This is a genomic window from Aquamicrobium terrae (assembly GCF_052978165.1).
Genome location: NZ_JBRKLZ010000001.1, coordinates 2294161 through 2752339, shown reverse-complemented (window position 1 = coordinate 2752339; position 458179 = coordinate 2294161). Strand labels below are relative to the sequence as shown.

Annotated in this window: 406 protein-coding genes, 3 tRNA genes, 1 other RNA gene, 2 pseudogenes and 4 riboswitches (2 of these 416 running past the window's edge); of the genes and pseudogenes, 185 read left to right on the top strand and 227 right to left on the bottom strand. The window is 65.8% G+C overall.

The window, feature by feature from the left end; all coding sequences use genetic code 11:
• The 3 genes in view from ACVCNR_RS13460 to ACVCNR_RS13450 are tightly spaced (at most 21 nt apart) and all read left to right on the top strand, a layout consistent with a single transcriptional unit that may run on beyond the window.
• Window positions 1-956 carry the 3' portion of a CobW family GTP-binding protein gene (locus tag ACVCNR_RS13460; RefSeq protein WP_514373727.1) on the top strand. The gene continues 169 nt to the left of window position 1, outside the view, so the window shows 956 of its 1125 coding nt (coding positions 170-1125); its start codon lies off the left edge, out of view; the stop codon is at window positions 954-956.
• Window positions 941-1537: an AAA family ATPase gene (locus ACVCNR_RS13455; protein WP_354199169.1), complete on the top strand. Its 597-nt coding sequence runs from the start codon at window positions 941-943 to the stop codon at window positions 1535-1537. The genes ACVCNR_RS13460 and ACVCNR_RS13455 overlap by 16 nt, the downstream gene beginning before the upstream one ends.
• A 21-nt stretch (window positions 1538-1558) precedes the next feature.
• A complete protein-coding gene (locus tag ACVCNR_RS13450) occupies window positions 1559-2533 on the top strand; it encodes a WD40 repeat domain-containing protein (protein ID WP_354199171.1) in 975 nt (324 codons plus the stop codon).
• Window positions 2534-2763: 230 nt separating this feature from the next.
• Here the strand turns inward: ACVCNR_RS13450 and ACVCNR_RS13445 are convergent, their stop codons facing one another.
• Window positions 2764-3120 carry a hypothetical protein gene (locus tag ACVCNR_RS13445; protein ID WP_354199173.1) on the bottom strand — a complete coding sequence of 119 codons (357 nt, stop codon included), beginning with the start codon at window positions 3118-3120 and terminating at the stop codon, window positions 2764-2766.
• Between the two features lie 239 nt (window positions 3121-3359).
• Here ACVCNR_RS13445 and ACVCNR_RS13440 point away from each other — a divergent pair, with 239 nt between their 5' ends.
• Window positions 3360-4733, top strand: a complete 1374-nt coding sequence (locus ACVCNR_RS13440) for an aspartate aminotransferase family protein (protein WP_354199175.1) — start codon at window positions 3360-3362, stop codon at window positions 4731-4733.
• A 63-nt stretch (window positions 4734-4796) separates the two neighbouring features.
• Entirely contained in the window at window positions 4797-6182 is a 1386-nt protein-coding gene (locus ACVCNR_RS13435) for a glutamine synthetase family protein (protein ID WP_447075144.1), read from the top strand.
• 138 nt (window positions 6183-6320) lie between these two features.
• On the opposite strand, the gene ACVCNR_RS13430 is transcribed toward ACVCNR_RS13435, so the two are convergent.
• From ACVCNR_RS13430 to ACVCNR_RS13420, 3 genes are all read right to left on the bottom strand, one after another.
• Window positions 6321-7583 carry a glycerate kinase type-2 family protein gene (locus ACVCNR_RS13430; RefSeq protein WP_447075143.1) on the bottom strand — a complete coding sequence of 421 codons (1263 nt, stop codon included), beginning with the start codon at window positions 7581-7583 and terminating at the stop codon, window positions 6321-6323.
• Window positions 7584-7694: 111 nt separating this feature from the next.
• The gene (gene guaD, locus ACVCNR_RS13425; protein ID WP_447075142.1) at window positions 7695-9008 is read right to left on the bottom strand and encodes a guanine deaminase; all 1314 of its coding nucleotides are present in this window, start codon (window positions 9006-9008) and stop codon (window positions 7695-7697) included.
• Window positions 9009-9100: 92 nt separating this feature from the next.
• Window positions 9101-10321 (bottom strand): urate hydroxylase PuuD, encoded by a 1221-nt coding sequence (locus tag ACVCNR_RS13420; protein WP_354199183.1) that lies wholly within the window; start codon window positions 10319-10321, stop codon window positions 9101-9103.
• Between the two features lie 137 nt (window positions 10322-10458).
• Between ACVCNR_RS13420 and ACVCNR_RS13415 the strand changes: the two genes are divergently transcribed.
• The gene (locus ACVCNR_RS13415) at window positions 10459-11379 is read left to right on the top strand and encodes a LysR family transcriptional regulator (protein WP_447075141.1); all 921 of its coding nucleotides are present in this window, start codon (window positions 10459-10461) and stop codon (window positions 11377-11379) included.
• Between the two features lie 101 nt (window positions 11380-11480).
• On the top strand, window positions 11481-11969 hold the full coding sequence (gene dps, locus ACVCNR_RS13410) for a DNA starvation/stationary phase protection protein Dps (RefSeq protein WP_354199187.1): 489 nt from the start codon (window positions 11481-11483) through the stop codon (window positions 11967-11969).
• Window positions 11970-12020: 51 nt separating this feature from the next.
• Here the strand turns inward: dps and xdhC are convergent, their stop codons facing one another.
• The 4 genes from xdhC to uraH form a co-directional block, all read right to left on the bottom strand.
• Window positions 12021-12902, bottom strand: coding sequence for a xanthine dehydrogenase accessory protein XdhC (gene xdhC / locus ACVCNR_RS13405; protein ID WP_447075140.1), 882 nt, complete (start codon window positions 12900-12902; stop codon window positions 12021-12023).
• A gap of 81 nt (window positions 12903-12983) precedes the next feature.
• Window positions 12984-15338 carry a xanthine dehydrogenase molybdopterin binding subunit gene (gene xdhB, locus ACVCNR_RS13400; protein ID WP_447075139.1) on the bottom strand — a complete coding sequence of 785 codons (2355 nt, stop codon included), beginning with the start codon at window positions 15336-15338 and terminating at the stop codon, window positions 12984-12986.
• Between the two features lie 42 nt (window positions 15339-15380).
• Entirely contained in the window at window positions 15381-16859 is a 1479-nt protein-coding gene (xdhA, locus tag ACVCNR_RS13395; RefSeq protein WP_447075138.1) for a xanthine dehydrogenase small subunit, read from the bottom strand.
• 3 nt (window positions 16860-16862) lie between these two features.
• The gene (gene uraH / locus ACVCNR_RS13390) at window positions 16863-17237 is read right to left on the bottom strand and encodes a hydroxyisourate hydrolase (protein WP_354199194.1); all 375 of its coding nucleotides are present in this window, start codon (window positions 17235-17237) and stop codon (window positions 16863-16865) included.
• Between the two features lie 183 nt (window positions 17238-17420).
• Between uraH and puuE the strand changes: the two genes are divergently transcribed.
• The 10 genes from puuE to ACVCNR_RS13340 all read left to right on the top strand — a co-directional run bounded on the left by puuE (window position 17421) and on the right by ACVCNR_RS13340 (window position 28874).
• The gene (gene puuE, locus ACVCNR_RS13385; RefSeq protein WP_447075137.1) at window positions 17421-18854 is read left to right on the top strand and encodes an allantoinase PuuE; all 1434 of its coding nucleotides are present in this window, start codon (window positions 17421-17423) and stop codon (window positions 18852-18854) included.
• A gap of 25 nt (window positions 18855-18879) precedes the next feature.
• Window positions 18880-19719: a bifunctional allantoicase/(S)-ureidoglycine aminohydrolase gene (locus tag ACVCNR_RS13380; protein ID WP_354199263.1), complete on the top strand. Its 840-nt coding sequence runs from the start codon at window positions 18880-18882 to the stop codon at window positions 19717-19719.
• The gene (locus ACVCNR_RS13375; protein ID WP_354199198.1) at window positions 19716-20225 is read left to right on the top strand and encodes an ureidoglycolate lyase; all 510 of its coding nucleotides are present in this window, start codon (window positions 19716-19718) and stop codon (window positions 20223-20225) included. The genes ACVCNR_RS13380 and ACVCNR_RS13375 overlap by 4 nt, the downstream gene beginning before the upstream one ends.
• Entirely contained in the window at window positions 20222-20815 is a 594-nt protein-coding gene (locus ACVCNR_RS13370) for a nucleoside deaminase (protein ID WP_447075136.1), read from the top strand. Before ACVCNR_RS13375 ends, ACVCNR_RS13370 begins: the two co-directional genes overlap by 4 nt.
• 312 nt (window positions 20816-21127) lie before the next feature.
• On the top strand, window positions 21128-22720 hold the full coding sequence (locus ACVCNR_RS13365) for an ABC transporter substrate-binding protein (protein WP_354199202.1): 1593 nt from the start codon (window positions 21128-21130) through the stop codon (window positions 22718-22720).
• A gap of 10 nt (window positions 22721-22730) precedes the next feature.
• Window positions 22731-23693 carry an ABC transporter permease gene (locus ACVCNR_RS13360; protein ID WP_447075135.1) on the top strand — a complete coding sequence of 321 codons (963 nt, stop codon included), beginning with the start codon at window positions 22731-22733 and terminating at the stop codon, window positions 23691-23693.
• Between the two features lie 9 nt (window positions 23694-23702).
• On the top strand, window positions 23703-24533 hold the full coding sequence (locus ACVCNR_RS13355; RefSeq protein ID WP_354199206.1) for an ABC transporter permease: 831 nt from the start codon (window positions 23703-23705) through the stop codon (window positions 24531-24533).
• Window positions 24526-26196 carry an ABC transporter ATP-binding protein gene (locus ACVCNR_RS13350; RefSeq protein WP_354199208.1) on the top strand — a complete coding sequence of 557 codons (1671 nt, stop codon included), beginning with the start codon at window positions 24526-24528 and terminating at the stop codon, window positions 26194-26196. Before ACVCNR_RS13355 ends, ACVCNR_RS13350 begins: the two co-directional genes overlap by 8 nt.
• 147 nt (window positions 26197-26343) lie before the next feature.
• Entirely contained in the window at window positions 26344-27933 is a 1590-nt protein-coding gene (locus tag ACVCNR_RS13345) for an ABC transporter substrate-binding protein (RefSeq protein ID WP_354199210.1), read from the top strand.
• A 101-nt stretch (window positions 27934-28034) separates the two neighbouring features.
• Window positions 28035-28874, top strand: a complete 840-nt coding sequence (locus ACVCNR_RS13340) for an alkaline phosphatase family protein (protein ID WP_447075134.1) — start codon at window positions 28035-28037, stop codon at window positions 28872-28874.
• Window positions 28875-28921: 47 nt separating this feature from the next.
• On the opposite strand, the gene ACVCNR_RS13335 is transcribed toward ACVCNR_RS13340, so the two are convergent.
• The 7 genes from ACVCNR_RS13335 to bcoG form a co-directional block, all read right to left on the bottom strand.
• Window positions 28922-30511 (bottom strand): ABC transporter substrate-binding protein, encoded by a 1590-nt coding sequence (locus ACVCNR_RS13335; RefSeq protein WP_354199214.1) that lies wholly within the window; start codon window positions 30509-30511, stop codon window positions 28922-28924.
• A gap of 22 nt (window positions 30512-30533) precedes the next feature.
• Window positions 30534-31481: an alpha/beta hydrolase gene (locus ACVCNR_RS13330; RefSeq protein ID WP_447075133.1), complete on the bottom strand. Its 948-nt coding sequence runs from the start codon at window positions 31479-31481 to the stop codon at window positions 30534-30536.
• Window positions 31482-31522: 41 nt separating this feature from the next.
• Window positions 31523-32305, bottom strand: coding sequence for a carnitinyl-CoA dehydratase (locus ACVCNR_RS13325; protein WP_354199218.1), 783 nt, complete (start codon window positions 32303-32305; stop codon window positions 31523-31525).
• Between the two features lie 8 nt (window positions 32306-32313).
• Entirely contained in the window at window positions 32314-34410 is a 2097-nt protein-coding gene (locus tag ACVCNR_RS13320) for an acetate--CoA ligase family protein (protein WP_447075132.1), read from the bottom strand.
• Window positions 34411-34585: 175 nt separating this feature from the next.
• Complete coding sequence (locus ACVCNR_RS13315; RefSeq protein ID WP_447075131.1) at window positions 34586-35749, bottom strand: acyl-CoA dehydrogenase family protein; 1164 nt, start codon at window positions 35747-35749, stop codon at window positions 34586-34588.
• Window positions 35750-35753: 4 nt separating this feature from the next.
• Entirely contained in the window at window positions 35754-36767 is a 1014-nt protein-coding gene (locus tag ACVCNR_RS13310; RefSeq protein WP_447075130.1) for a carnitine 3-dehydrogenase, read from the bottom strand.
• 33 nt (window positions 36768-36800) lie between these two features.
• Window positions 36801-37718, bottom strand: coding sequence for a 3-dehydrocarnitine:acetyl-CoA trimethylamine transferase BcoG (gene bcoG / locus ACVCNR_RS13305; protein ID WP_447075129.1), 918 nt, complete (start codon window positions 37716-37718; stop codon window positions 36801-36803).
• Window positions 37719-37794: 76 nt separating this feature from the next.
• On the opposite strand from bcoG, the gene ACVCNR_RS13300 reads away from it, so the two are divergent.
• Window positions 37795-38775, top strand: coding sequence for a GlxA family transcriptional regulator (locus tag ACVCNR_RS13300; protein ID WP_447075128.1), 981 nt, complete (start codon window positions 37795-37797; stop codon window positions 38773-38775).
• Here ACVCNR_RS13300 and ACVCNR_RS13295 read toward each other — a convergent pair whose 3' ends face one another.
• The 4 genes from ACVCNR_RS13295 to xylB form a co-directional block, all read right to left on the bottom strand.
• The gene (locus tag ACVCNR_RS13295; protein ID WP_354199230.1) at window positions 38776-38985 is read right to left on the bottom strand and encodes a hypothetical protein; all 210 of its coding nucleotides are present in this window, start codon (window positions 38983-38985) and stop codon (window positions 38776-38778) included.
• A gap of 146 nt (window positions 38986-39131) precedes the next feature.
• A complete protein-coding gene (locus ACVCNR_RS13290) occupies window positions 39132-39566 on the bottom strand; it encodes a GNAT family N-acetyltransferase (protein WP_447075127.1) in 435 nt (144 codons plus the stop codon).
• A gap of 69 nt (window positions 39567-39635) precedes the next feature.
• Window positions 39636-40946: a xylose isomerase gene (xylA, locus tag ACVCNR_RS13285; protein WP_447075126.1), complete on the bottom strand. Its 1311-nt coding sequence runs from the start codon at window positions 40944-40946 to the stop codon at window positions 39636-39638.
• Between the two features lie 164 nt (window positions 40947-41110).
• Window positions 41111-42565, bottom strand: a complete 1455-nt coding sequence (gene xylB / locus ACVCNR_RS13280; RefSeq protein ID WP_447075125.1) for a xylulokinase — start codon at window positions 42563-42565, stop codon at window positions 41111-41113.
• 251 nt (window positions 42566-42816) lie between these two features.
• Here xylB and aztA point away from each other — a divergent pair, with 251 nt between their 5' ends.
• From aztA to ACVCNR_RS13245, 7 genes are all read left to right on the top strand, one after another.
• Window positions 42817-43644: a zinc ABC transporter ATP-binding protein AztA gene (gene aztA / locus ACVCNR_RS13275; protein ID WP_447075124.1), complete on the top strand. Its 828-nt coding sequence runs from the start codon at window positions 42817-42819 to the stop codon at window positions 43642-43644.
• Window positions 43644-44519: a zinc ABC transporter permease AztB gene (aztB, locus tag ACVCNR_RS13270; RefSeq protein WP_447075123.1), complete on the top strand. Its 876-nt coding sequence runs from the start codon at window positions 43644-43646 to the stop codon at window positions 44517-44519. Before aztA ends, aztB begins: the two co-directional genes overlap by 1 nt.
• A gap of 18 nt (window positions 44520-44537) precedes the next feature.
• On the top strand, window positions 44538-45461 hold the full coding sequence (gene aztC, locus ACVCNR_RS13265; protein WP_447075122.1) for a zinc ABC transporter substrate-binding protein AztC: 924 nt from the start codon (window positions 44538-44540) through the stop codon (window positions 45459-45461).
• A gap of 147 nt (window positions 45462-45608) precedes the next feature.
• A complete protein-coding gene (aztD, locus tag ACVCNR_RS13260) occupies window positions 45609-47390 on the top strand; it encodes a zinc metallochaperone AztD (protein ID WP_435521628.1) in 1782 nt (593 codons plus the stop codon).
• 82 nt (window positions 47391-47472) lie between these two features.
• On the top strand, window positions 47473-48696 hold the full coding sequence (gene zigA, locus ACVCNR_RS13255; RefSeq protein WP_354199243.1) for a zinc metallochaperone GTPase ZigA: 1224 nt from the start codon (window positions 47473-47475) through the stop codon (window positions 48694-48696).
• 232 nt (window positions 48697-48928) lie between these two features.
• The gene (locus ACVCNR_RS13250) at window positions 48929-49603 is read left to right on the top strand and encodes a L,D-transpeptidase (protein WP_354199267.1); all 675 of its coding nucleotides are present in this window, start codon (window positions 48929-48931) and stop codon (window positions 49601-49603) included.
• Window positions 49604-49689: 86 nt separating this feature from the next.
• Window positions 49690-50853, top strand: coding sequence for a diphosphate--fructose-6-phosphate 1-phosphotransferase (locus ACVCNR_RS13245; RefSeq protein WP_354199245.1), 1164 nt, complete (start codon window positions 49690-49692; stop codon window positions 50851-50853).
• Window positions 50854-50867: 14 nt separating this feature from the next.
• Here ACVCNR_RS13245 and ACVCNR_RS13240 read toward each other — a convergent pair whose 3' ends face one another.
• A complete protein-coding gene (locus tag ACVCNR_RS13240; RefSeq protein WP_354199269.1) occupies window positions 50868-51569 on the bottom strand; it encodes an ArsR/SmtB family transcription factor in 702 nt (233 codons plus the stop codon).
• A 103-nt stretch (window positions 51570-51672) separates the two neighbouring features.
• Here ACVCNR_RS13240 and ACVCNR_RS13235 point away from each other — a divergent pair, with 103 nt between their 5' ends.
• Window positions 51673-51915: a DUF1127 domain-containing protein gene (locus ACVCNR_RS13235; protein ID WP_447075121.1), complete on the top strand. Its 243-nt coding sequence runs from the start codon at window positions 51673-51675 to the stop codon at window positions 51913-51915.
• A gap of 279 nt (window positions 51916-52194) precedes the next feature.
• Here ACVCNR_RS13235 and ACVCNR_RS13230 read toward each other — a convergent pair whose 3' ends face one another.
• Window positions 52195-53673 carry an aldehyde dehydrogenase family protein gene (locus tag ACVCNR_RS13230; RefSeq protein WP_447075120.1) on the bottom strand — a complete coding sequence of 493 codons (1479 nt, stop codon included), beginning with the start codon at window positions 53671-53673 and terminating at the stop codon, window positions 52195-52197.
• Between the two features lie 58 nt (window positions 53674-53731).
• Window positions 53732-54262: a glycosyltransferase gene (locus ACVCNR_RS13225; RefSeq protein ID WP_447075699.1), complete on the bottom strand. Its 531-nt coding sequence runs from the start codon at window positions 54260-54262 to the stop codon at window positions 53732-53734.
• 151 nt (window positions 54263-54413) lie between these two features.
• Here ACVCNR_RS13225 and ACVCNR_RS13220 point away from each other — a divergent pair, with 151 nt between their 5' ends.
• From ACVCNR_RS13220 to ACVCNR_RS13210, 3 genes are all read left to right on the top strand, one after another.
• Window positions 54414-55565 carry a PA0069 family radical SAM protein gene (locus tag ACVCNR_RS13220; RefSeq protein ID WP_447075119.1) on the top strand — a complete coding sequence of 384 codons (1152 nt, stop codon included), beginning with the start codon at window positions 54414-54416 and terminating at the stop codon, window positions 55563-55565.
• A gap of 384 nt (window positions 55566-55949) precedes the next feature.
• Window positions 55950-56615, top strand: a complete 666-nt coding sequence (rnhB, locus tag ACVCNR_RS13215; protein ID WP_354199253.1) for a ribonuclease HII — start codon at window positions 55950-55952, stop codon at window positions 56613-56615.
• A gap of 518 nt (window positions 56616-57133) precedes the next feature.
• Window positions 57134-58078: a transposase gene (locus ACVCNR_RS13210; protein WP_447075118.1), complete on the top strand. Its 945-nt coding sequence runs from the start codon at window positions 57134-57136 to the stop codon at window positions 58076-58078.
• A gap of 230 nt (window positions 58079-58308) precedes the next feature.
• Here ACVCNR_RS13210 and ACVCNR_RS13205 read toward each other — a convergent pair whose 3' ends face one another.
• The 6 genes from ACVCNR_RS13205 to ACVCNR_RS13180 all read right to left on the bottom strand — a co-directional run bounded on the left by ACVCNR_RS13205 (window position 58309) and on the right by ACVCNR_RS13180 (window position 62408).
• Window positions 58309-58800: a F0F1 ATP synthase subunit B gene (locus ACVCNR_RS13205; protein ID WP_447075117.1), complete on the bottom strand. Its 492-nt coding sequence runs from the start codon at window positions 58798-58800 to the stop codon at window positions 58309-58311.
• A 10-nt stretch (window positions 58801-58810) separates the two neighbouring features.
• Entirely contained in the window at window positions 58811-59404 is a 594-nt protein-coding gene (locus ACVCNR_RS13200; protein ID WP_447075116.1) for a F0F1 ATP synthase subunit B, read from the bottom strand.
• 58 nt (window positions 59405-59462) lie between these two features.
• Window positions 59463-59687, bottom strand: coding sequence for a F0F1 ATP synthase subunit C (locus tag ACVCNR_RS13195; protein WP_035024691.1), 225 nt, complete (start codon window positions 59685-59687; stop codon window positions 59463-59465).
• A 66-nt stretch (window positions 59688-59753) separates the two neighbouring features.
• A complete protein-coding gene (locus tag ACVCNR_RS13190; protein ID WP_354195159.1) occupies window positions 59754-60515 on the bottom strand; it encodes a F0F1 ATP synthase subunit A in 762 nt (253 codons plus the stop codon).
• A gap of 61 nt (window positions 60516-60576) precedes the next feature.
• The gene (locus tag ACVCNR_RS13185) at window positions 60577-60978 is read right to left on the bottom strand and encodes an AtpZ/AtpI family protein (protein WP_447075115.1); all 402 of its coding nucleotides are present in this window, start codon (window positions 60976-60978) and stop codon (window positions 60577-60579) included.
• Window positions 60979-61211: 233 nt separating this feature from the next.
• Window positions 61212-62408, bottom strand: a complete 1197-nt coding sequence (locus ACVCNR_RS13180) for a cell wall hydrolase (RefSeq protein WP_447075114.1) — start codon at window positions 62406-62408, stop codon at window positions 61212-61214.
• 161 nt (window positions 62409-62569) lie between these two features.
• Between ACVCNR_RS13180 and ACVCNR_RS13175 the strand changes: the two genes are divergently transcribed.
• A complete protein-coding gene (locus tag ACVCNR_RS13175; RefSeq protein WP_447075113.1) occupies window positions 62570-62920 on the top strand; it encodes an ArsC family reductase in 351 nt (116 codons plus the stop codon).
• Between the two features lie 180 nt (window positions 62921-63100).
• On the opposite strand, the gene ACVCNR_RS13170 is transcribed toward ACVCNR_RS13175, so the two are convergent.
• Together ACVCNR_RS13170 and ACVCNR_RS13165 are read right to left on the bottom strand one after the other, a co-directional pair.
• The gene (locus tag ACVCNR_RS13170; protein ID WP_447075112.1) at window positions 63101-63451 is read right to left on the bottom strand and encodes a DUF488 domain-containing protein; all 351 of its coding nucleotides are present in this window, start codon (window positions 63449-63451) and stop codon (window positions 63101-63103) included.
• A 1-nt stretch (window position 63452) separates the two neighbouring features.
• On the bottom strand, window positions 63453-64727 hold the full coding sequence (locus ACVCNR_RS13165; RefSeq protein ID WP_447075111.1) for an aminopeptidase: 1275 nt from the start codon (window positions 64725-64727) through the stop codon (window positions 63453-63455).
• A 154-nt stretch (window positions 64728-64881) separates the two neighbouring features.
• On the opposite strand from ACVCNR_RS13165, the gene ACVCNR_RS13160 reads away from it, so the two are divergent.
• From ACVCNR_RS13160 to ACVCNR_RS13115, 10 genes are all read left to right on the top strand, one after another.
• On the top strand, window positions 64882-66057 hold the full coding sequence (locus ACVCNR_RS13160; RefSeq protein WP_354195198.1) for a YbfB/YjiJ family MFS transporter: 1176 nt from the start codon (window positions 64882-64884) through the stop codon (window positions 66055-66057).
• A 90-nt stretch (window positions 66058-66147) separates the two neighbouring features.
• A complete protein-coding gene (gene sbmA / locus ACVCNR_RS13155; RefSeq protein WP_447075110.1) occupies window positions 66148-67407 on the top strand; it encodes a peptide antibiotic transporter SbmA in 1260 nt (419 codons plus the stop codon).
• Window positions 67408-67558: 151 nt separating this feature from the next.
• A complete protein-coding gene (locus tag ACVCNR_RS13150; protein ID WP_447075109.1) occupies window positions 67559-68224 on the top strand; it encodes a tetratricopeptide repeat protein in 666 nt (221 codons plus the stop codon).
• Window positions 68225-68227: 3 nt separating this feature from the next.
• Complete coding sequence (gene der / locus ACVCNR_RS13145) at window positions 68228-69664, top strand: ribosome biogenesis GTPase Der (protein WP_447075108.1); 1437 nt, start codon at window positions 68228-68230, stop codon at window positions 69662-69664.
• Window positions 69665-70036: 372 nt separating this feature from the next.
• Window positions 70037-71392, top strand: a complete 1356-nt coding sequence (locus ACVCNR_RS13140) for a glutamine synthetase family protein (protein ID WP_447075107.1) — start codon at window positions 70037-70039, stop codon at window positions 71390-71392.
• A gap of 144 nt (window positions 71393-71536) precedes the next feature.
• A riboswitch (cobalamin riboswitch) is annotated at window positions 71537-71751 on the top strand.
• A gap of 103 nt (window positions 71752-71854) precedes the next feature.
• A complete protein-coding gene (locus ACVCNR_RS13135) occupies window positions 71855-74749 on the top strand; it encodes a ribonucleoside-diphosphate reductase subunit alpha (protein ID WP_447075106.1) in 2895 nt (964 codons plus the stop codon).
• Window positions 74750-74906: 157 nt separating this feature from the next.
• Window positions 74907-76028 carry a ribonucleotide-diphosphate reductase subunit beta gene (locus ACVCNR_RS13130; RefSeq protein WP_354195137.1) on the top strand — a complete coding sequence of 374 codons (1122 nt, stop codon included), beginning with the start codon at window positions 74907-74909 and terminating at the stop codon, window positions 76026-76028.
• Window positions 76029-76121: 93 nt separating this feature from the next.
• Window positions 76122-76341: riboswitch (cobalamin riboswitch) on the top strand.
• A 118-nt stretch (window positions 76342-76459) separates the two neighbouring features.
• Window positions 76460-77707, top strand: coding sequence for an aromatic ring-hydroxylating oxygenase subunit alpha (locus ACVCNR_RS13125; protein WP_447075105.1), 1248 nt, complete (start codon window positions 76460-76462; stop codon window positions 77705-77707).
• Between the two features lie 20 nt (window positions 77708-77727).
• Window positions 77728-78828, top strand: a complete 1101-nt coding sequence (locus ACVCNR_RS13120) for an FAD-binding oxidoreductase (protein ID WP_447075698.1) — start codon at window positions 77728-77730, stop codon at window positions 78826-78828.
• A gap of 2 nt (window positions 78829-78830) precedes the next feature.
• Window positions 78831-79100, top strand: coding sequence for a hypothetical protein (locus ACVCNR_RS13115; protein WP_354195133.1), 270 nt, complete (start codon window positions 78831-78833; stop codon window positions 79098-79100).
• 45 nt (window positions 79101-79145) lie between these two features.
• Here the strand turns inward: ACVCNR_RS13115 and metE are convergent, their stop codons facing one another.
• From metE to ACVCNR_RS13090, 5 genes are all read right to left on the bottom strand, one after another.
• A complete protein-coding gene (metE, locus tag ACVCNR_RS13110; protein ID WP_447075104.1) occupies window positions 79146-81473 on the bottom strand; it encodes a 5-methyltetrahydropteroyltriglutamate--homocysteine S-methyltransferase in 2328 nt (775 codons plus the stop codon).
• A gap of 93 nt (window positions 81474-81566) precedes the next feature.
• Window positions 81567-81779: riboswitch (cobalamin riboswitch) on the bottom strand.
• Between the two features lie 76 nt (window positions 81780-81855).
• The gene (locus ACVCNR_RS13105) at window positions 81856-83124 is read right to left on the bottom strand and encodes an ABC transporter permease (RefSeq protein ID WP_447075103.1); all 1269 of its coding nucleotides are present in this window, start codon (window positions 83122-83124) and stop codon (window positions 81856-81858) included.
• 8 nt (window positions 83125-83132) lie between these two features.
• The gene (locus tag ACVCNR_RS13100) at window positions 83133-83798 is read right to left on the bottom strand and encodes an ABC transporter ATP-binding protein (protein WP_354195127.1); all 666 of its coding nucleotides are present in this window, start codon (window positions 83796-83798) and stop codon (window positions 83133-83135) included.
• Window positions 83799-83800: 2 nt separating this feature from the next.
• The gene (locus ACVCNR_RS13095) at window positions 83801-84259 is read right to left on the bottom strand and encodes a hypothetical protein (RefSeq protein ID WP_354195125.1); all 459 of its coding nucleotides are present in this window, start codon (window positions 84257-84259) and stop codon (window positions 83801-83803) included.
• Between the two features lie 61 nt (window positions 84260-84320).
• Complete coding sequence (locus tag ACVCNR_RS13090) at window positions 84321-86069, bottom strand: alkaline phosphatase (protein WP_447075102.1); 1749 nt, start codon at window positions 86067-86069, stop codon at window positions 84321-84323.
• 149 nt (window positions 86070-86218) lie between these two features.
• Window positions 86219-86321, top strand: a riboswitch (TPP riboswitch).
• 120 nt (window positions 86322-86441) lie between these two features.
• On the opposite strand from ACVCNR_RS13090, the gene ACVCNR_RS13085 reads away from it, so the two are divergent.
• The 7 genes from ACVCNR_RS13085 to ACVCNR_RS13055 are packed head-to-tail and all read left to right on the top strand — an operon-like array spanning window position 86442 to window position 93134.
• Window positions 86442-87221 carry an ABC transporter permease gene (locus ACVCNR_RS13085; protein WP_447075101.1) on the top strand — a complete coding sequence of 260 codons (780 nt, stop codon included), beginning with the start codon at window positions 86442-86444 and terminating at the stop codon, window positions 87219-87221.
• Window positions 87218-88156 (top strand): ABC transporter substrate-binding protein, encoded by a 939-nt coding sequence (locus tag ACVCNR_RS13080; protein ID WP_447075100.1) that lies wholly within the window; start codon window positions 87218-87220, stop codon window positions 88154-88156. Before ACVCNR_RS13085 ends, ACVCNR_RS13080 begins: the two co-directional genes overlap by 4 nt.
• Complete coding sequence (locus ACVCNR_RS13075) at window positions 88153-88887, top strand: hydroxyethylthiazole kinase (RefSeq protein ID WP_447075099.1); 735 nt, start codon at window positions 88153-88155, stop codon at window positions 88885-88887. Before ACVCNR_RS13080 ends, ACVCNR_RS13075 begins: the two co-directional genes overlap by 4 nt.
• Complete coding sequence (gene thiE, locus ACVCNR_RS13070) at window positions 88874-89530, top strand: thiamine phosphate synthase (RefSeq protein ID WP_447075098.1); 657 nt, start codon at window positions 88874-88876, stop codon at window positions 89528-89530. Before ACVCNR_RS13075 ends, thiE begins: the two co-directional genes overlap by 14 nt.
• Window positions 89527-90324, top strand: coding sequence for a bifunctional hydroxymethylpyrimidine kinase/phosphomethylpyrimidine kinase (thiD, locus tag ACVCNR_RS13065; RefSeq protein ID WP_354195115.1), 798 nt, complete (start codon window positions 89527-89529; stop codon window positions 90322-90324). Before thiE ends, thiD begins: the two co-directional genes overlap by 4 nt.
• A 1-nt stretch (window position 90325) precedes the next feature.
• On the top strand, window positions 90326-92128 hold the full coding sequence (locus ACVCNR_RS13060; protein WP_447075097.1) for a TRAP transporter large permease subunit: 1803 nt from the start codon (window positions 90326-90328) through the stop codon (window positions 92126-92128).
• Window positions 92129-92141: 13 nt separating this feature from the next.
• Entirely contained in the window at window positions 92142-93134 is a 993-nt protein-coding gene (locus ACVCNR_RS13055) for a TRAP transporter substrate-binding protein (protein WP_447075096.1), read from the top strand.
• A 15-nt stretch (window positions 93135-93149) separates the two neighbouring features.
• Here the strand turns inward: ACVCNR_RS13055 and ACVCNR_RS13050 are convergent, their stop codons facing one another.
• Complete coding sequence (locus ACVCNR_RS13050) at window positions 93150-93650, bottom strand: transcription elongation factor GreAB (protein ID WP_447075095.1); 501 nt, start codon at window positions 93648-93650, stop codon at window positions 93150-93152.
• 220 nt (window positions 93651-93870) lie between these two features.
• Window positions 93871-94263, bottom strand: a complete 393-nt coding sequence (gene rnk / locus ACVCNR_RS13045) for a nucleoside diphosphate kinase regulator (protein WP_447075094.1) — start codon at window positions 94261-94263, stop codon at window positions 93871-93873.
• A 533-nt stretch (window positions 94264-94796) separates the two neighbouring features.
• On the opposite strand from rnk, the gene nspC reads away from it, so the two are divergent.
• The 3 genes from nspC to htpG all read left to right on the top strand — a co-directional run bounded on the left by nspC (window position 94797) and on the right by htpG (window position 99207).
• Window positions 94797-95897: a carboxynorspermidine decarboxylase gene (gene nspC / locus ACVCNR_RS13040; protein ID WP_447075093.1), complete on the top strand. Its 1101-nt coding sequence runs from the start codon at window positions 94797-94799 to the stop codon at window positions 95895-95897.
• A 48-nt stretch (window positions 95898-95945) separates the two neighbouring features.
• A complete protein-coding gene (locus tag ACVCNR_RS13035) occupies window positions 95946-97178 on the top strand; it encodes a saccharopine dehydrogenase family protein (protein WP_447075092.1) in 1233 nt (410 codons plus the stop codon).
• A gap of 142 nt (window positions 97179-97320) precedes the next feature.
• The gene (gene htpG / locus ACVCNR_RS13030) at window positions 97321-99207 is read left to right on the top strand and encodes a molecular chaperone HtpG (protein ID WP_447075091.1); all 1887 of its coding nucleotides are present in this window, start codon (window positions 97321-97323) and stop codon (window positions 99205-99207) included.
• A 55-nt stretch (window positions 99208-99262) separates the two neighbouring features.
• Here htpG and ACVCNR_RS13025 read toward each other — a convergent pair whose 3' ends face one another.
• The 17 genes from ACVCNR_RS13025 to ACVCNR_RS12945 form a co-directional block, all read right to left on the bottom strand.
• The gene (locus tag ACVCNR_RS13025) at window positions 99263-100921 is read right to left on the bottom strand and encodes an OFA family MFS transporter (RefSeq protein WP_447075090.1); all 1659 of its coding nucleotides are present in this window, start codon (window positions 100919-100921) and stop codon (window positions 99263-99265) included.
• 285 nt (window positions 100922-101206) lie between these two features.
• Window positions 101207-103228, bottom strand: a complete 2022-nt coding sequence (locus ACVCNR_RS13020) for a sensor histidine kinase (RefSeq protein WP_447075697.1) — start codon at window positions 103226-103228, stop codon at window positions 101207-101209.
• Between the two features lie 52 nt (window positions 103229-103280).
• On the bottom strand, window positions 103281-104672 hold the full coding sequence (locus ACVCNR_RS13015; protein WP_447075089.1) for a sigma-54-dependent transcriptional regulator: 1392 nt from the start codon (window positions 104670-104672) through the stop codon (window positions 103281-103283).
• A 79-nt stretch (window positions 104673-104751) separates the two neighbouring features.
• A complete protein-coding gene (locus ACVCNR_RS13010; RefSeq protein WP_447075088.1) occupies window positions 104752-105081 on the bottom strand; it encodes a hypothetical protein in 330 nt (109 codons plus the stop codon).
• Window positions 105078-107372: an FdhF/YdeP family oxidoreductase gene (locus ACVCNR_RS13005; RefSeq protein ID WP_447075087.1), complete on the bottom strand. Its 2295-nt coding sequence runs from the start codon at window positions 107370-107372 to the stop codon at window positions 105078-105080. The genes ACVCNR_RS13010 and ACVCNR_RS13005 overlap by 4 nt, the downstream gene beginning before the upstream one ends.
• Before the next feature lie 218 nt (window positions 107373-107590).
• The gene (locus ACVCNR_RS13000) at window positions 107591-107878 is read right to left on the bottom strand and encodes a DUF6522 family protein (protein ID WP_354195091.1); all 288 of its coding nucleotides are present in this window, start codon (window positions 107876-107878) and stop codon (window positions 107591-107593) included.
• A complete protein-coding gene (locus ACVCNR_RS12995; protein ID WP_447075086.1) occupies window positions 107875-109116 on the bottom strand; it encodes an NnrS family protein in 1242 nt (413 codons plus the stop codon). Before ACVCNR_RS12995 ends, ACVCNR_RS13000 begins: the two co-directional genes overlap by 4 nt.
• Complete coding sequence (locus tag ACVCNR_RS12990) at window positions 109116-109505, bottom strand: group III truncated hemoglobin (protein ID WP_435521561.1); 390 nt, start codon at window positions 109503-109505, stop codon at window positions 109116-109118. The genes ACVCNR_RS12995 and ACVCNR_RS12990 overlap by 1 nt, the downstream gene beginning before the upstream one ends.
• A 71-nt stretch (window positions 109506-109576) precedes the next feature.
• Window positions 109577-109789, bottom strand: coding sequence for a cbb3-type cytochrome oxidase assembly protein CcoS (ccoS, locus tag ACVCNR_RS12985; RefSeq protein WP_354195085.1), 213 nt, complete (start codon window positions 109787-109789; stop codon window positions 109577-109579).
• Window positions 109786-112038, bottom strand: coding sequence for a cation-translocating P-type ATPase (locus tag ACVCNR_RS12980; protein ID WP_447075085.1), 2253 nt, complete (start codon window positions 112036-112038; stop codon window positions 109786-109788). The genes ccoS and ACVCNR_RS12980 overlap by 4 nt, the downstream gene beginning before the upstream one ends.
• Window positions 112035-112811 carry a DUF2189 domain-containing protein gene (locus ACVCNR_RS12975; protein WP_354195081.1) on the bottom strand — a complete coding sequence of 259 codons (777 nt, stop codon included), beginning with the start codon at window positions 112809-112811 and terminating at the stop codon, window positions 112035-112037. The genes ACVCNR_RS12980 and ACVCNR_RS12975 overlap by 4 nt, the downstream gene beginning before the upstream one ends.
• Window positions 112812-112826: 15 nt before the next feature.
• A complete protein-coding gene (locus tag ACVCNR_RS12970; RefSeq protein WP_447075084.1) occupies window positions 112827-113033 on the bottom strand; it encodes a hypothetical protein in 207 nt (68 codons plus the stop codon).
• A complete protein-coding gene (ccoP, locus tag ACVCNR_RS12965; RefSeq protein WP_447075083.1) occupies window positions 113030-113914 on the bottom strand; it encodes a cytochrome-c oxidase, cbb3-type subunit III in 885 nt (294 codons plus the stop codon). The genes ACVCNR_RS12970 and ccoP overlap by 4 nt, the downstream gene beginning before the upstream one ends.
• 4 nt (window positions 113915-113918) lie before the next feature.
• Window positions 113919-114089, bottom strand: a complete 171-nt coding sequence (locus tag ACVCNR_RS12960) for a cbb3-type cytochrome c oxidase subunit 3 (RefSeq protein ID WP_447075082.1) — start codon at window positions 114087-114089, stop codon at window positions 113919-113921.
• Window positions 114090-114093: 4 nt separating this feature from the next.
• A complete protein-coding gene (ccoO, locus tag ACVCNR_RS12955; RefSeq protein WP_354195073.1) occupies window positions 114094-114825 on the bottom strand; it encodes a cytochrome-c oxidase, cbb3-type subunit II in 732 nt (243 codons plus the stop codon).
• Between the two features lie 2 nt (window positions 114826-114827).
• A complete protein-coding gene (gene ccoN, locus ACVCNR_RS12950; protein ID WP_354195071.1) occupies window positions 114828-116483 on the bottom strand; it encodes a cytochrome-c oxidase, cbb3-type subunit I in 1656 nt (551 codons plus the stop codon).
• A 27-nt stretch (window positions 116484-116510) separates the two neighbouring features.
• Entirely contained in the window at window positions 116511-116951 is a 441-nt protein-coding gene (locus ACVCNR_RS12945; protein ID WP_354195069.1) for an RrF2 family transcriptional regulator, read from the bottom strand.
• 262 nt (window positions 116952-117213) lie between these two features.
• Here ACVCNR_RS12945 and ACVCNR_RS12940 point away from each other — a divergent pair, with 262 nt between their 5' ends.
• The gene (locus ACVCNR_RS12940) at window positions 117214-117531 is read left to right on the top strand and encodes a hypothetical protein (RefSeq protein WP_447075081.1); all 318 of its coding nucleotides are present in this window, start codon (window positions 117214-117216) and stop codon (window positions 117529-117531) included.
• Here ACVCNR_RS12940 and ACVCNR_RS12935 read toward each other — a convergent pair.
• On the bottom strand, window positions 117524-118369 hold the full coding sequence (locus tag ACVCNR_RS12935; protein ID WP_447075080.1) for a LysR family transcriptional regulator: 846 nt from the start codon (window positions 118367-118369) through the stop codon (window positions 117524-117526). The two genes, ACVCNR_RS12940 and ACVCNR_RS12935, sit on opposite strands and share 8 nt — an antisense overlap.
• 213 nt (window positions 118370-118582) lie before the next feature.
• On the opposite strand from ACVCNR_RS12935, the gene ACVCNR_RS12930 reads away from it, so the two are divergent.
• From ACVCNR_RS12930 to ACVCNR_RS12920, 3 genes are all read left to right on the top strand, one after another.
• Window positions 118583-119251 (top strand): 5-formyltetrahydrofolate cyclo-ligase, encoded by a 669-nt coding sequence (locus tag ACVCNR_RS12930; RefSeq protein WP_447075079.1) that lies wholly within the window; start codon window positions 118583-118585, stop codon window positions 119249-119251.
• A gap of 108 nt (window positions 119252-119359) precedes the next feature.
• Complete coding sequence (gene ctaD, locus ACVCNR_RS12925) at window positions 119360-120958, top strand: cytochrome c oxidase subunit I (protein WP_354195061.1); 1599 nt, start codon at window positions 119360-119362, stop codon at window positions 120956-120958.
• A 229-nt stretch (window positions 120959-121187) separates the two neighbouring features.
• Window positions 121188-122297, top strand: a complete 1110-nt coding sequence (locus ACVCNR_RS12920; RefSeq protein WP_447075078.1) for a TRAP transporter substrate-binding protein — start codon at window positions 121188-121190, stop codon at window positions 122295-122297.
• 82 nt (window positions 122298-122379) lie between these two features.
• On the opposite strand, the gene ACVCNR_RS12915 is transcribed toward ACVCNR_RS12920, so the two are convergent.
• The 14 genes from ACVCNR_RS12915 to ACVCNR_RS12850 form a co-directional block, all read right to left on the bottom strand.
• The gene (locus ACVCNR_RS12915) at window positions 122380-124149 is read right to left on the bottom strand and encodes a TRAP transporter large permease (RefSeq protein ID WP_447075077.1); all 1770 of its coding nucleotides are present in this window, start codon (window positions 124147-124149) and stop codon (window positions 122380-122382) included.
• Window positions 124146-124730: a TRAP transporter small permease subunit gene (locus ACVCNR_RS12910; protein ID WP_354195056.1), complete on the bottom strand. Its 585-nt coding sequence runs from the start codon at window positions 124728-124730 to the stop codon at window positions 124146-124148. Before ACVCNR_RS12910 ends, ACVCNR_RS12915 begins: the two co-directional genes overlap by 4 nt.
• 215 nt (window positions 124731-124945) lie before the next feature.
• A complete protein-coding gene (locus tag ACVCNR_RS12905; protein WP_447075076.1) occupies window positions 124946-127963 on the bottom strand; it encodes an aminotransferase class III-fold pyridoxal phosphate-dependent enzyme in 3018 nt (1005 codons plus the stop codon).
• Between the two features lie 200 nt (window positions 127964-128163).
• A complete protein-coding gene (locus ACVCNR_RS12900; protein WP_447075075.1) occupies window positions 128164-128934 on the bottom strand; it encodes a helix-turn-helix transcriptional regulator in 771 nt (256 codons plus the stop codon).
• A 136-nt stretch (window positions 128935-129070) separates the two neighbouring features.
• On the bottom strand, window positions 129071-130363 hold the full coding sequence (locus ACVCNR_RS12895; protein ID WP_447075074.1) for a cysteine desulfurase-like protein: 1293 nt from the start codon (window positions 130361-130363) through the stop codon (window positions 129071-129073).
• Between the two features lie 140 nt (window positions 130364-130503).
• Window positions 130504-131208, bottom strand: a complete 705-nt coding sequence (locus ACVCNR_RS12890) for a c-type cytochrome (RefSeq protein ID WP_447075073.1) — start codon at window positions 131206-131208, stop codon at window positions 130504-130506.
• On the bottom strand, window positions 131192-132463 hold the full coding sequence (gene soxC / locus ACVCNR_RS12885; RefSeq protein ID WP_447075072.1) for a sulfite dehydrogenase: 1272 nt from the start codon (window positions 132461-132463) through the stop codon (window positions 131192-131194). The genes ACVCNR_RS12890 and soxC overlap by 17 nt, the downstream gene beginning before the upstream one ends.
• Before the next feature lie 105 nt (window positions 132464-132568).
• On the bottom strand, window positions 132569-134269 hold the full coding sequence (gene soxB / locus ACVCNR_RS12880) for a thiosulfohydrolase SoxB (protein ID WP_447075071.1): 1701 nt from the start codon (window positions 134267-134269) through the stop codon (window positions 132569-132571).
• 190 nt (window positions 134270-134459) lie between these two features.
• Window positions 134460-135320: a sulfur oxidation c-type cytochrome SoxA gene (gene soxA, locus ACVCNR_RS12875; RefSeq protein WP_447075070.1), complete on the bottom strand. Its 861-nt coding sequence runs from the start codon at window positions 135318-135320 to the stop codon at window positions 134460-134462.
• A 56-nt stretch (window positions 135321-135376) separates the two neighbouring features.
• Entirely contained in the window at window positions 135377-135706 is a 330-nt protein-coding gene (soxZ, locus tag ACVCNR_RS12870; protein WP_354195040.1) for a thiosulfate oxidation carrier complex protein SoxZ, read from the bottom strand.
• 44 nt (window positions 135707-135750) lie between these two features.
• Complete coding sequence (gene soxY, locus ACVCNR_RS12865; RefSeq protein WP_447075069.1) at window positions 135751-136206, bottom strand: thiosulfate oxidation carrier protein SoxY; 456 nt, start codon at window positions 136204-136206, stop codon at window positions 135751-135753.
• 18 nt (window positions 136207-136224) lie between these two features.
• A complete protein-coding gene (soxX, locus tag ACVCNR_RS12860; RefSeq protein WP_354195036.1) occupies window positions 136225-136686 on the bottom strand; it encodes a sulfur oxidation c-type cytochrome SoxX in 462 nt (153 codons plus the stop codon).
• A 107-nt stretch (window positions 136687-136793) separates the two neighbouring features.
• Window positions 136794-137390: a thioredoxin family protein gene (locus tag ACVCNR_RS12855; RefSeq protein ID WP_447075068.1), complete on the bottom strand. Its 597-nt coding sequence runs from the start codon at window positions 137388-137390 to the stop codon at window positions 136794-136796.
• A gap of 11 nt (window positions 137391-137401) precedes the next feature.
• Window positions 137402-138136, bottom strand: a complete 735-nt coding sequence (locus tag ACVCNR_RS12850; protein ID WP_354195034.1) for a cytochrome c biogenesis CcdA family protein — start codon at window positions 138134-138136, stop codon at window positions 137402-137404.
• Between the two features lie 108 nt (window positions 138137-138244).
• Between ACVCNR_RS12850 and ACVCNR_RS12845 the strand changes: the two genes are divergently transcribed.
• The 3 genes from ACVCNR_RS12845 (at window position 138245) to ACVCNR_RS12835 (ending at window position 140253) form a co-directional block, all read left to right on the top strand.
• Window positions 138245-138616 carry a thioredoxin fold domain-containing protein gene (locus tag ACVCNR_RS12845; protein WP_447075067.1) on the top strand — a complete coding sequence of 124 codons (372 nt, stop codon included), beginning with the start codon at window positions 138245-138247 and terminating at the stop codon, window positions 138614-138616.
• Between the two features lie 58 nt (window positions 138617-138674).
• Complete coding sequence (locus ACVCNR_RS12840; RefSeq protein WP_354195030.1) at window positions 138675-139028, top strand: ArsR/SmtB family transcription factor; 354 nt, start codon at window positions 138675-138677, stop codon at window positions 139026-139028.
• A 130-nt stretch (window positions 139029-139158) separates the two neighbouring features.
• Window positions 139159-140253 carry a YeeE/YedE family protein gene (locus tag ACVCNR_RS12835; RefSeq protein ID WP_447075066.1) on the top strand — a complete coding sequence of 365 codons (1095 nt, stop codon included), beginning with the start codon at window positions 139159-139161 and terminating at the stop codon, window positions 140251-140253.
• 19 nt (window positions 140254-140272) lie between these two features.
• Here the strand turns inward: ACVCNR_RS12835 and ACVCNR_RS12830 are convergent, their stop codons facing one another.
• Window positions 140273-141211 (bottom strand): MBL fold metallo-hydrolase, encoded by a 939-nt coding sequence (locus tag ACVCNR_RS12830; protein ID WP_447075065.1) that lies wholly within the window; start codon window positions 141209-141211, stop codon window positions 140273-140275.
• Between the two features lie 120 nt (window positions 141212-141331).
• Here ACVCNR_RS12830 and ACVCNR_RS12825 point away from each other — a divergent pair, with 120 nt between their 5' ends.
• Complete coding sequence (locus ACVCNR_RS12825; RefSeq protein WP_354195024.1) at window positions 141332-141802, top strand: DUF302 domain-containing protein; 471 nt, start codon at window positions 141332-141334, stop codon at window positions 141800-141802.
• 181 nt (window positions 141803-141983) lie between these two features.
• A complete protein-coding gene (locus ACVCNR_RS12820; protein ID WP_447075696.1) occupies window positions 141984-142346 on the top strand; it encodes a pseudoazurin in 363 nt (120 codons plus the stop codon).
• A 366-nt stretch (window positions 142347-142712) separates the two neighbouring features.
• Here ACVCNR_RS12820 and ACVCNR_RS12815 read toward each other — a convergent pair whose 3' ends face one another.
• Window positions 142713-143528: a LuxR C-terminal-related transcriptional regulator gene (locus ACVCNR_RS12815; RefSeq protein WP_354195022.1), complete on the bottom strand. Its 816-nt coding sequence runs from the start codon at window positions 143526-143528 to the stop codon at window positions 142713-142715.
• A gap of 606 nt (window positions 143529-144134) precedes the next feature.
• On the opposite strand from ACVCNR_RS12815, the gene ACVCNR_RS12810 reads away from it, so the two are divergent.
• Entirely contained in the window at window positions 144135-144860 is a 726-nt protein-coding gene (locus ACVCNR_RS12810; protein WP_354195020.1) for a Crp/Fnr family transcriptional regulator, read from the top strand.
• 128 nt (window positions 144861-144988) lie between these two features.
• On the opposite strand, the gene ACVCNR_RS12805 is transcribed toward ACVCNR_RS12810, so the two are convergent.
• On the bottom strand, window positions 144989-145741 hold the full coding sequence (locus ACVCNR_RS12805) for a helix-turn-helix transcriptional regulator (RefSeq protein ID WP_447075064.1): 753 nt from the start codon (window positions 145739-145741) through the stop codon (window positions 144989-144991).
• A gap of 270 nt (window positions 145742-146011) precedes the next feature.
• Window positions 146012-146875, bottom strand: coding sequence for a DMT family transporter (locus ACVCNR_RS12800; protein ID WP_447075063.1), 864 nt, complete (start codon window positions 146873-146875; stop codon window positions 146012-146014).
• A gap of 127 nt (window positions 146876-147002) precedes the next feature.
• On the opposite strand from ACVCNR_RS12800, the gene ACVCNR_RS12795 reads away from it, so the two are divergent.
• On the top strand, window positions 147003-148415 hold the full coding sequence (locus tag ACVCNR_RS12795) for an aminotransferase-like domain-containing protein (RefSeq protein ID WP_447075062.1): 1413 nt from the start codon (window positions 147003-147005) through the stop codon (window positions 148413-148415).
• A gap of 2 nt (window positions 148416-148417) precedes the next feature.
• On the opposite strand, the gene ocd is transcribed toward ACVCNR_RS12795, so the two are convergent.
• Together ocd and rocF are read right to left on the bottom strand one after the other, a co-directional pair.
• Window positions 148418-149473: an ornithine cyclodeaminase gene (gene ocd / locus ACVCNR_RS12790; protein ID WP_447075061.1), complete on the bottom strand. Its 1056-nt coding sequence runs from the start codon at window positions 149471-149473 to the stop codon at window positions 148418-148420.
• A complete protein-coding gene (gene rocF / locus ACVCNR_RS12785; protein ID WP_447075060.1) occupies window positions 149474-150391 on the bottom strand; it encodes an arginase in 918 nt (305 codons plus the stop codon).
• 125 nt (window positions 150392-150516) lie between these two features.
• On the opposite strand from rocF, the gene ACVCNR_RS12780 reads away from it, so the two are divergent.
• On the top strand, window positions 150517-150954 hold the full coding sequence (locus ACVCNR_RS12780; RefSeq protein WP_354195008.1) for an Lrp/AsnC family transcriptional regulator: 438 nt from the start codon (window positions 150517-150519) through the stop codon (window positions 150952-150954).
• On the opposite strand, the gene ACVCNR_RS12775 is transcribed toward ACVCNR_RS12780, so the two are convergent.
• Window positions 150951-152405: an oligosaccharide flippase family protein gene (locus ACVCNR_RS12775; RefSeq protein ID WP_447075059.1), complete on the bottom strand. Its 1455-nt coding sequence runs from the start codon at window positions 152403-152405 to the stop codon at window positions 150951-150953. The two genes, ACVCNR_RS12780 and ACVCNR_RS12775, sit on opposite strands and share 4 nt — an antisense overlap.
• Before the next feature lie 329 nt (window positions 152406-152734).
• Here ACVCNR_RS12775 and ACVCNR_RS12770 point away from each other — a divergent pair, with 329 nt between their 5' ends.
• The 6 genes from ACVCNR_RS12770 to ACVCNR_RS12745 all read left to right on the top strand — a co-directional run bounded on the left by ACVCNR_RS12770 (window position 152735) and on the right by ACVCNR_RS12745 (window position 160343).
• Complete coding sequence (locus tag ACVCNR_RS12770; RefSeq protein ID WP_354195004.1) at window positions 152735-154006, top strand: HAD-IIIA family hydrolase; 1272 nt, start codon at window positions 152735-152737, stop codon at window positions 154004-154006.
• A 2-nt stretch (window positions 154007-154008) separates the two neighbouring features.
• Window positions 154009-155214, top strand: a complete 1206-nt coding sequence (locus ACVCNR_RS12765) for an AGE family epimerase/isomerase (protein WP_354195002.1) — start codon at window positions 154009-154011, stop codon at window positions 155212-155214.
• 54 nt (window positions 155215-155268) lie between these two features.
• Window positions 155269-156201: an NAD-dependent epimerase/dehydratase family protein gene (locus ACVCNR_RS12760; protein WP_354195000.1), complete on the top strand. Its 933-nt coding sequence runs from the start codon at window positions 155269-155271 to the stop codon at window positions 156199-156201.
• Between the two features lie 198 nt (window positions 156202-156399).
• The gene (locus ACVCNR_RS12755) at window positions 156400-157437 is read left to right on the top strand and encodes a GHMP family kinase ATP-binding protein (RefSeq protein ID WP_354194998.1); all 1038 of its coding nucleotides are present in this window, start codon (window positions 156400-156402) and stop codon (window positions 157435-157437) included.
• A 2-nt stretch (window positions 157438-157439) separates the two neighbouring features.
• Window positions 157440-158867, top strand: a complete 1428-nt coding sequence (locus tag ACVCNR_RS12750) for a DegT/DnrJ/EryC1/StrS family aminotransferase (protein WP_447075058.1) — start codon at window positions 157440-157442, stop codon at window positions 158865-158867.
• Between the two features lie 9 nt (window positions 158868-158876).
• Window positions 158877-160343: a DUF4214 domain-containing protein gene (locus ACVCNR_RS12745; RefSeq protein WP_447075057.1), complete on the top strand. Its 1467-nt coding sequence runs from the start codon at window positions 158877-158879 to the stop codon at window positions 160341-160343.
• On the opposite strand, the gene ACVCNR_RS12740 is transcribed toward ACVCNR_RS12745, so the two are convergent.
• Complete coding sequence (locus ACVCNR_RS12740; protein ID WP_354194992.1) at window positions 160287-161573, bottom strand: glycosyltransferase; 1287 nt, start codon at window positions 161571-161573, stop codon at window positions 160287-160289. The genes ACVCNR_RS12745 and ACVCNR_RS12740 overlap by 57 nt on opposite strands.
• 287 nt (window positions 161574-161860) lie before the next feature.
• Between ACVCNR_RS12740 and ACVCNR_RS12735 the strand changes: the two genes are divergently transcribed.
• Together ACVCNR_RS12735 and ACVCNR_RS12730 are read left to right on the top strand one after the other, a co-directional pair.
• Entirely contained in the window at window positions 161861-162736 is an 876-nt protein-coding gene (locus tag ACVCNR_RS12735) for a glycosyltransferase family 2 protein (RefSeq protein WP_354194990.1), read from the top strand.
• A gap of 15 nt (window positions 162737-162751) precedes the next feature.
• A complete protein-coding gene (locus ACVCNR_RS12730) occupies window positions 162752-164176 on the top strand; it encodes a polysaccharide biosynthesis/export family protein (RefSeq protein ID WP_447075056.1) in 1425 nt (474 codons plus the stop codon).
• A gap of 58 nt (window positions 164177-164234) precedes the next feature.
• On the opposite strand, the gene ACVCNR_RS12725 is transcribed toward ACVCNR_RS12730, so the two are convergent.
• Complete coding sequence (locus ACVCNR_RS12725) at window positions 164235-165668, bottom strand: hypothetical protein (RefSeq protein ID WP_447075055.1); 1434 nt, start codon at window positions 165666-165668, stop codon at window positions 164235-164237.
• A gap of 141 nt (window positions 165669-165809) precedes the next feature.
• Between ACVCNR_RS12725 and ACVCNR_RS12720 the strand changes: the two genes are divergently transcribed.
• Window positions 165810-166136, top strand: coding sequence for a hypothetical protein (locus ACVCNR_RS12720; protein ID WP_354194984.1), 327 nt, complete (start codon window positions 165810-165812; stop codon window positions 166134-166136).
• Here the strand turns inward: ACVCNR_RS12720 and ACVCNR_RS12715 are convergent.
• Complete coding sequence (locus ACVCNR_RS12715) at window positions 166111-166773, bottom strand: sugar transferase (protein WP_354195187.1); 663 nt, start codon at window positions 166771-166773, stop codon at window positions 166111-166113. The two genes, ACVCNR_RS12720 and ACVCNR_RS12715, sit on opposite strands and share 26 nt — an antisense overlap.
• A 550-nt stretch (window positions 166774-167323) precedes the next feature.
• Here ACVCNR_RS12715 and ACVCNR_RS12710 point away from each other — a divergent pair.
• The gene (locus tag ACVCNR_RS12710) at window positions 167324-168442 is read left to right on the top strand and encodes a glycosyltransferase family 2 protein (RefSeq protein WP_354194982.1); all 1119 of its coding nucleotides are present in this window, start codon (window positions 167324-167326) and stop codon (window positions 168440-168442) included.
• 37 nt (window positions 168443-168479) lie between these two features.
• Here ACVCNR_RS12710 and ACVCNR_RS12705 read toward each other — a convergent pair whose 3' ends face one another.
• On the bottom strand, window positions 168480-169592 hold the full coding sequence (locus ACVCNR_RS12705; RefSeq protein WP_354194980.1) for a glycosyltransferase family 4 protein: 1113 nt from the start codon (window positions 169590-169592) through the stop codon (window positions 168480-168482).
• A gap of 148 nt (window positions 169593-169740) precedes the next feature.
• Between ACVCNR_RS12705 and ACVCNR_RS12700 the strand changes: the two genes are divergently transcribed.
• Entirely contained in the window at window positions 169741-170946 is a 1206-nt protein-coding gene (locus ACVCNR_RS12700; protein WP_354194978.1) for a glycosyltransferase, read from the top strand.
• Here ACVCNR_RS12700 and ACVCNR_RS12695 read toward each other — a convergent pair.
• From ACVCNR_RS12695 to ACVCNR_RS12675, 5 genes are all read right to left on the bottom strand, one after another.
• Complete coding sequence (locus ACVCNR_RS12695; RefSeq protein WP_447075054.1) at window positions 170844-172010, bottom strand: glycosyltransferase family 4 protein; 1167 nt, start codon at window positions 172008-172010, stop codon at window positions 170844-170846. The two genes, ACVCNR_RS12700 and ACVCNR_RS12695, sit on opposite strands and share 103 nt — an antisense overlap.
• Window positions 172007-173821, bottom strand: coding sequence for a GumC family protein (locus ACVCNR_RS12690; RefSeq protein ID WP_447075053.1), 1815 nt, complete (start codon window positions 173819-173821; stop codon window positions 172007-172009). The genes ACVCNR_RS12695 and ACVCNR_RS12690 overlap by 4 nt, the downstream gene beginning before the upstream one ends.
• 206 nt (window positions 173822-174027) lie before the next feature.
• Window positions 174028-176364 (bottom strand): AGE family epimerase/isomerase, encoded by a 2337-nt coding sequence (locus ACVCNR_RS12685; RefSeq protein ID WP_447075052.1) that lies wholly within the window; start codon window positions 176362-176364, stop codon window positions 174028-174030.
• Between the two features lie 270 nt (window positions 176365-176634).
• The gene (locus tag ACVCNR_RS12680; RefSeq protein WP_435521556.1) at window positions 176635-177477 is read right to left on the bottom strand and encodes an endonuclease/exonuclease/phosphatase family protein; all 843 of its coding nucleotides are present in this window, start codon (window positions 177475-177477) and stop codon (window positions 176635-176637) included.
• A 153-nt stretch (window positions 177478-177630) separates the two neighbouring features.
• Window positions 177631-179088, bottom strand: a complete 1458-nt coding sequence (locus ACVCNR_RS12675) for a phospholipase D-like domain-containing protein (protein ID WP_447075051.1) — start codon at window positions 179086-179088, stop codon at window positions 177631-177633.
• Between the two features lie 254 nt (window positions 179089-179342).
• Between ACVCNR_RS12675 and ACVCNR_RS12670 the strand changes: the two genes are divergently transcribed.
• Entirely contained in the window at window positions 179343-180395 is a 1053-nt protein-coding gene (locus tag ACVCNR_RS12670; RefSeq protein ID WP_447075050.1) for a linear amide C-N hydrolase, read from the top strand.
• A 69-nt stretch (window positions 180396-180464) separates the two neighbouring features.
• Here ACVCNR_RS12670 and nirK read toward each other — a convergent pair whose 3' ends face one another.
• The 3 genes from nirK to ACVCNR_RS12655 all read right to left on the bottom strand — a co-directional run bounded on the left by nirK (window position 180465) and on the right by ACVCNR_RS12655 (window position 184071).
• Entirely contained in the window at window positions 180465-181988 is a 1524-nt protein-coding gene (nirK, locus tag ACVCNR_RS12665; RefSeq protein WP_354194968.1) for a copper-containing nitrite reductase, read from the bottom strand.
• A gap of 159 nt (window positions 181989-182147) precedes the next feature.
• Entirely contained in the window at window positions 182148-182552 is a 405-nt protein-coding gene (locus ACVCNR_RS12660) for a hypothetical protein (protein WP_447075049.1), read from the bottom strand.
• Between the two features lie 19 nt (window positions 182553-182571).
• Window positions 182572-184071, bottom strand: a complete 1500-nt coding sequence (locus tag ACVCNR_RS12655; protein WP_354194964.1) for an MFS transporter — start codon at window positions 184069-184071, stop codon at window positions 182572-182574.
• Window positions 184072-184232: 161 nt separating this feature from the next.
• Here ACVCNR_RS12655 and ACVCNR_RS12650 point away from each other — a divergent pair, with 161 nt between their 5' ends.
• Entirely contained in the window at window positions 184233-184862 is a 630-nt protein-coding gene (locus ACVCNR_RS12650; RefSeq protein ID WP_447075048.1) for a TetR/AcrR family transcriptional regulator, read from the top strand.
• Window positions 184863-184865: 3 nt separating this feature from the next.
• On the opposite strand, the gene ACVCNR_RS12645 is transcribed toward ACVCNR_RS12650, so the two are convergent.
• Window positions 184866-186638 carry an ABC transporter ATP-binding protein gene (locus ACVCNR_RS12645; RefSeq protein WP_447075047.1) on the bottom strand — a complete coding sequence of 591 codons (1773 nt, stop codon included), beginning with the start codon at window positions 186636-186638 and terminating at the stop codon, window positions 184866-184868.
• Window positions 186639-186934: 296 nt separating this feature from the next.
• Between ACVCNR_RS12645 and ACVCNR_RS12640 the strand changes: the two genes are divergently transcribed.
• From ACVCNR_RS12640 to ACVCNR_RS12605, 8 genes are all read left to right on the top strand, one after another.
• A complete protein-coding gene (locus ACVCNR_RS12640) occupies window positions 186935-189181 on the top strand; it encodes a heavy metal translocating P-type ATPase (RefSeq protein ID WP_447075046.1) in 2247 nt (748 codons plus the stop codon).
• Between the two features lie 135 nt (window positions 189182-189316).
• Window positions 189317-190225, top strand: coding sequence for a glycine betaine ABC transporter substrate-binding protein OsmF (gene osmF / locus ACVCNR_RS12635; protein ID WP_447075045.1), 909 nt, complete (start codon window positions 189317-189319; stop codon window positions 190223-190225).
• A 41-nt stretch (window positions 190226-190266) separates the two neighbouring features.
• Window positions 190267-191430: an ABC transporter permease gene (locus ACVCNR_RS12630; RefSeq protein ID WP_447075694.1), complete on the top strand. Its 1164-nt coding sequence runs from the start codon at window positions 190267-190269 to the stop codon at window positions 191428-191430.
• Window positions 191427-192365 (top strand): ABC transporter ATP-binding protein, encoded by a 939-nt coding sequence (locus tag ACVCNR_RS12625; protein WP_447075044.1) that lies wholly within the window; start codon window positions 191427-191429, stop codon window positions 192363-192365. Before ACVCNR_RS12630 ends, ACVCNR_RS12625 begins: the two co-directional genes overlap by 4 nt.
• A 10-nt stretch (window positions 192366-192375) precedes the next feature.
• A complete protein-coding gene (locus ACVCNR_RS12620) occupies window positions 192376-193113 on the top strand; it encodes an ABC transporter permease (protein WP_354194952.1) in 738 nt (245 codons plus the stop codon).
• A gap of 113 nt (window positions 193114-193226) precedes the next feature.
• Entirely contained in the window at window positions 193227-194321 is a 1095-nt protein-coding gene (locus ACVCNR_RS12615) for an efflux RND transporter periplasmic adaptor subunit (RefSeq protein ID WP_447075043.1), read from the top strand.
• 2 nt (window positions 194322-194323) lie between these two features.
• Window positions 194324-195406 carry an efflux RND transporter periplasmic adaptor subunit gene (locus tag ACVCNR_RS12610; RefSeq protein WP_447075042.1) on the top strand — a complete coding sequence of 361 codons (1083 nt, stop codon included), beginning with the start codon at window positions 194324-194326 and terminating at the stop codon, window positions 195404-195406.
• 56 nt (window positions 195407-195462) lie between these two features.
• Window positions 195463-198480 carry an efflux RND transporter permease subunit gene (locus ACVCNR_RS12605; protein ID WP_447075693.1) on the top strand — a complete coding sequence of 1006 codons (3018 nt, stop codon included), beginning with the start codon at window positions 195463-195465 and terminating at the stop codon, window positions 198478-198480.
• Between the two features lie 19 nt (window positions 198481-198499).
• On the opposite strand, the gene scpB is transcribed toward ACVCNR_RS12605, so the two are convergent.
• The 8 genes from scpB to ACVCNR_RS12565 all read right to left on the bottom strand — a co-directional run bounded on the left by scpB (window position 198500) and on the right by ACVCNR_RS12565 (window position 205771).
• Window positions 198500-199204 (bottom strand): SMC-Scp complex subunit ScpB, encoded by a 705-nt coding sequence (scpB, locus tag ACVCNR_RS12600; protein WP_447075692.1) that lies wholly within the window; start codon window positions 199202-199204, stop codon window positions 198500-198502.
• A gap of 2 nt (window positions 199205-199206) precedes the next feature.
• The gene (locus tag ACVCNR_RS12595) at window positions 199207-200181 is read right to left on the bottom strand and encodes a DUF1403 family protein (protein ID WP_447075041.1); all 975 of its coding nucleotides are present in this window, start codon (window positions 200179-200181) and stop codon (window positions 199207-199209) included.
• Window positions 200182-200267: 86 nt separating this feature from the next.
• Window positions 200268-201044, bottom strand: coding sequence for an amino acid ABC transporter ATP-binding protein (locus ACVCNR_RS12590; RefSeq protein WP_354194944.1), 777 nt, complete (start codon window positions 201042-201044; stop codon window positions 200268-200270).
• 1 nt (window position 201045) lies between these two features.
• On the bottom strand, window positions 201046-201708 hold the full coding sequence (locus ACVCNR_RS12585) for an amino acid ABC transporter permease (RefSeq protein WP_447075040.1): 663 nt from the start codon (window positions 201706-201708) through the stop codon (window positions 201046-201048).
• Window positions 201708-202355 carry an amino acid ABC transporter permease gene (locus ACVCNR_RS12580; RefSeq protein WP_447075039.1) on the bottom strand — a complete coding sequence of 216 codons (648 nt, stop codon included), beginning with the start codon at window positions 202353-202355 and terminating at the stop codon, window positions 201708-201710. The genes ACVCNR_RS12585 and ACVCNR_RS12580 overlap by 1 nt, the downstream gene beginning before the upstream one ends.
• A 69-nt stretch (window positions 202356-202424) precedes the next feature.
• Window positions 202425-203243 (bottom strand): transporter substrate-binding domain-containing protein, encoded by an 819-nt coding sequence (locus tag ACVCNR_RS12575; RefSeq protein WP_354194938.1) that lies wholly within the window; start codon window positions 203241-203243, stop codon window positions 202425-202427.
• A gap of 217 nt (window positions 203244-203460) precedes the next feature.
• Entirely contained in the window at window positions 203461-204624 is a 1164-nt protein-coding gene (locus ACVCNR_RS12570; RefSeq protein ID WP_447075690.1) for an acyl-CoA dehydrogenase family protein, read from the bottom strand.
• On the bottom strand, window positions 204611-205771 hold the full coding sequence (locus ACVCNR_RS12565) for a CaiB/BaiF CoA transferase family protein (RefSeq protein WP_447075038.1): 1161 nt from the start codon (window positions 205769-205771) through the stop codon (window positions 204611-204613). Before ACVCNR_RS12565 ends, ACVCNR_RS12570 begins: the two co-directional genes overlap by 14 nt.
• A 368-nt stretch (window positions 205772-206139) precedes the next feature.
• On the opposite strand from ACVCNR_RS12565, the gene hutC reads away from it, so the two are divergent.
• The 7 genes from hutC to ACVCNR_RS12530 all read left to right on the top strand — a co-directional run bounded on the left by hutC (window position 206140) and on the right by ACVCNR_RS12530 (window position 216005).
• On the top strand, window positions 206140-206907 hold the full coding sequence (gene hutC, locus ACVCNR_RS12560; RefSeq protein ID WP_354194934.1) for a histidine utilization transcriptional repressor HutC: 768 nt from the start codon (window positions 206140-206142) through the stop codon (window positions 206905-206907).
• 449 nt (window positions 206908-207356) lie between these two features.
• The gene (locus ACVCNR_RS12555) at window positions 207357-209186 is read left to right on the top strand and encodes a hypothetical protein (protein WP_354194932.1); all 1830 of its coding nucleotides are present in this window, start codon (window positions 207357-207359) and stop codon (window positions 209184-209186) included.
• 218 nt (window positions 209187-209404) lie between these two features.
• The gene (locus tag ACVCNR_RS12550; RefSeq protein ID WP_447075037.1) at window positions 209405-211384 is read left to right on the top strand and encodes a type I secretion protein; all 1980 of its coding nucleotides are present in this window, start codon (window positions 209405-209407) and stop codon (window positions 211382-211384) included.
• A 51-nt stretch (window positions 211385-211435) separates the two neighbouring features.
• Window positions 211436-213646 (top strand): type I secretion system permease/ATPase, encoded by a 2211-nt coding sequence (locus ACVCNR_RS12545; protein WP_447075036.1) that lies wholly within the window; start codon window positions 211436-211438, stop codon window positions 213644-213646.
• Window positions 213643-214983, top strand: a complete 1341-nt coding sequence (locus tag ACVCNR_RS12540; protein ID WP_354194926.1) for an HlyD family type I secretion periplasmic adaptor subunit — start codon at window positions 213643-213645, stop codon at window positions 214981-214983. The genes ACVCNR_RS12545 and ACVCNR_RS12540 overlap by 4 nt, the downstream gene beginning before the upstream one ends.
• 58 nt (window positions 214984-215041) lie before the next feature.
• On the top strand, window positions 215042-215536 hold the full coding sequence (locus ACVCNR_RS12535; RefSeq protein ID WP_354194924.1) for a hypothetical protein: 495 nt from the start codon (window positions 215042-215044) through the stop codon (window positions 215534-215536).
• Window positions 215537-215612: 76 nt separating this feature from the next.
• Window positions 215613-216005 (top strand): GFA family protein, encoded by a 393-nt coding sequence (locus tag ACVCNR_RS12530; RefSeq protein ID WP_447075035.1) that lies wholly within the window; start codon window positions 215613-215615, stop codon window positions 216003-216005.
• A 133-nt stretch (window positions 216006-216138) separates the two neighbouring features.
• On the opposite strand, the pseudogene ACVCNR_RS12525 reads toward ACVCNR_RS12530, so the two are convergent.
• A pseudogene (locus ACVCNR_RS12525) lies at window positions 216139-217563 on the bottom strand (winged helix-turn-helix domain-containing tetratricopeptide repeat protein); the annotation flags it as partial.
• A gap of 320 nt (window positions 217564-217883) precedes the next feature.
• Between ACVCNR_RS12525 and ACVCNR_RS12520 the strand changes: the two are divergent.
• Window positions 217884-218129, top strand: coding sequence for a DUF1127 domain-containing protein (locus tag ACVCNR_RS12520; RefSeq protein WP_447075034.1), 246 nt, complete (start codon window positions 217884-217886; stop codon window positions 218127-218129).
• Window positions 218130-218279: 150 nt separating this feature from the next.
• Here ACVCNR_RS12520 and ACVCNR_RS12515 read toward each other — a convergent pair whose 3' ends face one another.
• The 6 genes and pseudogenes from ACVCNR_RS12515 to ACVCNR_RS12490 form a co-directional block, all read right to left on the bottom strand.
• Window positions 218280-219647: an amidohydrolase family protein gene (locus tag ACVCNR_RS12515; RefSeq protein WP_447075033.1), complete on the bottom strand. Its 1368-nt coding sequence runs from the start codon at window positions 219645-219647 to the stop codon at window positions 218280-218282.
• A 632-nt stretch (window positions 219648-220279) separates the two neighbouring features.
• Entirely contained in the window at window positions 220280-220819 is a 540-nt protein-coding gene (locus tag ACVCNR_RS12510) for a TetR/AcrR family transcriptional regulator (protein WP_447075032.1), read from the bottom strand.
• 53 nt (window positions 220820-220872) lie between these two features.
• Entirely contained in the window at window positions 220873-221778 is a 906-nt protein-coding gene (locus ACVCNR_RS12505) for a DMT family transporter (protein WP_447075031.1), read from the bottom strand.
• A 221-nt stretch (window positions 221779-221999) separates the two neighbouring features.
• Window positions 222000-222473: an SgcJ/EcaC family oxidoreductase gene (locus ACVCNR_RS12500; protein WP_447075030.1), complete on the bottom strand. Its 474-nt coding sequence runs from the start codon at window positions 222471-222473 to the stop codon at window positions 222000-222002.
• Between the two features lie 21 nt (window positions 222474-222494).
• Window positions 222495-223202, bottom strand: a complete 708-nt coding sequence (locus ACVCNR_RS12495) for an SDR family NAD(P)-dependent oxidoreductase (protein WP_447075029.1) — start codon at window positions 223200-223202, stop codon at window positions 222495-222497.
• Window positions 223199-223611 (bottom strand): annotated as a pseudogene (locus ACVCNR_RS12490) (glutathione S-transferase C-terminal domain-containing protein); the annotation flags it as partial. The pseudogene ACVCNR_RS12490 and the gene ACVCNR_RS12495, both read right to left, overlap by 4 nt.
• An 87-nt stretch (window positions 223612-223698) precedes the next feature.
• On the opposite strand from ACVCNR_RS12490, the gene ACVCNR_RS12485 reads away from it, so the two are divergent.
• Both ACVCNR_RS12485 and ACVCNR_RS12480 read left to right on the top strand, forming a co-directional pair.
• Window positions 223699-224616, top strand: coding sequence for a LysR family transcriptional regulator (locus ACVCNR_RS12485; RefSeq protein ID WP_447075028.1), 918 nt, complete (start codon window positions 223699-223701; stop codon window positions 224614-224616).
• A gap of 118 nt (window positions 224617-224734) precedes the next feature.
• The gene (locus tag ACVCNR_RS12480; RefSeq protein ID WP_447075027.1) at window positions 224735-225445 is read left to right on the top strand and encodes a hemerythrin domain-containing protein; all 711 of its coding nucleotides are present in this window, start codon (window positions 224735-224737) and stop codon (window positions 225443-225445) included.
• A 276-nt stretch (window positions 225446-225721) separates the two neighbouring features.
• Here the strand turns inward: ACVCNR_RS12480 and ACVCNR_RS12475 are convergent, their stop codons facing one another.
• Both ACVCNR_RS12475 and ACVCNR_RS12470 read right to left on the bottom strand, forming a co-directional pair.
• Window positions 225722-226612, bottom strand: a complete 891-nt coding sequence (locus ACVCNR_RS12475) for a LysR substrate-binding domain-containing protein (RefSeq protein WP_447075026.1) — start codon at window positions 226610-226612, stop codon at window positions 225722-225724.
• A gap of 31 nt (window positions 226613-226643) precedes the next feature.
• Window positions 226644-227552, bottom strand: coding sequence for a LysR substrate-binding domain-containing protein (locus ACVCNR_RS12470; RefSeq protein WP_354194898.1), 909 nt, complete (start codon window positions 227550-227552; stop codon window positions 226644-226646).
• A 108-nt stretch (window positions 227553-227660) separates the two neighbouring features.
• Between ACVCNR_RS12470 and ACVCNR_RS12465 the strand changes: the two genes are divergently transcribed.
• Genes ACVCNR_RS12465 through ACVCNR_RS12440 form a run of 6 tightly spaced genes read left to right on the top strand, consistent with a single transcriptional unit; the run spans window position 227661 to window position 231833 of the window.
• Window positions 227661-228335 (top strand): cysteine hydrolase family protein, encoded by a 675-nt coding sequence (locus tag ACVCNR_RS12465; RefSeq protein ID WP_447075025.1) that lies wholly within the window; start codon window positions 227661-227663, stop codon window positions 228333-228335.
• Window positions 228332-228643, top strand: coding sequence for a GYD domain-containing protein (locus tag ACVCNR_RS12460; protein ID WP_354194894.1), 312 nt, complete (start codon window positions 228332-228334; stop codon window positions 228641-228643). The genes ACVCNR_RS12465 and ACVCNR_RS12460 overlap by 4 nt, the downstream gene beginning before the upstream one ends.
• A 46-nt stretch (window positions 228644-228689) precedes the next feature.
• Window positions 228690-229601, top strand: a complete 912-nt coding sequence (locus ACVCNR_RS12455; RefSeq protein WP_447075024.1) for a transporter substrate-binding domain-containing protein — start codon at window positions 228690-228692, stop codon at window positions 229599-229601.
• Window positions 229602-229619: 18 nt separating this feature from the next.
• Window positions 229620-230297 (top strand): amino acid ABC transporter permease, encoded by a 678-nt coding sequence (locus ACVCNR_RS12450; protein WP_354194890.1) that lies wholly within the window; start codon window positions 229620-229622, stop codon window positions 230295-230297.
• 31 nt (window positions 230298-230328) lie between these two features.
• Window positions 230329-231090 (top strand): amino acid ABC transporter ATP-binding protein, encoded by a 762-nt coding sequence (locus ACVCNR_RS12445; RefSeq protein ID WP_354194888.1) that lies wholly within the window; start codon window positions 230329-230331, stop codon window positions 231088-231090.
• A gap of 11 nt (window positions 231091-231101) precedes the next feature.
• Window positions 231102-231833, top strand: a complete 732-nt coding sequence (locus tag ACVCNR_RS12440; RefSeq protein ID WP_354194886.1) for an MBL fold metallo-hydrolase — start codon at window positions 231102-231104, stop codon at window positions 231831-231833.
• A gap of 23 nt (window positions 231834-231856) precedes the next feature.
• On the opposite strand, the gene ACVCNR_RS12435 is transcribed toward ACVCNR_RS12440, so the two are convergent.
• A tRNA-Arg gene (locus ACVCNR_RS12435) sits at window positions 231857-231933 on the bottom strand.
• A 168-nt stretch (window positions 231934-232101) separates the two neighbouring features.
• Window positions 232102-233310: a BaiN/RdsA family NAD(P)/FAD-dependent oxidoreductase gene (locus ACVCNR_RS12430; protein WP_447075023.1), complete on the bottom strand. Its 1209-nt coding sequence runs from the start codon at window positions 233308-233310 to the stop codon at window positions 232102-232104.
• Between the two features lie 145 nt (window positions 233311-233455).
• On the opposite strand from ACVCNR_RS12430, the gene ACVCNR_RS12425 reads away from it, so the two are divergent.
• The 3 genes from ACVCNR_RS12425 to fghA all read left to right on the top strand — a co-directional run bounded on the left by ACVCNR_RS12425 (window position 233456) and on the right by fghA (window position 235673).
• The gene (locus tag ACVCNR_RS12425) at window positions 233456-234052 is read left to right on the top strand and encodes an IMPACT family protein (protein WP_447075022.1); all 597 of its coding nucleotides are present in this window, start codon (window positions 233456-233458) and stop codon (window positions 234050-234052) included.
• A 70-nt stretch (window positions 234053-234122) separates the two neighbouring features.
• Entirely contained in the window at window positions 234123-234683 is a 561-nt protein-coding gene (locus ACVCNR_RS12420; protein WP_447075021.1) for an acyloxyacyl hydrolase, read from the top strand.
• 156 nt (window positions 234684-234839) lie between these two features.
• Window positions 234840-235673, top strand: coding sequence for an S-formylglutathione hydrolase (gene fghA / locus ACVCNR_RS12415; protein WP_447075688.1), 834 nt, complete (start codon window positions 234840-234842; stop codon window positions 235671-235673).
• 74 nt (window positions 235674-235747) lie between these two features.
• On the opposite strand, the gene ACVCNR_RS12410 is transcribed toward fghA, so the two are convergent.
• The 3 genes from ACVCNR_RS12410 to ACVCNR_RS12400 all read right to left on the bottom strand — a co-directional run bounded on the left by ACVCNR_RS12410 (window position 235748) and on the right by ACVCNR_RS12400 (window position 236864).
• Window positions 235748-235936 (bottom strand): hypothetical protein, encoded by a 189-nt coding sequence (locus ACVCNR_RS12410; protein ID WP_447075020.1) that lies wholly within the window; start codon window positions 235934-235936, stop codon window positions 235748-235750.
• A gap of 325 nt (window positions 235937-236261) precedes the next feature.
• Complete coding sequence (locus ACVCNR_RS12405) at window positions 236262-236522, bottom strand: hypothetical protein (RefSeq protein ID WP_354194876.1); 261 nt, start codon at window positions 236520-236522, stop codon at window positions 236262-236264.
• A gap of 266 nt (window positions 236523-236788) precedes the next feature.
• A tRNA-Thr gene (locus ACVCNR_RS12400) sits at window positions 236789-236864 on the bottom strand.
• 238 nt (window positions 236865-237102) lie between these two features.
• Between ACVCNR_RS12400 and ACVCNR_RS12395 the strand changes: the two genes are divergently transcribed.
• A complete protein-coding gene (locus tag ACVCNR_RS12395; RefSeq protein WP_447075019.1) occupies window positions 237103-238218 on the top strand; it encodes a hypothetical protein in 1116 nt (371 codons plus the stop codon).
• Window positions 238219-238278: 60 nt separating this feature from the next.
• On the opposite strand, the gene ACVCNR_RS12390 is transcribed toward ACVCNR_RS12395, so the two are convergent.
• On the bottom strand, window positions 238279-240024 hold the full coding sequence (locus tag ACVCNR_RS12390) for a cisplatin damage response ATP-dependent DNA ligase (RefSeq protein ID WP_354194872.1): 1746 nt from the start codon (window positions 240022-240024) through the stop codon (window positions 238279-238281).
• A gap of 78 nt (window positions 240025-240102) precedes the next feature.
• On the opposite strand from ACVCNR_RS12390, the gene ACVCNR_RS12385 reads away from it, so the two are divergent.
• Window positions 240103-240501 (top strand): YbhB/YbcL family Raf kinase inhibitor-like protein, encoded by a 399-nt coding sequence (locus ACVCNR_RS12385; protein ID WP_354194870.1) that lies wholly within the window; start codon window positions 240103-240105, stop codon window positions 240499-240501.
• 11 nt (window positions 240502-240512) lie between these two features.
• Here the strand turns inward: ACVCNR_RS12385 and ACVCNR_RS12380 are convergent, their stop codons facing one another.
• Window positions 240513-241523: a ligase-associated DNA damage response exonuclease gene (locus ACVCNR_RS12380; protein WP_354194868.1), complete on the bottom strand. Its 1011-nt coding sequence runs from the start codon at window positions 241521-241523 to the stop codon at window positions 240513-240515.
• Between the two features lie 132 nt (window positions 241524-241655).
• Between ACVCNR_RS12380 and ACVCNR_RS12375 the strand changes: the two genes are divergently transcribed.
• Window positions 241656-244175 (top strand): ligase-associated DNA damage response DEXH box helicase, encoded by a 2520-nt coding sequence (locus ACVCNR_RS12375; RefSeq protein WP_447075018.1) that lies wholly within the window; start codon window positions 241656-241658, stop codon window positions 244173-244175.
• 17 nt (window positions 244176-244192) lie between these two features.
• Complete coding sequence (pdeM, locus tag ACVCNR_RS12370; RefSeq protein ID WP_354195169.1) at window positions 244193-244882, top strand: ligase-associated DNA damage response endonuclease PdeM; 690 nt, start codon at window positions 244193-244195, stop codon at window positions 244880-244882.
• Between the two features lie 199 nt (window positions 244883-245081).
• Here the strand turns inward: pdeM and ACVCNR_RS12365 are convergent, their stop codons facing one another.
• The 3 genes from ACVCNR_RS12365 to ACVCNR_RS12355 all read right to left on the bottom strand — a co-directional run bounded on the left by ACVCNR_RS12365 (window position 245082) and on the right by ACVCNR_RS12355 (window position 250939).
• Complete coding sequence (locus ACVCNR_RS12365) at window positions 245082-245882, bottom strand: TIGR02186 family protein (protein WP_354194866.1); 801 nt, start codon at window positions 245880-245882, stop codon at window positions 245082-245084.
• A complete protein-coding gene (locus ACVCNR_RS12360; protein WP_354194864.1) occupies window positions 245882-246805 on the bottom strand; it encodes a sulfite exporter TauE/SafE family protein in 924 nt (307 codons plus the stop codon). The genes ACVCNR_RS12365 and ACVCNR_RS12360 overlap by 1 nt, the downstream gene beginning before the upstream one ends.
• A 366-nt stretch (window positions 246806-247171) precedes the next feature.
• Window positions 247172-250939: a peptidoglycan-binding protein gene (locus ACVCNR_RS12355; RefSeq protein WP_447075017.1), complete on the bottom strand. Its 3768-nt coding sequence runs from the start codon at window positions 250937-250939 to the stop codon at window positions 247172-247174.
• 387 nt (window positions 250940-251326) lie between these two features.
• Here ACVCNR_RS12355 and ACVCNR_RS12350 point away from each other — a divergent pair, with 387 nt between their 5' ends.
• From ACVCNR_RS12350 to ACVCNR_RS12310, 9 genes are all read left to right on the top strand, one after another.
• Window positions 251327-251764, top strand: a complete 438-nt coding sequence (locus ACVCNR_RS12350; RefSeq protein ID WP_354195167.1) for a MerR family transcriptional regulator — start codon at window positions 251327-251329, stop codon at window positions 251762-251764.
• 217 nt (window positions 251765-251981) lie between these two features.
• Window positions 251982-253382 carry an adenosylhomocysteinase gene (ahcY, locus tag ACVCNR_RS12345; RefSeq protein WP_447075016.1) on the top strand — a complete coding sequence of 467 codons (1401 nt, stop codon included), beginning with the start codon at window positions 251982-251984 and terminating at the stop codon, window positions 253380-253382.
• A 219-nt stretch (window positions 253383-253601) separates the two neighbouring features.
• Complete coding sequence (locus tag ACVCNR_RS12340) at window positions 253602-256154, top strand: sensor histidine kinase (RefSeq protein WP_447075015.1); 2553 nt, start codon at window positions 253602-253604, stop codon at window positions 256152-256154.
• An 8-nt stretch (window positions 256155-256162) separates the two neighbouring features.
• Window positions 256163-257674: a tRNA (adenosine(37)-N6)-threonylcarbamoyltransferase complex ATPase subunit type 1 TsaE gene (tsaE, locus tag ACVCNR_RS12335; RefSeq protein ID WP_447075014.1), complete on the top strand. Its 1512-nt coding sequence runs from the start codon at window positions 256163-256165 to the stop codon at window positions 257672-257674.
• Between the two features lie 17 nt (window positions 257675-257691).
• Window positions 257692-258396: a nucleotidyltransferase family protein gene (locus tag ACVCNR_RS12330; RefSeq protein WP_447075687.1), complete on the top strand. Its 705-nt coding sequence runs from the start codon at window positions 257692-257694 to the stop codon at window positions 258394-258396.
• Window positions 258393-261518, top strand: a complete 3126-nt coding sequence (gene addB, locus ACVCNR_RS12325; protein WP_447075013.1) for a double-strand break repair protein AddB — start codon at window positions 258393-258395, stop codon at window positions 261516-261518. Before ACVCNR_RS12330 ends, addB begins: the two co-directional genes overlap by 4 nt.
• Window positions 261515-265036 carry a double-strand break repair helicase AddA gene (gene addA, locus ACVCNR_RS12320; protein ID WP_447075012.1) on the top strand — a complete coding sequence of 1174 codons (3522 nt, stop codon included), beginning with the start codon at window positions 261515-261517 and terminating at the stop codon, window positions 265034-265036. The genes addB and addA overlap by 4 nt, the downstream gene beginning before the upstream one ends.
• 73 nt (window positions 265037-265109) lie before the next feature.
• A complete protein-coding gene (gene trxA / locus ACVCNR_RS12315) occupies window positions 265110-265433 on the top strand; it encodes a thioredoxin (protein WP_354194853.1) in 324 nt (107 codons plus the stop codon).
• A 130-nt stretch (window positions 265434-265563) separates the two neighbouring features.
• Window positions 265564-265845, top strand: a complete 282-nt coding sequence (locus ACVCNR_RS12310) for a cupin domain-containing protein (RefSeq protein ID WP_354194852.1) — start codon at window positions 265564-265566, stop codon at window positions 265843-265845.
• A gap of 12 nt (window positions 265846-265857) precedes the next feature.
• Here ACVCNR_RS12310 and ACVCNR_RS12305 read toward each other — a convergent pair whose 3' ends face one another.
• The 7 genes from ACVCNR_RS12305 to ACVCNR_RS12275 form a co-directional block, all read right to left on the bottom strand.
• The gene (locus tag ACVCNR_RS12305; RefSeq protein WP_447075011.1) at window positions 265858-267189 is read right to left on the bottom strand and encodes a bifunctional folylpolyglutamate synthase/dihydrofolate synthase; all 1332 of its coding nucleotides are present in this window, start codon (window positions 267187-267189) and stop codon (window positions 265858-265860) included.
• Between the two features lie 14 nt (window positions 267190-267203).
• A complete protein-coding gene (gene accD / locus ACVCNR_RS12300) occupies window positions 267204-268133 on the bottom strand; it encodes an acetyl-CoA carboxylase, carboxyltransferase subunit beta (protein ID WP_447075010.1) in 930 nt (309 codons plus the stop codon).
• Window positions 268134-268178: 45 nt separating this feature from the next.
• Window positions 268179-269021: a tryptophan synthase subunit alpha gene (gene trpA / locus ACVCNR_RS12295; protein WP_354194849.1), complete on the bottom strand. Its 843-nt coding sequence runs from the start codon at window positions 269019-269021 to the stop codon at window positions 268179-268181.
• 1 nt (window position 269022) lies between these two features.
• Complete coding sequence (trpB, locus tag ACVCNR_RS12290) at window positions 269023-270243, bottom strand: tryptophan synthase subunit beta (protein WP_447075009.1); 1221 nt, start codon at window positions 270241-270243, stop codon at window positions 269023-269025.
• Between the two features lie 30 nt (window positions 270244-270273).
• Entirely contained in the window at window positions 270274-270933 is a 660-nt protein-coding gene (locus ACVCNR_RS12285; protein ID WP_447075008.1) for a phosphoribosylanthranilate isomerase, read from the bottom strand.
• A 153-nt stretch (window positions 270934-271086) separates the two neighbouring features.
• Window positions 271087-271971 (bottom strand): outer membrane protein, encoded by an 885-nt coding sequence (locus tag ACVCNR_RS12280; protein WP_354194844.1) that lies wholly within the window; start codon window positions 271969-271971, stop codon window positions 271087-271089.
• 264 nt (window positions 271972-272235) lie between these two features.
• Window positions 272236-273498 carry a glycoside hydrolase family 5 protein gene (locus ACVCNR_RS12275; RefSeq protein ID WP_447075007.1) on the bottom strand — a complete coding sequence of 421 codons (1263 nt, stop codon included), beginning with the start codon at window positions 273496-273498 and terminating at the stop codon, window positions 272236-272238.
• 148 nt (window positions 273499-273646) lie between these two features.
• Between ACVCNR_RS12275 and ACVCNR_RS12270 the strand changes: the two genes are divergently transcribed.
• The 4 genes from ACVCNR_RS12270 to asnB all read left to right on the top strand — a co-directional run bounded on the left by ACVCNR_RS12270 (window position 273647) and on the right by asnB (window position 280198).
• Complete coding sequence (locus tag ACVCNR_RS12270; protein ID WP_447075006.1) at window positions 273647-275611, top strand: heparinase II/III family protein; 1965 nt, start codon at window positions 273647-273649, stop codon at window positions 275609-275611.
• Window positions 275612-275700: 89 nt separating this feature from the next.
• Complete coding sequence (locus ACVCNR_RS12265; RefSeq protein ID WP_354194838.1) at window positions 275701-277014, top strand: nucleotide sugar dehydrogenase; 1314 nt, start codon at window positions 275701-275703, stop codon at window positions 277012-277014.
• Window positions 276995-278251 carry a glycosyltransferase family 4 protein gene (locus ACVCNR_RS12260; protein WP_354194836.1) on the top strand — a complete coding sequence of 419 codons (1257 nt, stop codon included), beginning with the start codon at window positions 276995-276997 and terminating at the stop codon, window positions 278249-278251. Before ACVCNR_RS12265 ends, ACVCNR_RS12260 begins: the two co-directional genes overlap by 20 nt.
• 12 nt (window positions 278252-278263) lie before the next feature.
• On the top strand, window positions 278264-280198 hold the full coding sequence (gene asnB / locus ACVCNR_RS12255) for an asparagine synthase (glutamine-hydrolyzing) (protein ID WP_354194834.1): 1935 nt from the start codon (window positions 278264-278266) through the stop codon (window positions 280196-280198).
• Here asnB and ACVCNR_RS12250 read toward each other — a convergent pair.
• The 4 genes from ACVCNR_RS12250 to ACVCNR_RS12235 form a co-directional block, all read right to left on the bottom strand.
• The gene (locus ACVCNR_RS12250; protein WP_354194832.1) at window positions 280168-281271 is read right to left on the bottom strand and encodes a glycosyltransferase family 4 protein; all 1104 of its coding nucleotides are present in this window, start codon (window positions 281269-281271) and stop codon (window positions 280168-280170) included. The genes asnB and ACVCNR_RS12250 overlap by 31 nt on opposite strands.
• The gene (locus tag ACVCNR_RS12245; protein ID WP_354194830.1) at window positions 281268-282755 is read right to left on the bottom strand and encodes a glucosamine inositolphosphorylceramide transferase family protein; all 1488 of its coding nucleotides are present in this window, start codon (window positions 282753-282755) and stop codon (window positions 281268-281270) included. Before ACVCNR_RS12245 ends, ACVCNR_RS12250 begins: the two co-directional genes overlap by 4 nt.
• Before the next feature lie 149 nt (window positions 282756-282904).
• A complete protein-coding gene (locus ACVCNR_RS12240) occupies window positions 282905-284023 on the bottom strand; it encodes an acyltransferase family protein (RefSeq protein ID WP_354194828.1) in 1119 nt (372 codons plus the stop codon).
• 99 nt (window positions 284024-284122) lie between these two features.
• The gene (locus tag ACVCNR_RS12235; RefSeq protein ID WP_447075005.1) at window positions 284123-285532 is read right to left on the bottom strand and encodes a VpsF family polysaccharide biosynthesis protein; all 1410 of its coding nucleotides are present in this window, start codon (window positions 285530-285532) and stop codon (window positions 284123-284125) included.
• Window positions 285533-285696: 164 nt separating this feature from the next.
• Here ACVCNR_RS12235 and ACVCNR_RS12230 point away from each other — a divergent pair, with 164 nt between their 5' ends.
• From ACVCNR_RS12230 to ACVCNR_RS12220, 3 genes are all read left to right on the top strand, one after another.
• Entirely contained in the window at window positions 285697-287070 is a 1374-nt protein-coding gene (locus ACVCNR_RS12230) for an oligosaccharide flippase family protein (RefSeq protein WP_447075004.1), read from the top strand.
• 43 nt (window positions 287071-287113) lie between these two features.
• Window positions 287114-287941 carry an FkbM family methyltransferase gene (locus ACVCNR_RS12225; RefSeq protein WP_447075003.1) on the top strand — a complete coding sequence of 276 codons (828 nt, stop codon included), beginning with the start codon at window positions 287114-287116 and terminating at the stop codon, window positions 287939-287941.
• Window positions 287942-288100: 159 nt separating this feature from the next.
• Window positions 288101-290437 carry a DUF2793 domain-containing protein gene (locus ACVCNR_RS12220; RefSeq protein WP_447075002.1) on the top strand — a complete coding sequence of 779 codons (2337 nt, stop codon included), beginning with the start codon at window positions 288101-288103 and terminating at the stop codon, window positions 290435-290437.
• Between the two features lie 37 nt (window positions 290438-290474).
• Here the strand turns inward: ACVCNR_RS12220 and ACVCNR_RS12215 are convergent, their stop codons facing one another.
• Window positions 290475-291539: an acyltransferase family protein gene (locus tag ACVCNR_RS12215; protein ID WP_354194816.1), complete on the bottom strand. Its 1065-nt coding sequence runs from the start codon at window positions 291537-291539 to the stop codon at window positions 290475-290477.
• A 61-nt stretch (window positions 291540-291600) separates the two neighbouring features.
• On the opposite strand from ACVCNR_RS12215, the gene ACVCNR_RS12210 reads away from it, so the two are divergent.
• Complete coding sequence (locus ACVCNR_RS12210) at window positions 291601-293127, top strand: acyltransferase family protein (protein ID WP_447075001.1); 1527 nt, start codon at window positions 291601-291603, stop codon at window positions 293125-293127.
• A 315-nt stretch (window positions 293128-293442) separates the two neighbouring features.
• On the opposite strand, the gene ACVCNR_RS12205 is transcribed toward ACVCNR_RS12210, so the two are convergent.
• Together ACVCNR_RS12205 and galE are read right to left on the bottom strand one after the other, a co-directional pair.
• Complete coding sequence (locus ACVCNR_RS12205) at window positions 293443-295368, bottom strand: GumC family protein (RefSeq protein ID WP_447075000.1); 1926 nt, start codon at window positions 295366-295368, stop codon at window positions 293443-293445.
• Between the two features lie 135 nt (window positions 295369-295503).
• Window positions 295504-296499, bottom strand: a complete 996-nt coding sequence (gene galE / locus ACVCNR_RS12200) for a UDP-glucose 4-epimerase GalE (RefSeq protein WP_354194810.1) — start codon at window positions 296497-296499, stop codon at window positions 295504-295506.
• Window positions 296500-296725: 226 nt separating this feature from the next.
• On the opposite strand from galE, the gene ACVCNR_RS12195 reads away from it, so the two are divergent.
• Together ACVCNR_RS12195 and ACVCNR_RS12190 are read left to right on the top strand one after the other, a co-directional pair.
• On the top strand, window positions 296726-297835 hold the full coding sequence (locus ACVCNR_RS12195) for a hypothetical protein (protein WP_447074999.1): 1110 nt from the start codon (window positions 296726-296728) through the stop codon (window positions 297833-297835).
• 148 nt (window positions 297836-297983) lie between these two features.
• Window positions 297984-298754, top strand: a complete 771-nt coding sequence (locus ACVCNR_RS12190) for an SDR family oxidoreductase (RefSeq protein ID WP_447074998.1) — start codon at window positions 297984-297986, stop codon at window positions 298752-298754.
• On the opposite strand, the gene ACVCNR_RS12185 is transcribed toward ACVCNR_RS12190, so the two are convergent.
• From ACVCNR_RS12185 to ACVCNR_RS12175, 3 genes are all read right to left on the bottom strand, one after another.
• A complete protein-coding gene (locus ACVCNR_RS12185; RefSeq protein ID WP_354194804.1) occupies window positions 298705-299355 on the bottom strand; it encodes a UbiX family flavin prenyltransferase in 651 nt (216 codons plus the stop codon). The two genes, ACVCNR_RS12190 and ACVCNR_RS12185, sit on opposite strands and share 50 nt — an antisense overlap.
• Window positions 299340-300857: a UbiD family decarboxylase gene (locus ACVCNR_RS12180; RefSeq protein WP_447074997.1), complete on the bottom strand. Its 1518-nt coding sequence runs from the start codon at window positions 300855-300857 to the stop codon at window positions 299340-299342. Before ACVCNR_RS12180 ends, ACVCNR_RS12185 begins: the two co-directional genes overlap by 16 nt.
• 112 nt (window positions 300858-300969) lie before the next feature.
• Window positions 300970-301251 carry a DUF6455 family protein gene (locus ACVCNR_RS12175; RefSeq protein ID WP_447074996.1) on the bottom strand — a complete coding sequence of 94 codons (282 nt, stop codon included), beginning with the start codon at window positions 301249-301251 and terminating at the stop codon, window positions 300970-300972.
• 190 nt (window positions 301252-301441) lie between these two features.
• Here ACVCNR_RS12175 and ubiT point away from each other — a divergent pair, with 190 nt between their 5' ends.
• From ubiT to ilvD, 7 genes are all read left to right on the top strand, one after another.
• Window positions 301442-301993 carry a ubiquinone anaerobic biosynthesis accessory factor UbiT gene (gene ubiT / locus ACVCNR_RS12170; RefSeq protein WP_286693509.1) on the top strand — a complete coding sequence of 184 codons (552 nt, stop codon included), beginning with the start codon at window positions 301442-301444 and terminating at the stop codon, window positions 301991-301993.
• A 14-nt stretch (window positions 301994-302007) separates the two neighbouring features.
• Window positions 302008-302991, top strand: a complete 984-nt coding sequence (gene ubiU, locus ACVCNR_RS12165) for a ubiquinone anaerobic biosynthesis protein UbiU (protein ID WP_435521559.1) — start codon at window positions 302008-302010, stop codon at window positions 302989-302991.
• A 3-nt stretch (window positions 302992-302994) separates the two neighbouring features.
• The gene (ubiV, locus tag ACVCNR_RS12160; protein ID WP_447074995.1) at window positions 302995-303894 is read left to right on the top strand and encodes a ubiquinone anaerobic biosynthesis protein UbiV; all 900 of its coding nucleotides are present in this window, start codon (window positions 302995-302997) and stop codon (window positions 303892-303894) included.
• A gap of 131 nt (window positions 303895-304025) precedes the next feature.
• The gene (locus tag ACVCNR_RS12155) at window positions 304026-304586 is read left to right on the top strand and encodes a DUF488 domain-containing protein (protein WP_354194794.1); all 561 of its coding nucleotides are present in this window, start codon (window positions 304026-304028) and stop codon (window positions 304584-304586) included.
• A 161-nt stretch (window positions 304587-304747) separates the two neighbouring features.
• A complete protein-coding gene (fdxA, locus tag ACVCNR_RS12150) occupies window positions 304748-305083 on the top strand; it encodes a ferredoxin FdxA (protein ID WP_354194792.1) in 336 nt (111 codons plus the stop codon).
• A gap of 48 nt (window positions 305084-305131) precedes the next feature.
• Window positions 305132-305362 (top strand): hexameric tyrosine-coordinated heme protein, encoded by a 231-nt coding sequence (locus ACVCNR_RS12145; protein WP_354194790.1) that lies wholly within the window; start codon window positions 305132-305134, stop codon window positions 305360-305362.
• Window positions 305363-305508: 146 nt separating this feature from the next.
• Entirely contained in the window at window positions 305509-307182 is a 1674-nt protein-coding gene (gene ilvD / locus ACVCNR_RS12140) for a dihydroxy-acid dehydratase (RefSeq protein ID WP_447074993.1), read from the top strand.
• A 50-nt stretch (window positions 307183-307232) separates the two neighbouring features.
• Here ilvD and ACVCNR_RS12135 read toward each other — a convergent pair whose 3' ends face one another.
• The 20 genes from ACVCNR_RS12135 to ACVCNR_RS12040 all read right to left on the bottom strand — a co-directional run bounded on the left by ACVCNR_RS12135 (window position 307233) and on the right by ACVCNR_RS12040 (window position 326790).
• Entirely contained in the window at window positions 307233-307835 is a 603-nt protein-coding gene (locus ACVCNR_RS12135) for a hypothetical protein (protein WP_354194786.1), read from the bottom strand.
• A gap of 138 nt (window positions 307836-307973) precedes the next feature.
• A complete protein-coding gene (locus ACVCNR_RS12130) occupies window positions 307974-308162 on the bottom strand; it encodes a hypothetical protein (RefSeq protein WP_447074992.1) in 189 nt (62 codons plus the stop codon).
• 27 nt (window positions 308163-308189) lie between these two features.
• Window positions 308190-309590 (bottom strand): NAD(P)(+) transhydrogenase (Re/Si-specific) subunit beta, encoded by a 1401-nt coding sequence (locus tag ACVCNR_RS12125; protein ID WP_447074990.1) that lies wholly within the window; start codon window positions 309588-309590, stop codon window positions 308190-308192.
• A gap of 1 nt (window position 309591) precedes the next feature.
• Window positions 309592-310002 carry an NAD(P) transhydrogenase subunit alpha part 2 gene (locus ACVCNR_RS12120; RefSeq protein ID WP_447074989.1) on the bottom strand — a complete coding sequence of 137 codons (411 nt, stop codon included), beginning with the start codon at window positions 310000-310002 and terminating at the stop codon, window positions 309592-309594.
• Window positions 310002-311360 carry a Re/Si-specific NAD(P)(+) transhydrogenase subunit alpha gene (locus ACVCNR_RS12115; protein WP_447074987.1) on the bottom strand — a complete coding sequence of 453 codons (1359 nt, stop codon included), beginning with the start codon at window positions 311358-311360 and terminating at the stop codon, window positions 310002-310004. Before ACVCNR_RS12115 ends, ACVCNR_RS12120 begins: the two co-directional genes overlap by 1 nt.
• Before the next feature lie 153 nt (window positions 311361-311513).
• Window positions 311514-312314 (bottom strand): ABC transporter ATP-binding protein, encoded by an 801-nt coding sequence (locus ACVCNR_RS12110; protein WP_354199745.1) that lies wholly within the window; start codon window positions 312312-312314, stop codon window positions 311514-311516.
• A 42-nt stretch (window positions 312315-312356) separates the two neighbouring features.
• On the bottom strand, window positions 312357-313115 hold the full coding sequence (locus ACVCNR_RS12105; protein WP_447074985.1) for an ABC transporter permease: 759 nt from the start codon (window positions 313113-313115) through the stop codon (window positions 312357-312359).
• Between the two features lie 82 nt (window positions 313116-313197).
• Window positions 313198-314190, bottom strand: coding sequence for an ABC transporter substrate-binding protein (locus tag ACVCNR_RS12100; protein ID WP_354199743.1), 993 nt, complete (start codon window positions 314188-314190; stop codon window positions 313198-313200).
• A gap of 318 nt (window positions 314191-314508) precedes the next feature.
• A complete protein-coding gene (locus ACVCNR_RS12095; protein WP_447074984.1) occupies window positions 314509-315504 on the bottom strand; it encodes a CobW family GTP-binding protein in 996 nt (331 codons plus the stop codon).
• Window position 315505: 1 nt separating this feature from the next.
• Window positions 315506-315973 (bottom strand): RidA family protein, encoded by a 468-nt coding sequence (locus tag ACVCNR_RS12090; protein ID WP_354199741.1) that lies wholly within the window; start codon window positions 315971-315973, stop codon window positions 315506-315508.
• Window positions 315974-315994: 21 nt separating this feature from the next.
• Window positions 315995-316723 carry a GntR family transcriptional regulator gene (locus tag ACVCNR_RS12085; protein WP_354199740.1) on the bottom strand — a complete coding sequence of 243 codons (729 nt, stop codon included), beginning with the start codon at window positions 316721-316723 and terminating at the stop codon, window positions 315995-315997.
• A 504-nt stretch (window positions 316724-317227) separates the two neighbouring features.
• Window positions 317228-318217 carry an isochorismatase family protein gene (locus tag ACVCNR_RS12080; RefSeq protein ID WP_354199739.1) on the bottom strand — a complete coding sequence of 330 codons (990 nt, stop codon included), beginning with the start codon at window positions 318215-318217 and terminating at the stop codon, window positions 317228-317230.
• Window positions 318217-318414 (bottom strand): 2-hydroxymuconate tautomerase, encoded by a 198-nt coding sequence (gene thmT / locus ACVCNR_RS12075; protein ID WP_354199738.1) that lies wholly within the window; start codon window positions 318412-318414, stop codon window positions 318217-318219. The genes ACVCNR_RS12080 and thmT overlap by 1 nt, the downstream gene beginning before the upstream one ends.
• Complete coding sequence (locus tag ACVCNR_RS12070) at window positions 318414-319091, bottom strand: resolvase (protein WP_354199737.1); 678 nt, start codon at window positions 319089-319091, stop codon at window positions 318414-318416. Before ACVCNR_RS12070 ends, thmT begins: the two co-directional genes overlap by 1 nt.
• Entirely contained in the window at window positions 319088-320434 is a 1347-nt protein-coding gene (locus ACVCNR_RS12065) for a dihydroorotase (RefSeq protein ID WP_354199736.1), read from the bottom strand. Before ACVCNR_RS12065 ends, ACVCNR_RS12070 begins: the two co-directional genes overlap by 4 nt.
• A complete protein-coding gene (locus ACVCNR_RS12060; protein WP_447074982.1) occupies window positions 320431-321321 on the bottom strand; it encodes a dipicolinate synthase subunit DpsA in 891 nt (296 codons plus the stop codon). The genes ACVCNR_RS12065 and ACVCNR_RS12060 overlap by 4 nt, the downstream gene beginning before the upstream one ends.
• Window positions 321318-322406, bottom strand: a complete 1089-nt coding sequence (locus ACVCNR_RS12055) for an NAD/NADP octopine/nopaline dehydrogenase family protein (RefSeq protein WP_447074980.1) — start codon at window positions 322404-322406, stop codon at window positions 321318-321320. The genes ACVCNR_RS12060 and ACVCNR_RS12055 overlap by 4 nt, the downstream gene beginning before the upstream one ends.
• Before the next feature lie 435 nt (window positions 322407-322841).
• Window positions 322842-324281 (bottom strand): amidohydrolase family protein, encoded by a 1440-nt coding sequence (locus ACVCNR_RS12050; protein WP_447074978.1) that lies wholly within the window; start codon window positions 324279-324281, stop codon window positions 322842-322844.
• A 125-nt stretch (window positions 324282-324406) separates the two neighbouring features.
• A complete protein-coding gene (locus ACVCNR_RS12045) occupies window positions 324407-325579 on the bottom strand; it encodes a M24 family metallopeptidase (protein WP_354199732.1) in 1173 nt (390 codons plus the stop codon).
• 50 nt (window positions 325580-325629) lie between these two features.
• A complete protein-coding gene (locus tag ACVCNR_RS12040) occupies window positions 325630-326790 on the bottom strand; it encodes a mandelate racemase/muconate lactonizing enzyme family protein (RefSeq protein WP_354199731.1) in 1161 nt (386 codons plus the stop codon).
• Between the two features lie 123 nt (window positions 326791-326913).
• Between ACVCNR_RS12040 and ACVCNR_RS12035 the strand changes: the two genes are divergently transcribed.
• Window positions 326914-327225, top strand: coding sequence for a hypothetical protein (locus ACVCNR_RS12035; RefSeq protein ID WP_354199730.1), 312 nt, complete (start codon window positions 326914-326916; stop codon window positions 327223-327225).
• 122 nt (window positions 327226-327347) lie between these two features.
• Here the strand turns inward: ACVCNR_RS12035 and ACVCNR_RS12030 are convergent, their stop codons facing one another.
• From ACVCNR_RS12030 to tauA, 23 genes are all read right to left on the bottom strand, one after another.
• Window positions 327348-328142, bottom strand: a complete 795-nt coding sequence (locus ACVCNR_RS12030) for an alpha/beta fold hydrolase (protein ID WP_354199729.1) — start codon at window positions 328140-328142, stop codon at window positions 327348-327350.
• Between the two features lie 24 nt (window positions 328143-328166).
• Entirely contained in the window at window positions 328167-329309 is a 1143-nt protein-coding gene (locus tag ACVCNR_RS12025) for a DSD1 family PLP-dependent enzyme (RefSeq protein WP_447074976.1), read from the bottom strand.
• A gap of 6 nt (window positions 329310-329315) precedes the next feature.
• Window positions 329316-330596 (bottom strand): hydantoinase/carbamoylase family amidase, encoded by a 1281-nt coding sequence (locus ACVCNR_RS12020; RefSeq protein ID WP_447074974.1) that lies wholly within the window; start codon window positions 330594-330596, stop codon window positions 329316-329318.
• 5 nt (window positions 330597-330601) lie between these two features.
• Entirely contained in the window at window positions 330602-331489 is an 888-nt protein-coding gene (locus ACVCNR_RS12015) for a polysaccharide deacetylase family protein (protein WP_447074973.1), read from the bottom strand.
• 10 nt (window positions 331490-331499) lie between these two features.
• On the bottom strand, window positions 331500-333026 hold the full coding sequence (locus tag ACVCNR_RS12010) for an amidohydrolase family protein (protein WP_447074972.1): 1527 nt from the start codon (window positions 333024-333026) through the stop codon (window positions 331500-331502).
• 23 nt (window positions 333027-333049) lie between these two features.
• A complete protein-coding gene (locus ACVCNR_RS12005) occupies window positions 333050-333712 on the bottom strand; it encodes a GntR family transcriptional regulator (RefSeq protein ID WP_354199724.1) in 663 nt (220 codons plus the stop codon).
• A gap of 56 nt (window positions 333713-333768) precedes the next feature.
• A complete protein-coding gene (locus ACVCNR_RS12000) occupies window positions 333769-334602 on the bottom strand; it encodes an ABC transporter ATP-binding protein (protein WP_447074970.1) in 834 nt (277 codons plus the stop codon).
• Complete coding sequence (locus ACVCNR_RS11995; protein ID WP_447074969.1) at window positions 334599-335324, bottom strand: cysteine hydrolase family protein; 726 nt, start codon at window positions 335322-335324, stop codon at window positions 334599-334601. The genes ACVCNR_RS12000 and ACVCNR_RS11995 overlap by 4 nt, the downstream gene beginning before the upstream one ends.
• A gap of 34 nt (window positions 335325-335358) precedes the next feature.
• Window positions 335359-336174, bottom strand: a complete 816-nt coding sequence (locus ACVCNR_RS11990) for an ABC transporter permease (RefSeq protein WP_354199721.1) — start codon at window positions 336172-336174, stop codon at window positions 335359-335361.
• Between the two features lie 108 nt (window positions 336175-336282).
• Window positions 336283-337389 (bottom strand): ABC transporter substrate-binding protein, encoded by a 1107-nt coding sequence (locus ACVCNR_RS11985; protein ID WP_447074967.1) that lies wholly within the window; start codon window positions 337387-337389, stop codon window positions 336283-336285.
• Between the two features lie 53 nt (window positions 337390-337442).
• Entirely contained in the window at window positions 337443-338042 is a 600-nt protein-coding gene (locus ACVCNR_RS11980) for an SRPBCC family protein (RefSeq protein ID WP_447074965.1), read from the bottom strand.
• 14 nt (window positions 338043-338056) lie between these two features.
• The gene (locus ACVCNR_RS11975) at window positions 338057-338545 is read right to left on the bottom strand and encodes a (2Fe-2S)-binding protein (RefSeq protein WP_354199718.1); all 489 of its coding nucleotides are present in this window, start codon (window positions 338543-338545) and stop codon (window positions 338057-338059) included.
• Window positions 338542-339387: an FAD binding domain-containing protein gene (locus tag ACVCNR_RS11970; RefSeq protein ID WP_447074963.1), complete on the bottom strand. Its 846-nt coding sequence runs from the start codon at window positions 339385-339387 to the stop codon at window positions 338542-338544. The genes ACVCNR_RS11975 and ACVCNR_RS11970 overlap by 4 nt, the downstream gene beginning before the upstream one ends.
• Entirely contained in the window at window positions 339384-341804 is a 2421-nt protein-coding gene (locus tag ACVCNR_RS11965) for a xanthine dehydrogenase family protein molybdopterin-binding subunit (protein ID WP_447074962.1), read from the bottom strand. The genes ACVCNR_RS11970 and ACVCNR_RS11965 overlap by 4 nt, the downstream gene beginning before the upstream one ends.
• A 294-nt stretch (window positions 341805-342098) precedes the next feature.
• A complete protein-coding gene (locus ACVCNR_RS11960) occupies window positions 342099-342764 on the bottom strand; it encodes a DUF1236 domain-containing protein (protein WP_354199715.1) in 666 nt (221 codons plus the stop codon).
• Window positions 342765-342928: 164 nt separating this feature from the next.
• Window positions 342929-343939, bottom strand: coding sequence for a phosphate acetyltransferase (pta, locus tag ACVCNR_RS11955; protein WP_447074961.1), 1011 nt, complete (start codon window positions 343937-343939; stop codon window positions 342929-342931).
• Window positions 343939-344988 carry a YeiH family protein gene (locus tag ACVCNR_RS11950; RefSeq protein ID WP_447075686.1) on the bottom strand — a complete coding sequence of 350 codons (1050 nt, stop codon included), beginning with the start codon at window positions 344986-344988 and terminating at the stop codon, window positions 343939-343941. Before ACVCNR_RS11950 ends, pta begins: the two co-directional genes overlap by 1 nt.
• A gap of 105 nt (window positions 344989-345093) precedes the next feature.
• Window positions 345094-346869, bottom strand: coding sequence for a sulfoacetaldehyde acetyltransferase (xsc, locus tag ACVCNR_RS11945; RefSeq protein ID WP_447074960.1), 1776 nt, complete (start codon window positions 346867-346869; stop codon window positions 345094-345096).
• 48 nt (window positions 346870-346917) lie between these two features.
• Window positions 346918-348318 carry an NAD(P)/FAD-dependent oxidoreductase gene (locus ACVCNR_RS11940; RefSeq protein ID WP_447074959.1) on the bottom strand — a complete coding sequence of 467 codons (1401 nt, stop codon included), beginning with the start codon at window positions 348316-348318 and terminating at the stop codon, window positions 346918-346920.
• 35 nt (window positions 348319-348353) lie between these two features.
• Window positions 348354-348743 carry a nuclear transport factor 2 family protein gene (locus ACVCNR_RS11935; protein ID WP_447074957.1) on the bottom strand — a complete coding sequence of 130 codons (390 nt, stop codon included), beginning with the start codon at window positions 348741-348743 and terminating at the stop codon, window positions 348354-348356.
• Between the two features lie 149 nt (window positions 348744-348892).
• Window positions 348893-349720, bottom strand: a complete 828-nt coding sequence (locus ACVCNR_RS11930) for an ABC transporter permease subunit (RefSeq protein WP_354194751.1) — start codon at window positions 349718-349720, stop codon at window positions 348893-348895.
• Window positions 349713-350525 carry a taurine ABC transporter ATP-binding protein gene (locus tag ACVCNR_RS11925; protein WP_354194749.1) on the bottom strand — a complete coding sequence of 271 codons (813 nt, stop codon included), beginning with the start codon at window positions 350523-350525 and terminating at the stop codon, window positions 349713-349715. Before ACVCNR_RS11925 ends, ACVCNR_RS11930 begins: the two co-directional genes overlap by 8 nt.
• Window positions 350526-350689: 164 nt before the next feature.
• Entirely contained in the window at window positions 350690-351721 is a 1032-nt protein-coding gene (gene tauA / locus ACVCNR_RS11920) for a taurine ABC transporter substrate-binding protein (protein WP_354194747.1), read from the bottom strand.
• 159 nt (window positions 351722-351880) lie between these two features.
• Here tauA and pdxR point away from each other — a divergent pair, with 159 nt between their 5' ends.
• The gene (pdxR, locus tag ACVCNR_RS11915) at window positions 351881-353368 is read left to right on the top strand and encodes a MocR-like pyridoxine biosynthesis transcription factor PdxR (protein WP_354194745.1); all 1488 of its coding nucleotides are present in this window, start codon (window positions 351881-351883) and stop codon (window positions 353366-353368) included.
• 189 nt (window positions 353369-353557) lie between these two features.
• On the opposite strand, the gene ACVCNR_RS11910 is transcribed toward pdxR, so the two are convergent.
• The 3 genes from ACVCNR_RS11910 to ACVCNR_RS11900 are packed head-to-tail and all read right to left on the bottom strand — an operon-like array spanning window position 353558 to window position 357645.
• Complete coding sequence (locus ACVCNR_RS11910; protein ID WP_354194743.1) at window positions 353558-355267, bottom strand: acetyl/propionyl/methylcrotonyl-CoA carboxylase subunit alpha; 1710 nt, start codon at window positions 355265-355267, stop codon at window positions 353558-353560.
• 4 nt (window positions 355268-355271) lie between these two features.
• Window positions 355272-356882: a 5-oxoprolinase subunit B/C family protein gene (locus tag ACVCNR_RS11905; RefSeq protein ID WP_354194741.1), complete on the bottom strand. Its 1611-nt coding sequence runs from the start codon at window positions 356880-356882 to the stop codon at window positions 355272-355274.
• Entirely contained in the window at window positions 356875-357645 is a 771-nt protein-coding gene (locus ACVCNR_RS11900) for a LamB/YcsF family protein (protein ID WP_447074954.1), read from the bottom strand. Before ACVCNR_RS11900 ends, ACVCNR_RS11905 begins: the two co-directional genes overlap by 8 nt.
• 137 nt (window positions 357646-357782) lie before the next feature.
• On the opposite strand from ACVCNR_RS11900, the gene ACVCNR_RS11895 reads away from it, so the two are divergent.
• Window positions 357783-358454 carry a GntR family transcriptional regulator gene (locus ACVCNR_RS11895; RefSeq protein ID WP_354194737.1) on the top strand — a complete coding sequence of 224 codons (672 nt, stop codon included), beginning with the start codon at window positions 357783-357785 and terminating at the stop codon, window positions 358452-358454.
• Between the two features lie 21 nt (window positions 358455-358475).
• On the opposite strand, the gene ACVCNR_RS11890 is transcribed toward ACVCNR_RS11895, so the two are convergent.
• The 7 genes from ACVCNR_RS11890 to ACVCNR_RS11860 all read right to left on the bottom strand — a co-directional run bounded on the left by ACVCNR_RS11890 (window position 358476) and on the right by ACVCNR_RS11860 (window position 367233).
• Window positions 358476-359609, bottom strand: coding sequence for a M24 family metallopeptidase (locus ACVCNR_RS11890; RefSeq protein ID WP_354194735.1), 1134 nt, complete (start codon window positions 359607-359609; stop codon window positions 358476-358478).
• A complete protein-coding gene (locus ACVCNR_RS11885; protein ID WP_447074952.1) occupies window positions 359602-360831 on the bottom strand; it encodes a M20 family metallopeptidase in 1230 nt (409 codons plus the stop codon). The genes ACVCNR_RS11890 and ACVCNR_RS11885 overlap by 8 nt, the downstream gene beginning before the upstream one ends.
• 38 nt (window positions 360832-360869) lie before the next feature.
• Complete coding sequence (locus ACVCNR_RS11880; protein WP_354194731.1) at window positions 360870-362507, bottom strand: dipeptide ABC transporter ATP-binding protein; 1638 nt, start codon at window positions 362505-362507, stop codon at window positions 360870-360872.
• Between the two features lie 9 nt (window positions 362508-362516).
• Complete coding sequence (locus ACVCNR_RS11875) at window positions 362517-363341, bottom strand: ABC transporter permease (RefSeq protein ID WP_354194729.1); 825 nt, start codon at window positions 363339-363341, stop codon at window positions 362517-362519.
• A complete protein-coding gene (locus tag ACVCNR_RS11870; RefSeq protein WP_447074950.1) occupies window positions 363334-364281 on the bottom strand; it encodes an ABC transporter permease in 948 nt (315 codons plus the stop codon). The genes ACVCNR_RS11875 and ACVCNR_RS11870 overlap by 8 nt, the downstream gene beginning before the upstream one ends.
• A 63-nt stretch (window positions 364282-364344) precedes the next feature.
• Window positions 364345-365859, bottom strand: a complete 1515-nt coding sequence (locus tag ACVCNR_RS11865) for an ABC transporter substrate-binding protein (protein ID WP_447075685.1) — start codon at window positions 365857-365859, stop codon at window positions 364345-364347.
• A 69-nt stretch (window positions 365860-365928) separates the two neighbouring features.
• Entirely contained in the window at window positions 365929-367233 is a 1305-nt protein-coding gene (locus tag ACVCNR_RS11860) for a M20 family metallopeptidase (protein ID WP_447074949.1), read from the bottom strand.
• A gap of 156 nt (window positions 367234-367389) precedes the next feature.
• On the opposite strand from ACVCNR_RS11860, the gene ACVCNR_RS11855 reads away from it, so the two are divergent.
• The 3 genes from ACVCNR_RS11855 (at window position 367390) to ACVCNR_RS11845 (ending at window position 369378) form a co-directional block, all read left to right on the top strand.
• Window positions 367390-368106, top strand: coding sequence for a GntR family transcriptional regulator (locus tag ACVCNR_RS11855; protein WP_354194723.1), 717 nt, complete (start codon window positions 367390-367392; stop codon window positions 368104-368106).
• A 197-nt stretch (window positions 368107-368303) separates the two neighbouring features.
• Window positions 368304-368513: a hypothetical protein gene (locus ACVCNR_RS11850; RefSeq protein WP_447074948.1), complete on the top strand. Its 210-nt coding sequence runs from the start codon at window positions 368304-368306 to the stop codon at window positions 368511-368513.
• A gap of 97 nt (window positions 368514-368610) precedes the next feature.
• A complete protein-coding gene (locus ACVCNR_RS11845) occupies window positions 368611-369378 on the top strand; it encodes a Crp/Fnr family transcriptional regulator (RefSeq protein ID WP_354194719.1) in 768 nt (255 codons plus the stop codon).
• A gap of 279 nt (window positions 369379-369657) precedes the next feature.
• On the opposite strand, the gene ACVCNR_RS11840 is transcribed toward ACVCNR_RS11845, so the two are convergent.
• Both ACVCNR_RS11840 and ACVCNR_RS11835 read right to left on the bottom strand, forming a co-directional pair.
• On the bottom strand, window positions 369658-373920 hold the full coding sequence (locus tag ACVCNR_RS11840) for a cytochrome P450 (RefSeq protein WP_447074947.1): 4263 nt from the start codon (window positions 373918-373920) through the stop codon (window positions 369658-369660).
• A 103-nt stretch (window positions 373921-374023) separates the two neighbouring features.
• Entirely contained in the window at window positions 374024-375802 is a 1779-nt protein-coding gene (locus ACVCNR_RS11835; RefSeq protein WP_447074946.1) for an adenylate/guanylate cyclase domain-containing protein, read from the bottom strand.
• A 41-nt stretch (window positions 375803-375843) separates the two neighbouring features.
• On the opposite strand from ACVCNR_RS11835, the gene ACVCNR_RS11830 reads away from it, so the two are divergent.
• Entirely contained in the window at window positions 375844-376026 is a 183-nt protein-coding gene (locus ACVCNR_RS11830; protein ID WP_354194713.1) for a hypothetical protein, read from the top strand.
• Window positions 376027-376036: 10 nt separating this feature from the next.
• Here ACVCNR_RS11830 and ACVCNR_RS11825 read toward each other — a convergent pair.
• Both ACVCNR_RS11825 and ACVCNR_RS11820 read right to left on the bottom strand, forming a co-directional pair.
• A tRNA-Arg gene (locus tag ACVCNR_RS11825) sits at window positions 376037-376113 on the bottom strand.
• A 147-nt stretch (window positions 376114-376260) separates the two neighbouring features.
• Complete coding sequence (locus ACVCNR_RS11820) at window positions 376261-377742, bottom strand: sensor histidine kinase (protein ID WP_447074945.1); 1482 nt, start codon at window positions 377740-377742, stop codon at window positions 376261-376263.
• A 266-nt stretch (window positions 377743-378008) separates the two neighbouring features.
• On the opposite strand from ACVCNR_RS11820, the gene rpmH reads away from it, so the two are divergent.
• From rpmH to ACVCNR_RS11790, 6 genes are all read left to right on the top strand, one after another.
• Window positions 378009-378143 carry a 50S ribosomal protein L34 gene (rpmH, locus tag ACVCNR_RS11815; RefSeq protein ID WP_083867726.1) on the top strand — a complete coding sequence of 45 codons (135 nt, stop codon included), beginning with the start codon at window positions 378009-378011 and terminating at the stop codon, window positions 378141-378143.
• 14 nt (window positions 378144-378157) lie between these two features.
• Window positions 378158-378511: a ribonuclease P protein component gene (gene rnpA / locus ACVCNR_RS11810; RefSeq protein ID WP_354194708.1), complete on the top strand. Its 354-nt coding sequence runs from the start codon at window positions 378158-378160 to the stop codon at window positions 378509-378511.
• 8 nt (window positions 378512-378519) lie between these two features.
• Complete coding sequence (gene yidC / locus ACVCNR_RS11805; RefSeq protein ID WP_447074944.1) at window positions 378520-380364, top strand: membrane protein insertase YidC; 1845 nt, start codon at window positions 378520-378522, stop codon at window positions 380362-380364.
• Between the two features lie 160 nt (window positions 380365-380524).
• Window positions 380525-380968 carry a Fur family transcriptional regulator gene (locus ACVCNR_RS11800; protein WP_354194704.1) on the top strand — a complete coding sequence of 148 codons (444 nt, stop codon included), beginning with the start codon at window positions 380525-380527 and terminating at the stop codon, window positions 380966-380968.
• 226 nt (window positions 380969-381194) lie between these two features.
• Window positions 381195-381389 carry a hypothetical protein gene (locus ACVCNR_RS11795; protein WP_447074943.1) on the top strand — a complete coding sequence of 65 codons (195 nt, stop codon included), beginning with the start codon at window positions 381195-381197 and terminating at the stop codon, window positions 381387-381389.
• A 360-nt stretch (window positions 381390-381749) separates the two neighbouring features.
• Entirely contained in the window at window positions 381750-382238 is a 489-nt protein-coding gene (locus tag ACVCNR_RS11790) for a GNAT family N-acetyltransferase (RefSeq protein WP_447074942.1), read from the top strand.
• 6 nt (window positions 382239-382244) lie between these two features.
• On the opposite strand, the gene ACVCNR_RS11785 is transcribed toward ACVCNR_RS11790, so the two are convergent.
• The 9 genes from ACVCNR_RS11785 to ACVCNR_RS11745 form a co-directional block, all read right to left on the bottom strand.
• On the bottom strand, window positions 382245-382613 hold the full coding sequence (locus tag ACVCNR_RS11785) for a YbaN family protein (protein ID WP_354194773.1): 369 nt from the start codon (window positions 382611-382613) through the stop codon (window positions 382245-382247).
• Window positions 382614-382962: 349 nt separating this feature from the next.
• Window positions 382963-384198 (bottom strand): phenylacetate--CoA ligase family protein, encoded by a 1236-nt coding sequence (locus ACVCNR_RS11780; RefSeq protein ID WP_447074941.1) that lies wholly within the window; start codon window positions 384196-384198, stop codon window positions 382963-382965.
• Between the two features lie 50 nt (window positions 384199-384248).
• On the bottom strand, window positions 384249-385100 hold the full coding sequence (locus ACVCNR_RS11775) for an ABC transporter ATP-binding protein (RefSeq protein WP_447074939.1): 852 nt from the start codon (window positions 385098-385100) through the stop codon (window positions 384249-384251).
• 66 nt (window positions 385101-385166) lie between these two features.
• Window positions 385167-386495 (bottom strand): ABC transporter substrate-binding protein, encoded by a 1329-nt coding sequence (locus ACVCNR_RS11770; protein WP_354194694.1) that lies wholly within the window; start codon window positions 386493-386495, stop codon window positions 385167-385169.
• Window positions 386496-386537: 42 nt separating this feature from the next.
• The gene (locus tag ACVCNR_RS11765; RefSeq protein WP_447074938.1) at window positions 386538-387614 is read right to left on the bottom strand and encodes a branched-chain amino acid ABC transporter permease; all 1077 of its coding nucleotides are present in this window, start codon (window positions 387612-387614) and stop codon (window positions 386538-386540) included.
• 4 nt (window positions 387615-387618) lie between these two features.
• The gene (locus ACVCNR_RS11760; protein WP_447074937.1) at window positions 387619-388593 is read right to left on the bottom strand and encodes a branched-chain amino acid ABC transporter permease; all 975 of its coding nucleotides are present in this window, start codon (window positions 388591-388593) and stop codon (window positions 387619-387621) included.
• Window positions 388594-388650: 57 nt separating this feature from the next.
• On the bottom strand, window positions 388651-389442 hold the full coding sequence (locus tag ACVCNR_RS11755; protein WP_354194688.1) for an ABC transporter ATP-binding protein: 792 nt from the start codon (window positions 389440-389442) through the stop codon (window positions 388651-388653).
• On the bottom strand, window positions 389439-391388 hold the full coding sequence (locus ACVCNR_RS11750; protein WP_447074936.1) for an AMP-binding protein: 1950 nt from the start codon (window positions 391386-391388) through the stop codon (window positions 389439-389441). Before ACVCNR_RS11750 ends, ACVCNR_RS11755 begins: the two co-directional genes overlap by 4 nt.
• Window positions 391389-391606: 218 nt before the next feature.
• Window positions 391607-392281 carry a Crp/Fnr family transcriptional regulator gene (locus ACVCNR_RS11745; RefSeq protein WP_354194684.1) on the bottom strand — a complete coding sequence of 225 codons (675 nt, stop codon included), beginning with the start codon at window positions 392279-392281 and terminating at the stop codon, window positions 391607-391609.
• A gap of 176 nt (window positions 392282-392457) precedes the next feature.
• Between ACVCNR_RS11745 and ACVCNR_RS11740 the strand changes: the two genes are divergently transcribed.
• The 4 genes from ACVCNR_RS11740 (at window position 392458) to argB (ending at window position 395880) form a co-directional block, all read left to right on the top strand.
• Window positions 392458-392739: a DUF2218 domain-containing protein gene (locus tag ACVCNR_RS11740; protein ID WP_447074935.1), complete on the top strand. Its 282-nt coding sequence runs from the start codon at window positions 392458-392460 to the stop codon at window positions 392737-392739.
• Window positions 392740-392751: 12 nt separating this feature from the next.
• Entirely contained in the window at window positions 392752-393312 is a 561-nt protein-coding gene (locus ACVCNR_RS11735) for a TetR/AcrR family transcriptional regulator (protein ID WP_354194681.1), read from the top strand.
• A gap of 81 nt (window positions 393313-393393) precedes the next feature.
• On the top strand, window positions 393394-394896 hold the full coding sequence (locus tag ACVCNR_RS11730) for an MFS transporter (protein ID WP_354194679.1): 1503 nt from the start codon (window positions 393394-393396) through the stop codon (window positions 394894-394896).
• 90 nt (window positions 394897-394986) lie between these two features.
• Window positions 394987-395880 (top strand): acetylglutamate kinase, encoded by an 894-nt coding sequence (gene argB / locus ACVCNR_RS11725; RefSeq protein ID WP_354194677.1) that lies wholly within the window; start codon window positions 394987-394989, stop codon window positions 395878-395880.
• A 29-nt stretch (window positions 395881-395909) separates the two neighbouring features.
• Here the strand turns inward: argB and ACVCNR_RS11720 are convergent, their stop codons facing one another.
• On the bottom strand, window positions 395910-396680 hold the full coding sequence (locus ACVCNR_RS11720; RefSeq protein ID WP_447074933.1) for a GGDEF domain-containing protein: 771 nt from the start codon (window positions 396678-396680) through the stop codon (window positions 395910-395912).
• Between the two features lie 154 nt (window positions 396681-396834).
• On the opposite strand from ACVCNR_RS11720, the gene ACVCNR_RS11715 reads away from it, so the two are divergent.
• Together ACVCNR_RS11715 and ACVCNR_RS11710 are read left to right on the top strand one after the other, a co-directional pair.
• On the top strand, window positions 396835-397539 hold the full coding sequence (locus ACVCNR_RS11715) for a pyrimidine 5'-nucleotidase (protein WP_447074931.1): 705 nt from the start codon (window positions 396835-396837) through the stop codon (window positions 397537-397539).
• Window positions 397526-398437: a DUF817 domain-containing protein gene (locus tag ACVCNR_RS11710; RefSeq protein ID WP_447074930.1), complete on the top strand. Its 912-nt coding sequence runs from the start codon at window positions 397526-397528 to the stop codon at window positions 398435-398437. The genes ACVCNR_RS11715 and ACVCNR_RS11710 overlap by 14 nt, the downstream gene beginning before the upstream one ends.
• Window positions 398438-398441: 4 nt before the next feature.
• Here the strand turns inward: ACVCNR_RS11710 and ACVCNR_RS11705 are convergent, their stop codons facing one another.
• Complete coding sequence (locus tag ACVCNR_RS11705; RefSeq protein WP_354194669.1) at window positions 398442-399281, bottom strand: LOG family protein; 840 nt, start codon at window positions 399279-399281, stop codon at window positions 398442-398444.
• A 134-nt stretch (window positions 399282-399415) separates the two neighbouring features.
• On the opposite strand from ACVCNR_RS11705, the gene dapD reads away from it, so the two are divergent.
• The 5 genes from dapD (at window position 399416) to ACVCNR_RS11680 (ending at window position 403228) form a co-directional block, all read left to right on the top strand.
• Window positions 399416-400270, top strand: a complete 855-nt coding sequence (gene dapD, locus ACVCNR_RS11700) for a 2,3,4,5-tetrahydropyridine-2,6-dicarboxylate N-succinyltransferase (RefSeq protein ID WP_447074929.1) — start codon at window positions 399416-399418, stop codon at window positions 400268-400270.
• A 26-nt stretch (window positions 400271-400296) separates the two neighbouring features.
• Window positions 400297-400668 carry a DUF805 domain-containing protein gene (locus ACVCNR_RS11695; RefSeq protein ID WP_447074927.1) on the top strand — a complete coding sequence of 124 codons (372 nt, stop codon included), beginning with the start codon at window positions 400297-400299 and terminating at the stop codon, window positions 400666-400668.
• A gap of 100 nt (window positions 400669-400768) precedes the next feature.
• Complete coding sequence (dapE, locus tag ACVCNR_RS11690) at window positions 400769-401962, top strand: succinyl-diaminopimelate desuccinylase (protein ID WP_447074926.1); 1194 nt, start codon at window positions 400769-400771, stop codon at window positions 401960-401962.
• 2 nt (window positions 401963-401964) lie between these two features.
• Window positions 401965-402558, top strand: coding sequence for a transporter (locus ACVCNR_RS11685; protein WP_447074924.1), 594 nt, complete (start codon window positions 401965-401967; stop codon window positions 402556-402558).
• 37 nt (window positions 402559-402595) lie between these two features.
• Window positions 402596-403228, top strand: a complete 633-nt coding sequence (locus ACVCNR_RS11680; RefSeq protein ID WP_447074923.1) for a LysE family translocator — start codon at window positions 402596-402598, stop codon at window positions 403226-403228.
• Here the strand turns inward: ACVCNR_RS11680 and truA are convergent.
• From truA to def, 4 genes are read right to left on the bottom strand one after another with little or no spacing between them, the layout of a single operon-like run.
• Window positions 403216-403974 (bottom strand): tRNA pseudouridine(38-40) synthase TruA, encoded by a 759-nt coding sequence (truA, locus tag ACVCNR_RS11675; RefSeq protein ID WP_447074922.1) that lies wholly within the window; start codon window positions 403972-403974, stop codon window positions 403216-403218. The genes ACVCNR_RS11680 and truA overlap by 13 nt on opposite strands.
• 7 nt (window positions 403975-403981) lie before the next feature.
• On the bottom strand, window positions 403982-404485 hold the full coding sequence (locus ACVCNR_RS11670; RefSeq protein WP_354194655.1) for a GNAT family N-acetyltransferase: 504 nt from the start codon (window positions 404483-404485) through the stop codon (window positions 403982-403984).
• Complete coding sequence (gene fmt, locus ACVCNR_RS11665; protein WP_447074920.1) at window positions 404482-405417, bottom strand: methionyl-tRNA formyltransferase; 936 nt, start codon at window positions 405415-405417, stop codon at window positions 404482-404484. The genes ACVCNR_RS11670 and fmt overlap by 4 nt, the downstream gene beginning before the upstream one ends.
• Window positions 405418-405421: 4 nt before the next feature.
• Window positions 405422-405952, bottom strand: a complete 531-nt coding sequence (def, locus tag ACVCNR_RS11660; RefSeq protein ID WP_354194651.1) for a peptide deformylase — start codon at window positions 405950-405952, stop codon at window positions 405422-405424.
• A 102-nt stretch (window positions 405953-406054) separates the two neighbouring features.
• Here def and ACVCNR_RS11655 point away from each other — a divergent pair, with 102 nt between their 5' ends.
• Window positions 406055-407302: a DNA recombination protein RmuC gene (locus ACVCNR_RS11655; RefSeq protein ID WP_447074919.1), complete on the top strand. Its 1248-nt coding sequence runs from the start codon at window positions 406055-406057 to the stop codon at window positions 407300-407302.
• Window positions 407303-407489: 187 nt separating this feature from the next.
• Here the strand turns inward: ACVCNR_RS11655 and ACVCNR_RS11650 are convergent, their stop codons facing one another.
• A complete protein-coding gene (locus ACVCNR_RS11650) occupies window positions 407490-408428 on the bottom strand; it encodes a transposase (RefSeq protein ID WP_447074918.1) in 939 nt (312 codons plus the stop codon).
• Window positions 408429-409138: 710 nt separating this feature from the next.
• Between ACVCNR_RS11650 and sugE the strand changes: the two genes are divergently transcribed.
• A complete protein-coding gene (gene sugE, locus ACVCNR_RS11645) occupies window positions 409139-409453 on the top strand; it encodes a quaternary ammonium compound efflux SMR transporter SugE (protein ID WP_447074917.1) in 315 nt (104 codons plus the stop codon).
• 233 nt (window positions 409454-409686) lie between these two features.
• On the opposite strand, the gene ACVCNR_RS11640 is transcribed toward sugE, so the two are convergent.
• Window positions 409687-410082 (bottom strand): DUF6481 family protein, encoded by a 396-nt coding sequence (locus tag ACVCNR_RS11640; protein WP_354194645.1) that lies wholly within the window; start codon window positions 410080-410082, stop codon window positions 409687-409689.
• Between the two features lie 185 nt (window positions 410083-410267).
• Here ACVCNR_RS11640 and ACVCNR_RS11635 point away from each other — a divergent pair, with 185 nt between their 5' ends.
• Window positions 410268-411269: an LLM class flavin-dependent oxidoreductase gene (locus tag ACVCNR_RS11635; RefSeq protein WP_447074916.1), complete on the top strand. Its 1002-nt coding sequence runs from the start codon at window positions 410268-410270 to the stop codon at window positions 411267-411269.
• Between the two features lie 19 nt (window positions 411270-411288).
• On the opposite strand, the gene ACVCNR_RS11630 is transcribed toward ACVCNR_RS11635, so the two are convergent.
• The 6 genes from ACVCNR_RS11630 to ffs all read right to left on the bottom strand — a co-directional run bounded on the left by ACVCNR_RS11630 (window position 411289) and on the right by ffs (window position 416674).
• Entirely contained in the window at window positions 411289-412527 is a 1239-nt protein-coding gene (locus ACVCNR_RS11630) for a lytic murein transglycosylase (protein ID WP_354194641.1), read from the bottom strand.
• Between the two features lie 16 nt (window positions 412528-412543).
• Window positions 412544-413149 (bottom strand): recombination mediator RecR, encoded by a 606-nt coding sequence (gene recR, locus ACVCNR_RS11625; protein ID WP_354194639.1) that lies wholly within the window; start codon window positions 413147-413149, stop codon window positions 412544-412546.
• A 75-nt stretch (window positions 413150-413224) separates the two neighbouring features.
• Entirely contained in the window at window positions 413225-414058 is an 834-nt protein-coding gene (locus ACVCNR_RS11620; RefSeq protein ID WP_354194637.1) for a cell wall hydrolase, read from the bottom strand.
• 149 nt (window positions 414059-414207) lie between these two features.
• The gene (locus ACVCNR_RS11615; RefSeq protein ID WP_354194635.1) at window positions 414208-414531 is read right to left on the bottom strand and encodes a YbaB/EbfC family nucleoid-associated protein; all 324 of its coding nucleotides are present in this window, start codon (window positions 414529-414531) and stop codon (window positions 414208-414210) included.
• 61 nt (window positions 414532-414592) lie between these two features.
• Window positions 414593-416446 carry a DNA polymerase III subunit gamma/tau gene (locus tag ACVCNR_RS11610; RefSeq protein WP_447074914.1) on the bottom strand — a complete coding sequence of 618 codons (1854 nt, stop codon included), beginning with the start codon at window positions 416444-416446 and terminating at the stop codon, window positions 414593-414595.
• A 131-nt stretch (window positions 416447-416577) separates the two neighbouring features.
• Window positions 416578-416674, bottom strand: an RNA gene (gene ffs / locus ACVCNR_RS11605) — signal recognition particle sRNA small type.
• A gap of 177 nt (window positions 416675-416851) precedes the next feature.
• Here ffs and ACVCNR_RS11600 point away from each other — a divergent pair.
• Window positions 416852-417271: an HIT family protein gene (locus tag ACVCNR_RS11600; RefSeq protein ID WP_354194631.1), complete on the top strand. Its 420-nt coding sequence runs from the start codon at window positions 416852-416854 to the stop codon at window positions 417269-417271.
• A gap of 34 nt (window positions 417272-417305) precedes the next feature.
• Window positions 417306-418250, top strand: coding sequence for an NAD(+) diphosphatase (gene nudC / locus ACVCNR_RS11595; protein ID WP_447074912.1), 945 nt, complete (start codon window positions 417306-417308; stop codon window positions 418248-418250).
• Window positions 418251-418253: 3 nt separating this feature from the next.
• Here nudC and ACVCNR_RS11590 read toward each other — a convergent pair whose 3' ends face one another.
• The gene (locus ACVCNR_RS11590; RefSeq protein WP_447074911.1) at window positions 418254-419120 is read right to left on the bottom strand and encodes a prephenate dehydratase; all 867 of its coding nucleotides are present in this window, start codon (window positions 419118-419120) and stop codon (window positions 418254-418256) included.
• A 28-nt stretch (window positions 419121-419148) separates the two neighbouring features.
• Window positions 419149-419877, bottom strand: coding sequence for a 3-deoxy-manno-octulosonate cytidylyltransferase (locus tag ACVCNR_RS11585; RefSeq protein WP_447074910.1), 729 nt, complete (start codon window positions 419875-419877; stop codon window positions 419149-419151).
• 186 nt (window positions 419878-420063) lie between these two features.
• Between ACVCNR_RS11585 and ACVCNR_RS11580 the strand changes: the two genes are divergently transcribed.
• The 9 genes from ACVCNR_RS11580 (at window position 420064) to ACVCNR_RS11540 (ending at window position 430416) form a co-directional block, all read left to right on the top strand.
• Window positions 420064-420846, top strand: coding sequence for a c-type cytochrome (locus tag ACVCNR_RS11580; protein ID WP_447074909.1), 783 nt, complete (start codon window positions 420064-420066; stop codon window positions 420844-420846).
• 178 nt (window positions 420847-421024) lie between these two features.
• The gene (locus tag ACVCNR_RS11575; protein ID WP_447074908.1) at window positions 421025-422881 is read left to right on the top strand and encodes an extracellular solute-binding protein; all 1857 of its coding nucleotides are present in this window, start codon (window positions 421025-421027) and stop codon (window positions 422879-422881) included.
• Window positions 422881-424749, top strand: a complete 1869-nt coding sequence (locus ACVCNR_RS11570; protein WP_447074907.1) for an extracellular solute-binding protein — start codon at window positions 422881-422883, stop codon at window positions 424747-424749. The genes ACVCNR_RS11575 and ACVCNR_RS11570 overlap by 1 nt, the downstream gene beginning before the upstream one ends.
• Before the next feature lie 27 nt (window positions 424750-424776).
• Window positions 424777-425886: a microcin C ABC transporter permease YejB gene (locus tag ACVCNR_RS11565; protein WP_354194619.1), complete on the top strand. Its 1110-nt coding sequence runs from the start codon at window positions 424777-424779 to the stop codon at window positions 425884-425886.
• On the top strand, window positions 425886-427037 hold the full coding sequence (locus ACVCNR_RS11560) for an ABC transporter permease (RefSeq protein WP_354194617.1): 1152 nt from the start codon (window positions 425886-425888) through the stop codon (window positions 427035-427037). The genes ACVCNR_RS11565 and ACVCNR_RS11560 overlap by 1 nt, the downstream gene beginning before the upstream one ends.
• Window positions 427038-427086: 49 nt before the next feature.
• On the top strand, window positions 427087-427335 hold the full coding sequence (locus tag ACVCNR_RS11555) for a type II toxin-antitoxin system VapB family antitoxin (RefSeq protein WP_447074905.1): 249 nt from the start codon (window positions 427087-427089) through the stop codon (window positions 427333-427335).
• A complete protein-coding gene (locus ACVCNR_RS11550) occupies window positions 427317-427724 on the top strand; it encodes a type II toxin-antitoxin system VapC family toxin (RefSeq protein ID WP_354194613.1) in 408 nt (135 codons plus the stop codon). Before ACVCNR_RS11555 ends, ACVCNR_RS11550 begins: the two co-directional genes overlap by 19 nt.
• Window positions 427721-429349, top strand: a complete 1629-nt coding sequence (locus ACVCNR_RS11545; RefSeq protein ID WP_447074903.1) for an ABC transporter ATP-binding protein — start codon at window positions 427721-427723, stop codon at window positions 429347-429349. The genes ACVCNR_RS11550 and ACVCNR_RS11545 overlap by 4 nt, the downstream gene beginning before the upstream one ends.
• Window positions 429350-429462: 113 nt before the next feature.
• Window positions 429463-430416: a 2-hydroxyacid dehydrogenase gene (locus ACVCNR_RS11540; protein WP_447074901.1), complete on the top strand. Its 954-nt coding sequence runs from the start codon at window positions 429463-429465 to the stop codon at window positions 430414-430416.
• Window positions 430417-430424: 8 nt separating this feature from the next.
• Here ACVCNR_RS11540 and ACVCNR_RS11535 read toward each other — a convergent pair whose 3' ends face one another.
• Window positions 430425-430802 carry a hypothetical protein gene (locus ACVCNR_RS11535; protein ID WP_447074900.1) on the bottom strand — a complete coding sequence of 126 codons (378 nt, stop codon included), beginning with the start codon at window positions 430800-430802 and terminating at the stop codon, window positions 430425-430427.
• Window positions 430803-430985: 183 nt separating this feature from the next.
• Here ACVCNR_RS11535 and rpe point away from each other — a divergent pair, with 183 nt between their 5' ends.
• Complete coding sequence (rpe, locus tag ACVCNR_RS11530) at window positions 430986-431663, top strand: ribulose-phosphate 3-epimerase (protein WP_447074899.1); 678 nt, start codon at window positions 430986-430988, stop codon at window positions 431661-431663.
• Between the two features lie 5 nt (window positions 431664-431668).
• Here rpe and nagA read toward each other — a convergent pair whose 3' ends face one another.
• From nagA to ACVCNR_RS11510, 4 genes are read right to left on the bottom strand one after another with little or no spacing between them, the layout of a single operon-like run.
• Entirely contained in the window at window positions 431669-432829 is a 1161-nt protein-coding gene (nagA, locus tag ACVCNR_RS11525; protein WP_447074898.1) for an N-acetylglucosamine-6-phosphate deacetylase, read from the bottom strand.
• Complete coding sequence (locus ACVCNR_RS11520) at window positions 432826-433857, bottom strand: SIS domain-containing protein (protein ID WP_447074896.1); 1032 nt, start codon at window positions 433855-433857, stop codon at window positions 432826-432828. The genes nagA and ACVCNR_RS11520 overlap by 4 nt, the downstream gene beginning before the upstream one ends.
• Window positions 433854-434639, bottom strand: a complete 786-nt coding sequence (locus ACVCNR_RS11515) for a GntR family transcriptional regulator (RefSeq protein ID WP_447074895.1) — start codon at window positions 434637-434639, stop codon at window positions 433854-433856. The genes ACVCNR_RS11520 and ACVCNR_RS11515 overlap by 4 nt, the downstream gene beginning before the upstream one ends.
• Window positions 434632-435519, bottom strand: coding sequence for a glucosamine kinase nucleotide-binding domain-containing protein (locus ACVCNR_RS11510; RefSeq protein ID WP_447074894.1), 888 nt, complete (start codon window positions 435517-435519; stop codon window positions 434632-434634). Before ACVCNR_RS11510 ends, ACVCNR_RS11515 begins: the two co-directional genes overlap by 8 nt.
• Before the next feature lie 401 nt (window positions 435520-435920).
• On the opposite strand from ACVCNR_RS11510, the gene ACVCNR_RS11505 reads away from it, so the two are divergent.
• The 7 genes from ACVCNR_RS11505 (at window position 435921) to ACVCNR_RS11475 (ending at window position 443674) form a co-directional block, all read left to right on the top strand.
• Window positions 435921-437174: an ABC transporter substrate-binding protein gene (locus tag ACVCNR_RS11505; RefSeq protein WP_354194595.1), complete on the top strand. Its 1254-nt coding sequence runs from the start codon at window positions 435921-435923 to the stop codon at window positions 437172-437174.
• A gap of 333 nt (window positions 437175-437507) precedes the next feature.
• Window positions 437508-438437: a carbohydrate ABC transporter permease gene (locus ACVCNR_RS11500; protein ID WP_354194593.1), complete on the top strand. Its 930-nt coding sequence runs from the start codon at window positions 437508-437510 to the stop codon at window positions 438435-438437.
• 11 nt (window positions 438438-438448) lie between these two features.
• On the top strand, window positions 438449-439288 hold the full coding sequence (locus ACVCNR_RS11495) for a carbohydrate ABC transporter permease (protein WP_447074892.1): 840 nt from the start codon (window positions 438449-438451) through the stop codon (window positions 439286-439288).
• Window positions 439289-439460: 172 nt separating this feature from the next.
• Window positions 439461-440522: a Gfo/Idh/MocA family protein gene (locus tag ACVCNR_RS11490; RefSeq protein ID WP_447074890.1), complete on the top strand. Its 1062-nt coding sequence runs from the start codon at window positions 439461-439463 to the stop codon at window positions 440520-440522.
• Between the two features lie 31 nt (window positions 440523-440553).
• Window positions 440554-441549, top strand: a complete 996-nt coding sequence (locus ACVCNR_RS11485) for an ABC transporter ATP-binding protein (protein ID WP_447074889.1) — start codon at window positions 440554-440556, stop codon at window positions 441547-441549.
• Between the two features lie 127 nt (window positions 441550-441676).
• On the top strand, window positions 441677-442948 hold the full coding sequence (locus ACVCNR_RS11480; RefSeq protein ID WP_447074888.1) for an FAD-dependent oxidoreductase: 1272 nt from the start codon (window positions 441677-441679) through the stop codon (window positions 442946-442948).
• 141 nt (window positions 442949-443089) lie between these two features.
• Complete coding sequence (locus ACVCNR_RS11475; protein WP_354194583.1) at window positions 443090-443674, top strand: rhodanese-like domain-containing protein; 585 nt, start codon at window positions 443090-443092, stop codon at window positions 443672-443674.
• A gap of 48 nt (window positions 443675-443722) precedes the next feature.
• On the opposite strand, the gene ACVCNR_RS11470 is transcribed toward ACVCNR_RS11475, so the two are convergent.
• The gene (locus ACVCNR_RS11470) at window positions 443723-444550 is read right to left on the bottom strand and encodes a ferredoxin--NADP reductase (RefSeq protein ID WP_354194581.1); all 828 of its coding nucleotides are present in this window, start codon (window positions 444548-444550) and stop codon (window positions 443723-443725) included.
• Window positions 444551-445012: 462 nt separating this feature from the next.
• Here ACVCNR_RS11470 and ACVCNR_RS11465 point away from each other — a divergent pair, with 462 nt between their 5' ends.
• The 3 genes from ACVCNR_RS11465 to ACVCNR_RS11455 all read left to right on the top strand — a co-directional run bounded on the left by ACVCNR_RS11465 (window position 445013) and on the right by ACVCNR_RS11455 (window position 447275).
• Window positions 445013-445267 carry an acyl carrier protein gene (locus ACVCNR_RS11465; protein ID WP_354194771.1) on the top strand — a complete coding sequence of 85 codons (255 nt, stop codon included), beginning with the start codon at window positions 445013-445015 and terminating at the stop codon, window positions 445265-445267.
• A gap of 11 nt (window positions 445268-445278) precedes the next feature.
• Window positions 445279-446487 (top strand): beta-ketoacyl-[acyl-carrier-protein] synthase family protein, encoded by a 1209-nt coding sequence (locus ACVCNR_RS11460; protein WP_447074886.1) that lies wholly within the window; start codon window positions 445279-445281, stop codon window positions 446485-446487.
• Between the two features lie 83 nt (window positions 446488-446570).
• The gene (locus tag ACVCNR_RS11455; protein WP_354194577.1) at window positions 446571-447275 is read left to right on the top strand and encodes a glutathione S-transferase family protein; all 705 of its coding nucleotides are present in this window, start codon (window positions 446571-446573) and stop codon (window positions 447273-447275) included.
• A 24-nt stretch (window positions 447276-447299) separates the two neighbouring features.
• On the opposite strand, the gene ACVCNR_RS11450 is transcribed toward ACVCNR_RS11455, so the two are convergent.
• Window positions 447300-447926, bottom strand: a complete 627-nt coding sequence (locus ACVCNR_RS11450) for a nucleoside triphosphate hydrolase (protein WP_354194575.1) — start codon at window positions 447924-447926, stop codon at window positions 447300-447302.
• 33 nt (window positions 447927-447959) lie between these two features.
• On the bottom strand, window positions 447960-449060 hold the full coding sequence (locus tag ACVCNR_RS11445; RefSeq protein WP_447074885.1) for a hypothetical protein: 1101 nt from the start codon (window positions 449058-449060) through the stop codon (window positions 447960-447962).
• Window positions 449061-449218: 158 nt separating this feature from the next.
• On the opposite strand from ACVCNR_RS11445, the gene ACVCNR_RS11440 reads away from it, so the two are divergent.
• Window positions 449219-450091, top strand: coding sequence for a D-alanyl-D-alanine carboxypeptidase family protein (locus ACVCNR_RS11440; protein ID WP_447074884.1), 873 nt, complete (start codon window positions 449219-449221; stop codon window positions 450089-450091).
• Between the two features lie 37 nt (window positions 450092-450128).
• On the opposite strand, the gene phoU is transcribed toward ACVCNR_RS11440, so the two are convergent.
• Together phoU and ACVCNR_RS11430 are read right to left on the bottom strand one after the other, a co-directional pair.
• Window positions 450129-450842, bottom strand: a complete 714-nt coding sequence (phoU, locus tag ACVCNR_RS11435) for a phosphate signaling complex protein PhoU (RefSeq protein WP_354194571.1) — start codon at window positions 450840-450842, stop codon at window positions 450129-450131.
• Window positions 450843-450969: 127 nt separating this feature from the next.
• A complete protein-coding gene (locus ACVCNR_RS11430) occupies window positions 450970-452265 on the bottom strand; it encodes a sensor histidine kinase (RefSeq protein WP_447074883.1) in 1296 nt (431 codons plus the stop codon).
• 66 nt (window positions 452266-452331) lie between these two features.
• On the opposite strand from ACVCNR_RS11430, the gene ppk2 reads away from it, so the two are divergent.
• On the top strand, window positions 452332-453210 hold the full coding sequence (ppk2, locus tag ACVCNR_RS11425; RefSeq protein WP_447074882.1) for a polyphosphate kinase 2: 879 nt from the start codon (window positions 452332-452334) through the stop codon (window positions 453208-453210).
• Window positions 453211-453222: 12 nt separating this feature from the next.
• Here ppk2 and ACVCNR_RS11420 read toward each other — a convergent pair whose 3' ends face one another.
• On the bottom strand, window positions 453223-455184 hold the full coding sequence (locus tag ACVCNR_RS11420) for a glycosyltransferase (RefSeq protein WP_447074881.1): 1962 nt from the start codon (window positions 455182-455184) through the stop codon (window positions 453223-453225).
• Between the two features lie 504 nt (window positions 455185-455688).
• The gene (locus ACVCNR_RS11415) at window positions 455689-456201 is read right to left on the bottom strand and encodes a GcrA family cell cycle regulator (protein WP_447074880.1); all 513 of its coding nucleotides are present in this window, start codon (window positions 456199-456201) and stop codon (window positions 455689-455691) included.
• Window positions 456202-456559: 358 nt separating this feature from the next.
• Between ACVCNR_RS11415 and ACVCNR_RS11410 the strand changes: the two genes are divergently transcribed.
• Together ACVCNR_RS11410 and argF are read left to right on the top strand one after the other, a co-directional pair.
• A complete protein-coding gene (locus tag ACVCNR_RS11410; RefSeq protein WP_447074878.1) occupies window positions 456560-457753 on the top strand; it encodes an aspartate aminotransferase family protein in 1194 nt (397 codons plus the stop codon).
• 14 nt (window positions 457754-457767) lie between these two features.
• Window positions 457768-458179, top strand: the beginning of a protein-coding gene (argF, locus tag ACVCNR_RS11405; RefSeq protein ID WP_354194561.1) for an ornithine carbamoyltransferase. Its footprint extends 506 nt past the window's final position; the window shows 412 of its 918 coding nt (coding positions 1-412); the start codon lies at window positions 457768-457770; the stop codon falls past the right edge of the window.

Here is a 458179-nt window from a genome sequence, read left to right as displayed (position 1 = left end):
TCGGCATCGATAACGACCTCATCGTGGAATCCGACGAGGAAATCTACGAGATGAACAATGGCTGCGTGTGCTGCACGGTGCGCGGCGACCTGATCCGCGTGGTCGAGGGCCTGATGCGCCGCCCCGGCCGCTTCGACGCCATCGTGGTCGAGACGACCGGCCTCGCCGACCCCGCGCCGGTGGCGCAGACCTTCTTCATGGACGACGACGTGCGCTCCAAGACCAAGCTGGACGCCGTGGTGGCGCTGGTCGACGCCAAGCACCTGCCGCTTCGCCTCAAAGACTCGAAGGAGGCCGAGGACCAGATCGCCTTCGCCGACGTGATCGTGCTCAACAAGACCGATCTCGTCAGCGAGGACGAGCTGCGCGCGGTGGAAGCCACGGTGCGCGCCATCAACCCGGCGGCGAAGATCCACCGCACCCAGCGTTCCGGCGTCGATCTGGCCGAGGTGCTGGACCGCGGCGCCTTCGACCTCACGCGGGCTCTGGAAAACGATCCGCATTTCCTCGAGGCGCATGATCACGACCATGACCATGTCTGCGGTCCCGACTGCGATCACGATCATCACCACCATCATGATCACGATGGGCATGATCACGATGGGCACGATCATCATCATGGCCACCACGGGCATGACCACGTCTCGCCGATCCACGACGGGACGGTGCAGTCCGTATCGCTGCGCGGCGGCGAGATGGACCCGAAGAAGTTCTTCCCGTGGATCGAGAAGATCACGCAGATCGAAGGTCCGAATATCCTGCGCCTCAAGGGCATCGTCGCCTTCAAGGACGATCCGGAGCGCTATGTCATCCAGGGCGTGCACATGATCATCGAGGGCGACCACCAGCGCGCCTGGAAGGACGGCGAAAAGCACGAGAGCCGGCTGGTGTTCATCGGCCGCCAGCTCGATGCCGAACGGCTGAAGAAGAGCTTCGAGGCGTGCCAGGCGGCCTGATCGTCCACCTGAACGGCTGGCCGGGCGTTGGCAAGCTGACGGTCGGGCGCGCGCTGGCAGACAGGCTCGGCGCGCGGCTGATCGACAACCATCTGCTGCACGACGTCGCCATACGCTGCACCGGGCTTGCCGATCCCGGCCGATGGCCGCTCTATGAAAAGGTGCGCCACGCCGCCTACGAAGCACTGAAGGACAGGCCGCACGCAGACACCTTGGTGATCACGAATGCCCTTTGCGCCAACGATGCGCGCGAACGGCAGGCATGGAACCATGTCGTCGATCTGGCCATAGCACGCAATGCACCGCTGGTGCCCGTCGTGCTCGAAGCCGATTTCGAGGAGAACGCCCGCAGGCTGCGCAGCCCGGACCGGGCGGGCCGCAAGCTGGCCGATCCGGCTGTCCTTCGCTCATTCCTGACGGCCGACAGCATCCAGAAGCCCGACGTGCCGGACCTGTTGGTGCTTGACGTGACGCGGCTTTCCGCCGATCAAGCTGCCGACGCGATTTGCCGCCATCTGCGGTCCGGGGCCGATGACCGGTTCCGCCCCGCGACGGACAGGCATCGCAATCTTCAGCCATGAAGCAGGCAAGCAGATAATCCCATGCCCACAGTCGCCCCGCTCGATCTCGAAGGCCATTGCGTGGCCGCTGTCTTTCTCGGCGATGTGCCGCATTTCGCGCTCGCCGACGGCTCCATCCACCGGCTGGACCACGGCCACAAAACCGAACAGGCCAATGACGGGCTGCTGTGCGCCTTTTACGACAGCGCCGACGACCGCCTCGTCACCGGGGGCGAGGACGGCAAGGTGTTCGCCGTCAAGGCGGGCGGCGCCGTCGAGCCACTGGCCGAGGCCGGCCGCAAATGGATCACCAGCGTTTCGGCAGGCCCGCAAGGCGCCATCGCCTACGCAACCGGTCGCACCGCCTATGTGCGCTTCGCCGACGGCAAGGTGAAGGAGTTCACCCATCCGCGCTCGGTCGAAGGCATCGCTTTCGCGCCGAAGGGCATGCGCATCGGCGTCGCCCGCTACAACGGCGCGACGCTGCATTTCGCCGCCGCCGAGGGCAAGCCTGTCGAGCTGGAATGGGCGGGCGCCCATACCGGCATCACCTTCTCGCCGGACGGCAATTTCCTTGTCACCACCATGCAGGAAAACGCCCTGCACGGCTGGAAGCTGGCCGACGGCAAGCACATGCGCATGACCGGCTATCCGGCCAAGGTGAAAAGCCTTTCATGGTCTCCCAAGGGCCGTTGGCTGGCCAGTTCGGGTGCGCCGGCGGCCATCGTCTGGCCCTTCCAGGGCAAGGATGGGCCGATGGGCAAGGCGCCGCTGGAACTCGGCACGCGCGGCAATTCCATGGTGACCTGCGTCGCCTGCCATCCGAGCGAAGATGTCGTGGCCATCGGCTACGATGACGGCATGGTGCTGGCCGCCCGCTTCGCCGATGCCAAGGAGGTGCTGCTGCGCCGCCCCGGCAAGGGCGCCATCACCGCCATGGCATGGGACAGCGAGGAGCGCCGCATTGTCTTCGGCAGTGCGGCGGGCGACTGCGGCGTCATCGACATCGCCGGCTGAATGGGCGGCGGCGGACTGGATTACCACCACCCCTGACCCCCCACAAAGAGGAGGGGGACGATTTCCCCGGCGTTGCCGTCCCAGTCTTCGGCATTCGATGCCGGATTCCAACATTGCGGAATCCCCCTCCCCTTGTGAGGAGGGGTCAGGGATGGGGTGCGATGCCGCACGCCCGCGATTGACTTTGCCCCTTGCGGTGGCCCTGGCTGAACCGCCCGGAAGAGCCGCGCCTATTCCACGGAACAGGAAATCTTGCCGTCGAAGGTTTTCGTCCTGCCCTCGCCGGAAGTCGCCCCGGTCATGTCGAACATTTCGAGCGTGTAGTCCCCGGCAAAGGCCCCGCCCTCCGACACGGCTTTCACCGTAAGCTCGGCGTAGCCATGCGGCTTGTCGCCCTCGCGTTCGCGATAGAGCACCAGCCGCAGTTCCGAACCGTCCAGCCAGTATTGCGCCAGATGCGCGCGCTCGAAGCCTGTGTTGCGCAGGTCCTCGGCCACGGCATCGTCGCGGATGCCGATTTCGCCCTGGAGGCTGAACACCGGGCTGCCCATGCCGTGCGTGACGCCGCCATTCACTTCGATCGACACGGCTTCGTCTTCGGCGCTGCACGAAAATCCGCCTGAAGCGGCTGCCGGCCCTGCCGTCAGGACCGCGGATATCAACAAGATGACTGCACGCATCGCGACCTGCTCCCGAAACGGCGCATGATCGCCATCGAGGTCGACCGGTCAAGCCCGGCCTGAGCCAACGCAGATTCCCCGTCCGGCCGGTTGCCGCGCGAAAACGCCCCTCTATAGTGGCTCCGGTTGTTCATGACGGGCAGGACATGGCGGGCAGCGGACAGGCGCAGGGCGGGATAGGGCAGGAACGCATAGAGGCGCTGCGCGAGGGGGAAGCGGAAGTATTCCGCAAGGCCCGGCCGAAGACTGCCGCCAGGCTGGACAACGGCATTGCCGGCTTCCTCGACGGCGTGCCCATGCACTGGATGAAGGACTGGCCGACACCGTTCCCCATCCTGGTCGACCAGGCGCGCGGCGCCACCATCACCGATGTCGACGGCAACCGGCTGGACGATTTCTGCCTCGGCGACACCGGCTCCATGTTCGGCCACTCGCCGCCGCCGGTGGCGCGCGCCATACGCAGGCAGGCCGGACGCGGCCTCACCTACATGCTGCCTTCCGAAGACGCGCTGGCCGTCGGCCCGCTGTTGCAGGAGAAATTCGGCCTGCCCTTCTGGCAGATCGCCACCACGGCCACGGATGCCAACCGTTTCGCACTGCGCGTCGCGCGCGCCGTCACGGGCCGCAAAAAGATCCTCGTCTTCAACGGCTGCTATCATGGCGCGGTGGACGAGACCATGGTGCGGCTGAAGGGCGGCAAGCCGATCAACCGGCCGGGGCTGGCCGGGGAGTTCCGCGACCTGACGCGGGCGACGAAGATCGTGGAGTTCAATGACATTCCTGCCCTTGAGGCAGCCCTTGCCGACAGGGACGTCGCCTGCGTCATCACCGAGCCGGTGCTGACCAACTCCTGCATGGTGCTGCCCGATCCGGGCTTCCACGACGCCCTGCGCCGCCTGACCCGCGATGCCGGCACGCTGCTTCTGATCGACGAGACGCATACCATTTCGACCGGCCCCGGCGGCTACACGCGCGCCCATGGGCTCGAACCGGACCTGTTCGTGCTCGGCAAGCCTGTGGCCGGCGGCGTGCCCGCCAGCGTGTGGGGGATGAGCGAGGACGTTGCCTCGCGTTACGCCGATTACCGGCGCACCCATGAGCCCGGCTATTCCGGCATGGGCACCACGCTGTCGGCCAATCCGCTGCAATTCGCGGCCATGCGCGCCACGCTCGAAGAGGTGATGACGGCTGAGAATTACGCGCATATGGAGCATCTGGCGCGCCGTCTCGATGCGGGCCTTACAGCCGTCATCGACCGTTTCGGCCTGCCCTGGCATGTCGCACGGGTCGGCGCGCGCGTCGAGTTCATCTGTGCGTCCGGACCGCTGAGGAACGGCGGCGAGGCGGAAGCCGCCCACGCGCCGGGACTGGAAGCCGCCTTGCATGTCGCGCTCGTCAACCGCGGCGTGCTGATCGCGCCCTTCCACAACATGATGCTGATTTCCCCCGCCACGCGGCCCGCGCAGGTGAACCGGCTGATCACGGCCTTCGCCGACGTCGTGAGTCGGCTCAGCGATTGATCATCTTCCAGCCGTCGATTACCCCTTGCGGTCAGACGGCATTCCTTCTGGAGACCACCCACCATGACGTCCCCTTCGGGCTCGACGCCCGGCGAAGCCCAGGCCTTTCTCGACGCCCATCCGGAGGTCGAAGCCTTCGACATCGTGCTGACCGACGCCAACGGCGTCGGGCGCGGCAAGATCATCCGCCGGCATGAGCTGATGGGTCTCTACAAAAGCGGCCGGCACATGCCGATCTCGATCCTCGGCCTCGACATCACCGGCGAGGACGTGCACGAAACCGGGCTGATCTGGGATTCGGGCGACGGCGACCTGCGCGCATGGCCTCTCCCCGGCACGCTGGTGCCGCTCTACGGCACCAGTCCGGCGCGCGGACAGGTGCTGATGGCCATGCATCATCTCGACGGCGCGCCGATGAGCTCGGACCCGCGCCACGCGCTGGCGCGGCAGGTGGCGAAGCTGGCCGAGAAGGGCCTGCATCCGGCCGGCGCCTTCGAGCTGGAATTCTTTCTCCTCGCCAATGAACGCGACGCCGAGGGCAAGGTGCAGCCGGCCGGCGCGGTGCTGGACGGCCGCCGCTCGGCCAAGACGGAGGTCTATTCCGTCGACCATCTGCACGGCATGGAGCCGCTGTTTTCGGACATCTATGCGACCGCAAGGGAACAGGGCATTCCCGCCGAGACGGTGATCTCGGAATATGCGCCCGGTCAGTACGAGCTTACGCTCAACTACCGCAAGGACGTGCTCCGCGCCGCCGACGACCTGGTGATGCTGAAGCGCATCGTGCGGGCGCAGGCGCGCCGCCATGGCGTCACCGCCTGCTTCATGGCCAAGCCCATCGAGCAATATGCCGGCTCGGGCATGCATCTCCACGTTTCGCTGCTCGACCGCGACGAGCAGAACGCCTTCACCGAAAAGCCCGGCGAGACATGGTCGCCGCTATTGCTTCATGCGCTGGGCGGGCTTGCCGTCACCATGGCCGAATCCATGCTTGTGTTCGCGCCGCACGCCAATTCCTGGCGGCGCTTCGTCTCGCAATCCTATGCGCCGGTGGCGCCGACATGGGGCGTCAACAATCGCTCGGTAGCCTTGCGGGTGCCGGCGGGGGATGCGCGGAACCGCCGCATCGAACACCGGCCTTCCGGCGTCGATGCCAATCCCTATCTGGTCGCCGCAACGGTGCTGGCCGGCATTGCCAAGGGCATCGAGGAACAGCTCGACCCCGGCCCCGAGACGACCGGCAACGGCTATGAGGCCGACAGTGGCGACAGCACCATGCCGGCCGACTGGCGCGCCGCAATCGACGCGGCGAAGGCTTCGGAGTTTTTACGCGGGGCGCTGGGGCCGGACCTGCACAACACCTTCACCGCCATCAAGCAGGCCGAGTATTTCCGTGTGGCGCGCACGGTGAGCGAACTCGACTACCACCTCTATTTGCACGAGGTGTGAGGCGAATTATGTAAGCATCCGCTTACTGAATTGATTGGGGCAATTCATACTCCGGCAAAATTGCCCTCATCCCCCTGCCGGGACCCTCTCCCCGCTTGCGGGGAGGGGGAGAGGGGCTACTCCGGCAAAACCTGAAATTCAACGCACCAATATGGCGCGCAGGTCGTTGACGTTGGTGCCGGTCGGGCCGGGCACGAACAGATCGTCCACCGCATCGAACGCCGTCCAGGCATTGTTGGCGGTCAGCAGGGCGCGCGCATCGACGCCGGCGGCCCGCATGCGGCGCACCGTTTCGCCATCGCAGAAGGCGCCGGCATTGTCCTCGGAACCGTCGATGCCGTCGGTGTCGGCGGCCAGCGCATGGATACCGTCGAAGCCGTCGATGCCGAGCGCGAAGGAAAGCAGGAACTCGGTGTTGCGGCCGCCCTTGCCCTTGGCGCGCAAGGTCACCGTGGTTTCGCCGCCAGACAGCAGCAGCACCGGCTTTTGGAAGGGCCGGTTGCGGGTGGCGATCTCGCGGGCGATGGCCGCGTGGACCGAACCCACCTCGCGCGCCTCGCCCTCGATGGAATCGGACAGGATGACGGCCTCGATGCCCTGCCGCTTCGCCTCCGCGGAGGCCGCCTCCAGAGAAACGGCGGCCGAAGCGATCAGCTTCACCTCGTTGCGGGCGAAGCGCTTATCGTCGGGGCGCGGCGCGTCGGCTTCCGGCGAGTTGAGATGCGCAATCACACGCTCCGGCAGCTCGATGCCGTAAGCCTCGATGGCCTTCAGCGCATCGGCGCGGCTGGCCGCGTCAGGCACCGTGGGGCCGGACGCCACCAGCGCCGGATTGTCGCCCGGAATGTCGGAGACGATCAGCGACACCACGCGGGCCGGATGAGCCGCCGCCGCGAGCCGCCCGCCCTTGATGGCCGAGACATGCTTGCGGATGGCGTTCATGACGGAGATCGGCGCGCCCGAGGCCAGAAGCGCCTCGTTGACGGCGATTTCGTCATCCAGCGTCAGCGAACCGGCGGGGGCCGGCAGCAGCGCCGAGCCGCCGCCGCAAACCAGCGCCACCACGAGATCGTACTCGCCGAGCCCCTCCACCTGCCGCAAGAGGCGCTGCCCGGCCTCCAGCCCGGCCTTGTCCGGCACTGGATGGGCCGCCTCGATCACCTCGATGCGCTTGGTCGGCGCGCCGTAGCCGTAGCGGGTGACGACAAGACCCTCGATGGGACCGTCCCAGACCTTCTCGAAGGCGGCCGCCATCTGCGCCGCGCCCTTGCCGGCGCCGATGACGATGGTGCGCCCCTTGGGCCGTTCCGGCAGATGATCGCGGATCGTCCGTTCCGGGTCCGCCGCAGCGACCGCCGCTTCGAAAATGGAGGTCAGGAAAGCCTTGGGCGCGAGGGTCATGCGTTCCTTCCTGTTTGAGGGCATGGCCTGTTTGAGGACACCGCCTGTTTGAGGGCATGGGCACCCTTTGGACAGCTTGCCTTGTGCAGTCAAGGGGCGGCGCCCCTCTCCTCAGGCGGCGACGATGCTCTTGGAAGGCTTGCCGGCGACATAGACCTCGCGCACGGCGCGGTCGTCGCCCAGCGTCTGCAACAGGAACAACTCCTCGGCCAGGGACTTCACGGTCTCCATGCGCAGTTCCATGACCGGAGTGGCGCGGCTGTCCAGCACGATGATGTCGGCCTCGGTGCCGGCTTCCAGCGTGCCGACCCGGTCGGCGATGGACAGCGCCTCGGCATTGCCGCGCGTGATCTGCCAGAAGGACTGGAACGGGTTCAGCTTCTCGCCCTGCAGGGCGATCACCTTGTAACCCTCGTCCATGGTGCGCAGCATGGAATAGTTGGTGCCGCCGCCGACATCGGTCGCGGCCGCGATGCGCAGGGGCTTCTCGCGGCAGCGGAAGCGCTGATAGTCGAACAGGCCGGACCCGAGGAACAGGTTGGACGTCGGGCAGAATACAGCGACCGAACCGGTTTCCGAAATAATATCGGCCTCGCGCTCGGCAAGGTGGATCGAGTGGCCAAGCAGGGTGCGCGGCCCGAGCAGCCCATAATGTTCGTAGACGCCGGCATAGTCCTCGGCCTGCGGATAGAGTTCGCGGGTGAAGGCGATCTCGTCATGGTTCTCCGACAGGTGCGTCTGGATGTGCAGCTCGGGAAACTCCTTCGCCAGCGCGCCCGCCATCTCCATCTGCTCCGGCGTGGAGGTGATGGCGAAGCGCGGCGTGATGGCGTAGTGCTGGCGGCCCTTGCCGTGCCATTCGGCAATCAGCGCCTTGGTGTCGTCGTAGCCGGACTGCGGCGTGTCGGTGAGTTCACCCGGCGCGTTGCGGTCCATCATCACCTTGCCGGCGATGTTGAGCATGTTGCGGTCATGCGATTCGGCGAAGAAGGCTTCCGCCGATTCCTTGTGCACCGAGCAATAGGCGGCGACCGTGGTGGTGCCGTTGCGGATCATCTCGTCGAGGAACAGGCGCGCGATGCGGCGGCCGTGCTGGGCGTTGAGGAACCTGGTTTCTTCCGGGAAGGTGTAGGTGTTCAGCCATTCCAGCAGTTCCGCGCCATAGGAGGCGATGATCTGCATCTGCGGAAAATGGGCGTGCGCGTCGATGAAGCCGGGAACCAGAAGATGCGGCCGGTGGTCGACCTTCGCCACACCCTCGCCGGCCTGCCTTTCGACATCCGCATAGGCACCGGCGGCGACGATCTTGCCGCCCCTGAGAAGCAGGCCGCCGTCTTCCTCGTAGCTCCACGCGCCCTGGTCGTCGATCGCCTCAGGCCAGCGCACGAAGGAAAGCGTGCGTCCACGCAGCAGGGTATCGGTCATGGTATCGGTCCTCGCAGTCTCTTGCCGGCGATCGTCCGGCGCACGGGCGTAGCGGCTGCGGCTGTCGGAAGTGCCTGCCGCCGGAAGTGCGGTTATTGGCGCTTGTCCTCGAACCAGGCGGTGAGCAGCGCCCGCTCCTCTTCGGTCATCTGGGTCACGTTGGCGGGCGGCATGGCATGGCTCTTGCCGGCCTGCAGGTAGATCTCGCGGGCATGGGAGGCGATGGCCTCGTCGGTATCGAGAACCACGCCCTTGGGGGCGTGGTAGATGCCGTCATAGAACGGCTCCGATGCATGGCACATGGCGCAACGCCCCATCACCGTGTCGCGCACCGCCGGGAAATGGGTCGAGGCGATGTAGACCTCGCCGGTGGCGGAAGCCGCCTTCGACTCGCCGGTCAGCACCTTCGGCACGGTCGACAGCCAGATGATGATGACGAACAGGATGGCGGCGACCAGCCAGGTCCAGGTCGGGTTGCCCTTGCGGGCGTGGCCGGTGTTGAAATAGTGGCGGATCAGCACGCCGATGAGGAACACCAGCGAGGCGATGATCCAGTTGTACTGGGTGCCGAACGCCAGCGGATAGTGGTTCGACAGCATCAGGAACAGCACGGGCAGCGTCAGGTAGTTGTTGTGCACCGAGCGCTGCTTGGCGATCTTGCCGTATTTCGGGTCCGGCTTGCGGCCGGCGATGAGGTCGGCGACGACCACCTTCTGGTTCGGAATGATGACCATGAAGACGTTGGCCGACATGATCGTGGCGGTGATGGCGCCAAGATGCAGGAAGGCGGCGCGGCCGGTGAACAGATGCGTCAGTCCCCAGGCGATGAACACCAGGATGACATAGAGGAAGATCATCAGGCCGGTGTCGCTCTTGCCGAGGAAGAGCTTGCACAGCGTGTCGTAGAACAGCCAGCCCACGCCGATGGTGGCCAGCGAAATGCCGATGCCGACCGGCACCGAGACGTCCAGAACGCTGGGATCGATGAGGAAGAGGTCGGCGCCAGCATAGTAGACAATGCACAGAAGCGCGAAGCCCGACAGCCAGGTGGCGTAGCTTTCCCACTTGAACCAGGTCAGGTGTTCCGGCATCGCCTCCGGCGCCACCAGATATTTCTGGATGTGGTAGAAACCGCCGCCGTGGACCTGCCACTCCTCGCCAAAGGCGCCGGCCGGCAGCCCGGGGCGCTGGCGCAGCCCCAGGTCGAGCGCGACGAAATAGAACGACGAACCAATCCAGGCGATGGCGGTGATGACATGCAGCCAACGCACCCCGAACGACAACCAATCCCAGAAAATCGCAAAATCCAGCATGCTCCACCCCTTGTCGGCAGAAAACGACTTTACGGACTCGTTCCCAAACGAAAAGAGGCCATTGGCCCGATGACTTTCAAAAAAATTTGGAAAATACTATTGTCCTTCGACGCAGCCACATACAGCCACGGAATCGCATGGCCTATCTCGACAATATTGCCGTCTTCGTTCGGGTCGTCGAACTGGGGAATTTGTCCGCGGCCGGCCGGGACATGCGCATTTCCCCCGCCGTCGCCTCCAACCGCATCAAGGAGCTGGAGAAGCACCTTGGCGTGCGGCTGTTCAACCGCACGACACGCCAGCTCATGCCGACCGAGCACGGCACCGTGTTCTACACCGGCGCCAAGCACATCCTGGAGGCGGTGGCGGAAGCCGAAGCCTCGGTCGCGACCCTGTCCGGCCAGCCGCGCGGCACCATCCGCGTCACCGCCCCGCTGGGCCTGGGACGGCGGCTGGTTGCCTCCGGCATCCCCGAATTCCACGACAGATATCCCGATATCGAGGTTCGGCTGCGGCTTTCCGACCACAATGTCGATATCCTGAAAGAGGGCATCGACGTGGCGTTCCGGCTGGGGGTGATCGAGGATTCGTCGCTCAGGATGCGCGGCATCCTCGAATGCGAGCGGGTGCTGGTGGCGTCGCCCGAATATATCGAACGGCGCGGCGAGCCGGCCGATGTGCATGAACTGATCGAGAAGAAGCACGACTGCCTGATGCTGCGCTATCCGGGTTCCCGCGAGTTCTACTGGATATTGCAGACGCCAACCGGCCCGCAGAAATTCGAGTTCCGCGGCCCCTATGACAGCGATGACGGCGATGTGCTGACCGGCTGGGCGCTGGCCGGGCGCGGCATCGTCAACAAGCCACGCTTCGAGGTCGAGCCCTATCTGCGCGACGGGCGCCTGCGCGTGATCCTGCAACAGACGCCGCCGACGCCCGTCCAGCTAGCCGCCGTCTATCCGCACAAGAAGCTGCAGGACCCCAAGGTGCGCCTGCTGCTCGACTTCATGGCGGAGCGGTGCCAGCGGCTGATCCGCGAGGCGCTGTCGGCCAAATAGCCGCAGGGTGCTTGAGGAACCCATCTTGCAGGCGCACATTGTCGAACGAGGGGCACGGTTCCTGCCGCGCCCCTCGTCCAACCATCGAATGGAGTTTCCCCATGGCAACGATCCAGACCCGTAACGACCTGAAGTCCAACACGCGCGCGTCGTCCATCGAAGTGCTGAACGCGCGGCTGGCAGACGCCATCGACCTGGCACTGATCACCAAGCAGGCGCACTGGAACGTGAAGGGTCCGCAATTCATTGCCATCCACGAGATGCTCGACACTTTCCGCACCGAACTCGACGGCCATGTCGACACGATCGCGGAACGGGCGGCCCAGCTCGGCGGCACCGCGCTCGGCACCTCGCAGGTCGTCGCCCGGGACAGCACCCTCAAGCCCTATCCGACCGATATCCACAAGACGAAAGACCATCTCGCCGCGCTGATCGATGCCTATGCGGCGGCCGCCAAGGGCGCTCGCGACGCCATCGACGAGACCGACGAGGCGGGCGATGCCGACACGGCCGACATCTTCACCGGCTATTCGCGTTCGCTCGACAAGTTCCTGTGGTTCCTGGAATCCCACATCCAGGAAAAGGAATAAGCCCTCACCGTTAGAGTGTTTCCGCGTTCTTGAACCGCGGAATCACTCAACTCATTGTTTCGGGGAAATTTTCCGCGCCGCGCGAGTTTCGGAAACGCCTGGCCCCGCATGCCCCAACCCCGCATGCGAAGCCAGCGCCGACATCATCTCGGCGGCGGCCAGCGCCGCGATCACCGGCGGTCGCTTGTCCTTCACCGCCTCGCCGCCGATGGGGGAAACCAGCCGGGCGAATTCCGCTTCCGTGCCGCCGGCCGTCTTCAGGAACCAGCTCCGGAAAGTGGCCTTCTTGGTCTTCGAGCCGATCATGCCGACATACGCGGCATCGCCGCGCTTCAGCGCCTCGGCAACGATGAGGAAGTCCAGCGCGTGATCGTGGGTCAGCACGGCGAAGGCGGAGCCGGCGGGCGCCGCGCGCACCGCCTCTTCCGGAACTGGCGTCAGCAGCATCTCGACGCCCGGCGCCACGCCTTCCAGCTCGTTCTCCCGCGTCTCGACCACCACGGCGTGGACGGGCAGCAGGGCGACGGAAGCCGCCAGCGCCTTGCCGACATGGCCTCCTCCGAAAATGTAGAGATGCGGCAGCATCATCTCCTCCCGCTCGGCCGCGCCGACAAGAGCCGCCGCCAGGGCGGCATCGCCCGGCCGGATCGCCACTTCCACCCGGCCGCCGCAGCACTGGCCGATCTCCGGCCCGAGCGGCACGTCGAGCATGGTCGAGCTGTCACCGGATTTGCCGAGCACCTGCCGGGCCTTGTCGATGGCCATGTATTCGAGCTGGCCGCCGCCGATGGTGCCATAGCTGGACGCCGGCGACACCAGCATCCATGCCCCGGTCTCGCGCGGCGTGGAACCCTTCGTGCCGGCCACGCTGACCAGCGCGAAGCGGCCGGCGCCGGCAAGGAAGGATTTCAGATCGTCAACGGTCGAGGCCACCTCATGCCTCCCAACACGTCTCAAGCCGGCAAAGCGACAAACCTTTCATGCCCATAAGATAGGTTCCCAACGCAGCTTGCGCTACTTTCCGGCCTGTGCCTTCAGCCGCTCCACCGCCATCAGCACGCGCTCCGGCGTGGCCGGGGCGTCGAGGCGCGGGCAGATCTTGTGATCCGCGACGCTGGCGATGGCATCCGACAAGGCGTGGAGCACGGACAGGCCGAGCGGCAGCGGCGGCTCGCCCACCGCCTTGGAGCGGTGGACGGTCGGCTCATAGGCCTCGGACCAGTCGGTCAGCGCCACGTTGAATACCTTGGGCCGGTCGGAGGCCAGCGGGATCTTGTAGGTGGAAGGCGCATGCGTGCGCAGGCGGCCCTTGTCGTCCCACCACAATTCCTCGGTGGTCAGCCAGCCCATGCCCTGGATGAAGCCGCCCTCGACCTGGCCGATGTCGATGGCCTTGTTCAGCGAACGGCCGGTATCGTGCAGGATGTCGGTGCGCTCGACCACATATTCGCCGGTCAGCGTGTCGACGGAGACTTCCGAGCAGGCCGCGCCATAGGCGTAGTAGTAGAAGGCGTGGCCACGGCCCTTGGCACGGTCCCAGTGGATTTTCGGCGTCTTGTAGAATCCGGCCGCCGAAAGCTGGACGCGGTTCATGTAGGCCTGCTTGACCAGGTCGTTGAAGGGGATCTCCTCATTGCCGACCCGCACCCGGTTGGGCAGGAACACCACCTGTTCGCGCGGGATCTGGTGGGTTTCGGCGGCGAAGTCGATCAGCCGCTCCTTGATCTGGCGCGCCGCGTCCTGCGCCGCCATGCCGTTGAGGTCCGCGCCCGACGAGGCGGCGGTGGGCGAGGTGTTGGGCACCTTGGCCGTGGTGGTGGCGGTGATCTTCACCCGGTCGAGGTCGATCTGGAATTCCTCGGCCACCACCTGCGCCACCTTGAGGTGCAGGCCCTGCCCCATCTCGGTGCCGCCATGGTTCATGTGCACCGAACCGTCGGTGTAGACATGAACCAGCGCGCCGGCCTGGTTGGACTCCGTCTTGGTGAAGGAGATGCCGAATTTCACCGGCGTCAGCGCCAGGCCGCGCTTGACCACCGGGCTCGTGGCGTTGAACTCGGCAATCGCCTTGCGGCGGCCGGCATAGTCGGCGCTTTCCTCCAGCTCGGCCACGATGCGCTGGATGATGCAGTCCTCCACCTTCTGGTGGTAGGGGGTGAGGTTGCGCTCGCCCTTCACGCCCATCGCGTCGTAGAAGTTGAGCTTGCGGATTTCCAGCGGGTCCTTGCCGACGGCGAAGGCCACCTCGTCGATGACGCGCTCCGCGCCCACCATGCCCTGCGGGCCGCCGAAGCCGCGGAACGCCGTGTTCGACACGGTGTTGGTGTAGAGCGGCGCCGACTTGGCATGCACATGCGGGAAGAAATAGGCGTTGTCGCAATGGAACAGCGCGCGGTCGCCCACCGGGCCGGAAAGGTCGGCGGAAAAGCCGGAGCGCAGCGCGAAGGTGTAGTCGATGCCGAGGATGCGGCCCTCGTCGTCGAAGCCGACATCGTAGTCGATGGCGAAGTCGTGCCGCTTGCCGGTGGCGGTCATGTCCTCGTCGCGGTCGAGGCGCAGCTTGACCGCGCGCTTGAGCTTCTTGGCGGCGATGGCGGCCAGCGCCGCGCACTGGTTGGCCTGGGTTTCCTTGCCGCCGAAGCCGCCGCCCATGCGGCGCACCTCCACCGTCACCGCATGGCTCGGCACGCCGAGCGCATGGGCAACCATGTGCTGGGTTTCGCTCGGCCCTTGCGTCGAGCAATAGACGATGATCTCGTCGTCCTCGCCCGGAATGGCCAGCGACACCTGCCCTTCGAGGTAGAAGTGGTCCTGCCCGCCAAGGCGCATGCGGCCCTTGACGCGGCGCGGTGCGCTGGCGAGCGCCGTCGCGGCATCGCCGCGCTTCAGCGTCAGCGGCGTGGTGACCTGCTTGTGGGTCGCGACGTCGAGGTCCCAGATGTCGATGACCGCAGGCAGTTCCTCATACGCGATCTTTGCCAGCCGGGCGGCGCGGCGGGCCTGCTCGCGCGTCTCGGCGATGACGCAGAAGATCGGCTGGCCGTGGAACTCGACCTTGCCCTCGGCCAGCACCGGGTCGTCATCCATGTAGGAAGGCGATATCTCGTTGACGCCGGGAACGTCCTCATAGGTGAGCACGTCGACGACGCCGGGGGCGGCGCGCACCGCCGACAGGTCCACCGACTTGATGATGCCATGCGCGACATTGGAGAGGCCGAGGCCGGCATGCAGCGTGCCGACCGGCTCGACCATGTCGTCGATATAGACGGCCGTGCCGGTGACGTGCTTGTGGGCGGAATCGTGGCGCTGCGTGGAATGGACGCCGCCGACGATCTTCTCGGCCTTCAGATTTGGTGCGTGCTTGGTCATGGGTCTTGCCTCCTCACCGCAAAAGCGCCGTTCAACCGGCTGCTAGGCTGCGGCATATCTCGACACGAGCACCGGCGCCTCGGCACCGGACGTTTCCAGGTAGAAACGGCGCAGAAGGTTCTTCGCCGCCAGCATACGATATTCGGCCGTGGCGCGCATATCGGTCAGCGGCGTGAAATCCTGCTCATAGGCCGGGATCGCGGCCTCCACCGTCGATTCCGTCCACGGCTTGCCGGTCAGGGCCGCTTCCACGGCGCTCGCCCGCTTCGAGGTTGCCGCCATGCCGCCATAGGCGATGCGGATCGCAGCGACCGTGCCGTCCCCGGCCAGTTCCAGATGGAAGGCGCCAAGGGTAGCGGTGATGTCCTCCTCGCGGCGCTTGGAAATCTTGTGCACGGCGTAGCGGATGCCTTCAGCCGGCACCGGCACCTGGACGGATTCCACGAACTCGCCCGGCTGCCGGTCCTGCTTGCCATAGGCGATGAAGAACTCTTCCAGCGGGATGGTGCGCCGCGCCGTGCCCTTGCGCAGGGTCAGCGTCGAGCCCAGCGCGATCAGGGCCGGCGGCATGTCGCCGATGGGCGAGCCGTTGGCGATGTTGCCGCCGATGGTGCCCATGTTGCGCACCTGCTCGCCACCGATGCGGGCGATCAGCGCGCCGAGCGCCGGAATGCGCCGCGACAGGAAATCGAACGCCTCGCTGTAGGTGACGCCGGCGCCGATGGTGACGACGCCATCCTCGTCGCGCATGGAGCGCAGTTCCTTCACGCCGCCGATGAAAACGGTCGGCGAGATGTTGCGCATCATCTTGGTCACCCACAGGCCGACATCGGTCGAGCCGGCGACCACGGTGGCCTTGGGCTCCGCTTCCAGCACGGCACCCAGGTCGTCGACGCTCGCCGGAACGACGAAGCGCTGGCCGCCTTCGCCGATCTCGACGCGCGCGCCGTCATCAAGGGCCGCCAGCCGCGCCACGATCGACGCGCGCTCCTTCGCCAGCGGGTCCTCGGCCACCCGGCCGTAGCTGGAAATGGCGCGGGCGGAGCGGATGATCGCCTCATAGCCGGTGCAGCGGCAGAGATTGCCCTGCAGCGCCTTCTCGATCTCGAAATCGGACGGGGTCGGCGACTTCATCCACAGGCCGTAGAGCGACATGATGAAGCCCGGCGTGCAGAAGCCGCATTGCGAGCCATGGAAATCGACCATCGCCTGCTGCACCGGATGCAGCCTGCCCTCGTTCGGCGCCAGATGCTCCACGGTGACGACATGGCAGCAATCCAGCGACCCCATGAAGCGAATGCAGGCGTTGACGCCCTCATAGACGAGCTCGTCGCCCACCCGCTTGCCGACGAGCACCGTGCAGGCGCCGCAGTCGCCCTCGGCGCAGCCTTCCTTGGTGCCGCGCAGGTTCCGCGACAGGCGCAGCCAGTCCAGCAGGGTCATGTCGGGCGCGACCGAGGTCAGCACCACGTCGCGGTCGTTGAGAATGAAGCGAAGTTCGTTGCGGATTGCTGCGGCCATCACTCAGCTCCCCCGATAGGTGGAGTAACCATATGGCGAAATCAGCAGGGGCACGTGATAGTGCGTCTGTTCCGCCATGCCGAAACGGATCGGCACGACATCGAGAAAGGCCGGCTCGGAAAGCGCCACGCCCTGCCCGCGCAGATAATCGCCGGCGGCAAAGACCAGCTCGTATTCGCCGGCGCGGAATTCCTCGCCAGCGAGCAACGGCGCGTCGCACCGTCCGTCGGAATTGGTCACGACGGTCTTGAGCGCCGTGCGCTTGCCGCCTTCAATGCGAAACAGCTCGATGGAAAGACCCGCCGCGGGCCTCCCGGATGCCGTATCGAGCACGTGCGTCGTCAGACGGCCACCGGCTGCCTCAGCCTTTGCTCCCACTTGATCGCCTCCCGTTCAGGTACGTCGAATTTGCAGCCTCGGATTGTGCGCCATTTAACGGCGCGGCATAAGGGCTGCAGGCGGGAAACGGCCCAAAAACACTTTCAAATTTTTTGAGGGGAATGTCAGCCCTCCCCTTTCGATAATCTGTCATTCGCAATTGCCAGCCTGGAGCTATCGACGATGCGTTATGTGCGCGACATGCGTGGTTACGGAGCCAATCCACCCGATGCGGCCTGGCCCGGTGGCGCCCATGTGGCCGTGCAATTCGTGGTCAACTACGAGGAAGGCGGCGAGAACTGCATCCTCCACGGCGACAAGGCCTCGGAGGCCTTCCTGTCGGAGATCACGGGTGCTGCGCCATGGCCGGGCCTGCGCCATTGGAACATGGAATCCATCTACGAATACGGGGCCCGCGCCGGCTTCTGGCGCCTGCACCGCCTGTTCACCGGGGCACAGGTGCCGGTCACCGTCTACGGCGTCGCCTCCGCTCTCGCGCGCTCGCCCGACCAGGTGGCCGCCATGCAGGCCGCGGACTGGGAAATCGCCTCGCACGGCCTGAAGTGGATCGACTATCGCGACCATGACGAGGAGGCCGAGCGCGCCGACATGATGGAGGCGATCCGGCTTCATACGGAAGTGGTGGGCGAACGGCCGAAGGGCATGTATCTGGGCCGCACTTCGGTCTGGTCGGTGCGGCTGGCGGCTGCCGAAGGCGGTTTCGACTATATTTCCGACACCTATGACGACGACCTGCCCTACTGGCTCGACCATGACGGCCATGGCAACGCCATCGCGCCGCAGCTCGTCATCCCCTACACGCTCGACGCCAACGACATGCGCTTCGCCATCCAGGCCGGCTTCTCCGAAGGCGAGCAGTTCTTCACCTATCTGAAGGACGCCTTCGACACGCTCTACGCCGAGGGCAAGGCCGGCAAGGCCAAGATGATGTCGATCGGCCTGCATTGCCGCCTGATCGGCCGTCCCGGGCGCGTGGCGGCGCTGAAGCGCTTCGTCGACTACGTCAAGAGCCACGACAAGGTGTGGCTGCCGCGCCGCGTCGACATCGCCCGCCACTGGAAGGAGCACCATCCCTACAAGGCCCCGGCGCTGCGCCCTTCGCGCATGGACGAGGCCAGCTTCGTCAAGGCCTTCGGCGGCATATTCGAGCACTCGCCGTGGATCGCCGAACGCGCCTGGAAGCTGGAGCTCGGCCCGGCCCACGACAGCGCCGGCGGACTGCACAACGCACTGTGCCGCGCCTTCCGGTCGGCCAGCGAGACGGAACGGCTCGGCGTGCTGACCGCCCATCCCGACCTTGCCGGCAAGCTGGCGCAGGCCAAGCGCCTCACCCCAGAATCGACCGCCGAACAGGCGTCGGCCGGGCTCGATGCGCTGACCGACGAGGAGCGCGAGGCCTTCACCCGCCTCAACACCGCCTATGTGGAGAAGTTCGGCTTCCCCTTCATCATCGCCGTGAAGGACAACACCAAGGCGACCATCCTCGACGCCTTCCGCAAGCGCATCGACAGCGACCGCGCCACCGAATTCGAAACGGCCTGCAAGCAGGTGGAACGCATCGCCCTGCTGCGGCTCAGAGACGTGCTGCCCCACTAGGAATCCAAGAATGGACATGACCGCCATGCCCGAACGCACCTATTATGCACCGCGCGGCGGCCTGCCGCCCCAGAGCGACCTGATCACGGACCGCGCCGTCTTCACCGAAGCCTATGCGGTGATCCCGCGGCGGGAATTCAGCGACATCGTCGCCAGCTATCTGCCGTTCTGGGACAAGACGCGGCTGTGGGTGATCGCCCGCCCGCTTTCCGGCTTCGCCGAAACCTTCTCCCAGTACATCATGGAAGTGCAGCCCGGCGGCGGCAGCGACCGGCCCGAACCCGATGCCGACGCCGAGGGCGTCCTGTTCGTGGTCGAGGGCGAGGTCACCGTGACGCTGGACGGCGAGGCGCACCGCCTCACCCCCGGCGGCTATGCCTTCCTGCCGCCGGCCAGCGGATGGACCTTGCGCAACGCGGGCGCCGCCACGGCCCGTTTCCACTGGATCCGCAAGGCCTACGAGTTCGTCGACGGGCTGGAGCCGCCGGAGCCGATCTTCGCCAACGAGAACGACATCGAGCCGGTCGCCATGCCCGACACGGACGGAAAATGGGCCACGACACGCTTCGTCGACCCGGCCGACATCCGCCACGACATGCATGTGACCATCGTCACCTTCAAGCCAGGCGGCATCATCCCCTTCCCCGAAACCCACGTCATGGAGCACGGGCTCTATGTGCTGGAAGGCCAGGCCGTCTACCGGCTCAACCAGGACTGGGTCGAGGTGCAGGCAGGCGACTACATGTGGCTGCGCGCCTTCTGCCCGCAGGCCTGCTATGCCGGCGGGCCCGGCAATTTCCGCTACCTGCTCTACAAGGACGTGAACCGGCACGCGGTGCTGGGCGGCTTCGGGAGGCAGACATGAGCGGCATCATCCTCGCACAGCCCCTGACGCGCGAAAGCTTCGCGCCCTTCGGCGACGTCATCGACACCGATGGCGACAACCATTTCCCGATCAATGCGGGAAAATGCGAACGCCACCACGCGCTGGCCCGCCCGGAAGTGGGCGGCGACAATGCCCATGTGCTGATCTCGATCGCCCGCGGCACTCCCTACAGCTTTCCCCTCACCCTCGCCATGGTCGAGCGCCACCCGCTCGGCAGCCAGGCCTTCATTCCCATGTCGCCGCGCCCCTTCGTGGTGGTGGTGTGCCCGGACGGGCCGGACGGGCCGGGCACCCCGCAGGCCTTCCTGACGGCACCGGGACAGGGCGTGAACTACCGCCGCAACGTGTGGCACGGCGTCCTGACGCCGGTGGGCGAGGAGCAGGACTTCGTCATCGTGGATCGCGGCGGCGACGGCTCCAACCTGGAGGAATTCTACTTCTCCCATCCCTATGAGGTTCGCCTGCCGGAGGGTTTCCAGCCATGAGCGACGTGTCCCTCATCGACCGCCTGCTCGATGTGATCGAGCACGACATCGTGCCGAGGACGGCAGCCGGCGTGGAGAAGGGAAACAAGCTTTTCGGCGCGGCGCTGCTGCGCAAGACCGACCGTTCGCTGGTGCTGGCCGAAACCAACAACGAGGTCGAGAACCCGCTCTGGCACGGCGAGATGCACTGCCTGAAGCGTTTTTACGAGATGCCGAAGGCGGAGCGGGTCGATACGAAGGAGGCCATCTTCGTTTCCACCCACGAACCCTGCTCGCTGTGTCTGTCGGCCATCACCTGGGCCGGGTTCGACAATTTCTACTATCTGTTCAGCCACGAGGATTCACGCGACAGCTTCGCCATTCCCCACGACCTGAAGATCCTCAAGGAGGTCTTCACGCTCGAACCGGGCGGCTACAATGCCGAGAATGCCTACTGGAAAAGTTTTTCGATCCGCAAACTGGCGCGGGAAGCGCCCGAAGCAGAGCGTCGGCGGCTCGAACAACGCATAGCGGCGATTTCCGCCCGCTATGACGATCTTTCGGCGACCTACCAGGCCGGAAAGCACGAAAACGATATCCCGCTCAACTGAGCACTTTTCTATTTGCGACATTTCGAAGCGCGGTGACGCAGCCGGAATTTGACTGTTCCGGCTGCGAAATTTCGTTCGAGTACCGCCGATATCTGCCTCAACTCCGCTGAAAATGGCGTTTCTTGTCTGATTGCGACAAGTTCGCCGAACTTCTTAAAGCTCCGGCTTGTTCCAGCAGCGGCATGCAAATTACGCCAGCCCATGTCGCTTTCCGTCCGGTTCCGGCTTGACCTTGGCCGCATTATTCACCGTAATTGACCAATAAAAACGGCCATTGGGGTCGAACCACAGAGTAAGGGAGCTCAAACTAAAATGTCAGACGAACTGCATTTTCTGAGCCGGGCGGTTGCTGCGGGAAAACTTAGCCGGCGTGATTTCCTCGGCCGCGCTGCGGCGCTGGGCGTGGGCGCCGCGCTGGCCAACACGATGCTGTCGGGCGCAGCCCGTGCACAGGCGCCGCAGAAGGGCGGCGCCCTGAAGATGGGCCTGGTGGGCGGCGAATCCACCAACAGCCTCGACCCTGCCCAGTTCCTCACCCAGGTGCCGCAGAATTTCGGCTCCACATGGGGCGAGCTTCTGGTGCTCCAGTCGCCGGAAGACGGCACCGCGCAGCCGGTGCTGGCCGAATCCTGGGACGCCTCCGACGACGCCGCCGAATGGTCGTTCAAGATCCGCAAGGGCGTGACCTTCCACAACGGCAAGGACCTGACGCCCGAGGACGTGGCGCAGACCATCCGCCGCCATTCCGATGAAAAGACCAAGTCGGCCGCACTGGGCGTGCTGGGCGACATCAACGAGGTCGTGGTCGACGGCGACAACGTCGTCTTCAAGCTCAAGCGCGGCAATGCCGACCTGCCGCTGCTGCTGACCGACTACCATCTGATCATCCAGCCGAACGGCGGCTTTGACGACCCGACCGCGGGCATCGGCACCGGCCCCTACAAGGTCGAGGTCAACGAGCCCGGCGTGCGCCACATGTCGGTGAAATATGACGGCTACTGGCGCGACGACGTCGGCCATGTCGATTCGGTCGAGGTGATCGTCATGAACGACACCACCGCCCGCATGGCGGCGCTGCAATCGGGCCAGGTCCATATCATCAACCGTGTGGAGCCGAAGACGGTCGGCCTGCTCAAGCGTGCACCGGGCGTCGTCGTCGTCAACGTGCCGTCGAAGGGCCACTACATCTTCCCGATGTTCTGCAACACCGCGCCCTTCGACAATGCGGACCTGCGCATGGCGCTCAAGCTCGCCGTTGACCGCGAGCAGATGGTGCAGCAGATCATGCAGGGCTACGCCTCGATCGGCAACGATTTCCCGATCAGCAAGAGCTACGCGCTCTATCCCGAAGGCATCGAGCAGCGCACCTACGATCCGGACAAGGCGAAGTTCCACTTCGAGAAATCCGGGCACAGCGGCCCGATCCTGCTGCGCACCTCCGATGTCGCCTTCCCCGGCGCGGTGGACGCGGCGCAGCTCTTCCAGCAGCAGGCCGCCAAGGCCGGAATCCAGCTCCAGGTACAGCGCGAGCCCGGCGACGGCTACTGGACCGAGGTGTGGAACAAGCAGCCCTTCTGCGCGTCCTACTGGGGCGGGCGGCCGACGCAGGATTCCATGTATTCGACCGCCTACATCACCGGCGCCGACTGGAACGACACGCGTTTCTTCAACGAGAAGTTCGACAAGATCATTCTCGATGCGCGCGCCGAGCTGGACAACGCCAAGCGTACCGAACTCTATCGCGAAGCGGCGATGATCGTGCGTGACGACGGCGGCCTGATCCTGCCGATGTTCAACGACTTCATCGATGCCCATCGCGAGGAGGTGCAGGGCTGGGTCCTCGACCCGAACCACGAGACCTCCAACCTCAGGGCCGCCACCCGCGTCTGGCTGAAGCAGGGCTGAGACGCGCCTGATGGGAAGTACGCTTATTCTGCGGCTGATCGCCCAGCGCCTCGCGCTGGGCGTTCTCCTCCTTTTCGCCGTCTCGGTGCTGATCTTCGCGGGCACCCAGATCCTGCCCGGTGACGTGGCCCAGTCGATCCTCGGGCAGGCGGCGACGCCGCAGGCGCTGGAGAACCTGCGCCGCGACCTCGGCCTCAACGACCCGGCCTATATCCGCTATTTCCGCTGGCTGGGCGGCGTGTTGACCGGCGATTTCGGCACCGCGCTCTCCAACGGGCGCGACATCGCCGACGCGCTCGGCGGCCGGCTGAAGAACACCCTGTTCCTTGCCGCCTGCGCGGCGGTGATCTCGGTGCCGCTGGCCATCCTGCTCGGGCTGCTGGCGGTGCGCTACCGCAACGGCGTCATCGACAAGGCGATCTCCGGCTTCGCGCTGGCCTCGACCTCGCTGCCGGAATTCTTCATCGGCTATCTGCTGATCCTGTTCTTCGCCGTCGAGTTGCAATGGTTTCCCGCCAGTTCGACCGTCTTCGACACCATGTCGTTCGGTGCCAGGATCCAGGCCATCGCCCTGCCGGCGATCACCCTGACGCTGGTGGTGCTGGCGCACATGATGCGCATGACGCGCGCGGCGATCCTCAACGTCATGCAATCGGCCTATATCGAGACGGCCGAGCTGAAGGGCCTGTCGGCCTTCGAGATCATCCGCAAGCACGCCATGCCCAACGCGGTGGCGCCCATCGTCAATGTGGTGATGCTGAACCTTGCCTATCTCATCGTCGGCGTCGTCGTCGTGGAGGTGATCTTCGTCTATCCCGGCATGGGCCAGTATCTGGTCGACCACGTTTCCAAGCGCGACGTGCCGGTGGTGCAGGCCGTCGGCCTGATCTTCGCCGCCGTCTATATCGGCCTCAACATGATCGCGGACATCGTGGCCATCCTGGCCAATCCCCGCCTCAGGCATCCGAAGTGAGGACCGCGCGTGCTTGACCTGAAACGCATTCCCGTGAGCGCCCTGATCGGCCTCTTCCTGACGGCACTGTTCCTCTTCGCGGCCCTGTTCGCCCCGTGGATTGCGCCCTATGGCAATGGCGAGATCGTCGGCGACGTGTGGGGGCCGATTTCGGCCACGCATCTGCTCGGCACCGACAATCTCGGCCGCGACCTGCTCTCACGCATGATCTACGGCGCGCGCATCACCATCTTCATCGCGGTGGCGGCGACGGCGCTGTCCTTCATCCTCGGCTCGGTGCTCGGCTTCACCGCCGCCGTGGTGGGCGGATGGCTCGACCAGACCATGTCGCGCTTCGTCGACCTCCTGATGTCGATCCCGACGCTGATCTTCGCACTGGTGGTGCTTTCGGTGCTGCCGTCGACACTGGTCACGCTCATCCTCGTCATGGGCATTCTCGACGCCACCCGCGTCTATCGCCTTGCGCGCGCCGTGGCGGTCGACATCAACGTCATGGATTTCGTGGAGGCGGCCAAGCTGCGCGGCGAAGGCCGGTCCTGGATCATCTTCCGCGAGATCCTGCCTAATGCGCTGTCGCCGCTGGTGGCGGAGCTCGGCCTGCGCTTCATCTTCGCGGTGCTGTTCCTGTCGGCGCTTTCCTTCCTCGGCCTCGGCGTGCAACCGCCGAATGCCGACTGGGGCGGCATGGTCAAGGAAAACAAGGACGGCATCGTGTTCGGCATCCCGGCGGCACTGATCCCGGCCGGCGCCATCGCGCTCCTGGCAATCTCGGTCAACCTCGTCGCCGACTGGGTGCTGAACCGAACCTCCGACCTGAAGGGAGGCCGCGGCAATGGCTGAACGGACGAAGACGAACCCGCAGCGCCCCGGCACCGGAACGCTGCTCGACATCCGCAACCTGCGCATCGAGGCGACGGTCTATCCCCCCGGCGAAGACCCGAAGAACGTGGTCATCGTCGACGACGTGTCGCTCACGGTCGAGCGCGGCAAGGTGCTGGGCCTGATCGGCGAATCCGGCGCCGGCAAGTCGACCATCGGCCTGTCGACGATGGGCTATGGCCGCGGCGGCGTGCGCATCACCGGCGGCGAGGTCATCCTCAACGGCCGCGACATCCTCAGGAGCGAGCGGGGCCTGCGCAAGCTGCGCGGCAAGGAGGTGTGCTACGTCGCCCAGTCGGCGGCGGCGGCCTTCAATCCGGCCCACAAGCTCATGCGGCAGGTGGTCGAAGCCACGCTCGAACATGGCGTGTCGAACCGCGAGGAGGCCGAGAAGCGGGCCGTCGACCTGTTCCGCCAGCTCAGCCTTCCCGATCCCGAGAACATCGGCGACCGCTATCCGCATCAGGTGTCCGGCGGGCAGTTGCAGCGCGTCATGACGGCGATGGCGCTGTGCTCGAAACCCGACCTCATCGTCTTCGACGAGCCGACCACCGCGCTCGACGTCACCACCCAGATCGACGTTCTGGCAGCGATCAAGAGGGCGATCCAGGACACCGGCGTGGCGGCGCTCTACATCACCCACGATCTCGCCGTGGTGGCCCAGGTGGCCGATGACATCATGGTGCTGCGCCACGGCAAGACCGTGGAATGGGGCGAAACCCGCCAGATCATCAAGGAGCCGAAGCAGGATTACACAAGGGCTCTGGTCTCGGTTCATGCGATCGACCATGACGAGCACACGCCGACCCCGACGCCGATCCTCTCGGTCGACAACGTCACCGCCTCCTATGGCGGCGGCAAGGTCAAGGTGCTGAAGAATGTCAGCGTCGACATCCATCCCGGCCAGACGCTGGCCGTGGTGGGCGAATCTGGCTCCGGCAAGTCGACGCTGGCGCGCGCCATCACCGGCCTGCTGCCGCCGGAGAGCGGAACCGTCAGCTTCGACGGGCGCGTGCTTGCCAACCGGCTGGCCGACCGCCCCAAGGAGGACCTGCGCCAGCTCCAGATGATCTACCAGATGGCGGACGTAGCAATGAACCCGCGCCAGACGGTGGGCACCATCATCGGCCGGCCGCTGGAATTCTATTTCGGCATGCGCGGTGCCGAGCGCAACCGGCGCGTGGCCGAACTGCTCGACAAGATCGAGATGGGCAAGGGCTTCGCCGACCGCTATCCGGCCGAGCTTTCGGGCGGCCAGAAGCAGCGCGTGTGCATTGCGCGTGCCCTCGCCGCGCGGCCGAAGCTGATCATCTGCGACGAGGTGACCTCGGCGCTCGACCCGCTGGTGGCGCACGGCATCCTCAAGCTGCTGCTCGACCTGCAGGCCGAGGAGGACGTGGCCTATCTGTTCATCACCCACGACCTCGCCACGGTGAAGGCCATCGCCGATTCCATCGCGGTGATGTATCGCGGCGAACTGGTGCGCTACGGCCCCAAGAGCAAGGTGCTGACGCCGCCGTTCGACGCCTATACCGACCTGTTGCTGTCCTCCGTGCCGGAAATGGAGATCGGCTGGCTGGAGACGGCGATCGCGAGCCGGCGTATGGAGGCAGCCGGCAACTGACGCCTGCTTCCGGAAGCCGCCGCCGCACGATGTTTCGAACAGGCCGCGCCATGTGAAGGGCGGCCATTATCCGGCGCGGGGCCCTTGTGTCGCGCCGCCGTCATGATGGAAACGCTATCGTGACGTTCGCAAAACCGAAGGGAAAACATGTCTGACGAACTGAACTATCACGCCGCAAGATTGGCGCGGGGCGCCATGTCCCGTCGCGAATTCCTGGGCCGCGCCGCAGCGCTCGGCGTCTCGGCCATCGCCGCCGACGCCCTGATGGGCAAGGCGCTGGCGCAGACCCCTGTGCGCGGCGGCATTCTCAGGGCCGGCCTGCAAGGCGGCGAATCCACCAACACGCTCGACCCCGCGCTCAATCTCAGCCAGGTTCCGTTCAATTTCTGCAAGCAATGGGGCGAGTTCCTGTTCCGGCTGAACCGCGACGGTTCGCTGGAAAACCGGATTGCCGAGGATATCGGCGCCTCGGCCGACGCCCGCACATGGACGATGAAGATCCGCGACGGCATCGAGTTCCACAACGGCAAGACGGTGACCGCCGAAGACGTTGCCGCCACCATCGAACGCCATGCCGACGAGACGTCGAAATCCGGCGCACTCGGCATCCTTAAGAACATCAAGGCCGTGAAGGCGGACGGGCGCGAGGTGATCGTCACGCTGGCCGAGCCGGACGCCGACTTCCCCTATCTGATGGCCGACTACCATCTGGTCATCCAGCCCAATGGCGGCAAGGACGATCCGGCCGCCGGCATCAGCGCCGGCCCCTACAAGGTGGCGGCGAACGAGCCCGGCATCCGCTATGTCGGCGAACGCTTCACCAATTTCTGGGACGCGGATCGCCTCGGCTTCGCCGACCAGGTCGAGATCATCGTCATCAACGACCCGACCGCGCGCATCTCCGCCCTGCAAAGCGGGCAGGTGCACATGATCAACCGGGTGGAGCCGAAGATCGTCGAGCTGGTCCAGCGTGTCCCGGGCGTGTCGATCGAGAACGTGTCGGGCAAGGGCTACTATCCCTTCAACATGTTCTGCGACACCGCACCCTTCGACAACAACGACCTGCGCATGGCCCTGAAGCTCGCCATGGACCGCGAGCAGATGCTGCAGCAGATCCTGCGCGGCTACGGCACCGTCGGCAACGACTTTCCGATCAATGCGGCCTATCCGCTGTTCTCGGACGACGTCGAGCAGCGCGTCTTCGATCCCGACAAGGCGGCCGAGTTCTACAAGAAGTCCGGCCATAGCGGCCCGATCGTGCTGCGGACCTCCGAGGTCGCCTTTCCCGGCGCGGTCGATGCCGCCCAGCTTTACCAGCAAAGCTGCGCCAAGGCCGGCATCCAGATCGAGATCCGCCGCGAGCCGGGCGACGGCTACTGGTCCGAAGTGTGGAACAAGCAGCCCTTCTGCCTCTCCTACTGGGGCGGACGTTCGACCCAGGACCAGATGTATTCGACCGGCTACGCCTCGGATGCGGACTGGAACGACACCCGCTTCAAGCGGCCGGAGTTCGACAAGATGCTCTATGCGGCACGCGCCGAACTCGACGAGGGCAAGCGCAAGGCGATCTATCGCGACATGGCGGTCATGATGCGCGACGAGGGCGGGCTGATCGTGCCCTTCTTCAACCAGTTCATCGACGCGGTCCTGACCTCGAAAATCGGCGGTTACAACAAGCACACCGAGGGCGAGTTGATGGACGGCTATGCGCTGGCCGAATGCTGGCTCGCCGCATAGAAACCGCCACCTTGACGAGCCCGTCGGCAGGCGCCGGCGGGCTGCCCCACCGAAATCCCCTCCTGACGGCAAAGCCGGCATGGAAACTTGCGGAGCCTGCCATGGCGCTGAACACCAAGCTGCTGCTCATCATTCTCGACGGCGTGCCGTGGCGCAACTGGCGCCGGCTGTTCGGCAATCTGGAAGGCTGGGTGCAATCGGGGGACGCGCGGGTGTGGAAGATGCGCTCGGTGCTGCCGTCCACATCGGCCTGCTGCTACGCCTCCATCCATACCGGGACGCCGCCCCAGATTCACGGCATCCTTTCCAACGAGAACCGTTTCCGGGTCGAGCAGCCCGACCTGTTTTCCGAGATTTCGAAGGCCGGCGGCAAGACCGGCGCGGTGACCCATTCCTACTGGTCGGAATTCTTCAACCGCTATCCCTTCGATCTCGTCGAGGACATGGAATATGACGAGCCGGGCGGGCCGATCACCCGTGGCCGCTTCCACACCATGACCGGCTACAACGGCACCAACCAGATGACGCCGAGCGATGTCGACCTGTTCGCCACGCTGACCATGCTGACAAGGCGCCACGGCATCGACTACGGTATCCTGCATACCTGCACGCTGGATTCCATGGGCCATCGCTTCGGCCACGACTGCACGGAAATGGACCATGCCTGCTATGCCATGGATGGCATGCTGGCAGCCTTCCTGCCGAAATGGCGCGAGGCGGGCTATGAGGTGATCGTCACCGCCGACCATGGCCAGACCGACCGCGGCCATCACGGCGGCCGGGAAGACGACCAGCAGGATTTCGCCCTCTACTATTTCGGCAAAGGCAAGGGGCCCGACGATACGGCGCTGCTGGACCAGCTCCAGCTTGCACCGACAGTGCTCAATCTGCTTGGCCTTGCCGCACCGGCCAGCATGAAGGCCAAGCCCTTTCTGGTTTGACCTAAGCCGCCCCACCCGTCGCGTATGGGTGCGGCGGCAAGGGCGGGTCACTCCTGCAGCCAGCAGGACGCCAGGGCCAGGCCGGACATGAGCTCGCCGACCGGGTGCGGCTGGTAACCGCCCACCTTGTCGGAAACGGCATCCACCCAGTCGTTGAAGACGGGGATGATGGCGCCACCCTCGTCATGCACAATCATGGCGATGTCCCGGTACATGGCCTTGCGCTTGCCTTCATCCAGTTCCGCCCGCGCGGCAACCACCATCCTGTCGAAATCCTCGCGGCGGAAGCGGGTTTCGTTCCAGTCGGCGCTGGAGATGTAGGCCGTCGAATATTGCTGGTCCTGGGTGGGGCGCCCGACCCAGTAGGACGCCGAGAACGGCGAGACGTTCCACACCTCGGCCCAGTAGCCGTCGCCCGGCTCGCGCCGGACATCGAGCGTGATGCCGGCCCTGGCCGCGCTCTGTTGGAAAAGCTGGGCGGCATCGACCGCGCCGGGGAAGGCCACATCCGAGGTTTGCAGCACGATCGGCCCTTCATGGCCCGACTTCTTGTAGTGGAACGCCGCCTTGTCCGGGTCGAAGCCGCGCTGCTCGATGTCGTCGGAAAACAGCGGATAGGCCTTGTTGACCGGAATGTCGTTGCCGACGGTGCCGTAGCCGGCAAGGATCTTGTCGACCATCTCCTGCCGGTCGATAGCATATTTCAGCGCCAGCCTGAGGTCGTTGTTGTCGAAGGGCGGCGTGATGCACTGCATGGCAAACACATAGTGGGCGCTGCCGGTAATGTTCTGGATGGTGACGCCGGGAAGCCGCTTGACCAGTTCCACGACCTTGGGCTCGACCCGGTTCATCATGTGGACCTGACCGGAGCGCAAGGCGGCCATGCGCGCGGCCGAATCGTTGATGACGATGATCTCGACCTGCTCGGCATGGCCCCGCGCATCCGGCGCCCAGTAGCCGTCATAGCGCTCGCCGATCTCACGCACGCCCGGCTCATGCGCGGCGATCCTGTAGGGTCCGGTGCCGATGCCGGCCTCGGGCGCATCCTTGCCGCCGTCCGGCTGGATGATGAGATGGTAGTCGGTCATCAGATAGGGCAGGTCGGCATTGGCCTCCTTGAGCGTGACGATGAAGTCGTCGCCTTCCGCCTTCAGCGTCTCGATGCCGCGCAGCACGCCGAGCGCGCCCGACTTGGTGTCCTCGCCGGCATGGCGCTCGATCGTCGCGCGCACATCCTCGGCCGTCACCTCCTTGCCGTTGTGGAAGGTGACGCCCTTGCGGATCTTGAAGGTCCAGGTCCTGGCGTCCGCCGAGGCTCCATATTCGGTCGCCAGAAACGGCACCAGCGAGCCGTCGGGCGCCACATCCAGCAGTTTCTCGCCCCAGCAGCGGGCAAAGGCGCCCTTGACCTGATTGTTGATGGCGGCGGGATCGAGGCCGTCGGTAGATTCGCCGCCGACCAGCCCGGCCTTCAGCGCACCGCCCTTCACCGGGCCGCCCGCCCGCGCGGCGTTCGACAGAAGCAGCGAGGCCATGGGCGCGGCGACGCCAAGAGCCGCCGCGCGGCCGAGAAAAGCGCGACGGCTGAGGCGGTTGGCCACCACGCAACGGCTCAGGAAGTCCAGTTCGTCCGACATGTGCGTTCCCCTTCTTCTGCGTTCAGGACTGGTGATGCCACTCGCCCTTGCCGAGCGAGCGAATGGCTTCGACGATGCGGCTGAAGCTGTCACGGGCGCGCGCCACGGTATGGCGGGCGCGCAGATAGCCGTGCACGAGCCCCGGCTCGTCGATCCATCGCGCCTTGCCGCCGGCCGCGACGATCCTGTCGCGATAGTCGCGGCCGTCATCCGAAAGCGGATCGCACTCGGCGGTGATCACCACCGTCGGGGGAAGGCCGGAATAGTCGGTGTCATTGAAGGGAGCGAAGGTGACATCGCCGGAAATGTCGCGCCCGCCGGCCCGCATGTCCCGGTAGTAGTCCATGTCGCGCACGCTGAGCAGCGGCGCATCGGCATGGGTGAGGTAGGAGCCCTGCCCCAGCTTGCCGCCCAGACCGGGATATATAAGCACCTGGCCGATGGCGGCGCGCTCCTGGCCGCGCGTGGTGTGCGCCACGGCCGCAGCCAGGTTGCCGCCGGCGGAATCGCCGCTCAGCAGGATCGGCCGCGCATAGGTCCTCGCCGCCCACTCGAAGGCGGCGCGGCTGTCCTCATAGGCGGCGGGGTGGGTGTGTTCGGGCACCAGCCGGTAGTCGACCGACACGACCTCATAGCCGGTGCGCTGGCAGATTTCGGCGCAGACATCGTCATGGCTGTCCAGCCCGCCGAGGATGAAGCCGCCACCATGGAAATAGAGCACCAGCGCCGCATCGTCGGGCCTGGCATTGCGGTAGATGCGGATCGGGATCGCATGGGTTGGCGTCTCGATGGCCGTCGTCTCGGCGCTCACGCCCTCGGGATAGCCGGCGTGGAATTCCCGGCACATGCGGTCATAGGTTCGTCGCTGCTCCTCGACGCTGTGGTCGACCGCGTCCGGCGGATAGAAGCTGTTGGTTCGGTCGATGAAGGCCCAGGTTTCGGCGTCGATGAGCTTTGCGTAATCTGCCATGGTTCTCCTCTTCTCCCGCACCCGGCCGGCACTTCACGTGGTCATTTGCCCTTCCACACCGGATCGCGCTTTTCGGCGAAGGCCCGCGCGCCTTCCTGATAGTCCTCGGAATCGTAAAGGATATCGACGGTGGGCAACTGCCTGCGCATGACCTTGTTCATGGCTTCCTGGAAGGGCAGCCCCTCTGTCATGCGGGCCGTCTCCTTGATGGCGGCGAAGACCAGCGGCGGGCCGCTTTCCAGCAGGCGCGCGATCTCCCACACGCGCTGCTCCAGCCCGTCGGCCGGCAGCACCTCGTTGACCAGGCCCCAGCGATGTGCCTCGGCCGCATCCATCCAGCGGCCGGTCAGCAGAAGGTCCATGGCCACGTGATAGGGCATGCGCCTGGGCAGCTTGATCGTGGCGGCGTCGGCCAGCGTGCCGGCGCGGATTTCAGGCAGGGCGAAGGAGGAATGCTCCGACGCGTAGATAAGGTCGCAGGAGAGCGCCAGCTCGAAGCCGCCGCCTACCGCCATGCCGTTGACGCAGGCAATCACCGGCTTGTTGAGGTCGCGCAGTTCCTGCAATCCGCCGAAACCGCCGACGCCATAGTCGCCATCGATCGGATCGCCTTCGGCGGCCGCCTTGAGGTCCCAGCCGGCGCAGAAGAACTTTTCGCCGGCGGTCCTGAGGATTGCGACGCGCAGGTCCGGATCGTCGCGGAACGCCTTGAAGGTCTGGCCCATCAGCCGCGAGGTGGCGAGATCGATGGCGTTGGCCTTGGGCCGGTCGAGCGTGACTTCGAGGATGCCGCCCTCGCGGCGGGTTCTGATGACATCGGACATGACGCGCCTTAGTCTCCCTCCTGTGGGGATGTCGGGGTGCAGACCAGCAGCGCATCGGCGATCCACGCACCCCTGCCCTCATTGCAGACGATCAGCGGATTGATGTCGAGTTCCTCGATCCGGTCCGCATGCTCCACCACGAAACGGGAGATGGCGAGGATGGCATCCACCGCAGCGGAGATGTCCGCCTTCGGCCGGCCGCGATAGCCGTCGAGCAGCGGGAACAGCTTGAGGCCGCGCAGGGCCGTCTCGATTTCCGCACGCGCGGCCGGCAGCAGAAGCGTGTCGCTGTCCTTGAGCAGTTCGACCAGCACGCCGCCGCTGCCGAGCGTCATGGCCTGCCCGAACACGGGATCGCGGGTGAGGCCGACGATCAGTTCGCCGGCCGCGCCCGCCACCATGCGTTCGACATAAAGCCCGGTGCCGAGCGGCAGCAGCGCCGCGGCCGCATCCCGCACCTCGCCGGCGGACTTCAGGTTGAGCCGCACCGCGCCCAGTTCGCTCTTGTGGGCGACGCCCAGCGCCTTCAACGCGACGGGAAAGCCCAGGCTTTCGGCGGCGGCCACGGCCTCGGCCACGCTTGCGGCGCGCGCGCCTTGCGGCACGGCGAGGCCGGCACCGCGCAACAGCCGCTTGGCCTCGGCCTCGTCGAGAACCACCCTGCCCTCCCCCTTGTCGGAAGAACCGGCGTGGACTCCCCCAAGAGCAGACGCAGGGGGCCGGCTCCACGCCTTGCCGATGAAGGCGGCCGCCTCGGCCGCATCGAGGGCCTCGACAATGCCGTGCAAGGGCACGATCTCCCGCTCCAAAAGCCGCTCGGCATGCGGTTCCGGCAGGTTTTCCGGTAGGGAGGCCACGATGGCGCCGCGCGCACCGTTGGCCCGCAAGGCCGCCTCGAAGGCATCGCATGCCGCCGCCCAGTCGGCATCCGAGCAGCGGTCTGTGCGCGGGAAATCCAGCAGCAGCAGATTGAGATCGAAGCCGCCGGCGACAAAGGCATCGAAGGCCGCCGTCATCGCCGCGCGATCGTTCCAGATGAAGGTGTGGTAGTCGAGCGGGTTGGACGCCGTCACCAACGGCCCGAGCACGGCCTTGACCCTCGCCTGATGCGCCGGTGAAAGCGCCGGGAAGGCGACGCTACGGCCCTCGGCCGTGTCGGCCATCACCGAGGCCTCGCCGCCCGAACAACTCATCGAGGACAGGCGGCTGCCGGGCAACGGCCCGACGGCGTGCACCAGCTTCAGGCTTTCCAGCAGCGATGGGATGGAATTGACGCGCGCGATGCCGAGCCGCTTGAGGAAGGCGTCCGAGCCGGCGTCGGAACCGGCCAGGGACGCCGTATGCGACACGGTGGCCGCCCGCGCCTGCTCCGATCTTCCGACCTTCATGGCCACGATCGGCTTGTTCAGCTCGCGTGCCCGCATCGCCAGCCGCTCGAAACCGGCGACCGAGTCAAAACCCTCGATGTGGAGGCCGAGGCAGGAAACGCGCTCGTCCTCGATGAGGCCGAGCGCCATTTCCGACAAGCCGGTCTGCGCCTGGTTGCCCGCCGTCAACAGATAGGCGAGCGGCAGGCCGCGCTGCTGCATCGTCATGTTGATCGCGATGTTGGAGGACTGGGTGATGATGGCCGCGCCCCGTTCGCCGGGCTTCAGACGCCGGCCGCCATGCTGGTCCGGCCACAGAAGCGCACCGTCGGCATAGTTGATGAGGCCGTAGCAGTTCGGCCCGATGACCGGCATGCTGCCGGCTGCCGCGATCAGTTCCCCTTGCAGGCGGGCGCCATCCTCATCGTCAGCGCCGGCCTCCAGGAAGCCCGAGGCGAAGCAGATTGCCCCGCCCGCGCCCATCGCCGCCAGTTCCCGCACGATGTCGATGGTGGCGAAGCGGTTGACGCCGATGAACACGGCATCCGGCGCGCCCGGCAGGTCGGCAAGGGACGGATAGGCCCTGACGCCCTCGACCTCGGCACGCCTGGGGTGCACGGGCCAGACTTCACCGGCAAAGCCCATCTTCAGCGACTGCGCCACCACATTGGGCGCGAATGCCCCGCCGCCGACGACAGCGATGGATCCGGGGCGCAGAAGGCGTTCGAGGCGGTTCATTTTCCGGCCCCCCAGCACCCGCACCCCTGACCTCTCCCCACAAGGGGAAGGGGGACACACGGTTGCACAGAGCCACACACACATTGATGGTTCTGGCTCCAGCAGCGGCGAAGTCGTCCCCCTCCCCCTGGGGAGGGGTCAGGGGTGGAGGTATGAAACGCGAGAGGCTGCATCATCATCCCCCCACGGCCCTCAGCAAGGCGCGCGAGATGATGTGGCGCTGGATTTCGGAGGTGCCTTCCCAGATGCGCTCGACGCGGGCGTCGCGCCAGATGCGCTCCAGCGGCAGGTCGTCCATCAGGCCCATGCCGCCGTGGATCTGGATCGCCTCGTCGGCGACGAAGGCCAGCATTTCCGTGGCCTTCAGCTTGGCCATGGCCATGTCCTGATCGGTGACGGTGCCCTGATCGTATTTCCAGCCGGCCTCCATGATCATCAGCTCGGCCGCCTTCAATTCCGTCGCCATATCGGCCAGCTTGAAGGAAATGCCCTGGAACTTGCCGATCTGTTGCCCGAACTGCTCGCGCTGGGCGGCGTAGTCGATGGCATGCGAAAGCGCGCGTTCGGCCCGGCCCAGACAGGTGGCACCGACTTGCAGGCGGGTCGCGCCGAGCCAGCTATTGGCGACCTCGAAGCCCTTGTGCACCTCGCCAAGCACCTGTTCCTTCGGCAGGCGGCAATTGTCGAACTCCAGGATGGAGTTGGTGTAGCCGCGATGCGAGACGTTGCGGTAGCCGTCGCGCACGGTGAAGCCGGGCGTGCCCTTGTCGACGAAGAAGGCGGTGATCTTTTTGCGCTTGCCGCGCGGCCCGTCCTCCTCGCCTGACGCCATGAAGACGATGGCAAAATCGGCAATGTCGGCATGGCTGATGAAATGCTTGGTGCCGTTCAGCACCCAGTCCTCGCCGTCCTGTACGGCACTCGCCTTCATGCCGCGCAGATCGGAGCCGGCGCCCGGCTCGGTCATGGCTAGGCAATCGGATTTCTCGCCGCGAATGCAAGGGTGGAGATATTTCTCCTTCTGCTCATCCGTGCCGGCGAGCAGGATGTTGGACGGGCGCGCCACGCAGGTCCAGTGCAGCGCATAATTGGCGCGGCCAAGCTCCTTTTCGTAAAGCAGCCAGGTGACCGTATCGAGCCCGGCGCCGCCCACCTCCTCCGGCATGTTGGCGGCGTAGAGACCGGCGGCGATGGCCTTCTGCTTGATCTCCCCGATCAGTTCGGGGCGCAGATGACCGGTGCGCTCCACCTCCGCCTCGTGCGGGTAAAGCTCGTTCTCGACAAAGGCGCGCGTGGTCTCGACAATGGCGCGCTGTTCCTCGCTCAGGCCGAAATCCATCGCCTCACGCCTTCTGTTCGGAAGCCTGCCGCGACAGGCGCGCGGCGTAGTCGTTGAGCAGCTCGCCGGCGCCCCAGCCCTTGCCGCCGTTCTGCCGGCCGAGCGCCTGCATCATGGCGACGAGATTGTCGTCGCGGATCTGTTCCAGTTCGCGGATCGACCATTTGCCGGACTGCTCGTCGGACTGGCCGGCGATCAGGTCGACCAGCTCGTCGTTGAACTCGGGCACGTCCATCAGCTTGGTCCAAGGCCATTTCAGGCAGGGGCCGAACTGGGCCATGAAATGGCGCATGCCGGCCTCGCCGCCGGCGATGCGGTAGACCTGGAACATGCCCATCTGCGCCCAGCGCAGGCCGAAGGAATAACGCATGATGTCGTCGAGTTCCTCGACGGTGCAGATGCCGTCCTTGATCAGCCACAGCGCCTCGCGCCACATGGCTTCGAGCAGGCGGTCGCCGACGAAGGCCTCGATCTCCTTGCGCACCACCACCGGCTTCATGCCCATGGAAGCATAGATTTCCTTTGCCTTCTCGACGGCATCCGGCGCGGTCCTGTCGCCGCCGACCACCTCGACCAGAGGCAGCAGATAGACCGGGTTGAAGGGGTGGCCCACCACCAGCCGCTCGGGATGCCTCTTCATCGCCGACTGCATGTCGCTCGGCTTGATGCCGGAGGTGGAAGAGCCGATGACCGCCCCGGCCGGGGCGTGTGCGTCGATCTCGGCCAGCACCTTGTGCTTCAGGTCGAGCCGCTCCGGCACGCTTTCCTGGATGAAACCGGCATCGGCCACCGCCTCGGCGATGGACTTGGCGAAGGTGAGCCTGCCTTCCCGCGGCAGGCCGCCGGGCAGCATCTGGGCATAGGCGCGGCGCGCGCCCTGCATCACCTCGTCCACCTTGCGCGCGGCTTCCGGGTCGGGGTCGAAGATGGAAACGTCGATGCCGTTGAGCAGCAGGCGCGCGACCCAGCCCGCGCCGATCACTCCGCCGCCGATGGCGGCCGCTTTCTGGATGGTCATGTCACGTGGGCTCCCGATTACCCCCTCACCGGCCTACGCCGCCACAGGCGCGCGCTTGGTGAGGTTCAGCCTGCTGCGCACTTCCTCCGGCCCGATGACGCGCGCGCCGAGGTTTTCGACGATCGTCACCGCGCGCTCCACAAGCTGGGCGTTGGTGGCGAGCTGCCCCTTGCCGAGCCACAGATTGTCCTCCAGCCCGACGCGGACATTGCCGCCGGCAAGCACAGCCGCGGCCGCATAGGCCATCTGGTTGCGGCCGAGCGAGAAGGCCGAGAAGGTCCACTCCTTCGGCACATTGTTGACCATGGCCATGAAGGTGTTGAGGTCGTCCGGCGCGCCCCACGGCACGCCCATGCAAAGCTGCACCAGCGCGTCGGGCTTGAGCACGCCTTCCTTGACCAGCTCCTTGGCGAACCAAAGATGGCCGGTGTCGAAGGCCTCGACCTCGGGCTTGACGCCCATTTCGGTCATCATGGAGCCCATGGCACGCAGCATGCCGGGGGTGTTGGTCATCACATAGTCGGCCTCGGCGAAATTCATGGTGCCGCAGTCGAGCGTGCAGATTTCCGGCAGGCACTGGCGCACATGCTCCATGCGCTCGGTGGCGCCGGCCATGTCGGTGCCCTGCTCCTTCAGCGGCAGCGGCGCCTCCGGGGAGCCGAACACCATGTCGCCGCCCATGCCGGCGGTGAGGTTCAGCACCACGTCAACAGCGGCGTCGCGGATACGCTCGGTCACCTCGCGATAGAGGTGGATGTCGCGGCGCGGCTTGCCGGTCTCGGGGTCGCGCACATGGCAATGCACGATCGCGGCGCCCGCCCTGGCCGCCTCGATGGCCGAATCGGCGATCTGCTTGGGCGAGCGCGGCACGTGCGGGCTGCGATCCTGGGTGCCGCCAGACCCGGTGACGGCACAGGTAATGAACACCTCGCGATTCATCTCGAGCGGCATGGGGGCGTCTCCTCCGATTGACGTGCCCCATCATTGCACGCTTGCAGGCTTCTGCTTTGCGTTTTACGAATGCAAAATGGCAAAAAGCGAAAAGCCGAGCATATTCCGGGCCGAGCATGCCCCGCTCAAACTGACGTTCCTGCTGTTCTCCGGATCGTCGATCATGTGCGTGGCCTCGGCCATCGACCCGCTGCGCGCCGCCAACCGCATCGCCGGCGAGCGACTGTTCGATTTCAAGCTGGTGTCGATGAACGGCGAGCCCGCCATGACCACCAGCGACCTGCCGGTGCCGGTGAGCGGACGTTTCGACCCGCGCGAATCCACCGATGTGCTGGCCGTCATCGGCGGCTTCGGCGCCAAGAACCACGGCACCGCCGCGCTGCTTTCGGGCCTGCGCCAGGCGGCGCGCCCGGCGCGCGCCATCGGCGGCATCGAGGCCGGCACCTGGCTGGTCGGCCGTGCCGGATTGCTGGAAGGCCGCGCCGCCACCACCCACTGGGAGGATCTGGAGGATTTCGCGGCCGCCTTTCCCGGTGCCGATGTGCGGCCCGACCGCTACGTCATCGACGGTCCGGTGTTCACCTCGGGCGGCGCCTCGCCCACCTTCGACCTGATGCTGCACCTGATCCGCGCGCGGCTCGGCATGGCGGTGGCGCTCGATGTCGCCAGCGTCTTCATCTACGACCAGACGCGCGCCGCGACCGACGCCCAGCCGCTGGTCTCGCTCGGCCGCCTCGACGGCTACGATGCGCGGCTGGCGCAGTCGGTCCGGCTGATGGAATCCCATATCGACCAGCCGCTGACCATCGCCGGCGTGGCGCGGCGCGTCGGCCTCACTTCACGGGCGCTGGAGAATATCTTCCGCCGTTCGATCGGCGAGACGCCCGGCGCCTATTACCTGCGCCTGCGCCTCAATACGGCGCGCCGGCTGGTGGCCGACACGCGCCTGCCGATGGCCGACATCGCGGCCCGCACCGGCTTCTCGTCGGCCGCCACCTTCTCGCGCGCCTTCGCCAAGGGGTTCGGCAGGGCGCCGTCCATGCTGCGGGGCAACTGATCAGGCGGCGGCGCTTTGGTCCGGCTCGCCCTGTTCCAGCAGGCTCCGCATCTGCCTGGCCAGATGCACCTGCATCCGGCTGGCGACGGCGCGGTCCCATTCGCCGCAAGCCTGATTCGCGGCCGGGCGCGGCAGCGCCATCAGCCGGTCGATGATGGAGTCAGTGCCCCCGTTCGACAGGAGGGCGTCGATTTCGCGATCTTCGTGCATATCGGCTCGCCTCGTTTCAGCTTGTTGCGAGGCTCATTTATAGGATGGCCGTGACGGCTTCATGAAGGCAGGAAGGCGGCATTGCGGCGGCAAAAGCGGATCGCTTTTCCATGATTGCCGCAATTGTGCGAAAAGCCGCTGGCTGGCTATTCCGCGCTGCCCAGCGTCTTCTCGAACAGGATCGTGGTGAGGCCGCTCTGCCATTCCTCGTCCGGATAGCGCCCCGTCTCGACATAGCCCAACGCCTTGTAGAAGCTCTGGCTCTGCTCGTTGAAGGTGTCGGTTTCCAGCCGGGACCGGCGGAAGCCCTGTGCGGCCATGTCCCGTTCCGCCTGCTCCATCAGGCGGCGCCCCACGCCCTTGCGCTGGAGGCCGGAAGACACATGCAACGCATCGACAAAATCATCGACGCAATGGATCAGCCCGGCAATTTCGCCCCCGATCTCGGCCACCAGCATGTCCGTGCCGCAGCGTTCCACGAACCGCCCGCCGATATCGGTCTCGACATAGCGACGCACGGAGGCTTCCGTGATCTGCGGCCGCCATGTGGTTTCGAACGTCTCGCGCAGTATGGCCTTCATGGCCGGAAAGTCCTGCGGGCGCGCGGGCCGCACAATAATTTCATCCGTCATCTCAACCCGCGCCAAACCTTACACATAACGATTGACCACGTTCTCCAGATATTCCTGCCGGCCGGAGCGCGGCTGCGGCTCGATGCCGTCCTTCACCACGCGCTCGGCCACCTGTTCCAGCGTGCGCTTGCCGGCCAGCATCGCATTGGCTTCCTCGCCGCTCCAGCCGGCATAACGCTCTTCGAGCGGCTTGATAAGGGCCTTGTCCTCGATCATGCGGGCCGCCGCCTTCAGGCCGCGCGCGCAGCAATCCATGGCGCCGACATGGGCGATCAGCAGGTCCTCCGGGTCCAGCGACTGGCGGCGCAGCTTGGCGTCGAAATTGGTGCCGCCGGTGGTGAAGCCGCCGGCCAGCAGCACCTGATAATAGGCCAGCGCCATTTCCGGCACGTTGTTGGGGAACTGGTCGGTGTCCCAGCCAGACTGGTAGTCGTTGCGGTTCATGTCGATGGAGCCGAAGATGCCGAGTGCGCCGGCCAGCGCCAGCTCATGCTCGAAGGAGTGGCCGGCGAGGATGGCGTGGCCCTGCTCGATATTGACCTTCACCTCCTTCTCCAGCCCGAAATCCCTGAGGAAGCCGTAGACGGTGGCGACATCGTAATCATACTGGTGCTTGGTCGGCTCCTGCGGCTTCGGCTCGATCAGGATCGTGCCCTTGAAGCCGATGCGGTGCCTGTAGTCGACGACCATCGACAGGAAGCGGCCGGCCTGCTCGCGCTCGCGCTTCATGTCGGTGTTGAGCAGCGTCTCATAGCCTTCGCGCCCGCCCCACAGCACGTAGTTTTCGCCGCCGAGCCGCTTGGTCACGTCGATACAGGACTTCACCGTGGCGGCCGCATAGGCGAACACGTCCGGATCGGGATTGGTGGCGGCGCCCGCCATATAGCGACGGTGCGAGAACAGATTGGCCGTGCCCCACAACAGCTTCACGCCGGTCTCGGCCTGCTTCTTCTCGAAGACGCCGGCGATCTCGTCGAGGCGCGCGGCGCTCTCGGCAAAGCTCTTGCCCTCCGGGCGCACATCGGCGTCGTGGAAGCAGTAGTAAGGCACGCCGAGCAGCGAGAACATCTCGAAGGCCACATCCGCCTTGAGGCGGGCCTTGTCCATATCCTCACCGAACCAGGGCCTGTCGAAGGTCTGGCCGCCGAAAGGGTCGCCGCCCGGCCAGGCGAAGGAATGCCAGTAGGCGACGGCAAAGCGTAGATGATCCTCCAGCCGCTTGCCGAGCACGACCTCATCGGGATCGTAGAAGCGATAGGCGAGCGGATTGGTGCTTTCCGGCCCCTCGTAACGGACGGGCGCGATATCGCCGAAGAAACCGGTGCTCATGATCGATACTCCTGATCGTGTATGGACAGACCCCCATCCCTAACCCCTCCCCAGAAGGGGGAGGGGGATTCTGGGCCGCCGCATTTCGGCGTTGAAGAGGAATGCACGAAGGCAAAAGATTCCCTCCCCCTTCTGGGGAGGGGTTAGGGGTGGGGGTATAAAGCCTAGAATCCCGCATTTTTCACTGCCGGATAAAGGGCGCGGTAGCGCCGGTACGCATCGGCATAGGCCGGGGCCAGTGCGGCATCCGGTTCGACCGTGGCGCTTGTGGCAGGCGGGGTACAGACGGCGCGCGGATCGGCCCCGGTGGCCGCGATCAGGCCAAGACGCGCTGCGCCGAAGGCCGCGCCGAAATCGCCGTCGGCCGGCACGTCCACCGGAATGCCGAGCGCGGTGGCAATCGCCTTCAGCCAGTAGAGCGAGCGCGAACCGCCGCCGATGGCGGTGACCCGTTCCAGCCGGGTGCCGGCGCTGGCCAGCGCCTCGAGGCTGTCGCGGAAGGCGAAGGCGACGCCCTCCAGCACCGCCTGCGTCAGGGCCACGCGACCGCTCTCATGGGCGAGGCCGGCAAAGACGCCCCGGATGGTTGCGTCATTGTAAGGTGTGCGCTCACCCGACAGATAGGGCAGGAAAGTCAGGCCCGATGGCGCCTTGAGATCATCGCCAAGCTCGGCGGTAAGTTCGCCCGCCTTGCGGTCGGTGATTCCCGTCAGCCAGTTCAGTGAATCCGTGGCCGAGAGGATGACGCCCATCTGGTGCCAGGTCTGCGGCAGGGCGTGGCAGAAAGTATGCACGGCGCTGGCCGGATTGGGCAGGTAGGCTTCATTGGCGGCGAACAGCACGCCGGAGGTGCCGAGCGAGACGAAGGCATGGCCTTCGCCCACTGTGCCCATGCCGCAGGCCGAGGCCGCATTGTCCCCTGCCCCGCCGGCAATCGGAATGCCCGCCTGCATTCCCCATTTCGAAGCCAGTTCGGCCCGCAGCGCCCCGGCCGGCTGGGTGCCCTCGACAAGGGCAGGCATGAAGCTCTCGTCCAATCCGGTCGCGGCAAGCAATTCGCTCGACCAGCGCCGCCGGCCGACATCCAGCCAAGAGGTGCCGGCCGAATCCGACATCTCCGACATGTGCTCGCCGGAAAGCCACAGGCGCAGATAGTCCTTCGGCAGCAGCACCTTCGCGACGCGGGCAAAGATGTCCGGCTCGTTGGCCTTCACCCAGACAAGCTTGGGCGCGGTGAAGCCGGGAAAGACGATGTTGCCGGTGATCTGGCGAAAACGCGGATCGGCATCGAGCGCGGCGGCTTCGGCGTGGCTGCGCACATCGTTCCACAGGATGCAGGGCCGCAGCACCCGGTCGTCGCGATCGAGCAGCGTCGCGCCATGCATCTGGCCGGACAGGCCGATGCCGCGAACGGCTGACAACTCCTTCGGGTGCGAGGCTTTCAGCTCGCCGATGGCCCGCTCGCAGGCTTCCAGCCAATCGGCGGGATCCTGCTCCGACCAGCCCGGATGCGGGCGCGAAACCTCCAGCGCACCATGACCGGAGGCGACCGGCCGCTGATCGCCATCGATCAGCAGCGCCTTGACGCCGGACGTGCCGAGGTCGAGCCCGAGATACATGCACTTCCTCCCGATCCGCGACGATAGCGGAAAACCGGAAACGCAAAACGACCGTTGTCGTTCGGCATTCCGATTTATTTCGAATATCGTAAAAATTCACGGTTCGCCAGCCAAATGTGACCCGGACGACAGTCCGCGATGATCGCCAACACATTTTTTCCTTTCCACGGGTGATTTGCCATCTTGCCGTCACGAAGCACAATGTAATAACATCACATCAATTGATCCCTCGACGGACCCGCATTCGCCACATGGCTGACGCCTGCATCACATTCCGCGACCTGACGCTCGGCTACAACAGCCATCCGGCCGTGCATCATCTGTCCGGCACGGTGCGCAAAGGCTCGCTCACTGCCGTTGTCGGCGCCAACGGCTCCGGCAAATCCACGCTGATGAAAGGCGTGGTCGGCATGCTGAAGCCGATGGTGGGCTCGGTCACCGTGACGCCGGGCACGCGGGTCGCCTATCTGCCGCAGCAGTCCGAGCTCGACCGCACCTTCCCCGCGCGGGTGGTGGATCTCGTCTCGCTCGGCCTGTGGCCGAAGCGCGGCCTGCTCGGCCGCCACACGGCGCAGGATCGCACCGCCGTATCGGAGGCCCTGATGGCGGTGGGGCTGGAAGGCTTCGAGCAGCGGCCCATCGATACGCTCTCCGGCGGCCAGCTCCAGCGCGCTTTGTTCGCTCGGGTGCTGGTGCAGGATGCGGAATTGATCCTGCTCGACGAGCCGTTCAACGCCATCGATGCCCGCACCGTCACCGACCTGATCGCGCTGATCAAGCGCTGGCACGGCGAGAACCGCACGGTGATGGTCGTGGTGCACGACCTCGACCTCGTGCGCACCCATTTCCCCGAGGCCCTGCTTCTGGCCCGCAGCCCGGTCGCCTGGGGCGAAGCGAAGGCGACGCTGGCGCCGGAGAACCTGCTGCGCGCCCGCCAGTTCCACGAGGCCTGGGACGAAAGCGCGCCATGGTGCGCCGCGGATAGCGATCACGACCACGCGCATGAGCACGATGGACATGGGCATCACCACCATGCACATGATGAGGCCGGGCACGCGGCGCGCGAGAAGGTTGCCTGATGGACGCGCTTCACCAGTTCCTCGTCGCGCCGTTCACCGAATTCGCCTTCATGCAGCGCGGATTGCTGGGCGCAGTTCTCTTGTCGATCAGCGCCTGCCCGATCGGCGTGTTCCTGATGCTGCGGCGCATGAGCCTGACAGGCGATGCCATGGCCCACGCCATCCTGCCGGGCGCGGCCGCCGGCTTCCTGCTCTACGGCTTGCAGATCGTGCCGATGACCATCGGCGGGCTGCTGGCCGGCGCCATCGTGGCGCTCGGGGCCGGTGCGGTTTCGCGCCTCACGGTCCAGAAGGAGGATGCCTCCATGGCCGCCTTCTACCTGATCTCGCTGGCGCTCGGCGTCACCATGGTGTCGCTGCGCGGTTCCAGCGTCGACCTGATGCATGTGCTGTTCGGCACCGTGCTGGCGCTCAACAATGCGGCACTCACGCTGATCGGCATCGTGGCCGCCGTCACGCTCGCGGCGCTCGCCATCTTCTGGCGCGCGCTGGTGGCGGAATGCCTCGACCCGCTGTTCCTGCGTTCCGTGTCACGGCTCGGCACGCCGGTGCACTTCATCTTCCTCGGGCTGGTCGTGCTCAACCTCGTCGCCGGCTTCCAGGCGCTGGGAACGCTGCTTTCGGTCGGCCTGATGGTGCTGCCGGCCGCCGCCGCCCGCTTCTGGACGCAGCGTGTCGAGACCATGGCCGTTCTGGCCATCGCCTTCGGACTCGTCTCGTCCATCAGCGGCCTGCTTTTGTCCTACCACGCGGCGCTGCCTTCCGGCCCGGCCATCATCCTTTCCACCGGCATTCTCTATTTCATGTCGGTGCTGTTCGGCACGCGGGGCGTGCTGGCAACCCGCCGGCCGCGCCACGCCCACCGAATCGCCTGAAAACAGGAAACCTCACGAATGACACTCTTCAAAAAGCTCGCCTCGGCTTTGATTGTTATAACATTCATGCTGCCTGCCTCGGCGGCGGAAAAGCTCAATGTCATCGCCAGCTTCTCCATTCTCGGCGACTTCGCGCAAAAGGTCGGCGGCGACCGCATCGAGCTGCGCACCATCGTCGGGCCGGACAGCGACGCCCATGTCTACGAGCCGAAGCCGGCCGATGCCATCGCGGTGGCCAAGGCCGATGTGGTGCTGGTGAACGGGCTGTTGTTCGAGGGCTTTCTCCAGCGCCTGATCGAGGCCAGCGGCACTTCGGCCGCGGTGGTCGAGGTCAGCAAGGGCGCGGAAATCCTCAACGACCCGGCCGGCGGGCACTATCACTACAATGGCGGCAAGGCGGTGTTCCATGAAGCCCCGCTCGACCCGCATGCCTGGCAGTCGGTGGCCAATGCGAAGGTCTATGTGAAGAACATACAAGAAGCCTTCTGCAAGGCGGATGCCGAAGGCTGCCCGGCCTATCAGGCGAATGCGAAATCCTACGACGCCGAGCTCGACGCGCTGGACAAGGAAATCCGCGAAACGGTCGCCTCGATCCCGCAGGATCGCCGCGTCTTCGTGGTCGCGCACAATGCCTTCCGCTATTTCGAGCATGACTATGGCGTCACCTTCCTTGCACCGCAGGGCGTTTCGACGGACTCGGAAGCCTCGGCGGCCGATGTCGCCGGCGTCGTGCGCGAGATCGCCGGCCAGCGCGCCACCGCCGTGTTCGCGGAAAACATCTCGAACTCGCGACTGGTGGAGCAGATCGCCTCGGAAGCCGGCCTGAAGCTCGGCGGCTCGCTCTATTCGGATGCGCTTTCGAAGCCAGACGGAAAGGCCGCGACCTATATCGATATGATGCGCAGCAACCTTGCCACCATCAGGGATGCGGCCGGCTCCTGACCGCGTAGTCGCCGCGCCCTTAGGGTCGGCCGGCGCCGTGCCTGAGCAGACGGCCGACCCTGTCCACTCAACCCGCAAGGACGCAGGATACCTGGATTGCGTTCTTTTTGCACCGGCTTGTAACGTAATAACATCAAGGAGAGCAGTATGAGAAACTTCTTCTACGCAGCCTCGGCGCTGGCGCTGGGAGCCTGCCTGTGGACCGGCCCGGTGCTGGCCGACGAGGACGACGTGACCGCATGGCGGCTGTTCGTCTCCGACCATGCGGAACCGGTCGTCAATGTCATCGACGCGCTCGACGGCGACAAGCTCGACACCTTCCAGATCAAGGGCCCGGCTTCGCTCTACCGCACCGACAGCGGCCAGACCGTGTTTGCCGTGCAGGGCGGGGCCGGCGCGGTCTCGGTGATCTCCACCGGCATCGCCTTCCACGACCATGGCGATCATGGCGATATCGACGTGGACGAGCCTGAGCTGCTCGACGCCACGCTGGAAGGTTCCAAGCCGGCCCATTTCGTCGAGCGGCAGGGCAATGTCGCGCAATGGTTCGACGGCGAGGACAAGGCCCGCTTCTTTACCGAGAAGGCCGCCCTCGAGGGCAAGCCGGAGGTGCGCGAGATCAGCGTCGTCGCTCCGCATCACGGCGTGGCGGTGCCCTTCGACAGGCATGCTGTGGTCACCATCCCCAACCCCGAGGATGCCTCGAAGCGCCCGATCGGCGCCCGTCTCGTCGATGTCGACGGCAAGCAGATCGGCGAGGATGTCGCCTGCCCCGGCCTGCACGGCTCGGCCGGATCGGGCAGCCTTTATGCGCTGGCCTGCGACACCGGTCTGCTTTTGATCTCGCAGGATGGCGACGTGCCCGAAATCCGGCACCTGCCCTATTCCGACAAGCTGCCCAAAGGCAGCTCCTCGACGCTGATCGGCGGCAAGGGCCTGCAATATTTCGTCGGCAACTACGGGCCTGACCGCATCGTGCTGGTCGATCCTTCGGAACAGGACGCCTTCCGCCTGGTGCAGCTTCCCACGCGCCGGGTGCATTTCGCCGCCGACCCGATCCGTTCGAAATTCGTCTATGTCATCACCGAGGACGGACAGCTTCATCAGGTGGACGTGCTGAAGGGCGAGATCGCACACTCGCTCAAGCTGACCCAGCCCTATTCCATGGACGGTCACTGGAGCGACCCGCGCCCGCGCGTCACCGTCGCCGCCGACAAGGTGTTCGTCACCGACCCGCTGAACGGCAAGATCCACATCGTGGACGCGAACACCTTCGAGAAGGCCGGCACGATCACCGTGGAAGGCAAGCCCTTCAACATCGTGGCCGTGGGCGGCACGGGCAAGGCGCATGAGGACGAAGGCCACGAACACAGCCATGAACATGATCACGGAGATAATCAGATCTACAAAGGCTTCTTTGAGGACGATCAGGTCAAGGAGCGCGCCCTGACGGACTGGGCCGGGGATTGGCAGTCGGTCTATCCCTATCTGCAGGATGGAACGCTCGATCCGGTCATGGCTCACAAGGCAGAGCATGGCGACAAGAGTGCCGATGAATACAAGGCCTATTACGAAACCGGTTATCGCACCGATGTCGAGCGCATCAAGATCGACGGCGACGCCGTGACGTTCTTCAAGAACGGCAAGGCGATTGAGGCACGCTATGCGGGCGACGGCTACGAGATCCTGAAATACGAGGCAGGCAATCGCGGAGTGCGTTTCATCTTCAAGAAGACGGAAGGTGACGATGCAGCCCCGCAATACATCCAGTTCAGCGACCATAAGATCGCGCCGGAGGCAGCCGATCACTATCACCTCTACTGGGGCGACGATCGCGCCGCCCTGCTGGAGGAAGTGACGAACTGGCCAACCTACTATCCGTCCTCTCTGGATGCCAAGAAGATCGCGAGCGAGATGATCGCGCACTGATTGCTGCGGGAAACCTCGCATTGTGCGTCCGGCCACGCAGGCCGGGCGCTCCATCCGCACTCGCAAGACCAAGAGGCGCGCCATGCCCGACAAAGCCAAAACTCCAACCCGGCTTCCCGTGACCGTGCTCTCCGGCTTCCTCGGCGCCGGCAAGACCACGCTTCTCAACCACATATTGAACAATCGCGAGGGCCGCCGCGTGGCGGTCATCGTCAACGACATGAGCGAGGTCAATATCGACGCCTCGCTGGTGCGCGACGGCGGCGCGAACCTGTCACGCACCGAGGAGCAACTCGTGGAGATGACCAATGGCTGCATCTGCTGCACGCTGCGCGACGACCTTCTCAAGGAAGTGCGCCGTCTCTCGCAGGAAGGCCGTTTCGACTATCTGCTGATCGAGGGCACCGGCATCGCCGAGCCGCTGCCCGTCGCGGCGACCTTCGATTTCCGCGACGAGAACGGCGACAGTCTTTCCGACGTCGCCCGCCTCGACACCATGGTCACCGTGGTGGATGCCGCCAACCTGCTCAACGACTACGGCTCGCAGGATTTCCTGCGCGATCGCGGCGAGATCGCCAGCGACGCGGACGATCGCGCCATCGTCGATCTTCTGGTCGAGCAGATCGAGTTCGCCGATGTCGTCGTGCTCAACAAGGTGTCCGACACCTCGGCCCACAATCTCGACATGGCGCGCAGGATCGTGCGGTCGCTGAACTCCGACGCCGAACTGCTCGAAACGGATTTCGCCAAGGTGCAGCTCGACAAGGTGCTCGACACGGGCCGCTTCGACTTCGAAAGGGCAGAGACCCATCCGCTCTGGTTCAAGGAGCTCAACGGCTTCGCCGACCATGTGCCGGAAACCGAGGAATACGGCATCCGCTCCTTCGTCTACCGGGAGCGCAGGCCTTTCGATCCGGTGAAGCTCAAGGCTTTCATCGGCCGCTCATGGCCGGGCGTGGTGCGCGCCAAGGGCTTCTTCTGGCTGGCCACGCGCCCGCATTACGTGGGCGAACTCAGCCAGGCCGGCGCGCTGGTGCGCACCGGAAAGCGCGGCCTGTGGTGGGCTTCGGTGCCGAAACAGCGCTGGCCCGACCATCCGGAATGGCATGCGGCCATGCGGCCCTATCTCGACGATGTCTGGGGAGACCGGCGGCAGGAGATCGTCTTCATCGGCTGCGATCCCATGAACGAGGCGCAGATTCGCGCGGAGCTCGACGCCTGCCTCGTCCCGGAGCGGGATTTCATGCCCGGGCGCTGGCACAGCCTGCCTGATCCGTTCCCAAGCTGGGAACCGCAGGCGGCCTGAGGCGGCACACAATTGCAACCGTTCCGCGAGATGCTTCACGGTTTGTAAACCATGAATACCGAAAATACCTGCGAATGCCGGACCGCGGGGGCCCGGCCGGTATCGCAGGAACGAGTGCATGTCAAAGCTGCCACGCGACCCGTCGTCGCCAGTCGCCGGGCCAGTCGCCGGGCCAGTTACAGGCGAAGCCGGTCCGACGCCCCCCCTTCCCCGCCGCCTGCTGCTGCAAGGCATGGGCGCGACCGCGCTGATGGCGGCAAGCGGCTGCTCCACCGCAACCTCCGGCTTCGATGCGCTCAATCTCGACTACACCTCGACCGGCTCGGTCCGCCCCATGCGCCCCTCGATCAGCGTCGACCGGCAGATCACCAGCCCGGACGTGATGTATGCGGGCCTGACCGATGGCGGCTTTTCCGTGCCGGAAGTGCCCTACCAGAAGATCAAGCCGCAGTTCCGCCGCCAGATCGTGGTCGACCCGACCGGCGAGGCGCCCGGCACCATCGTCGTCCACACCAAGGACTGCCTGCTCTATCTCGTGCAGCCCGGCGGCGAGGCTATCCGCTACGGCGTCGGCGTCGGCAAGGCGGGGTTTTCCTGGTCCGGCCGCGCCAACATCCAGTATGGCCGTGAGTGGCCGACCTGGACGCCGCCGCGCGAAATGATCCAGCGCAAGCCCGAACTGGTGAAATGGCAGAACGGCCAGCCCGGCGGCCTCGACAATCCGCTCGGCGCGCGCGCCCTCTACATCTTCCAGAACGGGCAGGACACGCTCTACCGCATCCACGGCTCTCCCGAATGGTGGAGCATCGGCCAGTCCGTGTCCTCGGGCTGCGTGCGCCTCATCAACCAGGACATCATCGACCTCTACAACCGCGTCTCCAAGCGCAATCCCATCGTCGTCATCTGACCCCCAGGGCGATCGATTGAATATACGGTTGCGCGCCGATACAAGACGCGCAATCGTGGATTCTTCGAGCATCCAGGGAGGTCGAAATGGCCGGAACTTTCGTCATCGCGCAAGGCGGCGGGCCGACGGCGGTCATCAATCAGACGCTGGTGGGCGCGGCGCTGGAAATCCGCAAACGGCATCCCGGCGCGCGCGTTCTGGGATCGCTGCATGGTGTGCGCGGCATTCGCGACGGCAACTATGCCGACCTCACCGACCTGTCCGAACAGCAATTGCGGCTGATCGGCGACACGCCGAGCGCGGCGCTGGGCTCTACCCGCGACAAGCCGGACGCCGCCTATTGCGACCTGATTCTGAAGGGCCTGAAGAAGGCCGGCGCCGACGCCTTCATCTATATCGGCGGCAACGACACCGCCGGCACCCAGCAGATCCTGAGCGACGCCGCCGGCGGCTCCATCGCCATGGTGCATGCGCCCAAGACCATCGACAACGACCTCGAGGAAAGCGACCACACGCCGGGCTTCATCTCGGCGGCGGAGTTCGTGGCCGGAGCCTTCCTGTCGATCGATCTCGATTTCCGCGCGCTGCCAGGCATCTATGTCGGCATCGTCATGGGCCGCCATGCCGGCTTCCTCACCGCCGCATCCGCCGCATGGCAGCAGGACGAGGCGAGCGGGCCGCATCTCATCTACGTGCCGGAACGCGCCTTCGAGATTTCGCGCTTCATCGACGACATCCGTGCGACCTACGACCGCCACGGCCGCTGCGTGGTGGCCGTATCCGAAGGTGTGTCCACCGCCGACGGCAAGGCGCTGGTGGAAAGCCTGGTGCCGCCGGAACGGCTGGAGCGCGACCAGCACGGCAACGTCAAGCTCTCGGGCAGTGACCTGACCGCCGCTCTGGAGCGGGCCTTGGCCGAGCATCTGCCGGGCAAGCGGGCGCGCGTCGATGCCTTCGGTTATCTGCCGCGCGGCTATGTCGGGGCGATCAACCAGACCGATGCGCGCGAGGCCTTCGAGGCCGGCGTCTTTGCCGTACAGGCCGCAACCGAAGGCGGCGGCTCGGTCGCGTTGCAGCACGACGGCAGCACGGTGCTGAAGAACGTGCCGCTCACCGCCGTAGCCGGCAAGACAAGGCACATGCCGGACGATTTCCTGCACCCACAGGAAAACCGCCTTGCCGAAGCGGGCTACGCCTATCTGAAGCGGCTGGTGCCGCCGAAATTCAAGGTCGGCCGGCCGTTCGTCTGACGCAGCCCGGCCGGTCAGGAGCGGCTGTGCCAATCCTGCGAAAGCCCGAAGGTGCGCGCCAGCCCGCTTTCGCCGGCTTTCGTGATCCTGAGCGCACGGCTGTCCGGCGTGCGCGCAACCCATTTGAGGTCGAGCAGCCGCGTCAGCAGCGCCGCGCCCAGCCGGCCGGCCAGATGCGGGCGGCGCTCGCTCCAGTCGAGGCAGGTGCGGCACAGCGGCCGCTTCGACGGCGAACTGCCGAGATCTATGCCGAAATCCGCAAGGAAACGCGTTCCCGCCGGTGTGAGAATGCCCGCGCCGTCAGCCAGCACGACATGACCGGATTCCTGCAGGGAATCGACCAGGGCGAGGCCGAGCCTTCCGGCGATATGATCGTAGCAGGTGCGCGCCCGGCGTAGCGCCTCGTCCCGAGGCCCGACCGGATGATGCCGTTTCGGCCCCTCGCTGGCGACCACCGACAAAGCCTCGATCACGCGCGCGACCTCAGGCGACGCCAGCCGATAGTAACGGTGCCGGCCCTGCTTCTCCAGAACCACCAGCTCGGCATCGGCCAGCCGGGCAAGATGGCCGCTGGTGGTCTGCGCCGTCACGCCCGCATGGTGCGCCAGTTCGCCGGCGGTCAGGGCCTGCCCGCCCATCAGCGCCGAAAGCATGTTGGCGCGGGCCGGGTCGCCGATGAGCGCAGCCACAGCCGCGATGGTGTTGCCGGAAGCCATGTTCGACATAGGTCAAGAGTAGCGTTCTTCGGCCCCACAGTCAGCCGCAGACATTTCGGCCACGGCCGAAACATGGCGCGAACGGCGCGGGATAGGATGGGCCATGTCCTTCACGCCCGATCCCTTCAACGACCATTCCGCTCGCGCCGCGCGCCACCCGCATGAGCGGCCCGATGTTGCGCAAGGTCCGGCCATTTGCCGATTCGCACGGCTGATCTGGCACATCTGGCCGGAGCGGCACCGCCAGCGCATCTGCCTGCGTGAAATGGAGCCGCACCGGCTGGACGACATCGGCGTCAGCCGTGTCGAAGCCGGGCATGAAGGCCGCAAGCCTTGCTGGCGTTAGGGTTATTCAGGCTTTTTGGAGGCCGTCCCTCATCCCGCAGACTGCGATAGCCGCATATCGATGTTGCGGCGTCATATCCCCACCCCTTACCCCTCCCCACAAGGGAGAGAGGGAATCTGCGCCGCAGCCGCTTGTCGCATCGACGTTTTGAGGACGGATACCAACGCCGGGCTTCCCCTCCCCCTTGTGGGGAGGGGTAAGGGGTGGGGGTTAGTCTTCAGGCAATTCCGGCTCAGATGGAATCGCCCCTGAAAAGCGGGACGAGGCCCGGATGCCCTCTCAGCCGGCCGCTTCGTCCCAGCCGCTGACCGCCTTCACCTCGAGGAAATCCTCCAGGCCCCACTTGCCGCCCTCGCGGCCGAGGCCGGACTGCTTGTAGCCGCCGAACGGGCTGCCGGCGGGACGGCCGGTGCCGTTGAGCTGCACCATGCCGGCCCGCAGCCGGCGCGCCACCCGCTGCGCCTTGGCCTGATCGCCGGACTGCACATAGGCCGAGAGCCCGTAGGGCGTGTCGTTGGCGATGGCGACGGCGTCGTCCTCGGTGTCGAAGGGAATCATAGCCAGAACCGGCCCGAAGATCTCCTCGCGGGCGATCGCCATGTCATTGTCGACATCGGCGAAGATGGTCGGGCGCACGAAATAGCCGCGATTGAAGCCTTCCGGCCGGCCGAGGCCGCCGGCGACAAGACGGGCGCCTTCCTTGATGCCCTTCTCGATCATCGCCTGCACCTTGGTAAACTGCATTTCCGACGACAGCGGCCCGATATGGTCGCCCGCCTCGGCCGGGTTGCCGACCTTCACGGTGGCGGCCACATCCGCCGCGATGCCCACCGCACGGTCATAGACCGGGCGTTCGACCAGCATGCGCGTCGGCGCATTGCAGGACTGGCCGGTGTTGTTGAAGCAGTGCCTGACCCCACGCGCCACCGCCGCCTCCAGATCGCTGTCGGCAAAGACGATGTTGGGCGACTTGCCGCCCAGCTCCAGCGCCACGCGCTTGATGGTCTCGGCCGATGCCTTGGCGACCGCGATACCCGCCCGCGTCGAGCCGGTGAACGACATCATGTCGATGCCGGGATGGCGCGACATGGCCTCACCCACGGTCGGCCCGTCGCCATTGACCATGTTGAACACGCCGGCCGGGAAGCCCGCTTCTTCCATCATCTCGGCAAAGACGATGGACGAGATCGGCGCGATTTCCGAAGGCTTCAGCACCACCGTGCAGCCGGCGGCGATGGCCGGCACGACCTTCAGCGTCACCTGGTTCATCGGCCAGTTCCACGGCGTGATCAGGCCGCACACGCCGATCGGCTCATGCACGATGCGCTCCTGCGGGTTGCGCTCGTCGAGCGGCGCCTCGAAGGCATAGTCGCGCAGGGTGCGGATGAAGGCCTTGATATGGCCGGCGCCGCTGGCCGCCTGCGCCTCCAGTGCCAGGCTGATCGGCGCCCCCATCTCATCGGAAATGGCCTTGGCCATGTCCTGCATGCGCGCCGTGTAGACGGCCAGAAGGCGTTCCAGCGCGGCAAGGCGCTGTTCGCGGCTGGTCACGCTCCAGCTTTCGAAGGCCCGCCGCGCCGCCGCCACGGCCTTGTCGACATCGGCGGCCGAGCCCAGCGAAATGACCGCAAAAGGCTGTTCGTCGGCCGGATTGATGACTTCAAGTTCCTTCGGCTCGACCGGCGCGACCCATTTGCCGTCGATGAAGAAATCCGTCTTGCGCAGCATCTCGTTCTCCTCTCGCCGCCGGCGCGGCATCCCTGTTTCGGTCTGTTCTAGTCGGGGACGGGCATCGTGCTCAAGCCGCCACGGCGTCTTATGGTGAGGCCAGCCCGGTTTCCCGGCCGACGCGGCGTGCGGGCTGGATGGCAGTTTTCAGCGTCTTCACCGCCAGGCCGCGCCCGAGCGCTTCGGCGCGATCCGCATTGCGGACCAGCGCAAGCGCCTGTCGGCGTGGCAGAAGCAGGCCCTGCGCCAGAGGGCCGGGCCGCGAAAGAATGCGCGACAGGAACGGGGTCCGGTCCGCGCGGTCGCGCGAGAACCGGGCCGCCATGCCGGAACCGGCGGCATGGGTCGCCACGGCTTCCGTCCAGCCTTCGGCCGGGCGCGCGCCGGGCTCCAGCAGCAGCAGCCAGTCGCCCTTGGCGGCGGCAATGGCCGCGGCGATGCCGCCCTCGACCCATGCGCAGCCGGCATGCTCCGCCACCGTCCTCGTCCCGTCGGTCGAGCCCCGGTCGCAGACGACGACATCGCGCACCATGCCCTCGACGGCGCCCGACACCAGCGAGGCCAGCGTGCGCGCCAGGCCTTTCTCGTCGTTATGGGTCTCGATGATGACGCTGAGCATGTCCGGCTGATAGCCCAGACACGCTTCCGGCGCCAGTTGCCGCACTCTGCCCTCAAACAAAGTTCTTGATTTGTTCTCATTTCGGGATAGGAATAATTTCATGGGAACAGCGATTCGACAGTCTCAACCCACACCGTGGGAGAAGGCCAGGATGGAACAGATCGTACAGGCGGACGTTGCGGCCTTCGGAACAGGACGCGCCGAAATGGCCAATGCGATGATCGAGCAGAGCGGGCTGCGCGCACGACCCGACTGGATTCGCGGGCGCGCCTCTGGCATCAATCCCTCGGGGCGTTACGAGCCCGTCAGCCGGCATGTCTTCGATGACGGCTGGGAGAGCCTGGAGGAGTTGCCGCCGTTCAAGACGGAGGTGCAGGTGGAGCGGCCGCGCACCATCATCACCCGCAACACCTCGCCCGACATTTCCTTCGACCGCTCCATCAACCCCTACAGGGGCTGCGAGCATGGCTGCGTCTATTGCTTCGCCCGGCCGACCCATGCCTTCATGGGCCTGTCGCCGGGTCTCGACTTCGAAGCGAAACTGTTCGCCAAGCCGGATGCGGCGCGCCTGCTCGACAAGGAGCTTTCCAAGGAGGGCTACACGCCCCGCACCATCGCCATCGGCACCAACACCGACCCCTACCAGCCGATCGAAAAGCAGTACCGCATCATGCGCGAGATACTGGAGGTTCTGGAGGCGCGCGGCCACCCGGTCGGCATCGTCACCAAGTCGGCGCTGGTGGCGCGCGACATCGACATCCTGTCGCGCATGGCCGAACGTGGCCTGGCCAAGGTGGCACTGTCGGTCACCACGCTGGACCGCAAGCTTGCCCGCACCATGGAGCCTCGCGCCGCCACGCCGACGAAGCGGCTGGAGACGATAAAGCAGCTTTCGGAAGCGGGCATCCCCACTTCGGTGATGGTGGCGCCGATCGTCCCCGGCCTCACCGACCAGGAACTGGAACGCATCCTCGATTCCGCCCGCGCCGCCGGCGCGCGCGAGGCCGGCTATGTGGTGCTGCGCCTGCCGCTGGAGGTCGCGCCGATCTTCAAGGACTGGCTGCTGCGCCACTATCCCGACCGCTACCGGCACGTCATGTCGCTGATCCGCTCCATGCGCGACGGCAAGGACTACGATTCCGAATGGGGCAAGCGCATGAAGGGCGCCGGCCCCTATGCCTGGCAGATCGGCCGGCGCTTCGAGATCACGGCCAAAAGGCTCGGCCTCAACCTGCAGCGCACGGCCTTGCGCACCGATCTTTTCGTGGCCGGGAAGCACAGTGAACAGTTGATGCTGCTGTGACACGGGCAGCCGGTCCGAAGTTCCGAGGTCTGGAAGCCTGATTCCGGCTGATCGGTTGCGGTTTCGCAGCCCGGCCACGGTGTGGCTTCGAAAGTTTTGTACCGCCGCCTGCCCGCCATGCAGGAGAACGGCAAATGCGTATGCGTAGCCTGCGTTTGTCCCCGACGAGCCCGCCGTCCCGGCTCGTCATTGGAGCCGTGCGTCCTCCCCGGCGCACGCGCTCCGACACCTTGAGCATCGGAACAGTCCGAAAACCGATCCACTTTCGGTCCGATGCTCCGGCCGCCTGGCGTTCCCCTCGCCACCGGCTTTCCCCTCCCGCCGCTCCCCACCGGCCGGAAGGGACTTGCGGAGAATCGGGGCCGGTGCGAACTTCGCCGCATCATGGTTCGTGCGCGCCCCGATTCTCCACTTCTCTTCGAAATCGTCGAACGTCCCGACTTCTCGTTCGAAACGGCGGCGAAGGCGGACGGGCTGTGGCCCGTCGCCGGCATGGACGAGGCCGGGCGCGGCCCGCTGGCCGGCCCGGTGGTCGCGGCGGCGGTGGTGCTCGATCCCGACAACATTCCCGACGGGCTGGACGATTCCAAGCGGCTGACGCACGCGCAACGTGAGGCCCTGTTCGAGACCGTGCTCAAGGCCGCACGCGCGGTGGCGGTTGCCTCCGTCTGCGCCGAGAGCATCGATGCAAGCGACATCCGCAAGGCGAGCCTGGAGGCGATGCGCCGCGCCGCCTGCGGCCTTTCCGTGCAGCCGAAGCTGGCGCTGGCCGACGGCCGCGACGTTCCGCCCGGCCTGCCCTGTCTCGGCCGGGCGCTGGTCAAGGGCGACCAGCGCTCGCAATCGATCGCCGCCGCCTCGATTGTCGCCAAGGTCATGCGCGACCGCATGATGACCGACTGCGGCCGCCGCCATGCCCACTACGGTTTCGAGCTCCACATGGGCTATGCCACCGTCCGCCATCGTACGGCCATCGGCGTCCACGGACCGGTCAAGCGCCTGCACCGCATCTCGTTCGCGCCGTTTCGCACGGCGGACAGCGAAGCGTAGGCTCAATTCGGGTCTGCACGCTTCCGATCGGCAAGGCGGTTCGAAATCTATCTTTCTTCCGAGCAGTCGGGGCGGCCTGCCCATCATCTTCCTGACGGGACCTCCGGCATTACCCCACCCCTGTCCCCACAAGGAGCCATGTTCAGATTTGACTGGTGGATTTGAAGCGCTCGTCATCCCGGCCAAGGGAACGTCAGCGACCGCCAGCCGGGATCCATGCCGGTCGGGTGACGGTGGCCGCTGTGCAGGCAAGGTCACGGAGTGGATCCCGGACAGCCTGCCTTCGCTTCGCTTCGGCTTCCAGGATTGTTTGATCGATATCGGGTAGGTTGAGCAGCGAGGCTGCGGGCCTGCAAACCCGCAGCCTCGGCGGCAGGCGACCGGTTCCGGGATCGGGCCGACACCCGACGTCATCAAGGTCTCTGCCGCCTTTGCACCCCCGCTTGGAGAGTTGATCGGGCCTCTGGCCCACCACCACGCCCGCAAACAATCCGAAGCCTGCAAAGGATAGCACCGTCATGACCTTCCTGCACCATGCGCCCGTCCGCTGCCTCGGTGTCGATGTCGCCAGGGACCGGCTGGCCGTCGATGACGGCATCACGGCTGCGACTGTCGCCAACAGCCGCGCAGCCATCCGCTCGCTGCTCAGGACCAGCCGCCCCGATCTCGTCGTGTGCGAACCGACGGGCGGCTACGAGTTGCTGCTCCTGGAAGAGTGCCTGAAGGCCGGCATCGCCTGCCACCGCGCCGACACGCTCAGGCTCAAGGCCTTCATCCGCTCCTTCGGAACGCTGGGCAAAAGCGACGCCATCGACGCCGCGCAGATGGCCGCCTATGGACGCGAGCGCTGGACGAAGCTGCCCTTGTGGCAGGCGCCCGACGCCGACGCCGACGAGACGCAGATGCAGGCCCTCGTGCGCCGAAGGGCCGACCTGGTCGCATTCAAGGTTGCCGAGCAGAACCGGTCACGGGCACCCGGTGCCAGGGCGATGGCCGCCTCGTTTCGGGCCATGCTCGCAACAATCACCCGGCAGATCGCGGCGCTCGAGCGGGCGATCGCCGCGCTGGTGGCGCAAAACGCGGGCCTGCGCCACCGCGTCGCCATCTGCACCGGCATGAACGGCATCGGCACGGTCAGCGCCGTGACGATCCTCGCCCTGATGCCCGAGCTCGGCCATCTCCAGCGCCGACAGGCCGCAGCGCTGGCCGGCACCGCCCCGCACCCCAACGAGAGCGGCACAGCAAGGGGCCGGCGACGCCAGCGCGGCGGCAGACCGCAGGTCAGGACCGCACTCTTCATGCCGGCCTTGCGCGCCGCTGCCGGACAAGGCGAGTTCGCCGCCTTCTACGCGCGCCTCATCGCCAACGGAAAACCACCGATCCTCGCAATCGCAGCGACCATGCGAAAGATCATCATAACCCTCAACGCAAGGCTCAGAGACAATCAAAACCATCAGAGTTGATGACGATGGAGTGGTTGCCAGGGCAAGTCGGGTCCGCAACCTAAATTGAAGGACGTTGTCTGCAACGTGGCCGTATCCCTCTCCTCGCAAACGGCAAGAGATCGCGTGAGGGCTCGTTTCTGTCAAAACTGAAATGATCCACAATTCGGAAAGAGCCACAAACCCGGCACAACGAAAAAGCCGCCGGGTTTCCCCAGCGGCTTCAATTCGTTTGCGAAACCGGATCGGCCTCAGTTCAGGCGGGCTTTGACTTCCTCGACCGACTTCTTGAACAGGTCGGCGTCGGCCTTGCCGTCCACCTTGTCGCTCAGCACCTTGCGGGCGGCCTCGACGGCCAGCTCGACGGCGCTGGCGCGGACTTCGCTGACGGCGTCGCGCTCGGCCTGGGCGATCTTCTGCTCGGCCATGGCGGTACGGCGCGCCACGTAGTCCTCGGTCTTGTGCTTGGCCTCTTCGGCCAGAGCCTCGGCCTCGCGCCTGGCGATCTCGACGATCTCGGCCGCTTCCTCTTCGGCGGCCTTGCGCTTCTTCTGGTACTCGGCCAGCAGGGCCTGCGCTTCCTCGCGCAGACGCCTGGCTTCCTCAAGCTCGTTGCGGATGCGTTCGGCGCGCTGGTCGAGCGCCTTGGACACCATGCCCGGAACCTTGATGTAGATGCAGATGGCGATGAAGATCACCAGCGCGATCGTTGCCCAGACTGTGGCGAGAGATGTTGCGTCCATGTCCCTGCCCTCAACCGGCGACGGATTTGACGGCGGCAGCCACACCGGCCTTGTCGGCCTTGCCGACGAGCTGCTCGATGATGGCGGAGGCCGTGGATTCGGCAATGGCGCCGACATCCTTCATGGCGCTGGACTTGATCGAGGCGATGTGCGCCTCGGACTCGGCCAGCTTCTTGTCGAGTTCGCCTTCGATCTTCTTGCGGACGGCGCCGGCCTCGGCTTCGGCCGCGTCGCGGGCCTTCTGGCCGATGGCCATGGCACCGGCGCGAGCCTGGGCCAGTTCCTGCTCATAGGCGGCCACCGCGGCGTCCGCCTCCTCCTTCATGCGGGCGGCCTGGTCGAGATCGCTGGCGATCTTGCCGCTGCGCGTCTCGACGATGCCGGCAAGGCGCGGCATCGCGACCCGCTTCAGGAACAGGTAGAAAAGACCGAAGGTGATCGCCAGCCAGACAATCTGCGACGCGAAGGTCTCGGGATTGAAGGGCGGAAACAGACCTTCCTCGGCGGCTTCATGCGGAACCTCGGTTCCGATCAGAACGTCCGTCGTGGTCGCGCCCTGATCCGCAGGCGCCGTTTCTTGCCCGTAGGCTGGTGTCACGAACATCTTTCGTCCCTGTCATTCGGGCCGGCCGGCATGCGGCGCGGCCCCAGTCTAAGGCAGATCAGCCGAACAGCGCCAGAAGGGCGATGAGCAGCGAGAAGATGCCCAGAGCTTCGGTCACGGCGAAGCCGAACACCAGGCGGCCGAACTGGCCGTCAGCGGCGGACGGGTTGCGCAGCGCGCCGCCCAGATAGCTCGAGAAGATGTTGCCGAGGCCGATGGCCGCGCCACCCATGCCCAGGCACGCGATACCGGCACCGATGTACTTTGCTGCTTCAGCTTCCATTTCTTCAACTCCTTGTGGAATGGCTTTTCAGGTTTCGTCGACGCAGACCGTCTGCGAGCGATTTCGTCAGTGCCCCGGATGCAGGGCGTCGTTCAGGTACATGCAGGTCAGGATGGCGAACACATAGGCCTGCAGCGCGGCGACCAGCACTTCGAGGCCGGTGATCGCGACCGTCATGATCAGCGGCAGCACGGCGCCGGCAATGCCCACGCCACCCAGGGCGCCCAGCGACACGATGAAGCCGGCGAACACCTTCAGCGTGATGTGGCCGGCCAGCATGTTGGCGAAAAGACGGACGGAGAGGCTGACCGGGCGCGACAGGAACGACACCACCTCGATCACCGCCACCAGCGGGATGAGGATGGCCGGCACGCCGCTCGGCGCGAACAGCTTGAAGAAGCCGAAGCCGTGCTTGGCGAGGCCGTAGACCAGCACCACGCCGATAACCAGCACCGACAGCGCGAAGGTGACGATGATGTGGCTGGTGACGGTGAAGAAATAGGGGATCAGACCGAGCAGATTCGCAACCAGCACGAACATGAACAGCGAGAACACGAAGGGGAAGAAGCGCATGCCCTGGCTGCCCGCCGAATCCTTGAGCATGTTGGCGATGAACTCGTAGGTCAGCTCGGCCGAGGACTGCCAGCGGGTCGGCACCAGATGGCGGCCGGAAGTGGCAAGGTAGAGGAAGGCCGAGGCCACGACGACGGTCACGACCATGAACAGCGAGGAATTGGTGAAGGAAAGATCGTAGCCCCCGATCTCGATCGGGACGATCTTGTTGATATGGAACTGGTGGATCGGGTCGACCTTGTCAGCAGCTGCCACGTTCAGTCCTCATATGGCCGCTTGCGGCCTTGCCTCAATTGCCTTCGCGCCTCGGGCGCGCTTATTCGTCCTTCGGACCGGATCGGGGCCTACCCTGCCCAAACCCGGCCATCAAGCCTGCGGAGCGCAGAACGTTGAGCACGCCAGCCGCAAAACCGACAAGCAGGAAGACAATGAGACCCCATGGCGAGGTTCCGGCAACGCGATCCACCACCCATCCTATCGCGATGCCCACCACCACACCGGCAATGAACTCGCTGGACAGCTTGAACGCCTGGCCATAGCCAGTCGAACCGCCTGCTTGCGCGTTGTCTTCCCCCTCAAACGCCTTCGGATGCCGTGCTGCCAGAGATGCCCCAAGCTCACGCCGACGGCGCTCAAGTTCGTCGTCGCGGATGTCGCCTTCGCGGTTATTCCGGGGGCCGGTCTCTCCGGTTCCGCCTGGCCCATTCTTACCGGCCATCGTAACCTCCCTGCCCGGCCGAAAGTCCGCCGTCGGTCTGCATCCAGTTGGCGCGCAACATAGTTACAGGCCCTCCGCCCGTCAAGCCACGCGGGGGTTTTCAAAAGCAAAGTATTAGCAAAGTAAAATCAATAGCTTACGCGGGTGCGACATAGTGCCCGCCGCCAGCCGGCGGGGGGCGGGCATGGAATCCCCTCCCTTGCCGGCATATCCGGCGGCAGCGGCGGCGCGGTTCAGCTCCAGCCGCCGCCATAGGTGCGGTAGAAGATATGCAGGCCGATCTTGGTCATCTTGTGCATGGTCCGCGCCCAGCCCGGATTGACGTAGGTCGCATAGTAATGCGTGGCCGATCCGACCTCGGGCAGGAATATCTTGCCGGCCGTCACCGCCATGGCGACCTCCTCGGCGATCTTGTAGCGGCGCGGCTCGGTCACCCGCTTCTTGCGGCCGTCGCAGGCAAAGGAGAACTGGCAGCGGTTCAGCCAGTTGTCGTTCTGGTAGACGACGCCGCAGATCGATGCCGGATAGGCGGGGTTGCGCACCCGGTTCAGCACCACCTGCGCCACGGCGGCCTGGCCGCGCAGGGATTCGCTGCGCGCCTCGAAGTAGACCGCATTGGCGAGGCACTTCTGCTCGGCCTTGGAAAACACCGTCGCCGGCAGCGGATTGCGCATCCAGGCGTGATCGCCCTTGCCCACCGGAGGAATGAAACGTCCGCCGTTCGGCTGCTCTTCCTGCAACAGCGTCTTGAAGGGCGAGGATTTGGCATAGTCCACTTCGGCCGGCGCATAGGCGGTTGCCAGGATGTCCGGCTTGTCGTTGTTCATAAGGCCGGCCAGCATGCTTGCGGCGCCTTTCGCCGGCCGGGGCTCCTCGCGCATATGGAAGGCGGAGGCGATCTGCTCCTCCTTGCCTTTTATCTGCGGCTTGGCAAAGGCCATCTTCATGCTGCCATCGAGGCTTTTGCGCAGCATCAGCGACGACGTGCGCTCGAAGATCGAGCCTGCGGTGAAGTTCTTCGGGGGCGCGACCGGCGCGATCTTGACCAGACGGCCGCTCTTGCCATGGCGCATGACCCGGTCCTCGTCCGGCGTTTCGCCGATGATGCCGCTCTTGGAGCGGAACGCCACGGTGCCGACGCCGGGAAGCTCCACGCCCGAGCCGGCCAGCGAGGCGGCCGAGGCCACCGAGGCGGCGGAAGCCTGGAACGGCATTTCGGCAGCCTGGGTCGAGCCGGCGACGGACTTTTCGATATAGGCGTTCCACCGTGCATTGGCATCCAAACCGGAAACCAGGCTGGTCATATCCTGAAAGGCGGTGACGGTCGGCGAGCCGACCCATATGCCAAGCCCGACGACCAGAGGCGCAATGAACGAACGCTGCTTGCCACCGGCGGCGGCGGCCAGCCGCTTCACGACACGTCGATGCACGGAACTCTCCAGAACGCTACGAAACCCACTGGAGACAAAAATGATGCATTAACCTTGATGGCCGGTTAACGGAGACGGCTTTCATCGCACCCCGCGACCTGACAAGCGGGAGCGAATCGGCTTTCAGTCCGTCTATCCCTTTCCTGGCACGAGGACGGCTCATGACGATCACCATGTACGGCATCCCCAATTGCGACACGATCAAGAAGGCGCGCACCTGGCTGGAGGGCCACGACATCGCCTACACCTTCCATGACTACCGGGCCGAGGGGCTGGACAAGGCCACGCTGGAAGGCTGGATCGGCAAGGTCGGCTGGCAGGTGCTGCTCAACAAGGCCAGCACCACTTTTCGCGGCCTCGCCGATGCGGACAAGCAGGATATCGACGAAGAAAAGGCAAAAGCGTTGCTGCTTGCCCACCCGACCATGATCAAGCGCCCGGTTCTGGACCTGGACGAGCGCGTGCTGGTGGGGTTCAAGCCGGATATGTATGCGGCAGAGGTGACGGCATAGGCCGGCAGCGCCGGGTGGCTTTTACCGGCGAGGGTCCGGCATGGATCCCGGCTCGCGGTCGCTATCGCTCCCTCTGCCGGGGTGACGCGGAGATATTCCACGTCATCCCCGACCTCGCAATGAGCGCAGCGAAGTGGAGACGGGCTGTCCGGGCTCATTCCGGAAACCCGAAGAGAGGCTTCACGCTTCCCCGAGGTAAGCCGCCAGCGCCACGGCGTTGTTGTGCTGCTCGTCATGGGCCGCGAACAGAAGCGTCACCTTGCCCTTGGCCATGAGGCCGCGCAGTTCGGCAACGGCCTCGTCCTTGTCCTTCATCTCGGCCCGGTAGCGCTTCTGGAATTCCGTCCAGCGCTCCGGATCGTGGCCGAACCAGTGGCGCAGATCGTCGCTGGGGGCGATGTCCTTCAGCCACAGGTCGAGCCGCGCGTCTTCCTTCTTCACGCCGCGCGGCCAGAGCCGGTCGACCAGCACGCGCTGCCCGTCGCCGTCGGCGGCGGGTTCGTAGACGCGCTTGACGACCAGCCCGGACATGTCAGGCCCATTCGCCGGCGCGCATCACCGGCACGGTGCTGCCGTCCTCGCGGACGCCGTCGATGTCGACCTTGCCGGAGCCGATCATCCAGTCGATGTGGATAAGGCTCTTGTTGCCGCCGCGCGCCGCGATGTCCTCGGGGCTCAGCTTGTCGCCGCCGATGAAGCACTTGGAATAGCACTGGCCGAGCGCGATGTGGCACGAGGCGTTCTCGTCGAACAGCGTGTTGTAAAAGAGAATGCCGCTCTGCGAGATCGGCGAGGAATGCGGCACCAGCGCCACCTCGCCCAGCCGGCGCGCGCCCTCGTCGGTGTCCAGCACCTTGTTCAGCACATCGGCACCCTTCGACGCCGTCGCCTCGACGATGCGGCCTTCCTCGAAGCGCACCGAAATCTCGTCGATCAGCGTGCCCTGGTAGGAAAGCGGCTTGGTCGAGGACACATGGCCGGAAACGCGCAGGCGATGCGGGGTGGTGAACACCTCCTCGGTCGGGATGTTGGGGTTGCAGGTCACGCCGTTCTTGGCGGTCGAGGCGCCGCCCATCCATTCGTGGTCGTCGGCAAGGCCGAGCGTCAGGTCGGTGCCGGGGCCCTTGAAATGCAGCGCGTGGAAACGGTGGCCGTTCAGCCATTCGGTGCGCTTCGCCAGGGCCGCATTGTGCCGGCCCCATGCCTCGACCGGATCGTCATTGTCGACGCGGCTTGCCGCGAAGATCGCCTCGGCGAGCTTCTTGACCGCGGCCTCGTCGCTCTCGCCCGGGAACACCTGCCGCGCCCATGCCAGTTCGGGATAGGCGAGGATGGTCCAGTTGATGTCGAAGCCGGTGATCTTTTCCAGCGCCGGCTGATAGGCCATGGAATTGGCCTTGTTGGCGCGCGCCACCTTGGCCGGGTCCTGCCCGGACAGCAGCGACGGGTCGTCGCCGCGCACCGCCAGCCGCGCGGCATTCTGGGAGAATGCCTTCGCCATGCCCTCATGCAGCCAGCCGGCGGCGCGGTCGAAGCTGGCATCGGCGCCGTAACGGAAGCGGGCAAGCGTGATCTCGTCGTCGGAGAAGATCGGCGTCACCAGCCCGGCCCCGGCCTTGTAGGCCTGCTCCACGATCCTGCGGGTCAGCGGCAGGGCGGCGATGGAGGAGGTCAGCACCAGATCCTGGCCGGGCTGGAGCTGGAGGCCGACCTTGATCGCCACTTCCGCCAGCCGGTCGAGCTTCACCGGATCGATGACGGCGGATAGATCGGTGGCGGGGGTGATCGAAGGGGCGTGTGCCGTCATGGGAGAAAAGCCTGTGAATGTGTGTGCCAAACTTCCTAGATAGACCCGTGCCGGCCCTCTTTCCAGCCTTATGCGCCACCCGATCGGCCCTTGCGGCCTCTGGCCCAACGGAAGTCGCATTGTTTCGACTGCGGACGCACATATTGTGCGCATGATGAACGCCCCGCCCGCTTCCTCCTTCCGTTTCGCGCCCCTGCGCTTCGCCGTGGCCGGAATGGCCTCGCTTGCCGTCGCCATGGGCATCGGCCGCTTCGTCTACACGCCCATCCTGCCCGGCATGATGGAAGGGCTCGGCCTTTCGGCCTCCGACGCGGGGCTGATCGCCTCGGCCAACTATCTCGGCTACCTCGCCGGCGCGCTGGCGGCCGCAGGCGGATGGGCGCATGGACGCGAGCGGCAGATCGCGCTCGCCAGCCTGGCGGCCAGCGCCATCCTTGCCGCCGCCATGGGCGTCTTTTCCGGCATGGTGCCCTTCCTGGCGATCCGCTTCCTCGCCGGGGCAGCCAGCGCATTCACCATGGTGTTCATGACCAGCATCGTCTTCAGCCACCTGATCCTTGCCCGGCGCACAGACCTTCAGGCTTTGCATTTCGGCGGCGTTGGCCTCGGCATCGTCGTTTCCTCGCTTTTGATGGCGGGGCTGGCCGGCATTCATGCCGACTGGATCGCCGGCTGGTACTGGTCCGGCGCCCTGTCGCTGGCCGGGCTCGGCCTCGTCGCCCTGCTTGCCGACGAGGGCGTGGCCAACGGCGCGGGCTCCGGGCGGGAACCGCCTCTGCCGAAAGATCCGGCACTGCGCAGGATCATCCTCTCCTACGGGCTGTTCGGCTTCGGCTATGTCATCACCGCGACCTTCCTCGTCGCCATCGTGCGCCAGAACGGCGAAACCCGCCTGTTCGAAGCGCTGGTGTGGCTGGCCACGGGCGCCGCGGCGGTCCCGTCATTGTTCCTGTGGCAGAAGGTGGCGAACCGCAGCAGCGTCAACCATGCCTATGCCGCCGCCTGCCTGGTCGAGGCCGTCGGCGTGGCGGCGAGCGTCATGGTGGCGGGGCGCACGGGCCCACTTGCCGGCGGGCTGCTGCTCGGCGCGACCTTCATGGCGCCGACGGCGCTGGGCATACAGGCGGCCCGGCAGCTCGCGCCGCTGGCGACGCGGCGCGTGTTCGCCATCATGACCGCCTCCTTCGGCCTCGGCCAGATCATAGGCCCGCTGATAGCCGGCCTGCTGGTCGAATGGTCGGGCAACTATGTCTCCGCTTCCCTGCTGGCGGCCGCCATCCTGGTGCTTTCCGCCGCCATCGCCTGGTCGGCCGCGCCAAAATCGCCATGATTTTGATCTTGCTCGCGCAAGATGAAATATGACCTTATGCCCGCCACCCGGTCATAGCGCAGCTTCGCGCGCCCAACGAGGACCCGCCACGTGTTCGTATCCTTCTTTCCCAAGCCGAAACTGTTCTTTATTTCGGTGGTGCTGTGGAGCGCCGTGCTGGTGGCCGGCTGGTTCCTTGGCGGAGACCGGCTCGGGGCCGTGTTCGGCCTGCCGCCGGCCGCGCCCAGTGCGCCGCCGATCATCGGCGTATCGATATTCTGGTCGCCGCCGTTCCTGTGGTTCTACATCTATTTCTTCATCGGGGTGATGATCTTCTATGGGTTCTGGCGCTGGTATTCGCCCAATCCGTGGCTGCGCTGGTCGATCCTCGGCTCGGCGCTCATCCTGTTCGTGGTCTATTTCCAGGTGCAGGTGTCGGTGGCGGTCAACGCCTGGTACGGCCCGTTCTACGATCTCATCCAGGCGATCCTGTCCAAGAGCCAGACCGCAACGCAGGCCCAGCTCTATGGTGAGATCGGCAGCTTCGCCGGCCTCGCGCTCGTCGGCATGAATGTCGCCGTGCTCAACGCCTTCTTCGTCAGCCACTGGATCTTCCGCTGGCGCACCGCCATGAACGACTATTATGTCGCCCACTGGGAAAGGCTGCGCCACATTGAAGGCGCCTCGCAGCGTGTCCAGGAAGATACGATGCGCTTTTCCCAGATCATGGAAAGCCTCGGCGTCTCTTTCGTCGATTCCATCATGACGCTGATCGCCTTCACGCCGGTGCTGATCAACCTCTCGCAACATATCAGCGCCCTGCCCATCGTCGGCGAGGTCGGGCAGCCGCTGGTCCTGGCGGCCATCGCCTGGTCGGTGTTCGGCACGGTGGCGCTGGCGCTGGCCGGCTTCAAGCTGCCGGGCCTGCAATTCCGCAACCAGCGGGTCGAGGCCGCCTATCGCAAGGAACTCGTCTATGGCGAGGACCACGAGGACCGCGCCCAGCCGGCCACCCTTGCCGAACTGTTCGCCAATGTGCGCCGCAACTATTTCAGGCTCTATTTCCACTACGTCTATTTCAACGTCGTGCGCTACACCTACCTGCAGGCCAACAACATGTTCTCCCTGCTGGTCATGGTGCCGTCGATCGTCGCCCAGAGACTGACGCTGGGCCTGATGAACCAGATCAGCTATGCTTTCTCGCAAGTGACCAGCTCGTTCCAGTTCCTCGTCAACTCATGGTCGACGATCGTGGAGCTGCTGTCGGTCTACAAGCGCCTGCACGCGTTCGAGGCGACGCTGTCGGGCGAGGAACTGCCGAAGCTGGATCAGGATTTCATCGAGGCGGGCGGCGTGGAGGAGCATGCCTGAACCCGATCACCGCTGAAGCAGGATGACCCCGCATCCCGCGATGCAGGGCGGCCGGGGCGAATTTCCGCCCCCGCCCCTTCCATGCCGGCGAATTTCAGCTAAAACGCGGGCGAACAGACCGCCATTGCGGCACAGAAACGGTTTTGAGTGAATGGCCGACGACAGCTTTATCCGCGAAGTGAACGAAGAACTGCGCAAGGAGCAGGCCAAGGCGGTGTGGAACCGTTTCGGCCCGCTGGTGATCGGCATCGCCGTTCTGGTCGTGCTCGCCACCGCGGCCTATGTCGGCTATCGCCAATGGGACGAAAGCCGCGCCAACCGCTCGGGCGATGCCTTTTCGCAGGCGCTGACCCTTGCCAACGAGGGCAAGCGCGACGAGGCGCTGACGGCGCTCGCCGAATTGCAGAAGGACGGCTACGGCGCCTATCCGGTGCTGGCGCGCCTGCGTGCCGCCACCTTCAAGGCCGACAGCGGCGATGTGGCGGCGGCCGTGACCGAGCTCGATGCCGTCGCCGCCGACAGTGCCATCCCGCAGGGTTTGCGCGACATGGCCAGGCTGCGCGCCGCGCTGCTTCTGGTCGATACCGGCAGCTATGCCGACGTGTCCTCCCGCGTCGAGGCGATGGCCGTGGATGGCAATGCGCTGCGCCATTCCGCCCGCGAGGCGCTGGGGCTCGCCGCCTGGAAGGAAGGCAAGGCGGGCGATGCGCTCAAGCTGTTCGACCAGATCGTGGAAGACGACCAGGCGCCGCAGAACATTCGCCAGCGCGCCTCCCTGATGTCCGAACTGATCCGCGGTTCGGGCGATGCGTCGTGACACATGAGCTTCAAAGCCGCCATCATCGGCCGGCCTAACGTCGGCAAATCCACGCTCTTCAACCGCCTCGTCGGGCGCAAGCTGGCGTTGGTCGACGACACGCCGGGGGTGACCCGCGACCGCCGCGTCCATGCCGCCAAGCTCTACGACCTCGCCTTCGAGGTGATCGACACTGCCGGCTTCGAGGATGCGCCGGCCGCCACTCTGCCCGGACGCATGCGCGCCCAGACCGAGATCGCCATCGACGAGGCCGACGTCATCTTCTTCGTGGTCGACGCCAAGGCCGGGCTGATGCCCGACGACCGCACCTTCGCCGACATCGTGCGCCGCTCCGGCAAGCCGGTGGTGCTGGTTGCCAACAAGGCCGAAGCGCGCGGCGCGCAGGGCGGCTTGCTGGAAGCGTGGGAACTGGGGCTCGGGGAGCCGGTGCCGGTCTCGGCCGAGCATGGCGTCGGCATGCCCGATCTTCGCGACGCCGTGGTCGAGGCCCTGGGCGAGGAGCGCACGCTCGGCAAGGACGACGAGGACGACGACGAAACGCTTGCAGCCAGCGAAGTGCTGATCGGCGAGGACATCGCCGATCCGGAAGCCGAGGCGCCGGCCTATGACGAGACCAAGCCGCTGCGCATCGCTGTGGTCGGCCGCCCCAATGCCGGCAAGTCCACCCTCATCAACGCGCTGATCGGCGAGGAGCGGCTGCTGACCGGACCGGAAGCCGGCATCACCCGCGATTCGATCTCCGTCGACTGGGACTGGCGCGGACGGCAGATGAAGCTGTTCGACACGGCCGGCATGCGCCGCAAGTCCAAGGTGCAGGAGAAGCTGGAGAAGCTCTCCGTGGCCGACGGCCTGCGCGCCATCCGCTTCGCCGAGATCGTGGTCATCGTGCTCGACGCCACCATCCCCTTCGAGAAGCAGGATCTGCAGATCGCCGACCTCATCATCCGCGAGGGACGCGCGCCGGTCATCGCCTTCAACAAATGGGACCTGATCGACAACCCGCAACAAGTGCTGGCCGAACTGCGCGAGAAGACCGAGCGGCTTTTGCCGCAGGTGCGCGGCATCCAGGCGGTGCCGGTCTCGGCCGAGACCGGGCGGGGGCTCGACAAGCTGATGGATGCGGTGGTGCGCACCCACAAAGTGTGGAACAGCCGTGTTTCCACCGGCCGGCTGAACCGCTGGCTGGAAGGCATCCTCGCCCATCATCCGCCGCCGGCCGTGGCCGGACGCCGGCTGAAGGTCAAATACATCACCCAGGCCAAGACGCGCCCGCCGGGCTTCGTCGTCTCCTGCTCGCGGCCGGAAGCCATGCCGCAATCCTATGTGCGCTATCTGGTCAACAATCTGCGCGAGGCCTTCGACATGCCCGGCGTGCCGATCCGGATCGCGCTGCGCACCTCGGACAATCCCTTCGCCAACCGGGCCCGCAAGAAGAGCTGACGCCGGCGGCCCGGCTGGCCCCGGCTTGGCAAGTCGACGGCCGCCGGATATTGTGATCCGCGAAGTCGGTTCGATCCATGCGAACCGCAGGGTGGCGCTGGGGGATTGCACAATTTTTTGCTTGCTCTCGGAAAGCCTCTCGCAGGCTTCAACGAGGGTAAGAAAAATTCCTGGGAACAGGACATTCGGGTCCAGCGGACCTCTGGCCGGAAACAGCGCGCACAGGCAGCGCCGCTCCTTCTACTCCCCTGGCACTTCTTACTCCCCTGGCATCGTGACCCCGGCCGCGCCTTTGCACGGCCCCGGCGCGTGCGTCTCCCTGCGAGCCCGCCGCGTCCCCGCCCCTATGTTCAACCAACCCGGAGGTATCAATTGAGTGAAGCGATCAGGGAGGTGCTGGACTGGCTCGAGAGCCGGCCGGACATCCAGAGCCTGAGGGCCGCGGTCTGCGACCTGAACGGCATCATGCGGGGCAAGCGCATTCCCGTCGATCAGGCGGAGAAGGCACTGGAAGGCAAGTTGCGCATGCCGTTTTCGGTGTGCGGCGTCGATGTCTGGGGGGAAGACATCGTCGGCAACAAGCTGGTGTTCTCCACCGGCGATGCCGACGGCATCTGCCAATGGACCGGGCGCGGCATCCTGCCGATGGAATGGACCGCTCACCCCACCGCCCTCATCCCGCTCTGGCTTACCGACGAGAGCGGCGCGCCCTTCCTCGGCGATCCGCGCCAGGTGCTCGCCCGCATCCTCGACCGCTACAAGGCGCTGGACCTGACGCCGGTGGTCGCCACCGAGCTGGAATTCTACCTCGTCGATCCCAAGCCCGCGCGCCCGCGCGGCCCCGTCTCGCCGATCACCGGCCGGCGGCTCGATTCCGACGCGGCACTTTCCATCGACGAGATCGACGATTTCGAAGGCTTCATGCACGAAGTCTACGCCGCCTGCCGGGCGCAGGACATTCCCGTGGATTCGGCCATCGCCGAAAACGGCGTCGGCCAGTTCGAGATCAACCTCAACCATGTCGACGATGCGCTGCGCGCAGCCGACGACGCCATCCTGTTCAAGCGCACGGTGAAGGGCATCGCCCGCAAGCACGGCTTCATCGCCTCCTTCATGGCCAAGCCCTACGGCAAGCGCTCGGGCAGCGGGCTGCATGTCCATTTCAGCCTGATCGACAAGGACGGCAACAACGTCTTCGACGACGGCACCGCACGAGGCTCCGATACATTGCGCCATGCCGTGGGCGGCCTGCTGGCCGCGATGGCCGAAAGCACGCTGGTGTTCGCACCCCACTTCAACTCGTTCCGCCGCCTGCGGCCGAATTCCCATGCGCCGACCGCCGTCGCCTGGGGCTACGAGAACCGCATGGTGGCGATCCGGATTCCGGGCGGCCCCTCTTCAGCGCGCCGCATCGAGCATCGCGTCGCCGGGGCCGACGCCAACCCCTATCTGGTGCTGGCCGCCATTCTGGGTGCGGCGCTCATCGGCATCGAGAAGAACCTGAACCCCGGCGAGCCGGCGACGACCGACGTCTACGAACGCAACCTGCCCAAGCTGCCGCCGGACTGGGCCTCGGCCATCGCCAGCTTCGAGAGCGGCAGCCTCGTCGCCGAGATATTCCCGGACGCGCTGCGCGGCTCGCTCGTCGCCTGCAAGAAGCAGGAACTTGAAACCTTCGCGCTCAGGGTCAACAATTTCGAGTTCGAGACCTATCTGGAAGCGGTCTAGGCACGTAGAGACATACTGCGCCCGATGCCGGCACGCGCATTCGGGCGCAGTGTTCATGCACAGGCAGCCTTTGGATAGCGTGGATAAATTTGCTTTGCCCGCATAATTTCCGCACCAGTGATTGACATGAAAATGCACCCTGATACTAAATGTAGTTGTCATGGTTCCTTTCAGAATCCTCGCGGTTCGGAAAGGCTAAGAGGGAAGCCGGTGCCCTTTCGGGGAATTCCGGCGCTGCCCCCGCAACTGTAAACGGTGAGTCGCTGTCTCTTTCGTGTCACTGGCGCCAAGGCGCCGGGAAGGCCTGACAGCGACGACGATCCGTGAGCCAGGAGACCTGCCGTGACGTTGCACGAAACTCGGGCGGGGTGTCCCGGAGGTGCGCCTGCCAGCGCGGCCTGAACCGCGTCTTCCGGCATGCGTTGCCCCAAGCTTCCCCGTCCACAGCGCCACGGGGACAAGATGCCGGCGACCACTGCACTCCAGACGAACGGGGCCGACAAGGCCCCCCCTTCCATCGAAACCGATGCTTTCACCCCGGCCGAGCCGGGCTATCGCATCATCCGCCGCAACGGGTCGGTCACGCCGTTCGATCCGACCAAGATCACCGTCGCGCTGACCAAGGCGTTTCTGGCCGTGGAGGGTTCGGTGGCGGCCGGCTCGCGCCGCGTGCATGACGTGGTCAAGGACCTGACCGAGCAGGTCGTGTCGAACCTCATGCGCCGCATCGGCGAGGGCCGCACCTTCCACATCGAGGACGTGCAGGATCAGGTCGAGCTCGCGCTGATGCGCTCGGAGCACCACAAGGTCGCCCGCGCCTATGTGCTGTATCGTGAGGAACGGGCGCGCGAGCGCGCTGCCGCCAAGGCTGCCGTTGCCGAGACGGCGGCACCTTCGCTCCACGTCACCCTCGCCACCGGCGAAAAGGCGCCGCTGGACGAAGCTCGCTTCCGCCGCATCGTCGAGGAAGCCTGCGAGGGGCTGGAGGCCGTGTCGCCGCAGCCGGTCCTGACCGAAGCGCTGCGCAACCTCTATGACGGCATTACCGAGGACGAACTGTCGCTGGCGCCGATCCTTGCCGCGCGCACGCTGGTCGAGACCGAACCGAACTACAGCTTCGTTTCCGCCCGCCTGTTGCTCGACCGGCTGCGCCGCGAGGCGCTGAGCTTCGTCACCGGCCGCCCCGAGCAGGCGACGCAGGCCGACATGGCCGGGCGCTATGCCAGCTATTTCCCCGAGTTCATCAGGACCGGCATCGAGGCCGAGCTTATCGATCCCGAACTCGGCCGCTTCGACCTCAAGCGCATCGGCGCGGCGCTCAAGGCCGATCGCGACCTGAATTTCCAGTATCTGGGCCTGCAAACCCTCTACGACCGCTATTTCCTGCACACCAAGGGCAAGCGCTTCGAGCTGCCGCAGGCCTTCTTCATGCGCGTCGCCATGGGGCTTGCCGTGCGCGAGATCGACCGCGAGGCGCGCGCCATCGAGTTCTACAACCTTTTGTCGTCCTTCGACTTCATGTGCTCGACGCCGACCCTGTTCAATTCGGGCACGCTGAGGCCGCAGCTTTCGTCCTGCTTCCTCACCACCATCGGCGACGACCTCGACGCCATCTTCAAGGGCGTCAAGGACAATGCGCTGCTGGCCAAATATTCCGGCGGCCTCGGCAATGACTGGACGCCGGTGCGTGGCCTCGGTGCCCATATCAAGGGCACTAACGGCGAGAGCCAGGGTGTGGTGCCGTTCCTGAAGGTGGCCAACGACACGGCGATCGCCGTCAACCAGGGTGGCAAGCGCAAGGGCGCGGTCTGCGCCTATCTGGAAACATGGCACGTCGACATCGAGGAATTCCTCGACCTGCGCAAGAACACCGGCGACGACCGCCGCCGCACCCACGACATGAACACCGCCAACTGGGTGCCGGACCTGTTCATGGAGCGCGTCGCCGCCGACGGCGAATGGACGCTGTTCTCGCCTGACGAGGTGGCGGACCTGCATGACCTCTACGGCACCGCGTTCCGCACCGCCTACCAAGCCTATGAGGAAAAGGCGGCGGCCGGCGGCATCCGGGTGTTCCGCAAGGTGCGGGCGCTCGACCTGTGGCGCAAGATGCTGACCATGCTGTTCGAGACCGGCCATCCGTGGATCACCTTCAAGGACCCCTGCAACATCCGCTCGCCGCAGGGCCATGCCGGTGTGGTGCATTCGTCCAATCTGTGCACCGAGATCACCCTCAACACGTCGAAGGACGAGGTGGCCGTGTGCAATCTCGGCTCCGTCAACCTTGCCAATCACGTATCGGAAAAGGGCCTCGACCTCGACCGGCTGGCGAGGACGGTGGGCACGGCGATGCGCATGCTCGACAACGTCATCGACATCAACTTCTACACCATCCCGGAAGCGCGTGCCTCGAACCTGCGCCACCGCCCGGTCGGCCTCGGCCTGATGGGCTTCCAGGATGCGTTGCAGGCGCTGCGCATTCCCTACGCCTCCGACGACGCCGTTGCGTTCGCCGACCGGTCGATGGAAGCGATCAGCTACCATGCCATCTCGGCTTCGGTGGATCTCGCCGCCGAGCGCGGGCGCTATCCGAGCTTCGAGGGCTCGCTGTGGTCGAAGGGCATCCTGCCGATCGACTCCATCCGCCTGCTGGAGGAAGCACGCCCCGGCGTGGAGATGGATTCCGGTTCCACGCTCGACTGGGACAGCCTGCGCAAGCGGGTGAAGAAGACCGGCATGCGCAATTCCAACACCATGGCGATCGCGCCGACGGCGACCATCTCCAACATCTGCGGCGTGGCGCAGTCGATCGAGCCGGCCTATCAGAACCTGTTCGTCAAATCGAACATGTCGGGCGACTTCACCGTGGTGAACGCGGCGCTGGTCCACGACCTGAAGTCCCGCGGCCTGTGGGACGAGGTGATGGTCTCGGACCTGAAATATTTCGACGGTTCGGTGGGCCAGGTCGACCGCATCCCCGACGACCTCAAGGCGCTCTATGCCACCGCCTTCGAGATCGATTCCTCTTGGCTGATCGAGGCCGCGTCGCGCCGCCAGAAGTGGATCGACCAGGCGCAGTCGCTCAACCTCTACATCGCCAATCCGAGCGGCAAGAAGCTCGACGAGCTTTACCGGCTGGCATGGCGCAAGGGGTTGAAGACGACCTATTACCTGCGCTCGCGCTCGGCCACCCATGTCGAGAAGTCGACGCTCAAGGGCACCGACGGCAAGCTGAACGCCGTGTCGCCCGCAGTGGTTGCGGCAGCGGAATCCGCGGTGCCCATCGTGGTCGATCCCAATGCCGGATGGGGCAAGGCCTGCGCCATCGACGATCCCGAGTGCGAGGCCTGCCAGTAAGGCAACGCATCCCGCGTCGTCCCGGTCAAGGGAGCGCAGCGACCGCGAGCCGGAATCCATTCCGCAACCGTTCCGGAATGGATCCCGGACAGCCTCCGCTGCGCTGCGGCTTCCGGGATGAAGCTCAATTCTCTTTCAATTCACAAGGACATTACCGATGCTCGACTGGTCCGAACCCAAAACCAACCCTGCAATCCCGCTTCCCGGCTCGGCTGCGCCCGCGGGCGATGCCACCGGCCTCGGCGAGATCGAGCGGGGGGCCGCGCGCGTCACCGTCGATGAAAAGCGCATGATCAACGCCCGCGCCGACGTGAACCAGCTCTTGCCGCTGAAATATCGCTGGGCCTGGGAAAAGTACCTGTCGGGCTGCAACAACCACTGGATGCCGACCGAGGTTTCCATGCAGGCCGACATCGCGCTGTGGAAGTCCGCCGACGGGCTGACCGACGACGAGCGGCGCATGATCAAGCGCAATCTCGGTTTCTTCGCCGCGTCCGAATCGCTGGTGGCGAACAACATCGTGCTGGCCATCTACCGCCACCTGACCAACCCCGAATGCCGCCAGTACCTGCTGCGCCAAGCCTTCGAGGAGGCGATCCACACCCACACCTTCCAGTATATCGTGGAAAGCCTGTCGCTGGACGAGGGCGAGCTGTTCAACATGTACCGCGAGGTGCCGTCGATCACCGAAAAGGCGGCCTGGGCGCTGAAGCACACGCAGAACCTCGACGACCCCGATTTCAAGACCGGCACTCCGCAAGCCGACCAGTCGTTCCTGCGCGACCTCGTGGCCTTCTACGTCATCTTCGAGGGCATGTGGTTCTACACCGGCTTCGCGCAGATCCTGTCGCTCGGCCGCCGCAACAAGATGGTCGGCATCGCCGAGCAGTACCAGTACATATTGCGCGACGAATCGATCCATCTGAATTTCGGCATCGACGTCATCAACCAGATCAAGCTGGAGAACCCGCATCTGTGGACCAGGGCGTTCCAGGACGAGGTGCGCGGCATGATCCTCGACGCCGCCGAGCTGGAAGCCGCCTACGGCCGCGATACGATGCCGCGCGGCTTCCTCGGCCTCAACGCGGGGCTTTGCGAACAATATATGCACTTCATCGCCAACCGGCGCTGCGCCCAGCTCGGCCTCGCCCCGGTGTTCGCCGAGGCCGAAAACCCGTTCCCGTGGATGAGCGAGGCGATGGACCTGAAGAAGGAGAAGAACTTCTTCGAGACCCGCGTCATCGAATACCAGAACGGCGGCGCACTGGCCTGGGACTGACGGCGGGCGGGGCCTAGGATGAAGGACATCGCCTGTCGTCTTTGCGCCGAGGCGATGTCGTTTTCTCATGCCCCTTGCCGGCGCGAATGGTGTTTAGATCAGCTTGCTTAAGGTGCCTGACCGCTTCGCGCGGAAGGGAGAATTGGGAAGCCGGTGCCCTTGAGAAAAGGAAATCCGGCGCTGCCCCCGCAACGGTAGCGGAGCCCAAACCTCGACGGTGAGCCACTGGGGAGACTTCCCCGGGAAGGTGTCGAGGCGGTCCCGAAAGGGACGGCTCCGGAGCCCGGAAACCAGCCTTGGGCGCATAGGTCTCGACTGATCGCGGTGGGCGGTCAAGGAGCGAATGGCATGCGATCCGGTTTCCGGGCGCGAGCGGGTGCCGTTCCTTCCCCAAATCACCACCAAGTTCAGTCCTTTGGCGAGGACAGGACATGGACGCCCGTAATGAAATGCTCAGGCTGATGCGCGCCCGCCGGCAAGGCTGGTCGCTGGAGCAGCCCTTCTACACCGATCCCGATTTCTTCAAGCTCGACATGGAGCTGATCTGGTATCGCGACTGGCTGTTCGTCGGCCATGATTGCGAGGTGGCGAAGCCCGGCAGCTTCTTCACCGTGCAGGTGGGCACCTATCCTGTGGTGGTGGTGCGCGATCGCGAGGGCAGGATCAGGGCGTTCCACAACTCCTGCCGCCATCGCGGCAGCCGCGTGTGCACGGCCAGCAAGGGAACCTCGGCGCGGCTCGTCTGTCCTTACCACCAGTGGACCTACGACCTCGACGGCAAGCTGCTGTTCGCCCGCCAGATGGCCGAGGATTTCGACCCGTCCGCCCATTCGCTCAAGCCCGTCGCCTGCGAGAGCGTGGCCGGCTACGTCTTCATCTGCCTCGCCGACGAACCGGCCGATTTCCAGCCGTTCCGCACCCTGATGGAGCCCTATTTCGCGCCGCACAAGCTTGCCGAGGCGAAGGTCGCCTATGAATCGACCATCATCGAGAAGGGCAACTGGAAGCTGGTGTGGGAGAACAATCGCGAGTGCTACCATTGCGCCGGCAACCATCCGGAACTGTGCAAGACCTTTCCGGAAGCACCCAGCGTCACCGGCATCAACGGCGCCGAAAGCGACCCCGAAATGGTGGCGCATTGGCAAAAATGCGAGGCGGCGGGCCTGCCGGCGCGCTTCCGCATCGACGAAGCCGGCCAGTTCCGCGCCACCCGCGCGCCGCTGCTGCGCGATGCGGTGAGCTACACCATGACCGGCAAGCCCTCGGTGAGTCGCAACCTCTCCGACCGGGTCCATGCCGACCGCATCGGCACGCTGATGCTCTACCACTACCCGGCGACATGGAACCATGTGCTGATCGACCATGCGGTGACCTTCCGGGTCATTCCGCTGAGCGCGGAGGAAACGGCCGTCACCACCAAATGGCTGGTCAACAAGGATGCGGTCGAGGGCGTCGACTACGACCTTCAGGAACTCATCCATGTGTGGACGGAGACCAACGACCAGGACCGCCGCATCGTCGAGGAGAACGCCTTCGGCATCCGCTCGCCCGCCTATGAGCCCGGCCCCTATTCGGAGCTGCACGAGGGCGGCGTGATCCAGTTCGTGGAGTGGTACGCGCACTTCATGGAGCCGCGGCTGGCCGAGGGCGAGAAGCCCCGCTTCAAGAACGTCGCCTGAGGGAAGAGCCGGTGAACGCCATGACCGATCCCGGCCTCTACCGCCATCTCGACGAGATGGCGCCATGGAACGACCGCCTCCAGGTGCTGGAGGTGATCGGCATCACGGACGAGGCGCCCGAGGTGAAGACCTTCACCTTCCGCTCCGATGCGCAGACATGGTTCCGCTACAAGCCGGGCCAGTTCATCACGCTCGAACTGCCGCTGGACGACGTACCCGTCATGCGCACCTACACGCTGTCGTCGTCGCCGTCGCGCCCCTTCTCCATCGCGGTGACGGTGAAGGTGCAGCCGGGCAGCGTCGGCACGCGCTGGATGTTCGACAATCTGGGCATCGGGGCGCGCTTGAAGGCGTTCGGGCCGGGCGGCGACTTCACCCATCACAACCATCCGGCCGCCAAATATCTGTTCATCTCGGCCGGCTCCGGCATCACCCCGATGATGTCGATGCTGCGCTGGCTGAACGACTGTTCGCCGGGCACCGATGTCGTCTTCGTCAACTGCGCAAGGCGGCCGGAAGAGATCATCTTCCGCAAGGAACTGGAATTGCTGGGCACGCGCATGCCCGGCCTGTCGCTGTCGTTCCTGATCGAGGAGCGCTCGGCGCGCGAAAGCTGGTTCGGCCATATGGGCCGCATCGATGCCGTGCGCCTGCCGCTGCTGTCGCCGGATTTCCGCGAGCGCGAAGTGTTCTGCTGTGGCCCCGAGCCGTTCATGCGCGCCGTGCGCGAGATGCTGCAAGGCACCGGCTTCGACATGGCCTTCTATCATCAGGAAAGCTTCGGCGCACCGCCGGTCGAGCCGGTGCCGGCGCCCTTTTCCGAACTGCCATCCGATGCGGACGCGACCCCTGCCGAGGCGACCGTCGCGGTGCGGTTCAGCCTCTCCGAGGTGGACGGCGAATGCCTTCCCGGCCAGACCGTCCTTCAGGCGGCGCGCGCCAGCGGCGTGCGGATTTCAGCCGCCTGCGAGTTCGGCCTGTGCGGCACCTGCAAGGTGAAGAAACTCTCCGGCGAGGTCGAGATGAACCACAATGGCGGCATTCTCGACGACGAGATCGCCGACGGCTTCATCCTGGCCTGCTGCTCCAAACCCCTGTGCGACCTCGAGATAGAAGCCTGATCATGAAAAAAGACGATGCGGCCGTCGCCCTCCCAAGACCGCTCGACCGGCAGGCGGCGGCGAAAATCTCGCCGCTGCCGCCGCCGGAGGAGGTGTTCGTCGACTGGCTGATGTCGGTGCCGCCGGATGCCTGCCTCGAGGACGAGGCACGCCGCCAGATCGAGCTGATCGACAGCCGCCCGACGCTGCATCCGGACGTGCGCTGCCTGCGTGCGCTGCTGGTCGCCGTGGCAGGCAAGGGAAGCTGGCCGAAGCCTGCCGCCAGCCTTTGATCGACAGGTTGCCTGCCGCCGGTAATCCGGCGGCAGGCATTTTCGTCAGCCGGCCAGCGACCGCAACTCGCGCGCGGCCGCCACCATGTTGACCAGAGCCGGCCTGACCTCTTCCCATTTGCGGGTCTTGAGGCCGCAATCGGGATTGATCCAGATCTGGCTGTCGGCCAGCCGCTTGCGCGCCAGCTTGATGAGGTCGGTCATCTCGCCGGCGTGTGGCACGCGCGGCGAATGGATGTCGTAGACGCCCGGCCCGATCTCGTTCGGATATTTGTAGTTCCGGAACGCATCGAGCAGTTCCATGCGCGAGCGCGAGGTCTCGATGGAGATGACGTCGGCATCCATCGCGGCGATGGCGTCGATGATGTCGTTGAACTCCGAGTAGCACATATGGGTGTGGATCTGGGTCGAATCCTCCACGCCCGACGACGCCAGCCGGAAGCTGCCGACCGCCCAGTCGAGATAGGCCTTCCACTCCGCCTTGCGCAGCGGCAGGCCCTCGCGCAGGGCCGCCTCGTCGATCTGGATCATGACCGCGCCCGCCCTTTCCAGATCGACCACCTCGTCGCGGATGGCGAGCGCGATCTGGCGGCAGGTTTGCGCGCGCGGGATGTCGTCGCGCACGAAGGACCAGTTGAGGATCGTCACCGGCCCGGTGAGCATGCCCTTGACCGGCCTGTCGGTCAGCGACTGCGCATATTGCCACCAGCGCACGGTCATCGGATTGGGCCGCGAGACGTCGCCGTAGATGATCGGCGGGCGCACATAGCGCGAGCCGTAACTCTGCACCCAGCCGGCTTGCGTGAAGGCGAAGCCCGAAAGCTGCTCGCCGAAATACTGCACCATGTCGTTGCGCTCGAACTCGCCATGCACCAGCACGTCGAGGCCGATATCCTCCTGCCAGCGAATGGCGGCCTCGGTCTGCCCGCGCAGGAAGGCTTCATAATCGGCATAGCTGAGCTCTCCCCGGGCATGGGCGGAGCGCGCCTTGCGCACCTCGGCCGTCTGCGGGAAGGAGCCGATGGTGGTGGTGGGGAAGCTCGGCAGGTCGAGCTTCTCGCCCTGCTTGCGGCGGCGTTCGGCGAAGGGGCTCTTGCGGCGCGCCATCGCGTCATCGACGGCGGCCAGCCTGCCCTCGACCAGCGGATCGTGGACGCGCAGCGATTTGCGACGCGACGCGACAGCATCGGCGCAAGCCTGCAATTCATCAGCGACCTCACCCCTGCCCTGCGACAGCGCACGGCCGAGCACCGTCAGTTCGCCGATCTTCTGGGTGGCGAAGGCCAGCCATGATTTCAGCTCCGCATCGAGCGCGGTTTCGAGGTCCAGATCGACCGGCACATGCAGAAGCGAGCAGGAGGGCGCGATCTCGATGCGGTCGAGCGGCCAGCCGCCGACCAGCGGCTTCAGCCAGTCGAGGACGGCGGTGAGGTCGGCCCGCCAGACATTGCGGCCGTCGATCAGGCCGAGCGACAGCACCATGTGCCTGGGCGCCAGCCGGGCAATCTGCTCGAGCTGATGGGGCGCACGCACCAGATCGACATGCAGGCCGGAGACCGGCAGCGACAGGGCGAGATCCAGATTGTCGCCGAGCGCGCCGAAATAGGTGGCGAGCATGATGCCGAGCGCCGGCACCTCTTCCGCGAAATGACGATAGGCCGCTTCCAGCGCTGCCTGCTCGCGGGCGTCGAGGTCGAGCACAAGGCAAGGCTCGTCGATCTGCACCCAGTCCGCACCGGCTTCCAGCAGACGGTTCAGCAGCTCTGCATAGACCGGCAGGAGCCCCGGCAGCAGCGACAGCGGATCGAATTCCTCGCCGCCGGATTTCGCCAGCTTGAGGAAGGTGACGGGCCCGAGGATGACCGGGCGGGTGTGGATGCCGAGTTCCCTGGCTTCCAGGAAATGATCGACCGGCTTGGTGGTGGTCAGCACGAACTGCTGATCGGGCGCGAGTTCCGGCACCATGTAGTGGTAATTGGTGTCGAACCACTTGGTCATTTCCAAAGCCGACGTGCTGTGGACATGGCCCGGATGGCCGCAGCCCGCTTCTTCCTGGCTGCCGCGCGCCATGGCGAAATAGGTAGCGAGCGGCACCTCGCCGCCGGCCCAGCCATAGCGCTGCGGGATCGCGCCGACCATGACGGCCGTGTCCAGCACATGATCGTAGAGGGAGAAATCGTTGGAGGGGATGCGCGTCACGCCCTTGTCGCGCTGAAGGCGCCAGTTCTCGGCGCGCAGGCGCTTCGCCGTTTCATGCAGGGATTCGGCCGTATCCTTGCCGGACCAGTAGTTTTCAAGCGCGAATTTCAGTTCGCGGCGGCGGCCGATGCGCGGCACGCCAAGCGTTGCGACGGGAACTGTCGAGATAGCCATTCCATAAACCCCGATGGTTGGGGCGTGGTGATCGGAATAGCCGTCATCGCCTGCACAGGCAGGCGCATCGCGGCCGTCGGGACACCCCGCCCGTGGACGTTGTTCGTCATGGCAGGTCTCCTGGCTCGCGGGTCACCGCCTGCGTCCGTCTTCCCGGGACTTTCACCCCAGTGACATGGATGGACGCAAGGCTCTCCGCCTACAGTTGCGGGGGCAGCGCCGGATTTGCCTTTTCAAAAGGCACCGGCTTCCCTCTTAGCTTCGAGACACGAGATGCCCCGAAGAACCACGACGCACGCAATCTCCACCTTTCACATCTCAATGTCAATATGACATAAAGAAATCTTTATATCGTTATTTTAGTTTGCGCGATGCAAGTATGCTAGGCACGCAGGGCCTGCGCCGGGCTCTGGCGATAGGCGATCAGTGCCGGCAGAAAGGTCGCCACCGCGCAGGCGGCGAGCAGGCCGGCGAGCGTCCACAGGTCGCCAGCCTGGAACTCGACCGGCATGGCGACGCCGCTGCTGCTGGCGAGATGGCCTGATATGGCGCGGACGATGGCGTAACCGATGGCGAACCCGCAGATCACGCCGGCGGCGACGAGGACAAAAACCTCCATCCACACCATGCCCATGACCACGGGCCGCGACGCGCCGAAGGCCCGCAGCGCGCCGATCTGGCGGCGGCGTTGCAGCACATGCACGGCCACCACCATCAGGATCGCCGCACCGACCAGCGCCTGCGCGCCGGTCGCCACGAAGCCGAGCACGCGGCGGGCATCGCCCAGCGTGCCGTAGAGCCGCGTCAGCACCTCGCCGGGGAAGACGGCCAGCGTCGTTTCCGTGCGGTATTGCTGGCGCAGGTTGTAGGCGTCGGCAATGCTCTTCGGCTTCACGAGGATCGCGGGCACGCCGGGATTGTCGGCGTGCAGCAGTTCAGACTCGTCGACCGCCTGGCCGGCGAAACCTGAGCCGTGATCGTGGTCGTCGGCATGGGGGACGCTGGCAACAGCGGCCAATCCCGCGCTTTCAACGGGTCCATGGCTATGGTCGTGATCGGCATGGGTTTCCCAGACAGACTGGATCGGCACGAGGATCGCCCGGTCCCACGGCGTTCCCGTCGGCGCCATGCGGCCGACAACCCTGTATTCCACATGCGAATGCACCTCGCCGGCCTCGCCCACCGTGCCGTGGAAGGGATGGAAGCTGTCGCCGATCGAACGCGCCACCTGCGCGCCGACAACGGCGTCGCCCATATGGCTGAAACCCTCGCCTTCGGCCAATCCGCCAAGCATGCGAACCGCGTCGGCGGTCGTGCCGACGATCGGGTAACCGGCGACGAAATCGCCGAAGCCGACGGGAACCGCATTGTCCACGCGCGCATCGGCCCGCAGCGCTCCCATCGTCTCGGGCGGCAGGAGTGGCAGCGGCGCCGGCTGGAGGAAAATAGACGACAGGATGAGCTGCGTTTCCGAACCGGCCGCGCCCACCACGAGGTCGAATGCAGCGGCAGCACGCGCGCTGCCCAGCCGCAAAGCCCGCTCCTGCAAGGTGACGGACACGCCGAGCGCGGTCGCCAATGCGATCAGCAGGACAAGGATCAGCGCGCCGATCCAGTTGCGGCGCAAATCGGCAAGAATGAAATGGAACATCTATGCCCTCATTCCGCCAGCCGCCCGTTCTCCAGCCGCAGGGTACAACCCATGCGCTCGACCAGACGGGCGTCGTGGCTGGCGACGATCAGCGTGGAGCCCGCTTCCCCGGCCAGTTCCACCAGCAGGTCGGCCACGGCCGCGCCGGCCTCCGCGTCGAGGCTGGCGGTGGGCTCGTCGGCCACGATCAGGCCGGGCCTGCCGACCAGCGCGCGGGCGACGGCGACGCGCTGCATCTGGCCGCGCGACATGGTGCCGACGCGCTGGTCCGGACGCTCTATGCCGACCCGTGCCAGCAGTTCGCGCGCCCATGCCCGCGTTCCGGAGGGAAGGCGCAGGTGCGACAGGCGTTGCGGCAACAGCACGTTCGCCTCGGCTGAAAGGCCGGCGAACAGGTGAAAATCCTGCATGACGAGGCCAACATTGCGGGCCCGCCAGCGGTCGCGGCCGCCTTCGGGCAGCGCGGCGATGTTGCGGTCGTTCCAGGCGACACGTCCGGCGCCGGCGCGGTCCATGCCCGTCACGATGTTGATGAAGGTGGTCTTGCCCGAACCGGACGGACCGACGAGCGCCGCCTTCTCCCCGGCCGGAAGACTGAGCGACGGCAGGTCCAGAGCCGGCACCGGCAGCCCCGGATAGCGCACCTGCAAACCCTCGACGGAAAGCGCCAGCACGCTCAGACCTTTCGGAAATCGGCGCCGACAATGCGCAACAGGCTGACGAAGCCTGTCTCGGGATCGGTCCAGGAACCGACCTCCAGCTTGCCGGAAACCTCGATGATGCCGTTGGCCTGCTCGAAGGTCTGGCTTTGGTCGAGATAGACGACGATGATGTCGTCGGGCCAGTCCGCATCCGAGGAGCAGAAGGGGCAGAGCGCCATCGGCATTTCGGTGAGCACGAAGAAATTGGCCTCGGCCTTCAGCGGCGGGGCCATGAAGCCGCGCATGGCGACGGGCTTGCCTTCCAGCGCCTTCACCTTGTCCGAGAAACTGAGCCCCAGCACGCTGACCTTGCCGTAGAGCTCGTCGAAGGAGATCGTGTCCGTGGCGGCACCGGCCGGCCATGCGGCCAGCGAAAGCGCGGCCCCGCCCATCGCGGCAAGCGCGCGCCGGCGGTCCAGTCTGGTGGCGGTCATGTCGGCCTCCGTCGCAAACGGGCAGCCCCGGAATTCCGGACCTGCCCGGCCGTGCGATGCGTTACTGCGTCTGCCTGGCGCCCAGCGCCAGCGCCTCGGCCAGGACGCGATAGACGTCGCTCTGCTCCATATAGCCCTTGAAGTTCTCCGAGCCGGGGCCGGTCGCCTGAAGCACCACGTCGTCCACCGAATGCACGCCGGTGTCTCCGTCGCGAGGGATGTTGCCCTGCACCAGCACGGCGCCGGGAACGTCCTTGTAAGCTTCGTTGGCGACGTACTTCTTGTTCTCGTCCTGGATGGCCGGCACGAACGGACCGTCGAGCTTCGGACGGAAAGTCTCGTAATGGTCGGGGCCGTTGTTGGCGGCCAGGAACAGGCGGCGCGAGACATCGACGCTGTCGGGATAGCCGTCGCCGTCCTTGTCCTCGTAGTTTGGGAAGCCGGCATCGGCATAGGTGCCGACCTTCTCACGCATCTCGTCGCCGGGCTTCCCGTCATCGACCGTGCCGATGATCGAAACGCCGTGGGTGTGGTCGCCGGTCACGACGATCAGCGTATCGGGGTTCTGCTCGGCGAATTCGCGGGCGGCGCCGATCGCCTTGTCGAACTCGATGGTGTCGACCACGGCACGGTCCCAGTCGAGCGGATGGGACATCTTGTCGACATTGGCGGCCTCGACGACCAGCACGAAGCCTTCCGCGTTCTTCGAGAGCTGGCCGAGGGCGGCTTTGGTCATGTCGACCAGACCGGGCTGCTCGGGGAATTTCTCGACGCTGCCCTTCTTCAGGAACTCGCGGTCGAGCGTGGTGTCCATGTTGCCGGTGTGGAAGAGGCCGAGCACCTTGCCGGTGTTGGAGCCGGCGGCAGCCTCAAGCGCGCCCCTGGTGGTGGCCAGCGTATAGCCGGCTTCCTTGAAGCCCTCGATATGATCGATGTCGTCCTTGCGCTTCGAGCCGGCGACCGACTGCGGCAGGAAGTAGGCCGAACCACCACCGAGAATGACCTCGGGCTTCAGATCGAAGATCTGGGTGTTGATGGCGGCCTTCTCGGCGCGGCGGCGGGTGTGGGCGAAGAGCGCGGCAGGCGTCGCGTCCTGTAGCTCGGATGTGGTGACGATGCCCACCGACTTGGACGTCTGGCGGCGCAGCGCCTCGACCAGCGTCTCGACCTTCGGATCGTCGAACGGATCGGCGGTGCGGTCGGCATAGACGCCCAGCGCGTTCACGGCGCTCTTGTGGCCGGTCATGTAGGCCGACATGGTGTTGGCGCTGTCGGTGGCGACGGCCTCGGTGGACGAGGTGCCGATGAAGGCCATGCGGTCGAGGTCGTCCATGTTGAGACGGCCGTTGGCCTTGCCCTCGGTCATGCCCCTGGACATGATGCGCGCGGCGGTGCGATGCGCCACCGAAAGACCGTCGGCGATCAGGAAGATGACGTTCTTCGCCCTGGGCTCGGCGGAGGTGCCGTAAACCTCCCAGGTCACGGTCTTTTCCTCGTCGCCGGCCTTGGCGACAACCGTGTAGGTGCCGGGCTCGGCAATCGTCACGCCTTCAAGGCGCACGGCGGAAGCCTCGACACCGTCTTCCTTCTCGATGAAAGTGGCTTCCTTGCCGAACACTTCGGCAGCCGGCTTGCCGTTGATGGTGACGCTGACATCGGAGCCGGCGACGACGCCGTCGAACTCCACCTTCAGGTCGAAGGGCGACGCGCTGAGGATCGTCGCCCGGTCGAGCGGGTAGACCGTGGCCGCGCCGGCAACGGCCGGCACCAGTACGGTCGTTGCGGTCAGGATGGCGAGCAGGCTGCGCATTGTCGTGTTCTCCGTGAACGTCGAAAGAGACCCGCTTGCTAGGGCCGGCACATTACAGCGCGATGACGGCTTTGAGACAGGCCGATGACAAAGCCGCTCCGGTTCCATTGACCTCGCTTGACAGCACAGCCGGCTTGCAACATAGATGGCGCCATTCCGAGGGGGGCGCCGCACGGCGCTGAGATGGCGAAGAGCCGGACCCTTGAACCTGATCCGGGTTATGCCGGCGTAGGAACGGAACGAGGGCCTTCGGGCAATCCTGCCAATTCTTCGCACACCTGGATCTCCATGATGACAAGTCGGGAGATCGCCATGCATTCGAAATACGAGCCTCGCCCACCGACACGGCTTCCCTTCTAGGGGCCGGCGTCCATGTCGGCTGTCTCGGCAGCGCTGCGCACCGCCCTTGTGCTGGTGGCTTCATGGCAGGCGATCGTCATCGCCTTCGCCCCGCCGCGCTACATATTGCCCACGCCGCTCGAGGTCGCGACCGCTTTCCGGCGGCAGCCGCTTTATCTTCTCGACAACGCGCTGGTGACCCTGGCCGAGATCGCCGCCGGTTTCGCGGCCGGCATGACGGCCGGCATCGCCACCGCGCTTGCCATCGCCACCTTCCCGCGACTCGGGCGCGCCGTCTGGCCGATGGTGCTGGTGCTGCAAGCCTTCCCGGTCTTCGTCATCGCGCCGCTGCTGGTGCTGTGGTTCGGCTTCGGGATGACCTCCAAGGTGGTGATGACCACGCTCATCATCTTCTTTCCAGTGGCGTCCGCCTTTGCCGACGGGCTGCGCCGCACGCCGCACGAAATCGTCGATGCCGCCGCTCTCACCCCGGCCAGTCACCGGCAGACGCTGTTCCTGCTGCGCGTACCGCTTGCCTTGCCCGCCCTGATTTCGGGCCTGCGGGTCGCAGCACCCCTTGCCCCACTGGGCGCGGTCATCGGCGAATGGGTGGGCGCCTCGGCCGGGCTCGGCTTCGTCATGGTGCAGGCCAACGCCCGCATGCAGACCGACACCATGTTCGCGGCCATGGCCGTCATCGCCGTGCTGGCGCTGGCGCTGCGGCGGGCCGTCGACCTCCTTGCCCCCCTTCTCACGCCCTGGGCGCGCGAAGGCGATTTTTCCTCCACTCCCAAGCAAAGGAAGCCAACATGATTCGACCCTGCGCGCTCGCGCTCCTGCTGTCCGTCGCCACGGCCGGGGCGGCCCATGCCGCCGACAAGCTCACCGTGATGCTGGAATGGTTCGTCAATCCCGACCACGCACCGCTGGTGGTGGCGAAGGAACTCGGCCTGTTCGAGGAGGCCGGGCTGGATGTGGAACTGGTGCCGCCGGCCGACCCCTCGATCGTGCCGCGCGCCGTTGCTTCCGGCAAGGCGGAGATCGGCATCCACTACCAGCCGAACCTCTATCTCGACCATGACGCGGGCGTGTCGCTGGTGCGCTTCGGAACGCTGGTCGAGACCCCGCTCAACACGCTGACGGTTCTGGCCGACGGGCCGATCAAGGAGCTGAAGGACCTCGAAGGCAAGAAGATCGGCTTCTCGGTCTCCGGCTTCGAGGACGCCATCATTTCCCGCATGCTGGGGAGCGCCGGCGCCGACAAGGACAAGATCGAGCTGGTCAACGTCAATTTCGCCCTGTCACCGTCGCTGATCAGCGGCCAGGTGGACGCCACCATCGGCGGCTACCGCAATTTCGAGCTGACCCAGATGAAGCTCGAAGGCCATGAAGGCCGCGCCTTCTTCCCCGAGGAACACGGCATTCCGGTCTATGACGAGCTGGTGTTCGTGACCCGGCCGGACCTGGTCGAGGACGACCGCCTCAAGCGCTTCCTCGCAGCCGTCGAAAAGGGCGCGATCCACCTCACCAACCATCCAGAGGAGGGCTGGAAGCTGTTCGTGAAGGCCCATCCGGACCTCGACAACGAGCTGAACCGGCAGGCCTGGATCGACACGCTGCCGCGCTTCGCCAAGCGCCCCTCGGCGCTCGACCGCGCACGCTACGCCCGCTTCGGCGCATTCCTCGAGGAAAGCGGGCTGATCAGGAAAGCCCCCGCCATCGAGGACATCGCGGTGGAACTGCAATGAGCGGCGCTATCCCCGAACGTGCGGCCGAGCTGCTGGGCGAGGTGCGTCGGCGGCGGCCGCGCATCCATTGCCTGATGAACGGCGTGGTTCCCAAATTCGTGGCCGACGGGCTTTCCGCCCTTGGCGCGATCCCCTCCATGACCTCTTCGCCGGAGGAGGTCGGCCATTTCGTCGCCAAGGCGGATGCCCTGCTGGTCAATCTCGGCACGCTGGACGCGCAGCGCCGCGAGGCCATCGGCATCGCGGTGGATGTCGCCGATGAGAAGGGCCGGCCGTGGGCGCTCGATCCCGCCCATTGCGACTACTCGCCGCCCCGCGCGGCCTTCGCGCAGGAGTTGCTGGCACGCGGCCCGGCGGTGCTGCGCGCCAACGCGGCCGAATACGACCTGCTTGCCGTGCCCGCCGACGTGGTGGCGGTGCGGACCGGCAAGGCGGACCGCATCGCGTGGAATGGTGCGGTGCTGCGCGTCGAAAACGGCCATCCGCTGACGGCGCTGGTGACAGGCACCGGATGCCTGTCCGGCGCCGTCATCGCCGCCTTCCTCGCCGTCGAAGCCGATCCGTTCCTGGCGGCGAGCGCCGCCATGCTCGTCTTCGGCATCGCGGCGGAAATGGCCGGCAAGACGGCAACCGGGCCGGGCAGCTTCGAGCCGGCCCTGCTCGACGCGCTGGCCAGTCTTGAGGGCACGTACGTTCTTCAGTTCGCAAAGGCAGACAATGAACAGGGTTGACTACAGGCTGAATGCCATCATCGACGGTGCGCTGCGTCCGCTCGGCAATCTGGCCGAAATGGCCGGCATTGCGGCACGCAATGGCGCGACTATCATCCAGTATCGCGACAAGGAAGCCTCCACGCGGCAGATGATCGCCGAGGCCGAGGCCATCCGCGCCGCCCTTGCCGGCACCGGCGTGCCGCTGGTGGTGAACGACCGCGTGGACGTCGCGCTGGCCGCCGGGGCGGACGGCGTCCACATCGGCCGCGACGACATGGATGCCGCAACCGCGCGCCGCCTGCTCGGCCCCGCTGCGATCATCGGCCTGACGGTGAAGAACGAGGCGGACGCCGACGCGGCCATCGCCGCCCCCATCGACTACGCCTGCATCGGCGGCGTCTTCGAGACGCTGTCCAAGAAGAACCCCGATCCGCCGGTCGGGCTCGAAGGTTTTCGCGTGTTGCGCGCGCGCATCCGCGCAGCGAAACCCGAACTGCCGGTCGGCGCCATTGCCGGCATCGACACCGCGCGTGCCGGCGAGGTGGTGCAGGCGGGCGCATCGGGCGTGGCGGTGATCTCCGCCATCTTCCGCGCCGCCGACATCGCAGGCGCCGCCCGCGAAATGCGTGCAGCCGTGGATAACGCCGGAGATCGGCCATGACGGCAATCGCACTCACCATCGCCGGCTCGGACAGCGGCGGCGGGGCCGGCATCCAGGCCGACCTGAAGACCTTCTCGGCGCTCGGCGTGTTCGGCACCAGCGTCATCACCGCCATCACCGCCCAGAACACGCAAGGGGTGCGTGGTGTGGAAGACATCAGTCCCGGCATGGTCGCGGCCCAGATCGATGCCCTCTTTGACGATATGGAGATCGGCGCCGCCAAGATCGGCATGGTCTCGCGCATCGACACCATCGCCGTGATCGCCGCCGGCCTGCGCCGCCATAAGGTGCGGCCGGTGCTCGACCCGGTGATGGTCGCCACCTCGGGCGACCGCCTGTTGCAGCCCGACGCCATCGATGCGCTGCGCGGGGAATTGCTGCCGCTTGCCGCGATCGTGACGCCCAACCTGCCCGAGGCAGCGCTGCTCAGCGGCATGCCGGTCGCTGAGGACGAGGCGCAGATGATCGCGCAGGCCGAGATGCTGCTCAAAGCCGGTGCGGGGGCCGTTCTGGTCAAGGGCGGCCACGGCAAGGGGCCGGAAAGCACGGACCTGCTGCTCGACGGCAATTCGCTGACCCGGCTTTCGCGCCCGCGCATCGACACGCCGAACACGCATGGCACCGGCTGCACGCTGTCGGCGGCCATCGCCGCCGGCCTTGCGCGCGGCCTGCCGCTTGCCGAAGCCGTGGCGCAGGCAAGGGACTATCTGCACGGAGCCTTGCTGGCCGGCGCCGCGCTCGCCATCGGCAAGGGCAGCGGGCCGGTGCATCACTTCCACCGCTGGTGGAGATAGGATGGAGCGGGCAGGCCATTGGGCAACCTTCCTGCAGCGTGCGCTGGGGCGCGCCTGCGGGCTGGTGCTTGCCCTCATGCTGGCGGCGGTGACGGCAACCACCCTGCAACGCTATTTGCTGGGCTCGGGCTTCCTCGGCATCGAGGAGGCCATGGTGTGGCTGCTCCTGCTCCTCGCCTGCCTCGGTTTCCCGATGGTCGCGGACGGCGCGCTGGCGATGCGCATCGAGCTGTTTGCACGCGAGCGGCAAGGCTTGTGGTCATTGTTGCGGGAGGTGACGGCGGAGGCGTTCACGCTTGCTGCCTGCGTCGTGCTGGTGCTGGCAGGCATCAAGGCCGCGCTTCAGGTGGGCGGGCATTCCGCCCTGCTCGGCCTAGGCGAATGGATGCGCCCGGCCGCCCTTGGCGCTGCGGGTGTGGCCGGGCTGGCAATGCGGGTTCTGGTTCTCCTCGCCCGCCGGCGCACAGGGCTGCTGCCGGCCGGGGCGGGGCTTGCGCTCATTCTGCTGGCGCCGGTCGCCGCCGGGCTGTCGGCCACGATCATGCCTCCCAGCCTCGCCGCGCTTGCCGTGATCGCCATCGGCATCGTGGTGGGCGCGCCGCTGGTGCACGCCTTCGTGCTGGCCGGTTATATCGCGCTTGCCTTCGGCAGCCCGCTGGTCGAGCCGGCACTGGCCCTGTCGCTGCTCAGCGGTATCGGCCGCTATCTTTTGCTCGCCATCCCCTTCTTCCTGCTCGCCGGCGGGCTGCTGACCATCTCGGGCGCGGCCGGCGATCTGGTGCGCTTTGCCGCCGCCATGGTCGGCAGGCGCCGCGCCGGGCTCGGGCAGACGGTGCTTCTCACCAGCGTCCTGTTTTCGGGTGTATCGGGCTCGTCCATCGCCAATGCGGCGTTCAGTTCCAAGACCTTCATGAAGCCGCTCACCGCAGCCGGCTACACGCCGGAACGCGCCGGCGCGATCATCGCCTCCACCGCCGTCCTAGACAACATCATCCCGCCCTCCATCGCCTTCTTCATCCTCGCCGCCGCCACCAATCTGCCGGTCGGCCCCTTGCTGACGGGCGGGCTGTTCGCCGGCCTCGTGCTCGCGGCAGCTCTGGCCATCGCCATCCACTGCAAGGCAGACATGGAAGGCCAACCGGCAACGGAGGCGGGCACATCGCGCTGGCGGCTGGCGCTGCGGGCCGTGCCCGTCTTCGGGCTCGGGCTGATCGTGGTGGCCGGCATCCGCCTCGGCATCGTCAGCCCCACCGAAGCCGCTGCCCTGGCCGCTGCCTACACGTTCCTGCTGGCGCTGTGGGGCGGCGACAGCCGCGGCGGCATCTTCGCCGCCCTGCAACAGGCCGGGGTCGAGACCGCCGCCATTACCATGCTGATCGGCGCGGCCACGCCCCTCGCCTTCCTGCTGGCGATCGACGGCATCGGCGCATGGGCGACCAGTCTTGCGCTCTCGCTCGGTGAAAACCCGTTCATGGTCATGCTCGCCGCCAATCTCATCCTGCTCGGCGTCGGCCTCGTGCTCGACATCGGTGCCGCCATATTGCTGTTTTCACCGATCCTGCTGCCGGTCGCCGCCGCCGTCGGCATCGATCCGGTGGCCTTCGGCGTGGTGGTGGTCGTCAACCTGATGATCGGCGGGCTGACGCCGCCGGTCGGCATCCTGGTGCAGGTCACCAGCGCCGCCGGGGGCGTGCCGGCGGCGCGCCTGTTCGCCGCCACCCGGCCCTACCTCGCCGCGCTGCTTCTGGCGCTGCTGTGCATCGGCATGGGCATCGCCGCCCAGGCCGCTCTCCTCCACTCCTGAAAGGACCAGCCCCATGCGAACCGACCGCCGCACCTTCCTTACCGGACTTGCCGCACTGCCTCTCGCCATGCCCGCCTTGAAGCGGGCCCACGCGGCCACGCCCATCGTCGCCGCCTCGCTGCTGGGCAACGACAAGCCCGAAACGCTGGTCTGGATCCATATCCGCGACCGGGTCGAGCGCGAGCTGCCCGGCCGCTTCGCCTTCAACATCGTGCCGAACGCGGCGCTCGGCGGCGAGAAGGAGGTGGCGGAAGGCATCCGCCTCGGCTCCATTCAGGCCAGCCTGTCGACGCTCTCCAACCTGTCCACATGGGTGCCCGGGACGCAGCTTTTCGACCTGCCCTTCCTGTTCCGCGACGCCACCCATCTCAACGCCTCGCTGGCGGGCGCCTGCGGGCAGGAACTCGGCGAAAAGCTTGCGAAGGAAGGCATCGCCGCCCCCGCCTTCATCAACTACGGCGCCCGTCACCTGCTGGCGCGCGCGCCGCTGCTCGCGCCGGACGACGTGAAGGGCAAGCGCATCCGCGTCATCCAGAGCCCGCTGCACGCGCAATTGTGGGAAAGCTTCGGCGCGCACCCGATCGCGCTGCCGATCACCGAGACCTACAATGCGCTGTCGACGGGCCATGTCGATGCCATGGACCTCACCAAATCGGCCTATGCCGGCTTCCGGCTCTACGAAGTGGTGCCGCATGTGACGCTGACCGGCCATATCCATGCCGCCGGCGCGGTGATCTTCTCCGGCTCCTTCTGGTCGGGGCTGGACGAGGAAGCCCGCAATGTCCTGCAAAAGGCGGCCATCGAGGGCGCCAGCCATTTCAACGCGCTGATGGCCGCCGACGAGGACGCATCCGTGCAGGTGGCCGGGGAAGGCGGCGCGGTCTTTCATGAAGTCGCGGACCGCGCGGCATGGGAAGCGCCGGCGCGCAAGGTGTGGGAAAGCTTCGCCGACCGCGTCGGCGGCATGGAACATATCGAGGCGGCAGCAGCCGAATGCCGCTCCTGACGAAAGAGTTTTCAGTCAGGCCGCGCTCGGGCCGGGATCGTCATCGGGATCGAAACCGATGGCCGGCCCGGCACGCCGGGGCCGGAAGCTGACCACGTTCTGCACCGGCCGCGCAGCGGCGCGCGCTTCGGCCTCGGGCTGCGACAGAACCTCGTGCACCTGGACGGTTTCGGCGCCGCCCGCCCCGGTCTCGATGCGCAGGGCGGCGCGTTCGGCCAGCCCCAGCAGGGCCAGCCCGCGCAGGCTCCGAAGCGAAAGCGCGCCGGAAATATCCCCGTCTGCATCCTGCACCACCACATGCGGGCCGATGACCACGCCATCGACCAGATAGGTCAGTTTCGTGCCCAGCGTGACCACGCCGGGAGGGATATCGTCGCGGAAATAGAGGGTGCTTTCGCGCACCTTGCGTTCGAGAAGCGTCACCCAGGCATCGTAAGGCCCGCTGTGCTGCTCCAGCATGGCCTGCAGGATCGCGTGATCCCGGGTCGTCAGTTGGAAATGAGGGTCCGTCACCATGGCAAATCTCCCGCAGGAACGGTCGATCCCGTTCCGACGCCAGTCCGTCTTGGTTTTCTGGATCATTCCCCTGATGCGGGCTTGCCGCACCAGGGGTCAGGAGCCTGCGATCAGGGAACCCGCGTGATGAAAGAAGCGGTGCAGCGCGCCGCAAAGCAGGTGCTCGCGCACCATCATTGCTTTCGATTCAGGCCATGCAGCGCGCACCGGCACGTCCGCCTCAGGACGCTTCGACGACGTCGTCCACGGAAATGATGGTCAGGCGGTGCGTGCGCCCGTCATTGGCGGTCCAGTCGATGGACTGGCCGACCTTGAGGCCGAGCAGCGCCGTGCCGATCGGGGTGAGGATGGAGATCTTGCCCTGCGCGATGTCGGCGTCGGCCGGATAGACCAGCGTGACGCGGCGCTTGTTGCCGTCGTCGGATTCGTAATCGACTGTCGCGCCCATCTGGACCGTGCCCTGCAGCGCGCCGGAAGCGGGCGCCACCTTGGCGCGCTCGAGCTCGTTGAGCAGCGCGTCGGCCATTTCCGGCTTCTTTTCCAGAAGGCCGTTGGCCAGGGTGGTCAGCCGTTCGTGATCGGCCTTGCTGATGATGATGCTCGGTTTGCGCATGGCGTCTTCTGTCTTCGCTCTGCCGCCCGCTTGGGGAGGTTCATGTGGCGCCCGAAGGTTAACCGCCTCAGGCCTTGCGGTTTGGAGAATGGTGCTGCCCGGCACCGCGGAAAAGTCAGGATGGAAATCCCCCGGTCTCGGGGGGGACGGCCCGAGCCGGGTCAGCCTCCCATCAAGGGATGGCTCCGAAACATGATGTGGGCCCACGAAGTGCTCATACGCATTAGGTTGGAGCATATTGGCCGTTTGTCAAGCAGGGCGCTGTCGCGAAGATGTCACTTGAACTTCGAGGGGGGGTCCATTAACTTCCGCGCCATGAAGACGACCCTGAGACCCAGACAGGAGCCCGCGAGGTAAGCGGGCTGGTTGCCCGGACGCAGAAACGAGCGCGACCGGGTCGTCATTTTCCATTCAATCGCATCGGGAACAATCCGCTTGGAGCGGCGGAGCAGGTTCCAACCAGCTTTTCCCGACCCCGACATTTCCAGACAAGGAACTTGCCTTCGAGGCAGTGATTTCCGCGAGCAGGCCGAATGACCATCCAGACCCCCTACTATCTCATCGACAAGGCGCGCCTCCTGCAAAACATGGAGAAGATCGCCTATGTCCGCGAGAAGTCGGGGGCCAAGGCGCTGCTGGCGCTGAAATGCTTCGCCACCTGGTCGGTGTTCGACTTCATGCGCCAGTACATGGACGGCACCACCTCCTCCTCGCTCTACGAAGTCCGGCTCGGCCGCGAGAAATTCGGCGGCGAGACCCATGCCTATTCGGTGGCCTATGCCGACTATGAGATCGACGCGGTCGTCTCCCACGCCGACAAGATCATCTTCAACTCGATCGGCCAGCTCGAACGCTTCGGGGACCGGGCCGGCGGCATCGCGCGCGGCCTGCGCCTCAATCCGGGCGTCTCATCGTCGTCCTTCGACCTTGCGGATCCGGCGCGCCCGTTCAGCCGGCTGGGTGAATGGGATGCGGACAAGGTGGAAAAGGTCATGGACCGCATCAGCGGCTTCATGATCCACAACAATTGCGAGAACGCGGATTTTACGCTGTTCGACCGCATGCTGTCCCGGATCGAGGAGAAGTTCGGCGCCCTGCTCGGCCAGGCCGAATGGGTCAGCCTCGGCGGCGGCATTCACTTCACCGGCGAGGACTATCCGCTCGATGCCTTCTGCGAGCGGCTCAAGACGTTCGCCGACCGCTTCGGCGTGCAGGTCTATCTGGAACCGGGCGAAGCCTCGATCACCAAAAGCACGACGCTGGAAGTGACCGTGCTCGACACGCTGTTCAACGGCAAGCAGCTCGCCATCGTGGATTCCTCCATCGAGGCCCATATGCTGGACCTTCTGATCTACCGCGAAAGCGCCAAGGTGGCGCCCAACGAAGGGCCGCACCGCTACATGGTATGCGGCAAGTCGTGCCTGGCGGGCGACGTGTTCGGCGAATTCGACTTCCCGGCCGAACTGAAGATCGGCGACCGCATTTCCGTCCAGGACGCGGCCGGCTACACCATGGTCAAGAAGAACTGGTTCAACGGCGTCAACATGCCGGCAATCGCGATCCGCGAACTGGACGGATCGGTCAGGGTGGTGCGCGAATTCGGCTTCGCGGACTACGAGCAAAGCCTGTCGTAGAAGCAGGCCCGTCTTTCAACTCCAGCCCAGAAGGAAACATCCCCCGGAATGAAGAAAAACGTGCTCATCATCGGCGCCGGCGGCGTGGCGCAGGTCGTGGCGCATAAGTGCGCGCAGAACAACGATGTGCTCGGCGATATCCATATCGCCTCGCGCACCCTTGCGAAGTGCCAGTCCATCGTGGACTCCGTCCGGGAAAAGAAGGCCCTCAAGACAGAGGGCGTGATCGAGGCCCACCAGCTCGACGCCATGGACGTCGAGGCGACCAAGGCGCTCATCAGGAAGACGAACGCCCAGATCGTCATCAATGTCGGCTCGGCCTTCCTCAACATGTCGGTCATGTCGGCCTGCATCGAGACGGGCGCGGCCTATATCGACACCGCCATCCACGAGGACCCGGCCAAGGTGTGCGAGACGCCGCCATGGTACGCCAATTACGAGTGGAAGCGCCGCGAGGAGGCCAAGAAGGCCGGCGTCACCGCCATCCTCGGCGCCGGCTTCGATCCCGGCGTGGTCAACGCCTATGCCAAGCTCGCCTATGACGACTATTTCGACCGCATCGATTCGATAGACATCATCGACATCAATGCCGGCAGCCATGGCCGCTATTTCGCGACCAATTTCGATCCCGAGATCAACTTCCGCGAGTTCACTGGCCGCGTGTGGTCCTGGCAGGACAACAAGTGGACCGAGAACAAGATGTTCGAGATCGGCAAGGAGTGGGACCTGCCCGTCGTCGGCAAGCAGAAGGCCTATATGACCGGCCATGACGAGGTGCATTCGCTCTCGCAGATCCTCAAGGTTCCGAATGTCCGCTTCTGGATGGGCTTCGGCGACCACTACATCAACGTGTTCACCGTGCTGAAGAACCTCGGCCTTCTCTCCGAGAAGCCGGTGAAAACGGCGGAAGGGCTCGAAGTGGTGCCACTCAAGGTGGTCAAGGCAGTGCTGCCCGATCCGGGCTCGCTGGCTCCCGACTACACCGGCAAGACCTGCATCGGCGATCTGGTGAAGGGCGTGAAGGACGGCAAGGAGCGCGAGGTCTTCATCTACAACGTGGCCGATCACAAGGAAGCTTTCGAGGAAGTCGGCTCGCAGGGCATCTCCTACACGGCCGGCGTGCCGGCAGTAGCCGCAGCGCTTCTGGTCGCCACCGGCGAGTGGGACGTGAAGAAGATGGCCAATATCGAGGAACTGCCGCCGCGCCCGTTCCTCGACCTGCTCGGCAAGATCGGCCTGCCGACCCGCGTCAAGGAAGGCGCCGACGACCGCGCATTGTAAAAGCCGGTCGACGGATGACGGAAGGGCGGGCGAAACACTTTCGCCTGCCCTTTTGCATGGGGCCGCAGCCCCTCGATTCAAGTCTTGAAAAACTTCCACGGTGCCGCCATCTGGGGACCGAAGAATTCAGGGGCAATCCGACATGACGACAACCGAGATGGAAACCAGGAGCTTCGAGGCCGATGTCGCCCGGCTTCTGCACATGATGGTGCATTCGGTCTATTCCGACCGCGACGTGTTCCTGCGCGAGCTGATTTCCAACGCCGCCGACGCCTGCGAGAAGCTGCGCTACGAGGCGATCGCGCGTCCCGAACTGCTGGGCGACGACCCGAAGCCGCGCATCACCATCCTCGCCGATGCCGAGGCCAGACAGCTCAGCGTCGAGGACAACGGCATCGGCATGAGCGGCGAGGAGATGACCGAGGCGCTCGGCACCATCGCCCGCTCCGGCACCCGCGCCTTCATGGAACGGCTGGAAGCCGCCAAGGGCGGCGAGAAGGCGGAGCTGGTCGGCCAGTTCGGCGTCGGCTTCTATTCGGCCTTCATAGTCGCCGAAAAGGTCGAGGTGATCTCGCGGCCCGCCGGCTCGGACGAGGCATGGCGCTGGTCGTCCGACGGCAAGGGCTCCTATTCGGTCGGCCCGGCCACGCTTGAGGATGCGCCGCAGCGCGGCACGCGCGTGGTGCTGCACCTCATGGAGGATGCCGCCTCCTGCACCGAGCCCTACCGGCTCGAACGACTGGTCAGGTCGCATTCCGGCCATGTGCCGGTGCCGATCAAGCTGGTGGAAAAGCCCGGCGCGGAGCCGCGCGAGATCGCCGACGGCACCGCGCTGTGGGTCAAGCCGAAGAGCGAGATCAAGCCGGAAGAATACACCGACTTCTACCGCAGCGTCGCCGGCCAGTATGACGATCCGGCCGCCACCATCCATTTCCGCGCCGAGGGGCGGCAGGAATACAACGTGCTGGCCTTCATTCCGGGCTCCCGGCCCTTCGACCTGTTCGACCCCGACCGCAGCGGCCACATGAAGCTCTATGTACGCCGCGTCTTCATCACCGACGATGCGGAGCTTGTGCCGCGCTATCTGCGTTTCGTGCGCGGCATCGTCGATTCCGCCGACCTGCCGCTCAACATCTCGCGCGAGATGATCCAGCAGAACCCGCTTCTGGCCGCCATCCGCAAGGGCGTCACCAGCCGGGTGCTCAACGATCTTACCAAAATGGCCGAGAACGATGCGGAAGCCTATGGCAAGATCTGGGAGAATTTCGGCGCGGTGATCAAGGAAGGCCTCTACGAGGACTTCGAGCGCCGCGAGCAGTTGCTGAAGCTGATCCGTTTCACCTCCACGACGCCCAGCGACAAGCCGCGCAGCCTTGCCGACTATGTGGCGGCGATGAAAGAGGGCCAGAAGGCCATCTACTTCATGACCGGCGACGAGCGCGCGCGACTGGAAAGCTCGCCGCAGCTCGAAGGCTTCAAGGCGCGCGGCGTCGAGGTGCTGCTTCTGACCGATCCGATCGATGCCTTCTGGACCGCCAACGCGCCGGAGTTCGAAGGCAAGCCGTTCAAGTCGGTGACGCAGGGCGGCGCCGAGCTGGCCGATATTCCGCTGTCCGATGCGGAAGCGAAGGACAACCCGCAAACCCCGGCCGAGGTCGAGGGCTTCCTCGCCTTCGTCAAGGAAACGCTGGGCGACGATGTGTCGGACGTGCGCGCTTCCGACCGCCTCACCGAAAGCGCCGTCTGCCTCGTCGCGCCCGAAGACGCGCTCGACCGCCAGTTCGAGCGGCTGCTCAGCGCCGCCGGCCGGCTGGACACGGCGTCGAAGCCGATCCTTGAAGTCAATCCCAGCCATCCGCGCATCGCGGCGCTGGCCAAATTGGGCGAGGCGGAATCGGAGTTCCGCGGCGACGTCGCCCACATGCTCTATGACGAGGCGCGCGTGCTCGACGGCGACCGTCCGGTCGACGCCAAGGCCTTCTCGCAACGGCTGGCGCGGCTGATCGAGCGCGGCCTGAGCGCGAAATAAGGGAAGAAACAAAGCAAAACGGCGGGGATGGTCCCCGCCGTTTTCTTTCCAGGCGTCACCCGAAGAGTGCCGCGGTGTTCTGCAGCGTGATCCACACGCCCCACAGGATCGGGATGCCGACCGCCGTCCAGGCAAGCGCGGCCTTCAGGTCGAGCCCGCCCTTGCCGATGCCGAAGGAGCCGATGCGCCCCTCGTCGGACGCCGCCGTCCGTGCCTGGATCGCGGCGACCTCCTCGTCGCTCATGTAGAGCTTGGGATCGACCGGCTTGACAAGCGCGTTGGCGATCAGGCCGACGATCAGGAAGCCCACGAGGATGTACATGGTGAAGTCGTAGACCTGCTCGCGCGGGATGCCGGCCGCGATCTGGAACTCGCGGATATAGTTCACCACCACCGGGCCGAGGATACCGGCCGTGGCCCATGCGGTCAGCAGGCGGCCATGGATCGCGCCGACGAACTGGGTGCCGAAGATGTCGGCGAGATAGGCCGGAATGGTCGAGAACCCGCCGCCATACATGGACAGGATGATGCAGAAGATGGAGACGAACAGCACCTGGCTGCCCATGCCCGCCGCCGTCGGCGCCAGCGCGTAGAGCACGATGCCGAGGATGAAGAACACATAATAGGTGTTCTTGCGGCCAATCTTGTCCGACAGCGAGGCCCACACGAAGCGGCCACCGATGTTGAACAGCGAGATCAGCCCGGCAAAGCCGGCCGCGATGGCAGCGATCGCCGCCTTCTGCTCGTTCGAAAGATCGGTGAAGGACAGTTCGGGAAGGCCGATCAGCCGGCCGCCGAAAATCTCCTGCAACATGGGCGAGGCCATGCCGATGACGCCGATGCCGGCCGAGACGTTCATGGTCAGGAGCGTCCACATCAGCCAGAACTGCCTGGTCTTGTGCGCGTCGCGCAGATGGACGTGACGGGTGGTGATCATGCTTTGCTTCGAGGATGCGGGCGGCGTCCAGCCTTCCGGCCGCCAGCCGGCGGGCGGGATGCGGTAGCCGAATGCGCCCGAAAGCATGGAGACGGCATAGATGGCGGCCATGACGAGGAAGGTCTGCCACACGCCCACCGACGTCCCGGTGCGGAAATGGTTCATCAGCAGGTCGGCCAGCGGCGCGCCGATCATGGCGCCGCCGCCGAAGCCCATGATGGCCATGCCGGTCGCCATGCCGCGCCGATCCGGAAACCACTTGATGAGGGTCGAGACCGGCGAGATGTAGCCGATGCCGAGGCCGATGCCGCCGATGATGCCGGCGCCGAGCCACATCAGCCACAGTTGATGGATCATGACGCCGATCGCGGCCAGCGCCATGCCGCCGCACCAGCACAGCGCCGAGACGATGCCGGCCTTGCGCGGTCCCACGCGCTCCAGCCAGCCGCCCCAGGTGGCGGCCGAGCATCCCAGCAGCACGAAGAACAGCGTGTACATCCAGCCGAGGTCGGACACGCGCCAGTCGCAAGTGGTGGTGAACAGGGCCGTCGCCAGGCTCATGTCCGGGCAGGCCGCCGGCTGGTCTATGCCGATGGCGCGCGACAGCGGCAGCCAGAACACGCTGAAGCCGTAGGCCATGCCGATGCACAGGTGGATGCACAGGGCCGCCGGCGGCACCAGCCAGCGGTTGAAGCCCGGCCGGGCCACGATGCGTTCCTTGTCGAGGATGCCGGCATTGCCGAATCCCCCCGCTATGACGTCACTTGCTGTAGACATAAATCCTCCTCCGCTCCGCCAGAACCCCGCCGGCGTGCTTCTTCATGCTGGGTGATTGTTCGGATACGGCGGCCCCTTCCTCTCAAGGACCCAACCGTTCGGGAAATCCGTTATCCGCCTTGCGAAAACCTCATGCGCCTCCCTCCAATGGATTGCGCAAGCCGCCAAGCAACTCGCGTGCCATTTGCACCGGCGCACGATTTCATGGGCTTATCGGCCGAGAGGAGACGTCTATGGACATTTTGTCCGGGCGCCCGGACAAAATGTCCGGCTGGCGCGGGCCGCCTATTCCGCCTCGGGCAGCCAGACGGTGAAGACCGTGCCCCTGCCGGCTTCGCTGACCGCGCTGATCTTGCCGCCCTGGCGGGTGACCAGCTTCTGGCTGATGGACAGGCCGAGGCCCGTGCCTTCCCGCCGCTTGGTGGTGAAGAAGGGATCGAACACCCGCGCCATCACCTCCTCGCTCATGCCGAGGCCGGTGTCGGCCACCGTCACTGCGATGCCGCGGCTTCCGTCCCTGTCCTCGTCGCGGGTGCCGAGCGTCACCTGCCCGCCGTCGGGCATTGCCTGGATGGCGTTGACCAGCAGGTTGACCAGCACCTGCTGAAGCTCGGTGCGGTTCATCGCCACCAGGCGGGTGGCGGCGCTTTCCCGGATCACGGCGATGCGCGCCTTGTTGAGCAGGTGCTGGACCAGCGGCAGGCAGTCGCCGATCACGTCATCGGGGGAATGGCGCTCCACATAGCCGGCATATTCCTCCGGCTTGGCGAACTGCAACAGCTTGGTGACGATCTGGCTGATGCGCATGATCTGCTCGTCCAGAAGGCGAAATTCCGTTTTCGCCAGCTCGGCCTTCCGGCCCATGGCGTTGCGGATCACCTCCAGGTTGCCCTGCATGACGGCGATGGGATTGTTGATCTCATGCGCAACGCCGGCGGTGATCTCGCCGATGGCGGCAAGCTTCTCCGACATGATGAGCTGCCTGGTGGTCGCCTCGAGCTGCTGGTTGGCCAGCCGCAACTCGCGCGTGCGCTCCTCCACGCGCGCGTTCAGTTCCTCGTTCCATTCGCGCAACTGGCGGTCCCGCTCCTGCAACAGGTCCAGCAGGTGATCGAGATGCAGCGCCACGCGGCCGATCTCGTCCCTTGCCGCGGCAACGCCGCTGCGTGCGCCGAGGTCGCCGCCCTCGACCCGGGCAATGGTGCCGGTCATGCGCTCCAGCGGCCGGAAGATCGAGCCGGCCCAGCGCAGGAAGAGCGGCACGGTCAGCGCCGTCACGGCAAGGAAGGTGAGGACGATGAGCAGCAGCGTCTGGCGCTTCGCCTGCGTGAACGGCGCCTCGAGGAAACCGACATAGAGCATGCCGACGCGCTTGCCGTAGCTGTCGACGATCGGCTCATAGGCGGAAATGTAGCGGTCGTTCACCACGAAGGCGCTGTCCAGCCAAGTCCGCCCCTCGTCCAGAACGGCGGATCGCACCTCCGCCGAAACCCGCGTGCCCAGCGCGCGCCGCCCCTCGAACAGGCGCACATTGGTGCTGATGCGCACATCGTCCAGAAACAGCGTCGCCGTGCCCTGGCTGCCCTCGGGCAGGCTCGCCTCGCGATAGACGAGGGCATTGATCGTATCGATGAAATCCAGATTCTGGTTGAGCACGATGCCGCCGACCAGAACCCCGGCACGCCCCCCCGCCAGCGTGACCGGGCTGGCCGAATGGACGACCATGCCGCGCGTCTCGACATCGCGCTCGACAGGCGTGGCGTTGGGCGTCGGCACCAGCGCCAGCCGCGCGCGGCCGGCAAGCGGCTCGGCAATCGCGGCCAGTTCATCGTTGGAGAAGATGTCGAGGGCCGTCGCCGCCTCCCCGCGCCGGGCCGAGGCGATGATCGGCCAGTCGGACCGCAGCGTCGCGGCCCGGAACTCCGGCGCGGAAACCTCGACCGTGCCGGTCCCGTCGGCAAGATAGAGAAAATCGAGGCCCAGCGCGCTCCGGTTCTCCTCCAGCAGGGCGGCAAGCTCGGCGCCGCTGCCCGCGTCCACCGTGTCACGGAAGCGCGCGGCGCCTCCCAGCGCGAGCACCTGGGCATTGGTCGTTTCCAGGATGCGGGCCAGATATTGATGGGCGATGGTGAGATCCCCGTTCACCTTGGAGATCAGCATGGTGTCGAACTTGGCGTTCCAGCGCGCCATGGTCACGCCGAGCAGCAGCGGCAGGATCACCAGCGTCGGCAACAGGGCGATGGCCAGAAGCCGGAAGCGAACCGAATGCCACGGCTTCGTCCGGGCAGGCTGCGCCCCTGACGGCATTGTGGCGGGTCCGGCGGCGGTCTCCACCGGTCCTGCCTCGATGCCGTCCCGTTCAGCCATTCCAGGCGGCCAGCTTGCGGTCGATGGTCTTGCGTGAAATGCCAAGCCTGCGGGCGGCCAGCTCCTTGTCGCCCCCGGCCTCCTTCAGGGCGCCAAGGATGTGCCGGCGCTCGATGTCGGCAAGGCTGTCCGTCGCCGACCCTTCTTCGGCGCGCGGCCCATCACCGAAATCATGCGAGAACTTGCCGAGGATCAGCGCCCGCTCGATCAGGTTGCGCAGCTCGCGCACGTTGCCCGGCCAGTCATAGCGGCTGAAGGCGGCGCGCAGGGAATCGTCGATCGGCACCGGCGGCATGCCGAGTTGCAGGGAAAGCTTGTGCATGAACTGGTCGGCCAGCTCCTGCACGTCGTCGTCCCGGTCCTTCAGGGGCGGCAGATGGATGCGCACCACGTTCAGCCGGTAGAACAGGTCGCGGCGGAAGCGGCCCTGCTCGACATCCTGCTCAAGATCGGCATTGGTGGCGAAAATGAAACGCAGGTCGACCGGGATTTCGCGTTCCGAGCCGACCGGGCGCACGCGCCTGTCCTCCAGCACGCGCAGCAGCTTGCTCTGCACGGCCGGCGGCAACTCGCCGATCTCGTCGAGGAACAGCGTGCCGCCCTGCGCATACATGAACAAGCCCTCGCGGCCGGCCTCGGCGCCGGTAAAGGCTCCCTTGAGATGGCCGAACAGTTCGCTCTCGATCATTTCGGGCGGGATCGCTGCGCAGTTGACCGGTACGAACGGCTTCTGCGCCCGGTCCGAAAGCGAGTGCAGCAGGCGCGCCGCCACCTCCTTGCCGGTGCCGGACTGCCCGGTCAGCAGCACCGAAGTCGGCAGCGGCGCGACGCGGGCGATGGTGTCGCGCACGTCGCGGATCGCCGTCGAGGCGCCGATCAGCCGGTCGCGCAGCAGCACATGGTCGGACGTGGATTTGAGTTCGTAGCGCAGCACATAGTTCTCGCGCCGCAGCCGCATGCGATCGAGGCAACGCGCCACGGCGTTGAGGAGCTGGTTCGACCGGAACGGCTTCAGCACGAAATCCACCGCGCCGGCACGCAGCGCCTGGATGGCGGTGTCGAGGTCGGCATAGGCGGTCATCAGGATCGCATCGGCGAAGAAGCCGATGGCGCGCTGCTCCGCCAGCCATTCGACGCCGGTCTTGCCTGGCATGATGTTGTCGAGGATGACGACGTCGAAATGCTGCTGGTCGAGCTTGCGCGACGCCTCTTCCGTATCGGCCGCCTCCTCGATCAGCTTGCAGCGCGGCCCCAGCGTGCGCATCAGGAAATTGCGCATGCCCGGCTCGTCATCGACAACCAGGATCGAGGCCTGCGCCAGCCAGGGTCCGAATTCGGGATCGCTCGGGCTCTCCCTCACCTTGCGCGACGATTGCGCCTGCATTCACTTCCTCCCGGCGCAATCCCCGCACCTGTCCGGCAATGATTAGCCGAAGGCGACGGGAACGCCAACCGGGACCGGATCAACCGGCCAGGGAAAGCGGAACGGGCGGATCGAGCGCGGCAAGCAGGCGCGCGCCCTCCGCACCCGGCACATAATGGGTCCTCATGGTGCGGGCATCGCGCCCGGTTATGCGCAGGAGGTCGCCATCCTCGGCAAGCCCGGCGAGTTCGCGCAACACCAGCGCATGCTCGATGCCGAGAAGACGCGAGAAACTGCGACTGTCGCCGGCGATGCCGAGATGCGACGCCGCCAACAGCCCGGCCTGCAATGGGCTGAGGCGCGCATCAAGGCACGCCAGCCGCTCAGCGGCGTCGAGGAAAACGCCGGCGTCCGGCTCCGCGCGGCTCATGCCGCCTCGCGATTGCGGAAGGTGACCATGATCGACTTCGAGGTCGGCGTGTCACTTTCCTCACCGGCGCTGCTCAGCGGCACCAGCACGTTGAGCTCGGGATAGTAGCCGGCGATGCTGCCGCGCGGGATGTCGTAGGGCACGAAGCGGAAGTTCGGCGCCACGCGCTCGATGCCGTCGTCATGCACGCCGACCACGTCGATGCGATCGCCCGCCTCGGCACCCAGTTCGCGCAAATCCTGCGGGTTGATGAAGACCACCTGCCGCTCGCCATAGACGCCGCGATAGCGGTCGTCGAGACCGTAGACCGTGGTGTTGTACTGATCATGCGACCGGAAGGTCTGGAGCGCGAAGCGGTTGTTCTGGCGCCGCGCCCGCTGGTGCACGGTTTCCTGCGGCAACGGCCCGCTGGAGAAGGTCGCCTTGCCGGCCGGCGTGTTCCAGTCGCGGTGCGCCGCAGGGTTGCGCAGGTGGAAGCCGCGCGGCTTGCGCAGGCGCTTGTTGTAGTCCTCGAAGCCCGGAACCGTCGCCGCGATATGGTCGCGGATGCGGTCGTAGTCCTCGGCCAGCGCCATCCAGTCGACCTTGTCGCAGCCGACCGTGGCGGCGGCAATGCCGGCGATGATCGCCACTTCCGAGCGCAGATGGCGCGAGGCCGGCCGGTTGATGCCGCCCGAGCCGTGCACCATGCTCATGGAATCCTCGACGCTGACGAGCTGCGATTCGCCCTGCGAATTCAGGTCGATCTCGGTGCGGCCGAGGCAGGGAAGGATGAAGCTCACCTCGCCCGGCATCAGGTGCGAATGGTTGGGCTTGGTGGCGATGTTGACGGTCAGCTTCTGCCGGCCGAGCGCCTTCGAGACCAGCGCGCTGTCGGGCGTGGCGCGGGCGAAATTGCCGCCAAGGCCGATGAAGGCCTGCGCGCTGCCGTCCAGCATGGCGCCGATGGCGGCCAGCACATTGTGCCCGTCCCTGCGCGGTGCGGTGAAGCCGAACTCCTTCTCCAGCGCATCGAGGAAGGCCGCCGGCGGCTTCTCGTTGATGCCGACGGTGCGGTCGCCCTGCACGTTGGAATGGCCGCGCACGGGGCACAGGCCCGCTCCCGGCCGGCCGATATTGCCGCGCAGGAACATGAAGCTGGCGATCTCGCGGATGGTGGCCACCGAATGCAGGTGCTGGGTGACGCCCATGGCCCAGGTGCAGATGACGCGCTCGGCCTTCATGTAGACCTCGGCCGCCTGCTCGATCTCGGCGCGCGTCAGGCCGGACTGGTCCTCGATCTCGTCCCAGCCGGTCGCCTCGACGGCACGGCGATAGTCCGCGAAGCCCGCGCAATGCTCTTCCAGGAAGGCATGGTCGAGGACGGAGGGTCTGCCCTCCGCCACCGCCGCGTCCTCCGCCGCCAGCACGGCCTTGGCCATGCCGCGCACGGCGGCCATGTCGCCGCCCAGCGCCGGCTGGAAATAGTGGCTGGCGATGTCGGTGGAGCCGCCGCGGATCATCTCGATCTTGTCCTGCGGGTCGGAAAAGCGCTCCAGCCCGCGCTCGCGGATCGGATTGAGGACGACGATGCGCGCGCCGCGCATGGCCGCCCGCCGCAGATCGCCCAGCATGCGCGGATGGTTGGTGCCGGGGTTCTGGCCGATCACGAAGATGGCGTCGGCCTCCTCGAAGTCTTCCAGAAGCACGGTGCCCTTGCCGATGCCGATGGCCTGTTTCAGGCCCACGCCGCTGGCCTCATGGCACATGTTGGAGCAGTCGGGGAAGTTGTTGGTGCCGTACATGCGCACGAAGAGCTGGTAGAGGTACGCCGCCTCGTTGCTCGCCCGGCCGGACGTGTAGAACTCGGCACGGTCGGGACTGTCCAGCCCGCGCAGGATGGTGCCGATCTCGGCAAAGGCCTGCTCCCAGTCGACCGGCAGGTAGCGGTCGCTTGCCGCATCGTAGCGCATGGGATGGGTGAGGCGGCCGTTCAGTTCCAGCTCGTAGTCGGAGAGCGCGCGCAGCTCCGTCACCGTGTGGGCTGCGAAGAATTCCGGCGTGGCGCGCTTTTCGGTCGCCTCCCAGGCGACCGCCTTGACGCCGTTCTCGCAGAACTCGAAGGAGGACCCGTGCGCGGGATCGCCCCAGGCGCAGCCGGGGCAGTCAAAGCCGTCCGGCTGGTTGGCCTTGAGCATGGTGCGCGCGCCCGTCAGCGGCGAACCGCTGGCCAGCAGCTTCCTGCCGCAGCTCTTGAGCGCGCCCCAGCCGCCGGCGGCGGCCGATTTCTTGCCGATGAATGTCGTAGCCATGCCCCCTAAAACGCGCTTTCCGAGCATGCGTCAAGCAGGCTGACCTAATGACATAATAGGAAATTTCTATTGAAATTATGCTTCGGAAACAAACGGCTAGAGCAAATGAGGGCGGATTTCCACGCACTCTCCCATGCGCGACGCGGGCTTGCAGCTTTGCGCCGATTCGGTCGCGCCGGTGCTGCCTGTGTCCCCGGTCCCGTCCTGTCAGGAGCCCGTCATCTTCCCTGCCTCAGCGGCACGAACTCGACATGCTCGGCCGCAACCGTGCCGTCCGGCTCCACGATGGCCTGCCAGCGGCGGTTGCCGCAGCGCACGCTGAGCCGCCATTTGCCTTCGTCGTCGCCTTCGCCGCGCTCGACGGTGCTTGTCACCATGCCGCGCCGCATGAAACCGCGCAGCGTGTCCGCCGGCCAGCCGAAATGCCCGGCCAGCATGTCGGCGTCGAGCATGAAGGCGCCGGCTGCGTCGCGCGCCAGCACCGGCCGTTGCACGAAGGCGGTCATGCCGGCCTCCCCGGCGGCTGCGACACCCGCTTGGGCTTCAGCTTGGGCCGCAGCAGCATGCCGCCATAGCGCAGGCAGAAGCCGAGGAAGGCGAGCGTCCACAGCCCGGCCGAAAGATGCAGCAGGCCGATCCGTTCGGGCATGAAGGCAGCGACGATGCGGACCAGCGCCGCAAGCACGATGGCGGCATAGATCAGTTGCGTCGCCACATCGGCCTTGAGGTCGCGGCCGGTGTGGCCGAGCGTGGCCCGCGTCATCACCGCGAGCGTCATGGTGCCGATGGCGCCGACGCCGAAGGCATGCAGGGCGGCCACGGCCGGGACGTCGGCAAGGTCGAGCGCCGCCAGCCCGGCCAGCAGCAGACCGGCCGGCACGAACAGATAGGCGACATGCAGGATCAGCACGAGCCGGTCACGCCCGGCCCGGTCGCCCGCCCAGCGCGTCAGCCGCGCAAGGTTGAGCAGGCCGGCCGCGCACAGCAGCACGCCGGACACCAGCCCCTCGGGCAGAACCGTCCAGCCGAGCAGGGCGAGGACGGAGACGAGCAGCACGATGCGGTCGAAGCCGTTGAAGGGGATCGGCAGCCGGCCCGGATTCTCGCGCACCATCCAGTTGCGGGTGAAGGAGGGAATGATGCGGCCGCCGATGATGACGATCAGCACCACGGCGGCGGCGATGGCCAGGCGGCGGGCATAGTCACTGCCGCCAAAAAGCCCGGCCTCGACATGGAAGAGCACGTTGGAGAGCAGGAACACGGTGACGGGCACGACGACCATGAGGTTGCGCCAGTTGCGCCCGGCGATGATCTCCTTGGCGGCCGAGGCGGCGACGGCACCGAGGAACGCGCAGTCTATGACGGCGGCGGCGACCCAGCCGATCTCGGCGGAGAAGAACACGGCGAAGCGTCCCGCCAGCCACAGGAGCACCAGCACCAGAAGCGGCGCGCCCTGCACCGGCAGGCGGCCGGTCCAGTTCGGGATGGCGGTGAGCAGGAAACCGGTGATGACCGCCGCCACATAGCCGAACATGGTTTCATGCACATGCCAGTCGACCGGCGCGAAGGTGCTGAAGGTCTCCAGCGTGCCGCTGAGGATGGGCAGCCAGGCCAGCACGATCAGCCCTGCATAGAGCGCGCCGAGCAGGAAGAACGGCCGGAAGCCGTAGGAAAGCACGGCGGGCCAGTCGCCGCCCCGCCTGCCTTGCGCACCCGCCGGCAGATGTCTCGCGTCGGCACTCATCACAGCGTCTCCTCAACGATGGGGCGGACCAGCACGGTGTCCTCGCCGCGGTTGAAGGCGATGGCCAGCCGGAAGGAATGGGCGATGCGCATGGCACGGTCCATGAACAGCACGGCAACGTCGGGCGGACACAGTTCATGCACCGTGGCCCTGAACAGGGCGAGCCAGCGGCGAAAATGCTCCTCGCCCAGTTCCGGCAGCGCCAGATGCGGCGGCAGCGGCCGCCCGTCATAGCGGCCGCTGCGCAAAAGCGTGGCCGACCAGAAGGCGCACATCTTGTCGAGATGGTGCGGCCAGTCCTGCGGGGCGATGGCCCCGTTGAAGATCGGGCCGAGCAGGTCGTCCTTGCGGATTTCGTCGTAGAAGCCATGGACGACGGAGGCGATCATCTCCTCGTCCAGCACTTCCGGCAACGGCTTGCCGTCCACCACGATGGTGCGCTGCGGCGCGGGCCGTCCTTTCATCTGGTCTTCTCCTTGGGCGTTTTGCCGGCATCATTTCCCGCAGAGCCCTCCCCGCCCCCGGCCTTGTCGCCGTCTTCATCGATAAAAATGCGTTCCGCCGCGCCGTCGAGGTCGTCATACTGGCCGCTCCTCAACGACCAGAAGAAGGCCGCAAGCGCGGCCCCGCCCAAAACCAGCGCCAGCGGCACGAGATAGATGAGGCTGCTCATTCTGCCGCCTCCAGCCTGTGCATCGGGCCGGCCGTTTCCTTTGCCGCCTCCCCGCTCGCCTGCACAGCCGGCTTTGCGGCTCGCAGGCGCAAGGCATTGGCGACGACCAGGATCGAGGAGAAGGACATGGCGAGCGCGGCGATCAGCGGCGTCACATAGCCGGCAATGGCGATGGGCAGCGCAATGGCATTGTAGATCACCGCCAGCGCGAAGTTCTGGCGCACCAGACGCCCGGCGGCGCGCGACACCTCATGCGCCAGCGGCACCGCATCGAGTTCGTCGCGCAGGAACACGAAGTCGGCGGCGTTGCGGCCGATGTCGGCGGCGCTGGCCGGCGCCATCGAGACATGGGCGGCGGCAAGGGCCGGAGCGTCGTTGAGCCCGTCACCGATCATCAGCGCCTTGCGGCCGTCGCGGGCGAGCGCCTGCAGCCTTTCGACCTTTTCGGCCGGCAGCAGCCCGGAAGCGGCTTCGGCGATGCCGAGCGCCTGCGCGACCGCCGCCACGGCGCCACGGGTGTCGCCCGACAGCACGGCAAGCCGCAGGCCCTTGCGCCGCATCGTCTCGACCGCAGCCCGCGCGCCGGGCCGCAGCGCATCCTCGAAGCGGAAGCGCGCCAGCACCTCGCCGTCGCGGGCAAGCACGGTGCCACCTTCCCGCACGGCCTCATCCGTCGCCCAGCCGGCCCGGCCGAGACGGCAGAGCTTGCCGCCGACACGCGCCTCGATGCCGAGCCCCGGCCGTTCCACGACATCGGAAAGCGAAAGCTCCGAAGCGGGCGCATCGGCGGCAATCGTCCGCGACAGCGGATGGTTGGAGCGGCCGGCGATCAGCCCGGCGACGGCGAAAGCGTCGGGAGCGATCCCGTCCTTGCCGATCAGGCGCGGCCGGCCGAGCGTCAGCGTGCCGGTCTTGTCGAAGACGGCGGTGTCGATCTCGGCCATGCGCTCCAGCGCCGAGCCGTCCTTGACCATGATGCGGTTCTCGAACAGGCGGCGCGCCGCCACCACCTGCACGATGGGCACGGCAAGCCCGAGCGCGCAGGGGCAGGTGATGATCAGCACGGCGATGGCGACGGTGATGGCGCGGTGCCAGTCGCCGGTCGCGGCCATCCAGCCGAGGAAGGTGAGGAAGGCGGTGGCGTGGACCACCGGCGAATAGAGCCGCGCGGCACGGTCGGCCAGCCGGCGGTAGCGGGCTCGGCCGCCTTCCGCCGCCTCCATCAGCCGCACCATCTCGGCCAGGAAGGACTGTTCCGCCTTGACCGAGACCCGTAATGTCAGCGGACCGGACAGATTGAGCGTCCCGGCGCGCACGGCCGAGCCCGGCTCCGCCCGCTGCGGCGCGCTCTCGCCGGTGGCGATGGCGCAATCGAGATCGGAAACGCCCTCCTCGATCACGCCGTCGACGGGCACCCGGTCGCCCGCGGCCAGCGCGATGCGCATGCCCGGCTCCACCTCGGCGATGGGCAGGTAGTCGCGGCCGCCGTCCCCGCGCAGCACCGTGGCGCCGCGTGGCGCCAGGCGCACCAGCCCGCGCACGGCGGCGCGCGCCTTCTCGCGCATCAGATGGTCGAGCGTGCGGCCGATCAGCAGGAAGAAGATCAGCGAGGTCGCAGCATCGAAATAGGCATGGCGGCCATTGTGGATGGTGTCGTAGAGGCTGAGGCCGAAGGCGAGGCTGATGCCGATGGAGATCGGCACATCCATGTTGGTACGGCCGTTCCTGAGCGCCGACCAGGCCGAGGCATAGAAGATGCGGCCGGAATAGAGCATGCAAGGCAGCGCCAGCGCGGCCGAGATCCAGTGGAAGGCGAAGCGCGTTTCGGCATCCGCCCCCGACCAGACCGAGACCGACAAGAGCATGATGTTCATGGCACAGAAGCCGGCGACGGCCAGCGCCCGGATCAGCCTGCCAAGCTCGGGGTCGCGCGCGCCGTCGTCCGGCTCGAACAGATGGCCGGGGAAGCCCAGCGCGTCGAGCGCCGGCAGAAGCGCCGGCGCCTCCGCGCCACGCCAGTTGACGCTGACGCGGCGGGTCGAGAGGTTGACGCGCACATGTTCGACGCCCGGCACCTGCCGCAAGCCGTGCTCGACGGTGCGGATGCAGGATGCGCAATGGACGCCCGGCACGGCAATGTCGACCTGGTGGAGCCCCCCGCCCAGGTCGCGGCTTGCCAGCCGCAACTCTTCCCGCGCCGCGTTCCGGCCGGCTTCGACAGCCAGATCTGCAGGCGGGCAGCAACTCATCTGATCGCCCTGTAGCTGTGCCAGGTCGCATGACCGAGCAGCGGGAAGATGATGATCAGGCCGAGGAGGCCGGTGACGACGCTGATCAGGAACAGCACCAGCACGATGGCGCCCCACATCAGCATGACCGGCAGGTTCCTGAACACCATGGAGATGGACGTGCCCATCGCCGTGAAGGCGTCGATCTTCTCGGCCAGCAGCATGGGGATGGAGAAGGTGCTGATGGCAAAGGAGAAGGCCGCGAACAGCCCGCCCACAACGGTGCCGACCGCCAGCATGCCCAGGCCCACCGGCGTGGTGAACAGCATCGGCACGATGTGGTCGATGCCGGGGAACGGTCGGAGGCCGAAGAACAGCGCATAGATGATGACGGCGGCGCGCATCCACACCAGCATCAGCAGGCACAGGATCGCCCCGGTGAACCAGACCTGGGCGCCCGATTCCGCCTTGACGAAGATCATGCGGGCAAGGCTCACCGGCCTGCCCTCCTCAAGGTCCCGGCTTTTCTGGTAGAGGCCGATGGCGACGAGCGGGCCGACGACCATGAAGCCGGCCAGCGCCGGGAACAATATGTAATCCAGCTCGAGCCTGAACAGGCAGATGACGACCGCCAGCGACAGCACGAACACCACCACCCCGTAGGCGAGGCTTGGCAGCGGCGTGCGCCACAAGTCGCGCCACCCTGCCGCCAGCCAGCCGAGGGCGGCGGTTGCCGGCAGATGGCGGCGGCGCTGTTCGGCAAGCGGAAGAGGCGTGGTCTCGGTGTGTCCCATGATCTTCCTCCTCTCTCAGCAGGCCGACTTGGCGGCGCTGTAGGTGCCTTCGACGGTGCCCGCCTTCTCATGCGGCACGCAATCGGGCTGGGACCCCAGCGCCACATAGACGAGATGGGCATTGGCGCCGACGAACAGAAGCACGCCCGCGGTAATGATCAGCGCCGAGATCAGGCGCCAGTTGAGCCGGGTGGCGCCCGTTTGGGGACTTGCGGCGCTCATTGCGGGCCTCCGTCCGTTGCCAGCGCGCCGACATAAAGGGCGAGGATCCTGATGTCGGTGGGCGAAAGCCTGTCCTGCCAGTGCGGCATGTGGCCCTGCCGGCCGGAATAGATGGTCGTGTACACGGTCTGCGCGTCGCCGCCATAGATCCAGTGCTGGTCGGTCAGATCGGGCGCGCCGACCTCGACCATGCCCTTGCCATCCTCGCCGTGGCAGGAGGCGCAGTTCTCGGCGAACACCTCCTGACCGGCCGGCACCCGGGCCTGGTCGGCCTCGCTGAGCTGCTGGCCCGACAGCGAGCGCACATAGGCGGCCACCGACCTGATCTGGTCGGATTCAAGCACGCCGTCGCGGCCGAAAGCCATCATCTGCGAGACGCGCGTGTCGTCATTGGTGGAGTTGATGCCGACGCTGATGGTTTCGGCGATCGTCTCGGGGTCGCCGCCCCACAGCCAGGAGCCGGCGGCAAGGTCGGGGAAGCCGGGACCGCCGGTGCCGCGCACGCCATGGCAGACGGCGCAATTGTCGACGAACAGGGTGCGGCCGGTGTCGCGCACATGGCGCATCAGGTCGCCGTCGGCAGCGATCGCGGCAAAATCCTCCGAGCCGACGCGGTCGGTCCAGACGGCGCGCGACACCGCGGCCTCCTCGACCTGTTGCGTCACCACATTGCGCTGGTCGATGCCGAGCAGGCCCTTGGTGTAGGTCCAGCCCACCGGCCAGGCCGGCATCAGCAGCCAGTAGCCGATGGCGAACAGGGTGCCGACGATCAGGAAGAAGAACACCACGCGCGGGATCGGCGTTTCCAGTTCCTCGATGCCGTTCCACTCGTGCCCGGTGGTCACCCGTCCGGTCACGGGGTCATGTCTTTCGGTTGCCATGTGCCTATTCCCCCTCGCCCGGCCGGTCGTCCTTGTCGAGAATGCTTTTCTTGGCGCGGTCGAAACGCTTCCTGTTGGAAGGCCAGAACGCGTAGACCAGCACGCCGATGGCGAAGATTATGAGGTAGAAGAGTCCCCAGCTCTTGGAGAAGCCAACGAGTGTCTCGTGATCCATCGCCTCACTCCTGTGCCGCCGCAGTCTTGTGGGCGGCGTCGGTCAGCCCGCCGAGTATCTGCAGATAGGCGACCAGCGCATCCATTTCGGTGATGCGGCCGGGATCGCCGTCGAACAGCCGGATGTTGGTGGCATCGCCGTAGCGCTCGGCCACGCCTTGGGCATAGGTGCTGTCGGGATTGGCCTGGCCATAGGCGTCCCATCGGGCGTTGGCGATCATGTCGTCGGTATAGGGCACGCCGACCTTGCGCTGGGCCGCCAGATGCTGGCCGAGATCGTCGTATTTCAGCTCGTTGCGCATCAGCCAGCCATATTTGGGCATCACCGATTCCGGCACCACGTCGCGCGGGTTGATGAGGTGGGCGACATGCCAGGCGTCGGAATATTTGTCACCGAGGCGGGCAAGATCCGGCCCGGTGCGCTTCGAGCCCCACAGCATGGGGTGGTCGTACTGGGATTCGACCGCCAGCGAGAACGGGCCGTAGCGCTCGACCTCGTCGCGCAGCGTGCGGATCATCTGCGAATGGCAGGCATAGCAGCCCTCGCGGATGTAGATGTTGCGCCCGGCCAGCTCGAGCGGCGTGTAGACGCGCATGTCGGGCGCCTCCTCGACCGTCTCGCTGATGGTGAACAGCGGCGCGATTTCCACGAGGCCGCCGATCGAGGCGACGCCGACGATCGCCAGGACGAAGCCGATGGCGTTGCGTTCGATCTTGCGGTGGAAGAATTCCTTCATCGTTATTCTCCTGCCTGCACGGCGCCGGCCTTCCCATAGAGCGGCACGTCCGCGCCGGCCTCCGCGATCCGGCTGATGCGCGCCATGCGGATCGTCATCCAGATATTGTAGGACGCCACGATCGCGCCGGTGAGGAAGAACAGGCCGCCGACGGTGCGCGCGATGTAGTAGGGATGCATGGCGACGACGCTGTCGATGAAGGGATAGGCCAGCGTGCCGCTGTCGTTATAGGTGCGCCACATCAGGCCCTGGATGATGCCCGAGTTCCACATCGCGAAGACGTAGATGATGGTGCCCGACAGGGCGAGCCAGAAGTGCACCTCGACCAGCTTCGGCGAATACATGCGGTCCTGCTTCCACATCCACGGCACCAGCGCATAGAGCGAGCCGAAGGTGATCATCGCCACCCAGCCGAGCGCGCCGGCATGGACATGGCCGACGGTCCAGTCGGTGTAGTGCGACAGGGAGTTCACGGCGCGGATGGCCATGAAGGAACCTTCGAAGGTCGACAGGCCGTAGAACACCGCGGCCACCATCATGAAGCGCAGCGTGGCGTCGGTGCGCACCTTGTCCCAGGCGCCGTTGAGCGTGGCCAACGCGTTGCCGGCCGAGGCCCAGGACGGCACCAGCAGCACCAGCGAGAAGGTCATGCCCAGCGTCTGCACCCATTGCGGCAGGGCGGTATAGTGCAGGTGGTGCGAGCCCGCCCACATATACATGAAGGTGATGCCCCAGAAGCTGACGATGGAGAGCCGGTAGGAAAAGATCGGCCGTCCGGCGCGCTTGGGCAGGTAGTAATACATCATGCCGAGGAAGCCGGAGGTGAGGAAGAAGGCGACGGCGTTGTGGCCGTACCACCATTGCGTCATCGCGTCCTGCACGCCGGAGAACAGCGAATAGCTCTTGGCATGGCCGAAGGAGACCGGCACGGCGAGGTTGTTGACGATGTGCAATATCGCCACGACCAGGATGAAGGCCATGTAGTACCAGTTGGCGACGTAGATATGCGGCTCCTTCCGCCGCTGCAGGGTGCGGATGTAGATGAGGAAGTAGACCACCCACACGATCACCAGCCAGATGTCGGCATACCATTCGGGCTCGGCATATTCCTTCGACTGGGTAAGGCCCATCAGGTAGCCGCTGGCCGCCACCACGCAGAACAGGTTGTAGCCGATCAGCACGAACCAGGGGCTGAACTGGTCGGGCAGCCGCGCCCGCGTGGTTCGCTGCAGGACGTGGAAGGAGGTGGCGATCAGGGCGTTGCCGCCGAAGCCGAAGATCACGCCGGAGGTGTGCACCGGGCGCAGGCGGCCGAAGCTGGCCCAGCCGGCATCGAAGGTCAAATCCGGCCACGCCAGCAGCGCGGCCACCCAGACGCCGACGAACATGCCGATCACGGCCCAGATCATGGTCAGCACGATGCCGACCTTGGTCGGGTCGTCGTAATAGTGCGACAGCCGCTCGGCCGGCGGCTCGGGATCGTAGTAGCGCGAAATCACCAGGAAGGTCAGGCCGAGGCTGGCGGCCATCACGATGAAGCCGTGGATGCCCAGCGGGTCGCCCCGCCCACCGGCCGCCATGGCCAGCCCGCAGAGCGAAAGCGCGATCAGCACGGCCAGGGAGAGCTGGCGTTCGGCGACTGTCAATCCTGAAACCATCTGGCTAAATCCCTTGCTGGATTCCGGCTAGGCCGCGACGTCGTCTATGCCCAACAGGAAACCCAGCTGGGCCCTGTTGCGCACGACATCGGCGAGCGTGTATTTGTCGAGCACGCTCAGATAGGCGCCAAGCGCCTCCGAGAACATGCCCTTGAGCGTGCAGCACGGCGAGATCACGCAGCCCCCGCCCCGGGCCTGCAAGCATTCCACCACCGAAAAATCTTCCTCGATCAGCCGGACCAGCGCGCCGATGCCGATGCTTTCGGCCGTTCTTTCCAGCCTGATGCCGCCGGAGCGGCCACGGATCGTCTCGATGAAGCCGTGTTCGCGCAGCGTCTGTGCCACCTTCAGCAGATGGTTGCGCGACAGCCCATAGGCCTCGGCCACGTCGTTCACCGTGCAGGCACAATCGGGGCGTGTGGCGACATAGGTCAGCATGCGCAGCGCGTAGTCGGTATGCAACGTCATCCGCATCGAATCGTGCCCTTGTGAGCGAACAGGAAAGCACTGACGGGACAAGGTTTCGAAAACGGCAACGGATTGCAATTGGAAACGGATGGCATCAGCCCCCCCGCGCGGTATCCAGGCTCCGCATAAAAGAGGTATACGTGATACCTCTTTTCGCTCAAACTGCCCCGACAACAAATGTGCGATATGGTCGCAGGATGAAGACTACAACCTTTTCAACGACATTGCCACTTCAACGCGAGACCGGCCAGAGGGTCGCACCATGAGGCGCGGGCGCGCAACCGGCGGCCATCGCACCCCCGGCGGCAACCGGCGGACCGAGCCGCAACCGGCGCCGACGGCGCATGTCGGCTGGGCCGATCTGTCGGCCGCCGAGCAGTCTGCGCTGAAACGCATGAACCGCGGCCCCTGCCCGGATCTCGACCCGGCATTGCTTGCGCGGCTGCTGGAGTTCGGCCTCGCCACGGAACGGCCGCAGGGCATCGGCATCAGCCGCGCGGGCCGCGAACTGGTGATCGAGGCGCTGCTCCACGCCCGCGAGGAGCACGATGCACGCGGGGAAAGGCAGGACATCACCTGACCACCGCCGCCAGCCCCTGCAAGGCGCCCCGCATCTCCTCGCGCTCGTCGCCCGCATCGGCATGGACGGCATAGACCGGATAGGTGAACTCCGGCGCGCCCTCGACCAGCTCCAGTTCGCCCGATTCGATATGGGGCAGGGCCGCACCCCGGCGGAAATAACCGCTGCCGCCGGTCCGCAATATGTAGCTGAGACCGAGCGGCCCGAGCCCCACCATCAGCCCCGGCTCGCCATGGGCGCCGGCCGGCTGGCCGCTGCCGCTGGCGAATTGCGGCCCCCAGTCGACATGGACGTAATCCGGAGGATCGCCGTCTTCGGGGCCGCCCGCGGTGCTGCGCACCATCACGAGCTGCTCTTCCTGCAACAGGCGCACGGTGAAGCCCGGCAGCAGCCGGGGCGCATAGAGCACGGCGATGTCCAGCACGCCGGTGCGCAACTGCTCGATCAACTGGTCCGGCATGCCGACATGGGCGCGGATGCCGGTCTGACGCCATGTCTTGCGCATCCACACCAGCCAGTCGAGCAGCAGCGGGTTCCACAGGCTGAGCTCGCCGCCGAGGGCGACGACCCCGGTCTTGCCCTCCGGAACGGCGAGCTGGTGGCGCGCCCGCTCCCAGATCTGCACCATGGACTGCGCATAGCGCTCGAATTCGCGGCCGGCCGGCGTCAGCTTGGCGCCGGTGCGGTTGCGCACGAAAAGCGGCCGGCCGACCTCGGCCTCCAGCGTGCGGATGCGGGCGCTGACCGTGGTCTGGGTGACGTTCAGACGGTCCGCCGCGCCCTGGAAGCTGCCGCAATGGATGATCTCCAGAAACGTCCGGGCCCGGTCGATATCCATGGCGCGCTCCATTTCAGTGCAATAATTTTGCACTCATACTGCATTTAATTCCGTTTGCCTTCTGCATTAATGGCGCGCACGCTTGGCTGACACAATCGGAGCGGGATGATTGTCCCTGCAGACCCATTTCGCCCCAGGTCTTGTTCTTGACGCATGATCTTGTCCGGAAAGCCTGCAACTTTTCGGGATCATGCCCTAGCCGGATTGCTGACGATGGCCGACGATCCCCAGAGCGAAATTGCAGAAAGCGAACCTGCGGAATACGCTTCGCCGCCCTGCTTCATGCATGAGCTCGATCCGGAATTTCACGCCATGCCAAGCCGTTCCGACGCCTGGAGCGACGTCATGCGCTGGCGCAAGGCCGAACGCGAACGCCTGATAGCCGAACGCATGGCCCTGGAGCCGGAGCAGCGCCATGCCCGCTCCATCCGCATCGCCAAGGCGCTCGACGCCGCCGTCGGCAAGGTCGCGGGGCGCATCGTCGGCACCTACTGGCCGTTCCGCGGCGAGCCGGACCTGCGCAACTGGGGCATCGGCATCATCGAACGCGGCGGCAGGCTGGCGCTGCCGGTCGTCATCCAGAAGGGCTGGCCGCTGGAATACCGGCTATGGGCGCCGGGCGACCCGCTGGAGCGCGGCGTGTGGAACATCCTGGTGCCGTCGCGCGGCCCTGCCGTGCTGCCGGACATCGTCATCGCCCCCGTCGTCGGCTTCGACGAGGCGCGCTATCGCCTCGGCTATGGCGGCGGCTTCTTCGACCGGACGCTGGCCGCCATGCCGCGCAAGCCGCTGACCATCGGCGTCGGCTACACGCCGGCCAGGATAAGGACGATCTATCCGCAGCCGCACGACATCCCGATGGACATGATCGTCACCGACTGATCGCGCATTGCGCAGGCAAGGCGCCTGTTCCCGACCGCGACGGCTCAAGCCGCCCCTTCCGAGACAGCCCCTGCGCAAGGCGGGACGGCAGAAAGGAAGGAAGTGAGCATGTCGGACACCACCCATGACGAAACCGCGCCCGGCCAGGGCTTCGTCACCCGATGGCTGTTTTCCACCAACCACAAGGACATCGGCACGCTCTACCTGATCCTGTCGATGCTGTGCGGCATTCTCGGCACCGGCCTTTCCGTCGCCCTGCGCATGGAGCTTCAGGAACCGGGACTGCAGATTTTCCTCGATCCCAGCCTCTACAACGTCGTCGTCACCGCCCACGGGCTGGTGATGATCTTCTTCGTCATCATGCCGGCGATGATCGGCGGCTTCGGCAACTGGTTCGTCCCGATCATGATCGGCGCGCCGGACATGGCCTTCCCGCGCATGAACAACATCTCGTTCTGGCTGCTGGTGGCCTCGCTCGTCCTGTTCATCATGTCGATGTTCGTGCCGGGCGCGCCGGGCGCCTCCGGCCATGGCGGCGGCTGGACGATGTATCCGCCCTTCTCCAGCTCCACCGGGCAGCCGGGGCCGGCGGTCGATCTCGTCATCCTGTCCATCCACCTGTCGGGTGCCTCCTCGATCCTCGGCGCCATCAACTTCATCACCACCATCTTCAACATGCGCGCGCCCGGCATGACGCTGCACCGCATGCCGCTGTTCGCCTGGGCCATGCTGGTCACCGCCTTCATGCTGCTTCTGTCGCTGCCGGTGCTGGCGGGGGCGATCACCATGATGCTCACCGACCGCAATTTCGGCACCACCTTCTTCGTGCCCTCCGGCGGCGGCGACCCGATCCTCTACCAGCACCTGTTCTGGTTCTTCGGGCATCCGGAAGTCTACATCATGATCCTGCCGGGCTTCGGCATCATCAGCCACGTCATCTCGACCTTCTCCAGGAAGCCGATCTTCGGCTATCTGGGCATGGCCTATGCCATGGTCGCCATCGGCGTGATCGGCTTCGTGGTGTGGGCGCACCATATGTTCACGGTCGGCCTATCGATCGAATCGCAGCGCTATTTCGCCTTCGCCTCGATGGTCATCGCGGTGCCCACCGGCATCAAGGTGTTCTCGTGGCTGGCGACGATGTGGGGCGGATCGATCACCTTCAAGGTGCCGATGCTGTGGGCGGCCGGTTTCGTGCTCTTGTTCACCATCGGCGGCGTGACCGGCGTCCAGCTCGCCAACCCCGGCGTCGACCGCCTGTTCCAGGATACCTATTACGTCGTGGCGCATTTCCACTACGTGCTGTCGCTGGGAGCGGCCTTCGCCATCTTCGCCGGGTTCTACTACTGGTTCCCGAAGATGACCGGCTACATGATGAGCGAGACGCTCGGCCGGCTGCATTTCTGGCTGATGTTCGTGGGCGTCAACCTCGTCTTCTTCCCGCAGCATTTCCTCGGCCTGTCCGGCATGCCGCGCCGCTATGCCGACTATCCCGACGCGATGGCCGGCTGGAACTTCATCTCCTCGATCGGCTCCTACATCTCGGCCGCCGGGCTGGTGGTGTTCTTCATCGCCGTGGCGGAAGCCTTCGCCCGCAAGCGCGCGGCGTCGGCGAACCCGTGGGGCGACGGCGCGACCACGCTGGAATGGACCCTGTCCTCGCCGCCGCCGCACCACCAGTTCAGCTCGCTGCCGCGCATCCGCTGAACCGGCACACCGCGCGCGCCCAGGCCGGATGGCGGGCATGCTCGCTGCCCGGCCTTAGACTATAGTTGCAGAGCCTGCCGCCACGTCCCCGATACGGCGCGGTAACGCTGGACACGACATCGGCGGCGTGTATTGTTTGCGCCGGCGGCCGCCGTGAGAAATCAAGGACTTCCAGTTGAATGTCCCTGCCTGGACGGCCGACATCGAGATCCGAAAAGGGAGGAACTTCATGGATCGCCGTTCATTCATCAGGAAGGCCGGCACGACCGGCGCGGGTGCCGTAGCGGCAAGCGCGGCGCTTGCCGCCCCGGCAATCGCGCAGACCAACCCGAAGATCACCTGGCGCATGGCGTCGTCCTTCCCCAAGTCGCTCGACACCATCTATGGCGGCGCCGAAGTGCTGTCGAAGATGCTGTCGGAGGCGACGGACGGCAATTTCCAGATCCAGGTCTTTGCCGCCGGCGAACTGGTGCCGGGCCTGCAGGCCGCCGACGCGACAAGCGCCGGCACCGTCGAGGCCGCCCATACGGTGGGCTACTACTACTGGGGCAAGGACCCGACCTGGGCGCTCGGCGCCGACGTTCCCTTCGCCCTCAACGCGCGCGGCCGCAACGCCTGGCAATATCATGGCGGCGGCATCGACCTGTTCAACGAGTTCCTCGACAAGCAGGGCCTGTTCGGCCTGCCGGGCGGCAACACCGGCACCCAGATGGGCGGCTGGTTCCGCAAGGAGATCAACACGCTGGAGGACATGAAGGGCCTGAAGATGCGCATCGGCGGCTTCGCCGGCAAGGTGGTGGAGAAGCTGGGCGTGGTGCCGCAGCAGCTCGCCGGCGGCGACATCTATCCGGCGCTGGAAAAGGGCACCATCGACGCCGCCGAATGGGTCGGCCCCTATGACGACGAGAAGCTCGGCTTCCAGAAGGTCGCGCCCTACTACTACTATCCCGGCTGGTGGGAAGGCGGCCCGACCGTCCACTTCATGTTCAACAAGGCAAAGCATGAGGAACTGCCGGCGACCTACAAGTCGCTGCTGCGGACGGCCTGTCAGGCGGCCGACGCCAACATGCTCCAGAAATACGACCACCTGAACCCGACGGCGGTGAAGTCGCTGGTGGCCAACGGGGCGCAACTGCGGCCGTTCAGCCAGGAAATCCTGTCGGCCTGCTTCGACGCGGCCAACGAGGTTTATGCCGAGATGACGGCATCCAACGCGGACTTCAAGAAGATCTGGGATTCCATCGTCGCCTTCCGCAAGGACCACTATCTGTGGGCGCAGGTGGCCGAGTACAATTTCGATACCTTCATGATGATCCAGCAGCGCAGCAACAAGCTGTAGTCGTCGCAGCCTCGCCGAACAGCGAAAAACCCCGGGGCGATGCTCCGGGGTTCTTGTTTTTTTCGATTCGCCTGCCCAAGGCTCAGTTGAAGCTGGGCGGCTGCGAAAGGTCGGGGGGTGCCGGGGTCGCCGGGGCGGGCGTCGCCGGGGCGGGCGTCGATGGAGCCGGCGCAGGCGTTCCCGGCGCGGGGGCCGGCGCGCCGCCCAGCGGCGGCAGGCCGAAACCGCCGCCAAGGCCGGGAAGCTCCGGCATCTTGAATTCGATCGTGGCCGGATCGACGACCTTGCCCTTGTAGTGCATGACCATTGCGGGGAAGGCGATGGTCAGCGCGATCATGAGAATCTGGATGCCGACGAAGGGCACCGCGCCCCAGTAGATCTGGCCGGTTGTGACCGGCGCGATCTTCTTGCCGGTGATCTTGTCGATATAGGGCACGCGCGCGGCCACCGAGCGCAGATAGAACAGGGCGAAGCCGAAGGGCGGGTGCATGAAGCTGGTCTGCATGTTGACGCCCAGGATCACGCCGAACCAGATCAGGTCGATGCCGAGCCGTTCGGCAGCCGGAGCCAGCAGCGGCACGATGATGAAGGCCAGTTCGAAGAAATCGAGGAAGAAGGCCAGCAGGAAGACCAGGATCGAGACGACGATGAGGAAGCCCAGTTCGCCGCCCGGCAGCGAGACCAGCAGGTGCTCCACCCACAGATGGCCGTTGACGCCGTAGAAGGTGAGCGAGAAGACGCGCGCGCCGATCAGGATGAACAGCACGAAGGACGACAGCCGCGTGGTCGAGGCCAGCGCCTGCCGGATCAGGTCGAGCGAGAGCCGGCCCTTGGCGGCGGCCATCACCAGCGCACCCACCGCGCCCATGGCGCCGCCCTCGGTCGGCGTGGCGATGCCGAGGAAGATGGTGCCGAGCACGAGGAAGATCAGCGCCAGCGGCGGGATCAGCACGATCACCACCTGCTGGGCGAGCTTCGACATCATATTGATGTTGAGGCCCTTGTCGGCGATCGCCACCAGATAGATGGCGACGACGCCCACCGTGGCGCCCAATATGTCGGCATTGGTGCCGTGGGCTGGCTCCAGATAGTGATAGGCGCCCCAGCCGACGGCACCGGCTAACAGCAGCGCCACGACCAGCGACGTGATGCCGTGGCCGAGGGTGCGCGCTTCGGGCGGCAGGGCCGGCATGGAGTTCGGCCGGATGATCGACATGACCAGCACGTAGAGCATGTAGAGGCCGGTCAGCACCAGGCCGGGAATGAGCGCGCCCTTGTACATGTCGCCGACCGAGCGGCCGAGCTGGTCGGCCAGCACGATCAGCACCAGCGAGGGCGGGATGATCTGGGCCAGCGTGCCCGAGGCGGCGATGACACCCGAGGCGATGCGCCGGTCGTAGCCGTAGCGCAGCATGATCGGCAGCGAGATGAGGCCCATGGCGATGACCGAGGCGGCCACCACGCCGGTGGTCGCCGCCAGGAGCGCACCGACCAGGATGACCGCATATGCAAGCCCGCCGCGGATCGGCCCGAAAAGCTGGCCGATCGTGTCGAGCAGGTCCTCGGCCATGCCCGAGCGCTCCAGCACGATGCCCATGAAGGTGAAGAAGGGAATGGCCAGCAGCGTCTCGTTTGCCATGACGCCGCCGTAGAAGCGTTCGGGCAGCGCATAGAGCAATGGCCAGGACAGGTTGATCGAACCGCCCGACAGCGGGGCCAGTTCGACGCCGACGAAGAAGAACAAAAGCCCGTTGGCGGCAAGGGCGAAAGCGACGGGGTAGCCGATCAACAGGAAGAAGATCAGCGAGACGAACATGATCGGCGCCATGTTCTGCGCAATGAATTCGATCATGAACGGACCTCGTCGGCCAGCGTCTTGGCCTCGATCTCCGCCTGTTCATGCGCCGACACGAAGGGGTTGGGATCGTCCATCCTGCCGCGCATGATGGCGATCTTCTTGATGATCTCGGAAATGCCCTGCACGGCGAGCAGGAAGAAGCCGACCAGCAAAAGCGCCTTGGCCGGCCAGATGATCAGGCCGCCGGCATTGGTCGACATCTCGCCGCTGCGGAAGGAGCGCAGCGCATAGGGCACGAGGTAGTAGACCATCAGCAGCGTGAACGGCATCAGGAAGAAGATATGGCCCAGAAGGTCGATCCAGTGCTGCACGCGTCGCGACCACAGGCCGTAGACGACATCGATGCGGATGTGCTCGTTCTGCTTGAGCGTATAGGCGGCGGCCAGCAGGAAGGCGGCGCCGAACAGATACCATTGCAGTTCCAGCCAGGCGTTCGACGACATGTTGAACGTCTTGCGCACGACCGCGTTGATGGAACTGACCAGGATCGACGCCAGGATCAGCCACGACACCCATTTGCCGATGGCTTCGTTGACGCGGTCAATCATCCGCGACAGCGCGAGAAGCGCTTCCATGCAAGTCCTCCCTGATGCGGCCGCGCCTGTTCTCCCGAATCTTCTCGGCGCGCCTGTGGGCTGAAACCTATGACTTGCGTGGTCGTACCGGTCAACAGAAGAGGCGCAAGCTTCCCGCGCCAACGCCCGAAACGCGCAAGGTCATGCGACGAAAGTCTGATCCGGCCGGAAGCACATGGCGGTTCCAGCCGGCGACGGGCATGGATGGCCGGCTCTCAGGGCTTTGTGGCGCGCAATGCCGTGCCGGCCTCCTTCAGGCACAGGTCGAGCCGGTCGAGCAGCATGTCGACATCGTCGGCCCCGATCGTCAGCGGCGGCCGGATCTTCAGAATGTTGTCGGCCGGCCCTTCGCGGCCGACGAGGATACGCAGGTCGCGCAGCCGGTTCGTCACATAGTCGGCCACGTCCGTCGCGGGATTGCGGCTTTCGCGGTCGGTGACCAGGTCGAGCCCGGTGAACAGGCCGATGCCGCGCACATCCCCCACCACCTCGTGGCGCCCGCCCAGCTCGCGCATGCCGGAAAGCAGCCGTTCGCCCATGCGCCGCGCATTCCCCTGCAAGTCCTCGTCGTCGACGATGTCGAGCACTTCGGCGGCGATGCGGCAGGACAGGTTGGAGCCGCCGAAGGTGGAGAAATATTCCGGCCCTTCGGCAAAGCGTTCGGCGATCGCGCGCGTGGTGATGACGGCACCGACCGGATGGCCGTTGCCGAGCGGCTTGCCCAGCACGACGATATCGGGCCGCACCTTCTGCTGCTCGAAGCCGAAGTAGAAATCGCCCAGCCGCCCGAGCCCGGTCTGCACCTCGTCGGCAATGCAGATGCCGCCGGCGGCGCGGATTCGCCGGTAGACTTCGGCGAGATAGCCTTGCGGAGGGATGATCTGGCCGCCGACACTGGGGAAGGTCTCGGCGATGAAGCCGGCCAGCCGGCCGCCGCCCTGTTCGATTTCGGCAAGTGCCGCGTCCACCTGCCCGGCATAGCGGCGGGCGCGGTCCGGATCGTCGCGGCGGAAACGGCCGCGATAGTCGTCGGCCACATCGACGAGGTGCACCCATGGCCGGCGGCCATGCATGCCCGGCTTGTTGAACTTGTAGGCGGAGATGTCGATCGCGCCGGTGGTGTTGCCGTGATAGCCGTGATCGGGCGTCACGATGTCGTAGCCGCCGCTGGCGGCACGCGCCAGCCGCAGCGCCAGCTCGTTGGCCTCCGAACCGGAGTTGACGAAGAAGCAGATTTCCAGCTCCTGCGGCAGCCTGGCGGTCAGGCGCTCGGCCAGCGCCGTCTGGGCGGGATGCAGGTAGCGGGTGTTGGAATTCATGCGGGCCAGCTGGTCGCAGGCCACGGCCCGGATACGCGGATGCGCATGGCCGACATGCGGCACATTGTTGTAGGCATCGAGATAGGGCCGGCCCATCTCGTCGAAGAGATGATGCCGCCAGCCGCGCAGGAAGGTGACCGGCCGCCGGTAGCTGAGCTTGAGGTTGGAGCCGAAGCGCGCCCTGCGTTCGGCAAGCAGTTCGGCGGTATCGACGGGCGTGCAGGCGACCCTCTCCTCGGGCAGGTTGAGCAGGGCCGCAGGATTGGGGCACAGCGCCCGCCACAGCACCCAGTCGTCGGGATCCGCGACGCCCGGCCAGTCGTGCCCCATGCCGTCCAGCGTCAGCGCGAGCTGGAAGTGCAGATGCGGTTCCCAGCCGCCATTGCCTTGCGGCGCGCCGAGCTTCGCGAACACGGCGCCGGCCGCGACCTCATCTCCAACTTTCAGGCTGTCACACACGGCCGGGTCGAGGTGGCCGTAGAGCGCATAGAAGACTTCGCCTGCGCCGGTGCGATGCTCCATTATGACGACGCCGCCATAGTCGAGCGGATTGGCACGGTATTCCACCATCGCCACCTTGCCGGCCAGCGGCGCATGCACGGCCTGTCCGGCCGGCGCGAAGATATCGACCGCCATGTGCACGGTGCGTCGGTTCGATGCCTTCCACGGTCCCTTGCGGAAGGCCCGGTCGGTGTAGACCAGCCGCGGTTCGCCATAGCGGCCGAGGCGGATGCGATCATCCACGGCACCGGTCAGGCGACGCGCCTCATCCGCGCGCAGGTCGAAGGGGTTCTCCGGCAGGATGCTGTCTTCGACGGCAAGGCTGACCACCTCGGCCTCGTCCAGATCGACACCCAGCACCGGCGCGAAGCCGCCGCGATTGGCATCGAGCCATGCCAGAATCCGTTCGGCGTTGTCCGTTACCGGCAAGCCGCAGGCCGCGCGCAGCCGGGCGCCGATCAGCGCGCCGTCGATTGCCTTGTTCTCCAACAGCCGCCAGGCCGGCGCCTGCGATATGGTCACATAGGGATCGTCGGGACGGCCCACGGCTTCTATGGCCGAATTGACCACGCTGACCGCCAGCCGCATGCGCAGCAGCGGCCAGATCAGCTCGATGTCCTCGGTGGCAAGCGGCGCAACGGCATGATAGCCGGCAATAAGCGCGGCAAGGGCCGCCTCCGGCGTCTCATGGTCAAGGATCGCATAGGCGGCGGCGATGGCGAGGCCGCAGATGCGCGGGCCGACCGTCATGTCGCCGAAATCGATGAGGCCGCTGATCCGCGCCGGCACGGTGAGACCGGGCACGACAAGGATGTTGTAGTCGTTGAGGTCGTTGTGAAGCGCCTGCGCCGACAGCGCCGCAAGGCGCGGGAAAATCCGGTCGTAATCGGCCAGGATGGCGGCGACCAATTGCCGGCGCTCGCCGTCCAGAACGTCGAGACGGTTCCTGATCCAGCCAGCCCGCAACAGGTCCCATTTGGCCGCCTCGGTGGCAGGTTGCAGCGCAAAGTCCTCCAGGGCGCGGTCGAGCCGCGCCGCCAGCGCGCCCAGTTCGGCCAGCACCGCCGGCTGTTGCGGCCCGGCCTCGCCCATGGCGATGCCGTCGAGCGCCCGCTGCACCCAGACGATCCGCGATTGCCCCTCGTCGTCCCGCACGGCCTGCCACGGCAATCCATCCGGGAAGGAAAGAACCGGCGGCAGCGGCAGGCCCGGATCGGCGGCGCTTGCATGGGCGAGCGCGGCGCATTGGCGTTCGACCAGCGCAGGCTCGCCGCGCTGGCGCATCGCCTTGACGATGACATCGCCGTCAGCGGTGGCCGCGCGGAAGTTCAGGTCATGCTCGCCGCCGAGCTGCCGGAGCGGACCGCCGATGCCGAGCGGCTTCAGCACCTCCAGCAGCCAATCATGCCTCATAGCCTGCCCGTCCATAATCACGCTCCTGCATTTCCCGGCCTGCTCCTACTTCAGCCCAGACCCGCGATGTTATCCACCCAAAGGAGGACATGCGCCTAAAGCGCGTCGCGATCCTTCGGATTCGCTCCTTGCGCTTTATGCTGTTGCTTTTACGCATGTCGTTATCCCGAAACCGATTCCCGCTTTCGGGCGACATGCCCCTATCTGCGCTCGGGGAGCAACGCATCCTTTTCCTGCAACGAGCGGATGAACAGCGAAAACAGCTCCTGCTGGGTGGCGAGGCCGAGCTTGGCGTAGAGGTTCTGGCGATGGGTCTTCACCGTGGTGATGGAGATGCCGAGATTGCGGGCGATCGATTCGCCCGAATGGCCCTTGAGGATCATGTGCGCCACCTCGCATTCGCGCGGGCTTAGCTTGCCCTTGCCGAAATCCTCCAGCAGATGGTCGAGCGGCGAAGCCCGCCCGCCCTGCCGTACCCGGCGCGGACGGTGCTGCCAGATGCGCCTGTAGATGGCGCCGATCAGCGGCTCGAGGGCTTGCAGCAAAGCGCAATCCGGCTCGGCGAAACCGCCCCGGCCCGCCTGCCGGTAGAGGCTGATTTCGCCCAGGTCCCCCTGCGGCAGTTCGATGGCGATCACCACCTCCTCCATGCCGGCCGGCCAGCCATGGGTGAGGTAGCCCAGCTCCTCGTCGTCCTGGCGGCGGACCTTGAACTGGCGATAGTGGTCGGACGAGAAATAATTGTCCGGCGCCAGTTCGCGCAGGCGATGGACGCCCGCCCTCAGACCGGCCAGATAGGCGTTGTAGACCGGATTGAGGATATAGGTGCCTTCCAGATAGAGCTGCATCGCCTGCTTGGCGGCGCGGCCGGTGAAGGTATCGACGACATGGTCGGGCGGGCCGTCCCGGTGGTAGACGACGGACATGGCGAACGCATAGGGCACGACGCTGCCGATGGCATCCAGCAGCATCTGCGGGGCCTCGGCGCGTTCACAATGATCAAGTGCCCGCGCGGCATGAGCGCTGAATGCCGATGCCGCGCCGTTCCCGAATTCCGCAGTCAATGGAGCCTGTTCCCTGACGGGCCGGACAACAGGCCCTTGCCGGTCAGGCTAGCACGGCCGCATCGCGCCCAACAAGCTCGCCCCCGACCAGTTCACTCAGGGCAGCGAGCGTGCGCTCGACCTCGTCCATGGTGTTGTAGTGGGCGAGCCCCAGCCGCACCACGCCTTCGCTCTCGTCGAGTTCCAGGAGACGCGACGGCTCCAGCGCATAGTTATGGCCCGACCAGGCCCAGATGCCGCGCTTCGCCAGCCCCTCGGCGATGGCATGGGTGGATATGCCGGCATGGGTGAAGGACACGGTGGGCACGCGATGGCGCAGCGCCGCCGGATCGGTGATGCCCTGAACGGTGACGCCCGGCAAGGCCAGCAGCCCTTCGATGAGACGGCTGGTCAGCACGTCCTCATAGGCGGTGAAGCTGCGATAGGCGCCCTCGATCTTCCGGCGGCGCGACCCTGCATGGCCGGTCGCCTCGCCCAGCCATTCCAGATAGGAAGCGGTGGCGGCAAGGCCGGCCAGAAGCTCGGTCTGCGGCGTGCCCGCCTCGAAGCGGCCGGGCAGTTCCTCCGTGGCGCAGCGCACCTTGTAGGGCTCCAGCATGGCCAGCAGTTCCTCGCGCCCCCACAGCACGCCCAGATGCGGGCCGAAGAACTTGTAGGACGAGCAGACGAGGACATCGCAGACGAGCGCCTGCACGTCCGGCAGGCGGTGCGGCACCAGTTGCACGGCATCGACATAGACCAGAGCTCCGGCCTTCTTCGCCAGCGCCGCAAGCGCGGCGACATCGTTGACCGAGCCGGTCATGTTGCTGGACGCGTTGAGCGCCAGCAGCTTCGTGCGCTCGCTCAGCAGCGGTTCCAGATCGGCCGGCTCGATGCGCCAGCTCTTGCGGTTGAAGGGCAGCCATTTCACCGTCAGGCCAAGGTCGCGGGCCAGAAGCAGCCAGGGCGAGACGTTGCCCTCATGGTCCATCTGGGTGAGGATGATCTCGTCGCCCGGCTTGAACAGGCGGCCGATAGAGCGCGACAGGTGCAGCGTCAGCGCCGTCATCGACTGGGCGATGACGATCTCGCGATGCGAAGCCGCGCCCAGCATGTCGGCCATCGCCTGATGGCCGTCGAGCCACAGCCTCTCCGCCCGCTTCGAACCGTCGAAGAAGCCGCCGAGATTGTGGGTGGCGGTCGCCATGGCATCGGCCACGGCATCGATCACCTGCTGCGGAACCAGCGTGCCGGCCGGATTGTCGAAATAGACCGGCGGGTTCTCCAGCTTCGACAGGGCCGGAAAACGGCTCCGCACCTGATCGATGGGGAAAGCGGGAAGAGTGTGCACGGTCATGGCTCGCCTCGACAGCTAGGGCAAAGGAAAAGGGCCGCAGCATCTGCCGCGACCCCATGGTCCTAGCTCATTGCCGGCACGGGCAACATCATCCCCAAGGTGGAGGGCGGCCCGTTGCGACACGCCGGCCTGCGATGGCGTCAGTCGATGCCCCCTTGCGGGGCGTCCTTGTCGTCGGCGTTCTCGGGCGTCACGTCCAGAACCGCCGCATGCATGGTGATCTCGGCCTTGCCCGGCTTGCAATCGCTCATGCAGGGCTTGGACTTGTCGGCATAATGCGGCTCGCTCTCGCGGTCGTCATCGATGAAGTTGTCCACGTTGGGCAGCTTGATCGAGGTGAAATTCTCCTTCGACAGCTCAAAATCCTCGTCGTCGACGATGTCGTTGAGGTAGAGCAGATAGGCGGTCAGCGCATAGACGTCGTCGTCCGACAGCGAGCGCGCATTGCCGAAGGGCATGGCGCGGCGCACATAGTCGTAGACGGTCGACAGATAGGGCCAGTAGGAGCCGATGGTCTTTTCCGGGCGCTCGTCCTCCAGCGTGCCCTGCCCGCCCGCCAGGACCGGCCAGCGGTCAATGGCCTCGCCGAAATCGCCATGGCAGGAAGCGCAGTTCTCGTCATAGACCGCCATGCCTTCCGCAGCGGTGCCGCGCCCTTCCGGCAGGCCCTGCCCGTCGGGGCGCACATCGATGTCCCAGGCGGCGACCTCCTCCGGCGTGGCGAGGCGGCCGATGCCGAGCTTGCCGCCGGCGGGCGCCTCGGCGGCAGCCTGCCCGCCGATGGCGGCGGCAGCCGTTCCCAGAAGCAGGCTGGCGGCGAAACCGAGTTTAAGAAATCTCGACATTCTCGATCACTCCGTCGGTGCCGACATGCCAGGTCTGGATGCCATTGTTGTGATAGATGGAGTTGGGGCCGCGCACCGCGCGCAACTGCTCCTTGGTCGGCTGTACGAAGCCCTTGTCGTCGATGGCCCGCGACTGGAGAAACAGCTCGGAGCCGTCCCAGTCGAATTCGTGGTAGAAGCGGTGCAGCGCCATGGGCAGGCTCGGCCCGTCGATGCGCGCCGTATGCCAGTTGCGGCCGCCGTCGACCGACACGTCGACCCGGCTGATCGCCCCGTTGCCCGACCAGGCGAGGCCCGACAGCACCATCGGCCCCTTGCCATGGGTGACCGGCGCCTGCGGGCTCGGATTGGTGATGACCGACTTCACGTCCATCACCCAGGTGAAGCGCCGCGCCTTGCCGTCGGCGAGCAGGTCCGTGTATTTCGAGGTTTCCTCGCGCTGCTGCCAGGGCTGGTCGCCGACCTCGAGCCGGCGCAGCCATTTGATCCACATATTGCCTTCCCAGCCCGGAACGACGAGGCGAATAGGGTAGCCCTGTTCCGGGCGCAGCGCCTCGCCATTCATGGCAAAGGCCACCATGCAGTCGTCCAGCGCCTTTTCCATCGGGATCGAGCGGGTCATGGCGGAAGCGTCGGCGCCCTCGGCCAGCAGCCACTTGCCTTCCGTCTTCACGCCCGCTTCCTCAAGCAGGTGCTTCAGGCGCACGCCGGTGTAGGCCACACAATGGACCATGCCATGGGTGAACTGACAGCCATTGAGCTGGGAGCCGCGCCATTCCATGCCGGAATTGGCGGCGCATTCGAGGAAGTAGATGCGGTTTTCGCGCGGGAAGCGCTTGAGATCGGCCATGGTGAAGACCAGAGGCCGCTCGACCAGACCGTTGATCATCAGCCGGTGGGCGGCCGGGTCGATCTCGGCGATGCCGCCATGGTGGCGCTCGAAGCACAGGCCGTTCGGCGTGATGATGCCGTCCAGCTCATGCAGCGGCGTGAAGTTCACCGACGAGATGGAATCGGAGGTCAGCCACGGCACGTTCTTGCGCACCACATGGGCCTCGAACTGGGACGGCTGGCCATAGGGGCGCGCGTCGACGCCGTCGCCGGGGTAGCGGTTCCAGTCCTGGATCTCGGTGATGACCTCCTCGCTCTCGCCCGCGCGGGCCATGCCGGTGGCGGCCAGAGCGGCGGCGCCCATCAGCCCGCCGGTAAGGAAGCCGCGCCGGGAGGGAGACAGCGTGTCCTGCCGCTCAGCCATGATGTCCTCCAGATAGGTGTTTCATCAATTCTAACATATGAATTTTTCTATGTATACGGCAGCAAAACAGCCGGCATAAAGCCGGCCGCTTTTCCACATGCGCGGTCAGGCGACGACCTTGACGGTCCTCTCGTCGGGCACGGAAACCGTGCCCTTGCCGGTGATGTAGCTTTCCATCAGGTCATAGATGGCCGGGCCTTCGGTGCCCTCGTTGACCGACGCCCAGCCGCCGACGACATAGGTGCCCGCCGGATCGATGGGCTCGCCGGTCGCGACCAGCTTCATGTCGGAGATGCGGTTGCCGATCGTCTCGTTCACCGTGCAGGTGTAGGTCATGCCGCCGACGCGGACCATGTCGCCGCCCTGCTGCAAAAACGGATCGGGGTTGAAGAGGTTGTCGCAGACATCCTCCAGCACTTCCTTGAGCTGGGCGCCGGTCATCTCGCTGCGGTAGACGGCGGGGTAGTTCATCGAGGTCTCGGTGTAGAGGTCCTCGATGGTAATGTCCTGGCCGGGCAGCAGCGTCGTGCCCCAGCGGAAGCCGGGCGAGAGCGCGATCTGGGTGTCACGCTCCTCCATGATGCCGCGGCAGATGAGGTCGTCCCAGGTGCCGTTGAAATTGCCGCGCCGGTAGAGCAGCGTGTCGGTCTTGCCTATGACGCGCGCCAGCTCGTCCTTGTAGGGCGCGCGCACTTCCTCGATCTTCGCCGCCATCCCGGCGTCGGGCGCGATCACGTCGGAGAAGACAGGGATCAGCTTCGAGCTGTAGCCCGTGACCTTGCCCCCGGACACTTCCAGGTCGATGCGGCCGAGATACTTGCCGTGCGAGCCGGACGACATGACGAGCGTGTCCTCCACCTGCAACGCCACCGGCACCGCGTCATGGGTGTGGCCGGTGAGGATCACGTCGATGCCCTTGACCACGCTGCACAGCTTGCGGTCGACGTCGAAGCCGTTGTGCGAGATCAGCACCACGATCTCCGCGCCCGCCTCGCGGGCGGCATCGACATTGGCCTGCAATACATCCGGGCGGATGCCGAACGACCATTTGGGGAACATCCAGCGCGGGTTGGCGATCGGCGTGTAGGGCATGGCCTGGCCGATCACCGCCACCTGCACGCCGCCCTTCTCGAACATGGCCGTGTTGTCGAAGGCCGGCTCGTCCCACTCCGCATCGAAGATGTTGGAGGCAAGGAAGGGATAGCCCATGCTCTCGATGATCTCGAGGAAGCGCTCCTCGCCGAAGGTGAACTCCCAATGGCCGGTCATGGCGTCGGGCTTCAGCAGCTTCATGCACTCGACCATGTCCTGGCCGTTGGTCTTGAGCGAGGTGTAGGAGCCCTGCCAGGTGTCGCCGCCGTCGAGGAACAGCACCTTGTCCTCGCCGCGCTCGGCGCGGATGGCCTTGACCAGGGTGGCGGTGCGGTCGAGCCCGCCCATGCGGCCATAGGCGCGGGCAAGATCGACATAGTCGAGGAAGGTGTGGGCGTAGGCAAGCGGACTGCCGGCCTCGATGCCGAACTCCTTCAGGAAGGCCTCGCCCACCAGATGCGGCGGAATGCCGGCATAGGCGCCGACGCCGATATTGGTGTCCGGCGGCCGGAAATAGAGCGGCATGAGCTGGGCATGCACGTCGGTGAAATGCAGCAGCGTCACCTGCCCCTTGGAATCGAAACCGAGCAGGTCGTCCTGGGTGAGTTTCTGCTGCGCCAGCGCGCGGGTGGGGTTCGAAAGATAACCGGCCGCGCCCAGCGCCATGCCGGCATTGGCCGCGAATTGCAGAAAATCCCGACGGGTATAAGTCATGCTTGCCTCTTCAGGGCGTCTCCGCCCGGAACGTCTGTCCCTTCCGGCCGCTTGCACGGCCGGTGCTCATTGCCAGATCGCCGCTTTCGCTAGGGCGGCGGGCGCCCGAACAAATTCGGGATGCCCTCTATCCGTTTGTTTTCGCAGCACTTATGCGACATCAAGTGATTCCACTTGACTGCAAAATGCCCTATTGCCTGACGGCGGGCGTCTCCACCGACAGGCCGGTGCCACGCCAGGTCACATAGACCTCCAGCGCCATCAGCTCGTCGGAGAAGGCCTTCGGCATTTCCGCACGCGTGTCGCGCACGCAGCCGCGGAAACGGTTGTGCAGCGAAACCATGCCGGCCGTGTTGAAGCGATAGGTGGGGAAGCCGTTGGCCTGCCCCTGGCTGAGATGGTCGGCGCGGATATATTTGCCCATCGACGCCTCGTGGCACGAAGCGCAGGCGAGATTGAGCTGGCCGGTGCGGGTGTAGTAGGATTGCTTGCCCTTCTCCCACCAGCTCTGCATCTCGCCCTCGGAAAGGTCGAGCTTGACCGGCGTGCCCAGCGACTGGTGCTTGATGTAGGCGGTGAGCGCCACCTGGTCGGGATCGTCGAACTTGTAAGCTTCCGCCCCCATGTTCTCGACCCGGCACTTGTCGATCTGCAGCTCGACATTGATCGGCTTGCCCGAATCCGCATCCCATTTCGGGAAGCGGGCACCCACGCCCTTCATCGTTTCGGCCGCGTCGTCGTGGCAGGAGGCGCAGGACTTGCCCATGGTGCCATCCACCGTCTCCCACACATCGGCGCCGCGCTCGACCGAGAGCATGCCGGGGTTCTCGAAGGAGTCGGCCTGCGTGGCGCGGGTCTCGGCCTCGCGGAACAGCCAGCCCGACAGCACCTCGTCGAACGGATGGCCTTCCGGCGCCGGCGCGCGGGTGATCATCTCCACGCCGTCGATCTCGAGCGCCTCGTCGACCGGATCGGCGAACGAGACGCTCGCCGTCAGCGCCGCGACACCTGCACAAAGAGCGGACAATGCCGCGATGGAACGTCTGCTCACCCTGTCCTCCCCCGCTGGCGCGCGGCATGTCAGCCGCGCATCTGGCTCAATCTGGCTCAGGCCACTTCGATTTTCTGTTCGTCGGTATAGACGGACCCGTCGTCATCGACCCAGGTCAGCTTGAAGGTGCCGCTTTCGTTGACCTTGGCGCTGAACTCGAAATAGGGGTTGGCCGAGATCGCCGGATCGATGTCGCACGAGAACACCGGCTGCCCGTTGAACTCGCACGAGAACTTGTTGATGATCTTGCGCGGGATAGGCTTGCCGTCCTTGTCCTTGCGCTGACCCGACTCCATCTCGTGGCTGATCAGGGTCTTGAGCACGACAACCTCGCCGGCCTTGGCCTTCTTCGGGATCTTCACGCGGGGCTTGGGAGCTGCAGACATTTCACTTCCTTCAAATTTAGAGCCGGACCGGATGGAGGGACGGATCAGCCGCCGCAGCCGCCGATCGTCACCTTGACTTCCTTCTTGTCCATGTAGACCGAGCCGTCCGCCATCTTGGCGACGGCGATGACGTTCTGGGTCTTGGCCAGGCGCATGCGGGTGGTGGCGGCGGCCGAACCGCTCAGCGCGGTGAAGTTGAACGTCGCCACATCCGGGCTCGGATTGCCATCGGCAAGGATCAGAACCTGCGCGACCATGTCGTCGCCCTCCATGGCGCTCTCGACCTCGACGGAGATCGGCACGGTATTGCCGTTCTCGGCGATCTCGGGCGCGGTGAGGGTGATCTTGCCGCTCTGCACCTCCTTGCCGCCGGCGAAATCCGAAATCAGCTTGCTCGCCTCCTCGGGCGCGGCCATGGCGCGGCCGGGCAGCATCTCCAATGCCGGGACGATGGCCGCACCTGCGGCCAGCGCGAGTACATGACGCCTGTTGAGTGCCATGCTTGTCTCCTTCTCGTTCTATTCCTTGAGCGTCGCCAGATAGGCGACAACATCCTCGACCTGCTGCGCGGTCAGAATTGTCTTGCCGACGAGGTCCTTGCGGACATTGATGCCGACATTGAGGCTGTAGAAGCCCGGCATCATGGTCTCGTCGCTGAACGCCTGCTTGGCGTCCACGACTATGGCGCGCAGTTCTTCCTCGCTCCAGCGATCGGCCGCGCCGTCGAGCGAGGGCGCGACATCGCCGTGAAACTGTTCCTGGGAGAGCGCCGTCACCGCATGGCAGGCAAGGCAATTGCCGAGGCTGCGATTGGCGAGCGTCTTGGCGCCCTCTTCCGGATTGCCGGGAACCCCGGTCAGGGATTCCTTGACGGCCATGTCCTCGATCCGGACGTCGGCCGGAGCCACCTCTGCGGCCTGGGCAAGCCCGGCCCCGGCACATGCGGCAATAGCAACGATAGCGGTGAGCGTCCGCCCCATTCGGCCCTCCTCCAACCAGCGGGCCGCACGGGCGATCCGCTCCTCTCAGTCAACGATAGTCCGCCCCAATCGGGCAATCAATCAAAAAATATGAATTCATGAATATATCACTCGCCATTCCCCAGCCGGCCGGCCGCCCTCAGCTCGTTGATGATGCGGGCATGGTATTGCTGAAAATGCTCCTCGCGCTCGTAGCCCTTCTCCTTCACCCAGCGGAACATGTTGAGGAAGGTCCATTTGCCGAAAGCGCCCGGCATGGTGGCGACGGCCGCCTCGGCCACCGTCTTGCCCTCTGGCGCCTCCTCCGGCAGGAACACCATGGTGGGCGTAAAGACATAGCCCCATTTGCGCGCGGCGGTCTTTTCGGTCAGCGTCTCGCCGTCGAGGTCGGTGACCTCCTCGTCGCCGAACATGTTGTACTGCACCACCATGAAGTTCTCGCGGATGTAGTCCCGCACCTCCGGGTCGGAGAGGATCTTCTCGTGCATCTCCTTGCAATAGATGCAGCCGCGCTGCTCGAAGGTGATGGCGAGGCGCTTGCCCTCGCCCTTCGCCTGAGCGATGTCCTCGGCGATGTCGCGGAAGGTCATGGCGAACCATTCTTCCTTGTGCAGGCCGTCCTCGCCCAGTTCCGCCGCGGCGAGCGTCTGGGCGAAGGCGAGGGCCATCAACAGGGTGAATGCGCGTGCCAGCAGCTTGTGCATGGTCTCTCCTCCTAACCGATGCTCTGGAAGGCCGGGAAGGTTTCCAGGAGCCAGTACGAGATGGCCGACATCTGGCCGGTGATGAACAGGATGCCGGTGACCACCAGCAGGCCGCCCATGGCCATCTCGACCTTGTGCATGTGCTTCTTGAAGCGCGCCGCCCAGCCGAGGAAGCGGCTGGCGAACAGGGCCGCCAGAATGAACGGAATGCCGATGCCGAGCGAATAGGCGCCGAGCAGGCTGGCGCCGCGCAGGGCCGTGCCCTCGCTGCCGGCGATGAACAGGATGGCCGCCAGAACCGGCCCGACGCAGGGCGTCCAGCCGAAGGCGAAGGCCAGCCCGATGACATAGGCACCGAGCGGGCCGGCGGGTTTGCGGTCCACCTGCACGCGCGCCTCGCGATAGAGCATGCCGATGCGGAAGACGCCGAGGAAATGCAGGCCCATGGCGATGATGAGGATGCCTGCTATGATCGCCAGCGTATCGAAATACTGGGCGATGGTCTTGCCGATGACGCTTGCCGTGGCGCCGAGCGCGATGAACACGGTCGCAAAGCCGAGCACGAAGGCGATGGCCGCCACGACCACCCGGCGGCGCTGCGCGGCACCGGGCGTTTCGGTCTTCAGTTCGTCGAAGCTGACGCCGGCGAGCCAGGCGAGATAGGGCGGCACGATCGGCAGGACGCAGGGAGACACGAATGACAGCAATCCCGCAAGAAGCGCCCCGCCCAGGCTTACATCCAGCATTTCCTCTCCCCGCTTGCAGATTCGGCCTTGCGCCGGTCTGGCCTATTGAATGCATACAATGCTATATTTCTATATTAAACAAGGGCTGAAGTTGTGCGAGGGTCGGCGATGACCAGTTTCAAGACGGCAGTGCTGGCGTTCCTTGTCCTGGTCGCGGCGGTTCCGGCCGCCAGTGCCGCGGAATTGCTGATGCTGGAACAGCCGGGCTGCGCCTGGTGCGCCCGCTTCAACGCCGAGATCGCCCCTGCCTGGCCGAAGACCGAGGAAGGCCGCCGCGTGCCGCTCAGGCGCGTCGACATCACCGAACCCTGGCCGGACGACCTGAAGCACGTGGCTCGGGAGCGGTTCACGCCGACTTTCGTGCTGATGGAGGACGGCAAGGAAATCGGTCGCATCCGGGGCTATGTCGGCGACGAGTTTTTCTGGTATCGTATCGGAGAGATGATCGCGCTGTTGCCCAAGGAACAGTCGACGCAGTAGCAGGGCCGCCCGGGACCAGGGTCGGTGCCAATTTTTATTCAGGATCGTCAGTCACGACATGAGCTTACCGAAGATCCAAGACGCCCAGACGCCGGAAGACTTCAACCAGCTTCTCGAACAGGCCCGCATGGCCAGCGAATTGCTGAAGGCGCTCGCCCATGAAGGACGGCTGCTGATCCTGTGCCTCCTTGCCGAAGGCGAGAAGTCGGTTTCGGAGCTGGAAGAGGCCATGCGCCTGCCGCAGGCGGCGGTTTCGCAGCAGCTTGCCCGGCTGCGCTTCGACCGGCTGGTCACCACGCGCCGCGAGGGCCGGGTGATCTACTATTCCATCGCCAGCAAGGAAGTGTCCTCGGTGATCGAAACGCTCTACAATCTCTTCTGCGCGCCGGTGCGGCGCCCCCGCAGGGATTAGCCGGGAGCGGCCGCCGGAGGGGGAGCGCGGCCAGGCCGATGCCAACCCGCCGATGCCAGCCCGCCATGCCAGCCACGGGCCGGAACCGCCGCCGGGCGGAGCCACCGGCCTTCAGCCACAGGGAGGAAGCATGAACATCGCCACCCATCCATGGTTCCTGGCCCTTGCCGGCCTCGGCGCGGGCGTGCTGCTCGGCTTCGTGGCCCGCGCCAATCATTTCTGCACCATGTCGGCGCTGGAGCGCATGTGGTACGCGAACGACAGCCGTGGCGTGCGCACCTGGATGCTGGCCGCCGCGACCGCCCTCATCGCCACCCAGTCGCTGCAGGCAGCCGGCATGGTCGATACGGCCTCGAGTTTCTACATCCATTCCAGTTTCGCCTGGGTCGGCGCCATCGCCGGCGGCCTTGCCTTCGGCTTCGGCATGGCGTTGGTGGGCACGTGCAGCTTTGGCGCGCTGGTGCGGCTCGGCGGCGGCAGCCTGCGCTCGCTGATCGTGCTGGTCATCCTCGGCCTGGCCGCCATGTCGGCACAGAAGGGCCTGATCGCGCAGGCGCGCGTGGCGCTTTCGGACAACCATGCCATCGACCTGTCGGACAAGGGCGGCCAGTCGCTCGGCGCTTTGGCCTCGTTCTGGAGCGGCCATGACCTTTCGCTGGCCGTCGCCCTCGTCGCGGGCCTCGGCCTGCTCGGCTGGGTGTTCCGCGACCGCCGCTATCGCGGGCAAAGAGGGTCCGTCCTGACGGGGATCGCCATCGGCCTGATCGTCACCTTCGGCTGGTGGGCGACCAGCTACGCGACCGAGCATTCCTTCGAGGTGGTGCAGATCGAGGCCGGCTCCTTCGTCGTGCCGGTCGCCGACACCATGCTGCACGCCATCACCTTCACCGGCGTGGTGCCGGACTACGGCGTCGGGCTGGTTCTGGGCGTGATCGTCGGGGCCGCCGCCTGCGCGGCATGGAAACGCGACGTGCGCTGGGAAGCCTGCGACGACGCGCGCGAGTTGGGCCGGCATCTGGCCGGCGGCGCGCTGATGGGCATCGGCGGGGTCTTCGCCATGGGCTGCACCATCGGCCAGGGCATCACCGGCATCTCGGCGCTCGCCATATCGGCGCCGCTGGTGCTGGCCTCGATCTTCCTCGGCGCGAGGCTCGGCCTTGCCTATCTGATCGAGGGCTCGCCGCTCGGCGCCTTCCGCGCGCTGGACCGGCAGCCCGCGGAATAGGCATCCGGGGATTGCCGCCCTATGCCGGCACGTAGACGAAACCGTTGCCGCGCCGCTCCACCATGCCCGCCCCCGGATGCGGGAAATGGAAGCCGATGGCGCGGGCCTTGTCCGTCGCCAGACGGTCGAGCAGGGCGAGCCGCGTGCCCGCCCCCTGCTGCGGGTCCTGATCGCTGGCCGTCGGCCAGTCGGGCCGCGCGAAGGACACCGTCGTGTTGGAAATGGCGTCGCCGACGATCAGCACCGGCTCGGTTCCATGCACCATGAAGGACAGGTGGCCCGGCGTATGGCCGGGCGTGTCCACCGCCTCGATGCCGGGCAGCACCTCGTCGCCGCCCTTGATGAAATTCACCCTGCCATCCAGCGCCGCAAAGCGGTTTCGGGCGCCGACCACGAAGGTCTGGCGATCCTCCGGCATCTGCGACATGGCATCGGGCGACGACCAGAAATCCCATTCCGTCCGGCCGATATGATAATCCGCGTCGGCAAACACCAGTTCGTCGAAATCATCGGTCAGCCCCCACAGATGGTCCGGATGGGCGTGGGTGATGACCACGTCGGTCACCTCGCCGGGATCGACGCCGGCCGCTTCCAGCGACTCCATCAGCTTGCCGGTGCTCGACATGAAATTCGGGCCCGCGCCGACATCGAAGATGACCAGCCTGTCGCCTGAGCGAACCAGCGTCACGTTGCAGTCCGGCCGCATCGCATCGGTCGGCTGGCCTGCCTCCTCCAGCAGCCTGACGAGTTCGTCCTGCGGCGCATCGGGAAAGATGAAGTTGAGCGGCAGCGTCATCATGCCGTCGCTGACCACGGTGAGCTCGGCGCTGCCGGTCGACAGCGTCTGCGCCCGTGCCGTCCGGACGGGCGCGAACGCCGCCCCGCCGAGCGCGGCAGCCGTTCCGGCCAGGAATGTCCTGCGGCTCAAAAGCCCCCCGTTTCGCAACATGGTCGACATCGGCCTCCTCCTTCCATGCAAACATTTTGTTTTTTGCATATTCCAGCAAAGCAGGCTAGCCTTGGCGAGCGAAATGCCGTTTTAGGCAACGGCCAACAAACACCTGTGGAGGAGGACGCCATGCTCAAGCTGAAACCCGTTTGCGGGGCTCTGGTCGCAATCGGCCTGAGTTGCGCCATCACCAGCCTTCCCGCGCTGGCGCAGGACGGGGTTCACACCGTCACCTCCGACAGCCCCTTCGAACAGGTGATGAGCGACCTGGAGGACGCCATCGTCAACCGCGGCTATGTGGTCGACTACCACGGCCATATCGGCGACATGCTCGAGCGCACTGCCGCCGATGTCGGCGGCGGCAAGCTCTACCGCAATGCCGAGTTCCTGCAATTCTGCTCAGCCGTCGTGTCGCGCAACGCCATGGAGGCCGACATCGGCAACATCGCCTACTGCCCCTATGTGATCTTCGCCTACGAGCCCGAAACCAAGCCCGGCGAGGTCACCGTGGGCTTCCGAGAACTGCCGGCCGGCCCCGGCCGCGACGAGGTCAACAAGCTGCTTGCCGAAATCGTCGGCCAGGCCGCCGACGGACTTTGATGCCGCGCGGCTTGACCACACATTGGATTATTGGAATGTACGCGCCTGAAGGTTACGCCCCGGCGCGCTTTGAATCCCTGTTTCTCCTGGAGGAAAGATCTTGAAGACGTTCTATGCCGCCGCGCTCGCCATCGGCCTTGCGCTTCCCGTGTCCGCATTCGCGGCCGACCACGAGGTGAAGATGCTCAACAAGGGATCGGACGGCACCGCGATGGTGTTCGAGCCCTTGGTGGTGAAGGCAGCGCCCGGCGACACCATCACCTTCGTGCCGACCGACAAGAGCCACAATTCGGCCAGCATGAAGGGCGGTCTCCCGGAAGGCGCCGAAGCATGGAAGGGCAAGACAAACGAGCAGATCACGGTCACCGTGCCGGCCCAAGGCGTCTACATGTACCAGTGCACGCCGCATCTGGGCATGGGCATGATCGGCGCCGTCGTCGTCGGCCAGCCGACCAACCTGGAAGCGGTCAAGGGCCTGAAATATCCGGGCAAGGCCAAGAAGACGGCGGAAAAGATCTTCGCCGAGATCGAAGCCGGCTCCTGACGAGTGCTGGCCCGCGCGCGGCTGTGCGTGCGGGCCGTTTCAATTCCGGATCGAACGGTCCTCAGGGGCACTGCTGACTTCGCGTGTCACCTGCCCCGGGCAACGCCATGGCGTGCGCAGCATCGCCGCGCCGTCCGGCCTTACGCCCACGGCCGGACCGGTCATGTGTCCGCTCAGACAGCGGTCCGCGCATCCAGGCAAATGGATGGCGATCTCGTCGTCTTTTCTTCTTGTGCAGACGACCCTTTGCAGATGCCGGAATTCCGGACGCGATCGGCGCCCCACGGAAACTTCCGTGGCATCATGCAGCAGAGTTTGAATGGATTCGACGCCCCCACAAGCGCGTCCAACGGGACGCTTGATACGCTAGCGCGGATGAGTCGCCTGCGATCCCCCGACCGGTGTGTAACCGGGAAACATGTGATTGATCTTGAATGCCACTTCGGTGCGGTTGGTTGCTTTCAGCTTACGCATGATGTTGCGGATATGCACCTTGACGGTGCTCTCGCGCAGGTTCAGCTCGTAGGCGATGATCTTGTTGGCCTTGCCGCGCCGCAACGCCTCGACTACTTCGGCCTGGCGCAAGGTGAACATGCCCGACAGCGGCCTGGAATCGGAACCGGTCTCGACCAGCCGACGCATCGCCATGACGCTGCTTGCGGGAACGAACACGCCGCCCGCCATGGCCAGCCCGATGGCCTCGATGCAGACATCGATGCCGACGGAGGTCGGGATGAAGCCGCGTACGCCATATTCGAGCGCCTGCAGGATCTGCGGCAGTTCATCGGTGTCGGCCAGCAGGATCAGCGGGATCTTGGCGAACTCCGCCGACAGGCGCCGGATATCCTCGCCGACCTGCGGATCGCCGATCCGCCTGCCCCCGATGTTCAGCAGGATCGCGCATACGGGCGGAACCTGCTCGCGCTTGGCCATGTAGTCCTCGATCCTGCCCACGGGCAGCACCGTCAGCCCGAGTCCCCGCGCAACCAGGCTCTGGGCAAAGCATTCCCGCTCGAGCGCGCGATTGTCGACGATGACAAGCGTGCGGTCGGCTTGCGCCAGCGCCTCGCTTCCGGGGGGTTCAGCGCCCGGATCATGCAAGCCATGTGGCGAGAGTGGAGAACCGATAGGCGTTTTGGATAGTGACGCATTGGCGCCATTGGAAGCGATACCCATACTCATAGGTTTATTCCCCTTTGACACTGTAGGTCTGGTGTCGGCTCTGAGTGGTAATTCGCGACGATTAAACCCCGACCGTTGTGGTATTCTGGCCGGGACCTCCCCCCCGAAGCCGAATGCAACCATAACTTTTTTTGTGGCCCATCAAATTAACCCAGATTAACTGCGTGTTAATCAAACTAAATCGGGGAGTACATCTTATGGATGTAAACCTCTCCGTCCTCAGTTTGAAGGAGAGGCGGGATCCATCCGGCCAAAAAATGAGCATTGCGGCTATGATAGTGGCCACCCGTTCGATGTCGAACTCCGCTTTCCGCAACATTATCTGAAAATATAGCCTTCAGCCGACAAATGACGAATGCCCCCGTATCCGTCTTCTTCACAGTACTGACCGGATTCCAACCTGCCAGACCGACTTTGGAATTTCCTTTTTTTGATTCGGAATAAGCACTCATCCCAATTGGGGGATTTTATATTCTGCGAAGTTAAGTTAACCTGAGACAACCTTTGATAAGGTATTTTATCACGCCGGGGTGAAGCCGCTGGTTGGGGAAGCGGGCTTCGCAACGAAGATATTGAGGAGGACGGTCTGGAGAAGGGGGGTGTCGGATGAACGACACGCGAGATGCGCTCACCCGAAAGCTTCAAGCCTTCAAGGGCCTCGGCCCTGAAGACATGGCCATGCTCCAGGATCTGCAAAGGCTCCGCTCGCAGATCCCGGCCGGCAAGGAGGTTGTCTACGAAGGCCAACATTCGCATACGGCTTATATCCTGCGGCAGGGATGGGCCTGCTCGTACAAGCGGCTGCGCGACGGCAGCCGCCAGATCATCGACATTCAGGTCCCCGGCGATTTTCTGGGGCTGCGCAGCCTGCTCTTGCGGGCCTCCGACCACAGCTTCCTCACCATTACCGATGTCGAGGTGGCCCGGCTCGACAGGCACCGCATGCTGGAGGTGTTCCGCCGCACGCCGCGGCTGGCCGTGGCGCTCATGTGGGCGGCCTCGCGCGACGAGGCCACGGTGGTGGAGCATCTGGTCAGCATCGGCCGGCGCGGCGCCTTCGAGCGCACCGCGCATTTCCTGCTCGAACTCGGCGAACGGCTGAAACTGGTCGGCATCGGCAACGGCAGCGCCTATCCCTGCCCGATCTCGCAGTCGATCCTGGCCGATGCGCTGGGCATGACCGCAATCCACATCAACCGGGTGCTGCGCCAGTTGCGCGAGGCCCGGATCGTCGTGTTCCGCGACGGCATGGTCGAATTCCAGGACATGAAACGGGCCGCCGACATCACCGGTTTCGAACTCACCTATCTCGACCAGTCGCCCGAGAGCTGAGCATTTTCTGCGGCCGGACGGAAACGCCCGGCACAAACGCGTCCCCAGAAAAGCAAGCCGGAACAGCGGGGGCGCGCTCCTGAGGATGCTCGCGACTTCCGCCGCCACGCTGTCACCTCTTCCCGGCCCTACACCCGGAACATGCCATCCGCACGCGCGCTGATGCCTTCGCGAAAGCGGGCCGCAGCCTCCGACCGGTTCTGGACGCCCAGCTTGCCGATGATGTTGTGGAGATGAACCTTGACCGTGTGCTCGGACAGGGAGAACTCGGCGGCGATGATTTTGTTCTGCAGGCCGCGCGCCACCATCTCCAGGATCTGGAGTTCGCGCGCCGTCAGCGTCGCCAGATCATTGTCGGCCGCGCCCGTGAAGGACCCGCCCGCTACGCCGGCGGACGGAACGGCGCCCTCGCCGGCGATCTGCCTGAAGAACAGGCGCGCCGGAAAATATTCGCCGCCATGCAGCATCAGCCGCAGCACCGACAGCCAGACATCCAGCTTCAGGTCCATCGGCAACACGCCTCGCACCAGCCGCGATCCAAGCAGGTCGCTCAGCCGGCAGGACGGCTCACGGTCTCCATGTTCGATGACGGCCGCGCTCGCCAAGGGGTGCAGGCGCAGGATATCGGCCGACGCCACTTCGAGGGAGGCGAACATATATGGCTCGAACAGGATGAGCGCCACGGGATCGGGATAGGACATGCGGGCCGCTGAAGCCTCGAGGCGCTGCTCGACCGTCACCGAGGGAAATTCGATCTCCACGGCCCGTATCAGGTTCGCCGACACGGTTCCCGGCATGGCGATGAGCAGCATTGTCCTGCGCGGCGGTCCCACCTCCTCCGGAACGCCCGGCCCGGTGGCCATATGTTGCGGATCGGTCAATGCGGCTCCCCCCGTGCCACGCCTTCGACAAACCGACAGGGCCGGGCGACATCGTTGCGACTGCCCGGCCCGACGAAACCGATTTCGTCTGCTTACGACGATAACGGCAGCAATCGGGCACGGCGACGCGGCAATAGGCGGAAAGACCGATCGTTCAAGGGAGAGGGATGCGCGACAGTCAGGACACGTGGCTGCCTCTTTGGGAGGTCTGGCGGCGCCCCCGCCATCCTTTTGGATGAGGCCGGCGCCACCGGGCAGCCGGCGCAGGGCCTATTTCGCGAACTTCTTCGCCCCGGCCACGCAGACGACGATGGCGACGGTGACGCCGATCATCGCCGGGTTGACCTCCTCATGCAGCAGCATGGCCGCCAGGGCGAGGCCGAAGAAGGGCTGGAGAAGCTGAAGCTGGCCGACCGCGGCGATGCCGCCCTGCGCAAGGCCGCGATACCAGAACACGAAGCCGATCAGCATCGAGAACAGAGAGACATAGGCAAGCCCCGCCCATGCCGGGCCGCCGATGCCGGCCAGCGTGCCGGGGCTGGTCATCATGGCGATGACCAGCATGATCGGCAGCGACAGCACCAGCGCCCAGCAGATCACCTGCCAGCCGCCGAGCGTGCGCGACAGCCGGCCGCCCTCCGCATAGCCCAGACCGCAGACCACGACCGCAGCCAGCATCAGGAGATCGCCCACCGGCGCGGCCGAGATGCCCTGCGAGACGGCAAAGCCGACGACCAGCAGGCTGCCCAGCAGGGAAAATGCCCAGAAGGCCGGGCGGGGACGCTCACCGCCGCGCAGGACGCCGAAGATGGCGGTGGCAAGCGGCAGCAGGCCGATGAAGACGATCGAATGCGCGGAGGTGATGTGCTGCAAGGCGATGGCCGTGAGCAGCGGGAAGCCGACCACGACGCCCAGCGCGACGACGGCGAGCGAGACGAGGTCGTCCCGCTCCGGCCGGCGTTCGCGCAGCGCCACCAGCAGCGCCAGACCGATGAGGCCGGCGATCGCGGCCCGCGACGCAGTCAGGAACACCGGCGCGAAATCGGCCACCGCCACGCGCGTGGCCGGCAGCGAGCCCGAAAAGATCAGCACGCCGAGAAACCCGTTGAGCCAGCCTGTCGTCGTCTTGTCCATGGTTTTCACCCGTTTCGGCCACCTGCCCGGCCATTTCTGCTTCTCCTATGGGGTGGAGAGGCATGGGTTTTCCAGATACAATGCAGTACGATTTTATCGAACTGTACTGGTCCGAAAGGCATTACGGATGGAAAGGCAGCTTGCCCGCGAAACGGCGGATCCCGCCGATACGCTGATCGGGACGGTGATGGCGACGATCCGCCGCCGCATCGCGTCGCGCAGCCTGACGCCGGGCGCCCGCCTGCCCTCGATCCGCGCCCTGGCGGCCGCCATGCAGGTTTCCAAATCGACGGTGGTCGAAGCCTATGAGCGGCTGGCGGCCGAGGGCGCCATCCGGTCCCGTCCAGGCTCGGGCTATTTCGTGGCCGCGCCGATGGCGCCGCTGTCGCTGGCCGATATCGGCCCGAGGCTCGACCGCGAGGTCGATCCCCTGTGGATTTCGCGCCAGTCGCTCGATGCCGGCGACACCATGCTGAAGCCGGGCTGCGGCTGGCTGCCGGCCTCGTGGATGCCGCAGGAGGCGATGCGGCGCGGCCTGCGCACGCTGTCGCGCACCGCCGATGCCACGCTGGCCGACTACGGCACGCCTCTCGGCCTGCGGCCGCTGCGCGAACTTATGGTGCGGCGCATGGGCGGACACGGCATCGCCGCCGCGCCGGAACAGGTCATGCTGACCGAATCCGGCACCCAGGCCATCGACCTGATCTGCCGCTACCTGCTGGACGCGGGCGACACGGTGCTGGTCGACGATCCCTGCTATTTCAATTTCCATGCGCTGCTGCGCGCGCATCGGGCCAGGGTGGTCTCGGTGCCCTACCGGCCGGACGGGCCGGACATCGAGCGTTTCGCCACGGCATTGGAGGAACACCGGCCGCGCCTCTACCTCACCAACAGCGGCATCCACAACCCGACCGGCGCGAGCCTTTCGCCGGTGACCGCGCATCGGCTTCTGAAACTGGCCGACCAGCATGACCTCGTCATCGTCGAGGACGACATCTTCGCCGATTTCGAACTGTCGCCGGCGCCGCGCCTGGCCGCCTTCGACGGGCTGGAGCGGGTGATCGCCATCGGCAGCTTTTCCAAGACCCTGTCGGCCTCGGTGCGCTGCGGCTATGTGGCGGCAAAGCCGGAATGGCTGGAGGGGCTCGTCGATCTCAAGATCGCCACCAGCTTCGGCGGCAGCCATTTCGCCGAGGCTCTCGTGCTGGCGCTTCTGACCGACGGCAGCTATCGCAAGCATCTGGAAGCTCTGCGCACCCGGCTGGCGCGCACCCTGGCCGAGACGGCCGCGCGGCTGGAAACCATCGGCATCGTGCCGTGGCTGATGCCGCAAGCCGGCATGTTCCTGTGGTGCCGCCTCCCGGACGGCGCCGATGCCGGCAAGGTGGCGCGCCATGCGCTGGCCGAAGGCATCGTGCTGGCCCCCGGCAACGCCTTCAGCCTGTCGCAGACCGCACACGGCTTCATGCGCTTCAACGTCGCCCAATCGGACGATGCGCGCATCTATCAGGTGCTGGAAGCGGCCTTGCAGCGCGTCTGAGTTCAGTGCGCCGGGGCGGCCGGCGAGCGCATCAGCATGCCGAACAGGTCGCGCGGATCGTCGGGATCGGCGATCAGGTCGAGGAATTCCAGCGCATCGCCGCCGACCGTCAGGTCGTAGACATAGCGCAGCGCCGAAAAGTCCTCGATGGCGAAGCCGACCGAATCGAACAGGGTGATCTGGCGCTCATCACGCCGTCCGGCCGCGTGGCCGGCAATCACGTCCCACAATTCGGTGACCGGATAATCGGCGGCAAGCTGCTGGATTTCCCCCTCGATGCGGGTCTGCGGGGGAAACTCCACGAAGATGTCGGAGCGCAGCAGAATGTCCTTGTGGATCTCGGTCTTGCCGGGACAGTCGCCGCCCACGGCGTTGATGTGCACGCCGGGCCCGACCATGTTGTCGGTCAGGATCGTGGCATATTGCTTGTCGGCGGTGGCCGTGGTGATGATCGACGCGCCCTCGACCGCCTCGGCGGCCGCGCCACAAATCTCGATCGAGGCAAAGCCCTGCCGGGCGAGGTTGCCGGCGCATTTGCGCGAGGCGGCCGGGTCGATGTCGTAGAGGCGCAGCCGGTCGACGCCGAGCAGCGACTTGAAGGCCAGCGCCTGGAACTCGGACTGGGCACCGTTGCCGATGACGGCCATGGTGCTGGCGCCCTTCGGCGCGAGATACTTGGCCGCAACGGCCGACATGGCGGCCGTGCGCAAGGCGGTCAGCATCGTCATTTCCGACAGCAGCACGGGATAGCCGGTCGAGACGTGCGACAGCAGGCCGAAGGCGGTGACGGTCTGGAGGCCGTCACGCGTGTTCTTCGGATGGCCGTTGACATATTTGAAGCCGTAGAGCGTGCCGTCGCTGGTCGGCATCAGCTCGATGACGCCGTCGACGCTGTGCGAGGCGATGCGCGGCGTCTTGTCGAAGCTCGGCCAGCGGCGGAAATCCTCCTCGATATAGCCCGCAAGTTCGCTGAGGAAGCGCTCGATGCCCACCGAATGGACCAGCCGCATCATGCGGTCGACGCTGACGAACGGCACCACGTTGAGTTGCTTGTCCATTCAGGCCGCCCTCCTCTTGCCCGTTATCGTCTTGCCAAGCAGGCTGCCCACCAGTTCGACGGCAAGCCCGGCCGTGCGGCCCCGCTCGTCGAGCACGGGATTGAGCTCGACCACGTCGAGGCTGGTGACCAGTCCGCTTTCGTGAAGCAGTTCCATGGCCAGATGCGCCTCGCGGAAGGTGGCGCCGCCCTGCACCGGGGTGCCGACGCCGGGAGCGAGCGGCGGATCGAGGAAATCCACGTCGAAGGAAACGTGCAGCAGTCCGTTCGCCGCGCAGACTTCGTTCAGGAAGGATTCCAGCAGCGCGGCGATGCCCCTGCGGTCGATGGCGCTCATGTCATGGACGCGCATGGCCGTTTCCGCCAGCGCCTCGCGCTCGGCTTCGTCGACGCTGCGCAGGCCGAGGATGCAGACATGCTGCGGCGACAGCGGCGCGGCAAGCGGCGGGAAATAGCCCTCGAAGCCCGGACGGCCGCACAGATAGGCCAGCGGCACGCCATGCAGATTGCCGCTGGTGGTGCTGTCCAGCGTGTGGAAATCGGAATGGGCATCCATCCACAGCACGAAGAGCGGCCGCCCCTCTTCGGCGGCGCGCCGCGCCAATCCGGACACGGACCCCGCCGAGATGCTGTGATCGCCGCCGAGGAAGATCGGGAAGCCATCGGCGCTCGCCTCATAGGCCATGCCGGCGGTCGCCTCGACCCAGGCGCTGACCTCGGGCAGGAACTTCAGGCGGTTGGCATGGGCGGGAACGGCTCGCGGCTGCGGCGCCGGCACGGCGCCGAGATCGACGACTTCATGACCGAGGTCGCGCAATGCGGCGACCAGCCCGGCATCCTTCAACACCTCCGGCCCCAGCGCGCAGCCGGGGACGGGCTGTCCCTGCTCGACCGGTACGGAAATCAGCTTGCACTTCATGGCCACCCCTCGATCGTTCGACCAAGAAGAGCTCATTTCCCCGGCATATGGAAGCAGCCAGATTGCCTAATCCGGCTGCACGACTTACCATAATGGAAAGGTCAATTGACCGGATCGGACAAGACATGGACGCAACCGACCAGCGCCTCATCACCATATTGCGCCATGACGGGCGGCGCAGCCTCTCCGACCTCGCCGCCGAGCTGGGCCTGACGCGCGCCACCGTGCGCGCGCGGCTGGAACGCCTGAAGAACAGCGGCGAGATCATCGGCTTCACCGTCATCCTGCGTTCCGACGCCATCGACCTGCCGGTGCGCGGCATTATGATGATCGAGATCGGCGGCCACAGCGCCGATGCCGTCATCAAGGCGCTGAACGGCTTCTCCGAGGTGAGCGCCATCCACACCACCAACGGCAAATGGGACCTCGTGGTGGAACTCGGCACCTCCGACCTGATCGCGTTCGACCAGGTGCTGCGGCGCATCCGGTTGATCCCCGGCATCACCAATTCCGAGACCAGCCTGCTGCTCGCCACGCCCCGGAGCGTCAAGGCAAGGCTTTAGGAGCGGAATACGAACCTCTTCGGCATGACCAGCGACAGCGCATGGGTCAACTGGCTGCGCGCCAGCAGGCCAAGCGCGGCGAAATAGGCCGCGGCGCCTACGCTCACCAGTATAGCCAGGGCCGCCACCGGCTGCATGCCGACCGGCAGCAGCGTCCTTGCCAGCAGAACCGTCAGCAGCATCACGATGCCGGCCTGTATCGGCTTCAGCATGACGCCGGCATGGGCACGGGCCCCGACGCCGGTCATCTTGCCCGCAGCCATAAAGGCCAGCGGGCTGAGCAGGACGGCCCGCAACACCATGGCGCCGGCAATGGCGGTGATGCCGAAGGACGAGGCGGCCACGACCGCCGCCAGATTGGCGAGGGTATGGACCACCTGTATGCGCAGCCAGGCATCCGGCCTGCCGCCGCCCTGCACGATCGAACGCTGCACGCTGCTGATCGCCCCCAGAAGCCCGAGGAACACGAAGGCACGCAGCACCGGCGTCGCTTCCAGCCATTTCTCGCCGAACAGCACATGGATGGCGAGGTCCCCTACCGCCAGCAGGCCGAGATTGGCCGGCACGGCGAGGATCATGGTGAGCGACAGCGTCTGGACATAGGCGGAGCGCAGCCGCTCGACATTGCCCTGTATGGAGGCGACCAGGGGCATGGTGACGCTGTTGGCGGGCGCGATGATGGCGTCGGTCATCAGGTCGTTCAGGCGCCGTCCTATTGAATACAGGCCGAGCGCATGAGGCCCGAGCAGGCTGCCGATGATGCCACGGTCGAACTGCGAATTGGCCACGTCGAGGGTTTGCTGGCCCAGCATCACCAGCAAGGTCGGGCGCGCCGGCTCGACGGCGCGCATGGAGAACCGCGATTGCGGCTTCCAGCCGGCGTAATACCAGTTCAGCAGGCAGGTGAGGAGGTGATAGATGAACGTGGTCATCACCGCGCTCATCGCGCCGAAACCGTAAAGCGCCATGAGGATGGCGACCGGGGCGAGTGCAATGGTTATGATCGCCGTCTGCGAGCCGATGCGGGCGAAGTCCCGCTTGACCACACGGATGGCGCCGGGAATGGTGCCGATGCCGTTGGCGACGATGGAGCCGGCCACCACCCACATCAGGGGTTCGAATTCCGCAGCATCGAGGAAGCGTGCGACCGGAGCGGCGGCGGCCAGACAAACCAGCCCGACGCCCAGCGACAGCGCCAGGTTCAGCCAGAACAAACCCGAGATGGTTTCCGGCTTCAGGTTCTGGCGCACGATCAGCGTCTCGCGGAAGGCTCCGGTGGTCAGGAGGGACCCGAGGAGGAAGATGACCGTCGACAGCGTCATCAGGCCGAACTGGTAGATTTCCAGCAGGCGGGCGAGGAAGACGGCGACGAAGAAGACCGTCCCCATGTTGATGATCTGCGAGCCGATCAGCCAATAGGCGCCGAGCCTCGCCTGCTGCTTCAGCACCATCGCGGCCAGTTCCCGTCGCCATGCGCAGTCGATGTCTGAATGCCCGCAGCCAAATGCCCATCTCCACGGGGAACTTCAGGGCCCGCCTGCGACGGCAGGCCGGGGCCGGCGCCCCCTTTGATCAAGCTTTCCCAAGCATCGGCAGCATGCGACCGGCGGCAGGACGAAAGCAAGCGATCACCCGGCGTAGCAAGTCAACAGGATGGCGAGGGGGCTACCCCTTATTGTTGCGTTGATGCTTGGCGACGAGACGCGGAAGCTCTTGCTGCAAGACCAGTAAGGGCCGGCCGCGAACCGCCGCTGCCGGCAAACCACGGGGGGTACGTGGCATGGCTGTCCGGCAGGCAGTCTTCCTCGTTGGCGGCAAGGGGACCCGTCTCGGCGCCCTTACGGCCACCACGCCAAAGCCTTTGCTTCCGATCGCGCCGGACATGCTGGTGCTCGATCTGCTGATCGAGAATGCCGCACGTCACGGCTTCACCGACATCGTGCTTCTGGCCGGCCATCTCGGCGACCGGGTCGAGCTCCTCTACCATGGCCGGCGCATCAGGGGGGCGACGATCCGCGTGGTGCGCGAGCCGGAACCGGCCGGCACCGGCGGCGCGCTGCGCCACGCGGCCGAGCTGCTCGACCCATGGTTCCTGCTGGCCAACGGCGATTCCTGGTTCGACATCAATCTGTGCGCCTTCGCGGTCGCGCCGCCGCGCAACGGCCTTGCCCGCATCGCCCTGCGCCGAATCGACGACTGCGCGCGCTACGGCTCGGTCGAACTGCACGGAAAGCGCATCACCGCCTTCGTCGAAAAGAAGGCCACGGCAGCGGGACCCGGCCTCATCAACGGCGGCATCTACCTGCTCAATCGCGCGGTGCTGGACCATGTCCCCGGCCCCTGCTCCATCGAGCGCGACGTCTTTCCGGCCCTGGTCAGGCGCGGCGGTGTCGAGGGCCAGGTGTTCGACAACTATTTCCTCGACATCGGCCTGCCGGAAACGCTGGCGCAGGGACGCCGCGAGTTCCCCGCCCTTTTGGCGCGGCCCGCCGCCTTCCTCGACCGGGACGGCGTCCTCAACATCGACCGAGGCTACACCTACCGGCCCGAACAGCTCTACTGGACGGAGGATGCCCGCGAGGCGGTGCTCGCCCTCAACGAGGCCGGTTATCTGGTGTTCGTGGTCACCAACCAGGCAGGGGTCGCGCACGGCTTCTACCACGAGGCGGACGTGCACGCCTTCCATGCCCGCATGCAGGCGGAACTGGCCGACATCGGCGCCCATGTCGATGCCTTCTACCACTGTCCCTTCCATCCGGACGCGACGGTGCGTCGCTACCGGCATCCCTCGCATCCCGACCGCAAGCCCAATCCCGGCATGCTTCTGAAGGCGCGGCGCGAATGGCGCGTCAGCGACCGGGGCAGCTTCCTGATCGGCGACCGCGAAAGCGACATCGAAGCCGCGATCCGCGCCGGCATACCGGGCCTGCGCTACGAGGGCGGCAGCCTGCTGGCGACGGTGCGGCAGGCGCTCGCCGCCGTGCGCCCGGCCCCAAGCGTGCCGCCACCCGCGCCGATACTTCTCGACACTCCAGCCATGCAGGCAGGTTGACCATGCCCCATCTCACAGCCACTCGCCGGCAATTCGTCCTCGATCACGGATGGCAGGCCGATACCGCCATCTACCGCGCGGGCCAATGGATGCTCGACTGCGCCGTGCCGTTCTGGGCCGAGCGCGGCGTCGACTGGCAGCGCGGCGGCTATGTCGAGCAGATGGCCTTCGACGGCAGCGCCCGGCCCGTCGACTTCAAGCGCACGCGCGTCATCGGCCGCCAGATCTACGTCTTCAGCCACGCAGCGCTGCTGGGCCGCGACGACGTGCTCGACTGCGCCCGCTTTGGCTACGACTTCCTCACCCGCAACGCCTGGCTGGGGCCGGATGGCGGCTGGGCGCGGCTGCTCACCCCCGACGGCGAGGTCAAGGACCCGACACCGGACCTCTACGACCTCGCCTTCATCCTCTATGCCTTCGGCTGGTTCCAGCGCGCCACGGGCGACGAGACCGCCCATCAATGGGCGCTGCGCACCCTCGACTTCGTCGAGACCCACATGCGCCATCCCGGCGGTCAGGGCTATCTGGTGGAGAAACCGGCTTCCGGCGCGCGCCTCCAGAACCCGCACATGCATCTTCTGGAAGCCGCGCTGGTCAATCTGGAAGTCAGCGGCGACGAACGCTTCCGGCGCTTCGCCGACGGGATCGTGGAGCTTTTCACGACCCGCTTCTTCGACCCCCGGACCTCGACGCTGGGCGAACAGTTCGACGAGCGCTGGCACCGGCTGCGCAACCGGGACGGGCGCGCCATCGAGCCCGGCCACCAGTTCGAATGGGCGTGGATACTGGCGCGCTACCAGCGCCTCACCGGCCGCGACATGAGGCCCTTCGTCGAGGGGCTGACATGGTTTGCCGAGACCCATGGCGTGGAGCACGGCGAATGGCTGGCCCTGAACGCGGTTCGCGACGACGGCGTCGTCCTCGATGCCGGCTCGCGCGTGTGGCCCAACACCGAGCGCATCCAGGCGGCCGTGGCGATGTTCGAGCTGTTCGGCATGGACCCGCGCCCGGTCTTCGCCAGCAGCACGCGGGTGCTGTTCGACCACTTCCTGGACCGGCGGCTGGCCGGGACATGGATGGACCGCATCGACGCCGACCGGCGGCCGATGACAGACCACGTGCCCGCGTCCACCCTCTACCACCTGATGATCGCCTTTGCCGAGATGCTCAGGATCGCTCCGGAGGTGGACGATGCCTTTCCCGGATGAGGCGGCCGCGCTCCTGCCGGGCCTTTTTCTTCTCCATGATTTTCGAGGATGACGATGCACATATTGGTCACTGGCGGGGCCGGCTATATCGGTTCGGTTCTGGTCCCCACGCTTCTGGAGAAAGGCCACAAGGTCACGGTGCTCGACACTTTCGCGCGGGGCACCACCGAGCTTGCGCCCTGCTGCCGCCATGCCGGTTTCGAGCCGGTTCGCGGCGATGCCCGAGACGAGCGCATTCTGGACGAACTGGTGCCGAGGGTGGACGCGGTGATCCCGCTGGCCGCGCTGGTCGGCGCGCCGTTGTGCAACCAGGACCCGATCACCGCCAGGACCCTCAACCGCGACGCCGTGGTGGCGCTGACCCGGCGCGCCTCGCCGGCGCAGATGATCGTCTACCCCACCACCAATTCCGGCTACGGCATCGGCGAACAGGGCATCTTCTGCACGGAGGAGACGCCGCTCAAGCCGATCTCGCTCTACGGCATCACCAAGGTCGAGGCCGAGGCAGCCGTGCTGGATACGGCCCGGGGCGTGACGCTGCGGCTGGCGACGGTGTTCGGCATGTCGCCGCGCATGCGCATCGACCTTCTGGTCAACGACTTCACCTGGCGGGCCGTCACCGACCGCGCCGTGGTCATCTTCGAGGGCCATTTCAAGCGCAACTATATCCATGTGCGCGACGTGGTGAAGGGTTTCGAGCATGCCCTGGCCAATTTCGACGCCATGCGCGGCCAGCCCTATAATCTGGGGCTTTCCAGCGCCAACCTCTCCAAGCTCGAACTGTGCCAGCGCATCCAGGCGCATGTGCCGCAGTTCGTCTATCTCGAGGCACCGATCGGCGAGGACCCCGACAAGCGGGACTACATCGTCTCCAACGAGAAGCTGGAGCGTACCGGCTGGGCGCCGGACTGGGGCCTGGATGACGGCATCGGGGAACTCATTCGCGGCTACAGGATGATCCGCAACTCCCGCTACGCGAATGTGTAAGGCAATTTCCCGCACTTTTGCGTCGAAACAATAGCCAGCGGATACGCCTGAAAGCTGGACGCTCCACCAAAGAGGGTAGCTCGACCACCGAACGCCCGGTTTGCGCGGCAAAACGCCCTTGGAAATACTAACTGCGGCCCGACGACAATCGCCTGCCTGGCCGATCGCGGAAATCTTCAAGCTTGGGGGCATGCATCCATGATCATCGTCAGAAGTCCCTTGCGGGTATCCTTCTTCGGCGGCGGGACCGACCATCCGTCCTGGTTCAACCGGCCGGAGCCGGGGGCCGTGCTCTCCACCACCATCAACAAATACATCTACGTCCAACTCCGGCGCCTGCCGGCGGTGTTCGACTTCAACTACCGCGTGGCCTGGGGCATGCTGGAGGAAGTGCGCTGCATGAACGAGATCCGCCATCCGGTGGTGCGCGAGGTGCTGAAGCACTACGGCTCGGCCGACGACAGCGGCTATGAGGTGATCTACAATGCCGACCTGCCCTCGCAGACGGGCCTCGGCTCCTCCTCCGCCTTCACCGTTTCCCTGCTCCACGCCTATTTCGGCAATCTCGGCCGGCTGAGCCCGAAGCATGTTCTGGCCCGCGAGGCGATCTTCGTCGAACAGGAACTGCTGAAGGAAACCGTCGGCTGCCAGGACCAGATCGCGGCCGCCCATGGCGGACTCAACCGCATCGATTTCAACCCCGACGGCGACCACAGGATACGCCCGGTCAACATCACGCCGACACGGCGCGCCCAGCTGGAGGACTCGCTGATGATGTTCTTCACCGGCTTCACCCGCTCCGCCGACGCCATCGAGAAGAAGAAGGTCGCCCGCTTCGGCGACCGCACCCGCGAACTGCGCGCCATGTACGAGATGGTGGCCGAGGGCGAGCGCATCCTGACCGACCCGAACTGTTCCCTGACAGAATTCGGAAGGCTGCTGCACCACGCATGGATGGAGAAGCGCAAGCTCGACAGCTCCGTGTCCAATCCGGCGATCGACGGCTATTACGAAGCGGCGCGCAAGGCCGGCGCGCTGGGCGGCAAGCTGCTCGGCGCCGGCGGCGGCGGCTTCCTTCTGATGTTCGTGCCGCCGGCCGCACGCGCCTCGGTGCTTGCCGCGCTCGGCGCCCTCACCTTCGTCCCGTTCAGGATGGAGCACGACGGCACGTCGGTGGTGCTCTACAACCCCGACCTGACATCGAACTACCTGACTTCGTCCGCAAGGGTGTCATAGCCGTGAACCTTCATGTCGCAAGCATCGAGGCGGAAGCCGGGATCGCCGGCTTCGTCTGCCGCGCCACAGACAGCATGTGGACGGCCATCGAACGCGCGCTCGACAACGGATACGGGCTCGTCTTCGTCACCGGCAGCAGCGGCGAGGCGGTCGCGCGCCTGACCCTTCAGGAACTGCGCGAGGCCATTCGCGCCGGTGTGCATCTCGGCCACGCCACGCTCGGCGACATCGCCAGACCGGGCGATCTCAACGACCCGGCTTCTCCGGTGGCCCCGATACTGGACGCGCGCCGGCACATCGTGGGCATCGAGAAGCGGCAAGGCGCTGCCCTCCTGCCGGTGGCCGAGCCCGACCTTTCCCATGCGGAGCTGCGCAACCTGCTGGATGCGTTCCTTTCCACATGGATATCGTCCACGGGCGACTACATCACGCGGTTCGAATCGGGCTTTGCCGCCCGCACCGGCATGAGCCATGGCGTCGCCACCTCGAACGGCACGGTTTCGCTGCACCTTGCGCTCGCCGCGCTCGGCATCGGCCCCGGCGACGAGGTGATCGTGCCCGACCTGACCTTCGCCGCCTCGGCCAATGTGGTCATCCATCTCGGCGCCACCCCGGTCCTGGTCGATGTCGATCCGCAAACATGGTGCATCACACCCGAGGCGATCGAGCGCGCCGTCACGCCCCGCACGCGGGCGGTGATGCCGGTGCATGTGTTCGGCCGCCCGGCGCCGATGGCCGAAATCCGCGATCTGGCGCTGCGGCACGGACTGTACGTAGTAGAGGATTGCGCCGAGGCCCATGGCGCACAATATGACGGACAGCCGGTCGGCTCGTTCTCGGACGTCGCCAGCTTCTCCTTCTTCGCCAACAAGATCATCACCACCGGCGAGGGCGGCATCTGCGTCACCCGCAACCCCGACCTCGCCCTGCGCATGCGGATGCTGCGCGACCACGGCATGCGCCCGGAACGCCGCTACTGGCATGAGGAAGCCGGCTACAATTTCCGCATGACCAATCTGCAGGCATCGATCGGATGCGCCCAGCTCGAACGCATGGACGCCTTCCTGGACATGCGCCGCAAGGTGCACGAGGCCTATGAGGCGGCGCTGGGCGGCCTGCCGGGCGTCGATTTTCCCCCGCCGATGCCGCCCCGGCATGAGCCGGTGACATGGTTCTCCTGTGCGCTGGTGCCGGCGGAGGCGAGGCCGAAGCTCATCCAGGCCTGCAAGCAGGCGAACATCGACCTGCGGCCCTTCTTCCACGGCCTGTCCTCCATGCCGGCCTATCGGCACTATGCCAGGAAATGCCCGGCAAGCGCGCGGCTTTCGGCCTGCGGCGTCAATCTGCCGACCTCGCGAAAGGTGGATGGCGGGATGGTCGAGCGCATCGCCGGTATCTTCGCGGGCGTGCTTGAGGCCGGAGGGAGCTAACGAGGCGCAATGATCGCGCGGTTATGTGTGGCGCTGGCCGCCCTGCTCGGCGCAACGGCGGCATGGGGCGCCGACCTGATGTGGGGCGTGAACGGCCATACCTTCACCGCCTATCCCGGCATCTCGTTCGCGCGGCAGCTCGACTTTGTCCGCGACCTCGGCATGAAATCCTATCGCGTGAACATCTCCACCGCCGACGACATTCCCGAACTGGCGGCTCTGGTCGAACAGGCCAGGGCGCGTGACATCGACATCTTGCCGGTCATCACCCCGGACCTCGATCTCGACGCCGAGACCGCCGGCGATCTCTACGCCAAGTCCTACGCGATGGCGGTGGCCATGGTGTCGCGTTTCAAGGACGACATCCGCGTGTGGGAACTCGGCAACGAACTGGAGAACTACGCGATCCTGACGGCATGCGAAATGCGTGACGACGGCATCCAGTACGATTGCTCCTGGGGGCCGGCGGGCGGCGATGGGCCGGGCCATTATTTCACCCCGCGCTGGAAGCAGGTGAGCGCGGTGCTGCGCGGCCTTTCGGACGGCACCGCGTCGGTCGATCCGACCATCCGCAAGGCCATCGGAACCGCCGGCTGGGGGCATACCGGGGCTTTCGAGCGCATGATCGCCGACGGCATCGACTGGGACATCTCGGTGTGGCACCACTATGGGGCCGATCTCAAACAGCCGCTCGACTATCTCAAGACGCTCGGCAAGCCGATCTGGGTGACCGAGTTCAACCATTCGAGCGAGAAAGGCGAGCAGGCCCAGGCGGACGGATTGCTGGAAATGATGACGCTGCTGCGCGGCTACCGGCAGGACTATCCCATCGAGGCCGCCCACATCTATGAACTGCTCGACGAGCCCTATTGGGCGCCGAGCTTCGAGGCCGTCATGGGCCTGGTGCGGCTGCGGAAGACGGACAAGGGCGCGTGGACGCCGGACGGCGTCAAGCTGGCCTATGGCGTGGCCAAGGCCTTCATTGCCGCCGGCGGCAGCAGCGTGGCGGTCCCGCAATCTCCGGCACAGACCTCGCAGCCCGCCTCCGCAGATCCCGTCCCGCCCGCGGCGGGCTGCGATACGGGTTCCCTGAACACGGCCGTCGTCAACCATGCCAACCAGGTGGCCTATTTCTATTGCCTCGCCCTGAACCGCCTGCCGAACCCCACCGAGCAGTGGCGCCAGGCCCTGGCCATGAAGCAGGGCCGCACGGTGGCCGAGATGATGGCCTCGGTTCTGGAAACACCGGAATTCAGCAAGGTGAATGGGCGCGAGGAAGCGACGAATGCAGCCTATATTGCCGCCATCTACCGAAGGCTGCTTGGCCGCGAGCCGGACGGCAGGGGCCTGTCCGACTATCTTTCACGGCTGGACGGCAACCAGATGACCCGTGAGGAACTGGCCCTGGAAGCGGTCGGCTCACAGGAATTCCGTTCCCTCCATTCCTTCCTCTTCGCGCAGGTTCCGGTCCCCTGACGGCTGCATGGCCAGCAATGTGGCTACCGCCTCCAGAATCTCGCGGTCGAACCGCTCCTCGGAAAAGCGCTCGGCATTGAGGTGGCAGGCCAGCGGCGTCACGGTCGCCGCATTGGCCTCGAACTGCTCGACCGCCTCGATCAGGCTCGCCGTATTTTGGCGCGCGAACAGCACGCCCGTCGGCTTGCCGGACCGACCCAGCGGCCGGACGATATCGGCGGCCCCGCCACGGCCGAAGGCGATCAGCGGCGTGCCGCAGAACTGGGCCTCGGCCAGCGTGATGCCGAAATCCTCGCACCCGGCAAACACCATGGCGCGGGCCCGCGCGACGCGGGCGACATAGTCCTTGCGCGGCAGGTGGCCGGTGAAGGTGATGTTGGAAGCCGCCCGCGCGCGCAGATGCTTCGACTGCGCCTCATCCCCCACCACGACGAGGCGCCGGGACGGCATCTTGCCGAAGGCGTCGACCACCAGGTCCAGCCGCTTGTAGGGCGCATGGAAGGCGGCGGTGACGTAATAGTCCTCCTTGACCGGAACATAGTCGAGCTCCGCCGTGGCGACGGGCGGATGCACCACCATCGCCTCACGCCCGTAGATGCGCTTTATGCGGGAGCGGACATAGCTCGAATTGGCGAGCATCAGGTCCGGCCCGTGGGCGGTGCGCATGTCCCACATGCGCAGCTTGTGCAGCAGGTAGCGGAAGGCGAGCCCCTTCGGCCCATAGCCCATGCGACCCTGTTGCAGATAGGAAAACTGCTCGTCCCAAGCATAGCGGATGGGGCTGTGCACATAGCACAGATGCGGCTGGTCGGGCCGCGTCAGCACCCCGCGGGCGAAGGCGGCCGAGGACGAGATGACGGCATCGTAGCCGGTGACGTCGAACTGCTCGATCAGGATCGGGCAGAGGAAAAACAGGGCGCGGTGATATTTGCGCACCCAGGGCAGGCGGTTGGCCGCCGACGTGTGGAAGGTCACGTCGCGGAAATACTCTTCCTTCACCGCAGGCGGAAGGAAATCGAACAGGGTGAAGACCTCGGCGTTCGGGAATATGCTGCATATGCGGGCCAGCACCCGTTCGCCGCCGCGGAAATTCGGGCACCAGTCATGGACCACGGCGATACGGGCGTTGCGATCCACTTCCGGCACCGCGACCTCGCCAACGGCACGCCGGCTCCATTCTTCATCAAGGCGCGCGACGCTCGCCCAGTCGGTTTGGCGTGCCTGATGCATATCGGAAACCCACCCCAGTTGTGCGGTCGCCCTTTCTGTCGAAGGGCATGGGTCAAGTTTCGTATGGGCCGAGGCCGGCGGACAAGCTGATCTAATGGGGTGAAGGGGGCTAAGCGGCGGCCCGAACACACTCCAAAGGCGTAAGGCCGCTACGCCGATGGAGCTATATTTGCGCGAACCGACGCCTTATTTGCAGGCTGTTTCCTGCCCGCCCGGCACTTAGGATCATGATTGCCGTCCGTCACGGACGAACGGCATGGGGTCGCAACTGTGACGGGGGTTCGTTCATGTCGCTCAGCCTGGCGGTCATCATTCCCACATATGGGCGCAAGGAGGTGCTGGAGCGCCTGCTGAGATGGCTCGGGCACCAGACGCGTTTGCCGCACGAGGTCATCATCTCGGCTCCCGACGAGACGCATGTTCCCGACGTCGAGACGCGTTTCCCGGTGCGCAGGCTCTACGGCCCCCCCAGCCTCACGGCACAGCGCAACCGCGCGCTCGACTATGCCCTCGGCCGCTTCGACATCATCGCCTTTCTCGACGACGACCTGATCCCGGCGACCGATTATATGGAACGCGTCGCGCGGGCGCTGGAGGACAATCCCGACTGGGCCGTGGTCATGGGCGGCATCGTCCGCGACGGCGCGTCGACGAAAGGCATTTCGTGGGAAGAAGGCATCGCCATCATCCGCGAGGCGGAAGCCGGCGGCGAGGTCGACATGCGCGTGTTCGACATGGTCGGCGCCCAGGGCAACAACATGTCGATGCGCTCCTCCGTGATCGGCGACCTGCGCTTCGATGAGCGCCTGGTCCTCTATGGCTGGCAGGAGGACATCGACTTCACCTATCAACTGGGACGACGCGGGCGGGTGGTGTCCCTGCCGTCGATCCGCAGCGTCCATCTCGGCGTCAAGAGCGGCCGCGTCAGCGGGGTGCGCTTCGGCTATTCCCAGGTCGCCAACCCGGTCTATCTGTTCCGCAAGGGCACCATGCCGGGCGATTTCGCGTTCAAGCTCATGGCCCGAACGATCATCGCCAATATCGTCCGCAGCATCCGGCCGGAATTCTATGTCGACAGGCGCGGCCGCCTGCGCGGCAACCTTATCGCCCTCGGGCACCTGCTGCGAGGGCGCATCGAACCGGAATACATCCTCGAAATCTAATGCTGGAACACGATCATGTTCATCCACCGGCTCCTGTCATCCCGTAGCATCGAGCGCCGCGGGCCATCCCACGGCAAGAAATCGGCCGGCACCGGCACGGTGCTGACGATTTGCGCCGCCTCGGCCAGCCTGCTGCTTGCCCTGGGCCCGGCCCACAGCGACGACTATCGCCTTGGCGCGCAGGACAAGATCCGCATCAAGGTCTATGAGTGGCGCGCCTCGCGCGATGCGGTCTTCGAGTGGACGGCGCTCAACGACATGTTCGTCGTGAACTCGGCGGGCTCGCTTTCGCTGCCGCTGGCGGGCGAGATCGAGGCGGCCGGGCGCACTACCTCCGAACTGGCCGGCATCATAGGCGACGCCCTGGTGCACAATATGGGTCTCGGCCGCAGGCCCGACACCGCCGTGGAAGTGGTGCAATACCGGCCGTTCTACATTCTGGGTCAGGTCGCGCAGTCCGGCGAGTTCGCCTACCGGCCGGGCTTGACCGTGTTGCAGGCCGTGGGCATCGCCGGCGGGTTGCGGACACGCGAGGAACGCATGGACCGCTACGAGCGCGAGATCATCCAGGGCCAGGGCGAGGCGAAGTTGATCGGCCTGAGCAAGGTCAACCTGCTGGCACGCAAGGCACGCCTCGAAGCGGAGCTGGCGCAATCGGAAAGCATCGCCTTTCCCCCCGAGCTTACCGCCTACCGGGACAACAGCAACGTCGCCATCCTGATGCAGCAGGAGCAGGCCATCTTCCAGGCCCGCCGCGAAGGGCTCGAGACGCAGGTGCGCGCCTTGAACAATCTGCGCGATTTCCTGGAAAAGGAAGTCACGTCGCTCGGCGCGCAACTGACCTTCCTCGACAAGCAGATAGAGCTGGTGCAGAAGGAACTGGGCAGCGTCTCCGCACTGGTGAACAAGGGGCTTGCAGCCGCGCCGCGCGAACTGTCGCTGGAGCGCGCTCTGGCGCAGGTGCAGAGCGAGCGGCTTGCGGCCGAAACCGGCCTGCTGCGCAGCCGGCAGGAAATCAGCCGCACCGACATCCAGATCATCGAGTTGCAGGACACGCGCCGCAACGAGATCACCGCCGCATTGCGCGACACGCAGGCCGAACTCGATACGCTCGACCGCAAGGCGGAAACCACCGCGCGGCTGATCTACGAGTCGGAACTGGCGGCTCCCCGGTTGCTGGCACAGCGGGCCCGCATGGAGCAGGCGGAACCGCTCTATACGATCTACAGGCCGGGGGCCGATGGAACCGTCACGGAAATGACAGGCACGATGTCGAGCCCGGTGCTGCCGGGGGACACGGTCAAGGTCGAGATTCCGTTGCCGCCGGAGTATCTGAAGGAATTCGGCACGCCCGCAGCCGCCGCCGGCACACGCGCCAACCCCGCCAGCCTCGATATCGATCCCGCCGAACTCGCCGGCAACGCCAGCGAAGCGAAATAGGGACGCCGGGCTCAGGGACAGCGACCTGGGGCACGGGCTGGCGAGCCCGCCAGGCGGCCTATCTGGCGACGGGTAGCGGACCGGCGGTTCGCCCATAGACCTGATCCTGCGCATCGGCGTCATCCCAGATTCGCGCGCCACAGGCCATGACAACGGCCAGCGGCACGAAAAAGCCCATGCCGGGGTCGGCGAGCCCACCGACGATCGACAGCGCCAGCAGCGCGGCCAGCGCGCCCGCGCGGGCGCTCGACACGATCGCATCCAGCTCGGGCTCCATGACCCGGCGCGACCGGGCGGGCGTCCAGACCAGCGCCGCCAGCAAGGTGGCGATGAGGATCGAGCCGACCATGCCCAGTTGCGACAACACGGCAATCGCCCAGCTCGACGCCCGCGAACTGCCAAGGCCGATGCCCAGACCGCTGGTGTCGAAGAAGGCCTGCATGCTCTTGTAGTTCCAGTAGCTGCGTTCCTGGCCGGACGCCGATGACAGCTTGTTGGTGACGACATGGTCGATCAGGCGCAACATCGGGTCGAAGAACTTCGCATTGTAGAGGCTGACAGCCAGCACCACGAAGCCCAGCAGGACCATCAGCACCACCAGCAACAACTCCTGCAGGCTCAACCGGCCCGCAAGGAAGGATCGTGCCAGGGAAAACGCGACCGGGAGGCCGAGCAGGCAAAGGCCGACATAGGCGGTCGTCGAAGTGGACAAGAGGAGCAGGAGGAACAGCACGGCGGCGATCGCCGCCGCAAAGCGGGAGCCGGTCCTGCGCCAGTAAGTATAGCTGAAGGCCAATCCGGCCAGCGAGACGGAGCCAAAAGCCGAAGCTTCGGACTGGGCGCCGGCGATGCGCCAGAACCCTTCCTCCATGGTCAGCGTCAGCATGGCATAGTTGGCAGTGCGGATCGGCCCCAGCACGTCTCCCGCCCCGGCCATCTTGCCGGCAAGGTCGATGATGCCCATGGCGGTATGCAGCCCGAACCACAGGAAGAAGCCCCGCTTCACGTCGACCAGCGCCTCGCGGCGGCGCAAAAGCAGGCAAACGCCAAGGAACACCAGGATGCTCAGGGTGAAATAGGCTGTCTGGGTGATGTTGGCCGAAGTGGGCCCCAGCGCCGTTTCGTAGACACCGCGACTGGTGCGGGACGCGACGAAGACACTGGTCTGCCCGGCAAAGAATCTCGGGAACAGGACGGCCCCGATTATCGCGTAAGCCATCAGGACCACGACCACGGAAGCGACCCCGATGCGCCTGAAAATGGTCACCAGCTCGCGCCAGATGCCCTTGCGCGCCACGGCGGTCACCAGCAACAGCGCGGCGAAGACGGTGTAGATCTGCGGCGACGAACCGCCCACCGCGCTCAAGGTGCCGATCGCGGTGGTTCCGAAGGCCAGCGAGGCCATGAAGGCGACGATCATCGACCAGCCCATGAAGCGGACGAAGACCAGAATTCCGGCGCATACGAGCATGCCAGCTATGGATGGCTGCATCGTCTCAATCCCGGCGCGGCCGCAAGGCGCTGGCGAAGGTCGGTTCGTCTCGAACGCAAACCCACTTCACAGATTTGACAGACTCTGCTTTTTTCCCATGCGGGTGGATGACTGGAGAACGGCAGAAGGGTGGAGATCGTCGTGACCCTGGCACTCGTTGCGGTCGGCCTGATGGGCCTGTTCATCGGCGCCCGCTTTCTTGCACCCGCAATCCTCGCCGCCACGCTGCTGGTGGCGGTGGCTGCCATGGCGGGCGGCCTCATGTTGGGATTGCCGTTCAAGCTCATCCTGCTTCGAACCCTGTACCTCATTCTCGTGCTGCAAGGCGGCTACCTTGCCGGCCTCGGCCTTGCGGCATTGCGCCATCGCAGGAAGCGGCCGGGCCCGGCACAGGACGACGCTCCGCTCACCACGAACCGGCTCCTGAAACGCCCGGCCGGCCTCAGGAAGCCTGATCGAATTTCATGACCGCGCCGACCGTGCGGACGAGGATCAGCAGATCCGCGCCGATCGACCAGTTGCGTACATATTCGGCATCCAGCGAAACCCGGCCGGCATAATCGACCGAATCCCGGCCGGTGACCTGCCAGAGCCCGGTGAGGCCGGGCCTCGTCCGCAAATAGTCCCGCGCCACCGAGCCGTAACGCCGCAGTTCGTCCGCAACGATCGGCCGCGGGCCGACGCAGCTCATCTCGCCGCGCAGCACGTTGAAGAGCTGCGGCAGCTCATCGATGCTCGACTTGCGCAACATGTTGCCCAGAACCGTGAGGCGCGGATCGCGCTTCAGTTTGCGGGATTGCCGCCACTCCTCGGCGGCCTGCGGATTGCAGGCCAGATAGGCCTGGAGCCGCTGCTCCGCATCAACGGCCATGGTACGGAACTTGTAGCAGCGGAACGCGCTGCCGTTGAAGCCGATCCGGCGGTGGGAGAACAGCACCGGCCCGCCGCAGACGAGCTTGATGAGCAGGGCCACCGCGAGCATCAGCGGCATGGCCAGGACAAGCGCCGTCACCGCAATGCCGATATCCATCAGCCGCTTGGCGCGACCACCGAGCGGCCGGGAATGGGTGGTCGAGAAATCGCCGGCGCCGGCTGCCGCCGGCATTGAAAGAAAACCGTCCGCCCCGTCATCCGGGGGCGATGGCACGAACCCCAGATGCGGGAAGTGCCTGCGGTTCGTCAATGATCGTTCCCGCCCCAGAAGCGCGCCGCTTCTGGCATATGATCTCGTCCTGGTCGACATGCCAAAGACGCCCCTTGCCGCCACGTATGGTTGTCGCTTGTCAGATGCCAGAATGTCGAAGACACATGTGCAATCGCAAGTGGATCAATAGTGGTAACCGGTGGCACGCCCCGCCACGGGATTACGCCCAAAATGTTATTGTCCCCGTGAGTTGCCGGCTTCGGGCGGCGTGAGGCGAGGTCACGTAGGCGGTTGCAGGAAGCGATCGCGTGCCGGCCGGAATCCTTCGGCTCCGCAAGCTGTGCCCGAAGCCTCGCAAGGCCGCACGCCCGGCGCCTTTCATCTTTTGGCGTATATGGACTGCCCCCTTTGTGTGGCGTGCGCCGATCCACTTTCTCGGACATGCTGGCTGCCGGCAGCGTCGTGCGACTGCCGGCGACCATGCAATCGACAGATGGACCGGAGGCCCGGCGTGAACGTTCTTCCCGACATTTTCATCGAAAAGGTGAACCGCGCGCAGCAAGACCTCGTCATTTTCGCGGTCATGCGAAACGAGTCGCTGCGGCTGCATGCCTGGCTGCGCCACTATCGGGACATCGGCGTCAGGCAATTCGCTATCGTCGACAACGGCTCGACGGACGCCACGTGGGATATATTGGCCGCGCAGGATGACGTCGTCTTCACCCGGATCGACGGCGGCTACGCCCAGTCCAATTTCGGTGTCGACTGGGCCCATGAATTTCACGACAGGATTTCACCCGGCACCTGGGTGCTGTTCGCGGACTGCGACGAATTGCTGGTCTACCGGGGCTGGCCGCAATCGCCGTTGTCGGCGGTTCTGGACAAGGTGCGCCGGCAGAACCGCAACGCCATCTACGCCTTCATGCTCGACATGTATCCTCGCGGCCCGCTGGAAACGGCATGGCTGGAGGAAGATTCCGATATTTTCCAGGTCTCGCCCTGCTTCGACCTCGACTATATCTTCCGGTTCCGCCCGCAAAAGCCGTGGGGGAAAACCGGGGCGGCGCTGGAGATCGTCGGCGGGCCACGGGTGCGGATCCTTTCGTCCTTCGAGAAGGAGGCCCGCAGCACATGGGTCGACTATTGGCTTTGCGGCCAGATGGATCGGATATTGCCCCATGTGCCCGACAGCCTCGTGGCCACGGTCGTGCGCAGCATGCCGCGCCAGATGCCGTGCCTGTCCAAGGTTCCGCTCGTCCTGACGGGATCGGGATTCAGATATACGAATGCACATGGCGGCACGGGCGGCCACCTGCACGGCGAGAACATGGTTCTTTGCCACTTCAAGTTCCTCGCCGATTTCGCCAGACGGGTGAATGAGGAAGCCGCGCGAAAGGAGCACTATCGGCGGGGGACGGAATATATCCTCTATGCCGACACCATCCGCCGGCGCGGCCATCTCGACCTGAGCTATGAGCGCAGCACCGAATTCAAAGGCGCGGAACAGCTTGTCGAACTCGGACTCATCCGGGACATCACCCCCTGGTGCGCCCAGGCGCCGTCGCCCGCCTTGATCGAGGCCGCGGCGCGGAAACGCCCCGAGCGTGTTCCCGACGGACTGGCATCCTGAGCCGGAAGACATCCGGAACGACGACGGTCAGGGATTTTCAGCCGCGCGAGGCCAGCCGTTCGACTTCGCGCCACAGGGCATCGGCTGTCCGCCTCCAGGTGTAGCGCGCCGCCATGGCCTGTCCGCGCGCCACCATCTCTTCCCGCAACCGGGGATCGCGCTCGAAGCGCAAAATGGCTTCGGCCCAGTCACCGGGAGAGTCCGCGTCGGCATAAACCACGTCGTCGCCCAGCACCTCCGGCATGCTGCCCAATGCACAGGTGATGACCGGGGCGCCGGAATTCAGCGCCTCGAGCTGGGTCATGGCGAAGCCCTCCGTTCGCGCCGGCTGAACGAAGACGAGGGCATTCTGGTAGAGCGCGCGCAGATCCGCGTCACTCACGCCCGAGACGACCACCAGCCTGTCTCCGACTTCCTGCACCGCACCGACGGCCTTGCGCAGGTCGGCCCTTGCAATGACCGCGAGCTTGAGCCGGCTTTCCCCCATGCGCGCGAAGGCCCGGTAGATGACCTCGACATTCTTGTAGGGGAATGCGCTGCCGAGCATCAGCACATAGCCCTGCGGCGACAGGCCGAAACGTGCGAGAACCGAAGCATCCGGCGCGACCCGCACTATATGGTCGGCGCCGTTGTGAATGACCGCAATCTTCGAGGCCGGGGCGATGCCGAAGCGCTGGAGCATCTGGCTCGAGAACTCGGAGACGGTGACGACGCGGCGCGACATGCACCCGGCCACGCGCATCAGGGGCCGGTGCGTGAACAATTCGCCGGACGGGTAGGATTCCGGATAGAGAAACATCTGCGCGTCGTGCACATAGGTGAGCGCGCGCGGATGATACAGGGGTGCGACATTGGCGAAATTGACCAGCGTTCCCGTCCATGCCAGCAATCCCAGGTCGACCGGCTCCCAGAACTTGCCGCCGAGGAGATTGCGGCGGCGGATGCGGATCGCCTCGAGCGGCAGCGAGCGCGTGGCGTCGCTCGGGCACAGCACCTCGATCGACGCACCCGCAAACCTCGCGTCGCCGGCGCGGATCGCCGCGTCCCATGCGGCCAGAACCTCCTCGGCCACGCGCGAGGTTCCGGTGATCGGCCCGCGCAGGAAGCGGCCGTTGACATAGACCTTGCCCGGTTTGTCGTCCTTGCCCATCCCACAGTCCCCCAATGGTTGCGCGCACCATCCCGGCCTCATCCAGAAACGGTAGGCCATTGCCTCATGATGCGTTTGACTCGTCAATGATTTCGGATTGAGAATTTGCCGGACACCGTTCAGGGGCTGGAAGCAGCGGGAGGCAAGGGTGGAGAAGCGGAGCCTGGCCATCTTCTTCTTCGCGGGCTGTTTCAGCGCCGTGACCGACGGCTGCCATGTGCGCGCCTGCCAGGGCGTGGAAATGTTGCTTGCCCTGGGCTGGCGGGTGGTCGTCTATTCCTATCGCAACCATCACCAATGGCCCTGGAACCCGAAAGGCATCGAAGCGTTCCGCACCCGCTTTCCGGGCGCCGAGCTGGTGCTCGACGACTGGAGCCGGAAGCTCGCCATCGTCCAGAAGTTCAAGGGCCTGATCTCCTATCTCGGCGGCAGGCCCGCGGCCCGTGCCCTGCGCACCCATCTGCCGGGGCTGACGCCGGAGTTCGACCGGCTGCTGCGCGATCCCGATCTGAAGCTGGCGCTGGTCAGCTATCCGTGGGGCATGTCCCATCTCAACGGCTCTCCCGGTCCGCACATCATCGTCGACACCCATGATCTGGCCGCACTGGAACGGATACAGGACGACCCTCCCGGCCGGCCCGGGCCAAGATCGATCCTCACCCTCAAGCGCGAGCTTTTCTACCTCGGCGAGGTCGACGAGATATGGTCGACCTCCTACAGCGAAGGCCTGTTCCTGAAATCGCTGCTCGAACGCGATCGCGTGCGCATCGTGCCGCCTGCCTTGCAGGGCTGGAGCGACCCCCGGCCCGCCGGCGTCGCGCCCACATATGACCTGGTTTTCGTGGGCTCCAACAACAGATGGAACCCGAGCGCGATCAGCGGCTTCCTGAATTCCTACGCCGGCTGGGGGCTGCCGCTGAAAATCGCCATTGCCGGCAGCGTCTGCCGCGACAAGCGGGTTGCCGCGGCAAGCGGGGCCGAACTGCTCGGCTTCGTCGATGACCTGAACCTTCTCTATGCCAGCACCCGGGCGGTGATCTGCCCCGTCGAGGGGACGGGCACCAAGATCAAGATCATCGAGGCACTGTCGGCCGGCCGGCCGGTGTTCGCCGCGCCGGGCGCCTTCACCGGCCTGTTGCCCGGCTACGAAGACTGCGTCTTTCCCCTGACCCGGGAAAGCGTCGCCGCCGTCCTCGGCGACTCCAGGGCGCTGGCGGCGGCCCAGGTGGAGGCGCTGCGCTATGCGCGGGCCTACAGCTTCGAGCATGTGGTGGCCGAAACGAGATCGGGGCTTGCCGGCGCCGCCGAAACATTCGTCGCCAGCCCATCCGCCCTTGCCATGAGTTCCAGATAGCGCCGGGCCGAGTCTGCCCAGGAGAACCGCTTGGCCTGCACGCGGCCACGCGCGACCATGGTGTCGCGCAACCGCGCATCGCCCGCCAGGCGCATGAAATGGTCGAACCAGATGTCAGCCCGGTCCGGCGGCGCGTAGAGCACGGCATCGCCGCCGATCTCGGGCAGGCTGGCGCGGTCGGACGCCACCACCGGGCAGCCGCGGACCATGGCCTCCAGCATCGGCAGGCCGAACCCTTCGACGAAGGAAGGAAAGGCAAGGCACAGGCTGTCCTCAAGCAGGGCGGCAAGCTCGTCGTCCGAAATCCTGCCCAGCCACTCGACATTCGATGCCGCCCGCTCCTCCACCGCGCCGAAGACCCGCCCATCGGAGAGCCCGGCCACGGCCACCCGCAGGCCAGCGGCGGCGAGCCGGTCGCTCATGGAGAGGATCAGGCCGATGTTCTTGTGCGGGGCACGGCTGCCCAGAAGCACGACGGTGCGGGGGCCGGCGACGGCCCGCGTGCGCGGCGAGTGGCGCGGCGTCCAGCGCAGCGCATGCTCGTAGCCGTCCGGGGCGACGGTGATCTTGCCCGCCCCGCACAGGCCGTAGCGCACCAGCTCCGCCGCGGAATGATCCGACACGGTGGCGACATGCCGCACCGTCCGGCCGAGCGCCGGGATCAGGGTGCGGTAGAGGAGCCGGAACGGCAGCGAATAGCTTTGCGGATAAGCGCGCGTGTTGAGGTCGTGGACGCACAGGATCTGCTTCCTCACCGCCAGCGGGCCGCTGTTGCAGAGGCTGGCGAGGCCGCCCCTGACATGCGCCGGAAGCACGGTCTGTTCCCAGCCATGCCCACCGAAATTGCCGACCGAGCGGCTGCGGATCGCCACAAGAGCGAGATCGTCCTTTGCCTCCGGTGGCATCAGAAGCTCGACCCTCAGGGCATGAGCGAGAGGACCGCCCGCGGCGATGAGGGCATCCAGCGCCTGCACCACTTCACGCGCATAGCGTTGCACGCCGGTGACCGGCTGGGCCAGGAAGCGGCCGTTGATCGCCCAATGCCGCGCCGCGTGTGCCATCATGCCGAACGGCGCAGCAGGCGGCGAAGGGGCAGCCGGGGCAGGCGGCGCGCATGCATCAACAGAACGCCCAGCAGCGGCGCATTGGCGATACGCAGGGTACGGGCAAGATCGGCCAGCGAATCGAGCGGCGTGCGATCTCCCTCGGCGACGACCACCACCCCATCCAGAAGCGAACAGACCAGCAGGCCATCGGCCCCGAACTCATAGGCCGGAAGGTCGAATATGACGACCTTGTAGCCGTCCAGCTTCTTGAGCAGGGCCTGCATGTTGGCAGGCAAGGCAAGTGTGGCCGGCCCGCGTTCCGCGTTCGGCAGGAAATCGAACAGCGCCGGCGCGACGGTCCCGATCTCGCAGGCGGCGGAGCCGTGTTCATGGAGACCATCGTCCGTGTCGGCGCGGGCAAACCTTCCCCCGAACGCATGGGTCAATGTGAAACGGGGGTCCATGTCGACGAGCAGGGTCGGCACGCCCGAGGCGGCATAGAGGGCGGCCAGGTTGCTGGCCACCGCGCTCTTGTTCCCGCCCGCAGGCGCAGAGGTGATGCCGATGCACAGCCTGGATTTTCCGGCATCGGCAAGGCTGATGACAGCCCTTGCGCTCCGGAGATTGGCGCTGAACGGCGAGTGCGGGTCCCTGACCACTTCGTCATAGACGCCGGGGCCCTTGCGGGAGACGGCCGGCGGCAATTCGCCGATGCAGACCAGCCCCAGCTGCTCGCCGATCTGACGCGGCGTGCGCAGGGTGCGGTCCAGGCTGTGGCGGACGAAGGCAAGGCCGACGCCCAGCATCAGCCCGGCAAAGGCGCCGAAGATCAGCGTCAAGCGCTTGCGGGGCTGGCTTTGCACGTTCGGCTGCACGGCCGTAGTGATGACGCGTGAATTGGCGATCAGGAACGGCTGCTGGTTGACCGCGCCGGCATAGGCCGAAAGCAGGCTCTCATACATCTTGCGATAGGTTTCGGCCTGCACCTCGAGCTGTTCCAGCGTCGGCGCGTCGGCATGCCTGCCGTCGGCAGCGGAGGCGTCATCCGGCTTGTCGATGCGATAGTCGTAAGTGGCGCGGAATTCCTGGGCGATCTGGGTCGCCTTGTTCATCTGGGCGCCGGCTTCGTCGATGCGCTTTTCCAGCCAGACGACGCCTTCCCGTGCCGCGACCGCCCGGGTTTCCATCTGCTCGCGCACGAAGGCATCGGCCGTGGCGTTGGCGATGCGCGCGGCCAATGCCGGGTCCTGCGACTTGAAATAGATATCGATGGCGTAGGAAACGCCGACGCGCTGGACGTCAAGGCTCCGGGAAAAGATGTCGGCCGCCCGTTGCTTCAGGGCCGCCTCCGTCTGGTCGGCATCTGCCTCCTCGACGGAGGCCGGCACATTCGGCTTTCCGGAAAGCAGCGCCCGGAGCCGCGCAACCCTCTCGCCGAGGCCGGGGCCGCCCGTGTCCCTGAAGGCCTCATCGTGGGCCAGGCCGAGTTCCTCGACCACCATCATGGCAATCTTCTGCGAGCGCAGCAGCGCGAGCTGGCTCTCGATCTGGGCCGTATCCAGCGACAGGCTCACCTCGACCATCTGCTGCTGCATGAACTGCGGCAGCTTGGGCTCGATCAGGATCTGGGTGCGCGCCGTGAAAATCCGGTCCGAGGTCGCAAGATAGAGGCTCGCGCCGACGATGCCCACCAGCGCCCACAGCAGGATCGAAACGACGTACCGGCTGAAGAAGGCCAGGATATCCGACAGGTTGATGAATTCCGCGGAGGCGCCGGAACCACGCCAATCGGGTCGTGCCGCCGCCGCTGCCCACTGGCGCTCTAGCATGGCTGCAATCTCCAGCTACCGGCCAGCAAGAATCGCGAAGGCCGGATTCCATCGAAAACGACATACATGGCGTTGCAAGAATTGCCCCCTGCTGTGCCTGCCCTGCCTGCCAGAGTAGCGCTCCCCCACCGGCGCGAAAACACGACCAATCGAGGTAGGCGGCGGGCAAAGGCGGCTGCCCGCCGGGACATGGCCTGCCGCCGGTTTCAGGCAATGACGCGCAGCGCCGGACGGGCAGGCTCGGCCGGCTCGGCGACGGCAGCCACGCCCGGAACGGCGAGCGAATGGACGACGGCGCCTTCGGTCTTGTCGAGATACTGCATCAGCGCCGTCACCAGATGGTAGAAGATGCTGGCCGGCACTTCGCCCGCCACCGCCTTGCCCCGCTCGTCGATGCGGTCGATCCAGAAGCCGGTGGGCGCCGGGTCGATGTGCCAGCGGAACAGCCGGCCGACGCGCGCCTCGATCTCCGGCTTGAGGTCGGGGCCTTCCGGACGGTCGAGCGCGATCGCCGCCTTGATCGCCTCGGCCTGCGGCCAGCTCCGGGAGATCAGGTCGAGCGGCAACCCGTCCCGCGACACCGCGCCATAGGCGAGACCCGTGGCGCGGTTCAGCCCATTGGCCACCGCCGAGGAATAGAGCTTGCGCGCGAACGGAATGAGGTCGGACTGCTTGGTGCGGGCGGCGAACTCGACGAGCAGCGAAGCCCACTCGAAATGATGGCCGGGTTCCGTCCACACACCCTGCCCGCCCGGTGCCGGTTTCCATTCATTGTCGAAATATTCGCCGAGCGTCCAGCTTTCGGGATCGAAGAAATGCGTCCTGAACAGGTCGACGATGCGGGCCGCGCGGCGCAGATAGCTGCGCGCGCCGGTGACCTCGTGCCAGGCCAGGAATGCCTCCAGCAGATGCATGTGCGGATTGGAGCGCCGCAATTCGGTGCCGTCGCAGGTTTCGAGGAAGCCGGTCAGCCGCTCGTCCTCGAGCCAGGTTTCGACGAAGGCCATGGCCTCCTCGCCCCGCGCCAGCGCGTCGGGATTGCCGGCGCGGTGGGCATAGGCGAGCGCCAGAAGCACGCAGGCATGGTCATAGGCATCCTCGCACGGATCGGCGATGGAGCCGTCGACATTGAGGGTGCGCGCCCAGCCGCCGCGCTTGGTGCGGCCTTTTTCCATGAAGGCGATGCCATGGGCGATCAGGTCGTCGGCCGGCCCGTCCCACCCGCGCAGCTTGGCGACCGAATAGGCATAGACCTGCCGCGCCATGGTGCGCATGCGCTTCGGCTTGCAAAGCGGCGTGCCGTCGAAGGCGAAGGCTTCGTGGAAGCCGCCATGGCGCTCGTCGACCCCGGCCGTCGACCAGCGCGGCAGCGTTTCCTCGAACAGCCAGTGCGCCACGCGCTGGCGCCAGGCGCCGGGCAGCACCACGCGGTCATGGGCGGGCGTGAACTTGACCTCCAGCCGGCCCCATTTCTCGAGCTGCTCCACGACATGCTTGACGTTCTGGCTCTCGGCCACCGGGGCGACGAAGGTGGCGTCGTCGGTGGCCACCACCGCCACGTCCTTGAGGCCCACGACCGACAGCAGCCGGCCGCCGCTGCGCAGATAGGAGCGCTCGCAATCGATGGCGACGACGTCGCCGATCACCACATTGCCGCGCTCGTCGGTGCGGCTGGCCTCGAGCAGCGATTGCCAGGACCCCAGGTCGCTCCAGCGGAAGCGCGCCGGCACCATGGCGATGTTGCACAGATGCTCCATGATCGCATAGTCGACCGAGATCGAGGGGATCGACGCATAGGAATCGAGCGGCAGGTAGATGCCGGACAGGTCGCGCGCGGCAGTGTCGAGCGCCCGCTCAGCCTGAAGCCAGATGTCGCGATGATGGTTGAGGAAGGCCGCGCGGATGACCGCCGCCCGAAACAGGAAGATGCCGGTGTTCCAGAAGAAATCGGATGTCGCGAGGTAACGGCTTGCCGTTTCGGCATCGGGCTTCTCGACGAAGCGGACCACGCGGCGCACGCCCGCCCCCTGCTGGTCCTGTTCGGCCAGGTCGTCGCCCGCCTCGATGTAGCCATAGCCGGTTTCGGGGCGCGTGGGCTTCATGCCGAACACCACCACCTGTCCGGCTTTCGCCGCCGGCACGCCGGCCTCCACGCTGTCCCAGAACTGGCGGTCGGTGGTGATGGCATGGTCGGACGGCACGATGAGCACGATGCCGTCGCCGTGGCTGTTGAGGGTGTGCAGGGCGGCGATCGCCACAGCCGCCGCGGTGTTGCGCCCGACGGGCTCGAAGATCGCTCCGCCGCCGCTATAGTCGAAACCGGCAAGGTCGGTGCGGATGCGCTCGGCGTTGCGTTCGGCGGCGATGATGTGGACCGGGGTCTGCCCCTCTTCACGCGCCTTCAGGCGGCGCACCGTCTTCACCAGCATGGAGCCGTCGCCGGACAGATCGTGGAACTGCTTGGGATTGTCCTCCCGCGAAAGCGGCCACAAACGCGACCCGACCCCGCCACTCATCACGAAACACGAAATGCGCTCGGCCATGATCAGCCACCCCCGTTTATCCGTCCCTTTCGATTGAGCATTCGCAACCGCCCGATACCCGGCTTGTCCCCGAAAGCGGCATCCGTCGGCCCGTGCACAGACACCGACCTGCCCTGTTCGAGAGGATGCGAACCGGCCCCAAGACCGGACCATAGGCGATGTCGCAGACGCGCCCGATTAATCCAGGTTAACGATTGCCAGAAGGTGTTATAGGATCGACGGAAGGCTTAGCCACGGGTATAACGAACAGGGTTGACGCCCTGTGGCGCCTTACGCCGCCCGGCGCTCGCCTTGCGCGTCCTCGCCATCGGCCGCCAGCTTGACGAAGGCCTTGATCGGCAGATGGTCCGACGCGACCCGCGCCAGCGGCGTGTCGTGCGCCATCACCGGCGAGACGATATCCGTGCGGTTGGCGATGATGCGGTCCAGCGCCAGCAGCGGCAGGCGCGATGGGAAGCTCGGCACCGCGGGCGGCAACGGCCCGAAGGCCGCCTCGAACATGGCGAGCGCCGAACGGTCGTTGAGGCGCCATTCGTTGAGGTCGCCCATCAACAGGGTCGGTGTCTCGGCGCTGGCATTCATGATGTCGAGGATCATGCGGGCCTGAAGGGTGCGCGAATGGCGCAGAAGGCCGAAATGGGCGGCCACGATCCTGATGCTGCCGCCGGCCTCCAGATCGATCTCGGTCATGATGGCGCCGCGCGGCTCCAGCCCCGGCAGCTTGAACTGGTGCACGTCGCGCACCGCGCCACGCCGGAACAGCACCACATTGCCATGCCAGCCATGCGCCTTGGCCTTGCCGAAGACGGGCACCAGCGTCAGCCCCGCCTCGCGCTCCAGCCGCGTCAGGTCGAGCAGCCCTTCCCGGTTGCCGAAGCGCTTGTCGGCCTCCTGCAGGGCGATGACGTCCGCCCCGATCTCATGGATGACCCGGCTGGTGCGCTCCGGATCGAAGCGCCCGTCGGTGCCGACGCATTTGTGGACATTGTAGGAAGCCACGACAAGGCCGGACTGGCCGCCATGCTCCACCGCCGGCACATGCCCCGCATGGTTCCGGCGCATGCGAATCCGCTCCAGGATGCTGGCGGGAAGTCCGCTGCCAAGCTTCTGCATGTTCCTTGCCGTCTCCCTGTGGACTGCGCAGGCTGGAGCTGCGGGTGCGAGTCGGGACTTTTCCCTAAGTTAGGGAAGCGCGAATCACGACGCAACGCCCAAACAGCTTAAGGTCTTTCCTGTCAAAGATATGACCTTCGGCACCCCGGCGCTTCAAAGATAGGGCGAACCGAGCCACAGGATGCGATCCACCAGCCGTACGGGGAACGAGCGGACGCGCAGGCCGGCCAGCGTCACCGGCGTCGCCTTTTCGACGATGGCGGCGATGCGCGCGTCGATCTCACCGGCGATGCGGGCGTCGAGCACCTCCAGGTCGATCTCGAAATTCAGCCTGAGCGAACGCGGATCGAGATTGGAGGAGCCGACAAAGGCCCAGGTGCCGTCGATGGCCAAAAGCTTGGAGTGGTCGAACGGGCCCTCGGCCCGCCAGACCCGGCAGTAGCTGCGCAGAACCTGGTCGAACTGGGCCGTCATCGCCCGGTCGACGAGCACCAGATTGTTGGCGGCCGGCACGACGATGTCGATGTCGACGCCGCGCCGCGCCGCGGTGGTCAACGCGCTGATCAGCTCGCGGTCGGGCAGGAAATAGGGCGACATGATGCGGATGGAGCGCCGCGCGACCGAAAAGGCTCCCATCAACATCTTGTGGTTGGTTTCCAGGCTCGCATCCGGCCCCGAAGGCAAGACGCGCATGAAGACGGGCGCGCCGGGCTCCACCGCCGCAGGCTCGATCTGCCAGGCCTCGCCGGCCAGCCGCTCGTCCGTCGCGAAGAACCAGTCCTCGGCCGCGATGGCGAAGATGTCGGCGACCACCGGACCCCTTATGCAGAAATGCGTGTCCCTGGCGCTGGCCGTGCCGGCGAACTCGGCGGTGAAGCCCTGCCTGATGTTCATGCCGCCGGCAAAGGCGACCGCGCCATCCACCACAACGATCTTCCTGTGGGTGCGCAGATTGGCGTAAGGCAGGCGCAGGCCGACGATGATTCGGCCGTTGAAGACGTCGGCTGGAACGCCGCCATCGCGCAGATAGCGGACGATGCTGGGCACCGAATAGCGGGCGCCCACCGCATCGATCAGCACGCGCACGACGACGCCACGCTTGACCGCCGCGATCAGCGCATCGGCGAAGCGCAATCCGATGGGGTCACGGTCGAAGATATAGGTTTCGAGGATGATGCTGCGGCGCGCGCCGGCAATCGCCCCAATCATGGCCGAATAGGCTTCGTCGCCGCTTTTCAGCATGTCGATGGAGTTGCCGGCGGTCATGCTGTGGTGCGTGAGCCGGTCGCCCACGCTCTTCAGGGCCGCGAAACGCCGCCCGTAGCGGTCGGCGATCATTTCATCGGTCACGTCCGCGCCCGGGTGCACCGGCTTCTCGTGCCCGGCCGCCGAGCGTTCGGCGGCGAGCGTATCGCGCCGGATGCGGTTGATGCCGGCCACCGCATAGATCAGCGCGCCGACGATGGGCGACAGGATGATGACGCCGACCCAGCCGATGGCCGAGCGCACCTCGTCCTTGGTCATGGCCGCATGCACGCCGGCAACGGCGGCGACCAGCACCGAGATGACGGCAAGAATATGCGGCCAATAGGCCAGCAAGAGGTCCCACATGGGCAAAGCGACTCCGGCAACCCTGCACTGGCAAGAACCTAGAGCATGAGCCGGGAAAGTGGAAACGGGTCCGATGGCCGAATCCGGCCGGTCATGGCGAGACGCCGCGAATGCGGAAGGCGGACCCGCCTCATCCACGGCCTGGCATTGTACTGCCGTGGCAAATCGCGTCGCCGATCCGCTATCCTCGTTCTAGAATGAGCAGCGAAGCTTCCCATCGAGGCGCTTCCCACACCGTGTCAGGAGATCGAAAGATGAAAGCCAAACTCGTCGCCAGCACAATGCTCGCTGCTTCCCTGCTTGCGGCAAACATCGCCGAAGCCTGCACGCGCGTGGTCTATCACGGCCCCGACGGCCGCTACCTGACCGGCCGCTCCATGGACTGGCGCGACAAGATGATCTCCAATCTGTGGGTGCTTCCGCGCGGCATGCAGCGCAACGGCGCGGCCGGTCCCAATTCGGCGCAATGGTCCTCGCGCTATGGCAGTGTGATCGTGTCGGGCTACGACATCTCGACCACGGACGGCATGAACGAGGCCGGGCTGGTCGCCAATATGCTGTGGCTGGTCAATGCCCAATATCCCGAGGACGATGGCAAGACACCACGCATCTCCCTGTCGATCTGGGCGCAATACTTCCTCGACCAGTTCGCGACCGTCGCCGAGGCGGTCGAACATGCGCGGACCACGCCGCTGCATCCTGCGACGGGCGAAGTGCCCGGCCAGCCCGGCAAGCTGACCACGCTGCATCTGTCGCTCTCGGACGCGACCGGCGACAGCGCCATTTTCGAATGGATCGACGGCAGGCTGGATATCCACCACAGCCGCGACTATCAGGTGATGACCAACGAGCCGCGTTTCGAGGACCAGCTCGCCATCACCCGCTACTGGGGCAAGATCCCCGGCAACGTGTTCCTGCCGGGCACCAGCCGCGCCGAGGATCGCTTCGCCCGCGCCAGCTTCCTCATCAACGCCATTCCCAAGACCGACGATACGCGCGAGGCGGCCGCCGCCGTGTTCAGCGTCATCCGCAATGCCTCGGCGCCATGGGGCATCTCGATCGACAATCAGCCCAACCTGTCCACCACGCGCTGGCGCACCGTGGCCGACCACAAGGACAAGCTCTACTATTTCGAGTCCGTCTATTCGCCGAACGTCTTCTGGGTCGACCTCAAGAAGCTCGATTTCGGCGAGGCAAGCGAAGTCCGCAAGCTGGATCTCGGCCCGGACCAGCGCCACATTTTCAGCGGCGAGGTCTCGGGCGCGTTCGTGGCAGCCGAGCCATTCGCCTTCGAACCGGCCGAATGACAAGGCAAGGGGCGCTTCCCCGGAAGCGCCCCTTGCTTCTTTTTTCAGTTCCGTCCAGCGCGGCCCTTCCTATTCGGCGCTGTCCGGGGCCGGGATCGAGCCCGCCGGGCCGGAATGCATGATCTCGTCATTCTCCGGTCCGTCGACGATCAGGTAGCCCGCCAGTCCGCGCTCGGCCCGCGACAGGGCATGATCGACCAGCACATAGTGCCCGCCGCGGTCGATCTTGAAGTCGACGATGGTGGCGCCGCCCGGCGGAACGGTCACCGTCTGGACGCCGGTGAGCGGCGGCGAGGTGACGCTGCCCAGCGTGTAGACATGGTCGAAGATCTCGCCGATCACATGGAAGGACGAGGTAAAGTTCGGCCCGCCGACACCGAAGTAGATGCGCACCGTCTCGCCCGCGCTGGCATAAAGCGGATGGGTCTTGGTGAGCGCGCCGACCGAACCGTTGAAGAGGAAATATTCCGGCTGCTCGGACAGCAGCTTGTCATAGTCCATCTCCATCTCGCCCTTGGTGCCGAACGGTTCGACCGTGTAGATTTCGCCCTGCATGACGTAGAACTCGCGGTCGACCTGCGGCAGCCCGCCTTCCGGCTCGACGAGGATCAACCCATACATGCCGCTGGTGATGTGGTGGGCGACGCTGGGCGTCGCGCAATGATAGACAAAGATGCCGGGCTTCAAGGCCTGGAAGGTCACCACCGCCTCCTCGCCGGGCGCGATCTGGGTGAAGTCGGCACCGCCGCCCGGACCGGTCGCGGCATGGAAATCCACCGAATGGGGCATGACGCTGTCGGCGGCGTTCTTGATGTGGACCTCGACCGTATCGCCGACCCGCACCCTCAGGAACGGCCCCGGCACCTTGCTGTTGAAGGTCCAGTAGACATAGGTGGTGCCGTCGTCGAGGCGGCCCGTCAGTTCCACCGTCTCCAGGTCGACGCGCACCACCTGCGGCGCACGCTGGCCGATGGGGCCGGGCAGGTCGGCGGGATCGCGCACGATGTCGGCGGCATTGGTGTCCATTTCGCTGCGCGGGCCGGGCATGACGTGGACCAGCCCTTCCATGCCCGCTTCCCGGTGGCCGGCGATGGAGCAGAAATAGGCGAACTCACCCACCTTGGTGGCGATGAAGGAGAAGGTGGACGAGGCGTTCTTGCCGACGACGATGGAGGATCGCGCCGCATACTGGTCGATCACCACGTCGTGCTCGGCACCCTCGCCGTTGATGAGGTTGATCTGCACCAGTTCGCCCTCATGCACCATGAGGGTGGGGTTGATCTCGCCGTCGATGTCGCCGCCGACGCCGAGATAGACCATGCGCCCGCCGGCGATGCCGGTCCTGAGCGTGAAAATCGTCGGACTGTGGTAGCTGACCACCGGAGCGGCGCTCGAACCGCCGGACGACGCATCGGCATCCGGTGCGGGCGTGGTCTGGGCCGGTGCCGGCTCCGACTGGGCAGGCTGGGGCTGCGCGGTATCCGCCTGCGCGGTTCCCGCGCCCGCGCCGTGATTGTGGGTCTGGGCCAGGGTCGGCGACCAGAGCATGATCGAAAGCAGCGCCGCCATGATGGCGAGGAGCCGGGCCGGCATGCGCCGTTTCGCCCGGTCCCGCGCCGAATGCGTTGCTGAAGTCGTAAGTGGTCGGGCACCAAGCATGCCCGGTCCAGCTTTCCTTGTCTTGTTCATCGTAGGTATCCTCTCCTTTTTCCATAGTGCGATGGAAAACAGAACAGGACAAGATTGAGGCCGTTACTTCACGGCAGCACAAGCCTCCGCCACGGCATGATCCAGAATGACGCGTGCCTTTTCAAGGGCTTCGGCCTCGGTTGCCGCGATCGCCACCGGATAGGGAGAGGCCTTGGCACGGCCGGGCAGAGCACGCTCCATCGACCCGCGTTCTTCCTCGTCCTCGATGACATGGACGGTGCCGGCCACCAGCCGGGCAAGCTCCGCCTTGCGCGTCTTCATCCACAGGATCATCGGCTTGCCGGCCGGCGGCAGCGGCCGGTCGCCGTCCGTGACGATGATCGCCATAAGCCGGCCGCGCGCCAGAAGCGCATCATATTCACCGGTCCAGTCATGACCGTCCTGTTCGGTTTCGAGCTTGCCGACGCCCAGATAGACGTCCGGCTCCAGTTCGCGGAAGAATTTCATTTCAGGTCTCCTTGATAGATCAGGCTTCATCGATGACGGTCACGGCACGCCGGGCCGCATTGCGGCGCGTGGCGACGGCGAGAATGGCGGCGGCGATCAGGCCGCAAAGGCCGGCAATAGCGGCCGCGACCGCGAACCCGTTCGCGAAGGATGACGCCAGCAGATCGCGAAAGGCATCGGGCGCCATGTCGAGCCCGGCGGGCATGGCGTGGCGGCGCACGGCGCTGCCGGCAAGGGCAGCCGCATCCGCGACCTCGGCCTTGCCGAAAGCGGTTGTCAGCGACGCGACGGCGCGCGCGCCCATCAGCGTGCCGAGCAAGGCAATGCCGATGGTCATGCCGCCCTGGCGCAGGGCATTCATGGTGGCCGAGGCCGTGCCGGTGCGCTCGCGCGGCGCCGCCTCCATCGCCGCTGCCCCGGTCGAGGGCACCGCCAGTCCCATGCCGATGCCCAGCAGGGCGAAGAGCGGCGCAACCACGAGATAGGAGGTGTCCGGGGTGAACGAGGCCATGGCCAGCATGGAAAGGCCAAGCAGCACATAGCCCAGCACCATCAGCCGGCGCATGCCGTAGCTCCGCGCCAGTTGGCCGAACGCCGAGGCGACCAGCGCCATGGCGGCGAACACCGGCGCCATGCGCCAGCCGGCCTGGGTGGCCGACCAGCCCTGCGCCTGCTGCAGGAACAGCGAGAACAGGAACAGGCTGCTGTAACCGGCGAAGCCGAGCACGAAGGAGGCGAAATTGACCGAGGCGAAGGCCGGCTCGCGGAACAGGTCCACCGGCAGCACCGGCCGGGCCGTGCGCATCTCGACCCCGACGAACAGCGCCAGCGCGCCTGCTGCAACCGCCAGCGCGACAAGCACCGCCGGCGCGCTCCAGCCGGCATTGCCGGCGCTGATCAGCGTATAGGTGAGCGCGCCGAGGAAGATCACGCTGAGCACCTGCCCCGCCGGATCGAGCGCGGCGTGGTCCGGGTCGGCGCTTTCGTCGATGCCGCCGAACCCGAGCAGCAGAGCAGCCGCGCCGACCGGCAGGTTGATGAGGAAGATGCTCTGCCAGCCGATATTGTCGACCAGAATGCCGCCGAGCATCGGGCCGATGATCAGCGAGATGCCGCTGAAGGACGACCAGCCGCCGATGACGTGGGCACGGGCGACCGGATCGGGGAAGGTCTGCGTCAGGATCGACAGCGCACCGGGAATGACGAAGGCGCCGGCGATGCCCTGCAGCGCGCAGCCGGCGATGAGCATGGCCAAGGTGGACGCCGAAGCGCAGATCGCCGACCCGGCCACGAACAGCGCGACGCCGGCCAGCCAGGCGCGCTTGCGGCCGTAGCGGTCGCCCACCGGCCCGGCCGACAGCATGAAGGCCGAAAGGCACAGCGCATAGGAGCCGACCACCCATTGCAGGCCGGAAAGATCGGTGCCGAGGCCGGCCTGGATGGCCGGCAGCGCAACGGTGACGATGCTGATGGCGAGCGTGGCCATGAAGGTGCCGAGATAAACGGCGGCGACAGCCATTCTTTTGCGGGAGCGGACCATGGGTGGGGCCATATTTCTTGAGCGATTCACTCATCAATAAATTATCGACCGACCGTCGGTCAATAGCAGGATTGCTTGCGAAGCCCGCCGGATATGCGATAGGCCGGCAGCAGGTCGAAACGCGATGGAGGAGTTGGGAAATGGCCGCAGCGACACGCCCGGGCGCAGCGCCGGCCGAAGCGCGGGCGCCACGCGCGCGCCGGGTGCTGCCGGCCGAGGTGCGGACGGATCATCTGATCTCGGCCGCAGCCGACCTGTTCATCGCACAGGGGCTGGAGGCGACGACCGTCGACGACATCGTTGCCCGGGCCGGTGTCGCCAAGGGCACCTTCTACCACTATTTCGCCACCAAGGCGGATGTGCTTGTGGCGCTGCGCGAACGCTTCTCGCAGGATTTCGCGGCCCGGGCCGCCGCCGCCATCGAGGCCGTGCCGGACACCGATCACCCTGCCCGCTTCAATGCCTGGCTGCGCGCCGCCGTCAGCACCTATCTCGCCAATTTCCGGCTCCACGACGTCGTGTTCCACGACTTCACCCACGACCGCCGCCGCTCGCGGGAGAAGGACATGGTCATCGGCCAGCTTGCCGCCCTGCTGGAAGCCGGGCAGGAAGCCGGCGCGTGGAACCTGCCCAATGCGCGCGCCGCCGCGCTGGTGCTGTTCGACGGCATGCACGGCGTCGTGGACGACGCCATCGCGGCCGGGCAACTGGATTCCGCACCGCTGTGCGGAATGCTGGAGCAGATGCTGGGCCGGATACTGGTTCGATAGAACCTATCGCGCGGCGGCCTGGGCTGCGTGCAAGGTGCGATAACGGCCGTCCGGGCGGGCCAGCAGTTCGGCATGGCTGCCCTGTTCGACGATGCGGCCGTTCTCCACCACCAGAATGCGATCGGCATTGGCGATGGTGGCGAGGCGGTGGGCGATGACCAGCGTGGTGCGGCCTTCCGAGAGATCGGCCAGCGACTGCTGGATCGCCCGCTCGGTCTCGGTGTCCAGCGCCGAGGTCGCCTCGTCCAGGATCAGGATCGGCGGATTCTTCAGGAAGATGCGGGCAATGGCGAGGCGCTGCTTCTGGCCGCCCGACAGCTTTACACCGCGCTCGCCGATGATCGTGTCAAGCCCGGCCGGCAGCGCGGCGATCACCTGGTCGAGCCGGGCCCGGCGTGCCGCCTCGACGATTTCGGCCTCGCTGGCCCCCAGCCGTCCGTAGGCGATGTTCTCGCGGATGGTGCCGGCGAACAGGAACACGTCCTGCTGCACGATGCCTATATGGGAGCGCAGCGACCTCAGCGTCATGTCGCGGATGTCGACGCCGTCGACCAGGATCGCCCCGGCCTCGACCTCGTAAAAGCGCGGCAGCAGCGAGCAGATCGTCGTCTTGCCGGCCCCCGAGGAGCCGACGAAGGCAATCGTCTCGCCGGCCTCGACCTTGAGGCTGAGGTCTTCGAACACCGGCCGGCCGGCGCCGTAGCCGAAGCGCACATGGCGGTACTCGATGTCGCCCTTCAGGCCGCTGGCCTCGATGGCGCCGGGGCGGTCGGCAATGTCGGGCCTTGTGTCGAGGAAGCGGGTGTAGTGCTGGAATCCGGCGATGCCCTTCGGATACATCTCGATCACCGAATTGATCAGTTGCAGCGGCTGGAAAAACACATTGACCAGCAGCAGGAAACCGACGAAGCCGCCGGGGGTGAGCTCGCCGCGCAGCACGAACCACGCGCCCACCAGCATCACCACCACCTGCACGAAGCGCATGGACAGGTAGGACAGCGACATCGAGGCCGCCATGACCTTGTAGGCCTCCAGCTTGGTGGTGAAATAGTTGCGATTGTTCTCGGCGAACAGCCGCCGCTCATGGTCCTCGTTGGCGAAGGCCTGCACCACGCGGATGCCGCCGACATTCTCCTCGATGCGGGCGTTGAATTCGGCCACGCGCCCGTAGATCGCCCGCCAGGTGCGGGTCATGCGGCCGCCATAATACATGGTGATGAAGGCCGAGGCCGGCAGGATGATGGCGGTGATCAGCGCCAGCGGCACATGCACCCACAGCATCAGCAGGAAGGCGCCGATCAGCGTCATGATGGCGATGAACACGTCCTCCGGGCCATGGTGGGCGACCTCGCCGATCTCCTCCAGATCCTTGGTCAGGCGGGCCACGAGATGGCCCGTCTTGACGTTGTCGAAGAAGCCGAAGGACAGCTTCTGCAGATGATCGAAGGCCTTGCGGCGCATCTCGGTCTCGATGCGGATGCCGAGCATGTGGCCCCAATAGGTGACAATGACGTGCAGGCCGGCGCTGACCGCATAGACGAGGAGGAGGCCTAGCGCCGCCAGCGCGATCAGGCCGAGATTGCCGGTCGGCAACAGCTTGTCGATGAACAGCGTCACCGCCATCGGAAAGGCGAGCTCCAGCAGGCCGGCCGCCACCGCGCTGCCGAAATCCAGCGCAAACAGCCGCCGGTGCGGCCGGTAATAGGCGGCAAAGCGCCTGAGCAGGTCGCGCTTGCCGGGCGACTGGTCGGCAGTCCGCAGTGCAATATCGGTCATCGCCGCATCCATCCTCGCGCTGGCGTTGATTGAGCCGGGTCTCGCCCGATCCGCATCGCATCCAGGGCGACGGGATGGCGGTGCCTGTCGATTTTTCCTCTGCCGCCGGCCTTTTCGCACCTGCCCGGCAGGGCGAAGCCGCGGCTTCCCGGGAAGCCATCCCCGAGTCGAGGCTGCGCACTATCGTCCGCCGCACATGCTTCTTCAAGCTGCTTTGAAAAATTTCGCAAAACACCCCTTGAACCTCTAGCCGCTAGAGAAACTACAACCACCGGACTGGAAGAAGGATTTGCATCATGACCCAGCCCGGAACTGCAGGCGTCAGCAAGGCGGAAGCATTCGTCTTCCGCGTCGAAGGCATGGATTGCGCCAGTTGCGCCGGCACCATCACCACCGCGCTCGGCCACCTGCCCGGCGTGTCCGAGGTTAGCGTCTCGGTGACGCGCGAGACCATGGCGCTGTCGCTCGACGCCGTGCAAACGCCCGTCGACGCCATCGAGAAGGCGGTGCGCAAGCTGGGTTTCGTCCCCACCCTGCTGGATGCGAAGGCAAAGGCCGGCCGGCCAGCCCTTGCGCACGATCACGATCATGGTCACAACCACCGCGACCATGACCATGGCCCCGCCTGCCGCCACGATCACGGCCATGAGGCGCCAGCAGCTCCGGCCAAGGCCCAAAAGCCCTGGTGGCAGAGCGTGAAGTCCCGCCATGCGGCCATCGGGCTGGTGCTGATCGCGCTGTCCTTCGCGGCCGAATTCTTCTGGCCGCGAAGCAGCCGCTACGTGTTCTCCTTCACGACGCTGGTCCTCGTCGCGCCGATTGCGCGGCGTGCGCTGGCGGCGGCGCGCATGGGCGCGCCCTTCACCATCCAGATGCTGATGAGCGTCGCCGCCATCGGCGCGCTGATCATCGGCGCGGTCGAGGAGGCGGCCGTGGTGGTGCTGCTGTTCCTGGTCGGCGAGGTGCTGGAAGGGCTGGCGGCGGCAAGGGCCCGCTCGGGCATCAAGGCGCTGGGCTCCCTCATTCCGCGCACCGCCATGGTCGAGGAAGGCGGCAGCCTGCGCGAGGTGCCGACCGACCAGCTGGCCGTCGGCCAGACTGTGGTGTGCCGGCCGGGCGACCGCATTCCCGCCGACGGCACCGTCGTGGCCGGCATGTCGAGCGTCGATGAATCGCCGATGACCGGCGAGAGCGTGCCGGTCGCCAAGCAGGAGGGCAGCGCGGTCTTCGCCGGCTCGATCAACCATGACGGCTCGCTGCGCATCCGCGTCGAGCGCGCCGCCTCCGACAACACCATCGCCCGCATCATCGCGCTGGTCGAGGACGCGCAGGAGGCGAAGGCCCCGACCGAGCGCTTCATCGACCGCTTCTCGCGCGTCTACATGCCGGTTATCGTGGCGCTGTCGGTGCTGGTGGCGGTGGTGCCGCCTCTGGCGGGCTTCGGCAGCTGGGACGAATGGATCTATCGCGGGCTCGCCCTGCTGCTCATCGGCTGCCCCTGCGCGCTGGTCATCTCGGTTCCGGCCGCCATCGCCTCCGGCCTTTCGGCCGGCGCCCGGCAGGGCATGCTGATCAAGGGCGGCGCGGTGATCGAGACGCTGGCCGGCGCGCAGACCGTCGCCTTCGACAAGACCGGCACGCTGACGCTCGGCAAGCCGAAGGTCACCGACGTGGTGGCCGCCGACGGCGACGCGGCGCGGCTCATCGCCATCGCGGCCGCGGTGGAGCGCGAATCAAGCCACCCGCTGGCCACGGCAATCGTCGACCATGCGGCGGAAAGCGCCGCGCCTGCCCTTGCCGGCGGGGACATCCGCGCGATCGCCGGCCGGGGCATGGAAGGGCGCGTCGGCGGCCAGGCCATCTTCATCGGCGCGCCGCGCTTTGCCGGCGAGGCCGGAACCGTCTCCGACGACCTGATCCGTTCCGCAACCGCGCTGGAAAGCGACGGCAAGACGGTGGCGGTGGTGATCGCGGACGGCACCGCCATCGGCCTTGTCGCCATGCGCGACGAGCCGCGCCCCGACGCGGCCGAGGGGATCGGCCGGCTGCGGCAGCTCGGCGTCGACAGCGTGATGCTCACCGGCGACAACGCCCGCACCGGCACCGCCATCGCCAGACAACTCGGCATGCAGGTGCGCGCCGAATTGCTGCCGCAGGACAAGGTCGGCGAAATCCGCAAGCTCGCCGCCGGCCGTCAGGTGGTGATGATCGGCGACGGCATCAACGACGCCCCGGCGCTCGCCGCCGCCAGTGTCGGGGTCGCCATCGGCTCGGGCACCGACGTTGCGATGGAGACCGCGGACGCCGCCCTGATGGGCAGCCGCATCAACGATGTGGCCGGCATGATCCGGCTGGCGCGCGCCACCATGCGCAACATCCGCCAGAACGTCGCCATCGCCCTCGGCCTCAAGGCGGTGTTCCTCATCACCACCGTCACCGGCCTCTCCGGCCTGTGGATCGCGGTGCTGGCCGACACCGGCGCCACCGTGCTGGTGACCCTGAACGCCATGCGCCTGCTGGCCTTCCGGCCCGGCAGGCCATGACGGATGACGGCCACGATGAGGATTTGTCAGGAGAAAAGGCGCCGATGCGTTTTTCATGAAACCCTCGCGAGCGTTACGCGTTAACCTTCTCCGATCCGGCGCGGCCGCGCCCGCTTAAAGAGGGGTTTTCTCGCAATGTTTCCGATCAGGTCCTTAGCCGTCGCCCTGTCGCTCGGCCTTTCCGCCGTTTCCGCAAGCGCGCAGGTGGTGGTGTCGTCGAAGATCGACACCGAGGGCGGCGTGCTGGGCAACATCATCCAGCTCGTGCTGAACGCCAACGACATCCAGACCAGCGACCGCATCCAGCTTGGCGGCACGCCCGTGGTGCGCAAGGCGATCCTGGCCGGCGAGATCGACATCTATCCCGAATATACCGGCAATGCCGCCTTCTTCTTCGAGAAAGCGGACGAGCCGCTGTGGAAGGACCCCAAGCAGGCCTACGAGGAAGCCAGGAAGCTCGACTACGATGCCAACAAGATCGTGTGGCTGAGCCCCTCGCCCGCCAACAACACCTGGGCGATCGCACTGCGCAAGGACGTCGCCCAGGCGAACAACCTCGCCACCCTGTCGGACTTCGGCAAATATGTCACCGATGGCGGCAAGGTGGTGCTCGCCGCCTCGGCCGAGTTCGTCAATTCCGCCGCCGCCCTGCCCGCTTTCCAGACCACCTACGGCTTCAAGCTCAACCCTGACCAGCTCATCACCCTGTCGGGCGGCGACACGGCCGCGACGATCGCGGCGGCCGCCAACCAGACCAACGGCACCAATGCGGCGATGGTCTACGGCACCGACGGCGGCATCGCGCCCTCCGGGCTCGTCGTGCTGGAAGACGACAAGCATGTGCAGCCGGTCTACCAGCCGGCCCCGGTGATCCGCGAAGAGGTGCTGAAGCAGAACCCGCAGATCGAGGAACTGCTGAAGCCGGTGTTCGAGAAGCTCGACCTCGTGACGCTTCAGGACCTCAACGGCCGCGTGCAGGTCGGCGGCGAGCCGGTCAAGGCCGTGGCCGAGGACTTCCTGAAGAAGAACGGCTTCCTGAAATAGTCCCCGGATAGTCTTTCGGGGGCGAGGCGACAGACGACGTGGTGGGCATCCGGTTCGACAAGCTTGGCGTGGTGATCGCCGCGATTGCGTTTTACGCCTGCCTGGCGGCGCCCTTCGCCACGTTCCGCGCCAACCGCATCGTGCCCGGCGAGGCGCGCTCGCTGCTGGAGGCGCTGCCGCCCATCGCCGGCGGGGCGCTGGCGGCGGTCATCGTCATCGCCGCGCTGATCGCCCTTTTGCGCACGCCGCTCCTGCTTCGCCTTGGGGCGAGCCTCGTTGTGCTCATCGCCATTGCGGTTCTGATCGGCGTGGCAGGCAGCTTCCTCACGCCGGAGGACAACAACTATGCCCGCGTCTCGCCAGCCCACGGGTTCTGGCTGCTCCTCTTCGCCTTCATGCTGCTACTGGCCGATGTGCTGACGCGGCTGGCCCTGTCGCCATGGGCGCGCATCCTTGCGCTGCTGGCGGCCGCCGCCCTGCTTGGCCTGCTGCTGGCGTCCGGGAGCTGGGATAGCCTGTCGATCCTCAAGGAATACGCCAACCGCGCCGACAGCTTCTGGACCGAGGGCGGCAAGCATCTCACCCTCGCCCTCGGCTCGCTGGCGGCGGCGGCCATCGTGGGCCTGCCGCTCGGCATCCTGTGCCACCGCGTGGCGCCGCTGCGGGCAAGCGTGCTCAATGTACTCAACATCATCCAGACGATCCCGTCCATCGCCCTGTTCGGCCTGCTGATCGCGCCGCTCGGCTGGATTGCGGCCAATGTGCCGGGCGCGACGGCGCTGGGCATTCGCGGTATCGGCACGGCACCCGCTTTCCTGGCGCTCTTCCTCTATTCGCTGCTGCCGGTGGTGGCCAACACGGTGGTGGGGCTCGCCGGCGTTCCGCGCACGGCCAACGAAGCGGCGCGCGGCATGGGCATGACCGGACGCCAGCGGCTGTTTCGCGTGGAATTGCCGCTCGCCGTCCCGGTGATCCTCACCGGCATCCGCATCGTCCTGGTGCAGAACATCGGCCTCGCCACCATTGCCGCGCTGATCGGCGGCGGCGGCTTCGGCGTGTTCGTCTTCCAGGGCATCGGCCAGACGGCGATGGACCTAGTGCTGCTGGGCGCGCTGCCCACCGTGATGCTGGCCTTCGCCGCCGCCATCGTGCTCGATGCCGTGGTGGAACTCACCTGCGTCCAGAAAAACGGAGGCCCGTCGTGATCGAGATCGAAGGCATCACCAAGCGCTATGGCGACACCGCCGTGGTCGACGACGTGTCGATGGCGATCGAACCGCACAGCATCGCCGTCATCGTCGGCACGTCGGGCTCGGGCAAGACCACGCTGCTGCGCATGATCAACCGGCTGGTCGAGCCGACCTCCGGCGCGATCCGGCTCGACGGCACCGACAACCGCACGGTGCCGGGCTACGAGCTGCGCCGCTCCATCGGCTACGTCATCCAGGGGCACGGCCTGTTCCCGCACCGCACCGTGGCCGAGAACATCGCCACCGTGCCCGTGCTGCTCGGCTGGGACGCAGGCCGCATCGCGACGCGCGTCGAGGAACTGATGAGCCTGTTCCAGCTCGATCCGGCCGAATTCGCCCACCGCTATCCGCATGAGCTGTCCGGCGGCCAGCAGCAGCGCGTCGGCGTCGCCCGCGCGCTTGCGGCCGGGCCGAACGTGCTTTTGATGGACGAGCCGTTCGGCGCGCTCGACCCCATCATCCGCACCAAGGCGCAGGAGGACCTTCTGGCGATCCAGAAGCGGCTCGGTACCACCATCGTGCTGGTCACCCACGACATGGAGGAGGCCGTGCACATGGGCGACCGGATCGCGGTGATGGATGCCGGCAGGCTGCTGCAGTACGACACGCCGGAGCGCATCCTTGCCCGCCCCGCCAGCGAATTCGTCGAGACACTGGTCGGCGCCAGCGAAAAGCCGTTCCGGCTGTTGTCGCTCGGCCGAGTCGGCGAGGCGGTGGAACAGGGCGTTGCCGAAGGCGAGCCCATCCCCGCCGAGGCCAGCCAGCGCGATGCGCTGGCCGAGCTCCTGTGGTCGGGCCGGCCGGCCCTGCCGGTGCGCGGCGCCGACGGCCGGCTCATCGGCAAGGTGACGGTGGACGGCCTGGTCCGGCTGGCGGCGCGGCCCGCATGAGGAAACTGGCATGAAGTGGCTGCCCACCCTTGCCCGGCTGGCGCTGCTGGCCTTTCTGGTCGCCTTCATAACCAACCCCGGCTGGTTCGAGCCGCTGCTGAAGCCGCTGACCGAGAACAACGCCCCGGCGATCTACAATCAGGGCAACCTCTTGACGCTGACGCTCCTGCACCTGCGCACGGTGGCCATCGCCACGCTTGGCGCAATCGTCGTGGCGGTGGGGCTCGCCATACTGGTCACGCGGCCGTTCGGGACGGAGTTCCTGCCGCTGTCGCGCAGCCTGGTCAATATCGGCCAGACCTTCCCGCCGGTCGCGGTGCTGGCGCTGGCCGTCCCGGCGGTCGGCTTCGGGGAAAAACCCACATTGATCGCGCTGTTCCTCTACGGGCTCCTGCCGATCTTCGAGAATGCGCTGACCGGGCTCACCACCTTGCCCGCCCATGTCGTGGAGGCGGCGCGCGGCGCCGGCATGACGCCCGCCCAACGGCTGCTCAGGGTCGAGCTGCCGCTCAGCCTGCCGGTCATCCTCGCCGGCATCCGCCTGTCGGTGGTCATCAGCCTAGCCACGGCGACCATCGGCTCCACCGTCGCCGCCCGGACGCTGGGCGAAGTCATCATCGCCGGGCTGCTTTCCAACAACCTCGCCTTCGTGCTGCAAGGCGGGCTGATCGTGGCGGCCATAGCCGTGCTGATCTATGACGGGCTCTCGGCGCTCGAGCGCCTTGCCGCACGGCGCATGGGCCGCTGACGGCCGGAATCGCGCAAGCCTTGGTCTTGAAGTGCCGGAATTGCCCTGGGCTCCGGCGGGTGGTATCAGCCGGCACGGGGCCGAAAGGCGCGCCTGAGGAGGCAGGATCAAGCATGGGGTCAGGGCCATTGTCTCGTGGGTCGAGCTTTCTGCTGCTTGCGGCCCTTGCCTTTTGCGGACCGTTTGCCGCCCATGCCCAAAACCTGCCGGTGGCGGTGCAGAAGGTCGGCTATGAGGACTATGCCCAGCCGCTCGAACTGTCGGGCGACATCCACGCCCGCCTCAATGTCGATCTCTCCTTCCGGGTCAGCGGCCAGATCGTGGAACGCAGCGCCGATGTCGGCACGCATGTCGAGCCGGGCGACCTGCTGGCGCGGCTGGACGATGCCGAGCAGCAGACCAACCTGCGCGCCGCGCAGGCCTCGCGTGACGCGGCCAAAGCGTTGCTGGTCGAGGCGGAGGCCGCCTACCAGCGCCAGCGGCAGTTGCTGGACCAGGGCTTCACCACGAGAAGCCGGTTCGATCAGGCCGAGCAGCAATGGCTGACGACGAAGAACACGCTGACCAGCGCCGAGAGCGCGCTGGAAAACGCCCGCGACGAGCTTTCCTATACCGAGCTGCGCGCGCCCTCGGCCGGCATCGTCACCGCCCGCAACGTCGAGGCCGGACAGGTGGTGCAGGCTGCGCAGGCGGCCTTCTCCCTGGCCGTGGACGGCGGGCGCGATGCCGTCTTCGACGTGCAGGAAACGCTGGTGAACCATGGCCCGCCAGGCACCGCCGTCACCCTCACTTTGCTGTCGGACCCCGCTGTCACCGCGCAGGGACGGATCCGCGAGGTTTCCCCGGTGGTCGATGCGCGCACCGGCACCGTCCGGGTGAAGGTGGAGATCATCGACCCGCCGCCGCAGATGGCGCTCGGCGCCGTGGTGACGGGCACCGTCCACCTGCCGCAGCAGAAGGTGGCGGTGCTGCCGTGGAGCGCGCTCACTTCCGACAGGGGCCGCCCGGCCGTGTGGAGCATCGCCCCCGACACGGGCGTCGTCAGTCTCGTCCCGGTCGAGGTGCTTGCCTATGAGCGCGAGCGCCTGATCCTGCGCGCCGGGCTGGAGGAAGGCGCCACCGTCGTGGTCAAGGGCGGGCACATGCTGCATCCCGGGCAGGTGGCCGACATCGTGAACGCCGAAGCCGGCACGAGCAAGGGGCAATGAGCATGATGCGATCCTTGCGCCTGCTGGCCGCCGCCGGGCCGTTCCTGCTGATCGCGGGCTGCGGCGAGGCCGAGGAACCGAGGCCGGAGCCCCTGCCGCGCCCGGTGATCTACACGGTGGTCGAGCCCCATGCGATCGCCGAGGCCGGCTTCACCGGCACCGTCGAGCCCCGCTACAGCACGGGGCTTGCCTTCCGCGTGCTCGGCCGGCTGACCAGCCGCCCGGTGAATGTCGGCGACCTCGTGAAAAAGGGCGACACCGTCGCCACCATCGACCCCTCGGCGCTCGATCTTGCCGTGCAGTCGGCCAGGGCGGACCTTGCGAGCGCCGAAGCGCAGTTCGCCAGCGCCTCGGCCAGCGAAGAGCGCCAGCGCGCGCTGCTCGCCTCCAACAGCGTCTCGCAGGCGGTCTACGACGCGGCCCGCCAGGCCCGCGACAGCGCCGCCGCCGGGCTGGAAAAGGCCCGTGCCGGCCTCAACAGGGCCGAGGACCAGCGCGGCTATGCCCAGCTTCGCCCGGATTTCGACGGCGTCGTCTCGGCGGTCCATGCCGAGGTCGGCGAGACGGTGGCGGCCGGCCAGCCGGTGCTGACCGTGGCCCGCCCCGACATCCGCGAGGTGGTGGTCGACGTGCCTGACCGTCTCGACGGGCTCCTGTCGCCCGGCGCCGGGTTCGAGGTGCAGTTGCAGGCCGATCCCTCCGTGACCGGCAGGGGCACGGTGCGCGAGGTGGCGCCGCAGGCCGACCCGCAGACGCGGCTGCGCCGCCTGCGCATCGCCCTCGACGATCCGGCGCCCGGCTTCCGGCTCGGCGCCACCGTGCGCGTGGCGCACCGCAGCGCGGGCACCCCGCCGGTGGTGCTGCCGGCCAGCGCCCTGCTCGACATGGAAGGGGCCACCTCGGTGTGGCTGGTCGATCCGCAAAGCCTTGTGGTGAAGAGCCGGCCGGTCAAGGTCGTGCAGAGGCTGGACGACGGGTTCGTGACCGACGACGTGCCGGTCGGCAGCTATGTGGTGAGCGCCGGCGTGCATGAATTGGCCGAAGGCCAGAAGGTGCGGCTCGAGGGCGAGGGAAAGCACAATTGAAGGGCTTCAATCTTTCCGACTGGGCTTTGAACCACCGTTCCCTGGTCTGGTATTTCATGGCGGTGTTCCTGATCGCCGGCGTCGCTTCCTATGTGAAGCTCGGCCGCGAGGAGGACCCGCATTTTACCATCAAGACCATGGTCGTGCAGGCCAACTGGCCCGGCGCCTCGGTCGAGGAAACGCTCAACCAGGTCACCGACCGCATCGAGAAGAAGCTTGAGGAACTGGACGGGCTGGACTTCACCCGATCCGTCACCACCGCCGGCCAGTCGGTCGTGTTCGTCAACCTCAAGTCGACCGTGAAGGCGCGGGACGTCGAGCCGAGCTGGGTGCGGGTGCGCAACATGCTGGAGGACATCCGCTCCTCGCTGCCCGAGGGCGTCCACGGTCCCTTCTTCAACGACCGCTTCGGCGACGTGTTCGGCAATATCTACGCCTTCACTTCCGACGGGCTGTCGATGCGGCAGTTGCGCGACCATGTCGAGGACGTGCGCTCGCGCATCCTCACCCTCCCCAATGCCGGCAAGGTGGAACTGATCGGCGCGCAGGACGAGGCGATCTATCTGGAATTCTCCACGCGGCAGGTGGCGGCGCTCGGCCTCGACCAGCAAGCGATCCTGGAAAGCCTGCAGGCGCAGAACGCCATCACCCCTTCCGGCGTCGTGCAGGCTGGGCCGGAGCGCATCAGCGTGCAGGTGAGCGGCCAGTTCACCTCGGAAGAGGACCTGCGCGCGGTGAACCTGCGCGTCAACGACCGCTTCTTCCGCCTCTCCGACGTCGCCACCATCACCCGCGGCTATGCCGATCCGCCGAAGTCCCTGTTCAGGGTCAACGGCGAACCGGCCATCGGGCTCGCCATCGGCATGAAGCCGAACGGCAATCTGCTGGAGTTCGGCGAGGCGCTGGAAGCCTTGATGCAGAAGACCCTGAACGACCTGCCGGTCGGCATCGGCGTCACCAAGGTGGCCGACCAGCCCGAGGTCGTCGATCACGCGGTGTCCGGCTTCACCAGGGCGCTGTTCGAGGCGGTGGTCATCGTGCTGGCGGTGAGCTTCGTCAGCCTCGGCGTGCGCGCCGGTCTGGTGGTGTCGCTGTCCATTCCGCTGGTGCTGGCCATCACCTTCCTCACCATGTCCTTAATGGGCATCTCGTTGCAGCGCGTGTCGCTGGGCGCGCTCATCATCGCGCTCGGCCTGCTGGTCGACGACGCCATGATCGCGGTGGAGATGATGGTGGCGCGGCTGGAAAAGGGCGACCCGCTGAACAAGGCGGCGACCTATGTCTATTCCCACACAGCCTTCCCGATGCTGACCGGAACGCTGGTGACCATCGCCGGCTTCATCCCCATCGGGCTCAATTCCAGCCAGGCCGGCGAATATACCTACACGCTGTTCGTGGTCATCGGTGTATCGCTGCTGGTGTCGTGGATCGTGGCGGTGCTGTTCGCCCCGCTGCTCGGCGTGACATTGCTGCCCGCGACCATGAAGCACACGAGCGAGGAGCCCGGCCCGGTGATGCGCGCCTTCGGACGCGCCCTGCTCGCCGCCATGCGGCACCGCTGGGTCACGATCGTCACCACCGCCGTCCTGTTCGCGGTCGCACTCTACGGCATGACCTTCGTCGAGCGCCAGTTCTTCCCCGAATCCGACCGGCCCGAACTGGTGATCGACTGGCGGCTGCCGGAAAACAGCTCCATCGCCGAAACCCGCGCCCAGATGGTGCGCTTCGAGGAAGCCGTGCTGGAGGGCAATCCCGACATCGACCACTGGAGCAGCTATATCGGCCAGGGCGCTGTGCGCTTCGTGCTGGCCTTCGACGTGCAGCTTTCCAACCCCTATTACGGGCAGATGGTGATCGTCGCCAACGACATCGAGGCGCGCGACAGGCTGCGCCAGCAGTTCAACGAGGTGCTGCGGCGCGACTTCGTCGGCACCGACGCCTTCGTCAAATATCTGGAACTGGGCCCGCCGGTCGGCCGCCCCATCCAGTATCGCGTGTCGGGACCGGACATCCAGACGCTGCGCGGCCACGCCCAGCAGCTCGCCGGCATCCTCGACGCCGACGAGCGCCTTGGCGTGGTGGCCTACGACTGGAACGAGCCCGGCCGCGTGGTGCGCGTCGACGTGCTGCAGGACAAGGCGCGCAAGCTCGGCATCTCGTCCAAGGACATCGCCACCACCCTGAACGGCGTGGTCGGCGGCATCGCCATCACCCAGGTGCGCGACGCCACCTATCTGGTCAATGTCGTGGTGCGGGCGCGCGAAGCCGAGCGCAACTCCATCGAGACGCTGCAAAATCTCCAGATCGCCACCGGGACGGGCAGCTCCGTGCCGCTGGCGGCCATCGCCGACTTCCGCTACGAGCTGGAACAGCCCGTGGTGTGGCGGCGCGGACGCATACCCACCATCACCGTCTCGGCCGGCATCAACGACAAGACCATGGCCGACACCATCGTCACCGACCTGTCGCCCCGGATCGACGAATTCGCCGCCGGCCTGCCGGCCGGCTATCACGTCGCGACCGCCGGCACCGTGGAGGAAAGCGCCAAGAGCCAGGGGCCGATCACCGCGGTCGTGCCGCTGATGCTGTTCGTGATGGCGACCATATTGATGCTGCAGTTGCAGAGCTTCCAGAGCCTGTTCCTGGTGGTGGCGGTGGCACCGCTTGGCATCATCGGTGTGTCGGTCGCCATGCTGCTCAGCAACAAGCCGCTCGGCTTCGTGGCCATACTGGGCGTGCTGGCGCTGATCGGCATCCTGATCCGCAACTCGGTGATCCTCATCGTGCAGGTCGAGGACCATATCCGCGAGGGCCAGCATCCGTGGGATGCGGTGGTGGAAGCTTCCACCCACCGCATGCGCCCCATCGCGCTGACGGCCGCAGCCGCCAGCCTGGCGCTGATCCCGATCTCGCGCGAGGTGTTCTGGGGGCCCATGGCCTTCGCCATGATGGGCGGCATCATCGCCGGCACGGCGATCACCCTGCTGTTCCTGCCCGCGCTCTACATCGCATGGCACCGGGTGAAGGAGCCGGCGCGGGAGGAACCAATGCGGGAAAAGACGGCGGAAGCCTGACGGCGCGTGCGAGGCGGAACTATTCCTCTCCCTCGCCTTCACCGCCGCCGGTGGCCAGCGCCATCGGAATTTCGCCGGCCAGCAGCTTGCGCTTGGAAAGCAGGCCGGCATCTTCCAGCGCCTCGAAATCGGGCAGGTCGCGCAGCGTGTCGAGCCCGAAATGCGAGAGGAAGGTCTTGGTCGTCACATAGGTGTAGGGTGCGCCGGGCGTCGGGCTGCGCGGTCCCGAGGCGATGAAATCCTGCCCCCGCAGCACGGCGATCAGGTCGCGGCTGATCTCCTTGGCGAAGAAGGACGACAGTTCGGCGCGGGTGATGGGCTGGAAATAGGCGATGGTCATCAGCACCAGCGCCTCGGTCTGCGACAGGGGCCGGCTGGCCTTGTCCATCTTCTGACCCGAGGCGACGCGGATCGCTTCGGCAAAGGCCGGGCGGGTGCGGTGCTGGAAGCCGCCGGCCACCTTCACCAGTTCGTAAGGCCTGCCGCGCAGGTCCTCCCGGATATCGTCGATGATGAGGTCGATGTTGCAGTTGCGGCCGACCACCTTGGCCAGAACCTCGCGCGGCACCGGATCGGACGAGGCGAAAATGACCGCCTCGACGCGGCCCATCCATTCGCGCCAGCGCAGTTCGGGCGGCAGGTGCTCAAGCTCGGTGTCGAGCAGCGGCGGCTGGTCGGCCGGGCGCGTCCTGTCGTCGTCGTGCTCTATCTGGTCCGCGGCCATGGTCACAGCCCGTAGATCCTGAATCCGGGACGGCCGGTCAGTTCGCGCACCGCCTCGAACTGCTCCAACCGCGCGAACAACCGGCGCGAGGCAAAGCGCGACAGCTTGCGGGTGGCCAGCGTGCCGGCCACCGCATCGTCGCCAAGCAGCAGGTCGAGCGCATCCGGCGCGCCCTTGGCCCTGAGCTTCGGCGCCACCTCCAGCAGGCGTGCCGTGCGGCGGGCGAGAACCCCGGCCTCGCGCAAGGCGGAGGCCGTGGCTTCGACATAGGCCCGGCACAGCGCCTGCTCGAATGCGGGATCGGCCGGCCTGATGCGCTTCGAACGCTCGCCTTCGGCGCGGAACACGGGATCGAAGGCCAGCGCCATGGCCAGCGGCACCGCGTGCTGCCAGCCGAGACTGCGCGCCAGAACCAGATCGACCAGCCACCAGCACAGCAGTTCGGCGCGCGGCTCCAGCGCCATCACCCGGCCGGCGGCCGAGGCGGCGGCAGTCGGCGCAGGCAGGCCGGACGTCGCCGCCTGTTCGACGGCGCTCGCCAGCGCCTGCCAGTCCATGTCGCCCGGCAGGCCCATCAGTTCGGCAAGGCCGGCCAGCGCTTCGGTATCGACATGCGGCCGCTGCGCGGCAAGCCTGCGCCAGGCGCCGAAAAGATTGCCGCCCGGCCCAGGATCGGACCCTCTCGGGCACAGATACCAGGCATCGCGCAGGGCCGCCTGCGTCTCGGTGCGGCCAGTCATGCGGCAGGCACGCTCGGCGCATTCGAGCGCCAGCCGCTGGCGCCAGGCGCCGGCCCAGATCGGCTCGGCGCGCACGAGGCTGTCGAGCGCATGGAGGGCCGCGCCGGCGGCGAAGGCGGCGGCACAGGGATCGGCAACGTCACGGCGCGCGGAAACCCAGCCCGGCAGGCGCGGGACGGCCTCCGGCATGGCAAGGACCGGATCGAAATTGCGCAGCGAATCGGCAAGCGGCTTCATGGCGCGAGCTTAGCCGCACTGTGCGGATGATCACAGATTATGTGCTTCGATCCGCACAATTAATGTGCAGGGACAGCTCCGCTGGGTCAGAAGCTGTTGCGCTCGTGATAGGTGCGCAAGAACGCCTGGATGCGCGGGTCCTCGGGCTGGTGCAGGATGCGGTTCGGCGCATCGACGCCGACCAGCTCGCCCTTTTCCATGAACGCCACCTGATCGGCGACATGGGCGGCGAAGCCCATCTCATGGGTGACGACGACCATGGTGATGCCCTCGGAAGCCAGCGCCTTCATGACGTTCAGCACCTCGCCGACCAGTTCGGGGTCGAGCGCCGAGGTCGGCTCGTCGAACAGCATCAGGCGCGGTTCCATGGCGATGGCGCGGGCGATCGCCACGCGCTGCTGCTGGCCGCCCGACAGGCGCGAGGGGTGGTTCGCCATCTTGTCGGCCAGCCCGACCTTCTTCAGCGCGTCGGCGGCGCGGGCCTCGGCCTCGGCCTTCTTCATGCCGCGCACGCGGATCAGGCCCTCGGCCACGTTCTGCAGCGCGGTCATGTGCGGCCACAGGTTGAACTGCTGGAACACCATGCCGATGGAGCGGCGCATGTCGCGCAGCTTGCGCCCGGCCATCTTGCGCCCGCCCGGCGCCTCGTAGCCGATCAGCTTGCCGTCGATCCGCACCTCGCCGGAATCATATTCCTCGAGGAAGTTGATGCAGCGCAGCAGGGTCGACTTGCCCGAGCCGGAAGGGCCGATCAGGCATGTGACCTTGCCCGGCGGGATGGAGAGGTCGACATCCTTCAGCGCCTGGAACTTGGCGTAGTATTTGTTGACCTTTTGGATTTCGACGGATGACGCGGCGAGCATCTTACGTCCTTTCGATGAGATAACCGGTGATGCGCTTTTCCAGCCGGCGGCCGAAGCGCGAGATGGTTTCGACCAGCGCCCAGAAGAACAGCGCCAGAACGAGGTTCGCCTCCAGATAGCGGAAGGTCTCGGTGGACATGCGCTGCACCTGATACATCAGCTCGGGCACGGTGATGATCGACAGGATCACCGTTTCCTTGGTGAGGATGATCGAGAAGTTGACGAGCGCCGGCAGCGCCGAAACCAGGCCGAGCGGCAGCAGGATGCGGCGCACGATGGCCGGCTCGGACATGCCGATGGCGCGGGCGGCCTCGATCTGGCCATGGGGGACGGCGCCGAAGCCCGAGCGGAAGATTTCCGCGAAATAGGGGCTGCCGTAGATGGTCAGGCCGAGAATGCCGGCCGGCAGCGCGTCAAGCCGAAGCCCGATCAGCGGGCCGCCATAGTAGAGCACGAAAAGCTGCACCAGAAAGGGGGTGCCGCGGATGACCTCGATATAGGCCTGCACCACCCAGCCGACGGGGCGCGGCGCATAGCGCTGCACAAGCGCGATGACCAGCCCCAGCACCATGCCGAGGATGGTGCCCAACAGCCAGCACAGGATGGTGAGACCAAAGCCGCGCAGCAGCATGGGCCCGTATTGTTGCAGGATGCCCCATTCCATCAGACAGCCATCCTGTGTTCGAGGTAACGACCGAAAGCCGCCAGGCACAGATTGATGATGAGGTAGATGCAGGCCGCGGCGAGATAGACTTCAAGCGGCCGGAAGGTGGTCGCGGCCTGCGCCTGGCTGGCGCGGGTCAGCTCCAGGATGCCGACGACCGAAACCAGCGAGGATGCCTTGACCAGCAGGATCAGTTCGTTGATCAGCGCCGGCAGCGACAGCGTGACCGCCTGCGGCAGCACGATCCGGCCCCAGATATCGCGGGGCGACATGCCGATGGCGGTCGCGGCCTCGGTCTGCCCCTTGGGCAGGGCGTTGATGGCGCCGCGCCAGATTTCCGAAATATAGGCGCTGGCGCAGATGCCGACCGTGACCACGGCCGCGAACATCGCCGGGACGTCGATGCCGATGACAGGCAGCAGATAGTAGAACAGCAGGAGCTGGACGAGCAGCGGAACACCGCGCAGGAAGGAGACCCACAGGCCCGCGATCCGGCGCAGCCAGACCACGGGCGAGAGTGCGGCGGCACAGACCAGCGCGCCGATGACCAGCCCGAGGCTGATGCCCAGCACGGAGATCAGCAGCGTGTAGCGTGCCGCCCAGAAGAGCGGCCCGAAACTGTCGAGAAAGGTCGGGATCGAGAACATCGCGCCTCCGCTTGTCCTCCCGGCGGTCCGGGAAAAGCGCGGGCGGGAAAACCCGCCCGCGGCACAGGATTACTTGGCCGGCACTTCGCGCGGCAGCTCGGTGTAGGAGCCCAGCCACTTCTCCTGGATGGCCTTGACGCGGCCGTCGTCGGTCATCTTCAGCATGGCGTCGTTGATGGCCTTGGCGAAGCTCTCGGTGTCGGCTTCCTTGCGCAGAACCCAGGCGAAATAGGTCGGCTGGCCGAAGGAGGCCGGCTCGAACAGGGCGAAGGTCTCGCCGCGGTTCTTCACCAGATAGGTCAGGTTCGGGAGCGAGCCGGCAACGGCGTCGAGACGGCCGGCGGCGAGGTCGGCATAGGCTTCGTCGGTGGTGCCGTACTCCTTGACGTTCACGCCGCCCAGCTCCTTGCCGTAGGCTTCGAGCTGGCGGAACTGCGCGGTGCCCTGCTGGACGCCCACGGTCTTGCCCTTGATGTCCTCGGGCTTCTTCAGCTCGGTGTTGTTGGCGGCGCGCACCAGCGAGACGGTGGCGTCGGCGATCGGCAGGGTGAAAGTGTAGCGCTCGAGGCGCTCCGGCGTGATGGTGACCGGGGCGATGACGATGTCGAACTTCTTGACCTCGAGGCCCGGCAGCTCGGCGGTCCACGGAATGTCCTGATAGACCGGCTCGACGCCGATTTCCTTGGCGACCTCGTCGAACAGGTCCTTGGTCATGCCCTGGTAGACGCCGTCAATGAGCATGTCGAACGGAGCGTAGTGCATGTCGGTGGCGGTGACGATCTTGCCCGCGGCCTTGATGTCATCGAGCTGGTCGGCGCTGGCGGGAGCCGCGAGGGCCATCAGCGCGATGCCGGCGAGAGCCGACTTCAGAAATCCGGAAAGTTTCATTTCGTTCTCCTTGCTGGACAGGTTCATGTCGTGAATTCACGGGCTTGAGCGGAATGGCCGCGTTTTGCGGACGCCGGACCGATGCTTGCCTTCTGGTGCCGTCACCGGCCGGTTGCCATTGCGCTCATGTCCGTGAGTCCGGGACCTCGTTATTGTTCATTTTTCAACGCGCCACCAGTGACCGCGGCGCGAAGCCTACCAAAGTATTGCCCACCGCTCAGGCCAGCATGTTGCCCGAGATGATGATACGCTGGATCTCGCTCGATCCCTCATAGATGCGCATGATGCGAAGATCCCGGTTGATGCGTTCGACCGGGAAGTCGCGCGTATAGCCATAGCCGCCATGCAATTGCAGCGCGGTGTCGGCGATCCTGCCGGCGGCTTCCGAAGCGCCGAGCTTGGCCATGGACGAGGCCAGCGAGAAGCGCCCGCCATGCTCGTGCGCCAGCCTGCGCTGGCGTGCCGCCTCCTGCGACAGGAGCAGCGCCGACTTGTAGGCGAGGCCCATGTCGGCGATCATCCAGCGGATGCCCTGGCGTTCGGACAGGGCGATGCCGCCGATGATGCGTTCCCTGGCATAGGCGATCGCCGCCTCCATCGCCGCGCCGGCCATGCCCAGGCACTGCGCGGCCACCTCGATGCGGCCATTGTCCAGCACCTGCATGGCGGTGCGGAAGCCCTTGCCCTCTTCGCCCAGCAGCGCACTTTCGGGCAGCGCGCAGTCGAGGCTGAGGGTGAAGACATGGCCGCCCTTGAGGCCCATGGTCTTCTCCGCCGGGCCGGCTTCGAGGCCGGGCGTGCCCTTGGGCAGGATGAAGGCCGAGATGCCGCGATGCGCCTTGTCCGGATCGGTCACGGCATAGACGACGAGGAAATCGGCCACACCGCCATTGGAGATGAAGCACTTGCTGCCCTTGAGATGCCAGCCGCTGTCGGTGCGGCGGGCGCGGGTCTTCATGTCGGCGGGATCGGAGCCGGCGGTGGGCTCGGTGAGCGCGAAGGCCCCCAGCGCCGCGCCGGAAGCGGCCTTCGGCAGCCACTCCTGCCTCTGCTCCTCGGTGCCGCCGATCAGGATCGAATCGGTCGCCAGATAATGTGCGGTGAGCGCCGAGGCGGTCGAGCCGCAGGCACCGGCGACGATGGAGACGGCGCGCAGCAGCGCAAGGGCGGAGATGCCGCCGCCGCCATAGGCTTCCGGCAGGTTGGCGCCCATCATGCCCGCCTCGCCGAGCGTGGCGAGCTGCTCATGCACGAAGCGCGAGGTCTCGTCGGTTTCGGCGGCCAGCGGCGCGATCCTGTCGGCGCAGATGCGCTCCAGCACCTCGCAGAACATGCGCTCCTCTTCCGCAAGCATGTGCCAGGGGTCGTCAATCTGCATGATGCAGGGCCTCCAGTCCCAATTCCTTCAGAACCGCCTCGATGTCGCCGCCGAGGCGGGGTGCCGATGACGCCGCCACCGGCTTCACGCCGTCGAAGCGCACCGGCTGGCCAACCACCGGCGCACGGCCGAGAACGGGATGCGGCAGCTCGCTCACCAGAGAGCGATGAGCGGCGTGCTCATTGTTCGCGGCCTGTGCGATGTCCCAGATCGGCGCGGTGGGCAGCCCCTGCGCCGAAAGGGCGGCGACGGCTTCCTCCGTCGTCAGCGCGCCCGACCATTCCTCGATCAGCGCCCGCAGCGCCGGCTCGTTGCCGGTGCGGCTGCTGTCGCTTGAAAAACGCGGATCATCGGCAATCTCCGGCTTGCCGATCAGCGCCGCCAGGCGCTGGAACTGGCCGCCGTTCAGCACCGCGATCACCACCTGCCCGTCACTGGTCCCGAAGCAGCCGAAGGGGGTGGAGAGCGGATGGCGGTTGCCCACCCGGCCCGGCATCACGCCATCGTAGAAATACTGGGCATGGCTGGTCGTCAGCATGGAGAACAGGGCGTCGTACATGGCCACGTCGAGGGTCGCTCCCTGCCCGGTCGCGTTGCGCTGCACCAGCGCGGCCATGATCGACCAGCTTGCGAACAGGCCGGCGATCAGATCGGCCACGCTTTCACCCGTCTTCAAGGGTGCGCCGCCGTCCTCGCCGGTCGCCGCCATCAGGCCGGACATGGCCTGCACGACCAGATCGTAGGCCGGCAGGTCCGTGAACGGACCGTCCTGTCCGAAGCCCGAGATCGAGCAATAGATCAGGCGCGGATTTGCGGCGCGCAGCGCCTCGGCGCCCAGTCCCAGCCGGGCGGCGACCCCGGGGCGGAAATTCTCGACCACCACGTCGACGCGGGCGGCGAGTTCCTGCGCCAGCTTCAGGTCGGCCGGCTTCTTGAGGTCGAGGGCGATGCTTTTCTTGCCGCGATTGTTCAGCGTGAACAGCGCGCTTTCGCCATCCTTGAACGGGCCGATATGGCGGTAGTCGTCGCCGGCCGGCGGCTCCAGCTTGATGATCTCGGCCCCGAGGTCGGCCAGCAGCGCGGTGCAATACGGACCGGCCAGAACGCGCGAAAGGTCGAGAACCCTCACCCCGCTCAACGGCCGGCTCATGCGCGGCCTCCGGCGCAGGCCTCCGGCACGAACGCGGCGATCCGTCCGAAGTCGGCCCGTTCGAGATCAGCCAGGACAGGTTCGGGCATTGCCAGCCTCCTCCAGATGCCGCGGCGCGCAGGGGGCGAACCCGATGCGGCGGTAAAGCTCGGTCAGGCTCGGACATGCCGTAACGCCTGACCGGCGCCGCGATCGATCTCCTCACCCTGGCCGAACCTAACCACAGTTCATTCTCTATGTATAGACTTAATTTGCGTCTATGTATAAACTTATTGACGGAGAATTTCGCCGACCGCACCATGCGACGGCATGGGGAGCGCGGCAACACAAGGCGGCGACGCCCGATCGTGAAGGTGAGGGAGGCGGATATGACCGACAGGCGGACCGGCCCGACATCGCCGAAAGCGCAGAACATCGCCAACGAGGTGCGCCGGCGCATCATCGAGCGCGAATGGCGGCAGGGCGACCGCATCCCTGACGAGGCCGACCTCGCCATCGAGTTCGACGCCGCGCGGGCAACGGTCAACAAGGCGCTGCAACTGCTGGCCGACGAGGGCCTGCTGGACCGCCGCCGCCGGGCCGGCACGCGCGTGACCGTCGATCCGATCCGCAAGGCGACGGTGTCGATTTCCATCGTGCGCGAACAGGTGGAGCAGGCGGGCCTGGCCTACAGCTATCGCGTCGTGGCCAAGCGGCGCAGCCCGATCCCCGCCGACATCGCCGCCCGGCTCGGCCTGCCCGAAGGCAAGATGCTGGTCCACATGCGCGCCGTGCACTATGGCGACGGCCGCCCCTTCCAGCTCGAGGACCGCTGGATCAACCCGCCCACGGCCCCGGGGCTCGAAGAGGTCGATTTCTGGCAGCTCAACGCCAATGAATGGCTGGTCCGAAACGCGCCCTATCTGCGGGCCGAACTGGCCTTCTCGGCAGCCAATGCCGACCGGCGGGAGGCGCGACTGCTGCAGACGCAAGTGGGGCAGGCCCTGCTGATCCTGCACCGTACCACCTGGAACGACCGCGGGCCGATCACCACCGTGCGGGTGGCCTGCCAGCCGGGCCACCTCATCAGCACCGAAGCGGGCTATGACAGAAGCCACTGGCCCGCAAGCGGGACGCCGGCCCCCGAGGTTTCCTGACGGCGGACGCAGCCGGCAGGATTCGACGCGGTTTCGCCCGCGCGACCTCCCATCCAAAGGGCGTAAATCCATTGTCGGATCGTCCTACTCCCCTCCCCTGACCTGCCTCCTCACGGTTGAACGGATGAACTTCCGTCGCCCCATTGCGCAAGGAGTTACGACGCAGGTGCAACTGTTCAAGGCAGCGGTCCGGGGCGACAGTCCAAGGGCCGGACGAGCCGAATTTTCCGGAATGGGATCATGGGGTCTTTTGCAAGGGGGGTCCCGCGTTTCCGGAAAGCAAGGCCAGCCGGCCAACAAGGAGTGCATAAACCATCTTCGTGGGGGGATGCACTGCATGCAGACGGCGATCGTTCCGGTCGTCGAACCACTGGAACCGTGCCGGCACCATATCGCCTGACAGATGACGGGTGATCGTGTCGCACGGTTCTTTAATCGAGGACACGATCATGGCTAAAAACGGATTCGGTGGATTTGGCCCCTATCTGCCCGGCTGGCCGCTGGGCAATCAGGACCAATATCAGGAACAGGATCAGGACCAAGGACAGGGGCAGGATCAAAACCAGGGGCAGGATTCCTGGCAGAACCAAGGCCAGGAGCAGACTGCGTCGAACACGGCGAACAATGAGGCCGCAAACAATGCCGGCAACAACGCCGGTAACAATGCCGCCAACAATGCCGGCAACAACGCAGCGAATTCCGCCAACAACGCAGCCGGGAACGCGGCCCAGAACGGCGCCTCGAACACGGCCGGCAATGCGGCCAGCAACGCTGCCAACAATGCAGCCAGCAACGCGGCCGGGAACGCCGCCAGCAACACGGCCGAGAACGTCGCGACGAACGCGACCAACGTCGCCACCAATGTTGCGACCTCGGTGTCGACATCCGTGAATGTCGGCCTTGACGGCATCATCCCCAGCGACAACGACTTTGCCGACGTCGATATCTATGGCGGCGCCAAGGTCGACCAGCTGTTCATCAACCGCGACGGCGTGATCTCCTACGATCCGGGCGACGACGTGTCCTTCTCGGATATCCTCAACGGCTCGCTGAACGGATCCGGCAACAACGCCTTCGTGTCCAATCAGGTCAACGACCTGGTCGACAACGATACGTTGAAGGACCCGCAGGTCCACAACAACTCGAACTTCCAGCAGCAGGGCAGCGCCTGGGGCGGAACCTCGACCACCGGTGACGGCATCGATACCGGCGGCGGCGGTGGCGGCGGCGGCGGCAAGGCCGACGCCGATGGCGGCGCAGGCGGTCGCGGCTCGGCCTATGGCGCGGATGCCTTCGGCGGCTTCGGCGGCCACTCCGGCGCAACCGCCGGCGACGGCACCGGTGCCGATGGCGGCGCAGGCGCGGCCGGCACGGGCACCGGGCTCGGCCTTGGCGGCCTCGGCGTCGGCATTGGCGCCGGTGGTGACGGCGGTGCCGGCGGTGCCGGTGGCGCTGGCGGCGGCGGCGGCGCCGGTGGTGCCGGCGGCACGGGCGCTGGCGGTCCCGGCGGTTCGGGCAGCGGCGGCTCCGGCGGCAGCGGCACGGGCGGCTCCGGCGGAACGGCCGGCAGCGGCGCCGCGGGCGGCAGCGGCGGCAATGGCGCGGCGGCGGCAGCCGGTGCGGCCGATGCGGCGGCGGCCCTCGGCGTGGCCGATGCGGCGGCGGCAGCTGACGCTGCTGCGGCAGCAGGCGGCGCAGGCGGCGCAGGTGGCGCCGGCGGCATGGGCGGCACAGGCGGTGTCGGCAATGGCGGCCTCGGCGGTGACGGCTTCGGCGGTCTCGGCGGCGGCGGTGCCGGCGGTGCCGGCGGCGGCGGCGGAACCGGCGCGGCAGGCGGCATGGGCGGTGACGCCGATGGCGGCGGCGGCCTCGGCTTCGGCGCCGGCCAGGGCATCGGCCTCGGCCTCGGCGGCGGTATCGGCGGTGCCGGCGGTGACGGCGGCGCAGGCCTTGGCGGCTGGGCCCTTTCGGCCGGCGGCGACGGCGGTTCGGCCTTTGGCGGGCCGATTTCCGGCGGCAATGGCGGCTTCGGCGGCATGGGCGGCATCGCCACCAATGGCGCCGGCGGTGCCGGCGGCGCAGGCGGCACATGGGGTTCGAACAATGGCGATGACGGCTATGTCAACGGCCTGTCGCAAGCCACGTCCGACGCCGTGGTCGACACCAGCGCCTTCAACCAGCAGATCGTCATGGGCGCGAACGTCCTTGGCAATACGGTCGACATGACTGTGGTCGGCGGCGACCTGATCAGCACAGTGGTCGGGGAAGACGACGGATAACAAGCCGTCCACGGGTCCGGCGCCCTCTCCCCCCAAGGGCGCCGGGTTCTGGAGCTGTGCATGGTCCCCGTGCACAGCTCCCCACTTTTCCTTCAAGCCACTCAAAGAGGGGGAAGCAGATCCGGGCTCACGCCCGGTGCCGTTAACGGAATGGCGCGGTTCAGGGACGGGCGGCCCGGACAAGCGGTTCCGCTGGAAAGCCGGCGAGGTAGTGCACCATGCATATGGACTCGACCACCGAGATCATCGCCCATTTCATCGGAGTTTTCTCCCAGACCGTCGAGGATGTGCGGCTGCGGCTGGACTACGCCGAGTTCACCGCCCAGCAGGAGGCGTCGCCGGAAAATCCCGAACTCCTCAACGTCAAGATCAACATTTCCAGCCCCTATACGCTGGGGCAATTCGCGCCGAAGGTGAGCTATTCGCCGCCGCCGTTCGACATGGTGGCGACCAGCGTCGGCACCTCGGTTCCGTACCAGCCGATCCCCGTGCAGATCCCGCGCGGCGACATGACGAAGGTGTTCGGCTCCACCCGCCACCACGACGCCCCGGGCATGTCGGAAAGGGTGATCCCCGAATATGTGCCGATCGGCTCGCTCGCGCTCTATCTGCGCCAGGAAGCGCAGCTCGTCGACAATGACGTTCTGACGATCGGCAATCACGGGCTCGGCATGCACATGGTGGGCGATCCGGTCGCCGCGCTGGCGCGGCTGATGGATGCCTCATCGCAGCTCCAGCCGCTGGCCGACCTGGATGGCCTCCACTCCCCAGGCGATGCGAGCGACTTCCTTCTCCACGCCGCCGATGCGGTCGACATGCTGCCGGATGCAGCTCCCGCCGGCGGCAGCCTGTTCGTGGCGCAGGGCGAAGCCTCCGCCGGCATCCATGTCAACGGCGAAAGCGCCGAGGAAGCACCGGTTCTGGACGCCTATCTGCCGGCCAAGTTCCTGCCGCCGCCGGAAGACACGGATGACGAGGCCCCGGCGCCGAACGGCATCGACTACTCGCTCACCTCCAAGATCGACATGGAAGCCGGGGGCAATTTCCTGCTCAACGAGGCGGTTCTGATCAACAACTGGTACGGCGCGCCCGTGGTCGCGGCGGTTGGCGACTATGCCCATGTCAACGCCATCAGCCAGACCAATGTCTGGAGCGACTGCGATGCCGTATCCAGTGCGCTGGGCGGCTGGCAGACGCTGACGAACACGCCGACGCAGGCCTTCAACGTCGCCACCATCGAGACCATCGCCAACCCGGCCTATGGCGGCCAGACCGCCGACGGGTCGGGCTTCCCGTCCTACTGGCAGGTGGCGCGGATCGACGGCGACCTGATCCTCGCCAACTGGATCAAGCAGATCAGCTTCGTGCAGGACAACGATGTCACCGTGATGTCGGCCTGCGGCGGCGGCACCACGATCACGCTCGGCGACAACACGACGCTCAACATCACCTCGCTGGCCGAGCTCGGGATCTACTACGACCTCATCATCGTCGGCGGCAGCATCTATCACGGCAACATCATCAGCCAGACCAACATCCTGCTGGACGACGACCTGGTGGGAACCCTCGGCGATTTCCAGACCTCGGGCCAGGCCTCGCTGTCGACCGGCGGCAACCTCTTGTGGAACCAGGCTTCGATCACCCAATACGGCACGATGAGCTTCGAGCAACTGCCCTCCTCCTTCCAGGAGGCGGCCGACAAGCTCGCTGCCGGCCCGACGGACGCGCCGGCCGGTCTGCTCAACCACCAGGCCTTCAGCGGGCTGGCCGGCCTGAAGGTGCTCTACATCTCCGGCGATGTGATCGACCTTCATTATATCAGCCAGACCAACATTCTGGGCGACGCCGACCAGGTGGCGCTGGCGATGGACAAGGCGGGCGCCTATGCCGATGCCGACTGGACCATCTCCACCGGCACCAACGCCCTCGTCAACTATGCCCACATCGTCGACGGCGGCGTCGATTCCACCGTCTATGCGGGCGGCAATGTCTATTCGGACGAACTGCTCATCCAGGCCGAACTGATCTCGAACGACACCGGCCTCTATACGCAGGACGCCAACGCACTGGTGAACGAGGCGGTGGTGTTCCTGAGCGACGACATGCTGGCCCCGGATGCCGACGACGGGCCGCCGATCCACGACGGCGCGGCGCACGGCATCGGATCGGCCGACGTCATGCAGACCATGTTGAGTTGAAACAAGCCAGACCGAGACACCCGACTGACAGGGGGACAGGAGCGCGTCTTCATGGAGAGGTTTGAGGCAATGGCGGCACCGCGTGCCGCGGCAGGCAACACCAGTTTTTGCGAGCCCGACACGGAACCATTGACGCGGATGCTGGCCGCGCTCGAGCGCGAGATCGAAATCTCGGTCGAGGACGCCGTGTCGGAGCATCGCACCGAAGGACCGGCCCCGGATCTCGCGGAAGGCCGTGACACACACGAACAGGGGGACCGCCAGGAGGCGCCCGAAATGGCGCCCGGCGGCCCCGAACCGGAGACAAGCATGCGACAACCGCAACAATCCGGACCCGAAGCGGCAAGGCCGGGGGCGACGGTCATTCTCGAAGGCGAGACCGGGCCACTCCAGGCGCGGCCGCAGCCGCCGGCCGACGGCCAGCAGCCTTCGGCGCCCGGCCGCTATTCGGTGACCGACGACAAGGGCGGCAAGGGCAAGGGCGGTTCCGGCACCTTCCACCGGCGGCTGGGACCGGTCGACCTGTCGAAGAGCCTCGGCGCCGGCCTCGGCGCGGTGCGCAAGAACCTGTTGATGGTGCTGCTGTTCACCAATGCCAGCAACATCCTCGTGCTGGCCATCCCCGTCTATCTGTTCCAGATTTCCGACCGGGTGCTGACCAGCCGCTCCACCGACACGCTGGTGATGCTGACCATCGTCATCGTCGGCGCTGTGCTCCTGCAAGCGACCTTCGATGCGATCCGCCGCTTCATCCTGATGCGCACCGCCGTGGAGGTCGCGGCCCAGCTCGGCGCGCCGATCCTGAGTGCCGCCGCGCGCGCCTCCCTGCACGGTTCGGGCCGCGAATACCAGACGCTGGGCGACCTCCAGCAATTGCGCTCCTTCCTCGTATCCGGAACCTTGCTGTCCTTCCTGGACATTCCTTTCGCGCCGCTCTTCATACTGGCCGTTTATCTGGTGCATCCGCATCTCGGCAGCATCATCATACTGTCCGGCGTGCTGCTGTTGATCGTCGCCTTCGTCAACCAGCGCATAACCGCCGCCCCGTTCGGCGAGGCCAATGTCTTCCAGAGCCGCGCCAACCTGCATCTCGATTCCATGGCCCGCAACTCGCAGATCATCAACGCGCTGGCGATGATCCCCGAGGCGGTGAAGATCTGGGGGCAGGACACGGCCGGCTCGCTGAAGGCGCAGGTCAAGGCGCAGGACCGCAATATCGTGTCTGCCGCCACCTCCCGCGCCATCCGCCTGCTGACGCAGGTGGCGCTGCTTGGCTGGGGCGCGTTCCTCGCCATCGAGGGCGAGATCACCGGCGGCATGGTCATCGCCGCCTCGATCATCGCCGGCCGGGCGCTCGCTCCCATCGAAGGCTCGATCGAGGGCTGGAACCAGTTCATCCTGTCGCGCGGCGCCTATGGCCGCATCAGCGCGCTGCTGCGGTCCTCGCCGCTGAATCTCGAACGGCTGGTGCTGCCCAATCCGGAAGGTCGGCTCGACGTGGAGCGCGTGCTCTATGTGCCGCAGGGCACCAAGCGCGTGGTGCTGAACGGCATCAACTTCTCCCTCCAGCCGGGCGATTCGCTGGCCGTCATCGGCAATTCGGGCGCGGGCAAGACCACCCTCGGCAAGATGCTGGTCGGCTCCATCCTGCCCACCTCCGGCGCCGTGCGCCTCGACCTGATGGACCTGCGCAACTGGGACCAGCGTCAGTTCGGCGACAATATCGGCTACCTGCCGCAGGACGTTCAGCTCTTCCCCGGTTCCATCAAGGCCAACATCGCGCGCATGCGCGACGATGTGGACGACGCTGAAATCTACCGGGCCGCGATCCTGGCCGACGTGCACGAGATGATCGCCACCTTCCCGCAGGGCTACGAGACGCAGGTCGCGGCCGACGGCTCGCCGCTGTCGGGCGGGCAGAAGCAGCGCATCGCGCTGGCCCGCGCCTTCTTCGGCGACCCGCGCATGATCGTGCTCGACGAGCCGAACTCCAACCTCGACGCCGCCGGCGATTCGGCACTGGCGCGGGCGCTGCGCCACGCCAAGGAAAACCGCATCACGGTGATCGTCATCACCCAGCGGCCGTCGCTGCTGCGCCATGTCGACAAGATCCTGCTGATGACCAACGGCACCATCTCCATGTTCGGCCGCCGCGACGAGGTGCTGCGCGCGCTGGCCGCCCACAATGCCGGCCAGTTGCACGGCAGCCCGTTCGGCGAGCGGCTTCCCCAGGCCGGTACGGCTCAGGCAGGTGCAGCATGAGCACCGAAGTCGCCAAGCTCCAGGACCTCACCTGGTATGCCGAGGTTCCCCGCTCCATCCGCAAGCAGAGCATCGCCGGCGTGCTGCTGATGATCCTGTGCTTCGGCGGCTTCGGCGTGTGGGCCGGCTTCGCGCCGCTCGCCGCAGCCGTCATCGCCCAGGGCAGTTTCGTGGCCACCGGCCAGAACAAGATCGTCCAGCATCTGGAAGGCGGCGTCATCAAGGAAATCCTCGTTTCCGAGGGCGACCATGTGACCGAGGGCCAGCCCCTGGTGCAACTGGACGAAACCTCGGCACTCGCCAATGAGCGCCAATTCTTCCTGCGGCGCGCGCGGCTCGACGCCATCGTGGCGCGGCTGAACGCCCAGTACGAGGAAAAGAAGCGCATCGAATTCCCGGCCGAACTGACCGGCAGCACCGTCGATCCGGAAATCGCGGAAATCCTCGCCAGCCAGCGGCTCAATTTCGAGGCCTCGCAGCGCAAGCTCAACAGCGAGATCGAATTGCTGAACAACAACATCGCGGCGCTCGAATTCCGCGCCGGCGGCTACAAGGCGCAGCAGGAGGCGCTGGCGCGCCAGATCCAGTTCCTCCGCGACGAATATACCGGCAAGCAGAAGCTCTACGATCAGGGGCTGCTGCGCAAACCGGAGATTTCGGCCATCCAGCGCGCAATGGCCGAGGCCGACGGGCAGAACGGGCGGCTGACGGGTGAGATCGACGAGATCGGCGCGCAGATGGAACGCTACCGACAGCAGGTCCAGCAGACGCTTGCCGCCTACCGGCAGGCAGCACTCGACGAGTTGCAGAGCGTCGAGGCGGAACTGGACACGGTGCGTGAGCAGTCGCGCGCCGCCGAGAACGTGCTGCGCCGGGCGACCATCAACGCGCCGGTCAGCGGCACCGTGGTGCGGCTCTACTACCACACCTCCGGCGGCGTCATCGAAAGCGGCAAGAGCATCGCCGAAATCCTGCCGTCCGACGTGCCGCTGATCATCGAGGCGCAGATACCGCGCACCAAGATCGATTCCGTGCGCACCGGCCAGGAGGCGACGGTGCGGCTCACAGCCCTCAACCAGCGCACCACGCCGGTGCTGACGGGCGAGGTGTTCTATGTTTCGGCCGACGCGCTGCGCGAGCAGTCCGTGCAGGAAGTGCGCGAAATCTACCTTGCCCGCGTGCGCCTGCCGCCCAGCGAACTGGCCCGGGTGCGCGGCTTCATGCCGACGCCCGGCATGCCGGCCGAAGTGCTGATCCAGACGGCGGAGCGCACCTTCTTCGACTATCTGTCGAAACCGATCCGCGACAGCATGAACCGCGCCTTCCGCGAGGATTAGACGCCGCTTGCCGGCGGTGCTAGGATCGCGGCGTCTTGGGCAAGCAAGCAGCCTCGCGATGAACCGATCGGTGCCGCCTTTCAGGGACGTGCTGACCCTTCTGGGCCAGCTCAACTATACGTGGACCAACACCGAGAGCCTGCTTATCCACCTGATCGCGGGGCTCGCCGGGGTGGACAAGGAAACCGCCACCATCATCTTCCTGACCCTCAACACGACGCGCGCGCGCGTCGACCTTGTCGAGCGGCTGGCCAAGATGGCGCGCACGCCGGCACCGGTGCGCAAGGACATCCTGGACGTCACCCGCAAGATGATGGCGGAGGCGAAGCTGCGCAACAAATACAACCATTGCATCTATTCCTTCGACGACAGCGGCAATAACGTCTCCACCCTGCTGATGCGGGTTTCGGAATCCGGCGAACAGCTCAGATACGGCAAGATGGATGCCATCGACGCCGACGAGATCTCCAACATCACCCAGTCGATCAACCGGCTGGCGGAGACCAACCGCGAGATATGGGCGCTGGCCCGCCGTCACGGCTTCCCCCTGTAAACGGCCCAGGCGATTGCCACGGCGGCACGGCTCGTTGTAGCCATTCCCGACCGCTCATTGTTGGAGGAGACGCAGCATGGACCGATTTACCGGCGGTTGCCTGTGCGGCGATGTCCGTTTCGTGGCGTCGGGTCGGCCCTACCGGGTCGGCCTTTGCCACTGTCTCGACTGCCGCAAGCACCATGGAGCCCTTTTTCACGCGTCCGCGATCTTTCCCGAAGACGCGGTGACGATCGAAGGTGAAACACGCGACTATGCCGGGCGGTTCTTCTGCCCCCGCTGCGGCTCGCCCGTATTCGCACGCACCGCCGACGAAATCGAAGTGAACCTGGGGTCGCTGGATGCCCCGGATCAGCTAAAACCAACCTACGAACTGTGGACCGTGCGCCGCGAGGCGTGGCTGCCGCCCTTCCCGCTCGCGAACCGCTACGAGCGGGATCGCGACGCCACCAGCCGTTTCGAGGAATAAAGCATGTCGCCCGAAAGTGGGAACCGGTTTCGGGATAACGACATACGAAAAAACAACAACGTAAAGCGCAAGGGGCGAATCTGAAAGATCGCGACGCGCTTTAGGACGCCCGACCGGCCGGGCGAGCGGCGCCTCATTCCGGAAATCCCGCCTTGCGGTAACCGTCGACGAAATGTTGAAATGTTGCGGCGTCACGGAACGGCTCCATCGCCGCCCAATGGCGGATCGTGAAGCGCGGGTTGGCGACGAGGAACAGCTCGGCTTCCGCACGCGCCTCATCGAGCCGGCCGAGCTGCGCAAGGCTCGCCGCAAGGAAGCGGCGCGAGCTTGTCCGGTACGTCTCGTCCCGGCGCAGCGTCTCGACGGCGGCCTCGTAGTCCGCGGAAGCATATTGCGCCTGGCCGAGCACCAGATAGTACCAGCTCGCCGGAAACGGGTTCAGCCGCAACGCCCTGCGGATGTGTTCAAGCCCCTTCCCGACCCGGCCGGCCAGGACCGCGATGTCGGACAGTGCCGCCCATGCATCGGCCTCGTTCGGATCGAGCCTGATCGCGCGCTCGAACTCCGCATCCGCCTCGGCGAAGCTGCGCTCATAGGCCAGCAGATAGGCCACCCAGCGGCAGCCGGCATCGTTGGGATCGATGGCCACCGCCTTGCGCGCCAGTTCCAGCGCCGCGCTGCGGGAAGCTTCGGTCGGCCCGCCGGCATGCACCCATCCCATCCAGTGGTTCACGGCAAGCCAGCGATAGGCTTCGGCATAGTCCGGATCGAGCGCAACCGCGCGCGTCAGCATGAGGTGCGCTTCCTGCGCCGCCTGCGGCGCATCATCCATCAGCTTGCGCGCCCGCACGCACAGGTCGTAGGCTTCGATGTTCCTTGCCCGATGGCGCGGCGGCAATACGCTCAGCCGGCCAAGCAGCGCCTCCACGATCCTGGCCGTCACCTCATCCTGGACGGCAAAGATGTCTTCGAGGCCGCGATCAAAGCGTTCCGCCCACAAATGCTCGCCGCTCGCCGCGTCGACCAGTTGGGCGTTGACGCGCACGCGCCCGGCGGCGCGCCGTGCGCTGCCTTCCAGAAGGTAGCGCACGCCAAGGTCCTCCGCGATCGCGCGCACGTCCATCGCCTTTCCCTTGTAGGCGAAGACCGAGTTGCGGGCGATGACGAACAGGCCCGAATGCCGGGAAAGATCGGTGATCAGGTCTTCGGTCAGCCCATCCGCGAAGGAGTTCTGCTCGGGATCGTTGCCGGGACTCACGAAGGGCAGCACGGCGATCGAAGGCTTGTCGGGCAGCGGCAAAGGCCGTCGCCGCGAGCCACCGATCTGTTCGACGGCGCCCGTGAAACGGTAGCCGACGCGGGGAACCGTGGCGATCCATTCACTGCCGTTGCCGGCCGGGCCCAGCAGCTTCCTGAGCTGCGAGATCTGGACGGTGAGATTGCCTTCCTCGACGGCGGCGCCCGGCCATGCCGCATCCATCAACGCCGCCTTGTTCAGGATTTCGCCGGGCCGCTCGACAAGTGCCGCGAGCAGCTTCAGCCCGCGATAGCCGACGGCGGCGCCCGGCCATGCCGCATCCATCAACGCCGCCTTGTTCAGGATTTCGCCGGGCCGCTCGACAAGTGCCGCGAGCAGCTTCAGCCCGCGATAGCCGACGGCGACGGGCACGCCATCCCGAAGGAGCGTTCCCGCACCCGGATCAAGCACGAACGGACCGAAGGCAAAGCGCGATCCCTGCATACGGCACATCTATAGCCGGTTTGGAAGTTTTGAGAACTTTTTGGCAGCGCTTAATTACGCCGCCGCTCGCATCCCGCAGAATCCAGCCTCTTCCAGGCCGAAGGCTCACGAAGCTTCAAACCCTGATGGAGGCTGCCATGAACGACACATCTGCACCGGCACCGGATCGAGCCGCCCGGCCGACAATCGCCGTGAAAGCGGCACCCCGGCGCTACAGCCTCGCGGCCTTACGAAACATAGTTTCGACCTGGCGCGAACGGACGCGCTTTCGCCGGGAACTCAAGCAAAAGCTGGAGGACGATCCTTATCTGATCGACGATATCGGCCTGACGCGACGGCAGGCCGAGGAGGAAATCGCCAGGCTGCCCTTCTGGCAGCGATAAGCCCATCGGCCCTTCCCGATCTGTCCGCGAGTGTGGTTCCAGCAACAACCGGCGAAAAGTGGCGCGTCCCACCGGGGAAGTCATGGCCGTGGAATCCGTCGCTACGGTTCGCGGGGCGAACGTGCGCCCCGCGGCCGAGCGCAAGTTGGTCTACTCGAACTGGTTGAGTTTCACGTCTGCTGCCGACAGCAGAAAATCTCGGGAAGCCTCAACGTCACGGATCGCCTTTGTGACATCGACATCCACCAGCTCGCCGGCCCATTTTCTGATCGCGCCGGCAACAATGACGGTGTCCACGTTGCTGCGCTCCATAAGCGTGACGACAGCGCCTGGAACATTGTTCAAGGGCGCCGTGTTGAGAGCCCGGGCGTCAAGCAAGATGATATCCGCATCTTTTCCAACACTCACCGACCCGATCTTATCCGCCAGTTGCGCAACGCGCGCTCCTTCAACAGTCGCAAACCGAATGACATCGGCCGGAGTGAGCAAAGTCGGATTTTCCGTTGCGCCTGCAAGCGCTTTCTGGTTCGCCTCATTTCGTTGCAAGACGTAGACAGAGCGCATCTGTGTGAACATATCCGCGGTCATCGTCGTTTCAACGTCGGTGCTAAGCGACGGTTGAACATTGTTGTCCAGCGCTGTCTGTACGGGCGGGCTGCCATGGCGCATGGTCATCTCGATAGGAGCGGCGATCGAGACGCCGGCGCCAGAGTCGGCTATTTTCTTCCAGGTTTCGTCACGCAGATTGGTCGCGTGAATGAATTCCACCTTCGATCCCAGCAGCTTTTCCTGCGCGAGATAGTCGACGTACTCATCACCCTTCATCAGGTTCCCAATCAAATGTGATACGATCGGGAGGTCCAGTTCTCGAACCAGCGTCATGCTCTCGGCAAAAGTTGGGCTGACATATTCGGTTCCCATGGCAATCGTGAGGAGTTGGTCCGCCGACGAGAAATGCCGCTTGACTAAATCCCTGATGCCGGCGGGGTGTTTTGTCTCCGGTCCATATCCCTCGGAATAGGCCTTGACCGCACGCCGGCGCACATCCTTCAAAGCGGCTATCGATGACTCGCTGTGATCCGGGCTGTGATTGATTTGCGACGTGTCGACAACCGTCGTAACGCCCGCGTCGAGTTGGCTCAGGCCGGAAAGGTAGATGGAAGAATACGCATCCTCCGGCCTGTAGAGCGGCGACATTTTTTGAATGATGAAATCCATGTAGTTCAGCTTGCCGGCGGTGTCGTTCGTGGGGAACAACAACGCCTCGGGCAGAGTGCTTCTCAGCGCCGTTTCAAACTGGTGATGGTGCGTATCGATAAAGCCGGGCATCAGGATCTTACCGGTGGCGTCGATTACCTGTGCGTCCCCAACATCCAGATCGGGACCGATCGCTGCAATCTTGGTGCCTTCGATCAGGACGTCCGCGATCGGAAAGTTGCCGACCTCTGGGTCCATGGACAGAACGACGGCATTGCGCAGAACATAGCGGGTTGCGCTGGCCCCGGTCTGCGCGGGCATCCCTGTCGATTGCGCAAACGCTGACGACACAGAACGCAGTGACGACAGAACGGCAGTAGCCAGGATGAAGCAAGCCGACCCTGACAGGAATTTCCGCCTGCTGAGGCCTGTTGTGCCGAGGGACTGGGGGGATGGCTGTTGATGTCGCATTATCAAGCTCTTTACTCCGATGGTGGCCTTGCGAGTTCCGCAGTACTGCGGATTTCCGACAGATAACTTCTGTGTTTGCGCGCCATGCTCGCTGAAGAGCTAGCCGCCATTTCATACCTTCATTACCCTAGGTGTCCGGAAGCGGCGTGACCTCGCTCTCATCGGGAACGTGGCCAAAGCGCCGTTGTTTCCGGTCTTCCTTAGTCTGCTCGATGCGCTCCTTGCTCGGGATGAAGTTCCGCCAGATGATGGCATCGCCCGCCTGTCGATCGGCTCAACCGCCAACGGGTGGGTTGCAGAGACAATAGGAGGTCGCGAAGCCATCCCAATAGCCTATATATATCGATACAATGTATCGACTGGAAAGATGGGTGATGGAAGCGACCATCCTCGACCAGATGGGCACCGCAGCCGTTGACGAAGGCAGCTTCTCGGCAGCAGGTCGCAAGATCGGCCGGGCGGCGATCAAGCCGGAGAAAACATCAGCCGGAAGGCCGGGCCAACAGCGCAGAAGCAGCCGAAATCCGTGCTTCAACCTCGGACCAGGCGGGGGCGTCACCCATCAGCGCGTGATTTATCGCATCGGTCACGATCATATCGTGAAAGAAGATTGCGAGTCGCTTGCCGTCGGGTTCATCACCCAGGAAGGCGGCAATGACGGATTGGCTCTTTTGCGGACCGACCCGATACCATTCAGCCATCAGTTCCGGAAACTTGTCAGAGACCCCCATAATCATACGCTGAAAGGCGATATGGCGTGGCTGCATCAGTTGCTGCATCAACGTTCTACCGAGAATCGCGAGGCCGGTTTCCCGCGACGCGGTGCGCAGATCAAGAGCCGTCAGAGGCGACAGAAAGTCGGCGGCCAAGCGGCGAACAATCTCGGCGAACAGCCCTTCTTTGCCGCCGAACTGTTTGTAAACATTTGTCTTTGATCCGCCCGTCGCACGGATGACTTCATCGAGACTGACGGCGTCGAAGCCGCGGGCGAGGAACAGCTCGGTGGCAGTCTTGATGATCATCTCGTGTCGGGCGAGCCCCCGGGCATTCAGCCGGGGCATGTCACAACGGTCACTCATTTTCCTTGATTTGCAGCCGATTGCGCCATCGAAGGCTCGTTATGCTGGGCGACCCGGAAGGCGCGGCGATCAACATGCTGAGCATAAAGCAGACTGGCGATAACGATGGCCACGCCAACCGACTGTATCGGCGTCGGAACAAAGCCACGGAAAACCGCATCCAGCGCGAAAGCTGTCAGCGGCGTCAGCAACATCAGCGGCGCGACAGCCGATGGCCCTGCCTTCTGGACCGCACCGAACCAAAGCACGAAGGCCAGTGCGGTGATAACCAGCGCCATGACGATCAGCCCGATTGCATTTTCGCCGGTCAGACTGGCAGGAATATCGCCAAAGATTACAGCGACAATGGACAATTCGACTCCCGCCACGATCAATTGCCATGCCGTCAGTCCGATGAGCGACGCAGGCCGTCCCCAATGATGCAGGAACGTGCTGCCCAAGGCAACCGAACCGGCTGCACCCAGAGCCGCGGCGACGCCGATCGCGTCCAGCCCGGCATCGCCCTTCAACACGACCATCGCGACACCCAGAGCGCCTAGAACGACCGCTGCCAGCTTGCCGGACGAGGGAACCACTCCCAACACAGGTCGTGCGAGCAGCACCATGAATAGCGGCCCAAGCGCCTGAAAGGTTGCCGCGACACCGCCTGGCAACCGCACCGCCGCGATGAACAGAAGTGCGAAGAAGAGCCCGCTGTTCAGTGTTCCCAGAACAACGATCTTGCCCCACCAGTCGCGCGGCGGGAACTCGCGCGCCAACAGAAGCAGCGGCAGGCCACCGCCTATGGCCCGCACGGCGGCAATGAACATGGGATTCTGCGGCAGCATCTCCGTGGTAACGATATAGGTCAAACCCCACAGTATCGTTGCCACGGCAGCCGCCATCTTGGGTGAAAGGGTCATGAGGGCCTCGTATCAAGCGAGCCGAAATTATATTTGATACGATATCGTATCAAATTGTGGAAAGCGTATACCCAATTCAACATGACTGCCTTGCAATTTCCGGGTGACCAAGATCCTGCCAGCAGACCCCGGCCAGGGCAGGGATCTGGGATGCGATCCCACACGAGCGGTGGATTCGCCGGCGGAGCGGCCCTGGAGAACGCCAGTGCGCCCAGCGCTTCTCAGCGTGCCTTGCGGTAGTCGACAGCGTTGCGCGACCCTGTCACGGCCAGGAACGTTTCCGTATTGGGAATGACCTCAGTGTTCTGCGCGGCTACTGCAATCCATCCCGAACCCTGTCGCCGAACGACGAAGACCAGGATCGAATGCCGCGGGTCGGCGGCGCTGCCTTCCGGAGTGAGCTGGCCCTCGATACGATAGCGTGCGTGCACGATCACCGTGTCGCCCATGGGACGCACCCGACGTTCCTCGACAATCAAATGCGCGGCCCGGAAGAACGTGGACAGGCCATAGTCGTGGGCCTTGCGGATATCGCGACGCTTGCGCCACCAAAGGCCGACGACGTTGACGAAATCAGCATCTTCCGCGAAGAGTTCGGCCAGCGTCGCCGCGTCGCGCGCGTTCCAGGCATCGGCAAATTGTTGCGCAATCTCGGCCGGGTCCTGGATAGGTGCATCGGTGCTCTCAGAAATCACCCGGCCGCTCCTTTTGATAGCCTACCAGTTTTCACCGAACGGTCGAGCTTCCATCTCGAACGTCCATGCCGAACGGTCCTGCTGCGCCAGCCACAACACGTTCTTCGCCAGTGCCTCAGGCTTGACGAAGAAGCTGTCCGGCTTGTCCGGCATGTTCTTGCGCGATCTGGGCAGGTCGACCACGCCATCGATGATGACTAACGCGACATGGATGCCGGACGGCCACAGATGCCGCGCCAGACCCTCGGCCAGGCTGCGCTGCGCCGCCTTGGCCGGCGCAAACGCGACGGTGCGCGCATTGCCGCGCCGTGATGCGGTCGCGCCAACGATCAGGATGTTGCCACCCCCGCGTTGTTTCATGCCCGCAAGCACCTGCTGCGTCGCAACAAAGAGACCCAACGCATTTACCTGCCAATTTCGCTCGAAATCCTGGGCACTTGCCTCTTCGATCGTGGCCCAGGTTCCTGGTCCCGCATTATAGATCAAGGTATCTGTGTCACCCAGCTCGGTCTTGATCTGCGTGAAGGCAGCGGCGACGGAATCGGGGACACTGGCATCGCATACGATCGCCACCGCATCGCCCAATTCCTTGGCCAGCGGCCCGGTATAGTCGAGGCTTCTGGCAAGAAGCGCCACGGCATAGCCCGCCGCCGAAAACTGATGGGCCAGCGCGGTGCCGTTGCCGGGACCAACGCCGATGATAGTGGCTATCGGTTTGGTGGTGCTCATCGATATCTCCCGTTCATGAGGTTGCGTCCGACAATTCCTGGCTTGCCTCGCTCACTTGGCGCGGGAATCCCGCAGGTCAAGACAGGGCCCGCCGGGATAATCCCGCATAAATTTGTCGTCCTATGGCTTTGACAATAGGGGGTCCTGATGTGTTCGAAATCGACCGCCAGGTGGTCGGCGATCCGCCGCAAGTTTGTGTTGAAGTGTCCGACATAGACACCGTCGAAGCGTATGAGCGTCGTGAACAAACGGATGTCGGCCTCAGTGAGCTGATCTTCGATCAACCCGTTCCGCCCGGAAAGACGTTCTTCCAGCCAGTCCAGAATTTGGAACAGGCCTCGTCATAGGCTGCTTGTGTCGTTGCGAACCCTGCTTTGTACACTCCGTTATTGAGCGTGTCGTAGACGCGCTCCGTTGGGTTGCAGAGATATAGGACGTGGCAGAACTATCCTAATAGCCTATATATATCGATACAATGTATCGATCGGAGAGATGGATGATAGAAGCGATTACCCTCGACCAGATGCGCACCCTGGTCGCAGCCGTCGATGAAGGCAGCTTCTCGGCGGCAGGTCGCAAGATCGGCCGGGCGCAATCCGTCGTCAGCCAGACGATCGCCGGTCTTGAGACCCAGCTCATGTTGAGGCTGTTCAACCGCGAAGGGCGCTACCCGATACCGACCGAGGCCGGCAGGGTTCTGGCCCAGGAAGGGCGGACAGTGTTGCGACAAGCGGGTCAGTTCAGGGCCCGCGCCCGGGATCTTGCGAGTGGAATCGAGCCGGAGGTGTCGATCGCAATTGACGAGATGTTCCCGGTTGAAATCCTGACTGCGGCAATCGCCGATTTTTCGGCCAATTTCCCGGACACGCTGCTCAGGGTCCAGGTCGAAGGTCTCGGGGCGGTGATCCAACCCGTGCTCGACAAGCGGTGCTCGATTGCGGTCGCCGCCGCAGCCCAGCTCTTTTCGCCGGAACTGGAGACGACCTTGCTTCTGTCCACCAGACTGACGCTCGTGGCTTCACCCGGCCACCCGCTGGCGATGACGTCCGCTCCGATCTCGATGAGACAATTGTCGGGGCATGTTCAACTCGTCCTGGCAGACAAGTCCGAGCTCTCTCAGGGACAGCAGTTCGGGGTAATCGCATCAAAGGTCTGGCGGCTCACGGACCTGGGAATGAAGCACGCTTTTCTGAAGGCGGGTCTGGGCTGGGGCAGCATGCCCTTGCCAATGGTCCGGGCCGACCTGGCCAATGGCAATCTCATCGAGCTTGATACCGAACGCGGTGTCTGGGAAGAAGGAGACCAGATCAGGATGTCTGCCCTACATCGCCGCGATTTTCCGCCCGGGCCGGCAGGGCGATGGTTGATCGCAAGCTTGCGCGATCAGGCGATGAAATCCTCGCTGTCGAACTGACCAGGAGCCAGAACAAGGCCGACGGCACAAAGACATTGTTTGCGGCTGCCGCCCGACGCCGAACATAGCTTCATAGGCCGCACCGAAAGCAAGCCGCCCTCCTCTGCCGGACCGCGATTTGGCGACGATCTTGTATTGCTTTGTTTCTGTACCTAGATCGGCGGCGAACAAGAAAGATGATCTGCAAGCTCGCGATGAGTGCGGCAATAGCTCCCGCTCGCCACCGGCTTCCGTGTCGCAGCGCGATCAGAAAGGCCGCCGGATGAAACTTTCCCCGGAAACGCTCGACGATGACGCCGCGCGTCCCAAAGCGCCCGCGCTTCCTCAGCTGACACCTTCTCAACAACAGGCGGCCAGAAGGCTCTCGCTGATCCATGCGATGCATCTACGCGACGTCGATGCGGTAGCGGGATTGATGGAAGATATCCGCAACGCGGTTGCCGACCCTTCCAGTCTCGCTTCAGCTCTCGCCAAGCTGCCCCTGACGCGCAACATGGAACGTTTCGGTACGCTGTGCGGCAGCCAATGCCGTGTCTTGCAGGGGCATCACGATATCGAAGAGGCGTACATATTCCCGGAACTGGCTCACCGCGGTGACGAACGGGTCCGACCGCTCCTTGATCGGTTGCATGCTGAGCACGAGGTGATTCACGCGCTGATCGACGATTTGCGGCGAGAAGCCGCACATCTGGCGAAAACGGGGGATTCCTTTGTCTTCGGAAGATGTGTTTCCGCATTTAAGCTCCTCGACAAGGCAATCCGCTCGCACTTTGGCTATGAGGATTCCGAACTGGTGCCTGCGCTTGGCGCCTATGACGTTCCAGTCTGACGGCACCACGTTTCGACGGGAATGTTTCAGTTTGGCCGGGGAATCTGGCTGTCCTATGTCGGGCGGCGGTCCTTCCCTGATGGGCAGACCATGTCGGCGCCATCCACTCGCGATCTTCGGCGGCCTATGCACGAGCGAAACAACGAGCCTGTCGCCCGTGTGCATGCCGCAGAGGTCGATCGGCCCCGGCCCAAAAGCAGGACAAATCCTGAATGTCGCCAGTGAGGTTAAATGGACAGCGTCTACGAACCAGCTTTGCGGTCCCGTCAAAAGCTTTCATGACATTGCCGCCTCCTCGATTAACCAGTTGATGAAAGAGCCCACCTCGGCAGTCTCCCGTTTTGCTTCCGGGCAGATACAATAATAATTGTGTAGAGCGGGTACGCTGAGTTGCAGCGGTTGGACCAGTCGGCCTTCGTCAAGATCGCGGGCGGAAACAACTTCATCGCTGAGCGCGACACCGAAACCATCACGTGCGGCCTGAAGGACGATGCCGAAGTCGTCGAAATAGACGTCCGCTTCGCCGGCATAGGCAATGCCCGCCTCCGCCTGCCAGCGACGCCATTGCGATCCGTCGTCCTCATGAAGCAGCCGATGATAGGCGAGGTCGGAGGGCTGGCGGATGGCCTGCGGTCCACGCAGGAGCTGCGGGCTGCAAACCGGCGTCATGTGGATGCCGTGCAGCAGGCGCCACCAGAAACCCGGCCACGGCGGTGTCCCATAGACAATCGCAACATCGGTCTTGCGCCAGTCGACGCCGGGAAAGTGGCTCGATGTGACGACTTTCAACTGGAAATTCGGGCTGTCGGCCATGAAGGTGAAAAGCCGGGTGGCGAGCCACGCGACGCCGTGCACTTGGGGGATGGAAATGGTCAGGGTCCGCCTGCTGGCTTCACCATATCTTTGCGCCGAAAGCTGGCGGACGCCGGTCTGGATCGCATCCATCGCGCTTGCCACCGAGCGCTGGAGCTGGCTCCCGCTCCGGGTCAGGGCCAGTTGGCGGCCGCGCTTTTGGAACAGGTCGACCCCGAGCGCCGCCTGTAATGCGCGAATCTGCTGGCTGACGGCGCCCGGCGTTACGTGCAGCTCGGCCGCCGCCGCGCTGACATTGCCGAGCCGCGCGACGCTTTCGAAGACGCGAAATGCATGAAGGGGAGGCAGCGCCATCGACTTCTTTCCTCGGTCGGGGGCTTGACGGTCAGGCATTCTGGTCGCGTCCGGGGCGCAATTGCTTGATCACGCGATCGGCGAGCGCGCGCAGAACCGGATCGTCCGCCCGGTCCACAGGACAGACGATGTAATATTCGCGCGCGGCGTTGATCGTCGTCGAGAACGGCTGGATGAGCCGGCCTTCGCTCAGAAAGTTCCGCGTCAGTACGTCCGAGACCAGCGCCACACCGCGGCCTTGGACGGCAGACGCGATCGCCTGCGCCACCGAGTTCACCCGCACCCGCGTGTTGCCCTCCAAGCCGATCCGCGCGGCGATGGACCACTTGGCCCATTCGCCGCCGTCGTCCTCGTGCAGGAGGGCGACCGAACTCAGTTTCCTGTCGCGATTGCGCAGGTCGAGGCGGGGAAACAGCGTCGGCGAGCAAACGGCGCAGAGCCTGACTTCGCTGAGCGAACGCCAATATTTTCCGGTAAACGGCGGGTTGTCGTAGACGATGGCGAGGTCGTTCTTGTCCCAGTCCACATCCGCGGCGGTGATTGCCTCGTTAATCGTCAAGCTGGTAATGCCGTTCAACTGGGCGAAATCGACGATCGCTGCGGTCAGCCAGGCAATGCCTAGCGCGGTCGGCACGGAGACCGATAGTGCGGCGGGCTGGTCGCCAACGGTGATTCTTCGCGAGGCGCGCGTCGCCGTGTCGAGTTGGCCGAGCGATATGGCAACAGCCTGCGAAAAATCCTTACCCGCCTGGGTCAGCGCAACATTCCTGCCCGCTTTCTGAAACAGCACGATCCCTGTCGCTTCGCTGAGCTTCTTCAATTGCAGGGAAATCGCGCTGGGGCTGAGGTTCAGTTCCTCGGCCGCATGCCGGACCCCTCCGAGACGTGCCGTTGCCTCGAAGGCCGGCAGATATTGCAGGTATGGGGCAAGGCGGCTCATCGGAGGGGTCGACCAATAGTTTGATATAATAGAACGATATCGGCGATTATAAATTGATTTTTCCAAACTGTTAAGGGTGCTATTCCAAGGACACAGAGGAGAATGCTCATGATCTCGGCAAAACCATTCGACTATCCCTATGATGGCAATCTGGAAGTGCGGAAGACTGCGCTCGTCGTCATCGATCTGCAGGAGGATTTCCTCTCGACGACGGGTTACTTCGCGCGCCAGGGCTATGATCCCGCACCGCTCCGCGCGATCCTTCCAGCGGTCAACCAGCTCATCGCGGCCTGCCGGGATGCGGGCATCCTGATCATCCATACGCGGCAGGGCTATCGCGCCGATCTCGCCGACATGACCCCTTACGAAAAATGGCGCCGGCAGCGTTCCGGCCTCGACGGAACCACGGCTCTGCTGCGGTCCAGCCCCGGCTTCCAGATCGTCTCCGAACTCGACGTGCGCCCGGAAGACGTCATCATAGACAAGACCTGCAACAGCGCCTTCACCTATACGGATTTCGAGCATGTTCTTCGCGCGCAGGGCATCACGCATCTCCTGTTTACGGGCTGCACCACGGATGTCTGCGTGCACACGACACTCCGGGAAGCCTGTGACCGTAACTTCCAGTGCCTGACGATTTCTGACGCCTGCGCCAGCGGCGACCAGTACGCCCACGAGGCGGCGCTTCACATGGTCACTGTCGAGAATGGCATTTTTGGAGCCCTTACCGATACGGCGGCAGCCGTCGCTGGCCTGAAGAAGCTCGGAAAAGCTGCGAAATGAGCGAAGTGCGCGCGAACCAGAAATACCTGTCGCTGATGCGCCTGACACAGAAGGGACTTGCCGAACTCACCGATAGCGCAAAGCGCCGGAAGGTCAGCGAGGACCGCGTGGCAGCACTCGGCGGTCGTTCGATCGCCTTCTATGCGCTGCTTGGCCCCTACGATTTCGCGCAGGTTTTCGAAATGCCGAGCAATGAGGCGATGATGCAATACGTCCTTACCGCGCGTCGCGACGGACATGTGGAGCCTCTCATCCTGCCGGCCTTCGACACCAAGATATACGGCCAGATACTTGATGTGGTGAGCTAGCAAAACAGTTTAGTTTTTCTGAGATTTCCTAGAGAAAACATTTAGCTTGTTTGAAAAGGCCGCTCGTATACGACTTCTAAAAACTTCGATCCAAGAAGCTAAAAAAGGGAACATGACAATGGGGACCACGATATCGGGTGTAAAACCGTCTCTTCTGGCAGGCGCCGTGCTTGCCTTGCTCTTCGGCGCCGGCAACGGCCTTGCCGCCGACGAAAAGCCTGATTTCGTATCGGGGGGTGTCTTGAAGGTCTGCACCGGCGGCGAGTTTCCGCCGATGGAGTACTACGAAAATCCGGGCGATAAGGACCTCATCGGCTTTGAAATCGACGTCATGAACGCGATCGCCAAGCGCTGGGGCGTAGAGGCCGAATATGTCGTCGGCGACTTCAAGGGGCTGCTGCCCTCGCTCGATTCGAAGCGTTGCGATCTCGTTGCAAGCGGCATCCTGATCACGCCCGCCCGCCTCGAAAAATACGATGGCATCCCCTATTTCAGCTCTCATGTCGTGATGGTCACCGCGGCGAAAGATACGGAGACGAAGGTCCCCGCCGACGTCAGCGGCAAGATCATGGCGATCGAGGCCGGCACGTCTTATGAGAAGATGGCCGCCGACCTGAATGCGGAGCTTGAAGCGGAAGGCAAGGCCCCGACCCAAGTGCAGACCTATCCCTCCGCCTCCGGGGTAATCGAGCAGATTCTGGTGGGTCGCGCGACGGCGACCATCACGCAGGATACAACGGCCGCCTATCGCATGCTCCAGATTCCGGGTCGCCTGGCCATACCCTACACCTACGATCAGAGTGAAAACTACGGCATCTATCTGCGAAAGAGCGACAGCGACCGCCAGCTGCTGAAAGAGGCGATCCAGGCCCTCCAGGCAAGCGGCGAGATGAAGGCATTTCTTCAGAAATGGAACCTGCCGGAGACGGCGACCGACGTTTCCCACGACGTCAACTGACGACAGGACGGTTCATCGTTGTTCCAACTCGACCTCTTCCTGCACGCGATTTTCAGCGCCCCCCTCTTCAAGGGCGCGCTCCTGACAATCGGCCTTTCCCTCTGTGTGATGGCCGTGTCTCTGGTGCTCGGCATGGGGCTCGGCTCCATGGCGGGTTCCCCCCGACCGGCGCTCCGGTGGCTGGTGACGCTCTATGTCTGGTTATTCCGCGGTGCCCCGGCCCTGCTCGTGTTGCTCTTCGTCTGGAATGGCCTGCCGCAGATCTCGGAGATTTTTCGCGCCGGCTGGTTCACACCCTTCGTCGCGGCATTCCTGGCGCTGTCTCTCATCCAGATCGCTTACCTGGCGGAAATCCTGCGCAGCGCCTTTGCCGCCGTCGGCCATGGCCAGCGGGAGGGAGCCGCGGCCCTTGGCATGCATCGTTGGCAGATCTTTCTGGTCATCACCATGCCGCAGGCGCTCCGGATCGCGGTTCCCGCGCTGATGAACGAATTCATCTCGCTCCTGAAGACCACGTCGCTTGCAACCGTGATCTCACTCAAGGAACTGATGACCGTCTCGCAGTTCGCCATCGCGACAAGCTTCCGCTTCCTCGAATGGTATGGCGCCGCCCTCGTCTACTATCTCGTCATCGTCTCGGTGCTGACACTCGCGCAGAACCGTATCGAGCATGTGCTTTCACGCGGCTACCGCTAATCCCTTCCTTCTTCCCGAGCTGGATACGGACATGACCCAACCGACCATCGCTCCTGCCCACGAGCCCGCAATCCAGGTGGCGGGCGTCAACAAATGGTATGGCGCTTTCCAGGTGCTGAAGGACATCGATCTTACGGTGAACAAGGGCGAGCGCATCGTGATCTGCGGCCCATCCGGCTCCGGAAAGTCGACGCTCATCCGCTGCATGAACCGCCTCGAGGTGCATCAGGAAGGTTCGATCATCGTCAATGGCATCGAGCTCACCAACCAGCTCAAGCGCATCGACCGCGTTCGAAGCGATGTCGGCATGGTCTTCCAGCACTTTAACCTGTTCCCGCATCTGACGGTCCTGGAAAACTGCACGGTGGCCCAGCGCTGGGTGCGCAAGCTGCCGAAGAAGGAGGCGACCCAGATCGCCATGCGATATCTGGAGCGCGTCCATATTCCGGAGAAGGCCGACAAATATCCCGGCCAGCTCTCCGGCGGCCAGCAGCAGCGCGTCGCCATCGCCCGGGCGCTGTGCATGAACCCGAGCATCATGCTGTTTGACGAACCGACCTCGGCGCTCGATCCCGAAATGGTCAAGGAGGTGCTGGACACGATGATCTCTCTCGCGTCCGACGGCATGACGATGGTCTGCGTCACGCACGAGATGAATTTCGCGCGCGAGGTGGCGAGCGAGGTGGTCTTCATGGATGGCGGCCAAGTCATCGAGCGCAACACGCCCGACATCCTGTTCTCCGCGCCAGTGCACGAGCGCACGAAACGCTTCCTCGGCAAACTTCTGCATTGAGGAAGGAGAGGGTGAGCGATACGGACTGGTTTTCGAAGGAGATGCTCTCGGAGGGGCTGACCCGGCTTTACGAGCCGCATGTACACAGCTTTTTCCGGGCCAACATGTTTCACATCGTCGGTCGGGACGCCGACCTCGTCATCGACTTCGGCATGGGTTTCTGCAGCCTCGAGCGCGCGTTGAACATTCCGGCCGGCAAGCCCGTCTTGGCGGTCGCAACCCATGCCCATATCGACCATGTCGGTTCGTTCCATGAGTTCGAGAACCGGCTGGGACACGAAGCCGAAGCCGCTGCCTTCGCGCACATGCACGACGCCGACACGCTGGCCCCCTATTTTCGCACGCAACCGGGCGCCCTCGCGCAGGTGCCGTCTCCGGGCGCGAGGCCGGAGACCTATACGATTTCGCCCGCGCCGCTGACCACGACCCTCAGGGAAAACGACATCATCGACATCGGCGAGGTCCGTTACACGGTGCTACACCTTCCCGGCCACTCCCCCGGTTCCATCGGCCTTCTCGATGAGAAGGCGGGCACGTTTTTCAGCGGCGACGCGATCTATGAGGGGAAGCTCGTGGACGACCTGCCGGGCTGTGACATCGAGATCTATAAGGCGACCATGGAGCGCCTGCTGCACCTCGAAGTTCATGTGACTCATGGCGGTCATGGGGTTAGCTTTGGAGAGCCGCGCCTAAGGGAACTCGCTCAGGCCTACCTTTGCTCCAAAAGTACGCAGGAGTCCTAGTGCTGCCGATATTCTAACGCTTATGGCGCACCCGACAGGATTCGAACCTGTGACCTTCGCCTTCGGAGGGCGACACTCTATCCAGCTGAGCTACGGGTGCATAGCAAGGCGTGCAACCTCTTAGACGATCCGCAGGCGTCCATCAACGGCAGAGATTGCGAAAGCGGCGTTTATCCCTATCCAGCAAGTGGCCGAACGCACAAATTCCCCGACAAGCCCCGCCCCGCTCGTCATTTCCGTCCCGCAAGGCCCGCTCCACGAGCGGCGGTCAGGCGGCGCGTTCGGCGATCGCGGTTCCGGCGGCCCAGCCCGATGACCATGCCCACTGGAAATTGTAGCCGCCCAGCCAGCCGGTCACGTCCACCACCTCGCCGATGAAGTAGAGCCCGGCTACCGCCCTCGCCTCCATGGTGCGCGAATCGAGGCCGGCCGTGTCGACACCGCCCAGCGTCACTTCGGCGGTTCGATAACCCTCGGTTCCAATGGGGTGAAGCTCCCAACCGTGCAGCGTGGCGGCGATCGTCGCGAGCTTCCTGTCGGTCGCCTCGCCGAGCGTGCACGACCAGCCCTGCACCTGGGCGAGACGGGCCGCCAGCCGCTTCGGCAGGATTTCGCCGAGCGCCGTCGAAATGCTCCTGCGGCCGTTCTCGCGCTTGGCCGCGCACAGCAGCGCGAACATGTCGGTGGAGGGCAGCAGCGCGATCCGGATCGGCTGCGTCTCGCGCCAATAGGAGGAAATCTGCAGGATCGCCGGGCCGGACAGGCCGCGATGGGTGAACAGCAGCGCCTCCTCGAATGCGGTCTTGCCGCAGGAGACGCGCACGTCCACCGCCACGCCGGCGATCTCGCGAAACCCCGCCAGCACATCCTCGCCGAAGGTGAGCGGCACCAGCGCGGGGCGGGTTTCGGTCACCGCCAGCCCGAACTGCCGGGCAAGCTGATAGCCGAGGCCGGTGGCCCCCATCTTGGGGATCGACTTTCCGCCGCAGGCGACCACGAAGTGGCGGCAATCGACAATCGCCGGGCGCTCGCCGCCCAGCGTGACCGTAAAGCCCGCCTCGCTGCGCTCGATCCTTTCCAGCGTGGTGGAGAGCCGCAACTCGCAGCCGGCGCCCGCCATCTCCTGCAACAGCATGGCGATGATATCTCTGGCCGAGCGGTCGCAGAAGAGCTGCCCCAGGGTCTTTTCGTGATAGGCGATGCCGTGTTTCTCGACCAGCGCAATGAAATGCTGCGCCGTGTAGCGGCCGAGCGCGGATTTGGCGAAATGCGGGTTGCCGGACAGGAAGGTGCGGGCGGTGGCCCCGATATTGGTGAAGTTGCACCGGCCGCCGCCGGAAATGCGGATCTTCTCGCCCGGATTTCGGGCGTGATCGAAGATGAGCACCCGGCCGCCGCGCGCGGCGGCGTGGATGGCGCACATCATGCCCGCGGCGCCCGCCCCGAGAATGACAGTGTCGAATGTTTCACGCCGCATCGAATGCTTCCGCCCGCTTTTCTTTGCGCGCCCGGTAGACGATCCGGGCGCATCCATCAACAGGCGATGCAGCAACGCCCGCAAACCGGCAGGCGGAAATATCGGCGATTGGCCTGAACGCCTTTCCGGCTCTATGAGAGGACGCATGGCCACACTCCACACCCTCGCCGCCGTCGAGAGCGCCCGACAGGACATCAGGAAAAGCCGCTTTCTGGCCATCGCCGGGCCGGTGGACTCGGAAGCGGCGGCAAAGGCCTTCATCACCGCACACTCCGACGCCACGGCCAATCACAATTGCTGGGCCTGGCGGGTGGGCCAGGCCTATCGCTTCAGCGACGACGGCGAACCCGGCGGAACCGCCGGAAAACCGATCCTGCAAGCCATAGACGGCCAGTCGCTGGATCGCGTGGCGGTGGTCGTCACCCGCTGGTTCGGCGGGGCGCTTCTCGGCAGCGGCGGCCTGATAAGGGCCTATGGCGGCACGGCCGCCGCCTGCCTGCGGGCTGCGGCCAAGATCCCGCTCATCGAAACGGCCGAGGTGACGATCACCTGCGGCTTTGCCGATCTGGCGCTGGTGGAGGCCCGATTGGCCGGTCTGCCGGCCGCACGCATAACGGCACAGAACTACACCGCCACCGGCGGGGCGTTCACCGTATCGATCCACCGCCCGGAACTCGAAGCCACGCTGGCTATGGTCGCCGACCTCACCAGCGGCCGCGCCACGATTTCCATGCCTCGATGAAGCGCGACGGGGCTTTACAGCCGCGGCCAAATCACGCTCCTTATTCTCGACGGGCCGAGAGAGGTGAGTCGTGAAGATATCGAGCGTGGTCTCCGCCGCCGTGGCGGTGGGGCTGGGTGTGTTTGTGGTCTCCGCGGTGCAGGCCGGCGAGGCAAGCGGACGGATCGCGCCGCACGCCGAGCGCTGGGAAGCACGGATTGGCGGGGGAATATACGACGCGGGGGTCTTCGTGCCGCATGACTTCAACGGCGGCACCCTCAATGGAGAGATCCTGGCGCCGTCACCCGGCTTTCTGGCATGGCTGGGCTCGCCGCGACCCTATGTCGGCGCCGATGTGGCGCTGTCCTCCGACCCCGTGCACTTCCTTTACGCCGGCCTCAACTGGGAAGCCCGGCTGACGGGAGGGCTTTATGTCGGCTTCAGTGCCGGCGGATCGGTCAACACCGGCAGACACATAGGCCCGCGCGACCTCGGATCGAACGTCCTCTTCCATCTTCAGGCCAGCGCGGGCGTGGATGTTACCGAAAGCACCGCGTTTCAGGTCTATTTCAACCATTTCTCGAATGCGGAACTTGCCGGGGCCAATGACGGTTTCGAGAATGCCGGCGCGCGGCTGGTGCTTCGCTTCTGACGGACACGCGGAGCCGGGACAATCGACGCCGGCCGTCCTTGACCTTTCGGGCATTGTGGGTTCAGTTGCGGCCGCTTCGACACCATTTCCCATGGCAGGCATGAGCTGCGTTTCGGCTGCCGCCTGCCAAGGCGTTCCTCTGAAGGGTCTGCGATGATGAAGACAGTTTCGAGCGCGAAGGCGCATGGCGGCCTCCAGGGTGTCTATGCGCATGCCTCGGAGACCTGCGCCTGCGAGATGACCTTCGCGGTGTTCGTGCCGCCGCAGGCCAAGGAGGGGCCGGTGCCGGTGCTGTGGTACCTGTCGGGGCTGACCTGCACCCATGCCAATGTCATGGACAAGGGCGAATACCGGCGCCTGGCGGCCGAGCTCGGCCTGATGATCGTGTGTCCCGACACCAGCCCGCGCGGCGAAGGGGTTCCCGACGAGAAGGACAACTGGCAGTTCGGTTTCGGCGCCGGCTTCTATGTCGATGCCACCGAGGCGCCCTATGCGAGGAACTATCGCATGTATTCCTACGTCACCGGGGAGCTGCCGGCGCTGGTCGCCGCCCATTTCCCCGCCGACATGGGCCGGCAGGGCATTTTCGGCCACTCGATGGGCGGCCATGGCGCGCTGACCATCGCGCTGAGGAACCCCGACCGGTTCGCAAGCTGCTCGGCCTTCGCGCCGATCGTCCAGCCGAGCACGGCGGGATGGTCGCGGCCGGCGCTGGAGAAATATCTGGGGCCGGACGAGGCGAATTGGCGCGGCTGTGACGCCACGCTGCTGATCGCGGACGGCCACCGCTTCCCCGAACTGCTGGTCGACCAGGGCACGGCCGACGGCTTTCTCGACGAAGGCCTGCGCCCGTGGCTGCTGGACGAGGCCTGCCGCGCGGCCGGCATGGAGCTGACGCTGCGCATGCAAGACGGCTACGACCATTCCTACAACTTCATCTCCACCTTCATGGACGACCATCTGAAGTGGCACGCCCAGCGGATGGGGTGAGCCGGCACGGCATATATAGCTGGAGCACCGGAATAATCCGAACACCGCGTACGCTTTTCGGTCCGATGCTCCAGCTATGGCCGATCGACCTGCTGCATCCGGCACTCCGGCGGCGGCACGATGCCGATGTCGACGAGATCGATATGGGCCGCGCCGAACATCTTGCGGGCAATGGCCACGATGTCCTGCGCATGGTCGCCCGGCGAGAACTCATCGTCGACGCTCACCTCGATCGACAGTGTAAGGCGCACTTTCTGGTTCATGTCAGCCTGCCTGAAGAGACCATTGCTGGACGTTTCCAGCGCAGCGGGAACGGAGCGCTGCGGCGCGACGGCCGCCTGCGGTCACGTAAATCCAAGGGAGGAGACGACGGCCACCAGAAGCAGCGACATAGCGGCGAGCACAAGCACGTAGTTCATCGGAGTCCCCCTGTTCGGGCCAGTTTTCAAAAACCGGTAGCCGATTGCGGGAACATGGACTTTGCGGCGGCGCAAAGAAAAGTGGCCTGCCGGGCGACTGGCCGATGGACGCCAGTCTGCCCGCCGTCGACATTTGTGGCGGCGGGCAGATGAATTTTCGGGTCGATTTTCAGTTGCCGGCGAGGCTGCCGCTGAACACCGTCGTGGCATCACCCGTTTCGCCGTCGAACTGGACCTTGGCGTAGGAACCGGCGCCCAAATTGGCAGGGACCCCCACATGCAGGGGAACCGAGACGGTGGAACCATCTTCAAGAACGATGGTGCGCGCCTGGCTGTCATAGGACCGGACGGTGCCGCTGATGGTGCTGGCCGCCATGGCGGAGCCCGAAAGCAGGGCGAGCGCGGCAAGCGAAGCGAGAATCCTGGTCATCTTTTCAATCCTTCTAAGCATTTATAATTACAAGGCAATTTCGATCCATTGCTTTGACCCTCCGGATATAGGCGCCTCGAAAGACAGTCAGTAGATGTTCAAGATTGACCAGTCTGTTCACGATAACTGGACGGCAAAAGCGGGCAGGAATTGACGCAGGAAAGAACTTCCCCGCAATGCCCCCTGTACGGCGCGCGCCATCGCGAATGGCTGCCGGGCGCACCAAACCCACAGCGGGCGGAGAAAGACGGAACTTGCAAAGAAACTGGTGCCGCTGAAGGGACTCGAACCCCCGACCCCATCATTACGAATGACGTGCTCTACCAACTGAGCTACAGCGGCCCCGGAGGGCGAACCTCCGAAAGTGCGGGCGTGATACCCGCAAGCCCGGGCAAATTCAAGATGGCCCGCGTAAATTCAGCATGGATTGTCGACGGCGATGCATTCCCGGCCGGATATGGCCGGCAAAGCGGCATGCTGTACGGGAAGGTCCTGTTCGCAGTTCGCCAACAGCGTTGATTGATCGGCTTTCTGCGGGTAACCATCAGCACATCGTAAGCGGCTTTCAAAGGATTCCGGCTTGGACCCGATCGAAAAAGCGATTCGGAACGCCCTGGAAAAAGGCAACGCCGGGGACCGGGCCTTCCGCGAGAAGGTGTACCGTTCGGCCTTCTCCGCGCTCGATCGCGCCTTGCAGGCCAATCCGAACGTAACGGTCGAGACGGCCATCAACCGCCGCAAGGCCATGCAGGCGAAGATCGCGGAGATCGAGGCGGAATTCCTGCCGGCGCCCTCGGCCGCCGGTTCCGCAATGGCGGATGAAGACAGCGTGCCGGCACCAAGCGTGGACGCGCCAGTCCAGGCCGCAGCGGCCGGTCCTGCCCCGCGCGGGCCGCGCAGCGAACCGACGCTCGACACGCCCGCCGATCATACCGATGCGCTTTCCAACGGGCATGTGCTGCCGGAAGTGCCGGACATCATGCCGGATGCGCCGCTGCCGCGCACGGCGGCCGAGCCGCAGCCCGACCGGGCCCCGCGGCGGCGGCGCCCACGCAAGCGCGGCCTCCCGGCCCTGTTCACCGGCCTGACGCTGCTGGTCATCATCAGCCTCGGCGCCTGGTGGCTGCTGCAATCGGGCGCGCTGCGCTCGCCGGAAGAGCGCGGCGAGGTACCGGTGCCGCCGGCCAGCGTCGAGGACGAGGATTTCTCGCCCTCAGGCTCGACTGCGCCGCTGCAGACCGGGCAGGCGGAATTCTCCGGCGAATGGATCACCGTCTTCACGCCGCTTGACCCGACGACGGTTTCCACGCCCTCGGATGCCAGCGCCGAAGTGATGGAGGACGACAGCGGCTCTTTCCTGCGGGTGCGCTCGGGCGGCTCCGGCTCCGCCGTCTCCTTCGACGTCGGCCAGGGCATACTCGACGAGGTGGCGGGCACGCGGGCGGTCTTCGTGCTGGTGGCCCGCGCCGAGGACGGCAAGGAAACGCAGATATCCATCGACTGCAATTTTGGCGAGCTCGGCGATTGCGGGCGCAAGCGCTACGAGGTCGGGCGCGAGCGCAGCGAATATCTGTTCGACGTGCAGTTGCCCGACAAGCGCGCCGGAGCGGCCGGCACCATCGCCATCAATTCCGATGTCGAGAACCAGGGCAAGGCCATCGACATCTACGAGATCAGGGTTTCGCCCAACCAGTAAGCCGTTGTTTTTACGCCTGTCGGTGTCCCGCAACCGGGCCCCACTTGCGGGCGACATGCGCTAATCCAGAAGCTCCTTCAGCGTCTCGATGCGGTCCGCCTCAGCCGAGGGCTTGTCCCAGCGCAGGCGCGAAATGCGCGGAAACCGCATGGCCACGCCGGACTTGTGGCGTGTCGAACGGTTCAGGCCCTCGAACGCCACCTCCAGCACCAGCCCGCTCTGCCGGTCGGCACGCACGGCGCGCACCGGTCCGAAACGCTCGACCGTGTTGTCGCGCACATATTTATCGATCTGGCGCAGTTCCTCGTCGGTGAAACCGAAATAGGCCTTGCCGACCGGCACCAGTTCCTCCTCGCCCTCCGCACCCGACCAGACGCCGAACGTATAGTCGGAATAGAAGGAGGAGCGCTTGCCGTGGCCGCGCTGGGCATACATCAGCACGGCATCGATAACATGCGGATCGCGCTTCCACTTGAACCACGGCCCCTTGGGCCGCCCGGCGAGATAGGGCGAATCCCACCGCTTCAGCATCACCCCCTCGATGATCGGATGCGGCGGCGCGATGCGAAGATCCTCCAGCGCTTCCCAGCCTTCGAAGGTGACCAGCGGCGAAAGGTCGAAGCGGGCAGGATCGAGCGTGGCGACGATTGCCTCCAGCCGGTCGCGCCGGTGGCGAAAAGGCAGTGCGCGCAAATCCTCCCCGCTCCATTGCAGGAGATCGTAGCAGCGCACGAAGGCCGGATAATTCTGCATGATCTTCGGCGAAACCGTCTTGCGGTTCAGCCGCTGCTGAAGGTCGGAGAACGTGCCGGTGGCGGCGGGCGAGCCGACCAGCAATTCGCCGTCGATGACGGCCTCGAAGTCGATGGCGTCGGCGAGGTCGGGAAAGGCGCGGGACACGTCGTCGCCGGTGCGCGAATAAAGCCGCTGGACGCCGCCTTCGGACGACACCTGCACGCGGATGCCGTCCCATTTCCATTCGGCGGCATAGTCGGCCGGGTCGAGCCTGTGGAGGTCCCCTTCACCCACCGGATTGGCCAGCATGACCGGACGGAACAGGGCGCGCGCGGCGCGTTCGGGCTTGGGCGCGCGCCCTTCCAGCCAGGCGAACAGTTCCGTATAGGGCGGCTCCAGCCCGTGCCACAATTCCTCGATCTCGGCCACGTCCACCGGGCCGAGATCGGCCACGGCCTGCTTGGCGAGACGAGCCGAGATGCCGATGCGCAACCCGCCGGTGACCAGCTTGATGATGGCGAAGCGGGCGGGAATATCGGACTGGTCGAGCAGGCCGGCCAGCACCTTCGGCCCGTCGGAGCGGCTGGCGGCCTGCAATTTGGCGATGACTTCGGAAAGCGTCATGTGATGGGGAGAGGAAGCACCCCCACCCGTGCCCCCTCCCCGCAAGGAGGAGGGGGACGCAGTGCCTGATGCGCTTTCGCTTGGTTGATCCGTATCGGTGACAGACAAGACGGCCGCCGCGCGGGCGTCCTCCCCTCCCCCTTGTGGGGAGGGGTCGGTGGGGGCCATGTCCCGCTCACTCGGCCATACCAGCGAGACGGTCTCGGCCAGATCGCCGACATAGTCGTAGGAATAGCCGAACAGCACCGGATCGATGCGCTCGGTGACCAGCGTGCGCAGCATGGCCGGCTTCACCGCTGCGATGGACAGGTCGCCGGTCATCGCCGCCAGCGCCAGCCCGCGATCCGGGTCCTCCGTCTCGCGGAAATAATCCGTCAGCAGCTTGAGCTTGCCGTTGCGCGACGGCGTCAGCACCAGCCGGTCGAGAAGTTCGGCAAAACGGTTCATCTGCTTGTGAAGGCGCTTGACAGTCCCCGTGCCCGGAAAGAACTATCCGCCCTGTTCAAGGGGTAGGGGCTACAATTCATGAACTTCAAAATACTGTACATCTCGTTGCTGCCATTTGCGGTTGCTGTTCCGTCAGCATCCGCGGCGGATTTTTCGATCGGATTCGACTGGGGAAACATAAAGAAGTGCACCAGTGGAAATCCAAACACCGTTGTGAATCCCAAATTTACGCTGCGAGGCGTGCCTGCAGGGACGGCATCTATTCGCTTCCACATGGTTGATCTTGCCGTGCCGCGCTATCCGCATGGTGGGGGCAAGGTCGCATATAAGGGCGAATCGACCGTAGCACCGGGCGCCTTCAAATATCGCAGCCCATGCCCGCCAAATGGGCGTCATACCTATCAGTGGACGGCGACCGCGCTCGATGCCAAGGGCAAGAAGCTCGGAGAAGCGAAGGCACGCAAGGCCTATCCCTGAAACGTCGGGCATCAGTCCCCCTCGTCCTCATAGCCAACGAGATGCAGCGGGCGGGCACTGATGCCCTGCAATTCGCACCAGCGCACCAGCGCCTCCTCGCGGCCATGCGTGACCCACACCTCGCCGGCGCCGGTCTCGGTGATGGTTTCGCAAAGCTCGTCCCAGTCGCAGTGGTCGGAGATGATCAGCGGCAGTTCGACGCCGCGCTGGCGGGCGCGCTGGCGAATGCGCATCCAGCCCGAGGCGAAGCAGGAGACGGGATCGGGAAAGCGTCGCGCCCAGCGATCGGCGAAGGCCGATGGCGGGCCGATGACCACGGCCCCGGCAAAATCGCCCTTGCGGCCCGCCTCCACCGTCGCCGGCTCCAGCGCGCCGAGGTCGATGCCCTCATTCTGATAATAGGCGCTGAGCCTGGCCAGCGCGCCATGGATATGGATCGGTCGGTCGTAACCCGCCTGCCGCAGCAGCTTCATCACGCGCTGCGCCTTGCCCAGCGCATAGGCGCCGACCAGATGGGTGCGCTCGGGAAACTGCGCCACGGATTTCAACAGCCGGGCGATTTCCTCCTGCGGCGGCGGATGGCGGAAGACGGGCAGCGCGAAGGTCGCCTCGGTGATGAACACGTCGCAGGGCACGAGCTCGAAGGGCGTGCAGGTCGCATCCGGCATGCGCTTGTAATCGCCGGAGGCCACGATGCGCAGGCCCCCCTTCTCCACCGCGATCTGCGCCGAACCCAGCACATGGCCGGCCGGATGGAAGGTGACGGAAACGCCGGCAATATCGATCGTCTCGCCAAAGCCGACCACCTGCGTGGCCCCGGCAAAATCCTCGCCATAGCGCAGCGCCATGATGTCGAGCGTCTGGCGCGTGGCCAGCACCTTGGCATGGCCGGCGCGCGCATGGTCCGAATGGCCGTGGGTGATCAGGGCGCGGGCCACCGGCCGCACCGGATCGATGAAGAAATCGCCGGGCGGGCAATAGAGCCCTTCGGGGCGAGGCTGGAGCAGGTCGCTGGCGCGCATGGCTGACAGATAGGTCGTTTCGAAGGCACGGAAAGACGCAGTGTGCCTTCGGCCTGCCGTCCGCGCAAGCAAATGATCCTGTTTTGTTCTTTTTGCTTGGCGATCCGTCCGGCCCGCGCTACCTGTGGGAGCGTGACAGCGAAGCCCGCGCCATTGCAGGAAACGGCCGTTGCCCACCTGCCCGAGCCGTTCCTGAAATGGTTCGCCGGCAAGGGCTGGACGCCGCGCGCCCATCAGCTCGAGCTGCTCGCCCGCGCGCAGGCCGGGCAATCCACGCTGCTGATCGCGCCCACGGGCGCCGGCAAGACGCTGGCCGGCTTCCTGCCGTCGCTGACCGAACTGGCGGTGCAGCCGAAGCGCAAGCCCGGCCAGGCCCGGCGCGGCATCCACACGCTCTACATCTCGCCGCTCAAGGCGCTGGCGGTGGACATCGAGCGCAATCTCGGCAAGCCGGTCGCGGAAATCGGCCTTTCCATCGACATCGAGACGCGCACCGGCGACACGCCGGCCCACAAGCGCCAGCGCCAGAAACTCGCTCCGCCCGACATATTGCTGACCACGCCCGAGCAGCTTGCCCTGCTGATCGCCAGTTCCGATGCCAGGCGCTTCTTCGAGGACCTGCGCTTCGTGGTCTTCGACGAACTGCACTCGCTGGTGACTTCCAAGCGCGGCCATCTGCTTTCGCTGGGGCTCGCGCGGCTGCGCGCCATCGTGCCGGGGCTCCAGACCATCGGGCTTTCCGCGACCGTGACCGAGCCGGACGATCTGCGCCGCTGGCTGGTGTCGCAGAATGCGCCCGACGAGCTGGCCGGGCTCGTCACCGTAGAAGGTGGAGCCAAGCCCGACATTTCCATTCTCGAATCGGAAGAGCGGGTGCCGTGGGCGGGCCATTCGGCGCGCTACGCCATTCCGGAAATCTACGAGGCGATCCGGCGGCACAGGACGACGCTTTTGTTCGTCAACACCCGCAGCCAGGCGGAAATGCTGTTCCAGGAGCTTTGGCGCGCCAATGAGGACGCGCTGCCCATCGCGCTGCATCACGGCTCGCTCGATGTCGGCCAGCGGCGGCGGGTGGAAAAGGCCATGGCCGACAATGCGCTGCGGGCCATCGTCGCCACCTCGACGCTCGACCTCGGCATCGACTGGGGCGATGTCGATCTCGTCATCCATGTCGGCGCGCCGAAAGGCGCCAGCCGGCTTGCCCAGCGCATCGGCCGCGCCAACCACCGCATGGACGAACCGTCGAAGGCGATCCTCATCCCGGCCAACCGCTTCGAGGTGCTGGAATGCCGGGCGGCGCTCGACGCCAACTATCTCGGCACGCAGGATACCCCGCCCTTGCTGGCCGGTGCGCTCGACGTGCTGGCCCAGCATGTGCTTGGCACGGCCTGTGCCGCCCCCTTCGATGCCGATGCGCTTTATGAGGAGGTGCGATCCGCCGCGCCCTATGCGGCGCTCGACCGCGTGACCTTCGACCGCGTGGTCGATTTCGTCGCCACCGGCGGCTATGCGCTGCGGAACTACGAGCGCTATGCCCGCATCCGCAAGACGAAGGAAGGGCTGTGGCGCATCACCCATCCGCGCATCGCCCAGCAATACCGGCTCAATGTCGGCACCATCGTCGAGATGCCGGAACTGAACGTGCGCTATGTGCGCGCGAGCCGCGGGCTGGCCGGCCATGGAGGGCGGGTGCTGGGCAAGGTGGAGGAATATTTCGCCGAAACGCTGCGGCCCGGCGACAATTTCCTGTTCGCCGGCAAGATCCTGCGCTTCGAAGGCATCCGCGAGAACGAATGCGTGGTGTCGGCCGGCTCCGGCGCCAACATCATCGTGCCGAGCTATGCCGGCGGCAAGTTCCCGCTTTCCACCTATCTGGCCGATCAGGTGCGCGCCATGCTGGCCGATCCGGACAGATGGTCGACGCTGCCCGAACAGGTATCCGACTGGCTGCGGCTGCAAAAGCAGAAATCCATGCTGCCGAAGCGCGGCGATCTGCTGGTCGAGACCTTTCCGCGCGGCGACCGGCACTACATGGTGTGCTATCCGTTCGAGGGGCGGCTGGCGCACCAGACGCTCGGCATGCTGCTGACACGCCGGCTGGAGCGCGCCAACGCCCGCCCGCTCGGCTTCGTCGCCACCGACTATTCGCTGGCCATCTGGGCGCTGGACGACATGGGTGCGCTGTTCAGGGCGAAGAAGCCGTCATTGGCGGAGCTGTTCGACGAGGACATGCTGGGCGACGACCTCGAAGCCTGGCTCAACGACAGCTGGATGCTGAAACGCATGTTCCGCACCTGCGCGGTGATCTCCGGGCTGATCGAGAAGCGCTTTCCGGGGCAGGAAAAGACCGGTAGGCAGGTGACGGTCTCGGCCGACCTGATCTACGATGTGCTGCGCGGCCACGAGCCCGACCATATCCTGCTGCAGGCGACGCGGGCCGATGCCGGCGCCGGCCTGCTCGATGTCAGCAGGCTTGCCGACATGCTCTCGCGCGTGCGCGGGCGAATCGTGCATAAGCCGCTGGAGCAGATTTCGCCGCTGGCCGTGCCGGTCATGCTGGAGATCGGCAAGGAATCGGTCAATGGCGGCGCCAATGAGAGCCTGCTGATGGAGGCGGCCGAACTGGTCGAGGAAGCGATGGGACGCGGATGAATCTTTCGCTGGCCACCATGATGCCCGATGCCGAACTGGTCGCCATCGCCGGCGAGCGGGCCGTCTGCGATATGCGCGGCGTCCTCTATTTTCCTGAAACGGACGTGCTGGCCGTATCGGATTTGCATCTGGAAAAGGGTTCTTCACTGGCCCGGCGCGGGGCGCTGCTGCCGCCCTATGACACCATCGCCACGCTGGCGCGGCTGCAGGAGGCGCTCGATCTCTACCGGCCGCGCATCGTCGTCAGCCTCGGCGATTCCTTCCATGACGGCGAAGGGGCTGCACGCCTGCATCCCGCCTTCCGCGAGCGGCTGGAGGCGATGATGGCGGGGCGCGACTGGTTCTGGATCGCCGGCAACCACGATCCGGACGCGCCGGCGGATCTGCCGGGCGACACCGTGCGGGAGCTTGCCATCGGCGCGCTGCTGTTCCGCCACGAGCCGTCGCGAACCCCGGTCGAAGGCGAGATCGCCGGCCATCTGCACCCTTGCGCGCGCATCGTCCAGCGCGGCCGCTCGGTCAGGCGGCGCTGCTTCGCCAGCGACGGCGCGCGCATGGTGATGCCGGCCTTCGGCGCCTATACGGGCTCGCTCAACGTGCTCGACCGCGCCTATGCCGGCCTGTTCCGCCGCGACAGCCTGATGGCCTACATGATGGGCCGCGACCGCGTCTTCGCGATCGCCGGCTCCATGCTGCGGCCCGGCTGAACGGCTGCCGAGTCATCCGGAAAAACGGCCCCTTGCCCGTTCATGGGGCAGCGCCCAGATTTGACCGGTGGATTTGAAGCGCTCGTCATCCCGGCCAAGGGAGCGTCAGCGACCGCGAGCCGGGATCCATGCCTGAACCCTGGACAGGCCACGGAATGGATCCCGAAGCGCTCCACCATCCGCTTCCGGATGAAATGCCTCAATCCCTGCGGAAGACGATGCTGCCCAGCCAGCCCACGGCCATGGCGAAGGCCACCGACAGCGCGCCGTAGAAGAGGCCGTGATTGTGGGCGAGGCGGAATACCGCCTGCTCGAAGCCGGCCTTGCGGATTTCGAGCTGGGCCGAGCTTTCCTTCACGAACATGCCGTTCTTGAACAGGAAGGCGCGCGCCTTGTGGGTGCCGACCGGCGCGTCGGGCGCCAGCCGCACCGTGGCGCGGAACAGGTTCTGCGACAGAAAGCGCACCCCGCCGACATTCTCGCTGTAGAGCCCGGCGGCGACCTTGCGGTTGCGCAGCGCCTTGGTGAATTCGGCAATGGTGAGCGGGTTGCCTTCGGGATCGGCCGGTTGCAGGTAGATGTTGTTGGTGCCGAGCGAAAGCTGGCGGTAGCTGACCGGCTCGGTGATGTCCTGGAACGGACGCGTGGTGGCGACCGAATAGGAAACCGGAACGTTCTCGAACTCCTCCGACTGGAGGTTGATCCACACGCCCAGCACCCGGTCCTTGCGGCGCACGACGATGCGCCGCGCCGGCCCCTCGAGCACCACGATCACATCGTAGCGCCCCTGCCGGGCCACTTCGGGATCGACATTTTCGAGCGCCCCGAAAATGGTGAGGTCCGCGCCCGAGAACCCGGCGGTGATCGAGATATGCTCGGTCGACAGCCCGATCTGGATGCCTTCGGGATTGGGATTCTGCGCCGCCGCCGGAATCGACATGGCGACCAGCGCCAGAAGCGGCAGCAGCAGGCACAGGACGGGCGTCGCGCGGACCGTCATCAGCCCAGCCCCGGAATGCTGAGCGAATAGACATTGTCCGGCCGGATGAAGAGATCGACGGCCAGGCGCAGCGCAACGGCCAGCACCAGAAGGGCCAGCAGCGCCCGCAATTGCTCGCCCCGCAGCTTCTGTCCCGCCTTGACGCCATACTGCGCTCCGGCCACGCCGCCCACCATCAACAGCATGGCCAGCACGATATCGACGGTGTAGTTCGTCGAGGCGTGCACCAGCGTCGTATAGGCCGAGGTGAAGATGATCTGGAACAGCGAGGTGCCGACGACGACATTGGTGGGCACACGCAGCAGATAGATCAGCGCCGGCACCATGATGAAGCCGCCGCCCACGCCCATGATCGACGACAGGAAGCCGATGATCGCGCCGATGACGAGCACGGGGATGACGCTGACGAACAATTTGGAGGTGCGGAACCGCATCTTCAGCGGCAGGCGGTGAATCCAGTTGTGCTGGCCGGGTTTCTTCAATCCCGTCGGCGCCCCGCCGCGCGAGGCCCGCAACGACCGCACGCTTTCCACCAGCATCAGCGCCCCGACGCTGCCCAGCAGCACGACGTAGAGCAGCGAGATGAACAGGTCGAGCTGGCCGAGGCTGCGCAACAGCGAGAACACATAGACGCCCGCCGTCGAACCCACGATACCGCCGGCCAGCAGCATGAAGCCGAGCTTGAAGTCTAGCGTGCCGCGCTTCATGTGCGACATGGCGCCGGAGAAGGACGAGCCGATGACCTGGTTGGCGCCGGTGGCGACGGCGATGGCAGGCGGGATGTTGTAGAAGATCAGCAGCGGCGTGATCAGGAAACCGCCACCCACCCCGAACAGACCCGAGAGGAACCCCACCGCCGCGCCCATGGCCAGCAGCACGAAGACATTGACGGAAATTTCCGCAATCGGGAGATAAATGCCCACCCGTCTATTCCAATCGACCGTCGTTTCCGGACCGCATCATAGCGCCGAAAAGCTAACCTGTTCTTGCACGGGAACCGCGGACGGACTTTCGTCCGCCGCAGCCTTGAAACCAGAACCATGTCAATCAGTTAACAGGCAAATATGTGGCAAGGCATCGTATAAACGACGCTGTCCACTTTTATTTGCGTTCTATTTGCGCGCCACAGCGAACCCAGCGCCCAGCGGCTCGCCGAAAGCGGGCGCAACTGTCCGCTTTGTGTGCCTGCGGCGAGGGATCATCTGCCTGCGCGCCTGCGGCGTCGCGGTTGCCGCTTTGCGCGCCTGCGGCGTCGCGGTTACCGCTTTGCGCGCCTGCGGCGTCGCGGGTTACCTACGCGCCAGAAGGGCCTCCACCAGCTTCTCGTCGACCTCACCGGTCGGCGACAGCCCGTTGTCGGTCTGGAAGGCGATGATGGCGTCCTTGGTCTTGCCGCCCATGACGCCGTCGACCGCGCCGGCCGAATAGCCGTTCTTGTTGAGGATGGCCTGGATGTTCTGCACCGCCTTCTTCATGTCGACGGAGGCAGTGGTGACGGGCTCATCCAGCCAAGCGTCGGGAATGGTGACGCCGTTGGCATCCATGTCGAGTTCCCTCGCCTGCCACAGCTCTGCCGTCTGGCGCGCCTTTTCGAGTTGCTCGGGACGCAGCACCTTGGCGATCTCGTCACGCTTGGTGGCGGCGTCCTTGTCACCGGTTTTGGCAACCAGCGCGAACCACTTGTAGGAATCCTCGAGGTTCTGCGTCATGCCGACGCCCTTGGCGGCGAGGATGCCGAGATTGAACTGGCTGTCCTTGACGCCGAAATCGGCGGCGGCCTTGAACCAGCGCACCGCACCCTCGTTGTCGGCGGCGCCATCGGGACCCATGGCCAGCAGCACGGCGAGATTGTGCATGGCGCTGGCATTGCCCTGCCCGGCCGCCATCTCGTACCATCTCCTGGCCTTGTCGGTGTCACGTTCGACGCCGATGCCCTTTTCGTAGAAATTGCCGATGCGGTACTGCGCCGGCGCCAGGCCCTTATCGGCGGCGCTTTCATACCATTTGGCGGCGGCGGCCATGTCTTCCTGCACCCCGCGGCCCTCGGCATAGCGCGCGCCGATCTCAAACAGCGCCTTGGCGTCGCCCGATGCGGCGGCATCGCGCAAGGCCGGCGTGCCGAGATTGGCGGGCACGTCGATCGGCGTGGCGGCAACCGGCGGCACGGCACCGGTCGAGACGGTGTCTGTGGAAACGGGGTCGATGGAAACGGGATCCGGGGAAACGGGATCGGGGGAAACGGGATCGGTCGTAACCTCTTCGGTCCCGCTGGCCTGCGCTTCCGGCACGGCCTCCGCAGGCGTTCCGGCCACCGGAGCCGGCGTCGAAACAGCATCGAGAACCGGCGCGGCGGCCTGTTGCCGCATATCCGCCTCGGCAGCAGCCATCTCGTCTTCCGGACGCACCGGCTCGACCACGCGCGCCTCCTCCGCCTCACGCTCCGGCTGTTCGGGCGTCACGGTTTGCTCGACGACGGCCGGCGCCGTCTCGATGCGGGCGGCCTGCTGCTGGTCGGCCAGGAACGTCTTGCCGAACTGCAGGCCGGCGAGCGCCAGGATCACCGCGCCGACCGCCATCAGGATCGGCTTGCGGCGGGCCTTGAACAGCTCGCCGATGCGCAGTCCCTTGGTCTGGCCGCCCAGGCTCGACTGGCGCTTCAGCGTTTCGGCTTCGGCGGCCGCGGCCTGGGCCGCGCGGCGGGCGGCGGCGATGAAGTCGGACTTCGCCGTGTCGGCGGCCGGGCGGGCGGCGGACTGGCTGCGCTCGTCGCGCACCCGCTTCAGGATGGCGTTGAGATCGGGCGCACCCGAACCGGGCTCGAGCGGGCGGTTGATCAGCGCCGGCTCCAGCGGTTCATCGAGGCCGATTTCGGCCGGTTCGGCAACCGCGACCGGCTCGGCCGGCCTGGCGGCGGCGGCGGCATCCTTGCGGAAGGCGCGGGTGAGGTTGCCGAGCAGCGACGTCTTGCGCGCGGATTCCTGCCCGGCCGTTTCGCCGAGCGCGGCCTTCGCCGCCTCGGAGGCGGCCTGCGCCGGAGTGCGTATCTGCATTTCGCCGTCCATGGCATCGACCAGAAAGGTCTCGCCCTCGGCAGCCAGGGCGGCCGGCGCTTCCATGTCGAGGCTCGGCGCCCCGGTTACCGCGATCTTGGCCTCCGGCTGCGCGGCCATATCGGCCTCGGCGCCCGGAGCCTCCAGCGAGCCCAGACGCTCGACGATTTTCAGCAGCGTGTCGTGGATGGCCTCGAAGGTCCGGGCATTGCGGTCGTCGGAACGGCGCGTCAGCCCCTCCAGCGTCTTGAGGTCCTGCGCAAGGCCGGCGACGGCGACCTGCTCGATGCCGCCGGTGCCGCCCATGGACTGCACGGCCCGTTCGGCCGCCTCGCGCGCGGCCTCAACGATGGTTTCGCGCGTGCCGGCAAGCGACTGCTCGATCTGGCTCAGGCGCGGGCTGATGTCCTCGAATTCCGGCAGCGGCGTGCCCGGTTGCGCGAGATGCGCCGACAGCCCGGCCACCTGCGCCTCGAGGCTGCGGATCAATTGCTGGTCGAGGGCGCCGAAGCGCTCGGCGGAACCGTCGATCTGCCGGGAGATTTCGGCAAGGCGCACTTCCAGCCCCCGGATGGCTTCCTGTCCGGCCGGCTCGCGGCTTTCCATCTCGCGGGCCAGGGCGTCGAAGCGGGCGTCGATCGCCTCGATCACCTCCGCTCCGTCGAAGGCGGGCGCGATCTCGCGCCGGTCCAGCCTCTCGGCAACCTCGTCCAGCCGCCGCTCAAGGTCGCGGAAGATGATGTTGCCCTGCTCGACGGCATCGCTCTGCCGGCGATCCAGCGAAGCGGCGAACAGGTCGAAGCGCTGCTCCAGCCCTTCCATCAGATGGTCGAGGTCGGGCATGGCCGGCGCCTGGCCGAGCCGTTCGGCGATGATGGCGATCTGGTCGGCGAAGCGTTCCATCATGTCTTCGGGCAGGCGGCTTTCCGCGGCCAGTTCGTCGACCCGGCGCGACAGCATGTTCAGCCGCTCGATGATCTCCAGCGAGGGGCGGTCCTGCGCCACTTCCTCGATCTGCTCGGCCAGCGCGGCGATGCGGTTCTCGATCCGCTCCAGCGAGGCGGGGTCGAAACTGCTGGCCTGCGCCGCCACGGTCGAGGCGACGATGGCGCGCGAGATTTCATCCAGCCGCTCGTCGATCAGGCCGAGCGTGTCGGGAGCGGACGACGGCTGGGTCATGAACTGGTCGACCGCCACGGCAAGCGTGTGCAGCTTCTCTTCCAGCGAGCCGAGCGACAGCGACTGCGGCAGCGTGTCGACCGCACGCGCGATCTCTTCCAGCCGCTGGCCGAGCACGGCAAAGCCGGCGTCGACGACACGATGGTCGGCGCCGGCCTCGAAACGGTCCTCGAAGGCCGTCCAGCGGCGGTCGAAATCATCCCAGCGCCGATCGACGGCCCGCACGCTTTCCTCGCGCGCCAGCGTCTCGACCTGGGCCTTGAGCTGTTCCAGCTCCAGCCGCAGCAGATTAACGCTGCGATCGTCGTTCCTGTGGGCCAGTTCCTGGACGGTTTCGGAAAGGCGCTCCAGTTCACGGCCGAAACGGACGCCGTCGCCGGCGCCGTCGCCGGACCGGCCGGCCTTGTCGATGTCGCGGCGCAGGACCTCGAATTCGCGATGCAGGTCGGCGGCCATCTGCTGGCGCAATTCGTCGCGCAGCTCCTGCAACTCGCCGGCAATCCTGCCGGCCTTGGCAAGCTCGTCCCCCTGGCCGCGAATGCGGTCCATGTCACGCGCCATCGCCTGATAGCCGGAAACGTGGAGCGGCGCGGAATGGCGCGCGCCCGGCTCGAAGCCGCCGCGGCGCGCGGTCCAGTCCCGTTCCTCGGCAAAGCCGTGCTCGGCGCCGCGCATCAGGCTGTCCGGACGCGGGCGCTGGTCGGTGCGGCCGAGCTGCAAACGCTCTTCCAGAGCCGCAAGCGACTCGTTGATCTGTTCAAGGGTCGAGTTCGGCTTGCGCGGCCGGCCCGCATTCAGCGTGTCGAGATAGGACCTTCTGTTGCTCATCGCGACGCCCGTTTCCTCACAGCGCCGGCCCCGATGACCGGCTTCCCCTTCAATGCGGTCGGAACGGAAGGCTTCGTCCGGCGTTGTACCCGGCGCCTGCCGAAAACCGTGAAAACTTCGCTACTGGATAAACACGGAGGACCGACAAGCGCACAATTCGCCGAACGTGGTAAACAAGGCGTTAACTGTGGTTAAGAAGTCGCAACCTGACGCCGGAAAACGTCCGTTCCGCCCGTCTCCGCCCACGATACTTGAACCGGAGGGCGTTTCCCGCTAATCACACCTTACGTAAACGTAATGGGCAGGGCCTCGAAACGCTTGCATATCGGCCTTGTCCGTCAGGCAACACCTCACGATCCGGAACCCCGAATGAAGACCGACAACCTGATGGCCGATCATGCGGCCGCCGCCACCGGCAAACCCCACGAGACCGAAGAGCTGACGCGCATCGGCGAAATGGCCAAGCTTTTCGGCGTCACCTTGCGCACGCTGCGCTTCTATGAGGACAAGGGCCTCATCAACCCGCAGCGCGACGGCAGCACGCGCCTCTATACCCATCGCGACAAGGCACGGCTGAAGCTCATCCTGCTCGGCCGCAAGGTCGGCTTCTCGCTGCGCGACGTGAAGCAGATGATGGACCTCTACGATCCCTCCGGCTCCAACGCCCGCCAGCTCAAGGTGGCGCTGGAGAAATCGGAGAAGCAGATGGCCCGCCTGCAAAAGCAGCGCGCCCTGCTCGACGAAGCCATCGCCGACCTCAGCCTTTCGATGGACGAGGCGCGCCGCATGCTGGCCGGGAACACGGCGCAGCAGAGCGCCGCCTGACCGACCTTCGGGCATGGCGCCTGCCCCTCGCCGCTTCGGGCGGGGGAGCCGATGGCCGGCCGGCCATGTTGCATGCCAGAATAAGTATACAGAGATAAAGATTTCTTTATATCCCGTTGTCGTTTTCGAAGTGATCTGCTAGTCAGCGGGCAGCTTCGCGCCATCGGCCGCGTCCGCGGCACGGCAGCCCGCCGACAGATTCCACTGGAGTGCCATCATGACAGCTAACAAGGACTATGTGGTCGCCGACATCTCGCTTGCCGAGTGGGGCCGCAAGGAGATCGAGATCGCCGAGACGGAAATGCCGGGCCTGATGGCCTGCCGCGAGGAGTTCGGCAAGGCCCAGCCGCTGAAGGGAGCGCGCATCACCGGCTCGCTGCACATGACCATCCAGACCGCGGTGCTGATCGAGACGCTGAAGGCGCTGGGCGCCGAGCTGCGCTGGGCCTCCTGCAACATCTTCTCCACCCAGGACCATGCCGCCGCGGCGATTGCCGATGCCGGCATCCCGGTGTTCGCGGTCAAGGGCGAGACGCTGGAGGACTACTGGACCTACACCGACCGCATCTTCCAGTGGGCAGACGGCGTGCCTTCCAACATGATCCTCGACGACGGCGGCGACGCCACCATGTACATCCTGCTCGGCGCCCGCGCCGAGGCCGGCGAGGACGTGCTGTCCAACCCCGGCAGCGAGGAAGAGGAAATCCTCTTTGCCCAGATCAGGAAGCGCATGGCGGCGACGCCCGGCTTCTTCACGAAGCAGCGCGAGGCGATCCGCGGCGTCACCGAGGAGACGACCACCGGCGTCAACCGCCTCTACCAGCTCCAGAAGAAAGGCCTGCTGCCCTTCCCGGCCATCAACGTCAACGACTCGGTCACCAAGTCCAAGTTCGACAACAAATATGGCTGCAAGGAATCGCTGGTCGACGGCATCCGCCGCGGCACCGACGTGATGATGGCCGGCAAGGTCGCCGTGGTCTGCGGCTATGGCGACGTCGGCAAGGGTTCGGCCGCCTCGCTGGCCGGCGCCGGCGCGCGCGTCAAGGTCACCGAGGTGGATCCGATCTGCGCCCTGCAGGCGGCGATGGACGGCTATGAGGTCGTCACGCTGGAAGACGCGGCGCCGACCGCCGACATCGTCATCACCACCACCGGCAACAAGGACGTCATCCGTCTCGACCATATGCGGGCGATGAAGGACATGGTGATCGTCGGCAATATCGGCCACTTCGACAACGAGATCCAGGTGGCGGCGCTGCGCAACCTGAAATGGACCAACGTCAAGCCGCAGGTCGACATGATCTCCTTCCCGGACGGCAAGCGCCTGATCCTTCTGTCGGAAGGCCGCCTGCTCAATCTCGGCAACGCCACCGGCCATCCGAGCTTCGTCATGTCGGCTTCCTTCACCAATCAGGTGCTGGCCCAGATCGAGCTGTTCACCAAGGGCGGCGAGTACAAGAACGAGGTCTACGTGCTGCCCAAGCATCTCGACGAGAAGGTGGCGCGGCTGCATCTCGACAAGCTCGGCGCCAGGCTGACCACGCTCTCGGACGAACAGGCCTCCTATATCGGCGTGACGCCGCAGGGACCGTTCAAGCCGGAACACTACCGCTATTAACCAAGCTTGGAAATACTACCACATATAGGGCCGGGCGGTTGACTTTCCGTCCGGCCCTATTTTTGCGGGCCGGCCTGCTTCACGCAGATTCGGCGAGGCGGTATTGTGAGGTGATTCGCGACGCTTCAGCCGGTCATGGGTTCGGGTCCAAAGGGGTGGGCTGGTGGCCGGGTTTTCCGGCTGAGCGTCCTTGCAGACGGCGGCGGAGAGGATCACGACATGCCGGGGGAAAACCCGCTTCGAGCGGGAAAGGCCGTTTCCGGCGGCCATAGCGATTCCAGCGGCGGGATTGTCCCGTCCTTCGGTTGGCGCACGCCGGCCGGGCGGCGGCTTGGCTGGCTGCTGGCCTCCTCGGCGCTTGCCCTCCCCCTCTCCACCCTGAACGCCGCGGCACAGACGGCGGCGCGGGCCGCCCTGCCCATCGGCACCTCCGAGGTCATCCAGCTCGCCCTGTCGGTCGGCGTCATGGGCGCTGCCCTGATTTCGGCGATCGTGCTCATCCGCGAACGCCAGCGCACGGCGGCCGAGAATGTGCAGCTTCGCGCCCGCATCGCCGACGTCAACGCCGCCCTCCAGCGCTCGGAAGCGATCCTCAACCTGCGCGACCAGCGCGTCATCGTCTGGGCCGGAGACAACCAGAAGCCCGAGCTGATCGGCGCCCTGCCGCTCACCACGGGCGCACCGGAGGAGCGGGCCGCTTTCCTCGCCTTCGGACGCTGGCTGGCGCCCCGCTCCGCCGCCGCGCTGGAGCGCGGCATGGCGGCGCTGCGCGAGAAGGGCACGTCCTTCGACCTCATCGCCGAGACCCATGCCGGCGCGCCGCTCGAGGTCCAGGGCCGGAAAGGGGCGACGCATACGCTGGTGCGCTTCCTGTCGCTGTCGGACACCCAGCGGGCCCATGCCCGCCTCAAGCTGGAGAACGAGCGGCTGGCCGCCGACCATGAAACCATTGTCGGCCTGCTCGACGCCCTGAACATGCCGGTGTGGCTGCGCAGCGAGGAAGGCCGCCTGAAATGGATCAACCGCGCCTATGCCGATGCCGTCGAGGCGCCGACGGGCGAGGACGCGATCCGCGAGGGCAAGGAATTCCTCGGCGACCGGGCGCGTTCGGCGATCGCCGAGCAGCATCGCAGCCATCCGGTGTTCGCGCAGACGCTTTCCACCGTCATCGAAGGTGACCGCCGCCAGTTCGCCGTGACCGACTACAACGGGGCGAAGGGCTCGGCCGGACTGGCCTGCGACGTCAGCGCGGTGGAAGCCGTGCGCGAGGAATATGAACGCGCCGCGCGCAGCCATGCCGACACGCTCGACCAGCTCAACACGGCTGTGGCGATCTTCGACACCGAACAGAAGCTGCGCTTCTTCAACCAGGCGTTCCAGAAATTGTGGATGCTGGACATCCCCTTCCTCAACAGCGCGCCCGACAACGCCCTGCTGCTCGACAGGCTGCGCAGCGAAGGCAAGATCGCCGAGCAGCCGGAATGGCGGCGCTGGAAGGAGAACCTGCTCGGCGCCTATCGCGCCGTCGAGACGCAGGAGCACTGGTGGCACCTGCCGGACGGCAAGACGATTCGCGTCGTCGCCAATCCGCAGCCCAAGGGCGGCGTCACCTGGCTGTTCGAGAACCTGACCGAGAAGATCGATCTCGAAAGCCGCTACCAGACCGCCGTGCGCGTGCAGGGCGAGACGCTCGACAACCTGGCCGAGGGCGTGGCGGTGTTCGGGCCCGACGGCCGCCTGCGCCTCTCCAATCCCGCCTTCGCCGCGCTGTGGGAACTGGACCACGCTATCGTCCAGCCGAACGTGCATGTCGCCTCGATCCGGGCGGTCTGCGACAGCCGCGCCACGGACAGCCCATGGGGCGGCTTCGTTGCCGCCATCACCGGCTTCGACGAGGAGCGGCGCAACTGGCACGGGCTGGTCGAGCTGAATTCCGGCAGCGTGCTACGTTATGCCGTCATCCACCTGCCCAACGGCCAGGTGATGACCACCTTCGTGGACGTGACCGACAGCGTCAATGTCGAGCGGGCGCTGAAGGAGAAGAACGAGGCGCTGCTGAAGTCCGACCAGATCAAGAACGACTTCGTGCAGCACGTCTCCTACGAGCTGCGCTCGCCGCTCACCAACATCATCGGCTTCACCGAACTTTTGTCGCTGCCGGCCACCGGGCCGCTGTCGCCGCGCCAGCGCGAATATGTGGAGCATATCGGCTCGTCGTCGTCGGTGCTGCTCACCATCGTCAACGATATCCTCGACCTCGCCACGGTCGACGCCGGCATCATGCAGCTCGAGATCACCGAGGTCGATGTCGGCAACGCCATCGCGGCCGCCGCCGAGCTGGTTTCCGAGCGCCTGCAGGAACACGCCATCAAGCTGGAGGTCGATGCGTCGGCCGCACCCAGGAGCTTCAATGGCGACGAGGTGCGCATCCGCCAGATCCTCTACAATTTGCTGACCAATGCCGCGAACTACGCGCCGGAAGGCAGCGCAGTGCGGCTGACATGCCGGCAGTTGGCCGACAGCGTCGAGTTCGCCGTGCATGACGACGGGCCGGGCATGCCGCCCGACGTGCTCGACCTCGTGTTCCACCGCTTCGAATCGCGGGTCAATGGCGGGCGCCGGCGCGGCGCGGGCCTCGGCCTGTCGATCGTCAAGAGCTTCGTGGAGCTGCATGGCGGCACTGTGCGCATCGAAACCGGCGCCGGCCGGGGCACCACCGTCGTCTGCACCTTCCCCGACACTCCGGCGGGCGTGCGCCAGGCCGCGGAGTAGGCCGGTTCATGGAAGCCTCCGCTTTCGAGGTGGTGCTTGAGGACGAGGCCGCGACACGGCGCTTCGGCGAAGACCTCGCCATGGCTGTGCGGCCGGGCGACGTACTGGCCCTGCAAGGCGATCTCGGCGCCGGAAAATCCACGCTGGCGCGCGCCCTGATCCGCGCCCTTGCCGACGATGCAGCGCTGGAAGTGCCAAGCCCCACCTTCACTCTGGTGCAGAGCTACGAGACGCGATTTTCGGTCCATCACTTCGACCTCTATCGCCTCGGCGCGGAAGACGAACTGGACGAACTCGGCTTCGAGGAAGCAATCGCCGAAGGCGTGGCGCTGGTGGAATGGCCCGAACACGCCGGCAGCCGCCTGCCCGGCACAGCCCTTTCGGTCGAGCTTGTCCACGAAGGCGAAGGCCGGTGCGCGCGCATTTCCGGCAGCGGCGAGGCGCTGGCGCGGGTCGGGCGGTCGCTCGCCATGCGCGCCTTTCTCGCAAGCGCTGGCTGGGGCAACGCCCAGCGCCGCCATCTCACGGGCGACGCCTCGGCCCGCTCCTACGAAACGGTGCGGCTGGAGGGCGAGCCCAAGCGCATCCTGATGAACTCGCCGCCGCTGGTGATGGGCCCGCCGGTGCGAGACGGCAAGCCCTATGCCGAGATCGCCCATACCTCGAAGACCATTTCCGCTTTCGTCGCCATCGACCGGGCATTGCGCGAAGCCGGCATCTGCGCCCCGGAAATTTACGCGCAGGACCTCGACAACGGCTTCCTGCTCATCGAGCATCTGGGCAGCACCGGCGTGCTGGACGATGCGCGCAATCCGATACGGGAGCGCTATCTCGCGGCCGCCGAACTGCTGGCCGACATGCACGGCCGGCAATGGCCTTCCCGTATCGAGGCCGCGCCCGGCGTGATCCACGAGGTGCCGCCCTTCGACCGCGAAGCCATGCTGATCGAGGTCGACCTGCTGGTCGACTGGTATGTGCCGGCCGTGACCGGCCAGCCGGCCGATGACAGCCTGCGCGCCCGCTACCGGCAGGAGTGGAACGATGCGCTCGACCGCATCGACGGTTTTGAACCCACGCTGATGCAGCGCGACTATCATTCGCCGAACCTGATCTGGCGGGCGGAACGCAGCGGGCATGGCCGGCTGGGCGTCATCGATTTTCAGGACGCGCTGATCGGCCCCACCGCCTACGACCTCGCCTCGCTCGCCATGGATGCCCGCGCCACCGTGCCCCGCGAAGTGGAGCAGGCGACGGTGGACGCCTATCTCGCCGCCCGGCGCGCCGCCGGCCCCTTCGACGAAGCTGCTTTCCTCGAAGCCTACGCCCTGATGGCGGCGCAACGAAACTCCAAGATCCTCGGCATTTTCGTGCGCCTGCACCGCCGCGACGGCAAGCCCGGCTATCTCAAGCACCTGCCCCGCATCCGCGACTATCTGCGCCGCGCGCTCGCCCATCCGGCGCTGGCTTCCCTGCGCGCCTTCTATGAAGAACAGGGCTTTCTGGAAGAGCGCGAACTGTGACGGGTCCGACAAATGCGATGGTGCTCGCCGCCGGGCTCGGCACGCGCATGCGCCCGATCACCGACACGCTGCCGAAGCCGCTGGTGGAGATCGCCGGCCGCACCCTGCTCGACCGGGGGCTGGATGCGCTGGCCGATGCCGGTGTGGAAAAGGCAGTGGTGAATGTGCACCATCTCGGCCATATGATCGCGGCGCACGTCGCAGGACGCACCAGCCCGCGCATCGTCATTTCCGACGAAAGCGACAGGCTGCTCGATTCCGCCGGCGGCATCGTCAAGGCGCTGCCGGAACTGGAACCCGACCCGTTCTACATCCTCAATGCCGATACCTTCTGGATCGAGCGCGGCACGCCCGAGCTTGAGCGTCTGGCCGCGACGTGGGACGATGGGCGCATGGACATATTGCTCATGCTCGCCGATCCGGCGAACGCCACGGGTCACAGCGGCAGCACCGATTTCCTGCTCGGTGAAGACGGCCGTCTTGCCCGCGCCAAGGGCGACCCCGCAGGCCTGATCTATGGCGGCGCGGGCATCATCCATCCGCGTATCTTCGCCGACGCGGAAGCGAAGCCGCATTCGCTCAACCTCTATTTCGACCGCACTATTACCGCCGGCCGCCTGTTCGGCATGGCGATGAACGGCCACTGGATCACGGTCGGCACGCCGGATGCCATCGCACCGGCCGAAGCGGCCATCCGGAAATTCCCGGCCGGGGCGGCATGAGAAGCGCGCCACGCGTCTTCTCGATCCCGCCCGGAGCGCCTTTCCTGCCGACACTGGCCGAGGCGCTGCTTTCGGGCACGCTGGTTCCCGATTTCCGCTTCGACGGCGACCCGCTGGCGCTGGCCGACGTCACCATCTATGTGCCGACGCGGCGCGCGGCGCGCGCGCTGCGCACCGAGTTCATGGAGCTGATGGGCGGGCGGGCCGCCATCCTGCCCACGGTGCGACCGCTCGGCGAGTTCGACGAGGACGAGGCGCTGTTCGAGACCGATGCGCCGGAAAGCGCGGCCGCGCTCGACCTTGCCCCGCCCATCGCCTCGACGGAAAGGCTGCTGCTGCTCGCCGTTCTGGTGCGAGCGTGGAAGCAGCGGCTGCCGGCCGAAGTCGCGGCACGCTTCGCGGAAGAAATCATGGTGCCGGCCTCCGCCGCCGACGCCATCTGGCTGGCGCGGGACCTGGCCGAACTGATGGACGAGGTGGAGACGGAAGGCTCCGACTGGGCGAAGCTTGCCGATCTCGTCACCGGCAACCTTGCCGGCTGGTGGCAGGTGACGCTGGATTTCCTCGGCATCGCCAGCCAGCACTGGCCGCTCATCCTTGCCGAGCGCGACCGTTCCAACCCCGCCGCCCATCGCAGCGCGCTGATCCGCTCCGAGGCCGAACGCCTGCTGCGCAACCCACCCGCCGGCCCGGTCATCGCCGCCGGCTCGACCGGCTCGATCCCCGCCACTGCTGAACTGCTCAAGGTGATTTCCCGCCTGCCCAACGGCGCGGTGGTGCTGCCGGGCTTCGATGCCGCGCTCGACGCGGCCTCGCTGGCCGCCATCTCCGCCCCGGAGGCGCGGCCGGCGTTGCTCGGCCATCCGCAATACGGCCTCGTCAAGCTGGCGGGCAAGATCGGCGTCGCCCGCGACGAGATCGCGCCGCTCGGCGCGCCCGTGCCGGCGCTTGATCTCCGCAACCGGATCGTCAGCGAGGCACTGCGCCCGGCCGACACGACGGAGCTGTGGCCGCAGACGCGCGGACGCTTCAGCGACAGCGACATGGCGGCCGCGCTCGAAGGCGTGACCGTGCTGGAAGCGCCGAACGAGCGCGACGAGGCCACCGCGATTGCCGTGGCACTGCGCCATGCCGTGAGCGTTCCCGGCAAGCGCGCCGCGCTGGTGACGGGTGACCGGGCGCTGGCCCGGCGCGTCTCTGCCGAACTGCTGCGCTTCGGCATCACGGCCGACGATTCCGGCGGCACGCCGCTCGCCAACACGCCGCCCGCCGCCCTGCTGCGCCTTGCGGTACAGGCCGCCTTCCGCCCCGGCGATCCGCTGCCGCTGCTGGCGCTGGTCAAGCACCCGCTGCTTTCGCTGGGGCTGGAGCGCGCGCCCGTGCGCCATGCGGCCGAACTGATCGAGCTTGCCGCCTTGCGCGGCGGCACAGGGCGCCCTGACATCGCCACCTTGACCGACCTGTTCGAGCGGCGTCTGGCCGATCCCGGCGACGGCGGGCGCGAGCTGTTCTGGTTCGCCCGCTTTCCGGCGCGGCGCATCGCGGAGGCGATCGCCATCGTCCAGCGGCTTGTCGAGGCGCTCGGCCCGCTGCTCGAACTGCGCGGACGCTCCGATCTTGGCGTGCCCCAGTTCGCAGAGGCAAGCACGAAGGCGCTGGAAGCGCTGGGCCGCCATGCCGACGGCAGCGTCACCGCCCTTTATGCCGGCGATGCCGGCCAGAAGCTGGCGCAGGTGCTGCGCGATCTGGTGGCGGCGCAATCGCCCTTCGCCTTCGGCGCGGACGAATGGCCGGACGTGCTCGACGCTCTGCTCGCCCCCGAAACGGTAAAGCCGCGGCAGGGCACCGACCGCACTATTGCCATATGGGGCGCGCTGGAGGCGCGGCTCCAGCATGTCGACACGCTGGTGGTCGGCGGCCTCAACGAAGGGGTGTGGCCGCGCAAGCCGGAGAGCGACCGTTTCATGTCGCGGCTGATGAAGGGCGGGCTCGAACTCGAGCCGCCGGAGCGGCGCATCGGCCTTGCCGCCCATGATTTCCAGATGGCGATGGGCGCGCCAAAGGTGGTGCTGGCGCGGGCGTTGCGCTCGGGCGACGCGCCGGCCGTGCCATCGCGCTGGCTGCAACGCCTGCTCACCTTCACGGGCAAGGACCATGCCGCCGTCATGCGCCGGCGCGGCGAGCAACTGCTTTCATGGGCGCGCACGCTGGATGAAGCGCCACGCTCCGACTTCGCACCACGCCCCTGCCCCGTGCCGCCCGTGGACGTGCGCCCGAAGCATTTTTCGGTTACGGAAATCGAGACGCTGCGGCGCGATCCCTACGCCGTCTATGCGCGCCGCATCCTCGGCCTTCATGCGCTCGATCCGGTGATCCGCGATCCGGGCGCGGCCGAGCGCGGCACGCTGTTCCACGCCATCCTGCACCGCTTTTCTACAGAGGCTGATCCTGCCGCTCCGGATGCACTCGAAAAGCTGGTGCAGGCCGGCCGCGACTGTTTCGCCGAAGCCGAACTGCCCCAGGATGTCGAGGCGGTGTGGTGGCCGCGTTTCGAGACGATGGCGGCGAACGTCATCGCATGGGAGCGTGACCGCTTCGACGTGCTCTCGCGCCATGCCGAGACGCGGGCGGAAAAGACGGTTGTCGGCGGCACCGGCGTCACGCTGTCCGGCTATGCCGACCGTGTTGATCTTCTCACCGGCAACATGGCCGACATTCTCGACTACAAGACGGGTTCCTCGCCCTCCAAGGTGCAGGCGCACACGCTGCTTGCACCGCAACTCGCCCTGGAAGCCGCACTGCTGAGGCGTGGCAGCTTCCGCGATCTCGGCAGCCGCGAGCCGGCGGACCTCGCCTTCATCCGCCTGCGCGCCAATGGCGAGGTGGAACAGGAATCCATCCTCAGGCACGGCAAGACGATCCGCTCCGGCACGGAGCTTGGCGAGGATGCGTGGGCGCGGCTGGAAAAGCTGCTCTACCATTACGCCAATCCGGCCACCGGCTATCTGTCACGGGCACTGCCCTTCCGCGAGGGCGAGACGGATGGCGACTACGACCATCTGGCGCGCGTGCTGGAATGGTCGGCCGGCGGCGACGGTGCCGGCGAAGGGGGAGAGGAATGAAATATCCGATCCCCACCGACACAGCACTTGCGCAGGCGCGTGCCTCCGACCCGGCCAATTCGGCCTGGGTATCGGCCAATGCCGGCTCCGGCAAGACGCATGTGCTGGCCCAGCGCGTCATCCGGCTTCTGCTGCGCGGCACCGAGCCGTCGAAAATCCTGTGCCTGACCTATACGCGCGCGGCGGCGGCCAACATGTCGAACCGCGTCTTTTCCACGCTGTCGGAATGGACAGCGCTGGACGAAGCCGAGCTTGCGAAGCGCATCGAGACCATGGATGGGCGGCGGCCTGACGCCGAGACCTTGCAGCGGGCGCGTCGCCTGTTCGCCGAGGCGCTGGAGACGCCGGGCGGGCTGAAGATCCAGACCATCCACGCCTTCTGCGAGGCGGTGCTGCACCAGTTCCCGCTGGAGGCGAACATCGTCGCCCATTTCCAGATGGTCGACACGCAGATGGAGCGGGCGCTGGTCGCCGCCGCGCGCCGCGACATGATCGCCGGCGCGGTGGGCGGGGCCGGCACGGAACTGACCGAGGCCTTCGCCACCGTGCTTGCGCGCGGCGGCGAAACCGGGCTCGACGCGCTGCTTTCCGAGATCGTGGGAAAGCGCGAGGCGCTGCGCGAGTTTCTGGGCAAGATCGGCGGGACGGCGACCGGATTCGAACCGCTTTTCGAGGAATTCGGCTTCGATTCGACAGACAGCGAGGCCGGTATCGCCGAGGCGGCCTGGCCGCTGCCCAGCTTCGAGGCCGGCTATCTCGCCGCACTGGATACCGCCGCGACAAAGCTCGGCGCCAACCGGGCCCGCACATCGCTGGTGGACGAGGCGCTGGCGGCCTTCGCGGAAAAAGACCCGGTGCGCCGGCTTGGCGGCCTGCAAAAATCCTTCCTCAGCGGCAAGGGCGAAGCCTACAAGCCGGACTGGCTGTTTTCCAAGGCGCTGATCGCCGCCATGCCGAATCTGCCCGAACGCTACCTCGCCGCCACCGAGGCCATCGCCGCCGCCTGCGACCGGCTGGCGCTCTACCGCATGGTGAAGGGCACGACCTCGGCGCTCACCGTTGCCGACTGGCTGATCCGCCGCTACGAGGAGCTGAAGCGGGCGCGCGGGCTGCTCGACTTCAACGACCTCATCACCCGCACCGTCAACCTGCTCAGGCGCCCCGATGCCGGCGCGTGGGTGCAATACAAGCTCGATCAGGGCATCGACCACATCCTGCTCGATGAGGCGCAGGACACCAGCCCCGAGCAATGGGACGTGGTGAAGAAGCTGGCCGAGGAGTTCTTCGCCGGCGAGAGCGCGCGCGACAATATCCTGCGCACCATCTTCGCAGTGGGCGACGAAAAGCAGTCCATCTACTCCTTCCAGGGGGCCGCGCCGGACTCCTTCGCCGAAAGCAAGGTCGAGTTCGCCGGCCGCGTGCGCGCCGCCAGCCGCGAATTCGCCGACCTCAAGCTCACCTTCTCCTTCCGCTCCAGCGAGGATGTGCTGCGCGCGGTGGACCGTGTGTTTGCCGACGCGGAGGTGCGGCGCGGCATCAGCCACGATCCCGACCCGCTCGACCACAAGGCGATCCGCAACGACGCGCCCGGCTATGTGGAAGTCTGGCCGACGCTGGGCGCGGATCAGGTGGACGAACCGGACGACTGGACGCTGCCGGTCAACCACGCCAGCGCACCGGCCGTACGGGTGGCCGAGCATGTCGCCGCCACCATCAAGAACTGGCTGGACAGCGGCGAAATCCTCGAAGGCAAGGGACGGCCGCTGCGCGCCGGCGACGTGCTGGTGCTGGTGCGCAAGCGCGACCGGTTCATCCACGCCCTGTCGAAGAGCCTGAAGGAAAAGGGCGTGCCGGTGGCCGGCGCGGATCGCCTCAGCCTGCCCGGCCACATCGCGGTGAAGGACCTTGCCGCGCTCGGCCGCTTCCTCGTCCAGCCGCAGGACGATCTTTCGCTCGCCGCCGTGCTGCGCTCGCCGATCTTCGACCTGCCCGAGGAACGCCTGTTCGACCTCGCGGCGGAGCGCGAGCGCAGCCAGCCGCTGATCCAGTCGCTGCGCCGCCACGCCGCAGCGGACGCGCAACTGGCCGGCATCGCCGAAACGCTCGAACGCTGGGCGAGCGAGGCCGCCTTCAAGCCGGTATTCGAGTTCTATGCCACCCTCCTGGCACGCGACGGCGTACGCCGGAAGATGATCGCGCGGCTCGGGCCGGAAGCCGGCGACATACTGGACGAGTTCCTGAACTTCTGCCTCGCCGAGGAGCGCACCGGCCTGCCCGGCCTCGATTCCTTCCTCTCCACGCTGGAAAATGCCGGACCCGAGGTGAAGCGGGAAATGGACCAGACCCGCGACGAGGTGCGCATCATGACGGTGCACGCCTCCAAGGGCCTCGAAGCGCCGGTGGTGTTCCTTGTCGACGGCGGCACGCGCGCCTTCAGCGACCAGCACCTGCCGCGCCTGATGCCGTTCGAAAGCTCCGGCCGGCACTGGCGCGGCCGCGGCTATCTGTGGCGCTCCGATGCCGAAGTGGCCAATGCCGTCTCGCGCGGGGCGGCGGAAAAGGCCCGCGAACTCGCCGACGACGAATATCGCCGCCTGCTCTATGTCGCCATGACGCGCGCCGAGGACCGGCTGATCGTCGCCGGCTATCACGGCAAGCGCGAACCCGGCGACGGGACCTGGCACCGGATCGTCAGCCGCGCGCTGGCGGCCGCGCCGGAAACGCGGGAACTCGTGCACCCCGTCAGCGGCGAGACAGTGCATCGCTTCCACGCCACCGGCCTGCCGCCCCTGACACAGGCCCAAACCGATACGGAACGCACCGACACCAGCTTCGCGCCACTGCCCGCCATGCTGTTCGACTCGCTGGCGGACGACGAAGAGCTGCCACGCCCGCTCTCGCCCTCCGGCGCCTCGGCGCTGATCGAGGAGGACGGCATCGAGCCGGTGCCCGATCTGCGCTCCCCCGTTCTGGAGGCGGACGACGAAGAACCCTCGCTGGCCATCCAGCGGGGCCTGGCCGCCCACAAGCTGTTGCAGATGCTGCCGGGCATGGTCCCCGAACAACGCCGGACGGCAGCCGGCCTCTATCTGGCGCGAGCCTGCGCCGGCTGGAGCGAGGGCGAGCGCGAACGCCTGCTCTCCGCCGTGACGGCGGTGCTGGACGACGCCCGCTTCGCGCCAATCTTCGCGGCAGGCTCGCGCGCCGAAGTGGCGCTCATGGGCAGCCTGAAGGTGAAGGGAAAGAAACGTTCGGTCTCGGGCAAGATCGACCGGCTGGCGGTGACGCCTGACAGGATCCTGATCGTCGACTACAAGACCAACCGTCCCCCGCCGGCCACGCTCGAGCGGGTGCCTGAGGCCTACATCCTCCAGCTCGCGCTCTACCGCGAACTGCTGGCGCCGCTCTATACGGGGCGCGAGATCGCGGCGGCCCTGCTGTTCACCGAAGCCCCGCTCCTGATCGAGCTGCCGGCGGAAGTGATGGACGCCGCCCTTGCCCGACTCACCCTATCGTGACACAAGACCTGCTTGAATTGGGCCGGCCCCACCGCCACATATTGTAGACTTGAACAACCGAAAGGACTTTCGCATGGCTACCGTCAAGGTCGACAAGGACAACTTCCAGGCCGACGTGCTCGACGCCAAGGAACCGGTCGTGGTGGATTTCTGGGCGGAATGGTGCGGCCCCTGCAAGATGATCGGCCCGTCGCTGGAAGAGATTTCCAACGAGCTCGGCGGCAAGGTCAAGATCGCGAAGCTGAACATCGACGAGAACCCGGAGCTGGCCGCCCAGTTCGGCGTGCGCTCCATCCCCACGCTGATGATCTTCAAGGACGGACAGGTGGCCGATACCAAGGTGGGCGCAGCGCCCAAGACCGCCCTGTCGCACTGGATCAACGGCGCCGTCGCCTGATCGGCAAGCAAGATTCCCAGACAAAAGCCCGGCCACCGCGCCGGGCTTTTCCTATTGGACGGCGCCTTCACGCTTGCCGGTCAGCTCATATGCGCGTTTCATGTGCTTTCACCGGACAGGAGCAGCAAGCATGACGGAACCGGCCAAATCCACGGTATTCATCGACAATGAGCGTGTGATCGTCACGGAATGGCGTTTCTCACCCGGCGCCAGCACCGGATGGCATCGCCATGGCCACGACTACGTCATCGTCCCGCTTATGGACGGGAAGCTGAAGCTGGTCACCGGTGACGGCGAAAGCACGGCCGAGATGAAGAAGGGCGTGCCCTATTTCCGCAGCGAGGGCGTCGAGCACGATGTGATCAACGCCAGCGAGGGCGAATACGCCTTCCTGGAGATCGAGCTGAAATAGCCGGTCCCGACTTCAGGTGGGCGGGGTGCCGTTCTCGGCCAGCACCGCGCCGGCCAGATAGAGCGAGCCACCGATGAGGATGCGCGGCGGCACGTCGGCATCCTGCCAGGTGTCGCGCAGCAGCATCAGCGCACTGGCGACCGAGCTGACCGGCTCGGCGGAGAGGCCGGCAGCCTCGGCCCGCACCGCCAGCTCATCGTTGCCGACGCCGGCATCGCTGAAATCGACCGGCACGGTGTAGACGTGCTTCACCAGCCCCTTGAAGGCCTTGAAATAGCCGCTCTGGTCCTTGGTGTTGATCATGCCGGCGATCAGGAACAGCGGCCGCGGGTCCCTTTGCTCCTGCTCGGCCAGCGCCTCGGCGATGACGATGCCGGCGCCGGGGTTGTGGCCGCCGTCCAGCCAGATCTCCGCGCCGGGCGGCGCAAGCTCGACCAGCTTTCCGTGCGGCAGCTTCTGCATGCGCCCCGGCCAGGATGCCGTCGCCATGGCACGGTCGATGGCCAGTTCGCGCGGCTCGAAGCCAGCCGCCTTGACGGCGGCGATGGCCGCCGCCGCATTGGCGATCTGATGGCGGCCGGACAGGCGCGGCAGCGACAGGTCCAGCAAACCGTGCTGGTCCTGATAGACCATGCGGCCGTGCTCCTCGAAGGCGAGGAAATCCTGGCCGTAGACATGGGTCGGACAGCCGAGCCGGTCGGCGGTATCGACCAGCACCTCCAGGGCCGCCTCATAAGGCTGCGATCCGATCACCACCGGGCAGCCCTGCTTGATGATGCCGGCCTTCTCGGCGGCGATCAGCTCGACCCGGTCGCCGAGATAGGCCTCATGGTCCAGCGAAACCGGCATGATGACCGAGGCGGCCGGCTTGGCGATGACATTGGTGGCGTCAAAGCGCCCGCCAAGGCCGACCTCCATGACCACGACATCGGCCGGATGCTCGGCAAACAGCACGAAGCCGACGGCGGTGAGGATTTCGAAGACGGTGATCTTTTCTCCGCCATTGGCCTTGGCCACGCGCGAGACGGCCTCGGCCAGCGTCGCGTCGTCGACCAGCCGGCCGCCGCCATCGGCGGCGAGGCGGTAGCGCTCGTGCCAGTTGACCAGATGCGGCGAGGTGTGGGTGTGGACCAGCAGGCCCTGCGCCTCCAGTATGGCGCGGGTGAAGGCGGCGCAGGAGCCCTTGCCGTTGGTGCCGGCGATGTGGATCACCGGCGGCATGTGATCCTGCGGGTTGCCGAGCCGGTCCAGCAGGCGCGACACGCGCTCCAGCGAAAGGTCGAAACCTTTCGGGTGCAGCGTCATCAGATGTTCGATTTCGCGGTCGGCGGTGAGCGTGGTCATGCCGGGCTGCGCCATCAGGCCTGCGGTCGGGCTTCGGATGCGGCGGCAACCGGCGGCGGCAGGATTTCAGCTTCCACTTCTTCCTCCTTCGCTTCCGGCACCTTGAGCAGGAGCTTGAGCAGGTTGGCGACCGTCTTCTTCATATCGATGCGCGAGACGACCATGTCCACCATGCCGTGCTCCATCAGATATTCGGCACGCTGGAAGCCCTCGGGCAGCTTCTCGCGGATGGTCTGCTCGATGACGCGCGGGCCAGCGAAGCCGATCAGCGCGCCGGGCTCGGCGATATGCACGTCGCCCAGCATGGCATAGGAGGCGGTGACGCCGCCGGTGGTCGGGTTGGTCAGCACCACGATGTAAGGCAGCCCCGCTTCCTTGAGGCGATCGACCGCCACCGTGGTACGGGCAAGCTGCATCAGCGACAGGATGCCTTCCTGCATGCGCGCCCCGCCCGAGGCGGCGAACAGCACCAGCGGCTGGCGGCGCTGGCGCGCCGTATCGAAGGCATGGATGATCGCCTCGCCGGCGGCCAGGCCGAGCGAGCCGCCCATGAAGGCGAAATCCTGCACGGTGGCGACGACGGGCAGGCCAAAGATCTCGCCGGTCGCGTTGACGATGGCATCGTCCATGCCGGTTTTGGCGCGGGCGTCCTTGAGGCGGTCCACATAGCGCTTCTCGTCACGGAACTTCAGCGGGTCCTGCACCACCTTGGGGTTCTCCAGGACCTCGTACTTGCCGCCGTCGAAGAAGAACCGCAGCCGCTCCCTGGCGGCGATCTTCATGTGATAGCCGGAGGACGGGATGACGAACTGGTTCTCTTCCAGATCCTTGTGGAAGACCATCTCGCCCGTCTCCGGATCCTTGATCCAGAGGTTCTCGGGCATCTCGCGCCGGCCGAGCATCGAATTGATCTTCGGACGGACGTAGTTGGTGATCCAGTTCATCGTTCGGCTCCTGACCGCGACTTGATTCGGTTTGGGTTAGGCCAACTATTCGGCGGCAGCAAGGCGGGCCTGGCGCACGCCCTGCGCCAGTCCGGACACCAGCGTCGCCACCGCTTCGGCCGGGTCGGCGGTGCGCTTGCCGTCAGGACCCAGCACATTGGCGACCGCATTGACGATGGCCGTGCCGACCACCACGCCATCGGCCGAGGCGCCGATGGTGCGGGCCTGCTCCGCCGTCTTGACGCCGAAGCCGACGCAGACCGGCAGGTCCGTATGCTGCTTGATGCGCCGCACCGCCTCGGCCACCTTGCCGGTATCGGCCAGCGCCGAGCCGGTGATGCCGGTCATCGACACATAATAGACGAAGCCCGAGGTGTTCTGCAGCACCTTGGGCAGGCGCCTGTCGTCGGTGGTCGGCGTGGCGAGGCGGATGAAGTTGACGCCTGCCTTCAGCGCCGGCACGCACAATTCCTCGTCCATTTCCGGCGGCAGGTCGACGACGATCAGGCCGTCGATGCCGGAAGCCTTCGCGTCGGTGAGGAAGCGCTCGACACCATAAATATAGATGGGATTGTAGTAGCCCATCAGCACGATCGGCGTCTCGTCGTCGGTCTTGCGGAAATCGGCCGCCATCTGCAACGTGCGGGCGAGCGTCTGGCCGCCCTTCAGCGCGCGCAGGCCGGCCGCCTGGATGGCCGGACCGTCGGCCATCGGGTCGGAGAACGGCATGCCGAGTTCGATGACGTCGGCGCCGGAGCGGCCAAGCGCCTGCATGATCGACAGCGAGGTGTCATAGTCCGGGTCACCGCCCATGAAATAGGTGACGAGCGCCGGGCGGCCCTCGGCCTTCAGCTTGGCCATGCGGCGGTCGATGCGGGTGTCGGTCATTTCAGATCTCCATGCCCATCATCGAGGCCACGGTGTGCACGTCCTTGTCGCCACGTCCCGAAAGGTTGACGATGACGATCTGGTCCCTGTCCATCGCCGGCGCGATCTTGACCGCATGGGCGATAGCATGGGCCGACTCCAGCGCCGGAATGATGCCTTCGGTGCGCGTGCAGAGCTGGAAGGCCTCCAGCGCTTCGTCGTCGAGGATAGGCACATACTCGACGCGGCCGGTATCGCGCAGCCAGCTATGCTCGGGGCCGACGCCCGGATAGTCGAGACCGGCCGAAATCGAATGGCCGTCGAGGATCTGGCCGTCCTCGTTCTGCAGGAGATAGGTGCGGTTGCCGTGCAGCACGCCCGGCCGGCCGGCATTCATGGAGGCGCAATGCTCGATGCCGTCGAGGCCACGGCCGCCGGCCTCGATGCCGATGATCCTGACGTCCTTGTCGTCGAGGAAGGGATGGAACAGGCCGATGGCATTGGAGCCGCCGCCGACGGCCGCGATGATCACGTCCGGCAGGCGGCCTTCCTGCTCGAGGATCTGGGCGCGCGCCTCGGTGCCGATGGCCGACTGGAACTCGCGCACCATTTCCGGATAGGGATGCGGGCCCGCCGCCGTGCCGATCAGGTAATAGGTGTCCTCGACATTGGTGACCCAGTCACGCAGGGCCTCGTTCATGGCGTCCTTGAGCGTGCCGTGGCCGGCGCTGACCGGCTTCACCTCGGCGCCCAGCAGCTTCATGCGGAAGACGTTGGGGCTTTGCCGCGCCACGTCGGTCGCGCCCATGTAGACCACGCAAGGCAGGCCGAAGCGCGCCGCCACGGTGGCCGAGGCGACGCCGTGCTGGCCGGCGCCGGTCTCGGCGATGATGCGCGTCTTGCCCATGCGCCTGGCGAGCAGGATCTGGCCGAGGCAGTTGTTGATCTTGTGCGAGCCGGTGTGGTTCAGGTCCTCGCGCTTGAAATAGACCTTCGCGCCCCCGAGATGCTTCGTCAGGCCTTCGGCGAAATAGAGCTTGGAGGGCCGGCCGGCATAGAAGGTCGACAGCGCCTGGAGCTCGGCCTTGAAGGCCGGATCGGTCTTGGCCTCGTTCCACTTCTCCTCCAGGTCGAGGATCAGCGGCATCAGCGTCTCGGCCACGAAACGGCCGCCGAAAATGCCGAACATCCCCTGTTCGTCGGGGCCGGTGCGGAAGGAATTGGGCATGGCCGGCTTGTTCATCGCCGATCTCCTCGGGCAAAGGGCTGCGGTTCAGGCTGCTCGGTCGTTGCGCGCCGCTGCAACCGCCTTGAAAAAAGCTTCGATGAGCGCCGCGTCCTTGACGCCGGGCGCGCTCTCGACCCCGGACGATATGTCGATGCCCGGCGGGTTCGCAAGCCGCAGCGCATCGCCGATATTGGCGGCGTCGAGCCCGCCCGAAAGCATGTAATCGACGCCAGCGTCAAGCCCGGCAAGAATGGTCCAGTCGAAACGCACGCCATTGCCGCCCGGAAGCTCCGAACCGGCCGGCGGCCTGGCGTCGAACAGGAAGCGGTCGGCGATGCCGCGATAGGGCGCGACGCGGGCAAGATCGGCGGCTTCCTGGACGGCCAACGCCTTCATCACCGGCAGGCCGTAGCGCGCCTTGACGGCTGCCACGCGTTCGGGGCTTTCCGCGCCGTGAAGCTGGAGCATGTCCGGCTCCATCGCAGCGACGATGGCATCGAGGAAAGCGTCGTCGGCATCGACGGTGACGGCAACGGCCTTCGCCTTGCCGCTGGCCCGCGCGCGCAGCACTCCCGCTTCCTGCGGGGTGACGTAGCGCGGGCTTTTGGGGAAGAAGATGAAGCCGACATGGCTGGCGCCGCCGTCGATGGCCGATGCCAGCGCCGCCTCCGTCTTCAGCCCGCAAATCTTGATGTCGAGTGCCATGGCGGGGACTTGGCACGAAACGCCCGGAGAGTCGAGACAAAGCCGCATGCCGGCGGCCGACCCACGGAGAACACCGTCATTCGCGGGATCGAAAACCCGGAAACGGCAAAGGCCGGGAAGCGGCGCTCCCCGACCTTCGCGCGATCATGGAAATTACTTGGTGTAGATCGGCTCCGGCGGCTCGTAGGCCACCGTCTCGGGCTGATAGCAGCCATTGGCGCTGCCGCCGAAGCTGTAGCGCAGGCCGGCGCGGACCTCATGGGTGTTGAAGCCCTTGTCGAAGCCGGGGCCGGCACCATTGCGCTCGAACATGCGCCCGCCCTCGATGCGGCTGAACCGGTAACCGGCGTCAAGCACCATCCTGTCGGTCAAGCAGTAGGAGGCGCCGGCCATCAGCGCATAGGCAAAGCGCCAGCTCTTGGTGCCCTTGTGCGTGGCGAAGCCGACATTGGCGTCGTTCTCCAGATCTTCCCACTTGACGTGGGCGCCGCCGATGCCGGCGCCGACATAGGGCGTGATGCCGTTCCAGGTGCCGAGATCGACATAGGCGTTGGCCAGGAGAAGCAGCGCCGACATCTTGGTACGGTCGACGGACTCGCAGGGGACGCCAGGACCGCCACAGCCGGAGCTACCGTCATCGGAAGTGCTGCCCCTGAACTTGGTCTTGAACCAGTAATCGAGGGTCAGGTCGGTGCGGAAATGCCGGCTGATCTGGTAACCGACGCCGGCGCCTATCGAGAAGGAGCTCTTGAGCTTGGCAGTGTCGAAGCTCTTGGTGCCGCCGACACCCTGGAAACCATCGCCGCAGCCGGGGCATGGTTCAACGCCATAGGTGATGTATTCGGTGCCGCGGATCTTCGACTTGTGGTAATCCAGATCGCCGCGGATATACCAGCCGCCGAAGTCGCTGACTTCATAACGCTCGACGGGCTGAGGCTCCTCGATCACGATCGGGGCTTCAAGGTCAGCCGCCAGTACCGGGGAAACACCGCCGGCAATGATAGCGGCCAAAGCCGCGTTCCTAAAAAGGTTGGACATGAGTTCACCCCTAATCCGGCCGCCGCCTGCGCACCGACACTCAAAAACCGCAACATGAATAATGATTGGCAAACGTTAAAACGGGCTTAACCCTGTCGATTAACCACGAATGCCGCGGCCTCGAACCGGAAAGGCAATCCGGATTCCGGAAAATTCATTTCCAAAACAATAAGATATGCCACATCCAGGCATTTGCTGCTGACGCAGGCCAGCTCCTGCAAAATGACCGAACCTCGAAGCGGAACCTTCGGTTTCAGCCTGGCGCTAGTCCGACATTGCCAGGGCGGCGACCAGATCGCGATCCAGCCGGCTGTCGTCATCCGGGCGGCTGATACCCATCTGATATGAATTGAGGTCCCATATCGACCAGCCGAAGCCGTGGGATGCAGCCACATGCGTCACATCGGACATCCACCGCCGCCGATAGACCTCCGCCGCACCAGAAAGCCGCTCAGACCGCCGCGTCACGCCGAACTCACCCATGATGATGCGGTCGTGGCCGATGCCGTTGCGATCCGCCCATTTCGCCACAGTGGCGAAATCGTCCTCTATGCGTTGACGGTTCCAGGTATCGGCCAGGAAGCGCTTCAGGATGGACTGCGCGTGCTTCCTTGCCGCCGTCTTCGCGGCCTCATCTATCGGGGCGGCGGCAATGCGTGCCTCCAGCGCGGCCTCGATCTCTTTCGCCGGAACCGTATCGTTGGGATAGGGAAGGTCCGATACATAGGGCGAGGTCGGCGCATCCGGGGTGCCGAAGTCCACGCCCTGATGGGTAAAGCTGATCGGCAGATAGTAGTGATAGGAATACAGCACATTGCTGTCCGCATAGGGTGACGGGTCGAGGTCGTTCAGGCCGCTGATGCCGCCATAATTCGCACCGGTCAGCAGAAGCGGCAGCTCGGATGCGGCCCGCCTTGCCGCATCGTGCAGCGCCAGTTGCGCCGCGCTCCACACCATCACCTGCGTGCGATGGCTGGCATTGTCCATCAACGGTTCATTCATCAGTTCCAGCGCCACGCGCCCGCCCCGCACATTGGCGAGCAACGCAGCCAGACGGACGATCATTGCCCTGTACTCGGCAAACACCAGACCTTCCAGGTCCTCAAGTATGGACTGGGGCGAGTAGAGCGGCACCTGCTCGACCGGATGGCAGTCGACCAGAACATCGAGGCCGAGGCCATGCAGGCGCTCGATAGTGGAGAGCAGCTTCCGCTCCAGCGCATCCCTGTCGGCCCCTTGCAACTGCATGAACGGCCCGACATCCAGCGACAAGCGGATGAAGTCGAACCCCGCACCGGCAAAATCACGCGCCAGAGCTTCCGGAAACGCGTTGCGCGGCGTCTCGAACGGGCGTGGAACATAGCGGGTGCTGCTTCCCTCCTGCAGGATGCCCCAGTTCATCATATTGTGGATTCCCGCGCCGCGGTGGAAGGCACGCTTGGCCGTCGCCTGCGCCGCAGCACCATGAGGCAGCACAGCAAGCGCCCCTGCGGACACGGACAGGAACTGGCGGCGGGTGAAGCTCATGGGCAAGGCTCCTGCACAGGCGCGACGGTGCAGGCAAGGGTAGAGCAGCCGATCCCCCAAGGCGAGAGCCCGGCGGACAAGATTGCCGCGAAGGTTAGCGCGCGTTTGCATTAATGCTAATGCAACCGTGGTTTGCTAAGGCACACTTATGTTGAGACGGTTGGGCTGGTATGCGCGACGCCTCGCCGTCATGGAACGCGGCGAGATCCGCCATCGAATTCGCGAACAGACGGAAAGACGCGCCGCGCGGCGCCAGAATGGCGGCTGGGCCACGTTTGCGCTGCCCGGCGCACGGCCGAAGCCGCTGCCGCTTTTCGCGTCCCTGCTCACAGGCGGTCTCCCCGCTCCGGTCGCGGCGCAACTGGCCGTTGCTGCCGAAGCGTTCCGTTCGGGGAAACTCAGGCTGCTCAATCGCGACTGGCCGGAAACGGTCCTCGACGAGAGCGGCCGCATCGCCCCGCAAGTCTGGACGCTCGACCCGGTCAGCGGCACGAACTGGCCGGGCGCGGAGGTGTCGGCCTTCGACATCGATTTCCGCTTCGAGGGGGGCAATCGCGACATCAAATATGTCGCCGAGGCCAACCGGCTGCATTTCCTGGCGGCGCCCGCCATCCATGCCCGCCGCACGCAGGACGCCAGTCTTGCAGGAGCCATCCTCGGCTCCGTGCTTTCGTGGATGGAGGCCAATCCGCCCGGCCGCGGCGTCAACTGGTACTCGGGCATAGAAGCCGGCTACAGACTTGTTTCGCTCTCCTGTATCGCCACGGCGCTCGATCCATGGATCGACAGCGCCAGCGGCGAGAAACTCGCGTCTTTCGTCGCCGCGCACGGCACATGGCTGGCGCGCTTTCCGTCGCTGTTTTCGTCGGCCAACAATCATCTGGTCGCCGAGGCGATGGGGCTGGCGGTGGCCGCACGCCTGCTGCCCGCGCATTCGCAAGCGGCGGACTGGCTGGCGCAGGGCCGGGCGCATCTGGAAGACAGGACGCTTGCCCTGTTTCATCAGGATGGTGTCGGGCAGGAACAGTCACCGGCCTACGCGGCCTTCACGCTGGAAATGCTGCTGGCCGGCTTTGGCGCCATTGGCGCAGATGCGCCCTCCCCGGCTGTCCGCGAGCGGCTGGGCAAGGCGGCCACCGCGCTGAACGCCTTCCTCGATGACGGCGGCTATGTCCCGCTGATCGGCGACGACGACCAGAGCCGTGTGCTCATGGCCTATGGCAGCGAGGAGCCGCGCTACGCCGCCTCCATTGCCGCCGCGATTGCTGGATTTCTCCAGCGCCCGGAGCTTGCTCCTGCTATGCGCGACCCGCATTGGCGCGACATCGTATTCGCCGCACCGCCACCCGGCCCCGCGCCGACCGACGGCACGACGACCTTCCCGCAGGGCGGCTATACGATCCGGCGTGGCGAGATCGCCGGGCGGCGTGTGCATTTCACCTTCGACCACGGTCCGCTGGGGTTCGGCGCGCTCGCCGCACACGGCCATGCCGATGCCCTTTCGGTGTGGTTGTCGCTCGATGGCCACCCGGTTCTGGTCGATGCCGGCACCTATCTCTACCATTCGGAAGGTGAGAACCGCCGCCGCTTCCGCGTGACGCCGGTGCACAACACCCTGACCATCGGCGGCGCCAGCCAGAGCGAGCCCTCCGGCCCGTTCAACTGGATGCCGCGCCGCGCGCGGGCGCGGCTGGACAAGGGTGCGGACACCGTGCCGCTCAACGTGTCGGCCTCGCATGACGGCTATCAAAAACGCTTCGGCGTCATCCATCACCGGGACATCCTCGAAACCGCTACCAGCTTCGAGATCACCGACCGGCTGACCGGTACGCCGCCCGCCGGCGCTATCGAGATCGCCTTCCTGCTGGCCCCGGAACTCGACGTGACGGGCGATGCCGGCCGCGTGACGGCAAGCCGGAACGGGCGGCCGGAAATCACGCTCGTCGCCCCCGAAGGCACATCCGTCGAAGTCATACACGCCGACGAAGCCTCGGGGCGCGGCTTCCATTCACCCGGCTTCGGCGTTTTGCAGGCGGCCGCGACGGTGTTGTTCCGTGGACCTGCAAAAGCCATGAACTGGCGCAGTTCCATCCTGCTCAACCCCGTAACGTGACCTTTACCTGTCAGGGGTAGACCGGTTCCACAGGGATCGGTCCGACCACCGTCGGCGTGACAACAACAAGGCAAAGCGGTCAGGCAACCATGAAAATATCCATTTTCGGACTGGGGTATGTGGGCACCGTGTGCGCGGCCTGCCTCGCCGAGCGCGGCCACGAGGTGATCGGCTGCGACGTCAGCGAGGCGAAGGTCGACCTGATCAACGCCGGGCAGAGCCCGATCATCGAAAAGGACATCGGCGAGCTCGTCGCGGCCAAGGTGGCCTCGGGCAGCCTGCGGGCGACCGTTTCGACCGAAGAGGCGATTATGAACAGTGACCTGTCGCTGCTGTGCGTGGGCACGCCCTCGCGCGCCAACGGCTCGCTCGACCTTTCGGCTGTCGAAGCGGTGGCGCGCCAGATCGGCGCGGTGCTCGCCAGCAAGGACAGCTATCATTCGGTCGTCATCCGCTCGACCGTTCTTCCCGGCACGCTGGCCGACATCGCCGTGCCGGCGCTGGAGCAGGCTTCGGGAAAGAAGCTGGGCGTTGCCTTCGGCGTCGCCTCCAATCCGGAATTCATGCGCGAGGGCTCGGCCGTCGCCGACTTCAACAATCCCGCCAAGACGGTGATCGGCACCGACGATGACGTGACCCGCGCGCGCCTGCTGGAACTCTATGCCGGCCTGCCCGGCCAGACGATCCTGACCGAGCCGCGTCTGGCGGAACTGGTGAAGTACACCGACAACACCTGGCACGCGCTGAAGGTGGCGTTCGGCAACGAGATCGGCAATGTGTGCAAGGCGGCGGGCGTCGACAGCCACGAGCTGATGAAGGTGTTCTTTGCCGACACCAAGCTCAACATCTCCAACGCCTATCTGCTGCCGGGCTTCGCCTTCGGCGGCTCCTGCCTGCCCAAGGACGTGCGCGCCATCAACGCCTATGCGGTGCAGCATGACGTGGAGACGCCGCTGCTGAGATCGCTGATGCCGTCCAACAGGCAGCAGATCGAGCGCGCCCTGCAATGGGTGCTCGGCTACGGCAAGCGCAATGTCGGCTTCCTCGGTTTCTCCTTCAAGGCCGGCACCGACGACCTGCGCGAAAGCCCTTATCTGGAGCTGATCGAGCGCCTGCTCGGCAAGGGCTGCGACATTCGCATCTTCGACCAGAACGTGTCGCTGGCCAAGCTGGTCGGCGCCAACAAGGTCTATCTGATGAACGCCATCCCCCACGTCACCCAGTTGATGGTGCCGTCGGTCGACGATGTCGTGAAGCATGCCGATGTACTTGTGGCCACCAGCCGTTCGCCCGAATATGAGGCGGTGGTGGAGAAGATGAGGCCGGGGCAGGTGCTGCTCGACATGGCCCGTCTGCCCAACACGGACCGGATTGCGGGGACCTATGACGGCATCAACTGGTAGGCGCGTCCTCATCATCGTCGAGAACCTGCCGGTTCCCTTCGACCGGCGCGTCTGGTCGGAGGCCACCACGCTGGTCAAGGCCGGCTATCAGGTTTCGGTGATCTGCCCGAAGGGCAAGGGCTCGACCGCCTCCTACGAGGTGATCGACGGCGTGCATATCTACCGCCATTCGCTGCCGCTCGATGCCGAGGGCGCCCTCGGCTATGCGCTCGAATACAGCGCCGCCCTGTTCTGGGAATTCCTGCTGTCGCTCAAGGTCGCGTGGCAGCGCGGCTTCGACGTCATCCACGCCTGCAATCCGCCCGACACCATCTTCCTGATCGGCGGCTTCTACCGGCTGTTCGGCAAGAAGTTCCTGTTCGACCACCACGACATCAATCCGGAACTCTACGAGGCCAAGTTCGGCCGCCGCGATTTCGGCTGGAAGCTGATGGTGTGGCTGGAACGCCTGTCGTTCCGCACCGCCCACCGCTCGATCGCCACCAATGAGAGCTATCGCGAGATCGCCATCACGCGCGGCGGCATGGACCCGGGCAAGGTGCATATCGTGCGCTCCGGCCCCAATCTGGACCGGGTGCGCGAGGTGGAGCCGGACCCGAAATGGCGCAACGGTCGCCGCTTCGTCGTCGGCTATGTCGGCGTCATCGGCAAGCAGGAGGGGCTGGATCTTCTGCTGGAATCGGTCAGCCATCTGGTCAATGTGCGCAAGCGTGACGACATCCAGTTCGTCATCTGCGGCGGCGGCCCGGAGCTGGAGGCGATCAAGGCCGAAAGCACCACGATGGGCCTTGCCGACTACGTGACCTTCACGGGCCGCTGCCCGGACGAGACGCTGTTCTCCGCCCTTTCCACATCGGATGCGTGCGTCAATCCCGACCGGCCGACGGCGATGAACGACAAGTCGACCATGAACAAGATCATGGAATATATGGCGCTGGGCAAACCGATCGTGCAGTACGATCTGCGCGAAGGCCGCTTCTCGGCGCGCGAGGCCTCGCTCTATGCCAGATGCACCGATCCGGCCGATTTCGGTGACAAGATCGCCGAATTGCTGGACGATCCCGAACGTCGCGCGGCGATGGGCGCCTTCGGACGCGAACGGGTGCGCAACGAACTGGCCTGGAACTACGAAGCGCCGAAGCTGCTGGCCGCATATGAGGCGCTGTTTACGGGCAGGAAGGGCATGCAGTCGCACAGCACTTTGACCGAAGCCGCCCCGCGCGGCGGGGAGCAATAGGGGCAGCGCGCCATGTGCGGCATCTTCGGATTCCACGCCAGATCGCGCCTGTCGCTGGCCGCCGAGCTCGACGCCGCCACGGACCTGCTCGCCCACCGCGGGCCGGACGGGCGCGGCACCTTCGCCGCCCGCAGCCCCGATGGCGAATGGCAGGTCGGGCTAGGCCATCGCCGCCTGTCGATCCTCGACATCGAAGGCAGCCCGCAGCCGATGCATTCGCACGACGGCCGCTACACGGTCGTCTACAACGGCGAGATCTACAACTATATCGAGCTGCGCGCCGAACTGGTCGAGCGCGGCCATCGCTTCGTCACGCAGGGCGACACCGAAGTGCTGATCGAGGCATGGCGCGCCTGGGGCGAGGACTGCCTGTCCCGCTTCAACGGCATGTTCGCCTTCCTTTTGTGGGACAACCGGACCGGCCGCCTGATCGCGGCGCGCGATCCGTTCGGCAAGAAGCCGCTGTTCGTCGCCGAGGCCGAAGGCGTGCACGCCTTCGCCTCGGAGATCGAGCCGCTGCGCAAGTTTCCCGGCATCGACGACCGGCTCGACCAGGATTCGCTGCGCGAATATCTGGCCTACCGCTACGTGCCGGGGCCGGCCACCTTCTTCAAGGGCATCGCGAAAGTGCCGCCCGGCACCTTCATGGTGCTCGACGGCGACAGGGTTTCCACAACCCGCTATTTCACCACACCGTTCTCGCGAACCACGCCCGACATCACCGATTTCGACGAGGCGCTGCGCCTGTTCTCCGACAAGCTTGACGCGGCGGTGCAATTGCGGCTGCGCTCCGACGCGCCGTTCGGCGCCTATCTGTCGGGCGGGCTCGATTCCTCGATGATCGTGGCGCTGATGAGCCGGCACATGGGCAAGCCGGTCTCCACCTTCTCGGTCGGGTTCGACGTGCCGGGCTCCTCCGAACTGCCCTATGCCAGGCAGGTGGCGGATACCTTCGGCACCGACCATCACGAACTTGCCGTGGGCATGGGCGAATTCACCTCCGTATGGGAGGAAGCGGTGCTGCGGCGCGGCGCGCCGGTGGCCGAGCCCTCCGACCTGCCGGTGCTGCTGCTGTCGAAAATGGCCAGCCGCAGCGTCAAGATGGTGCTGACCGGCGAGGGCGCCGACGAGCTGCTGGGCGGCTATCCCAAGCACCGCGCCGAACCGTGGGTGGCGCTCTACCAGCGATTGATGCCGGGCGTCCTGCATGACGCCGTCATGGCGCCCGGCGCGCGCGCCCTGCCCTATGCGCTCCGGCGCGTGAAGACGGTGGCCGGTGTCGCCGGCATCCGCGACCACCAGGCCCGCATGGCCGCCTGGTTCGGCGGCGGCGACGCAGAACTCGCCAGAGCGCTTTATGCGGGCCCGCCCGCTTCCCGCGCGCTCGATCCCCTGCCCTTCACCGCGGACGGAGCCGCCAGCGCGCTGAAGCGCATGCTGCATTTCGACCAGACCTCGTGGCTCCCCGACAATCTGCTGGAACGCGGCGACCGCATGATGATGGCCGGCTCCCTCGAGGGCCGCATGCCGTTCATGGATGTGGGGCTTGCCGAACTCGTCGCCCGTTTCCCCGACGCCTTCCTCACCGGCGCGCCGAAGGGCAAGCGCGTGCTGCGCACGTTGGCCGCCCATATGCTGCCGCAGGCCATCGTCACCCGCAAGAAGGTCGGGTTCCGCGTGCCGGTGGAGCAATGGTTCCGGATCGGCATGGCCGACCGGATGCGCGACCTTCTCCAGTCCGGCGATGCCACCGTGCGGCAGGTCTGCAACGCGGGCGAAATCGACCGGCTGATGGGCGAGCATCTGGAAGGCCGCCAGAACCATGAGAAGCTGCTGTGGGCGCTGGCCAATCTGGAGCAGTTCTTCCGCATCTTCCGCCCGACCATCGGCGATGCGGCGCCACAAAGCGAGGCCGGCTATCGCCTTGCCGACAGCGCCTTGCGGTAGACGTCGCGCAAGCCGGAAATCATCGTTTCGAGCCCGAAACGATCAAGGTAGATCCGGCGCGAAACGGCACGAAACGCCTCTCTGCGCTTGTCGTCATCGATTAGCTGGGCCAGTGCATCGGCAATGCCTTCGGCATCGTCGGGCCTGATGGTCAAACCGTTTCCGGCTTCGTGCAGCACGTCCGGCACGGAGCCGACCGGGGTGGCCACGAGCGCCGCGCCGGCGCATGCGCCTTCCAGCAGGCAGACCGGCAGCACCTCGTTGCGCGACGGCAGCACGACGATGTCCGCCTGCCGGTAGAGCGGCAGAATGGCCTCGCGCGCCACCCAACCGGTGAACTCGACACGTCCCGACAGGCCGAGCCTGTTCGCCTCTTCGCGAAAGCCGGGAACATCCCCCGTACCGGCAAAGGTCGCGCGCCAGTCCGGCAGGTTCGCCGGCAGGAGCGACAGGGCGCGCAGCAATGCGCCCGCCCCTTTCGCATCGGTCAGATTGCCGGCGAACAGCAGCCGTACGGGCGCACCCGCCGGTCGGCCCTGCGGCGCGTCGGGGGCGAAATCGGCGACGCCGTTGGCCACCACGTCGAACCGCTCCGGCTCCATGCCGTAGAAGCCGGCAACGAAATCGCGCCAGTACGCACCGAGCACGACGATCGCATCGGCGCGCTCAAGGACACGGCGCAGAACCGGCACCCAGGCCGGCCGTCTTTCGCCCGCCTTCGGAAAGGCCGAGCCATGGAAATGCACGACGGTGGCGGCGCCGAACAGCCGTGCCGCGGACTGCATCAGCCATTTGCGCCAGGCCGAGGCATTGGTCGCGCCGTTGAGATGGACGATGTCGTAGCGCCGCGTCGCCAGCAGCCCGAGATAGCGCGCAAAGGCGAACGGGAAGTGCAGCACCCACCCCGGTCCCGAAGCGTCGCCGCGCGAGGCGAGGAATTCCATGTCGATGCCGAGTTCGGGATGCCCCCGCAACGCCTCGTCGACGTGGGAAAACAGCGTCTCGATGCCGCCGCGCCCTTTCAGGCCGCGCGGAACGATGCACAGGACGCGGAGAGGCCGGGGCGCGGTCATCCGGACCTGCGCCGCCTTCCCCGCCGCACCGGAGCGATGCAATCGATCGCCTCGAGCCGCCCGGTGCTGTTGAGGGTGTGTATCTTCGGATAGGTCGACTTTTCCGGCGACAGGATCGGAACCGGAACGGTCAGCCGCACCTTGTCCTCGTCCAGTTCGACAAGGTCGGCGAGGCCGAGCGCGCCGCCATATTCGTCGGTGCCGTCCTGCAAGGGCAGCACGATGCGCTCGCCGACGCGCGTGAAGCGGCCGCCGGGCCGGGCCGCTGCCCGGTCGATGGTCACCGGATTGGCCGCATGCGGCGTCCACGGTCCATGCAGGCCGGGGGCATGGAACACCACCAGCGTGTCGGAGGCGCTGCCATGGCCGTCCCGCTCGGTGGCGAACAGCCACAGGCGGCCGCCATGGTCCAGCAAGGTGGCGTCGAACAGTTCCCGCTCCGGGATCAGCACCGAATGCCGGACCCACCGGTCCGGGAAGGATTCCGCCCGGTAGAGGACAAGGTTGCCGCCGGCGCCACCCTCGGGCAGCATCCAGACCTCGCCGTCATGGGCGAACACCTGCGGATAGGACAGGTGATAGGGCTCCTCCAGCACGCGGCGCGGCACGGTCGCGGTGCCGTTCTCGAACACTTCGGCGACCGAGATGAGCGCCTTGCCGTCACCGTAGGGAAAATCCTCCACGAAGATGAAATGCCGCCCCTGCCATTCGAAGGGGAACGGATCGGCATAGAAGCGATTGCCGTCGTCGGGCAGGGTGATCCACGGTTCGCCGGCCAGCAGGCCGCTATCGGCGACCCGCCGGCCCTTGTGGAAACGGTAGCTGACATCCCAGCGATGCAGGTTGCAGACGGCCCGTTTCACCGCACCCGCAACCTGGCGCGGCACGGTGGAGAGCGCATAGGCACGCAGCATCTCGCCGGCCGTCGGGCCGTTGGCGGCCGGCGGCCTGACGCCGGCGCGCCCGTCCGCCTGACCCGCGAGGTAGCGATGGGCGGTATCGACCAGCAAGGTGGCCACGCGCGCCAACACATCGTCGAGCCCGCGCAGGATGGAAAGCCGGCTGTCGACCATGGGTGCGGCATGGGCGATGGACCTGTCGCCGTCGAGCACGATGTCGACATCAGGCAGATGCCCGTTCATCAGCAGGCGCGCCGCCTCGGAAAGCGAGGGAGAGCCGGCGAAGCGCGGCGCAAGCACCGGCGAGGCGAAGGGCCCGCCGCCGCCGGTCAGGTCGAGGCGCAAGGCGGCATCCGTCCGCCCCGGCGACAATTTCGGTTCGGGCACGGCATCGAGGAGGCTGTTCAGCCGCACGCGCAGCGCCGTGCGCTCGAAGCGCAGGATGTTCTCCAGAACCGGCGCCATGCCCGGTGCATCGACGCCCACCAGCGCCACGTCATGGCCCAGCCGGGCGAGCCGCTCGGCCACCACGACATGGAGCCGCCGCACCGTATCCTGCGGCACCAGAACGTCGATCACACTCATGGGAAAACCATTTGCCACCAGCCCCTGGGGCCCGCCTCGGATACCTTGGCAGGGCACGTCTGGCCCCAGTAATGGGCGGGAAATGCTAAGTTCGACTTAAAGGACGCTCGCGTGCCGAACTCGGCGGGATCACCAACAGGCCGCCGCAATCAATGCCCCGTTTGCGCGGCAACCGACGAAGCGTCTTTTCCACGCCCCCCTGCCGGACGAGGCCGGGCGCGCCAGCGGAAATAGGGATCGATCCACTTGTCGATGAACATCGCATAGCAGATGGAGATAACGGCGGCGACCAGGAACACCATGACCGGATGGCCGGCCGCCCCGCTCCAATGTGTCTCGACGAAGATTATGGCGACGTAGTGGATGAGATAGATGGCGTAGGACCAAATGCCAATCTTGCTGATCCACTGCCAGTTCAGATGACGAAACACAAAATTGTCGTGATACCGAACCGCAAAATAGAAGAGCGGGTAAAGAGCTATTCCTTGCAAGGTATAGCGGGTGGTCTGCCGGAAAAATTCGCTCCGGAAAAGGAACGTGGCGAACAACAGACCAAGCGCCGCGGCCACGATGGCCCATTGGGCCACGGACATGCGCTCCTTTTCGGCGATCCTGGCCATGGGGTTGTGCCACAGCGCAAGCAAGGTTCCGAACAATATGGAGTCGATGCGCGTATCCGTTCCAAAATAAGTGCGTGCCGACAGGAATCCCGGCTGCGAGGCAAGGTAAAGCCTCCACAACAGCACGACGGCGCAGATGACGACGAACAGCTGGCCGATGCGGCGCACGCTGACGCCCCTGGACAGGAGCCCGAGCATCACCAGAGGATAGACGATGTAGAAATGCTCCTCGATCGCCAGAGACCACAGGATAACCGTCCCCCCCGGCATTACCTTACCGATATCGGCATTCATCGCGTAGTAATTGGCGAAGTAGAAAAGCTGGGAAAGGACACCGTACAAGGTTATGCCGCCTGGCAGGAAACCGGAAGCGACGAGGGAATACGCGATCGCCAGAGTGACCACGAGAGGCGGAAACAGCCGGAAGAAACGCCGGATGTAGAAATTCCTGACGTCAATCGTTGCCGTATGCCCGAACTCATTCACCAGCAAGGTGGTGATCAGATAGCCGCTCAGGAAGAAGAACACCGTGACACCGAATCCTCCCGGTACGATCTCTCCGAAGCCGGCATGCGACAGCATCACGAGCAGCACCGATGCGGCACGAATTCCGTTCAATGACGGGATCGTCTGGAAAGCTGGCGTCATTTCACAATCATGTCCAAACCCAGGAAGGTTTTCCTGCCAACAGAATTTTGGCCATAGCACACCAACATTAATGCAACACCAAGCCAAGGGCCGAATTTGTCAGGAAAGGCGAACCCCGCCCGAGCCGGGTAGCGGCACGCCGCGCCCGATGCGCGACAGCACGTCGTTGCCGGCATCGGCGGGCAGCCGCGAGAGCGCCGCGTTCCTGCTCCTGCCGGACAATGCCAGTATGATCACGGCGGGAACGCTCATCATGGTGGTCTTGCCGCTGATGCCCACGGTGGTGGAAAGAATGAGGAATATATAGGCAAGGGGCAGGATCGCACCGCGGCCAGCCGAGCGCAGCATGTCGACGAACCAGGCGGCGATGCCGAACCACAGCACGCCGGTGATCACGACGCCGTAGCGCACCGCGTGGCCAGCCCATGAATTCTCGATGCCTTCGGCAAGGCCGGTCAGCCGCACCTGTGTTTCCAGGCTGGCCATGCGGTAACCCAGCAGCATATTGATCAAGCCGATGCCGTCGAACAGTTCAAACAGCCTCAGGCGGCTGTTGGCGCTGCCCTTGTCGTTGATGAAGCGATTGATGAAATTGTCGAACACGCCCATCTGGTAAAGGGCGAAGATGACGAGGGCGACAAGCGGCAACAACACCAGAACGGCCACCAGAGCCCGCAGGCTCACCGCCCCTCCGCGCAGGAAGCGCAGGAGCCGCAGCCCGAGAACGGCCGCCGCCGTCATGTAGACGACCGTGAACGAGACCCGCGAACCGATGAACGGCATGGTCGCCATGCACAGCAGAATGATCGGCAGCCGCCAGCGCTCGCTCAATCCGCGCACGTCCTTCACCGTCATCAGGACGATGGCGTAGACGCCGGTGGCCAGCGCACCGCCCAGCGGATGTCCCAGCAGCGCCGTTGCACGATACTCCCAGACCTGTTCGGTATCGCTCATCACGAAGGGGAAAAGCCGCCATCCGGACGCGCCTTCGATCATCGCCAGGCAGCAATTGGTGATCATCAGAACATGGACGGCCCGCGCGATGGCGAGATGGGTCCTTTCTCCCACATCGGCAAACAGCATGTAGATGATGGCCGCCACGATGATCGCATCGATGAGGAACGAGGCCGGCTGGTCGCCCTTGTAGCGCGAGATGAATATCCAAAGCAGGATGCAGGCCAGCAGAAGAAAGGTGGAGCCCATGCACCGCAGCAGCAGGCTGGCCAGATAGCCGACCGGATTGGGATTGGCGATCACCGCCAGGCCGAGCGCCACCGAAAACAGATAGGTGGCCGGATGGATCTTCACGATGATCGAGCCGCCGGGAGAATTGTAGGGCAGCCCGAAGAATTCCAGGGCGAAGTCGGACAGCGACAGCAACGCCACCACGCCAAGGAAGAACAGCAGGTCGACGATGCCGCGGCTTCCAGGCTGAAGGGTGGCCGGCTGCGGAACGGCCGGCCGCGAACGGTCCAGCGCCCTTTCGCCGATGGTCCACCTCGCCGTCATTTCCGCTCCGCCTGCCCGGGTCCAGCCCCTCTTCTAGCGCCGTTAACCTTTCCAGTCGATGAAGGACACGCTAACCGCTGCCTCATATATTGGTGCTAAAGCATGATCCCGAAAAGTTGCGGACTTTTCGGAGAAGACCACGCTGCGGGCAGGAACGGGGATCGATGCGGCCACTGAGGAAACTGATCAGCCAGTCGGCCGATATCAGGACGTTCGGCTTCGGGCTGATCTGGTCGACGCTCGGCACCGTGGTGCTGCGGCTCACGCCGATGATCACCACCATCCTGATCTCCCACTGGTTCGGCATCGAATCCGTCGGCAAGTTCGCCGTCACCTATGGCACGCTGGTTTCCGCCAGCCTGCTGGCCACCAGCGGCGTCAGCCTGATGGCGACGCGCAACATCGCCGCCTATGCCGGCACCGATCCCGCCACGGCCGGGCGGCTGGCCGGCATGGCCGTGCTTCTGGTCGGCGCTTCCGGCACGGCGCTGGCCGTGGCGATCTACCTGTTCGCGGACGACATCGCCACGCGGGTCCTGAAGCAGCCGGAACTCGGCTTCTACCTGCGCGTCATCGCCCCGATCATCGTCGTCAGCGCCCTCAACAACGTGCTGTCGGCCGTGCTGAGAGGGCTCCAGGAGTTCAGGACGACCGCGCGGCTCGACATGATCATGGGCCTGCTGATGATCATCTCGGTGCCGACCGGGCTCTATTTCCACGGCCTGACGGGCGGCTTCGTCGCGCTCGGCCTCGGCTATCTGGCAGGCAGCCTGATCGCCGCCCCGGCGATGATGCGCGGCCTCGGCAGACGCGGCATCCGGTTCACCTTCCGGGGGGCGCTGTCGCAATGGCCGATGATCACGCGCTACGCCATACCGGCGCTGCTGGCCAGCATTCTCTACGAGCCGGTGAACTGGGTCTGCACGACCATCATCGTCAACAAGCCGGACGGACTGGAGCAGGTCGGCCTTTACTTCATCGCCATGCAACTGGAGACGCTGCTGCTGTTCGCGCCGCAGATCGTGGTGCAGGTGCTGATCCCCATGCTGTCGACCGGTTTCGGCGAGCGGGACCGGCGCCGGGTGCGCAACATACTGGCCATGGGCATCGGCACCAACATCGCCATCGCCATCGGCTTCGTCGTGGTGATGATGCTGTTCGGCGACTGGTTCCTGCTGCTGTTCAAGCTCGACCCGGCGCGGGACTGGCCGGTGTTCATGATCGTGGTATTCGCCGCCGCGGTGATCGCCGGCGCCTTGCCGCTCGGACAGGTGCCGGTCTCGTCCGGCCATATGTGGACCGGGCTGACCATCACCGGCGGCTGGGCGGCCACCTTCATCATCGGCACCTGGCTTTTGCAGGACCATGGCGCGCTGGGCATCGTGGCAGCGCGAACGATAGCCTGGTTGATCGCACTCGTTGCCTATGTCGTCTTTGCGGCAGTTCTGATTCCGAGACTGCCCCAAGAAAAAGTGCCTCTGGACCCCGACGCCAAGAACACAGACAACCGCAGCACGATCTGGGAGAGAAACTCGTGAGAAGCGATCTTACAGTTTTCGTATGGATATGATGGAGAAGGCCGTGAAGCGTAACCTGATTTTCGATTTCGGCCTGCACAAGGGCGAAGATACAGCTTTCTATCTGGCCAAAGGTTTTCAGGTCGTCGCCTTCGAGGCGAACCCCGAACTTGCCAATGCCTGCCGTGCAAGATTTGCTGCGGAGATCGAAGCGGGATTGCTTACCATCATGGAAGGTGCGGTGGCGCCTCCCTCTGCAGGAGATACGGTGACGTTCTTTGTCAATGAGCGCTCGGTTTGGGGTACGATTGACAAAGATTGGGTCGAACGCAACGAAAAGGCTGGGGCTTCATCAAAAAAGATCACTGCGCAACGCATCGATGTTGCCGATACGATCCAGAAGTTCGGCATGCCCTTCTACATGAAGATCGACATCGAAGGAGCCGATCAGCATGTTCTGGAGGTGCTGGCCAAATTCCCGGAAAAGCCGAAATACATCTCAATCGAATCGTCGAAGGATGATTATCAGGACGTTGTATCTGAATGCGATCGCTTGCGCGGGCTGGGTTACAACCGCTTTAAAGCGGTCCAACAGGAATATATCCCCGGCATGCGCGACCAGTTCCAACGCATGGACGGTACGCCGTTTTCATACACTTTCCCGGCCGACTCTTCTGGCCCGTTCGGCGATGAAATCCGGCAGAACTGGATGGGCTATGAAGCCGTGTTGGATGAATATCGCGCTATTTTCAGAAAGTACCGATGGCTTGGCAGCGGGTCTGCACTCCTTCGCATTCCCGGTCTGCATCGGATGCTCTGGCATTTCGGCAGAAGGCTGAATATCGGGCTTCCGGGTTGGTATGACACCCATGCAGCCCTTGATGAAAAATGACAGTTTTACTATGAATTCTCTCTTTACAGATATAGAAATTCCAATATTTTTATTATCCTTGGACCAACACTAATATGTAACTGAAACAACAATGCTAAATTGATCCAATGCAAACACGATGCTAGCCCTTATATATGGATTAATTTCAAGGTGCACATCATGGCAACAGTTGCATTTGCGAATCCGGTACTTTCCGTGATTTCTTCGCCGCCGGCTTCACCCGCCAATGGCGACCGCTATCTGATTGCACCGTCCGGCGCCAGCGGCGCCTTTGCCGGAAAGGAAAATCAGGTCGCCGAACGTACCGCAGGGGCCTGGGTGTATTCCGGCGCGCCGGCGAGCGGCCAGCAACTGATGGTCGGGCAGCTTATGCTGCAATATGCTTCCGGCTGGAAACTCTCGCCGAGCAATGTATTCGAAACGGTGACGGCGCTGCTTGCCGCGACCTCAACCTATGGCCTTGCAGATGGTGCATCCTGGCGCTGTGCCGGCAGGACGAGCCCGAACGATGGCGGGGGTTGCGTCTTCTGCTTCGACGCATCGGACACCACAACCTCCGACAATGGCGGAACCGTCCGGGTCGACAGCGCCGGCCACAGGCTGAAGGCGCAAATGTTTGATATGATGCAGTTGCCATGGATCTTCGGGATGAAGGCGGACCACTGGTCGGACGACAGCGCCGCTCTTCAAGCGATGGTGGACTGGGCCTTTAGCCAAAACATCCGCGACGTCTATCTGCCGCCGCAAGCAATCGGCCTGGGATCCTCTGTGTTCATCCCCTACGGAATCATGCTGCACGGGCAGTCAAGCAGCTATGACCTGACTCGGCCAAGCACTCGATTTATTACGATCACAGGGGCCTCCTATGCCAATGGCTTCATGATGGGGTTCAACACCACAGATAATTCCACTGAGGGTGATGGAGGATTTTACTATGGGGGCGGCATGGAGAATGTGTGCTTCCTTGATGAAGCAGGACTAGGCAACGCGAAGGGCATTATCGCCTTTGGCAACAATCTCGAATTCAAGAATGTGGGCGGACGCTTCATGCTTCAGGTGCTGAACCGCGCAGAAAGCGCCTACAGCGATAACCTGCGCATCATCAATCCGTACTACAGCAACTCTACCGATCCCGAAGTCGCTCAGTTCGCAATTGCCGGTGGTGGTGACGGTCTCATAATCGAGTGTGGGAATTTCCCGCCGGACCAGTCGAGAGCCATTGAAATCGGCCCTTTCACGTACGGTGGTGCATTTGGCGGTGTGATCCGCCAGTGCATCAACGGTTCAATGTATATAGACGGCTATAACATCACCATCGAGAATTGGCACGCCGAAAACTCCACTCTGAAAGTCGGGGTGACTGCTCACGTCATGGTAGTCAATTCCAACATCGGTGAGGACACCCTTCTCACCGAGCCGCCGATCCAGATGGTGGACAGCATGGAATTTGGAAATTCCAGTTTCCTCGAACTGAACAACGTGGCGTTCCGGTGGTCCGGAATTGGCCAATTCTATTCCTCGTGCGACTTCGACTTGTCGGTATACTTTGAAGCCAATGTCGCCATTAAAAACTGTCGGCGCATCGTGAACGGGGTCAACTCAGTAACGGTGAACACCGGCATCCGCGTCGCCCAAGAAGATAAAGTCACCCCGGTGCCCGGTTGGGAGCCCTACGCGGATTTGTTGAGCCGGAACGGGCAGATCCTCCCCGGATACAACGTGGTACTAGACCACGCCATCCCCTCTGCGACTGCGGTCTATCAGGGCATCTGGTCTGCCCAGCAAAACACGTCCACGGCCAATGCGTGGCGGATCGCTACCGGCACCTACTACTACAACTCGGTCCGGATGTACGACACCACCAATCAGATCGGCATCGCCAGCGTGAACGGGGAAAAAAGCATCAACGTATCCAATACCTCATCGACAGTCAGTCTCGCTGATTACTCGTCACCACGGTCCGCCGGCGTCGGGCCAGTGCAAGGGATGACACGATTTTACAGAGGCACCGCTGCCGGAGTTTACAACGCCTATGCGGATGTACCGATCCTGGCGCCCGATCCCGCGGGTGTTACGGACGACGGCGACTATATCGGCGGGGTTCGCTGGAAGTCCCGCACGCCCGGCGGCATCGACACCATCTATCCGCCCGACCTCACCGTGCCATGGCATGTCTATGGCGTCGGTATGCTCAAGAACATGGTGCCCGTCATCACCACGCCGGCCAACGCCGCAGTGACCTTGCGTGTCGCCTCCGACCAGCAGGTCATCTACAGTTCACCGATCACAGCGAACCGGGCTGTGACCCTGCCTGCATTGGGTCGAAAAGGTGATCGGGTGCTGGTCACGCGCACGTCAGGCGCAACGGGTGCGTTCAACGTGACGATCGCATACGGCGGAGGCTCCACCACGCTGGCCGCACCTACGCGCGCGGCATCTGCGGAGTTCATGCACAACGGCACCAATTGGGTTCTGATCGCCCAGTCCTCGGTCTGACCCCAAGCGGAAACCACCAGAAGAAGCAGCCAGCGCTCTAAGTTGCGAGCGCTGGTTTTTTGGAGGAAACACGTCGGCGGCACGCCGTGATCAGAGGGCGCTCGACAATCAGGTGCGCCAGGCAACCGCCGACAATCGTCCCGACGAACACCAGCAGGAAAATCAGCTCCTGCGATATGGGCAGGTATTCAGCAATTTTAATGGCGATTTTTCCCAGTAGTCCCATGACCGCCAGATGGGTGAGATAGATCGAATAGGAAGCATCACCTATCAGATTGAGGAGCCGCAGCCTGGAGGGCCACTGACCGGCGCTTTCCAGCGCGGCCGCGCCGGCGATCAGCAGGCCGAACGAGACGGCGTAGGCAATCTGCAACTGGCTGTAGGGCATCCCCCCGCTTTCGAGCACATAGACGGCGGCCAGAAGCAGCAGGCCGGCCGGAAACATGCTCTTGACGATTGCCGGCCGGCCGTGCCTCCAGCCGTAGAAGGCCAGCATGCCGACGAGGAAATTGAGATTGAGCGGCGAGAAATAGGTCGTCCACGACGTCCAGTCATCGTAATCGGGATAGGGGCGCAGCAGCAGGCAGGCTGCCATCCACAGCCCGAACACCGCCATGCCCAGACGTTTTCCGACGATGAGAAGCGCGAAAACGAGATAGAAGGCCAACTCGTGAACCAGCGTCCACGCCGGCGCGATGGGGAAGGTGAACCGGTCCAGACGGACCAGCGCTATGGTGGAAATCCAGCCGCCGAAAGTGTCCGGTATGGTCGCCGACGTGCCGAAACCCATCGCCACCAAGGCACAGAATATGCCCACGTAAAGCCAATACACCGGAAAAAGACGCACGAACCGGCGGGCTAGATAGTTGCGTAGCCGTTCAGGGTGATCGATGTCACGGCTATGGGCGAAGATGATGATGAAACCCGAAAGAACGAAGAAGAAGTCGACGCCGAGATTGCCGCGCCGGGTGTAGTCCATGAACAGTTCCTGCCCGAGATAGCGCGGCAGGGTCATCATGATCGAAAGATGGAAGGCGACGACAGCAATCGCCGCAAGGCCCCGCGCCTGCTGCAACGAATAGAGTTGCTTCTGCCCGCTCATCGTCCCCCACTCCCGCAACGGCCTCGGAAGGCCCTGCAACCTCCAGCCCAGGACGGATACCATGCTTATGCCGATGTCGAAACCGGGGTCACGCCACCTCGTCGAGGCGCTGGTCGGGATCGGCGGAGTTCCAGCACAACGGCACCTATTGGGAACTGGTGGCCCGGTCCAAGGCTTAACGCGGCCTGCAGGCAGGAAACCTCAAGTCGAGTTCGGCTTTCAGGCAGCAGGCCTCCGCGGATGGGGCCTCTGCTCCCGAAGCGAACCGAAAGCGCTTCAATCTGAAGTTTCCTTACAAGTTCTTTGCAATTGCCTGCTATCCAGCGGACAGTCCAACGGGTTGGCGGGACAGAAAAATGGACTTTCGCAAAGCACCACCCCAGCTCCTGCCCGGGCGATCTTGCATGTCCGTCGTCTTCAGCCCGATAGTCAGGAAGGACCTCGACCAGCTCCCAGGCTCCTTGCCGGCCCGGCGCAAGGCGAAAATCGGCGATCCATTCGCCTGCAACCGCGGAAGACGAACGTGAAGAAGCTCTACTCCGTCCAGTATCTCCGGGCCTGCGCGGCCTTGCTGGTGCTGGTTGCGCACTCCTTTTCCTACCAGATCGGCACCGACAGGCTGATCATTCCGATTTCGGGCCACGCCGGCGTCGTGCTGTTCTTCATCATCAGCGGCTTCATAATGGTCTATATTTCAGGGAAAGGGCCATTTCACGCCCCCACCTTCCTCAAGCGACGGGCAATCCGCATCGTTCCCCTCTACTGGCTGTTCACAAGCATGGCCGCGCTGGCCGCAGCGCTGATGCCAAACCTTTTCCAGACAACCGTCTTCACCTGGTCGCACTTTTTCCAGTCGCTTTTCTTCATCGTTCATGAAGCCCCGGAAAAAGGCGGAGCCAGTCCGCTTCTCTCCCTCGGCTGGACACTCAACTACGAGGTCTATTTCTATATCCTGTTCGCGCTGGCCGCCTTTCTCGCCGTTACCTCGCGCGCGTTGGTGCTGACCGTGTTCTTTGTGGCGATGTGGGTGGCAGGGTTGCTGACCGCTCCCGCCGATCCGGTGCTGCAATTCTATCTGGGCGCCAATCCGCTGGCCTTCGTCGTCGGCATGTGGATAGGCTGGCTCCACCTGAACGGCCGTCTCACATATGATGCGCGACGCGCCCGGATCCTCGGCTTCGCCGCCTTGGCGGGCGCCGTGCTTGCATTCGTCGATGACGGAACACTGCTGCTGGTGCAGATCAGCTTCGCCGGGCAAGTCGTCTGGGCAGCCGGCCTGCTTCTTCTCGGCCTCATCCTGGAACCGAAGCTCAAGCACTGGCGCCTGCTCGAACAGCTTGGCGACGCGTCCTATTCGCTTTACCTGTCCCACATCTTCGTCATCGGCGTCGTGGTGTTTCTGGCGAGACGCATCATCGGTTCCGAAGGCACCCTCACGGTGATCCTGATTGCCATGGCCAGCATCGTGGCCGCGTGCATTGCCAGCCTGCTGATCCACGGCCTGATCGAGAAACCGATGCTGCGCGCCCTGAGCGGCAAGCGGAAACCGGGCAAGGCCATGGCCGCCCAGGCAGCCGGCAGCAAATAAAGGCCGAGCCCGGCAACAGCCAAGTAATTTGCCTGCCCGTCGTCGTCAGCCGGCCGCACCTGTGAAGACCAGCAGGTAGGCCAATCCCGGCGCCAGCGGCGGATATACCGACAGCTTGATGACGATCCTGGCCAGAAAGCCGATGAGGAAATGCGGGTTGAGCGGCGAGGAATAGGTCGTCTACGTTTGTCCGGTCCTCGTCATCGAGACATGGCGCGGCAGAAGAATAAGGTTGCTTCTGCCCGTTCATCGCCCCTCCCGCACGGGACGGATGCCATGCTTAAGCCGATGTCGAAACCGGACGATGACGCCGGGTCACGCCACCTCGTCGAGGCGCTGGTCGGGATCGGCCGCGACGAGCGACACCGCCACCGCGCCATCGTTGGAGAGCGCCTGCGCCATGCGCTGCTCGCGCAGGTCGGCCTGGCCGTGCCTGACCACCAGCGCGGCGTTGCGCGTCAGTTCCGCCACCGTGCGGGCCGGCAGGTCGTGCTCGGTCTCGAGCTCGCCGATATTGACCACCACGTCGTCATATTCGGCGCTGACCGCCTCGAGCACGTTGCAGACCGCGCGGCGCGACAGCCTTGAGATGGCCGGGGAGCGGCCGGCATTGAGCCTGTGCAGGCCGCTGTCGTGATCCGCGTGGACGGCACCGAAGGCCGAGACTTCGCCCAACGCGATCTCGGCAAGGCCGGGGTCGGATTTCGGCGCATCCGAAGCCAGATCGACGAAGATCGCGCTGCGGCCGCGCGACAGGGCGCCCTGCGCCAGATCCAGCGCGCCGCGCCGCGCCATTCTGGGGTCGCCCAGCGTCGTCACCAGGACGAGGCCGTCGACCACGGTGTCGGCGCCGGCCTTCGGAACCAGCGGCGCGGACTGCGGCCGGCGGCCGAGCAGACCGGCGAAGAAATCGATGAGGATCGCCGCGAGGATGCCGACGAACAGGCCAAGCAGCGTGGCCGCGACCAGCAGCGGCAGGCGCGGCGGGAACGACGGGGACGCGGGCACCGCCGCCTCGGCGATGACGCGCGCCGTGCGCGCGGTGATGCCTTCCTGCTGCGCCGTCTCCTGCGCCCGCACCAGGAAGGATTCGTAGACCAGCCGGATCGACTGCGCCTCGCGCTCCAGCTCGCGCAGCCGGATCAGGTCCTGGTTGGTGGAGAAGGACGCGTCCTTGGCCTGCTGCAAGGCCTGATTGATCTGGTTCAGCGCATCGACGGCGATCCTGTTGTCGTCGCGCGCGGCGGCCACCAGCCTGCCGCTTTCCTCGCGGATCGCCGTTTCGGCCTGCGCCACTTCCTGAATGGCGGCAGTGACGCGCGGATGGCGCGGCCCCAGCACGTTCTGGAGGTCGGCCAGCCGCTGCCTGGCATCGGCCAGTCGCGTGCGCAGGGCGCCCATGGCGCTGCCGGCATCGGCGACGGTGGCGCCGACATAGCCGCGCGTGCGCAGGCCTTCCTCCAGAACCTGCAATCGGGCGGCGGTTTCGTTGACGCGGGCCAGCGCCTCCGACTGGCGGGCGCTCAGGTCGGTCAGCCTGCGGTCGCCGAGCAACTGTCCGTCGGTCTGCGATATATTGTGCTCGCGCTTGAACGTCTCGACGCGTTCCTCGGCGTCGTTCAACTGGGCCTGCAATTCGGCAAGGCGGCCGCGTATGGCGGAACTGACGTCGCGGACGGACTTGGCGGACGATGAAATCTGGTCGGCGACATAGGCGGCGGCAACGGCGTTGGCCAGCCGGGCGGACTTGGCGGCCTCCCTCGTGGTGACGGTGATCTCGATCACATAGGTGTTTTCCCGGCGCGTCACTTCGGTGGCACGGGCCAGGCCCTCCAGCGCGACATCGGCCGCGCTGCGCGCGCCGCCCGCGTTCTTCACGAATTCCGGATCCGAAGCGAGGTCGGTTTCCTTCACGACACGGCCGAGCACGGTCTCGGAGGTGATCACCTCGATCTGGCTGTCGACCAGCGCCATGTCGCCGCCCAGCCCCTGCTGGACGATCTCGTTCTGGACGATGCGCTGCTCGCGCGGGTCGATGAGGATGCGCGACGTCGCGCTGTAGCGAGGCGCGATCGTCGACAGGGCGAAATAGGCCAGCCCGGCGAAGGCGAGGATGCAGAACAGGATGGTCCAGCGATGACGCAGCAGCGTCTCGCCAAGACCATAGAGATCGATGGTGGAATCGATCTGGCGGCCGGGCGCCGGTTTGCGGTCAGGCCGGTTGCCTGAAAGAATAGCCATGCGCGCGGGCTCCCAGGGGCGATGCCGGCACTTTGCCGGATGGTAAACAAGTGATGCGCAAACAGCCTTAAAATGAGGTTAAGCCGGCGCATCCTCCATCAGCCATCGTCATGGCCCGAACAAGGCGGCCCCCGATCATCCGCGCGCGGAATTCATGGTCTGCAAGCGCCGCTCCCAGCCAAGCGCGTCGGCGACGATGAGGTCGAGGTCGTCACGCTGCGGCGCCCAGCCCAGCTCGCTGCGGGCAAGGTTGGAGTTGGCCACCACGGAAGCCGCGTCGCCGGCGCGGCGCGGCCCGCTGCGCACGTCGAAATCGCCGCCGAACACCCGGCGCACCGCCTCGATCACCTCCAGCACCGAATAACCGTGGCCGTAGCCGCAATTGGCGATCAGGCTGTCGCCGCCCGCCCGCAGCCGCTGCAGGGCCAGCCGGTGGGCGCGCGCCAGATCGGAGACATGGATGTAGTCGCGCACGCAGGTGCCGTCCGCCGTCGGGTAGTCGGAGCCATAGACCTGCATGAAGGGCCGTTTGCCGAGCGCCGTCTCGCAGGCCACCTTGATGAGATGGGTGGCGCCCGGCGTCGACTGGCCGGTGCGGCCGCCGGGATCGGCTCCCGCCACGTTGAAGTAGCGCAGCGCCGTGTAGCGCAGGTCGTGGGCGGCGGCGGCATCACGCAGCATCCATTCGCTCATCAGCTTGGAGCGGCCATAGGGCGATTCCGGCTCCAGGCGCGCATTCTCCTGCACCGGCTCGATGCCGGCCCCGCCATAGACGGCGGCGGTGGAGGAAAAGATGAAATGGCGGACCTTGCCTTCCACCGCCGCCTCGATCAGGCTGCGCGTCTTGCAGGTGTTGTTCTGATAGTAGGCGAGCGGATCGGCGACCGATTCCGGCACCACGATCGAACCGGCGAAATGGATGATCGCCTCGATGCCGTGCTCGCGGATGAGGCCGCCGATCAGCGCCGTATCGGCGATGTCGCCCTCGACCAGCGTGGCTTCCGGCGCCACCGCCCAGTCGAACCCCTTCGACAGATTGTCGATGACGACGACCTTCTCCCCCGCATCCAGCAGTTCCCACACCATGTGGCTGCCGATGTAGCCGGCGCCTCCCGTCACAAGCACTGCCATGCCGCTGCTCTCTCCTTTATGTATCGTTGCTGCCTGCATAGCCTCTTGGCGGGCGAGGGGAAAGTCCGCCGAAATGGGAACGGCAATTGGTTCGAAGTGGAGGGGTCGCGTTTACCCGATCTTGATAGCTCCATTTGTAGTTGAGAGCATCTGGGCGGGCCGGTTCCCGTCCCAGCGTCCGCAGCCAAGGGCTTTCGCTTGGCGTGCCGCACCGGAGGCAAAAAAGGTGAGCGCCATCCGCCCTCTCGAGCAGCGTGATCTTCCGGTCATCGCCAACATGCTCCAGCGCGTCCTGCGCAAGGAAAAGGCACCGGCACCGGCCTCGCTCACCGCCTATCTGGGGCAGTTCTACCTGGACGCCCATGGCGACGGCATCACCTCGCTCGTCCACACCGACGATGCCGGCGAGGTGTCCGGCTTCATCGGCATGCACGGGTTGCCGATGATCCATGGCGAGCGGCGATTGCGGGCCGCCATATGCAGCTCGTTCATGGTCGAGAAGGGCAATCGCGACCCGATGGCCGGCGCCCGGCTCATGAAGGCCTTTCTGGAGGGCCCGCAGGATCTGTCCTTCAGCGAAACGGCCAACCGCACCTCCACCCAGATGTGGACGCGCCTGCGCGGCACCATCCTGCCGCAATACAGCCTCGACTGGATCCGGGTCATCCGGCCGGCCGCCTTTGCGCTCGGCATGGCCGGCCAGCACTGCCGGCCGGCACGCCTGTTCACGCCGCTGGCCTCCGCTTTCGACCGTCTCTACCGCAAAAGGCTGAAGCCGGGGGAGACGCGCTGGGCGGCCACCGCATCGAGCGGAATTGCGCCGCCGGCCCTGCGCGTCGACGAGGTCGATCATGCCGGCTTCGCGCAGATGCTGGAACCGCTGACGGCGCATTTTCCGCTGCGGCCGCGCTGGGCGGATCTCCCGCTTGAGCAAATGCTGGCCGACGGCGGACAAAAACCCGACCTCGGGGAATTCGTGCTGGCCGGCGTGACGACGGCGGGCGGGTCCCCGGTCGGGGCCTTCGCCTACCATGCCAGGCCGCACGGCATCGCGCGCGTGCTGCAGGTGCTTGCCCGTCCCGGCCAGGAAGGCGCGGTCATCGACTGCCTCGTCGGGCATGCCGCAGCACACGGCGTCGCCGCCCTGCGGGGACGCACGCAGCCGGCGCTCCTGGCCGCGATGTTGACCCGGCGCATCGCCTTCCTTCCCGCCACGACGACCATCGTCCATTCGCGCGATGCCGGGCTTGTCGGGGCGATGGCCAGCGGGCAAGCTTTCCTGAACGGGCTGGCCGGAGAAGAATGGAGCCGGCTGATCGGCGGCCGTTTCACCTAAAGCTCGTCGCGATCTTCCGGATTCGCTCCTTGCGCTTTAGGCTGTCGTTTTTACGCATGTCGCCCGAAACCGGGTCCCACTTTCGGGCGACATGCCCTGGGGCCGGCCACATATCGCGGCCTCGATGCCGCCTGAAGGAGTTGAACCGATGGATTTTGGACTTACCGGCAAACGCGCGGTGGTGGTGGGCGCCAGCAAGGGACTGGGCGGCGCGAGTGCCGTCGCCCTTGCGATGGAGGGGGCCGTAGTGATCGCCCTGTCGCGCTCGGGCACGCTGCCGGACGGGCTAGCGCCCGAGGTGGCGGCGCGGATGAGCGCCCGCGCCCTCGATCTCGCGGACGAAGCCGCCGTCGCCGCTTTCTGCGACGAAATCCGCGCCGATCCGGTGCAGATACTGGTCAACAATTGCGGCGGCCCGCCTGCCGGGCCCGCCCGCGGCCAAACCCGGGAAGCTTGGCGCAAGGCCTTCGAGTCGATGGCGATGCCGATGTTCGCGCTGACCGATGCCGCGCTTGACGGCATGGTCGCCGCAGGCTGGGGCCGCATCGTCACCATCGGCTCGTCCGGCATCGAGGTGCCGATCCCCGGCCTTGTGCTGTCCAACGGTGTGCGCGGCGCCATCGCCGGCTGGTCCAAGACCCTGGCGGCGGAAGTCGCCGCCCATTCGGTCACCGTCAACATGGTGCTGCCGGGCCGCATCGCCACCGACCGGCTGGCCCAACTGGACGCGATCAGGGCGCGAAATTCGGGACAGGACATGGCGGCGGTCGAAGCCGAAGCCCGCGCGACCATTCCGGCCGGCCGCTACGGCCGGCCCGAGGAATTCGGCGCGGTGGTGGCGTTCCTGTGCTCGCAACAGGCCAGCTATGTCACGGGATCGATGATCCGGGTCGACGGCGGGGCGACCCGCAGCCACTAGGAACCTCTGCATCGGGGGCACGTGGGGCGATGTCGCCGTCGCCCCAGCGCGTCATCTCATCGCCGGGATCGATGCCGGCCCATTGCACCAGCCGGGCCGCGATCTCGCGCACCAGATCGTCCATGGTGGCGGGGCGGGCATAGAAGGGCGGCACCGGCGGGGCGATGACAGCGCCCAGCCGAGCCAGCTTCAGCATGGCCTCGAGATGACCTTCATGCAGCGGCGCCTCGCGCGGCGCCACCACCAGCCGGCGCTTCTCCTTCAGCACCACGTCGGCCGCCCTCGTCAGCAAATTGTCGCCCAGCCCGTGGGCCATGGCGGCCAGGCTGCGCATCGAGCACGGCACCACGATCATGCCTGCAGTGCGGAACGAGCCGCTGGCGATGGGCGCGGCGAGATTGCGCGGCGAATGGACATGCGCGGCCGCGTCGCCCAGCCGGGCAAGGCCGTCACTGCCCAGCTCATGGGCGACGGTCAGGCGCGCGCCGGGTGTCACCACGAGATGCGTCTCGACACCGGCCGCGCCGAGCTGGCGCAGCGTCTCCAGCGCCAGCGCGGAGCCCGAGGCACCGGTAACGCCGACGATCAGCCGTGCCGCCATGGCGCGCTCCCCTGTCCTGCCGGAAAGAATTCCTGCCAGCGTTCCGCGACCCGCCGGGCGACCTCCGCATCCATTTCCAGCTTCACGCCCCAGTCGCGGCTGGTTTCGGCGCCGATCTTGCGGGTGGCGTCGAGCCCCATCTTGCCGCCCAGCCCTTCCAGCGGCGAGGCGAAATCGAGCTGGTCGATCGGCGTGCGCTCCGCCACCAGAAGATCGCGCGAGGGGTCCATGCGCGTGGCCAGCGCCCACATCACGTCCGGCCAGGAGCGGATGTCGATGTCGTCATCGACCACGATGATGGTCTTGGTCATCGAGAATTGCGGCAACAGAGACCAGAACCCCATCATGACGCGCCGCGCCTGCCCCGGATAGGATTTGGCAATGGCGATCACCGCCATCCTGTAGGAGCAGGCCTCCGGCGGCAGCCACACGTCCACGATCTCCGGAAGCTGCTGGCGAAGCAGCGGCTTGAAGACATCGAGCATGGCTTCCCCAAGCACGGCCGGCTCGTCCGGCGCGCGGCCGGTGAAGGTGGTGAGATAGCTTGCGTCGTCGCGCATGTGGAGGCGCGACAGCGTGAACACCGGATAGCGCTCGGCCGCATTGTAATAGCCGGTATGATCCCCGAATGGCCCTTCGAGCGCCGTCTCGGTTGGCGAAACCGTGCCCTCCAGCACGATCTCGGCGCTCGCCGGCACATGCAGTCCTATGTCCTTGCAAGGCGCCAGGCTGGCGCGCCTGTCGCCGATCATGCCGGCAAGCGCCAGTTCCGACACGCCTTCGGGCGCCGGCATGACAGCGGCGAGCAGCGTTGCGGGATCCGCCCCGATCACCACCGCCACCGGCATCGCCTCGCCCCGTGCCTGCCACAGCCGGTGGTGGGCGGCGCCTCCGCGCATCGGCAGCCAGCGCATGATGGCGCGGTCGCGGCCGATGACCTGCATGCGGTAGATGCCGAGATTGTAGGCGGCAGGATCGTCCTTGCCGGGCGGGCGGGTCACCACCACCGGCCAGGTGATCAGCGGCCCGGCATCGCCCGGCCAGCAGGTCTGGACCGGCAGCAGCGAGAAATCCGCATCCGTCTCGCGCCATTCCCGTGGCCTGGAAACCGTCTTCGGTCGCGCCTGCAAGGCGCTGCGGGCGGCGGGCAGGAGGTGCCGCGCCTGGCCAAGGTTGCGCGGCGGCTGCGGCGACCGCAGCCAGGCCAGCAATTCGCCCAGTTCGACAAGGTTCCCGGGCTCCGTTCCCAGCCCCCAGGCGACACGCCGGGTGGTGCCGAACAGGTTGGTCACCACCGGCAGCCTGGCCATATGACCGTCCCGGTCCCGAGCGCCGATGAGCCGCAGGGCCGGCCCGCCGGCGGCGATCACCCTGCGATGCAGTTCGGTGACCTCCAGATGCATGGAAACGGGGGCGGTGACGGTTTCGAGGTCGTCCCGCTCCTTCAGATAGGCGAGGAAGACGCCAAGGGTCGGAAAGTGAGGAAGGCTACGCTGGTGCATGCAATTGTCCCGGGCCCGCCATCAGCGGCCCGCACCGCTGATGCCATGCCGGGTCCGGTCCATCGTTGCGCTCGCGCAAAGACGGCCCGAAGCACATCGCGAACCCCGAAGCCTACCCGGCGCGCTTCCGGTTCCGCCGGCATTGGGCGAAAAAGCGGGCATTGGGACAGAAGGCCATGACGGCGCCCGGCTCGTCATGCTCGAGAAGGGCCCGGCACCGCTTCTGGCACAGGCAGGCGAGGCATGTATTGCGCGCCTGGGCAATGGCCTTGCCCGATTCCTTGCGGGCCGCCCGGACGGGATCGACCTGCGTGCGTTCCATGACAAGATCGAACAGATCGAACTGGCGCCAGACCCTGTCCGTCTGCGGCCAGCGCTGTGCATCGGAACACATGACTGCCTCCCTGCGCCGGATCGAACATTTTGCGGGCAAGTGTAAACCGCAACCTGCCGCAGGGGGATGTGCCGCTTGGCCGCAACCGCGAAAAAACCTCTCCAAAGTCGTTTCTGTTTGATGCAGCGCAAACTTCTTTGCCTGGCGCCTTCCTATGTTCGGCCCAACCCACCGTACTCCGGAGGAGCCGATGGCGCTCAACCCCAACGAAGATGTCAGCCTTCCCGAGCCGATCCGGCGCTTCCTGCCGGCCTTTTCCGGCCAGCCGCTCGGCCCGTTGCTGACCCAGGCGTTGCGTTCCCTCGCCCGGCGACGGCCGGAGGCCTTCGAGCGGCTCGGCGAATTCGGCAAGGCGCGTTTCCTCATCGATCCGACCGACCTGCCCTTTGCCTTCCATGTCGTGCCGGACGGCCGCGCCGCGCTGGTGCGCGCCACCGGCAAGAGCGGCACGGCTCCCTCCGACGTGGTCATCCGCGGCCCGATCCTGCTCTTGCTCGGCATCCTCGACGGCACGCTGGACGGCGACGCGCTGTTCTTCCACCGCGCCATCTCCGTCAGCGGCCGCACCGAAGCGGTGGTGGCGCTGCGCAACGCCATAGAGGACGCCGAATTGCGGCCCTCCGACCTGCTCGGCCTCAGCGGCGCGGCCGCCCGGCTCGCCGATTCGGGCATATTGGGCGGGCTGTCGTTCGCCCGCCAGATCGCCACCGGCGCCCATCGGCGTGAAAGGACGCAACCATGACGACAAGCGGCAGGATGGAGCTCGTCTGCCCCGCCGGCACGCCTTCGGCGCTACGGGCCGCCGTGCAGGCGGGAGCGGATTCGATCTATTGCGGTTTCCGCGACGAGACCAATGCGCGCAATTTCCCCGGCCTCAATTTCTCGCCGCAGGAGATGGCCGAAGGCATCCGCTTCGCCCATGCCCATGGCAGCAAGGTGCTGGTCGCCATCAACACCTTCGCCCGCGCCGGCGATACCGATCCGTGGCGCAGGGCCGCCGACACGGCCGCGGCCTGCGGGGCCGATGCGGTGATCGCCGCCGACATCGCCGTGCTCGACCACATGGCCACACAGCATCCCGGCACCCGCCTGCACCTGTCCGTGCAGGCCGCGGCGGCGACGCCGGAATCGATAGGCTTCTATGCCGACGCCTTCAATGTGCGCCGCGTGGTGCTGCCGCGCGTGCTGTCGGTGCAGGAGATCGCCGCTCTCAACCGCCTCATCAAGGTCGAGACCGAGGCCTTCGTGTTCGGCGGGCTGTGCGTGATGATCGAGGGCCGCTGCTACCTCTCCTCCTACGCCGCCGGACGCTCGCCCAATCTCAACGGCGTCTGCTCGCCGCCCGAGATGGTGAGCTATGACGAGGATCGCGAAGGCACCGCCGCGCGGCTCGCCGGCTTCACCATCGACCGCTACGCGCCCGGCGAGCCGGCCGGCTATCCGACGCTGTGCAAGGGCAGGTTCAAGGCGGGGGACAAGGCCGGCTACCTGTTCGAGGACCCGGTCAGCCTCAATGCCGGCAGCATGATCGTGGCGTTCAAGGCCGCCGGCGTCACCGCGCTGAAGATCGAGGGGCGCCAGCGGGGCAAGGGCTACGTCACCGAGGTGGTGCGCGCTTTCAGGAAAGCGGTCGATGCCGCCGAGCAGGGCCATGACGCGACCGAGATCGACAACATCCTCGCCGGCCTGTCCGAAGGCGGACGCCAGACCACCGGCGCCTACCGCAAGATCTGGAGATAGGCCATGGCACGGGTCGCCCTGACGCTCGGACCGCTGTTCTTCCACTGGCCGGCGGAACGGCTGCGCAACTTCTATTTCCGCATTGCCGACGAAACGGCGCTGGAGCGCGTTCATGTCGGCGAGGTCGTCTGCGGCAAGCGCATGCCGTTTTCCGATCCCGTCTGGCCCGAGATCATCGAAAGGCTGGAGCGCGGCGGCAAGGAGGTGGTGCTTTCCACGCTGGCGGCACCGGCCACGGTGCGCGAACGCAAGGCCATCGCCGAATTGTGCGCGGACGGGCGTGTCGTCGAGATCAACGACATCACCGCCCTGCCCGCCCGCAGCGGCAGGCCCTTCGTCACCGGCCCGTTCCTCAACGTCTACAACGAGGCGACGGCGCGTTTCCTCATGCGCCACGGCGCCATCACCATCTGCCCGCCGGTGGAATTGTCGCTCAACACGGTGGGCACTATCGCCGGCGCCTGCCCCGAGGCCGAGTTCGAGCTGTTCGCCTTCGGCCGCCTGCCGCTGGCGCTGTCCGGACGCTGCTACCACGCACGGCTCCACGGGCTGCACAAGGATTCGTGCCAGTTCACCTGCGAGCAGGATCCCGACGGGCTGGCTGTCGACACGCTCGACGACCAGTCCTTCCTGGCCATCAACGGCGTGCAGACGCTGTCGACCGAGGTGCATGCTGCGCTGTTCGAGCCGGCGACGCTCCTGCGCCACGGCATAAGGCGGCTCAGGCTGTCGCCACATGACTGCAACATGGTGGAGGTGGCGCACATCTACCGCTCCCTGCTCGACGGCACCCAGGACGCGGATGGCGCCCGCTTCCTGCTTTCGTGCCTCGACCTGCCGGGACGACTCGTGGACGGCTATGCCCATGGCAAGGCCGGCGCGCAACCGGCCATGCCGGCATGAGGTTTCAGCGGGACCGGGGCCGCATCGCTGAGCTCGGATAGCGCTTGCCGCACCGCAGGGCATGGACATTTCCCCCGATACGGGCTGTGCTGCGCGATCTGCCGACAGCCGCTTCCGCGAGGTCTCTGGCCATGGACGCAAACCGTTCCGAAGAACCTCCTCCCCACTGGGATGCGGGCACGGTCTTCACCGTCGGCCATTCCGTGCTGCCGATCGGGCAATTCGTCGACCTGTTGCGGACATACGGGGTCGAACGCCTCGCAGATGTCCGCACCGTCCCGCGCTCCCGCCACAATCCGCAGTTCAATGCCGATGCGCTCGGCCCGGCGCTGGCGCAAAGCGGCATCGCCTATGTCGCCATGCCGGCGCTCGGCGGCCTTCGGCACCCCCGCAAGGATTCGCCCAATGCCGGCTGGCGCAACGAGAGCTTCCGCGGCTATGCCGACTACATGCAGACCGCTGCCTTCGCCGAGGCGGTCGACGCGCTCGTCCGCCTCGGCCACGACAAGCGGGTGGCGATCATGTGCGCGGAAGCCGTGCCATGGCGCTGCCACCGGTCGCTGATCGCCGATGCGCTGACCCTGCGCGGCATCACGGTGATCGACATATTGTCGGCAACGAGCTGGCGGCCGCATAAGCTCACCCCGTTCGCGCATGTCGAAGGGCTGCGGATCACCTATCCGGCCAGCTAGCCTCCCTCATTTTCCCACCGCTTCGCCGTCCCGGATCGTTTCGGCGCGCCCAAGCCGTTTGGCCTTGCGCCTTCCGGCCAAAAAGATATATTTGGAATGTATTTTTAAGCGAACCGCCCGGCTGAAATGCGAGGGGCCGGCACGCCCCGGGGGCAGGACCGATGACCTATGTCGTCACCGACAATTGCATCAAATGCAAATATATGGACTGCGTCGAGGTCTGCCCCGTGGACTGCTTCTACGAGGGCGAGAACATGCTCGTCATTCATCCCGACGAATGCATCGACTGCGGCGTCTGCGTTCCGGAATGCCCCGCCGAAGCGATCTTTCCCGACACCGACCCGGCGGCGACGCCGGCCTGGCTGGAGCTCAACTACGAGCACGCCTCGGCATGGCCGAACATCATCCACAAGAAGACGCCGCCCGCCGATGCCGACGACTGGAACGGAGTGCCCGGAAAGCTTCCGCATTTCAGCAGCAAGCCCGGCGCCGAATGAATTTCACCCCTCCATCGACCAGCACCCATCCATTGAAAGGAGCACATCATGGCTGAAACCTGGCTTCCCTCCCTGCGCACCGCAACGCCCCAGGAGGGCTTCGAACTCGCCACCAAGCTGGCCCGCATCGGAGTGAAGGTGACCCAGCCCTCGGCCGAAATCCGCGACAAGCTGCGCGCCGCCTACGATCACGACGCCGGCCAGCTCATCGCCTCCTCGCAGGTGATCGCCATTCATTTCCAGACCGTGGCGGCGGCGAACGATTACTGGCGCACCTGAGGCGGAAACGGTTTCCTGCCTCCGGCGACGGCCCTTGTTGCAGGCACGCCATACTAGGGTAAGCTTGGGCGGAGGCGGGCCTGGCTTGCAGGCCGTCGCCGCCTTGCTTCGCCGTTTGGCGATGCCGGCCAGATCGAGGTTTTCCAATGCCCTTCAACGAACGTTCGAAACACATCACCCAGGGCGTCGCGCGCTCGCCGAACCGGGCCATGTATTATGCGCTGGGTTATGAGAAATCCGATTTCGACAAGCCGATGGTCGGCATTGCCAACGGCCATTCCACCATCACGCCCTGCAATGCCGGCCTGCAGCCTCTGGCCGATGCCGCCGCCTTCGCCATCAAGGCCGCCGGCGCCAATCCGCAGATGTTCGGCACGCCCACCATCTCGGACGGCATGTCGATGGGCACCGAAGGCATGAAATATTCGCTGGTGTCGCGCGAGGTGATCGCGGACTGCGTCGAAACCTCGGTGCAGGGCCAGTGGATGGACGGGGTGCTGGTGCTGGGCGGCTGCGACAAGAACATGCCTGGCGGCATGATCGGCATCCTGCGCGCCAACGCCCCGGCGATCTACGTCTATGGCGGCACCATCAAGCCCGGCCGCTGGAAGGGCGAGGACCTGTCCATCGTCTCGGCCTTCGAAGCGGTCGGCTCGTTCATGGCCGGCACCATGAGCGAGGAGGACTTCGAGGGCATCGAACGCCATGCCTGCCCCTCCACCGGCTCCTGCGGCGGCATGTACACGGCCAACACCATGAGCTCCTCCTTCGAGGCGCTCGGCATGTCGCTGCTCTATTCCTCGACCATGGCCAGTCCTGACCGCGAGAAGCTCGACAGCGCCGCCGAATCCGGCCGCGTGCTGGTCGAGGCGGTGAAGAAGAACATTCGCCCGCGCGACATCATCACGCGCAATTCGATCGAGAACGCGGTGGCGCTGATCATGGCGATCGGCGGCTCCACCAACGCGGTGCTGCACTATCTCGCCATCGCCCACGCGGCCGAGATCGACTGGACGCTGGACGATTTCGAGCGCGTGCGCCGCAAGGTTCCGGTGCTATGCGACCTCAAGCCTTCGGGAAAATACATGGCGGTCGACCTGCACCAGGCCGGCGGCATCCCGCAGGTGCTGAAGATCCTGCTCAACGCCGGCCTCATCCACGGCGATTGCCTGACCGTCACCGGCAGGACGCTGGCCGAGGAGCTGGCCGCCGTGCCGGACGAGCCGCGCGCCGATCAGGACGTCATCATGCCCATCGAAAAGGCGCTCTATCGCGAGGGCCATCTCGCCATCCTCAAGGGCAACCTGGCCGAGGACGGCGCGGTGGCCAAGATCACCGGCCTGAAAAGCCCGGTCATTTCCGGCCCGGCCCGCGTGTTCGACGACGAGCAGTCGGCCATGGAGGCGATCCTGTCCGACCAGATCAGGCCGGGCGACGTGGTGGTGCTGCGCTATCTGGGGCCGAAGGGCGGGCCGGGCATGCCGGAAATGCTGGCGCCCACGTCGGCGCTGGTCGGCCGCGGGCTCGGCGAAAGCGTCGGCCTCATCACCGACGGCCGCTTCTCGGGCGGCACCTGGGGCATGGTGGTCGGCCATGTCGCGCCGGAAGCCTATGTCGGCGGCACCATCGCCCTGGTCGAGGAAGGCGATACGATCACCATCGACGCCCACAGGCTGCTCCTGCAGCTGGAGGTGGACGAGGCCGAGATCGCGCGCCGGCGGGCGGCCTGGATACAGCCCGAACCGCGCTACAAGCGCGGCGTGCTGTCTAAATTCGCGGCCCTCGCCCGCCCCGCCGACAAGGGCGCCGTCACCGGCTGAAGCCGCGGGCACCCGAGCCGTCGCGGCCCCGCCATGCCGCGACGGGCCGTTCAGGCCAGCACGTCGAACAGGCTGGCGATCCAGACGATCTGGAACAGAAGCGCGAAAACCACGAAGCCGGCGTCATAGCGCTCCGACCCGAAGAGGAGCGCGCCGCCTGCGCCGCCGATGAGCAGGGACTGCCGCACCGGATAGGCCCAGCCGTAAAGGTGGTGGTAGTAGCTCTGGCCCTTGGTCAGCGTGTCGACGACGTCCACGAGGAACAGCAGCAGCAAAAGCGCATAGAACCATTTCCGGCGCTGCCGGAAGTAGTCCCTGAACCCCTTGTATTCGCCGATTTGGTCCGGAAACAGCATCGCCGCCAGCATGACGAAGACGATCGAATAGGAGATCAGCAGGAAATAGAGGGAAAAGGTCCACGCCTTGATCTGGGAAAGCGCGAATTCGAACCACCAGAAATGGATGATGAACAGGAAGACGAATACCACCCAGCCAAGATGGACGGGATAGATCTTCTCCTTGCCAGGATGCTGGATGAAGCGGGTCACGCCGGTCACCAGGCGGGCGACGCTGAGGCCCAGTATCATGCCGACGATGATACGGATATGGACGAATATCTCGTGGTTTTCCTGCGTCAGCGCATCGACATTCATCTGTATATCCGTTCGCCAGCCAGCCCGGCCCCCCTTGTTCAAAGACCAGAAGAGGGACCCCAACCATGCCTAGGCAAGGAGCGGCAGCACGGCAAGCAATTCTCGAATGCGCATATGCGATGCGGTTGCCGGAAGAGATCACTCGCGAACGGCTGCCGGCGGGTGACCGGCCACCTCTTCGATGCGGTTCCGGTCGCGGAAGCCGGTCAGACTTTCGGCATGCTCTTCATCAGGCCCGCGACCGGCCGGATCCTCATCGAATGGCTGGCCCAGAATGGGCGCCCCCACAGCCAGCCCGCCGGCGGTCCAGAAACAGCTCAGGTCCATGTATTCCTCCCTTCATGGTTGCGTGCCTCAGTGATCCATTGCCTTTACGATTTCCTCGGTCATTTTCTTGGCGTCGCCGAGGAGCATCATGGTTCCGTCCTTGTAGAACAGGGTGTTGTCGATGCCGGCATATCCGGAGCCGAGGGATCGCTTGACGAACAGGCAGGTGCGGGCCTTGTCGACGTCGAGGATGGGCATGCCGTAGATGGGCGACGACTTGTCGTCGCGGGCCGAGGGGTTGGTGACGTCGTTGGCGCCGATGACATAGGCGACGTCGGCCTGGGCGAACTCGGAGTTGATGTCCTCGAGCTCGAACACCTCGTCATAGGGCACGTTGGCCTCGGCCAGCAGCACGTTCATGTGGCCGGGCATGCGGCCGGCGACCGGGTGGATGGCGTACTTGACCTCCACCCCGTTGGCCTTGAGCTTGTCGGCCATCTCGCGCACGGCATGCTGGGCCTGGGCCACCGCCATGCCGTAGCCGGGCACGATGATGACCTTCTGGGCGTTCATCATCAGGTAGGCGGCATCGTCGGCCGAGCCCTGCTTGACGGTGCGCTCGATGCCGTCGTCGGCGCCGGCGGCGGCCGTCTCGCCGCCGAAGCCGCCGAGGATGACCGAGATGAAGGAGCGGTTCATGCCCTTGCACATGATGTAGGACAGGATGGCGCCCGACGAGCCAACCAGAGCGCCGGTGATGATCAGCGCCAGGTTGCCGAGGGTGAAGCCGAGCGCTGCGGCCGCCCAGCCCGAATAGGAGTTGAGCATCGACACCACCACCGGCATGTCGGCGCCGCCGATCGGGATGATCAGGAGCACGCCCAGGACGAGCGACAGCGCCACGATCAGCCAGAACACGGTGGTCGACTGGGTGGCGACCAGCATGACGATCAGCACCACCAGGGCAATGCCCAGCACGATGTTGAGGAGATGGCGCCCCGGCAGCATGATCGGCTTGCCCGACATGCGCCCGTCGAGCTTCAGGAAGGCGATGACCGAGCCGGTGAAGGTGATGGCGCCGATGGCCACGCCGAGGCTCATCTCGACCAGCGCCTGGCCGTGGATGGCGCCGATGGTGCCGATGCCGAAGCTTTCGGGCGCATGGATGGCGGCGGCCGCCACCATGACCGCGGCAAGGCCGACGAGCGAGTGGAAGGCGGCGACCAGCTGCGGCATCGAGGTCATGGCGATGCGCCGCGCCACCACCGCGCCGACGCCGCCGCCGATGGCCAGGCCGATCAGGATCAGCACCAGCCCGCCGGCCGAGGGCGTGGCCAGCGCCAGCGTGGTGAGGATGGCGATGCCCATGCCCACCATGCCGTAGATGTTGCCCTGGCGGCTGGTGGTGGGATGCGACAGGCCCCTCAGCGCCAGGATGAACAGGATGCCGGAGACGAGGTAGAGGAAGGAAGCGAGGTTTACCGACACGTCACTTGTCCTTCTTCTTGTACATGGCCAGCATGCGCTGGGTGACGAGGAAGCCGCCGAAGATGTTGACGGCGGCCAGAACCAGCGCCACGAAGCCGAAGCCGGTGGCCAGCCCCGCCGCCGAGATGCCGACGGCCAGCAGCGCGCCGACCACGATCACCGAGGAGATGGCGTTGGTCACCGCCATCAGCGGCGTGTGCAGCGCAGGCGTGACCGACCACACCACGTAGTAGCCGACGAAGATCGCCAGCACGAAGATGGCGAAGCGGAACACGAAGGGATCGACCATGCCGCCCGACAGCGCGTGCGCGGCATCGCCGGCCGCATCGGTGGCGGCCAGGTCCTGCACCGCCATGCGCACGGCGGCACTGGCCTGGTCGAGCTGGTCGAGGGCTTTCTGCAAAGTTTCCATCACGCGGTCTCCCCGCCGGTCTTGCCAGTGGACTGGCCAGTGGACTGGCCTGTAGTTTGGCCAGTGGTCTTGCCACCGGTCTTGCTTGAAGCTTTCTTCGCCGCCGCCTTGGCGGCCGGCTTGTCGCCCGCCGGTCTGGGAGCGGCCTTCTTCGGCACCGGTTTCGGTTTTTCCTCGGCCGCCGCGGCGGGGGCGGCCGCCTCGACCGCCTTGCCAGTGAGGTTGGGGCCGGCGAAGTTCGGATGCACGACCTTGCCGCCATCGGTCAGCATGGTCGCCTTGACCAGTTCGTCCTCGCGGTTGATGGCGAGCTGCTTGGTCTCCTTGTCGATCATCGTCTCCAGGAAGGCGAACAGGTTCCTGGCGTAGAGCAGCGAGGCCGAGGCGGCCACGCGGCCGGCGACGTTGAGATGGCCGACGATCTTGACCCCGTTGGCCGTCGTCACCACCTGGCCCGCCACCGCGCCCTCGACATTGCCGCCGCGCTCGACCGCCAGGTCGACGATCACCGAGCCGGGCTTCATCGAGGCCACCACATCGGCCGCGATCAGCCGCGGCGCCGGGCGGCCGGGGATCAGCGCGGTGGTGATGACGATGTCCTGCTTGGCGATGTGCTCGGCCGTCAGCGCCGCCTGCTTGGCCTGGTATTCCTTCGACATCTCCTTGGCGTAGCCACCCGCCGTCTCGGCCGCCTTGAACTCCTCGTCCTCCACGGCCAGGAACTTGGCGCCCAGCGACTGGACCTGCTCCTTCACCGCCGGGCGCACGTCGGTCGCCGTCACCACGGCACCCAGGCGGCGCGCCGTGGCGATCGCCTGCAGGCCGGCCACGCCCACGCCCATGACGAACACCTTGGCCGCCGGCACCGTGCCGGCCGCCGTCATCATCATCGGCAGCGCCCGGTCGTATTCGGACGCCGCGTCGATCACCGCCTGATAGCCGGCAAGGTTGGCCTGCGAGGACAAAACGTCCATCACCTGCGCGCGGGTGATGCGCGGCATGAACTCCATGGCGAACGCCGTCACGCCGGCCTTCGCCATCGCCGCCACCGCCGCCTCGTTGCCGTAGGGGTCCATGGTGGCCAGAACCGCCGCACCCGCCTTGTAGCCCTTCAGCTCCGCCTCGCTCGGGCGCCGCACCTTCAGCACCACGTCGGCCCGCGCCGCATCCGACGCCTTGCCGATCACCGCGCCAGCCTTCGCAAACTCCTCGTCGACAATGCGCGAGCCCAGCCCCGCCCCCGCCTCGACGATCACATCGAAGCCAAGCCCGACAAGCCGTTTCACGCTGTCAGCCGAAGCCCCAACACGAGGCTCAAGCCCTCCTGCCTCGCACGGTATGAATACGATCTTCGACATGACGCGCCTTTTCAGCTCTGTGGCCGCCGACGGACCTCGTCCGACAGCGCGCAAATCGGGATTGTAGCTGGAACGGGTGCCGTCCGCGTTTCATCGTCGCCACACGAAGCGGCCAGCCTTCGGGAGGACGGCGGCAGGAACGGCAGTGCAGGATCAATGGGCGACCAGAATGCCCTTGGCTTCGAATATGTCACGTATCTGCCGGACATAGCCGTGATAGGCCTTGTTTTCATGGGTCGCACCCCATTGGCGCGGGCGCGGCATGTCGATCTTCAGGTCGAGGTCGACGCGCCCGGGACGCGGCGACATGACCAGCACCCGGTCCGCCAGGAACACGGCCTCATCGATGCCATGGGTGATAAACACCACGGTGTTGCGCAGCCGCAGCCACATCGTCTGCAGATCCATGATCATCTGCTCGCGGGTCAGGGCATCGAGTGCCCCGAAGGGCTCGTCCATCAGCAGGAGCCCCGGTTCCTGGATCAGCGCCCGGCAGATCGCCACGCGCTGGCGCATGCCGCCGGAAAGCTCCGACGGAAACTTGTTGCCGAAGCCTTCCAGCCCCACCTGGGCGAGGAGTTCCTCGGCCCGCGCGCGATACCGGGCGACATCGAGCTTCTTGATCTCGATCGGCAGGAGGATGTTGTCGAGCACCGTACGCCAGTAGAGCAGGAGATCGGACTGGAAGACGACGCCGATCTTCGGATGCGGCTTGCTGACCGTCTCACCGTCGATGGCGATGGTGCCGGTCGTGGCGCCGATCAGGCCGGCGAGAAGAGACAAAAGCGTGCTCTTGCCGCAACCGCTCGGCCCCACCACGGCCACGAAACTGCCGGGCTCGAAATTCAGATCGATCTTCTCCAGGGCTACGACGTCGTCGTCCTCGCGCGTCCTGTAGACTTTCGACAACCGGGAAATGCCCACTGCCGCGCCGGTCTGGGAGATGGCATTCATTGGAACGACCTCGCTGAACCTTTTGAACGATGCGACCCGCGCCTACTTGGCGGCGTCGCGCTTGTAGGCGACCTTGCTTTCGATGATGTCGATGACAAAATAGAGGATGACACCGAGGCCCGAAATGGCAACGACGGTGGCGAAATTCAGCGTCGTATCGAACAGCGAATTCGCCTGAAGCTGAAGGTAGCCGAGGCCCCGTTCGGCGGCGACATATTCACCGATGACCGCACCGATGACGGCCAGCGACACGGCGACCTTGAAGCCGCCGAAGATATTGGGCAAGGCGGCCGGCAGGCGCACCTTGAAGAAGGTCTGCCATTCGTTTGCGCCCATGGAGCGGACGAGGTTGACCAGATTGCGGTCCAGCGACTGCAGGCCGACGACCGTGGAGATCACGATCGGAAAGAACGAGATCAGGAAGGCCAGGGTGATCTTCGGGCCCCAGCCATAGCCCAGATACAGCACCAGGAGCGGCGCCAGCGCCACCTTGGGCACCGTCTGCAAGGCCACGAGGATTGGATAGATCGCCCGCTCGAAGGCCCGCGAATAGAAGATGGCGAGCGCCAGGGGAATGCCGATCAGCACTCCCAGGGCGAAGCCCGATACCACCTCCAGCAATGTCACATAGGCATGGGTGGCAAGCAGCGACCACTCGGAGACCATTCGAGTCGCGATCGCCAGAGGCGTCGGCAGCACGAACTCGGACAGTTCGGTCCAGGTCACCAACGCCTGCCACAGGCCGATGAGTGCCGCTGCCAGGATGAGCGCCGAATAGCGCTCGAGCCAGCGTCCGCGCATCTTTTTCCTGCTCATAGCCTTGCCTTGTTTCGCCTGCGCACGACCGGCGCCGATTGTATCTGCGCTTGCCACCTTATGCTCCTCACTGCGACAGAAGTTCGTTGCTGTAGAAGGTCTCGGTCGGCTTCGCCTCGCCGATGTCCTCCACGCTGGCGATCAGCTTGAGCGCATCGGTGATCGCAGTCTCCTCGATCCAGCCGACAGGCTTGCCTTCCGGCTGCTCGATTGACACGGACGTCGCCTCGATCTGCTCCTGGATGACGCTGTCGGAGGGCCCGGCTTGCCAGACCGCCTTCAGCGCGGCCGTCGCCGCTTGCGGATCCTTTTTCGAATGCTCTATTCCCTGCCGGGTCGCGGCCAGGAATTCGCGCAGTTTCGCGGCGTTCTTCTCCACCGCCTCGGCACTGACGACGAGGGCCAGGCCCGGAACCTTGAGGCCGTATTCGGGCAGGTCGAGCGTCGCGAATTCCTCCGTCGCCTTTTCCTTGAGCACCGGAAGATCGCTGGTCCGGTAGACACCGACGACATCCACCTTCTTTTGAAGGAACTGCGGAATGCGCGTCTGCGCATCCATCTGGATCTTGTTGATCTTCCCGCAATCGATCTTGTTCTCGGCGCAGAACACGCCGAGATAGGCGGTGGAGGTTTCACCGACCGCGCTGGCGATCGACTTGCCTTCCATATCGGCGGGAACCTTGACCGGGTTGTCGGCGTGCGAGATGAGCACAACAGGTGCCGCCGGCTGGTAGAGCGCCACGATCTTGACGGGCATTCCCTTCTGGATCGCGGTCACGGCAAAAATGCCCGGAACGACGGCGATGTCCTCCTGACCCTGGATCAACGCCCCCAGTGCCGCCTGGGCGCCGGCGCCTTCGCCGAACCTCACGTTGAGGCCGGCCTTCTCGTAGAGACCCTCCTTCTGGGCCAGATAGAAGAAGCCATATTCGCCCTTCAGCTTCCAGCTGAAGCGGACATTGACGTCTTCCGCCATGGCGCCATGGACCGTCATGAGCGTGGTGAAAGCGGCTGTCGCGGCAATCGCCGCACCGCGAACAAAGGCATGAACGCGCAACATTCTCTCCTCCTCACGGACGCCCTCCAGCGTCTCTCTTTTCTGCACGAAAAGCTTTTCTTTCTCCCCGAACAGCGATCCGGGCCTCAAGCCCCAATCTCCATTCTTGATCTCATAGTGTGATCACATTTTATGATTGTCAAGCCAAGAATCGGAGTGAAGCGTCGGCCGCCGCCTGTGGCGATGGGAACCCCTATATTGGCGACGGCAGACTTTCGGAATCACTTGAGATCAGCCCGTGCACAGATTTGCGGGCTCACGATATCGTGAGCGCCCGCCCGCCTTGCAGGGCGGCTGGACACCCCCTGCAGCGTGTCGATTTCAGTCTGGCAGCGCCAGAATTTCGCGCAGCGAATTCTCGATGGCCGTCGCCGTGAGATCGCGCGCGATGAAGACCAGCCAACCGCGCCGCACGCCATCCGGCCAAGCGGGAAGGTATTCCGGGGGATAGACCACATGCTGGACCCCATGGATGACGACCGGGCGCGCGTCGCCCGCAACCGGCAGAAGGCCCTTAACCCGCAGGATCGACAGTCCTCGCTCGGAAAGCAGCAGTTCGAGCCAGTCGATGAATACCGGCCATTCGACCTCTTCGGGGACATCGACGGTGAAAGTCTCGATGCCCGCGCTGTGGCGCACGGCGCGTACTCCGAAGACCACTGCATGCCGGGGTTGAAGGCCCGCAGCCTGCTCGAAAATGTCACCGGTCTCCGGCATGCCGGCCTTGCCGGACACCAGGCGCCGCACGGCGGGATTGATCTTGCCGATCTCAAGTCCCAACGCATCGAGCCGCCATGGTTCCACCAGATCGGACTTCGTCACCACGATGCAATCGGCCAGCGCCACCTGCTGGGCGGCTTCCGCAAAGCCGGCGATGCTGCTGGTGCCGCTCACCCCGTCCACGGTCGTGACGACGGTCCCCGCACGGTAGCTGCGCCGCAATTGCAGATCGCTCATCACCGCCTGCATGATCGGAGCCGGGTCCGCCAGTCCCGTGGTTTCGATGACGACGCGCCGGAAAGGGGGTACTTGCCCGTGCCGCATCATCGCCGCCAGATCCGACAGGGTCGAAATCAGATCGTCGCGCACCGCGCAGCACAGGCACCCCGACGACAGCAGCACGGCGTCTTCCGAGACCTCCCGGACCAGAAGGTGGTCCAGCCCGACCTCGCCGAACTCGTTGATGACGACCGCTGTGTCGCTGAAGCCGGGATCGCCCAGCAGATGGCGCAGGAAGGTGGTCTTGCCGCTGCCCAGAAAACCCGTCAGGACATGGACCGGGATCCTGTCATCCATCGGGAGGGCGGCAGGCTGCATCTCAGCTCACCTCGAAGATCGCGTCGACCTCGACCGGCACGTTTCGCGGCAGCGAATAGCAGCCGATAGCGGCCCGGGCGTGGCGGCCGGCCTCGCCGAAAACCTCGACCATCAGGTCCGAAGCACCGTTGATGACCTTGGGGTGGTCGGTGAAATCCGGCTCGGCATTCACGAACCCGCCCAATCGCACCACGCCCACGACGCGATCCAGATCGCCGCCGAGCGCCTGTTTCAGCTGGGCGAGGATGTTGATCCCGCACAGGCGCGCGGCCGCCTGCCCTTCCTCGACGGAATAGGTCGAGCCCAGCTTGCCGGTGAACTTGTCCGTGCCGTCCTGCTGGGGCACCTGGCCGGAAATATAGAGCTGGGTGCCGAGGCGGCGCGCCGGCACGTAGTTTGCCGCTGGCGACCTCGTCTCCGGAAGGTCGATCCCCAGATCGATCAGCCTCGCCTCGATCTTTCCGCCCATTCCCCGTTCTCCCGTGATGCGTCAATAGTCGAATTGCAGTTCCGGCCCTTGCGAGAAGGGCAGCTCCAGGCCCTGCGGCCCGGCAACGCTGAGCAGTGCCTTGCAGGTCGTGCGTATGTCATGAACGATGCCCTTGCGGACCGCCGCCGGCTTTCCGTCTTTCAGCGCAGCTAGAATGTCGTCATGATCCGCCGCATTCCACGGCATGGAGGGAATCAGCAGCGACATATACATGGTCGGACCGAATTGCAGCCACAGCGACTCGATCAACGGCATCAGCACGTCGGAAGCCGCCGCTTCGTAGAGCGTGAAGTGGAACTTCTGGTTGGATGACAGGCAACCCAATATGTCGCGCTTGTCGATGGCGGTCAGCAATTGCGCGTTGATCTCGGTCAGTTCGCTGATGAGCGCGGGCGTGACATTCCTGGCGGCGCGCTCGGCGGCGGAGCCTTCCAGCATCTCGCGGATCGCAAAAAGATCGCTGAGCTTCTCCGGGCTCAGCTTCGGCACCCGCACGGAACCGCCCCTGGTCTCTTCAAGAGCATTGGCGGCGACGAGGCGGCTGAGCACCTCGCGCACCGGCATCGGGCTGGTGCCCAGTCCCGCCGCCAGCTTGCGCAGGCTCATCACCTGGCCGGGCAGGAAAGCTCCAACCATGAGGCCGCGCCGCATATAGCGAAGGACATGCTCATGCACGTGACCCCTTGCGGGCTTCGCTTCACCGTTCCCGTTGGTCTCGGCTTTGGTCATGTCGATCCGCATCCTGCCTTCCAGCTACCCGTCACTCAAGTTCGGTCCACTGCGGTTCCTCCGACCACGGCGCCCTGTCCGATCACCTTGCCGTCAGCTTATCTGTGATCTCATATTGTGATCAATAATTGATATTTCGACAAAGGGCAACCGCCGACTTCCCCCGCTTGTGGCCCGGTGGAACCTGTCTTTGTCCATAGCGGAGAAGAAGGTGACGGTCGCGCTCCTGGCGAACGGGCAGATAGGGAATGCAGCGGCGGCCGAGAGGGCAAATGGCAGCCGGCACGTCCTGTATAACAGGTGAGTGGCCGCTAAAGTGACAGGAACAAACGCCATCGGATCTTCCGGTTCCGGCTTCTTCCTTGCTGGCATTACTGTACAGGAGGACGGGATGTTCGCAACAACCGTCGGTTTCTTCGTGCCCGGGACGCCACCATCGACGCGCTGGCTGGTGGCCGCCGAACCCGGCGGCCACCAGCTGATCCGGGAGGGCCGGCGCCCGGCTCAGGCCTTGGCGCCGACCTCATAGAGCTCGACCTTGGTGCCGTCAGGATCGGCGATGTAGATCGTCAGCCCGTAAGGCCCGTCATGCAACTCGTTGTAGTAGCGCACCCCGGCCTTCTTGAGCCTGGCGTCCATGGCGCGGACATCGTTGACCTCGAAAGCGATATGGTCGAGCTGGCGATGATCGGCCGCCTTGCCATGGATCAGGGCGATGCCCTGATGGAAGGCCGTGAACGGGCGGCCATCGGCCAGCGGCTTGGCAGGACGGATCGTAAAGCCGAGCAGGTTGGTGTAGAAGTCCACCGACTTTTCGATGTCCTCCACCATGATGAGCTGGTGGCCGTAATTGGTCACCCGCGGCTTCACCTGCTCGCCGATCCAGTCGAGCACCTCGGAGGATTGCGCGATCTCGCAGAAATACTGCTTCCAGACTTGCTTGGCGGTCGCCTCCCAGTCGGCATTGACGCCCGAAACGCAATCGTCGACGGCGATGACGTCGAGGTCCCGCAAATAGGCCTCGCGGATCGAGGTCTCGACACAGGCATTGGTGGTCGCGCCGGTGACGAACAGGTGCTGGGTGCCGAGCATCTTCAGCATCATTTCCAGCCGCGTCTCGTAGAACGCACCGAAGCGGTGCTTGCGGATGACGAAAGCCGGGTCGAAATCGGCGAGCGGCTTCAACTCGTCGATGATCTGCTCGTCCCAGCTCCCGGCAAGGGCCGAAACCTGCTTGCGGCGGGCGGTGTGGCCAAGCAGCTTCTTCTTGGCACGGTTGTGGTCGATGGCGAAATGTTCCTGCATCGTCCAGATGACGGGAATGCCCACCTCCTGGCAGCGCCTGATCAGCCTGGCCAGCGGCGGCACGATCGAGGAAAGACGCTTGGTGTCGACGCCTGAAATGCCGAGCGTGCCCTTCTCGTGGATGAAGGCGTTTTGCAGGTCGATGACCAGCAGCGCGGACTTGCGGTAATCGAGAACGTCCAAGCTCATCACTTGTGCTCCACCATGTCGATGCCCAGCACGCCACCACGGCCCCAACTGTCCTTGGGCGTCTCATGGATCACGACATGCAGATGATCGGGCTTGCAGGCCGCTTCCTCAACCATCGCCTTGGTGATCGCCCTGACGAGGTTTCGCTTCTGCTCGACAGTGCGTCCCTCCCACATCTCTACGACGACGAACGGCATTATCGTTTCTCCTCACTTTCGGCGGCCTGCCGGCCGGACGCCCACACGGGCACGGCCGGCGCGAAGCCGCTCACCAGATCATTGCCGGCCCGGTCGCTGCCCGAGAGCAGCCACAGCGGCCGGTTGGAATAGTTGACCAGAACCTGTTCTTCCATGCAGGCCCGGTTGGCCGGATAGGCGGGGTCCCGCTCGAAACGGCTGGTCGCCGGCATCAGCCTGATCACGTAGAGGGGCTCCTGCGGATCGAAGCCGTCCAGCGTCGCGGGGCCGATCGCCTCGAGCCGCCCCGCCGTTACCGCCATACGAGCGGGGTCGACCAGCACGATGGCCCCGGCAAGCGGCATTACCGGCCAATAGCGCCCCTCCCTGCCCTGCCGTAGAAAGGCGGCATAGCGGGCGGCCTCCAGAAACAGTTCGCTGTCCCACAGGATGATGTCCAGGCCCAGAAGCCCGCGTGCCGCCTCGAGGACGGGCTCGCTTTCGCACAGGTCCAGAAACACCCAGGGGTCGGTGATGCCGATGCAATGTCCCCACGGATTGTGAATTCCCGACAGCCGTTCCTGACGGATACCGGCCCTGCCGGCAGCGATCTCCTCCACGGCCTCGCGCACCGAACGGCGCGCGGGCAGCAGCGGCATCCTGCCTGCTAGGTCGAGGCTGTCGGGCGCCGAGATCATGCAGGCACCGTCACGCAGCGGCCGCGTCCATAGTGACGTTCGGCCACCTCGCCGTTCTCATAGACCACCTCGCCACGCGCCACCGTCATCACCGGCCAGCCCTTCAGCTTCCAGCCTTCATAGATGCAGGTGCCCTTGCCGGTGTGCTCCACGGTCCGCTCCTCGTCGAGATCGACGAGGACGAGGTCGGCGTCGAAGCCGACATCGATATGCCCCTTGCGCGGCCACAGGCCAAAGCGGCGCGCCGGATTGAACGAATTCAGCTCGACCAGCCGCGACAAAGGCAGGCCGCGCTGATGGACGCCGAAATGCAGCATCAGCGATAGCTCCCACGGGAAACTGACGACGCCGGGGAATTCCGTCCATAGGTCTTCGAGCTTCTTGGGCAGGAAGGGCACATGGTCGGTGCCCAGGCTGTAGACCGAGCCATTCAGCATGCCTTCCCACAGGCCCTCCAGCTCGTTGCGGTCGCGCAACGGCGGCGAGATCTTGGCGCGCATGTCCAGATCCTCGTCGTAGCAGGTGCGGGTCAGATAATGCGGACAGGTTTCGACGGTGACATGCACGCCCCGCGCCTGCGCCTCCGCCGCCAGCACCGGCCCCATTCCCACCGACGTATGCACGAGATGCAGCGAACAGCCGGTTTTCTCGGCGAGGAAGATCATGCGCCGGATGGTCTCGACCTCGCAGAAGGCCGGCCGCGATTCCGTATAGGCGCCGAGGTCCTGACGGCCGGTCGCGGCGATCTCCTTCTTGATCCACGAGGCGATCTGGGTGTTCTCGCAATGCACGTTGATGACACCACCGGGAACCTTCGACAGGATGCGCATGGCGGCATAGACCCAGCCATCGGTCGCAGGCACGATGCCGATGGGATTGTCCGGCTCATAGCCGAAATAGCATTTGAACGACTTCACCCCGGTCCTGGCGATGATCTCGGGAATCTCGGCGATATGCTCCTCGCGCTGGATGCCGAAGTGGAACCCGAAATCGATGACCGCATTCTCCTCGCCGAGCGCCTTCCGCTCCTCGTAGAAGGGCAGGTAGGATTCCTTGAGGTTGCGGATGTAGAGCAGGGCGGTGGTGACGCCGCCCGACGCGGCGGCCGCGGTTTCGGTGCGCATGTCCTCGGGATAGGGGAATTTAACGCCCAGATGGCAATGCGGATCGATCAGGCCCGGCATCAGCACCCGGCCCTCGGCGTCGATGACGCGGGTAGCGTCCGGCAACACCTCGTCGGCGCCGGTCAGCACGACCCTGCCGTCCTTGACCGCCACGCCGCCGTGGAACTCGCCGTCGTGGCGAACCACGCGCGCGTTCTTGATGACCAGATCCGCCTTCATTGCTTCTGCTCCAATATGTCTTCGATACGCCTGCTGATTCCGGTCCACTGGCTGCGGCCGACGGTGATCGGGGCGCGGGCTCCCATGCCGCGTGCCCACACCGTCTTCAGCCCAAGCTCGTCGGCCGCATCGCGGTCGATGGTGCCGGGGGGCGCCGCGACGTCGACCAGCAGCGCATGGGCGGGCAGGAGCGCAAGCTGTTCCCGCTCCAGCAGCCGCTTGGGCACGCTGCCGATGACGATATCCATGCGCGGCAGATAGTCCGGCAACTGCTCCAGCGTCAGGGAGTCCGCCCCTGCGGCATAGGCAGCCGCCCGCTGCACGGGGTTGCGCGCCGCGACGTGGACATGGGCGCCCAGCGAAACCAGCGTGTTGGTCAGCAACGACCCGATTGTGCCCTGGCCGACCAGCATCACGTTCGACTTGTGGATGGTGATCTGGGTGTTCTCGATGATGACCTTGAGCACCCCTTCGACGATCGCCGGCCCGCGCAGCAGCATCAGGTCGACATCCCATTCATATTCATGCAGCGTGATGCCCAGCGCCTCGCAATGCGCCTTCAGGTTGGCATCCGCCCAGCCGAGAATGATGTGGGCGGGCCTGTTCATCCCCTCCAGCATCTCCCGCGCGGGAATGATCTTGTGCGGACAGGTGGGCGCGAACAATGCGCCTTCCGCTGTGATCCCGGGGATAGGGAACAAAGCGATATCGGCACCCTTCAATGCGTCGGCGGCATCCTTGGCATGATAGACGCCTTCAATGCCCTGTTCGGGCCAGGGAAAGCCATAGGCCCGAACGGCGGCGCCGGCACGGACGGCGCAGCGTGCAATCTCCTGTTCGCGGGCATCTCCCGCGACGACTGCGATGACCGTATCCTGCCAGCTCATGACGCCCTCACCTTGTCGAGAAGCTGATCCCTGGACATGCCTGCAATGCCCATCGCCTCGGCGGTGCGGCCACCCTTACGGTAGTCGGTGCCGACGGCGATCTGCGCCAGACCGTAGAGCGAACGCGCAACCGGCGTATCGATGCCCGCAATGGCGGCGAATTCGAGGAACGGCAGGAGCCCGTGCCCGAAATCCTCCTTGTAGTAGCGGTCCTCCAGAGAAACCGGGCCACTGATCTTCCTGTTGGCCTCGCCGCCGGCAATGGCGGCGCGGAAATCGTCGGTGTCGGTGACATCGGCCTCGACCGTGCCGAGCAGCTTCATTTCCTCCACCAGATTCGGAAGGGCGTGGCCGAAGGCGCTCGCCACAGCCCGGCGTTCATCGTCAAGCTGCCTCATGACGCGGGCGACGCCCGGCGTCATGGCATCGACATAGAAGGTGAAATCCCCTCCCGTCGCCTCGACCCATGCAGCCGACAACACTGCTCCGGGAGGATGAAGGATCATGTTCACGTTGGAGAGATCGGAGGCGATCACGTCGGCAACCGGCTTTACGCCGGGATAGAGCGCCGCCGCGATGTCCAGCGCCTCCTTTCCGCCGCCCAGCGCCGCCGCCTTGAGCTCCCTGGCGCGACCGCTGACGGTAACGCCATTGGGACGGTATTTGCGCGCTACATAGGAAAGGGTCGAGAACTCGACCACCGGTGGAGCCACATCACCGGCTTTTGTGAAAGCTTCCGCGAATTCAAGCGCGCCGCCGGTGTGCCCCGGATTGAGGATGACCAGCCGATCGGACGGCCAGCCCGCATCCGCCAGGGCCCGGGCAATCGCTCCATGCGAGAAGGTCGGCAGCACCACGACGCCAACGTCCACGCCATCGATCGCCGCCTTGAGGTCGGTCGTGATCAGGGACGGCCGGGCCACCCCTTCGCCGAGCTTGCCGTCGTAAGCCACGCCACCGAGCTCGACGTGCGGCGCGAGCGTTTCAGCCGACCTCGCCCAGAAATGCACGTCATGACCGGCCTGAACCAGCTCGGCAACCGATGCCGCCCCGCCTGCTCCCGCGCCCAATACCGCAACTTTCATTCGCTCCTCCGACTGCCGTGAATGCGGCAGCATGCACCGCACGACCTCATGCGAAAGACCCGGGCTCTCCTCCCCGGACCCTCTGCGCCAATTGGCTAGCATCAATCAGTTTGATCACACTTTATGATCACAAATGGAATTGTCAAGCGGAAGAATCGGCACTTTGCCATCCCATCGGCCGCATGAAACCCGCAGTTTCTAGGTCCGGGAAAGCATGGCGCTCACCCCTCCCCAGGCACGGTTCAAGAGGCTGCGCCCCAGACCTGCACCGATGGAAAATTTCCCATCGAGAGGATTTCGCGCCTGCGCAATCGCCGGGGACGGAAGACGGAACATGGCATGGCAGACCGGGCAAAGGCCATCGCGACCCCGCCGATCTCCCGTCATGCTTTCCGGATGCGGCTCCGACAGGAAAGGGTCAAACCGCGCCGGCCATCAATTGCCTTCATCGTAGAGCGTTGTGGTCGTCTCCACGTCCTCTTCATGCAGGCCGGCACGAACGACGGCCGCGGCGGCCAGTTCACGCGCCTTGCGGCGGATTTCCACTTCGTCCACGCCCTGTATCTTGCCATCCGCGTAGAGTGCCCTGCCGTTGACCCAGGTCTGGGTGACCGAAGCGGTGGAGGCCGAGAACACCAGTGCCTGCAGCGGATCGTAGAACGGCGTCCATTCGACATGATCCAGATCGAAGAGAATGAAGTCGGCCTTCTTGCCGATTTCCAGCGAACCGATCTCGTCGTCCCACATCAGCGCGCGCGCGCCGTCGATCGTTGCGGCGCGCAGAGCCTGCCGGGCGGTGAACACGTCGGGCTTGAGGCGCGCATCCTTGAACATGCCCGCCACCATGAGCATCTGCCGCATCAGGTTCATGTTGCCGGCGGCCGAAACGCCGTCGGTGCCCAGGCCGACCTTGACGCCGGCCTTCACCATTTCCGGATATTTGCCGATGGCCGTCGCGCCCTTGCCGAGCTTGAAGGACGAGCAGGGGCAGAAGGCCACGCTGGCGCCGCGCTCGGCCAGAAGCCGGACCTCTTCATCCGACACCGCCGCACCGTGGGCGATGACCAGATTCTTGCGGATGCCGCCCGCCCTGTCGACACGGGTCACCGGCCAGCAGCCATATTTGCTTTCGCAAACCTTGGCCTCCTCGATCGAGGTCGCAAGGTGATAGGTGGTGCCGACACCGAGCTTCTCGGCCAGGGCCACCGCGCCCACATGCAGTTCCAGGCTGCACGGCTCCTTGCCCTCGATGTTGACCCAGCAACGCGCCCGGCCATCCAGCGAATTGTTGTAGCGCAGGACGCAGTCCTCCAGCACCTTCAGTGCCGTCTCGGCATCGGGAAAGAAGTGATGCTCGGCCATCTCCTGCGTCCAGCCGCGCGGCAATTCCGCCGGCGGGTTGTCGGCGGCGTGGCGTCCGGTAACCCCGCGGATGCCGGTCTTCTCCATGGCACGGATGACGATGCCCGGGTCGTATTGCGAACCCATGTCCAGAAAGCATGTGGTGCCGCAGCGAAGCATCTCGGTAATGCCGAGCAGCGCGCCCCAATATTCGTCTTCCTCGGTGATGTGCGCGTAGAAGGGCTTCGCCCAGTGGAACACCCAGGCCCGGGTCGTCAGATTGTCAGGAAAGACCGCACGCGACAAAGTCTCGGAAAGATGCACATGGCTGTCGACGAAGCCCGGACACATGCCGAGCATCGTGCCGTCGATCACCTTGTCGAAGCTCTTGCCCTTGTGCCGGTCGCTCACTTCCCGCGCCGGCCCGATATCGGCAATGCGATCGTCTTCCACCACCACACTGGCATTGCGCAGCACCGTGTCGTCCTTGTCGACAGTGAAGGCAAAGTTCAAATTCTCGATCAGCGTGCGCATGCAACTCCACCCAATGCTCTGGCCACGGACCCTCCTGATCGCTTCACCGGTCCGTGGCGGTGGGCGATGCCCTGTCAGGCGCCGGGATCACAAGGCATCCCGGCGCTTTGCGTAAGCCGTGCCGTTCAGGCGACGGCCTTCACCTTGTCGCCCCGCTTGGCTGTGCCGCAGACGATCAACCTGTCGGTGTCGGCATAGTCGGACAACAGCTCCGAGCCGTTCGAGGTCACCAGCAGCATGTCCTTGTTCTGCATGCCGAATCCATGGCCGGTATCGTAGCAGAGTGGCTCGAAGCCGAGCACCATGTTCTCCTCCAGCGGCGCATCGCTGCCGGGCTTGCCCAGCACCGGCGTCAGGCCGAGATAGGGGTCCTCGTGCAGATGCAGACCGATGCCATGGCCGACGAAGGAGATCGGCGGCAGATCGAGCCTGGCCAGCTTGGCGATGAAGGCGTCATAGATCTCGCGGCAGCTCGCGCCCGGCTTCACCTTCTCCATGATCTCGTATTTGCACTCGACCAGATGGGCCCAGATCTTCTCGGCCATGGGCGGTGCCTCGCCGACGACCGCCGTCCGGCACACACCGGCCTGATAGCCGTTGATGACGGAAAAGATCTCGACGCGGCAGACATCGCCCTTCTTCAGCTTGCGGTCGGACGGACCGACATTGGGCAGCATGCTGCGCTCGCCGGTGGCGACGATCAGCAGCTTGAAGTGCTCGGCGCCCAGCGAATAGACATTGCGGGTCAGGTGCCCGGCGATGTCCATCTCGGAATCGCCGGCATCGACAACCGCCAAAGTGTCGGTGATCGCCTGGTCGGCAATGCGCGAAAGCTTCCTCAGAAGCGCGATCTCCTCCACCGTCTTGATCTGGCGCAGGCGGGCGAGGATCGGCTCGGCGTGCTCGAAACGGGCGCCCGGCATCGCAGCGATGAGGCGGGCGAGGTCGCCGGCCGGCAGGTAGTCCATTTCGAGGCCGATGCGCGCCTTGGCGAGGCCGAGCCCGGAAAGCTGGTCGGCCAGGACCAGCATGGGATCGTCGGAGAACTCGGCCCAGATGCGGGAGGGTACGTCGGGCAGGCGGCGCCTGATCGTCGATGCCTCCATGTCCACGCCGAAGATCGCGGTACGGCCGTCCGCCGTGACGATGGTCATGGCGTGACGGTGGCGGATCAGGGGCTGCGACGGCACCACGAAGCCGGCCGTGTAGGCGAAGTTCTCCGGCGACGAGCAGATGATGGCGTCGAGCCCATGCTGCGCCATTGCCTTGACCTGCTTCGCGACGATTTCTGCCCGCATGATTGTTCCTCTCCTCGTTGATTTTCTTGCCGGGATTTTCTTGCCGGCGGTCAGTCCCGCACCCGGTATTTCTCGACCTTGGCAAGGTCGACATCGATGCCCATGCCCGGTCCGGCGGGCACGACGATCGCCCCGTCGACAAACTGCATCGGCTCGACCAGAAGATCGTCCTTGTAGTAGATGCCGCCGACCTGGCCGTGCTGTGCTTCGGCCGGCGTCGACACCGGGATGACGCAGGACAGCGTCACGGCCGGCGAAGCGGCCGCGAGCTGCACATTGGCGAGATTGCCGATACCGGTTTCGATGGAGCCGTTGACGTTGCAGATGATGCCGGCCGCCCGGCAGACGGCCCCGACCTCCATCGCCTTGTAGAGCCCGCCGGCCTTGGTGGTGTAGATCGAGACGATCTGGATGCCGCCGTTGCGGATGATCTGGATCGAGTCATGCGCATTCCAGGCGGACTCGTCCGCCATCACCGGCGCATCGATGCGGCGGCCGACCTCGGCGATGCGCTCGATGCCCATCACCGGCTGCTCGACATATTTCAACCGGTTCTTTTCCATCCGGCGAACGGTCTGGACCGCCTCGCCCGGCGTCTTGTAACCCTCATTCGCGTCGACGCAGATCTCGACGGCATCGCCGGCCACCTCGCGCACCGCATCGACCATGGTGACGTCGCGCTGCGGATCGACGCCGATCTTGACCTTGATGGTCTTCACCCCTTCCTGGACGAGCTTCGCAACCTCCCCCCGTGCCTCCTCGACCGAAATCAGGCCGATCGAATGGGTGACCGGCACGCGCTCGCGCGCCTTGCCGCCGAGCAACGTGTGGACGGGCACGCCGAGCCAACGACCAGCAAGATCGTAGGCAGCGAATTCCACCGCCGCCTTCGAATAGGGATAGCCCTTGATGATGGCGTCCATGCGCGCATGCAGCTCGGCGAAGTTGCCGAGTTCGACACCGACCACTGCCGGCGCGAGATAGGTATCGATGACGGCGCGGGTGATGAGCGCGGATTCGCCAAAATAGCGGCCGAACTCGCCGCCCCAGTCCTTGAGCGCCGGCGCCTCGCCCCAGCCGACGCGGCCGTCGCTGTCGGTCATCTTGACCATGACATAACGGCCGATGACTTCGGTCAGCCCCGCCCATTTGTGCTCACGGCGCGTGGGCAACTGAACGATCAGCGTTTCGATGGACTTGATTACAGGCACTGTCCCCACCTTCTCCTTGCCGCCGGCAAAACGTGACTCTATGATGCGATCATCTATTGTGATCACACTTTATGATCATAATTTTAAATGTCAAGCACAGGCGCCGCAGCAGGGAGACGGGACGTGATTGTCGAAACGACGAACTATTTCGCCAGTGAGGGCAAGGCCGCGGCGGTGCTGGAACAGCGCCGCCGCGCGACGTCGATCAGGCTGGCACTTGGCCTGCCGCCGGGCCGGATATTGGTGAAGCTGACTGGTGACGGGCCCGACGTGCGCTGGGAGTGCACATTCGCGTCGATGCAGGCCTATGAGGCGGACATGGAGGCGCGGGCTTCCTCACCGGAATTCGCGGCCGCCCGCAACGCGATGCACACATTGCTCTCGCGATTTGAACGGCACCTCAGCGCCGAGGACGACAAGCCCGCCGCGACATGATGGAACGTGCATACGGCGCCGGCAAAGCGTACAGGCGACGCCCAAAGCATTCGGCGTCGCCGGGTTCCCGACCTCTTCCCCTGATGGACCGGATCACGCGAACCATCATCAGGTCCGGCAACTCATCTGCCTTGCAGCAAGAAAGGCAGGACATGCCCCAGAAAATCGTCGGGCGCCACCTGCGAGCAGGAATGGGCGCCGTAGTCCAGCAAGGCCAGTCGCGCATCGGGAATGAGCTGCGCCAGTTCCTTCGACAGATGCGGCGGGGTCAGGAAATCGTCCTTGGCGCAGATGACCAGCGTGGGCGCGCTTATCCGCGCGGCCGAGGCCCGCCGGTCGAACGCCACGATCATGTCGATGCGCTGCGCAATGATCGTCGGATCGCCGGCAGCGGCATTGGACGAGCCGATCATGGCCGACAGAGCATCGGCATTCTCGCTGATCCAGCGCGGCGGGTAGAGGAACAACGGCGTGGCGGCATTGTAGGCCTCCACGCCCGCGCGTTCGAGCAAGGTCTTGCGGGTGGCGAAACATTGCCGGAAGTGGTTGTCCGGCCCGGCCCAGCCGGCAAACAACACCAGGCCTTCGAGGGCCTGCGGGCGCTCGGCGGCAAGCACCTGTCCGGCCGCCGCGCCGGTCGAGTGGCCGATGTAGCGATAGCGCCCATGGCCGAGATGGTTCATCAGCGCATCGATATCCGCCGCCAGGGCCTCGACGCTGTGCCGCTGCCGGCGCGATGATGACTTGCCGGTCCCGATGTGGTCATGCTGAACGACCGTGAAATGGCGGGACAGCGCCGGCACGATGTTGTTCCAGTAGCTGCCGGCACCTCCAAGGCCCGACGCCAGCGCCAGCGGCGGCCCTTCACCGCTGACTTCATAGTGGATTTGCCCGTCCGGCCGCTCCAGGAAAGCCATGCCCCTGCTCCTCCGATAATGTGCTCAACGGCGGCCGCGCGCGTCCACCGGCCAGATTTCGGCCAGCGCGTCCTGCCGCACGCAATGGAATGCGTCGTAGAGAACGACCGTCGGGTCACAGTGCGGAATCACGCATTCGAGGCGGTCGCCCAGCTTTGGCTGCACCATGCCCGCCCCGAGCCGCACCCTGCCATGTTCGTCGCCGCTATATTCATAGGCGGCACCCGAAAGGCCGGGCGTGGCGATGCGCGGCTTGGGCCCGTTCAGCGCGAAGGATTTGGTTCCGGCATCGGTGGTGACGGTGCCGGCCACATTGATGCTGGTGACGGCCGTCTGCACGAACAGCGCGTTCTCGAACGGCCAGTCGCTTCCATCTTCATAGGTGATGTCCTGATATTCGGCATCCATGAAGACGTAGGACCCGGCCTGGATTTCCGTGAACGGCCCCTCGATGCCGTCGATGGCGTGGGTGCCGGTGCCGCCTCCGGTGATAATTTCAGGCGGCATGCCGATTGAAGTCAGCCGCGCGACGATGTCGCGGATGAACCCATGAGCACGACGACACAGATCGAGGCGCGCGCCATGGTCCGCCGAGTGCTGGAGGTGCCCGCCATAGGCCTGCACGCCGGCAAAGCGCAGCGACGGGCAAGCGGCAATGGCGCGGGCCAGAGCCTCGGCCGCGTCGACGCTCAGCACTCCGGTGCGGCCGAAACCCAGTTCGACGTCGACCAGCACGGAAGCGGTGACGCCGGCCCGTTCCGCGGCGGCCGCCAGGGCACCGGCATTGTCGGCATTGTCCACCACGATCATGGTATCGGGGGCGCCGCCGACAAGCTCGATGAACCGGGAAACCTTCATCGCCGTGGTCACCGGCGAGGTGACAAGGATGCCGGAAATCCCGTTTGCCGCCATGACCTCGGCTTCGTCGAGCGTCGCACAGCAGATGCCGACGGCGCCGGCTTCGATCTGGGCCCTGGCGATGCGCACGCATTTGTGTGACTTGGCGTGCGGCCGCAGCCTGCGCCCGAAGCCGCGCATCGCTTCGGCCATGCGGTGGATGTTGCGCTCCAGCGCATTGAGGTCCAGCACCAGCGCGGGCGTGTTCAGCTCGTAGCGCGAACCCTGGCCGCCCATCCGATAGCCGAGAGGGGGAAGTCGTGTCGTCATGCTCTTTCAGCCTTTCAGATTGGCCACGAACCACACCATGAGGCGGACGCCGAGCGCGAAATCGTCGAACTCCATCGCTTCCTGCGGATTGTGGCTGCCCTTGTCGTTGCGCACGAAGATCATGGCCGAGGGCACGCCCGCGGCGGCGAAATCACCGGCATCATGCCCGGCCCCGCTGGCGATCGGCATGGCCGGGATCGACAGGCGTTCGCAGCCCTGCGATAGCAGGCCCTGGAAATCCGGGTTCATGGCGGCGGGCGCATCGCCGGTGAAGCTGTCGCAGGTGAAGGTGACGCCACGACGAGAGGCAATTTCATCCATGGCCTGCCGCAGCGCGGCTTCGACGCGCCGCAGCACAGCTTGCGCGTGGCTGCGGGCATCGAACGAGAACACCACCTCGCCCGGCACGGTGGTCACGGCATGGGCGTTCGGGTCGGTCGAGAAGCGGCCGAAGGTAGTCACCAGGTCACCGCCTTCCTCGTCCTCGATCACCCGCCACAACTCATCGATGCGGCCGACCAGTTCGGAAACCGCGAACACGGCATCGCGGCGCAGGGCGCGCGGCGCGGTGCCGGAATGCGCGTATTCACCCACGCATGTCGCCTTGCGGCAGCGAAGGTTGCCGCGAATGCCGGTGACGATGCCGAGCGGCAACGCCCGGCTGACCAGCAACGGTCCCTGTTCGATATGCAGTTCGAGATAACCGCGCAGGCGGGCCGGGTCGACGAGCGCGGCGCCGTTGCGCAAGCGACCGACATCGGCGCCGGCCTGCCGCATGTGTTCGGCCAGGCTGAGGCCGCTATCGCTGCGCCGCGCCTCGTCGAGAATGCGCGGATCGAGCGTGCCGAGCATGGCGCGGCTGCCGATGTGCTGGGCTCCGAACCAGGCGCTTTCCTCGGCCCGGATGGCAATCAGCACGATGTCGCGCGGGGGACGGACGCCGGCAGCCCGGTATGCCGCCAGACAGGCAAGGCCGGCAAGCACGCCCGCCAGTCCGTCGAAATTGCCGCCTTGCGGAACGGCATCGAGATGCGACCCGATGACCAGGGGCGGCAAATCGGGATCGTCGCCCCGCAGCGTCATCGACAGATTGAGGGCCGCATCCACCGCGATGTCCAGGTCGAGGTCGCGAGCCGCGGCAGCGACGAGATCGTGCGCCGTCTGCTCACCCTCGCCATAGGCGGCGCGCGTGAAGCCGACACCGTCGAAGGTGCGCGTTCCGATGGTGTCGAACAATTGCCGGGCAAGCGCCAGAGCTGCCTCGATCGAGCTTTCGCCAGGCATCATGACCGCTATTCCCGCACGGACGCCGAGAGATACCAGTCCAGAAGCTGGCTGCCGTTCATGAAGACGGTATCGCTGCGCGCCGCCAGCGTATCGATGATCTCGGCCAGGAAATTGATGCGGTGGGCCACGCCCGACAGGTGCGGATGCAGGGGAATGGTCAGCACGCGCGGCTGCTCGTGCCGGTCGATCTCGCGCGCGAAGGTGCGGATCGTCTCCAACATGCGCAGCCGCATCTCGGAGGACGACTGCTTCTCGATCGCGTAGACGACGCTGTCGTTGAGATCGAGCCCGTAGGGCAGCGACACCACCGGCCCGTTCCTGGTGACGAGCCGCGTCGGAATGTCGTCGATCACCCATTGGCAGACATATTCGATGCCGTTGTCGCTCAGATGGTCGAGCGTCTCGAAGGTTTCCGACCAGCCGGGGCTCATCCAGCCGCGCGGGCGCTTGCCGGTGAACGCTTCGAGCCGGTCGAGGGCGGCGCGGATCAGATCGCCCTCATTGGTCTCGGCGCTGAGGGCACGCTGATGCATGCCGTGACCGACGAATTCCCAGCCGGCGTCGAGCACCTGCCGCGCCAGTTCCAGATAGACGTCGATGACGCTGGCATTGATGCTGGCGCTGACCGGCAGCCGGCGGTCGCCGAACAGTTCGAGCAGGCGCGGCATGCCGCAGCGATTGCCATATTCCGACCAGCAGAAATTCGGCAGGTCGGGCACGTGGGAACGGCCATGCGGCGGGATGACGATGGTGCGCGGCGTCAACTGGTCATAGGGCCAGTATTCGATATTGACCACGACATGGATGATGAAGGGCTTGCCGTCGGGCGGCGTGAGCCTGGGCTGCATGCTGGACAAGGTGAAGGGTGCGCGGGGGTTCGACGCGTGCAACATGCTTGGCTCCCTAGGCTGTGATGGCGGGATCGACCGGTTCGGCGGTCAGCGTCCGGTAATGCTCGCAGATATGGCCGCGATAGCGCCTGGTCCGATCGCGGTTGGCGGGATCGGCGGGAAGGCGTGCCGAAGCGGCAGCGGCGGCGGCCTGTGCCTCCAGGTCCTCGATGGCCGCATCGGCATGGCGGCCGTCGCGGTAGAGAACACGCCCCTCGACCATGGTCAGGCGGGCGTCGACGCCCTGCCCCCGCGCCAGGAAGGCGTCGACCAGCGGCATATCGGGATCGAGATAGGGACGGCAGGTGCGTCGCAGCGAAAAGGCGGCCATGTCGGCCCGCATGCCGACTTCCAGCCTGCCGATCTCGCCGCCGAATTGCGCGGCAATGGCGCCGTTGACGGTTGCCATCGCCAACAGGTCGTCGACAGCCGGCGGCGGCGGACCGTTCCAATCGGGCTCGCGCGCCAGATTGCCGGCCAGCCGCAGTTCCGCCAGCAGGTCCTCGTCGTCGGCCATGGAGCAATTGTCGGTGCCGACGGCCACTCTCACGCCCCGCTGCAAATACCGTGCCAGCGGCGCGATGCCGTTGCGCATGCGGATATTGCAGCCGGGATTGCGCACGACGGTGGCACCGGTGCGGGCCAGCACCTCCATCTCCGCGTCGTCCACCCACACGCCATGGGCAACGACCGTGCGGGGGGTCATGGCTCCCAGTTTCTCCAGATGGGCAAAAACCCCCTCCGGGAACAGCCCGGCGGCGGCATGTTTCTGCGCCGGCGACTCCAGCGCGTGCAGATGCATGCCGAGATCGTTGTCGCGCGCATCACGGGCCAGCACCCGCCACAATTCGTCGGAAACCCACTGCGGGCCGGCCGGGCCATAGCACAGGCGGATCAGGGGATGGCCGGCGAATTCCGCCCCCAGGCGCCGCATCAGCGCGATCGTCGTCGCGCCGTCACCGGCATAGGCGGGTGCCGCCGGCCGGGATATCCATTCGCGCAGATCGTCGGGCAGGCCGGCCATGAAGCACGCTTCATGCGGCGGATAGACCGTGACGCCCCTGTCCATGGCACCGATGCACATCGTGGCGCGCAGCCCCACGGCCTCATAGGCGCGAAGCTGGTCGCGTACTTCCTGCTCGTAATTGCCGGTGCCGTAAGTGTAGTTCGCGTGGATGGTGGTGGTGACGCCGTTGGCGACCATGCGCGCCGCAGCCAGACGGGTGACGGCATGCCCGTCAAGCAGGCCCCGCGCGCGGCGCCCGGCAATCCACGGCTCAAGGAAATCGTCGGGATAGCCGAGCTGGATCTGGCTCAGTCCCCTGCCGTGCTGATGTGCGTTGACCAGGCCCGGCATCAGCAGACAACCCGGCAATTCGATCACCTTTGCAGCAGGCCAGTTCCGCCGCATCTCGCTGCCCGGCCCGAGCCCCGCAATGCGTCCGTCGACGACCGCCACGGCGGTGTCGCGGCGCAGGCTGGCGGCCTCCGGCCCGGGCAGCACATAGTCGGCTTCAAGGATGATGGGACTGCTGCTCATGTCGTTGCCTAACTGAGTTGGGCCTATTCGGGCTGGCCGTTCGATCCCTCGCCGTCGGATGCGACGAAGCGGCGGATCGCCAGACGGATATTGTCGATGTGAGCATGCAGGATCTGGACGGCCTGCTCGGCATCGCGCCGGCGGCACGCGGCCAGAAGCTCACGGTGATCGTTGTTCGAGTCCTTCTGCCGGTCGATCATCCCCATATGCAGGCGAACATAACGATCGACATGCAGATAGAGGTTTCCGAGGATCTGGAGCGACAGTTCGCGGCCCGATGCACGGTAGAGCGCGCGATGCAGTTCCCAGTTGATGTCGCCGAGGTCACCGGTGTCGGCGGCCTCGAATTTCTCGATGATGGCCTCCACCGCGGCCATGTCGGCGGCCGTCATGCGCGGCACCGCATAGCGCAGCAGGTCCGGCTCGATGGACAGCCGCAACTGGAAGATCTCCTCGATCTTCTCGGCGCTCATCTCGGATACGAAGACGCCGCGGCGGGGATGCGTGGTGACAAATCCGCCAGCATCGAGCTTGGCCAGCGCCTCGCGCAGAGGAATCTTGCTGATGCCGAATTTCTGGGCGATGCGTTCCTGCCGCAGCGGCATCCCTTGCGGAAGGTCGCCGCGCACGATGGCATCCTGCAACAGCTCCACGATAGCATCGACGGTGGATGGCGGCCGGCGCATCGACCAATCAACAGCTATATGGTCAAGCTCTCCGTCCGGATTTGTAAGAGGGACAATCATGAATTCTTGTATCCTTCTTCAATTTTCTTTCGAAGCACGCCGCAGAGTTCATTGAATTCCACGGTCTCCTGTATTTTCATATTACGCGGACGCGGGAAATCCACCCGCACATCGTAGCACACGGTGGACGGCCGGCGGCTCATCACCAGAATGCGATCCGAGAGGAATACCGCTTCGCGGATGCTGTGGGTGATGAAAATCGCCGTCTTGTGGAACCTGTCCCAGATGTCCGCCAGGGCGACATTCATATCGTCGCGCGAGATGGCGTCGAGGGCGCTGAAAGGCTCGTCCATCAGCAGCAGGGCCGGATCGTTGATCAGCCCCCGGCAGATCGCGACGCGCTGGCGCATGCCGCCCGAAAGCTCGCTCGGGCGCTTGTTGCGGAACTCCCACAACCCGACCAGTTCGAGCAGTTCGCGGGCACGCTCCCGGTATTTGGTCGTGGACCCGTCCCGCAGCCGGATAGGAAAGAGCACGTTGTCCAACACATTGTTCCAGGGCAGGAGCGTTGCATCCTGGAAAACATAACCCAGATCGGCGCGCGGGGCGACAACCGGTTCTCCGCCGATCACGATGCTGCCCGAACTGATGGACTCCAGCCCGCCCATCATCATCATCAGCGTGCTCTTGCCGCAGCCGCTCGGGCCGAGGATGGAGACGAAGTCGCCGGAGGTGATGTCGAAATCGACCTTGCTCACCGCCTCGATGTCCCCGGACGCCGTGTGATAGATCTTGCGGACGTTCGAGACGTAGATGTAGGGATGGGCTGCGTCGATCTGCATACCCTCGACCTTGGCTATGGGGATGGCTTGCGTGGCTTGCATGGTCATGGCTGGCCCTTTCCGGTCGATGCGGCATCGAGCGCCGCGCAGACATCGGCAGTCGAGGCGACCCATCCAAGGAAACGCTCGACGTTGAAAACGGTGGCATCGAAGATCGAACGATCGCCGGCCTGAAGGGTGGCGTCGGCGACCATGATGGCGAAGAATTCCCGGTGATAGGCGTCGCGGATGGTCGATTCGACGCACACATTGGTGTTCACGCCCGTCACCAGCAGGCGCGAGATGCCGCGCCCGCGCAGCACGTTTTCCAGGTTGGTGCCGGCAAAGGAGCTGTAGCGCGACTTGTGGATCACGATATCCTCGGACTGCGGGGCCAGTTCCTCAACGAAGGCGTAGTCCCAGGTGCCCCTGGTGATGAGCTTGTGGCCCGGGTTCGCGCGCATATACTTCAGCGGGTTCGATTTGTGGTAGACCGGCGCGCTTTCCGGGCCGGCCTCCTTCTTGTCGTCGTCGAAGCCGTTCTGCATGTAGATGATGGTGAGACCCGCCGCGCGCGCGCTGGCCACCGTCCTGCGCACGGCCTCGATGACGCGCGGCGATTCCGACACGTCGAAGCCGACCAGATCGAGATAGCCGCCCTTGGAAAGATAGGCGTTTTGCATGTCGATGACGATCAGGGCGGTTTCGGCCGGGTCGATCTCGATCGGCTCGGGCCTGGCCGGGATGGCTGTTGTCCGGCCGGGATTCTTGCGGGCGAGGGAAACGGTCATTTTTCTGTTTTCCTTGAAGACATGTCGATTGGCCTTACGAGCCGAGCTTCTTGCGCAGATAGGCCTCGGCCATCGCCACGAGCCCGTAGAAGACCAGGCCGAAGGCGCACAGCACCACGATCGCCGCGAAGATCAGCTCGGTCTCGGCCTGCGCCGATGCGAACAGGATGAGGTATCCCAGGCCCGCCTGCGAGGTGACGAACTCGCCCACGATGATGCCGATGATGGAGAAAGTGGTGGCGATCTTCATGCCGCTGAACATGTAGGGAATGGCGAAAGGCACCCGCACGTCGCGGAACACCTGCCACTCGCTCGCCCTCAGCGCCTTGCACAGACGCAGCAGATCGCGGTCGACATTGTCGAGACCGGCGAGCGTGGCCACCACGACCGGAAAGAAGCTGATGAAAATCGAGAACGCGACCCGCGATTCCGAGCCGATGCCCAGCCACACGATGAACAGCGGGGCCAGCGCAATCTTGGGAATGAGCTGGAAGAAGACGACATTGGGATAGAGCGCCTCGCGCACCACTGTGGATGCGCTGAGCAGGCCCGCCAGAAGAACGCCGAGCAGCGAGGAGATAAGGAAAGCCACCAGGCTCTCCGTAACTGTCGGAATGGCGTGCTGCAGGATGAGCGGGAAGAACAGCTCGACGAGCTTGTCCGCGATTGCCGACGGGGCCGGCAGCAGGACCGCCGGAATGGCGAGGATACGGACCGTGGCTTCCCAGAAGGCAATGAGGAGAAGGGCCGTCAGCGTCGGCAGGAGGATCGCCCGCATCACCGGGTCGAGCTTCCAGCCGAGAGGCACGGCGGTGCCCGGCTGTATCAGGGGATTGTGAGTGGTTGACATAGCAGTTTCCCGCGCTTGGGTTCCATGCTCAGAATAGAGGTGCGGCACGTGCCGCCCTGGCGAGGCTGTCATCCCTGTCGCCGGGGCGGCGCCTTACGCCGCGCCGGCTCAGGATTCGCCAAGATAGGCGGCAAACTCGGACGTGTTCTCCTTCACTTTCGCCCACTCTTCGGGCGTCAGCTTCACATTCCCGACAAAGCGGTTGGTCACCAGGGTTGCCGGATCGGGACGCACCGCATCCTTGGGGGCGCCGAACTCCATGATCAGGTCGATCATGCCCGGTATCTTGTCGAGGTCCGACCAGCCGAGGCTGTTCTCGATCGCCTCCGGCCGCTGCGTGGCAAGCTGCGTCAGGCCCTGGGCGATGCGCGCGCTTTCCATGCCGCCCCTGGTCAGGCCCACTTCGGGCATGACCTTGGCGAACAGCTCGAGCGAGGATTGCGGCTCGCGCAAGGTATGGGCGTAACACCCCAGCACACTGTCGACGACCTTCTGGCACAGCTCCGGGTTCTTCTCGACGATTTCGGGCCGCGTGACGATCTGGCCGGCATAGAGTTCCACCCCGTAGCGGCTCCACGGCAGGAAGCGGGGCCGTTCGCCCATCGCAGCGATCAGCGGGATCGAACTGGTGCCGACGGCGGTGGTGGCGTCCACCTGCTTGTCGATCAGCGCCCGCTCGATGACCTTGCTGTCGACCTGCACCAGCGACACCTTGCTCATGTCGATGCCGGCGTTCTTGGCAAAAGCCGGCCAGAAGGGCGATTCCGCCGAGGTCGGCACGGTGCCGAGCTTCTTCCCCTCCAGGTCCTTGGGCGTCTTGATCGGCGAATCCGCGCGCAAGGCGATGCCCATGATGGGGTCGTAATAGACGGTCGCGATCACCACGATCGGAAGCTGGCGGGCGGCGGCCAGGAAATTGCCGCCGGCAAAGACCATGCCGAAATCGAACTGGCCGCTGGCCACGGCCTGCGCAGCCGCCACGGAACCGAAGCCGCGCGCCACGCTCATGTCGATGTTGTGCTTGGCGAATACGCCGATCTCCTTGCCGATCATAGGCCAGTAGCTCGACCCGTTGGGGATCCAGGGCAGCGTGAACTTGACCTGCTCCTGTGCGGTGGCCCGGCCGACGAGCGACGAGCTGAACGGCAGCGAGGCAGCCGCGGCGACCCCGAACTTCAAGGCTGATCGACGTGTGATATTGCGAGTCTCCGACATTCCTTTTCCTCCCTTTGGAATGCATCACTCTGTGATGTGCGGTTTGACTTCTCCTATGCGGCTGTGCTCCCGAACAGACGCAGGAAACGGGCCTTCAGCACCGCCAGCAGGATCTGAAGCGGGCGCAATTCCCCGGCGCTGGCCGGCGGCGGCATTGCGGCCACGGGGGCCTGCGGATCCTGTGTCTTTGCCGCGGCGACGGCCGCGAAACGCTGACGCAGATTGGCGGTGAACTGCTGGGTTATCTGGGCGGCGATCTCGTTGATCAGCGCCCCCTTGCCGAATTGCGCCAGCGGGCCCGAAAGCACCACGCCCGCGACGATCGAGGTGGTGGTGGACTTGCCGCCGTCGGTCGGTTCAAGCTCATAGTCGAGCTTGATCTGCACGCGCGAGCCGCTGTTCTTGTCTGCGCCGGCCCCCTCGACCGAGCCCTTGTAGCCGGCTTCGTCACGTACGACCTTGCCACGGCCGCCAAAAGCGGCGCTGATCGGGCCGATCCGCGTGCGCATCAGGCCCTCGATCTCGCTCTGGTCGTCCGAAACCGAGACGATCTCGGCGCCGGGCACGCAGGACGCGACAAGGCGGATGTCGCTCAAGGCGGTCCAGACCGTCGCGATATCCTGCTCGACTGTGAATTTCTGACGGATTTCCATGTTCGACTCGCCTCCTAGCTTTCCGAGGTGCAGGAAGATGCGCGGCTTGCGGCGACGGCGCTCACGGCCGCAACGATGCCGGTGTAGCCGGTGCAGCGGCAGATGTTTCCGCTCATGGCGGTGCGCAGTTCCTCTTCGGAAAGCTGCGGGTTGCGCGCCACCACCTCACGCGCGGAGATCAGCATTCCGGGCGTGCAGAAGCCGCATTGCAGACCGTGATTGCAGTGGAAGGCATCCTTCAACTGCGTGGTCAGTTCATCCTCGCCGAGCCCTTCCAGCGTCGTTACCTCGGCGCCGTCGCAAGCGACGGCAAGAGCGATGCAGGAGCGGGCGATGCGCCCGTCGATCAGGATGGTGCAGGCACCGCACACACCGTGTTCGCAACCGAGGTGGATGCTGGTGCATCCGCAACCCGGCGAGCGCAGCAGGTCCGCCAGCGAGGTGCGGGGCTCGACATCGACCGTGACCGGCTTGCCGTTGAGGGTGAGGGAAATCTTCATCATTGCACCAATGCCGATTGTGCCGCGCGCAGAAGGGTCGTTTCGCAAAGCTTCATTTCGCAACTGTCCTGGTCGCGACCCGCTGCCTCGAGATCGAGGCGGATCGCCTCGCGCAAATTTCCTTCAAGCTGGGCGGACCACGTCCCAGCGCCCTGCATCCCGGCGGCCATGCGCGCCATCTCCAGCGGGCCGCGATTGACGGCGCCCAGCACCACGCTGCTGCGGCCCCGGTCCGGATCGAGGACGACCGATGCCGTCGTCATCGGATATTCGCCCGCCTTATGGATAACCTTGTAGTAGCCCCAGCGCGCGCTGCGGCCGAGCTTCGGCACGCGGATGGCGGCAAGGATGTCGTGCTCACCCAGCGCGGTCGAATAGGGGCCGAGGAACATGTCGGAGCCGGCCACGCGGCGCTCGCCCGCCGCTCCCCGGATGACGAAGCTGGCACCCAGCGCCATGACCACGGTGATCCAGTCCGCCGAGGGATCGGCCAGCGACAGGCTGCCGCCGATAGTTCCACGGTTGCGAACGGCGCGGTAGGCGATGCGGCCGGCGACGTGGTGCATCATGCCCCTTGCCGGGTCGGGCACTTTGCCGTCCTCGAATTCGCCATGGCGCACGCAGGCACCGAAAGTGACGCCCTCCGCATCCTCCTCGACACCACGCAATTCCTCCAGTCCCGATATGTCGACCAAGCGCAGCACGGGACTGAGCCGCAGGTTGAGCATCGGCACCAGCGACTGGCCGCCGGCAAGCACGCGCGCGCCCCACTCGAATTCCGAAAGGGCCGCGACCGCTTCGCCGAGATCGCGCGGCCGCACATAATCGAAAGGCGCCGGCTTCATGGCCTGTCTCCCTTCGCGGCCCGCTCGATCGCCTTCAGGATGCGGCGCGGCGTCACCGGCGTTTCGTTGATCTCGACCCCGAGCCCGTGGAGGGCATCGTTGACCGCGTTGACGATCGCCGCCGGCGCCCCGATCGCTCCCCCCTCGCCCATGCCCTTGATGCCGTAGCGGGTGAAGGGCGACGGCGAGACGATATGGGAGATGCGGGCGCTCGGCACTTCCGTGAATCCGGGCAGCAGGTAGTCCAGGAACGTCGAGGCCAATGGCTGGCCGGTTTCGTCGTAGGGGCTCTCCTCCAGCAGCGCGTTGCCGATGCCCTGGGCCAGGCCCCCCTGGATCTGGCCATCGACGATCATCGGGTTCACGATGGTGCCGCAGTCGTGCACGATCACGTAGTCGAGGATCTTGACCAAGCCGGTATTGGCGTCGACGCAGACCACCACGGCATGGGTCGCGTAGGAGAAGGCGCCGGTTCCCGATTCCGGCTGAAAGGTGGTGGTGACCGACAGGCCGGGCTCCTCGCCAGGCGGCAGGTCCTGCGCATGGCGGAATGCGGCGCGCGTGACCTCCGAAAGCGGCACCCGGCGCTGGCCGTGAACCACGGCTCCGTCCTCGAGCGTGACCTTGTCGGTGGTGGTCTGCAGGAAGTGGGCGCCGATGCGCTTGACCTTTTCCGCCAGCATCTGGGTGGCGCGGCCGACGGCGCCGCCGGCCATGACCATGCTGCGTGACGCGAACGTGCCGAGGCCGTAGGGCGAAACGGCCGTATCGCCGTGGCGCACCACCACATCGGCCGGATCGACGCCGAGTTCTGTCGCGGCGACCTGCGCCAGCGTGGTTTCCAGTCCCTGGCCGTGGTTCTGAATCGCGACTTCCAGGATGAGCTTTCCGTCGGGGGTGAAACGGGCCGTGGCCGCCTCGTAGCCGAACACCTCGGTCAGGTTGCGCGACAGCCATTCATTGGTGCCGTGCGCGGTCTGCTCCGTATAGCTTGCCAAGCCGAGCCCGATGTAGAGCCCGTCCTTGCCGTTGTCCTTCTGCCGTGCCCGCACTCCCGGCACGTCGACCATCTCGGCAGCCCGCCGCACGCTTTCGGGGAAGTCGCCGCTGTCATAGAGCTTACCGGCGATGGTCAGGAAAGGCATCTGCCCGGGCAGCACCATGTTGTCGATGCGCACCTCGTGCGGCTCCCGCCCCACGGCCCGCGCCAGCTCGTCCATCATCCGCTCGAGCGCGAAACAGGCGCCGGGCCGGCCGACCCCGCGATAAGGGCCCAGCGGCGGCTTGTTGCTCATGACGGTGATGCCGCGCCCGCGATAGGCATCCATCCGGTAAGGCCCCGGCATGATGCCGGCCGACATGTTGGCCTCCATGGCACAGGACCAGGGCCAGATCGAATAGGCGCCGGCATCGACGATGACTTCGCTTTCCAGCCCCAGGATGCGCCCTTGCGCGTCCGCATGCAGCTTCATGCGGTAGTGGTGCTCGCGCGCCTGCGGCGAGGCGGTCAGATGCTCGCGCCGGTCCTCGATCCAGCGCACCGGGTGATCGACGATTCGGGCAAGGGCCGCGATCGCGATCTCCTCGGCCTGGAGATTGTTCTTCACGCCGAAACCACCGCCGACATCCGGGGCGACGACGCGCAGCTTGTTCTCCTCGACCCCGATCAGGGGCGCCAGGACCGTGCGGATGATATGCGGCTGCTGGGTCGAACTGTAGACGACCAGCTCATCGAGCCGGCGATCATGATGGGCCAGCACGCCGCGCCCTTCGAGCGAGACGACGCATTGGCGATGCATGTGCAGGTCACGCTCGATGGTGACGACCGCCGCGCGCTCGGCCTGGGCCATGTCGCCATTGCCGGGCGTGGAGACGAAGCAGACATTGTCGGGCCAGCCGTCATGGATCGACGGCGCGCTTCCGTCGGCCGCCTTGAGCATATCGGTCACCACCGGAAGCTCTTCGAAGTCGACGAAGATCTGCTGCGCGATGTCTTCGGCTTCCGCCCGCGTCGGCGCGATGCACATGGCGATGGGTTCGCCGACGAAGCGGACGACGCCATCGGCGAGCGGCGGGAAATCCGAGCCCCGGAAGCCGGGCGCATTCAGCACGGCCCGCACCGGGCGCACATCCCCGAGGTCCGACAGCAGGAAAACCCGCGAGCGCACCTCCTCCGGAATCTCGATGGAACGGATGCGGCCATGGGCGATGGGCGAGCGGAAGAACGCGACCTCCATGGTGCCGTAAAGATTGAGATCGGCCAGATATTCGCCGTGGCCGGCAAGGAAGCGCGCATCCTCGTTGCGCAGCAGCCGGGCGCCGATGCCCCGCGGGCCGAACCGGGCAGCGTCATCACCCGCATCGGCATAAGCCTGAGCTCCGGGCTGCGCGGAAAGCGCCAAATTCGACTGTGCCACTTTGAGCCCTCCCTGCTCTCGTATAGAAATATATTTACGACAGTATACTATTTGTCAAGCCAGCAATTGCCCAAGGCACTCGTTTCCGGTTTCACACCGGGTGTCAGCTTCAGGCTTCGGAAGGCATTCTCGACAAGGAGCGGCTTGACGCGCAGGCGGCGCGGTCCCTAGCGCGAGCAGGTTCCGCGCTACGATGTCCAGAAGGTGAAATGGGAGGACGGCAGTGCCCAAGGCGACCGGCCGCCCTCCCGATCATGGCAGGCCGGCCGGTGCCGGCCTGCCGGGATCAGGCGTTTAGCGGACGATGTACACGACCCTGCGGGAACTCGGGTCCACGAGCACCGGCTGGCCGTTCACATAGACGTAGCGATAGTCATAGTCCGGCACTTCGCGCAGCTCCACGGTCTCGGGCAGGCCGGCGCCCACCACCACTTCGCCGTCGAGATAGACCGGCTCGACCTCATGGGTGGTGACATATTCCCGAACCGGCTGCGGCGGGTCGATGACCGTGCCGGTCGCGCCGCCGGCGATGGTGCCCGCCGCGCCGCCCACGGCAGCCCCGACCGGGCCGCCGACGATGGCGCCGGCTACGGCCCCGGTGGCACCGCCGACCAGCGCCCCGGCGTCTCCGCCACCCGGATCAGGCGGGGTGACCACCGTCACGCCGGAATCCGCCGGCCGCTCCGTGAGCACCACGACATCGCCGTTGAAATCAGCGGTAAGATAGTCGGAAAAGACCCATCCGTCGCCCTGGCTGGTCATGACCGAGCACCATTTGCTGTTCTCCAGGCATCCTTTCAGATCGGCCGCCTGCCCGGCACCGATCATCCCGACCACCGGATATTGTGGCCCGGGCCCTGCCCGCACGTTCAGATCGGTGGTGGCGGTGACGGACGATTGCGCCACTGCCGCAGCAGACAGGGCAATCGTCAGGATCGAGGATGCAACTATCGTTCGCATGGTTACTGTTCTCCGTTGTCCCTCGGGGCCAACAACGGAGCTGCGCAGGGCCGGGTTCCCTTTTTGCAAACCGTGATGTCGCGGGGGACCGGTTTCAGCACTGGCCGACGGCAGATGGCGCACCCTGTGACCGGCGCATCAAGCAATTGAAATTACGACCTGTTTTACAAATCAGCCTGCGGCAGCATGGCCTGCACGGCGGTGACCGCGATCATGTAATAGACGTCATCGGCGTTGCAGCCGCGCGAGAGGTCATTAGCCGGCTTCGCAAGCCCCTGCAGGATCGGGCCGATGGCGTCGGCCCCGCCGATGCGCTGGGCGATCTTGTAGCCGATATTGGCGGCGTCGAGATTGGGGAAGACGAAGACGTTGGCCTGGCCGTGCAGGGTGGAGTTGGGGGCCTTGGCGGCACTGACCGCCTCCACGAAGGCGGCGTCGAACTGCAATTCACCGTCGATGACGAGATCGGGCATCGCGGCGCGGGCCAGCCTTGTCGCCTCGACCACCTTCTTCACCCGCTCATGGGTGGCGCTGCCGCCGGTTGAGAAGGACAGCATGGCCACCCGCGCCGGCTGATCGATCAGCGCCTCGCAGGAGCGGGCCGACATCATGGCGATGTCGGCAAGCTCGGCGGCGTCGGGATCGACGACGAGGCCGCAATCGGCGAACACGAAGGCACCCTTCTTCACGTGATGCGGCTGGCACAGCATCATCAGGAAGAAGGACGAGACGATGCCGACGCCTGGCGCCCGGCCGATGATCTGGAGTGCGGCACGCACCGTGTCGGCGGTGGTGGCGACGGCTCCGCCCACCGTGCCGTCGGCCTCGCCTTCGCGCACCATCATGGCGGCGAAGACCAGCGGCGCGCGCACCGCTGCGGCCGCTGCCTCTGCCTCCACGCCCTTTGCCTTGCGCAATTGGTGACAGGCCGCGGCGAAGCGCGGCGTCAGCGTCGAGGTTTCTGGGTCTTCGATGCGAAAACGGCCGGGATCGGCTCCGAGCTGCGCCAGTCTCGCCTCGACCGCCGCGCGGCCGCCGACCAGGATGATGTCGGCGATGCCGTCGTTCACGGCGCGGATGGCGGCCTCGACGATGCGCGGGTCCTCCCCCTCCGACAGAACGATGCGCTTGCGAGTCCGTTTCGCGGCTTCGAGGAGGCGTTCCAGCGGTTTCATCACACATGTCCCAGATAATAGATGCCGGCGAGGATGAAGAGGCCGATGAAGATGGTCTCGGCGACGATCAGCGCCACCGCATCGCCGCCCACGTCGAGCACCCGGCGCAGCGACGTCTTCATGCCCACGGCGACGATGCCGGCCAGAAGCGCCCAGCGCGACGCATCGGCTCCGATGCCGGAGACGGCATCGGGAACCAGCCCGAAGGAATTCATGGCCGCGAGCGCCAGGAAGGCGAGCACGAAGCCCGGCAGCAAGGGCGGGCGCGCGGACTTGGCCGCGGCGGGGTCGGCGCCGGCGCCTTCGCCCTGCCCGACATTGCGGGTGGCGAGCGCGAACACGATCACCACCGGCGCCAGCATGGTCACGCGGATCAGCTTGACCAGCGTCGCCGTCTCGCCCGCTTCCGACGACACGGAAAAGCCCGCGCCCACCACCTGCGCCACGTCATGGATGGTGCCGCCGAAGAAGATGCCGGTGGCGCGTGCGTCGAGGCCCATCGTCTGGGCCAGGATCGGATAGAAGATCATGGCGATGGTCGACAGCACCGTGACCGACAGCACGGTGAAGATCAGATTGCGTTCGGAGAACTCATTCTTGGGCAGCACCGCGGCGATGGCCATGGCGGCCGACGCGCCGCAGATCGCCACCGCGCCGCTGGTCAGCAGCGCCAGCCGCCAGCCCCGCCCCAGCAGCCGGGCAGCGACCAGCCCGAAGCCGACCGTCGCCGCGATCGCCAGCACCAGAAGCAGGATGGTGGAAGCGCCCAGTCCCATCAGCAACTCGACGCTGATACGCATGCCGAGCAGCGCCACGCCCAGCCTCAGCACCGTGCGCGCGCACAAATCGATGCCGGGCTTGCAACGCCCCTCTTCCGAAAGGAAGTGAAAGGCGATCCCCAGCAGCAGCGCCATCAGCATGGCCGGGGCGCCGTAGTGGTCCGACAGGAACTGCGCCGCGATGGCGACTGCCACCACCACGGCCACGCCGGGCCACAGGGTGCCGAACATCGCGGGCAGGCCCTGGAAGCGCCGTTGCGTCTGCGCCATGCTCATGCTGGTCTCTCCCGAGATCGATGCCGGACCGCTAGTTACCGGAAGGACGGCGCCCGGCTTTTCCCCGGCCTCGAAAGGCCGGGGAACCTATCGCCGCGGTCAGATTGGCTGCTGGGGCTTCATGTCGGCCTTTGTGATGCCGGCGACGGGGACGGGCTTCTTCATGGCGTCGCGGCGGAAGGGCTCGCCGAGCTCCTGGTTGAGCACCACCTCGACGAAGGTGGTGATGCCCCTGGCCTGCTCCTCGCAGGCGGTGCGGATGGCATCGGTCACCTTCTGCGGCGTGTCGGCCACGACCCCCTTGAAGCCGCAGGCCTCCGCCACCTTCGCGTAGCTGAAGTTGCGGTTCAGCTCGGTGCCCACGAAGTTGTTGTCGTACCACAGCGTGGTGTTGCGCTTTTCCGCGCCCCACTGGTAGTTGCGGAACACCACCATGGTGATCGCCGGCCACTCCTCGCGCCCGATCGAGGTCATCTCGTTCATCGAGATGCCGAAGGCCCCGTCGCCGGCAAAGCCCACCACCGGCACGTCCGGGCAGCCGATCTTGGCCCCGATGATCGACGGGAAGGCATAGCCGCACGGCCCGAACATGCCCGGCGCCAGATATTTGCGCCCCTCCCCGAACGACGGATAGGCGTTGCCGATGGCGCAGTTGTTGCCGATGTCGGTCGACATGATGGCGTTCTTGGGCATGCCCGCCTGGATCGCCCGCCATGCCTGGCGCGGCGACATCAGGCCCTTGTCGCGGGCCCGCGCCTCCTCGTTCCAGCTGGTGCCCGGATCGTCGTCCTCATGGTCCATCGACGACAGAAGCTGCAGCCAGGCCGAGCGGGTCTGGTGGATCGCCGCCTTGCGCGCCTCGCGCCCCGCATCGCCCGCCGTCGCCGAAAGCTGCTCCAGGATCTGGCGCGCCACCTGCTTCGCATCCCCGCAGATGCCGACGCTGATCTTCTTGGTCAGCCCGATGCGGTCGGGGTTGATGTCGACCTGGATGATCTTCGCTTCCTTCGGCCAGTAGTCGATGCCGTAGCCGGGCAGCGTCGAGAACGGGTTGAGGCGGGTGCCGAGCGCCAGCACCACGTCGGCCTTCGCGATCAGCTCCATGGCCGCCTTGGAACCGTTGTAGCCGAGCGGACCCACCGCAAGGCGATGCTCGCCGGGAAAGGCGTCATTGTGCTGGTAGCCGCAGCACACCGGCGCGTCGAGCCGCTCGGCAAGGGCGACGGAATCCGCGATCGCCCCGCCGATGACCACGCCCGCGCCGTTGAGGATGACCGGGAACTTCGCCTCCGACAGAAGCTTCGCCGCCGCCGCGATCGCCTCGCTGCCGCCGGCCGGCCGCTCCAGCCGCACGATCTGCGGCAGCTCCACGTCGATGACATGGGTCCAGTAGTCGCGCGGGATGTTGATCTGGGCCGGCGCGCTCGCCCGCCAGGCCTTCTCGATCACCCGGTTGAGCACCTCGGGAATGCGCGCGGGATCGCGCACCTCCTCCTGGTAGCACACCATGTCCTCGAACACCGCCATCTGCGGCACCTCCTGGAAGCCGCCCTGGCCCATGGTGCGGTTGGCCGCCTGCGGCGTCACCAGCACCATCGGCGTGTGGTTCCAGTAGGCCGTCTTGATCGCCGTCACGAAGCCGGTCACGCCCGGTCCGTTCTGGGCGATCGCCATCGACATCTTGCCCGTCGCGCGCGCATAGCCGTCCGCGATCAGACCCGCATTGGTCTCGTGCGCACAGTCCCAGAACGTGATCCCCGCCTTCGGAAACAGGTCCGAAACCGGCATCATCGCTGAACCGATGATCCCGAACGCATGCTCGATCCCATGCAGCTGCAAGACCTTAACAAACGCTTCTTCCGTCGTCATCTTCATCGTCGTCGTTCCTTTCCTTTTACTGGGTGAAGCACCGGGATCCGGCGATCACAACAATTCGTCCCTGAGGTAATACCAGCGGTACATGGCGCGCTGGCCGATGCGCCGGAATGGCGTCAGAAGGCCGTGGTGCGGCAGCGCCGAGGTGAAGATGGGCAGGTCGAGCCCGCCACCCTTGCCGGCGATCATCTGCGCCAGGCGGCGGCCGGCCTGGGCCGAATACATCACGCCGTTGCCGCCATAGCCCATGGCGTAGAAGACGCTCTGCGCCGGATCGGGCTGCGCGATGCGCGGCATCATGTCGTGGCTGACGTCGACCCAGCCCCACCAGGAATAGTCGATCTGCACGCCCTTCAACGACGGGAACTTGCGGTGCATGCCAGCAAGCAGCAGGTCGAGATGCTTCTGGTTGGCCGCGTCCGCGCCGGTGATGGCGCTGCGCGAGCCGATCTGGAAGCGGTTGTCGGGCATCAGCCGGTAGTAGTGGCGCAAGGTGCGGGTGTCGGTCAGCGGGATCTTCGCCTTGAAGTTCAGCGCCGCGACCTCGGCATCGCTCAGCGGCCGGGTGACGATGGAGTTCGACAGCACCGGCATCAGCCTGTGCTTGGTCAGCGGATGCAGGCCGGGCGATGTGTAGCCGGCGGTGGCGAAGGCCACGGCCCGCGCCCGCACCGTGCCGCCCGGCGTCGCCAGATAGTGCACGCCGTTGCGATGGGTGTAGCCGATCACCGGGCTGTCGGTGTGAACCTTGGCCCCGAGCTTGCGCGCCAGCCTCAGATAGCCGAAGGCCAGCCTGCCGGCATGGACGCCGATGCCGTCCGGCTCCAGCATGGCGCCCTTCGCCTCCTCGTCGCGGACGAAGTCGCGGTGGATCTCGTCGCGGCCGAGAATGCGGGTCGGATAGCCGAACACCTCGTTGAGCAGCTTCGATTCCTTCTCCAGCGCCGGCATCATCTTGTCGCGATGGGCGATGTAGAGGTGGCCGCCATCCTGCGGCAGGCAGTCGATCTCGGGCTCGGCGATCAGCGAGCGGAACAGGTCGAAGCCCTCGGCGATTTCCTTGTGCAGCTTCTTCGCCACCTCGACGCCCCAGCGCTCGATCCATTGCGAACGCTTCAGCCGGCCGGCGGAAATCTGCGCCTGCCCGCCATTGCGGGTCGAGCAGCCCCAGGCCACGCCGTTGGCCTCCAGAACCGTGGCCTTGATGCCGTGCTCGCGCGCCAGGTGAATGGCGCAGGACAGGCCCGTATAGCCGGAGCCGACGACGACGACGTCGACATCCATGTCGGCCTTCACGGGCCCATCGTCGGCAGGCGGCTCGTCGGCAGTGCCGATCCAGTAGGTCGGCGCGTAGTCGCGTCCGTGGCCCGGATCGGGCGCCACCACCGGATCATAGTTCGGATCGTAGGGCTTGCGGGCCCGATTGCGTTCGATTGCCTGATGTTCCATGGCTCGGTTCCTCCGTCCGTCGCGGACGGTCATTGTCACGCCTCGATCAGAGGCCGGTTCTTGCGGAAGGCCTGCTTCCTGACGATCTTGCCGTCGCGGAGCGTGAACAGGTCACAGCCCTCCGCCTCGACGCGGGTGCCGTCGGCGTTGGTGCCGGTGAACGTCCATTCCGAAACCGCCCTGTCGCCATGCACGAAGTGGCTGTGATGGTCCCAGCGGGCGTCCTTCATGGCGCCCCAGACGCCCGAGAATGCCGCGGCAATGGCCTGCGTGCCCTCGATGCGGGTGCCCCAGGCTTCGGAGCCGCCGATGGTGTTGAACACGCAGTCGGGTGCGAACCAGGCCATCACCCCATCGATGTCGTGCCGGTTGAAGGCATCGAACAATGCTGCAAGATCGGCTGCGGTGAGTTGCGATGTCGTCATGTCCAGGTCTTTCCTTCTGCTCGGCGCGCGGCAGGGTGCACGCCAGGGTTCGGGCGCAGCAGTACGCCCGCGCTTCAATGGTCGTTGGGGATGCCGTCCGTGTGCCGTCTAGGGCGGCGGCGGAGTGAAAGGTCGTATAAGCCGTACCATCACACGCGTCCCTTCCAGGGAATGAAGACCTTCTCGAGGTAGCGGATGAGCAGGTCGAAGGCGAAGGCGAACACGCCGATCACGATGATGCCCATGATGACGGTGTCGCTGGCCAGATATTCGGCGGCGTTGAGGACCATGAAGCCGAGGCCGCGGCTGGCGGCGACCATTTCGGCCGCGACCAGCGTGGTCCAGCCAACGCCGATGCCGATGCGCATGCCGGTGAAGATTTCCGGCAGCGCCGCCTTCATGATGACCTGCGAGATCACCTGCATGCGGCTGGCGCCCATGGCGTAGGCGGCGTGGATCTGCTCGGTCGACACCGAACGGACGCCGGCGCGGGCGGCGATCGCCATCGGCGCGAAGATCGCCAGGAAGATCAGGAAGACCTTCGGGAACTCGCCGATGCCCAGCCAGATGATGACCAGCGGCAGATAGGCCAGCGGCGGCAGCGGGCGATAGAACTCGATGATCGGATCGAGCAGGCCGCGCACGAAGCGGTTGACGCCCATCAATATGCCGATCGGGATGGCGGTGACGCAGGCCAGCGCGAAGGCGCCGAAGACGCGGCCAAGGCTGGCCAGCGTGTGCTGGATCAGCGTGGAGTTGGCCACGCCGTCCGTCATCGCCAAGATGAACTTGTTGTAGACGGCGATCGGCGAGGGCAGGAACAGGGGCCTGACCCAGCCCATCGACGTCACGAAGAACCACAGCGCGATCAGCACCAGCGCGGTGATGAGGCTGATGTGGCCGCTGTATCCCTCGCCGGGTGCGCCATAGACCTTGCCCGGTTCGGCGGATTTCGCCCTGGACAGCCGCTCAAGCATGGACCAGCTCCGGGTTTCCTGATGCTCGCTCATCGCCATAGATGATCCCCAGTATGGTTTCCCGCATCTCGATGAAGTCGGGACTGGACTTGATTGCGCGCGCATCCCCGCTTTCGAGGAAACGGCGGTTGAAATCGAGTTCGTAGGTGTGGGTGATGCGGCCGGGGCGCGGCGACATCACGATCAGCCGCGAGCCCAGGAACAGCGCCTCCTCCACACTGTGGGTGATGAAGAAGAACATCTTGTGGGTGTGCTGCCACACGCGCAGCAGCAGTTCCTGGATGGTCTCGCGCGTCAGCGCATCGAGCGCGGCCATCGGCTCGTCCATCAGCAGCATGGCCGGGTCGCAGGTCAGCGCCCTTGCGATGCCGACGCGCTGCTGCATGCCGCCCGAAAGCTGGTAGATCATGTGCCGGTGGAAATCCTGCAGCCCGACCAGTTCGAGGTTGCGCACGGCGCGTTCGCGCCTCTGCTCCTTCGGCACGCCCTGCAGCTTCAGGCCGAATTCGGTGTTGTCGATGACGTTGAGCCAGGGCAGCAGCGCATGCTTCTGGAACACCACGCCACGGTCGGCGCCCGGGCCGGTGACGCGGCGTCCGCCCAGTGTGATCTCGCCGGCGGTGGGCGCCATGAAGCCCGCCATCAGGTTGAGCAGCGTGGTCTTGCCGCATCCGGAAGCGCCGAGCGCCACCACGAAGTCGCCGCTGTTGATCGTCAGGTTGACGCCCTTCAGCGCGATCACCGCCTCATCCGAATGCAGACCCGGATAGGTCAGGTTCACATTGCTGACGTTGAGAGTTTCCATATCTTGCCTTCTCGCGTCCTGTCCGTCGGACATGCGCCGGGGTTACAGGCCCCTGCGAGCCTGTTCGGAGAGCGCCGGCGGCTTGAGCATCGGACCGAAAAGTGGAATCGGTTTTCGGGATGTTCCGATGCTCGATCAAATGCCGCCGGCCGGCATTTCAACTGTTACTTCGCAGCCGCCGTCGCGAAATCCGCATTCACGAAGCCGCTGTAGTCTTCCAGCGCATGGTCGATCTGCTTCTGTTCGACCAGGAATTTAGCACTTTCCGTGAAAGCACGCACCGCTCCGCTTTCGCCGCCGCCGCCGAGCCAGACATTGGACGCCTGCTCCTCGACGGTCGGGAAGGCCAGCAATTGCAGCGCCTCGACCACATCCTCGGGCGAGCCGCCGATCATCTTCACCATGCCCTGCACCTCGGGCGAATCCGCCGTCCAGTTGGCACCGTTCTTGGCATAGTCGGCATAGGCGTCGGCCAGAACCTTGGTGAAGGCGTTCATGAATTCGGGATTGTCGGCCGCGAACTTCTTGTCCACGACGATGCCGTCGAAGGTCGGGACGCTCTCCTTGCCGATGACCTCGGAGTCGGAGATGACCTTGCCGCTCTTGAGAATTTCCGACAGCGCCGGCGGCCAGACATAGGCGGCGTCGATGTCACCACGCTGCCAGGCGGCGACGATCTGCGGCGGCTTCATGTTGAGGATGTTGACCTCGCGCGGATCGATGTTCCAGACCTTCTCCATGCCGACGAGAAGATGGAAGTGCGAGGTCGACACGAACGGCACGCCGACCTTCTTGCCCTTGAGGTCCTCGGGCTTCTCGATGCCGGAGCCCTCGCGCGCGACGAGCGCCTCGGACTTGCCGATATTGTCGAGGATCCAGAAGAGCTGCATGTCGACGCCGCGGGTGGCCGCAGCCGCCGCGCCCGTCGAGCCGATGACGCCGATCGGCACGTTGCCCGAGGCAAGCGCGGTGGAAATGTCGCCGGCGGAGGAGAACTGCCTCCAGTCGACCGTATAGCCGGTGTCCTTGAGCGCCGCATCGAACCGGCCGTCGGCGATGGCGCTGACGAACGGACCCACGATCTGCTGATAGCCGACGACGATCGTCGTCTGCGCGAGGGCCGTTCCGGCATAGAATACCGAGGCGGCAAAAGCGGCGACGCGTGTAAATCTCTTCAGTGCCTGAAATGATTTCATCGTTTTTCTCCCATTGGAATCTGCGGAACCCGTATCCGCCCCCAGCCGCGACCTTCCTGCGGTCATTCTTCTGGATTAGCTGACGCTAAGGGAGGAATGCGACTTGCCTTATATCCAATCTGGAACTTCAATGAGTCCAGTTACGCAAAGGCATGATGTGTGAGCCAGCAAATCGTTTCCGAGGCCATTTTTTTCGTCGACCGGGCGAACCGCGCCGGCCTGCAAAGCCAGATTCGCGAGACGCTGGTGTCGGCCATACTGGCGGGCCGCCTGGTGCCGGGCGCGCGGCTGCCTTCGACGCGCAAGCTGGCCGACTACCTCAACATCTCGCGCATCACGGTGACGCTGGCCTATCAGGAACTGGCCTCCCAGGGCTATCTGGAGGCCAAAGGGCGCAGCGCCTATCTCGTCGCCGGTACCACGCCGCAGACGGACTTCGCAGCCCGCGAGCACCGGGACGACAGGAGCGAGGTGAACTGGCAAAACAAGATCAAGGCCAGCTTCTCGATCGCCAAGTCGATCCGCAAGCCGCTGGACTGGAGCCGCTTCCCGTTCCCCTTCCTCTACGGCCAGATGGACCCGACGCTGTTCGATCTTTCCGCCTGGCGCGACTGCGCGCGGCGCGCGCTGTCACGCGAGGATTTCGAGCTGATGGCCGGCGACTTCGCCGCCGCCGACGACATCCAGCTCGTCAACTACATCTGCACCCGCTCGCTGCCCAGCCGCGGCATCAAGGCCTCTCCCGACGAGATACTGGTCACCGTGGGGGCGCAGAACGCGCTATGGCTGATCATCCAGCTCATGCTCAAGCAGGGTTCGAGCGCCGTGTGCGAGAACCCCTGCCACCCCGATCTCAGCGCCGCGCTGCAACTGAGCGGCGCGCAGGTCACCGCCGTCGAGGTCGACGAGGGCGGGTTACCGCCGAACCGGCTGCCGGGAAAGACCGACGTGGTGTTCGTGACGCCGAGCCACCACGCGCCCACCGCCGCCACCATGCCCATGCAGCGCCGGCTCGACCTCCTGGCCGAGGCGGAGCGGCGCGACTTCATCATCGTGGAAGACGACTACGAGTTCGAAATGAGCTTCCTGAAGCCGCCCTCCCCCGCCCTGAAGTCGCTCGACCGCAACGGGCGCGTGCTCTATGTGGGCAGCTTCTCCAAATCGCTGTTCCCGGGCCTGAGGCTCGGCTATCTCGCCGCCCCTGCCCCGGTGATCCGCGAGGCGCGCGCGCTGCGCGCCCTGATGCTGCGGCATCCGCCGGGCCATCTGCAGCGCACGGTGTCCTATTTCCTGGCGCTCGGCCATTACGACGCGGTCATCCGCCGCATGCGCATCGAATACCAGAAGCGCCATGAGGTGATGGCGGCCGCGCTGGCGCATGAGGGCTTCGACATCGCCGGCGCCTCCGATTTCGGCGGCACCGCCTTCTGGATCAGGGGGCCGGAGGGGATGGATGCCGACCGGCTGATGAGCGAATTGCGGCAGGACGGCGTGCTGATCGAAACCGGCTCGCCCTTCTTCCCCGATCTCGACGGCCCGTGCCGCTTCTTCCGCATGGGCTATTCATCGATCCCCAGCAACCGCATCGTGGAAGGCGTGGCGCGCACGGCCAGGCGTATCGACCAGCTCATGCGCCCGCGCGGCTAGAGCATTTCAGGTTTTGCCGGAAACGGCGCCTTACCCTTGAAGCTGCCCCTCACCCTTACCCTCTCCCCCGCAAGCAGGGAGAGGGGGTCACCAGCGTTGCAAACGGCTTCCTTCTCCCCGCCTGCGGGGAGAAGGTCCCGGCAGGGGGATGAGGGGCGAGTCCACCTGAACCGGAATTGCTCTAGAACCTTACCCGACGACGGCCAGTTCCGCCCCGAGTTCGACCAGGGCGCCGGGCTGCGCCTGCAAGGATATCCGGCCGGATTTCGGGGCGCTGATGCGGGTTTCCATCTTCATCGCTTCGAGGACGGCTACCACGTCGCCCTCCGCGACCTCGTCGCCATCGGCGACCAGCCACTTCTGAAGCGTGCCGGGGACCGGGGCGGTGATTGCGCCCGCCCTTGCGCGGGGCTGGGCCGCCGGCGCTGCTTCGGGCACATTCACGCTTGCCAGCAGCGCGGAGGGAAGGCCCAGGCGGTATCGCTTGCCGTCGATCTCGACAAAGCTTCGGACAAGGCCGCTCTCCACCGGTTCAACCCGCGCTTCCGCCGGCAGTTCGCCGAACTCGGTTTCGATCCAGTTGGTGAACACGCCAAAACCATCCGGCGCGGTAAAGGCCGGATGCTCCGCCACGGCGCGGTGGAACGGCAGGACCGAGGCCACGCCTTCGATGCGGAACTCGGCCAGGGCGCGCCGGGCGCGGACAAGGGCCTGTTCGCGCGTCGGCCCGGACACGATGAGCTTGGCCATCAAGCTGTCGTAGATGGCGGGAATTTCGGAGCCTGCCTCGACGCCGCTGTCGAGGCGCACCCCCGGCCCGGACGGCGGCCGGAAGCGGGTGACGCGGCCCGGCGTCGGCAGGAAGCCGCGGCCCGGGTCTTCCGCGTTGATGCGGAATTCGAAGGCATGACCGCGCGGCGCCGGCGTCTCGCCCACCGACAGGGGCAGGCCGTCGGCGATGCGCAATTGCTCGACCACGATGTCGACGCCGGTGGTTTCCTCGGTGACGGGATGCTCGACCTGAAGCCGGGTGTTGACCTCGAGGAAGGAGATCACCCCGTCCTGCGACAGCAGGAACTCCACCGTGCCGGCGCTGGTGTATCCCGCGCCGGCGCAGATCGCCCGGGCGGCGTCGTGGATGCGCTGGCGCTGGTCCCCGGTGAGGAAGGGCGCGGGCGCCTCCTCGACCAGCTTCTGGTTACGCCGCTGGAGCGAACAGTCGCGCGTGCCCAGAACGACGATGTTGCCGTGGGTGTCGGCGATGATCTGCGCCTCGATATGGCGCGGCTTTTGCAGGAACTGCTCGACATAGCATTCGCCCCGGCCGAAAGCCTCGGTCGCCTCGCGCACGGCCGATTCGAACAGCTCGCCCACCTCCTCAAGGCGGTGCGCGACCTTCAGGCCGCGCCCTCCGCCTCCGAAAGCGGCCTTGATCGCCACCGGCAGACCCACCTCGCGGGCGAAGGCCATGGCCTCCGCCGCCGACTCCAGCGGCCCGTCCGAGCCCTTGACCAGCGGCGCGCCGACCTTTTCGGCGATGCGGCGGGCCTCGACCTTGTCGCCCAGCATGGTGATGACCTGCGGGCGCGGCCCGACCCAGCTCAGCCCCGCGTCGACAACCGCCTGCGCGAACTCCGCCCGCTCCGACAGGAAGCCGTAGCCGGGATGGACGGCGTCGGCTCCCGAACGGCGGGCGACATCGAGGAGCTTTTCGATGTCCAGATAGGTCGCGGCCGGCCGGCCGGGCCCGAGGCCATAGGCTTCGTCGGCAAGCCCGGCATGGAGTGAAGCGGCGTCCGCATCGGAATAGACGGCCACTGTCGCCACGCCGTAGTCCTTCGCCGCGCGCATGATGCGGATGGCGATTTCGCCGCGATTGGCGATCAGGAGTTTCTTCATCGGCTCAGGCCTTCCCTTCGGCGGCGGCGACCTTGATCTCCTGCGGATCGAAGGCAGCGACGGGATTGAAACGGATGCGCGCACCGACCGGCACCTGCGCGGCAAGGTCGAGATGATGGCGTGCAACCACGGCGATGACGGGGTAGCCGCCGGTGAGCGGATGATCGGCCAGGAACAGCACCGGCTGGCCGCTGTGCGGCACCTGGATCGCGCCCTTGGCCGTGGCTTCCGAGGCAAGTTCGCCCTGGTCGCGGCGCTGGATCGGGGTCTCGGCGGACAGGCGTATGCCGATGCGGCTGGATTCGGGCGTGACCAGCCAATCCTGCGTGGCCAGGGCGGCCAGCCCGGCCTCGGTGAACCAGTCGGCCCGGGGGCCGGGCACGACATCCACCGTCACCACGTCGCCGACACGAGGCAGGGGCACAGGAAGAGGCGGATCGGGATCGACGGCGCGCGCCGGACGGTTGGCCAGCGGCAGACGGTCACCCGCCTGCAAAGGCGCGGGGCCGATGTGCGAAAGCGTATCCGTGGCGGCGGAACCGAGGGTCAGCGGCGCATCGAAACTGCCGCGCAGGCCCAGGTAGCTGTACATGCCCCGCTCCGGCGTGCCCAGTTCGAGCCGGTCACCGGCATCGAGCGCGAAAGGCCGGGCAAAGGGAGCATGCGTCTCGGAGCCGCCATTAGCGCGGATGGTCAAGGGACACGGCGCGCCGGTGACGGCAAGCGTGACCGGCCTGTCGGCCCGCAAGGCAAAGCCGCCGAACAGAACCTCCACGACAGCCGCGCCGCGCGGATTGCCGAGGCAGCGATTGACCGCCAACGCCGCCCCGCGATCCATCGGCCCCGCCTCGCCGACCCCCTGATCCGCATAGCCGGGCCGGCCCATATCCTGGAACAGCGCCGGCCGGTCGGCACGGGTGACCGACAGGCCCTCGCGTGGCCGTACGGGTTCGGATTTCGGCGCCGGTGCCGGAATAACCAGCCCCGGCCCCTTGGTCACGTTACGGAAGCGGACGCGGTCGCCCGGCACCAGCAGGGCCGCGCGGGGGCGCGAGGTGTCCCACATCTTCACCGACGTCATGCCCAGAAGCTGCCACCCGCCGGGGCTGTCGCCGGGATAGACGCCGCTGAACCTGCCGGCGACGGCGACAGAGCCTGCCGGAATGCGGAGCCGCGGGCTCTTGCGGCGCGGCACCTCGAAGTCCGGGTCGTCGCTCGTCAGATAGGCGAAACCCGGCGCGAAACCGGCAAAGGCCACCGTGTAATCCGCCTCGCTGTGGCGGCGGATCAGTTCCTCGACGCTCCAGCCGAGATGTTCGGCAACCGCGCCCAGGTCCTCGCCATCATATCGCACGGGGATGTCGAAGCTTTCGGCGGCCCGTTCGCTCCGCGCGGGAAGCTTCGTCCGCGCCAGAAGCGCGGTCAGCCGCTTCCTGTCGGTCACCGCCGGATCGAAGCGCAGCATCAACGTCCGTGCCGCCGGAATGATCTCGACGATACCCTCCGGCTCGAGGGCGCGCAGATGATCGAGCAGTCTCAGCGTCGGTTCGAGGCCGCGCAGTTCGATCAGGATGCTGTCGCTGCCCGAAGGCAGGATGCGCAGGCGCTCAACCATGGGAAGTTGCGAACGGCACCAGCGACACGCCCTGGGAAGCGAGCTGCGCGCGCAGCACCCGGGCGATCTCGACCGAGGCCGGCGTATCGCCGTGGATGCAGATCGACTGCGCATCGAGGGCGATTTCGCTTCCGTCCACGGCAACGATCGTTCCGTCCGTCACCAGCTTCAGCATCCTTGCCGCGACCTCGGCCGGATCATGCACAACGGCGCCCGGCAGCCGGCGGTCCACCAGGCTCCCATCGGCATTGTAGGCCCGGTCGGCGAAGGCCTCGCAGACCACGGCCAGCCCTGCGGAGCGGGCCTGTTCCACGAACGGCGCGCCGGCCAGCGCCAGCACGACCAGCCCGGGATCGACGGCCCGGATGGCCTCGATCACGTCGGCGCCCTGCCGGGCGTCATGGGCGATGGTGTTGTAGAGCGCGCCATGCGGCTTCACGTAGCGCACTTTCGTGCCTGCCACATGCGCCAGCGCCTGAAGCGCGCCGATCTGGTAGATGGTGTCGCCGACCAGTTCAGCGCTGGAGGGGTTCATGTTGCGGCGGCCGAAGCCGACGAGGTCACGGTAGCCGACATGCGCGCCGATGCTCACACCGCGCGCAGCGGCCGCGCGCAAGGTGGCCAATATTCCGGCCGGGTCGCCGGCATGGAAGCCGCAAGCGATGTTGGCGCTGGTGACGATGTCGAGCATCGCCGCGTCGTCGCCCATCCGCCACGGGCCGAAGCTCTCGCCCAGATCGCTGTTCAGGTCGATATGCGCCATGTTCTCGCCGCTCCTCGTCAGCACCCTGTATTGTTGAGTACCATAATATAGATTGTTCAACAATATTAAATGAGGTGCATGACACTGGATTTTGACCCCGACAGGCTGCATGAAAAGGGGCCGGCACGAGGAGAAAGATGGACACCGACCTGAACAGGGATGCCCCTTCGGAGCGCTCGCTGGCCATGCGGGTGGCCACGCAGATGCGCGACCTGCTGATCGCCGGCGATTTCGCTCCCGGCGAGAAGCTTTCCGAGCACCAGATCGCGACGCGCTTCGACATCTCCCGCAACACGCTGCGCGAGGTTTTCCGCCTGGTGACGAGCGAGGGACTGCTCGAACACGTGCCCAACCGCGGCGTCTTCGTCGTGTCCCCGGACGAGGCGGCGATCCTCGATATCTACCGTGTGCGGCGGGTGATCCAGGGCGGCGCCGTCCAGGCCTCGGCGCCCGGACATCCGGCCCTGGCGCAGATGCGCGGCTGCGTCGCGCGGGCGCAAGCGGCCCGCGAACAAGGCGACTGGCAATTGGTGGGCACCGAGAACATGGCCTTCCATGGCGCCATGGTCGGGCTGTGCGACAGCACACGGCTCTCCGCCTATTTCGCCCGCCTGCTTGCCGAATTGCGGCTGGTGTTTCGCCAGATGGAGGATTCGGCCTTCCTGCACGAACCCTACATCCGGCTGAACGCCGAACTGGTCGCCTTGCTGGAGGCGGGAGACATAGCCGCCGCCAGCACCGCGCTCGACGCCTATCTGCTGAAATCCGAACGCTCCATCCTCGGCGCCTTCCTGCGCGACCGCGGTTGAAGGCGTTCAGCGGCTGGCAGGCTATTCCCCAGCAACCAGCAGGCGGCGAGGCGTCCTGGTCAGGCGCCGCCCGCCCTCGCGGGTGACCACTACGGTCTCCGAGAAGCCCAGCCCCTCGGCTGTCGTATAGACGTGGAACACCATGTTTTCCTCCAGCGGCCAGTGCTGGTCGGGCAGGAAGACACGCGAGAAATCACTGCTCCTCGGCGTGCGGATGTAGAGGCCCAGCGTATAGGCGCTGACATTGGTGTATTCGGCGCGGAGGCCGGCATCGAGCACGCCCTGCCGCACGATCCTGTCGACGTCGGAAGCCGGAACGCCGGGCTTCATCGCGGCGATCTGCGCATCCTGGAGCCGGATCAATTCCCGCGCGACCTCCCGCTGGCGGTCCGAAGGCTGTCCGATCAGGATCGGGCGCATCATCCGGGCTCCGTAATGTGCGACCCGGGGGATCAGTTCGACATGCAGGATATCGCCCGCAAGAAGCTCGTCCGAGCGGTAAAGGCCGTGCAGGAATTCATGGCTGCCGCTCGCGCGTACGACAGGCCCGGCTTCACCGGTATCGGCGCCTTCACGCAGGAAGGCCGCAGCCGCGATGGCGGCAGCTTCCCCGGTCGTGAAACCCGGACCGACCGCCGCAGCCGCCACCTTGGCCATGGCGCTGTCGGCTATGGCCGCAGCCTTGGCGATAAGGCCGACCTCGTGATCGGATTTCACCCAGCGCAGGGATTCCGTCGCGCCCATGAGGTTCACGAAACGGAGCTTCGGCAGGGCGGCCGCGAACTCCCGTTCGCGGGCCGGGTTCCAGCTTGTCGAGTTGAAATCCAAGCCTATGCGCGCGGCCCCGAAGCCACGCCTCTCCAGTTCTTCCGCCATAACACGCTCGGGCCTTGCGGTGTCGGTGAAGCCCACCACGTCGGCGATCCAGCCGCCCTCGCGGCAGGGCGCCTCGTCCAGCGCGCGCAGGACGAACCAGGGGGCCCCGTCGCGCGGCAGGAAGATGGCGCGGTACATGGTCTCCGACACCGTATAGCCCGACAGCCAGGCGAGGCTTTCGCCACTGTCGAGAATCATCAGGTCGCAGCCTTCCTGCGCCATCAAGGCGCGGGCGCGATCCACCCGCCAAGCATATTCGCCGGGAATGGCGTCAGGCATTGTCGTCCACGCCGCAGATCTCGAGGATGGTGAGCATGTACACCTTGATCATGTCGATGTAGTCGACGATATCGACGCGCTCGTCGGGCATGGTGTTGTAGCGGCCGCCGCAACCGCACACGATGCCTTCCATGCCGCCCAGTTCGTAGAGATGGCCTGCGTCCGAGCCGTAGAAGCGTGTCGGCATGATGGCCCCGGTCGGCTGGGCTTCGCCGCGAACCTCCCTGTAGGCCGTGTTGATCGCCTTGACGATCCTGCTTTCGCGGCTGACTTCAAAGGGCGGCATCAGCGAGATGCCGTTCCTGTCTACTGTCGACAGTTCCGCCTTGAGGCCGGGGAAGGCGGCTTCGAGCGCATCGAGTTCCTTGCGCATGTCGGCCAGCACGCCTTCGCGCGTCTGGCCCGGCGCGTAGCGGGCCGACCCCTTCAGGCGCACGAAATCCGCGACTTGCGGCGGACGCCACTCTTCCAGGTCACGGCCGAGGGCGCCATGGACGACGCCGACATGGCAGCGGTTGACATTGGCGTGGTCGGGGCTCAGAGCCCCCGAGAAGGTCATGGCGTTCAGCCGCGGAATGAGCACGCAGGCGGCGCCGATCGCATCGACGGCCTCCTCCTTCTTCGACAGGTGGCGGGTGTCGCCCGTCAACTCGATGGAGAAGGTGAGCGCCGCCGCATGCATGGTCACGGCCGCCAGGTCGCTCGGCTCGCAATTGACGAAATAATCGGCTTTCAAGCCTTCCTGCAGCAGGGCCTCGGTGCCGACACCGCCCTGCAATTCGCCAACGACGAAGGTCAGGATGACGTCGCCCTTGAGCTTGACGCCGGCTTCCTTGAGCGTCTTGACGGCGCAGAAATAGGCCGCGTCGGAAGCCTTCATGTTGGAGACGCCGATGCCGTAGATGAACTTGTCGTCGACGAGTCCGCCCCAGGGATCCACGGTCCAGCCCTCGGTCACCGGATTGGTGTCGAGATGGCCGTTGAAGATCAGGCTGTTGCCGCCGCCGGTCCCCTTGAACGTCCCGACCGCGTTGGCGCGACCCTTGTCGCCGAAGGGACGAAGCTCGGCATCGATGCCGATCGCCTTCATCTCCTCGACCATGCGGCGCACGAGGACACCCTCGCCCTCGGTCTCCGAATAGGTTTTGTGGCGCACCATCATCGACACAATGTCGAGGCAAGCCTTCTCATCCACGCGTGCAAGCAGCGCCTTTCGGTCCATGTCAGTCTCCTGGAAGCGGGGCGCATGGCCCCTTGATCTCATGCGGTCAGGGTCAGTGAAGCGGGAGGGGTCACGGCAGCCACCAGTTCGCGGGTGTAGGGTGCCCTGTCGGAAGAGGTGATCGCCTGCGTCGGCACCACCTCGACCAGATCGCCGCGATACATGACCGCGATACGGTGGGCGATCTGCCGGACCAGATTGATGTCATGGGTGATGAAGATGTAGGCGACGCCGGTCTGCTGGTGGAGATCCATCAACAGCTCGATCACCGATGCCTGCACCGAGACGTCCAGGGCCGAGGTGATCTCGTCGCAGATCACCAGCCGCGGGCTCGAAAGGAATGCGCGGGCAATCGCGACGCGTTGTTTCTCGCCGCCCGAAAGCTGGTGGGGGAAACGATCGATGTAGCTTGCCGGCAGCCGCACGCGGTCCAGCATCTCCTCGATCTGGCGCTGCACCGGCACCCCTTCCCGGCCTCCATAAAGCTTGAGCGGCCGCACGAGAATTTCCGAGATGCGCTGGCGCGGATTGAGCGAGGCGTCGGGATGCTGGAAAATGATCTGGACTTCGCGGCGATAGGCGCGATCCATGTCGCCAAGCCCGCGTATGGGCCTGCCGTCGAATTCGATCAAGCCGTCGAAGCGGTTGAGACCGGTCATCGCCTTGGCAAGCGTCGACTTGCCGGAGCCGGATTCGCCGACGATGCCGAGCACCTCGCCGGGCTTGATGTCGAGCGTTACGGCACGGTTGCCGATCACGGGCGTGAAATCGCGGCGAAGCAGGCTGTCGAGCAGCGATCTGCGGCCATAGTTCACGCTGACGTCGCGGACCCTGACCAACGGTTCGGCCTGCGGCGGATCGCCCTTCAGCAGCCGCCGGTCAGGCCTCGGCACAGCGCCGATCAGCGCGCGCGTATAGGGGTGCTTGGGTGCGCGGAAGAGAGGTTCGGTTTCGCCTTCCTCGACAATCTCCCCCTTCTGCAGCACCGCCACGCGGCCGGCGGTGCGTGCCACGATGGCCAGATCGTGCGAAATATAGAGCGAGGCCACGCCGGTTTCGGCCTGAAGCTGGGCGAAGAGGTCGAGGATCTGACGAGAGGTGATGACGTCCAGCGCAGTCGTCGGCTCGTCGAAGATGATGAGTTCAGGGTTGCAGGCGAAGGCCGTGGCGATGACGACGCGCTGCTTTTCGCCGCCCGAAACCTCGTGCGGCAGGCGATGCATCATCTCCACCGGGAACTTCAGGCCGACATGGGCCAGCCTTTCCTCGCCGGCCTTCCAGGCCTGCGCACGGCTCAGCCCCTGATGGCGGATCAGCACCTCGGTAAGCTGCTCGCCGAGCTTCAGCGTCGGATTCAGCGAGGTCGAAGGGTCCTGAAAGACCATGCTGATACGGCGGCCGCGCAGATCGGCAAGCTGGCGCGCGGATTGCGAACGCAGGTCGGTGGAACCGAGATGGATCGTTCCGGCGTTCTCGACCGCGTTCGGCGCCAGATAGCGCATGATCGCCGAGGCCATCGAACTCTTGCCGGAACCGGATTCGCCGACGAGGCCGAGAATCTCGCCGCGCCCGATGGTCAGGTTGATGTTCTTGAGCACGCTCAGGCGCTCGGAGCCGACGCGATAGTCGAGCGAATAGTCGCAGACGGAAAGAACGGGTGTCTGGTTTTCGGTCATGCTCGTCTCTCAGGTCCGTGGGTTGAGCGCGTCGCGCAGCCCGTCGCCAAGCAGATTGAAGCCGATGGCGGTGACGGCGATGATCGCGCTCGGCCAGATCAGGATCCACGGGCTTCGATGCAGATATTGCCGGGCTTCCGACACCATCAGACCCCAGTCGGCGGCCGGCGGCTGCGCGCCGAGGCCGAGGAAGCTCAGCGTCGCGAACAGCATCACGGCGAAGGAAACCCGGATGGTCAGTTCGACTACGATGGGGGCGACGACATTGGGCAGCATTTCGCGCAGCACGATGTAGCCGCTGCCCTCGCCGCGCGCGATGGCGGCCGAGACATAATCCTGCTTGCGCACGGTGAGCGCGACGGCACGGGTGATGCGGGCCATGCCCGGCATGAAGGCGACCGCGACCGCCAGAAGCGCATTCGCCCCGCCGGCGCCAAGAAGCGAAACCACCAGCAGCGCCAGCAGCAGTGAGGGGATCGCCATCACGGCATCGATCGTGCGCATGATGAACTCATCCCAGCGCCCGCCCAGATAGGCCGAGGCGGTGCCGACCACGGCTCCCAGCAGCGTGCCGAGCACGGTCGCCAGCAGCGCCATCGTGACGGTAGAGCGGGCACCCGAAAGAATGCGGCTCAGAATATCACGGCCATACTGGTCGGTTCCCAGCAGATACTCCCCGCCCGGCGGCTTATAGCGGGCAAGCGCGGCCATGGCGTCCGGGTCATGCGGTGCGAACCAGCCGCCGGTCACCGCGGCGAAGAGGACGAGCACGACGATGATCGAGCCGAGCAGTCCTTGCGGCGTCATCAGCAGGCGTCGAAGGAAATCAGTCATACTGGATCCTCTTATCGAGCCACGCATACATGAGGTCGGCGGCGAAGTTCACGATGCAGTAGGTGGCCGCCATGATCAGCACGCCGGCCTGGATGACGGGCAGGTCGCGCGCCTGGATCGCCGCCATCAGCGCACGGCCGATGCCGGGTATGGAAAATATCTCCTCGACCACGATGACCCCGCCCAGCAGGTAGCCCACGTCGAGCGCGACGATGGTGATCGTCGGCAGCAGCGCATTGCGCAGGCCGTGGCGAAACAGGATACGCGAGCGGCTGAGGCCCTTGAGATGGGCGGCGCGGATATAGTCGGTGTGCAGGACATCCACGAGCTCCGAGCGCACCATCCGCGAGACGTGGGCGATCATGATGATCGAGACGACGGCGACCGGGAGGACGAGGTGGCGCAGGCCTCCGGCCAGATCCTGGCTCAAGGGGACGTAGCCCGCAGGCGGCAGGATGCCCCACCAGTCGGCGATGAACAGGACCGCCAGCGTCGCCGTCACGAATTCCGGCAGCGCGACGCCGATATAGGACAGGAAGCTGACCAAAAGATCGGTCAGCTTTCCGCGCCGGATCGCGGCAAGGATGCCGGCCGGCAAGGCCAGCACCAACATGAAGGCCAGCGAGAACACAGCCAGCGTGAGCGACGTCCCCAGGGCGGAGAACAGCGCCGGCCCGACCTGCTGGCCGGTGCGCAGGGAGGTTCCGAAGTCGCCCTGGAGGACGCCGCCGATCCAGCGCAGATATTGCAGCCAGACCGGGTCGTTGAGGCCCATGCTGTTGCGCAACGCCTCGAGCGCGTCGGCGGTGGCGTTTTCGCCCAGCATCATCACCGCAGCGTCGGCCGGGAGCACCTGGGTGATCCCGAAGACCAGCAGCGAAACCACCAGCAAGGTATAGAAGATTAGCGCGACGCGCTTGAGAATGTAACTCGCGGACAATGCAGTGTTCCGTTGGTTGTCCCGTCAGCGAGCCCGGCCCCGCAGGGCCGGGCGGCGGCAGGTTCAGGAGGCCCGGGTCGGCGAGTTCGCATCCAGCCATGCAAAGTCGAGGCGGAAGACCGAGGCACGGGGATGGATGGCATAGTCATGCATCCATGCGCGCTTGGCGCCGAGCACGTCGAAGAAGGCGGGGATCAGCGAAGGCACGTCCTCGAACATCAGTTCCTGCGCCTTGGTGTAGATCTCGGTGCGCTTGTCCGCATCGAGAATGCCGCGGGCTTCCTCTATCAGGGCATCGAACTGCTTGTTGTTCCAGCGCGTCTCGTTCCACGCCGCATCCGAAGTGAACAGCAGCTTGAAGATACCGTCCGGCGTCGGCTGCATGTTGTAGAAGCCGATGTAGAAGGCACCCTTGGTCCATACCTGGTCCAGATAGGTAGCATGGGGCATGGTGCGGACATTGATCGTCACCCCGATTTCCTTCGCCATTTCGCGCAGCGCGATGGCGAGCTGGGTGCGGATCGCCGGGCGATCCGATGCGATCAGTTCGGCCTCGAAGCCGTCCGGCATGCCGGCCTCGGCCAGCAGGCGCTTGGCTTCTTCTAGATTGGCCTCGCGCTGCGGCAGGGCCTTGAAGAAGGCGTAGGATTCATTGAGCGGCGTGTCGTTGCCCTTGATGCCGTACCCCTCTGTCATGAAATCGACCATGGCGTCGCGGTCGATGCACAGGGCCAGCGCACGGCGCACGCGCGCATCGTTGAACGGGGCGATATCCGTCCCGAAGTTCACATTGCAGAACTGGCCAGATGCCGCGCGCAACGCATCAATGCCGTCCTCTCCCTCAAGGCGCATGAAATCGTTGGGCTCGACCGTCGCCACGAGATCGATGTCGCCGGCGATCAGCGAGGACACCTGCGCGCCGAGATCGGGGAAGACGCGCAGTTCGACACGGCCCACATGCGGGCGGGCGGGATCGTAATAATCGGGGTTGCGCTCGACGACGACCAGACGGTCGGGCTCATAGGACACCAGCTTGAAGGGGCCCGTGCCATTCGCCTCGAGGCGCAGGCTCTCGAAATTATTGGCGATGACCGAAGCAGGCACGATGCGGGCGTTGTTGTAGGCCAGCGCAACGGGAAGGTCGGCATAGGGTGTCGACAGGATGAATTTCACCGTCAGTGGATCCACTGCCTCGATCTTCTCGATCGGGCCGACATTGTTGCGGGCAGGCGACGCGAAATCCGGATTCAGGATCGCCTCGAAGCTGGCCACCACGTCAGCCGACGTGCAGGCCGCGCCGTCATGGAACTTGAGATTGTCGCGCAGCTTGAAGGTCCATTCGGTCAGCGTCTCGTTGGCATCCCATTCCGTGGCCAGGTCGGGCTCGGCCTGCATGCTCACGCTCAGACGGGTAAGGCCGGAATAGAGCAGTTCGGCAGCCAGATATTCGGGGTTCACCCGGCTCAGCAGCGGATGAAGGACACTCACGGCCTGGTCGATTGCGACACGTAGGGTACCGCCCCTTTCAGGAGCAGCCTGCGCCAGTGCGATATCGGGCGCATAAGCGTTCAGCGCCATCACGGCGGCCGTCGAAAGCAGGAAAGTACGTCGGTTGAGGCTCAAGTTGGTTTCTCCCTAGGTTTGTGCTCAGAGATCCGGGTTCAGCTCTGGTTCGAAGCCCGCCGACAGATAGGTCAGGATGGTTTTCGCCAGGGCGGCCAGATCGTTCCTGGTGGTATGCTCCTCGGCCCCGTGGGCGTTGGACGAAGGGCGGATCAGACCGCCTAGGATGATTTCCTGCGCCACACCGGCCTGCTGAACATAGCCGGAATCCGAGGCGCTTGCCGCGCCCCACTTGCTGAAGTCGCCGGGGGCATAGCCGAACCCTTCCTGTACCGCCCTGATCCAGCGGGGATAATGCGGCCCCTCCGGATCGGCGGTCGGGGTCAGGTGGCCGACAAGGTCGAAGCGCAGCCCGGCGCCTGATGGCGCAGCCGCCTTGATGGCGTTCTCGATTTCCGCCCGCACCTGGACGAAATCCTCCTCCGGCGCATAACGCCGCGACACCTGGAAGACGAAACGATCGGGCACCTGGCCGCCGCAGGTGCCGCCATTGGCGACGGTGATCGATATCTGTGCCGCGAGGGGCGCCGCCCCGGGAGCGGCAGGCAGGGCGGAAATCCGTTTCGAGACCACCGGGCGCAGATCCTGCACCGCCTGCATCATCGGCAGCGCCGCCTCGATCGCGTTGACCCCGCGTCCGGCCCGGTTGCCGTCGGCGGCGTGGACGGCATGTCCTTCCACTGTGACCTGGAGATTGAAACTGCCGAAGCAGCCGCCCCAGATACGTGGCGTGGCCGAGCCATTGAAATTCAGCAGATGTCCGCCGATCTCGCCCTGCTCGGCAAGATAGCGGATGCCGGGGTAAAGGCCGCCCTCTTCGTCGGTGCACAACAGGAACCGCGGGCGATAGGCCAGTTCCAGCCCGGCCTGCCTGGCGCAGCGCACGGCATGAATGGCTGCGGCGATCGCCCCCTTCATGTCGGCGGCGCCAAGTCCGTAGAGAACACCGTCTTCTTCGGTCAGGCGAAAGGGGTTCCGCTTCCAGCCGCGCGCGGCGCAGACCGTATCGACATGGAAATAGAGCGAGCAGACTGGCTTCTCTCCGGCCATATCCGCCACGAGATTGACGCGCGCCCCCGAGGCCGGCCCGCCTTCGACCCTCCAGAGATCTTCGGGAACGACGACGCGGCGGGTCTCGAATCCCAGGGGAGCGAGCATCTCCTCCATGAGCGCGGCGAAGCCATCATAGCCCTCGCCCGGCGGGAACGTCGTGTCGACGGCGAGCATCCGGCCAAGCTCGGCCACGGACGTGTCGAGTCCAGCGTCGACTTGCGCCAACGCTTGCGAATGGACGGCGTCGAACTGGCGCGCTCCGGCTTCGAGGGTCACAGGTCGGTCTCCCAAAAACGACTGTCTCGATATTAAACTATAAACTATATAGAAATAGCAACAGCTTTGTTGAGCGCCATTGGCAGCCCGACGCCGGACGGCTAGACTCGAACCGATTTTTTCGACTATGCGGGGCCGTATTTGTCTGATCTTTCAATGCACTCGCCCATCTATCGTGCAGTTGCGTCACAGATTGCCGACCGAATCGCTTCCGGCACCTGGCCGGCGGGAACGGTGCTGCCTGCGGAAACGGCGCTGGCGCAGGAATTCCGTGTTTCGGTCGGAACGGTTCGTCGTGCCCTGGGAGAATTGACCGCCGAAGGATCGCTGGTGCGGCGGCGCAAGACCGGCACGGTGGTCACCGGGCGTTCGCCAAAGCACAATCTGCGCTTCTACTTCCACTATTTTCGCCTGCACAAGCGCACCGGCGAAATGCAGAATTCGATTCCGCGCATCCTTGCCGTGACCCGTCGCACCGCCACTTCGCACGAGGCGCAGACGCTGGGGATCGGCGCGGAGGAGGACGTCGTCCACATTCACCGCGTGCGCGAGGTCGAAGGCCGCCCGGTCATGCATGAGGAAGTCGTGATCCCGGCGGTGCTGATCCCGGATTTTTCGCTGGAGAAAGAGAAAATACCGGAACGGCTCTACCCGATGTTCTGGCACCGATACGGGATCAAGATTTCAGCCATCCGCGAGATGATCGAGGCGGAACTGGCCACCGAACAGGACTGCCGGTTCTTGGACCTGAGCGCGCCTGCAGCGGTCCTGGTGATCAATGAAGTGGCCTATGACGAGCAGGCCCGGCCCATCTTGATGAACAGCCACCGGGCGACAACAGCAAACGACGTCTATATCAACGAGATTCAATAGGACCGCTTCCTTCAGCGGCTGGCCGGGCACATTTTGAGGGCGGCAGTCATAAAAATCTCAAATGTGAGGCTTTTCATAGTTCCAGCGCCCGTATCCGGCGGATGATCCGGCGCTTCCTCGGTCCCGGGCCGGGGAGCGTCCAGGGAAAACCGAGGTGGAACATGCGAATTACCGTCAAGCCCGCAAAGCGGGAGGGCATGCCGAAACGAATTTTCGAAAGCGAGCTGACCAGCAGCGATTTCGACGGGGCCAACGGCAGGGAGGTGATCATCTCCGTCACCGCCGGCCCGATCTATCAGAAGGCGCGTTATCAGGACCGGTCGCAATATCGCTACGACATCGTGCTGACCGCAAAGGAAATCGCCGCCATAGCCGGCGCGATGAACTATGCCGCCTCCGCCGGCTAGGGCCGGTCGCAGCCGGTTTCATTGCCGAACGTGGCGGCTTGTCTCCATGGCCCTTTGTCTGGCAATGTGACGGAGCGCGGGGAAGGCGGCGCCTGTCATGGACAGAAAGAGTTTTTTCGCCGACAAGATCGTGTGGCTGGATGCGCACCGGCCGGCCTCCAAGCGTGCGAGCCTCACCAAGCAGGGCGTCGCGGCCGCGGCGGCCGGCACCGTCGACCGCAGCTTCTCCGACCGCGATCTCTTCGAGCTCCTGTTCCACAATTGCACCGCCGAAAAGATGCCGGCCGGCCGCCACCTGTTCCTGCAGGAGGACCGCTCCGACCGCGTGTTCGGCCTCATCGACGGCTCGGTCGAGATTTCCATCTATTCCATCGACGGCCAGAAGCTGGTGGCCAATGTCGAAACGGCGCCGAACATCATCGGCGAGATCGGCGCGCTCGACGGCGGCCTGCGCACCGCGACCGCGATCTGCCGCACCGATTGCATCATAGTCTCACTGGAGCGGCAGCAATTGCTGCGCCGCATCGAGGACAGCCCCCTGCTGGCGCGCTCGATGCTGCGCCTGGTGTGCCGGCGCGTGCGCTGGGTCAGCGAGTCGCTGGGCGACCAGGCCTTCCTGAACATCGAGGCACGGCTCGCCAAGCGGCTGCTGCTGCTCGACCATATCCTGGCCGACCCCGCCGGCTGGATCGCCATCTCGCAGAGCGAGATCGGCGAGTTCCTCGGCGCCACGCGCGAGTCGGTCAACAAGCTCCTCACAGGTTGGCGAAGCCGCTCGCTCATCGACGTGCGGCGCGGCCACATCAAGGTCACCAATGCGCGCGTCCTGCGCAAGCTCGCCGCCGACGACGACGATACTTTCTAGGCGAATTGATAACCCCACCCCTTACCCCTCCCGCAAGGGGGAGAACAACGTCGCTTCCGTCACGTCGTCATCCCGGCCAAGGGAACGTCGGCGACCGCGAGCCGGGATCCATGCCGGTCGGATGGCGATCAGCCGCTGTCCGGTCTTGCCGGCAATGGATTCCGGACAGCCTGCCTTCGCTTCGCTGCGGCAGGCTTCCGGAATGACGATGAAGTATTTGCCGGGAGCAGATCAGGTCCGCAGAGGGGATGAAAGACGCCTCCGCAAAATGATCCGGAATCAATCCAGTCTCGACAGCATGTAGCGCAGGGCGGACCGGCTCGGCAGGAAGAAATAGCCGCCGCCGCGCGTGGTGACGAAGGACGGCATGCCGTTCAGCGCAATCGCCCCTTCCCATGTCGGGATGGCGAAGCGCCCGACCGGATCGCCCGCCTCGTCCACCATCTGGTTGCCGATCAGCGGGTCCTTCTCGCCGCGCAGCCCATGGAAATTGCCGGCCGCCATCCAGGTCTGCTGGATGAACTCGTACTGGCGCTCGATCGAGGCGTTGACGCACATGAACAGCAGGCCCTTCTCGGTCCCGGCATCTGCGGCCGCTGCCGAATAGGTGCGCCCCACGCGCAGGATGCGGTGCCGCCTGGTGATGCGTATCTGCGTGTCGAGATCGGTGTTGAGCGAAGCGCGCGGATTGGAGCGGCGCACATGCGCGCCGAGCGGGCATCTCAGGCCCTGCGGGTCCTCGGCGCCGAAGGTGAAGTCGTTGTCGGGCGAGCGCCCTGCCGGCTTTTCCGGATTCTGGATCAGGGAGGAGCCGTCCTTCCAGCGGCCGACGATGCGGGCGGCCACCCAGTCCGGCGCCACCGGCTTGCCGGTCAGCTCCGAGACGTCGCCGGCCGCGTGGCGGCAATAGTCCTCGAAGCGCTCGACATGCTGCCAGAGCTGGCGCACGACCATGAAGCTGCCGTTGCGGCCGAAATCGTGCAGCGGCGCCTTCCCTGCGGTGATGCTGCCATCGGTCCCGATCGCCCGCAGGATGCCGAGCGGATCGGCCCTGCCCGGCACGGTCGGGCTCGGCGGGTAAAAGCCGTGCTCGTCCCGATAGCCGAACAGGAACTCGCCGGCATTGACGAGGTGCATGGAATGCACCGGAACGCAGGCCTCGCGGCCGGTTCCCCGGATGACCGGCTGCGAGATCCCGTCGGCAAAACCGAACTGGTCGTGCACCTTGCGCTTGCAGCCATCGGCCGCATCGGCGCGGGCGCCGATGACGGTGAGGTCGAGGCGGTGCACGATGGGGATGCCCGTATCCCGGGACGCCGCCTCCAGCATCGCGACCATCCCGTCCAGCACTTGCGGGCTTTCGGCATAGCAATTGACGACGGCATCGACCGGATTGCCCTGCGCGCCCCAGAGCCATTCGCCGGGATCGTTCGGCCCGCCATCGTCGAGCACGCGGCTGCGATAGGGACTCGACATGCCCTGCCTGAAGGCGAGCGGAAAGCTTTCCAGCGGATCGTCGCCCCCGGCTTCGTCCAGCCCCAGACGCCTGAGACCGTCCGGCCCGAACAGCGCGATCATGGCGCTGTGGGCCGGCGGCGCATCGCCGAAGGAGAGCTTCGCCACGATGCGACCGAGCCATTCCCGCCGCCCGGCGACATCCGTATCCGGCGGGATGTGGAACGCCAGCATCCGGCCGTGCGACAGGCGGCCCATCGGCCCGAACACAATCGACTGGATCTCGCCCTGCTCCAGCATCTCCTCCGGCACGGCGTCGGGCAGCAGCAGGCGTTGCAGCCGGTTGAGCCGGGTCCAGGGCTGGCGCTCGGTGGAGGAGAACAGGCTGATCCAGTCGCGCGCCTCGCTCAGCCGCGCCGAGCACAGGCCCTGCCGGATCAGCGCATTCTTGCGGATATGGGTGGTCGAGAGATGCGGATAGGCGCTGTACCAGAAGCCGGTCGGCACCTGCTGGGTGCGCGCCCAGCGCTTGAAGCGGTCGCCGTCGCGCGCGCCGTGGAAGAACAGGAAGCGCGTCGGCGGAAAGCCTTCGGTGTTGCTCCACACGCCGGTCAGGCCCTTGGACGCCTTGGTGATGAAGTCCTCCAGATAGCTTTCCCAGCTGCCGCCGTAATTGCTGAAGAATGCCAGCCTGTCGGTGCCCGGAATGCAGACCCAGCGCGCGAAATGGATGGTGCCGATGCTGGACAGGAAGCCGGGCCGGAAGATGTGGGTCGCGGCAATGGAGATCACATAGAAGGTGAACCGCAGCAGCATGCGCCGGAACACCCCGGGCTTCAGCGTGGACACCGCCGTCATGTGGTTCTGCAAACCGCGATCTTCGCGCTGCTGCAATTCGACCAGGCGATCCAGCGAAATGGATTGGGTCGAGGCGACCGACGCCTGCTCGATGCGGCGCAGCCAGATCAGCATGAGGCCGAGGGCGAAAGAAAGCGTCGTCAGGATACCGAGGCCAGACAGCACGAAGGCGGTGCCCGCGCGCAGCAGGAAATGCGGCCAGGCCACCGTGGGATAGAAAAGCAGATAATAGGTCAGCGCCCAGCACAGCGCATAGACCGTGCCGACCGTGAGGTAGACGGGGCGGGCCAGAAGCGTGCGCCGAAAGGCGCTCCACGCGCCCTTGGGCGGATCGTCCAGCATGCTGGGAGCGGGCAGGAATGCCCACTGGAACGATGGATCGGCCCGCAGCCTTGCGCGCACCTCGTGCAGCACGGCAGCGGCATCGTTGCCCGGCCGGGCGGAAAGCTCCTCCACCATCCGCATCGCCGTCTTGGCCAGCTGGTCCTCGCGCAGGATGCGCTCGACGCTGTGGCCGGGCGTACCGCCGAAAACCAGCCCGTTCAGGCTGCCGAATATGGGCGACACGTCCGGCGCGTGCCGCTCCATGAACGCCACCGGATCGTTGCCGACCGGATCGGCCGAGAATTCGAGGAATATCTGCCCGGTCCGGTCGCCCAGCGCCCTGTCGAAGGCGGCGAGAACCGCGTGCCTGTCTCCGTCTCCCGACATTTCCAGCACCAGATGATGGGCAGGCATTCCATCCTCGGTCGCGCCGGTTTCGATGACCGACATCGAGGCGAAATGAACGGTGCCGACGCCATCCAATGCCTTGCGCACCTCGGCAGTCGACGGATTGCCCAGCGCATCGAGCCGCGCCTGGACCGTTTCCCTGGGCGTCCCGGCCTTCACCGGCACCATCACCGTGACCATGGATTGCAGGCCCACGGGGTCGAACTGGACCATCAGCCGGTCGGGATAGGGACCGAGCCGCACGAGCTTGCCTTTCCTGCCGCCGGCGCGGCGGAAACCCTGCCGGGAGAACAGGGCGCGGAAGCATTCGGCCGTCTGCACGCGCGCCAGCGCAGCACCGATGCATTTGTGGATGCCATGGCCAAAGACCAGCGTTTCGCGATCCGGCCGCTCCGGCCTGAAACGGTGCGGCTGTTCCACCGCGCGGGTATCGAACATGGCCGAGCGCGTCGCCGGCCAGATGACCGTATCGGCCCTGACCGTATAGGGTTTGCCCCTGCCGCCCCCGATCTGGCGTTCTTCCCGCGCATAGCGCCACGGGCTGATCCAGATCGGCTTGAAGCGCATCGCCTCGACGATCGCCCGGTCGAGCCGCGCGTCGTCCCCGGCGGCGACTGCCGCCGCCACCTCATCGAAGATCTCGCGGCGCGACAGCACCACATCGAGGCAGTTGCCGCCGCCCAGCAGCGTAGTCGGCCCGAAGCCGGTGATCATGCCCATCATGATCGCATGGACGTCGCCCCGCCCGATGCGCCCCTCCAGCATCGCGCCGACCAGCCGGTCGAGTGGCCTGTCGCGCGGCGCGCCCTCGCCGAGAACCGCGTCGATGGACCGGTCGATGGCGGCGCGCATGTTGCGCGAGGCGGCGATGGCCAGTTCCCGCACCGTGCGGCTGGCCGTCGCATCACCGAAGAACAGGGTGCTGAGCACGATGTTCCAGTCGGCGAACTCGCCCTCGTCATCGACCTCGATGCCGTAATAGTCGCGGCAGATCGCCGAGGAGACGACGCGGAACAAGTCGCCGGCCGCGTTGAGCTGCGTGTCCGCCGCCGCCACGACCTCCCTGGCGCGCCGCGCCGCGATCGGCCGCACGCGCTCCTCCACCTCGCCGGGCGGAAAGGTGCCGAGCACCACAGACTTCAGGCGCCGGTACTCTTCCCCGTCCGTCATGCCGAGGATGAAATTCGTCCCGCCGGCGAACTCGACCATCTCCGGCCCGTAGGGCGTCTCGAAATCGGCCTGCCGCTCCAGCACCTCGCGGACGTCGGCGTTGCGCGTCAGGAGCACGAAGCGGCCGCAACGGAAACGCGGCAGAAACGTCCTGAACAAGCCGAGCCACCAGTCGGGATGCTCGAACAGATAGCCGACCGCCCGCGCGATCAGGCCCTTCGAGCGCAGGCGCCGGATATCGAAGGGCGGAACCCCGGCGTCGACGGGAAGCTCGGCCTGCGCCTTCGCCAGGCCGTGGAAGTATTTCGGGCTGCACTTGAACACCATGGACCGCCCCTTCGAGCCGCTGTCCCAGCAATCAACCTTTCGTCACGTCGTCTCTGTGAAGCACCTCACACAAAGGGCATCACCTTGCTGTGCGCTGGCCGGCTCAGGCGTCGGCGAGCTGGAAATTCTCGATCATGCCTTCGTTGACCGCCTTGTCGCGGAAGGGAATCCATTCGATCCATTTGCGCTCGAAGTCGGGATGGCGGGCATGGAACAGGCGCGCCTCCTGCCGCGCGTCCGCAAGGCGCCCGAGGCGCGCCAGCGCACCGGCCTTGAGATAGCTGGCATAGAAATAGTTCGGGGCAAGCGACAGCGAGCGGTCGGCCGCCTCGACCACCGCCGGCCAGTTGCGGGCGATGGTGTGGGCCGCCGCCAGTTCCCCGAGATTGTGGAACAGATAGGTCTCGAAGGGGCTGAGCCGGATCGCCTCGGTCAGGTGGCGGATGGCCTCGCCCGGCTCCAGCAGCAGCCCCCTGGCGCTGCCCAGCCCCGTATGCGCCAGCGAGAAGCTGGGATTGATGTCGATGGCCTGCCGGCACAGATCGATGGCCGATTGCGGCCGGGCCTCGAGTATCTCCACGAAACCGAGATAGCAGTAGGGACGCGCGTCGAGGCTGTCCATCAGCAGCGAGCGTCGCGCATAATTGGCGACGATCCTGAGTTCGTCGCGGTCGGCGAAGTTCAGCCAGGCCTTCCACAGATGCCACCAGGCCAGCTCGTTGAGCACGGCGCTCGAATTGGGATCCTCGTCATAGGCCTGCCGGAAATATTCGAAGGCACGCGCCGTGTCGTCCGAGGAACGCCGCTGCATGTGCCAGCGGCCGCGCCGCAGCAACTGCCAGGTCGACAGCGATTCCGGCGGGACCTGGAAGGTGCGGACCTGCTCGACCCGGTCGACCTCGCGCTCCAGCCGCGAGACGATCTCGCCGCCCAGGTCCCGTTGCAGGCGCTGCACCTCCTTGAGGCCGCGCTCATAGCGCCCCGCCCAGATGACGCGCGAATTGGAACTGTCGGCCAGCGACGCGCTGAGGGCGATCCGCTCGGCATCGCCCGACACCGAGCCGGAGACGATGTAGCGCGCCCCCAGAAGCAGACCGATGGCAGCGGTGGTGAGCGCGGGGTCGCGGAACTGGAAGCTGGAATCCCTGGCGATGACTGGGACCGAGCGCGTGTTGGCGACGCCCAGCAAGATGTCGTCGGCGATGCCGTCGCACAGATAGGCCAGCGTGGGGTCGCCGGTCAGGTTCTGGAACGGCAGCACGGCAAGCGCCGGCAGCTCGTCGGTGCTGCCGGTGGCGTGCGGCGGCCCGCGCCCGGCGCGCAGGTCCATCAGCGGGCGCGGGGCGACGTTGCGGCCACCCGGCTCCGACACGAAGACCCGCACCGGCATGGCGATGTTCTTGAGCTGCAACGGCCCGAGATCGGTGAAATGCAGGTCGAATTGCCGGTTGAGCTGGGAATGGGCCGTATCGGCCAGCGCCACGCCGCCATAGGGCGAGAATTCCTGCACCCGGGCCGCGATATTGACCGTGTCGCCGAAAACACCGTCGTCGCGGATCATCACCGGCCCGGCGCTGATGCCGGTGCGGAACGGCATGGCCCGCTCCGGCCCGGCGGCCGCGTTCGCCTCGCCGATCGCCTCCTGGAAGCGCAGCACCGCGCCGAGCGCGACGATGGGATTGCCGAACACCGCCATGATGCAGTCGCCGGCCGTGCCGAAGATGTTGCCGCCGGCGCGCTCGACGGTCGCGACGATCAGCTCGCGCCGCTCGTCGAGCAGCCTGAGCGCCGCCTCGTCATCGATGTGCATCAGCCTGGAAAAGCCGACGGCATCGGCCGAAACGACGGTCGCGATCTGGCGCGGATGGCGATGTTCACGCATGGACCAAGCCCGTCCCCCAAGCCTGTCCTGAAGTTCCATGCATGACTTTGGCCGAAGATACCGGCCGGGGCAATATCCTCTTGCAACCGGAAAGCAGACGGGACCGCTTTCAAAGCGGCCAGGGAGGCCTTTTGCGTCGGTTGCAAACCACGCCGATGGATGCGTTCGGCAGCGCACGACGGGGCAACAAGCCCGAAGGCGAACCGATCGATCACGATGTCTGAAGGAGTTAAATGGCGCGCCCGAAAGGATTCGAACCTCTGACCCCCAGATTCGTAGTCTGGTGCTCTATCCAGCTGAGCTACGGGCGCGCAGTGGGCCGTTTTGGGCGGCCCGGCGTCCGGCTTTCGGGGCCGGCCGCGAACGTGCCGCTTCACTAGCGACTGAATTCCGGAAATGCAAGCCGGCATTTGAAAGTTTCTTCACGCCGTCCACCGGACCCCGGTCGCCGCCGGCCGTCAGCCGTGCTGACGCAGGCCGTCCGACGCGCGCCCGAAAGGCAGAGGCCGGTCGGCGATGGTCACCGCGAAGGTGGTGTTGCCGCTGTCGCTGGCCACCAGCTCCAGCGTGCCGCCATGGGCGCGCACCAGTTCCTGCGCGATGGCGAGGCCAAGCCCGGTGCCGCCCTGCCGCGCGGCGCCCCGGAAGGCCGAGAACAGGTTTTCCCGCGCCCTTGCCGGCAGGCCGGGGCCGGTGTCGCTCACCACGATGCGGCACACGCTTCCCTGCCGTTCGGCCGAAACCGTGAAGCGCCGCACGGTCACCTTGTCCGGCTCCGCCAGCATGGCCTGCACCGCATTGCGGGTCAGGTTGGTCAGCACGCGGAAGAGCTGGTCCGGATCGGCGTCGATCTCGAATTCAGGCGGCACCGCATTGACGAAGTCGATGGTGCTGTCGGCGCCGGCGATGTCGCGCAGATCCTCCACCAGCGGATTGAGCCGCACCAGCCTGCGCGCCGGCGGCGCCTCCTGGGTGCGGCCATAGGCGAGCACGCCTTCCGAATAGGAAACGGCCCGGTCCAGCGCGCGCAGCAGCCGGGGCGCGAAGGACTGCACGGTGGGGTCCTTCGACATGGCGAGCCGATCCGAGATGAGCTGGGCCGAGGCCAGCATGTTGCGCATGTCGTGGTTGATCTTGGAAACGGCGAGGCCGAGATCGGCCAGGTGCCGGCGCTCGGCCAGCATCTTCTGCAGCCTTTCCTGCATGCGCGAAAGTTCGCGCTCGGCAAAGCCGATCTCGTCGGCGCGCTCGATGGGGCTGATGATGCGCGTCGGGTCTTCCGGCGCCTGCGAGAAGGCCAGCATGGAGCGGGTGAGCCGGCGCATCGGCCGCACCATGACGCGGTCCATGGCCGCATAGACCAGCATGGCGGCGAACACCGAGATCAGCAGCGACAGGAAGGCGACGTTGCGCGCATAGGTGAGCATGGCGGCGCGCAGGCCCTTGTCCGACATGATGAGCTCGAACTCGCGCCCGTCCTCGCCGGCCGGCCCGTAGACGCGCAGCATCCTGCCGCCGCCGTAAAGCAGCGTGTCGAGCGCGCCGGTGATCTCGCCGAACATGCCGACATTGGCCATGTCGATGTGCTTGTCGACTTGCGGCGGCATGTCGGCCACCACCAGCAGGCGCGAGACGCCGCCATCGGTGACGGCGATCGCCTTGGCGCCGATGGCCATCAGCACCTCGTCCTGCGCCTCCCGCGACAGGGCACCGGGATCGCCCTGCACCAGCACGATGGAGACGGCGGCGGCGGTCGCCAGGCGGTCGCGCAGCCAGCTTATGCGATAGCTGGCGACCGACGGCAGGAAGATGAAGGTCTCGGCCAGAAGGACGAAGATGACGGTGAGCAGCAGGAGCTTGGTGGACAGGCCGCGCGCCAGCGCAACCGTGGGCCCGGCCGACTCCGGCGTCTCAGGCGGGTGCTGTTCCTTTTCCGTCATGCTTTTGCGGTCTTCCACGGCATATCGCGCTTGCCGGTAGGATAGACGAAACGCGGACATCTGTCTGCCATGGCGGGCCATTCGAAGGCCATGCGCCGATTGACTTCGCCGGCCTCAATCCATATAAGCCCGCTCACGCTCGGGCCTGCCCTCCCGGCGCGGTTTCGGTCGCGCCACGGGTTTTGGCCACGCCGCAATGGCCGGGCATAGCTCCTGTCGCATCGATGGCAGAATCAAGAAGGGCCGCACACCGCGGTATTAAATAAATGAAGCGTACCTACCAACCCTCCAAGCTTGTCCGCAAGCGTCGTCACGGCTTCCGTGCGCGCATGGCCACCAAGGGCGGCCGCGCCGTGGTCGCAGCCCGTCGCAACCGTGGCCGCAAGCGGCTGAGCGCCTGACGGAAACGAGTTCGTTGCCCGGCGCAGGCAAGCCTTCGGGAGCACAGCCCGGGCGGCTTCTCAAACGCGCGGAGTTTCTGGCCGTGCGGCGCGGTGAGAAGCGCCGTGGACGGCTTTTCCTCGTCGAGGTTCTCGACCGCGGCGACGACAAGGCGCCGCGCGTCGGCTATACCGTCACCAAGAAAGTCGGCAACGCGGTTGTGCGCAACCGCGTCCGGCGGCGGCTGAAAGAGGCCGTGCGCACCCATGCCGCACATGACATGGCGGCCGGCAATGACTATGTGATCGTCGGGCGCGAGGATGTGCTCGGCGCTTCCTTCGACCAGCTCAAGGCCGAGCTTTCCCGGCGGATCCGCGGATCACGATAGGGTTCAGTATGGAAAACAATCGCAATTTCTTCATCACCATTGCGCTGTCGGTGCTGATCCTGGTGCTCTGGCAGGTCTTCTACATGAACCCGCGCATCGAGGCGCAGCGCGAGGCGGCGCGGATCGAGGCCTCCCGCCAGGAGAGCCAGCAGACGCAGCAAGGCGCCGACGTGCAGGCACCCGGCCAGACCGCGCCCGGCCAGACGGCACAGGGTCAGGGCGCCCCCGCCGACGGCGCCGTTCCCGGCGGCGGCATTCTCGGCGAATTGAATACGCCAGCCAGCCGCGAGCAGGCGCTGGCCGGAACGGCGCGCGTGAAGATCGACACCCCGAGGGTCCAGGGATCGATCAACCTCGTCGGCGGCCGTCTCGACGACCTCAGGCTCAAGGACTACCGCGAGACGGTCGACAAGACCTCGCCCGAGATCGAGCTGCTCAATCCCGCCGCCCAGCCCAACGGCTATTATGCCGAGATCGGCTTCGTCGGCAGCGAGGCGACCGGCACGGTGCCGGGCCCGCAGACCGAATGGACCGTCGAGGGCAATGCGACGCTGACGCCGTCCACCCCGGTCACGCTCACCTACACCAACGAGAAGGGCGTGATCTTCAAGCGCACCTACTCGATCGACGCGAACTACATGTTCACCGTGTCCGACACGGTCGAGAACACCGGTCCCAGCGACATCACCCTGTTCAGCTACGGCCGCGTGACGCGTTTCGACAAGCCGACCACCGCCTCGATCTACGTCCTGCACGAAGGCCTCATCGGCGTGACCGGCGAGGAGGGATTGCAGGAGCATAAATATTCTGCGGTCGAGGAGGACAAGCAGTACACGCCCGGCAAATCCAACGACGGCTGGCTCGGCATCACCGACAAGTACTGGGCGGTGACGCTGGTGCCGACGGCCAAGCAGGCGTTCCAGCCACGCTTCGCCTATTTCGAGGACGGACGCCCCCGCTACCAGGCGGACTTCCTCAGCGACGCCATCCCGGTCGCCGCCGGCCAGTCGGCCACGGTGGAATCGCTGGTCTTCGCCGGCGCCAAGGAAGTCGCGACCATCAATGCATATGAACAGGAGCGGGACATCCGCCGCTTCGACCTGCTCATCGACTGGGGATGGTTCCATTTCATCACCAAGCCGATGTTCTGGCTGATCGACACGCTCTACAAGATGCTCGGCAATTTCGGGCTGGCGATCCTCGCCACCACCGTCGTCGTCAAACTCGTCTTCTTCCCGCTGGCCAACAAGTCCTATGCCTCGATGGCCAACATGAAGAAGGTGCAGCCGAAGATGATGGAAATCCGCGAGAAATACGCGGACGACCGGATGAAGCAGCAGCAGGCGATGATGGAGCTGTACAAGACGGAGAAGATCAACCCGATCGCCGGCTGCTGGCCGGTGCTGATCCAGATCCCCGTCTTCTTCGCCCTCTACAAGGTGCTCTACATCACCATCGAGATGCGGCACGCGCCGTTCTTCGGCTGGATCCACGATCTGGCGGCACCCGACCCGACCTCGCTGTTCAACCTGTTCGGCCTGCTGCCCTTCGCCGTGCCGACCATGCTCCACATCGGCGTCTGGCCGCTGCTGATGGGCGTGACCATGTTCCTGCAGATGCGCATGAACCCGGCCCCGCCGGACCCGACGCAGGCCATGATCTTCAACTGGATGCCGGTCATCTTCACCTTCATGATGGCGGGGTTCCCGGCCGGCCTGGTCATCTACTGGGCCTGGAACAACCTGCTCTCGATCCTCCAGCAGGCGGTGATCATGAAGCGGCAGGGCGTCAAGATCGAGCTTTGGGACAATCTCGGAACCTTGTTCCGGAAGAAACCGAAACCGGCGGAATAGCGCCGCCGCGGACCCACATGGAAGGGCCCCCCTTGCGGGGCCCTTGCCGTTTCCGGGGCCTGCGGCAACGCCTTACTGGAAACCTCTGCATTTCCGGGTTAGGGCTATGGCGAGCGCCGGCAAGGCCTCTTCCCCAGTGAAGGCAGCGCGAAGAGCAGACATGAAATTCAGCAAGGACATCGCCGCCCTGTGCAAGGAGCACGGGCTTCGCCTGACCGAACCGCGCAAGGTCATCATGCAGGTGCTGGCCGAATCGTCGGATCATCCGGATGCGGTGGAACTGCACCGGCGCGTCAGCGAGATCAGTCCGGGCGTCGCCATCGCCACCGTCTATCGCACGCTGGCTCTGCTGGAGGAAAAGGGCGTGCTGGAAAAGCACACTTTCGGCGACGGGCGCGCGCGCTTCGAAAGCGCCGACCAGGAACATCACGACCATCTCATCAATGTCGAGACCGGCGACGTGATCGAATTCCGCTCCGACGAGATCGAACGGCTACAGGAAGAGATCGCCCGCCGGCACGGCTTCGACATCGTCAGCCACAGGCTGGAAATCTACGTCAAGCCATCGAGGAAGACGCGCAAACGCCCCGGCAAGGCTTCCTGACCGGTTTCGCGTTCCGGCCCCTTCTCCTTCCCTTCTGAATTTCCGGACCCCGCCGGCGACGATGCCGGCGGGCCGCTTTTGGTCCATCCGGCTTCCGGTGGCGTCCTTCTTGTCGCACCCGACAAAACAGCGCTTGCGGTCCGGTCGTTTTCTAGTTTAGAATCATTCTAAATTTTGATTGCAGGGCTCAACTTTAAAGCCATTTCTGAAAGAAGGAGAAAACCCCATGTCCCAGTCCGTCTCGTGCAACAGCTGCGCCTATTACGAAGACCATGTTGCCAACAGCACCAAGGTCGCCGAGCATGCCGGCTTGTGCCGCTTCAACCCGCCGGTGACGCAGCCGGAGCCGAACGCCCGCGGCCTGTGGCCGGTGGTGACCTCCAGCGACTGGTGCGGTCATTTCTCCGGAGCCCGCGGCTGATCGCAAGCAGACGCAGCTTTCCTGAAACGGCGCTTCGGCGCCGTTTTTGTTTGGCAGGGATGCGGCAAGAAAAAAGGCCGGACCCAAGGGCCCGGCCAAGTATGGAAGTTAAACCTTCCAGAGGGGAACGTGTCGGGCGCAATGGGAGGAGAACACCCGACACGCAGCCCAGATAGGCCCGCCCGGCCCGCGGTTCAAGTGTTTGTCTACTATTTTTATAGAATAAATTGCCGCACCTGCCGATTTTCCCGTTTGCCGCTGCGGCAGCCCAGCCGACCGGCCCGTTCCGGGGAGCCGCCCCGGCTTCCCAAACGGCCATTTGGGGCCTAGAGCCGTTCCGAACCGGTACGGAGAATGACCATGGTCCGTGTACGCCCCGCCACCCCGGCGGATGCCGAAGCGCTGGCTTGCATCGGCTTGCAGGCATGGCAACGCGGCATCGGCCCGTTCGTCCCCGCGCATGTGGCTGACCGCATAAGGGCGGACAATCCGTTCAGGCCGTTCATCCAGGCGCAGGGCGAAAACATCCTCGTTGCTGAAATCGACGGCAGGCCGGCGGGGCTGGGCGCCCGCGAGCACCGCGACGACGTGATCACCGACATCTGGGTGGCACCTCAATGGGAAGGCAAAGGCGCAGGTTCGGCGCTTCTGGCCGAACTGGAACGCCAGATCGCCGGCGCCGGCCATGACCATGCACGGCTGCAAGTCGCGGCCGACAACCAGCGCGCGCTGCAGCTTTACCTTGCGCGCGGGTATGAGCCGGTGTGGCGCGGCGTCAGGGCAGATCCGATCCTGCAGGTGCCGCTGGAGAAGATCGGCCTGTCGAAGCGCCTGTCGGGCCTGACCTGATACCGCTCACGACGGACGCGAAAACACATAGGCGACGCCCACCAGCATCAGCAGTCCTACCGCCGCCATCATCAGCGGCCCGGGGTTGCTTCCCAGCCAGAACAGCAGGAAGCCGAGGCTGGTCCCGGCCAGCGACATCATCTTGGCCTTTCGCGGTATGGCACCGCGCAGGCGCCAGTCGCGCAAGGTGGGTCCGAAACGCGGATGGTCCAGAAGCCACAGCTCCAGCCGCCGGGAGGATTTGGCGAAACAGGCCGCCGCCAGGATGAGGAACGGCGTCGTCGGCAGCACCGGCAGGAAGGCTCCGACGAAGCCGAGCACCACGAAGAACAGGCCAAGCGCAAGGAACAGGCCGCGCAGGGGCGCCGACACCATCGGCGGCTCCCGCTCGACGCCGCTGTCGGGCACGGGACCCTTGCCCGCCCCGCGTCCCGCGTCCGGAAACTGGGAAACGGCTCGCCCATCGGTGGGGTGGGTAGCAACGGGTGGTGTCATCGGTTGCGTCCTGCGGTCAGCCCCGCATCGCCATGCGCATCGAGGCGCACCGGAGCGATCAGCCTGTTTGCCTGAACATCGGACAGCCGGCCGTCGCAATCAAGTGGACAAATCAGCTCAACATTGAGCTTCCATCTCCCGGAGCGCCGAGCCGGAAGGGGGCGCCCGAAGTCTTTGTTTTTGGCACATGATCCTGTCCGGAAAGTCTGCAATTTTCGGGATCATGCGCTCAAGCGCCGGCCGGGCGCTCGTCGGCGATGACCTTGCCGTCATTGGGTAGGCTGCCGGGCGGCACGATCTCGACCCTGCCCTTCATCTTGGTCGAGGCTTGCAGGGCCGTTTCCAGGGCCGTCGACAGGTCGCCGCCCGTTGCGCCCGCCTCCGCCCTCAGCACCATCTGGTCCTGCTCGTCGGCGCGCGTCACCACAAGGCGCAGCCGGCCGAGTTCGGGAAACTTCTTCGCGATCGCCGCGATCTGGGCCGGGTCGACGAACATGCCCTTGACCTTGGTGCGCTGGTCGGCCCGCCCCATCCAGCCGGCCAGCCGCTGGTTGGTGCGCCCGCAGGCACTCGCGCCCGGCACGATGCGCGACAGATCGCCGGTGCCGAAGCGCAGCAGCGGATATTCCGGGCTCAGCCGCGTCACCACAACCTCGCCGACCTCGCCGTCGGCTACCGCATCGCCGGTGCCGGGGTGCACGATCTCGACGATCAGGCCTTCATTGACCACGAGGCCCGACCGCGCCGGCGTCTCGTAGGCGATGACGCCAAGCTCGGCGCTGGCATAGGCCTGGTAGGCATCGACGCCACGCCCCGCCACCTCCTGTTGCAGGGACGGGGGGAAGGCCGCGCCCGACACCAGCGCCCGCCGGAACGGATTGTCGATGCCGGCCTCGGCGATCCTGTCGAGCAGGATTTTCAGGAAATCCGGGGTGCCGAGATAGCCGGAGGGGCGCAGAGCCGCGATCGCCTCCACCTGCTGCTCGGTGTTGCCGACCCCGGCCGGGATGACGGCGCAGCCCAGCGCATGGGCGCCCGATTCCATGATGTAGCCGCCCGGCGTCAGGTGATAGCTGAAGGCGTTGTGGACGATGTCGTGCTCGCGCATGCCGGCCGCGAACAGGGCGCGCGCCGAGCCCCACCAGTCCTTGCCGTGGCCTTCCGGATCGAAGATGGGACCCGGCGAAACCAGCAGCCGCTTCAGCCTGCCGGCCGCGACCGAGGTGAGACCGGCAAAGGGCGGCGCCTTGGCCTGCAAGGCGACGAGGTCGCCCTTGCGGATCACCGGCACCTGTTGCAGCGCGGCCCGGTCGGCAATCGCATCGATGGCGATGCCGTCCAGTTGCTGCTTCACGGCCGGAGTCGTCTCCGCCACGCCGGCAAGCAGGGTGCGCAGCGTCTCGAACAGGGCTTTTTCCCGGATTTCGGGGGCCCGGGTTTCCTCGGCATCGAAATGTGCAGGCATGGGTGACATCGCTTCCGTAGAGGGGTTTCGTCCGGGCGGCGGGCGGGCTCTCAGCTCAGCCAGCGCTTGCGGCGCTTGTAGCTCTTCACGTTGCGGAAGGACTTGCGGCCCTCGCCGCCGATGCCAAGGTAGAATTCCTTGACGTCCTCGTTGTCGCGCAGCGCGTCTGCGGCGCCGTCCATGACGATGCGCCCGGTTTCGAGGATGTAGCCGTAGGTGGCGTATTTCAGCGCCATGTTGGTGTTCTGCTCGGCCACCAGGAAGGACACGCCCTGCCGGGTGTTGAGGTCCCTGACGATCTCGAAGATCTCGTCGACCACCTGCGGCGCGAGGCCCATGGAAGGCTCGTCGAGCAGGATCATCTTGGGCCGGCTCATCATGGCGCGGCCGATGGCGCACATCTGCTGCTCGCCGCCGGAGGTATAGCCGGCCATGGCGGTGCGCCGCTGCTTCAGCCGCGGGAAATAATTGTAGATCATCTCCAGATCGTCGCGGATGGCAGCGCGCCCGTCGCGACGGGTGAAGGCGCCGGTCAACAGGTTTTCCTCGATGCTGAGATGGCCGAAGCAGTGGCGGCCTTCCATCACCTGGATGCAGCCGCGCCGCACCAGCTCGTTGGGGCTCAGCCTGTCGACGCGCGCGCCGTCGAACTCGATCGAGCCCTTGGTGACCTCGCCACGTTCGGCCTGCAACAGGTTGGAGATCGCCTTGAGCGTCGTCGTCTTGCCGGCCCCGTTGGCACCGAGAATGGCGACGATGCCGCCTTGCGGCACGGTCAGCGACACACCCTTCAGAACCAGGATGACATGATCGTAGATGACCTCGATGTTGTTGACCGACAAGATCGGCCGCGCCGGCTCAGGCGCCTGCGAGGTGCGGTGGGTGGAAGCAAGATCGGACATAAGCGAGCTCCGGATTGGGGTCCCTCCCCCGAAAGACGGGGAAGGGAGGCTTGCCATGGGAGGGCCTTACGAGGCGTCGCAGGCCTCGGTGCGCTCGGGCCACGGCGCGTTCTTCTCCGCATAGGCCTTGGCGTCCTCGTCGAGCAGCGGCCCGACCTTGTCGCTCATCGGCGTGATGTAGTCGGTGATCTTCTCGAAGGCGGTTCCGTTCCAGCTCTGCACGAAGGTCGAGAAGTGGCCGTTGTGGTCGGCGCAGGAGAGCTTGACCGGCTGGGTGAAGCCTTCCAGACCGATCTCCTTCAGCCGTGCCTCGTCGATGTCGAGGTTCTCCAGCCCGCGCCGCACGTCCTCGCCGGTCACCACCTTGTTGCCGGTGAGTTCCTGCGCGGTGCGGATGGCCTCGGCGATCAGCATGGAATTGTAGACGCCGCGGTTGTAGAGCACCTGGCCGACCTTGGACTTGTCCGACACCTGGCTCTTGCCGGCATCGACGACATATTTCTCGATGTCGGCCAGCAGCGGGAAGTCGTCGCCGGCGGCATGCCAGTTCAGGGTCTTGAAGCCCTTGGCCCGCTCGCCGCCGCCACGCGCGTCATCCTCGCCCGGCCACCAGATCGAGATGAACTTCTCCATCGGGAAGTTGGTCTTCACCGCTTCCTTGATGGCGGTGGAGTTCAGCGCGCCCCAGCCGTAAAGGATCATGTAGTCCGGGCGGTCGCGGCGCACGCTCAGCCATTGCGAGGACTGGTTCTGCATGTCGGCGGCGGCCACCGGATAAAGCTTGGCCTCGAAGCCGAGTTCCTTCGAAAGCTGGTCGATCAGCGGCAGCGGCTCGCGCCCGAAGCTGGCGTCGAGATAGATGTAGCCGATCTTCTTGCCCTTCAGCTTCTCGATGCCGCCGCCTTCCTGCTCGGCGATGTATTTCAGGATCTGGGTGAAGCCGTCCCAATAGGTTGCCGGCGGGTTGAAGATCCACGGGAAGATGTCGCCCTTGGCCGAGGCCGAGAGACCATAGGCCATGGACAGCACCGGGATCTTGTCGACGGCGGCCTTGGGGATCAGCGGCAGGGTGATGCCGGTCGACCACGGATTGACCATGACCGGCTTCTTCGGCTTCACCGCCTCGTAGCATTCGAGGCCCTTCTTGGTGTCGTATCCGGTCTCGCACTCCTCGATCACCAGCTTGACGCCGCCGATGCCGCCGTCGCGCTCGTTGAGCATGGTGAGATAGTCGTGCATGCCGTCGGCAATCGGCGCGCCCGATCCGGCGAAGGGGCCGGTGCGGTAGGTGAACAGCGGCACATAGATGGAATCCTCCGCCTTGGCGGCCTCCATCGCCGGCATGGCCAGCATCGATGCGGCCGAAAGCGCAAATACCAGTTTCTTAAGCGACATTTCGTTCTCCTCCAGTTTCCATTTCCACCGCGCCGGCCGCCCTCAATAGGGGAACGGCCACACGCGAAGCTTCTGCTTGGTGATCTGCCAAAGCCGGGCCAGTCCGTGCGGCTCGACGATGAGGAAGAAGATGATGAGCGCGCCGACGATCAGGAAGGTCAGGTGCTCGACCGTGGCGGCGGCGATCGGCAGGCCCAGCGATTCCGGCAGGCCACGGATGAAGATCGGCAATATGTGGATCAGCGCCGCGCCCATGAAGCTGCCGATCAGCGAGCCGAGGCCGCCGATGATGACCATGAACAAGAGCAGGAAGGACAGCTTGATGTCGAAGGCCGACGGCTCCGCAGCGCCCAGCCACAGGAACACCATCAGCGCGCCGGCCACGCCGCAATAGAAGGACGAGACGGCGAAGGCGAGCAGCTTTGCCGGCAGCAGGCGGATGCCCATGAGCTGGGCGGCGATGTCCATGTCGCGCACCGCCATCCATGTCCGCCCGATGCGGCCGTGGACGATGTTGGAAGCGATCAGCGTCATCACAACGACGACGCCCAGCACCACGTAATAGCGGGTGACGGGCGTGGCCATCGGCCCGGTGATGGCGATGCCGAACAGGGTGCGGCCCGGCACCTCGATGGCGCCGGATGGGTTGTAGTTGTAGAGCCAGGCGATGCGCACGAAACACCATTGCAGGAAGAACTGCGCGGCGAGCGTGGCGACCGCGAGATAGAACCCCTTGATGCGCAGCGAGGGCAGGCCGAAGATCACGCCGATGCCGGCCGCGAAGAAGCCCGAGCACAGGATCCACACCAGGATGTTGACCTGCGGGAAGAGCGTCGAGAGCTTGTAGGCGGCATAGGCACCCACCCCCATGAAGCCGGCGGTGCCGAGCGACAGGAGGCCGGTGTAGCCGACGAGGATGTTGAGCCCGATCGCCCCCAGCGACAGGATCAGGAACGGGACCATCACCGAGGCCAGCAGGAATTCGTTGCCGAACAGCGGGATCGCGACGAAGGCGATGGCCATGATGATGGCGAGGCCGTAGCGATCCTGCAGGATCGGGAAGACCGCTGAGTCGGCGGCGTAGCCTTGCTTGAACTGGCCGGTTTCGCGATAGAACATCGTGTCAGATCCGCTCGATTATCTTGTCGCCGAACAGGCCCTGCGGCCGGTACAGCAGGAACACCAGGGCGATCACATAGGCGAGCCAGCTCTCGATGCCGCCGCCGAGCAGCGGGCCCCAGTAGAACTCGCCGAGCTTCTCGCCGACGCCGATGATAAGGCCGCCGACGATGGCGCCGGGCACCGAGGTGAAGCCGCCCAGAACCAGCACCGGCAGCGCCTTCAGCGCCACGATCTCCAGCGCGAAGGAGACGTCGGAGCGCGCGCCCCACATGATGCCGGTGACCAGCGCGACGAGGCCGGCGGCGAACCACACGATCACCCAGATCTGGTTGAGCGAGATGCCGACCGAAAGGGCTGCCTTGTGGCTGTCGGCGACGGCACGCAGCGCGCGGCCGATGCGCGTCTTCTGGAAGAACAGCGCCAGCCCCACGATCATCAGCGAGGCGATGACGGCGGCGGCAATGTCGATCTTCTGGAGGCTGACCAGCCCGCCCAGCATCTCGATGTCGACCGAACCGCTCGGCAGGAACAGCTCGTCGGCGATCATCTGCTTGGGATCGCCGCCGAACACCATCTCGCCGAAGCCGATCAGCACATAGGTGATGCCGAAAGTGGCCATGAACAGGATGATGTCGGGCTGGTTGACCAGCGGCCGCAGCACCACGCGCTCGACCAATACGGCCAGCACCAGCATGACGCCGGCCGCCAGGACAAGGGCGAGGAAGGCGGCGGCATGGCCGGAAAAGCCCCATGAGGAGAATTTGGCGTAGAAGCCGACCAGCGTCAGCGCCGAGAACACCACCATGATGCCCTGCGCGAAGTTGAAGACGCCGGACGCCTTGAAGATCAGCACGAAGCCCAGCGCGATCAGCGCATAGAGCACGCCCGAGACCAGCCCCTCCCACAGGGTCTGCACCAGCAGATCGGGCATCTGCACCATCTGCACGAATGGGTCGATGAAGATGTTGTAGAGCATCGATCCTCCCTGATCGACGTCAGCGCCATCACGGACGGCGTGGCGTATCCTCGCGTTTCAGTGTCCGACCCCCAGATAGGCGTCGATGACTTTGGGGTCGGCCTTGACCTCCTCCGGCGTGCCGTCAGCGATCTTGTGTCCGTATTCGAGCACCACCACCCGGTCGGACAGGTCCATGACCACGCCGATGTCATGCTCGATGAGGGCGATGGTGGTGCCGAAATGCCGGTTGAGATCGAGGATGTAGCGGCACATGTCCTCCTTCTCCTCCATGTTCATGCCGGCCATCGGCTCGTCGAGCAGCAGCAGTTCCGGCTCCATGGCCAGCGCGCGGCCAAGCTCCACCCGCTTCTGCAGGCCGTAGGGCAGCTTGCCGACCGGCGTCTTGCGGATCGCCTCGATCTGCAGGAAATCGATGATGTCCTCGACCACGCGCCGATGCTCGATCTCCTCCTGCATGGCAGGGCCGTGGCGCAGCATCTGCCAGAAGAAGCCGCGATGCATCCTCAGCGTGCGGCCGACCATGATGTTGTCCAGCGTGGTCATGCCGCGAAACAGCGCCACGTTCTGGAAGGTGCGGGCGATGCCCTGGCTCGCCGCCTGGTAGGGGCGCATGCGCGAGCGGGTCTGGCCCTTGTAGGTGATGCGGCCGTGTTGGGGATGGTAGAAGCCGTTGACCACGTTGAGCATGGAGGTCTTGCCGGCGCCGTTGGGACCGATGATGGCGCGGATCTCGCCCTTGCGAATGTCGAAGGAGACGTTGGTGATCGCCTTGACGCCGCCGAAGGCGAGCGACACGCCATCGACCGCAAGCAGGGTTTCGCCGATGGTTGCGCCAAGGGCGTTCATGCCGCGGCCTCCAGCGTGCCGATTTCCTGGACTTCGGCATCGGCGATCTTCACGCGCGCCGAGATCACGCCCTTGCGGCCGTCCTCGAAGGTCACCTCGGTGGAGATGTCGGCAAGCTCGGCGCCGTTGTAGAGGGCATCGACCAGCGGCTTGTAGCGCTCGGCGATGAAGCCGCGCCGCACCTTCTGGGTGCGGGTCATCTCGCCGTCGTCGGCATCCAGCTCCTTGTGCAGGATGAGGAAGCGGCGGATCTGCGACGCCGCCATGCGCGGCTCGGCCGCCAGCGCCCGGTTCACCGCCGCCACATGCCCGGCGCAGATGGCGTAGACCTCGGGGCGCTGCGCCAGCTCCTGATAGGAGGCATAGGGGATGTTGTTGCGCTCGGCCCAGTTGCCCACCGCCGTCAGCTCGATATTGATCATGCAGGTGACGAAGTCGCGGTCCTGGCCGAAAGCCACCACCTCCTTGATGTTGGGATAGAACTTCAGCTTGTTCTCGATGTATTTCGGCGCGAACATCGCGCCGGAGCGCAGCCGGCCGACATCCTTGGCCCGGTCGATGATGGTGAGATGGCCATCCTCGTCGAAGAAGCCGGCATCGCCGGTGCGCACATAGCCGTCGGCGGTGACGGTCTCGGCGGTCCGCTCGTCGTCCTTGTAGTAGCCGAGGAACTGGCCGGGCGAGCGGTAGAGCACCTCGCCCTCCTCGGTGATGCGGATTTCGACATTGGGCGTCGCCGGCCCGACCGTGCCGACCCGGATCTGGCCGTCGGGATGGGCGGTGACATAGAGGAAGGCCTCGGTCTGGCCGTAGAGCTGCTTCAGGTTGATGCCGAGCGAGCGGTAGAAGGAAAACAGGTCGGGACCGATCGCTTCGCCGGCGGTGTAGGCGACGCGGATGCGCGAGAAGCCGAGCACGTTCTTCAGCGGCGCATAGACGAGCAGATTGCCGAGCGCATAGCCGAGGCGGGCGCCGGGCGGCACTTTCTCGCCGTCGAGGATCTTTTCGCCCCAGCGGCGGGCCAGCCCGATGAAATAGTCGAACATGCGCCGCTTGAGGGCACTCGCGTCCTCCATGCGGATGGTGACGCGCGTCAGGAGCGCCTCGAAGATGCGCGGCGGGGCGAAATAGAAGGTCGGCCCGATCTCCTGGAGGTCGCTCTCGGCGGTTTCCCGGCTCTCCGGGCAGGCCACGCAGAAACCCGACACCATGGACTGCGCATAGTTGAGATAGTGGTCGCCCACCCAGGCCAGCGGCAGATAGGCCAGCACCTCGTCGCGATCGGTCAGGCCGTCGAAGGCGACGGTGTCGCGCGCCGCCGCGATGGAGCGGCCGGCCGACAGGAGCACGCCCTTGGAGCGGCCGGTGGTGCCGGAGGTGTAGAGGATGATGGAGATGTCGTCGCCGCCGCCATTGTCGCGCTCGGCATCGATGGAAGCGGCGGCCGCCGGGTCCGCCGCCAGCAGCGCCCGCCCCTTCCCGATGATGTCGGCGACCGCATGCAGGCGCGTATGGTCGTAATCGCGCAGGCCGCGCGGCTCGTCGTAGAGCACGACGCGCAGCTTCGGCACCTGGTCCTGGATCGCCAGCAGCTTGTCGACCTGCTCCTGGTCCTGCACGACCGCGAAGCCGACCTCGGCATGGTCGAGCACATAGGCCATCTCGTCGGCCACGGCGTCGGCATAGACCGGCACCGGAACGGCGCCCAGCCATTGGGCGGCCAGGATCGTCCAGTACATGGCCGGCCGGTTCTCGCCGATCACGGCGATGGTCGCGCCGCGCTGCAGGCCGAGTTCGCGAAGGCCCGCCGCATAGGCGCGGATGGTCTCGGCCATCTCGCGCCATGTCCATGTGTGCCAGATGCCCAGATCCTTGTGCCGCATGGCGGGCCGGTCAGGCCGCACGCGAGCGTGCTCGCACAAGAGCTTGGCGAACGTATCGAGCATTGGCATCGCACTCCCTGGTGCCAAAGCAACTCCTCCCGATTTATTCGGCGCCGGTGTTGGTCCCGACTTGTCGGACGAAGCTTGCAAGCCTCATCGCTCTTTTTCAACTTCTGCCTTGACAGACAAGAAGCCTTGTTGAATGTAATCTGACGGGAATCTATTTGGCCATTGGGCTTTAGGCGAATCCTCGCCACTCCCAAACCCTTGCAGGCACTGGCTTATTCGCCGTAGCGCCGCAGTCTTTCCAGATCCAGAATGGTCACGCCGCCGCCCTCGTTGCGCAGCAGGCCGGCTTTTTCCAGCTCTTGCAGGATGCGATTGGCGACGGGCCGCGACACGCCCGCCAGCAGGCCGATCTCTTCCTGGTTGATGTCGATATGCGAGCCGACGAAAGGACTGATCACCGGGTTGAACAGCGAGGCGAGGCTGCGCGCCACCTTGCCGGCCGAAGCGAGGCTGCGGTCATGCTCGACCTGCGCGATGAACTGGCCGAGGCGTTCGTTGATGAGCCGCACCAGCAGCCGGTCGAAGGCGACGCTGTTGTCGTAGAGCCAAAGGAAGGTGGAGCGGTTGAGCAGCGCGACCTGCGTGCGGCGCAGCGCCAGCACGTCATACTGGCGCGGTTCGTCCTTGAGCAGCGACCCCTCCCCGAACCAGCAGCTCGGCGGCAGGCCGGCATAGGTCACCGCCTTGCCGGACGTGGTGATCGAGCCCAGCCGCAAAAGCCCGCTGATGACGCCGATCCAGCTGTCGATGCGGTCGCCACGATGGATGAAATAGGTGCCGGCCTCGAGGGTGCGCAAGGTGATGCCGCGACGCGCCCGCTCCTGTTCCTCGCGTGGCAATTCCCGCGCCCAGAACACCGAGGTCAGAAATTGCTCCTCACTTATCATCCGCGCACCCGACCATTGCCCGCATGTGCGTACCATGTCACGGCCGCGTTCGTCACGCGCCTCCGGAGAAAAGCGGAGGTGCGCAGCCTCTGTGATTGAAGCGGCGGCAAGAAAACATTACGTGCATATTTATTCGATCGAGACCGACATCCTGGCGAACGACGGAAAGGTTCGACATGCCCGCATCCAGCGCAACCGTAACGACCGAACATGCCAGCCGCTATCTGCAGCAACTGTGCAAACACTGGTCGCACCGTTTCGAGGTGAGCTTCGACCCGCAGCAGGGCCGCATCCGGTTCGGCGAAGGCGAGGTGATCGACCTCAACGCCGAGCCGGACAGGCTGCGCGTTCACATTACCGCCGAGGACGCAAGCCGCCTGCCCGAGCTGAACCGGGTGGTGGAATCCCATATCGTGCGCTTCGCCTTCCGCGAGACGCTGCAGTTCGACTGGGCCTGAGGGAGCCGTCCCATGTCCCGCCGCAAGAAAATCGACCGCGACAGACTGCTCGACCTGGCCGAATCGATTGTGCGCGAGCGGGGCGCGGCGGCGCTGACCGTCGCGGCGCTGGCCAGGGCGGCGGGCATCACCAATGGCGGGGTGCAGTACAGCTTTGCCACCAAGGAGCATCTGCTCACGGCCATGTATGACCGGTGGGCCGAGGAGTACGACACCAAGGTCGCCGCGCTGGCGGGCGACGATGCCGACCGGCGCGCCATCCTGAGGGCGCAGATCATCGTCGCGCGCGAGGAGGAATATGATCCGGTCACGCGGGACCGCACGGCCGTCATGATGGCCGTGCTGATGCAGTCTCCCGAGCAGCTCGAACGCTATCGCAAGGATTGCACCGAACGCCTCGACGGCCTCGACTTCACCCGCGAGGAGGATCGCCGCCTCCTGCTGGCGCTGATGGCCATGGAAGGCGCGTTCATCATGCGCGGCTTCGGCTTCATGACGTTTCGCGACGACGCGTGGGATGCCCTCGGCGAGGAAATCGACAAGATTCTGGACGAATCCGGCAAGAATGCCTGATTTCCGCCAAAATTGGAGTCGACTTGACCAAATATAAATACATACGTATTGAATTATTTAGTTTGAAATCCAGGTGAAATCATGACCTCCCGATGGATGGTTCTCGCAATCGTCTCCAGCGCCCTGTTCATGGTCAGCATCGACATGACGGTGCTGCACACGGCCCTGCCGCGCGTCGTCCACGATCTCGACGCGACCAATTCGCAGAAGCTTTGGATGATCAACGCCTATTCGCTGGTCATGGCGGGCCTGTTGCCGGGCTTCGGCACGCTGGGCGACCGCATCGGCCACCGCCGCGTGTTCATGTGGGGACTGGTCGTCTTCGGCCTCGCCTCGCTGGCCGCCGCCTTTGCCCCCAGCGCCACGCTGCTCATCGCCGCCCGCTCGCTGCTTGCCGTGGGCGCGGCGATGATGATGCCGGCCACCATCTCCCTGTTGCGGCTGACCTTCCTTCAGGACCGCGAGCGGGCCATCGCTATCGGCATCTGGGGTTCCATCGCCTCCGGCGCGGCGGCCATCGGCCCGCTGATCGGCGGGGCGCTGCTGGCGCATTTCTGGTGGGGATCGGTGTTCCTCATCAACGTGCCGGTGGTGCTGGCCACCCTGGTCCTCACCCGCCTCTACGTTCCCGACCACCCCGGCAATCCCGAACGGCATTGGGACCTGTGGACGTCGGCGCTCGTCACCGTCGCGCTGGTCGGCCTCATCTACGCGCTGAAGGAGGCGATGAAGCCCGACCCGGACCTGGTGCAGGCGCTGGCCGCCGCCGGCATCGGCGTGCTGTTCGGCTGGCTGTTCCACCGCCGCCAGAAGGGCCTGCCCTCGCCGCTGATCGATTTCGCGCTGTTCCGCAATGCGCGCTTCGCGACCGGCACGGTGGCGGCGCTGATCGCCAGCCTTGCGCTGATGGGCGTCGAGTTCGTGTTCAGCCAGCAATTGCAGCTCTCGCGCGGCTACACGCCCCTGCAGGCCGGCCTGTTCCTGCTGCCGATCGCCATCGCCGCCATCCTCGCCGGCCCGACGGTCGGCGCCGTGCTCATGCGGGTCGGCGTGGAGCGCATGCTGGCCGCCATGATGGCCCTGACCGGCCTCGGGCTCGGCCTGCTCACCCTGTCGGGCGACATGTCTCTGGTCTGGCAGGCGACGATCCTGGCCATATTGGGCTTCGGTGCCGGCGGGACCATGTCGGTCGCGTCCACCGCCATCATGATCAGCGCGCCGGAGGACCGGGCCGGCATGGCGGGTTCGGTCGAATCGGTGGCCTATGAGCTGGGCGGCACCCTCGGCGTCGCCATACTGGGCAGCCTGCTGGCCGCCATCTACAGCCTGTCGCTGGTGCCGCCGGCGGGCATACAGGCCGGCCCGCTGGTCCGCGACAGCATCGACCAGGCGCTGCTCGCCGCCGAATCCCTCCCGCCCGACGCGGCCGCACGGCTGACCGAGGCGGCACGGACCGCCTTCGACCAGGGCGCGCTGGCCAGCTACGGGCTGGCGACCGTGCTGGTCGCCGCACTGGCGCTCGCCATGGCGATCAGGGCCTGGAACGGCAAGGCCCGGCCCGCGGCAGCCTCCGGCAAGGCATGAAGAACGGCGCGGGCAAGTTTCAAGGAGATTTGCCCGCGCCCCGGTTTCCGGCTAAGACGCGCCAATTCCTCCAGTGACGGGAACTGACCGATGACGGAAATGGCCGCCAACGCCGAAATGCAGGCAGCACTTCTTTCCAGGGCGCTGCCCTATATGCAGCGCTACGAGAACAAGACCGTGGTGGTGAAATATGGCGGCCACGCCATGGGCGACACCGAACTCGGCCGCGCCTTCGCCCGTGACATCGCGCTGCTCAAGCAGTCGGGCGTCAACCCCATCGTGGTGCATGGCGGCGGGCCGCAGATCGGCTCGATGCTGACCCGCATGGGCATCGAATCGAAGTTCGAGGGCGGCCTGCGCGTCACCGACCAGAAGACGGTCGAGATCGTCGAGATGGTGCTGGCCGGCTCGATCAACAAGGAGATCGTCGCCCTCATCAACGCCGAGGGCGAATGGGCCATCGGCCTGTGCGGCAAGGACGGCAACATGGTCTTCGCCCAGAAGGCGCGCAAGACCATCAAGGACCCGGATTCCAACATCGAGCGCGTGCTCGACCTCGGCTTCGTCGGCGAACCGGTGGAGGTCGACCGCACCCTGCTCGACCTGCTCGCCCGCTCCGAGATGATCCCCGTGATCGCCCCGGTCGCCCCCGGCCGCGATGGCCACACCTACAACATCAACGCCGACACCTTCGCCGGCGCCATCGCCGGCGCGCTGGGCGCCTCGCGCCTCCTGTTCCTCACCGACGTGCCCGGCGTGCTCGACAAGGACAAGAAGCTGATCGACGAGCTGACGGTGTCGCAGGCGCGCAAGTTGATTGCCGACGGCACCATTTCGGGCGGCATGATCCCCAAGGTCGAAACCTGCATCGAGGCCATCGAACGCGGCGTCGAGGGCGTGGTCATCCTCAACGGCAAGACGGCGCATTCGGTGCTGCTGGAACTGTTCACCGAGCACGGCGCCGGCACGCTGATCGTGCCCTGACCGGCCAGGAAGCCTGAAGCGGCCCGATGTCAGGCCGCTTCGGTCTCGTCCTTCCCGCCGCTGCCGAAGATGACGAGGTTGCGGCCGCGGTTCTTGGCCTCGTAGAGCCGCCGGTCGGCGCTGCGCATCAGCTCGGACACGGTCGCGCCCGGCGCGCACAGGGTGCCGCCGATCGACACCGTCAGCGGAATGACGCGGTCGCCCTCGACGCGGAAGCGGATCGCCTCCACTTGCCGGCGGATGCGCTCGGCGATGCGGATCGCCTCCTCCTCGCTGGCCCCGACCAGCAGGGCCGCGAACTCCTCGCCACCGATGCGGCCCAGCACATCGCCGCTGCGCACGCCGCCGCGCAGGGCGGCGACGATCTGGAGCAGGGCCTCGTCCCCGGTGAGGTGGCCGAAGCGGTCGTTGATCGACTTGAAGTGGTCGGCGTCGATGATCAGCAGGGCGCCCGAATCGGTCTTGCGCCGCGCCCGCTCCAGCACGCCGAAGAAACTCTCGCGGTTGAGCATGCCGGTCATGTCGTCGTGGCGGGCCTTTTCGGCGAGGCGGCGGTGGGCGGCGGCAAGCTGGGCATGGGCGCGCGAAAGCTCGCGATGCGCCGCCTGCAGCTTGTCGTTCTGCCAGAACATGTAGGCGCTGGCTGGCCAGGCGATGACCAGCGGGCACACGATGCACATCATGAGGCCCAGCGAGCCGAGCGTGGCGCCGAAGAACGGCAGCACCAGCAGGGCGAGCAGCACCGAAGCCGCCGCCGAAGCGATCGCCGTCCAGAATGCCTTGAAGATCACCAGCGCCATACTCAACCCCCGGTCGCGCCCATTAAGCCCCAAAACCTGAAATTTGCGTTTCCTGCCGGATGCAAATCCCAGATAATCCGCTATGGGCCCGACCGTCCCTGAACCGCCGATGAATGAGCAGCCATAGCGCCATTTTCATGCCATAAAGCCCCCTATGACCCAGACACTCGACCCCTCCCGATTCGCCCATGTCACCGACTGGGTCTTCGATCTCGACAACACGCTCTACCCCCACCACACGAATCTGTTCTCACAGATCGACGTGCGCATGACGGCCTATGTGTCGGAACTCCTGACGCTGTCGCGCGAGGATGCGCGCAAGCTGCAAAAGGACCTCTACCGCGAATACGGCACCACCCTCAACGGGCTGATGAACCGCTACGGCATCGATCCCGACGACTTCCTGATGAAGGTGCACGACATCGACTATTCCTGGCTGGTGCCGGACCCGGTGCTGGGCGCGGCCATCCGCCAGCTTCCCGGCCGCCGGTTCATCTTCACCAATGGCGACCGCACCCATGCCGAGCGCGCCGCGCGCCAGCTCGGCATCCTCGACCATTTCGACGACATCTTCGACATCGTGGCGGCCGGACTGACCCCCAAGCCCTCCCTCAAGACCTACGAGAAGTTCACCGCCCTGCATTCCGTCATCGGCGAGAAGGCGGTGACGTTCGAGGACATCGCCCGCAACCTCGCGGTGCCGAAAAAGATGGGCATGACCACGGTTCTCGTCGTTCCCAACAATTTCGAGCCGACCTTCTCCGAAATCTGGGAAAGCGATCCCGACCACGAGGACGACGTCGACTACGTGACCGACGATCTCGCCGGGTTTCTGGAAAGAATAGTTGCGGACAGATAGGCATTTCACCGGCCTGGAAAGGCGCATCGACGAGGCCGCGCACCGTTTCCTCGCCGGCCTGCCCCGCCATCGCGTCGCGGACTCGCTGGTCGAGTTTCTGGTCTTCGGGTTGAAACAGGCCTGGGCCTGCCTGTTCGGCGGGGCGATGCTGGGCCTCATCCTCCTCACCCGCTGGCTGTGGCCGGAAGGCGGCGCCGGCTTCATCGCCCGCTACGATTTCCTGTTTCTCTCCGCCCTCGTCATCCAGCTTGCCATGCTGGCCTTCAAGCTCGAGGCCTGGGAAGAAGCCAAGGTCATCCTCATCTTCCATGTCGTGGGAACGGTGATGGAACTGTTCAAGACCCATGCCGGTTCATGGGTCTATCCGGAAGAGAACCTCTTGCGCATCGGCGGCGTGCCGCTGTTTTCGGGTTTCATGTACGCCGCGGTCGGCTCCTACATGGCGCGCATCAACCGCATCTTCGACATCCGGCTGAACCGCTATCCGCCCCTGTGGACGACCGTCGTTCTGGCCGGCGCGATCTACGTCAACTTCTTCTCGCACCACTTCGTGTGGGACATGCGCTGGCTGCTGTTCGCGGCGACGTTCGCGCTGTACTGGCGCACGACCATGCACTACCGCGTGTTCCGGTTCCGGCACAAAATGCCGCTTCTCGTCGCCTTCCTGCTGACCTCGCTATTCATCTGGATCGCCGAAAACATCGGCACATGGTCGCGGGCGTGGCTCTACCCCAACCAGCACGACGCATGGGTGCCGGTTTCGTTCGGCAAGCTCGGTTCATGGTACCTGCTGATGATCATATCGGTCGTGCTGGTGACGCTCGTGCACCGGCCCCGACCCTATGTCGCGCAGGAAGAGCCCCAGGGCGTGGCGGCCGGCACACGGAAAATGGCGTGAGCGCTCACAGCCTGTAGAATTTCTTGATGATCTCCCAGGCCTCGTCTGCCGTGTCGACGAAGTCGATGATGTCCTGGTCGCCGGGGCTGATGGTGCCCTGCTCTGCCAGGAAGTCCAGATCGATGGCTCGGTGCCAGAACTCCTTGCCGAACAGGATCACCGGCACCCGCTCCATGCGCCCGGTCTGGATCAGCGTCAGCGTCTCGAAGAACTCGTCCATGGTGCCGAAACCGCCGGGGAACACCGCGACCGCCTTGGCGCGCATGACGAAGTGCATCTTGCGGATGGCGAAATAGTGGAAGTTGAAGCACAGCTCCGGCGTCACGTAGAGGTTGGGCGCCTGCTCGTGCGGCAGCACGATGTTGAGGCCGATCGACGGCGCGCCGACATCGTCGGCACCCCGGTTGCCGGCTTCCATGACGCCCGGTCCGCCGCCGGTAACCACCACGAATTCGCGGTAGTAGGTGACGGCCGAGTGCTGCGAGCACAGGCGGGCGAACTTGCGCGCCTCGTCGTAATAGACGCTGTTCAGTTCCAGATTGCGCTTCTGGGTCTCGTTCTTGGCCGCCCAGGCCTCGCCGCCCGGCTCGGGCAGGCGCGCGCCGCCGAACAGGATGACGGTGGAGCGGATGCCGCGTTCGGCCAGCGTCATCTCCGGCTTCAGCAGTTCGAGCTGGAGGCGCACCGGGCGCAGTTCGCGCCGCGTCATGAACTCCTCGTCGTTCCAGGCCAGGCGATAGGTCGCCGCGCGGGTCTGGGGCGTGTCGGGCGCGCTGCGCGCCCGCTCCAGGTCCTCGTCCGAATGCGGCAGAGGCGTCCAGCCCGTCTTGTCTTCCGGATTCATCGTCTACACCCTTAAAAAATCTCGCCCGCCACGCGGCACGCCGCGTTGACCCTCACCATACCTTCAAATAGGGTCCGCCCGGCTTTCAATCCCGTTAAACCGCTGCCCCTTCAAAGCCTGTGCAGGAGCAATAGATGCCGCAGACCGATCTGGCAAACCTCGAAACCACCATCGATCTCGCTTTTGAACGACGAGACGAGATCTCGACCTCGACGCGTGGCGAAGTCCGCGACGCGGTTGAAACCTCGCTGCGGCTGCTCGACGCCGGCGAGGCCCGTGTGGCCGAGAAGCAGGCGGACGGCTCCTGGCACGTCAACCAGTGGCTGAAGAAGGCCGTGCTGCTTTCCTTCCGGCTGAACCCGATGGAGATCGTCAAGGGCGGCCCGGGCGAATCGGGCTGGTGGGACAAGGTGCCCTCCAAGTTCGACGGCTGGGGCGCGGTCGATTTCGAGAAGGCCGGCTTCCGCGCCGTTCCGAGCTGCGTGGTGCGTCGCTCCGCCTATATCGCGCCCGGCGTGGTGCTGATGCCCTCCTTCGTCAATCTCGGCGCCTATGTCGATGCCGGCACCATGGTCGACACCTGGGCGACCGTCGGCTCCTGCGCCCAGATCGGCAAGAACGTGCACCTGTCCGGCGGCGTCGGCATCGGCGGCGTGCTGGAACCGATGCAGGCCGGGCCCACCATCATCGAGGACAATTGCTTCATCGGCGCGCGCTCCGAGGTGGTCGAGGGCTGCATCGTGCGCGAGGGCTCGGTGCTCGGCATGGGCGTGTTCATCGGCAAGTCGACCAAGATCGTCGACCGCGCCACCGGCGACGTGTTCTATGGCGAGGTGCCCCCCTATTCGGTGGTCGTGGCCGGCACCATGCCGGGCAAGCCGCTGCCCAACGGCGCGCCGGGGCCCAGCCTCTACTGCGCGGTCATCGTCAAGCGCGTCGACGAGAAGACCCGCTCCAAGACCTCGATCAACGAGTTGCTGCGCGACTGACGGCCGAAGCTTCGGAAAGGCCAAGGATGCCCGAGATGTCGAAATTCGTCTGGCTTTTCTTCAGCGTCTCCGGGCGCGTCAGCCGGGCCGCCTATTTCCTCGGCGGCATGCTGGTGGCGGTGGTGCAGGCCTTCCCGCTCTACCGCTTCACGCTGGCGCCGGAAGGTTCGCCCGAAAGCATGATGTGGTCGACGCTGTTCATGGTCGCCTTCCTCGCCTCGCTGTGGTCGAACGTCGCACTGGCGGTGAAGCGGCTGCACGACCTCGACAAGACCGGTTTCATCGCCGTCATCCTGTTCGTGCCGGTCGTGTCGATCGTCGCCTTCCTGGTGCTGTGCCTGTTCCCCGGCCAGCCCGGCCCCAACCGCTACGGCAAGCAGCCCAACGCTCCGGCCTGAGGCGCCCGAAAGGCAGCCGGCCGTGGACCGCTCGTTGCTGCCGGCTTTGGGCCACGGCAGGTGATTCCACTCGGCGGCAAAATGCTCTATCGGTTTGGCCATGATGCTGCCGACCGACCCTGCCCAGAACCTCGCCAAGCTGATCCGCTGCCCCTCCGTCACCCCCGCCGAAGGCGGCGCGCTGGCGGCGCTGGAGGACATGCTGAAACCGCTCGGCTTCGCGGTGGAACGCCCAACCTTCTCCGAGGCCGGCACGCCGGACATCGAAAACCTCTACGCCCGCCGCGCCGGCGACGGCCCGCACCTGATGTTCGCCGGCCATACCGACGTGGTGCCGGTGGGCGACGAGGCCGCTTGGAAGCACCCTCCCTTCGCCGCCGAGATCGCCAATGGCGAAATGTACGGGCGCGGCGCCGTTGACATGAAGGGCGGGATCGCCTGCTTCGTGGCCGCACTTGCAAGGCATGTCGAGGAAACCGGCGGCCCTTCGGGCTCCGTCTCGCTGCTGATCACCGGCGACGAGGAAGGCCCGGCCATCAACGGAACCGCCAAGCTGCTGCAATGGGCGTCCGCCAGGGGCGAGGCATGGGACGCCTGCCTGCTCGGCGAGCCGACCAACCCGGAAAGGCTCGGCGACATGGTCAAGGTCGGCCGCCGCGGCTCGCTGTCGGCCACGCTCACGGTGCTCGGCCGGCAGGGCCACGCCGCCTATCCGCATCTGGCCGACAATCCGGTGCGCGGGCTGATGACGCTGGTCGACGCCCTGCTCGACCCGCCCTTCGATGCCGGCACCGAGCGATTCCAGCCCACCAATCTGGAGGTCACCTCCATCGATGTCGGCAACCCGGCCACCAATGTCATCGCGGCGCGGGCAAGCGCGGCCTTCAACGTGCGCTTCAACGACACCTGGACGGTGGAAAGCCTGCAGGCCGAGATCCACAACCGCCTCGATACCGCCAGCCGCCGCCGCAAATACCGCAAGGGCCGCAAGGAGCCGGTCGAGTTCGAGCTGGCGTGGCGCGATAACCCCAGCCATGTCTTCCTGACCCATGACGAAAAGCTGATCGGCACGCTGGCCCGTTCGGTCGAGGCGGTGACCGGCATGCACCCGGCCCTGTCCACCTCGGGCGGCACTTCCGATGCCCGCTACATCAAGGACTATTGCCCGGTGGTCGAGTTCGGCCTTGTCGGCCAGACCATGCACATGGTCGACGAGCGGGTGCAGCTGGCGGACCTCGAGACGCTGACGCAGATCTACCGACGCTTCATCGGCGACTGGTTCGGGAGCAGGTAGACGTGCTGTCGGCGGACGAAATCCAGACATCGCTTGCCGGCGCCTGGCGCCTGATGATGGGAAAGCCGGACGGGCTGCGCCTGCTCGATCTTTCCGCCGAAGGGTTCTGGAATTCCTTCCAGGCGTTGCTGGTCGCTGTCCCGGCGCTGGTCGTCGGCTGGGTCGGCGTCGCCAACGAGATCGGCGATCCGCTGATCGTCTCCGGGCGCTTCTCCATGGTCGTGCGGCTGGCGCTGGTCGATCTCGGAAGCTGGGTGCTGCCGCTGGTGGCGCTGGCTCTGGTGGCCCCCTATGCCGGCATCGGCAACCGCTTCGTGCACTACGTGGTGGCGAGCAACTGGGCCTCGGCCATCATTGCCTGGATGCTTCTGCCTTCCGCCCTGATGCGGCTGTTCATGCCTTCGGCGGGCGAGGCGGCCACGCTGGTGGCGCTGCTCCTGTTCATCGCATCGCTGGTGCTGGGCTGGCGCATGACCAATGCCGCCATCGGCAAGGGCCCCGCGGTCGGCTCGGCGGTCTTCGCCGGCATGTTCGCCACATCGCTGGTCGTCCTGTTCAGCCTCCAGTCTTTGCTGGGGATCGTCATTCCACGCTAGAACAACCGCCGGACGGGTCCGGCCGAGGGAGAAAGCCATGCCCGCACTGGAAACTATCCTGCAATTCCTGATCGCAGCGGTGCTGTTCGCCTACATTCCGGGGCCCGCCATGCTCTACAGCGCCGCGCAGGCGCTGGCCCGCGGCACCCGCGGCGGCCTGATGGCGGTGCTTGGCATCCATGTCGGCGGCTATGTGCATGTGATCGCGGCCGCGGCCGGGCTTTCGGTGCTGTTCCATGCCGTCCCCACGCTCTACGCCGTGGTGAAGCTCGCCGGCGCGGCCTATCTGGTGTGGCTCGGCATCTCGTTCTTCCGCAAGAAGGCGGAGGACGGCGCGCCGCCGCTGGCCATGCCGGCCAAGTCGACGCGGCGCGCCTTCATCGAAAGCGTGATCGTGGATGTGCTGAATCCCAAGACGGCGATCTTCTTCGTGGCCTTCCTGCCGCAGTTCATCGATCCGGCGGCCGCCCTTCCGGTATGGGCGCAGTTCCTCATCCTCGGAACCATGACCAACCTGATCTTCACCTCGGCCGACATCGCCAGCGTTCTGCTGGCGCGCAGCCTCACCGAAAGACTGTCGCGGTCGGTCTCGGCGCGCCGCCTCATGGAACGGGCGGGAGGCGCGATCCTCATCGGCCTCGGCGCGCATCTGGCGCTTCAGCGAAGCTGATCGGGGTAGTCAACGCCGATCAGATAGAGCCCGTCGGGCGGCGCCACCTGGCCACAGGCCGCCCGGTTCGCGGCCTCCAGCGCGGCCTTGAGGTCGGCCGCCGTCCACGCCCCGTCGCCGACCCGCTTCAACGAGCCGACCATGGAGCGCACCTGGTTGTGCAGGAAGGAGCGGGCCGAGGCCCTGATCTCGATCACATCGCCTAGGCGCGTGACGTCGAGCCGGTCGAGCGTGCGCACCGGGCTGTTGGCCTGGCACTGGGCGGAGCGGAAGGTGGTGAAGTCGTGGCGGCCGAGCAACAGCCTGGCCGCCTCGTCCATGGCCCCGGCGTCGAGATGCCTCGGCACCCACCACACCTTGCCCTTTTCCAGAGCCGGCGGCGCGCGGCGGTTCGAGATGCGATAGAGATAGTGCCTGCCGAGCGCCGAGAACCGGGCGTCGAAGTCATCGGCCACTTGTGCCGCCTTGAGGACGGCCACCCGTTCGCCGGCCTGCTGGAGATGGGCGTTGAGCGCATCGCGCACCGTGTCGCCGCGCCAGTCCTTGGCCAGATCGACATGGGCGACCTGCGCCGTGGCATGCACGCCGGCATCGGTGCGGCCGGCGCCACGAATGGACACCGTCTCGCCGCTCAGCTTGAAAATGGCTTCTTCGATGGCCTGCTGCACCGAAGGATGGCCGGCCTGCCGCTGCCAGCCGGCATAGGGGCCGCCGTCATATTCCAGATCGAGCCGATAGCGCGGCATGACGTCCTCAGCCGCCCGCTTCGGCGCCGAAGGCCGGCGCATAGGCCAGCCGGCCGCGCAAGGGCGCGGCGCCCCAGGCCAGCGCCATCAGTTCCTCGCACTGGAAAACGCTGTCGAACCCCGCCGCGCGGTCATGACGATAACCGAAGCGGCCGTAATAGGCGGGATCGCCCAGCACCACCGACAATGTTTCGCCCTGATCCCGCAAACACCGATGCGCCTCGACGATCAGCGCGCTGCCGATCCCCTTGCCTTGGAAATCGGGCAGGACCGCCAGCGGCGCGAGCGCGACCGCATCGATGTCCTGCTCCCCACTTTCCACGGCAAGGCGGGTGAACAGGATATGGCCGACGATGTGTCCGTCCCGCTCCGCGACCAGTTCGAGCACGGCATCGCCGGCGGCGACGAGCGCATCGACCAGATCGGCCTCGTCGGTGCGGCCGAAGGCCCGTTCCTCGACGGTGCGGATTGCGGCGCGATCCTCCGGGCGGGCGGTACGTATGGCATTCATGACAGCTTCATCCCCGTCGACAGCCGCGCCCCGCGCAAGAACTCTGGCGCAGCGACAGGGCGCGCGCCGGCCCGCTGCACCTCGGTGAGCCGTACCGCGCCGGCCCCGCAGGCAATGGTGAGACCGTCGTCGAGCACCGTGCCGGGTTCGCCGGCACCATCCGCCAGCGTCGAGCGCAGCAGCTTCAGCCGTTCGGGCTTGCCGCCCGCCTCGAACTCGCACCAGGCGCCGGGAAACGGCGACAGGCCGCGTATATGATTGTGCACGTCCCGCGCCGGCCAGCTCCAGTCGACCCGTGTTTCCGCCTTGGCGATCTTTCTGGCGTAGAGCGCGCCTTCCTGCGGCTGCGGGGTAAAGGCGAGCGTTCCGGCTTCCAGCTTCGCCAGCGCCTCCAGCATCAGCGCCGCGCAGGCCGGCATCAATTCGTCATGCAGCTCGCCGGCCGTCATGTCCGGCCCGATCGACAGCTTGCTGGTCAGCGCCACCGGGCCGGTGTCCAGCCCCTCTTCCATGCGCATGACCATGACGCCGGTTTCGGCGTCGCCGGCCATGATGGCGCGCTGGATGGGAGCGGCACCGCGCCAGCGCGGCAACAGCGAGGCATGGCCGTTGAGGCAGCCGAAGCGGGGGGCGTCCAGAATGGCGCGCGGCAACAGCAGCCCATAGGCGACGACCACCGCCACATCGGCCTGCAGCGCCCGGAAGGCCTGCTGCTCCTCGTCTCCCTTGAGCGACAGCGGCGTCGAGACGGCGATGCCCAGCCTTTCGGCCTCGCGCTGCACCGGCGACGCGGTCAGTTCCAGCCCGCGCCTTCCGGCCGCCCGCGGCGGCTGCGTGTAGACGGCGGCGACGTCATGGCCGGCTTCGGCAATGGCGCGCAGCGTGGGCACGGAAAAATCCGGCGTGCCCATGAAGACGACGCGCAAGGCCATGGTCTCAGCCGACGAGACGGCCGGCCGGCTTCTCGCGCGCCAGCTTGCGGAACTTGCGCATGACCATGTCGCGTTTCAGCTTCGAGATGTGATCGATGAACAGCACGCCGTTGAGATGGTCGATCTCGTGCTGCAGGCAGGTGGCCATCAGCCCTTCGGCAGCCATCTCCTGCGCCTTGCCGTCGCGGTCGACATATTTCACCCGCACCGTGGCCGGGCGCTCGACCTCGGCATAATATTCGGGGATCGACAGGCAGCCTTCCTCGTAAACCGAACGCTCGTCGCTGCTGTGCAGGATTTCCGGGTTGACGAAGACATGGGGGGCCGGCTCCTCGTCCTCCTTGGCAAGGTCGATCACCAGAAGCCGCAGGGGCAGGCCGACCTGGATGGCGGCAAGGCCGATGCCCGGCGCCTCATACATCGTCTCCAGCATGTCGTCGGCCAGCTTGCGCAGCGAATCGTCGACACGCTCCACCGGCCTGGACATCTGGCGCAGCAACGGATCGGGAAGGATGATGAGCGGCTTGATCGTCATTGCGCTCACCTAAGACCTCGCCGGTGCGGCGTCAACCGGGCAGATCGATATCCGTTCACGTTTTGATCTGGCCGAAGGGGGCGAATCTGTTATGGTGCGCCGATGAACGACCTGCCCGGCCCCCTCTCCCTGCCCATTATCCAGCTCGGCGCCACGACCATCACGCTCGGCCAGTTGCTGGCGTTCGGCGCCTTGCTGTTCGCCGCGCTGCTGGTGGCGATGGTCGTCGCCCTGTGGCGATCGGCCAATGCGCGCGCGGCCGCCGCGGCGGAAGCGGCCGACAATGCCCGCGACGCGGAAGCGCGCATGGCCGAGATATTGCGCAGCCAGGCCGAGATGCAGGGCCGCATGGGCGCCATCGCCGAAGTGTTCGGCTCGCGGCAGGCGGAGCTGACGCAGTCGATCGGCCAGCGCCTCGACGCCATGAGCGGGCGGCTCGGCCAGACCATCAGCGAACAGACCCGCGCCACCCACGAGAACCTCGCCAGATTGCAGGAGCGACTGGCCACCATCGACAGCGCGCAGGGCAACATACAGGCGCTGGCCGGGCAGGTGGTGCAGCTCCAGGCGATCCTTTCCAACAAGCAGACGCGCGGCGCCTTCGGCCAGTCGCGCATGGAAGCGATTGTCGCCGACGGCCTGCCGATGGGCTCCTACGAGTTCCAGGCCACGCTTTCCAACGGCAGCCGGCCGGATTGCCTGGTTAAGATGCCGAACGACGCGCCGTCGCTGGTCATCGACGCGAAATTCCCGCTCGAGGCCTGGAACGCCATTCGCGCCGCCGAAACGGCCGAGACGCAAAAGGCGGCGGCACAGGCCTTCCGCCGCGACGTCGAGGTTCATATCCGCGACATCGCCGACAAATACCTGCTGCAAGGCGAAACGCAGGACACGGCCTTCATGTTCGTGCCCTCCGAATCCGTGTTCGCCGAGATCCACGAGAATTTCGAGGCGCTGGTGCAGCGCGCGCACCGCGCGCGCATCGTCATCGTCTCGCCCTCGCTGCTGATGCTGTCGATCCAGGTTATCCAGGCCATCCTCAAGGACGCCCGCATGCGCGAGCAGGCCCACGTCATCCAGGGCGAGGTGATCCGCCTGATGGAGGATGTGAGCCGGCTGGACGAGCGGGTGCGCAAATTGCAGACCCATTTCGGGCAGGCCTCGAAGGATATCGACGACATCCTCGTCTCCAGCACCAAGGTGACGAAGCGCGGGCAGAAGATCGAGGCGCTGGAATTCGGCGGCGGCACGGCGGATGAGGCGGACGAAAAGACCGGCCCCTCGACCGCGCGCACAGCGGCTTCGAAGACCGGGCAGCTTCGGCTGCGCGTCGTCGAGGACGCCGAGTAGGCGATAACATTTTCGGATTTTGACGGAGTAGCCCTTTTACCGCCCCGCAGGGAAGACGGCCTTCGAAAGGTATCCTCACCGCAAACGGAGGGAAGTCCCGGCAGAGAAGGGGAAAATTTTCACTTGCAGCTAACGACCGCCGAACCGGCCGGCCCATGCCGGTTGGCAGCGCAACTCCCTCCCTTCATCAACTCTGATGGTTTTGATTGTCTCTGAGCCTTGCGTTGAGGGTTATGATGATCTTTCGCATGGTCGCTGCGATTGCGAGGATCGGTGGTTTTCCGTTGGCGATGAGGCGCGCGTAGAAGGCGGCGAACTCGCCTTGTCCGGCAGCGGCGCGCAAGGCCGGCATGAAGAGTGCGGTCCTGACCTGCGGTCTGCCGCCGCGCTGGCGTCGCCGGCCCCTTGCTGTGCCGCTCTCGTTGGGGTGCGGCGCGGTGCCGGCCAGCGCTGCGGCCTGTCGGCGCTGGAGATGGCCGAGCTCGGGCATCAGGGCGAGGATCGTCACGGCGCTGACCGTGCCGATGCCGTTCATGCCGGTGCAGATGGCGACGCGGTGGCGCAGGCCCGCGTTTTGCGCCACCAGCGCGGCGATCGCCCGCTCGAGCGCCGCGATCTGCCGGGTGATTGTTGCGAGCATGGCCCGAAACGAGGCGGCCATCGCCCTGGCACCGGGTGCCCGTGACCGGTTCTGCTCGGCAACCTTGAATGCGACCAGGTCGGCCCTTCGGCGCACGAGGGCCTGCATCTGCTTCTCGTCGGCGTCGGGCGCCTGCCACAAGGGCAGCTTCGTCCAGCGCTCGCGTCCATAGGCGGCCATCTGCGCGGCGTCGATGGCGTCGCTTTTGCCCAGCGTTCCGAAGGAGCGGATGAAGGCCTTGAGCCTGAGCGTGTCGGCGCGGTGGCCGGCGATGCCGGCCCTCAGGCACTCTTCCAGGAGCAGCAACTCGTAGCCGCCCGTCGGTTCGCACACGACGAGATCGGGGCGGCTGGTCCTGAGCAGCGAGCGGATGGCTGCGCGGCTGTTGGCGACAGTCGCAGCCGTGATGCCGTCATCGACGGCCAGCCGGTCCCTGGCGACATCGACACCGAGGCAGCGGACGGGCGCATGGTGCAGGAAGGTCATGACGGTGCTATCCTTTGCAGGCTTCGGATTGTTTGCGGGCGTGGTGGTGGGCCAGAGGCCCGATCAACTCTCCAAGCGGGGGTGCAAAGGCGGCAGAGACCTTGATGACGTCGGGTGTCGGCCCGATCCCGGAACCGGTCGCCTGCCGCCGAGGCTGCGGGTTTGCAGGCCCGCAGCCTCGCTGCTCAACCTACCCCATATCGATCAAACAATCCCGGAAGCCGCAGCGAAGCGGCGGCTGTCCGCGATCCATCCCGTGACGTTTGAAGGGTCCGGCATGGATTCCCGACGCTCTCAATTCGCTTCGCTCATTTCGAGGCCGGGAATGACGGGCAGACCAGATCATTTCACCTTTGAAGCGGCACCGGCGACTGGTCGGGCCGGATGGAGCTGCAAGGGTCCCTCAGGCTCCCATCCGCCGCCGCCGCAGCAAAGAAGCAAGGAAAGCTCCTTTCACGGCATCGCCGGGACCGGTCGCTCGGCCTCAAGCCCCGAACCTGATCCTGACTTGCTCCGGTGCATTGCAGTGATGCGATTGCGGCCCTTGATCCTTTTTCCGTCCGGACTTATGTCCCGAACCGTGGGGACGACCCCACCGTTTCAGGCTTGGTCCATTAGCCACTGGCACGCCCGGCTGGTATCGGCGGATTGAGGCAGGCTGAAATTCATGATCAAGGTCGGGACGACCCGCCATCGAGACGGAGCGTTCCATGCACTGGATTTTGCTGTTCATCGCCGGCCTGTTCGAAACCGGCTGGGCGATCGGCCTCAAATACACCGATGGCTTTACGAAGCCGCTGCCGACAGTTCTCACCGCGCTGTCGATGATTATAAGCGTCGTGCTGCTGGGGCTCGCGCTCAAGCATCTGCCGGTCGGCACCGGCTATGCGGTGTGGACCGGCATCGGCACGGTGGGCACGACCCTGCTCGGCATCTGGCTGCTGGGCGAGCCGGCAACCGTGGCGAGGCTCGCCTGCATCGGCCTCATCGTTGCCGGCATCATCGGCCTGAAACTGGCCGCCTGATAGCCGGTCCGTGATTCCTGCCAGTCGGCGGACGGCGAAGCGCAGCCTGTCCGGATGACGAACAGATCGGTTCCCGCGATCCCGGCCGGGATGAGAGACTGCTGCATCTCGACCGGAATTGCCATCACTGGTGATTTACGACCACGCCGGTTCCGGGCAGCGCTTCGGCCACAAATACCAAAAGACCGGTCCCCGTTCGGGGCCGGTCCTTCGGACTTACGACCATAGCGCGTTCAGCGGACGGTGAAGCCCGGCGGCATGCGGCCGCCACGGGCCTTGCGAGCGGCGTAGCGCGCGTCGCGCTTGGCCTTGCGTTCAGCCTCGAGAGCCAGTTCGGCAGCGATTCGCTCGGCTTCCTCGGCCTCGCGGATACGGGCCTGCTCGGCGGCGATACGCTCCGCCTCGGCACGCTCGGCAGCCTCGCGGGCCAGCTTTTCCTGCTTCAGGCGGGCCTTCTCGGCCTCGCGCTCGGCACGGGCGGCCAGAATGGCCTCACGCTCGGCCTTGCGGGCGAGAACGCGCGGATCGTCTTCGGCCGGACGCTGCTTGAAACGCTCGAGAAGAGCCTTCTTTGCATCACTAGCGGCATTGCGCCGCTCAAAAATGTCTTTTTCCCTGTAGATAGCCAACTTTACTTCCCTGAAATCGGTTCGCGTGCCTTACATACGGGCCAAACGCCAGACTTCAAGCGCCAAAACGGCATGCCAGCCATGAATTCCTGGCATGTTGCCCTGCGACGACACTTTCCGGCGCCCTGTTTGCGCACGCCATGCACGCACCCTATATCCGGCGCAACCTGACACGGAAGCCCGGCATGACATCACTCTCCGTCCTCGACCTGTCGCCCGTCACCCAAGGCGGCACCGTCGCGCAATCGCTCGCCAACACGCTCGACCTCGCCCGCGATGCCGAGCGGCTCGGCTACAAGCGCTACTGGCTGGCCGAGCACCACAACATGCCGGGCATCGCCAGCGCCGCCACGGCAGTGGTGATCGCCCATGTCGCGGCGGGCACCAGCACGATCCGCGTCGGCGCGGGCGGCATCATGCTGCCCAACCACGCGCCGCTGATCATCGCCGAGCAGTTCGGCACGCTGTCGGCGCTGTATCCGGGCCGCATCGATCTGGGCCTCGGCCGTGCGCCGGGCACCGACATGGTGACCGCGCAGGCACTGCGCCGCAATCTCGACGCCTCGGTCGACAATTTCCCGCGCGACGTGGTCGAGCTGATGGCCTATTTCGAACCGGCGGCGGAAGGCCAACGCGTGCACGCCATTCCCGGCGAGGGCGAGAAGGTGCCGGTCTGGATCCTCGGCTCCAGCCTCTACGGCGCGCAGCTCGCGGCCATGCTCGGCCTGCCCTATGCGTTCGCCTCGCATTTCGCCCCGGCAGAGATGGAGCGGGCGCTGGAGCTTTACCGCTCGCGCTTCGAACCCTCGGCGCACCTGGAAAAACCGCACGTCATGCTCGGCCTCAACGTGGTCGCCGCGCCGACCGACGACGAGGCGCGCTACCTGTTCAGCTCGCTCCAGCAGGCCTTCGTCAACCTGCGCAGCGGCCGTCCCGGCAAGCTGCCGGCACCGGTGGAGAACTATGCGGAACAACTTGGGGCGCAGGAGCGCGCCATGCTCGGCCATGCGCTGTCCTGCGCCATCACCGGCTCGCCCGAAACCGTGAGGCTCGGGCTCGACGCCTTCATCCGCCGCACCGGCGCCGACGAACTGATGGTGACCGCACAGGTGTTCGACCATGCGGCGCGCTTGCGCTCGTTCGAAATCCTGGCGGACGTGCACCGGCAAATGGCCAAGGCGGCATAGGTTTAAGTCTGTAGCGGGGCTATTTCAGCGCGCGCACCAGCCCGGCATCGGGGAAACAGGTGGCCGGGCGACCGTTCTTCGCCTGCCAGTCGCCGATCGAGCGCCGCGTCTTGAATCCGGGCAGGCCGTCGGCGCCGCCGACATCGTAGCCCTTGGCCTCCAGCGCCCGTTGCAGGCCGGCGATGTCGGATCTGTAGAGCTTGTCCACCGCGCCCCAGCGCCCGGCGAAGCCCTTGTCGCCATAGGCGATGCGATCGCCCGCATGGCCGATGAACAGGGCATAGAGGTCGCTCATATTGTAGTCCTTGAGGACGTAGAAATTGGGCGTGACGATAAAGGCCGGCCCGTTGCGCCCGGCCGGCATCAAAAGGAAGCCTTCGGCCCGCGCCTCATGCGCCGGGAACGGCTTGCCATTGACGCGCCGGATGCCCATTGCGGCCCATTTCGAGATCGGCCTGCCGATGTCCGGCCCTTCCAGCGCGCAGGACACATTGTCCGGCACCACCACCTCGAAGCCCCAGTCGCGGCCCTTCTGCCAGCCGTGGTGGACGAGATAGTTGGCGATGGAGCCCAATGTGTCGGGCACCGAATTCCAGATGTCGGCGCGGCCGTCGCCATCCATGTCCACGGCATGTTCGAGGAAGGACGAGGGCAGGAACTGCGGCTGGCCGAGCGCGCCGGCCCATGACGACTTCATCGCCCCGCGGGTAACAGTGCCGCGCTCGACCATGGCTAGGGCGGCCAGCACCTCCTTGCGGAACATGTCCTTGCGGGTGGCCATGAACGCCTTGGTGCCCAGCACCTCGAAGGCGTCATAGGGCATGCGGGCCGCGCCGAAGCCGGATTCGCGGCCCCAGATCGCCAGCACGACCGGGCCAGGCACGCCGAAGTGCCGCTCGACCGCCGCCAGCGTGCGGGCATGGCTGGCGGCGCGGGCGCGACCGCCCGCCGTCACCGCGCCCACCGTCTTTTCGGCGAAATAGGCGCCGGGCGCCCCGAACTCGGCCTGATGCTGGGTCTTCGGCGTCTTCGGCTTCTCGCCCGGCAGGACGAGGTCGGGCAATTTGAGATTGGGCTTCACGCCGGCGAAGGCGGCGTCGAAGGTCTTTCTGGAGATGCCTTTCGAACGCGCCTCCGGCCACAGATCATTCGCCAGCCAGGCGCGGAACTGGTCATCGACGGGCGCGGCCAAGACAGGCGAGGCATGCGCCAGCACGGCGAAAATGCCGGCACAGAGAGCGACCAATCCACGCTTCATCCAGATGCCCTCCCGGTCAGAATGCGGTTCTCGATTTCAGCGCCGCCGCCAAAGTGCCCTCGTCGAGGTAATCCAGTTCGCCGCCCACCGGCACGCCGTGGGCAAGCCTCGTCACCTTCACGTCGAGGCCGGAAAGCTGGTCGGTGAGGTAATGCGCGGTGGTCTGGCCTTCCACGGTGGCGTTGACGGCGAGGATCACTTCCTTGACCTCGCCGGCGGAGACACGGTCGACCAGCGATCGGATATTGAGCTGGTCGGGGCCGATGCCGTCGAGCGGCGACAGCGTGCCGCCCAGCACATGATAGCGCACGTTCATGGCCGAGGCGCGCTCCAGCGCCCACAGGTCCGATACGTCCTCGACCACGATCAGGGTCGCCGGATCGCGGCGCGGGTCGCTGCAGATGATGCACGGATCGGCGGTGTCGACATTGCCGCATGTGGAGCACACGCGCACCTTGTCCAGCGCCTCGCCCATGGCGGCGGCGAGCGGCCCCAGCAACTGGTCCTTCTTCTTGATCAGATGCAGCGCCGCGCGGCGCGCCGAACGCGGGCCGAGCCCCGGCACCTTGGCCAGAAGCTGGATCAGACGTTCGATTTCGGGGCCGGCGATTCGCTTGGACATAGCCGGGTTTTAAAGCATGTCCCGCGAAACTGGGAACCGTTTCGTTTCCCAAGGTTTCGCGGAATGCGAGCGCCCTCAATATTCGGGCATCGGCCTTGCCTGGCTGACGATCAGCGAGCCGATGGCGCTGGTGTCCTGCGGCGTCTGCTCGAAGGCCATCACCGGCTGCTGCTGCGCGGTATCGGACACCGAAGCCGTGGTGATGACGTCCGTGTCCGGCTTGGCGGCAGGTTGCGGCGCAGGTGCGGCCGCTGCCACCATGACCGGCGCGGCTTCCGGCTTTTCCTTGGCGATCGCCGGGGCGGAGGGGAGCTTCGTCGTGACAGGGGGCACGGCGGCGGCCGGGCTCGCGGCGGCCACGCGGAATTCGGAATCCGGCGGCAGCGGCTCGAAATTGCGGCCGCGCTTCTCATAGAAGGCGTTGCCGCCGGCCACCGCGACATAATGCATGTTGTTGTATTTGAACTTGAGGCCGGCCGTATGGAAGAACATGGCGTTCTTCATCTTCGGGTGGCGCTCGCCCTTGAGCACGGCATCGGCCGCTTCCACCACATCCGGCAGGGCTTTCGAATTCATCTTGCGGCTGAGCACGCCGGGGGCGAACTGGCGCGGCGCACCAACGACCTGGCAGATCGTGTCGCCATGCTTGCCCGATTTGAGGCGGTTCATCACCACCGTGCCGACACCGATCATGCCGTCACGGCTGGAACGGTTGGCCTCGAAGAAGATCGCGCGCTGCAGGCATTCGCGGTCTTTTTCCGTATAGCGGTAGGTGTAGGTCTTCGACGGCGACGTGTCCGTCTTGTCGTGCAGAGCAAGGCTTTGCGTGGTCTGGCTGCAGCCGGCGAGCAGCACAAGTGATCCGGCGGCGCCCAGCAAAGCTGGCGTCTTCCATCGCTTGGCGATCAAAAATCGTCCCCTCTTCCTGTCGCCGCCACATCCCCGGATGTGGCTAAGATGAGACAGTTTCGGGCGAAATGATGGCAGGCGCCGTTTTTTGCCGGCTTGTGGCTTCCGGGACCGGCCCGCCGAGGCGGGCCCCGGTATTTCCAGGGGTCTCAGAACGGCAGCTTCATGCCGGGCGGGATCGGCAGGCCGGCGGTCAGCTCCCGGGTCTTTTCCTGCATCACCTGCTCGACCTTGACCTTGGCATCGTTGTGGGCGGCGAGGATCAGGTCCTCGAGGATTTCCACCTCGTCCTCCTTGAGCAGCGAGGGGTCGATCTTCAGCGCCTTCATCTCGAACTTGCCGCTCAGCGTCACGGTGACCATGCCGCCGCCCGCCTGCCCGCTCGCCTCGAGTTGCGCGATCTCCTCCTGCATGGACTGGAACTTGGCCTGCATTTCCTTGGCTTTGCCCATCAGGCCGAGCAGATCCTTCATCGCGATATCCTTTGCGTTGCTGGGCCGGAGCGCCTGTCGGCGTTGTTCCGGCTGGACTGGTTCAATCTTCTTCGTCGGCTTCCGGTTCGGGCAGCGTGTCCTCATCCGCCGATTCCGCCTGCAGGGCGTCGGGAATGCGCACATCAATGATCTTCGCGCCAGGGAAGCGGGCGAGAATCGCCGCTACGGCCGGATCGCTGCGGGCGTCGAGCAGCGCCGTCTCGCGCCGGACCGATTCCATCTCAGCCAGCGTCTGGCCGCCCTCCTCCTTGGACAACGACACCACCCAGTGCCGCCCCGTCCACTGCTTCAGCTTGACGGTGAGGTCGTTGAGCAGGGTGCGCGGCGCTTCCTCGGTCAGGCTGACCTCGACATGGCCCGGCTCGATGCGAACCGGGCGCACGCACCGCCTTACCAACGCCTTGAACAGCCCGTCGCGATGGCTGTCGGCCAGAGCCACGATGTCGTCGAGCGACTTGATCGAAACCTGGGACGGGACCGCTTCCGGTTCCGGCTGCGGCGGCGTGAAGGAAACCGGTTCAGGTGCGGCCTGGACCAGCCGCATGGTCTGCGCGCCGCCCGAGGACGACGGCATGACGGAAGGCATCGCCGGCTGGGCCATGGCACTTGCCGGCGCGCCGTTTCCGGCCTCGACCGGCGCCGGGCGCGGCTGCGGAGCCGGGGCGCGTGGCGTGGGAGCCGGCTGGCCATCCAGCGACTTCAGCGCCTCGTCCAGCGTCGGCAGGTCGGCCGCGTGGGCGATGCGGATCAGCACCATCTCGGCCGCGCTGACCGGACGGTTCGAGCTTTGCACTTCGGGAATGCCCTTGAGCAGCATCTGCCAGGTGCGCGACAGCACCTTGACCGAAAGGGCGGCGGCGAACTCGACGCCGCGCCGGCGCTCGGCCTCGGAGAGCGATGCGTCCTCGGCCGCGTCCGGCACAAAGCGCAGGCGGGTGACCAGATGGTTGAACTCGGCAAGATCGGTGAGCACGGCGGCCGGATCGGCGCCGGTATCGTACTGGGCGCGGAATTCGGCCAGCGCGGCCGCGATGTCGCCCTTCATGAGATGCTCGAACAGGTCGATGATGCGGCCGCGGTCGGCGAGACCCAGCATGGCACGCACCGCCTCGGCGGTGACCGCGCCGCCGCCCGCTGCCCCACCACTATGGGCGATGGCCTGGTCGAGGATCGACAGCGAATCGCGCGCCGAGCCCTCGGCCGCGCGCGCGATCATGGCCAGCGCCTCGTCGTCGATGGAGATGCCTTCCCTGGCGGCGATGGCCCCCAGATGGTTCACGAGCAGGCCGGCATCGATGCGCCTGAGGTCGAAGCGCTGGCAGCGCGACAGCACCGTGATCGGCACCTTGCGGATCTCGGTGGTGGCGAAGATGAACTTCACATGCGGCGGCGGCTCCTCCAGCGTCTTCAGCAGGCCGTTGAAGGCCTGCGTGGACAGCATGTGCACCTCGTCGATGATGTAGACCTTGTAGCGGGCCGACACCGGCGCGTAGCGCACCCGGTCGATGATGTCGCGGATGTCGTCGATGCCGGTGTGGGAGGCGGCGTCCATCTCGATCACGTCGACATGGCGCCCCTCCATGATCGCCTGGCAGTGCTCGCCGGGCACCGACAGGTCGATGCTCGGCTGGTCGACCTCAGGCGTGCGGTAGTTGAGGGCGCGGGCGAGGATGCGCGCGGTGGTCGTCTTGCCGACGCCGCGCACGCCGGTCAGCATCCAGGCTTGGGCGATGCGCCCGGAAGAGAAGGCGTTGGTGAGGGTGCGCACCATCGGCTCCTGGCCGATGAGCTGGGAAAAATCGGAAGGACGGTATTTGCGGGCGAGAACCCGGTAGGCCCCGGGCGCCTGCCCGGCTGCGAAAGCGCCTGCGTCGCTGGTTCCGGCGTCGTTCATCGATCAGCACTGCTCCAAGCCAGCATCAGGGGACCGCGACCGGAAGCGGCCGTCTGCAAAGCCAGTTTCGCCCGCACGCCCCGACACAGTCAATGAGCATGCCGTCATGAACGCGAAGATGGCGAAGAAAGGCGGGAGGCTGGAACAATGACCCGTTCCGGGCTCGTTAGGGCTGCTTCCTTCCGGACCTGACCCGGTTGGCGAGTGGACCGTCCACCACCAACCTCCCGCTGTCCATATCGGCAATTCGACCGCGAAATGCAAGGGCGAGTCGAAATTCGATGATAGCTAAAGAGCGGAATCGCTTGCAGCGAAAAGCGCCTCGCACTACCGTTTCGATCCGGATAGGCGACAATACCGCTCACAGTTCACAATGCCCGGCTTCGCCGGTTCAAGGGAGACGCCATGCTGCCCGGGCTCAAGGCCGGTTTTTCGCTCGACGCCCGCCTCGAAGCGGACAGCGAACCGCTGATGTGGCTCGGCCTGTGCGAGCTGAGGGTCATGAACGACCGCCGCTGGCCGTGGCTGGTGCTCGTCCCGCAGCGCCCGGAGGCCGAGGAAATCCACGACATGGCGCCACTCGACCAGGCCATGCTCACCTTCGAGACCAACATGGTGGCGCAGGCGCTGAAGCGCGTCACCGACTGCACCAAGATCAACACGGGCGCGCTGGGCAATATCGTGCGCCAGCTTCACGTCCATATCGTCGCCCGCAGGGAGGACGACCCGGCATGGCCCGGCCCCGTATGGGGGCACGGCGTGCGCGAACCCTATCGGCCGGAGGAACTGCGCCGGTTTGCCGAAAAGGTGAAGGCGGCGCTATAAGCGCTCGCCTGCCAGTTTTCGGACCAGCCCGCCGATGAGCTTCCCCTTCTTCGATGCACCCCTGCGCGAACCGAGCCAGTTCGTCGGCTTTGCCGGCAACCGCATCGACCGCCAGTCCGAGCGACGGCCAGACGACTGCGTGGAGAAGGCACTGACCGACCCCGCCGCGCGGCTCATGGTGCTGGGCGGCGGGCGCATCCTGCTGAAACCGGACGGCGAGCGCTTCGACCCCTGGTTCACGGTCGCGGACTGCGCGGGCCTCGGCTTCGATCCGGCAGCCGCCATCCTGCTCGGCCTTGCGGACCACGGGCCGGCGCTGGCCCTTCATGCCGGGCTCGATCCCGAGCACCCGCTCGACGGGCTGGAGATGCTGGAGCACCGCACCGTCTATGTGCAGGGCCTGATCGGCGAGGCCGAGATCGGCGCGCTGGCGCAGGCTTCCGCCTTGCTGGCCTGGAACCGCTCGCACGGCTTCTGCGGCCGCTGCGGCCAGAAGACCGGGATTCGCGCCGGCGGCTACCGGCGCCATTGCCCGGCTTGCGGGACCGACCATTTTCCGCGCACCGACCCGGTGGCGATCATGCTCACCGTCACGCCGGAAAAATGCCTGATGGGGCGCGGCCGCCATTTCGCGCCCGGCATGTATTCGGCACTGGCCGGTTTCATCGAGCCTGGCGAGACGATAGAGGACGCGGTGCGGCGCGAAACCTTCGAGGAGGCCGGCATCCGGCTCGGCCGCGTCGTCTACCGCGCCAGCCAGCCGTGGCCGTTCCCGCATTCGCTGATGATCGGCTGCTATGGCGAGCCGCTCAACCACGACATCACCACCGACGCCAACGAACTGGAGGATTGCCGCTGGTTCGGCCGCGAGGAGGTGCGCGCCATGCTGGCCCGCCAGCACCCGCAGCAGCTCGTCGTGCCGCCGCAGGGCGCCATCGCCCATCACCTGATCAGGGCGTGGGCGGACGCCGCGGCATAAGCGTCAGTAGGCGGAACCGGCCGCGTCGCGATAGTGATCGGCCTCGTAGACGCCGAGGATGCGCACCTCGCGCGAGAAGAAGCGCAGCTCCTCCAGCGCCCGCGCGACATGCGGATCGTCCGGATGGCCCTCGATGTCCGCGTAGAACTGGGTGGCGGTGAACCCGCCGTTGAGCTGGTAGCTCTCCAGCTTGGTCATGTTGACGCCGTTGGTGGCGAAGCCGCCCATCGCCTTGTAGAGCGCAGCCGGCACGTTGCGGACCTTGAACACGAAGGTGGTCATCATGCGCGCCGCGTTGCCGGCACGCTCGGCCCAGTCCTTGCCCTTGGACAGGATGACGAAGCGGGTGATGTTGCGCTCGGTGTCCTCGACATTCTCTTCCAGAATGTCGAGCCCGTAGAGTTCGGCGGCCAGCGAGGGGGCCAAGGCGGCCATGCTGCGCTCGCCCTTTTCCGCCACCAGCTTGGCCGCGCCCGCCGTGTCGCCCGCCACCATCGGCTTCCAGCCGTTCTTGCGAATGAACTTGCGGCACTGGCCGAGCGCATGGATGTGGCTGTGGACCGTCTTGATCTCGCTGCGCGCCACGCCCGGCAGCACCATGAGCTGGAAGTGGATCGGCAGGAAATATTCGCCGACGATGTGCAGCTTCGATTCCGGCAGCAGGTAGTGGATATCCGCCACCCGGCCGGCGATGGTGTTCTCGATTGGGATCATGGCAAGGTCCGCCTTGCCGGTTTCGACCGCGTTGAACGCATCCTCGAAGGTCGGGCACGGCAGCGGCTCCATCGCCGGATGGACGTTGCGGCAGGCGGTGTCGGAATTGGCGCCCGGCTCGCCCTGGAAAGCAATCTTGTTCGTCTTTTCTGGCATGGCCGGCCCCGTATGTTCTGGAAAGTACTTAGCTGGAAAGAATGGTTCTGGCGCGCTCGAGGTCCTCGGGCGTGTCGACGCCCAGCGGAACCGACTTCACGATCTCGACGTCGATGCGCATGCCGGCTTCCAGCGCGCGCAACTGCTCGAGCTTCTCGCGCTGTTCGAGCGGCGAGGGACCGAGCGCCACGAAGCGCTCCAGCGCGGCGCGGCGATAGGCGTAGAGCCCGACATGATGATAGAGCGGCCCCTCGCCCCACGGCGCGGTGGCCCGGGTGAAATAGAGCGCGCGCAGGCGCGCGGGCGATACCAGCGAGCCGACGATCTTGACGACGGCGGGGTTGGTCTTTTCCTCCTCGCGCACGATCTCGACGCCGAGCGTGGCGATGTCGACCCGGCCGTCCTCGAACGGGCGCAGCGCGGCGGCGACGATGCCGGGGTCGAGCGTCGGCAGGTCGCCCTGGATGTTGACGACCGTCTCGACCTCGCGGCCCGGATCGAGCAGCGTCAGCGCCTCGAAGATGCGGTCGGAGCCGGACTCGTGGTCCGCCCGCGTCATCACCGCCTCGAAGCCGTGCGCCTTCACGGCGTCGGCGATTTCGGCGGTGTCGGTCGCCACCACCACCCGGCCAAGGCGCGTTTCGGCGGCGCGGCGCGCCACATGCACGATCATCGGTGCGCCGGCTATGTCGGCCAGCGGTTTGCCGGGCAGGCGGGTGGAGGCCATGCGGGCCGGGATGAGGACAAGTGTGGACATATGGAGCGAAAGGACTGGTGATAAAGTGTCAAAAAGTCTCACTGGAAGCGCTCTTATAGGTGTTGCAAGAGCGGAGCAAAAGACCTAGTTTCCGCGCGATTTGGCCGCCCTGCCTTTTCGGGGCGGTGCGTGCACTACCGACGGACGGAGGACGCGAGGTCCGCCGGAAAAGGGAGCCTGGGGCGTATGGATTCATTCGAGGTCAACAAGGTCCTGGGCGGCTTGCTCGGAACTGTTTTCGTCGTTTTCTCGGTCGGCATCGTTTCCAATTCGCTGTTTGCCACCCACGCTCCCGAGACGCCGGGCTTCGCCATCGAGGCCGCCGAGGCCGATGCCGGCGGCGCGGCAGGCGGTGCTGCAGCCGAGGAAACCCCGATCGCCGATCTGCTGGCCAGCGCCGACGCCGGTGCCGGTGAGGCCGTGTTCAAGAAGTGCGCCGCCTGCCATTCGATCGAGAAGGGCGGCCCCAACAAGGTCGGTCCGGACCTGTGGGCCATCGTCGACCGTCCCGTGGCCTCGCATGAGGGCTTCTCCTATTCCGGCGCCATGAAGGAATTCGCCAAGGGCGGCCAGGAGAAGTGGACCTTCGAGAACCTCAACCACTTCCTCACCTCGCCCAAGGGCTTCGTGAAGGGCACGGCCATGGGCTTCGCCGGCCTCAAGAAGGATGACGAGCGCGCCAACCTGATCGCCTATATGCGCGAGCAGGCCGACAGCCCGGTGCCGCTGCCCGAGGCGGGCGCCGCCCCCGAAGGCGCGGCCGAAGAAGCTGCCCCCGCCGATGCCGCGCCGGCCGAGGCAGCACCTGCCGAACCGGCTCCGGCCGAACAGGCTCCGACCGAGGCAGCGCCCGCTGAACAGGCCCCGGCTGAAGCCGCGCCCGCCGAGCAGGCGCCGGCCGAAGAGGCTGCGCCCAGCGAGGGCACGCCGGCTCCGGAAGGCCAGCCCGCAGAGCAGCCGGCCGAATAACGAAATCGTAATCCGAAAATCCTTGAAAAAGCCGGGTTCTGCCCGGCTTTTTTGCTACTGTACGGCGGGCGCGGCATTATCGCCACAATCCGATTCCCTCGTCAGGGGAATCCATTACAGTGCCGCACCGGCATGTCGCGAAAGGATTGGGATGAGCTTTCACCATATCAGGGCATCGATGACCACGTTCCTTGCCACCGCCGTGCTGACGCTCGGGGTCGGCGCCGGGCAGGCCCAGGAATGGCACACTTCCTCCTCGCTCATCGGCGGCTCCAAATATGGCGAGAATTTCGAGCGCTACGACTATGTTAATCCCGACGCCCCCAAGGGCGGCATCCTGAATTCGACGGTGCAGGGCACTTTCGACAGCTTCAACCCCTATATCGTGCAGGGCACGCCGGCCGCCGGCCTCGCCCCGTTCGGCGGCGGGCTGCTCTATGACACGCTGATGGAGCAGGCGACCGACGAGGGCAGCGTCAGCCATGCGCTGGTGGCCGAAGCCTACAAGTTCCCGGACGACTATTCCTCGGCCACCTACCGGCTCGACCCGAATGCGCGCTGGCACGACGGCCAGCCGATCACCGTCGAGGACGTGATCTGGTCCTTCCAGACGCTGAAGGCCAACAGCCCGATGTACAACCGCTACTACGAGAACGTCACCGAAGCGGTGAAGGTGGGGGAGCGGGAGGTCGAGTTCCGCTTCGACCAGAAGGGCAACCGCGAGCTGCCCAAGATCATGGGCGACCTCGCCGTGCTGCCCAAGCACTGGTGGGAAGGCACCGACGCCAAGGGCAACAAGCGCGACATCACCCGGCCAACGCTGGAGCCGCCGCTCGGCTCCGCCGCCTATCGCATCAAGAGCTTCAGGCCGGGGCAGGAAATCATCTGGGAGCGCGTGCCCGACTATTGGGGCGCGAAACTGCCGGTGAAGATCGGCCGCGAGAATTTCGACACCCGCCGCTATCGCTACTTCCTCGATTCCAACGCCGCGTGGCAGGCCTTCACCAAGGGCGGCTTCGAGGACATCAACGCCGAAAACAGCGGCCGCCGCTGGATGACCGCCTATGATTTCCCCGCCGTGAAGACCGGCGACGTGATCAAGAAGGAGTTCGTGTCGAACGCCCGCGCACATATGCAGGGCTTCATCCTGAACACCCGCCGCCCGATCTTCCAGGACCGGCGCGTGCGCCAGGCGCTTTCCTACGCCTATGATTTCGACACGGTGAACCGCACCCAGTCCTTCGGGCTGAACACGCGCATCACCAGCTACTTCATGGGCAGCGACTTCGCCTCCAGCGGCCTGCCCCAGGGCAAGGAGCTGGAAATCCTCGAAAATTATCGCGACAAGCTGCCGCCGGAAGTATTCACGAAGGAATTTGCCCTGCCGCGCTTCGACAATCCGCAGGCGGAGCGCAAGATCCTGCGCGACGCGGTGGCGCTGTTCAAGGAAGCGGGCTGGGAAATCCGCAACGGCCGCATGACCAATGTCGAGACCGGCCAGCCGTTCAGCTTTGAGATCCTCGATTCCAGCCAGGATTCGGGGCCGACCCTCAATCCGTTCATCGAGATGCTGCGCAAGATCGGCGTGACGGTGACCCTGCGGGTCGTCGACACCAGCCAGTATCTCAACCGGGTCAACGATTTCGACTTCGATGTGATCGTTCAGGTGCTGCCGCAGTCGCAGTCGCCCGGCAACGAGCAGCGCGATTACTGGAGCACGCGCGCGGCCGACACGCCCGGCTCCCGCAACACGGCCGGCATCAAGGATCCGGTGATCGACGAGCTGGTCAACCGCGTCATCTTCGCAACCGACCGCGACGACCTGATCGCCGCCACGCATGCCCTCGACCGGGTGCTGTTGTGGAGCTACTACGTCGTGCCGCAGTTCACGCGACCGAACCTGTGGCTGGCCTACTGGAACAAGTTCGGCATGCCGGACAAGCAGCCCGACTATATCGGCGCCGATATCGAATCCTGGTGGGTCGACCCGGAAAAGGAAAAGGCGCTGGCCGCCAAGTACCAGAGCGCCAATTGATGGCCGCCCTTCCCCGCCGCGATTTCCTCGCGCTCGGCGCCGCGGCGACGGCCACGGCGCTGTTGCCCCGGCACGCCTTCGCCGACAGCCCGACGGGAACGAAGCTGCATGGGCTGTCGGCGTTCGGCGACCTGAAATATCCGCCCGATTTTCCGCATTTCGACTATGTCAATGCCGATGCGCCGAAGGGCGGCACCTTCAATTTCCCGCCGCCGAACTGGGCCTACAACCAGAGCCCCTTTACCTTCAACACGCTCAATTCCTTCACCCTGCGCGGCGACGCCCCGCCGCGCATGGAACTGTGCTTCGACGCGCTGATGGCGCGCGCGCTGGACGAGCCCGACGCCCTCTACGGCCTGCTGGCCGAGAGCGTCACCATTTCCGACGACCGCAACAGCTTCGATTTCGCGCTGCGACCGGAAGCGCGCTGGCATGACGCCACGCCGCTGACGGCCGAGGACATCGCCTTCACGCTGATGCTCTACAAGGAGAAAGGCCATCCGCAACTGGCGCTGACGCTGGCGGAACTGACCGCCGCCGAGGCGGTCGACACACACACCGTGAGGCTCACCTTTTCCGGCAAGCAATCGGCCCAGACCATCCTGACCGTAACCGGCATGCCGATCGTCTCCAGGAACTACTACACGCAGAACGAATTCGACACCGGCCGCATGGCCCCGCCGCTCGGCTCCGGCCCCTACAAGGTGGGCCGCGTGGCGGCCGGCCAGTTCATCGAATACGAACGGGTGGCCGACTATTGGGGTCGCGACCTGCCCGTCAATCGCGGCCAATACAATTTCGACCGCATCCGCATCGACTTCTATCGCGATCGCAACGCCGCCTTCGAGGCCTTCAAGAAGGGCGACACCTATTTCCGCGAGGAATTCACGGCGCGCACCTGGGTTTCGGAATACAACTTCCCCGCCATTGCCGACGGCCGCGTCGTGAAGCACGAGTTTGCCGGCGAAAAGTGGCCTGCCATGCAGGCTATGGCGCTCAACCAGCGCCGCGAGCAGTTCCGCGACGTCCGCGTGCGGCGCGCCATCGCCATGTGCTTCGATTTCGAATGGACGAAACGCACGCTGTTTTCGGGTTCCTACGACCGCTCCCAATCCAATTTCGAGAAGTCCGACTTCAAGGCGGCGGGCCCGCCCTCCGCGCAGGAACTGGCGCTGCTGGAGCCGTTCCGTGACGAACTTCCGCCCGAAACCTTCGGCGAACCGGCGATGCAGCCCGTTTCCGACGCCTCCGGCCGCGACCGCAAGATGCTGGGACAAGCGGCGAAGCTGCTCGGCGAGGCAGGCTGGAAACGGTCCGGCCGGCTGCTGGCCAACGACAAGGGCCAGACGCTGAAGGCCGAGATGCTGGCCAATGACGATTCCCTGGCGCGCATCTTCCTGCCCTGGGCGGAAAACATGAAATCCATCGGCATCGACGCCTCGGTGCGAGTGGTGGATTCGGCGCAATATCAGGCGCGCCAGAACGATTTCGACTTCGACATGATGCTTATGGCGATGCTGATCGGCGCCACGCCGGCCTTTTCGGCCCTGGAAGGGCTCTACCATTCGCGCGCCGCCGACCGGCCGGGCACGCGCAACTATCCGGGCACGAAGAGCCCGGCGGTCGATGCGCTGGTGGAGGCGGCGGGCCGCGCGCAAAGCCGCGACGAGCTGGTCACGGCGCTTCGCGCCCTCGACCGGGTCTTGCGCGCAAGGCTCGACTGGATTCCAACATATTATCTGGCGAATCACCGGGTCGCCTATTGGGACATGTTCGGCTTCAAGGAGCCCAAGCCCGACTACGGCTTCCCGATCGAGACGCTGTGGTGGTTCGAGCACGAGAAGGCGGCGAAGATTGGCAAGGGCTGACGGTTCAAGAAGAGGGAGAAGCGCCTGATGGGTGCCTATATCCTACGCCGCCTGCTGCTGATGATCCCGACCCTCTTCGGCATCATGGCGATCTCCTTCGTCGTCATCCAGTTCGCGCCCGGCGGCCCGGTGGAGCAGGTCATCGCGCGCCTGACCGGCCAGGGCGGCGATGCCAGCGACCGGCTCGGCGCCGGCGGCGGCAGCGACCTCGGCGGCGCGGGCGGCTTCGAGGCGGGCGGCGGCGGCGCCTCGACCAGATATCGCGGTGCGCAGGGCCTCGACCCCGAATTCATCGCCAAGCTCGAGAAGCAGTTCGGCTTCGACAAGCCGCCGCTCGAGCGCTTCGGGCTGATGCTGTGGAACTATGCCCGCTTCGACTTCGGCGACAGCTATTTCCGCGACATCTCGGTGGTCGACCTTATCCTCGAGAAGATGCCGGTGTCGATCTCGCTCGGCCTGTGGATCACGCTGATCTCCTATCTGATCTCGATCCCGCTCGGCATCCGCAAGGCGGTCAAGGACGGCTCGGCCTTCGACACCTGGACCAGCGGCATCGTCATCATCGGCTATGCGATCCCCGGCTTCCTGTTCGCCATCCTTCTGATGGTGCTGTTCGCCGGCGGCTCCTTCTATGACTGGTTCCCGCTGCGCGGCCTCACATCCGATAACTGGTCGCAGATGTCATGGCCGGACCGCATCATCGACTATTTCTGGCACCTGGCGCTGCCGCTGACGGCCATGGTGCTATCGGCCTTCGCCACCACCACGCTGCTGACCAAGAACTCCTTCCTCGATGAAATCCGCAAGCAATATGTGGTGACGGCCCGCGCCAAGGGCCTGTCCGAGCATCGCGTGCTCTACGGCCATGTGTTCCGCAACGCCATGCTGATCGTCATCGCCGGCTTTCCCGGCGCCTTCATCTCAGCCTTCTTCACCGGCTCGCTGCTGATCGAGAACATCTTCTCTCTCGACGGGCTCGGCCTGCTCGGCTTCAAGTCGGTGGTCGACCGCGACTATCCGGTGGTGTTCGCCAACCTCTACATCTTCTCGCTGATCGGCCTGTTCGTCAGCCTCATCTCCGACCTCACCTATACCTGGATCGATCCCCGCATCGACTTCGAGCGGAGGGACGTGTGATGGCGGACGCGGTTGTGGAGAGCGGCGCACAGGCCGGCGCGCCCAAGCGCCGGCGGCCGTGGCTGTCGCCGCTGAACCAGCGGCGCTGGGCCAACTTCAAGGCCAACCGGCGCGGCTACTGGTCGTTGTGGATTTTCCTCGTCCTGTTCGTCGCCTCGCTGTTTGCCGAGTTCATCGCCAACGACAAGCCGATCATCGCCTCCTACAAGGGCGAGATCCTCTTCCCCGTCATCGTCGCCTATCCGGAAGAAAAATTCGGGGGCTTCTATGCCGTCACCGACTATCGCGACCCGGTGATCCGCGACGAGATCGAGGCCAATGGCTGGATGATCTGGCCGCCGATCCGCTACTCCTACCGTACCGTCAACAACGCCGTGCCGCAGGCGGCGCCGGCCAAGCCCTCGTGGCGCTACGATGCGGCCACGCGCTGCGCGCAATATCCGCAAGGCGAGGCCGATCCCGACTGCATCCTCGGCAACTGGAACTGGCTGGGCACCGACGACCAGGCCCGCGACGTGCTGGCGCGCGTCATCTACGGTTTCCGCGTGTCGGTGCTGTTCGGGCTGATCCTGACGCTGGGCTCGGCCGTCATCGGCGTCTCGGCCGGCGCCGTGCAGGGCTATTTCGGCGGCTGGGTGGACCTCCTGTTCCAGCGCTTCATCGAAATCTGGTCGGCGATCCCCGTGCTCTATTTGCTGCTGATCGTGGCGGCGGTGCTGCCGCCCGGCTTCTTCATCCTGCTCGGCCTGATGCTGCTGTTCTCATGGGTGGCGTTCGTCGGCGTGGTGCGCGCCGAGTTCCTGCGGGCGCGCAACTTCGAATATGTGAACGCGGCGCGCGCGCTCGGCGTGCCCAACCGCACCATCATGTTCCGCCATCTTCTGCCCAACGCCATGGTGGCGACGCTGACCTTCCTGCCCTTCATCCTCAACGGCTCGATCTCGACGCTCACCTCGCTCGACTTCCTCGGCTTCGGCCTGCCGCCGGGCTCGGCCTCGCTGGGTGAAATGCTCAAGCAGGGCCAGCGCTACCTCAACGCGCCCTGGCTGGGCATCACCGGATTCGTCACCCTGTCGATCATGCTTTCCCTGCTGATCTTCATCGGCGAAGCCACCCGCGACGCCTTCGACCCGAGGAAGACGTTCCGGTGATCGGCAAGCCATGGTATAATTTCTCTCCATTTCTACCTTGGAGACCGTCATGGGCATGAACATCAAGAGTGAGAAGGCGCAAAGACTTGCCCGGCAGCTCGCGCAGGAAACCGGGCAGAGCATGACGGCAGCCGTTGAGCAAGCTCTCGAAGCTGAACTCAGGCGCCTGCACCGGGAACGCGATGTGGCGGAGCGCAAACGCAAGATAAGGCAACTTGTCGAAAGCTTCGGGCCAGTTCCTGAAGGCGTCACCAGTGATCATTCTGATCTGTACGATGAATGGGGGCTACCCAATTGATCGTGGATGCATCGGCTATTTTGGCCATTCTCTTCGAGGAACCAGAAGGCAGGGAAATGGAGGACGCACTGGCGGCCTCGTTGACCCCGCCGGCCATGTCGCCAGTGAATTTCCTCGAGGCCTCGGTTCGCATCGACCAGTTGAAGTCCGCATCCAAGTCCCGAAAGCTGGATGAGTTGCTGAGGCTCGCTTCGGTCGAGATCGCCAGGATCACGCCAGAGCAAGCCCACCTCGCCCGCGAGGCCTACCGGCGCTACGGCAAGGGCAACCACGAGGCGCGGCTCAATCTCGGGGATTGCTTCGCCTATGCACTCGCCAAGGCCCGCGGCGAACCGTTGCTGTTCAAGGGCGATGACTTCCGCCACACCGATATCGAGGCCGTCCTTTGACCTCTCCCCTGCTTTCCGTCCGCGACCTTTCGGTGGCCTTTTCGCAAGGCGGCCAGACCTCGCTCGCCGTCGACCATGTGTCGTTCGACATCGCCAAGGGCGAAACGCTGGCGCTGGTCGGCGAATCGGGCTCGGGCAAATCCGTCTCGGCGCTGTCGGTGCTGAAGTTGCTGCCCTATCCGCCGGCCAGCCATCCGTCGGGAGAAATCCTGTTCGGCGGAAAGGACCTGATACGGCTCGGCGAGAACGAGTTGCGCAAGGTGCGCGGCAACAAGATCACCATGATCTTCCAGGAGCCGATGACCTCGCTCAACCCGCTGCACACGATCGAGCAGCAGATCGTCGAGGTGCTGAAGCTGCATCGTGGCATGGGTGACAGCCAGGCGCGCAAGCGCACGCTGGACCTGCTCAACGAGGTCGGCATCCGCGACCCGGAAAAGCGCCTTTCCGCCTATCCGCACCAGCTTTCGGGCGGCCAGCGCCAGCGCGTCATGATCGCCATGGCGCTCGCCAACGAGCCGGAACTGCTGATCGCCGACGAGCCGACCACGGCGCTCGACGTGACGGTGCAGGCCCAGATCCTCGAATTGCTGGACACGCTCAAGACCAAGAACGGCATGTCTATGCTGTTCATCACCCATGACCTCGGCATCGTGCGCAAGATCGCCGACCGGGTGTGCGTGATGACCAAGGGCAAGGTGGTGGAGACCGGGGTGACGAAGGATATCTTCGCCAACCCGCAGCACGACTATACGCGCCACCTGCTCGCCGCCGAGCCCAAGGGCAGGCCCCCCGCCGCCGATCCGCAGGCCAGGCCGGTGATGCACGGCGAGGCCGTGAAGGTCTGGTTCCCGATCAAGCAGGGTTTCTTCCGCAAGACCGTCGACCATGTGAAGGCGGTGGACGGCATCGACATCACCGTCCGGGAAGGCCAGACGCTGGGCATCGTCGGCGAATCCGGGTCCGGCAAGACCACGCTCGGCCTGGCGCTGGCCCGCATGATCTCGTCCACCGGCAAAATCCGCTTCGCCGGCCGCGATATCGATGCGCTGTCCTTCAACGAGATGCGGCCGCTGCGGCGCGAACTGCAGATCGTGTTCCAGGACCCCTACGGTTCGCTCAGCCCGCGCATGTCGGTGGCGGAAATCATCGAGGAAGGGCTGAAGATCCACGAGCCGAAGCTCTCGATGGACGAGCGCGACCAGCGCGTGGTCGATGTGCTGGCCGAGGTCGGCCTCGATCCCGCCACCCGCTTCCGCTATCCGCACGAATTCTCCGGCGGCCAGCGCCAGCGCATCGCCATTGCCCGCGCCATGGTGCTGAAGCCGCGCTTCGTCATGCTCGACGAGCCGACCTCGGCGCTCGACATGAGCGTGCAGGCCCAGGTCGTGGACCTGTTGCGCGACCTGCAGGCCAAACACAACCTTGCCTATCTGTTCATCAGCCATGACCTGAAGGTGGTGCGCGCGCTCGCCAACGAGGTTATCGTCATGCGCAACGGCAGGATCGTCGAGGCCGGCCCCTCGGCGCAGATCTTCGAAGCGCCCGAGACCGATTACACACGCGCCCTGATATCGGCCGCGTTCCGGATCGAGACCGCCCCGCAGGGCGTCGTTTCCGAATAGGGCAGTTCCGGCAAGGGCGCGGTTTTGCGCCCGGAATTGCGTCAAAATGAAAAATCCGGGGCATTTTCGCGAGTTGAGCAAGCGGGAACGCCCCGGCCCGAAAGGAGAAAGAAATGTCCGCGCCTGGCCAAGACCGCATCCTGCTTGCGGTCAACATGTTCCATCCGCAACGCTGGTACGAACTGCTTTCCGGCAAGCGGGAGGTGGTGCTGGAACCCGAGGGACCGAACGATCCGTCGATTTCCTATGCGGTGGTGTGGAAGCAGAAGCCGAACCTGCTGGCGGGGCTGCCGAACCTCAAGGTGATCTTCTCGGTCGGTGCCGGCGTCGACCACATCATCGAGGACAAGACCATCCCCACCGGCATACCGGTGGTGCGGGTGGTGGCCGAGGACCTCACCCGGCATATGGTGGAATTCGTCGTCTGGCGGGTGCTCGACCATCACCGGCAGGGCCGGCAATATCGCGAGCAGCAGCGCCAGCGCGCCTGGCACGACCTGACGCAGCGCCCGGCCGAGGACGTTTCGGTCGGCATCATGGGTTTCGGCCATCTCGGCCGCGCCGCCGCCCGCGCCCTTCTGGCGCTCGGCTTCCAGGTCAACGGCTGGTCACGCTCGGCCCGTGAAATGGAAGGCGTCTCCACCTTCTCCGGCGAGGCCGGACTGGTGCCCTTCCTCAACGCGACCGACATATTGGTGGTGCTGCTGCCGCTGACGCCGGCCACGACCGGCATCATCGACTACACCCTTCTCAAGCAGTTGCGGAAGCGCAACGCGCTGGGCGGCGCCGTGCTGATCAATGGCGGGCGGGGCCGGTTGCAGAAGGAGGCCGACATATTGCGCGCCCTCGACGACGGCACCCTCAAGGAAGCGAGTCTCGACGTGTTCGAGATCGAGCCGCTGCCGAAGACCAGCCCGCTGTGGAACCATCCCAGGGTGTTCATCACCCCGCATGTGGCCGCGACCTCCGACCCCGACCATCTGGTGCCGGTCATGCTGAAGCAGATGGAGGCTTACGAGCGGGGCGAGGAGCTGGAAAACCTGATCGACCGCACTGCCGGCTACTGAAGTAGCGACTACTGGGCCGTCGGTTCCTGTGCTGCCATCCGGCCGGTTTCCTCGGCGCATTTGCGGCGGGTGAGGGAGCGGTTCATGGCGTCGATCTCGCCGCGCGCCGCTTCTGCCTGGCGGCGGCGTTCGGGGCGGATATCGGGCGTCAGCGGCCCCATGCCGTAAGGCTGCCGCATGAAGACGGGCTTGGCATCCAGCGGCAGTCCATATTGCATGGCCAGCGCATCGCGCCGGGCGAAGAGCTGATCGCAAGCCACGCTGTCATAGGGCAAGGCCGAGGCGACCGCCTGATCCTGACGTTCGGTCAGGGAGTTGCCGCACCCCGCGAGCATGATGCCGGCCCCGGCGACACAAACCCGGATCGTTGTGACCGCCCTGTTCAATCCTGCCTCCGGAATATGATTCACGGCTGGCTTATGGCACGATTCTGGCAATGTGTGGGCTGTCCCCGGCAAATGACCGGGACAAGCACAGGATAAATCCAAAAAGCGGTTTCCCGTTTCTTATCCGATGCTATAGGCAGGCCTCACGCCACAGGCACGGCATCGAAAGGCAGGAGTGCAAGGATGAGCGCAGGAACCCTGATCGCACCGTCGGTTCTGTCGTCGGATTTCTCAAGGCTCGGCGACGAGGTCGAAGCCATTGTCGAGGCCGGCGCAGACTGGGTGCATCTCGATGTCATGGACGGCCATTTCGTGCCCAACATCACCTTCGGGGCGCCGATCATCAAGGCGATCCGCAACCGCACCGACGCCTATTTCGACGCCCACCTGATGATCGCGCCGGTCGACCCCTATCTGGCCGCCTTCGCCGAGGCCGGCTGCGACGGCATCACCGTCCATGCCGAGGCCGGCCCGCATCTCGACCGCTCGTTGCAGACCATCCGCAATCTCGGCAAGAAGGCCGGCGTCTCGCTCAACCCCGGCACGCCCGAAAGCACTATCGAATATGTGCTCGACCGGCTGGACCTGATCCTTTTGATGACGGTCAACCCCGGCTTCGGCGGGCAGGCCTTCATCCCGGCCGTGGTCGAGAAGGTGAAGCGCGTCAAGGCGATGATCGGCGACAGGCCGATCCATATCCAGATCGACGGCGGCGTCACGCCCGAAACCGCGCCGCTGGTGGCCGCGGCGGGCGCCGATGTGCTGGTGGCGGGAGCCGCCGTGTTCAAGGGCGGCACGGTCGACGCCTACCGCGCCAATATCGAGGCGATCCGCCAGGCCGCGGATGCGGCGCGCGGCTGACCGGTTCAGGCCCTGAACGCCCGCACCCCGTCGATCCAGACCGACCCGATTTCGAGATCGCCCGACAGGGCGACGATATTGGCGCGCGCCCCCCTGGCCAGCCTTCCGAGCCGGTTCGACTGGCCCACCGCCTCGGCCGGGTAGAGCGAGGCCATGCGCAGCGCCTCGCCGAGCTCGAGGCCGATGGTGCGATGCATGAAGCGCACCGCCGAGATCATGTCGAGATCGGCGCCGGCCAGCGTCCCGTCGGCCAGCCGCAGGCTGCCCTCCTTGCGGAAAATGGTGCGGCCGTTCAGGGTGAACGACGTCATGGGGGTGCCGATGGGCGCCATCGCGTCGGTGACGAGGAAAATCTTCGCCGGGCCGCGCTTGGCCCGGAGCGCAATGCCCATCGTGGCCGGGTCGACATGGATGCCGTCGGCGATCAATCCCGCAAACAAGGTGCCGGTATCGATCGCGGCGCCGGCAAGCCCCGGTTCGCGGCTGCCCAGGGGGCTCATGGCGTTGAACAAATGCGTGACCATGCTGGCGCCGGCCTGCGCGTAGGCGGCGACATTCGCATAAGCGGTGTCGGAATGGCCGAGGCTGACGATCACGCCGGCGCGCACTAGCGTCTCGACCTGTTCGGCACTGACCGATTCCGGGGCCACCGTGGTGAGCAGCACCGGCATCTCATCGGCAGCCGCCACCAATGCCTCGAGGTCGGCATCGGTCATCGTGCGGATCAGGTCCGGATCGTGCGCGCCCTTGCGGGCGAGCGACAGGTGCGGGCCCTCCAGATGCAAGCCGAGGAAGCCGGGAACCCGCTTCTCCGCCGCCTGCCTGCCGGCCTCCACGGCGCTGGCCGTGATTTCGGGCGTGTCGGTGATCAGCGTCGGCAAAAGGGCCGTGGTGCCGAAAGGCGCGTGCGCGGCGCAGATGGTTTCGATGGAGGCGAGATCGGGATGGTCGTTGAGCATCACCCCGCCGCCGCCGTTGACCTGAAGGTCGATGAAGCCCGGCACCAGCATGGCGCCGCCGGCCTCCACCTGCTTCACCTCGGCGGGAACGGCGCCAGCCGGCAGGATCGCCTCGATCTCGCCATTGGCCACGATCAGGGCGGCATCCTCGTGCCATGCCTCGCCGTCGAATATCCTGGCCCCCGAAAGGGCGAAGCGCTCGCTCATATCGTCTCCGTCACCTTGCGCAGGTTGCGGGGCTTGTCCGGGTTGAGGCCCCGATGCCGGGCGAAAGCCTCGACGAATGCATAGAAGGACACGATCAGCGGCAGCGGATCGGTCAGCGGATGACCGGTGGCGGCGAAAGGCAGGCGGGCGGCCTGCTTCACCTTATCGCTCGTCGCGAAGGCCGCCGCCTGCTTGGCGGCCAGGGCATCGGCGGCCTCGACCAGCGACGGCTCGGCGGCATCGCGGGCGACCAGCGCCAGCACCGGGAAGCCGGGGCCGACCAGCGCCATCGGCCCGTGCATGACCTCGGCGGCGCTGTAGGCCTCGGCGTGGACGCCGCAGGTCTCCTTGAATTTCAAGGCGGCCTCGCCGGCCATGGCGAGCGCGGGGCCGCGCCCCAGAATGAACAGCGAGGGCTGCTTGTCGAAGGGCGCGATCAGTTCGTTCCAATCGCAGGCCACCGCCCGCTCGAGGCAGAAGGGCAGGTCCCGCAGCGCGGCAAGCAACGGCTCGTCGCCGGTGGAATGCGCCATCAGCGCCAGCCCGGCGACGGCCGAGTTGACGAAGGTCTTGGTGGCGGCGACGCTGAGCTCCGGTCCGGCCATGATGTCGATGGCATGGTCGCTGGCGCGCGCCAGCGGCGAGCCGGCCGTGTTGGTGAGCGCGATGGTGAGCGCCCCCTGCTCCTTGGCGCTTTCGGCCATGGAGACGATGTCGGGGCTCTTGCCCGATTGCGACACGGCCACGCAGGCCGCCCCCTTCAGGCGCAGCCGCGCGCCATAGATCGAGGCGACCGAGGGCCCGACCGAGGCGACCGCGAGGCCGGCGGTCAGTTCGACCGCATATTTGAGGAAGGTGGCGGCATGATCGGACGAGCCGCGCGCCACGGTGACGACGAAAGCCGGATCGAAGCGGCGCAGGTCCTGCCCCACCTCCTTGAGCACGTCGGCCGCCCCGTCGAGAAAGCGGGCCACGGCCTGCGGAATCTCCTCAACCTCGGTTCGCATATGGGTCTTGGCCATCGTCATGCACTTGCTCCGTCATTCTCCGCGGGGCCGCTCAGGCGCAGTTCGGCCACGAAATCATAGGCATCGCCCCGGTAGATCGAGCGGGTGAACTCCACCACCCTGCCGCTGGCGAGATAGGAAATGCGCTCGATGCGCAGGCCGGCGGAACCGGGCGGCACTTCGAGCAGTTCGGCGTCCTGGCCGGTCAGGTTGGCGGCCGAGATGCGCTGCACGGCGCGCACCGGGCGATAGCCTGTCTCCTCCAGCGCCGCATAGAGCGAGGAGCCGATGCGCTCGGGGTCGGGCAGCATGCTGGCCGAAAGGCAGGCGCGCTCGATGGCCAGCGGCGTGCCGTCGGCGATGCGCAGGCGGGCCATGCGCACCACCAGTTCCTTGGCCGAAAGGCCGAGCACCATCATCTCGTCCGGCGAAGGCGCGAACACGCCACGATCCAGCCATTGCGAGCGCACGGTCTTGCCGCGCCGCGCCATGTCCTCGGTGAAGGAGGTGAGCCGCGACAGCGACTGCTCGACGCGCTCGACGCGCGGCGCCACGAAGGTGCCGGAGCCGTGGCGCTGGACGAGCACCCCGCTCTTGACCAGATCGCTGACCGCCTTGCGCACGGTGACGCGCGAGATATCGGCCTGCAAGGCGATGTCGCGCTCCGAAGGCAAGGCATCGCCCGGCCCCAGCAGGCCGCCGTCGACGGCATCCTCGATGACCCGGCGCAGACGCAGATAGAGCGGCTGCCCGCGCGCGCTGCGCTTGAGATCGGCGAACAGGGTCTCGGCCGCGTCAGCCATCGACAGCCTCCGCCGCCGCGGTGCCGAAGAAGCGCGCCGCCATGCGCACCGCGCCGCTCAGCGCATCGCCCTGCGGCTGGCCGAGCAGCGCGCGGTAGCGCGGCGCCAGCAGCGGCGCGTAGAGCCCGGCAAGGCCGCCGAGCAGGCACAGCACATCGCCGTCGCACAAATCCAAGGCACCGAGCGCCGCCTCGACATCGGCGATCGCCTTGGAAACGATATGGCGCGCCACGGCATCGCCTTGCGCCGCATGCTCGAACACCTTGGGCGCGAAACCGCCATAGTCGCCGGGCTTGGCGGCCACGGTGAACTCGACCACATCCTCGGGATTGTCGCGGAAGACGGCCATGATCTCGCGCGTCAGCGGCGAGGCCTCGCAGATGCCGTCATAGGCGAGCAGGGTCTGCTCCAGCAGGTCGCGGCCGATGCGGGCGCCGCTTGCCTGATCGCCCACCTGGAACCCCCAGCCGCCGATGGGGCGCGATACGCCGCCCCGGCGCACGCGGTAGGCACTGCCGGTGCCGAGCACGGCGATGGCGCCGTCGCCGGAGCCGACCGCACCCTCCAGCGCGATCTCTGCGTCGCTTTCCACCCGGCTTTCCCGGAACGGCAATATGGCCTGCAATTGCTGGCGATAGGTGCCGACATTGGCGCCGGCAAGCCCCAGCACGGCCGGGGTGCGTGCCACCAGCCCGGGGTCATGGCCGGCCTCGGTGAAAGCCCGTTGCGCCGCCTCAACGATATGGGTGCGGGCATTGGTCAGGTCGGTGCGGATATTGGCCGCGCCGGAACTGGCGCGCGCAAGTACCCGGCCGTCGGGCATGGCAAGTGCTGCCCTGCAACTCGTCCCGCCGCCATCGATGCCGAGAATGAAATCCACGTCCGGTCCTCCAAGCCATACAATACCACTTAAATACCAATATCCAAGCGTTAATTTCCACGCTCTGACGCAGCGTCACATACTTTTAAAATCCTTTTAAAAACAAATGCATTTTAGGAAGTGCGTTGCCCGCTCGCAGGAAAGCGTTAATCCTTATGGACAAGTGGTATTTTTTTGGTATCTTTTTGGCAGGGAGGACAGGGGTATATGGATATCCGTTGCCAAGCACCGCGCCAGACCGCCGCAAGACCGCACAGGGTCTCCGGAAGGCGTGGCAGCGACAGGTGCCCCGCGCCTTTTCTCCATGCAGCGACACGCCACGCCGGCCGGCGGCATCCTCGTCCCGGCGCGCCACACCGTTCGACAAACAGACCTGACACGGCTCAACAGGGAGAATGAGCATGAACACGAAACTCTTCACGGCAGCGCTTCTCGGTTCGAGCCTCCTGTGCTCGGCCGCCTTCGCCCAGGACTCCACGCTGACCATCGAAAGCTGGCGCAATGACGACCTCGCCATCTGGCAGGAAAAGCTGATCCCCGCCTTCCAGGCCAAGCACCCCGACATCAAGGTGGTGTTCTCGCCCTCGGCTCCGACCGAATACAACGCCGCCCTCAACGCCAAGCTGGATGCCGGCTCGGCCGGCGACCTCATCACCTGCCGGCCGTTCGACGCCTCGCTCGACCTGTTCAAGAACGGCAAGCTCGGCGACCTGACCGACCTTTCGGGCATGGAGAACTTCTCCGACGTCGCCAAGTCGGCCTGGACCACCGACGACGGCAAGCAGACCTTCTGCGTGCCGATGGCCTCGGTGATCCACGGCTTCATCTACAACAAGAGCGCCTTCGAGCAGCTCGGCATCACGCCGCCGGCGACCGAGGACGAATTCTTCGCCGCGCTCGACAAGATCAAGGAAGACGGCACCTTCATCCCGCTCGCCATGGGCACCAAGGACCTGTGGGAAGCCGCCACCATGGGCTACCAGAACATCGGCCCCAATTATTGGCATGGCGAGGAAGGCCGCCTGGCGCTCATCAAGGGCGAGCAGAAGCTGACCGACCCGCAATGGGTGGAACCCTTCGCCACGCTGGCCAAGTGGAAGCCCTATCTCGGCGACGGCTTCGAGGCGCAGACCTATCCCGACAGCCAGAACCTGTTCACGCTCGGCCGCGCCGCCATCTTCCCGGCCGGCTCGTGGGAGATTTCGGTCTTCAACACGCAGGTCGACTTCGAGATGGGCGCCTTCCCGCCGCCGGTGAAGGCCGCCGGCGACACCTGCTACATTTCCGACCACACCGACATCGGCATCGGCATGAACGCCGCCACCAAGAACCCGGACGCGGCAAAGACCTTCCTCACCTGGGTGGCCTCGCCGGAATTCGCCGAGATCTACGCCAACGCCCTGCCCGGCTTCTTCAGCCTGAACTCGACCCCGGTGAAGATGGAAGATCCGCTGGCGCAGGAATTCGTCTCCTGGCGCGACAAGTGCAAGTCGACCATCCGCTCGACCTACCAGATCCTGTCGCGCGGCACGCCCAACCTCGAAAACGAGACCTGGGTGGAATCGGCCAACGTCATCAACGGCACCGTGACCCCGGAAGACGCGGCCAAGAAGCTGCAGGCCGGTCTCGACGCCTGGTACAAGCCGGCCGAATGAGCCTCGTAGCAATGGCGCCTGCCCTCTCCTGACGGGGAGGGCAGACCGGATTTGCTGTCGGGAGACGACATTGCCCGCGTCTCGGCATGGATTCCCGACACTCTCCACTCGCTTCGCTCATTTCGAGGCCCGGAATGACGGACAGGTTTTTCCCCTCGTCATTCCCGACCCTGAGCGACCGCAGGGAGCGGCAGGTGTCGGGAATCCATGCCCCCTCCCCGCGAAACAGGCGCTGGCCAAATTTACGACCGTTACGCCTTTGCAAAAGACTGAGCCCGCGCGCCCTGAAAAGGCTATGCTTTCCAGACCCGGCAGCCATATGAGATCGCATCCATGACGGCAGAAGCTGCACCCAAGAGACCGTTCCGCTGGCATATCGTCGTGTTCCTGGCGCCGGCGGTGCTGGTCTACACGGCGATCATGATCGTGCCTCTGTTCGGCACGCTGCAGCTTGCGCTGTTCCGCAACGCTCCCGGCGGACAGACCTTCGTCGGCCTCGACAATTTCCGCACCCTGTTCGGCGACGCGAACTGGTCGCGGGGCTTCTGGAACGCGCTGTGGAACAATGTCTGGTTCTTCATCATCCACATGCTGGTGCAGAACCCGGTCGGCATATTGCTGGCGGCGCTGCTTTCAAGCCCCAAGCTGCGCTTCTCGGCCTTCTACCGCACCGCCATCTTCATCCCGACCATCCTGTCCTTCGTCATCGTCGGCTTCGCCTGGAAGCTGATCCTGTCGCCGATCTGGGGCGTCGCGCCGAACCTGCTCGACCTCGTGGGCCTGAAAAGCCTGTTCACGCCGTGGCTCGGCAAGGAGGAATATGCGCTGACGGCGCTCAGCCTGATCTCGGTGTGGCAGTTCGTCGGCATACCGATGATGCTGATCTATGCCGCGCTCCTGTCCATTCCCGACGAGGTCATCGAGGCGGCCGAGTGCGACGGCGTGACCGGCATGGCGCAGTTCTGGAAGATCAAGCTGCCGCTGATCCTGCCTTCCATCGGCATCATCTCGATCCTGACCTTCGTGGCCAACTTCAACGCCTTCGACCTGATCTATTCGGCGCAGGGCGCGCTTGCCGGTCCCAACTACTCGACCGACATCCTCGGCACCTTCCTCTATCGCGCCTTCTTCGGCTTCCAGCTGCAGGTGGGCGACCGCAACATGGGCGCGGCCATCGCCACCATGATGTTCCTCATCATCCTGGCGGGCGTGTGCCTCTATCTGTTCCTCATCCAGACGCGGCTGCGCCGCTACCAGTTCTGAGGAGGGAAACGATGAGCCGCGCCACCATCTCGCTGCCCCGCTCGGTCGCCGCCCACGCGATCCTGATCACCTACACCGTCATCGCGCTGTTTCCGGTGTTCCTGATCCTCATCAACTCGTTCAAGGCGCGCCGGTCCATCTTCGGGGCGCCGATGGCGCCGCCGACGCCGGAGACGTTCGACCTCGTCGGCTACCGCATGGTGCTGACGCAGGGCGATTTCCTCACCTATTTCCAGAACAGCTTCGTCGTCACCGTCGCCTCGCTGTTCTTCGTGCTTCTGTTCGGGGCGATGGCCGCCTTCGCGCTGTCGGAGTACCGCTTCCGCGGCAACCGGCTGATGGGGCTCTATCTGGCGCTCGGCATCATGATCCCGATCCGCCTCGGCACCGTCGCCATTCTCCAGATGATGGTGGCTTCGGGGCTGGTGAACACGCTGACGGCGCTGGTGCTGGTCTACACCGCACAGGGCCTGCCGCTCGCCATCTTCATCCTCACCGAGTTCATGAGCGGCGTGTCCGACGACCTGAAGAATGCCGGGCGCATCGACGGGCTGTCGGAATACCGCATCTTCTTCCGTCTGGTGCTGCCGCTGGTGCGGCCGGCCATGGCGACGGTGGCGGTGTTCACCATGATCCCGATCTGGAACGATTTGTGGTTCCCGCTGATCCTGGCGCCGTCGGAAGCCACCAAGACCGTCACGCTCGGCGCCCAGATGTTCATCGGCCAGTATGTGACCAACTGGAACGCGGTGCTGGCCGCACTGTCGCTGGCGATCCTGCCGGTGCTGGTGCTCTACCTCGTCTTCTCGCGGCAACTGATCCGCGGCATTACATCGGGAGCAGTGAAGTGAACGCCGTCACGATTGCCCCTCACCCTTACCCTCTCCCCGCAAGCGGGGAGAGGGGGACACCGGCGTCGCAGCCACGTTCCTCTCCCCGTCGTTCACGGGGAGAGGTGCCCGGCAGGGCGGAGAGGGGCTGCGCCCTCGTTTCATCAACGAAGTGTACTGGCAGGAGGCAATGATGCCCTCGGAAAACCCCCTGCGCGTCGTCGTCGCCGGGCTCGGCAATATGGGCCGCAGCCATGCGCTGGCCTATGCGACCAATCCGGGCTTCGAGATCGCAGCACTCGTCAACCGCTCCGATGTCGAGCTGCCGGGGCCGCTCGCCGGCCAGCCGATCCGCCGCTCCTTCACCGAAGCGCTGGCCGGGGAAAAGCCGGACCTCGCCTGCATCGCCACCTATTCCGACAGCCATGCCGACTATGCGGTGCAGGCGCTGGAGGCGGGCTGCCATGTCTTCGTGGAAAAGCCGCTGGCCACGACGGTTGCCGATGCCCGGCGCGTGGTCGACGCGGCAAAGGCCAATGGCCGCAAGCTGGTGATCGGCTACATATTGCGCCACCACCCGTCCTGGATGCGGCTGATCGCGGAGGCTAGGCTGCTCGGCGGCCCCTATGTGTTCCGCATGAACCTCAACCAGCAGTCTTCCGGTTCGACCTGGGAGACCCACAAGCAACTCATGAAGACGACCTCGCCCATCGTCGATTGCGGCGTGCACTATCTCGACGTGATGTGCCAGATCACCGACGCCAAGCCGGTCGAGGTGCGCGGCATGGGCGTGCGCCTTTCCGATGAAATCGATCCTGCCATGTACAATTACGGCCATCTGCAGGTGCTGTTCGAGGACGGCTCGGTGGGCTGGTACGAGGCCGGCTGGGGGCCGATGATTTCCGAGACCGCCTTCTTCGTGAAGGACGTGATCTCGCCCAATGGCTGCGTGTCGATCGTCATGGCCGAGGGTGCGAAGTCCGACGACATCGACACCCACACCAAGACCTCGACCATCCGCCTGCACAGCGCCGCCACCGGAGCGGACGGACGGTTCCCGAATGAGGACCGGTTGCTGTCCATGCAGGGCGAGCCCGGCCATCAGGAGCTGTGCGACCTCGAACAGGCCTTCGTGCTGAAGGCGATCCGCGAGGACATCGACCTCACCCGCCACATGGACGACGCCGTGAAATCTCTGGCCGTCTGCCTTGCCGCCGACGAGAGCGTACGCACCGGCAAGGCGGTGCGGCTGTGAGACGGGTCGCGACATTCAACAAGGACCGCACATGGGCTCGCTGAACATCGAAAACGTGAAAAAATCCTTCGGCAAGGTCGATGTGCTGAAAGGCATCGACCTCGAGGTGGCGGATGGCGAATTCGTCGTCTTCGTCGGCCCGTCGGGCTGTGGCAAGTCCACGCTGCTCAGGGTCATCGCCGGGCTGGAGGACGCCACGTCGGGCCGCGTCGTCATCGACGGCAAGGACGTCACATCGACGCCGCCGGCCAAACGCGGCATCGCCATGGTGTTCCAGACCTACGCGCTCTATCCGCATCTCACGGTGAGGAACAATATGGGCCTCGGCCTCAAGCAGGCCGGTGCGCCAACCGCCGAGATCGACAAGCGCATAGCCCAGGCCTCGGCCATGCTGTCGCTGGAACCTTATCTGCAACGCCGGCCGGCGGAACTGTCGGGCGGCCAGCGCCAGCGCGTCGCCATCGGCCGCGCCGTGGTGCGCGAGCCGGAACTGTTCCTGTTCGACGAGCCGCTGTCCAATCTGGATGCGGCGCTGCGCGTCAACACGCGGCTCGAAATCGCGCAGCTCCACCGCCGTCTCAAGGCGACGATGATCTACGTGACCCACGACCAGGTGGAGGCCATGACGCTGGCCGACCGCATCGTGGTGCTGAACGGCGGCCGCATCGAGCAGATCGGCGCGCCGATGGAGCTTTACAATTCGCCGGCCAACGAGTTCGTCGCCGGCTTCATCGGCTCGCCGAAGATGAACTTCATCGACGGTGCAAGGCTCGGCGAGAGCGTCAAGACCGTCGGCGTGCGGCCGGAGCATATCGCCGTCGATCCGCACAAGGGCGACTGGAAGGGCACCGTCATCCATGCCGAGCATCTCGGCGCCGACACCAATCTCTATCTCGATTGCGAGAAGGCCGGGCTGATCACCGTGCGCCTGTTCGGCGTCTACAATGCCGAGCCGGGGGCGACGCTCCATGCCACGCCCGATCCCGCCCGCACCTACCGGTTCGGACCGGACGGCCGCACGCTGTAGCCATATTGTGATGCCGCCTGCGACACCCGGGCGGTTTCATCGCGCGGCACGTTGCGCTAAACCGTCGCCCGAGGACAACATCCCGCCCTACCCGACAGGCAAGGCGGCACGAACGGGATGATGGACGATGACAATCCACGACAATGAACGCCCCGACAATGAACGGCAGATCGAGACCGGTTGCGCCATCGTCGGCGCCGGCCCCGGCGGGCTGATGCTGGGCTTCATCCTGGCGCGCGCCGGCGTCGACGTCACCGTTCTGGAAAAGCACGGCGATTTCCTGCGCGACTTCCGCGGCGACACCATCCACCCCTCGACGCTCAACGTCATGAAGGAGCTGGACCTGCTGGACGAGGTGCTGAAGCTGCCCCACACCCAGGCGCCGCGCCTGCATGCCGAGATCGGCGGCAAGGACATCACCATCGCCGATTTCTCGCGCCTGCCCGCCGCCTGCCGCTTCATCGCCTTCATGCCGCAATGGGAGTTCCTCGATTTCCTCGCCCGCGAGGCGTCGCGCTATCCGAACTTCCGGCTGGTCATGAACGCCACCGTCGAAGACGTCATCGAAGACAAGGGCAGGATCGCCGGCGTCCGGGCCTCCACCGCCGAAGGCCCATTGGCCGTGCGCGCGCCGCTGACCATCGGGGCCGACGGCCGCAACTCCATCGTGCGCGAAAAGGCGGGGCTTGAAGTGGAAAGCTTCGGCAAGCCCAGCGAGGTGCTGTGGATGAAGCTTTCGCACCAGCCGGACGATCCGCCCTATGTGATGGGCCATGGCGGACCGCGCCAGGGCTTCATCATGGTGGACCGGGGCGACTACTGGCAATGCGGCTATGTGGTGCGCAAGGACACCTTCGCCGAGATCAAGGCGCGCGGGCTGGATGCCTTCCGTGATGCCGTCGCCGCCGTCTCGCCGCTGCCGGCGGAGCGCATGCAGGAGGTGCAGGCGTGGGATGACGTGCATCTGCTTTCGGTGCGCATCGACCGCCTGAAGCGCTGGTGGCGGCCGGGCCTGCTGTGCATCGGCGATGCCGCGCACGCCATGTCGCCGATCGGCGGCTTCGGCGTCAACCTGGCCGTCCAGGATGCGGTCGCCGCCGCCAACATTCTTGGCCCGCCGCTGCGCAGCAGGAAGCTGGCCGACCGCCATCTGGCGGCGGTGGAGGCGCGCCGGCGCTTCCCCACAAGGGCGACGCAGAAATTGCAGCTCATGATGCGCTCGGACCGCCGCAAGCGCGAGGATGACGGTAGGAAGCGGAGCGGACCGCCGGCCTTCATGCGCGGCATCGCCCGCTGGCCGGTGCTCGCCCACCTTGCCGGACGCCTGATCGGCCTCGGCTTCCGACCGGAGCATGTGCGCCTGCCCGCGCCGCGCCATAGACACATGCCGGGGCGGTAACGCATTTCCGCTTTTCCCAAAAAATGCAGGAACACCCCTTTTTCCGTGTTCTTACGGCAATTCGGCCGGCATTTGCAGGGCTAGGCCTTACCATATAACATATATCGATATTTGAATGTTTATGTACGGGAGGTATCAACCATGCGCGCCATCCTCACGGCACTCGCGATCCTGGCCCTTGCGGGGCCGTCGCTGCATGCGGCCGAAGGGACCGATGTGCCGAAGTCGAAGCAGACCAGCCTCGGCCTTTACCTGACGCCTGCCGAGGCCCATGAGAAGGTGGAGGCAACGCCGTCCGAGGTGCTGTTCGTCGACGTGCGCACCCCGGCCGAGGTGACCTATGTGGGCATGCCGGCCGATGCCGATGCCAACATTCCCTATATGATGCTGCCCGATTTCCCGTCATGGGACGAGGAGAAGTCGACCTTCAAGCTGGAAGCCAATCCCGATTTCGTGGCTGCGGTGCGCTCCCGCCTCGACGCCAAGGGGCTGACGCCGGAAGCGCCGGTCATCGTCATGTGCCGGTCCGGCGAGCGCAGCGCCGCCGCCGCCAACCTTCTGGCCGAGGCGGGCTTCACCCAGGTCTACAGCATCGTCGAAGGGTTCGAGGGCGACATGGCCAGGGACGGCGACAAGGCCGGCACCCGCAGCGTCAACGGCTGGAAGAACGCCGGCCTGCCGTGGAGCTACAAGCTCGACCGCGACAAGATGTACGGGCTTCAATAAGCGGAAAGGCGCACGGCCGTGTGTCTGTCGGCCGCGCGGCGCGGTTCCTCAGCCGACGAAGGCGCGTTCCACCACGAAGTCGGCCGGGCTGTTCAGCGAGCCTTCGACGAAGCCGCGCGCCTCGACGAGGTCCTTGACGTCGCGCAGCATGTGCATCGACCCGCAGATCATGACGCGGTCGGTTTCCCGGTTCAGCGGCTCGATGCCGAGATCGCTGTAGAATTTGCCGGTCTCGATCAGCGTGGTGATGCGGCCCATCACCGGCGTTTCCTCGCGGGTGGTGGAATTGTAGAGCGTAACGCGGCCGGCGGCGAATTCGCCGATCAGCGGGTCGTCCTGCAAGGAGGCGACCAGCTCCTGTCCATAGGTGAGTTCGGCGCGGTCGCGGCAGGTATGGGTGAGGTAGACATGCTCGAACCGCTCATAGGTGTCGGGATCGCGCAGCAGGCTGGCGAACGGCGCAATGCCGGTGCCGGTGGAAATCATGAACAGGCGCCTGGCGGGGGTCAGCGCATCCAGCACCAGCGTGCCGGTGGCCTTCTGGCGCATGAGAACGGTGTCGCCCGGCTGGATCTTCTGCAGATGCTGGGTCAACGGACCGTCCGGCACCTTGATGGAGAAGAATTCCAGTTCGTCGTCCCAGGCGGGGCTGGCCACGGAATAGGCGCGGAACACCGGCTTTTCGGCGTTCGGCAGGCCGATCATGACGAACTCGCCGGAGCGGAAACGCAGCGATTGCGGGCGGGTGATGCGGAAAGCGAACAGCCGGTCGGTGTAATGCTTCACCGACACCACGGTCTCGGCATAGACATTGGCCGGAATGGGAAACTGGACCGGCTTGGCTTCGGCCGTGTTCAAGGAAGGTACTGTGTTCATCAAGACAACTTTCCGCAAATGCAGCGCACCAGATCATGCGCGTCCGATCCGTCCAGATCCAGCGCCTCCCACGCGCAATGCTGTTCGGTAAAGCTCATGTGTCCTTGAATTAAATAGTATGGAGGCCAGTTTTGCGTCAAGAAGCTGCGGCGAAACGCCTTTTCAATCTGGAACATATCCGCGAAGTGAACGTTCCGGCATCGGGCAACATCGCAGAAACTTCCGCCACAGGGTTTCAGGATGCCGTTTCCGGCCACATCCCGTCCGGCCGGTGGGGGCACCATGAACCGCCAGCGCGGGCCCGACAATGCTGTTGCCTCGGCACGCCTGGGTTCCTATAGAGAGATGAGCCTGCTCCGAACCGGAGAAAATGGCAGTTGGAACGATGATCTGCCGAGAGAACCGCAAGGTCGCAGTGCCGGAAGCCGCGGCACCGGATCGGAACAACAGGAAAGGAACCGGATGGCCGACCAGCTCGCGACCGAAATCATCGACAAGATCAAGGAACACGCCGAGCCCGGCGCCGAGGAGATAACCGTCAACACGGAACTCACCTCGCTCGGCATCCACTCGCTGGAACTCACCGAGATCATCTTCGACCTCGAGGAGAAGTACGGCATCGAGATCGAGATGAACACGGTCGAGGCCTGGAGCAATCTGAAGAATGTCGGCGACATGATCGAGGCGGTTCGCGCCCTGATCGCGCAAAAAGGCTGATCCGTCCCCACATGCGCAAGCGCGTCGTCATCACCGGCATGGGGGGGCTTTGCGGGCTCGGCACCGATGCCGCCACCATCTGGGGCGAAATGCGGGCCGGGCGGCCGGCCATCGGCCCGATCTCCAATCCCGCGATCCACGACGTCAAGGTCGCCACCGGCTGCGAGATCAGGCAGCTTCCCGAGCACGGCATCGACCGCAAGCAACTCGTGGCCATGGACCGCTTCAGCCTGCTGGCGGTGATCGCCGCGCGCGAGGCCGTGCGCCAGGCCGGGCTGGTCATCGACGAGACCAACACGCAACGCATCGGCGCCACGGTCGGCGTCGGCGTGTGCGGCTGGGAGGTCATCGAAGAGAACTACCGGGCGATCCTGCTCGACGGCAAATCGCGGGCCGGCATCTTCTCCGTGCCGAGGGCGATGCCCGGTGCGCCGGCCGGTCAGGTCAGCATGCATCTGGGCCTGCGCGGTCCGGTCTTCGGCGTCACCTCCGCCTGCTCCTCCGCCAATCACGCCATCGCCTCGGCGGTCGACCAGATCAGGCTCGGCCGGGCCGACGTGATGCTGACCGGCGGCAGCGACGCGCCGATGGTATGGGGCATCCTGAAGGGCTGGGAGGCGCTGCGCGTGCTGTCGCCCGACACCTGCCGCCCGTTCTCGGCCGACCGGCAGGGGCTGGTGCTGGGCGAAGGGGCCGGCATGGTCGTTCTTGAAAGCTACGAGCACGCCAGCGCGCGCGGCGCCGACATCCTGGCTGAGATCGTCGGCACCGGCCTGTCCGGCGACGCCTCCGACATCGTCGCGCCCACCGTGGAAGGGCCGCAAGGCGCCATGCGGGCCTGCCTCGCCGATGCCGGCCTCGAGCCGCAGGACATCGACTACCTCAACGCCCACGGCACCGGCACCAAGGCCAACGACCAGATCGAGACCGCCGCGATCAAGCGCGTGTTCGGCGAGCACGCCTACAAATTGTCGGTGTCATCGACCAAGTCCATGCACGCCCACTGCCTCGGCGCCTCCGGGGCACTGGAGTTGATCGCCTGCGTGATGGCCATCCGCGAGGGCATCGTGCCGCCGACCGCCAACTACCGCGAGCCCGATCCTGACTGCGACCTCGACGTGACACCCAATGTGGCGCGCGAGCGCAAGGTGCGAGCCGCGATCTCCAACGCCTTCGCCTTCGGCGGCACCAATGCCGTGCTGGCATTCAAGGCCGTGTGACCCGTTGATTACCCGGGCGGCGGTCCCCATCTTGGGGCTCCCGCCTCCGCCGTCCCGGCATCCCAGCTTGCAGGAGCTCCTCCATGGCCGATCTGTCCGCCTTCCCCATCACCACGCGCTGGCCGGCGCAGCATCCCGACCGCATCCAGCTCTATTCGGCGCCGACGCCGAACGGGGTGAAGGTCTCGATCGCGCTGGAGGAACTCGGCCTGCCCTACGAGCCGCACTATATCGACATCGGCAAGGACGAGAGCTGGACGCCGGAATTCCTGTCGCTGAACCCCAACGGCAAGATTCCGTCGATCATCGACCCCAAGGGACCGGACGGCGAGCCGCTGGCGCTGTTCGAATCCGGCGCCATCCTGCTTTATCTCGCCGAAAAGACCGGCAAGCTGATCCCCGCCGACCCGGCCAGGCGTTACGAAACCATCCAGTGGGTGTTCTTCCAGATGGCCGGCATCGGGCCGATGTTCGGCCAGCTCGGCTTCTTCCACAAGTTCGCCGGCCGCGAGATCGCCGACAAGCGCCCGCTGGAGCGCTATCGCGTGGAATCGCGCCGCCTGATCGGCGTGCTCGACGGGCGTCTGAAGGACCGCAAATGGATCATGGGCAACGACTACACGATTGCCGACATCTCCATGCTGGGCTGGGTGCGCAACCTGATCGGTTTCTATGAGGCCCGCGAACTGGTCGGCTTCGACGACTTCCCGGCCGTCGCCGCATGGCTGGAGCGCGGCCTTGCCCGCCCCGCCGTGCAGGCCGGGCTGGAAATCCCCAAGCGCCCGTAAGAACGCCGCGCCGGCCCGGGCAGGCTACAACTCCTCGCCGTCGCCCATGATCATGTCGGCGGCGCGGCGGCGGGTGAGGACACGCTCGGCATTGGGCAGGTCGTTGGAGGCGACCTTGGCGCGTGCCTCCTCGTCGGGCAAGCCATGCTCCTGCCAGCGCGCCAGAAGCCGGCGCTCCAGCACTCCTTGCGGCACGTCGAGGAAGACCGAGAAATCGAACAGCGGCGCCAGCCGCGCCCATGGCTCCTCGTCGAGCAGCAGGTAGTTGCCCTCGACCAGCACGAAACGAACCTCCGTGCCCAGTATGGCCGCGGCGGCCCGCGACAACTCCATGCCGCGGTCGAACAGGGGAATGGCGATGTCGGGCTCGCCGGCCCTGATGCGCTTCAGCAGCGCCTCGAACCCGGCGAAGTCGAAACTTTCCGGACTGCCCTTGCGCGCCCGCATGCCCCGGCTTTCAAGCACCCGGTCGTCGAAGTGGAAGCCGTCCATCGGCACCACTTCCACCGCGCCCTCCGGCAGCAGTTCGCGCAGCTTTTGCGACAGTGTCGACTTGCCCGCACCCGGCGGCCCGGCAATGGCGACGACGAACCGCCCGGACTTGCCGGCGCGCTTGAAGATGGCGGAAGCAATGGACGCTATGGCGGACATGGGACCCTCTTCCTTACAGGAACGCCAGAACCATCATACGGGTTCCACCGCCCGGATACACAGGAAAGCCGCATCGAAGGGCACCTCGATCCGGCCCCCGCCGGCCGTGGCAAGACGCAGGCTGCCGGCTTGCGCCTCTATCCTGTCCGGCAATTGCGACGACCCCATCGGCAACGCGCCGATGACCTGCCGGAAGGCAACGCGGCCGCCCAGCTCGAAGGCGGTGGCGACCCCTTCCCGCTTCAGCCAGTTGTCGCCCAGCGACGCCGCATGGCCGACGGCGGCGCGGCCGTCCTCGATGCCGAGCACGCCGCGATGGCGGCCGCTCCACGGCGCATAGTCACGGCCGCCATTGCTGATCCACAGCATGGTGACCGGCAGTTCGGCCGGATTCTTGAGCACGAGGACGAGATCGTCCTCGGCCTTGCGGGCCACCGCCGTCCAGCCCAGCCCCGCCGGTTCGGCCTCGACCAGCGTGACGAAATCCTCCTGCAGGCGCTCGGGCCTGTAGTCGCGCAGATCGACTGCGTCGCCATCGGCGGCCGGAAAGCGCGTGATGTCGGTGCTGCGGGCCGGATAGGCCAGCAGCGAGCGGCCGCGCGCGGGGTCCGGCTCCAGCGCCTCGTCCCCGGTGCCGGCAAGGCGCTTGGGCGAGAAAGCGAGGCGGCCGCCCTCCTTCATCACGGTCATGGCGTGGTGGGCGACGGAGATCGCCCCCTCGCCGCCGGTGAAGACATGTTCCTGATAGAGGAAGGGGTGGCCGTGACGCAGCACGAGAATCTTGTCCACGGTCGCGCCCATCACCTTGCGCCGCAGCCGCAGCGAAGCCCGCCAGCCGTCCGGCGTGACGGCGCTGCCGGTCACATCCCAGGCGCTGTTCGCCGGCCAGCCATGCAGCGGCGCCGGCTCCACGTCGGCACGGGAGAACGGCGCGCACAGGAAATCACCGGACAGGCGCAGGACGCCGTCCGGCAGGGTGCCCGGCAGCGCCTCGCGCGGCTCGCCGATCCATGGCGCGCGGTGCAGCGGCTTCAGCCTGCGCCCGTCCCTTTCGATGACAAGGTCGGCGATATGCCCGACGGCAAGATCGACGGATACCGAGATGCCCTCCGCACCGAAAGTGATGTTTTCCATGCCTGCCCTTTCCGAAACCTGCTGCATGCGGGCCACAATGCGCAAGCCGCATGCGGCTGGCAATGGCGAAGCGATGGACGCACGCAGCGGCTTGGGCTAGGGTCCGCGCCGGTTTCCGCCTTCATTCTCCTGCCAGCACTGTTTTTCACGGCAAGCACTTGTCCCGACTGCTCCACAAACTCGTCGTCCTGTTCACCCTTCTGGCGCTGATCGGCGGCTGCAGCACCACCATGCCGCCCGAGGCGGTGCTTGCGGTGCCGGCCGCGCCGCAGAAATACGCCTCGATCGTCGTCGATGCGCGCACCGGCAAGCAGCTTTTCGAGATGAACTCGACCTCGCCCCGCTATCCGGCCTCACTGACCAAGATGATGACGCTCTACATGCTGTTCGAGGCGCTGACGGCCGGGCGCGTGGAGAAGGGCGCCGAGATCCCGGTTTCCGCCTATGCGGCCTCACGGCCGCCCAGCAAGCTCGGCCTGCGGCCCGGCGAGCGGATCGACGTCGACACCGCCATCCGGGCCCTGACGGTGAAGTCGGCCAACGACGTCGCGGCGGCGGTGGGCGAATATCTCGGCGACAGCGAGGAAGCCTTCGCCGCCGCCATGACCGCCAGGGCGCGCCAGCTCGGCATGCGCGACACCACCTTCCGCAACGCGTCCGGCCTGCCGGACGAGGGCCAGTTCACCACGGCCCGCGACATGGCGGTTCTCGGCATCGCGCTGCGCAACCGCTTCCCGCAATATTACCACTACTTCTCGGCCAGCGACTTCATGTTCCGCGGCAAGCTGGTGCGCGGCCACAACGACATGCTCGGCCGCGTGCACGGCGTCGACGGCATCAAGACCGGCTATGTCCGCGCCTCCGGCTTCAACATCGTCACCTCCTACAGCGCCGACGGACGCCGCTACATCGTGGTGGTGATGGGCGCCAACACGGCGCGCGAGCGCAACGCCCATGCGGAGTCGCTGCTCGAGCGGGCGCTGGCGGCGTCTTCCGACAAGACGCGGGTGGTGTTCCAGGAAAGCCGGTAGGCCTCGCGCCGTTTGCCCGGAACGAATTGGTTCGAGCCTATTTCGCGGGAATGACGATCTGGTCTGTCTTGTCGCCCTTCGGGCGCTCCACCGGCATCTGATCGCCGGTGACGATGAAATAGATCGTCTCGGCGATGTTGGTCGCGTGGTCGCCGATGCGCTCGATGTTCTTGGCGCAGAACAAGAGATGCGTGCAGGGGGTGATGTTGCGCGGATCTTCCATCATGTAGGTCAGCAGCTCGCGAAACAGCGAGGTGTACATGGCGTCGATCTGGTCGTCGCGGTCGCGCACGAAGCCGATGGTCGCCACCGAGCGCGAGGCATAGACGTCGAGCACTTCCTTGAGCTGGGTCAGCGCCAGGTCGGCCAGCGCCTCGATACCCCGGTAGAGCGACACCGGCTGCGCCCCCTCGCCCACCGAGGCGACGCGCTTGGCGACGTTCTTGGCCAGATCGCCGACCCGTTCGAGATCGGCCGAAATGCGGATGACGCCGATCACCTCGCGCAGATCGGTGGCCATGGGCTGGCGCTTGCCGATCAGCAGGATCGCCTTGTCGTCGACCTCGCGCTGGCCCTGGTCGAGGATGGCATCGTCCTCGACGACCTTGCGGGCGAGATCGGGGTCGCCGTTGACGAGGGCGGCGACGGCCTGCTCGACCATGCGCTCGGCATGGCCGCCCATGGCGGCGATGCGCTTCGACAGATATTTCAGTTCCTCGTCATAGGCGCTGACGATATGCACCGACTGCATTGACGGCATCCTCCGCGACCGCGATTCGGCCCTATCTCTTCCCTTCCAGTACGCCAATCACATGACAATTGCGCGAAAGCCGGCAAGGATTTCCGCCACCCACCCTAATGCGGGCCGCCGCGCAAATCTAGTTGGCCGGCAAATGAACCGTGAAGGCGGCGCCCTTGCCGAGCTCGGAACGGATCGACAGGCGGCCGTGGTGGCGGGTGAGGATGTGCTTGACGATGGCAAGGCCGAGCCCGGTGCCCTTGCGCGACTGCACGGTTTCGGAATCGATGCGGTAGAAGCGCTCGGTGACGCGCGGAATGTGCTCTTCGGCGATGCCGGGGCCGAAATCGCGCACCGTCACCTCGATGCCCGGCTGCGGGGCCTTGTCGCTGCGGGCGATGGAGACGACGACGCGCTCGCCGTCCTGGCCGTATTTGCAGGCATTCTCCAGCAGGTTCTCGAACACCTGGTGAAGTTCGTCGCGGTCGCCGGGCACCAGCAGCGGCCCGTCGGCGAAGTCGCGCTCGATGACGAGGCCGTTTTCCCGGGCGAGCGGCGCCAGGGAATCGACGACGCTCTCGATTACCTGCCGCAGGTCGACCTCGGTGCCCGGCTTCAGGTAGGGTTTCATCTCCAGCCGGGACAGCGACAGCATGTCGTCGATCAGGCGGGCCATGCGGCCGGTCTGGTTCTGCATGATCTGCAGGAACTGCTCGCGCGCGGCCGGGTCGTTGCGGGCCGGGCCGCGCAGGGTCTCGATGAAGCCGGCGATGGAGGCGAGCGGTGTGCGCATCTCATGGCTGGCATTGGCGATGAAGTCGGCCCGCATGCGGTCGATGCGGCGCGCCTCGCTCTGGTCCTTGAACAGCAGCACATGCAGGCGCGAGCCGTGGCCGACCGCCGAGGCGGTGACCCGGTAGACGCGCTCGACCGGCAGCTTGTCGATGAAGTCGGCGGATTGCGAGCCGTTGCCGGTCAGAGCCGCATCGATCAGCGCCTGCATTTCCGGCGCCCGGAACTTGAGTTGCAGCGACATGCCCGGCCTGAGGTCGCCGAACGCCGCAAGGGCCGCGGCATTGGCATGGATGACCGACGCGCTGTCGTCGAAGACGATCAGCGGATCGGTGACGGCGGCGGCAAGGTTCTCGGCCGAAAGGCTCTGCAGTCCGCCGGCCTCCGCCCCCGCCTTGCGCTCCCCGTCCTCACCTGTCGCGCCGCCGGCGATGCCGGCAACCAGCAGCAAGGCGGCGACGGCGGCAGGCATGACCACGACAGGCAGTTCCGCGAACCACTGCACCGCGAACAGGGCGACGAACGTGGCGGCCAGAAGCCAGCGTGCCTGCCACAGGTTGCGCACGAAGCGCTGTGCGCCATATTTCTGTCGGTCACTCAAATCGGCCATGATGTCCGGCAGATTGCTCCTATAGGTCCGCATCCTGTCCTAGCACGAACTTCCATCCGCGAAAGGTTCGCCTGAATGAAAAACTCCGATGACACTGCGATGACAACAGGGGCCGAGCCCCTGAAGATCAAGGTCGGCGGGAAGAAGCGGCTGTTCGACATCGACGACCCGAAGCTGCCCGACTGGGTGGAAGAGCACAAGCTGACCGCGGGCGGCTATCCCTACGACAAGAAGCTGAAGAAGGACGACTACGAGGCCACGCTGGAGGCGTTGCAAATCGAGCTGGTCAAGGCGCAGGCCTGGATGCAGGAGACCGGGCAGCGCGTCACCGCCCTGTTCGAGGGGCGCGACGCGGCCGGCAAGGGCGGCACGATCTTCGCGCTGCACCAGTACATGAACCCCAGAACCGCGCGCACCGTGGCGCTGACCAAGCCGACCGAGACCGAGCGCGGCCAATGGTATTTCCAGCGCTATGTGGCGCACCTCCCCACCGCCGGCGAGTTCGTGTCCTTCGACCGCTCCTGGTACAACCGGGCGGGCGTCGAGCCGGTGATGGGCTTCTGCACGCCCGAGCAGCACAGGCAGTTCCTGGAGGAAGCACCGCGTTTCGAGCAGATGATCCGCGACGAGGACATCCATCTGTTCAAGTTCTGGCTCGACATTGGCCAGGAGACGCAGCTCGAGCGCTTCCACGATCGCCGCCACAGCCTGCTGAAGAACTGGAAGTTCTCGCCGATCGACATCGCCGGCATCGACCGCTGGGACGATTATACCAAGGCCCGCGACCTGATGATCGAGACCACCCACAGCAAGGCCGGGCCATGGACCGTAGTGCGCGCCAACGACAAGCGCCGGGCCCGGCTCGCCGTCATCCGCCGCGTGCTGCTTTCGCTGCCCTATGACGGCCGCGACCTCGCCGTCATCGGCGAGGAGGACGGCAAGATCATCGGCGAAGGCTCGTCCCTGCTGATGGCGTAAACCAGCAGGGCGTCACTGCCTGCGGACGTTGCCGGCCAGCGTTGCCAGCATGGTTTCGTGCGGCGTCTTTTCCCAGCGGAACGGCTGGCGCCAGAGCTGCCACAGCGCGCGCCAGCCAGCCCAGGACATCATCGCCCAATAGGCGGGCGTCAGCAGAACGACCTTCCAGAAACCACGCCTCTGTCCCTTTCCCATGGTTCGCCAGCCGAGCAGCAGGAAGGAGAGGTAGCCGCAGGTGACATTGACCACATCGAGCGCCATCAGCACCGGATAGGCCGCCCCCTTCGAAACGCCGAGCAGCAGCCGCGCGCCGCTGACAAGGAAGGTCGCCAGCAGGAACGGATGCAGCAGCGCCGAGGCCAGCATGCCGGCCAGAAGCACTTGCGCCGCAAGGAAGGAAGGCAGGCCGAGATCGCGGGCGAGGCGCACCGGATGGCGCATATGCACCAGGAAGGTCTGGGCCCAGCCCTTGAACCAGCGCGTGCGCTGCGGCACCCAGATGCCGAGCCTGCGGGGCGCCTTCTCGTAGGTCGGCGACGACAGCGTCTCGGCCCGGTAGCCGAACCGCGCCAGCCTCAATCCCAGATCGGCATCCTCGGTGACGTTGAACGGATCCCAACCGCCAACCTCTTCCAGTGCGGCGCGGCGGAAATGGTTGGAGGTGCCGCCGAGCGGCAGGATCAGCCGGTGGCGCGCGAGGAAAGGCAGCAGGCCGCGGAACAGCGCCCGGTACTCGAAGGCGAACATGCGCGCCACCAGGTTCTCCGGCCCGTTGGAGATTTCAAGCGGCGCCTGCAGCACGGCGACGTCCGGCCCGCACTTGCGGAAACGGGCCCAGGCTTCGGCAAGCTGCATGGGGTCCGGCCAGTCCTCGGCATCGTAGAGCACCACGAACTCGCCGCTGGTCATCGGCAGGGCATAGGAAAGCGCCTTGGGCTTGGTGCGAGGGCCGATATCGGGCACCTCCACCACCTCGATATGGGCAGGCAGCGGACAGGCGCGGATCGCCGCCAGCGTCTCATGGTCGTCGGCTTCGCAGACCAGCTTGATCTCCAGCTTGTCTCGCGGCCATACGATCCAGTCGAGCGCGGTCAGCAGGTCGGGAACGATATCGGCTTCCTTGTAGAGGGCGACAAGGACGGAATAGGTCGGCAGGTTTCCGGCCGGTGCCGGCGGCGGCTCGTGTTCCACGGAGCCCGGCATCAGGGCGGCGAGGAGGCGCAGCGCCACGCAGGAGAAGAAAAACAGCGTCGCCAGCACATGGACAAGCGCCAGCACCAGCGTCGGCGCCAGTATCAGCCCGACCGGCAGCAGGGCCATGACGATGCCCACGACATAGCCCTGCCAGGCATTGGCGACGACGCGGGCCGACATGTCGGGACGGCGGTCCGACAGACCGTTGACAGAAATGCGGGACAGAAGCGGGCGCCCGCGTTCGACCAGCGCCGCGCGCAGCGACTTCTCATCGACGATCCTCACCCGCGGCGCGAGGCCCGGACGAGCGCGCAGAAAGGCGCACATGCGTCCGGGGCGGATGAGCTTTGAGGGAAGCAGGAGGGAAACCGAACTCCCGCCTTCCAGATATCTCACCGGCAGGTGGTCGCCATCACCGCGCAGGAGCGTGAGAAGCTGGTCGTCGCTGAGCACCAGCCGCTGCGGGTCGATGGCGTCGAGCCACTGCAGGCCCGTTTCATCGGCCAGGGCCCGGATGACCTCGCCTCTGGTCGGGGCCCCGGATGCGGTCAATGCGGACAGGACATCCTTGCGCGCCCCGCGCGTGCGCAGGAGCCGCGCCGCCACCGGCGGCGGAATGGCCAGCCGCCGCAACACCGGCCGCCATTCCTCGACCGTGCTCCAGCCGTCGACCCGTGCCCGGATGGCGGGACCCGAAACCGTCCCGGCCCGCTCCTGGCTGGGATAGGAACCACGACCCCCGCCGGCGCCGCCTCCGATCTCGATGACCGTTCGATGCATGACACCTCCCCCCTTTGTCGTCCAAGCCTGTGCCATCCAAGCTGGTCATCCATGACATTGCTTGCGGCCGCAGGTCCTGTTTCGCCGACAGCCGACTGCCCGCCGAGACAGGCCGCGCAAGGCGCCATGCCCCTGGCCGACAGCCGTCGACCGCTGGAAGCACACCGGTTTGTCGTGAAATGCTGAAAGCGACCCTCAGACCACCCGCCGAAACAGGATTCCGGCCACCTCAGGATCGTACAGGCAACGTCCCCCGATCCGTCGATCCATTGCCCGCGAACGGCAGGGATAGGGCTCCCCTACCGCGCCCGGTTAAAACCCAACTTGGCGAAACCCGCCTTATCAAGACCCGATTGACCAACTCGACCCCCCGATTGTTGATTTTTTCCATCGGACACGGCGATGCTAGCATGTTTTTTCCGACATGCCAGCCGTCAGGCCCGCAACGCGAAAAACCCCGCCTCGCGGCGGGGTTCCGGTTAGGGCAGCAAAGTCGTGCTGCGATCAGCGCAGGCGGCGGCGCTCCGAGGCCGGCTGGAAGGCAAGCCGGGCGTGATAGGCGCAATAGGGGCCGGATTCGCCCGCCTCGTTGCCGCAGAAATGGAAATCCTCCGACAGCGGGTCGCCGTTCGGCCACTTGCAGGTGCGCTCGGTGAGCTCGGTAAGATCGAGGCGACGCGAGATCGGCACGACAACGTTCTCCACGGCACGCAGGTGCTGGCGCGCCACCGGCTCGGCGTCGAACTGGACCTGCAACGCGGTCGCGCCGACGGTCGGCGCCGCGCTGCGGGCCGGGCTGGCCGAACGCGCCGGCTTCGACACCGAAGCCGAGGAGGTCTTCTTCTGGCGGGCCGGCGCGGCCGTGGTGCGGCCGCGGCCGGACAGCTTCAGCCGGTGCACCTTGCCGATCACCGCATTGCGGCTGACGCCGCCCAGCTGCGCGGCGATCTGGCTGGCGCTCAGCCCTTCCGCCCACAATTTTCGCAAGAGCTCAACTCGCTCGTCAGTCCAGTTCATGAGACTGCGCTCCTTTGGACGTGCGGCCCTCGGAATCCCTTCCCGTTCCGACAAAAGCCGGTCAGGCACCACATCTATGTGGATGATTGGGTATGCCGCACGAAATCTAGTTATTTCACGTCCATAACTACAATATGCATGGACTCGGTGACAAGAGTCGGGATCGAAACCCGAATCAGTTTTTGCGGTTTTCCCCAACTTGACCCGTCAATTCGGGCCGCAACCCGCCGCCGGACGGGGGCCATCCGGCCCGCATGGCGGGGCGACTTTCCATTGACAGCACACCCCAAAACCATGATAAGCGCTGGGAGCCGCCGAATGGGCGGCTTTTTAATTTCCGGTCCCGGAGACGCATATAATGAGCGGTTCGGCGCTTTACGATACTTTCGCCCGCATACCTCTGGTTTTCGAGCGCGGCGAAGGCTCGTGGCTGGTGACCGACAAGGGCGAGCGGTATCTGGATTTCGCCGCCGGCATCGCCGTCAATTCGCTGGGCCACGGCCATCCGCATCTGGTCGCCGCGCTCACCGAGCAGGCCGGCAAGCTCTGGCATGTCTCCAACCTCTACGACATCCCCGGGCAGACGCGGCTGGCGGAGCGGCTGGTCGCGGCGAGCTTCGCCGACAAGGTGTTCTTCTCCAATTCCGGCGCCGAGGCGCTCGAATGCGCGATCAAGACGGCGCGGCGCTATCACTACGCCAGCGGCGAGCCCGAGCGCTATCGCATCGTCACCTTCGAGGGCGCCTTCCACGGCCGCACGCTGGCCACCATCGCGGCCGGCGGCCAGCAGAAATATCTGGAGGGCTTCGGCCCCAAGGTCGAGGGTTTCGACCAGGTGCCGTTCGACGACAGGGAAGCGCTGGAGAAGGCCATCACGCCCGAAACCGCCGCCATCCTGGTCGAGCCGGTGCAGGGCGAAGGCGGCATCCGCCCGCTGCCCGGCCAGTCGCTGAAGCGGCTTCGGGACCTGTGCGACAAGCACGGCCTGCTGCTCATCTATGACGAGGTCCAGTGCGGCATCGGCCGCACCGGCAAGCTGTTCGCCTACGAGTGGAGCGGTGTCGCGCCCGACATCATGGCGATCGCCAAGGGCATCGGCGGCGGCTTCCCGATGGCGGCCTGCCTCGCCACGGAAGAGGCCGCGAAGGGCATGGTTGCCGGCGTGCATGGCACGACCTTCGGCGGCAACCCGCTGGCCATGGCGGTCGGCAACGCGGTGCTCGACGTGGTTCTGGCCGATGGTTTCCTGGAGGAAGTGCAGCGCAAGGCGCTGCTCATGAAGCAGGGGCTTGCCGCCATCGCCGACGAGTTCCCGGGCGTGATCGAAGGTATAAGGGGCACCGGTCTCATGCTGGGGCTGAAATGCGTGCTGCCGGCCGGCGAGGTCAACGCCGCCCTGCGCGACCACAAACTGCTGGCCGTCCCGGCCGGCGACAACGTCATCCGCCTGCTGCCGCCGCTGACCCTGACGGATGCGGAGATCCAGGAAGGGCTTGCCCGCATCCGCGCCGGGGCAGCCAGCCTGGCCCGGGTGCCCGCAGAAGCAAAGTGATTGGAAGCCGATAGATGAGCCTGCGCCACTTCACCGACCTGTCCACCGTTTCAGCGCAGGATTTGCGCTCCATGCTGGACGATGCGGCACGGCGAAAGGCGCGCCTCAAGGCCGGTGAACGCACCCGCCCACTCGAAGGCAAGGTGCTGGCGATGATCTTCGACAAGCCCTCGACCCGCACCCGCGTGTCGTTCGATGTCGGCATGCGCCAGCTCGGCGGCGAGACCATCATGCTGACCGGCACCGAGATGCAGCTCGGCCGTTCCGAAACCATCGCCGACACCGCCAAGGTGCTGTCGCGCTATGTCGACGCGATCATGATCCGCACCACGGACCATGAACGGCTGATCGAACTGACCGAGAGCGCCAGCGTGCCGGTCATCAACGCGCTGACCGACGACACCCATCCCTGCCAGATCATGGCCG

Bases quoted from the DNA above. Each gene is read 5' to 3' on its own strand.
- ACVCNR_RS11895 (WP_354194737.1), top strand. From the start codon at position 357,783: ATGGACACCGACCTGAACAGGGATGCCCCTTCGGAGCGCTCGCTGGCC.
- dapD (WP_447074929.1), top strand. From the start codon at position 399,416: ATGCCGCAGACCGATCTGGCAAACCTCGAAACCACCATCGATCTCGCT.
- ACVCNR_RS12815 (WP_354195022.1), bottom strand. From the start codon at position 143,528: ATGAGTATGGGTATCGCTTCCAATGGCGCCAATGCGTCACTATCCAAA.
- ACVCNR_RS12595 (WP_447075041.1), bottom strand. From the start codon at position 200,181: ATGAAGCCGCTTGCCGATTCGCTGCGCAATTTCGATCCGGTCCTTGCC.
- pta (WP_447074961.1), bottom strand. From the start codon at position 343,939: ATGAAACCGCTGGAACGCCTCCTCGAAGCCGCGAAACGGACTCGCAAG.
- soxY (WP_447075069.1), bottom strand. From the start codon at position 136,206: ATGGCACTCAACAGGCGTCATGTACTCGCGCTGGCCGCAGGTGCGGCC.
- ACVCNR_RS11735 (WP_354194681.1), top strand. From the start codon at position 392,752: ATGTCCCGCCGCAAGAAAATCGACCGCGACAGACTGCTCGACCTGGCC.
- ACVCNR_RS13170 (WP_447075112.1), bottom strand. From the start codon at position 63,451: ATGTCCGGGCTGGTCGTCAAGCGCGTCTACGAACCCGCCGCCGACGGC.
- xsc (WP_447074960.1), bottom strand. From the start codon at position 346,869: ATGAAGATGACGACGGAAGAAGCGTTTGTTAAGGTCTTGCAGCTGCAT.
- ccoO (WP_354195073.1), bottom strand. From the start codon at position 114,825: ATGAAGGAATTCTTCCACCGCAAGATCGAACGCAACGCCATCGGCTTC.
- ACVCNR_RS13375 (WP_354199198.1), top strand. From the start codon at position 19,716: ATGAGCGGCATCATCCTCGCACAGCCCCTGACGCGCGAAAGCTTCGCG.
- ACVCNR_RS11555 (WP_447074905.1), top strand. From the start codon at position 427,087: ATGGGCATGAACATCAAGAGTGAGAAGGCGCAAAGACTTGCCCGGCAG.
- ACVCNR_RS13435 (WP_447075144.1), top strand. From the start codon at position 4,797: ATGACGTCCCCTTCGGGCTCGACGCCCGGCGAAGCCCAGGCCTTTCTC.
- ilvD (WP_447074993.1), top strand. From the start codon at position 305,509: ATGCCCTTCAACGAACGTTCGAAACACATCACCCAGGGCGTCGCGCGC.
- galE (WP_354194810.1), bottom strand. From the start codon at position 296,499: ATGGCAGTGCTTGTGACGGGAGGCGCCGGCTACATCGGCAGCCACATG.
- ACVCNR_RS12725 (WP_447075055.1), bottom strand. From the start codon at position 165,668: ATGCAGCCATCCATAGCTGGCATGCTCGTATGCGCCGGAATTCTGGTC.
- ACVCNR_RS11500 (WP_354194593.1), top strand. From the start codon at position 437,508: ATGACGGCAGAAGCTGCACCCAAGAGACCGTTCCGCTGGCATATCGTC.
- ACVCNR_RS11980 (WP_447074965.1), bottom strand. From the start codon at position 338,042: ATGGAAATCCGTCAGAAATTCACAGTCGAGCAGGATATCGCGACGGTC.
- ACVCNR_RS13185 (WP_447075115.1), bottom strand. From the start codon at position 60,978: ATGGCCGGTAAGAATGGGCCAGGCGGAACCGGAGAGACCGGCCCCCGG.
- ACVCNR_RS12795 (WP_447075062.1), top strand. From the start codon at position 147,003: ATGGAAAGGCAGCTTGCCCGCGAAACGGCGGATCCCGCCGATACGCTG.
- ACVCNR_RS11590 (WP_447074911.1), bottom strand. From the start codon at position 419,120: ATGCCAGAAAAGACGAACAAGATTGCTTTCCAGGGCGAGCCGGGCGCC.
- xdhA (WP_447075138.1), bottom strand. From the start codon at position 16,859: ATGGCCGCAGCAATCCGCAACGAACTTCGCTTCATTCTCAACGACCGC.
- ACVCNR_RS12605 (WP_447075693.1), top strand. From the start codon at position 195,463: ATGGCGGTGTTCCTGATCGCCGGCGTCGCTTCCTATGTGAAGCTCGGC.
- dapE (WP_447074926.1), top strand. From the start codon at position 400,769: ATGATGCTGCCGACCGACCCTGCCCAGAACCTCGCCAAGCTGATCCGC.
- ACVCNR_RS12675 (WP_447075051.1), bottom strand. From the start codon at position 179,088: ATGTGGGACCTCTTGCTGGCCTATTGGCCGCATATTCTTGCCGTCATC.
- ccoN (WP_354195071.1), bottom strand. From the start codon at position 116,483: ATGGTTTCAGGATTGACAGTCGCCGAACGCCAGCTCTCCCTGGCCGTG.
- guaD (WP_447075142.1), bottom strand. From the start codon at position 9,008: ATGACCGATACCCTGCTGCGTGGACGCACGCTTTCCTTCGTGCGCTGG.
- nagA (WP_447074898.1), bottom strand. From the start codon at position 432,829: ATGAGCGAGCGCTTCGCCCTTTCGGGGGCCAGGATATTCGACGGCGAG.
- ACVCNR_RS12425 (WP_447075022.1), top strand. From the start codon at position 233,456: ATGGCCACACTCCACACCCTCGCCGCCGTCGAGAGCGCCCGACAGGAC.
- ACVCNR_RS12540 (WP_354194926.1), top strand. From the start codon at position 213,643: ATGAGCACCGAAGTCGCCAAGCTCCAGGACCTCACCTGGTATGCCGAG.
- phoU (WP_354194571.1), bottom strand. From the start codon at position 450,842: ATGCAGTCGGTGCATATCGTCAGCGCCTATGACGAGGAACTGAAATAT.
- ACVCNR_RS12245 (WP_354194830.1), bottom strand. From the start codon at position 282,755: ATGAGTGTGATCGACGTTCTGGTGCCGCAGGATACGGTGCGGCGGCTC.
- ACVCNR_RS11600 (WP_354194631.1), top strand. From the start codon at position 416,852: ATGCTGCCCGGGCTCAAGGCCGGTTTTTCGCTCGACGCCCGCCTCGAA.
- ACVCNR_RS12090 (WP_354199741.1), bottom strand. From the start codon at position 315,973: ATGGGCGGAAAGATCGAGGCGAGGCTGATCGATCTGGGGATCGACCTT.
- ACVCNR_RS12505 (WP_447075031.1), bottom strand. From the start codon at position 221,778: ATGACCCTTTCACCCAAGATGGCGGCTGCCGTGGCAACGATACTGTGG.
- fghA (WP_447075688.1), top strand. From the start codon at position 234,840: ATGAAGACAGTTTCGAGCGCGAAGGCGCATGGCGGCCTCCAGGGTGTC.
- soxZ (WP_354195040.1), bottom strand. From the start codon at position 135,706: ATGTCTGCAGCTCCCAAGCCCCGCGTGAAGATCCCGAAGAAGGCCAAG.
- ACVCNR_RS13055 (WP_447075096.1), top strand. From the start codon at position 92,142: ATGCGAACCGACCGCCGCACCTTCCTTACCGGACTTGCCGCACTGCCT.
- xylA (WP_447075126.1), bottom strand. From the start codon at position 40,946: ATGAGCACCGGTTTCTTCGGCGATATCGCGCCCGTCCGTTACGAGGGG.
- ACVCNR_RS13050 (WP_447075095.1), bottom strand. From the start codon at position 93,650: ATGGTGACGGACCCTCATTTCCAACTGACGACCCGGGATCACGCGATC.
- ACVCNR_RS12770 (WP_354195004.1), top strand. From the start codon at position 152,735: ATGGCTGTCCGGCAGGCAGTCTTCCTCGTTGGCGGCAAGGGGACCCGT.
- ACVCNR_RS13365 (WP_354199202.1), top strand. From the start codon at position 21,128: ATGTCAGACGAACTGCATTTTCTGAGCCGGGCGGTTGCTGCGGGAAAA.
- ACVCNR_RS13125 (WP_447075105.1), top strand. From the start codon at position 76,460: ATGGACGCCCGTAATGAAATGCTCAGGCTGATGCGCGCCCGCCGGCAA.
- ACVCNR_RS12760 (WP_354195000.1), top strand. From the start codon at position 155,269: ATGCACATATTGGTCACTGGCGGGGCCGGCTATATCGGTTCGGTTCTG.
- ACVCNR_RS11865 (WP_447075685.1), bottom strand. From the start codon at position 365,859: ATGGCGCTGAACGCTTATGCGCCCGATATCGCACTGGCGCAGGCTGCT.
- ACVCNR_RS12340 (WP_447075015.1), top strand. From the start codon at position 253,602: ATGCCGGGGGAAAACCCGCTTCGAGCGGGAAAGGCCGTTTCCGGCGGC.
- ACVCNR_RS11960 (WP_354199715.1), bottom strand. From the start codon at position 342,764: ATGCGAACGATAGTTGCATCCTCGATCCTGACGATTGCCCTGTCTGCT.
- ACVCNR_RS13380 (WP_354199263.1), top strand. From the start codon at position 18,880: ATGCCCGAACGCACCTATTATGCACCGCGCGGCGGCCTGCCGCCCCAG.
- ACVCNR_RS12135 (WP_354194786.1), bottom strand. From the start codon at position 307,835: ATGAATGTCGATGCGCTGACGCAGGAAAACCACGAGATATTCGTCCAT.
- ACVCNR_RS11935 (WP_447074957.1), bottom strand. From the start codon at position 348,743: ATGACGACATCGCAACTCACCGCAGCCGATCTTGCAGCATTGTTCGAT.
- ACVCNR_RS11565 (WP_354194619.1), top strand. From the start codon at position 424,777: ATGGGTGCCTATATCCTACGCCGCCTGCTGCTGATGATCCCGACCCTC.
- ACVCNR_RS12645 (WP_447075047.1), bottom strand. From the start codon at position 186,638: ATGACCGATATTGCACTGCGGACTGCCGACCAGTCGCCCGGCAAGCGC.
- ACVCNR_RS13240 (WP_354199269.1), bottom strand. From the start codon at position 51,569: ATGGCTTCCGGCAACACCATCGCGGCTGTGGCTGCGCTCATCGGCGAC.
- ACVCNR_RS12685 (WP_447075052.1), bottom strand. From the start codon at position 176,364: ATGGCCGAGCGCATTTCGTGTTTCGTGATGAGTGGCGGGGTCGGGTCG.
- def (WP_354194651.1), bottom strand. From the start codon at position 405,952: ATGACGATCAAGCCGCTCATCATCCTTCCCGATCCGTTGCTGCGCCAG.
- ACVCNR_RS11830 (WP_354194713.1), top strand. From the start codon at position 375,844: ATGACTTTGGCCGAAGATACCGGCCGGGGCAATATCCTCTTGCAACCG.
- ACVCNR_RS13420 (WP_354199183.1), bottom strand. From the start codon at position 10,321: ATGCTGGATTTTGCGATTTTCTGGGATTGGTTGTCGTTCGGGGTGCGT.
- rnk (WP_447075094.1), bottom strand. From the start codon at position 94,263: ATGCGCAAACCGAGCATCATCATCAGCAAGGCCGATCACGAACGGCTG.
- ACVCNR_RS12930 (WP_447075079.1), top strand. From the start codon at position 118,583: ATGGCCGACGATCCCCAGAGCGAAATTGCAGAAAGCGAACCTGCGGAA.
- ACVCNR_RS11715 (WP_447074931.1), top strand. From the start codon at position 396,835: ATGACCCAGACACTCGACCCCTCCCGATTCGCCCATGTCACCGACTGG.
- ACVCNR_RS11900 (WP_447074954.1), bottom strand. From the start codon at position 357,645: ATGGCGCATATCGACCTGAACAGCGATCTGGGCGAGAGCTTCGGCCCG.
- ACVCNR_RS11910 (WP_354194743.1), bottom strand. From the start codon at position 355,267: ATGAAGAAACTCCTGATCGCCAATCGCGGCGAAATCGCCATCCGCATC.
- ACVCNR_RS12890 (WP_447075073.1), bottom strand. From the start codon at position 131,208: ATGTCGAGATTTCTTAAACTCGGTTTCGCCGCCAGCCTGCTTCTGGGA.
- ACVCNR_RS13295 (WP_354199230.1), bottom strand. From the start codon at position 38,985: ATGCACGAAGATCGCGAAATCGACGCCCTCCTGTCGAACGGGGGCACT.
- ACVCNR_RS12855 (WP_447075068.1), bottom strand. From the start codon at position 137,390: ATGCACAAGCTGCTGGCACGCGCATTCACCCTGTTGATGGCCCTCGCC.
- ACVCNR_RS12330 (WP_447075687.1), top strand. From the start codon at position 257,692: ATGGTGCTCGCCGCCGGGCTCGGCACGCGCATGCGCCCGATCACCGAC.
- ACVCNR_RS11720 (WP_447074933.1), bottom strand. From the start codon at position 396,680: ATGGCGCTGGTGATCTTCAAGGCATTCTGGACGGCGATCGCTTCGGCG.
- ACVCNR_RS12735 (WP_354194990.1), top strand. From the start codon at position 161,861: ATGTCGCTCAGCCTGGCGGTCATCATTCCCACATATGGGCGCAAGGAG.
- ahcY (WP_447075016.1), top strand. From the start codon at position 251,982: ATGACAGCTAACAAGGACTATGTGGTCGCCGACATCTCGCTTGCCGAG.
- ACVCNR_RS12655 (WP_354194964.1), bottom strand. From the start codon at position 184,071: ATGGCTGTCGCCGCCGTTTATCTCGGCACCTTCATGGCCACGCTCGCC.
- ACVCNR_RS11490 (WP_447074890.1), top strand. From the start codon at position 439,461: ATGCCCTCGGAAAACCCCCTGCGCGTCGTCGTCGCCGGGCTCGGCAAT.
- ACVCNR_RS13415 (WP_447075141.1), top strand. From the start codon at position 10,459: ATGGCCTATCTCGACAATATTGCCGTCTTCGTTCGGGTCGTCGAACTG.
- ACVCNR_RS11840 (WP_447074947.1), bottom strand. From the start codon at position 373,920: ATGGTGTTCAAGTGCAGCCCGAAATACTTCCACGGCCTGGCGAAGGCG.
- ACVCNR_RS13005 (WP_447075087.1), bottom strand. From the start codon at position 107,372: ATGGCTACGACATTCATCGGCAAGAAATCGGCCGCCGCCGGCGGCTGG.
- ACVCNR_RS12900 (WP_447075075.1), bottom strand. From the start codon at position 128,934: ATGCTGCTGGATGCCATCGGCAGCGTCGTGCCCTATGCGTTCGCCATG.
- ACVCNR_RS13290 (WP_447075127.1), bottom strand. From the start codon at position 39,566: ATGAAGGCCATACTGCGCGAGACGTTCGAAACCACATGGCGGCCGCAG.
- thiE (WP_447075098.1), top strand. From the start codon at position 88,874: ATGAACAGGGTTGACTACAGGCTGAATGCCATCATCGACGGTGCGCTG.
- nspC (WP_447075093.1), top strand. From the start codon at position 94,797: ATGACCATCCAGACCCCCTACTATCTCATCGACAAGGCGCGCCTCCTG.
- ACVCNR_RS12220 (WP_447075002.1), top strand. From the start codon at position 288,101: ATGGCAACAGTTGCATTTGCGAATCCGGTACTTTCCGTGATTTCTTCG.
- ACVCNR_RS12130 (WP_447074992.1), bottom strand. From the start codon at position 308,162: ATGGACCTGAGCTGTTTCTGGACCGCCGGCGGGCTGGCTGTGGGGGCG.
- ACVCNR_RS12810 (WP_354195020.1), top strand. From the start codon at position 144,135: ATGAACGACACGCGAGATGCGCTCACCCGAAAGCTTCAAGCCTTCAAG.
- ACVCNR_RS11925 (WP_354194749.1), bottom strand. From the start codon at position 350,525: ATGGAAACTCTCAACGTCAGCAATGTGAACCTGACCTATCCGGGTCTG.
- ACVCNR_RS11755 (WP_354194688.1), bottom strand. From the start codon at position 389,442: ATGAACGCCCTTGGCGCAACCATCGGCGAAACCCTGCTTGCGGTCGAT.
- recR (WP_354194639.1), bottom strand. From the start codon at position 413,149: ATGTCCAAGCGAATCGCCGGCCCCGAAATCGAACGTCTGATCCAGCTT.
- ACVCNR_RS13165 (WP_447075111.1), bottom strand. From the start codon at position 64,727: ATGACGGCACACGCCCCTTCGATCACCCCCGCCACCGATCTATCCGCC.
- ACVCNR_RS12640 (WP_447075046.1), top strand. From the start codon at position 186,935: ATGACCCAGCCCGGAACTGCAGGCGTCAGCAAGGCGGAAGCATTCGTC.
- ACVCNR_RS13025 (WP_447075090.1), bottom strand. From the start codon at position 100,921: ATGTCTACAGCAAGTGACGTCATAGCGGGGGGATTCGGCAATGCCGGC.
- ACVCNR_RS13300 (WP_447075128.1), top strand. From the start codon at position 37,795: ATGGCAAAAAGCGAAAAGCCGAGCATATTCCGGGCCGAGCATGCCCCG.
- ACVCNR_RS11705 (WP_354194669.1), bottom strand. From the start codon at position 399,281: ATGAATCCGGAAGACAAGACGGGCTGGACGCCTCTGCCGCATTCGGAC.
- ACVCNR_RS12910 (WP_354195056.1), bottom strand. From the start codon at position 124,730: ATGGAAGCGCTTCTCGCGCTGTCGCGGATGATTGACCGCGTCAACGAA.
- metE (WP_447075104.1), bottom strand. From the start codon at position 81,473: ATGGCTATCTCGACAGTTCCCGTCGCAACGCTTGGCGTGCCGCGCATC.
- thiD (WP_354195115.1), top strand. From the start codon at position 89,527: ATGACGGCAATCGCACTCACCATCGCCGGCTCGGACAGCGGCGGCGGG.
- ACVCNR_RS11930 (WP_354194751.1), bottom strand. From the start codon at position 349,720: ATGCTTGAGCGGCTGTCCAGGGCGAAATCCGCCGAACCGGGCAAGGTC.
- ACVCNR_RS12590 (WP_354194944.1), bottom strand. From the start codon at position 201,044: ATGCTCGCCGCGTCATCCGTCGAAATCCAAAAGGTCAACAAATACTAC.
- ACVCNR_RS13060 (WP_447075097.1), top strand. From the start codon at position 90,326: ATGGAGCGGGCAGGCCATTGGGCAACCTTCCTGCAGCGTGCGCTGGGG.
- ACVCNR_RS13345 (WP_354199210.1), top strand. From the start codon at position 26,344: ATGTCTGACGAACTGAACTATCACGCCGCAAGATTGGCGCGGGGCGCC.
- ACVCNR_RS12460 (WP_354194894.1), top strand. From the start codon at position 228,332: ATGAGCGAAGTGCGCGCGAACCAGAAATACCTGTCGCTGATGCGCCTG.
- ACVCNR_RS11505 (WP_354194595.1), top strand. From the start codon at position 435,921: ATGAACACGAAACTCTTCACGGCAGCGCTTCTCGGTTCGAGCCTCCTG.
- ACVCNR_RS13150 (WP_447075109.1), top strand. From the start codon at position 67,559: ATGGCCGACGACAGCTTTATCCGCGAAGTGAACGAAGAACTGCGCAAG.
- ACVCNR_RS13370 (WP_447075136.1), top strand. From the start codon at position 20,222: ATGAGCGACGTGTCCCTCATCGACCGCCTGCTCGATGTGATCGAGCAC.
- ACVCNR_RS11905 (WP_354194741.1), bottom strand. From the start codon at position 356,882: ATGGTTGAGCGCCTGCGCATCCTGCCTTCGGGCAGCGACAGCATCCTG.
- ACVCNR_RS13450 (WP_354199171.1), top strand. From the start codon at position 1,559: ATGCCCACAGTCGCCCCGCTCGATCTCGAAGGCCATTGCGTGGCCGCT.
- ACVCNR_RS11890 (WP_354194735.1), bottom strand. From the start codon at position 359,609: ATGCCTGACGCCATTCCCGGCGAATATGCTTGGCGGGTGGATCGCGCC.
- ACVCNR_RS12585 (WP_447075040.1), bottom strand. From the start codon at position 201,708: ATGGAATGGGGCATCCTGCAACAATACGGGCCCATGCTGCTGCGCGGC.
- ACVCNR_RS11745 (WP_354194684.1), bottom strand. From the start codon at position 392,281: ATGATAAGTGAGGAGCAATTTCTGACCTCGGTGTTCTGGGCGCGGGAA.
- hutC (WP_354194934.1), top strand. From the start codon at position 206,140: ATGACCGACAGGCGGACCGGCCCGACATCGCCGAAAGCGCAGAACATC.
- ACVCNR_RS12510 (WP_447075032.1), bottom strand. From the start codon at position 220,819: ATGATCATCAAGACTGCCACCGAGCTGTTCCTCGCCCGCGGCTTCGAC.
- ACVCNR_RS12975 (WP_354195081.1), bottom strand. From the start codon at position 112,811: ATGGGACACACCGAGACCACGCCTCTTCCGCTTGCCGAACAGCGCCGC.
- ACVCNR_RS13120 (WP_447075698.1), top strand. From the start codon at position 77,728: ATGACCGATCCCGGCCTCTACCGCCATCTCGACGAGATGGCGCCATGG.
- ACVCNR_RS11455 (WP_354194577.1), top strand. From the start codon at position 446,571: ATGGCCGATCTGTCCGCCTTCCCCATCACCACGCGCTGGCCGGCGCAG.
- ACVCNR_RS12000 (WP_447074970.1), bottom strand. From the start codon at position 334,602: ATGACCATGCAAGCCACGCAAGCCATCCCCATAGCCAAGGTCGAGGGT.
- ACVCNR_RS13015 (WP_447075089.1), bottom strand. From the start codon at position 104,672: ATGCAGGCGCAATCGTCGCGCAAGGTGAGGGAGAGCCCGAGCGATCCC.
- ACVCNR_RS12650 (WP_447075048.1), top strand. From the start codon at position 184,233: ATGGCCGCAGCGACACGCCCGGGCGCAGCGCCGGCCGAAGCGCGGGCG.
- ACVCNR_RS11800 (WP_354194704.1), top strand. From the start codon at position 380,525: ATGAAATTCAGCAAGGACATCGCCGCCCTGTGCAAGGAGCACGGGCTT.
- ACVCNR_RS12740 (WP_354194992.1), bottom strand. From the start codon at position 161,573: ATGCATCAGGCACGCCAAACCGACTGGGCGAGCGTCGCGCGCCTTGAT.
- ACVCNR_RS11770 (WP_354194694.1), bottom strand. From the start codon at position 386,495: ATGTCGCTTAAGAAACTGGTATTTGCGCTTTCGGCCGCATCGATGCTG.
- ACVCNR_RS13310 (WP_447075130.1), bottom strand. From the start codon at position 36,767: ATGACCATCCAGAAAGCGGCCGCCATCGGCGGCGGAGTGATCGGCGCG.
- ACVCNR_RS13430 (WP_447075143.1), bottom strand. From the start codon at position 7,583: ATGACCCTCGCGCCCAAGGCTTTCCTGACCTCCATTTTCGAAGCGGCG.
- truA (WP_447074922.1), bottom strand. From the start codon at position 403,974: ATGCCGCGCTATCGGCTCGATCTGGAATATGACGGCGGCCCCTATGCC.
- ACVCNR_RS12945 (WP_354195069.1), bottom strand. From the start codon at position 116,951: ATGACGTTGCATACCGACTACGCGCTGCGCATGCTGACCTATGTCGCC.
- ubiV (WP_447074995.1), top strand. From the start codon at position 302,995: ATGGCACGGGTCGCCCTGACGCTCGGACCGCTGTTCTTCCACTGGCCG.
- ACVCNR_RS12835 (WP_447075066.1), top strand. From the start codon at position 139,159: ATGAACATCGCCACCCATCCATGGTTCCTGGCCCTTGCCGGCCTCGGC.
- ACVCNR_RS12840 (WP_354195030.1), top strand. From the start codon at position 138,675: ATGAGCTTACCGAAGATCCAAGACGCCCAGACGCCGGAAGACTTCAAC.
- ACVCNR_RS11475 (WP_354194583.1), top strand. From the start codon at position 443,090: ATGCGCGCCATCCTCACGGCACTCGCGATCCTGGCCCTTGCGGGGCCG.
- ACVCNR_RS11430 (WP_447074883.1), bottom strand. From the start codon at position 452,265: ATGCGGACCTATAGGAGCAATCTGCCGGACATCATGGCCGATTTGAGT.
- ACVCNR_RS11610 (WP_447074914.1), bottom strand. From the start codon at position 416,446: ATGAACGACGCCGGAACCAGCGACGCAGGCGCTTTCGCAGCCGGGCAG.
- dps (WP_354199187.1), top strand. From the start codon at position 11,481: ATGGCAACGATCCAGACCCGTAACGACCTGAAGTCCAACACGCGCGCG.
- ACVCNR_RS12895 (WP_447075074.1), bottom strand. From the start codon at position 130,363: ATGACCGTGCACACTCTTCCCGCTTTCCCCATCGATCAGGTGCGGAGC.
- fmt (WP_447074920.1), bottom strand. From the start codon at position 405,417: ATGGCCTTGCGCGTCGTCTTCATGGGCACGCCGGATTTTTCCGTGCCC.
- ocd (WP_447075061.1), bottom strand. From the start codon at position 149,473: ATGGACAAGCAACTCAACGTGGTGCCGTTCGTCAGCGTCGACCGCATG.
- ACVCNR_RS12555 (WP_354194932.1), top strand. From the start codon at position 207,357: ATGGCTAAAAACGGATTCGGTGGATTTGGCCCCTATCTGCCCGGCTGG.
- ACVCNR_RS11580 (WP_447074909.1), top strand. From the start codon at position 420,064: ATGGATTCATTCGAGGTCAACAAGGTCCTGGGCGGCTTGCTCGGAACT.
- ACVCNR_RS12240 (WP_354194828.1), bottom strand. From the start codon at position 284,023: ATGACGCCAGCTTTCCAGACGATCCCGTCATTGAACGGAATTCGTGCC.
- ACVCNR_RS12155 (WP_354194794.1), top strand. From the start codon at position 304,026: ATGGACGCAAACCGTTCCGAAGAACCTCCTCCCCACTGGGATGCGGGC.
- ACVCNR_RS11790 (WP_447074942.1), top strand. From the start codon at position 381,750: ATGGTCCGTGTACGCCCCGCCACCCCGGCGGATGCCGAAGCGCTGGCT.
- ACVCNR_RS12250 (WP_354194832.1), bottom strand. From the start codon at position 281,271: ATGACCGCGCCCCGGCCTCTCCGCGTCCTGTGCATCGTTCCGCGCGGC.
- addA (WP_447075012.1), top strand. From the start codon at position 261,515: ATGAAATATCCGATCCCCACCGACACAGCACTTGCGCAGGCGCGTGCC.
- ACVCNR_RS11785 (WP_354194773.1), bottom strand. From the start codon at position 382,613: ATGGTGTCGGCGCCCCTGCGCGGCCTGTTCCTTGCGCTTGGCCTGTTC.
- tauA (WP_354194747.1), bottom strand. From the start codon at position 351,721: ATGAAATCATTTCAGGCACTGAAGAGATTTACACGCGTCGCCGCTTTT.
- soxX (WP_354195036.1), bottom strand. From the start codon at position 136,686: ATGGGGCGGACGCTCACCGCTATCGTTGCTATTGCCGCATGTGCCGGG.
- ACVCNR_RS11835 (WP_447074946.1), bottom strand. From the start codon at position 375,802: ATGCGTGAACATCGCCATCCGCGCCAGATCGCGACCGTCGTTTCGGCC.
- ACVCNR_RS13000 (WP_354195091.1), bottom strand. From the start codon at position 107,878: ATGACCGCCTTCGTGCAACGGCCGGTGCTGGCGCGCGACGCAGCCGGC.
- ACVCNR_RS13320 (WP_447075132.1), bottom strand. From the start codon at position 34,410: ATGAACCGCCTCGAACGCCTTCTGCGCCCCGGATCCATCGCTGTCGTC.
- yidC (WP_447074944.1), top strand. From the start codon at position 378,520: ATGGAAAACAATCGCAATTTCTTCATCACCATTGCGCTGTCGGTGCTG.
- ACVCNR_RS13325 (WP_354199218.1), bottom strand. From the start codon at position 32,305: ATGTCCGATGTCATCAGAACCCGCCGCGAGGGCGGCATCCTCGAAGTC.
- ACVCNR_RS12230 (WP_447075004.1), top strand. From the start codon at position 285,697: ATGCGGCCACTGAGGAAACTGATCAGCCAGTCGGCCGATATCAGGACG.
- ACVCNR_RS12055 (WP_447074980.1), bottom strand. From the start codon at position 322,406: ATGAAAGTTGCGGTATTGGGCGCGGGAGCAGGCGGGGCGGCATCGGTT.
- ACVCNR_RS11465 (WP_354194771.1), top strand. From the start codon at position 445,013: ATGGCCGACCAGCTCGCGACCGAAATCATCGACAAGATCAAGGAACAC.
- ubiT (WP_286693509.1), top strand. From the start codon at position 301,442: ATGGCGCTCAACCCCAACGAAGATGTCAGCCTTCCCGAGCCGATCCGG.
- ACVCNR_RS13220 (WP_447075119.1), top strand. From the start codon at position 54,414: ATGGAACAGATCGTACAGGCGGACGTTGCGGCCTTCGGAACAGGACGC.
- ACVCNR_RS13315 (WP_447075131.1), bottom strand. From the start codon at position 35,749: ATGGATTTCGGCCTGAGCGAGGAACAGCGCGCCATTGTCGAGACCACG.
- ACVCNR_RS12180 (WP_447074997.1), bottom strand. From the start codon at position 300,857: ATGCACCAGCGTAGCCTTCCTCACTTTCCGACCCTTGGCGTCTTCCTC.
- ACVCNR_RS13230 (WP_447075120.1), bottom strand. From the start codon at position 53,673: ATGCCGCGCCGGCGGCGAGAGGAGAACGAGATGCTGCGCAAGACGGAT.
- ACVCNR_RS11540 (WP_447074901.1), top strand. From the start codon at position 429,463: ATGTCCGCGCCTGGCCAAGACCGCATCCTGCTTGCGGTCAACATGTTC.
- ACVCNR_RS11795 (WP_447074943.1), top strand. From the start codon at position 381,195: ATGTCCCAGTCCGTCTCGTGCAACAGCTGCGCCTATTACGAAGACCAT.
- ACVCNR_RS11885 (WP_447074952.1), bottom strand. From the start codon at position 360,831: ATGGACCGAAAGGCGCTGCTTGCACGCGTGGATGAGAAGGCTTGCCTC.
- osmF (WP_447075045.1), top strand. From the start codon at position 189,317: ATGTTTCCGATCAGGTCCTTAGCCGTCGCCCTGTCGCTCGGCCTTTCC.
- ACVCNR_RS12515 (WP_447075033.1), bottom strand. From the start codon at position 219,647: ATGCCCGCGCAGACCGGGGCCAGCGCAACCCGCTATGTTCTGCGCAAT.
- ACVCNR_RS13105 (WP_447075103.1), bottom strand. From the start codon at position 83,124: ATGTTCCATTTCATTCTTGCCGATTTGCGCCGCAACTGGATCGGCGCG.
- ACVCNR_RS12235 (WP_447075005.1), bottom strand. From the start codon at position 285,532: ATGACGGCGAGGTGGACCATCGGCGAAAGGGCGCTGGACCGTTCGCGG.
- ACVCNR_RS13035 (WP_447075092.1), top strand. From the start codon at position 95,946: ATGAAGAAAAACGTGCTCATCATCGGCGCCGGCGGCGTGGCGCAGGTC.
- aztC (WP_447075122.1), top strand. From the start codon at position 44,538: ATGACACTCTTCAAAAAGCTCGCCTCGGCTTTGATTGTTATAACATTC.
- ACVCNR_RS12260 (WP_354194836.1), top strand. From the start codon at position 276,995: ATGACGGCATCAACTGGTAGGCGCGTCCTCATCATCGTCGAGAACCTG.
- ACVCNR_RS11850 (WP_447074948.1), top strand. From the start codon at position 368,304: ATGCCGAAACGAATTTTCGAAAGCGAGCTGACCAGCAGCGATTTCGAC.
- ACVCNR_RS12755 (WP_354194998.1), top strand. From the start codon at position 156,400: ATGATCATCGTCAGAAGTCCCTTGCGGGTATCCTTCTTCGGCGGCGGG.
- ACVCNR_RS11495 (WP_447074892.1), top strand. From the start codon at position 438,449: ATGAGCCGCGCCACCATCTCGCTGCCCCGCTCGGTCGCCGCCCACGCG.
- ACVCNR_RS12775 (WP_447075059.1), bottom strand. From the start codon at position 152,405: ATGGTGCTGAAGCAGCAGGCGAGGCTCGGCGCCTATTGGCTGATCGGC.
- ACVCNR_RS11740 (WP_447074935.1), top strand. From the start codon at position 392,458: ATGCCCGCATCCAGCGCAACCGTAACGACCGAACATGCCAGCCGCTAT.
- rocF (WP_447075060.1), bottom strand. From the start codon at position 150,391: ATGAAGTGCAAGCTGATTTCCGTACCGGTCGAGCAGGGACAGCCCGTC.
- soxB (WP_447075071.1), bottom strand. From the start codon at position 134,269: ATGACTTATACCCGTCGGGATTTTCTGCAATTCGCGGCCAATGCCGGC.
- ACVCNR_RS12850 (WP_354195034.1), bottom strand. From the start codon at position 138,136: ATGCTGGATGTAAGCCTGGGCGGGGCGCTTCTTGCGGGATTGCTGTCA.
- ACVCNR_RS11855 (WP_354194723.1), top strand. From the start codon at position 367,390: ATGCACTCGCCCATCTATCGTGCAGTTGCGTCACAGATTGCCGACCGA.
- ACVCNR_RS12830 (WP_447075065.1), bottom strand. From the start codon at position 141,211: ATGTCGACCATGTTGCGAAACGGGGGGCTTTTGAGCCGCAGGACATTC.
- ACVCNR_RS13245 (WP_354199245.1), top strand. From the start codon at position 49,690: ATGGCCGGAACTTTCGTCATCGCGCAAGGCGGCGGGCCGACGGCGGTC.
- ACVCNR_RS12800 (WP_447075063.1), bottom strand. From the start codon at position 146,875: ATGGACAAGACGACGACAGGCTGGCTCAACGGGTTTCTCGGCGTGCTG.
- ACVCNR_RS12310 (WP_354194852.1), top strand. From the start codon at position 265,564: ATGACGGAACCGGCCAAATCCACGGTATTCATCGACAATGAGCGTGTG.
- ACVCNR_RS11460 (WP_447074886.1), top strand. From the start codon at position 445,279: ATGCGCAAGCGCGTCGTCATCACCGGCATGGGGGGGCTTTGCGGGCTC.
- ACVCNR_RS12915 (WP_447075077.1), bottom strand. From the start codon at position 124,149: ATGATCGAATTCATTGCGCAGAACATGGCGCCGATCATGTTCGTCTCG.
- aztD (WP_435521628.1), top strand. From the start codon at position 45,609: ATGAGAAACTTCTTCTACGCAGCCTCGGCGCTGGCGCTGGGAGCCTGC.
- ACVCNR_RS13210 (WP_447075118.1), top strand. From the start codon at position 57,134: ATGACCTTCCTGCACCATGCGCCCGTCCGCTGCCTCGGTGTCGATGTC.
- ACVCNR_RS12105 (WP_447074985.1), bottom strand. From the start codon at position 313,115: ATGCGCGGACGCTGGCTCGAGCGCTATTCGGCGCTCATCCTGGCAGCG.
- puuE (WP_447075137.1), top strand. From the start codon at position 17,421: ATGCGTTATGTGCGCGACATGCGTGGTTACGGAGCCAATCCACCCGAT.
- ACVCNR_RS12115 (WP_447074987.1), bottom strand. From the start codon at position 311,360: ATGTCGAAGATCGTATTCATACCGTGCGAGGCAGGAGGGCTTGAGCCT.
- ACVCNR_RS13130 (WP_354195137.1), top strand. From the start codon at position 74,907: ATGCTCGACTGGTCCGAACCCAAAACCAACCCTGCAATCCCGCTTCCC.
- scpB (WP_447075692.1), bottom strand. From the start codon at position 199,204: ATGGCCGCGGACCAGATAGAGCACGACGACGACAGGACGCGCCCGGCC.
- ACVCNR_RS12820 (WP_447075696.1), top strand. From the start codon at position 141,984: ATGCTCAACAAGGGATCGGACGGCACCGCGATGGTGTTCGAGCCCTTG.
- ACVCNR_RS11990 (WP_354199721.1), bottom strand. From the start codon at position 336,174: ATGTCAACCACTCACAATCCCCTGATACAGCCGGGCACCGCCGTGCCT.
- ccoS (WP_354195085.1), bottom strand. From the start codon at position 109,789: ATGAGCAGCCTCATCTATCTCGTGCCGCTGGCGCTGGTTTTGGGCGGG.
- ACVCNR_RS13095 (WP_354195125.1), bottom strand. From the start codon at position 84,259: ATGACCGCCACCAGACTGGACCGCCGGCGCGCGCTTGCCGCGATGGGC.
- ACVCNR_RS13020 (WP_447075697.1), bottom strand. From the start codon at position 103,228: ATGCCGTCAGGGGCGCAGCCTGCCCGGACGAAGCCGTGGCATTCGGTT.
- ACVCNR_RS12270 (WP_447075006.1), top strand. From the start codon at position 273,647: ATGTTGAGACGGTTGGGCTGGTATGCGCGACGCCTCGCCGTCATGGAA.
- ACVCNR_RS11560 (WP_354194617.1), top strand. From the start codon at position 425,886: ATGGCGGACGCGGTTGTGGAGAGCGGCGCACAGGCCGGCGCGCCCAAG.
- ACVCNR_RS12390 (WP_354194872.1), bottom strand. From the start codon at position 240,024: ATGAACCGTTTTGCCGAACTTCTCGACCGGCTGGTGCTGACGCCGTCG.
- ACVCNR_RS12940 (WP_447075081.1), top strand. From the start codon at position 117,214: ATGAGGCGCGGGCGCGCAACCGGCGGCCATCGCACCCCCGGCGGCAAC.
- ACVCNR_RS12380 (WP_354194868.1), bottom strand. From the start codon at position 241,523: ATGCGCGCCAGCGACCTGCTCCAGCCTCGCCCCGAAGGGCTCTATTGC.
- ACVCNR_RS12280 (WP_354194844.1), bottom strand. From the start codon at position 271,971: ATGTCCAACCTTTTTAGGAACGCGGCTTTGGCCGCTATCATTGCCGGC.
- ACVCNR_RS12445 (WP_354194888.1), top strand. From the start codon at position 230,329: ATGACCCAACCGACCATCGCTCCTGCCCACGAGCCCGCAATCCAGGTG.
- ACVCNR_RS12960 (WP_447075082.1), bottom strand. From the start codon at position 114,089: ATGGATCACGAGACACTCGTTGGCTTCTCCAAGAGCTGGGGACTCTTC.
- ACVCNR_RS12025 (WP_447074976.1), bottom strand. From the start codon at position 329,309: ATGACGACACGACTTCCCCCTCTCGGCTATCGGATGGGCGGCCAGGGT.
- rpmH (WP_083867726.1), top strand. From the start codon at position 378,009: ATGAAGCGTACCTACCAACCCTCCAAGCTTGTCCGCAAGCGTCGTCAC.
- ACVCNR_RS12475 (WP_447075026.1), bottom strand. From the start codon at position 226,612: ATGGCGCTGCCTCCCCTTCATGCATTTCGCGTCTTCGAAAGCGTCGCG.
- ACVCNR_RS11940 (WP_447074959.1), bottom strand. From the start codon at position 348,318: ATGGAACATCAGGCAATCGAACGCAATCGGGCCCGCAAGCCCTACGAT.
- ACVCNR_RS12705 (WP_354194980.1), bottom strand. From the start codon at position 169,592: ATGGGCAAGGACGACAAACCGGGCAAGGTCTATGTCAACGGCCGCTTC.
- ACVCNR_RS12305 (WP_447075011.1), bottom strand. From the start codon at position 267,189: ATGACCACGCTCACCGCCGACCGCGAAATCGAACATCTGATGACGCTG.
- asnB (WP_354194834.1), top strand. From the start codon at position 278,264: ATGTGCGGCATCTTCGGATTCCACGCCAGATCGCGCCTGTCGCTGGCC.
- ACVCNR_RS11655 (WP_447074919.1), top strand. From the start codon at position 406,055: ATGAACGACCTGCCCGGCCCCCTCTCCCTGCCCATTATCCAGCTCGGC.
- ACVCNR_RS13080 (WP_447075100.1), top strand. From the start codon at position 87,218: ATGATTCGACCCTGCGCGCTCGCGCTCCTGCTGTCCGTCGCCACGGCC.
- ACVCNR_RS11750 (WP_447074936.1), bottom strand. From the start codon at position 391,388: ATGCTCGATACGTTCGCCAAGCTCTTGTGCGAGCACGCTCGCGTGCGG.
- ACVCNR_RS11985 (WP_447074967.1), bottom strand. From the start codon at position 337,389: ATGTCGGAGACTCGCAATATCACACGTCGATCAGCCTTGAAGTTCGGG.
- ACVCNR_RS12110 (WP_354199745.1), bottom strand. From the start codon at position 312,314: ATGAATGCCATCTCCCAGACCGGCGCGGCAGTGGGCATTTCCCGGTTG.
- ACVCNR_RS11450 (WP_354194575.1), bottom strand. From the start codon at position 447,926: ATGTCCGCCATAGCGTCCATTGCTTCCGCCATCTTCAAGCGCGCCGGC.
- xdhB (WP_447075139.1), bottom strand. From the start codon at position 15,338: ATGACCAAGCACGCACCAAATCTGAAGGCCGAGAAGATCGTCGGCGGC.
- ACVCNR_RS13195 (WP_035024691.1), bottom strand. From the start codon at position 59,687: ATGGAAGCTGAAGCAGCAAAGTACATCGGTGCCGGTATCGCGTGCCTG.
- rpe (WP_447074899.1), top strand. From the start codon at position 430,986: ATGAGCGCAGGAACCCTGATCGCACCGTCGGTTCTGTCGTCGGATTTC.
- ACVCNR_RS13090 (WP_447075102.1), bottom strand. From the start codon at position 86,069: ATGCGCAGCCTGCTCGCCATCCTGACCGCAACGACCGTACTGGTGCCG.
- rnhB (WP_354199253.1), top strand. From the start codon at position 55,950: ATGGTTCGTGCGCGCCCCGATTCTCCACTTCTCTTCGAAATCGTCGAA.
- ACVCNR_RS12765 (WP_354195002.1), top strand. From the start codon at position 154,009: ATGCCCCATCTCACAGCCACTCGCCGGCAATTCGTCCTCGATCACGGA.
- ACVCNR_RS11630 (WP_354194641.1), bottom strand. From the start codon at position 412,527: ATGAAGCGTGGATTGGTCGCTCTCTGTGCCGGCATTTTCGCCGTGCTG.
- ACVCNR_RS13085 (WP_447075101.1), top strand. From the start codon at position 86,442: ATGTCGGCTGTCTCGGCAGCGCTGCGCACCGCCCTTGTGCTGGTGGCT.
- ACVCNR_RS12470 (WP_354194898.1), bottom strand. From the start codon at position 227,552: ATGAGCCGCCTTGCCCCATACCTGCAATATCTGCCGGCCTTCGAGGCA.
- ACVCNR_RS11480 (WP_447074888.1), top strand. From the start codon at position 441,677: ATGACAATCCACGACAATGAACGCCCCGACAATGAACGGCAGATCGAG.
- trpB (WP_447075009.1), bottom strand. From the start codon at position 270,243: ATGAACAAGCCGGCCATGCCCAATTCCTTCCGCACCGGCCCCGACGAA.
- ACVCNR_RS12995 (WP_447075086.1), bottom strand. From the start codon at position 109,116: ATGAGTGCCGACGCGAGACATCTGCCGGCGGGTGCGCAAGGCAGGCGG.
- ppk2 (WP_447074882.1), top strand. From the start codon at position 452,332: ATGACAACAGGGGCCGAGCCCCTGAAGATCAAGGTCGGCGGGAAGAAG.
- ACVCNR_RS12620 (WP_354194952.1), top strand. From the start codon at position 192,376: ATGAAGTGGCTGCCCACCCTTGCCCGGCTGGCGCTGCTGGCCTTTCTG.
- ACVCNR_RS13250 (WP_354199267.1), top strand. From the start codon at position 48,929: ATGGGCGCGACCGCGCTGATGGCGGCAAGCGGCTGCTCCACCGCAACC.
- ACVCNR_RS13225 (WP_447075699.1), bottom strand. From the start codon at position 54,262: ATGCTCAGCGTCATCATCGAGACCCATAACGACGAGAAAGGCCTGGCG.
- ACVCNR_RS12095 (WP_447074984.1), bottom strand. From the start codon at position 315,504: ATGCAGCCTGCCGCCCTCCCGATGGATGACAGGATCCCGGTCCATGTC.
- addB (WP_447075013.1), top strand. From the start codon at position 258,393: ATGAGAAGCGCGCCACGCGTCTTCTCGATCCCGCCCGGAGCGCCTTTC.
- ACVCNR_RS12530 (WP_447075035.1), top strand. From the start codon at position 215,613: ATGGACCGATTTACCGGCGGTTGCCTGTGCGGCGATGTCCGTTTCGTG.
- ACVCNR_RS12210 (WP_447075001.1), top strand. From the start codon at position 291,601: ATGCTTATGCCGATGTCGAAACCGGGGTCACGCCACCTCGTCGAGGCG.
- ACVCNR_RS12780 (WP_354195008.1), top strand. From the start codon at position 150,517: ATGGACGCAACCGACCAGCGCCTCATCACCATATTGCGCCATGACGGG.
- ACVCNR_RS12080 (WP_354199739.1), bottom strand. From the start codon at position 318,217: ATGAGCTTGGACGTTCTCGATTACCGCAAGTCCGCGCTGCTGGTCATC.
- trpA (WP_354194849.1), bottom strand. From the start codon at position 269,021: ATGACCGACACCCGCATCGACCGCCGCATGGCCAAGCTGAAGGCCGAG.
- ACVCNR_RS12495 (WP_447075029.1), bottom strand. From the start codon at position 223,202: ATGAGCACCACCAAACCGATAGCCACTATCATCGGCGTTGGTCCCGGC.
- ccoP (WP_447075083.1), bottom strand. From the start codon at position 113,914: ATGGCAACCGAAAGACATGACCCCGTGACCGGACGGGTGACCACCGGG.
- ACVCNR_RS11670 (WP_354194655.1), bottom strand. From the start codon at position 404,485: ATGAATGCCATACGTACCGCCCGCCCGGAGGATCGCGCCGCAATCCGC.
- ACVCNR_RS12935 (WP_447075080.1), bottom strand. From the start codon at position 118,369: ATGGATATCGACCGGGCCCGGACGTTTCTGGAGATCATCCATTGCGGC.
- accD (WP_447075010.1), bottom strand. From the start codon at position 268,133: ATGAACTGGATCACCAACTACGTCCGTCCGAAGATCAATTCGATGCTC.
- ACVCNR_RS11550 (WP_354194613.1), top strand. From the start codon at position 427,317: ATGGGGGCTACCCAATTGATCGTGGATGCATCGGCTATTTTGGCCATT.
- ACVCNR_RS12825 (WP_354195024.1), top strand. From the start codon at position 141,332: ATGCTCAAGCTGAAACCCGTTTGCGGGGCTCTGGTCGCAATCGGCCTG.
- ACVCNR_RS13350 (WP_354199208.1), top strand. From the start codon at position 24,526: ATGGCTGAACGGACGAAGACGAACCCGCAGCGCCCCGGCACCGGAACG.
- ACVCNR_RS12365 (WP_354194866.1), bottom strand. From the start codon at position 245,882: ATGACGGTCCGCGCGACGCCCGTCCTGTGCCTGCTGCTGCCGCTTCTG.
- trxA (WP_354194853.1), top strand. From the start codon at position 265,110: ATGGCTACCGTCAAGGTCGACAAGGACAACTTCCAGGCCGACGTGCTC.
- tsaE (WP_447075014.1), top strand. From the start codon at position 256,163: ATGGAAGCCTCCGCTTTCGAGGTGGTGCTTGAGGACGAGGCCGCGACA.
- ACVCNR_RS11995 (WP_447074969.1), bottom strand. From the start codon at position 335,324: ATGACCGTTTCCCTCGCCCGCAAGAATCCCGGCCGGACAACAGCCATC.
- htpG (WP_447075091.1), top strand. From the start codon at position 97,321: ATGACGACAACCGAGATGGAAACCAGGAGCTTCGAGGCCGATGTCGCC.
- ACVCNR_RS12065 (WP_354199736.1), bottom strand. From the start codon at position 320,434: ATGAAGGCGGATCTGGTCATCAAGAACGCGCGCGTGGTTCGCCACGAC.
- ACVCNR_RS12205 (WP_447075000.1), bottom strand. From the start codon at position 295,368: ATGGCTATTCTTTCAGGCAACCGGCCTGACCGCAAACCGGCGCCCGGC.
- ACVCNR_RS11515 (WP_447074895.1), bottom strand. From the start codon at position 434,639: ATGGCTGACGCGGCCGAGACCCTGTTCGCCGATCTCAAGCGCAGCGCG.
- ACVCNR_RS11520 (WP_447074896.1), bottom strand. From the start codon at position 433,857: ATGACGATGGCCAAGACCCATATGCGAACCGAGGTTGAGGAGATTCCG.
- thmT (WP_354199738.1), bottom strand. From the start codon at position 318,414: ATGCCGTTCGTCGTCGTAGAGATGTGGGAGGGACGCACTGTCGAGCAG.
- ACVCNR_RS12005 (WP_354199724.1), bottom strand. From the start codon at position 333,712: ATGCGCCGGCCGCCATCCACCGTCGATGCTATCGTGGAGCTGTTGCAG.
- ACVCNR_RS12275 (WP_447075007.1), bottom strand. From the start codon at position 273,498: ATGAGCTTCACCCGCCGCCAGTTCCTGTCCGTGTCCGCAGGGGCGCTT.
- ACVCNR_RS12575 (WP_354194938.1), bottom strand. From the start codon at position 203,243: ATGAAACTTTCCGGATTTCTGAAGTCGGCTCTCGCCGGCATCGCGCTG.
- ubiU (WP_435521559.1), top strand. From the start codon at position 302,008: ATGGAGCTCGTCTGCCCCGCCGGCACGCCTTCGGCGCTACGGGCCGCC.
- ACVCNR_RS12745 (WP_447075057.1), top strand. From the start codon at position 158,877: ATGATCGCGCGGTTATGTGTGGCGCTGGCCGCCCTGCTCGGCGCAACG.
- ACVCNR_RS12535 (WP_354194924.1), top strand. From the start codon at position 215,042: ATGAACCGATCGGTGCCGCCTTTCAGGGACGTGCTGACCCTTCTGGGC.
- ACVCNR_RS13440 (WP_354199175.1), top strand. From the start codon at position 3,360: ATGGCGGGCAGCGGACAGGCGCAGGGCGGGATAGGGCAGGAACGCATA.
- ACVCNR_RS12350 (WP_354195167.1), top strand. From the start codon at position 251,327: ATGGCCGATCATGCGGCCGCCGCCACCGGCAAACCCCACGAGACCGAA.
- ACVCNR_RS11970 (WP_447074963.1), bottom strand. From the start codon at position 339,387: ATGAAGCCGGCGCCTTTCGATTATGTGCGGCCGCGCGATCTCGGCGAA.
- ACVCNR_RS11445 (WP_447074885.1), bottom strand. From the start codon at position 449,060: ATGGAAAACATCACTTTCGGTGCGGAGGGCATCTCGGTATCCGTCGAT.
- ACVCNR_RS12015 (WP_447074973.1), bottom strand. From the start codon at position 331,489: ATGTTGCACGCGTCGAACCCCCGCGCACCCTTCACCTTGTCCAGCATG.
- ACVCNR_RS11780 (WP_447074941.1), bottom strand. From the start codon at position 384,198: ATGCCTGCACATTTCGATGCCGAGGAAACCCGGGCCCCCGAAATCCGG.
- ACVCNR_RS11775 (WP_447074939.1), bottom strand. From the start codon at position 385,100: ATGTCCGATCTTGCTTCCACCCACCGCACCTCGCAGGCGCCTGAGCCG.
- ACVCNR_RS11765 (WP_447074938.1), bottom strand. From the start codon at position 387,614: ATGTTCTATCGCGAAACCGGCCAGTTCAAGCAAGGCTACGCCGCCGAC.
- ACVCNR_RS13200 (WP_447075116.1), bottom strand. From the start codon at position 59,404: ATGTTCGTGACACCAGCCTACGGGCAAGAAACGGCGCCTGCGGATCAG.
- argB (WP_354194677.1), top strand. From the start codon at position 394,987: ATGACGGAAATGGCCGCCAACGCCGAAATGCAGGCAGCACTTCTTTCC.
- ACVCNR_RS12405 (WP_354194876.1), bottom strand. From the start codon at position 236,522: ATGACCAGGATTCTCGCTTCGCTTGCCGCGCTCGCCCTGCTTTCGGGC.
- ACVCNR_RS13135 (WP_447075106.1), top strand. From the start codon at position 71,855: ATGCCGGCGACCACTGCACTCCAGACGAACGGGGCCGACAAGGCCCCC.
- sugE (WP_447074917.1), top strand. From the start codon at position 409,139: ATGCACTGGATTTTGCTGTTCATCGCCGGCCTGTTCGAAACCGGCTGG.
- ACVCNR_RS11975 (WP_354199718.1), bottom strand. From the start codon at position 338,545: ATGATGAAGATTTCCCTCACCCTCAACGGCAAGCCGGTCACGGTCGAT.
- ACVCNR_RS12730 (WP_447075056.1), top strand. From the start codon at position 162,752: ATGTTCATCCACCGGCTCCTGTCATCCCGTAGCATCGAGCGCCGCGGG.
- ACVCNR_RS12550 (WP_447075037.1), top strand. From the start codon at position 209,405: ATGCATATGGACTCGACCACCGAGATCATCGCCCATTTCATCGGAGTT.
- ACVCNR_RS12970 (WP_447075084.1), bottom strand. From the start codon at position 113,033: ATGAGCGCCGCAAGTCCCCAAACGGGCGCCACCCGGCTCAACTGGCGC.
- ACVCNR_RS13010 (WP_447075088.1), bottom strand. From the start codon at position 105,081: ATGAGCCGCGCGGAGCCGGACGCCGGCGTTTTCCTCGACGCCGCTGAG.
- ACVCNR_RS12485 (WP_447075028.1), top strand. From the start codon at position 223,699: ATGATAGAAGCGATTACCCTCGACCAGATGCGCACCCTGGTCGCAGCC.
- ACVCNR_RS13075 (WP_447075099.1), top strand. From the start codon at position 88,153: ATGAGCGGCGCTATCCCCGAACGTGCGGCCGAGCTGCTGGGCGAGGTG.
- ACVCNR_RS11635 (WP_447074916.1), top strand. From the start codon at position 410,268: ATGACATCACTCTCCGTCCTCGACCTGTCGCCCGTCACCCAAGGCGGC.
- ACVCNR_RS11880 (WP_354194731.1), bottom strand. From the start codon at position 362,507: ATGACCGAAAACCAGACACCCGTTCTTTCCGTCTGCGACTATTCGCTC.
- ACVCNR_RS11650 (WP_447074918.1), bottom strand. From the start codon at position 408,428: ATGACCTTCCTGCACCATGCGCCCGTCCGCTGCCTCGGTGTCGATGTC.
- ACVCNR_RS12580 (WP_447075039.1), bottom strand. From the start codon at position 202,355: ATGTTCTCGATCCCGACCTTTCTCGACAGTTTCGGGCCGCTCTTCTGG.
- ACVCNR_RS13340 (WP_447075134.1), top strand. From the start codon at position 28,035: ATGGCGCTGAACACCAAGCTGCTGCTCATCATTCTCGACGGCGTGCCG.
- ACVCNR_RS12610 (WP_447075042.1), top strand. From the start codon at position 194,324: ATGATGCGATCCTTGCGCCTGCTGGCCGCCGCCGGGCCGTTCCTGCTG.
- ACVCNR_RS12615 (WP_447075043.1), top strand. From the start codon at position 193,227: ATGGGGTCAGGGCCATTGTCTCGTGGGTCGAGCTTTCTGCTGCTTGCG.
- ACVCNR_RS12845 (WP_447075067.1), top strand. From the start codon at position 138,245: ATGACCAGTTTCAAGACGGCAGTGCTGGCGTTCCTTGTCCTGGTCGCG.
- ctaD (WP_354195061.1), top strand. From the start codon at position 119,360: ATGTCGGACACCACCCATGACGAAACCGCGCCCGGCCAGGGCTTCGTC.
- ACVCNR_RS11470 (WP_354194581.1), bottom strand. From the start codon at position 444,550: ATGAACACAGTACCTTCCTTGAACACGGCCGAAGCCAAGCCGGTCCAG.
- ACVCNR_RS12020 (WP_447074974.1), bottom strand. From the start codon at position 330,596: ATGATGCCTGGCGAAAGCTCGATCGAGGCAGCTCTGGCGCTTGCCCGG.
- ACVCNR_RS11585 (WP_447074910.1), bottom strand. From the start codon at position 419,877: ATGTCCACACTTGTCCTCATCCCGGCCCGCATGGCCTCCACCCGCCTG.
- ACVCNR_RS12670 (WP_447075050.1), top strand. From the start codon at position 179,343: ATGAAAGCCAAACTCGTCGCCAGCACAATGCTCGCTGCTTCCCTGCTT.
- ACVCNR_RS13160 (WP_354195198.1), top strand. From the start codon at position 64,882: ATGAACGCCCCGCCCGCTTCCTCCTTCCGTTTCGCGCCCCTGCGCTTC.
- fdxA (WP_354194792.1), top strand. From the start codon at position 304,748: ATGACCTATGTCGTCACCGACAATTGCATCAAATGCAAATATATGGAC.
- ACVCNR_RS11875 (WP_354194729.1), bottom strand. From the start codon at position 363,341: ATGACTGATTTCCTTCGACGCCTGCTGATGACGCCGCAAGGACTGCTC.
- ACVCNR_RS12715 (WP_354195187.1), bottom strand. From the start codon at position 166,773: ATGCCGGCGGCAGCCGGCGCCGGCGATTTCTCGACCACCCATTCCCGG.
- ACVCNR_RS12545 (WP_447075036.1), top strand. From the start codon at position 211,436: ATGGAGAGGTTTGAGGCAATGGCGGCACCGCGTGCCGCGGCAGGCAAC.
- ACVCNR_RS11575 (WP_447074908.1), top strand. From the start codon at position 421,025: ATGACCACGTTCCTTGCCACCGCCGTGCTGACGCTCGGGGTCGGCGCC.
- ACVCNR_RS12010 (WP_447074972.1), bottom strand. From the start codon at position 333,026: ATGAGCAGCAGTCCCATCATCCTTGAAGCCGACTATGTGCTGCCCGGG.
- ACVCNR_RS12430 (WP_447075023.1), bottom strand. From the start codon at position 233,310: ATGCGGCGTGAAACATTCGACACTGTCATTCTCGGGGCGGGCGCCGCG.
- ACVCNR_RS12465 (WP_447075025.1), top strand. From the start codon at position 227,661: ATGATCTCGGCAAAACCATTCGACTATCCCTATGATGGCAATCTGGAA.
- ACVCNR_RS12980 (WP_447075085.1), bottom strand. From the start codon at position 112,038: ATGAGTTGCTGCCCGCCTGCAGATCTGGCTGTCGAAGCCGGCCGGAAC.
- ACVCNR_RS11820 (WP_447074945.1), bottom strand. From the start codon at position 377,742: ATGACGGAAAAGGAACAGCACCCGCCTGAGACGCCGGAGTCGGCCGGG.
- ACVCNR_RS12185 (WP_354194804.1), bottom strand. From the start codon at position 299,355: ATGGCGGCACGGCTGATCGTCGGCGTTACCGGTGCCTCGGGCTCCGCG.
- ACVCNR_RS13175 (WP_447075113.1), top strand. From the start codon at position 62,570: ATGACGATCACCATGTACGGCATCCCCAATTGCGACACGATCAAGAAG.
- nirK (WP_354194968.1), bottom strand. From the start codon at position 181,988: ATGCCGGCCCGGCTCCTCGCCATCATGGCGGCGCTGCTTTCGATCATG.
- ACVCNR_RS12565 (WP_447075038.1), bottom strand. From the start codon at position 205,771: ATGAGCCGGCCGTTGAGCGGGGTGAGGGTTCTCGACCTTTCGCGCGTT.
- ACVCNR_RS12190 (WP_447074998.1), top strand. From the start codon at position 297,984: ATGGATTTTGGACTTACCGGCAAACGCGCGGTGGTGGTGGGCGCCAGC.
- ACVCNR_RS12660 (WP_447075049.1), bottom strand. From the start codon at position 182,552: ATGAAATTCTTCCGCGAACTGGAGCCGGACGTCTATCTGGGCGTCGGC.
- ACVCNR_RS12285 (WP_447075008.1), bottom strand. From the start codon at position 270,933: ATGGCACTCGACATCAAGATTTGCGGGCTGAAGACGGAGGCGGCGCTG.
- zigA (WP_354199243.1), top strand. From the start codon at position 47,473: ATGCCCGACAAAGCCAAAACTCCAACCCGGCTTCCCGTGACCGTGCTC.
- ACVCNR_RS13205 (WP_447075117.1), bottom strand. From the start codon at position 58,800: ATGGACGCAACATCTCTCGCCACAGTCTGGGCAACGATCGCGCTGGTG.
- ACVCNR_RS12680 (WP_435521556.1), bottom strand. From the start codon at position 177,477: ATGCAGAAGCTTGGCAGCGGACTTCCCGCCAGCATCCTGGAGCGGATT.
- ACVCNR_RS12145 (WP_354194790.1), top strand. From the start codon at position 305,132: ATGGCTGAAACCTGGCTTCCCTCCCTGCGCACCGCAACGCCCCAGGAG.
- ACVCNR_RS11420 (WP_447074881.1), bottom strand. From the start codon at position 455,184: ATGCATCGAACGGTCATCGAGATCGGAGGCGGCGCCGGCGGGGGTCGT.
- ACVCNR_RS11570 (WP_447074907.1), top strand. From the start codon at position 422,881: ATGGCCGCCCTTCCCCGCCGCGATTTCCTCGCGCTCGGCGCCGCGGCG.
- ACVCNR_RS13330 (WP_447075133.1), bottom strand. From the start codon at position 31,481: ATGGCAGATTACGCAAAGCTCATCGACGCCGAAACCTGGGCCTTCATC.
- ACVCNR_RS12030 (WP_354199729.1), bottom strand. From the start codon at position 328,142: ATGGCTTTCCTGGAGCGGCCGGACGGGCAAATCCACTATGAAGTCAGC.
- pdeM (WP_354195169.1), top strand. From the start codon at position 244,193: ATGATGCCCGATGCCGAACTGGTCGCCATCGCCGGCGAGCGGGCCGTC.
- ACVCNR_RS12215 (WP_354194816.1), bottom strand. From the start codon at position 291,539: ATGAGCGGGCAGAAGCAACTCTATTCGTTGCAGCAGGCGCGGGGCCTT.
- ACVCNR_RS11845 (WP_354194719.1), top strand. From the start codon at position 368,611: ATGGACAGAAAGAGTTTTTTCGCCGACAAGATCGTGTGGCTGGATGCG.
- ACVCNR_RS13235 (WP_447075121.1), top strand. From the start codon at position 51,673: ATGTCCTTCACGCCCGATCCCTTCAACGACCATTCCGCTCGCGCCGCG.
- ACVCNR_RS12690 (WP_447075053.1), bottom strand. From the start codon at position 173,821: ATGCTAGAGCGCCAGTGGGCAGCGGCGGCGGCACGACCCGATTGGCGT.
- ACVCNR_RS12085 (WP_354199740.1), bottom strand. From the start codon at position 316,723: ATGACCAAAGCCGAGACCAACGGGAACGGTGAAGCGAAGCCCGCAAGG.
- ACVCNR_RS12920 (WP_447075078.1), top strand. From the start codon at position 121,188: ATGGATCGCCGTTCATTCATCAGGAAGGCCGGCACGACCGGCGCGGGT.
- ACVCNR_RS12175 (WP_447074996.1), bottom strand. From the start codon at position 301,251: ATGTGTTCCGATGCACAGCGCTGGCCGCAGACGGACAGGGTCTGGCGC.
- ACVCNR_RS11485 (WP_447074889.1), top strand. From the start codon at position 440,554: ATGGGCTCGCTGAACATCGAAAACGTGAAAAAATCCTTCGGCAAGGTC.
- ACVCNR_RS12050 (WP_447074978.1), bottom strand. From the start codon at position 324,281: ATGCGCACGCTGATCGAGAATTTGAACTTTGCCTTCACTGTCGACAAG.
- ACVCNR_RS12070 (WP_354199737.1), bottom strand. From the start codon at position 319,091: ATGATCTCGGCGCCCGACAGCCTCGACCTAGCAGGCAGGATGCCGCTG.
- ACVCNR_RS11950 (WP_447075686.1), bottom strand. From the start codon at position 344,988: ATGGCGCAGACGCAACGGCGCTTCCAGGGCCTGCCCGCGATGTTCGGC.
- ACVCNR_RS11695 (WP_447074927.1), top strand. From the start codon at position 400,297: ATGCCCGAGATGTCGAAATTCGTCTGGCTTTTCTTCAGCGTCTCCGGG.
- ACVCNR_RS12100 (WP_354199743.1), bottom strand. From the start codon at position 314,190: ATGTTGCGCGTTCATGCCTTTGTTCGCGGTGCGGCGATTGCCGCGACA.
- ACVCNR_RS12520 (WP_447075034.1), top strand. From the start codon at position 217,884: ATGAACGACACATCTGCACCGGCACCGGATCGAGCCGCCCGGCCGACA.
- xylB (WP_447075125.1), bottom strand. From the start codon at position 42,565: ATGTATCTCGGGCTCGACCTCGGCACGTCCGGCGTCAAGGCGCTGCTG.
- aztA (WP_447075124.1), top strand. From the start codon at position 42,817: ATGGCTGACGCCTGCATCACATTCCGCGACCTGACGCTCGGCTACAAC.
- ACVCNR_RS13115 (WP_354195133.1), top strand. From the start codon at position 78,831: ATGAAAAAAGACGATGCGGCCGTCGCCCTCCCAAGACCGCTCGACCGG.
- ACVCNR_RS12120 (WP_447074989.1), bottom strand. From the start codon at position 310,002: ATGGAAACTTTGCAGAAAGCCCTCGACCAGCTCGACCAGGCCAGTGCC.
- aztB (WP_447075123.1), top strand. From the start codon at position 43,644: ATGGACGCGCTTCACCAGTTCCTCGTCGCGCCGTTCACCGAATTCGCC.
- ACVCNR_RS12990 (WP_435521561.1), bottom strand. From the start codon at position 109,505: ATGATCGCCTCCGTCGTCCATGGCTTCTACGACGAAATCCGCAAGGAC.
- soxC (WP_447075072.1), bottom strand. From the start codon at position 132,463: ATGGCTGAGCGGCAGGACACGCTGTCTCCCTCCCGGCGCGGCTTCCTT.
- ACVCNR_RS12265 (WP_354194838.1), top strand. From the start codon at position 275,701: ATGAAAATATCCATTTTCGGACTGGGGTATGTGGGCACCGTGTGCGCG.
- nudC (WP_447074912.1), top strand. From the start codon at position 417,306: ATGAGCTTCCCCTTCTTCGATGCACCCCTGCGCGAACCGAGCCAGTTC.
- ACVCNR_RS12410 (WP_447075020.1), bottom strand. From the start codon at position 235,936: ATGAACCAGAAAGTGCGCCTTACACTGTCGATCGAGGTGAGCGTCGAC.
- ACVCNR_RS12695 (WP_447075054.1), bottom strand. From the start codon at position 172,010: ATGATGGCACACGCGGCGCGGCATTGGGCGATCAACGGCCGCTTCCTG.
- der (WP_447075108.1), top strand. From the start codon at position 68,228: ATGAGCTTCAAAGCCGCCATCATCGGCCGGCCTAACGTCGGCAAATCC.
- ACVCNR_RS12385 (WP_354194870.1), top strand. From the start codon at position 240,103: ATGAACTTCAAAATACTGTACATCTCGTTGCTGCCATTTGCGGTTGCT.
- ACVCNR_RS12905 (WP_447075076.1), bottom strand. From the start codon at position 127,963: ATGAGGCATGATTGGCTGCTGGAGGTGCTGAAGCCGCTCGGCATCGGC.
- ACVCNR_RS11410 (WP_447074878.1), top strand. From the start codon at position 456,560: ATGAGCGGTTCGGCGCTTTACGATACTTTCGCCCGCATACCTCTGGTT.
- ACVCNR_RS12045 (WP_354199732.1), bottom strand. From the start codon at position 325,579: ATGCGGGCAGAAATCGTCGCGAAGCAGGTCAAGGCAATGGCGCAGCAT.
- ACVCNR_RS12060 (WP_447074982.1), bottom strand. From the start codon at position 321,321: ATGAGCTGGCAGGATACGGTCATCGCAGTCGTCGCGGGAGATGCCCGC.
- ACVCNR_RS11760 (WP_447074937.1), bottom strand. From the start codon at position 388,593: ATGCTCTACAACATCTTCATCGACCCATTCGTGCAGATGGTGCAGATG.
- bcoG (WP_447075129.1), bottom strand. From the start codon at position 37,718: ATGCCGCTCGAGATGAATCGCGAGGTGTTCATTACCTGTGCCGTCACC.
- ACVCNR_RS11730 (WP_354194679.1), top strand. From the start codon at position 393,394: ATGACCTCCCGATGGATGGTTCTCGCAATCGTCTCCAGCGCCCTGTTC.
- ACVCNR_RS13335 (WP_354199214.1), bottom strand. From the start codon at position 30,511: ATGTCGGACGAACTGGACTTCCTGAGCCGTTGCGTGGTGGCCAACCGC.
- ACVCNR_RS11680 (WP_447074923.1), top strand. From the start codon at position 402,596: ATGCCCGCACTGGAAACTATCCTGCAATTCCTGATCGCAGCGGTGCTG.
- ACVCNR_RS12355 (WP_447075017.1), bottom strand. From the start codon at position 250,939: ATGAGCAACAGAAGGTCCTATCTCGACACGCTGAATGCGGGCCGGCCG.
- ACVCNR_RS11415 (WP_447074880.1), bottom strand. From the start codon at position 456,201: ATGAACTGGACTGACGAGCGAGTTGAGCTCTTGCGAAAATTGTGGGCG.
- ACVCNR_RS13360 (WP_447075135.1), top strand. From the start codon at position 22,731: ATGGGAAGTACGCTTATTCTGCGGCTGATCGCCCAGCGCCTCGCGCTG.
- ACVCNR_RS11615 (WP_354194635.1), bottom strand. From the start codon at position 414,531: ATGAAGGATCTGCTCGGCCTGATGGGCAAAGCCAAGGAAATGCAGGCC.